Origin of the sequence: Pseudodesulfovibrio indicus, from assembly GCF_001563225.1 — a bacterium.
GTDB classification, from domain to species: Bacteria; Desulfobacterota; Desulfovibrionia; order Desulfovibrionales; family Desulfovibrionaceae; genus Pseudodesulfovibrio; species Pseudodesulfovibrio indicus.
This window is the reverse complement of the sequence record NZ_CP014206.1, coordinates 2,392,648-2,838,815: the sequence shown is the minus strand read 5'-3', so window position 1 is coordinate 2,838,815 and position 446,168 is coordinate 2,392,648. Positions and strand designations below refer to the sequence as shown.

The following is a 446,168-nucleotide window of genomic DNA, read 5'->3' as shown; positions in this document are numbered from 1 at the left end:
GACCGCCGCCCGGCTCAAGGAGCTGGCCGAGGGCAAGATCGAAGAGATTCGCGCCCAGGGACGGTTGCCCATCCTGGTGGGCGGCACCGGCCTGTACCTGCGTTCGCTCCTTTCCGGCATTGCGCCCATCCCCGAGATCCCGGAGGACGTCCGGCGGGGGTGCTGGCGCGCATCGAGGCCGAAGGGCCGCAGGTCCTGCACGCGGAGCTCGCGAAGACCGACCCGGAGTACGCGGCCAAGATCCATCCCAACGACACCCAGCGCAACGCCCGCGCCGCCGAGGTCTACCTGGCCACCGGCAGGAACATGACCTGGTGGCACGGCGAGAGCGAGCACGCCCCCGCGCCCTACGACGCCCTCAAGGTGGGCATGCGCATCAGTCTGAACGCCCTTGAGCCGCACCTGGCGCGCCGCATCGGGATCATGCTGGAGCGGGGGGCGCTGGACGAGGCCAGGGCCGCCTATGCGCGCTGCCCGGACCCGGACGCGCCCGGCTGGACCGGCATCGGCTGCGCAGAGCTGCTGGCCTTCCTGCGCGGCGAGACGACCCTGGAGGAGGCTCGCGAGCGGTGGGTGAAGAACACCAGGGCGTACGCCAAGCGGCAGATCACCTGGTTCAACAAGGAAGCGGACGTCCATTGGTTCGCGCCCGGCGAGAACCGCGAGGTGGCGGACCTGGTCGTGTCCTGGCTGGCGGACCGGGGCTGATCAGTTCCCGGCGATGACGCCCAGCTGGGCCGGAGTCAGGGCCCAGTTCAGGGTCCCGGCAGTCTGTCCGGGCTCAAGGCAAATCTGCATCAGCCCGCCGTTCTCGATGGCGATGTCCAGTACCTTTCCATGGGCCAGCATGGCCGAGGCCAGCGCGCCCAGTGAGGGCAGGTGGCCGGTGATCAGGATTGACTTCATATCGCTGTATTCATTGATAAAGTCGAGCGTTTCGGCGGTCGGCGTCATGGCCTTGACCGTGTCCGTGACCACGATCTCGTCCACCGGATAGCCGGTTTGGCGGGCCATGATCTCGGCGGTCTCGCGGGAGCGGTCTTTGGGGCTTGCCACCACCAGGTCGAAGCGCAGGCCGAGCCTGGCCGCCGCGCGGCCGGACTTCTCCACCTGCTCCCGGCCGACCGGGCTCAGGGGTTGTTGTTCGTTCAGCTCCTTGGACAGGCAGGCGCCGTGCTGCATGAGGTGGATAAGCATGTCTCGCTCCGTGGGTTGTTGGCCGATTCCCGAAAGGTAGCACCCGGCCCGCGCTCCGGCAAGCGGGTTGCAGAAATCCGGCAACCGCGATACACCCGGTGATGCCCCGGCCATCTCGGCCTGCGGCCGTTGAAACAGTTCAGGAAAACCAACACATGCCGTTTCGAATATTTATTCCCATCATATTGTCGTTCATGATTTTTCCCTTCCAGGCCCAGGCCTTCGAAGGGCTGGTGCAGACCACCGACGAGGGCGGTTCCATCGCCTGGGGCAACGGAGAGGTCTCCGTGGTCCGGTCGGTGGAGGGCGCGGCCGCGGACGAATCCGATCAGGCCCTGTCCCCCATGGCCGTGCGCAAGGCCGCGACCCAGGCGCGCAAGGAACTGCTGGACATGGTCCTGTCCGTGCGCATCGACGGCCACCAGACCGTGGGCGCGTTCCTGTCGGGCGACAGCGACCTGGCCGCCCAGGTGCGCGGGCTGATCCAAAACTCCCTGTTCCAGGGGCCCGGCCTCTACGAGGAACAGGGCAAGGTCCGCGTGTCCGAGCGGTTCCGAGGCCCCCTGGCCGAACTGGTCCTGCCCGTCACCATCCAGTTCCAGAGCGGCATCCCGCCCAAGCTCTCCACGGCCACCTCCCAGAACGTGGACATGCCCGGCAACGCGCCGGAGCAGGTGGGCGGCGGCAACCGGGGTTACACCGGCGTGGTGGTCGACGCCCGGGGGCTGAAGATCACCCCGGCCCTGGCCCCGATCATCTACGGCCAGGACGGGTACGGCGCGTACGGCACCTTCCAGGTCAGCCGGACCAATGCGGCGGAAAAGGGCGTGGCTGTCTACGCGGTCGACGACGACCCCAAGGTTCTGCAGGAGCGGGTCGGGTCCCGGCCCCTCTCCGTGCGCGCCCTGAGCGCCTACGGCTCGTGGCGGACCGACATGGTCATCTCCGCAGCGGACGCCCGGCTGGTGCGGGCCATCGTCAAGTCCGGCCCCATCGCGGACGGATGCAGGGTGGTCATTCTGGTGGACCGGCCCGAACAGCCCGAACAGCCCAAGGGAGAAGGGGATGCGTAAGACGATTTTTCTGATGGCGGCGACCCTGCTGCTGGGTGCGGCGACCGTGGCTCTTGCGGGCCAGGTGCAGGTCTTCGAGCCCATGGCCGAGGGCATGACCCAGCGCGGGCTGCGCGAAAAGGCCCAGGCTCAGGGGTACGGCCAGGCCGTGCTGGAAGAGGCCAAGGCCATGCTCCCGGGATCGCTCGGCGAATCGCGGGAAGCGTTGCTCAAGGCGTATTTCGTGGGCCACGCCAAGCCGTTCATCCAGGGCTACAAGGTCCTTTCCTCGCAGGATTTCGAGGACGGCCTGAGCCTGAGCCTGGACGTCCGGGTGGACCGCCGGACCCTGCGCGATTCCCTCAAGTCCATGGGGCTGATGGAGACCCTGGCCGCGCCGCTGTCCGCGTCCGTGGCCTGGCCGCAGGATCTGACCGAGGAGGAACAGCAGCAGGTGCGCGACCTGGTGGCCCTGACCAACATCGAGCCCGCCGAGGGCGCGTCGCCCGCCGTGGTCCTGGAGCGCGGCTCGGACAAGGGGACCTGGAAGTGCCGCCTGACCTGGGACGGCCAGGAGTGGATGGGCATCAACCAGGACATGGCCGAGGCGTGGTTCACGGTCTGGCCGAGATATTTCGACCGTCCGCGCGAGCGGGCCGCCGGGACCGGGGGCGAATCCCTGGCCGTGACCGGCTGGTTCTCGCCCGACGGCGTCCTGGAGTTCGATCGCGTGCTGCGCGGCTGGGATTCCGCCGTGCAGGACGTGGAGCTGGCCGAGATGGACATGCAGCCCACCGGCGCCGGGGCCACCTGGACGGTCACGGTGGTCAACCGCGACCGGCTGAACATGCTGCTCAACGCCTTCCTGCCCCAGCGCGGACTGAGCTTCCGGCTGGCCGGGCAGCACAAGGAATAACCCGCTTTCCAGACACCAAAAAAGCCCGGCTGCGATGCAACCGGGCTTTTTTTGTTCCGTCGGGAAGGGGGTCTAGCTTTCCTTCTTCTCGTCTTCCGAAGCGCTGGATTTGGGGGTCACGTCGATCTCATCAGGCTCGTTCGTGGCCTTCTTGAAATTGCTGATGGCCTTGCCGATGCCGCCGCCGATTTCGGGCAGCTTTTTCGCGCCGAAGATGACCAGAACGATCACCAGAATAATCAGAAGTTCCCAAACGCCGAGTCCGCCGATCATATATTGCCTCCAATTGAGTGAATGACTTCAGGATTATTTGACGTAAGTGGCTATACACCCACCGTCAGGCCCAGTCAAGAACGGGGCTTCATTTACCCGGATCGGCCCCGGCGGGCAAAGGTCGGTTTATCTTTACAATTGGTTGCGCGGGACTTACACATTGCCCATCGACAATCGGAATCCGGTCCTAGGCCGGTTTCGCGATTGCCAACGCATTGAACCTGAGACGAGAATGGGCAAGATCACCCGGCTGCCCGGCACGAATTGCCGGCACCACATGAACGGACGCTGTTTCTACGAGGAGTGGCTCAATCCCGGTTACACCCAGTCCTGGCGCTGCCAGGTCACGGCCCGCTGGGAAGCTTCCTTCGACGAATTTCTGAGCCGCGCGGAGTATTTCGGCGTGGCCGAGGACGCGGTCCCCGATCTCTGGGGGCGGCAGTTCCAGCGGCTGGCCCGCGACCGTTTCCATTGCGGGATGTACACCTACCGCCAGGGCGCGCCCTCACCGGGCTGCGCCCATCATCTCGATGGGGTCTGCGTCATGGGGCTGCCCCGGTGCGCCGGGCGCTGCCGCCACTTTGGACCGATCACCGACGACGAACAGAGCTAAGGAGCCAAAGCACATGCTGCTGTCATTTCCCTACATGCACCCCGAGCTGTGGTCCGGCGACGACCTTCCCGGACTGACCTTTTTCGACCCCGGCCTGGAAGACGAGCCCGCGGGCAATTCGTTCCGGCCCGAGGGGCTGCCGCTCGATCCCGCCACCGCGCGGGCGCTGATCAACGATTGCATCAGCTTCGGCGAACAGTTCAAGGACCCAGGCGAGATGGCCTATTTCGGCGCGGTCACCGCCGACGACTTCTACGAGGGGTCGTCCATGTCCATCCAGGCCCAGCTCTCCCGCCAGTTCGCCGACGGCCAGGGCGGTAAGGCCGAGCGCGAGGAGCGCGAGGCCCGTTCCAAGGCCCAGTTCGTGCTGCTCCTGGCCTGGTTCTTCGAGGAGCGCATCCTCGAACTGGCCGGGCTGGAGGAGGGCGTCCGAAACAGCTGGGACGCCATGGACGAGACCCTGGGCAAGGACGAAGAGGACAGCCTGGGCGAGCGCGAGACCGAGTTGGGCGAGACCTTCAGCCACACGGGCGGCGCGTCCGACGGCCAGGAGGTCCAGCTTCCCTGGCAGCGGGTCATCGAGGCGCTGCCCGCCTTCCTGCCGGAAGACGCGGAGCTGGTCTGCGCAGACCCCGAGATATTCGAGGCCTGGGAAGAGTACGGCATCGAGTTCAAGGAGGACGGGGAAGGGCGGCTGACCGCCACCGCGCCCGCCTGGAGATTCGGTTGCCGACGCAGGGAGCCGCAGTCCATGCCCGTGGCCCTCAAGTCGCTGACCGTCGAAATCCTCAAGTAATTCCGGAGTGTTTACATGGCGATTGCCAACCCGATGATGAATCCCCGCCTGCTGGAGGGCCTCAAGACCGTTGTCTTTGACAATGACGGGGTGCTGATTGATTCCTACGAGGCCAACATGCGCTATTACGGCACCATCCTGGAGCAGCTCGGGCTGCCCCCCATGGATGACGCCCAGCGGTATTTCGTCCATTCCCGAACCCACGACGAGGCCGTGCGCCACATCGTGCCGCCCGAGCTGCTGAAGCGGGCCTTCGAGATCGGCTCCGGCATCAGCCAGGCCGACTTGGCTCCGTGGTTCAAGCGCTCTGACGGCATCCGCGAATTTCTGGAGTGGCTGCGCGCGGCCGGGTTCAACCTGGCGGTGAACACCAGCCGGGGCTCGTCCATGCAGCTGGTCCTCAAGCTGACCGACCTGGAGGGGTTCTTCCACCCTGTGGTTACCTCCTGCGACGTGGCCGAGCCCAAGCCCCACCCGGAAGGGTTGTTCCGAATCATGCGCACCCACGGGGTGCGCCCGGACGAGGTGGCCTACATAGGCGACTCCATCGTGGACCAGAAAGCGGCCCAGGCTTCCGGGGTACGCTTCTGGGCGTATCGCGACATGGGGTTGCAGGCCGATGTGCACATCGACAGTTTCTGGTCCATCCGCGCGGCCATGCAGCGGTGCTACAAAGGGCTCGCATCCGCGTATTAAGACTTGATTCTTGCTATCCCGTGTGCGAAATTACCAACATTGAGATTACTGGCGAGCATTGACAGCTCAGCCGTTTTGGAGGCCTCATGGACCTGATCGTCCAAGCAATCGCGACAGTTCTCGACTACGTACTCACCGCCTATCTCTGGATCGTCATCATATCCGCTCTGTTGTCCTGGGTGAACCCGGACCCGTACAATCCCATTGTGCGCTTCCTGCGCGGCGTGACCGAACCTGTCTTTTACAAGGTCCGCAGCTGGATTCCCTTTGCCGTTGTCGGCGGTTTCGACCTTTCGCCCATTGTCGTCATCCTGGCCATCCAGGTGTGCAAGATCGTGGTCGTGGGCAACCTGTACCGGCTGGCCTTTTCCATCGGGTCCGGCATGACCATGTAGTCAACCTTCAGGAGGAGCGCGATGACGGTTTCCAAGATCGATTTGCTGAACAAGCAGTTTTCCAAGTCCGTGCTCGGCTATTCGCGAACCGAGGTGGACCAGTTCATGCTTGAACTGGCCGAAGTCCTCGGCGACGCAGCCGACGCACACAAGGAGATGCGCAAGAAGATCAAGAGGCTGGAAGCCGCGCTCAAGGAGTATCGTCAGCGCGACGAGACCCTGCGCGATACCCTGATGTCCACCCAGAAGATGGTGGACGACCTCAAGGTCGCGGCCTCCCGCGAGGCCCAGCTGATCCTGGACGAGGCCCGCGCCAAGGCGGACGACACGGTCCGCAAGGGGCACAACCGGCTGGCCCAGATCCACGAGGAGATCGAGTCGCTCAAGCGCAGCCGGACCCAGTTCGAAGTCCAGCTCAAGGGGATGCTCAACGCCCACCTGGAGATGCTGGAGCGGAGCGACCCGGAACGGGACAAGGTCGAGGAGATCGAGTCCAAGCTCAAGTACCTGAAGAAGGTCGAGTAGGACGGGGGAGCGTATTTCACGTCCAGTGTTCGCAAGCCGTGAGGAACCGGGGTGGGGCCTCGATGTATGGGCGCAGCCGGGCGCGAAGAAGAATGAGGTCGCGGGCGAATACCAGGGGTGCCTGAAGGTCCGCCTGAGGGCCCCGGCGGTGGACAACAAGGCCAACAAGGGCCTCATTGCCTACATCGCGACTTTGTTGGGATTGAAAAAAAGTCAGGTCGTCATCGCCTCCGGACACACCAACAGGAGGAAGCACCTGACCTTGAATACAGCGGGAGAGCCGGACTGGGGAAGTCTTCTTTCAGGCGTTTCACCGCGTTAACCTTGTAAAAAGGAGTTGCACATGGAAGCCAATGACCTTGAACTCATCGAGAAGTACGGGGCCGAAGACACGCAAATCAAGGCTCTGTGGGACCAACATATCACGTACGAAAAGATGCTGGATAAGCTCGAGTCCAAGTCCTATCTGTCGCCCACCGAGACGCAGGAAGTGAAGGAGCTCAAGAAGAAGAAGCTGGCAGGCAAGACCACGTTGCTGGGCCTGCTCGACAAGTACCGTCAGGAGGCTTAGCAAATGAAGTTGACCGGGGCCCAGATCCTGTTGAAGTGTCTGGAAATGGAAGGAGTTGATGTCATGTTCGGTTTCCCCGGGGGAGCCGTGATCGACATCTATGACGAGATACCCAAGTCGTCCGTGGAGCACATTCTGGTGCGTCACGAGCAGGGCGCAATTCACGCCGCAGACGGTTACGCCCGCGCCACCGGCCGGGTAGGGGTATGCCTAGTCACCTCCGGCCCCGGCGCCACCAATACCGTGACCGGAATCGCGACGGCCTATGCCGACTCCATTCCGGTGGTCATTTTCACCGGTCAGGTGCCCCGGGCCCTGATCGGCAATGACGCCTTCCAGGAAGTGGACATCGTCGGCATCACCCGGCCCTGCACCAAGCACAACTACCTGGTGCAGGACATCGCGGACCTGGCTTCGACCATCAAGCAGGCCTTCTACCTGGCCCGCACCGGCCGTCCCGGCCCGGTCCTGGTGGACCTGCCCAAGGACGTCCAGCAGCAGGTGGCCGAGTTCAAGTACCCGGAAGAAGTGTCCATGCGCAGCTACAAGCCGACCAGCAAGCCGCACATCGGCCAGGTCCGCAAGGTGGTCAAGCTGCTCAAGAAAGCCAAACGGCCGCTCATCTACAACGGCGGCGGCGTGATCACCTCCGGTTCCCACGAGGAGCTCACCTGGCTGGCGCAGAACCTGCGCATCCCGGTGACCTCCACCCTCATGGGGCTGGGCGCGTTCCCCGGCGACGACGAGCTGTTCCTGGGCATGCTCGGCATGCACGGCACCTATGCCGCCAACATGGCGGTGAACAACTGCGACCTGCTCCTGGCAGTGGGCGCGCGGTTCGACGACCGCGTCACCGGCAAGGTGGACACCTTCGCGCCCAACGCGACCATCGTGCACATCGACGTGGACCCGACCTCCATCCAGAAGAACGTCTCGGTGCACGTCCCGCTGGTGGCGGACTGCAAGCCCGCCCTGGCGGCGCTCAAGACCGAGACCGAGGGCACCCTGGCCGAGTTCGACTGGGCCAAGGACCACAAGGAGTGGGTGGACAAGGTCCAGGGCTGGGCCAAGGAGCATCCCCTGACCTACAGGGACGAATCCGAGTCCATCAAGCCGCAGTACGTGGTGGAGAAAATTTACGAGATCACCAAGGGCGACGCCATCATCGCCACCGAGGTGGGCCAGAACCAGATGTGGGCGGCCCAGTTCTACAAGTACACCCGGCCCAACACGCTGCTGACCTCCGGCGGCCTGGGCACCATGGGGTACGGCTTCCCGGCGGCCATGGGCGCCCAGCGCGCCTTCCCGGACAAGCTGGTCATCGACATCGCGGGCGACGGCTCCATCCAGATGTGCATCCAGGAGATGATGACCGTGGTCTGCAACAAGCTGCCGGTCAAGATCGTGATCCTGAACAACGGCTATCTCGGCATGGTCCGCCAGTGGCAGGAGCTGTTCTACGAGAAGAACTACTGCGCCACCTGCATGGACGCCCAGCCCGACTTCGTGAAGCTGGCCGAGGCCTACGGTGCCGCCGGTTTCCGGGTGACCGAGAAAAAAGACGTGGAAAAGACCCTGCGCGAGGCCTTCAAGGTGGACAAGCCGGTCATCGTGGACATCCGCGTGGAAAAGGAAGAAAACGTCTATCCCATGGTCCCGGCCGGAGCGTCGCTGACCGAGATGCTGTTGGTCTAGGAGGTCCATGATGAGCAAGCACACTCTTTCCGTGATGGTTGAAAACGAGCCGGGCGTCCTGTCCCGGGTGGCCGGGCTCTTTTCCGGCCGCGGCTTCAACATCTATTCGCTGAACGTGGCCCCGACCCTGGAGAAGGGCGTCTCCCTGATGACCATCGTGGCCGAGGGCGACGACGCCATCGTGGAGCAGATCGTCAAGCAGCTCCGCAAGTTGGTCCCGACCATCAAGGTCAAGGATCTCACCGAGCTGAAATCCGTCGAGCGCGAAATGGTCCTGCTCAAGGTCAACGCCGAGGATTCAAAGCGGGCCGAGATACTCCGCATTGTTGACATCTTCCGGTGCAAGGTTGTAGACGTCAGCGTCGATGAGTTGACCATCGAGGTCACCGGCGACCAGGGCAAGATCGGCGCACTCGTCAATCTGCTCACCCGTTTCGGCATCAAGGAGATCGCCCGCACCGGCAACGTCGCCATGCAGCGTTCCATGCAGATCGACCTATAATTTGCAATCACGCGAATCACCGGGCCGGGAGTTCGCTCCCTGCCCGGCGTTTTCGCATGTTCATATAATCCATGCGATTGCGGCCCATCAGGGCAAACAATATCGAGGAGATATTCCCATGAAAGTGTATTACGAGAATGATGCGGACCTGAGCCTTCTGAAAGACAAGACCGTGGCCATCGTGGGTTACGGCAGCCAGGGCCATGCCCACGCCCAGAATCTGCGTGATTCCGGCATCAACGTCATCGTGGCCCAGCGCCCCGGCGGCCCCAACTATGATCTGGCCAAGGAACACGGCTTCGAGCCCATGTCCGTGGCCGACGCCTCCAAGCAGGCCGACATGATCATGATCCTGCTGCCCGACCAGTACCAGGCAGAAGTTTTCAAGAACGAGATTCTCCCGTACCTGGAAGAGGGCAACATCATCGCCTTCGGTCACGGCTTCAACGTCCATTTCCAGCAGATCACCCCGCCCAAGGGCGTGGACTGCGTCATGATCGCCCCCAAGGGTCCCGGCCACCTGGTGCGCCGCACCTACACCGAGGGCGGAGCCGTTCCCTGCCTGGCCGCCGTGGCCGTCGACGCCTCGGGCAAGGCCATGGAGATCGCGCTCGCCTACGCCAAGGGCATCGGTGGAACCCGCTCCGGCGTCATCGAGACCACTTTCAAGGAAGAGACCGAGACCGACCTGTTCGGCGAGCAGGCCGTGCTCTGCGGCGGCCTGACCGCCCTGTGCAAGGCCGGCTTCGACACCCTGGTGGAGGCCGGTTACCAGCCCGAGGTCGCCTACTTCGAGTGCCTGCACGAGCTGAAGCTGATCATCGACCTCATGTACGAGGGCGGCATGGCCAAGATGCGCTACTCCATCTCCGACACCGCCGAGTACGGCGACTACGTCACCGGTCCCCGCATCATCACCGACGAGACCCGCGAGGAAATGCGCCGCGTGCTCAAGGATATCCAGACCGGCAAGTTCGCCCGCGACTTCATCCTGGACAACAAGGCCGGTCAGGTCGGCCTGAAGACCATGCGCCGCATCGGTGCCGAGTCCCAGATCGAGGAAGTCGGCGGCCGTCTGCGCGAGATGATGAGCTGGCTCAAGAAGTAGCTCCCGTCCGCGACGAAATGTTCAAGGCCGGCCCCTGATGGGGTCGGCCTTTTGTTTTGTCCATCACTCTGCAATCCAAGGAGATTTTTTTGGCCTTGGAAAGGGGGAAAATGGGCGGGGAAAAATTCCGCGATTTGTCACCCGATACCCCTTGACCGGACGATCAAGAGACTATAGACGACCCTCTCCAAAATCAACAATGAGGGTCTGCAATGACTTTGGATGTCCTGTTTCTCGGTATCGTTGTCTTCCTGGCGGAAATGCTGGTTCTGACCATCGGAACCATCCGTACCATGGTCACCGTGCTCGGCGAGTCCCGGGCGGCTTTTTACCTTGGTTGCCTGGAAATGTCCCTGTGGGTGTTCGGCACGTCCACGGTGCTCATGAAGGTCGGCGAGGAGCCCGCGCTCGGCGTGTTCTACGCCGTTGGCTTCGCTGCGGGCAACGTGGTCGGCATCCTGGCCGAGAAGAAGCTCGCCCTGGGCAACGTGGTGGTGCGCATCATCAGCGCGGGCAGGGGCGGCGACATCGCCGAGGCCGTGCGCCAGGCCGGGTTCATGCTGACCACCGTGGCGGGCGAGGGGTCCCAGGGGCCGGTCACGGTCCAGTTCGTGGTCTGCCGCCGCAAGGACATGAAGCAGCTGCTCGGCGTGGCCCGCGCGGTCGATCACGACCTGTTCTACACCTTTGAGACCGCGGGCGGTTGCAGCGAGGTGCCGAGCCCCTCTCCCAGCCGTGCGGGCAGGCTCCTCAAGCCCATCCGCCGACTGGTTCCGCAGTTCTAAATTTTTGTCAGGCCCGGTCCTGCCCGCTCATGTGGCGGTGCAGGGCCGCGCCGAGCGCACCCATATGGTCCGGGTTCTCCGGGACCAGAATCTCCTTCCCTATCTCCCCGCCGATGGCCTCCGCGAGCAGCTTGAGCACGCAGGGGTTGTTGGCCACGCCGCCGGTGAAGACCACCGGAAAGTTCAGCCCGACCCGCTTGAGCATGTTCACCGTGCGCTTGACGATGGCCTTGTGCAGCCCCAGGGCTATGGCCTCGGGCTTTTCGCCGCGCGCCATGAGCGAGGTCGCCTCGGTCTCGGCGAAGACCGTGCAGATGGAGCTGATCTCCGGCGGGTTTTGGCCCTTGAGGGCGTAGCGCCCGAACTCCTCCACCGGGATCTGGAAGACCCCGGCGGTGTACTCCAGGAATTTGCCCGTGCCGGCCGCGCAGCGGTCGTTCATTTCGAACTTCAGGACCCGGCCGCCCGTGAGGGACATGGCCTTGGTGTCCTGTCCGCCGATGTCCAGCACGGTGCGCGCCTCCGGGAAGATGTGCGCCGCGCCCAGGGCGTGGGCCTTGATCTCGGTGATGGCCGAGCATTCGCAGGTCAGGTCGAGGCGCTGGATGAGGTCGCGCCCGTAACCGGTCCCGACCAAGGAGGCCGGGCGCAACCCATCCAGCAGTCTCAAACATTGGGTGACGGGATCGAAGGTGGTCGGCGCCTTGCGGGTTTCGGCCACCTTGCCGTCTTCAAGGATCACCAGCTCGATGGAGCGGGACCCGATATCCAGTCCGGCGATCAACCGAGGGTCTCCACGAACGCTTCCACGCGCGTCTTGAGCTGGGCCACGTCCTCCATGGAATAGTCCGTCTCGATGGACAGCATGGGGATGCCCGCGTTCTGCAGCGCCTTGTCCACCTTCAGGGATTCGTGGGAATAGGGCTGGCAGAAGAGCAGGCTGTAGTGGATCACGCCGTCGGCCTTCAGCGACTTGGCCAGGGCGGTGACGTTCTCCAGCCGCTCGTTGTTGGGCGTGAAGCAGGCGCAGTCGATCTTCATGTAGCGGTCCGTGATGGCGTCGATCATGCCCTCCAGGGTGTTGGCGGATTCGTCCACCAGGTCGCGGGAGTTGCGGGTGCCGATGCAGGATTCCTCGCCCACGATGACCGCACCGGAACTCTCCACCACGAAGGGCAGCTTCCAGTTGGGCACGGCCATGGGACAGCCGGACAGGAGCAGGCGCGGGGTGTCCGCGGGGGCAACGCCCTTGCCCTGGCCGATCCGCTCCTGCAGCTCGTCGCAGAGTTCATTGATCTTGGCCGTGAAGCGGACGGGATCGTCGTAGAAGCTGATCTGGTTGATGAGCAGGGAATCGCGGCCGGAGATGGGGGCCGGGGAGGCGGCGCGCAGGGCGGTCAGCCGTTGCAGGGCCTTGCGCTTGGCGTTGGTAATGCGGATGCCCTCGGCGAGCTTTTCGGCGGTGATGGTCACGCCGGTCAGCTCCTCCAGGGCCTTGATATACCGGACCACCTCGGACCGCCACAGGGCGCGGGCCGATTCGGTCTTGGTCTGCGGGACCTCCATGACGTAGGTCGGGGCGATCTCGTTGAACGCCTCATAGGCCTTCTTCTTGCCGTCGCAGGTGGTCTCGCCCACGATCATGTCGGTGGACTCGATGTACGGACAGAGCTTGGCCATCTTGAAGCCGATGAACGACTTGATCAGGGCGCAGGTGTTGCGCGGCACCAGCTGTTCGGCCAGGTCGCTGCCCGCCTCGGCGCCCGCGCACAGCCCGACGTGGATGGCGTCGGCGGCCAGGGTGATCTCCTCGGGGACGAACACGCAGAAGGTGCCAACCACCTTGCGCCCGGCCTCCTTGGCTTCCTGAAGCTCCTTGATCCGCAGGCCGTGCACCTCACTCAAAACGAAGTCCAGGTACTCCATGCCCTTGAGCCTGTTGTCCTGGGACAGGTAGATGTCCCCGTAAAATTTGCCGAGCACTTCGAGCAGGCCGTCGTGCGCTTCCAGATCCAGGTTCAGTCGTTCCCACATTTCGTGGTGCGTGGTTTCGGACATTGCCGCCTTCCTCGGTTTAGGGAGTTGAGAGTTCACGGTGCCGCGATCGAGATAATCAATCGTAATACCGTAAGGATTTCTATAAGTAGACCGGCTAAATGGATATGAATTTCATCTTATCAATGGTTTGGCACTACTATCTTCACGCCCGAATGCGATTTTCCGATGATTTCAACAGATTGAATTAGAAGACAAAACTGTAACAACATACGCAGTCGTCGGTTTTAGGCCGGTCTTCGATGCTCGTATTATTTCAATGATTTTGGACTATTGAAGAGTGTTTGGTGTCAAACCTTGGCGTAGTCGTAATGTTGTTGTGCGGAGGAGGGGAGTCCAATAGAGCTTTTTTATGCTCTAAAAGACATAATAAGCCATAGGGGGAGCTTTCCGACACTCCCGGGCGGACGCGGATGCCGTTGGCGGAAGCGGGGAGCGGACTGCCGGATCATGCACCCGACGAGGTGAATCATGTTGAAAGATACGAACCGTGAAAGGGCGAGGAAGACCAAGGAAAATCCCACCATGCGGATGCACCTGTGGTTCGAGACGGAGGAGGGCGTGCTCTTCGGCCTCGGTCGTCTTCAAATGCTCAAGTCCGTGGAGGAGCACGGCTCTCTCAAGGGAGCCGCAGAAGCGCTGGGCATGTCCTATCGCGGTGCCTGGGGAAAGATCAAGGTCACCGAGGAACTGATCGGCCAAAAACTCATTGAGCGGGATTCCAACCGCAGGGCGGGATACCGCCTCACTCCCTTTGGGAAGGTCCTCGCGCGGAGCTATGATCAGTGGTACCGCGAAGTGGAGGCCTTTGCCCTGTCCAAGGGCAACGAATTCTTACCTTTCTATCTGAACTGTTACGAGTAGCCTGTTTCCGGCGTCTTTCAACGTGTTAAATATAACATATTGAATTAATTGAATTTAATGTTAGCATTGCGATGCTTGGACATGTCGTTCAGGCAAGCAACGGCCGGGAAGCATTGGCTTTTCCGGCACAGATCAAGGAGGCCACAGGTATGAAACTCGACCGCCGAAGCTTCATGAAGCTCGCAGGCTCCGGAGCGGCGTGTCTCACCCTCGGGCAGATCGGAGTCAGCTTGACCCCGGTCAAGGCCTATGCGGCGGAAATCAAGATTTCCGGCGCGAAAGAGGTGGTGACCGTCTGTCCGTTCTGCTCGGTGAGCTGCCACATCATCGGTTACGTCAAGGACGGCAAGCTCGTGAACACCGAGGGCGACCCGGACTACCCCATCAACGAAGGCTCGCTGTGCGCCAAGGGTGCGGCCATGTTCACCATGACCACCAGCCACCACCGGCTGCAAAAGCCCCTGTACCGCGCGCCCTACAGCGACAAGTGGGAAGAGAAGAGCTGGGACTGGATGTTCGACCGCATGGCGGCCCGCATCAAGGAAACCCGCGACAAGGACCTCATCCTCAAGAACGAGAAGGGCGACACCGTCAACCGTCTCGAATCCATGTTCCTGCTGGGCACCTCCCACGCGGGCAACGAAGAATGCGCCATCGCCCATCAGGCGATGCGCGGCCTGGGCGTCGTCCACATGGACCACCAGGCAAGGATCTGACACAGCGCGACTGTTGCGGCTCTGGGAGAGTCGTTCGGACGCGGTGCGATGACCAACCACTGGATCGACATCAAGAATGCCGATTCCATCCTCATAATGGGCAGCAATGCTGCCGAACATCATCCGATTTCCTTCAAGTGGGTATTGCAGGCCAAGGACAAGGGCGCCACCGTCATGCACGTGGATCCCAAGTTCTCCCGCACGTCGGCCCGGTCGGATTTCCATGTCCCCCTGCGGTCCGGTACGGACATCGCTTTCCTGGGCGGCATGATCAAGTACATTGTGGACAATGAGAAGTACTTCAAGGAGTACGTGGCCAACTACACCAACGCCGCGCTCATCGTGGGCAAGGACTACGGATTCAAGGACGGTATCTTCACCGGCTACGATCCCAAGACCCGCACCTACGACAAGTCCAAGTGGGGCTTCGAGATGGATGAGAACGGCGTGCCCAAGCGCGACGCCAGCCTGAAGAACCCCCGTTGCGTGTTCCAGCTCCTCAGGAAGCACTACTCCCGCTACGACCTGGATACGGTTTCGACCACCACCGGCGTGTCCAAGGAAAACCTGCTCAAGGTGTACGAGGCCTTCGCCGCCACCGGTCGTCCGGACAAGGCGGGCACGGTGATGTACGCTCTGGGCTGGACCCAGCACACCGTCGGCGTGCAGAACATCCGCTCCGCAGGCATCATCCAGCTGTTGCTCGGCAACATCGGCGTTGCGGGCGGCGGCATCAACGCCCTGCGCGGCGAGCCCAACGTCCAGGGTTCCACCGACCACACCCTGCTGTACCACATCATCCCGGGCTACATGGCCATGCCGCACAACGGCTGGCAGACCTACGACGATTACGTCAAGGGCAACACCCCGGTATCCAACGACCCGCAGTCCGCCAACTGGTGGCAGCACAAGCCCAAGTACTTCGCCAGCCTGCTCAAGGCCTGGTACGGCGAGCACGCCACCAAGGAAAACGGCTTCTGCTACGAACTGCTCCCGAAGATCGAGAAGGGCGAGGACTATTCCTACCTGTTCCTCTTCGACCGCATGTTCCAGGGCAAGATCCGGGGCGGCATCATCATCGGCCTGAACCCGATGAACTCGGTGCCCAACTCCAACAAGGTCCGCAAGGCCCTGGACAACCTGGATTGGCTGATCACCTCCGAACTGCACCATTCCGAGACCACGGACAACTGGCACCGCCCGGGCGTTGACCCCAAAAAGGTCAAGACCGAGGTGTTCCTGCTGCCGTCCGCCCACCGTCTGGAAAAGGACGGCTCGGTCACCAACTCCGGCCGCTGGCTGCTCTGGCACCATCAGGTCGTCAAGCCCGCCTTCGAGTCCAAGCCCTTCGGCGACATGTTTTGCGGAATCATGTCCCGCCTGAAGAAACTGTACGAGAAGGAGGGCGGCACGCTGCCCGAGGCCGTGACCTGGCTCGACTACCCCGAGACCTACGATCCCAAGGACCTGTGCGCCCGGATCAACGGCCGCTTCACCGTGGACACCAAGGTTGGCGACAAGCTGTACAAGAAGGGGCAGCAGGTCCCGTCGTTCACCGCCCTGAAGGATGACGGCTCCACCTCCAGCCTCAACTGGCTCTACGCGGGCAGCGTCACCGAGGAAGACGGCAACAAGGCGCTGCGCCGCAGCACCGACCAGACCGAAATGCAGGCCAACATCGGCCTGTTCCCGAACTGGGCCTGGTGCTGGCCGGTCAACCGCCGCATCCTCTACAACCGCGCCTCCGTGGACCTCAACGGCAAGCCGTACAACCCGGCCAAGGCCGTCATCGAGTGGAAGGACGGCAAGTGGGTGGGCGACGTGCCCGACGGCGGCTGGCCTCCCATGGCCACCGGCAAGGGCAAGTACCCGTTCATCATGTCCAAGTTCGGCTTCGGCCAGATATTCGGCCCCGGCCGAGCGGACGGGCCGTTCTCCGAGCACTACGAGCCGGTCGAGACCCCGGTGGATTCGAACAAGTTCTCCAAGCAGCTGAACAGCCCGGTGTACAAGTTCGTCTCCTCCGAAATGGACAAGCTGGCCAAGCCCGCGGACCCGAACTACCCGATCGTGCTGACCACCTACAGCCTGACGGAACACTGGTGCGGCGGCGGCGAGACCCGCAACATCCCGAACCTGCTCGAGGCCGAGCCTCAGCTGTATGTCGAGATGAGCCCGGAACTGGCCCAGGAGAAGGGCATCAACAATGGCGACGGCGTCATCGTCGAATCCATCCGCGGCAGGGTCGAGGCCATTGCCATGGTCACGATTCGCATGCGGCCGCTCAAGGTGCATGGACGCATCATTCACGAAATAGGCATGCCGTTCTGCTTCGGCTGGACGACGCCCGGCTCTGGTGACGCCACCAACAGGCTCACGCCTTCGGTCGGCGATCCGAACACCACCATTCCCGAGTTCAAGGCCTGCTGCGTGAACATTCGCAAGGCCGACAAGCTCACCGAGCTGGCAACCTAAGGAGGATGCGAGATGCCTAAGTCATTCTTGATAGACACTTCCCGCTGCACCGCGTGCCGCGGCTGTCAGATCGCCTGCAAGGAGTGGCATGAACTGCCCGCCAACCAGACGACCCAATACAAATGGGGCAGTCACCAGAATCCGCAGGATTTGAACCCCAACAACTACAAGCTCGTTCGCTTCAGCGAACACCTCGAAGACGGCGTGGTCCGCTGGAACTTCTTCCCGGACCAGTGCCGCCACTGCGACGTCCCTCCGTGCAAGGAGGTGGGCGACGTGTACCTCGAAGAGGCCATTGTCCAGGATGAGAAGACCGGCGCGGTCGTCTTCACCGACAAGACCGCGAAGTTCTCCGCCGAAGAAGCGGAACAGGTGCGCGACGCGTGCCCGTACAACATCCCCAGGCGCAACGAACAGTCCGGTTTGATGTCCAAGTGCACCATGTGCAACGAACGCATCCATGCCGGCATGCTGCCCGCCTGCGTCAAGGTGTGTCCCACCGGGACCATGAACTTCGGCGAACGCGAGGACATGCTCAAGCTCGCCGAGCAGCGTCTGGCCAAACTCAAGAAACAGTGGCCCAAAGCGATGCTGGCCGATCCCGAGGACGTCAACGTCATCTACCTGCTCACCGACGACCCCGCGAACTATCACGAGTTCGCGGTCGCCGAAGCCAAGATCGGCGGCCCCATGTCCAAGAAGCAGTTCCTCGCCACCCTGGCAAGACCCTTCAAGGCCATGAAGGCGTAACCTGATAATCCTCTCCGCAGGAGGCCGGAGCGTCCCAAACGACGCTCCGGCCCGATGCGGGGAACACGGAGTTTTCCATGAAATCGGTTTCCTGCCAGAATACTGTGCTTTCCACTCTAGAAACCATCAAGAATCGCGTTCCGGCCTATGCCGAGCTGGCCGAGAAGTTCGGCCCGCTCTTTGTCGAAAAGGGACGGCTCCGGGAAGAGATGGCCGCCAAGGGGGTGGTGACGCCAAAGATCGATGCGGCGCGGCTCAATGCGGGCGTGCCGATCCTGGTGGACGAGAATCTTTCCCTCCTTGCCGATCCCATGAAGGAGTCGGCCCGGGCGCTGTTGCCCCTGTTGTGCGAACTGCTGGGACTGTCCCAGGAGGTGCGGGAGAAACTCGGCGGATTCCTGGACGACTCCGGCAATATCGCGGGGCTTGCCCAGGCTCGGATCGAAGGCAATTGGAAACACTTTGAGAACACCTCCGTACAGCTCGGCATCGAACCGTTCACCACGTTGCTGTATATTTCAGAGACCGTTTTCTCGCCTGTCCTTTGTGCTATGGTCGACAACCTGGGCGAGCCCCTCTCCAAAATTTCCTGGAGCCGGGGATACTGTCCCGTGTGCGGGGCCACCCCCTCCATCTCCCATCTTTCCCCCAGGGAAGTGACCGACCTCGATCAGCTGGTCGGCGGCGGCGGGAAGAAATTCCTGCACTGCTCCCTGTGCGGTCACGACTGGCGGTTCATGCGCAACACCTGCCCGGCCTGCGGCAACGACGAGAACGAGTCGCGCGAGGTGTTCTACACGGACAACGCCAAGTTCGAGCGCATCGAGGCGTGCCACAAGTGCGGCAAGTACTGCCTGAACGTGGACATGCGCGAATGCGAGCCGCTGCCGGACCTGGACACCATCCAGATCGGGCTGATCCATCTCGACATCTTCGCCCGCGAGAACGGGTTGGAACCCATCTCGCCGACCCTCTGGAACACGCTGGACTAGGGGGACGGAATGGGGGCGACGCATCTGAGGGCCTTGGGCGGCCCGGACGGGCGGGGCAAGGGTGAGCGCCGGGCCGCGGCCAGCCCCATGCAGGTGGTCAGCCCGGTGACCATCCAGCGCTACTCGGACGGGAAATTGTCCTTCAAGGACGACCAGATAGCAGAGGAGGCGGACCTTAGGCTGAGCGTCAACGGCCAGCAGGAGGCCGTGCTGGCCAGGACCCCGGGCGACGACCTGAACCTGGTGGCGGGCTTCCTGTTCGCCGGGGCCAGGATCATGTGCCCGGAGGACATCCGGAGCATCGCCTTCTCCTATCAGGGCCAGGCGCGCGCGGACGTGGGCCTGGATATCCCCCGGGGGGTGCGGCGCATCTTTCCCTCGCCCAGACCCATCCACATAGCCCCGGAGCGGCTCTTCGAGTTCAAGGAGATATTCGAGCGCAGGCAGTCCCTGTTCAAGAACACCGGCTCCACCCACGCGGCGGCCCTGTTCTCGGACGCGGGCGAGCTGGTCTCCTACGGCGAGGACGTGGGGCGGCACAACGCCTTTGACAAGGCCGTGGGCCGGGCGCTGCTGGAGGGGACTCTCGATCGGGTGGCCATCGCCATGCTCTCGTCGCGGCTGGCTCTGGAGCTGGCCATGAAGGCGACCACGGCCAACATCCCCATTCTGTGCGGATTCTCGGCGGCCACCAGCTCGGCCATCACCTATGCCGAGCGCAACAACCTGAGCCTGGTGGGTCGCATCAGGGAAAAGACCTTCAACATCTACGCCAACGGCTGGCGCTTCAGGTAGGGGGGCGGCGGGCTACTTGTTGCCCAGGATCTGTTGTTTGAAGCCCTTGCCCGGTCCGGGCTTGGGGCCGATCCAGGTGGCCAGGATGGCGTCCGCGAAGTCCTTGCCGGGAATGCCTCCCCGGGGCTGGCCCGCGACCATGACGTCCGTTCCCGAGGCCGGGTCGTAGGTGAATCCCATGGCCTGGCCGTCCTTGACGTCCGTCATCATGGCGGCGAGCTGGCCGAACTTCTCCCTCAGCTCCGGGGTGACGTCCTTGACGTTGGCCTCAAGCCCCTCCATCCACGCCTCGTTGATCGCCTTGGCGTCCACGTCGCGGACAAAGTGCATGACCAGCATCCGGGGTGCGTCCTTTTTCAGGATAGCTTCTGGATCGTTGGATTTTTCCACCAGATACAGACCGGCCACATAGACGTCGAAGACGAACTTCTCGCGCAGGGCGATGCCGTTCAGGACCAGCCTGGCCCCTCCGACATCCACCGCGTCGGGCAGGGTCACGCCCGCCTTCTCGGCACCCATGGCCGGGGTCAGGCAGAGCAGGGTCAGGAGCAGGGCGGCGACTGCGGACTGAAATTTCATGGCATCCTCCTCAAGCGTCGAGCCGGTTCAGAAAACGGGTCACTGTCTCATTGAACACTTCGGGTTGTTCATAAAACGGCAAATGCCCGCTTTTGTCCAGGATGGCGAAGGAGGAATCGGGCAGGGTGGCGGCCACGTAGCGGCCGGTTGACGGGCCGAAGCACATGTGCCGGGACCGTCCGTAGACGGCCAGGGCCGGTACGGACACCGTGGGCAGCACCGGGGTGTAGTCGCGCCGGACGTAGTCTTCGTAGATGGCCGTTGCCGTGTCCGTGGGGGCCTTGAGCTGTTCGGCGGCCATCCAGCGCAGGGCGTGGTCCGGGGCCTCGCCGGACAGGAACATGGCGTCCACGAAGCGGCGGGCGAATCCCTTGCGGTCGCCGCGCATGGCCTCGAGATCCCGGTGCAGGGCCTCCTCGTCGCCGCCTCGGCATTTGTGGGTGTTCCAGGACGCGGAAGACATGGGGTACGGGCCGGTCTCCACCAGCCCGAGGGCCGCCAGCCGGTCCCCGCCGAACTGTTTCCAGTATTCCAGGACCACGGAGCCGCCCATGGACCAGCCGATCAGGGCCGCTTCACGCAGCCCCAGGCCGGTGATGACCTCGCGTACGTCCATGGCGTAGCGGGGCACGGTGTGGCCGCGCGGGGTGGACTGCGACCGGCCGTGGCCGCGCAGGTCCGGGGTGACGACCTGGAACCGGTCGGCCAGCTCGGCCTGCCGCCGCCAGAACAGCCCGCTCATGGTCCAGCCGTGGATCAGGATCACGGGGCGTCCCGTGCCCCGGACGTCGAGCCACAGCCGAACCCCGTCGGTGGTCTGGAGCCAGCCGCCCACCTGGTTTTCGCCGGTGGTCTCCACGGCCTCGAAGCGGTCCACGGACTACCTGCCCTTGGGCTTGGGCTTGATGTCGATGATCGGGGTGCCGTCAATGGCCTCCAGCGGTTCCACCACCAGGGTCAGCGGCTCCTCGATGGCCACCAGGGTCACGCGGTGCAGGCCGATGGGATTGGGCCGGGCCGGGGAGCGGGTGGCGAACACGCCGCGCAGGGGGCGCTCCTTGATGCCGCGGGGGTGGACCTTGAGCACCGAGCGGTCGGACTGGTGGAACCAGGTGAAGAGTTCAAGCCGGGCGCCGGGTTCAAGCCCGTCCAGCCCTTCGGCATAGGCGGGGTCCATCTCGATGCGGGCGCGCACCGCGCCGTCCTCGTCCTCCATCTTGGGGGCCGATTTCACTTCCTTGATGCTGGAGCGGACCGTGCCGATGACAACCAGTTCCTTGTCCATATCGCCTCCATTTAGGTGTCGAAGTGGTCGAATCCGGCAACCTTGAAGGGGCTGCCGTTCAGGGTGATGCCGGGTGTTTTGGTGACCGTGCCGAGCTGGATGTAGCCGGGCACGGACTGCGCCTTGCCCGCCTCGAAGGGCGAGACCGCGCCGAGCAGGGCGTAGTCCTCGCCGCCGGTCACGGCAAAGGCCGCAGGGTCTTCGCCTATGGACTCGGCATAGGAAATGACGTTGGCGTTGAGCTTGCCCGGGGCGAGGACCAGGTCGGCGCCCAGGTCCGGGCCGAGGAAGCGCGGCAGGTCGCGGGCCAGTCCGTCGGACACGTCCATCAACCCCTTGACCCCGGCGGCGTTGAGCAGGGTGCCGATCATCACCTTGGGCTTGGGCCGCAGGTGGGCCAGCACCGCCGCGGGCAGTGTCTCGCGCGCCGCCGGGCCGTCCTTTTCCAGGGCCATGAGCCCGGCCCGGGCCAGGCCGAGGTCGCCCACGGCGAACAGGATGTCGCCGAAGGCGCAGTTGCGGCGTCGCAGGAACCCGGTGGAGCCGGGCGCGCCGAAGACCGTGATGGACATGCCCAGCCGGTCAGAGCGGCTCAGGTCGCCGCCGGCCAGGACCATCTCGTTCTGCCGGGCGAGCATGGACATGGACTTGAAGAAGGCGTCCCAGAACTCGTCCGGCAGATCGGGCGGGGCCATCAGGTCCAGGGTGAAGGCCACGGGCTTGGCCCCCATGGCCGCGATGTCGCTTATGTTCACGGCCAGCGCCTTGTAGCCGATGTCGGCGGCGGAGAAGTATTCGCGCCGGAAGTGGACCCCTTCGAGGAACAGGTCCGAGGAGACGCAGTAGTCGGAGCCGCCACGGAGCACGGCGCAGTCGTCGCCCCTGCCCAGGGCGAGGAAGTCGTGCTCGCGCGGGAAGTGGGCGTCGATGAGTTCAAGGAATTGTTCTTCGCTCTTCATGTCTTGACCTTTAGCGTATCAGAGGAGTTCCAGGTAGTCCCCGATGATGACCTTGAGGCCGAATCCCGGGAAATTGACCCTGAATTTGTTCGATTCCAATTGGGCAATGATCTTGCCCCTGCCGAAAATCTTGTGTTTGCAGAAGCCGAGCTTGGACGGGTCGGCCTTGGGCGCGGCCGGTTCCGGCGACGGCCCCTCGTCCTCGTTGCGGGCGAGGACCGGTGCGGGCGGCTCGTACGCCCTGCGCCGCTGCTCCAGCCCGCCGCCGTAGGACTCGTTCAGGCGCTCGAAGACCGAGTCCGGCAGCTCCAGGACAAAGGGGCTGGGCAGGGTGGGGTCGGACATGCCGGACGCGCGGTTGTAGACCGAACCGGGAACGAACAGCTTCAGCTCGCGCTTGGCCCGGGTGCAGGCCACGTACATCAGGCGGCGCTCCTCCTCCAGGTCCTCGGCGCGCTGCATGGCCTTGCGCGAGGGGAAGCGGTCCTCCACCAGATCGATGATGATCACCGCCGACCACTCCAGCCCCTTGGCCGAATGGACGGTGGACAGGACCACGGCGTTCTCCTTGCGCTTCTCATCTTCGGGGTCGCCGTCCAGGGAGAGGTCGCCGATGAACTGCTCCATCTCGGTGTAGCCCACGGCGATCTGGCTGAGCTGTTCCAGCCCGGCCTGGCGCTTGGGATAATCGTCGGGATATTTCTCGATCAGGATGGGCTGATAGAAGGCGAGCACCGCCTCCAGCACGGCGGACGGCTTCTGCACCGTGCTGCGCAGCCGGTTCAGCTCGGCCAGCAGCTCCTGAAGCGGTTCATGCTTCTTGAGCATCTTGGCCATGTACTTCTTGTCGTTCTCCAGCCCGGAGTGCATGGCCCGGTATATCTTGGCCACGGTCTTGGGGCCGACCCCCTTGATGTGCTCCATGGCCCGCTGCCAGGCCAGCAGGTCGTGGGGGTTGAGCACCAGCCGGATGTAGGAGAGCACGTCCTTGACGTGGGCGGCCTCGTGAAAGCGGATGCCGCCGAACTTCTGGTAGTCGATGCCGATGCGCGTGAGGGCCACTTCCAGCGGGAAGGACTGGTAGCCCGCGCGGAAGAGCACGGCCACGTCGTGGAGCATGTACCGGCGGCCCAGCTCCAGTATCTGGTCCACCACCAGCCGCGCCTGGGTCTGGTCGCTCAGGGGATGGACCACCTGCGGCAGCGTGTCGCTCTTCAGGTCCGAGTAGAGGTGCTTGTCGAACTTGGTGGTCGCGCCCTTGAGAATCTCGTTGGTCAGATCCAGGATGGGCTGCACCGAGCGGTAGTTCTTCTCCAGCCGGACGATCTTGGTGCCCTCGAAAATCTTGGGGAACTCCAGGATGTTGGCCACGTTAGCCCCGCGAAAGGCGTAGATGGACTGGGCGTCGTCGCCCACGGCCATGACGTTGCCCCGCGTGCCCGCCAGGTGCTTGACGATGCGCGCCTGTACCAGGTTGGTGTCCTGGTACTCGTCCACCATGATGTATCGGTACCGGGCCTGGAGCTGGTTGCGCAGCGGTTCGTTGGTGGCAAGCAACTTGTCGAGCAGGAAGAGCAGGTCGTCGTAGTCCACCAGGGCGTGCTCGCGCTTGAACTGCGCGTAGCCGTCCGAAATCTTGAGCATGTCCTCCAGGTAGGGGGACAGGTGGTACGCCTCGCGCTCCATGATGGCGTCGATGGGCAGTTCCTTGTTGCGGGACTTGGTGATCATGTCCAGCAGGGTGGCCTTCTTGGGATAGGAGCGGTCGCCCTTGCCCAGCCCCATCTCGTCGCGCACGTCCTTGCAGATGTTCTCGCTGTCCGCGCGGTCCATGAGCGTGAATCCGTTGTCGAAGCCGATGTCGGCACTGTTCATGCGCAGGGTGGCGTAGGAGAACGAGTGGAAGGTGCCGCCCGAGGCCGTGTGCAGGGAGCGGCCCAGGATCGATTCGGCGCGGGCGAGCATCTCTTGGGACGCCTTGCGGGTAAAGGTCAGCAGCAGGATCTGGGCCGGGTCCACGCCCTGGTTCACCAGGTGGGCCAGCCGGTAGACGATGGTCCGGGTCTTGCCCGATCCCGCCCCGGCGATGACCAGCACAGGTCCTTCGGTGGTGGTCACGGCTTCCCGCTGGGCCTCGTTCAATTCGTTGTCGAAGTCGATCATTTATTCCGTGATGTCGAAATGTTGCAGTATGATGCGCCCCACGTCCCGCATGCGCTCCGGGCGCGCGCCGTGGCTGTCGGCGAAGATGGCTCCGTCCACCGTATGTGTCCCGGTGCGTCCATGCAAACCAAAAATTTCCGTGCGGTCGAATTTGGCCTTCAGGTCGAAGCCGGGGCGGGCTTCGCAGACCAGGTCCGGGCGCTGGGCCGACCGGGAGCCGGGGTACAGGGCATCCCCCCTGTGCACGGCCCTCAGCACCGGCTCTCCCTCGTATTCGAGGGCCATGAGGCCGTTCTCCAGGTGCGAGAGCAGCGCTTCCCGTTCCTGCGGCTCCACCCGTCCCCGGGCGAACCGTCCCTGTTCGTGCAGGTAGACGCGCCCCGGGTCCAGGGCGAATGCCTTGGAATCACGGGTGATCTTGGATACGTCCCATTCGTCGTCCGGCGGGCCGGACAGGGAGAGCAACCCCTGGCCCATGAGCCAGGTGTTCAGGCTGACCTCGGTCCGGATCTCCGTGAAGCCGTGGTCCGCCAGGACCAGCAGCCGCTTGGGGGCGGGCAGTGCGTCGAAGCGATCCAGGAACAGGCCGAGGGCGTGGTCCCAGTCCGCAAGGAAACGCATGCAGGCCAGGTGGTCCGGGTGGTCCCGATGGATCACCGCATCCATGAAGAAATGAAACAGCCGGTCGGTCTCGGTGAAAACGTGCACGAACAGGTCCCAGGACAGGTCGGGCCACAGGATGTCGAGCGCGTCCAGGCGCGATTCGAGGGTCGCGCGCAGCTCGTCCAGCAGGTAGCCGAGGTCGGCGCGCCCCCGGTTGGTGTCCGCTTCGAGCCTGTACCCCGTCTCGGCGAGCTTGGCCGCCAGGAAGGGCGGATGGGCCGCCCTGTGCAGATCATGGGCCACGAAGCCCGCCACGAGCATGCCTCGCAGGGGGCGGGCCGGGTAGGTGTTGGGCAGGTTCACCACCCTGGACACCAGCCCGCGCTCCCCCAGCCGGTCGAAGATCGTGGGGCAGGTTGCGTCCGTCCCCCGGGTCACGCGCAGAGCATAGGTCCGCGGGTCGAGGTGGGAGAAGCCGAACACCCCGTGGCGCTCAGGCCCTTCGCCCGTGTAGAACGAGGTCCAGTTGACCGGTGAGAGCTCGGGCAGCTCCGCCCTGACCGTGGCCGCGTCCCCGACGATGCGCCCCAGGTTGGGCAGGCTCGCCCCCAGGGTGCGGGCCAGGGTCAGGGGCAGGCCGTCCAGACCGAGGACGACCAGCCGCTTGCGGGGTGCGGAAGAGAGCAGCAGGGACATGACTTAGATCAGTTCGGCCTCGAATTTCTTCAGGAAGAAGCTTGGGTTGTAGGACATCTTGGCCTTGCGCAGGCCGGGGTCGCCCAGGTCCTGCTCTCGGTTCACGTTGGTGAACTCCGCCGCGTCGTGTTCCAGGAACATCTGGTTGATGGCCTGGTATACGCCCTTGTAGCGGATGTCGCCCTTCTCGAAGTGGATGACCAGGGAGTCTTCGCACAGCGGTTCGGCCACGGTGTAGGCGATGACCTTGCCCTCCACCCGGATGGTCGCGCCCATCAACCCCTTGATCTGGTCGATGTGCTGGAGCACGCGGGTGATGGCGTGGTTCTCGGCCTTGAGCGCCTCGGAGGGGTTGTTCTCCTCGTACCACTTGTACCATTCGTCCTGCATCTCCAGGACCTCCTCCACGCATTCCGGGGCCATGGATTCGTAGGTGTAGAGGTAGTTCTTCTTGAACTGGTTGAGCAGGTTCTTTTTCTTGTGGAACGTTTTGCCCGACAGGGAGATCAGCTCCTCCACGGAATAGACGTAATCCCAGTGGTCGCGGCTCTCCTCGATGAGGATCTTGTTGCCGAAGGCGATGGACCACAGCCGGGTCAGGGCCTCGGGCACGCGGACGAACTTCCTGCCCTCGGTCATGGCCGAGCAGTTGGCCCAGTCATATTGTTCCCAGGGGCCGACCGGTGCCCACAGGACCGTGTGAGGCCTGGTCTGCCGGATGAAGCAGAGCTCCTTGTGAAAGGCCCACTCCAGGCCGTAGTGGTCGGCCCAGCCGAAGACGTTGGCAAAGGAGAAATCGCTGGTCAGCAACTGAGGACATCCCGTCAGGGCCTTGTGATATTCGTCCTGACGTTCCAGTGAGATGGGTTCGAAATTGAGAGACATGGACTTCCTTATCCTTTTTGGCCGTTTCGGTTCTTGATCATGGCGAAACGCTGCCAGTTCTTGAAAACGTAGAAGTAGAGCAGGACCGAGGACTGCACCACCTGGGAGCAGAACATGGCGATCCAGATGCCTTCGGCCTCGTTCATGATGACGTGGCCGAGGGCGTAGGCCAGGGGGAGCCGGAGGCCCCAGGTGGCCGCGCCCATGATGAGCATGTTGTACAGGGTCGCGCCCGCGCCGTTGAACGCCCCGGCCAGGATCATGCTGGTCAGGGTGAACGGGATGGCCAGCATGTTCCACTTGAGGTAGCTCACGGCCTGTGCGGCCACGACCCCGTCGCGGGTCAGCAGGGCGACCCACGGATTGATGAACTGCCAGACCACCAGGGCGAAAAGGGAGATGGACACCAGCCCCAAGGTCAGGATGCGGAACCCGAACCGCTTGGCCTCTTCCGGCTGGCGCGCGCCCAGGTAATGGCCGATCAGGATGGAGGCGGTCATGTTGAAGGCCATGGCGGGCATGAACAGCAGGGACTCGATGCGCAGCCCGATGGACATGCCGGCCAAGGCGTTGACCGCGCTCAGGGGCAGGCTCGCGGTAATGGCGTAGAGCACCAGGTAGCCGGACTGCCAGACGATCTGCATCAGCCCGGAGGGCCAGGCCACCTTGGTCAGGTAGGGGATGGCCCGTTTCATCCAGCGCCAGGGCGCGAAGCAGGCGAGGCGGAGCTGGCCCTGGCGGTAGAGGACGGAGAGGTTGAACAGCGCACCGCAGGTCACCGAGCCGAAGGTCGCCCAGGCCAAGCCTTTGTAGCCGATCTCCGGCATGCCGAACCAGCCGAGGCCGAGCCCCAGGTCGAGGACCGTGTTCAGGGCGGTGACGATGATCATGGAGTAGAGCGGATACAGGACCTGCTTGCGCGCCCGGAAGATCGCGTTGGTGATCAACAGCATGTAGTAGGGCGGCAGCAGGAGCAGGAACACGGTCAGGAAATACTGGGTGATGTGCCGCATGGACTCCGGCACCTGCAGGGCGGTCAGGAGCAGGTTCTTGAGCGGCAGCCCCAGGACCAGGAAGACCGCGCCGAGCAGCGCCGCCAGGATCAGGCACAGCCCGATGTAGCGCATGGCCCGTTTTTCCAGCCCTGCGCCGATGGACTGGCTGATGGCCGCCACCGCGCCGTTGGCCACGGCCATGGCCACCACGAGCAGGAAGAACAGGGACTGGGTTATGATACCGAGGGAAGCCTGGACCTCCCGGTTGATATAGCCAGCCACCCACACATCGGTCATGCCGATGAGTACGTGGAACATGGTCATGATGAGCTGGGGCCAGGCCAGTTTCCAGATGGTCCTGGTCGGCGAGTGCGACATCTGCGCTGTGAGATCGTTGTTCGGCATGGTGTGGAGTTCGGGTTCGGTCGGGCCGGGTTCGGCGGGCCGTTGTCTCATAATAGGGTCTATTTCAGGAATGCCAAGGGGGTGAATCGTTTTTTTGCGGGTTTGCGGATTCTAATATGGTTGCACCCCGCAGGAGGCTGTTATAGCGTTTGACCATCTTAGGGGAGAAAAGGATCCGCGCCGTGGGCGCGGGCCAAACAATCGGGCGGAAAACATGAGTCTGGACCTGAACATGCGGATACTCGTGGTGGACGATTCCAACACCATGCAGAGAATCATAAAGACCGCGTTGCGCGACATCGGCCTCAGGGACGTTACCACGGCGGACGACGGCGACATCGCCTGGGACCTGCTGCGCCGGAGGTCCTTCGACCTCGTCCTCTCGGACCACAAGATGCCGAGGATGTGCGGAGAGGAGCTGCTGGCCAAGGTGCGCAACGATCCGGACCTGAAATGCGTTCCCTTCATCATGATCACGGCAGAGGCGTTCCGCGAGAACGTCCTGACTGCGGTCAAGCTCGGCGTGTCGAGTTACATCGTCAAGCCGTTCAGCGCCCAGCAGCTCAAGCAAAAGATCGAAAAGGTGTGCACGGCGGTCTGCTGACCGCGGCCCGCGTCAGTGCTGATGCGGCACGTCCCCTTCCTCGTGAACGTGAATGTGGGTATGCGGCTTCAGCTCGCCGGGGCGGATGCGGCCGTCGCGCATGGCGATGAGCCGGTCCGTGGTCGCGGCCAGGAATTCCGGGTCGTGTGAAACCACCAGCCGCGCCAGGTCCAATCCCTTCAGAATTTCCACCAGCCGTTCCTTGGCCTCGGGCGACAGCCCGGTGGTCGGCTCGTCCAGCACCAGCACTTCGGGCTTCATGGCCAGCACCGTGGCCAGGGCCACCAGCTTTTTCTCGCCGCCGGAGAGCCTGTGGGGAATGCGCTCCTCGAACCCGGCCAGCCCGACGGTCTCAAGGGCTTCCCTGGCGCGTTCGGCGGCCTGATCCCTGGTCAGCCCCTGGTTCAGGGGGCCGAAGGCCACGTCGTCGAGCACCGTGGGGCAGAACAGCTGGTCGTCCGAGTGCTGGAACAAGAAACCGATGCGCAGCCGGGCGGCCTCGAACGCCTTGTCGTCGCTCATGGGAACGCCGAACAGTTCCACCTCGCCCTGGTCCGGGGTCAAAAGCCCCATGAGGATGTGCAGCATGGTCGACTTGCCCGCGCCGTTTGGCCCGAACAGGCCGAGTTTCTCGCCGTGGTGGAGGTGGAAGGTCAGGCCGTTCAGGGTCGCGTCCCGGTCCGGGAAGGCGTAGGTGACGTCCCTCAGTTCGATGATCGCGTGGCTCAAGAAAGCCTCCCTTGGATGAAGCTCATGTACACGAGGGCCGCGCTCAGCGCCGAGCAGAGCGCCAGGAACAGGTAGTCCGATCCGTGCGCCTCAAAGGTCGCAAGGGTATAGAACCTGCCCCGGAATCCCCGGCAGCGCATGGCCGCCTGGACCCGCTCGGCGCGGTCCCAGCTCTTGACCAGGAGCATGCCCACCAGCCAGGCATAGGCCCGGTAGGTGTGGCTGTCGGTTCGCGGCTTGAACCCGCGCGCCCGCATGGCCTGGCGCATGGTCGTGTATTCCTCGTGGATGGTGAAGATGTAGCGGTAGGTGAAGAGCAGGATGTGGCACAGCTTGTCCGGCACGCCGAGCTTCTGCAAGGCCGGGCCGAGGTTCTGCACCGAGATGGTCCCGAGCAGGGCCATGAGCATGACCACCACCGCGTTGGACTTGACCGTGATCAGCAGCGCCCGGTCGATTCCCTGGGCCGTGGCGTGCAGCGGGCCGAGGTCCCAGACCGGCTCGCCCGGCACGGTGAACGGCAGGAAGAACCACAGGAACAGGATGAAGAAGTTGACCACCAGCAGCCGCTTCAGGACCAGCAGGGGATCGAGGCGGGCCGTCTTCATCAGCACCAGACCCCCGGCCAGGGCGAGCCAGGCCGGGCGGGATTCGGTCAGCAGGGCGGCCGGGATGGTGAGAATCAGTCCGCATGCCAGCCGGATGCGCGGGTCCATGCGGTGAATGAAGGAATCGCCCGTGGCGAACGGCTCGGTCAACGATCCCATCCCTGCTCCTTTTTCTCAGAATATCCGGCGGGTTCCGCCGAGGTCCAAGGCGTAATACAAATTTCCCGTGCGTGCAACCGGGCTACTCGGCGGCCAGCCCGACTTCCGGGGCGATGTTGGTCACCGAGTCGATGGCGATCTGCAGGAATTCGCCAAGCTCCAGGCCGATCTTGTCGCACTCGCGGATACAGTCGCGGTTGACCGAGGCCGCGAACGCCTTGTCCTTCATCTTCTTCTTGAGGCTTTTGGGGGTCATGCCGTCGATCTTCGTGGGCCGCACCAGCGCGCCCGCGTGGACCATGCCGGTGACGGTCTCGCCGCAGCGCAGGGCGTAGTCGAACTCGGTCTCCGGCCCTTCGGCGCCGTTCATCTCGAAGGCGTGGCGGCGGATGGCGGCCAGGGCCTCCTCGGGCAGTTTCCCTTCGAGCAGGGCCACGGTGTCCAGGCCGTGCCGGTCGTGGGCCTCCTTGGTCACGGTGTAGTCCAGGTCGTGCAGCAGCCCGGTGATGCCCCACAGCTCTTCGTCCCGGCCCAGTTTCGCGGCCAGGCCGCGCAGGACCGCCTCGGACTCCAGGGCGTGGTTGATGAGGTTGGCTTCGGTGTTGTGCTCCTTGAGCAGGGCAAAGGCTTGGTCGCGGCTTATCATGTTCGCTCCTCGCGGTTGGATGATGTTTTCCCGATGATGCCGGAACAGGCCGGGACGGTCCAGATACAGATGGGGTCCGCTGCGGTCGGCACAGTTATTCGCCGGAATAGAGCCAGCAGGCGGTCTTCATGCCGTCGGGCTGGGTCATCAGTTCCGGGCGGCCGTTCCTGCACTTGTCGAACGCCTCGGGGCAGCGCGGATGGAACGGGCAGCCCGTGGGCGGGTTCATGGGGCTGGGCAGGTCGCCGGTCAGGGGAATGCGTTCCGGCTGGTTCTCCGGGTCGGGCCGAAGCACCGCCGAGAGCAGCGCGCGGGTATACGGATGCTTGGGGTCCTCGAACAGGGTCTTGCTGTCGCCGATCTCCATGATCCGGCCCAGGTACATGACCGCCACGCGATCGGAGATGTGGCTGACCACGGACAAATCGTGGGAGATGAAGACGTAGGTCAGGTCCAGCCGCTCCTGGAGGGACTTGAGCAGGCCGAGGACCTGGGCCTGCACGGACACGTCCAGGGCGGACACCGGCTCGTCGCAGACCACCAGCTTGGGGTCAAGGGCCAGGCTGCGGGCCACGGCGATGCGCTGCCGCTGGCCGCCGGAAAATTCGTGGGGATAGCGGCTGCCGTGCTCGGGCCGCAAGCCGACCACCTGGAGCAGGTGGTTGACCTTCTCGCGCCGCTCGTCGCCGGTGCCGATGTTGTGGATGTCCAGCCCCTCGCGGATGATGGACGCGACCTTCTGGCGCGGGTTCAGGGAGGAATAGGGGTCCTGGAAGATCATCTGAATCTTGGAGCGCAGCTTTTTCTCGTCCCAGGCCGAGAGGGACCGGTTGCCGAACACGACCTCGCCGGAGGTCACGGGCTCCAGCCCCATGATGCACTTGGCCAGGGTGGACTTGCCGCACCCGGACTCGCCCACCAGCCCCAGGGTCTCGCCGCGCTCAACGGACAGGGTCACGCCGTCCACGGCGCGCACGGTCCCGGTCTGGAGGCCCAGCAGGCCGCCGGAGACCTTGAAATGCTTGGTCACGTTGATCAGTTCGAGCAGGGGGGCCATGGTCATTCCTCGTACAGCCAGCAGCGGACCTTGCGGCCCGGCTCCGGTTCGAAGAGCGGGGGCAGCAGGAGCGAGCACTTCTGGTACGCCTTGGGACAGCGCGGGTGGAACCGGCACCCCTCGGGCAGATCGAAGATGCCCGGGACGATGCCGGGGATGGGATTCAGTTCGCGATCATCGCCCAGGGTGGGCATGGAGGCGAGCAGGCCGCGCGTATAGGGATGCAAGGGGGTCTTGAACAGTTCGTTGACCCCGGCCAGCTCCACGATTTTGCCGGAGTACATGACCGCCACGCGCTGGGCCATGCGGGCCACCACGCCGAGGTCGTGGGTGATGAGCATGAGCGAGCCGTTCATGCGCGCCTTCAGATCGTTCATCAGGTCCAGGATCTGCGCCTGGATGGTCACGTCCAGGGCCGTGGTCGGCTCGTCCGCGATGAGGATGTCCGGGTTGCAGGCCAGCGCCATGGCGATCATGACCCGCTGGCGCATGCCGCCGGACAGCTCGTGGGGATAGGACCGGGCGATCTTGGCCGGATTGGGGATGCCCACCACGTTCAGGGCGTCCACGGCCTTTTCCAGGGCCTCCTTGCGCCCGAACCCCTGGTGCAGGCGCAGCGGTTCGGCGATCTGGTCGTCGATGCGGAAGACCGGGTTCAGGGCGGTCATCGGCTCCTGGAAGATCATGGAGATGGCGTTGCCCCGGATTTCCCGCAGCTCGCCCTCGGAAAGGTCCAGGAGGTCGCGGTCGCGGTACAGGATGGTCCCGTCCGTGACGCGGCCCGGCGGATCGGGTATGAGTCCGAGGATGGACAGCGCGAGCACGGTCTTGCCGCAGCCGGACTCGCCGACTATGGCCAGGGTTTCTCCTTGCATAAAGGAAAGGCTGACGTTATCCACCGCCTTGGCAATGCCCTGGGCCGAGGAAAAGCAGGTTGTCAGCCCGCGTATGTCCAACAAAGGTTTTGTCATAATGAATTCCACAGGTTCGCCGTCAAGCCCTCCTATACGGCATATTGCGGCGAACGTAAACGATACCGGGGTAATGAAATGGCGAACGTGGTGATCGTTGGCGGCGGCCTGGCCGGGTGTGACTGTGCCTGGCAACTGGCGCGCGCCGGGGTCGAAGTGACCCTGTACGAGATGAAGCCGGAGAAGCGCAGCGAGGCCCACACCGAGGACGGGCTGGCCGAGCTGGTCTGCTCCAATTCCTTCCGGGCCACCGGCCCGGCGGCGGCCATCGGGCTGCTCAAGGAGGAGATGGAGGCGCTGGGCAGCCTGATCATGGAGGCGGCCTTCGCCACCCGCGTTCCGGCGGGCGGCGCCCTGGCCGTGGACCGCGCCCTGTTCTCCGAATACATCACCGGGAAGATCGAAGATCACGACAAGATCACCGTCGTTCATGAGGAAATCACCTCGCTGGACGGCGAGGCGCTCAAGGGTTTCGACGCGGTGGTCATCGCCGCCGGTCCCCTGGCGAGCGCGGAACTGACCGAGAGCCTGATGGCAACGGTGGGCGATGCGCGGCTCTATTTCTACGACGCCATCGCGCCCATCGTCTCCCGCGACTCCATCGACTTCGACAAGGCGTTCTGGGGGTCGCGCTGGAAGCCGGAGGACGACGACTACCTCAACTGCCCCATGAGCGAGGAAGAGTACAAGGCGTTCGTGACCGCGCTTCTCGAGGGCGAGAAGGTCAAGCCGCGCGACTTCGAGAAGGAGGTTCACTTCGAGGCCTGCCTGCCCGTGGAGGCCATGGCCGAGCGCGGGGAGATGACTTTGGCCTTCGGCCCGCTCAAGCCCGTGGGGTTCGTCGATCCCCGGACCGGGGAGCGGCCCTTCGCCATCGTCCAGCTGCGCACCGAGAACGCGGACAAGACCGCCTTCAACCTGGTCGGTTTCCAGACCAAGCTCAAGTACCCGGAACAAAAGCGCATCTTCCGCATGATCCCGGGGCTGGAGAACGCCGAGTTCCTGCGCTTGGGGTCCATCCACCGCAACACCTACGTCAACGCCCCGGAAGTCCTGGACGACACCTTGCAGCTCAAGGCGCGGCCCGGGGTCTATTTGGCCGGCCAGATCACCGGGGTGGAGGGATACCTGGAATCCGCGGCCTGCGGGCTGTGGCTGGGGCTCTCCCTGGGGCGGAAGCTGACCGGCCTGGAGCGGCTGCCCGAGCCTCCGGTGGAGACCGCGCTCGGCGCGCTCATGGGCCATCTGCGGACCAAGCCGGACAAGCGGTTCCAGCCGTCTAACGTCAATTTCGGGCTGATGCCCGGGCTGGAAGGGCGGATCAAGAAGAAGTTCCGCAAGGAGATGTACGGGAAGCGGGCGCAGGAGGCGTTCGCGGCCTGGATCGAGGCAGCGTCCCTCCCCAAAGAGTGATCCCCGCCCCGAACCTGCTCTGAAATGTTCCGGGACGGGGACCTTTCGCTGACCCCTATGTTAGCGAAATATTGAACCGTCTGGTGCGGACCGCTCCGTCCGCGTCGGAAAATTGTTCTTGTTCCCGAATCTAGCAATAGCCGTTCCACCGGAGCGGCTTATGGTTCCGATAATGAATCGCAATGGGCGGCCCCCTTGCCAATCCGCGCCCGTTGTCGCATTTTAGGCGTGAAGAGGGCGATTTCCGCCCGTTCCAGTTCAAGGAGACAGACCATGGCAGACAAGCATTACGGTCCCCAAACCCTGGCCCTGCACGCGGGCCATACCCCCGATCCCACCGGCTCCCGGGCCGTTCCCATACACATGACCACGGCGTACCTGTTCAACGACACCGAGCACGCCGCGAACCTCTTCGCCCTCAAGGAGGCCGGGTACATCTACACCCGGCTGAACAACCCGACCACGGACGTGCTGGAAAAACGGCTGGCCGCCCTGCACGGCGCGGCGGGCGCCGTGGCCGTGGCCAGCGGCATGGCCGCCATCTTCTACGCGGTCACGACCATCACCTCGGCGGGCCAGAACATCGTCACCGGCTCCAACCTCTACGGCGGGACCCAGACCCTGTTCGAGCACACCCTGAAGCGGTTCGGCATCGAGGCCCGGTTCGTGGACTCCTCGGACCCGGCCAACTTCGAGGCGGCCATCGACGGGAACACCCGGCTGGTCTACAGCGAGGCCATCGGCAACCCGCGCTGCAACGTGGACGACCTGCTGGGCATCGCCAAGGTGGCCCACGACCACGGGCTGCCGTTCATCCTGGACGCCACCGTGGCCCCGCCGCCGGTGTTCAATCCCTTTGATTTCGGCTGCGACATCGCGGTCTATTCCCTGACCAAGCTCGTGGGCGGCCACGGCACGGCCATGGGCGGGGCCATCGTGGAGCAGGGCGGTTTCGACTGGGCGGCCGGGGGCAGGTGCCCGGAGTTGACCGCGCCGGACCCGACCTACAACGGCGTCAACCTCTGGGAGGCCCTGGGCGGGCCGTCCGGCGCAGCCTGCCCGGTGTTCACCACCAAAGTGCGTATCGGCATGCTGCGCGATACGGGCGCGGCCATCTCCCCACTGAACAGCTTCCAGATCATCCAGGGTATGGAAACCCTGCCCCTGCGCGCCCGCACGCACTGCGAAAACGCGCGCAAGGTGGCGGAATTCCTCGATACCCATTATGCGGTGGAGTGGGTCAACTACGCCGGGCTGCCGAGCCATCCGGATTTCGACCGGGCCAAGAACACCTTCCCGCTGGGCCCCGGCGCGGTCTTCGGCTTCGGGGTCAAGGGCGGCATGGAGGCGGGCCGGAAGTTCATCGAGAACGTGGAGCTCTGCTCCCACCTGGCCAACATCCTGGACGCCAAGACCCTGGTCATCCACCCGGCGTCCACCACCCACGGCCAGTCCACCCCCGAGGAGCAGCAGGCCGCAGGCGTCCCCGCCGACCTGATCCGCATCTCCGTGGGTCTTGAGGACGCGGACGACATCATCGAGGATCTGGACCGCGCCCTGGCCATTTCGCAGCGCTGATCCCCGCCACGATTTCCTCATCGAATGAGGCCCTGTCTTCTGACAGGGTCTTTTTTGTTGGAAAATTTTCTTTTTTGCAACAGGCATGTTGCTATTGATATTTGATTGTCGTATCCAGAAACCGGTCGCGCAGGGATGTGACCTACGAGTGATAGTTGCTCCGCGGTGATTCGAGGTTCAAGAGTGAGGTTTGCATGCGCCGTTGTACCGTTGTATCGGCCCTGTTGGTTTGTCTTTCCCTGATTTTGATATCCTGCAACGCGAAGATGGGGGGAACCGGGGGTTCCCGATCCGATTCGCCCGCCGCCAAAAGCGCGGCGCTTCTCGACCAGGGGAAGGTCGATGAAGCCGCCTCCGTGGTGGCGGAGAACGGCGCTTATTTCAGCGGGGTCATGGGCGACCCCGAGGTCGACGTGCTCTTGGACCGCCTGACCAGGGGGCTGCAATTCAAGTATTCGCCCCAGGTGGCCGAACTTTCGGCCAGGGCCGACTCCTTTGTCTGGCCCGTGGACCGCAGTCGGTGGGCCGAGGCCGGGGCCGCCCTGTCCGAAATGGAGACCCTGACCCGATCGTTGCGTGCTCCAGCCATCTTCGGCTATCCCCAGTTCCGTCCCGTCGGATACGACCAGGCCCTGAAGGGTGCGGCAGCCAAGGTGGAGGCGGTCCGTTCGGACGCGCCCGGCAATTTCGCCACCTATCCGCTGGACAACGGCCGGAATTTCTTTGCGGAATACCCGCTGAAGCTCGACGCGCGGGCGTTTCTGGCCGCCAACGAGCCGGTCTGGAGCAAGGCGCTGTCCGCCATGGACGGGGTTGGGAGCGAGAAGTTCCTGGCCGTTTACGGTCCGGACCTGCCGGAGTCGGCGCGCGGGCGGATGGCCGAGAACTATTTCCTCTCCCTGTGCCCTCATCCCGAAAAAGCGGACCTCAAGGATATCCTGTCCGCCTACGGCAAGTGCCGCGAAGCCGGGTTGGAGCTCAAGACGATACCCGGCATCAAAATCGGCTTTCTGCAGGTCACCAGCCCGGACATGATCAAGGACAAGGCCCTGGACTTCGGCCTGGACATCAGGCTGGACATGCCGTTTGAGGCGGCCAAGGCGTCCATGCGCACGGCCTTCGAGCACCAGGCGGTGAAGGACGCGGATATTCTCGTCCTGGTCAACATCGCGGTGGCCAAGGCGCGCCGGGTCGTGGCCAGGGAGGAGACCGTCCGGTCCACCTATGTGGCCTCCTTCGTCCGAGAGTCAAACCCGGAATACGAGATCGCCAAGGCGGAGATGGAGTCGGCCACCAAGGAGGCCCAGGAGGCCAAGAACAAGGAGACCACCCACTGGGCGTGGGACCCGATCATGCATTACCTGGAGGAGGGCGAGAAGGACGACCTCATCGCCGCGACCGACAAGCGCCTGGCCGAGGCCAGGGAGAAACTCCGCACCACCCCCAAGTTCATCGAGCAGCCCGAATACCAGCCGTACCCGGTGACCAAGGCGCACATGGACATCTACAAGTTCGCCACCGTGAACTACTACGTGGTGGACAAACGCCGGAAGCAGTTCTTCCGCGACACCTTCGACTTCAGCGAGAAGTCCTTCTTCACGGTCTGCTACGCCTTGCAGGACAGCGATCCCGAGCGGACCAAGTTTCTGCAGGAATCCGTGCTTGAGGAGGACGTGGTCCGCTACGAGCTGGAACCGGCCGGGGTCAACCTGTCCGACCTGCTCGGCCAGTATGCGTCCCGCCCAGCCGAGGCCAAGCGGTACGCGGACATGGGCGACGTGCACCGCGCCTTCACCGCCGACCGCAGCAAGGCCCAGCAGGCGCGCAGGGACGAAACCTACGGGTACGACAAGTACGCGGACAAGCGGTTCGACAGCGTGGTCGTGGTCCGCAACACCGGTACCGGCATCGGCGCCGGGTTCTACGTCACCGAGGACATGGTCATCACCAACTACCATGTGGTCGGCGAGTCCAGCTACGTACAGCTACGGACCTTCGATGAGCGCGAGGTCATGGGCCGGGTCATCGCCCGCGACGCGCGGCTCGACCTGGCGCTGATCCAGTCGGACCTCCGGGGCAAGCCGGTCTGCTTCTACAATAAGCGGGAGCTGCCGCTGGGCGAGTCCCTGGAGATGATCGGCCATCCCTACGGCTTGGAATTCTCGGTCACCAGGGGGTGATCAGCTCCATCCGCGAGGCTCCGCCCATCAACTACACCGAGTCGGCGAGCCGGGTTCTCTACATCCAGACGGACGCGGCCTCCAACGGCGGCAACTCCGGCGGTCCGGTGTTCTACGGCAACTACGTGGTGGGCGTGCATGACTGGGGAATCAAGAAGACCGGCGCGGACACCGCGGCGCAGGGGCTCAACTTCTCCATCCACTACTCGGAAGTGTTCAACTTCCTCGACAGCAATTCCGTCCGCATCTGCAAGGGGAGCTAGCCATGAATATACTGAAGAAAATCATATTGTTGATGTGCGTCGTGATGCTCCTGGCCTCCTGCGTGGAGCGGCAGCAGAACTCGCGCCGGCTGGTCAAGGACGAGGCCACGGGCTATTCCTACGGGGCCACCAAGAGCGGTGAGTTCGTGACCGACCCGGCCATGTTCCGCAACAGCAAGCTCAAGCTGCGCATCCGCAACACCACCGGCGACCCCGACCTGGACATCTACAACTTCCGTAACCAGCTGGAGGCGGCATACGGCGCCGTGGGGTACGAGATCACCCAGGGAGATGACTTCGGCATCCTGCTCGACGTCAACATCCGCTATTTCGGCCAGGCCACGGACATGCTTCCCGCCGAATACACCTTCCTTGGCGCGGCGGCGGGCGGCGTGGCGGGCTCCACGCCGGGCATCCAGGGCGGCCGCCCGGCGGACGCCATCACAGGGGCCGCCGCCGGAACCGTCATCGGCGCGGCCCTGTCCGAAATCCTGCGCAACTACGCCACCCAGGAGACGTTCATCATCATCTCCTCGGTGACCATGGGCACGGTCATGCCGGAGCACGTGGAGGACGAATCCACCATTTCTTTCGTCACCGGCAAGAAGGTTCGTGAGAAGAAGACCAACTTCAAGGGGTTCCGCTCCAGGGAGACCGTGGAACTGGCGGTTTACGCCGGAGGGTTCCGGGCGGACAAGTCGGACATCATCGACGAGGTCCGCTCCCGGCATCTGCGCATCCTCAAGGACATCATCTAGCGACCACGAAAAAAGGCCCCGCAAGTGCGGGGCCTTCATCTTGCGTCCTCGGGGCAGGCCTAGAAGAGGATCTTCTCGGGCGGCCTGCGCTCCGGGACCACCTGTTTCTCGATGGTCCCGTCGTTGTATTCCTTGCTGACGTACAGGGCGCAGAAGCACGCGCCGTACTCCTTCACGTCGTCCTCGCGGTAGGTGCAGGGACAGACGATGTCCTTGTCCGCCTCGAATTCGCCATTGGCCAGCCTGCAGGGGCAGGCCATGTAGCCGAGACGTTCCTTGTTGGTCAGCAGGCTCTCCAGCAGGGGCATGGTCATGTCCATGTCCTCGTTGAAATAGTACCCCTTGGGTTCCTGGACCTTCCTGAGCATTTCGTAGAGCTGTCTGGCGTCCAAGGCTAGTCCTCCTTGAGGGCTTCGTCGATCTGGTCCTTGTGAAAGCCGACCACGACCTTGTCGCGGATGACGATGGTCGGGAATGAGACCGCCGGATTGTGTTCCTTGACCTCCTGGACGATCTTCTTGCGCTCGTCGCCGGTCAGTTCGTCAACGTGGACGCATTCGTACTTCACGCCGCACTCGTCGAGATATTTCTTGGCATTCCTGCAGTGGATGCAGGTGGAAAGGGCATAGACCTTGATGTCGTTCATGTGAAACGCCTCCATGTCGAACGGTTTGGCGGGTGCTTCTGTCTCGGGCATTCCGTCAGATGTTTTGTTGAAAATTTTCTTCAGGGATTTGAGCATGCTGCATTACCTGTTCAGGGTCAATTCCAGTTTGCGGACAATCAGCGAGCAGAGGAACGTGAGAAGGAAATACATGACCAGGACCAGGGTCCATATCTCGAAGCTCCGGTACGTCGTGGTCATGAGCTGCTGCGCCTGGAAGGTCAACTCCTCGATGGAGATGACCGAAACGATGGCCGAGTCCTTGACGATGGATATAAACTGTCCTGCCAGGGCTGGCAACATCCGTTGCAGGGCCTGGGGCAGGATCACGTTTCGCAGGGTCTGGCCGCGCGTCATGCCCGTGCTCGCAGCGGCCTCCCACTGGCCTTCCTCCACGGACCGGATGCCCGCGCGCACGATCTCGGCGATGTAGGCCGCCTCGAAGAGCGCCAGGGTGATCAGCGCGGACAGGAATCGGGGGAACCGGTTCATGGGCCCGAAGAACCAGCCCAAGACGTGTCTGGCCCCCTCGGAGAGCCCGTAGACGGCCTCCTCCACGCCGAGCAGGGTCATGATCTGGTCGCCGATGAAGAAATAGAAGACGAAGATCAGGACCAGGGGCGGGGTGTTGCGGATGAGCCCCACGTAGACGCCGCCTATCTGGCGCTTGAACAGGATGGGGCTGACCCGGAAGAGGCCTATGAACACGCCGAGGATCATGGCCAGGAGGCCGGACCACAGGCTCAGGCGCACGGTGGTCAGCAACCCCAGGGTCAGCAGTCCCGGCTTCCACGACCCGGAGGTCTCGTCGTAGCGCATCAGGAACTGCGGGATGACCTCCCAGTTCCAGTGGTAGTTCAGGCCGGTGGCGGCCTTGAAGATGACGTAGGCGAAGCCCCCCGCCAGGGCCGCCAGGATGGCGGCGTCCAGCGGGGTGAAACGCCAACGTCTGCTGTTCGGATTTCGGGACAAGGAATCGGCCCGGCTACATGATCAGGCTTTCCCAATCGTTGGTATAGAACCAGTACTCGTAGCGGTTCTGCAGCCAACCCTTGCTCATGGTCACGCGGACCCAGTTGTTCAGCCAGTTCAGGAAGTCCGGATCGCCCTTGCGCACGGCGAAGGCGATGGGTTCCCTGGTGAAGTCGTCCTTCATGGGCAGGTAGAGCTGCTCCGCGTACTCCTTGGACAGGTTCATGGGCAGCGGGTTGGAGGCGACCACGGCGTGGACGCGCTGGTTGAGCAGTTCCTGGATGGTCTGGGATTCCTCGTCGAAGAAGAGGATTTTGGCCTTGGGCAGGAAGTTTTTGGCCGCTTCGGCGGCGGTGGTGCCCAGGCGCACGGCGATGGATGTGGCCGGGTTGTTGAAGTCGTTGATGGAGGACCGGCCGTCGGCGAGCTCGCGGCTGGCCACCAGGGACATACCGGAATACTCGTAGGGCAGGGAGAAGTTCACCTTGAGATTGCGCTGGGGGGTGATGGACATGCCGCCGATGATGATGTCGAACTTGCCGGTCAGGAGCGCCGGGATGATGCCCGACCATTTGGTGGGCACGAACTCGACCTTGACGCCCATGTCTTCGGCCAGCTTCCGGGCCACTTCGATCTCGAAGCCGACGTAGTCGCCTTTCTTGTCCTTCATGGCCCAGGGCTTGAAGGTGTCGAAGCCGACCTTGATGACGCCGCGCTGGAGGATGGTGTCGAGCTGGCTGACGGGGGCCGATGCGGCGCTCTTGGCGGCCGTCTGGCTCGCGGGTTGCTGGCTGCAGCCGAGTGCCGCTGCGGCCAGGAGGAAAAGTGTTGCGAGGACAAATGTGCGTAAGATGCTCATGGGGGGTCTCCTTGTTCCGGCGCGGAACGCCGGGTGAAAGGTTACTTGCAGGATTCCTGGGCAAAGGTGACGTGCGAGATGCCGAGGATGGCAATGACGACCACGCCGCCGATCTTGATGGCTCTCCAGATGGTCAAGGGATGCTCCTTTGGTTTGTCCAGACGCCGTTGAACCGTCGCTCCAGGAGCCGCACCACCCCGGACAGGGCCAGGGTGACGGCCAGGTAGATGGCCGCGACGGTGAACCACACTTCAAAGGTCAGAAAGGTTTCCGCGTCGATGATCCGTCCCTGCTGGGTCAGGTCGAGGATGGCGATGGTCGAGACCAGGGCCGAGTCCTTGACCAGGGACACCGCCTGGCTGGTCAGGGGCGGCAGCACCCGGCGCACGGCCTGGGGCAGGATGATGTGCCGGTACATGGCGTACGGCCCCATGCCGAGGCTTTTGGCCGCCTCGAACTGCCCCCGGTCGATGGAGGTGATGCCCGCCCGGAATATCTCCGAGGCGTAGGCCCCCTCGAACAGGGACAGGGAGATGACCGCCGACTGGAATCCGGTCAGCCCCAGGATCGGGGCGACCACGAAATAGATGAAGAAAATCTGGATCAGCAGGGGGGTGTTGCGGATCAGCTCCATGTATGCCCGCGCCGTTCCCCGCGCCGCCCACGACCCGGTCATGCGCAGCAGGGCGGTGGTCAGGCCGATGACCAGCATCAGCACCAGGCTGATGGCCGTGATCCTGAAGGTCACGCCCAGTCCCTGCATGAGCAGTCCCCAGGTGAAGATGCCGTCGTCGAACTTGAACAGGTATTGCGGGATGCGGTACCACTGCCAGTTGTACCCCAACCGTTGCGACCCCAGGACCAGCAGCCAGACCAGTCCGGACAGGAGCAGCAGGGACTTGGCCGTGTCCACCGCAGCGGACACGGACAGGAAGCCTGGTTTCTTGTGCGGGAGTTCTGCTGGCATGCGATCCTTGGTGCGTTGTTGTCGTGAGGTATGGCCGCAATATGGCTGCACCATAGCACAAAGCCCGAAAGAATCCAGGCGCGGTTGTGTGAAAAACGACCCGGCGGGGATCAGTCCGCGTCGCCCCCGAATGCCTGGATCACGGCCCGGACCTGCTCGAAGACCCCGTCCGGCGTGGAGGAGGCGTCGATGACCTTCATCCGCTCGCGGTTGAAGGCGGCCCAGGTGAGGTAGCCCTCCCTGATCTTGTTGTGGAAGGAGATGTGCTCGGCCTCGAACCGTCCTTCCTCCTTGGCCTTGCCGTCCTCGATGTTGCGCAGGGTGGCCCGTTTCAGGCCGATCTCCGGGTCGATGTCCAGAACGATGGTCAGGTCGGGCCACAGCCCGTCCACGGCCACCTCGTTCAGCTCGCGGAGCATGGCGGTGTCCAGTCCGCGGCCGTAGCCCTGGTAGACGATGGTCGAGTCCGCGAACCGGTCGCAGAGCACCACCTTGCCCGCCTCGAGCTCGGGCCGGATGACCTGGCCCACGTGCTGGGCGCGGTCGGCCAGGTAGAGAAACAGCTCGGTGATCGGGGTGATCTCCCGGTTGTCCACATGCAGGAGCATCTTGCGCAGCTCGCGCCCGATGCGGCTTCCGCCCGGCTCCAGGGTCAGGAAGACCTCGCGGCCCTGGGATTCGAAATAGTCGCGGACCCGGGCGATCTGGGTGGATTTGCCGGTGCCTTCTATGCCTTCAAAGGTAATAAACATTGGTTCTCCGGTTTTGCGGACTGCTTCCCGGCCTGGCCGGGGGTCGGTTCCGGCCTGAACACGTTGCGCTCCAGGAAGCGGAGGTAGGGCGACCAGGCGGCCCCGGTCTTGTCCATCTCGTCGTAGGCCTGGTCGATCATGTTCAGTTTGGCGTCCATGTTGTCCGCAAAGTGCAGGACGAACGCCTCCGGGGTCTTGGGCCGGACCGGGGAGCCGAACTCGTGTTCGCCGTGATGGCTGGTGATCAGATGCTTGAGATGGAGCTTGAGACCTTCCTCCAGCCGGTTGCTGCGGGCCAGGAACGGCTCCAGCTTCTCCACGCCGATCTGGATGTGGCCGAACAGGCGGCCCTCGTCGGTGTAGTCGTTGGCCAGGCCGCCGGACAGCTCCCACGCCTTGCCCAGGTCGTGGAAGATGGCCCCGGCCAGCAGGGTCTGGCGGTCCAGGTCCGGGTAGACGTCGCACAGGGCCATGCACGCCTTGGCCACGCCCAGGGTGTGCTCCAGCAGACCGCCCACGTAGGCGTGGTGCACGGTCTTGGCGCCCGGCGCGGTCAGCAGCTTCGCCCGGACCTCCTCGTTGCCCAGCACCTTGCGGCAGAAGGTCTTCCACGGCTTGTGCTTCATGTGTTCGGTGACCAGGTCCTCAAGCGCCTCCATGAGTTCGCGCGGCGGGATCTTGGACGCGGGCATGAAATCGGCCAGGTCCACGTCGGGGCCGGGCGTGGGCAGCAGCTCCATGTGGTCCACCTTGAGCTGGTTGCGCTCGCGGTAGCTCTCCACGAAGCCCCGGACGCGGGCCATCCAGCCCGGCTCGATGTTCGGGTATTCCAGGCTCTTGGGGCTCCATATCTTGCCGTCCACGGACCCCGTGGCGTCTTGAAAGGTGAGGTTCCAGTAGGGACCGTTCTTGGACTGCGCCTGATTGGCCCCGGCGATGAGAAACATGTCGTCAACCGGCTGGCCGGGAGACAGACTTTGTATATATTGCGACTTTTTACCCACTGAGCTTGCCATTGAATTGATGTTGAGATACCTGGCCCATGCGCGTATCGTTCGCGTACAGGCCGGAAACGGACTACGCAGAATGCGTACCGGCCGCTTCAGGTTATGAACCTGATTTCACTCGGATTGTCAAATCAAGCTTACGCACCCGGAGAAGCGATGAACATTCTGCTCGCCAATGACGACGGTATCCAGGCCATCGGCCTGCGCTCACTCTATTTTGCCCTCAAGGAAGCGGGGCACGAGGTCCATTGCGTGGCCCCGGTCACCGAGCAGTCTGCGGTGGGTCACGCCGTGACCCTGTCCATGCCCATCCGGGTCAAGCATTTCAAGGAGAACGGCTTCGTGGGGCAGGGCGTGTACGGCACGCCCGTGGACTGCGTGAAGCTCGGCCTCTCGACCCTGCTGGACAAGCGGCCGGACCTGGTCCTGTCCGGCATCAACGCGGGGGCCAACGTGGGCGTGGACATCCTCTATTCGGGAACGGTCTCCGCCGCCACCGAGGGCGCGCTCATGGAGATCCCGTCCATGGCCGTGTCCATGGACAACTTCAATCCCGAGGATCTGAGCGGCCAGGCGCGCTATTGCGCCGAGCTGCTGCCGCGCATCCCCTGGACCGAGCTGCCGCGCAAGTGCGTGCTCAACCTGAATTTCCCGGACCTGCCCATAGAGGATGCCAAAGAGCTGATTGTCTGCCCCCACACCCGCGCGTCCTACGACGACGTCTACGACACCCGGCAGGACCCGCGCGGCAGGCCGTACTACTGGCTGTCCGGGGCGATCCCGCCCGAACGGATCAGCGCGGACCGCGACAGGGCGCTGCTGACCAGGGGCCACGTCACCCTGACGCCGCTCCATTTCGACTTTACGGACCGCGAGGCCCTGGGACTGCTCAAGAGTACGTTTTAGCGAACCCCGTTGACGGAAAACCGTACACAAAGTATGGTTGTTGCCCGATTCAATCAGTACAATAGAATAAATCGATACCCACAGGAGGAATCCGCATGGCGACGAAAATAGGTTTGAACGGATTTGGACGCATCGGCCGTTACCTGGCCCGCCTGCTGGCCGAGGAAAAGGGCCTGGAACTGGTGGCCGTCAATGCGCGCGCCTCCAACGAGGACCTCGCCCACCTGTTGAAATACGACTCCGTGCACGGCCGTTTCCCGGACGTGCAGCCCTCCGAGGACGGCTTCGTCATGGCCGGGAAACCGGTCAAGGTGACCCGCAACGCGCCGGGGGAATGGACCTGGGGCGACCTGGGCTGCGACATCGTGATCGAGTCCACCGGCAAGTTCACCGACCGCGAGAGCTGCGAGAAGCATCTGGCCTGCGGGGCCAAGAAGGTGATCATCTCCGCGCCCGGCAAGAACGCCGACGCGACCATCGTGGTGGGCGTCAACGACGGCGACCTCAAGGCGGAGCACAAGATCATCTCCAACGCCTCCTGTACCACCAACTGCCTGGCTCCGGTGGCCAAGGTGATCAACGACACCTTCGGCATCAAGCACGGCATCATGACCACCGTGCACTCCTACACCATGAGCCAGCGCATCCTGGACGGGTCCCACAAGGACATGCGCCGCGCCCGGGCCTGCGCCGTGAACATGGTCCCGACGACCACCGGCGCGGCCAAGGCCGTGGGGCTGGTCATCCCTGAGCTGAACGGCATCCTGGACGGCATGGCCATCCGCGTGCCCACCCCGAACGTGTCCCTGGTGGACCTGGTTTGCGAGCTGAAGAAGGAGACCACCCCCGAGGAGGTCAACGCGGCCCTCAAGGCGGCGGCCAACGACTCCCTGGGCTACACCGACGAACCGCTGGTGTCCGTGGATTTCATGGGCTCCACCTTCGGCGGCGTGGTGGACAGCTCCCTGACCCGCGTCATGGGCGGCACCCAGCTCAAGGTCATCGTCTGGTACGACAACGAAGCCGGTTTCACGAACCAGCTGCTGCGGCTGACCAAAAAGGTGGCCGCACTGTAGGCGGCTCCCGATAGCGGCGCATCTGCACATTTTTTCCAGGGGGCTTTCGTCCTCACGTAGGCCCACTACGCTGCGGCGAAAGCCCCCAGGAAGAAAATGCACATCTGCACCACTCTCGACAAATCCGCAGGACAGCGGATTTGGACGTTGCGGTCTTTCCGCAACGCCCCGAAGGGGTGAGCCCCAGGACGGGGCGAATCAAAGCCTATTCATAGCGCGGGAGTGAGAGCCGCTGTCTGGTGGCTGCGCCACCCGAATCGCTCCAAACGGCAAAGAATAAACGCTGCCCTCGGCTTTGACGAGCCGGGGGCTTTTTTATTGCGCTAGAAACCCGCGAAGCGGCGATACAAAGCTTTGGAAAAGGAAGGGGATGGGGGTTCGGGGGAAGGGGAAGGAAAGAACCTTTCTCGAAAGGTTTTTCCTTCCCCTTCCCCCGACCGCCGGAGGCTTTTAAGCCTCGGCGGATTCGTCCTTGAAGAGCTTGTAGTTGATGGCGTCGACAACGGCCTGCCAGGAGGCCTCGATGATGTTGTGGGAGACGCCCATGGTGGTCCAGCGGTCGGTTTTGTCGCCGGTTTCGATGAGCACGCGGACAAAGGAGGCGGTGCCGCCGGTGTCGCGCACCGCGCCGGACAGGACGCGGACCTTGAAGTCGAGCAGCCGGATCTCGCCGAGCCGGGGGTAGAACCGTTCAAGGCCCTTGCGCAGGGCGCGGTCCAGGGCGTTGACCGGGCCCATGCCGGTGGCGGCGGTGTGTTCCTGCTGGCCCTTGACGTCCACGATGACCGTGGCCTCGGTGAACGGCTCGGCATCCTCCTCGCGCTTGGCGTCCACCACGAAGAAGTGGCGGAAGTGGAAGTAGTCGAGCGGCTTGCCCAGCGCCTCGCGGAGCACGAGCTCGAAGGAGGCGTCGGCCACGGAGTATTCGTAGCCCATGCTCTCCTTTTGCTTCAGCTCCTTGAGCAGCCGGTCCACGGTGGGGTCGTTCTTGTCCAGGTCGTAGCCCAGCTCGCGGGCCTTGAACAGGATGTTGGACTTGCCCGCCTGGTCCGAGAGCAGCACGCGCTGCACGTTGCCCACGGATTGGGGCGTGACGTGCTCGTAGGTGCGTGAGTCCTTGAGGATGGCGCTGACGTGGATGCCGCCCTTGTGGGCAAAGGCGGAGGAGCCCACGAAGGGCTGCCGCATGAACGGGCGCAGGTTGGCGATTTCGCTGACGAAGTTCGAGGTCAGCCGGAGTCGCTTGAGGTTCTCGGCCCCGATGACGCCGATGCCCAGCTTGAGTTCCAGGTTGGGGATCACGGAGCAGAGGTTGGCGTTGCCGCACCGTTCGCCATAGCCGTTGATGGTCCCCTGGACCTGGCTCGCGCCGAGGCGGACGGCCTCGATGGAGTTGGCCACGGCCAGCTCGGAGTCGTTGTGGGCGTGGATGCCGAAGCTCGCTCCGGGGAACCGGGCGGCCACGGCCTTGACGGCCTCGCCCACCTCGCCGGTGAGGGTGCCGCCGTTGGTGTCGCAGAGGATGATCCGGTCCGCGCCCGCTTCCAGGGCGGCGGCCAGGGCCTCAAGGGCGTATTCGCGGTTGTGCTTGAACCCGTCGAAGAAGTGCTCGGCGTCGAAGATGACCTCGTCCACCCGCGCCTTGAGGTAGGCCACGGAGTTGGCGATCAGTTCGAGGTTGCGCGGCAGCTCGATCCCAAGGGCGGTGGTGGCGTGGAGGTCCCAGGTCTTGCCGAAGATGGTCACGACCGGGGTCTCGGCCTCCAGCAGCCCGGCCAGGTTCGGGTCCTTGTCCGGCGTTGTCTTGGCCAGATGGGTGGACCCGAAGGCGGTCAGCTTGGCGTTTTCGAAGGTGTGGTGTTTTATCTCGTCGAAGAATTTCCCGTCCGTCGGGTTGGAGCCGGGCCAGCCGCCCTCGATGTAGTGAATGCCGAGTTCATCCAGCTTGTGCGCGATGCGCACCTTGTCCTGGGTGGTCAGATTCAGTTCTTCGGCTTGAGCCCCGTCTCGTAAAGTCGTGTCGTATATGGTGACGTTTGTCATCGGCTACTCGATGTGTTCGCCTTCCTCCAAGTTGAAGGCTTTATGGAGTGTGCGTACGGCCAGTTCGGTGTACTTGTCGTCGATCAGGCAGGTGATCTTGATCTCGGACGTGCTTATCATCAGGATGTTCACGTTCTCATCGGCAAGCGCCCGGAAGGCCTTGGAGGCCACGCCGGAATGGTTACGCATGCCGACGCCGATAATCGACACCTTGGCGACGTTCAGGTTGCTGGTCAGCTCCTCGTAGCCAATTTCATATTGTAGTTTTTCCAGGGTCTTGATGGTCTGCTTCACGTCGGCGCGGGGCACGGTGAAGGTCATGTCGGTCAGGCCGTCCTTGGACGGGTTCTGGACGATCATGTCCACGAGAATCTTCTGCTCGGCCAGGGGGGAGAAAATCTGGGCGGACACGCCGGGGGTGTCCTTGAGGTGAATCAGCGTGATGCGGGCTTGATCCTTGTCGTATGCGATGCCGGAAACAAGTACGGCTTCCATGGTCTCATCCTCCTGGGTGACTATAGTGCCCGGCTCGTCGGAAAAGGTGGAGCGGACGTGGACGGTTACATTGTATTTCTTGGCGAATTCGACGGACCGGATCTGGAGCACTTTGGCACCCATGCTGGCCATTTCGAGCATCTCGTCATAGGCGATGCGGTCCAGCTTGCGGGCGTCGGTGCACATGTTCGGGTCGGTGGTGAACACGCCCGGCACGTCGGTGTAGATTTCGCAGACGTCGGCCTTGATGGCGGCGGCCAGGGCCACTGCCGAGGTGTCGGACCCGCCCCGGCCCAGGGTGGTGATGCGGCCGTTCTCGTCGCATCCCTGGAATCCGGCCACCACGAGGATGTCGTACTCCTGGAGCATGCCCTTGAGCTTGGTCTCGTCGATGTCGGTGATGCGGGCCTTGCCGTATTCGCAGTCGGTGTGGACCGGGGCCTGGAAACCGAGCACCGAGCGGCATTTGACGCCCTGCTGCTTGAGCAGCATGGCGAACAGCGCGCAGGAGACCTGCTCGCCGGTGGAGACAAGGGCGTCGACCTCAGCGGGGTCCGGGTTCTCGGACCATTCGTTCGCCAGGCCCAATAGCCGGTTGGTCTCACCGGACATGGCGGACAGGACCACGATGACCTTGTTGCCTTCGCGGTAGGGGCGAAGGACCTTCTGCATGACCTGGCGTTGACATTCCAGGTTTCGGACCGACGTGCCTCCGAACTTTTGTACGACGATGTTCATTTTTCGCTACTGCTCTTCCTGATGCGGTTCTCTCCGAGTGCGCAGGGCGTCAAGGGCCTGCTGCGCCGTTCCTCCCATTGCATGCAACACGAGGCTTCGTCCAGTGTCCGAGGGTGTCCATTCCAGGAAAATGGCCTCATCGGGCCAATATTTCCGGGGCAGGTACTGTATCCACTCCACGACGGTGATCGTTGCCGGGTCCTCCAGGCAGTCGAACAGGGCGTCGTCCGGCTCCATCCCCTCCAGACGGTAGAGGTCGAAGTGAGCCACCCGCGGCTCCGTGGGATACAGGTTGCAGATGTTGAAGCTGGGGCTTGAGACCTCGGCCATGTCCGCGCCGGGCAGGGATTCCACGAAACCCCTGACCAACGTGGTTTTGCCCGATCCGAGTTCTCCTTGCAAGAGCAAAGCCGGGGGGCGTGCATTCCGGACAGGATCGAGGCCAGGGCGCGGCCCAGGGCCACGGTGGCCTCGCTGTCCGCAAGGTGCAGGGTGACGGCCATTCCGGACTGCCGCGCCTAGCCCTTGAGCAGGGTCTTGAGTACGTCTTCCTTGCCGACAACGCCCACCAGGGCGCCGTTGTCGATGACGGGCAGGGTGTAGAGTTTCTCGTTGGCCATCATGGTGGCGATGTCCTCGATGGAGGTCTCGGGGGTGATGAAGGTCGGGGTCGGGGTCATGGCCTCGGAGACCTTGGTGGCCGCGATCTTGGTCATCTCTCGCTCCAACTCGTCGTGGGAGGAGAGGGGGAAGACCCCGTCCAGCAGGGTGAAGAAGGAGGGCAGGGTGACCTTCTTCTGCTGGGCCACCAGGTCGGACTGGCAGAGCACGCCGACCACGGTGCCTTCGTCCACCACGGGCGCGCCGTTGATCTTCTTTTCCAGAAGGGTCTTGGCCGCTTCGGTGATGTCGGTGTCCGGGGTCAGGGTGATGCAGTCGGTGGACATGATGTCTTTGGCTTTCAGCATTAATCGAGCTCCTTGATGAAGGCTGCCGCGGCGTGGGGCAGCGTGTTGGCTATTTCGGACGCGAGATTGCCGCGTTCGGGAAATTCGTGATTCAGGTATTCTCCGGCCAACCCGTGCCAGAAGACTCCGGCGCAGGCGGCTTCCATGGGCGTGAGCCCGCGGGCCATGAGCGAGCCGATGACGCCGGACAGGACGTCGCCCGAGCCGCCCACGGCCAGGTTGGGCTCGGCAAAGGGGCTGACGCAGGTCAGGTCCGGGTCGGCCACCAGGGTGGCCGCGCCCTTGAGCACCAGGGTGGCGTCGCAGCGGGTGAGAAATCGGTTGACCGCGCCGATGCGGTCCGCCTGGATGGCCGGCGCGTCCGTGCCGAGCAGCCGGGCCATCTCGCCGGGGTGCGGGGTGAGCACGGTCCGTTCCGCCAATTGGGCCAGGCCGCCGGGGGCCGAGGCCAGGGCGAACAGGCCGTCCGCGTCCACGACCACGGGCAGGTCGCAACCGGCCAGGAAGGCGAGGACGAAGGCCGTTGCGGCGGGCGTGCGGCCCATGCCGGGCCCGAGGACCACGGCGTCGAACCGGGCAAGTTCGGGGGCCAGGGCCGTGGTCATGGCCGGGGTCCAGTCCTCGCCGTCGCCCAGGGGCAGGGTCATGATGTCCGGGGAGCCCGCCTTGACCGCGTCGGCCAGCCCGGCGGGGCAGGCCACGGTGGCCAGTCCGGCCCCGCTGCGCAGCGCGCCCAGCGCGGCCAGGTGCGGCGCGCCGGTCAGTCCCCGGCTGCCGCCCACGATCAGGACGTGCCCGCCCTTGCCCTTGTGCATGTCCGGGGCGGGCGCGGGGACGACGTCCATGATTTCGCCGGTGAGCAGGTGGTGGCGGACCGGGTTGTCCTCCTGGACCTTGAGCGGGATGCCGATGGGGCAGACGTGGAGGTCGCCCGCGTAGGGCGCGGCCTCGGGCATGAGCAGGCCGAGCTTGGGCGACTGGAAGGTGGCCGTGGCGTCGGCCAAGACCGCCTCGGGCAGCGGACGCCCGGTCAGGCCGCTTAAGCCCGACGGGATGTCCACGGCCAGCACGAAGGCGCGTTCGCCGAGCCGGTTCACGGTGCGGACCAGGGCCAGCACGTCGTCGCGCAGCTCGCCCTCGAATCCGGTGCCGAGCAGCCCGTCCACGATCACGTCGGGTTGGGGCAGGGCGGCGAGGTCCACGCCGGAAAGATGGAACAGGGGGACGCCGAGTTTCTGCGCCCAGAGCAGGTTGGTGCGGGTCTCGCCCCGGTAGCGCTTCTTGGGCTTGGTGTGGAAGACCGTGACTTCGGCCCCCAGGTCGGCGAGGTGCCGGGCCATGGCGAAGGCGTCGCCGCCGTTGTTGCCGGACCCGGCAAAGCAGTGGATCACCGCGCCGGTCACCGGGCCGAACTCCTCCAGGAGGACGTTGACCGCCTCGCGCGCGGCGCACTCCATGAGGGTCACGCCGGGGATGCCGACGGTCTCTATGGTTTCCCTGTCCCACAGGGCCATTTCGGCGGGAGTCGGGAGGGGCAGCAGCATGAATACTCCTGAATGTTGGGGGTTTCCGGGCTATCCTTCCAGTATCACGGTGGCGGCGGCGGTGTCACGGGAGTGGGTCAGGGAGACGTGCGCGCCCGTCACGCCCATGTCCTCGCATCGGGCCAGCCCCTCGCCGAGGAAGTAGATCTCCGGCTTGCCGTTGGGGTTGTGGATGATCTCCACGCACTTGAAGTGGATGCCCTGGGCAAAGCCCGTGCCGAGCGCCTTGACCGCAGCTTCTTTGGCCGCGAACAACGCCCCCAGCCGGGGGACCGGGTTCTTTTCCGGCAGCTGGGCCAGCTCGCGCTCGGTCAGCACCCTGGCCGCGAACTTGCGGCCGAAGCGGTTCCAGAGATCCCGGATGCGGTCCAGCTCGGTCAGGTCGATGCCCGTTCCCAGTATCATCCGCTAGTCCGCGAAGGTCCGGATGAGCCCGGCCATGTCCCTGACCGCGCGGTCCAACCCCACGTAGATGGCGCGGGCCATGATGGCGTGGCCGATGGAGTACTCGCTGATGCCGGGGACGTCCTTGAAGTTCAGGATGTTGCGGTAGTTCAGGCCGTGGCCGAGGTTGACCTTGAGGCCCACGTCCTTGGCCAGGGCCACGCCCTTGATGATCTTTTGCAGCTCCACCTGGCGCGCGCCGTATTCCTTGGCGTCGGCGTAGTGGCCGGTGTGGATTTCGATGAACTCCGCGCCCGTGGCCACGGCGGCCTCGATCTGCTTGGGGTCGGCGTCGATGAACAGGCTGGCGCGGATGCCCTTGTCGTGGATGGGGGCCAGGAACTTCTTGAGCTCCTTTTCGCGGCCGATGCAGTTCAGGCCGCCCTCGGTGGTCAGTTCCTGGCGCTTTTCCGGCACCAGGCAGACCATCTCCGGCATGACGGACAGGGCGATGGACTGCATCTCCTTGGTCGCGGCCATCTCCAGGTGCAGGCGGGTGTTGCAGGTCTTCCTGATCAGCTCCACATCGCGGTCCTGGATGTGGCGGCGGTCCTCGCGCAGGTGGACGATGATGCCCGTTGCCCCGGCCATCTCCGCCATGTAGGCGGCGGTTACGGGTTCGGGCTCGATGCCCATTCTGGCCTGGCGCAGGGTGGCCACATGATCGACGTTGACAACGAGTACCGGCATCTTATCATCCTCCGAGTGCCTGATTGCGTAGTATCCCCATTGATTAAGTCACCTGGGTCCGAATGGCAATAGTTGTACCAATCCGGCAACAATTCTCTCTCATATTGACGCGCTTGCCGGTACGGGGTATCGGCTTGGCCTGACAAGAATAGAAACCCTATCCGGAGCATTACCTATGAATGTATGCATTGTCGGCACCGGCTACGTGGGACTTGTTTCCGCGGCCTGCTTCGCCGAAATGGGAAACAATATCTTCTGCGTGGACGTCAACCCCAAGGTCGTGGAGACCCTGGAGAGCGGCAAGGTCCACATCTACGAGCCGGGCCTCGAAGACCTGGTCAAGCGCAACACCGAGCAGGGCCGCCTGCACTTTACCACCGACTTGGGCGAGGGCATGGCCGAGGCCGAGGTGGTCTTCATCACCGTGGGCACCCCCTGCGGCGAGGACGGCTCCTGCGACCTGAGCTACGTGGACGCCGTGGCCCGCGAGATCGGCCGGAAAATGACCTCGCCCAAGATCGTGGTGGACAAGTCCACCGTACCCGTGGGCACCGCCGACCGGGTGCGCGGGATCATCGCCGGGGAGCTTGCCGAGCGCGGCGAGGACATCGCCTTCGACGTGGTCTCCAATCCCGAGTTCCTCAAGGAGGGCGACGCGGTCAACGACTTCATGAAGCCCGACCGGGTCATCGTCGGCACCGGGGACGAGCATTCGGCCAAGACCATCCAGTCCCTGTACGCCCCGTTCGCCCGCAGCCGCGAGAAGCTTATCGTCATGGGCGTTCGCTCTGCCGAGATGACCAAGTACGCGGCCAACTGCATGCTGGCGACCAAGATTTCCTTCATCAACGAAGTGGCCAACATCTGCGAGCGGGTGGGGGCGGACGTGTCCGAGGTCCGCGCCGGCATCGGCTCCGATTCCCGTATCGGCTACTCCTTCATCTACCCCGGCGTGGGCTACGGCGGCTCCTGCTTTCCCAAGGACGTCAAGGCGCTCATCGGCACCGCCGCCGAGCACGGCTACGACGCCCGCCTGATCCGCTCCGTGGACGAGGTCAACAACGCCCAGAAGCACGTCCTGGCCGACAAGATCAAGGCGTACTTCGAGCCGCAGGGCGGGGTGAAGGGCCGCACCCTGGCCATCTGGGGCATCGCCTTCAAGGCCAACACCGACGACATCCGCGAGGCCTCGGCCATTGAGGTCATCAAGGACCTGACCGCGCTGGGCATGAAGGTCCGGGCCTTCGACCCGGTGGCCAACGCCCGCGCCCGCGGAGAGATCGGCCACCTGGAGAACCTGGAAATCGTGGACAGCCAGTACGCCGTGCTGGACGGGGCGGACGCCCTGGCCGTGATCACCGACTGGAACCAGTTCCGCAACCCGGATTTCGACCGCATCAAGGCGGCCATGACCGCGCCCCTGGTCTTCGACGGACGCAACCTGTACGTCCCCGAGCGCATGGGCAAGGCGGGCTTCGCCTACTTCTCCATCGGCCGCACGCCCGTCGAATAGGGCGGCTCGGCCGCAGCCGTAAAAAAACTCCCCGTCTCGGCAGAGGCGGGGAGTTTTGCGTTGGTTCGGGAAACGTCTAGGAACGGCCCTTGAAGCAGGTCCGGTATTGCAGTTCCTGGAGGATAACCCTCTCGTATTCCGGGTTGTATTCCAGGTCCGTCTGTTCCGCCTGATCCAGCATCCTTGCAAGCTGTTGGGTTTCCTCCCAGAAGTCGAGAAGTTCGTCGTCGGCCAGGGTTTTTACCTGAGCCTCAAGGGTGTCGTTGTCGCTGAAACTGGCGTATTGACCCATATATTGTAGCCTGCCCTCTTTTTCGAAAAGTGAAAAAAATCAGATAAATAGATGTGTAGTGCGACTTACGTTAGCCCTTTATCCCATAAGCGTCAACCACGCAGTACGGGCGCGATGGCAGAAAAGTCACAACAGAGTCGTTTCATTGGCGAAAAAAGCGGGGGAGGCGGGCCGGGCCGGGTCGGGCAGGGATGGAATGGCGACTCTTTCCAAGGATTCCGAACGGCTGGATATTCTCATTGACAAAAAAGGGCAGGGTTGCCAAATTCTGAAGCTGTCGGCGCGGTGCCAGTTCTACTTGTTTGACTCTCTCAAGACGGGGATGCCATGAACTTGGAAGCTGAAGATATTTTCGACGCCGAAGAAGTCGAAGTCGATCAGGAGTTGATCCAGCTGGTGACCTTCAGCATCGGCGACGAGGAGTTCGGGGTCAACATCCTCCAGGTCCAGGAGATCATCCGGACCATGGAGATCACCAACGTTCCGCGCGCACCGGAGTTCGTCGAAGGGGTCATCAACCTGCGCGGCAAGGTCATTCCCATCGTGGACATGCGCCGCCGGTTCGGCCTGCGCTCCAAGGAGCACGACAAATATACCCGGATCATCGTCATCGAGATCGACATGATCATCGTCGGGTTCGTGGTCGATGCGGTCTCCGAGGTCTTGCGCATTCCGGCCAACTCCGTGCAGCCCCCGCCGCCCGTGGTGGCCGGGATGGATTCCGACTACATCGACGGCGTGGGCAAGCTCGAGGACCGGCTCCTGATCCTGCTCGACATGGACTCCCTGCTCGACAACGAGGAGAAGGAGGCGCTGGGCGCCGTCTAGTCCGACCATTTTCTTGATGACAAGCCGTCCTGCTCCCGCTAGGGATGAGGCGGCTTTTCTGTTTTCCGAGAAAGAGACAGGCAAACCGCCGCGCGAAAACCCATGCCAGCACATTTCCCCAAAGACATATCGGACTTCATGAAGGGGACCGTCGATTCGGTCCGCGTCTTCAAAAGCGGCCCCGGCTCCCAGGCCCTGCTCGCGGTCTCCCTGCTGGCCGAGGGGCGGGACGTGGTCGTGGTCGTGCCCGGCGTGACCGAGTACCGGGAGATGCAGGCGCTGCTGACCCTGTTCTCCGTCGGCAAGCTCGGGGGGCTCGAGCAGCCCTCCTGGGAACGGGAGTGGATTTTCCTGCCGCCGTACCTTTCCAGGACCCCGGAACCGCAGGGATGGGGCGAGCGGTGGGCGGCCCTGTATGGCCTGGTCTACCGCGACGGCCCGCGCGGCGTGCTCATGACCGCCGACAACCTCCTGCCCCATTGGCCGGACGAGAACGTCCTGCGCGAGAACTGGGCCACCCTGACCAAGGGCGAGGAGATGTCCCCGGACATCCTGCTCGAACAGCTGGTCTCCTGGGGTTACGTCCGGCGCAAGCTGGTCACCGACTCCGGCGACATGGCCATGCGCGGCGACATCCTCGACATCCACGCGCCGGGTTACGAACTGCCCCTCCGGCTGGAGTTCTTCGGCGACGTGCTGGAGGAGATCCGGCTCTTCGACCCGGCCAGCCAGCGGTCCAAGGCGGACCTGCAGGAGGCCGTGCTCCTGCCCGTGGCCCCGTGCATCACCTCCGGGGACCGGGCCTTCCGGGCCAGGGACCAGTGGGACAAGCTGCGCCGCACCGGGGAGATCACCCCGGCCCAGGAGCAGGTCCTGTCCGAGCGGCTGGACAACAACGACGGCTTCATCTGGCCCGGCCTGTATTACGATTCTCCGGTGGGGCTGGAGAGCTTCCTGCCCCGCGATGCCTCGTTCCTGCTCTCTTCCGGCGGCGCGCTGCGGGCGCGGCTGGAGGACCGGGACCAGGCGTGGCGCGATTTTCTGAAGGAGGAGGAGCGGGACAAGGGCGTGACCCTGCCCAAGCGGTTCGTCATCCGCTCCCACGACGTGGCGCGCAAGGCGTGGCAGTCCGCGCGTCAGATGGTCTTCGAGGAGCTGACCATCGGCCGCGAAAAGAGCGGCCTGGACCTGCCCGAGACCCCGTACAGCGATTTCACCGACATCTTCTGGCAGCCGGAGGCGTCCCGACGCCCCTGGGCCGCGCTCATGGCGGGCATCAAGGAGTGGCAGAGCGGGGGCGAGACCACCATCCTGAGTTTCCGCACCCAGCGCTCGCGGACCAAGTTCCTGACCCTGACCGAGCAGGAGAACCTGCCCGTTACCCTGGAGTACGTGCCGGGCCGCCCCGGCCTCTACGCCCTGGTCTCCCCCCTGCGCAAGGGCATGGAGATCGGCTGGAACCGGACCCGCGTCCTGGGCGAGGAGGTCCTCCAGCCCCAAGCCGCCCGGGCGCGGACGAGCGGCGACAAGGCGTTCAAGGGACTGGACCGCTACGAGGACCTGTCTGAGGGCGACCTGCTGGTCCACCGCGACTACGGGCTGTCCCAGTTCGGCGGGCTGCACCATCTTTCCATAGGGGAGGGGGCCAACGACTACCTCCTGCTGTTCTTCTCCGGCGAGGACAAGCTCTACCTGCCCGTGGACCGGCTCAACCTCGTGCAGCGGTTCAAGGGCCCGGAGGGGGGCAGGACGCCCGCCCTGGACAAGCTCGGCGGGAGCCGCTGGGCCAACACCACGGCCAAGGTCCGCAAGGCCATCGAGAAGATCGCCCATGAGCTGGTGGAAATGTACGCCTTCCGCCGGGTGGCCAAGGGGTACGGCTACGGCCCGTTGGACGACATGTACGCCGAATTCGAGGCCACCTTCGGGTTCGAGGAGACCCCGGACCAGGAGAAGGCCGTCAACGACGTGTTCCGCGACATGGAGAAGCCCGAGCCCATGGACCGGCTGGTCTGCGGCGACGTGGGCTTCGGCAAGACCGAGGTCGCCCTGCGCGCCGCGTTCCGGGCCGCCCTGGAGGGCCGCCAGACCGCCTTGCTCTGCCCGACCACGGTCCTGGCCGAGCAGCACTACCAGACCTTCACCCGGCGCATGGAGGGTTTTCCGGTGCGCGTGGGCATGCTCAGCCGGTTCGTCTCGCCCAAGCACCAGAAGACCGTGCTGGAGGCGGCCGCGCGCGGCGAAATCGACATCCTCATCGGCACGCACCGCATCCTGTCCAAGGACGTGGAACTGCCCAACCTCGGGCTGCTCATCCTGGACGAGGAGCAGCGGTTCGGCGTCAAGCACAAGGAAAAGCTCAAACATTTCAGGCAGAATATCGACGTCCTGACCCTCACGGCCACGCCCATCCCCCGGACCCTGCAACTCTCCCTGTCCGGCATTCGCGGGCTGTCCGTCATCGAGACCCCGCCCGTGGACCGCAAGCCCGTGGAGACCGCCATCATGGAGCGCGAGGACCTGGAGCTGAAGGCGGTCCTGCGCCGCGAGCTGGACCGGGGCGGCCAGGTGTACTGGGTGTACAACCGGGTCAACGGGCTGGCCCGCGTGGCGGACTACGTCAAGGGGCTGGTCCCGGACGCCAAGGTGGGCATGGCCCACGGCCAGATGGGCGAGAAGGGGCTGGAAGAGGCCATGCGCGACTTCTGGCACGGCGAGCTGGACGTGCTCGTGTGCACCTCCATCGTGGAATCCGGCCTGGATTTTCCCAACGCCAACACGCTCATCGTGGACCAGGCCCAGCTCTTCGGCCTGGGACAGCTGTACCAGCTCCGGGGCCGGGTGGGGCGCAGCGAGCGCCAGGCCTATGCCTATTTCGTGGTCCCGTCCGTCAGGGATATTTCCGAAATCGTGCGCAAACGCTTGCGAATCATTCTGGACATGGATTATCTGGGGGCAGGTTTCAAGGTGGCCATGGAGGATCTGCGGCTGCGCGGCGCGGGCAACATCCTGGGCGAGGCCCAGTCTGGCCAGATCGCCAAGGTCGGCCTCGAACTCTTCCTGGAAATGCTGGAGGAGGAGGTCGCCCGGATTCGGGGCGAGGAGCACGCGAGGGTCTCGGACCCGGAATTGAATTTCGTGTTCGAGGCGCATATCCCCGGCGGCTACATCCCGGATTCGAGGGAGCGGCTGCGCTATTACCGGGCGCTGTCCTCGGCCTCCTCGGACATGGAGCTCAGGGAATACGAGGCCGAGATCCGCGACCGGTTCGGCCCGCTGCCGGACGAGCTGGACGCCTTCTTCGGCGTGCTCAAGCTCAAGCGGACCCTGTCCCGGCTCCAGGCCGCCAGGGCCGAGCTGTATCCCGGCAGGGCCGTGATCACCTGGAAGGAAAACGCCATCGCGGCCAGCCCGGAAAGGCTCATCGGCTGGGTCGGCGAACGGTCCGAGACGACCAGGCTCCTGCCTCCGGCCAAGCTGGAGATCCGCTACGGCGACGCGCCGTCCATGCGCGAGGCCCTGGAAACCACCGCGGCCGACCTGGAAGGGCTGCTCGACGGGGAAAAGCAACAAGGCAAGTAACGAATGATCAAGCTACGCAATATATCGGTCCTGCTCCTTCTGGCGTTCCTGCTGGGCGCGTGCTCCGGCGATTCCGACGACATGGGCATAGTGGCCCGCGTCAACGGCGAGCCCATCTACCTGACCCAGCTGGAGTTCCAGCACGATCAGTTCCAGGCGGACAGCGTCGGGACCTATGTCCCCAGCGTGGAGAAGCTGCGCAACGAGTACGGCGAGATCCTGGCGGACCTCATCGTCCAGGAGCTGGTGGTCCAGGAGCTGGGACGCCGCGACCTGGCCGTGACTGACGAGGAGCTGCGCGAGGCCGAAGAGACCGTGCGCAAGGACTACCCGGAGGGCGCCTTCGACCAGGTCCTGGTGGAGGAGTATATCGACCTCAAGGCGTGGCGCCGCCAACTGCGCTACTACCTGGCCCAGAAGAAGTTCTTTCACCAGGTTCTGCGGGCGCAGATCAAGATCGACTACAAAGAGGCCGAGAAATACTACCGCGACCATATTTCCGATTTCTACCTGCCCGAGAGCCTGCGCGTTCTCGTGGTGCGCGGCCCCAGCCGGGAGCTGGTGGTCAAGGCCGTGGAAAAATACCTCAAGGACCATGACCAGGTGAACCTGGCCACGGCCTTTGGCGAGGTCGAGACCCGCGAGGTGGTGGTCCGGGAAGGGCGGCTCTCCGCCCCCTGGCGCAACGCTTTGGGCGGGCTCAAGCCGGGTCAGGCCAGCGACGTGCTCACGGACCGCTTCGGGTTCGAGGCCCTGGTCCTGCTGGAGCGCAGCGAGGCCAAGGTCCTGCCCCCGGCCCAGGCCTACCCGCTGGTCGAGGAAGCGCTGTTGGAGAAGAAGCTTCAGCATGCCTTCGAGGAATGGCTTTCCGGTGCATTGGCCTCGGCGGACATCAAGGTCAGCGAACATCTGCTGAACGCCGCCGAAAACAGCGACGACGTGCCGCCCGTGGAGATGCTTCCCGACGGACGGGAGTCCGAACCCGAGGCGGTGGAGCCGGACGTGATGCCCGAGGAACCGGGCGTCGAGTCCGACGCCGAGCAGGGCGGCATGCACGACGGTCTGGGGGAGCCCGGCCAGGGCGACGAAACCATCCCCCTGGATCAGGTCGGCGAGGATACGGGCATCTGATCGGCCCGCTCGTTGCATACTCGGCGCAAACCGACTAGAATCCGACAACGATTCCGGCGAGAGGGGTTTCTCTCCCGCCATTTCAAGGAGTAGAATGCGTGGTTAAAGTACTTTCCTTGCTCATGGGAGCCATGCTCATGCTATGGCCTGCCGCATCGCAGGCGAACGATACGGTCATCAACCGCATCCTGGTAAAGATAAACGATTCCATCATCACCCAGTACGACCTGGATGAAGAGATGAAGCCGGTGCTCGACAAGATCGGCGACCGGCAGCTCTCGGCAAAGGAGCAGCAGCAGCTCGAGGGACTGCGCAAGCAGGCCCTGGAGAACCTGGTCAACGACATCCTCATCAAGCAGGAAGTGAACAGGTTCGGCATCGACGTGACCGACGAGGTCATGGACAAGGAGATCGAGCGGGTGCGCAAGGAGCGGGAGCTGACCCTCGAGGAGTTCGAGGAGGTGGTCAAGGAGGACGGGTTGACCATGGAGGAGTTCCGGACCCGCCTCAAGGGTATCCTGGAGAAGCAGGAACTCATCGGCCACATGGTCAACAGCAAGGTCCTGGTCACCGACACCGAGATCCAGGATGAATACGAGGCGCGCAAGGGCGACTACACCATGGACAAGATGGTCGAGCTGGCCATCATTCTCCTGCCGCCCGAAAAGTCCGCCGTCGAGGTCCGCGATGAAATCGAGTCCGGTGAGGTCACCTTTGCCGAGGCCGTGACCAAGTACAGCGTCGGTCCGGGCAAGGAGCAGGGCGGTTCCATCGGCGAACTCAGCTGGAACGACCTGGCCCAGGAATGGAAGGATTCCCTGCAGGGGGTCAAGCAGGGCGGCGTGGGCCAGCCCCTGACCATCCAGGGCAGGGAAGCGCTGCTTTCCCCGGTGAAGATAGACGAGGACAAGATGGTCCCCCTGGAGGAAGTCCGGGACGGCATCTATAATGACCTGATGCAGAAAAAGCGGGAGACCGTGTTCACCGAGTATTTCGAAAAGTTGAAGCGCAGCTCGGTCATCGTGTACATGGATGATTCACTCAAGCCCGACAACGGAGTAGCCCAATGAACTTTCAGGAACTCGGCGAAACCCTGCAACGCGAACGTGAGGCAAAGGGGCTGACCATCAAGACGGTCATGGAGGCCACCAAGATCAGCCGCGTCATCCTGCTCGCCCTGGAGAGCGGCGACCGCTCCAGCCTGCCGCATCCCGTCTACACCAAGGGATTCGTCAAGAGCTACGCGCGACTGCTCGGCCTTGACCCGGACGAACTTTCCATGGTCGTGGACCGCGAATTCCGTCTCACCGAGCCGGAATCCACGGACATCACCTACGACGTCTCCCCCAACGCGGAGAAGGCCTTTCAGGGCAACGAACCGGCCGCCGGGCGCAAGCGTTCCGTCTGGCCGTCCATCCTCATCGTCGTGGCCTTGTGCTGCGCCGTGATCATCCTGGTCCTGAACCTGAACCGGGCCAAGACCCCGGAGCCGGTGCAGCCCGCGCCCGCGGTCCGGACCGAGGAAGCGCCCGTTGCGCCCGAACCGCCGGCCGAGGTCGCGCCGGAAGGGCAGGAAGCCCAGCCCGCCGTGGAAGGCGAGCAACCCGCCGAGGACAAGGCCGCCGAAAGCCTGCCCGCTTCGGAACAGGCCGCACCCGAGGTCAAGCCCGAGGAAAAGTCTGCGGACAAACTCGCTGCCAAGGCGGAGACCAAGCCGGTTCCCGCCGCGCCCGCGCAGCCCGCCCCGGCCGCCGCCGAGGAGGGGGCCGACGAAGAGGCGGCCATCACCCAGGAGGGCGTACCCGCCGAGGCCAAGTACGCCCACGTGCTGATCATCCGCGCCACCACGGACAAGGGGTGCTGGATCGGCGTGTGGCGGGGCGAGGAGAACAAGCTGGCCCGCGATTTCGTGCTCCGCAAGGGCGAGCCGCTGCGGCTGATGTTCAACAGCCCGCGCCGCATCCGCATCGGCAACGTGGCGGGCGTGACCGTGACCTACAACGGCCAGCCGTATCCCCTGGACTCGAACAAGAGCAACATCCAGACCCTGACCTTCGGGATGTAGCCGCGCCGCGCGGATCGGAACAGGCATGAGCGCCACCGAAAAAGGTCTCGTACTCAAGGTCGGACGTTTTCGGGAGGCCGATCTCTGGGTCCGGATACTGACACCCTCGCGCGGGGTGTTCAACGGTTTCGCCTTCGGCGGCAGCCGTTCCCGCCGCCGGTTCGTGGGCTGCCTCGACCCCCTGAGCCACGTCCTGTTCACCATCGGGACCAACAAAACCGGCACCTACACCGTCCTCGAAGAGGGGACCCTGCTGCACAATTTTCCAGAACTGCGCCGGAACCCGTCCCAGACCGGGCTGGCCGTCAACTGCGTCAAGTTCGTCGAGGCCGTCGAGATCGACCCCTCGGACGCCAGGCCCGCCTACGAACTGCTCCTGGAGACCCTCCATTCCCTGGAGAAGGGGGGCGGTTGCAGCGATTTCACCCCCTGGCTCTTCCGGGCCAAGCTGGCCTTCGACATGGGCTATACGCCCGACTTCCTGTCCTGCGGCAACTGCGGGCGTCCGCTGACCGGAACGGACGGGCACCGGTTCAACGTGGAACGGGGCCAAGTGGTCTGCCGGACTTGTCTTTCGGACGGGAAACCGTTAGAGGGACTTGCTCGGCCGATTTCCGCCGGGGTGCTGCGCGCCCTGGACTGGATACAGCACAGCAGCCCGTCGGACTGGTGCGCCGTATCCATGGACGCCGAGGTTCGGCGTCAGGCCGGGCAGCTGATCGAACTCTTCGTCGCCTACCACCTGGGACTCTCCTGGGAGGGCGGCATGTATAAAAAGGTATGAGTTGGAGTACAGAATGAACTTTCAGGATGTCATACTGAAATTGCAGGCGTTCTGGGCGGATTACGGTTGCGCCGTGGTCCAGCCCATGGACATCGAATGCGGCGCGGGGACGTTCAACCCCTCCACCTTCTTCCGGGTCATCGGCCCGGAGCCGTGGAAGACCGCCTACGTGGAGCCTTCCCGCCGCCCGACCGATGGCCGGTACGGCGAGAATCCCAACCGGCTCCAGCACTACTACCAGTTCCAGGTCATCCTGAAACCGTCCCCGGACAACGTCCAGGAGCTGTATCTCGATTCCCTGCGCGCGATCGGCATCGACGCCGCGGCCCACGACATCCGGTTCGTGGAGGACGACTGGGAATCCCCGACGCTCGGCGCGTGGGGCCTGGGCTGGGAGGTCTGGCTCAACGGCATGGAAGTGACCCAGTTCACCTACTTCCAGCAGGTGGGCGGCATCGACCTCAAGCCGGTCAGCGTGGAGATCACCTACGGTCTGGAGCGCATTTCCATGTATCTCCAGGAGAAGGAATCCGTTTACGACCTCATGTGGAACGACACCATCACCTACGGGAACGTCTACCACCAGAACGAAGTCGAGATGTCCAAGTACAATTTCGAGCTGTCCAACGCGGACATGCTCTTCGACCTGTTCAACAAGTTCGAGGCCGAGTGCCTCAAGCTGTGCGAGGAGGGGCTGCCCTGGCCCGCCTACGACTACTGCCTGAAGTGCTCCCACTCCTTCAACCTGCTGGATGCGCGGGGCGCCATATCCATCACCGAGCGCGCCACCTACATCGGGCGCGTGCGCAACCTGGCCTCCAAGATCGCCAGGCTGTATGCGGACCAGCGGGAAGAGATGGGCTATCCCATGCTCAAGAAGTAACCGGCGGCAGCGTCGAACAATCGCCTACACAAGAGAAGTAAGATGGCCGAATTCATTCTGGAAATCGGAACCGAGGAAATGCCCGCCCGCTTCGTCCCCAAATTGGCGGCGGAGCTTGAGGAAGCCTTTGCCAAAGGGTTGGCCGAGTCCATGGTCGAGAACGGGGGCGTCAAGTGCTACGCCACCCCGCGCCGGATCACCGCGCACGTTCCCTCCCTGGCCCTGACCCAGCGCGCCGAGGAGGAGACCGTCACCGGCCCGCCGGTGCGCATCGCCTTTGACGACGCGGGCAACCTGACCAAGGCGGGGCAGGGGTTCGCCAAGACACAGGGCGTGGACGAGTCCGCGCTGTTCAAGATGGAGACCGGCAAGGGCGAGTACCTGGCCGCCAAGAAGACCGTGGGCGGCGGCAAGACCGTGGACATCCTGCCCTCGGTCTGCATCAAGTGCATCGAGTCCCTGTCCTTTCCCAAGAAGATGCATTGGGGCAACTACGATTTCGCCTTCGGCCGTCCCGTCCGTTGGCTCGTGGCCCTGCTGGACGACGAGGTGGTGGAATTCACCGTCGAGAACCTGACCTCGGGCCGCGAGACGCGCGGACACCGGGTCATGGGCCCCGGCCCCTTCTCCATCGGTTCGGTCAGCGACTATTTTTCCGTGGTCCGCGACCAGTGCAAGGTGGTCATCGACCCCGAGGAGCGCAAGAAGACCATCGTGGACGAGGGCAACCGGCTGGCCGGCGAGCTCGGCGGCGCGATCGTCTGGAACGAAGGACTGCTCGACGAGGTGGCCAACCTCGTGGAATACCCCAAGCCGCTCATCGGCGACATCGACCCCCGGTATCTGGAACTGCCGCGCGAGGTCCTGCTGACCTCCATGCAGTCCCACCAGAAGTCCTTCGGCGTGGAGGGGGCCGACGGCAACCTCATGCCGCACTTCCTGACCACCCTGAACCTGGAGCCCACCGCCGTGTCCCTGGTCAAGAAGGGGTGGGAGCGCGTGCTCAAGGCCCGGTTGGAAGACGCCCGCTTCTTCTGGGAGGCGGACTGCAAGGTGGAGTTCGAGACCTGGCTGGACAAGCTGGAGAACGTGGTCTTCCTCGGCCCGCTCGGTTCCGTGGGCGACAAGTCCCGGCGCATAGAGACCCTGTGCGCCAAGCTGGCCGAGACCCTGGGCGAGTCCAAGTCCATCCTGCCGGGCGAGATCGAGAAGTACGCCCTGGCCGGGCGTCTGGCCAAGGCGGACCTGGTGTCCGAGATGGTCATCGAGTTCGACTCGCTGCAGGGCAAGATGGGCGGTATCTACGCCGAACGCGCCGGGAAGGGCGAGATCGTGTCCAAGGGCATCTACGAGCAGTACCTGCCCGCCGGTCCCGACACCCCGGTGCCGTCCTCCCTGTCCGGCGCACTGGTCTCCATGGCCGACAAGGCGGACACCATGGCCGGCTGCTTCGGCCTGGGCAAGGTCCCCACCGGGGCCAACGACCCGTACGGACTGCGCCGCTGCGCCCTGGGCATCGCCCGGATCATCATGGAGCACGAGCTGGACGTGGACCTCGAGACCTTCCTTAGGTGGGCTCAGGAGGCTTACTCCGGCGTGAAATGGAAGGGAGACCAGGCCGAGTCCCTGGACAAGCTCATGGAGTTCTTCGCCCAGCGGCTGCGCGCCCTGTTCACCGGACAGGGCATAGACACCCGCGTGGTGGACGCCGCCATCGGCGCGGGATTCAGCGACATCCGCACCCTCAAGGCGCGGCTCGCGGCCCTGGCCGTGTTCAGCAAGCGCGACGACTTCGAGCAGAGCGTGCTGACCTTCAAGCGCGCGGCCAACATCATCCGCAAGCAGGGCGACGAGGCGGGCGAACCGCTGACCGGGGCCGTGGACCCGGAGCTGTTCGAGGACGAGCACGAGATCGCCTTCGGCACCAAGCTGGAGGAACTCGGCCCGCGCTTCGACGACCTTTGGGAGAACGGCGATTTTGACGGGCTGTTCGGCCTGCTCGGCGAGCTGCGTCCCGCCGTGGACGGGTTTTTCGACAACGTCATGGTCATGTGCGAGGCCGCCGACGTGCGGCTGAACCGTCTCAACCTGCTCAAGGCGCTGGTGGACCGGCTCGGACGGCTGGCCGACTTCAACGCCCTGCAGGTATAGTGTTGGGAAGCACTGAATAATTGCCCGCTGGCTTCGTTGCTGCGAAAAATTCTTCAGCACTTCCCGAAAGAGGAATCATTCAGTGTTTCCTCAGATCAGAAAAGGCTTGACATCGGGAGGAGAGTCCATATAAAAGGCTCTCCCTTCGGGAAGAATTACAAACAAACGTATTTTTACGATATCAAATCGATCAGGAGAAATTACCTTGGCTAATCACAAGTCCGCCATGAAGAGGCATCGTCAGAGCTTGAAGCGTCGCGCCCGCAACCGTGTTTCCAAGACCCGCATCAAGAACACCGTGAAGGCCGTTCGTCTTGCGATCGAGGAAAAGGATACCACCAAGGCGCAGGAGCTGCTCAAGGAAGCCAGCTCCGTGCTGGACAAGGCCGCGCGCAAGAATGTGATCCATTCCCGCCAGGCCCAGCGCCGCATCGCCCGCCTCCAGACCGCCGTCAACAAGATCGCGGAATAGCCGTAATTCGCCGCAATATTGCAGCCCGCCGCACAATCCGTGCGGCGGGCTTTTTGCGTTGGCCCGCGCCGTCTTTGTGCTGAATCATAGAAAAGATCAATATGTCTTGCCGTGCATAATGATAATCTGTAATCTGGGCGTCATTTAAACCAGTTACGGAGTTAGACTATGAAAAAACTGCTTTTGATCTCCCTGTTGTTTCTGCTCCTTCTCGGTTCGGCCCAGGCCGGCGAGGTCACCTGCACCGAGACCTACGGCGACACCGCCAAGGTCTACAAGCTGGCCACCGGTTCGCCCGGCGAGCTCGGCATGCTCAAGGTCCTGGCCGAGAACTTCAATGCCAAGCACGGCACGACCATGTGCTGGGTCAAGGCCGGGTCCGGCAAATCCCTGAGCCTGCTCCAGGCCCGCGACGTGGATCTGTGCATGGTCCACGCCCCGGCGGCGGAGAAGAAGGCCGTGGCCGACGGCTGGGCCGTGGGGCGCACCCTGATCGGCTCCAACGAATTCTACATCGTCGGTCCCAAGAACGACCCGGCGGGCATCGCCAAGGCCGCGGACGCGGCGGACGCCTATGCGCGCATCGCCAAGGCGGGCGCCCTGTTCCTGTCGCGCGGCGACAACTCCGGCACCCACAAGAAGGAGCTGGCCGTCTGGAAGAAGGCGGGCATCAAGCCCGAGGGCAAGTGGTACGTGGTCACCAAGGACTTCATGATGGCCACCCTGCTCCGCGCCAACGCCGAGGGCGGCTACTTCATGACCGACAGCTCCACCTGGGTTGCGGGCAAGAAGGACGTCCCCGACCTGACCATCCTCTTCCGGGGCGATCCCATGCTGATCAACACCTACCACGCCCTGGCCGTGCCCGAGGGCGCGCCCAACCACGACGTGGCCATGGCGTTCATCGAGTTTGTGGGCTCCGCCGAAGGGCAGAAGCTCATCGCCGACTACGGCAAGGATCTCTACGGGGAAGGGATGTACAACGACGCCGAATACGCCAAGCAGTACGACCACTAGGCGCATCCGGTAGGGAATGAAGAGCGAGGGGGCCGAAAGGCCCCCTTTTTGCGTCTACTTGCCGGACTCGGCGATGTCCCGCAGCCCGTCCCGGTCCAGCACGGTGATCTCGCGGCCGGACATGGCGATCAATCCGTCCTCGGAGAACCGCTTGAGGATGCGCGACAGGGTCTCCTGGATGGTGCCGAGGTAGAGGGCGATCTGCCCCTTGGGCAGGTCCAGGCGGAAGGTGTCGGAATCCGTGGACGAGCGCAGGAGCAGCAGGTGGGCGGCCACCCGCGCCGGGGTCTCCTTGAGGCTCAGGTCGTCGATCTTGTGGACCAGGGAGCGCATGCGCTGGGAGAGCATGGCCATCATCTTCATGGCCAGGTCCGGGTCCTCCTGGAGGATGCGGCGGAAGTCCCGCCTGGGGAAGAAGAGGGCGTCGCAGTCCTCGACGGCCTCGCACTGGGCCGGGAAGGTCCCGCCCTCGAAGACCGGTACCTCGCCCACGGCCTCGCCCGCGCCGAAGATGTGGAGAATCTGTTCCTTTCCGGCCGGGGAGGTGCGAAAGACCTTCACCCGTCCGCTGACCGGGGCGTAGAAGCCGTCCGCTTCGGCGTCGGCCAGGAACAGGGTCTCGCCCTTGGCGTACCGCTTCAGAACCGCTATCTCCGCGAGCCGTTCCAGGATGTCGTCGGGCAGTCCGTCAAAGAAGATCACGTCCCGAACCGCGTCCAGCTTTTTCATGTTTATCATTTTCTCCATAATTTAATGAGATACGCTCAATTTGACCTAAGTCATGGTTGGCGTCAAAAAAATTGTTCATGGTGGGGCCATGGAAAACGGAACCCTGAATTCATACCGCCTGATTCTGCCGTCGGCGGCCCTGTTGCTCCTCGGTGCGCACGCGTTGCGCCAGGGGGACTTCGGCCTGACCGCGTTCTTCGCGGCTCTGGTCGGGCTGTTGTTTACCCGCCAGGGGTGGGTGCGGCTGGTCGGTGGTGCGGCGTTGCTGTGGGGCGGCCTGGCCTGGGCGCAGATCACGGTCGATCTCGTCGCTTTCCGCCAGGCTTTCGGGCTTCCCTGGGGACGCCTCGCCCTGATCATGGGCATCGTCATCCTGCTGGACGGGTTGGCTATGGCGCTCCTGCTCGGCCCTCGCCTGGACCGCTTCTTTGACCGGGATCGGGAATGGGCCTGGCCCCGCGCGGCCATCTTCATCCTGACGGTCTTCACCCTGGCCCTGGTTCGAGCCAAGGCCCCGTTCCCGGTGCTCCTGGCCGACCGCTATCTGCCGGGCTGGGGGTGGCTGGAGATATTCCTGCTGGGGTTCTACGCGCAGTGGATAGGCTCGCTCATGGCCTCCCCCGCAGGCCACCGCAGGGTCCGGCCGCGCATCTGGGGGCTGTTTTCGGCGCTGTTCTTCCTGCAACTGGCCCTGGGATTGTCCGGCATGGACCGTATGCTCATGACCGGGACCCTGCATCTGCCGGTCCCGGCCCTGATCGTGGCCGGTCCCGTCTTCCGGGGTGCGGGCTTCTTCATGCTGATCCTGTTCGGCGTGACCCTGGCCCTGGTCGGCCCGGCCTGGTGCAGCCACCTGTGTTACATCGGGGCGTGGGACGACGCCATGAGCCGTCTCGGGCCCCGGCCCGCGCCTTCCGCGACGCTGCGCCGCCTGAGCGTGCTGGGGCGCGGCGCGAGCCTGGTCCTGGCCGTGGGCGTTGCCCTGGCCCTGCGCGCCTTCGGCGTCCCGGGCGCCACCGCCGTGCTCTTCGGGGCCGCGTTCGGCCTGGGCGGCGTGGCCATGATGGTCCTGGTCTCCCGGCGGCGGGGCATGATGGTTCACTGCACGACCTGGTGCCCCATGGGGCTGGTCGCCAATATTCTGGGCAGGCTGTCGCCCTGGCGCATCCGCATAGGCGCGGACTGCACCCGGTGCGGCGCGTGCCTCACCCGCTGCCGCTACAACGCCCTCGATGAAAGCGGGCTGGAGCGGGGCAGACCCGGCCTGTCCTGCACCCTGTGCGGGGATTGCGTCTCCGCCTGCGCGCATCGGCAGATCGGGTATGTGTTTCCGGGGCTTTCGAATCGAACCGCCAGGGCGTTGTTCATCGTCCTCGCGGTGACCCTCCACGCCGTCTTTCTCGGTGTGGCCAGGATATAAATCAATTCAATAAAACGAGAGGATAGAGAAATGATAAGCAAGCGCAAGATGATCACCATCACGGAGGAACTGTGCAACGGCTGCGGCCAGTGCGTGCCCGCCTGCGCCGAAGGCGCGCTGGCCATCGTGGACGGCAAGGCCAGGCTGGTCAAGGAAATCTACTGCGACGGCCTGGGCGCGTGTCTGGGCGATTGCCCAACGGGCGCGCTCAAGGTGGTGGTCCGCGAGGCCGCCGATTTCGACCCCGCCGCGGTGACCGAGCACCTCAAGGCCCAGGGCCGCGAGGTCCCGGACCACATGCCCGACCCGGAGAGCCTGCGCATGGGGTCCGGCGGCCCCAGGCCCGGCGGCTGCCCCGGCGCTGCCCTGCAATCCCTGACCCCCTGCGGCAAGGCCAACGTCCCCGCCGCCCAGCAGGGCTCGGCCCTGTCCCATTGGCCGGTGCAGCTGCGGCTGGTGCCGCCCACCGCGCCGTTTCTCAAGGGCGCGGACCTGCTCCTGACCGCGGATTGCGTGCCGGTGGCCATGCCGTCCTACCACGGCGAGTACGTGCCGGACCGGGTGGTCCTCATGGGCTGTCCCAAGTTTGACAACCAGATGGAATACGTAGAGAAGTTGGCGGACATCATCGCTGAAAACGAGCTCAAATCCATCACCGTCATGGAGATGGAAGTGCCTTGCTGCTCCAGCATGAGCGCCATCCTGAACGAAGCGGTTCGGCGGGCGGGCAAGTCCGTACCCACCGAGCGCGTCACCGTGGCCCGAAACGGAGCCGTCCTGTCGACGGTGCCCGTGGAATTCGGGCTGTAGGAGGAAGCATCATGAAGAAGATCGAACTGTTCGAAGTCCACGGTTTCAAGGACCTGACCTTTTCCAACTATCTGGCCCACGAGTCGGAGTTCATGAAGGTCATCAATTTCAACTTCAAGGCCGGGCAGAAGCTGCCCGTTCATTCCCACGATCTGGAAGGGGAGCTGACCCTGACCATTCTGGAAGGGGAGGGCGAGTTCCTGGGCGCGGACGGCGCGACCATGCCCGCCCGCCCCGGCGACGTCCTCGTCTCGCAGATCGCCGAGCAGCACGGCGTCCGGGCTATCACCGACATGCGCGTGCTGGTGCACATCGCGCCGCCGATCTAGGACGGGCAACACGCTATGAGCATTGAAGAATACATTGAGGGGCTGCCCAAGGGCGCGGTCCGCGCGCGCAAGGACGGCACCTACACTGTGGTTCCGCGCATGCGGCTGGGCCAGATGGACGCGGCGCTGCTCCACGCGGTGAGCCGCGCGGTGGAGAAATACGGGCTGCCCGGCGTACGGCTGGCCGCCAGCCAGCGGATGATGATCGACAACGTTCCCGAGGTGGCGCTCAGGGAGGTGGTCGAGGCCGTGGGGCTGGTGGGCGACTGCTTTGCCCACAAGGTCCAGCCCTGCCTGGGGTCGGCCGGGTGCAAGCTCGGCCAGCAGGACTCCATGGGCGCGGCGGACCGGTTGGAGCGGGTGCTGGCCGGGTTCACCCTGCCCGCCAAGCTCAAGACCGGCGTGTCCGGCTGCCCCATGTGCTGCGCCGAATCCATGGTCCGCGACGTCGGGCTGTTCGGCAGGAAGCACGGCTGGACGGTCTCTTTCGGCGGCAACGGCGGCAAGCGGGTGCGCAAGGCGGACATCCTGGCCGAGGACGTGACCGAGGGGGAGGCGTTCGAAATCATCTCCCGCGCCCTTGCGTTTTACGCGGAGCATGGCAAGGTGAAGGAGCGCACCGCACGGTTTGTGGAGCGCGTCGGCATAGAAGCCGTGAAGGACGCCGTTTTCGGCGGGGAACGTTAGAGCAAGGGAGGAGCCATGTCGGACGAGACGCCCAAGGGCGCGATACTGCAACGCGACAAGAAAACCTACGCCATCGTCCCCAGGACCCCGGTCGGGCTGGTCACGCCCGACGTGCTGGAGGCCCTGGCGCGGGTGGCGCGCAAGTTCGAGATTCCGATCATGAAGATCACCTCGGGCCAGCGCATCGCCCTGGTGGGGCTGGAAAAAGAGCAGGTGGACCAGGTCTGGGACGATCTCAAGATGGACATCGGTCCGGCCGTCGGTTTGTGCGTGCATTACGTGCAGGCCTGCCCCGGCACCGCCGTGTGCAAGCTCGGGGTGCGCGACTCCCTTGGCCTCGGCCTGGAGCTGGAGGAGATGTTCGTGGGTGCGGAACTGCCCGCCAAACTCAAGGTGGGCGTGTCCGGCTGCCCCATGTGCTGCGCCGAGAGCTACGTCCGGGACGTGGGCCTCATCGGCAAGCCCAAGGGGTGGACCTTGGTGGTGGGCGGCAACGCCTCGGGCCGCCCGCGCATCGCCGACGAGGTGGCCGACGGGTTGACCCGCGAGGAGGCCGTCGAACTGGTCCGCCGGTTCCTGGATTATTACCGGGAGAACGGCGGCACCCGCATGCGCTCCGCCCGGATGCTGCACAAGGTCGGCATCGAGGCGGTCAAGCAGGCGATTCTCTAGGAAAACCGGATTGCCAAGGCGGGCGGCACCGGGTTTTCCGGGCCGCTCGTCTTTTCTAATGGCCGGAAATCATTGGCCCGCAACGCTTGCCGTCCGGTTGCGTTGGGGCGAAAACATGCGTAGAAGAATGGGGATTTTCAAGGAACGGAGGAGTTCTCATTGCGGGTAATCATCATCGGGGCCGGCGAGGTCGGGTTTCATCTTGCGCAACGGTTGGCGGTGGAAAACAAGGAAGTCGTCATCATCGACAAGAACGATGATGCGCTCCGGAAGATCGCCGAACTGTCCGACGTCCAGACCATCCTGGGGTCCGGCTCAAGCCCGCGCGTCCTGGAGGAGGCGGGCATAGCCGACGCCGACATCCTGCTGGCCGTGACCGACTCCGACGAGATCAACCTGATCTGTTGCTACTACGCCAACCTGCTCTCCGAGGGGGTCACCAAGCTGGCCCGCGTGCGCAGCGAGATGTACACGGATTACAAGCACCTGCTCACCGAGCGGGGAGCGCACATCACCAAGATCATCAACCCCGACGAAGAGGTGGTGAACTCGGTGCTGCGGCTCATGAGCGTGCCCGGCGCGGTGGAGATCAACGAATTCGCGGGCGGCAAGATCCGGCTCATCGGCATCCACCTGCCGGACCACAGCCCGGTCATGGGCAGCCAGCTCATCCACCTGCGCGACAAGATCGGCGAAGACCTGAACCTGGTCATCGCGGCCATCGTCCGCGACGGCAAACTGATCATCCCGAGCGGCCTGGACGTGCTGAAAAAGGACGACCTGGTCTATTTCGTCTGCGACATCCGCGAGCAGGAGGATATCCTGACGCGACTCGGCATCGTGGACGACCCGGTGCGCAAGGTGCTCATCATCGGCGGGGGCAACATCGGCTTCCGGCTGGCCAAGGCGCTGGACAACAAATACTACCACACACGGCTGCTGGACAATCGGCAGAGCCGCTGCGAATACCTCTCCGAGCACCTGGACCGGCCCATCGTGCTCATGGGCGATTCCACCGACCAGGAGATCCTGCGCGAGGAAAACATCCAGGACATGGACATGGTCATCGCCGTGACCGGCGACGAGGAGACCAACATCCTGTCCTGTCTGCTCGCCAAGAGCCTGGGGGCCAAGCGGACGGTCACCCGCGTCAATAATTTCGGCTATATGCGGCTCATCGAGCCCATCGGAATCGACTACGTGGTCTGTCCGCGCCTGTCGGCCATCAACTCCCTGCTGCACTACATCCGGCGGGGCAAGATCATGTCCTCGGTGTCCATCAAGGGCGAGGAGGCCGAAGCCCTGGAGGCCGTGGCCCAGGGGGATTCCCCCATCGTGGGCAAGACGGTCAAGGACCTCGGGTTTCCGCGCGGCTGCCTGGTCCTCTGCTTCCAGCGCGGCGACGACGTGATCATCCCGCGCGGCGACACCGTGGTCGAGCCCAACGACCGGCTGATCATCATTTCCTCGCGCCAGAACATCCCCAAGGTCGAGAAGGTCCTGACCACCAAGGTGGAGTTCTTCTAGCATGCGCTGGCGGTACGTGCTGCACGTCATCGGGGCGCTCGTGGCCTGCGTGGGGCTGACCATGGTCCTGCCGTTGGCCTGGGGACTCTATTACGACGACGGAACCGCCACGCCGCTGGCGCTGTCCATGGCCATCACCGTGGCCGTGGGCGGATCCGCCTTCCTGCTTTTCCGCCACAAGTCGCACAAGGACTCCATCATGACCCACCGCGAGGGCATGTGCATCGTGGCACTGGGTTGGTTCGCGGCAGGGGCCTTCGGCGGGTTGCCGTTCCTGCTGGGCGGGACCTTCAATTCGGTGGTGGACTGCGTTTTCGAGTCCCTGTCCGGGTTTTCCACCACCGGCTCGTCCGTGCTGGCGGACATCGAGGCCGTTCCCAGGGGGCTGCTCTTCTGGCGCAGCCTGACCCACTGGCTCGGCGGCATGGGCATCATCGTGCTCTCCCTGGCCATCCTCCCGTTCCTGGGCGTGGGCGGCATGCAGCTCTACAAGGCCGAGGTTCCGGGTCCGTCTCCGGACAAGCTCAAGCCGCGCATCAAGGACACGGCCGTGACCCTGTGGAAGGTCTACGTCCTGTTCAGCGCGGTGGAAACCGTGCTGCTCATGTTCGGCGGCATGGACCTGTTCGACGCCCTGTGCCACACCTTCGGGACCATGGCCACGGGCGGATTCTCCACGAAGAACGCCTCGGTGGCCGGGTTTGATTCGGCCTATATCGATTACGTCATCACCGTGTTCATGCTCATCGCGGGCGTGAATTTCTCCCTGCACTACCTGCTGCTCAAGTGGCGGCCCTCCGTCATGTTCAAAGACCCGGAATTCCGTGTCTTTTCAATCATGGTATTGGTCTTTATCGCGGTCATCACCGTGGCCGTCTACGCGGCCGGGAACTACGACAACGCGGCGGACGCGGTGCGCTACACCTCGTTCCAGGTGGCCTCCATCCTGACCACCACCGGGTTCGCCACGGCGGACTACGAGCTGTGGCCGGGGCTGGCCCAGGCCATCCTCCTGTTCTGCATGTTCGTGGGCGGGTGCGCGGGATCAACGGGCGGCGGCATGAAGGTCATGCGCATCATGCTGCTCTTCAAGCAGTCCTACCAGGAGCTGTTCCGACTCATCCATCCGCGCTCCGTGAGTCACGTCAAGATGGGCCGCACCGTGGTCAAGGACGATGTCATCAGCGGCGTCTGGGGATTCGCCATTCTGTGGGTGGGGCTGCTGGTCCTGGCCGCCTTCATCGTGGCCGCCACGGGCGTGGACGCCGTGACCTCGTTTGCCGCTTCCCTGGCCTGCATCGGCAATATCGGCCCCGGCATCGGCGGGGTCGGCCCCACGGACAACTTCGCCTGGATGCCGGACACCGCCAAGTGGGTCCTGACCTTCTGCATGGTCCTGGGCCGTCTGGAAATCTACACCGTCATCATCCTGTTCGTGCCGGAATTCTGGCGCAGGTAGCGGGGCAGGGCGCTCAGAGGTCGCCCCGGACCGCGCAGCCCCGGTAGACCGTCCCGTCCACCTCGGCCTCGGCCGTCCAGCCGAACAGCTCGCCGGACATGGTGTCCCGGCACCATCCCCTGGTCACGGTCAGCGTCATCCCGTCCGCCCGGTACTCGGCGTTGTCGTCGTCCCCGGTCCGCTCCACATTGCGGAACAGAAACGGCTGGGCCAGGTCCATGGCGTTGAAGCTCATCCTGCCCGGCTCGGCCAGGACCATCCATCCCGGCTCGTTGCCCCGCGCCTTGAAGCTGAATGTGGAATACTGCTCGCGACACCCCAGGCTCTCCATGACGAAGGAGGCGTGGATCGCTTCGAAGACCACGGCGTCCGTCAGCTGCACCTCCGGCGGGACCGGAAATGCGCCCTGGGTCCGGTCGTGGGGCGGCCGCACCACACGGCGCCCGAGCAACTCGACGAAAAAGACGTCCCCTGGCGACGGGGCGAACTCGCGCACCACAGCCTCCAGCCCGCCTTCGGTCCTGTCCTGGACCTTCAGCTCGTTTCCGGACCCGCAAAGGGTCAGTACGCCGCCCCCCTTTCGGGCGGAAAAGAGTCCTCGAAAAGTCTTAAGATTATCTAGACTTTCTCCAGACTCCTTGTCCTGCAAGGGTTTGCGGACGGTTCCGTCCTCGGAACGCAGCGAAGAGCCCTGTGTCCCGCTTTGCGTGGAGCAGCCCGCCGCCAGGAGCAGGAAGAGGCAGGCGACCAGTGAGAAAAGGCGGAAAAGCGGGGTGTTGGAACGGGAAACAGGGGCGCGCATGAAGACCTCCGGCGGTTTCCGGGAGCCTACTACGGATGGGCGCGGCGCGCCAGGGTCACGAGTTGGGCGGGGCCGGCCATCGAGGGGGGCGAAAGGGAGGTTGATGAAAAATATTGTGTTGTCGGGCGCAGGAAAAGTTTCAGCCCCCGCGCACTGTTGGTGCACGAGGGCTGGAAGATTGGTGGCCGGGATGCGGGTTGTCGATCCGGTAAAGCCGTCTAGTCCACCCGAAAATGGCAGCCCTTGGTCTGGGTGTTGCGCAGGGCGGCCAGGGTGATGATGTAGGCTGTCTGAGAGCCGTGGAACAGGTCGATGATGGGTTTGGACAGCTCGGTTTCGCGGTAGAAGTCCTGGAGATTCTTGGTCAGCTTGCGCAGGTCGGCGAAGGCGCGGTTGAGGCGGTTGCCGGTGCGGGCCACGCCAACGTAATTCCACATGGTGTTGCGGATGTTGGCCCAGTCCTGGGCGATGAGCGCAGGGTCCTCGTCGCGGATGCCGTGGGGGACCCAGTCGGGGATGGAGTCGCACAGTTTGCGGCTGAGGGTTTGGGACGAGCGGCTGAGGCGGGCGGCCATATCGTGGCCCGCGGCATAGCCCCAGAGCATGCCTTCGAGCAGCGAGGTGGAGGCCAGCCGGTTGGCGCCGTGCACGCCGGTGCAGCTGCATTCCCCGGCCGCGTAAAGCTGGTCCAGGGTGGTGCGGGAGCGGGTGTCCACCAGGATGCCGCCGCAGAAATAGTGGGCCGCCGGGACCACGGGGACCGGGTCCGAGGCCATGTCGATGCCCATCTTGCGGCACCGCTCGTAGATGGTCGGGAACCGCTGGCTGACGTCCTTGTTGATGCCGGAGCAATCCAGGTACACGGAGTCGTCGTCCGTTTCGAGCATCTCGTCCATGATCGCCCGAGTGACGATGTCGCGGGGCGCGAGGTCGGCGCGCGGGTCGTGGCGGGGCATGAACCGTTCGCCCTTGGAGTTGACCAGCACCGCGCCCTCGCCGCGCACGGCCTCGGACACCAGGAACCTTCGTTCGCCGCGCTTGGTGCCGCCGTAGAGCGCCGTGGGATGGAACTGGACGTACTCGCAGTTCATCAGCCGCGCGCCCGCGCGATGGGCCATGGCCAGGCCGGAGCCGATGGAGCCCGAGGTGTTGGTGGTGTGCAGGTATATCTGCCCGATGCCGCCGGTGGCCAGCAGGGTGAACTTGGAGAGGATGGTCTCGACCTTGCCCACCTGGTCGTTGAAGACATAGGCCCCGACGCAGTGGTTGGAGAGATCGTACTTGAAATCCAAGTGCTTGGCGTGATGCTGCGTGGTCAAGAGGTCAATGGCCGTGCGCTGGGTCAGGACCCGGATGTTCGGGTGGGCCAGGACCGCCTCGGACAAAACCTCCATGATGTTCCGGCCGGTGTGGTCGTCGCAGTAGAGGATGCGCGCCAGGGAGTGGCCGCCCTCGCGGGTCAGGTACCAGTCGCCCGGGGTCCGCTGGTTGAACGGTATCTTGTACTTTTCGAGAAAGACTTCCTTCAGTACTTCCGGGCCCTTGCGGGCGATGAACCGGACCGCCCGGGCGTAGTTGTGCTTCCACCCGGCGGTCATGATGTCCTTTTCCAGAATCTTGGGATCGTCGTTCTCGTTCTGGAAGACGATGCCGCCCTGGGCCAGGGAGGTGTTGCCCGCCTTGAGATCGGTCGCGGCGGTGATGATGATGACGTCGCGGCCCTGGTCTGCCAGGGTCAGGGCGGCTACGGACCCGGCTATGCCGGAGCCGATGATAAGAGCATCGGATTGCAGGCGGAAATCGTTCATGACCATTGTCCTAGCACCAAGCCCGGCTAGGAGCAAACGGCGAGCATGCGTTCCAGGGCCAGCTTGGCCGGTTCACGGACCTCGTTGGCGACGGTCACCGGCTTGGCGCTGTCGAGGGTTTGCAGGGTGCGGGCGAGGTTGTCGAGGGTGGTCTTGCCCATGTCCTCGCACAGGGCGGTGAGCAGGGGCCTGATGGTCTTGCAGCCCGCATGCCTGGCCGCCAGCCTTTTCACGAGGTTCTCCTCGGTGCCGATGTACACGGTGGACCCGGCGGGCGCCTCGTCGGCGTATTTGATCAGAAAGGTGGTGGAACCGGCGCCGTCGGCGGCGCGGACGATGGCCGGGTCGCATTCGGGGTGGACCACGACCTTGGCTTCGGGCTCGTTCTCGCGGATGGCGCGCACGGCGTCCAGGGTGAATTCCACGTGGATGGGGCAGTAACCGGGCCAGAGGATAAGTTTCTTGCCCTCGGCGTCCTCCGGGTTCAGGGCCAGGGCCGGATCGCCGTGGATGACGTCGCGGGGCAGCAGGAGCCGCTGGTCAGCCGGGATGCCCAGCGCGTCGCCGGTGTTGTTGCCCAGGTGCTGGTCGGGTAGGAACAGGACCGCGTCGCCCTGGGAGAGCGCCCAGTCGAGCATGATCTTGGCGTTGGCCGAGGTGCAGACAGAGCCGCCGTGCTCGCCCACCACGCCCTTAACGGCGGCGGAGGAGTTCACGTAGGTCAGGGGAACGATCTTGCGCCCGCTCTCTTCGAGCATGGCCAGGGTCTTGCGCACGCGGCCCGCTTCGGCCATGTCGGCCATGGGACAGGTGGCGGTGGGGTCGGGAATGTGGATCTTCTGGCCGGGCCGGCTCAGGATGGCGGCGGACTCGGCCATGAAGAAGACGCCGCAGAAAACGATGTGCTCGGCCTTGAGCCCGTTGATCTTGCGGGCCAGCTCCAGGGAGTCGCCCCGGATGTCCGTGCAGTCGATGACCTCGTCGGACTGGTAGTGGTGGCCGAGAATGCACAGGGAATCGCCCATGGCGTCCCTGAATTCCGAAATGATTGCCTTGGCGTTTTCCACAATGTTCCTCTTTATCGTAACGGCACGAATTGCATGCTGAAATCGGAACTGGCCGCAGAGTGGGTCAGGCGCCCCACGGAGATGTAGTCCGGCCCGAGTTCGGCAATTTCACGGATGTTCTCCAGGGAGACGCCGCCGCTCAGTTCCGTCTCTATGGATTCTGGGATCAGGCCGAGCGCCTCGCGCGTGGTCTCGGCGTCCATGTTGTCGAGCATGATGCGGTCGACCCCGCACCCGGTCGCCTCGCGGACTTCGTCCAGGGTGCGGCACTCCACCTCGATGGGCGGGCAGGGGGAGTACGCCCTGCGCAGCTGGTTCACGGCCTCGACGATGGAGCCCGCGCGGTCGATGTGGTTGTCCTTGAGCATGAGCATCTCGGACAGGGTCAGGCGGTGGTTTTTGCCGCCGCCCGCCAGGACCGCGTACTTTTCGGGAAAGCGCAGGCCGGGCAGGGTCTTGCGAGTGTCGAGCAGGGTGGTCTTGGTGCCCTTGAGGGCTTCCACGTAGCGCGCGGTCAGGTCGGCGATGCCGGACAGGTGGCAGAGGAAGTTGAGGATCACGCGCTCGGCCTTGAGAATCTGCTGGGCGGGGCCTTGCAGGGCGGCCACCATGGTCCCCTCGGACACGCGGTCGCCGTCGTCCACGTTGAGATGCACCTGGCAGTCCTGGCCGCCGAATTCGAGGACCATGGGGATGATGGGCAGTCCCGCCACCACGGTGTCCTGTTTGGCCACGATCAGGGCCTGGGCCATGTCGGATTCGGTGAACAGCCCCTGGCTGGTCAGGTCCGTGCCGTCCTCGGCCAGGGCTATGCGTATGGTGGCCAGGAGAAACATTCTGGCCTCGGCCTGGAAGAAATCGTCGAAAATGGTGCTGGGCATGGTTTTCATCCATATATTTGCAAGGTGATGATGGCAAGTAAGGCACGCAGCCCCTTTCGTCAAGGGCCGGACCGGTTGATGAAATATTTCACAATAATATCATAAAGCCAAAGTCCGATTGCTTTGACCTGAGCCTGGATTTGGGCTAGGTCTTTTGCCCATGAGCGCCAAAGAGGAAATGACCTTCGACAGCGTCGATGAACAGGAAGCCCTGTCCGGAGTCGAGATCGAGTCGCAGCATCCCGCCGATGCCGCCGAGACCATCGAAGGACTGGACATTGCGGACCAGGTCAAGTTCATCAAGCAGCTGCCCATCAAGGACGCGGCCGATTCCATCGCCGAGATGGACGGTCACGACCAGAAGGCGCTCATCAGCAGCCTGAACAGGGGGCTGGCCGCCCGCATCGTCGAGGAGATGGCTCCGGACGACGCCACCGACCTCCTTGAGGGGCTGAACGAGGACCTGCAAAGGGCGCTCCTCAGCCGCGTGACCGCCGAGGATCGCGCGGAGCTCAAGACCCTCCTGACCTTCGACCCCGACACCGCGGGCGGCGTCATGAACACCGAGGTGGTCATCCTGGACCAGGACCTGACCGCCGACGAGGCCGTGGCCAAGATTCGCGAGGAGGTCGAGGACAAGGAGATTCCGTACTACGCCTACCTCGTGGACAAGAAGGACCGGCTGGTGGGCGTGCTCTCCCTGCGCGACCTGATGCTGGCCAAGCGGGGCAGCCTGCTCAAGGATCTGGTCAAGACCCAGAACCTGATCACCGTGGGCTACAACATCGACAAGGAAGAGGTCGCGCACCTCATCGCCCACTACAATTTTCTGGCCCTGCCCGTGGTGGATTTCGGCAACCGGCTGCTCGGCGTGGTCACCGTCGACGACGTCATCGACATCATCCACGAAGAGGCGTCCGAGGACATGCAGGCCATGGTCGGCGCGGGCGCGGACGAGACCTCGGATTCGCCGTGGCTCTATTCCGTGCGCATGCGGCTGCCCTGGCTCATCCTGAACGTGATCTTCTCGGCGGTCTCGGCCTGGGTGGTCCATCTTTTCGAAGGCAACATCACCCAGATGGCGGTGCTTGCCGTGCTCATGCCCGTGGTCGCCAACCAGGCGGGCAATACCGGCCAGCAGGCCCTGGCGGTCATGATCCGCCAGCTTGCCATGGAGCGTTTCGACCGCAAGCGCGCCTGGCTCGCCGTGGTCCGCGAGCTGCGCATCGGCCTGTTGAACGGGATGATCATCTCGACCCTGGTCTTCTGCGCGGTCCTGCTGGTCACGCACAAGCTGCTGCTGGCCACGGTCATGGGGGCGGCGCTCGGAGTGGACATGCTCCTCGGCGCATTCGCCGGGGCGTCCATCCCGCTGCTGCTCAAGGAGATGGGCCGCGACCCCGCCCAGGCGTCGAGCATCTTTCTGACGACCATCACCGACTCCATGGGCTTCCTGGTCCTGCTCGGACTGGCCGGGCTGGTCCTCCTCTCCTAGGACGCGGGACACAAGACGAAAAAAGGGTGCGCCGGATAACCGGCGCACCCTTTTTCGCTGTCTGAAAACGGAATCAGTCCAGGCCGAGGGAGGCGAGGAGATCGTCCACGTCGCCCTGGTTGGCCCCCTCGGACGGTCCCTGGAGCTTGGAGGTGGCCTGGGTCTTGGCCTCCTGGGACAGGGAGTCGATGTCCTTTTCCGGTTCCACCTCGCGCTGGCGGATCATCAGCCCGGTGGAGAGCATGACCTCGCGCACGATCTGTTCGATCTGGCGGATGGAATTGATAATACGTTTGATGCGCTGCCCGGTCAGGTCCTGGAAACTCAGGGAAATCATGATGTTGGACAGGTCCATGCCGAGGGTGTTGTTGATTTCCTTGAGCTTTTCGCGGTCTTCCCTGGTCACGCCGCCGGACTCGAAACCCTTGACGATGGTGGCCACGGAACCCTGGAGGTCCTGGAGCTTCTCGACGATGTCGATGATCTCCACGGCGGCCTTTTCCGTGGTGCGAAGCACGGCGTCCAGCTGGTCCGATGTCTCGGAGAACAGCTCCTCCGGGTCGATGTCGGCGGTGATGGATTTGATCTCGGTGCCGCCGCGCGCCGCCTTGACCTCCTGGTAGATCTGCTTCAGGCCGCTCTGGAGGTCGTCGTTCACCCTGCGGTAGAATTCGCCCTCCAGCAGCGCCTTGGACAGGTGCCGGGCGATCTCCTTTTCCACGGAGGCGGAGATGGACTCCTTGAGGCTGTCCACAAGCTGGTCGGCGACCTTGTCCATCAACTCCTTAACCAATTCGTCATTGCTGGTCATGCGTACTCCGGGAAAGGCTACATTTTGGAATTTCGAATCTGTTCGCGTTGTTCCTTGAAGACGAACTGGACGATGGCCTCCATGTCCGTCCCGCGCAGGTCCACGAACTCGAAGCGGTAGAGGCCGGTGTCCGGGTCCTGGTCCAGGATGCGTCCCTTGCTGCCCGCCAGGCGCAGGGGCGTCTGGCTGAGAAAGATGATCATTTCCAGGGGATCGCCGGGGTGAACTTGTGGGCCGAGCGGAACTTGACGCCTGCGGCCGAAATCTCGCGGACCTCGACAGGCAGGGAAAAGTCCGCGCGCACGGTGTCCTTGCCCATGGTGGTGATGATCTGGTCGAGCTTGCGGTCCATCTCGGCCAGGAAGGCCGTGACCTCGGGCGGCAGCTTGCTCTTCTTGATGAATTCCTCGCGGCCCGCCGCCTGGGACGTTGTATCCCCGGTGAAGAGTTGCGGCGAGTCCAGGGATTCCATGACCCTGACCTGCGCCTTCAACCTTACCTGTACTCGTGAGAACGACCGTTTTTCTTCACTCATGGGACTCTCGGATGGTTAGGGTCTCCCGTTTTCTTCCATGTCCAGCGTCATGCACTTTACCGGACAGACGCGGGTGCACATGCCGCAGGCGGAACACTTGTCCACGTCGAAGACGATGGTCCTGTCGTCCATGTTCAGGGTCAGGGCGTCCGTGGGGCACATGGCCGTGCACACGCCGCAGTGGATGCAGGACTCCTCGTTGCGGAATATCTTGTGCGCCACCGGGGTGATGCGGATGCCGTTCTCCTTGAGGTAGCCGATGCCCTTGCGGAAGTCGTCCTCGCGGCCGTACATCTCCAGGGTCATGGTTCCCTCGTGGCGCGGGCTGATGTCCGCCTTGAGGATGTTGAAGCTCAGGTCGAACTTGCGCAGCAGGTTGCAGACCACGGGCCGGCCGGAGACCTCCGGGGGGAAGGAGAGGTAGACTATTTTCCTGAAACCGTTATTGGTGACTTCTTTCATCGGGTTATCCTGAGTGGTTCATGGCACGGCGGCGCAATGACCGCAATTATTTCATCTTGTCCAGGGACCGCTTGGCCTGGGTGGCCTCCACGGATTGGGGGAATTTCTCGACCACTTCCTGGAACCGCATCTTGGCCAGCTCGGGCTTGCCCAGGTATTGCCAGGAGTAGCCCGCCTTGAGCAGGGCGGCCTTGAATTTGGAGCTCTTCTTGTACTTCTCTATGACGTCTTCGTACAGGATGACGGCGCGCGCGTAGTCCTTGAGCTGGTAGTAGCACTGGCCCTGCCAGAAGACCGCGCTCGGGATGTAGGCGTGGCCCTTGAAGGTGTCGGTGAACTCGGCCCAATAGGAGCGGGCGCGTTCGAACTGGCCTTCCTTGTACAGGGCATAGGCCTTGTCGTAGAGCGCCTTGGCCGGGTCGGTGTCCGCAGGCTGTTCGGCCGGTGCGGCGGGGGCTTGTGCGCCCGCCGGGGGCGTGGTCTCGAACGCCTTGGCCTCGGCGGCGTCCGCCGGGTCGTCGGAGGCGGTGGCCGCATCTGCGGCAGCGCCCGCGGCGGGGACGGCCATGGGAGCGGGGGCCTGCGCGGCCAGGGCGGCGTTGCGTTCCTCGCGGACCTTGGGCAGGTCCACGGAAAGCTGGTTCTCAAGGGCGAATTCAAGCTCGGCCACGCGATTGGCCAGGCTGTCCATGGTGGTGGGGGAATCGGTCGCGCCCACCTGGCGGTCCAGCCGGATGTTCACGGCGTCCATCTCGCCCCGCAGCCGGGCGAACTCGGCGCGCAGGGACTGGATCTCGGCCCACATGTCGGCGGATTTCGCGCGGATGGGGTCGTTGGATTTCTCGATCTCCGCCTTGAGCTGCTCCCGGGATTCGGTCAGCTCGGATTCCAGCTGGCGGATGCGGTTCAGGTCCTGCTGGCGCTCGGACTGCATGGCTTCGACGTCGGTCTTGCTGGCGCAGCCGGACAGGGCCGCCACGGCCAGGAATACGATAAGTACGGCGAATATCTTGTCTAATTTCATTTTCATTGGAGGCTCCCTCGTTTTCTGCCAAGGAAAAGATACGTCAGAGCGCCGAAAATGGGAATAAAAATGCAAATCTGCATCCACAGGCTTTTTTCCGTGGAGGACTCGTACTCACGCTTCCAGACGTCCAGGATGGCCCAGGCGCTGAAGGAGAAGCAGGCTCCGACAATGATCAGGATGACGGCCCATTGGGTCGGGGTCAGGGCGGAGAAGTCTGCGAACATGTATGGTCTCCTAGGAAAGACGGGGCGGCGTGGCCCCCTTGCGGTTGAGCAGGGTGGAAATGATGATGCAGCCCGCGCCCACGGTCAGGGCGCTGTCGGCCACGTTGAAGGCGGGCCAGTGGTAGCCGCCGTAATAGAAGTCCAGGAAGTCGATGACCGAGCCGAGCCAGATGCGGTCGATGGCGTTGCCCACGGCCCCGCCCCCGACCATGCCCAGCCCGGCGATCATCCAGTTGTCGCCCTCCCTGGAGAGCTTCAGCATGTAGGCGATGAACAGCACGGCGGCCAGGGAGATGGCGATGAACAGCGGCCGTTGCCAGTCGATGTTTTCGTCGTCCAGGAATCCCCAGGCCGCGCCCTTGTTCAGGACGTGGACCAGGTTGAAGAAGCCGGGAACGACCTCCTTCCCGGTCCACACCTCCATGGCGTTGTGGACCCACAGCTTGGTGATCTGGTCGATGACGAGGGTTCCCGTCCCCCAGATGGCTGCCAGCTTGTAGCGGTTCATCTGCGTCCTATCCCAGGGTCTTGAGTACCGCGGCGCAGCGCGGGCAGGTGTCGGGGGAGGCCGGGTCAGCGCCCAGCTTCTCGGTGATCCGCCAGCACCGTTCGCATTTTTCGCCCGGAGCCGGGGTCACGCCGATCTTGAGGTCCGCCAGGTCCTCGGCCTGGAAGGCGTCGTCGGGCGCGTTCTTCAGGTCGTCCAGGACGAGCTTGGAGATGATGAAGAACTCGCGCGGGTCGATGTCCTCGGTGGACACCAGCTCGCGGATGTCGTCCTCGGCGTAGAGGGTCACCTGGGCGTCCAGGGACTTGCCGATGACCCGATCCTTGCGCTTGGGCTCGATGGCCTTGTTCACCTCGGAGCGGACCAGGGCCAGCTTCTGCCAGCGGGCGCGCTCGTCGGCGGACAGTTCCGGCCGTTCGGGCTGGAAGCGCAGGGCGAACACGGTTTCGGTCTGGTCCAGGGCCGCCTTGATGGCGTCGGGCAGGGCCTGGAACCCTTCCTCGGCGGTGAAGGACAGCACCGGGGCCATGTCCTCCAGCAGCATCAGCAGGATCTGCCACAGCACGGTCTGGGCCGAGCGGCGCTTGAGGCCGTTCTGCTCCTCCACGTAGAGGCGGTCCTTGATGATGTCGAGGTAGAAGGCGGACAGGTCGACCACGCACAGGTTGTGCAGGGTGTGGTAGACCTTGTGGAATTCGAAATTGCGGTACGCCTTGCGGATGGCGTCGTGCTGGCGCACGACCATGTCCAGGGCGTAGCGGTCCAGCGGCAGCATGTCCGCCACGGCCACCTTGTTCGCCGGGTCGAAGTCGTTGAGGTTCGACAACAGGTAGCGGCAGGTGTTGCGGATGCGGCGGTAGGCGTCCACCAGACGGTTCAGGGTCTCGTCGGAGATGCGGATGTCCTCCTGGTAGTTGGAGGCGGCCACCCACATGCGCAGGATTTCCGCGCCGAACTTGTCGATGATCTCCTGGGGCGCAAGGACGTTGCCGATGGATTTCGACATCTTGCGGCCCTCGGCGTCGACCACGTAGCCGTGGGTCAGGACGGTCTTGTAGGGCGGCACTTCGCGAGTGCCCACCGAGGCGAGCAGGGAGGAGTGGAACCAGCCGCGATGCTGGTCGGACCCCTCAAGGTACAGGTCGGCCGGGAAGCGGGTCTCCTTGCGCAGCTCCACAACGGCGGCGTAGCTGGTGCCGGAGTCGAACCAGACGTCCAGGATGTCGGTCTCCCGCTTCCAGTGGTTGCCGCCGCATTTGGGGCAGGTCAGTCCCTCGGGGACGATCTCCTCCAGCGGGGCCTCGAACCAGTAGTCGCAGCCGGTTTCGTGCGCGGCGTACTTGTCGCAGATGTCGTAGACCCACTGGGCGTCGAACCAGGTCTCGTCGCAGTCTTCGCAGATCAGCGCGGAGATGGGCACGCCCCAGTTGCGCTGGCGCGAGATGCACCAGTCGGGCCGGTTTTCGATCATGCTGTAGATGCGTTCCTCGCCCCAGGCGGGAACCCAGTTCACGTCGTTGCGGATGGCGGACAGGGCGCGCTTGCGCAGGTCGTTCTCGTCCATGCCGATGAACCACTGGGTGGTGGCGCGGAAGATGACCGGCTCCTTGCAGCGCCAGCAGTGGGGGTAGGAGTGGCTGATCTTCTCGGAGGCGAGCAGATTGCCAAGCTCGGTCAGCTTCTCGATGACCTTGGGGTTGGCCTCCCAGACGTTGAGCCCTGCGAAGAACTCCACCTCGGGCAGGAACTGGCCCCGGTCGTTCATGGGCGAGTATATCTCCAGCCCATAGCGCAGGCCGGTCTCGAAGTCCTCGCGTCCGTGGCCGGGCGCGGTGTGCACGCAGCCGGTGCCGGTGTCGAACGTCACGTAGTCGGCCAGAACCACCGGGGACTCGCGGTCGTATATCGGGTGCTTGGCCTTGATGCCCTCGATCTCCGCGCCCTTGAAGGTGGCCAGGATTTCAGGGGAGTCCCAGCCGAACTTTCCGGCGCAGGATTCGAGCAGCGCCTCGGCCATGACGTAGTAGGAGCCGCCCGCCTGCACCAGGACGTAGTCGAAGTCCGGATGCACGGCCACGGCCATATTGTCCGGGATGGTCCAGGGGGTGGTGGTCCAGATGACGATGAACAGCTTGGAAACGTCGATGTCCGCGATCTTCTTGAAATTCTCATCGGCCATGGGGAAGCGGACGTAGATGGACGGCGAGGAGTGGTCCTCGTACTCCACTTCGGCCTCGGCCAGGGCGGTGCGGCAGTCGCAGCACCAGTAGATGGGCTTCTTGCCGCGCACAACGCCTTCGCGCTCCATGAACCGGCCCAGTTCGCGGGCGGTGGCCGCCTCGTACTCGGGCTTCATGGTCATGTACGGGTCGTCCCACACGCCGAACACGCCGAGACGCTTGAACTCGCCGCGCTGGGTGTCCAGCCACTTGGCCGCATAGGAACGGCAGATCTTGCGGATGGTCAGTGTGTCGAGTTCCTTGTTCTTTTTCTTCAGCTCCTGCTCGACCTTGTGCTCGATGGGCAGCCCGTGGCAGTCCCAGCCCGGTACGTACTCGGCCCGCTGGCCCTGGATGTTCCGGGACTTGACGATGATGTCCTTGAGGACCTTGTTCAGGGCGGTTCCCATGTGGATGTGGCCGTTGGCGTAGGGCGGGCCGTCGTGCAGCACATAGGTGTCGTCGGGGTCGCCAGCCGCGACCATCGCGTCATAGGCCTTGGTCTCCTCCCAGAACTTGAGCATCTCCGGCTCCCGTTGCTTGAGGTTGGCCTTCATGGGGAACGAAGTCTGGGGCAGGAGCAGCGTCTTCTTGTAATCGCTCATGGGTTTTCAAGTCCTCCGGAACCGTATATTTCTTTAGATGAAAGTGTAAGTTCAAATGAGACCGCGTAGATTGGTATAACACGGCGTCGAAGTCAAGCATTGCACGGCCTCCGCAGCCCGTTGCACAATGTTTACACAGGGCCGGAAACGTGCTTTTGTCCCCCTCGGACCGCCGGGTCCGACCGATGGAAACCACCTTTGAGGAGAACGTATGGGAGTGCACAAGAAAGAGCGCGAACAGGCGGAACTGCAAGATAATTACATGAAAAAGAATTCGGCGTACCTGCTGATGGTCATCGGCCTGCTGGCCGGGGTCTTCATCGGCAATGCCGTGACCATGCTCTACGTGGGGCAGCGGGACCAGCGCTCCAACCTCTCCAGCCAGGTCGAGCCCACCCAGTCGCCCGTGCCGCACACCGCGGACCCGGCGGCCCTGGCCGACATGGAGAACGCGGCGGCCGCCGACCCGACCGACGCGGAGAAATGGATTCAGCTGGGCAACTTCTGTTTCGACCACGACCTGCCCGCGCGGGCGGTCAACGCCTACGAGCGCGCCCTGGAGCTGAAGCCCATGGACATCAACGTCTGGTCCGACCTGGGCGTCATGTACCGTCGCACCAAGCAGTTTGACAAGGCCGTGGATGCCTTCGGCCACGCCGCGTCCCTGGACCCGAACCACATTACCTCGCGCTTCAACATGGGCATCGTCTACCTTCACGACCTGAACGACAAGCCGGCGGCCCTCAAGGTCTGGAAGGAGGTCCTGGCAATGGACCCCAATGCCAAGACGCCGTCCGGCCAGTCCCTGGCCGCCCTGGTCGCGGAGCTGGAAAAATAGTTTAAGCTCAACTTTAAGAAAAAGGAGACATGGGTAACCATGTCTCCTTTTTTATTGGTTATTTATTTGAAGCGGTCAGATGCCTTCGCCGTGTTCAAAGGACTGCTGCATGGCCCTGGACTGGACGATCTGCGCTCCTGCGGGAACGTCTCGGGTGATCCACACGTTGCCGCCCACGACCGCTTCCCTGCCGATGGTTATGCGCCCAAGGATGGTCGCCCCGGCGTAGATGATCACGTCGTCCTCCACGATGGGATGGCGGGGCAGCCCCTTGATGAGCATCTCGTCCTCGCCCTTGGGGAAGGACTTGGCGCCCAGGGTCACGCCCTGGTACACGCGCACGTTGTCGCCGATGATGCAGGTCTCGCCGATGACCGTGCCGGTGCCGTGGTCGATGAAGAAGGAGCGTCCGATGGTCGCGCCGGGATGGATGTCGATGCCGGTGTCCGAGTGGGCCATCTCCCCGATGATCCGGGGGATGATGTCCACGCCGAGCTTGTACAGCTCGTGGGCGATGCGGTGGTTGGTCAGGGCCCGGATGGACGGGTAGCAGAAGATGGTCTCCCCGTGGGTCTTGGCCGCCGGGTCGCCGATGTACGCGGCCTCCACGTCGGACAGCAGGTACTCCCTGATCTCGGGCAGCTTGGTGATGAATTTCTTGGCGATGCGCCTGGCCCGCTTGTCGCAGTCGTTGCACCGGTCAGTGGTGGTGGCCTCGCAGACGAAGCAGTAGCCCCGGTTGATCTGGTCGGCCAGCTTGCGTTCCAGCTGGTCCAGGGTGGACCCGATGTAATAGGGCATGGTGTCCGGGGTGATGTCGGACGGCCCGAAATAGCCGGGGAACAGGACGCAGCGCAGGTCCTCGACGATATCCCGCAGGATATCCACCGAGGGCATGGGCGCTTCGTCCGAGAAGCGGTGCGAGGCCGGGCCTTTGTCCCCGGACTCCACGAGGAGCGCGACCACGTCCGCCAACGTGTAATCTTCACTGGTCATGGAATGGTTCCTTATTCGAAAAGCGGGGTGGACAGGTAGCGTTCGCCGGTGTCGCAGACGATGAAGACGATCATCTTGCCCGCGTTTTCCTCGCGCCGGGCGAGTTCGATGGCCGCCGCCGCATTGGCGCCGGAGGAGATGCCGCACAGGATGCCCTCGCGCTTGAGCAGCTCCTTGGCGGTCTCCACGGCCGTGTCGTTGGCGATCTTGATCACTTCGTCGATGATCTCCGGGTTCAGGGCGTCGGGAACGAATCCCGCGCCGATGCCCTGGATCATGTGCGGGCCGGGCTGTCCGCCGGACAGGACCGGGGACGCCTCTGGCTCCACGGCCACGGCCTTGACGCCGGGCTTCTTCGCCTTGAGGACCTCGGCCACGCCGGTCAGGGTGCCGCCGGTGCCCACGCCCGCCACGAACACGTCCACCTGGCCGTCGGTGTCGTCCCAGATCTCCAGGGCCGTTGTCTTGCGGTGCGCCTCCGGGTTGGCCGGATTTTCGAACTGCATGGGCATGTAGGCGTCGTCCATCTCGGCCACGATGGCCTGGGCGCGGGCGATGGCCCCTTTCATGCCCTCGGCGGCCGGGGTCAGGATCAGCTCCGCGCCCAGCCCCTTGAGCAGCTTGCGGCGCTCGATGGACATGGACTCGGGCATGGTCAGGACCAGCCGCATGCCCTTGACCGCGCAGACAAAGGCCAGGCCGATGCCGGTGTTGCCGCTGGTCGGCTCCACCAGGACCGTATCCTTGGTGATGGTCCCGTCGGCCAGGCCCGTTTCGATCATGCTTTTGGCGATGCGGTCCTTGACCGAAGCGCAGGGGTTGTTGAATTCGAGCTTGGCCACCAGGGTGGCGTTCAGTCCTTCGGACAGCCGGTTCAACCGGACCATGGGGGTCCGCCCGACCAGCTCCGTCATGTCGTTGGCTATCTTCATGGTGCTACTCCGTGAAACTCTTGGTGCAGGCCGGGGCCTGCTTTTCCGCCGAGAAGGGGGAGAGCTTGCGCAGGTTCTCGATGATCGGCGGCAGGCTTTCCAGCACGAAATCGATCTCTTCCTCGGTGTTGAACCGGCTCAGGGAGAAGCGGATGGAGCCGTGGGCGAAGGTGAACGGAACGCCCATTGAGAGCAGCACGTGGGACGGCTCCAGGGAGCCGGATGTGCAGGCCGAGCCGGAGCTGGCCGCGATGCCGAGCTGGTCCATCATCAGCAGGATGGCCTCGCCCTCCACATAGCCGAAGGAGATGTTGGAGGTGTTGGGCAGCCGGTGTTCCGGGTCGCCGTTGAGCTTGGCGTCGGGCACCGCCTTGAGCAGGCCGGTCTCCAACTTGTCGCGCAGTCGGCGGACCTCGGTGTTTTCCTCGTCCATATGTCGAAGCGCCAGCTCGCACGCCTTGCCCAGGGCGATGATGCCCGTGGTGTTCTCGGTACCCGCGCGGCGGCTGCGCTCCTGGTGCCCGCCGATGAGGAACGGGCGGAAGGGGAGCTTCTTGCGCACGAACAGCGCGCCCACGCCCTTGGGGGCGTGCAGCTTGTGGCCGGACAGGGAGAGCATGTCCACCGGGACGGTCTTCAGGTCGATGGGCACCTTGCCCACGGCCTGGACCGCGTCCGTGTGGAAGAACACGTCGTGTTCCTTGGCGATCCGCGCCATCTCCTCGATGGGATAAATGTTGCCGGTCTCGTTGTTGGCCCACATGACCGAAACGATGGCCGTATCGGGCCGGATGGCGGCCTTGTACTCCTCAAGGTCCAGCCGTCCCTTGTCGTCGGTCCCGAGGTAGGTGACCTCGTAGCCGTCGCGCTTTTCGAGATATTTGCACAGGCTCAGAATGGCCGGGTGCTCCACGGCGGTGGTCACGATGTGCCTGCGGTCGGGCCGGGCTTTCAGGGCGGAGCGGATGGCCGTGTTGTCGGACTCCGAACCGCAGGAGGTGAAGATGATCTCCTCGGGTTCGCAGCCGAGCAGGGCGGCCACGTTGGCGCGCGCCTCCTTGATCTTGACTCCCACCTGCCCGCCGAAGCGGTGCATGGAGGAGGGATTGCCGTAGAGGTCCACGAAGTAGGGCTTCATAGCCTCGAACACGGCCGGGTCCACCTGGGTGGTGGCGTTGTTGTCGAGATAGATGGTCTTCATGGCTTATCCCTCCCGTACCTGGATGTCGGGATCGACCTTTTCCTTGAGGGTTCCCTCCACCAGGCTCTTCAGCGTGGCCTGGCTGGACGGGCAGCCGGAGCACATGCCCATGAACTGCACCACCACGGTCTCGCGGTCGATGTCCACGAGCTGGATGTTGCCGCCGTCGGCCTGGAGCTTGGGCCGGATGTCCTCGTCGATGACCCGCTCGATGAGGTGCATGCGCTGGATGTTGGTCATGCCCTGGGCCGGGAAGGACGGGGCTTCGGACGGGGTTTCGCAGACGCCTTCGCCGTGGGCCTGGGCCAGCAGCCGTTCGAGGTCCGGGATGCACTTTCCGCAGCCGCCTCCGGCCTTGGTGAAGTTGGTCACGTCCTCCACGGTCTTGAGGTCGTTCTCCTTGATGGCGCGCAGGATTTCCTCGTCGAACACGCCGAAGCATTCGCAGATCAGCTCGCCTTCATGGGAATGCTCGGCCTTGGACGGGGCCTCGCCGCGCATGTTCTTGATGGCCTGCTCCAGGGCTTCCTGGCCCATGACGGAGCAGTGCATCTTCTCGCGGGGCAGTCCGCCCAGGTATTCGGCGATGTCCTTGTTGGTGAGTTTCTCCGCCTCCTCCACGGTCTTGCCGATGAGCAGCTCGGTCAGGGCGGAGCTGGAGGCGATGGCGCTTGCGCAGCCGAAGGTCTGGAACTTGGCGTCGGTGATCCGGCCGTCGTCGTCGACCTTGATGTACAGGGTCAGGGCGTCGCCGCAGGCGAGAGAGCCGACCTCTCCGACGCCGTCCGCATCCTCAATGGTGCCGACGTTGCGCGGATTCAGGAAGTGGTCCTTAACTTTATCGGTGTATTCCCACATGGTTACTCCGGTAGGCTTTGGGGATATCTGAATACTTATGACAAATGTGATTCAATCGCATTCGTTTAGGATAAGTACGGGCCGAACGGGTGTAAAGGCTTGGAGCCCGATTTATAGCGACATGACGCCGGGGACCTGGGCGGCCTTCTCGTACACTCCCATGACCTCCTCTGCGGAGCACATGGTGGAAGTGATTGTCACACTTGTATATTTCCCCGTCCGGGAGGGCCTTGTCTCCAGGGCTTCCGAGGCGAACAGCTCGCGGAATTGGTCCATCTTTTCCGAGGGTACGATGAACTTGTAGACGTAGGGGCAGGGCCATTGATGATGGTCATTGAGAACCTGCTTGAATTGTTCCGTTTTATCGGTCATATGTTTCTCCTGTCCGGCTGGTGTTATGCAGGTCTATAGGGAGAATGCCCTTCCTGTGTCAAACTGCCGGACAGCATAGCCTATTGGACGCACGATTCCAAACGGATGCAGATTGGGCCGGGTTATTTATAACATCATTCCCGAACGCCGCGGGATATGATACCTATTCCGGGCGTATTTGAAACGGCCCGGGGGGCCGCACCACAGGCAAGAGGAACACGATGAACGGCACTGTCGATGTCCTGGTCGTTGACGACGAACGCATCAACCTGAAGCTGGTTGAAGGCATCCTGCGCGGACGGGATCTGAACCTGGTGACCGCCGGCTCCGGAGCCGAAGCCCTTGAACTGCTTCCGGATCACGATTTCGCCATGGCTCTCCTTGATGTCATGATGCCCGGCATGGACGGTTTCGAGCTGGCAGAACGGCTGCGCAGTCACGAGTCCACCCGCAACACGCCGATCATCTTCATCACCGCCATCAGCAAGGAGCAGCGTCACGTTTTCCACGGCTACGAGCTGGGCGCGGTGGATTACCTGTTCAAACCCGTGGAGCCGGAGATCCTGCGCGGCAAGGTGAACATCTTCGCCGAGCTGCACCGCCACAAACGATCCCTGATGGAGACCACCCGGCGGCTGGAGGCCACGGTGGAGGAATTGCAGGCGTCCAAGGCGGCCCTGGCCGAGTCCGAACAGCGCTACCGCATGGTCGCGGACTACAACTACGACTGGGAGAGCTGGATCGGCCCGGACGGCAGCCTGATCTACATTTCTCCTTCCTGCGAGCGGATCAGCGGCTATCCGCCACAGCGGTTTCTCGACGAGCCGGACCTGCTGCAACGCATCATCCACAGCGACGACCTGCCCAAGTGGCAGCGTTTCATGGAGGATGAGACCGTCGGGGACGACGAGAGCCTGGATTTCCGCATCAGCGACATGAACGCCCGGGTGCGCTGGCTGAGCATGGTCAAGCACTCCATCCACTCCGATACGGGCCGCCCACTGGGCATTCGCTCGAGCATGCGCGACATCACCAACCGCAAGCGCATCGAGGGCCAGTTGCATTACAGCGCCCACCACGACACTCTGACAGGGCTGCCCAACCGGGTGCTCTTCCTGGACCGGCTGGGCAGGGCGGCGGAGCGGGCCTCCCGCAGCAACGAGTATTTCGCGGTCCTGTTCATCAATCTCGACCGGTTCCAGGCCGTCAACGACCACTACGGGCACACCGTTGGCGACAAGCTGATGATCCGCATCGGGATCAGGCTCCAGCAGGCGGTCCGGGCCCTGGATACCGTGGCCCGCTTCGGCGGGGACGAGTTCGGCGTGCTGATAGAGGAAATCTCCAGGAAATCCGACCTGCGCCAAGTGGTCAACAAGGTGCATGCTTCCTTCAAGGAGCCGTTGGTGGTGGACGACATTTCCTTCACCATCTCTCCCAGCATCGGCTACGATGTCGGGTCGGGAACCGCGGTGGAACCCGAGGAACTCGTGCACAACGCCCAGGTGGCCATGAACGCGGCCAAGGAGGGCGGCAAGAACCGGGCCGTCGCCTACAACAAGGGAATGCGCGAGGGCGTGGTCAACGTCCTGGCCGTGGAATCCGACCTGAAACGCGCTCTGGCCGCCAGGGAGTTCGAGGCCTATTACCAGCCCATCGTCAACCTGGCAGACGGTTCTCTCTACGGGTTCGAGACCCTGGCCCGCTGGATGCATCCCGAGCGGGGACTGGTCAACCCCGGCGAGTTCATACCCGTGGCAGAGGAAACCGGGCTGATCGTCGAATTGGGCGCGCAGATCCTGGAAAAGGCGTGTGCGACCATGAACCGGTGGCGGGAGAAGTACCCCTTGGCCCGCGCCCTGACCGTGGCTGTGAACATCTCCGCCCGGCAGTTCGCCGAATCCTCACTGGCCGCCACCGTGGAGTCCATTTTGGAGCGGTCCGGCCTGCCGCCCGAGCACCTCAAGCTGGAGATCACCGAAACCGTGGTCATGTTGGATGCCATGAAGTCCGTGAACCAGCTCAAGGCCCTCAAGAATCTGGGCATCCTGCTGTCCATCGACGATTTCGGCACCGGGTACTCGTCCATGAGTTATCTTCAGAAATTTCCCACGGATCAGCTCAAGATCGACCTGAGCTTCGTCCAGCGCATGGAGACCACCACGGAATCCATCGAAATCATCCGCGCCATTGTGAACATGGCCCATTCCCTGCGACTGCGCGTCGTGGCCGAGGGCATCGAGACCGAGCGGCAAAGGGACTTGCTTTATTCCCTGCAATGCGATTACGGTCAGGGCTATCTGTACTCCCGACCTCTTCCGGAGGATGAGGCCGAAGAATTCGTCAAGGAATCCGAATAGTCGCAATCCAGCACGTCCCAACAACCGGAGCCGCCTCCCATGAATCTCAGCGCCCCTCAACTGCTCACCTGGATCATCGCCGTCATCATCGGTCTTCTCGGCATTCTCATTCAACTCGACGTCATGTCGGTCCCGGCCCTTGAAGACCTGGTCCGCCCGTTCTGGCTGGTCTCCACCGGCTTCGTCATCCTGGCGGTATCGAACATTTTTCGCCGTCTTTAAGGGTGCTCTCCATGAGTCTGTGAAACGGGGTTTGGCGAAAAATCGTCAAACCCTTGTTTTTTTCCTATCGATTGTCCTAGGATAGAACCGTCCATGTAAGCAGACAATGACGTTCATCGACAGATTGCCACAGGAGGAAACGAGCCAATGGCTGATTTGAAACGCTGGAGCCGCAACGAGATTTCGCGCATGCGTAATGATGTGGACCGGCTCTTTGACGATTTGTGCGCGGATTTCGACCTGCCGGTCATGTTCTGCCGCATAGCGGGTGATCTCGATCTTTCGGAAGAGGGAGAGACCCTCGTGGTCCGGCTGGAGCTGGGCAACATGAACCCCGACGACGTCCATGTGACGGTAGAGGAGAGGCTGCTGACCATTGTCGCCGAGTCCTCCGAATCGGGCCCCGGACACGTGAGCAGCCGGTCCTTCCGCAAGGAACTGCGGCTGCCCTGCGCCATCGAGGTGGACGACGCCCATGCGGAGTTCCAGGACGGCGTGCTCCTTGTCAAGCTCCCCAAGTGCGCCCCCAGGCCCGGCCAGAAGATCGCAATCACCCGGAAATAACCTACGGAGACATATACATGGCCAAGAAAACCACTACGTTCGAAGTCCCGGTAGAAAAGCTCAAGTGGTCTCCGGACCCCAAGCTGCTTTCCCTCAAGACCACCGACGATCTTGATCCGCAAAAGGACATCATCGGCCAGAAGCGGGGTGTCGAGGCGTTCCGTTTCGGCATGGGAATGCTCCGCAAGGGCTACAACATCTTCGTGACCGGCCAGCCCGGAACGGGCCGCCTGTCCACGGTGCGCAAGCTCCTGGGTGAGATGAACAACGGCCGGGCCACGCCGTGCGACATCTGCTACGTCAACAACTTCAAACACCCCGAAGCGCCCATCCTGCTCCGCTTCGAACCGGGGCAGGGCGACCGCTTCAAGAAGGACATGCAGAAGTTCCTGGACGATCTGAAGCGCGAGGCCCCGCAGCTCTTCGAGAGCGAGGAATACATCGCCCGCAAGAACCAGATCGCCGAGGCCCACGAAAAGAAGGTCTTGAGCTTCTACAAGGCCATCGAGGACCAGGTGAAGGACACCGGCCTGGTGGTGGTCCGCATGCAGATGGGGCCGATCCAGCGCCCGGACGTGGTCCCGCTGGTGGACGGCGAGCCCAAGCGGATGATCGAGCTTGAGGAACTGGTGGACAAGGGCCGCTTCCCCCGCGAGGAGTACGAGCAGCTGCGCGACAAGCGCCTCGAACTCAAGGAGGAGATCGACCACATCGTCCAGGAGCTCAAGAACATCCAGAAGGAAGTGGGCGAAAAGCACCGCGAGGTGGACCGGCTCATGTTCCTGGCCCTGGCTCAGGACATCATGAAGCCGCTGCGTGAAACCTATGCCGATGAAAAGGTCTTGAAATACCTGGATTCCGTGCTGGAAAACATGGTCGAGGACCTGGACGCGGTCAAGGCGCTGGGCGGGACCATGCAGCAGGGGCCGCTGCCCGGCATGATGATGCCCGGCCCGTCCCCGGAAATGATCCTCCAGCCGTACCAGGTCAACCTGTTGGTGGACAACGCCGAGACCCAGGGGCCGCCGGTCATCGTGGAGTCCTATCCCACGTACCGCAACCTGTTCGGCTCCATCGAACGGGTCATGGACCGCATGGGCGGCTGGCATACCGATTACACCAAGATCAAGGCCGGCTCCTTCGTCAAGGCCAACGGCGGCTATCTGGTGATCAACCTGATGGACGCGATCATGGAGCCGGGCGTGTGGCAGACCCTGAAGCGGGCGCTCAAGACCGAGAAGATCGAGATCGAGACCTTTGATCCGTATTACTTCATCAGCGCCACGGGCCTCAAGCCCGAGCCCATCGACATGGAGGTCAAGGTGGTCGTCCTCGGCAGCCCGTACCTCTACGCCATGCTGCGCAACTACGACGAGGACGCGGCAAAGATATTCAAGGTCCGCGCCGACTACGAGTCGAGCATGGACAACACCGACGACTCGGTCATGGAAGTGGCCCGGTTCGTCCGGGGCGAGGTCGACCGCAACGAGCTCAAGCCCTTTGACGCCAGCGGCGTGGCCGCGGTGCTGGAGGAATCCGTGCGCTGGGCGGGCAGGCAGGAGAAGCTCTCCACCTCGTTCCCGGCCCTGGGCGACCTGCTGGGCGAGGCGGACTACTTCGCCGGGCAGGCCGGGGCAAAGACCGTTACCGGCGACCACGTTCGGGAGGCCATTGAGGCCAAGGTCTACCGCTCGAATCAGGTGGAGGAACGCCTCCAGGAGATGATCGACCGGGGCAGCCTGTTCGTGGACACGGACGGCGAGGTCGCGGGACAGGTCAACGGCCTGGCCGTGTATTCCCTGGGTGACTATATGTTCGGCAAACCCTCCCGGATCACGGCGGTGACCTCCCTGGGCAAGGAGGGCATCATCAACATCGAGCGCGAGGCGGACATGTCCGGCCCCACGCACAACAAGGGCATGCTCATCCTGTCCGGCTTCCTGCGCAGCCGGTTCGCCCAGGACAAGCCGCTCTCCCTGGCCGCGTCCATCGCCTTCGAGCAGTCCTACGGCGGCATCGACGGCGATTCGGCCTCGTCCACGGAGCTGTACGCCCTGATGTCCAGCCTGTCCGGCGTGCCCATCCGCCAGTACATCGCCGTGACCGGTTCCGTGAATCAGTACGGCGAGGTGCAGCCCATCGGCGGCGTGAACCAGAAGATCGAGGGATTCTACCTCTGCTGCAAGCACGCCGGGCTGACCGGCAAGCAGGGCGTCATGATCCCGCATCCCAACGTCAAGGACCTGATGCTCCGCGACGAGGTCATCGAGGCGGTCAGGGACGGCAAGTTCCACATCTGGGCCGTGAAGACCATCGACGAGGGCATCGAGATCTTGACCGGCGTCAAGGCGGGCGTGCGCGGCAAGAACGGCGCGTACCCGGCCAATTCCGTCAACCGGCTGGTGGACGACAAGCTCAAGGAGCTGGTGGACAAGCTGGCCGCTTTCGGCAAGGACGACAAGGACAAGAAGAAGCCCGCCAAGAAAACGGCCGGGAAGCCCGCAAAGAAATAGGGCGTCTTTGCCCGCTCAACGAATGGAAAGGGTTGCGGTCCGCCGCAACCCTTTTTCGGAGTACTGAATGAATCTGCTGCGTCTGAATATCTGGCGGAAGTGCATCCTGGTCGGCTTCGTGGCCGCCGTGGTGCTCATGTTCACCATCGATTGGGGTTACCACTTCCACGTCGGCCACGTGGTCCGGCTGTTTGTCGGAGCCGCCGCCTTCTGGCTCGCCGTGGACCGGTTGTAGCCCGCGCGATCAGGCGTGATCGCAGGCCCTGCAAAGCTTTCCGGCCGGATGATCAGGGCTCGGCGGGGAAGGTTTCGGACACGATCCGGGCCGTCTCATCGAGCCACGCCTTGCGCTCCTCCGGGGTGGAGGTGCAGATGATCCGGAACATGCGTCGGGTCACGTCCGGCACCCCGCACAAACCGAAAACGCAATCCTTCCAGATCCGTTCCAGCGGGTCGCCGAAGACGGTCTCCTCGCGGTTCGCCTCGGTGTTCGAGGTGTTGAACACGATGGCCTTTTGCGCCTTGAGCAACCCCTGCGGGACGCCTTCGCCGTCGTCGCCTTCCACGAACTCGTAGGCCGTGCCGGGGCGCATGATCCGGTCCACCCAGCCCGTCAGCACGGCGGGGGGCATGCCCCACCAGTTGGGGTGGACGATGATCAGGCCGTCGGCCCCGGCGGTCTCGGCGCAATGTCGCTCGATATCGGCGGGAAGCGTTGCCCCGCGCGGAATTTCCCCGGCGGGCAGCAGGGGGTCGAACCCCTCGGCGCAGAGATCGCGGAGGATCGCCCGGTGGCCGTTTGTTGCCAGGGTCTCCATGGCCCTGGCCGCGATGGCGTGGTTGAAGCTCTTGGGGTCGGGGTGGGCGAGAATCACGAGTATGTGCATGGGAACCTCCGTGGTGTCGTGCCAACCCAATATCCGGCCATGGAGCGATTGACAAGCAAAGTACGGGAAAGTGCTTGACCTTTCCAAAGGCCGGGGGTAGGCAAAATTCAAGGACAAAAGGAAAATTCCATGTTGCGCGTCGAAAACACCACCATCTTCACCCCCGCCAGCCTAACCGTGGCCGGCGTACTCGTCGTAGTGGACGTAGTAGTAGGTTGTGTTCATAGGGACGCGCCATAGCGGGACTGTTGCAATTGAATTTCAAAACCCCCGTCGGTGCGAACCGGCGGGGGTTTTTCTTTAGGATTCCCGCCGGACACGGGGCAAACAGGAGGCTCTCATGAAAATGTCAGGTGCGGAAATCATCATCAAATTGCTGGAACGGCAGGGTGTGCGGACCATCGCCGGTATTCCGGGCGGCGCGAACCTGCCGCTCTACGACGCCCTCGGCCAACACGGCGGCATCAAACACATCCTGACCCGCCACGAGCAGGGCGCGGGGTTCATCGCCCAGGGCATGGCCCGGGTCAGCGGCCAGCCCGCCGTGTTCTTCGCCACCTCAGGGCCGGGCGCGACCAATACCCTCACGGCCATCGCCGACGCCAAGCTCGATTCCATCCCCATCATCTGCATCACCGGCCAGGTGCCGCTGTCCATGATCGGCACCGACGCCTTTCAGGAAGTGGACACCTACGGCCTGTCCGTGCCCATCACCAAGCACAATTTTCTGGTCCGGTCCGCCGAGGACCTTTTGCGGGTCATCCCGGACGCCTTCCGCATCGCCTCCAGCGGTCGCCCCGGTCCGGTGGTCATCGACGTGCCCAAGGACGTCCAGATGGCCGAGGTCGAGTTCGACGCCTGGCCCGAGCCCGGCCGCCCGGACCCCACGCCCGAACTGTTCCCCGGCGAGATCGAGCACGCCGCGACCATGATCAACCGCGCGGAAAAGCCGATCCTGTACCTCGGCGGCGGCGTGATCCAGTCCGATTCCGCGCCTCAGGCCCTGGCCATGGCCGAGAAGGGGGGTATCCCGTCCGCCATGACCCTCATGGGGCTGGGAGCCATCCCCGTCGGCCATCCCCTGAACCTGGGCATGCTCGGCATGCACGCGGCCCGCTACACCAACCTGGCCCTTGAGGAATGCGACCTGCTCATCGCCATCGGCGTGCGCTTCGACGACCGCGCCACGGGCAAGGTCCCGGAATTCTGTCCCAAGGCCAAGGTCATTCACATGGACATCGACCCCAGCGAGCTGGACAAAATCAAGACCGCCCACGCCTCGGTCCGGGGCGATGTGGCCGACGTCCTGGCGGCGCTGCTGCCGCTCATCGAGCAGCAGGACAGGGCGGAATGGAACGGTGAGGTGGCGGCCCTCAAAGCGGCGCACCCCATGCTCGTCCCCGGCGCGGACGACCCCGCCTCACCCTACGGCGTCATTCTCAAGGCCGCCGAGCTGGCGGGCGACCGGGCCATCGTCTGCACCGACGTGGGCCAGCACCAGATGCGTACCGCCCAGGTCTACCCGTTCCGCCATCCGCGCCACTGGCTGACCTCCGGCGGCCTGGGGACCATGGGCTTCGGCATGCCCGCCGCCCTGGGCGCGGCCCTGGCCGCTCCGGACCAGCCGGTCATCTGCTTCAGCGGCGACGGGTCCATCATGATGAACATCCAGGACCTGGCCACGGCCATGGAGTACGACATCCCGGTCAAGATCATCCTGACCAACAACAACGCGCTGGGCCTCGTGCGCCAGCAGCAGGACCTCTTCTACGGCAAGCGGTACACGGCCTCCGATTATGCCAAGCAGGTGGATTTCATCAAGATCGCCGAAGGGTTCGGCATTCGCACCCATGACCTCGGCTGCTGCGACGATCCCGCCGCCACCCTGGCCCTGGCCCTGGCCGAGCCCGGCCCGGCGCTGATCCACGTCCCCATCAGCCCGGACGAGCCCGTCTATCCGATGGTGCCCCCCGGAGCCGCCAATTCCCATATGATCGGAGGTGAGAACCATGTGTAAACAGACCGTCATCGAATTGTCCGTGAACAACCATCCCGGCGTCATGTCCCATATCTGCGGCCTGTTCGCCCGCCGCGCCTACAACGTCGAAGGCATTGCCTGCATGCCCGTCAACGGCGGCGGAACCAGCAAGATATGGCTCCTGGTGGATGCCGATCAGCGGCTGGACCAGATGATCAAGCAGGTGGACAAACTCGAAGACGTGCTCTGCGTGGAACGCCACGATCACGGACACCCCGTCTTCGCCAAAATGGCCGAATTCGTTCAGTAAGCCCGGCAACGGGCACCCTTCCTCCTCAAGGCCGGCGCAAGCCGGCCTTTTGTTTTTTGATGCCTCCGGCGGCCGGGGGAAGGGGGAGAGGAACCTTTTGAGAAAGGTTCCTCTCCCCCTTCCCCCGGACCCCCATCCCCCTCTCTTCCAAAACTTTTGGGGCTGACATAGATAACTATGTCGCGTTATGCCTCTTTATCCATTCCTTCAGGGTAGATAACTGCTCTTTTGGAGAGCCGTAATTGAACCTGAATTCGCACTCTTTCAAATACAGCCAAAAATGCTTTCGAGGAATGCCATTGTATTTCCTCAAATGGCGCTTGGCTTGGTTCCAAAAATTCTCAATCCCGTTGATGTGGTTGTGGCCATCGACATACTTCTTAAGGTGATTGATTCGATAGTGTTTAAATTCAGACACATCGAGGACATTGTAGGACGACAACCCATCCGTGTACACAACACTATCGGGATGTACCTGGGAGTCGATGATCTCCTTTAAGGTCTTCGATTTAGTGTCGGGTAGAATCTGCGCATAAACCCTTCCGTTACGTTTAAGAATGCCAAATACTGCGGTAATCCCCCGAAAACTAGTTGTTCTGGAAAGTAGAATTTTCCATTAACCAGATCGAAGGAGATTCTACATGAAGAAATCACGTTACAGCGACGCGCAGATTTTAAACATTTTGAAGCAGGCCGAGAGTGGCATTCCCGTGGCTCAGCTTTGCCGCGAGCACGGCATGAGCAGCGCCACGTTTTACAAATGGCGCTCCAAGTACGGCGGCATGGACGCCTCGCTCATGGCTCGCATGAAGGAGCTGGAGAAAGAGAATCAACTTCTCAAGCGCATGTATGCCGAGGAAAAGATGAAGGCCGAAGTCGTTGCCGAGGCGCTAGCAAAAAACTGGTAAGGCCGTCTCGCCGCCGCGAGATGGCCAAGAAAGCCGTGCAGCACAGCGCTCTGAACATCCGTCAGGCGTGTGAGGCGTTCAGCATCAGTCAGACGTGCTATCGCTACGAGCCGAAGCTTTCGGCTGAGAATGAACGTGTTGCCGATTGGCTACTGCGTTTGACGCATAATCAGCGTAACTGGGGTTTCGGGCTGTGCTTTTTATACCTACGCAATGTCAAAGGCTTTGGCTGGAATCATAAACGCGTTTACCGGATTTATTGCGAGCTGGAGCTTAACATGCGGATCAAGCCCAAGCGACGTATCGTGCGCGAAAAGCCGGAGCCGCTTGCGCAACCGGAAGCTATCAACCAGGTCTGGTCCATGGATTTCATGCACCACCAGTTACGAAATGGCCGCAATTATCGCCTGTTCAACGTGATTGACGATTTCAACCGTGAAGGGCTGACCATTGAGGCCGATTTTTCGTTGCCCTCGGAGCGGGTTATCCGCTCGTTGGAGCAGATAATGGAGTGGCGTGGTACCCCGGAAGTGATTCGTTGCGACAACGGCCCTGAATACGTCAGCCACCGACTCCAGGGCTGGGCCAAGCGAAAGGGAATCCGGCTTGAGTACATCCAGCCCGGGAAGCCGCAGCAGAATGCGTACGTTGAACGGTACAACCGAACCGTGAGATATGACTGGCTCAGCCAGTACCTGTTTGAAACCATAGATGAGGTCCAGGAATTTGCCACAAGGTGGCTTTGGACCTACAACAACGAACGGCCGCACTCTGCCCTTGGGGGGTACCCCCAAGGGCAAGGCTGGGCGAGGCAGCATAGGCTCTACTTTTCAGGCCCCCTAGAAATGGGGGGATTACCCTGCCACTTTACCCGCAGCACCCCGTCCGCGAATACCACGTCTATAGCCTCCAAAATAGCTCTCATCTACTTCAACCTCACCGGAAAACATATCCATTGAGGGCATTTGCTCTGCTATAATATTCCGTAATCTATGATAAAAACTGATAGCAGTGTTGCGGTTTACCCCGACCAATTCACAGGCTGTCCGAGCTGGTGTGCCAGCAACAAAATGCTCAATGAGGCGGCCTGAAATACGCCCAGACAAACGTGATCTCTTTATCCTCATGGTTTCCCCTAATACGGAGAGAGATCTATGTCAGCCCCAAACTTTTTGTGTCGCTGCGCGAGGTTTGGGGGGTGTAGAAGGATGTGTAGCTTTACGATTCGTTTCAAGATCACTAATGCACGGTCACTTTAATCAGCACGGACCCGAGCGAAGCGAGCGATAAAAAGCTTTGAAGGGGAGGCCGGAGGCATTCATTCCCCCTAAAGATTCAGGAGCGGCTGCCGATAACGCATGTGGCAAACTCCGTTTGAACGGGAGAGGTCATGGCGCTTACGGACATAGAGAAGAGTTTCATCTACGATTACTCGATGCAGCTGTTGCAGCAGGACATGCTGACCAACCGGCTGTTCGCGTCTTCTTCCGTGGGCACGGACCTGCGCAGCCTGGTCCTGGGCGGCCCGGTGCGCGCGGCCACCTTCACCAATCCCTTTGAGGAGGCCATCAGCGGCACCCTGCGAGGCGACGCCGCCGCCGTGCGCCAGGCCGCGAAAAACGTGGGCGAGGCCGCCTCCATGATGGGCGTGGCGAGGACCGAGATGGCCACCATCGTCGATGCGCTGAACGACATGGAGAACATGATCGACCAGATCAATTCCGGCGAGCTGGACGGCACGAGCTCCGTGGTCCAGGCCGACTACGACGCGCTGCGGGACAAGATCACCGGGGCCATATCCGGCGCGGATTTCAACGGCATCGCGGTGCTCGATTCCGGCCAGTGGGGCACGGACCAGATCGACGCCAACGGCAACGTCTTCATCCAGTCGAGCAAGGACGGCGGGTTCAACATCACCTTCCATTCGGTGGACACCCCGTCCAGCGGCGTGAACTGGACCGATCTCGACGGCACCGCGCTGGGCGCGGACGCCACCCGGGCCACGCAGCTCGGCTATGTGCAGAGCCTGCAGAGCGAGATGTCCTCCATCATGAACGTCTACGAGGGCAAGGAAGACTCGCTTCAGTCGCAGCAGCTCAATCTGGAGAGCCAGTCGCAACTCCTGGATCAGGCCGCCCAGATCCGCAAGCCGTCGGACCCCGACTATTCCCTTGAGCAGCTCCTGGCCGACCTGATCGCCCGCCAGACCGGCACCATCTACGACGGCACCGGTTAGTGCCGTCGAATGCGCGAATGCCCTAACGGGACATCAGCGCGAACACCCCCCAGCCCATGTATTCACGCGTGTACGCGGCGTAGCGCTCGGGTTCCGTGTCCAGCTTGGCCCGGACTTCCGCCGCGAACTCGTCGTCGGGATTGGCCTCAAGCCATCGGCGCATGGTGAGCCATTTGGCGGCTTCGTATCTGTCCCAGCCATCCTGGTCGGCCAGGACCATCTCCACGACGTCGTAGCCGAGGCTGCCGAAGGACGCGAGGAAATCGGGCAGCATGAGATAGTCGGAGACACCGTTGGCAAGGCATCCCCTGGCCACCTTGTCCGAAGGCGGAAGCTGTCGCCAATAGGGCTCTCCGACGAGGATAATCCCTCCCGGGCGCAGGCTTTGCGCCAGCAGTTCGATGGTGCCGGGGACGCCCCCGCCGATCCAGGTGGCGCCCACACAGGCTGCAACGTCGACCTTTTCGTCGGAGACGAATCCGGCGGCATCGCCGTGGATGAATCCGACCTGATCGGCCACGCCGAGTTCCTTGGCGCGCTGTTCGGCCTGCCTGGTGAACAGCGGGCTCATGTCGACGCCGGTGCCGATCACGCCGTGGTCGCGGGCCCAGGTGCACAGCATTTCTCCCGAACCGCTGCCCAGATCGAGTATCCGGGTACCCGGCTTCAGACGCAACGCTGCGCGCGAGAGTGGCGAATTTGTCTTCGGTGAAAGGGTTGTGAATGCGGTGGGCGCTTTCTGATATGGTGAATATCCGCGGAATGTCCATTGTGCTAATCCCCTTGTGAACTCTGCCTGGTCAAAGCTGACCGGGCATTTGACGGCATCGCCTCCGCTTCGGGATGTCGATCGGGAGCGGCTGGGATGTCGGGGCCATACCCCCTTGCGTGGCATGGAATCTTCTGAGTTCCGTTGAAAGTTCGATGGTGCTTTTGGAATAGGGCGAAGCGGGCGGAAAGGCAACTCCATACCATGCCTTCCGAGGCATTGTCGGACAGTCGGCGGGAGCCTCGGCGTCATGAGCCCGAAAAACCGCCTGGGTATCTCTTCGTCCGATCGGGATGCGAAAAGGTGCAGCCAAGAGCAACGCCCACAATAATCGGGGCGAGTCGCAGCGTTACGGCATGAATGCGAGAAGTCCGCATTGTGTAGCCGAACCATATTATAACGGTCTTCAGTATGTTGCTCGGCTATGCTTATATAATGAACTTTCCACGTGGAGGGGAGCATGAAAATCAGAGCCAAGTTCATTCTTTCAATTATTCTTCCAGTCGTGATTTCGGTGACGGTCATTTCCGGTATGGTTTCGATGCAAATACGTGGAACCGTTTTGGAATCATTCGAGGCATCCGCTCAGGGACAGCTCCTGATGGTTGACGGTTTCGTGGGCCAACTGCTCAAGAGTCCCGCAGACATAACGAGATATGTGGCTTCGATGCCGGCGGTCAGAAACGGACTGGGCGACTGGACGCGCTTTTTCACGTTGCCGGAGGGCAAGTATTTTGCCCTGCGGGACAACATGGGAGCGTTGGAGAGACAGGCTTTCGAGGCGTTCGACAAGCTCATGCGCAGTCACTCCGAATTCGCGTACGTGTATGCCGGGTTGAAGGATGGCGGGTACACTGCCGCGCCCAATGAGGAGGTCAGCAATTCGTACGATCCGAGGAAGCGGCCATGGTACGAGCAGGGAGCTGCTTCGAAAACGGATACGACGTTGCTGAAGGCGTACATCACGACGCAGGGGGTTCCCAACATCGGGATGGTGACCAAGATCAAGGACGATCAGGGGCAACTGATCGGTGTCGCCGCAGTGGACATATCCCTCGGAAAACTGAGTGAGATTGCGTCCAGCATCCAGATCGGGAAAACGGGATACATCATGATTGTCCAGGACGACGGAAGAATCCTGGCCGACCCGCGAGATAAGGAGCGGGTGTTCAAGAAGATGGGGGAGCTTTCCGAGGCCTACGCCAAGTTGAATTCAACAACGGACAAATTGGTGGAAGGGCTTGTTGTGGACGGCATGGACATGCTCGGCAGCGTCTATGTGTCCCAGGAGACCGGCTGGAAGTACATAGCCCTTATCCAACGTGACGAAATCGTTGCCTCTTCGACCGCAGCCATACGGAATACGGTCATCATTGGCGTTGTGATAGCCGTCCTTTTCGGGCTGGTTGGTTGGAAGCTCGCCAATTCCATGGCAACACCTATCGTTCGAAGCGGCGAAATTACCCGCATGGTGGCTCAGGGCGACCTGACGAGTTCCATTGAGGTCAAGGGCAAGGACGAAGTGGCACAGTTGGGGCATGATCTGCAGGACATGGGTTCCAAACTTCGGGGAATTGTCGGCGAAGTGCGCCAAGCCGTGGACAGCGTGGCCACGGGAGCCTCGGAGTTGTCCTCCACGGCCGAGAGTCTCGCCCAGGGCGCCACGGAGCAGGCGGCCAATGTCGAGGAAGTCGCTTCCTCCATGGAGGAGATGCTGTCCAATATCAGTCACAACGCAGAAAATACGAAAGAGACTGAACAGATAGCTCTTCGCTCCGCCGAGGACGCCACGAGCGGCGGAAAGTCGGTGGCCCAGACCGTAGCGGCGATGAAAGTAATTGCGGATAAAATCTCTGTAGTGGAGGAAATAGCCCGTCAGACGAATTTGCTGGCATTGAATGCGGCCATTGAAGCCGCGCGTGCGGGTGAACACGGGAAGGGGTTCGCGGTCGTGGCGGCAGAGGTGCGAAAGCTGGCCGAACGGTCGGGAATGGCAGCCGCCGAGATCAGCGAATTGTCCATTTCGAGCGTGAAGGTGGCCGAAGAGGCCGGTTCGATGCTGGAGAAGATGGTTCCGGACATCAAGCATACGGCCGAGCTGATTCACAATATCACGGTCGCCAACAACGAGCAGCAGGCCGGGGCCGAGGGAATCAACAGCGCGATCCACCAATTGGACCAGGTCACTCAGCAGATCGCCGCAGCCTCGGAGGAGATGTCCTCCACGGCATCGGAACTTTCCGGCCAGGCCAATCTTCTGAAGAGCACGGTGGCGTTCTTCAAGCTTGGCGGAGAGGGGCGGGCCGATCCTGTCCGGACCGCCTTGCCCGCATCCGACTCCGAGCCTGAGGACGATATGTTCGACAGGTATTAGAAAGACGGGTTCCAAAGAGGCCGGAATGAGGCCAGTATCGGCAAAAAGAAAATCGCCTCTCGTGAGAGAGGCGATTTTCTTTGATATGTGGAGCTGCTGGACGGGATTGAACCGTCTACCTCGTCCTTACCAAGGACGCGCTCTACCTATTGAGCTACAGCAGCGTTCCGGCTGTTTTCGATGAAATGGCGGGTCGACTCTTGGTCGGCCCGCCGGGGTACTTCATCGTTTGGTCGGGATGAGAGGATTTGAACCTCCGACCCCTTGAACCCCATTCAAGTGCGCTCCCAGACTGCGCTACATCCCGACGCGAAGTGAGTAACTATCCGCGCACCGGTTCGTTGTCAACGCTTTTTTCAGAAAAAATGTCAACTTGGTGTTTTTTTTGACGATTAGAGCAGGGTGGCCGGCTGTTTCCAGTTTCTTCACCACTGGGCCGATTTATAATGGCATAATTTCGGTTCTGTGGTTAATAAGTTAATCAGATTGTTGGACAACCCTTGGGACGGACCTTCGTTGGCGAGTTGATATTGTCCGTCCAAGATGTGGAAAATATTAACAATACACAACCAGGGGGTTGGTATGGTTGATGAAGCGCTGAAAGATATCAATCAATTTTTGACCTTCACGCTGGGCAAGGAAATCTTCGCCCTGGACATCGGGACGGTCCGCGAGGTGCTTGAACTGACCTCCATCACCAAGATCCCGAGGACGCCGAAATTCATGCGCGGAGTCATCAACCTGCGCGGCCATGCCGTGCCCGTGGTGGACATGCGCCTGAAGCTGGGCATGTCCCAGGGCGAGGACACGGTGGACACCTGCATCATCATCGTGGAAATCGAGTTCGAGGGCGAATTCACGGTCATGGGCGCCCTGGTGGATTCCGTGCGCGAGGTGTTCGAAATGACCCCGGACACCATCGAGCCCGCACCGAAGATGGGCGCGGCCATCAATGCCGAGTACATCAAGGGCATGGGCCGTCAGAACGAACAGTTCATCATCATCATCGACATCAACAAGATCTTCTCCGCCGAGGAGCTGGCCATGGCCAAGGATATGGCCGGGCTGGCCGGGGGGCCGGATCGCATCCCCGCCCCGGAAGAGGCTGCCCCCGCGCAGGCCTAGACGAGCCGAAACAAAACCCCCGTCCGAAAGGGCGGGGGTTTTTTCATGCTATTCGCGACCCGACAGGACGTCGGCCTTCACCTGGAGCGCTCCGAGGTGGAAGGCCGTGTGGGCCAATGCTCCCGCCGCGCCCCAGGCGCTCTCCGGGTCATTGGGCGCGTGCCGCTCGATGGCCTGTTTGAGGATTTCGGCCTGGGCGGCTATCCTCTCTAGCAGTTCGCGCCATTCCCCTTCGCTGACCGCGGATTTCTCCCAGCTGGCGTTCCAGTCGTATTCCTTGTCCCGGACGCCTTCTATCCAGTCGGTGAAGACGTCCAGGCTGAAGGACAGATGCAGGGCGTGGGTCGCCATGGAGGTTCCGGCCGCCGGGGTGGACGCCTGGCGGGCGGAGAAGGTTCCGAGCAGGTCGAGCAGCCCGCCTTCACCGGGGTTGAGGAACGCGCCCTTGTCCTGGGCGCCGTCAAAGCATTCGCCGACAACGCCGAGGAGGGCGTCGATCACCTGGTGTGGCGAAAGGGTGTCGTTCTTCATGGGCGTCTTACCTGTTGAGCGGTTTTCGGGTGAATCAGTCGTCCCAGTTCATCATCCTGTCCCACTGGACCTTGCCCTCGGTCTTCTTCTGGCGGCGCAGCAGGACGTAGAGCGCGCCCGCGCCGCCGTCCTTGGGTTGGGCCGTGCAGAACGCCAGGACCACGCGCCGGAGCGGCTCCTTGGTCAGCCAGGTCTCGGTCTCGGTGCGCAGGATGGGCTGGCCGCCCGGCGAGTTCTTGCCGCGTCCGGTGACCACCAGCACGCAGCGGTGTCCCTGGAGATAGCTTTCGCGGATGAAGAAGAGCAGCGAGTCGCGGGCCTGGTCCGAGGTCATGCCGTGCAGGTCCAGGTGTCCGGCCACGCTCAGCGAACCGTTCTTGAGCTGCTGGAAGGTCTTGATGTCCAGGCCGCGCACGTAGCCGTACATGTACTCCTCGGTGTATTCCAGCTCGAACTCGATGTCGCCGCGCATGAACCGTTCCAGGTCGTTGCGCGCCTGGTCCTCCTCGGAGAGCTGCTGCGCGGCGGCCGTCTGCACGGCAGGGGATACCTGGCGGCCGCTTTCGCCGTCCATGCGCTGCACGCCCTGCATGGCGGCCAGGAAGATTTCCTGCTCTTTGGTGTCGTCCTCGGGGTTGACTTTTTCCTTGGGAGGCTCATTTTTCTTGTACGGAAGGGAATAGACATCCTCTTTCTCCTTCCGGAATTTGAGCTGCTTGAGATCGCCAAGGTTGTTCATGCGTTTTTTCGCCATCGTGTATCCTTCCTTCGGTCGAACCGAGTACATTCCAAAATCCCCGTCCGGGGCGGTGTCTGGGGCTGTCCGGCGCATCAATCGCTGGACTTCCGGGACGTGCTTCAGTATTGACCCTGTTGCACATCATTCAAAGCGAGGAAACACATGCTGACCATTGAAGACTTGCATGTCAACATCGGCGATAAAGAGGTCCTCAAGGGGATCAATCTCCAGATAAACGACGGGGAGACCTTCATCCTGTTCGGACCCAACGGTTCGGGCAAGACGTCGCTGCTCATGTCCCTCATGGGCTTCTCCGGCTACGAAATCACCAAGGGCCGAATCCTGTTCAAGGGCGAGGACATCACCCACGCGCCCATGTACGAGCGCGCCCGCCTGGGTATGGGCATGTCCTTCCAGCGTCCGCCGACCATCCACGGGCTGCGCACCCGCCACCTGGTGAACATGTGTTCCCGCAAGGGCGTGGTGAACGTGGACCTGCTGGCCGAGACCGTGAACATGTCGGAATTTCTCGACCGCGACATCAACGCGGGCTTCTCCGGCGGCGAGATCAAGCGCTCGGAACTGTTGCAGCTCATGGCCCAGCAGCCCGACCTGGTGCTCTTCGACGAGCCCGAATCCGGCGTGGACATGGAGAACATGCAGCTGGTGGGCAAGGTCGCCCGCGACGTGCTGGACGGCAAGTTCAGCGTGGCCCCGGACCTGAGCCTCAAGGAGCGCAAGGAACGGGTCAAGACCGCCGGGCTGATCATCACCCACACCGGTTATATCCTCGACTATGTCAACGCCGACCGGGGCCAGGTCCTGTACAAGGGCCATCTGTGCTGCGAAGGCCGCCCCAGAGACATCCTCGACCACATCCGGGAGCACGGCTACCAGGAATGTGTCCGCTGCATGAACTAGCCGCTGTGCAGGGAGAATAGATATGAGCAAAGTCGATCTGAAGAATTTCAAGTTTGACGGCCTCCAACAGGAGGCCATCACCGATCTGAACGCCCTGTCCGAAGAGGACAAGGATCAGCTCCTCATGGCGGGCGTGGTCTCCGACCTGTCCACCCGCTCCGCGTCCTACCTCCAGATGGACCAGTCCGCGGTCCACTGCCAGTCCAAGGACGATGGCGTGGAGATCATGGACATCAAGGAGGCCCTTAAGAAGTACGACGGCCTCAAGGAGTATTACTGGACCCTGGTGGACAAGGACAAGGACGAGTTCACCCGTTCCGCCCACGACAACCTCCACGGCGGCTACTTCATCCGGGTCAAGGCCGGGGCCAAGATCAAGGACCCCATCCAGTCCTGTCTGATGCTCAAGTCCGAGAACGTGGGCCAGAACGTCCACAACCTCGTGATCATCGAGGAGGGGGCCGAGGCGCACATCATCACCGGCTGTTCCGTGGCCCACGGCACCAAGTCCGGCGCGCACCTGGGCATCTCCGAGTTTTTCGTCAAGAAGAACGCGTCCCTGACCTTCACCATGGTCCACAACTGGTCCGAATCCGTGGCCGTGCGGCCGCGTTCGGCGGGCGTGGTCGAGGAGGGCGGCAAGTTCCTGTCCAACTACGTGCTGCTCAAGCCGGTCAAGGACCTCCAGATGTACCCCTCCATCGAGCTGAACGGCCCGGATTCCGTGGCCCGCTTCAACTCCGTGGTGGTCGCCACCGAAGGGTCCCACCTGGACATGGGCAACCGCGTGATCATGAACGCCCCGGAGACCCGGTGTGAGATCATCGCCCGGACCATCGCCTCGGGCGGCACGATCATTAACCGGGGCCACATCGCCGCCCACCATACCCCCAGCAAGGGCCACCTGGAATGTCAGGGCCTCATCCTGGGCAGCGGACGCATCTGGGCCATCCCGGAGCTGGACGGCTCCCTGGAGGGCGTGGAGCTCTCCCACGAGGCGTCCGTGGGCAAGATCGCCCAGGACGAGATCGAGTATCTCATGGCGCGCGGCATGGACGAGGACGAAGCGACCTCGACCATCGTACGCGGCTTCCTGAACACCGACATCATGGGATTGCCCGAGCGGCTGCAAAAGGAGATCGACAAGCAGATCGACGAATTGCAGTCCTCCAACGCCATGTAGGCGGCGCAAAACGCCAGTCCAGGGGCGGCGGCTTCGGCCTCCGCCCCTTTTTTATTTGCTGCTCCCGTTCAATTTACCCCTTGAACAAACCGTGTTCACATACTAAGCAATGCCATTCATTGTCACATTTCGACTGCAAGGGAGCGCCCCATGACGAAGAAGGAAGGTATCCTGCTTGCGGCCCAGGAGCTGTTTGCGCGCTGCGGCTATGCGGGGACGACCATGAAGATGGTCGCCGAGCAGGCCGGGGTGGCCTCCGGCCTGGTCTTCCATTATTACGATTCCAAGGAAAACCTCTTCATGCAGGCCGGAGCCGAGCTGATCGACACCATGATCGGCGTCCTGCGCCAGGCCATCGAGGCCGCGGACAACGGCTGCGAAGCCATGGGCATCTTCGTCAAGGCGTATCTGGACTTCACCATCGACAACGTGAAGACCTTCCCGACCCTGATCCGGTGTTCGCCCTTCAGCGACGACAACCCGGACCTGGACCGCAAGAAGATCGCGGCCAAGTTCAGGCAGTTGATTGATCTCATAGAAGAAATTTTGCAGAAGGGCATTGAGGACGGGTCCATCCGCCCGCTGCCAGTGAACCAGGCGGCCTTCATGGTCTACGGCGTGATCGTGGGTGCGGTCCGTACCCGGTTCCTGACGCCCTACGACATCCCCGGCCTGTATTCCGAAGCCAGGGAGTTCATCATCCGTTCCGTCCGCGCCTAGCGGTCTTCCGGGTTTTTCGACAATGCCTGATTACAGGGGACATCTCGCGGGAGGACTGTTCTTCGGCGTCATGGGCGTCGTGGGTGCGGTTCTGCTCGGCTGGCTGGTCTTCGATCCGCTCCAGGCGGCTGGGCTGGTGGGGTTCTGCCTGCTCGGCGCGCTGTTCCCGGACGTGGACACCAACTCCAAGGGCCAGAACCTCTATTACGCGGTCTTCGCGGTCATGGACCTGGTGCTGATCATCCGGGGGCTGTACGTCTGGGCGGCCTGGTTCGGGCTCTTCTCCATGCTCCCGGCCGTGGGCACGCACCGGGGCTGGACGCACACCTGGTGGGCCATGTTCCTCATCCCGCTGCCCATCCTGGCGGTGCCGTTCTTCATGGGCGTGCCGGACCTGTTCCCGGGCTTCGTCCCGTTCTACACGGCCTTTGCCCTGGGCTACTTCTCCCACCTGATTCTGGATGGAAAATTCAAATGATTCCGGTGATCGGAACGTGATCACTCAAGACGTTCGAACCCCGTGAAAGGCTAGCGGCACAGCCCCCGGTACAGGGTCATGTACTTGCCGGCCATGACTTCGTCCGTGTAGCGGGCCATGGACCTTGTGCCGTTGGCCACCAGTTGGGCGGACAGCGCCTCGTCCTTGACCAGCCTGACGATGCAATCGGCCAGCTCCTTGGCGTCGCGGTTGCGGAAGACCAGGCCGTCCTCCTCGTGAGTGACCAGCTCCAGATTGGAGGGCAGGTCCGAGGTGATGACCGGGGTGCGGGTGGCCCATCCTTCCTTGATGACCGCGTTCGATCCCTCGCCGTCCACCGAGGGAACGGTCAGGATGTCGATCTCCGGCAGGACCTCGCGGCTGTCGCGGTAGCCCAGGAAGAGGATGGAGTCGGCCAGCTTGAGCTTTTCTGCCTGCTGCTTCAATTCGTAGCGCAGCGGGCCTTCGCCCGCGATCATGCACTGCCAATGCGGCATGTCCGTGGATTTGCGCAGGTGGGCCAGGGCGTCGATGAGGACCTCGAATCCCTTCTGGGTGCTGAGCGCGCCCACTGCGCCGATGGTCAGCATGGGGTGCTTGCGCGGTTCGGCCTCGTACATGGACGGGTCGATGCCGCTGTGGATGGTGGTGGTCTTCTCCTCGGGTACGCCGCAGGAGACGAGCACGTCTTGGATTTCGCGGCTTACGGCCACCAGCAGGTCGCCCTCCAGATACTTCTTGCGGCTCCAGCCCGGCTTGAGCCGGTAGGAGACCCGGCGGCTGTGCACCAGCTTGAACCGTCCCTTGCGGAATTTCTTGGCCATGGCGGCCAGGGACGCGCCCTTGGCATCGTTGGTGTGCACGATGTCCGGGTCGAACGACTTGATGACCGACAGCACCCGCAGGATGTTCAGGGGATTGTAGTCGCTGTGGGAGGGCAGGTCGGTGAAGGGGATGGCGTTCTCCACCAGCAGGGGCTTGAGCGGGGAGCCCGAAGGGATGGCCACAAGGGGCTCGAACCCGTCGGTGCGGGACAGGGCCCTGGCGAGGTAGAACACCTGGCGCTGGCCGCCGCGCATGATCTTGCCCAGGTCGAGTAACAGTACCTTCAACTTTGATTCCTTTTATTTCAGTGCCTTGGCCGTGATCTCCGCCACAGCCTTGAGGCTGGGGCAGACAGCGAAACCGGCCCGGCTCATGGCTTCGAGCTTGCCTTCGATGGTCCCGCCTTTCTCCAGGATCGCCCCGGCGTGACCCAATCGTTTGCCCGGAGGAGCGGTCTGCCCGGCGATGAAGGAGACCACGGGTTTGTCGAAACCCGTCCGGAGGACGTATTCAGCCAGATTCTCCTCGGCCTGTCCACCGATTTCACCAAGCACGACCACGGCCTTGGTTCCTTCGTGATTGCGAATCATTTCGAACATATCCACGAAGGAGACGCCGATGAAGGGATCGCCGCCTATGCCCACGCACAGGGATTGGCCGATGCCTGCGGCGGTCAGACGGTCCGCCACCTCGTAGGTCAGGGTGCCGCTGCGGGAGAGTACGGCCACCGGGCCGGGAGAGAACGGGGTGGGGGGCAGGATGCCGATCTTGGTCTGCCCGGGGACGATGATGCCGGGGGTGTTCGGGCCGACCACGCGGGTCGGAGAGCGGCGGATGCGCTCGAAGGTGGCCAGCATGTCGTGCTGGGTAATGCCTTCGGTGATGCACACGGCCCACGGGATCTCGTTGAACGCCGCCTCGGCCACCGCGTCGGCGGCCAGGCGGGGGGGCACGAAGATGATGGACGCCCCGATCCGATGGTCGCGCACGGCCTCGGCAATGGAATCGTAGACCGGCACGCCCAGGACCTCCTGGCCGCCCTTGAACGGGGTGACGCCCGCAACCACGTTGGCCCCGTATTCCAGCATGAGCCGGGTGTGGAGCTGGCCTTCGCGGCCGGTGATGCCCTGGACCAGGATCGGGGTGTCGCGGTCGATGCCGAACACGGCGTCGCTCCGGTAGCCCGAGGCGGCGGGGCGGTCGCCCAGGGGGCGGTCCATGGGGGTGGGGTATTCCACCGCCGGGTAGTCCGCCGGGCGGAGGGACCGCAGAATCTGCATGGCCTCGCGCATGTTGGAGACCATGTGCAGGTTGTCCACCTCAAGCGACTTGAGAATGCGCAGGCCGGACTCGGAGTCCTTGCCCGACATGCGGACCACGATGGGCTTCTCCGGGGACGTGCCGCCGAGCGCGCCCTGCATGGCCAGGGCGACCTTTTCGCAAGACAGGATGCCGCCGAAAAGATTGATGAAGATGGCCTTGGCCTTGGCGTCGCCGAAGAGCAGCGCCAGGGCGGTCTCCATGCGTTTCTGATCGGCCCCGCCGCCCAGGTCCAGGAAGTTGGAGGCGGGCAGGCCCGAGAAGTTGAGCAGGTCCATGGTGGCCATGGCCAGTCCTGCGCCGTTGACCATCAGGCCGACCCAGCCGGGCAGCTTGACGAAGGACAGTCCCGCGTCGCGGGCCGTGTTTTCCTCGTCGGTGGCGTGTTCGCGCTGGTAATACTCCTCGGTGGCCGGGTCCAGCTCCGCGAAGTTGTCGTCGATCTCCACCTTGCCGTCCAGGGCCAGGAACCGGTTGTTCTTGGTGGCGATGAGCGGGTTGATCTCGGCCATGAGCAAACCCCGGTCGAGCATGCCGTTGAACAGGGCCACGAGCAGGGTGGCGAACTCCTGGAACTGGGATTTCTCCAGGCCGAGATGGAAGAAGGCCGCCCTGATCTGGTTGGGCGCCGGGCCGTTCGGCAGGACGATCTCCTGCACCAGAAGGTTGTCCTTGCCCAGGTTCTCGATCTCCACGCCGCCCACGCGGCCCACGGTGAGCAGGATGCACTTGCGCTCGCGGGACACGGTCAGGGAGAGGTAGAATTCGCGCCCGATCTCGACGCCGGGTTCCACGCGGATGAAGGGCACGGCGTGCCCCTTGATGTTCAGGCCGAAGAGTTTGCGGGCGGTGGGGGCGAAGTCGTCCGCAGCATCGATGCGCAGGATGCCGCCCGCCTTGCCTCTGCCGCCGGTGAGCACCTGGGACTTGAGGAACCAGGGCAGTGGAAAGTCGGGGGAGAATCCCTCCTCGTCGCCGGGAAAGACGGCTGCGCCTTCCGGCACAGGGATTCCGATTCTTTCGAACAGGATCTTGCTCTTGTGCTCGTTCAGTAACATGTCGCTCTCTTGTGTTGGCTTTGGCTTGGACGCTGGCACCTTATTGGGTTTGAGCGCTTGAAGCAATGCAAATGTGTTGACCATGGAGAGATTTGAGAGGAAAATGGCCATTCCTGGTGAAATAAATGCATCAGGATGGAGGAAATGTGTCCGATATCAGTGATTTTGCCGACCAACTTCAACAGGATGTCGTCTCCGACATGGCCGAATCCTTTTTCGGCAACAGGAAGGAACTGGACAATGCGTTGGAGGCATACTCCGGCATGATCCGCGACTTCCTGCCCGTGGTCGAGCAGCTGTACCGCGCCGAGGCCACCCTGCGGCTCCTGCTGCTCGACGAGGCGGCGGCGGACGAATGTTTCCGGAGGCTGGGCATCGATCCCGCCTCCATGCCCCAGGCCGAGGGCGCGGGCATCCTCCCCCGCGAATCCCTGCCGTTCGCCCTGACCGGCAAGCGGCGCTTCACGGCCTGCGTTCTCGACGCCTACGAGCAGCTGCGCAAGGCGGCCCAGGACTATCTCCACGGGCAGTACTACGACGACCCCGTCCAGAAGGGACGCAAGCGGCTGACCATGCACTACCGGCGGCTGGAAGAGGTGGCGGCCTACATCAATGAAAAGATCAGGAAGGCCAACGAGGAGTCGTCCGTGACCTCGGTGCTGCGCGAGGTGAAACGGCTGAACCCGGTCCAGATGGAGCGGGAGCAGATCATGGGCGACATCTATCTCAAGGAAGGGTGCGGGCTGGACAACGACATGTGCTTCGTGCCCATCGACTTCAAGGGGTACCAGTTCCCGGAGGTGGCGGACCTGCCGCCCCTGAAGGACGTCCGCGAACCCCTGGAAAACTTCTGCGCCGAGCTGTACGCCCGGCGCAGGGAAGAGGCCCGTCAGGCCATGAAGGAGCTTGCGGGCGGATAGCCCGCCCGGTTACGACTGCTCGTTGATCCGCTCGATGATCTTGGCCAGGGTCTCGGGCGCGTCCGGTTCGGCCACCTGGCAGGTGCCCACGGCCTTGTGGCCGCCGCCGCCCAGGGAGAGCATCAGCGCGCCCACGTCCACCTTGCTCGTGCGGTTGAGGATGGAGTGGCCCACGGTGAAGACCACGTTCTGCTTCTTGAATCCCCAGATGACCCGGATCGAGATGTTGCACTCGCTGAACAGGGTGTAGATCATGAACCGGTTGCCGCAGTGGATGGGGTCCTGGTCCCTCAGGTCCAGGACGACCGCGTCGCCGTGCACCTCGGCGTTGTCCTTGAGCATCTTGATGAAGTCGTCCTGGTCCGCGAAATACTTTTCGATGCGTTCGCGCACGTCCGGGATGGCGATGATCTCTTCGGCGGATTTGGAGCGGCAGTATTCGATCATGTCGAGCATCAGCTGGTAGTTGCTGATGCGGAAGTCGCGGTAGCGGCCCAGGCCGGTGCGCGGGTCCATGATGAAGCCGAGCAGCACCCAGCCCGTGGGGTTGGTGATCTCCTCGGCGGTCAGGTTGGCCGAATCCACCTTGTCTACGGCCTCGATGAAGGCGGAGTAGGAGGCCGGAAACTTCTTGGCCCCGTAATACTCGTAGATCACCCTCGCGCAGCTGGGCAGCGGCTTGCTTTCGCCCTCGAACCGGATGTCGCCCAGTCGGTCCTGCTCGCTGGTGTGGTGATCGAACCACAGCCCGCACCCCTCGACGTACGGCACGTTGGCCAGGATGTCGTTGGCGGAGACTTCGACGCGGCCGTCCTGCAGGTCCTTGGGATGGGCGAACAGATAATCGTCGATCAGATTGAGCTGTTTGAGCAGGGTGGCGCAGGCCAGGCCGTCGAAGTCGGAACGGGTAACGAGTCTCATGCGGTTTTCTCCATCCATGTCGGTCGGTTGCTGTGTTTACTGTGGTTCGGCTCAGTCAGGCATAGTATTATGCGGTCGGGGTGTTTTTGTCAAAACGGAGTTGCTCCGCCATCCACCTTTTTCAGCTTCATGGCGCGCAGGGAGCGCAGTTTCTCGCCCGACGCGGCTCCCTGGTTCCTGTCCTTCGGGGCGAGACGCACGGCCAGGATGACGGCCAGGTCGCGCTCGGCCCGGTCGGCGAAGTCTTCGCCGTGGTCGGCGCGGACCAGCCGGAACAGCGGTTCAAGGGTCCGGGAGAGGTGCAGGTCCATGAGCAGGTCCACCCTGGTGGAAGGGCGCAGGGCCGGGTAGCTGGCCGCGGTCATGTGCCAGCGGGCCGCCTTCATGCCCGCTACCTTGTGTCCGTTGGACAGCCGCAGGCGCAGGGCGAGGGTCTCGGCCAGGGCGACCCCGGCCAGGTCGTGCCCGTGATGCCGGGGGAGCTTGTCGTGCGGGGTCAGGGTCTTGCCCAGGTCGTGGCACAGTCCCATCCAGGCGGCCATGGGATCACCCGCCAGCCGGTCCATGACCGTGCAGGTGTGCTCGAAGATGTCGCTGTCGTGATAGGCGGGCGGCCCGGCCGGAATATTCCTGGCCATCTTGAGTTCCGAGAACCAGGGGTCAAGGCAGTCCGCCTCGGCCAGGAGCCGGAGGAAATTGCCGGGCTTTGCGCCTTCCAGGGAGCGCTGCAGCTCCTGGCCCACCCGGTCGGCGGCAATGGTCTTGAGCAGCCCCTGGGCCGAAGCGTCGCGCATGGCGTAGATCAGTTCGCCGTGCGGGGTGAAGTCCGAAAAACGGGTCCAGAACCGGGCGGCCCGGAACACGCGCAGGGGGTCGTCGGAAAGGGAGTGGGACGAGGCGGGGCGGAGGATGCGTTTTCTCAGGTCTTCCAGCCCCTGCGGGTGGCAGATCAATTCGCCGTCCTCGCCGAGCAATTGCGCGTTGACAGTCAGGTCCCTGGCTTTTACTTCTTCTTCAAGGGAACCCGCGCGGGGAAAGGAGAATTCGACGCCGTCGACCAGGAAGACCGGGAAGGCCCGGCCCACCTCCTGGGCCTGGGGAAAGGTCTTCACAAATTCCTCGCGGGTCGCTCCGGTGACCAGATAGTCCCGGTCGTGCAGGGGCTTGCCGAGCAAGAGATCGCGGACTGCGCCGCCAGCCAGGTACAGCTTCATTGCCTACTTCTAGCACAAGGTAAACCATGATTCCAACAGGAATTTATCTCATGGAGGCCGACCCTGAGCGATTGTCGGCCCTGCACCCGTCCTGGGATAAGGACATGCGCGCCCTCGGCCCGTGGGAACCGGCAGGACCGGACGCGCCGGACAACTGGCTGCGGGCGCGGCGGGAGACTTCGGCCACCGTGGTCCTGGCCGAGTCCTGCGCCAGCTCCATGGAGTTGGCCCGACGCTTGGTGGAGGAAGGAGTCCTGGGACCGTGGGGCGCGGTCGTCTGCGCCCGCCAGACCGAGGGCAGGGGACAGCTCCGGCGGCCGTGGCAGTCCCTGCCCGGCAACGTCCACGCCTCCATAGTGCTCCCGCCGACACCGTCCGATGGCGCGTGGGCCGGGGCCATGCGCGACCTGCTCCCCCTGGTGGCCGGACACGTCGTTTCCGAGGTCCTGACCGGACTGGGAGGGGAGTTCCGCGTCAAGTGGCCGAACGATATACTTCAGAACAACCGCAAGGTTGGGGGCATATTGATCGAAGAGCGAAACGGCGTGTCCATCGTCGGCGCAGGGCTTAATCTTGCGGACTGTCCGTCTGATTTGCAGATGCGCGAAGATCATTCAGTTCCGGCGGGAAAAACCCGCCTTCCATACTTTTCCGGCGGCCCCGGCACCCTTGTTGAGACGCTTGTAAGCCGTGGGAAAAGCGTGTATGTAGTCATGCTCGACGAGATTCCACCCACTCGATTCATCACAATGTTCGAGAGCAAGCTCGCCTGGTTCGGACGAACTATCTTGGTCAGGGAAGGGGACGACACCTCTTATGAGGCCGCCTTGGCGGGCCTCTCCTTGGATGGTGGACTCGTTTTGCTGCGTGGGGGTGAAAGATCGGTGCTGCATTCCGGCTCGATTTTTCCTCTCTAGGCCCCGAACGTGGCTGGAGGGGCCGTGAGGGTTTTTGTTATTTTCCGTCCAGGAGACCAGTGAGATTCATGAAGCCGAAGTCCTTTGAACAGGTACTCGAAGAGGTCAAGGGGAAGCGGATTCTCGTCGCCAACCGGGGTATTCCGGCGCGCCGCATCTGCCGTTCCATCACCGAAATGTTCAACGCCAAGGCGATCATGACCGCCACCGACGTTGATAAAACCTCTCCGGCAACCTCTGGTGCCAACGAGCTGCTCATGCTCGGTTCCGACCCCCGCGCCTATCTCGACATGGACAGGATCATCCGCGAGGCCAAGGCGAACGACATCGTCGCCATCCACCCCGGCTGGGGATTCTGTTCCGAAGACGACGCCTTCCCGGCGAAATGCGCAAAGGAAGGCATCATCTTCATCGGGCCCGAACAGGAGCCCATGCGCATCCTCGGCAACAAGGTGGCCGTGCGCAAACTGGCCATCGAGCAGGGCGTCCCCGTGGTGCCCGGCTCCGAAGGGGCCGTCTCCATCCCGGAGGCGCGAGCCATCGCCAAGGAGATCGGCTTCCCGGTCATGCTCAAGGCCGAGGGCGGCGGCGGCGGACGCGGCATCTACGAGGTCTATCAGGACGAGGACCTGGAAAACGCCTTTTCCAAGGCTTCGGCCCTGGCCCAGGCGTCCTTCGGCAACCCCCGCCTGTACGTCGAAAAGCTGCTGACCTCGGTGCGTCACATCGAAATCCAGGTCATCGCCGACCAGTACGGCAACGTCTTCTGCCTGGACGAGCGCGACTGTTCGGTCCAGCGCAACCACCAGAAGCTGGTGGAGATCACTCCCTCGCCGTGGCCCAAGTACACGCCTGAACTGCGCGCGCAGCTCAAGGAATATTCCCGCCGCCTGGTGTCCGCCGTGGGCTATTACTCCCTGGCCACCGTGGAGTTCCTGGTGGACGCCGAAGGCGTCCCGTATCTCATCGAGGTCAACACCCGGCTTCAGGTGGAGCACGGCATCACCGAATGCCGCTACGGCATCGACCTGGTGGAGGAGCAGATCGCCATCGCCTTCGGCGCCCAGCTCCGCCTCAACGACGAGAACACCAAACCGTTCCAGTGGGCCATGCAGTGCCGCATCAACTGCGAGGACCCGCAGAAGAATTTCGAACCCAACTCCGGGCGCATCACCCGCTACGTCTCGCCCGGCGGCCAGGGCATCCGCATCGACTCCTGCGTGGGCGACGGATACCGCTTCCCGTCCAACTACGACTCGGCGGCCGCGCTGCTCATTGCCTACGGCAACTCCTGGAACAAGGTCGTTGCCCTGATGAACCGCTCCCTGCGCGAGTACATGGTCGGCGGGCTGAAGACGACCATTCCGTTCCACCGCAAGATCGTGAGCCATCCCCGGTTCATCGAGGCTGAGTACGACACCAATTTCGTGCGCCAGAGCTACGCGGAGCTCATGGACTACTCCGACCGCGAGCCGGATTCCCTGCGCCTGACCCGGCTGGTGGCCGAGATCTCCGCGCTGGGCCACAACAAGTATGTCCAGCTCGGCGACTACCGCAGCCGCGACGACAAGCGGGTGGGGCGCTTCTCCCTGGCCGAGCCGCCCGAGGTGTCCACGTGGTTCGAGCCGCGCTTCTCGCGCAAAATGGACCGCGAGGCCATCCTCGACACCCTGCGCACGGACCGTGAGGCCGGCATCATCCACATGACCGACACCACGACCCGCGACATCACCCAGTCCAACAGCGGCAACCGCTTCCGGCTGGCCGAAGACCGCATCATCGGTCCCTCGCTGGACAAGTGCGGCTTCTTCTCCCTGGAGAACGGCGGCGGGGCGCATTTTCACGTGGCCATGCTGGCCAACATGACCTACCCGTTCTCCGAGGCTGCGGAGTGGAACAAATTCGCTCCCAACAGCCTCAAGCAGATCCTCATCCGGTCCACCAACGTCCTGGGCTACAAACCGCAGCCCAAGAACGTCATGCGGCTCACCGGCGAGATGATCAACGAGCACTACGAAGTCATCCGCTGTTTCGATTTCCTCAACCATGTCGATAACATGCGTCCTTTCGCCGAAGTGGCCATGAATTCCAAGCGGAACATCTTCGAACCCGCCATCTCCCTGTCCTGGGCCAAGGGGTTCGACGTGGACCGCTACCTGACCGTGACCGACGAGATCGTGACCATGTGCGCCGAGGCGGGCGGGGTCAGCAAGAAGAAGGCCGAGCAGATGATCATCCTCGGCCTCAAGGATATGGCCGGCGTCTGCCCGCCCAGGTTCATGCGCGAGCTGATCGGGGCCATCACCAAGAAATATCCCGAACTGGTCATCCACTCCCACCGGCACTACACCGACGGGCTGTTCGTACCGACCATGGGCGCGGCCGCCGAGGCCGGCGCGCACATCGTGGACGTGGCCATCGGAGCGAGCGTGCGCTGGTACGGCCAGGGCGAGGTCCTGTCCACCGCCGCGTACATCGAGGATGAGATCGGCCTGAAGACCCATCTGGATAAGGACATGATCCGGGCCACCAACTTCCAGCTCAAGCAGATCATGCCCTACTACGACCGGTACACCGCGCCGTACTTCCAGGGCATCGACCACGACGTGGTCCGCCACGGCATGCCCGGCGGGGCGACGTCCTCCTCGCAGGAGGGCGCGCTCAAGCAGGGGTACATCAAGCTGCTGCCCTACATGCTCAAGTTCCTGGAAGGGACCCGCAAGATCGTCCGCTATCACGACGTCACTCCCGGCTCGCAGATCACCTGGAACACCGCGTTCCTGGCGGTCACCGGCGCGTACAAGCGGGGCGGCGAGCGCGAAGTGCGCCGGTTGCTGAACATCCTCGACGTCGTCACCCTGTGCAACGAGTCCGACCTGACCAGCCTGGAACGCGATGCGCGCCTGGATCTCTACCGGGATTCCAACGACGCCTTCCGCAACCTGCTGCTCGGCAAGTTCGGCAAACTGCCCCTGGGCTTCCCGGCGGACTGGGTCTACACCTCGGCCTTCGGCTCCGGCTGGGAGACCGCCATCAAGGAGCGCACCGAGGCCTCCCCGCTGACCACCCTCAAGGATGTGGACCTGCAGGCGGAGAAGAAGGCGTTGCAGTCCCGGCTGCACAGGCAGCCCACGGAAGAGGAGTTCATCATGTACCTCAACCACCCGGGCGACGCCATCACGACTATCGACTTCTGCGAGAAGTTCGGCAATATCAACAACCTGCCTGTCGACGTCTGGTTCGAGGGGTTGGAGAAGGGCGAGATTCTGGAGTTCCAGGGCAACTGCAAGAAGCCTCACCTCATGCGTATTCTCGACATCTCCGAGCCCGACGAGAACGGCATGGCCGTTGTCCGCTATGTGCTCGATTCCGAGATCATGAGCCACCAGGTCAAGGTGGCCGAGCCGGAAGTGGGCGGCAAGGACGCCACCGAGTTGGCCGACCCGTCCAACCCGTTCCACGTCGGTTCGCCGAGCAACGGCGACCTGTGGGTTACCCACGTCCGCCCCGGCGACCGCGTCAAGGCTGGCGAGGAGCTGTTCAACATCTCCATCATGAAGCAGGAGAAGTCGGTACTGGCCCCGGTGGCGGGCATGGTCCGCAGGGTCATCAAGTCCGCCAACTACACCGAGGACAAGAAGATGATCCCGGTGGTGGAAGGGGAGCTGCTGGTGGAACTCGGCCCCGAGGCCGGGACCTGCCCCACCTGCAAGGTGGACGTTCCGGTTGAGGATTGCAACTTCTGCCCCAATTGCGGTCAGAAACTGTAAAAAAATCATCATCGGCCAAGAAATTGGTCTGGTGACCCCTGATCTCCCCCCAGTGGGGGAGGGGTAATGTGACAAGCAAGCCGACGCACAGCAACTGTGCGTCGGCTTTTGCTTTTTTTATTTTTCAGCTTCTGTTGAATTCATAATTGTGACGATTTCAGGATGGATTTATTGGTATTAAAGGCATAATGGTCGGACCAATTGTTTCGTTGACTAAGGGGTCCGGAAGCTTGTAAGCGGTATCTCGAAGCCCAGGTTTTGATTGGTATTCCACTTGCTATTCACACCAGCGGTAACCGCTGTCCGGGAACGCGTTTGGTTGAAGAGACGCCCCGGAAATACACGGACTTTCCAGGAGGAAACAATGGCCAAAGCCAAGAATGACGCAGCGGAAAAGGCACCGGCAGCCAAAGTAAAGAAGCCCGATGCCAAGGTCGAGTCGCTAAAGCAGAAGTTGGTGCTGACCGGCGCCGAGATCAAGAAAATCGGCGAGGACGCCGAGCTGCTTGTGGGCGGCAAGAACTACAACACGGCCATCATCAGCCAGGTCCCCGGCATCCGCGCCCCCGAATTCAGGGCCATTTCCTCCCACGCCTTCCACACCATCCTGGACGACACCAAGGTCAACGCGGCCGTGGTCCGGGCCACCGTGGACAAGGAGTACAACAAGATCGACTGGAACTCCGACGCGGTCAACGAGGACTCCGAGTACCTCCAGCACTTCGTCCGCGAGGTCGGCAAGAAGATCCGCGAGCAGTCCCAGAAACAGTCCGGCACCCCGATCCGGCTGCGCACCTTCATCAACAACGTTGTCGAAGGGTTTGCCACCTCCCCGGAGGGCATCGACCAGCTGCGCATGCGTTCCGTGCTGGTGCAGTCCGCCATCCTGTCAGTCGAAGTGCCCGAGGAGATCGCCAAGGAAGTCAAGGGCGCGTACACCTCCATCTGCAAGGAAGCGGGGCTGGACGACGTTCCGGTGGCCGTGCGTTCCTCCGCAGCGGGCGAGGACAGCCGCAAGAAGGCCTTCGCCGGTCTCCAGGATACCTACCTTAATATAGTGGGTGCCGACGAGTGCCTCCAGGCCTACCACTGGGATTGCGCCTCGGCCTACAACCTGCGTTCCATGACCTACCGCCGCGAGGCGATCCTCGACGCCATCACCAAGGCTGAGGAGACCGGTGACGATTCCATCGCCGAGACCGCCAAGAAGGAGTGGGCCATCGAGCACACCTCCCTGTCCGTGTGCATCATGCGGATGATCAACCCGGTCATCTCCGGCACCGCGTTCAGCGCGGACACCGCAACCGGCTGCCGCGGCACCGACCGCAACGACCTGGTCTCCATCGACGCCAGCTACGGCCTCGGCGAGGCGGTCGTGGGCGGCATGGTCACCCCCGACAAATTCTACGTCTTCCAGCGCGAGGGCGGCCGCGAGGTCGTCATCCGCTACATGGGATGCAAGGAAAAAAAGATCGTCTACAAGGAAGACGGCAGCGGCACCCACGTGGTCAAGGTCGCCGACAACGAAGTCTTCCGCTGGGCCCTGTCCATCGCCCAGGCCGAGACCGTGGCCCAGGGCGTGCGCAACATCTCCCGCGCCTACGGCGGCATGATCATGGACACCGAGTTCTGCATCGACAAGACCGACCGGCTGTGGTTCGTCCAGGCCCGCCCGGAGACCCGCTGGAACGAGGACTTCGAACAGCATCCGCACACCATCTTCATGCGCCGCCTGGAAGTGGACAAGAAGGCCATCGACTCCGCCGAGATCATCCTGGAAGGCAACGGCGCATCCCGCGGCGCGGGACAGGGTACGGTCAAGTACCTGCGTTCCGCCCTGGAGCTGAACAAGATCAACAAGGGCGACATCCTGGCCGCCGAGCGCACCGACCCGGACATGGTTCCCGGCATGCGCATCGCCTCCGCCATCCTGGCCGACGTGGGCGGCGACACCAGCCACGCGGCGATCACCTCCCGCGAGCTGGGCATTCCGGCCATCATCGGCATCCAGCGGCTGGAGGCCCTGCGGTCCATGGACGGCCAGCAGGTCACCGTCGACGGCTCCCGCGGCAAGGTCTACCGGGGCGAACTGCCCCTGGTCGAGGTCGGCGGCGAGATCGACGTGGCCGGGCTGCCCGCCACCAATACCAAGGTCGGCCTGATCCTGGCCGACGTGGGCCAGGCCCTGTTCCTGTCCCGCCTGCGCAACGTGCCCGACTTCGAGGTCGGCCTGCTGCGCGCCGAATTCATGCTCGGCAACATCGGCGTCCATCCCATGGCCCTCGAGGCCTACGACAAGGATGTTCTGAATGACCTCGTTGACGAAAAACTCAACGAAATGGATCACATGCTGACCAAGGTCATGAAGGAGCAGCTCGACTCCGGCCTGATCACCATGCCCCTGAAGCTGCGCGAGTACGTGGGCCTGATCACCGGCCTGACCCGCGAGATGGAAGCCCTGGCCGAGCAGGAGGGGGCGAGAAGCTCCGACCAGGTCCTGGCCATGCACCGCAAGCTGCGCGAGATGGACCACAAGCTCGACGAACACATCTCCTACGCCACCGAGCGTCTGGACGTCCTCAAGACCTCCATCGATCCCGAGGCCCACGTGGCCGTGGTGCTCGGCTTCCATGACATGCTTGAGGCGGTTCCGGCCCCGCGCACCGAGGCGTGGAAGATCCGCCAGGCCCATGACAGGATCGTGTCCGAGTATGTGAGCCGCTTGAAGGACGATCCCGAATTCACCGCCTACATCGACAGGATCACCCGCCTGCGCGAGGAAGTGGCCCACAAGATGGGGCTCAAGTCCGAGATGGATGAAGTGGCGACCCTGCCGGAGCGCATCCGCAGGCTGCTCGAATCCCGCGGCTACACCACCGGCAAGGAGAACTACATCCAGACCCTGTCCCAGGGACTGGCCCTCTTCGCCATGGCCTTCTACGGCAGCAACATCGTCTACCGGACCACGGACTTCAAGTCCAACGAGTACCGGAACCTGCTCGGCGGCCTGCTCTTCGAGGCCCACGAGGACAACCCGATGATCGGCTACCGCGGCGTGTCCCGCAACATTCACGACTGGGAGCTGGAGGCCTTCAAGCTGGCGCGCGGCATCTACGGCGGCACCAACCTGTCCATCATGTTCCCGTTCGTGCGCACCCTTGAGGAAGCCCGCTCCATGAAGCGCTACCTCAAGCAGGTCCACAACCTGGAGTCCGGCAAGGACGGCCTCAAGGTCATCCTCATGGCCGAGATTCCGTCCAACGCCGTGCTGTGCAAGGAATTCCTCAAGGAAGTGGACGGCTTCTCCATCGGTTCCAACGACATGACCCAGATGGTGCTGGCCACCGACCGCGACAACGCCAGCCTGCAACACATCTACGACGAAGAGGACCCGGCGGTTGTCTGGGCCATCCTGTCCGCCATCTTCGCTGGCCAGAAGGCCGGCAAGAAGGTCGGTTTCTGCGGCCAGGGCGTATCCAATTCCGTCATCCTGCGCGGCCTGGTGACCATCGCGGGCATCGTCTCCGCCTCGGTCGTGCCGGACACCTACCACCAGACCAAGTTCGACATCGCCGCCATCGAGAACGAGGGCATCAAGACCCGCGACCTCGGTGCCTGGCTCAAGAAGCAGCACATGGTCAAGCTCCAGGCGCTGCTGGAGGAGAACAGCTACGGTCACATCCTCAAGAAGTACAAGTCCCCCGAGGACTTCATGGAATGGTACGAGGGCGAGCTGGACCGCTTCAGCGAGCAGCTGCGCGACAACATGGAGACCCCCAAGGAAGAGTTCTACCGCCAGGAGATGGAGCAGTTCCGCGCCACCTTCCACAAGCCGGTGATCTACGCCAGCTGGGATTGGCACCACACCGTGGAGGACGCCATGCGCCACGCGGGCTTCAACACCTTCGACGAGCAGGAGGCCGCCCTGGCCGTCCAGCGCAAGAAGGCCTGGTAGGGCGCTGCCCGACGAAAAGACAAAAGGCCCCGGTCCATGGACCGGGGCCTTTTTGCGTGCCGTGGAATCGTCGCTAGGCGATCTTGTCCGTGATGGAGCCGAGGCCGGTGTCGAAGACCGCCTGGTGGACGGTCTGCTGCACGTCGTAATCCGTGCCGGTGGATGAGAAATCCGTGCCCGCGCCGAAGAAGTCTTCCGTGCGCGAGGCCACTTCCGCACCCGCAACGGCCATTTCCCGTTGGTCCGCGGCATGGCCGTTCTCGCCGGACCCGATGACGTCGCTGGCGTCCTTTATGGAATCCGGGGCCGAGAACAGGCTGTCCATGGACATGGTCTGGACGGTGTCTGTGGAAATGGAAATGTCGGGCATAAGCGGCCTCCTTTCGTCGGGCAGTGGACATTTTTACTATGCCCAAAGGGGTGCCGCTTGGCAAGCCCGGTAGAAACGCGAGCAAACGCCAAAGACGCTCCCTGGCCATTGGCCGGGGCGCGATCGTTGGCGAATCGCGAAAACGGCCTACAGCACTTCGTCCAGGAACCCCTGTCCGAGATTCTTGAGGGACTTGGTCAACTTGATCAAGTCGTCCTCGGGAATCTTGCGGATGGTCTTGCCGTTGGAGTCGATGACCTCCACCTGGATGGTGTCGTTGTTTTCCAGGACGTTGAACTTCAGCTTCACGTCGTTGGAATCGAGGGCCTGTTCCGCCTCGGCTATGATGGTTTCCAGTTCTTCCCTGGTCGGGCCGATCTCGTTGCCCTTGACGTCCTTCCGGGCCATGAGCGAGTCATCGCGTCCGGGGTCGTCATGGGCAGGCGGTCTTTGCACTGCCTTAGCCTGGGCGGCGCTCTCCGAGTGCAGCCCTTGCTTCACGTCAATATTCATTTCGGGGATATTCATGGTCTCCCTCCCTGGTGTTGCACGAATCATCCCAAGCCAATTTGCCTCTTGGGTATACTATCGGCAGATCCTGCATTATCTTTAGGGCCGGGAAAAATCTTGGATCAGATATTCTCTTTACCATTATAAAGATGATAAATATTGACGCTATGTCGATAATTAAATAATAATTTCAGAGTTCCGGCCATGCGCTTTCTACCTTTGGGAGAGGGCGCAGGGCGTGTTGATACCGCAATGGACACTCTCTCCCACAGGAACCTGTCGAGGGGTTAATGCCTTTTTTCCTCAAACATTATTTTGATCCCGATTGGGACCCGGCCAAGTTGAGACCCCGGGAACAGGCTGACGGCAGCGTGAATCATCACGAGCGGCATTTTGTCGCGAACGTGACCGCAGGAACCCTGATCGCGGAATGGATTCCCCTGGAAGAAGCGGGGGAGGGTGTTGACGAGCGGTTCGTCTCCGAAGACAAATCCTTTCCCGCAGGCAAGGGCACCGGCATCAAGCGCGACCAGCCCGACAAGCTCTTTGCGGCCGTGGACGGCTATGCCTGCTACAAGGAAGGGCGCATCCTGGTCAGGAACCCGCTGACAGTACACGGCGACATCGATTACCGTACCGGAAACGTGGATTTTATCGGCAACATCGTGGTCGAAGGGTCCATCAGGGGCAGTTTCTCCATCGAGGGCGGCGACATCAAGGTCGTCGGCCAGGTGGAGGGAGCGCGCATCAGGGCCCGGGACAGTCTGGACTGCCGGGGCGGGGTCAAGGGCGGAAAGCAGGCTGTGCTGGAGTCCGGCAAGGACATGAAGCTCGCCTTCTGCGAATACGCCACGCTGCTGTCCAAGGGCGACATCCTGGTCAAAGGGGCGCTGATGCACAGCAACGCCTATGCGGGGCGCCGCCTGGCCGTGGGCAGCCGGCTTACGGGCGGACATTTCTGCGCCTACAACTACATATATGTGGGCGAGCAGCTGGGCGGGGGCATGGACACGGACACCATGCTCATTTTGGGGTACAAACCCTCGCTTTTATATGCCGACAAGCAGTATAACGAGCGCATAAAGCGACTTCACGAGGATATAGCCTCCTATGAAAAGGCCCTGAACAAGGGGGAAGAGTTCCGAACGGAGTATCAGCCCCGCCTCGAATCGGCACGCAGCGAGTTGAAGCTGCTCAAGGACATGAAGGTCAAGCTCTGGGACGGCATCTACGCCACCGAGCGGCTCAATGAGTGCAAGGTGATGGTGCCGGGCCTGGTCAAGCCCGGGGTCGAGGTTTGCATCGGCTCGGCCTACCTGCGGGTCAACGACTTTTTGGAAGACGTATATTTCTACTATGACAACGGCGAAGTGAAAATCGGTGCCTCAACCGGGAAAAGCAAGAAATAACATATGGATATTGCAACTCTTATAGGATTGGCGGGTGCCTTTGGCCTGGTGCTGACCACCATTTTCATGGGCGGCAACGCCGCAGGGTTCATCGACATCCCCTCCGTGGTCGTGGTCATCGGCGGCACCTTTGCGGTGACCTTCGTCATGTTCCCCATGGGGGTGGTCATCAATGCCTTCAAGGTCGGGATGAAGACCCTCATGTTCAAGTCCAACGACCCGCAGGACATCATTCGGCTCATCACCTCGCTTTCCGATACCGCTCGGAAAGAAAGCCTGATCGCGCTGGAAAAGGTCAACATCGACAATGCGTTCCTCAAGAAAGGGGTGATGCTGGTCGTGGACGGCTCCAGCGAAGGGCTGGTCCGTTCGGTCATGGAGATCGAGCTGGAATTCATGAAGCAGCGCCACCGCCAGGGCCAGGCCGTGTTCAAGGGCATGGGCACCATGGCCCCGGCCTTCGGCATGATCGGCACGCTCATCGGCCTGGTGAACATGCTCTCCAACCTTTCGGACCCGTCGTCCATCGGCCCGGCCATGGCCGTGGCCCTGCTGACCACCTTCTACGGCGCGATCATGGCCAACGTCGTCTTCCTCCCCATGGCCACCAAGCTGGAGGAGCGGTCGGGCGAGGACGTCCTGTTCATGCAGATCATGATCGAGGGCGTGTCTTCCCTGCAGAGGGGCGACCATCCCTCGGTGGTCAAGGAGAAGCTCCAGGCCTTCCTGTCTCCCGCCCTGCGGGAAACCGCCTAGGCACGTCAGGACGGAGGATTCATGGCCGGAAAAGCCGAAGAAGTCATACGCAGAAAACCGCCGGAGGACCCGCCGGGCGACGAGGGGCTGCCGCCGTGGATGGCCACCTTCGCCGACATGGTCACGCTGCTTCTGTGCTTTTTCGTGCTGCTCCTGTCCTTTGCCGAACAGAGCGAGGAGAAGTACCGTGACGCCCTGGGGTCGCTGAAGGGGGCCTTCGGCGTGAAGGAGACCAGGGCCGTGTCCGACGAGATGGCCCAATACAACACCAGCTCCAAGGCGACCAAGGAGATGGCGGCCAAGATTTCCCATGACGAGCGGCTGCTTCTGAGCGTGGTCATGCGCATCAAGTCGCTGCTTGAAAAGGTGGACACCAAGCTCATGGAAGGGGCGGGGGTGAGCGCCGACCGCGACGGGGTCGTGTTCAGCGCCAGTTCCGCGGCCCTGTTCAAGCCGGAGACCGCCGAGCTCAGGCCCGAGGCCTCGGAGATTCTCGATGCGGTCATCAAGGTTCTGAAGGACTACAAGCTGAACATCGTGGTCCGGGGGCATACCGACGACCGGCCCATCTCCACCAGCCGTTATCCCTCCAATTGGGAGTTGTCCGCCTCCCGCGCGGCGGTGGCCCTGGACTACATCATCAACAAGGGCAAGATCGAGATCAACCGGGCCAAGGCCGTGGGGTATGCGGACACCAGGCCTCTGGTGCCCAACGATACGGAAGAGGACCGGAGAAAGAACCAGCGGGTCGAGTTTTACCTGCACATGCCCCAGAGGGACGCCTGGTAACCGTTATGGCCGAACAGGAAGCGTTGGAACAGAAAGGTGGCGGGCCCAAGTCGGACCCGCCCAAGCCGGAGGAAGGCATTCCGCCGTGGATGGCGACGTTCGCCGACATGGTGACGCTGCTCCTGTGCTTTTTCGTCCTGCTCCTGTCCTTCACCAACCAGGACGTGACCAACTTCAAGATGCTCATGGGCTCCATCCAGGAGGCCCTCGGCGTCCAGTACGAAGACAGGGCTGCCCTGTCCACGCCCTATGCGGACACGAGCTTCAAGGAGCGCGAGAGCGTCCGCGAGAACCGCGAGATCGTCGAGCTGGGGGCGTTGCTCAAGAAGGCCATCCGGGCCAAGGACCTGACCAGCATGGCCCGCGTCAGCACGGACAAGTCCGGCGTCATGCTTCGGCTGAGCAGCCAGGCCATGTTCAAGAAGGGGTCGGTGGAACTCAGCGCCGAGGCCAGGAAGGGTTTGGACATGGTCATCGAAGCCATGGGCAAGACCGACTTCAACCTCATAATTCGCGGACATACCGACGGCGATAGGCCAGAATCCAATCTCTACGGCTCCAACTGGGATCTGTCCGCCGCCCGCGCCGCCCGCTGCCTTCGCTATATCCTCGACCATTCTGACATACCGGCCACGCGCATGAAGGCCGTTGGCTACGGCAGCGCCAAGCCCATCCTGCCCAGCACCTCCGAGGAAAACAGCAGCGCCAACCGCCGCGTCGAATTTTTCTACCTCCCGGCAGGCCGCTCCAAGTGGTAGCCCGGACGTGAATCAACACTGTCAAGGCCCCGCCCATTCGGCGGGGCCTTGTTGTTTGAAATCAGGGCGGGCGCCTTCTCACCGGATGCGATGGGAAGGAGTGATGCGGACAGTGTGTGTAATTGATTATAAAAGACTTGATCACCTCCGCGTCGCTTGATAGGTGATTATGAATTCCAAAAATTCAAACAGATAAGGTTGATAATGAAGAAAGCGCTGCTCTGTCTGACCCTGGTTGTCGTATTGGCGGGTTGCGGAACCCGGCAACACAACATGATCTTTGATAACGGCGGTACTTCGTTGCCCGCCTCGTCCAAATACTCGGTCGGTTCGGCTCGGAACGCTTCCGGTTTCGTTTTCTCGGATGACGATGAGGGGTTGGATATTGCGGAGAGCATGAAAACTGCCCTTGTCGATGAATTGAACCGGGAAGGGCTGTATCAGGAAGAGAATCCGGACTATTCCATCGACGTGACTGTCAAAAAGTATGAACCGGGCAACGCGTTCGGCCGGTGGCTGATGCCCGGAGCCGGCTCGACCGTTTTGGAGGTTTCAAGCCAGGTCCGTGCGTGCGAATCGCCTGTGGGGCACATTGAGACCAAGAATACGGTTGAGGCGGGCGGAGTCTATACCGTCGGCGCCTGGAAGGATATCTTCAAGGATGCCGCCGAGGAAATCGTCAAGGAATTGAAGGAGTCCATGGGACTGATCAAGGAATAGAAACCATGGGCACAAGCCGGCGACAGCCGAAAGGGATGCCTGTCGGGATCGGCGCGAAACAGTGGCTGGGAAGCTCTATGACGGTCGGTTAGCCTAAACAGGGGCAAGGAGAGCGGGACCGGAGAGTGCCACTTCCTTCCGACAGACTGTTTTCTCATTCACTGACAACAAAAAAAACCGCCCCATTGAGGGCGGTTTCTCTTTGTTGTTGGTGGAGGCGGGGAGAGTCGAACTCCCGTCCGAGAACGATCCGCGAAAGCGTCTACAGGTTTAGGTCCGGATTAAAGTTTCGCACGGCGGGTTGCTCCGGGCCGGACGGCCGCCGAACTAGTTCCTATTTGAGTTTCGCAACATAAGCTAGAAACGCACGTATGAAGCTAGCCCTATGATTTGACGATCCAGCCCGCTTATAAGGCGTCGGCGGGTGAATCGTGACAAGCTGTGTTGTCAGTTGCAACTCTGCAATTAAGCAGCCATTGCGTATTCGTAATTGTCGTTGGCAATTATCTTTGTGGTCGATTTTAACGAGGCCATCGACCAACCTCGACCTGCGGCTTCGGCTTCAACTATCCCCGTCGAAACCAGTGCGCCCCCATGTCAAAGAACCATTTGGACAAGACCTATATAAGTTCTCCCTGCGGTTTGGCAACCAAAACCGCCGAATTTCCCCAAATTGCCCAAAGTGCTGTGTCTGATCCAATAAAACAAATGTAATCAGATAGATGATAGAAGTCTAAAGAAAATCTAAATATTATCTAGACTAAAAAGCAGGCGGATTTGGCGGTGTGGCGGCGGGAAAATCGATCCTTTGGAACCTCAAAGGGTTGGAGAATCCGGCCGGGCCAAAGATCGTCTAGACTGCGGCGTGCGAAGGCGTGGAGGCCGGGTTGCCCCGGCAAACCGACGGTTGGGGATGCCGGGCAGGGTAGCGGACGGGGCGAAAGCCGGAGCATCGGGGCGTAAGATCGGATACGCCGGGGAGAATCGCGGAGGCGTGGACTCGGTTGTTCGCAGGGGGATGTGACGGGCGCGCGCCAGATCGGCCAATGGGTACGGGCGGTTTGGCGAACTGCTGGGTCCTCCCGGCAATCAGTCCAGGGTGCGGCGGTAGCGCTTCAGTCCTATGGCCACGATGATCAGCCAGAACAGGAGGATGGGCCAGACGTGGCCCATGGATTCCTGGATGCCGTTGCCCTTGAGCAGGATGCCCCGGATGAGGCGCAGGTAGTGGGTCAGGGGCAGGATGGAGCCGACCCACTGCGCCCATTGGGGCATGCCCCGGAACGGGAACATGAACCCGGACAGAAGCAGGGAGGGCATGAAGAAGAAAATGGACATCTGCACGGCCTGGAGCTGGTTGCGGACCGCCGTTGAGATGGTCACGCCCACGGACAGGTTCGCGCCGATGAACAGCAGGGAGAGGGCGAATACCAGGGGGACGCTGCCGTGCATGGGGACGCCGAAAAGCAGCCAGGCGGAGGAAATGATCAGCCCGATCTGGATGTAACCGACCAATATGTAGGGGATGATCTTGCCCAGCATCACTTCCAGCGGACGCACCGGGGTGGACAGCAGATGCTCCATGGTCCCGCGCTCTGACTCCCGGGTGATGGCCAGGGCGGTGATCATGACCAGGGTCATGGTCAGGATGACCCCCATCAGGCCGGGCACGATGTTGTACTGGGTCTGGGCTTCCGGGTTGTACTTGTTGTGGATTCGGATGGTTACGGGCATTTCCGACTGGTTCAGCCCGACGTTCGGGCCCTTGAGGTCCTTGGCCAGCGCCCGGCGTATCACCTCGGGGAAGGTCCCGGCGGCGTTGCCGGTGGCCATGGGGTCCGTGGCGTCGGCTTCGAGGAGCAGAACCGGGCGTTCGCCCCGGACCAGGTCCGTGCCGAATTCCTCCGGAATGGTCAGGATGAACTGCACGGCCCCTTTGCTGATCAGCCTGTCGGCCTCGGCTCTGGATTTGGGGTAGTCGGTGATGTCGAAGAAGGTGCTGGCCTGCATGGCGGCCACGATGGACCGTGAATAGGGCGAATTGTCGCCGCTCAGGACCGCCGTGGGCAGGTGGCGCGGGTCGGAGTTGATGGCGTAGCCGAAGAGGATGAGCTGGAGCAGGGGAATGCCGATGAGCATGGCGAAAGTCAGCCTGTCCCGCCGCATCTGGATGAATTCCTTGCCCACGATGGCCCCGAACCGCCTAAAGGAGAACAGGCTCATTTCAGTCCTCCCTTGCTCTGCTGCATGAGGTCGATGAAGACCTCTTCCAGGCTGGTCTCAATGGAATGCCAGACGTAGGGGGGCTTGTCGTAGGGCTTGAGGGCTGCATCGAGCGCTCCGGCGTCGCGGCCGCTGACGTGCAGGGTGTTGCCGAAGGCCACCACCTGATCCACGCCGGGCAGGGGCTTGAGCGCCTCGGCCAGGGCGTGCAGCCCGTCGCCGTCGCCTTTGATGCTCACGGCCCGGGTGGTCAGGGCGGCGTCTTCGATCATCTCCTCCACGGTCCCCTGGGCCAGGAGGTTGCCGTAGGCGATGTACGCCAGCCGGTGGCAGCGCTCGGCCTCGTCCATGTAGTGGGTGCTGATCAGCGCGGTGATGCCCTGGGCGGCCAGGGAATGGACCTGGTCCCAGAAGTCCCGCCGCGCGCCGGGGTCCACGCCCGCCGTGGGTTCGTCCAGGAGCAGGAGCTGGGGCGAGTGCAGGGTGGACACGCCCAGGGAAAGCCGCTGCTTCCAGCCGCCGGACAAGCTCCCGGCGAGCTGTTTTTCGAATGGGCCGAGCCCCATGCGCTCGATGCATTCGCGGGTCTTTTGGCGCGGATTGTCCAGGCCGAAGATGCGCGCGGTGAATTCGATGTTCTCATGCACGGTCAAGTCTTCGTAGAGACTGAATTTCTGGGTCATGTACCCGACGTGTGGCTTGATCTTCGCCGATTCGGTGATGACGTCGAAGCCGAGGCAGGTGCCGGACCCCGCATTGGGCTTGAGCAGCCCGCAGAGCATGCGGATGGAGGTGGTCTTGCCCGAGCCGTTGGGGCCGAGGAAGCCGTAGATCTCCCCGCGCCGGATCTGCATGTCCAGCCCGTCGACCACGGTCTTCGGGCCGAAGGACTTGGTCAGTCCCTTGACGTCGATGATGATGTCGGAAGCCATGCCGGACCGCGGTCGCTAGGGTTGCAGGTCGGGGACGGTCACGTCCACGGGCTGGCCGGGGTGAAGCCGGGCCGCCTCTTCAGGCGCGGGGTTGGCCTTGAGCATGAACACGAGCTTGGCCCGGCTCTGGCTGGAATAGATGACCGGCGGGGTGTATTCCGCCGAGGGGGAGACGTAGGAGATGACGGCCTCCACCGGCCCGGACCCGCCGTCGTAGGTGACGATCACGCGTTGGCCCGCCTGGAGCTTGCCCACCACGGTCTGCGGCACGTAGAAACGGACCTCCACGTTCTCCGGCGGCAGCAGGGAGACGACCGGCTGGCCCGCCGCAACCCATTCGCCCACGCGGAAGAGGGTGTCGAAGACAAAGGCGTCCGCCGGTGCCGAGCGTTCCTTCTGCGCATAGCTCCATTTGGCCTGGTCGAGTTGCGCCTGGGCCTGGCGGATTTCCGATTCCGCCACCAGGATGAGGTCGCTGCGCGCACCGAGCCGGGCCGTGCGCAGCTCGGATTCGATCTCGCTGACCAACTGGCGCTTCTGGTCGTAGTCGCTCTTGGCCCGATCCAGCTCCTCTTGGGAGATGGTCGCCTCGGCCACCAGCTTGACCCTGCGTTCGTATTCGATCTTGGCCAGGGCGACCGCGGCCTTGGCTTTTTGCAGCCGGGCTTGGATGGAAGCGATCTCCGACGGGCGCTGACCCTTTTCGAGGTTGGCCAGGTTGTCCTGGGCACGCTTCAGGCCGTGTTCGGCCTCCTCCACTGCGGCCTTTTCAAAGGCCCGGTCCAGGGAGAAGAGCAGGTCGCCCGATCGGACCTCCTGTCCGCGGATGACGTGCAAATTCTCCAGGGTCCCGCCGATGGCGGCGGAAACCTGGACGTATTCGCCTTCCACGTATCCCTGGAACACGTTGGCCGGTTCCTCGGAGCAGGCGGCGAGGAAGCAGAGGGCGATCAGGATGGGCAGAGCGCGGGTCTTGGAGAGCATAATCATCAACACCTCTGCATGGTTGTTATACGCCTTCCGTATAAAAAACAACAGACGGCGGACAAAGGTGCGGAAATGAGAGGGCAAAATGTCCGACCCGGTTGCCAAAAGGCGAAACCGGAGTATGATGGAGGCAAAATCATCAGCCAACTGGAGGGTTCATGAACAACAGACGCGTTTTCCTCAAATCGGCCCTGGCCATGGCGGCCGGGCTTTCCCTCGTCGGCGTGCGCAAGGCTTCCGCCGAGTCCGGCCCCTTTCCCTCGAACATCGTCTATACGGCGGATGACCAGGGACAGTGGAAGGGCAAGGCGCAGACGCACCTGCCCCAGGTCACGGTGGACGGCGGCAAGGTGACGCTGCAGACCAAGCATCCGCACAGCGAGAAACACTTCATCGTCCGTCATACCGTGGTCACCGCGGACGGCAAGGTGGTGGGCGCCACGGTCTTCGCCCCGGCCGACACCCCGGTCTCCACCTACGAGATCGCGGAAAAGGGCGAATACTACGCTACCAGCTTCTGCAACCTGCACGACCTGTGGGTCACGAAGTTCACCGTGTAACGATCCCGTAGGGGTCAGCACCCCTCGGAAACGGAAGAAGGCCCGTGCCAAAGGTACGGGCCTTTGTTTTGCCAGGGGGGAAAGGGGACCGCGTTTTGATTGCCGGGCATCAGGTCACCGTCCGTCGTGAACGGGCCTATTGCTTCATGGCACCATCCTCGACATCGCGGGCCATTTGCGGGTGCGAGGCCGTGGCCGGGCCGAATCCCTTTTCGACCATGCCGAGTTCCCGGATGATGCGGGACACGTTCTGCAATATCTGCCGGGTCTGGTCGCTGGAAAGAGGCTTGCCGACATCCTCGACGTTGTCCCGGATGCGGGCGGCTTCTTCAAGGAGCTTCCCGATGGCCCGGTCAAAGGCCTCCTGCGTGTTGAGCGTCTTGTTGACCAGGTCGTCGATGATCTGAATCGCCTGTTCGGCGCTGGGGTTTTCCATGGCGAAATTTGCCCTCCGATGCTGTCGTTTCAGGGGATAAAGCAAGTTTCGCGCCCTTATTTATTTATTTTTATTAATGTATTATGTTGATTTGTTCGCCGTTGGGTCTTCGGAAGACGCCTAGAACTGTCTAGGCCTATTTCGTCTTTCTCGATGGAAGGGAGAATCGATCGTTTGGTCTTAGTCGTGGACATTGGTCCCTCAGGTGCAGTGCGGGATGTGTGGACATATGTCATCGGGCGACTTGCTTGTCCCTGATCTATCTACTGGACGGGTGGGCGTACCCGGTTGTCCAACACAATAGGGTGGCGTCCGCTTATGTCTTCGGAAGACACATTGAACAGCCTGCCCATTTCATCTTCCCCGATGGCAGGGAGAATCGATCGTTTTTGTCTTTCTTGTCGGCGCAAAAAAGGCTCTGTGGCAATGAACACAGAGCCTGAGTCTCGAAGCACACCAATTCAGTTGATTATCAGAGAGTTAACCGTAGGGGCTCTGATTAGTCGGCTTCAAGGAGATGTTCTCGTCGCTCGCCTTGGCTCGTACTGCATCTTCTGTTCGTCCGAGCTTAAGCCCAATGACACGTGTAGGGGTGTTTCCTTTGGCTAATTTCCGGAGTTCCTTCACTTCACCATCATCCCAAGCCTTCCCATGGTTCTTTGGTTTTTTTGGCATCTAAACCTCCTTGGATGGTTATATGGCCAAATCAACAAAAGATCTTCATGGTTGATATAGAAGGGGTGAATATCAAGGTCAAGGGAAAGTCGTGCTCAGACCATTGCGACCTTGATCAAGTTGGTACGCAAACGAGATCGTACAGATGATGCTTCACCCGCAATACTTCGATTTCTTGAGATGCTCCAGATCAACCGGGAACTCTAGCTTGCTGGCGATATTCTCGGAGAGGGTCTTGGCTGCATGTCTTTCGGCGACGTATCCCCAGGCGGTTTCTGTCAGGAAAATGGTCCTTGCCGCTCCGGTAGCAAGTACGGAGAGAGTAGAGAACTAGAGGTGACAGAAAATCAGCATCAGATCAGTAGGGACGTCTGGTACACCAACTTAGCACAGTTCGAGGACCGTCCGAGATCCATAAAATGCAAAAGAAGGAAGTCCGCAAAACCTTTTGGTTTCACGGACTTCCAGTTTCATTCGTGGTAGCGAGGAGAGGACTTGAACCTCCGACTCTGCGGATATGAGCCGCATGCTCTGACCAACTGAGCTACCTCGCCACGTTTGTGCGCCGAAGCGGTCACAGTCTATAGACCGTCTTTTTCGGCTTGGCAAGTGGAAATTCCCGCTTGGGCCGATTTTTTGGAACATATTACAAAAACAGGAGAATCAGTACAGCAAGGCCGAGGCGGTATACGGCGAAGGGACGCAGGGTGAGGCGGCCAAGGAGGATGATGAACCCTTTGACCGCTATCCAGGCGGCGATGAAGGAGACCAGGAAGCCGAGCAGCAGGAAGAGCATGTCGCCGTGTTCGAACAGCTCGTAGTTCTTGAGGAAATCATAGCCTGTGGCGGCGAACATGATGGGCACGGCGGCGATGAAGGAGTACTCGGCGGCCACGGTGCGGCCCGCGCCCAGGAGCATGCCGCCCATGATGGTCGAGGCCGAGCGCGAGAATCCGGGCCACAGGGCCAGGCATTGGAACAGGCCGATGCCCAGCGCCAGTTTCGGGGTGATCTCGTCCAGGGATTCCATTTCGATGCGCTTGTTCATGCCCTCGACCACGAAGATGAGCACCGCGCCAACGGCCAGGGCCACGGCCACCGTGCCGGGCGAAAAGAGGTGCTCCTTGATGTAGCCGTGGGCCAGCAGGCCGACCACCGAGGCGGGCAGGGAGGTCAGGAAGAGCAGCCACAGCCCGTAGACGCCGGAAAATTTCCGTTCCGGGTCCGTGGCGAGCAGGCCGATGAACCGGTCCCAATAGAGGGCCACCACGGCCAGGATCGCCCCGAGCTGGATGACGATCTCGAAGGTTTCCGCCTTGGGGCCGGTGAAGTCGAGCAGGTAGCCGGTGATGATCAGATGGCCGGTGCTGGACACCGGCAGGAATTCGGTCAGACCTTCGACGATGCCGAGAATGATCGCTACATACCAGGGGGCCATGGAATCCTCAGTAATGCAATAGGGTTTCGGGACGCTGCCGCCCTAGGGTTTAGTCGAACCAACACTGTCTTGCAACCCCTTGGAAGCTGGTGTATTTCCCTCGTTGGAAGCAGGAATAACAGACAGGAGCAACCGATGACCACCATAATGCCTCAAAGCGAACTGGCGCGCAAAGCCATCGCCTGGATCTGCGAGATGCGGGAATGCAAGGAGCCCAAACCCCTTGCCGCGCTCATCGAAGAGGCGGGTGTGCGGTTCAACCTGGGGCCCAAGGATGCGGAATTCCTCATGCGTTTCTTTAAGGAAAACAAGGCATAGCATCGGGTCGTGAAGCTTCTCCAGCGCCAGATATTCCTTGAACTGCTCAAGCTGTTCGGGCTTACCGTCTCCTGCCTTCTCGGGCTGATCCTGGTGGGGCGGATGCTCCAGTTGCGCTCGCTGTTCCTCTCCCAGAACATCGGCATCCTCAACATCCTGCAACTGTTCTTTTTCCTCACGCCGTTCTTCCTGCTGCTCATCACCCCCATCGCGACCATGCTCAGCGTGTTCCTGACCTTCCTGCGCATGAGCACGGACAACGAGCTGGTGGCGCTCAAGGCCAGCGGGGTCAGCCTGTACCGCATGCTGCCCGCGCCGGCGCTCTTTTGCGCGCTCTGCACGCTGTTCGCCTTTTTCATATCGTTCTGGGGGCTTGCGTGGGGCATGGACATGTTCAAGACCAAGCTCTACTACTTTGCCAAGACCCACTCCAAGTTCGCGCTCCAGCCGGGCGTGTTCAACAAGGAGTTCCCGCACATCACCTTCTATGCCCACCAGGTGGACAACGAGAAGGGCCAGTTGAAGTTCGCCTTCGTGCGCGACGACTCCATCAAGAACACCTCGGTGGTCGTGGTGGCCCCGGAGGCGGAAATCGAGTCCACCCCGGAGCAGGCCCTGATCCACATCGTGTTCAAGAACGGGAAGATCTTCCGCGAGAGCGGGGACGAGTTGAACGTCCTCAAGTTCGGCCGCTATTCCATCAAGCTCGACCTGGGCAAGCTGCTGGTCGGCTTCAATTTTTCCGAGGAAAAGGCCAAGGACATGCCGTTTTTCCGGCTGAACGCCATCCGGGGGGACCACGACCTCATGCCGGGCCAGGACGACCGGTTCTACCGCAAGGTGGACACCGAGTTCTACAAGCGGCTGACCCTGCCGCTGGGCTGCTTCGTGCTCGGCATGTTCGCCATTCCCATCGCGTCCATCTTCCGGGGGCTCAGGCAGCAGTACGGCCTGCTCATGGCCATGGGCCTCTTCATGGTCTATTACACCATGTTCTCCATCGGCGTGAGCATGGGCGAATCCGGAACGATTCCGCCCCAATACGGCATGTGGGCACCGAACCTCCTGTTCGTGCTCGTGGCCTCGGTCGGCATGCGCTACGCCAACCTGGAGCGGACCCCCTCGGTGATCCACCGGCTCCGGCATCTGCGGCTCTCGCGCGGGAAGCGGGGTGAGGCATGAGGCTGATCGGCGTCCTCAGCCGGTACCTGATCCGGCAGAATCTCTATCTCATGGCCATCTGCCTGGCCGTGGGCACCTGCATCTACCTGCTGTCGGACATCTTCGACCGGCTGGACGATTTCATCCGGGCCGGGCTGGGCGCGGAGACCATCCTTTTCTATTTCATAGTCAAGATACCGCTCATCGTATCGCAGCTCATGCCTGCCGTCTTTCTCCTGGCCATGGTCATCCAGCTCGGGGTGCTGTCGCGCTCGCGGGAGATGCTCGCCCTGCGCGCCGGGGGCGTGTCCTTTGCCTGGTTCATCCGCTTTTTCGTGATCTATGCCTTGGTCTGGAGCGGGGGGCAGCTCGTCTTTTCCCAGTTCCTGGGCGTGTTCGGCGAATACGAGGCCAACCGCATCTGGAAGGAAGACGTCCGCAAGAAGCAGCTGGACGAACTGACCATCAAGGACCTTTGGTTCCGCGACGGGCCGTTCATCGTCATGGCCAAGGAGGCCCATCCGGGCAAGAGCCGGGCCAGCGACATCACGGTCTACGAGTTCACCACGGACAACCAGGAGCTGATCCGCATCCTGACCGCCAAGAAGGCGCTCATCGACGACCATGGCTGGGGACTGCTGGACGTGCACGAGCTGGACACCCGGACGTTCATAGCAGTGGACCGGCTCTCCCAGTTCCTGTCCGTGCGCCAGAACCTCAAGGCGTACGCCGCCGTGGAGTTGAAGGGCGACACGGCCCAGCTCCCGCTGTTCGAATTATCCAAGGCGATAAAGCGGTTGGAGGAGTCCGGGTCCAACGTGGAGATCCTGCGCACCGTGTGGCACGGCAAGTTTTCCTATGCCTGCTCCATGATGGTCATGGCCCTGCTGGCCCTGGCGCTGGTGACCTGGTCCGAGAACGTCTACGCCAACATCGGGCTGTCGCTGATCCTCATCTTCGTCCAATACGGGGTGCACGTGGTCGGGGCCACGGCCGGAGAGAAGGGCGTGCTGCCGCCCATCATCGCGGCCTGGCTGGGCAACGCGATCATGGGGGGGGCGGCGAGCCTCAGGCTGGCCTGGGTCTCCCTGCCGGGATTCCAGGCCACGGTCCTCGGTTGGGTGGAAGGGCTTATTCCCCGCCGGGCGTGATCACGCGCCGGCGGCTTCGGTGAACGCGGCCCAGAGCTTTTCCTCGCCCTTGCCGGTCTTGCTGGAGAAGGACAGGGGCAGGCGGTCCTGCTGGAGGATGTCCCGCCACTGGGTCTGGAGCTGCGCCAGCTCCCGCTGCTTGGGCTTGTCCGCCTTGGTCAGCACCGGGATGACCGGGATGCCGAGGCTTCGGACGTAGGAAGTCAGCTCCATGTCGATCTTCTGCGGGGGCAGGCGGGAATCGAGCAGCACGGCCACGGCCCTGAGGCGCGGGTTGTCCTTCATGTAGGCTTCGATCAGCTTGCCCCACTTGGCCCGCTCCTGCTTGGAGCACTTGGCGTAGCCGTAGCCCGGCAGGTCCACGAGGTAGTACCCGTCGGGGTCCACCCGGTAGTAGTTGAGGCTGCGCGTCTTGCCCGGCTTGGAGCTGATCTTGGCCAGCGCCTTGCGCCCGGCCAGCCGGTTGACCAGCGAAGACTTGCCCACGTTGGAGCGCCCGGCAAGGGCGATCTGGGGAGCGTCGATGTCTTCGAGCTGCTTGATTTCGTATATTGTTTTGACTAACTCAATGGTTCGGTTCATAAAGAGACACCGTTTAGGCAGTGGTTTTCAGGACGCCCCCAATGTTCTTTTTTTATGGTGGCGCGTCAAGACATAGCGGAAAATAGTCAGGGGGTAGGGCATGGCCAAATACCATATACTCATATTAAATGGTCCCAATCTCGGGCACATCGGCAAACGCCAGCCGGAGATCTATGGTTCGCAAACCATGGAGGATATGCCCGCGCTGCTGGAAACCCTCATGGGCGAAAAGGCCGCCGAGGTGACCCTGAGCCATTTTCAGTCCAACTCCGAGGGCGGACTCATCGACCGCCTGGAATGGGCGCGCGAGGAGGGCGTGGACGGCGTGGTCTTCAATGCGGGGGCCTACACCCACACCAGCCTGGCCCTGGCCGACTGCCTGGCCTGGATCGACATCCCCTGCGTGGAGGTGCATATCAGCAACATTTGGGCGCGCACCGACCAGCCCCTGCGCCAGAAATCCATTATGGGCGAGAGGTGCATCGGCGTGATTGCCGGTTTCGGAATTCTGAGTTATGCCCTCGGTGTCCAAGCGCTCGTGGAGCGGTTGCGGGGCTGAATAAGCCGATAAAAGACCCGGTAACAACCGGTAACATTTGGAGAAATATATGATATCGACCAAGGATTTCAGGACTGGCCTGAAAATCGAGATCGACGGCAAGCCGTTTGAAATCATCGAGTTTCAGCACTTCAAGCCGGGCAAGGGCGGCGCCATGGTGCGTACCAAGCTGCGCCAGATGATGACCGGCCAGGTGCTCGACAAGACCTTCCGCTCCGGCGAGAAGGTGGACAAACCCGACATGGCCGTTACCGAAATGCAGTACATTTTCCGTGAAGGCGACTTCTTCGTGTTCATGGACCTCGAGACCTACGAGCAGATGCACGTCCCCGGCGACAACGTCGGCGAGAAGGGCGGCTTCATCAAGGAAGGCGACACCGTCAAGGTCCTGCTCTACAACGGCGAGCTGATCGGCGTGGACCTGCCCGCAGGCGTTACCCTCAAGGTGGCCCAGACCGACCCCGGCATCCAGGGCGACCGCGTGAGCAACGCCACCAAGCCCGCCACCATGGAGACCGGGCTGAAGGTCAACGTTCCGCTGTTCATCAACGAAGGCGACACCATCAAGGTGGACACCCGGAGCGGAGAGTATCTTGGACGCGAATAAAGCGGACTTGCAACACCTTGTGTAAATTGCGTAAAAAGGTCGTGGGCAGGTTGCTGTCCAGGACCTTTTTTATTCTAAGAGAGGATTAATGGCGAGACGGCGGAACACCACGGTACAAACGGAGCGGAAAGGGCGCGGCAACGAGATCATCGGGCTGTTCCTTCTCTTTCTCTCCGCGTTCCTTTTCCTGAGCATCCTGTCCTTCGACCCGGGCGACCCCAGCTTCAACCAGGCGGTCACCTCGGGGCGCAAGGTACACAACGTCGTCGGGTACGCGGGGTCATACTGCGCCGGTTTCCTTGTGGAAATGTTCGGCGTTGGGGCGATATTCCTGCCCCTGTATTTCCTTTATCTGGGACTGTCCCGGTTCATTTCGAGGCTGAAGCTCTCCTTCACCCGCTGGCTCGGCGTCATCGGGTTGTTCGTGGCCTTCGAGGCCTGGGCCATGCACCCCTGGTTCTTCTCCGTGCCTGAGGATGCCTACGGCCTCATCGGCAGCGGCTTCTTCGGCCGGTCCGTGATCACCAAGTACACCCTGCCGTACCTCCGGCCCGTGGGCACCTTCCTGCTCTGGCTGTTCGTGACCATCGTCTCGGTCCAGGGCGTGCTCGGCTTCAGCTGGGCCTCTGTCTGGGTCGTGCTCGGCCAGTGGTGGGAGCGGTACCGGGAGGGCGCCATGGAGCGCAAGGAGGCGCGCGCACTGCGCCGCGAGGCCAAGGCGCGCGAAAAGGCAGAACGCGAGCCGGAAGAGGAAGAAACGCCCCTCCAGTTCGTGGACCTGGACGCGGGCGAAAAGGACCGCCCGGTGAAGGTTTCTCCGCCCCCGAAAAAGCCCAGACCCGCTGCGGCGAAATCCGTTCCGTCTCCGGTCAACGTTCCGGCCGGACCCGGCGGGCTGCCGAATACCGCGCTGCTGACCGCGCCCCCGCTGCAGTCCTCATCGCAGACCCCGGCGGTGCTCCAGCCCCTGGCCGACAAGCTCAAGGAATGTTTGAACGATTTCAACGTGCAGGGCGAAATCCAGCACGTTGTCCCCGGTCCCGTGGTGACCATGTTTGAGTTCAAGCCCGCGCCCGGCATCAAGGTCTCCAAGATCGAGAACCTGACCGACGACATAGCCCTGGCCCTGCGCGCCGAGTCCGTGCGCATCGAGGCCCCCATTCCGGGCAAGGACTCCGTGGGCATCGAGATACCGAACATTGAGCGGGAGATGGTTTATCTGCGCGAAGTGTTGGAATCCAAGGAATTCACCGGCTCCAAGTCGCCGCTCACCCTGGCCCTCGGCAAGGACATCCAGGGCGCGACCAAGGTCGCGGACCTGGCCCGTATGCCGCACCTGCTGGTGGCGGGCGCCACCGGCGCGGGCAAGTCCGTGGGCATCAACGGGTTCCTTTTGTCCCTGCTGTACAAGGCCGGGCCCGAGGACGTGAAGCTGCTCCTGGTGGACCCCAAGCGCATCGAGCTGGCTCCGTACGCGGACCTGCCGCACCTGGTCCATCCCGTGGTCACCGACATGAACATGGCCAAGAGCGCCCTGGAGTGGGCGGTCTTCGAAATGGACTGCCGGTACGAGAAAATGGCCCAGTTGGGCGTCCGCAACATCGAGGGATACAACAAGAAAGTCGAGGAGATGGGCGACAATGTGCCGGAGGAGTTCGAGCACATGAAGCACATGCCCTATCTGGTCATCATCATCGACGAGCTGGCCGACCTGATGATGACCGCGGCCAAGGAAGTGGAGCAGTGCATCGTGCGGCTGGCCCAGCTGGCGCGCGCCGCGGGCATCCACCTGGTCCTGGCCACCCAGCGGCCCAGCGTGGACGTGGTCACCGGCCTGATCAAGGCCAACTTCCCGACCCGCATCTCCTTTTTCGTGACCTCCAAGTTCGACTCCCGGACCATTCTCGACGCCGTGGGCGCGGAGCGGCTGCTCGGCAAGGGCGACATGCTTTTCAAGCCCAGCGGCGGCAAGCTCAAGCGGATGCACGGCGCGTACGTGGACGAGACGGAAATTGCGCATGTGGTCGATTTCTGGAAACAGTCCGTACCCCAGGAGTTCGAGCTGGACTTCAGCGACTGGAGTCCGAACACGGGCAACGGCGGGGGTTCCGGCGGGGTCAGCTCCACGGACGACCCGGTCTACGACGAGGCGGTACAGTTCGTGCTTGACCAGGGCAAGGCGTCCATCTCGCTGTTGCAGCGCAGGCTGCGCATCGGTTTCAACCGCGCGGCCCGATTCATCGAGCAGATGGAGGAGGACGGTATCCTCGGTCCCCAGGAGGGGAGCAAGCCGCGAAAGGTCATCAAGCCTGAATAATTGGAGATTATATGAACTCTAGAATATTTTGTGCCATTTTTGCGATCCTGTTCCTGCTCCTGTCCCCGGCCCTTTCCCCGGCTGCGGATGCGGTCAAAACCGAGGATTTGCCGGACCTGATTCAGAAGCGATACGAAGACCTTAAAACATTCCGGGCCGACTTCGAGCAGGACCTGACCAACGTGGCCAGCGGCCAGGTGGAGCACCGCAAGGGCAAGATCTGGTTCATGAACCCCTCCAAGGTGCGCTGGGAGACCTCCGCGCCCGAGGAGGAGCTGCTGGTGGTGGGTGAGGAATACGCCTGGGACTACATCCGCGACGAGGAACTGGCCATCAAGTACAGCGTGGCCACTCTTCTGGATTCCAAGACCATCCTCCGCTTTCTGTCCGGCCGGGCCAACATCAAGGAAGATTTCGTGGTCAAGACCGAGTGGGCGGGCGCGGACGAGGTCCGGGCCAGATGGGGCAAGGGCTACACCGTGCTCCAGCTGGTGCCCAAGGAGGCCGAGCCGGGCATGGTCCTGGCCTTCATCGGCGTGGAGCCGGACACCGGGTTGCTCCGGCAGGTTATGATCGTGGACTTCTACGGCAACGGCAACGAGGTTCGCCTGGCCAACGTGGAGACCGACGTGGAACTGGGTCCGGACATGTTCACCTTCACCCCGCCCGCAGGCACCCAGGTGGAGGACAACACCCAGGGGTTCTAGCCGCCCTGAAACGGCGCGGTCGGCTCGTCAGCCGAAAAAACAGGCCGCACGGTGCGTTTTCGATGCACCGTGCGGCCTGTTTTGTCTTCACCACCACTCCTTGGCGCGGCAAAGGGGAGAGACGATGTGCTGCCTGCTAGGCCAGTCCCACCGCCCGTTTCAGGTCCGCGAGTTCCCTGGCGGAGAGTTCGCGCCACTGGCCGCGCTTGAGGCTGCCGAGTTCCAGGGGACCCTGGCTGACGCGCTTCAGGCGCAGGATGGTCAGCCCCAGCTCCTCGCACATGCGGCGAATCTGGCGGTTAATCCCCTGGGTCAGTGTGATCTCCACCTGTTGGGTGCCGGCCACGGGACGCTTCACCAGCACCTTGGCCGGGGCGAGCTGCACGCCGTCCTTGAGCTTCATGCCCTTGCGCATGGCCGCTTCGGCGGCGGGCGGGACAATGCCGCGGACGGTCACGACGTAGACCTTGGGCAGGTGGTATTTGGGGTGGGTCAGCCGGTAGCAGAGGTCGCCGTCCGTGGTCAGCAGGAGCAGCCCCTCGGAGTAGAAGTCGAGGCGGCCCACCGGGAACGGGCGCTTGTCCACGATGTCGGCGGGCAGCAGGTCGAGCACGGTGGTGCGGCCCTGGGGGTCCTTTGCCGTGGTCACGGTCTCCACCGGCTTGTGGAGCATGAGGGTGATGTCAGCGGGAGCGGCCTTGGCGCCGACCCGCTTGCCGTCCACGGCGACCTCGTCGCGGTCCGGGTCCACCTGGACGCCGGGAGAATCGGCTTTTTGGCCGTTGACGGTCACTCGCCCGGCGAACACGAGTTCGTCGGCGCCGCGCCGGGACGCGACGCCGTTCTGGGCGATGAATTTATTCAGTCGGATGGTATCGGGGGTATTTTGGGGCATGCCCCGTCTTCTAAGCCCGAATGGTCTTGGTGGCAAGCTGGAAGCTGGTGACCACGTCGAGCATGTTGGTCACGTCGCCCACGCCGCGCTGGTCGTTCAGACCGAAGAATTCCAGACAGGTGCCGCAGACCAGCACGGAAACCCCGGCGTCCTCCAACTCCTTCAGCTTCTCCTGGCACCGGTTGCCGGACACGGCCAGCTTGACGCCGCCGTTGACCAGGATGATGCGCCACAGGTCGCTTCCCAGTTCCTTGAGGGTCAGGATGAAGTTGTACATCAGGTTGCCGCCCAGGGTGTCGTCGCCCGATCCCAATGTCTCGGCGGGGATAAAGACCAGGATTTTTTCGTTGGTCTCGGCGGTGATCTCGGCCTCGGATATGACCGCGCACTCGGCGCATTCGCCCTCGCGTGTGCCGGTGATCACGTGGTTGGCCCCGGACGGCTCGGCCTGCACGGCGTAGCCCTGCATGGTCAGGAAGCGGGACACGTTCTCTCTGGCCGCGTCGTTGTCCACGACGATGACCAGTCTGGACGGCGCATCCTTTTCGATGGCCTCCTTGGCGCGGAGGACGGGCTGGGGGCAGGGAAGTCCTTTGCAGTCGATGGAAATATCAGTCATATCTTCTCCTTGATGAAATACTCCAGCATGGATACCCGGTTTTGGTCAAATTGATAAGCCGTATTCCGGGGGTATGGTCCAAAGACAGTTTCGATGGTCCCGCCCCCTTGCCCTTCGCGCGGGGAGCCGGTAGACAGAGGTAAATCGGAATTCGAGCGAAACCATGAAGATACCCATCGATCCCGCGTCCTTCGCCCCTTTTATCTCCTGGCTGTTCCGCCTGTGGACCCGGTCCATACGGTTTGAGGTCGTGGGCGATCCCGGCAGCTTCATCGAGAGCAACAAACGGGGCGAGGCCGTGGTACTCGCCCTGTGGCACGGCGAAATCTTTCCCCTTACAGCCTATGGCCATACCCTCAGTTCCCATCTGGTGACCTTTGTCAGCCAGAGCAAGGACGGCGAGGTCATCGCCCGGGTGCTGGAGCGGCTTGGACACTCCACGGTACGCGGTTCGAGCACGCGCGGCGGGGTCAGGGCGCTGCTCCAGGCCAAGCGGGTCATGGAAAGGGAAAACCGCATGGCCGTGTTCACCATCGACGGTCCCAAGGGGCCGCGCCACAGGGCCAAGGACGGCGTCATCTTCCTGGCCCAGCGCGCCGGTGCCAAGATCATTCCCCTGCGGGCCTACCCCGAGCGAAAGAAGGTCTTCGACAAGTCCTGGGATCGCTTCGTCCTGCCCCTGCCGTTCACCCGCTGCCCGGTCTATCTTGGCGATCCCATGGAGGTGACGACCGAAAAACTGACCCCCGAAGTCATGGAACGCGAAAAGCGCCGCCTGGAAGAACGCATGCTTTCCCTCGGCCCGCAATAGGCGGGCGGAGAGCGCCTCCCCCTTCCCCCGGACCCCCATCTCCCTCTCCCTCCTGAATTTTTTGTGTCGCTTCGCGAGGGCGGACACAAGAAAGAGCCCCCGGTCCTGGTGGATCGGGGGCTTTGTCATTGTGTCGAAGACCAGGGGCGTCTAGTCGATTTTCATACGGGCGGTGCCTTCCTTGTAGAAGGGCAGGGCAACCTTTTTCGCCTCAAGCTCCACGCGGGCGGTCTTGATCAGGAAGGTTTCGTTGTCCGCGGCGTCCGCCTTGACGTAGGCCAGGGCGACGCAGTGGCCCAGGCTCGGGGCGAAGGAACCGGAGGTGACCACGCCCACCGGGGTGCCGTCGGGCAGGCAGACCTGGTCGTGATGGCGGGCGGTCCTGCGGCCCTCGATGGACAGGGGAATCAGGGATTCGTCCACCCGGCCCAGGCCGGACTTGCCGATGTATTCGGACTCCTTTTTCAGGAAGAAGCCCGCGCCTGCCTCAACCGGGGTGCGCTGCTCGTCCAGGTCCTGGCCGTAGAGCGGGTAGCCGATCTCCAAGCGCAGGGTGTCGCGCGCGCCCAGTCCAACCGGCTCCACGCGCTCGTCGGCGGCCAGCTTCTCCCACACCTCGACCACCTTGTCGGAGGGCAGGTACAGCTCGAAGCCCAGCTCGCCGGTGTACCCGGTGCGGCTGACGATCATCGGGATGCCGAGCGGGGAAGCCTGCTCGAAGTTGAAGTATTTGAGGTGATTCCAGCTTCCGCCAAGGACGTCGTTGAGCACGGCCAGGCTCTCGGGGCCCTGGACGTCGATCTTGCCGGTCTCGTCGCTGATGTCAGTGAAGGTCAAATTGTCGGGCAGGTTGGCCTTGATGTGGTTGAAGTCCTTTTCCCTGCACGCGCCGTTGACCACGAGCATGTATTCATCCTCGGCCAGGCAGTAGACGATCAGGTCGTCGTTGATGCCGCCGGACGCGTTGAGCAGGAACCCGTAGCGGCATTTGCCAGCGCCCAGGGTGTTCAGGTCGTGGCTGACGATCGTGTTCAGGGCGTCCTTGGCCCCCGTGCCGGAGAGCTTGAACTCACCCATGTGGCAGATATCGAAAATGCCCGCTTTTTCGCGGGTGTGCTTATGCTCGACGATGATGCCCTTGTACTGCACCGGCATGTCGAAACCGGCGAACGGGGCCATCTTGGCGCCGTTGGCCCTGTGCCATGCGGTGAGCGGGGTGGTTGCCAGGTTTTCCACTGTATACTCCTTGGGATGGATGTGATTATTGACCGGAACCGGACTGGCTCGAAATGCGGGATTTCCGTATGGCGCGGAACTCGTCGAGCAGCATGACCAGTTGCTGGTACAGTTTCTTGACTTCTCTGCCATAGGGCGACAGGTCCTTGTCCTCGTTGCGCACATAGGTGCGCAACAGGTAGGCGTCGGAGACCACGTCGTTGCCTATGATCAAAATTTTCACGACCAGTTTGTCGAAATAATTGACGATCTCGAACTTCAGATCATTGAGGATCTCGGCCGTCAGCTCCAGGCTGCGCTTGTAGGAGATGGTCTCTCCCTTGTACTTGCGCGAGCGCAGCTCCTCGAGGACCCGGATCTTGCGGGCCTGCTGTATCTGGCTGTACCGCGACCAGACCTCCTGGTGCAGGTCGTGGTACTCGTTGAACACGTCGTAGTGTTCCGGCGAGAGCAGGTAGGCGTCGAGCACGCGCACCAGCTGGGAGTAGTAGTCGTCGGAGTAGTCCACGATGCGGTGCATGTGCTTGGAGAGCCAGACGTACAGGACCTTGAGCCGGTGCTCGTGGGTCTCGGTGGACTCGATCAGCTCCTGGCGCTTGTAGTTCACCGGGATGCGGTACTCGCCGCGCACGATGTCGTTCAGGCGCAGGATCATGTTGCGCACGTTCTGGATGATGTTCAACCCCTCGATGATCCTGCCGGTGATCGGGTGGATGATCTCCTGCTTGAGCACGGACAGGGCGCGGTCCTCGCGCACGTTCCTGGCGTTGTAGTCGTGCTGCTGGTAGGTCACGCGCAGGATCACCACGCGCTTCTTGGGGTCTATGAAGAATCCCTGGTCCTTGAGGACTTCCACCAGTTCCTTCTGGTTCTCGTTGACCTGGGTCAGCGCGATCTTCTCCACCCGGGGATATTTCACCGACCGCCGCGGCGTGCCCTTGGGCGGCGGCATCAGGGTGGTGATGGTCCGGTCGCTCTGGCCGAGCACGCGGACGATGAACCGCTCGTGCTGGCGCAGCAGCCGGATGGCGAACATGGCCGAGGAAGTGCGCCGCTCCGAGACGATGGGGAATCCGTGCAGCTCCATCATGAACTGGTACACGAACAACCGGTTGCATTCGTAGAGCAGGTTGTTGCCCGGCTTGAACTTGCCGATCTTCAGCCCGAACTGCTTGAGTTCGCTGTCCAGGTTGGACGGCAGGGAGGCGTACATCCCTTGCAGCGTGAACTCGCCGGACGAGTCCTGGGCCAGGACGTGGGCGCGCTCCAGCTCCAGCAGGAAAGGCAGCATGCGGTCGTAGTTGCCCAGGGCGCAGATGTCCTTGGATTCGAATTTGCCCAGAAAGTCCTGGTGGTACCGCTTGGGCAGGCGGCTGAGAAAGGTGCGCAGGTTGGTGGACCGGACGTTCTCGGCTACCGAACAGGAGTCCTGGATCAGCATCTCCTCCCAATCCGAGGGGGAGTGCAGGGCGTCGAACTGGAAAATTTCCTGAAAGGAGTTCAGTTGGCGCTCGAAGGCGACCATGGAGAAACCGGGCAGGTTCTTGTGTTCGTAGAGATCGACCTCGAAGGAGGGCAGCAGCTCGCGGGCCTCCACCAGGGGGTAGTCCTGGACCTCGAAATAGGGACGCATCAGACAGTGCTTGATGTGCTCGTAATCGATGAATTCCTTGAGTGCCTCAAGGGTCTTGAGCCTGATGCGGGTCTTTCTCCCCTTTCTTTGGTAGCCAGGAGCCTGGCTGAATGCTTTTTTCCACATCGGCGGCGTTCCGGGTCGAATGAAGGAGGGCGGGTGGTCGTCCTCGCGTGATCATCTAATGAGACTATACACATATGGCCCGGAATTCAATGATAAGCGCGCCGAAATTCCCTTTCTCCGCACCGAGCGCCCAGTGGTTGATCACGGCGAGGAAAAGAGGGCCTTCGGGAATCAATGGGGCCGAATTATTGACTCTCTGGCCGCTGTTGGCTACTGTGTCCGGGCTTTTGGAGGACTTGACCACACCGCATCATCCGGGGGACTAGGGGAAACGTCATGAAGAAAAAGGACCAGTGTCCGCGATCCAAGATCAACGAGCAATATTGCACCTGCACCTACAACTGTGACAAGCACGGCATATGTTGCGAATGCCTGCATTATCACCGGCAGCGGGGAGAACTTCCCGCCTGCTACTTCACCAAGGAAGAGGAGAAGACCTACAACCGTACGGTTGAGTTCTTCATCCAGCGCCGGTCCTAACAGGCCGCGCATCCTGGATTATTTGCACAGGCAGGGCGGTCAAGGCCGCCCTTTTTCTTTGAGGAGTACCGGAAATGACGACCCGATTCGACGCAGCGGCTCTCATGGAGCCGCTCAAGGCCATCGTGGACAAGGCGGGCGACATCGTCCGCGAAGGCGCGGGCAGGACCCGGAAGATCATGCACAAGGGGCGCATCGATCTGGTGACCGAGACCGACATGGCCGTGGAGGCCATGCTCAAGGAGGAGCTCGCCGTCCTCCTGCCCGGTTCCGACTTCCTGGCCGAGGAAACGGCCAAGGAGACCCGGCCGGGCGAGTTGACCTGGATCATCGACCCGGTGGACGGGACCACGAATTTTGCCCACGGCCTGCCGTTCGTGGCCAATTCCATCGCCTTGTGGCATCGCGACAGGGTGGTCCTGGGTGTCGTCAACCTTCCGCTCCTGGGCGAAATGTTCACCGCCGTGGAGGGACAGGGGGCGTCCTGCAACGGCATTCCCGTGTCCGTGACCGATGAGGCGGACCTGGAAAAGACCCTGCTGGCCACGGGCTTTCCCTATGACATCGACGCGCACATAGACGACATTCTCAAGCATTTCAGGACGCTTCTGCCGCTGACCCAGGGCATACGGCGTCCGGGCGCGGCGGCCCTGGACCTGGCCTACGTGGCCTGCGGGCGGTTCGACGGGTTTTACGAGAGGGCCCTCAATCCTTGGGATACCGCCGCCGGGCTGCTGCTGGTGGCCGAGGCCGGGGGCCGGGTCAGCGAATACGACGCGACCGTCCCGTACGCCTTTGGTTCCGGGAGCATTCTGGCCACCAACGGCCGGATTCACGAGGAATTGAGCGGTCTGCTGCTGCGGGATTAGGCCGGGACCAGGAGCCCGGACTCCCAGAGGATCACCAGGTTGGGGGTGAGCAGCTCCCGGAATTCCTTGACCAGGCAGGTCAGCTCTTCCGGGGAGTAGTAGAACCCCTCGGAGACCGAGTCGCTGCCGGGAACGATGGGCAGGGTGTTCTTGGTCACCTCGAACAGGGCGACGTGCTCGAACCCGGTTTCCGGGCCGGCGGGCAGCTCTCGGACGAACTGGGGATGCTCTATTTCCAGGTTCAGCTCCTCCCGGAGCGCGCGCACGGCGGCGTCGAAGGTGGATTCCCCGGCCCTGGGGTGGGTGCGGGCCGAGATGTCCCACCGTCCCGGAAAGAACTGTTTGTTGGCGTTGCGCTTTTGCAGGTAGATTTTCCGTTCCGGGTTGAACACCAGGACCTGTACGGACCGGTGCAGGAGCAACTGCCGGTGCACCGTGCGCTTGGAGAGCACGGCCAGGGGGCGGTTGTTCTTATCGATCACTTCCACCAGGTGATCGGCCTCGGTATCGGCGGGGGTTTTGTGCGGGATCATCTCCACCTGCTCTTTTGCTTTGCTAATAAACTGTGTATACACCCAATGTTTCAACATATCCAGCCCAATAGGGCGGGGGAACAATGACGGATGCGGTGATCGACCTGGGCGTTTCCGACGTCGACGACCTCATTGAACTCGAAGGGCGTTGTTTCGAGTACCACTGGACGCGCGACCAGTTCCTGCTGGGGCTGGAGAGCGGCGCCTATCGGATCATCGGCGTCCGCAGAGGGGCCATCCTTGCGGGATACATGGCCTTTTCCATGATCGAAGACGAGATGGAGATCCTCAACCTGGCGGTGCACCCCGACCATCGGCGGCAGGGGCTGGGCGAAGCGCTTCTGGCGCGGAGCTTCGAAATCTGTGCGGCCGAAGGCGTCACCAAAAGTTTTCTGGATGTGAAGGTGTCCAACGATCCAGCCTTGGCTTTGTACCGCAAATTCGGGTACAAGAAGATCGGAGTGCGCAAAAAATACTATCCCGATACCCGGGAAGACGCGTTGTTGTTCCGCTACGACTTTTAACATAACTACGAGGTTTTTCAGATGTTGTGCATCGACGAGCTGCCTATTTCCGGCAAAAAGCTGCTGTTCCGGGTGGACTTCAACGTGCCCATAGAGGACGGGGTGATCACCGACGACCACCGCATCCGCGCAGCCCTGCCGTCCATCCGCTATGCACTGGACAACGGCGCGTCGGTCATCCTCTGCGCCCACCTGGGCAAGCCCAAGGGCAAGGTCGTCCCCGAGCTGTCTCTGGGGCCGGTGGCCAATCGCACCGGAGAGCTGCTTGGCCTGGGCGTGGCCCTGATTCCCGGGCGTATCGGCGACCAGGCGGTGAAGGCCTGCGCCGATCTCCAGCCCGGCCGGGTGATCATGCTCGACAATCTGCGCTTCAATCCCGAAGAGACCGGCAAGACCCCGGAAGAGCGGGGCAATTTCGGCAAGCTGCTGGCGTCCCTGGCCGACGTCTACGTGAATGACGCCTTTGGCGTGGCCCACCGCGAGAACGCTTCGGTGGTGGACGTGCCCAAACACGCCAAGGTGTGCTGCGCCGGGTTCCTGCTGCAGCGCGAATACGACTACCTCGGCGACGCCCTCAAGGCGCCCAAGCGGCCCTATGTCTGCGTTTCCGGCGGTGCCAAGGTGTCCACCAAGCTGGGCATCCTGAACAACCTGCTCGGCAAGGTGGACGACATCATCATCGGCGGGGCCATGGCCAATACCTTCCTCATGGCCCAGGGGTACAACATGGGCCAGTCCCTGGTGGAGCCGGACCTGGTGGACGCCGCGTCCGAGATCATGCGCAAGGCCGAGTCCATGGGCTCGGTCCTGCATCTGCCCGTGGACTTCCTCTACGCCAAGACCCCCAAGGCCAAACAGGTGGAAGGGGTGTGCACGGCCAAGACCGTGCCCACGGACGCCCTGGTCCTGGACATCGGGCCGGAGACCATCACCAATTTCGTGTCCGTCCTCAAGCTGGCCAAGACCGTGGTCTGGAACGGCCCCATGGGTCTCTTCGAGACAACGGCGTTTGCCAAGGGGTCCCTGGCGGTGTGCAAGGCCATAGCCGGTCTGGACGACTCTCTGACCATTGTTGGCGGCGGGGATACTGATGCTGTGGTCAATCTCCTCAACATGGCGGATAAATTCAGCTTTATTTCCACCGGCGGCGGTTCCTTCCTGGAATTTCTCGAAGGCAAGGAGCTGCCCGCGTTCACAGCTTTAAAGGAGTGCATGAAGTAATGAAGAAGCTCATGGCGGCCAATTGGAAGATGTACAAGACCTGGGCCGAGGCCGAATCGACCGCCAGGGAACTGGTCGGACTGGCCGCGGACAAGCTCCCGGCGGACAGGGAGGTCCTCGTCTTTCCCCCGTTCACCGCACTCAAGGCCGTGGGGGACGCCTTTGCCCCGGTTGACGGCTTCTCCGCCGGAGGGCAGGACTTCTATACGGAAGAAGAAGGCGCCTTCACCGGCGAGATATCCCCGAAGATGCTCGCCGACGCAGGGGCGTCCTATGGGCTGACAGGCCATTCCGAACGCCGCCACGTGCTCGGCGAGAGTGACGAGTTGGTGGGACGCAAGACCGCCTACGGCCTGGAAAAGGGCCTCAAGGTCATTCTCTGCGTGGGCGAGAAGATCGAGGAGCGCAAGGGCGGCAAGGTCGAGGAGGTCCTGGAGCGCCAGATCAGGGCCGGACTGCGCGACGTTCCCGTGGGCGTGGAGCCGGACCGGATCAGCGTGGCCTACGAGCCTGTCTGGGCCATCGGCACCGGCGAGGTGGCCGGTCCTGCGGAAATCCAGCAGGCTCACGGTTTCACCCGGAAAATTCTCGTTTCAATTTATGGAGAAAAAGCCAATGAAATGAGAATCTTATATGGCGGCAGCGTCAAACCGGGCAACTGCGCGGAAATTATTGCGCTTGACAATGTCGACGGAGTATTGGTAGGAGGCGCGAGCTTGCTGAGCGAAAGCTTTTCTCAGATCGTACTGGCCTGATATTGCAAGCGGAAAAAAGATTCTAAGAAAAGGGATTGATTGTGGAAACCTTAGTGATTGTCATTCATGTTTTGGCTTGCATCTTTTTGATCGGCGCAGTAATGCTGCAGTCCGGTCATGAGGGGATGGGAGTCATCTTCGGCGGCGGTAGCAGCACGATGTTCGGCTCCACCGGCGCGGGCGGTATCCTGGTCAAGGTAACCGCTGGACTCGCAACGGTTTTCCTGCTCACTTCCCTTGGATACAATATCCTGACCGGGAACAAGGTTACGGACCAGGAGTCGATTATGCTGCAGCAGGCGAACCCCGCCGCGCAGACCACGGCTCCCGCCGAACCGGCCAAGCCGGGTATCACCTTCAAGGATACCGGGGACGACGCCAAGAGCGAATAGCTCTGAGCATATTCGTGCCGAGGTGGTGGAATTGGTAGACACGCTGTCTTGAGGGGGCAGTGGAAGAAATTCCGTGGGGGTTCGAATCCCCCCCTCGGCACCACGAAATCAAAAGGGTTGCAGCTAACAGGCTGCAACCCTTCCTCTTTTTTGACGATCCGCAAATATCCATCCTGACGGTTCCAGACCTTATGATCCGATCCTGCGCATGTTTGACATGGCGCGAGGTTGCCCTGAAAGAGCGCTCTTTGTGCTCGTCGAAAGCGAAGGGGGTTGCAGCTAGTAGCTCACCCCCCCCCCCCTTTTTTTGGCCGGGAGAATCGGTTTAAACCTGAAGCAGTATGCCTCGGCACCAGTCTAGGAGCATTCCAAAGGTTTCGCGGTCCTCGTGAGTCTCGCGCCAGGCGGAAAAGTCCATGCCCGCGAGGAGGATATCGCGCCGGGGAGAGTCCAGGCGCGCGAGCAGCTCTTGTTTGCTTTCGCAATACCGGCCCGAGTCCAGGTATTCGCATACCAGCAGGAGGAAAAAGGCGTACTTGCAGGCTTCGTTGAGAATTCTCGGTCTGGCCTCGTCTCCGGCGTACAGGTAGCTGTGGGTCAGGGGGTGCAGCAGGGTGGCGGCGCTGATCTTGGCTCCGAGCCTGATGTCCTCGCGGCTGATGGGCGGCAGGAAATCGTCCAGCCGGTTGAAAAGGTCGGCCGTGTCCATGCGGAAGGAGAAGAGCTCGTGGGGAGGCCAGGCGGCGAACTCCTCAAGCCCGCACATGAAGCCGCACGCCTTGTCTCCTTCGGGCATGGCGCGGACTATGGCGCGGTAGGCGTCCAGATCGTCCAACGAGATCTCGTCCAGCAGGACCACCAGGTCGATGTCGCTGGCCTCGGTGGCTTCCCCCCGACGATAGCTGCCCTGCAATCCGAAATATTTCAAGCGGGTTCCAAAGGTTTCCCGCAAACTGACAAGGACGTCCGCAGTCCAGCTTTGCGCTTCGATCATGTCATCCTCCTTGGGGTTGCTTGGCATTCGGGATGTACCATCTGTTGCCTCCCGTCACCAGCAATATGCGCAATAAGCCCTTCGACGCCTCCGACGGGCGAAGTTCGGTGGTGATTCCTCTTTATTCCTGCTGGTTGGGCGTGTTGATCATCACGAAATCACGGACTGGCAACCCTTCTGAAGGGACGATTGATTGCCGCCGAGTGTGCCGGTCCGTATGCCGGTAGGACTGGAACGCTTCGTGCAAAATACAGGGGGTCCGCACAATGAATGGATTGTGTAACTTCTTTGTATACTTACTGAATTTGATTGATGTGAAGGGTTGCGGGAGCAAAGGGGCTGGAATTCAAGCCGGTTTTGAACCGTAGCAAGTTGCAAAAAGCAACAGCCTTGCGCATTGCAACACTTCATCCGCGAGTAGCACGTCGACGCCTGAACCTGTCAGGCGGGGAAGGAGCGAATCATGACTGCCATTACCGTGTTCAACGGCCTGTTCTGCGATGCCGGTCCTGTATTGAAACATATTCTGGATATTACAGGATTCCGGCTGGTTACCGACCAGGAGATCATAGCCGACGCGGCCAGTCTGTCGGGATTGGACGAAAAGTCCATGGCCCGGGCGGTTTTTTACGGCGCGGCAAAGGGCGATTCCGGCCTGGATCGGGAGCAGGTGATCGGCTGGTTGCGTTTTGCCATGGCCAGAAAGCTCTCCCAGGAGAAGAACGCCGTGTTTTCGGGGTTCATGGCCCTGCTGCCTCCCCCGGAGATAGACAATATCCTGCGGGTGTGCCTGATCAGCGGAATGAACGACCGGCTTTGGATTGCGGACCGCGACAAGGGGTATCCGGAGGAGGAGGCCAAGGAGATCATCCTGGCCGACGACATGGCCCGTTGTGAATGGGTTATGAGTGTTACGGAATGCAACGATCCGTGGTCTCCCGACCTCTATGACCTGGTCATCCCGGTGGGAGCGGTGGGCATCGAGCAGAGCGCGCGCATGGTTGTGGAGCAGTTGGCCGCCGGCGTGGTCCAGGATTCCGAGGCCACGGGTGTCCGTCTGGAGGATTTTCTGCGCAATTCAGAGGTCGAGGCGGCCCTGGCCGGGCTCGGCCACCACGTTTCCGTGTCCGGCACGGACGGTGCGCTGACCCTGACCTTCGAGAGCCACGAACGGACCCTGGCCACGGTCACCCGGAACGTGCTCGATTCCGTGTTGGAGATGGACGGAGTGGAGTCGGCCGAGATCGGCCTGGGCGCCAACTACTGCGCCTTCGACGTCCTGGGCCGTGAAGGCCAGCCGGTCCTGCCCCGAAAGAGCGGCCCGGAGAAGATCTTGTCCGCCCGGGACCACGCCCTGGCCGGGAGCGTCCGCGCCGCCCTGGCCGCCCAGGGCCACGACATCGAGGTCCATTGCAGGGGAGGGGCCGTGTCCCTTGCCGTGAACAGCCATCGGAAGATGCTGGAAAGCGTGTCCAGGTCGCTCGGCGAGTTCGTGTCCGCCTATCCCGGAGTGGAAGGCGTGGAATTCGGAGTGGGGCGGATGTACCACCGTCCCGACGGGTATGGGCGGGTGCGCCGCGAACGTGCCGCCGTACTGCTGGCCGCCGACGACCGGAAATTCGAGCCGACCCTGTCCAACCGGTTGCGCAACCGGGCGAACATCGGGGCCTATGCCGTGTCCGACGGCAAGTCGATGTTGAAGAAGGTCAAGGAAATCAAGCCGGATGTGATGGTTCTTGACGCCAAGCGCGTCAGGGACGCGGACCTGCTGCGGCGGGTGCGCAAGTCCCACCCGGAGACCGAGGTCCTGGTCATCTCCGGGGTCCGTTCGGAGATGGACCGCGATGCGTTCATGGATTCCGGGGCGTTCGCCTACCTGCCCAAGCCGGTCAACACCGCGGCGCTGCACCAGGCGATCCGCGCCGCCAGGGAGAAGAGCCGCTCCCGGATGTACGCCTAGACAATTTCCCGGCGCTGTCCATTGCCTGGAGTGAAAAGGGGTTTGGCCAGGCGGCCGGACCCCTTTTCCGTCTTCCGGGTCAGGACAGCGACATGTGGAGCAGGGGGAACGGCCTGCCCTGGCCGTCCACCGGGGAACGGCCGGTCACGGCGAATCCCATGCGTTCGTAGAATCCCAGGGCCTGCGGGTTCTGCTCGTTCACATCCACCCGGGTGACGGACTGGCGTTTCACGGCGTGTTCGCAAAGGGCGCGTCCCACGCCCATGTTCCGGCTCTCCGGGGCCACGAAGAGCATTTCCAACACGCCGTCGGCCACGCCGGAAAAGCCGAGGATCCTGCCGTCCCTGCGCACGCAGCGCAGCTCAACCGCGTCGAAATATTGGGTCAGGATCAGCGGACGCAGTTCGGCTATGTCCGATTCCGCAAGAAAATCGTGGGTCGCGCGCACCGACCGTTCCCATACTTCGATGAGCTCTTCGTAATCCGTTCTTTCCGCAGTTTCCGTTCGCATGGGGACCTCGCTTTCCATGACACGTTTGGGTCGCATACTCGCTTATCCATCCCGAAGCAATGGCCTGGCGGCCTTCCGCATGATCGGCTGAGGTATATATTGATTTATATCACAAGCGGTTGAATGTGATCGAAGCGTGATCACAGAAAATGCCGGAACAGGACAAGGGAGGCGACGCCCGCGACCAGGGCCACCGGCATCTGGCGGACCTTGACCGAGACGAAGAGGGTCACGGCCGAGGCCGCGATCTCGGCCGAGCCGGAGGCGAAGACGAGCGGAGCGAGGAGCGAGCAGAGGATGCTGCCGGGCAGCCTGGACAGGCAGGCTTCCACGCGGCGGTTGCCCTGGACCAGCCGCACCAGCCACGGACCGCTGATGCGGGTAAGGTAGGTGACGGCGGCCATGCCGAGGATGGCGATGAGGCTATCGGTCTGCATTGCCGCCTCGCAATCCGGTCAGGCTGCCGGCCAGCCCTCCGGCCACGATGTACCACTTGCCGGGAACGAAATGATTGACGATCAAGGCGGTTGCGGTGGCCACCAGCCAGGGGGGGATGTCGCCCTTGCCCCGCCACAGCCCGGCCAGCAGGGACAGGAACACGGCGGTAAAGGCGAAATCCAGTCCAAAGGCCTGGGGATCGGGAATGGCCGATCCCAGGAGCCGCCCGGTGATTGTGGCGCTCATCCAGGTGACCCAGAGGAGCAGCCCCGAGCCGAGCAGGAATCCCAGATCCGCCTTGCCCCGCTGTGCCGCCCCGTAGGTCATGGCCCAGCTTTCGTCCACCAGCAGGAAGAGCAGGGGCAGGGTGGCGCGCGGGGGGAGGCCCTGCATCCACGGGGTCAGGGACGCGCTCATGAGCACGTGGCGCAGGTTGACCACGCACACGGTCAAAATCAGCGCGGCAACGGGCAGGGGGTGGGTCCACATGTCCAGGGCCACGAACTGGGCGGAGCCGGCGAAGATCAGGCCGCTGGAAAGCACGGACTCCAGCATGGTCAGGCCCGCCTCACGGGTCAGCAGACCGTAGACCATGCCATAGGCAAAGACGCTGATCGCCACCGGCAGGGTGCGCCAGGCACCCATGCGGGCGGATTCGAGGGTCAACCGGGCCGGCATCTCTAGAAGGGATAGACCAGCGCGTCCTCCGCGCCGGCTTCGGGCTTGCCCATCTTGTTGTTGATGGCTTCGATGCGCGCCTGGGCAGCCTCTTTCTGCTCCTTGCGAGCGGCGTTGCGGACCACGGTGGTGAGCAGCCTCTTGGCGGTCTCGTACTTGCCCCGCTTTTCGTAGATCAGGGACGCGCGGTACATGGCGGTCAGCGCCCAGATGTTCTCACCGGGGTACTGCCAGGCCAATTTGAGGTAATAATCCAAGGCCTTGTCAGGATTGCGCATGGCCTGTTCGCCCTCGCCCAGCCAGAACAGGGTCTCGGCCTGGAGTGCGGTGGTCATGGTCGCGCGGGCGTCCCACATGGCCAGCAATTCCTTCTGCGCGGTCTCGTATTCGCGCCGCTGCTGGTAGAGCAGGGCCATACGCAGCCGGGTCATGACCGGGATCGGTTCGCCCGTGGCGGTCATCTTCTGATAGGTTTCCAGGGCGGTGGCCTGCCTGCCGGATTCCAGCTCCAGCCGGGTCTTGGCATCGAGCCAGGCCATTTGGAGGTTGGCGGGCAGGGCGGGTTCGTCGATGCGGTTCAGGTAGAACGCGCCGAGCTGGAGCCGCTTGGCCTTGACCGCGTCGTCCGCGAGGTAGAGCAGCCCGTTGATGCCGAACGAGGAGTCGTCGAACAGATAGGCGGCCCGCTTGGCCAGCGCCACGGACGGCTCCTTGGCGAAACGCTGCTGCCAGTAGGCCAGGAGCAACAGGCGGTCCAGGGGGTACTGGGCCGTGGAAAGGGTCTGCAACTGGTCGGCGGGGGCGGCTGTCCAGAAGGGGGCCTCGGTCTGGGGATGCGCTTCCTGCCCGCCTGCGCCGGAAAGGGCGGTCAGGATCGGGTAGAGCGCATAGGCCTGGGCCGGAGATTCGGGCAGAACTTTGTTCAAGTGCTCCTTGAAGGCGAGCACGCCGGCCAGTCTGAGACAGATGGGAAGGGTTGATTTGTTAATTGAATTCCAGGTGGTTGAAGCAGTCTCAAAGTCGCCGTTGGACAGGGAAAGCGCGAGCTTGAAATTGCGCAGCAGGGTCGAGGTCTGCTCGGAAATGAGCATGGAGCCGAGTTCGTTTTCGATGGCCTTGTCGGCGTCGGCCGGAGACATGGTCAGCAGGTTGTTGCGGAACTGGGTCCAGGCGGCGGAGTCGGGGTTGCCCAGGAACCATTCGGCCCGGGATTTGGAATAGGGGGCCAGCAGATTTCCCGCCCAGAAGGCGTTCGCCTTGAGATAGTTTCCTTCAAGGAATACATTCAGGTTTTCCGGCGGGTTGCCTGTTTGAAGGAAGGTCAGGATCGAGTTCCAGAAGGAAAGCAAGGCTTCCTGGGGCAGGTCGCTGACGAGGAGCGAAGCGTCTTCGAATTTTTCAAGGGAAATGGCGGCCATGGCCTGGGCGATGCGCTGGGTGTCTTCGGTACTGACCAGGGGAACGGCGGGAGACACCGCCTGGTTCGGCGTCTTGGCATCGTCGGCCGACTGACCGGGATTGATGTGGGAAGACACCTGGTTCCAGAACTCGTTATCCCAGACCTTGCGCCCCACGGACAAAACCAGGTCAAGGGCTTCCTTCTGGGAGTCCCTGGTAAGGGTGTGGTTGGCGTTGTACGACCAGTACATCTTGAGCCATACGTCGTGCCAGATGGTGTCCAGGGACGGTTCGGACCCGAAACGGCGCTTGATCTCGTCGTCGGTCATGAACTTGGAGGCCTGGGTGTACCAGAGCACGGCCTTGGTCAGGTCGCCGAGGCCGCGATAGGCCTGGCCTCCGAGCCACAGTCGCCGGGCTTCGAGTTCGCCGTCAAAAGCGGGCGTCATTTCAATGATTTCAAGTGCTTTATCGGGAGAGTTGAGGTTGAGATAGACCTGGGCGCGCTTGAGGATAGCCTCGGGGGCTTCGGCGGCGGATTCCCGGGCGTATTCCTTTTCCAGCCGGTCCCAGGCCTCGTAGTGCTCGAGCCATTGCTGAAAGGTCTGTTTATCCTGGGCCAGACCGGGAGCGGCCAGGGCCAGGATCAGGACAGCGGCCAAAACGGGATGGACGGCGTTGAATCTCATTGTACCTCGAACGGCGGCGAGCGCCTGTTGTCTGTTTGCGATGGAGCATCATTACCAGTCGCATTGAAAACTCTCAATGGGCAGCTTGCCAATTCTTCAACCGGATTCTCGGAACAGGCCAAGGGACACGGCAAAAGGAGGGCAGGCAAATTTCGTCGGTTCCGAAAGCCCCCATTTCACCCCCTCGAATTTAAAAGTTTACATAATTTACATTATGAGACAAGTGTATAAGGTGTTGAAGATGCGGGAGTAAGTCTGGTTGAACTTTTGCTATTCCGCCTTCAGCGGTCAGTGACCGACGGCTTACCCAAAGCGCCTGTCCCGTAAATCGATTCTCCGCCGTTTTCCGGCCTTTCCCGACTCAGTGCGCGTCCTCTTTGTAAAAATCCGCGACAAACAAATTGCAGGCGATATACGGACGGCTCACCGCAGTCTCCCCTGGTCGTTTCAGGGACGTGAAAACGGCTTTTGGCCGGATGAGGGATGAAGCGGACATGATGGAGTCCCGGACGAGCCTGTAGGGTCGCCCTTCCGGAACGGGATTGCGGCTCGACCGGGATGGTATTTCGGAAAGCCGGGCGGCGGGTACAAAAAAAGGCCCTGTTCGGGCCTTTCTTCGTTTGCTGTGGGTGGGAGCTAGCTTTCCTCTTTCTTGGGGATGCTGGCTCCTATCTGCTTCAGGTATTTGTCGCGGCATTCGTAGGAACAGAAGATGTGGACCTTCTCCCCTTCCCGGACACGGATGTCGCCGTCGTTCTTGACGTAGGTCCCGCAGACGGGGTCCTTGACCATTTCACCGGAGGCCACCTTCTGCTTGACGACCTTTTCCTGTTGCATGTCCTTCTTGCGCTTGTCGCCCATGAAGAGCTTGTAGACAAGGAACAATGCCGCTGCGATGACCACGAATTTGAGCATTGGGCGCCTCGCTGTGGGGTTTGGTTAGGAATCCTGCCAGATCTTCCGGCCTTCCATACGGTACTCGATGGCGGAAAGCGCCTGGTCGATGGTCGTGCCGTCGGGAAAGACGTAGTCGGGGGCGATTTCCTTGAGCGGAACGAGCACGAACGCCCTTTCCTTGGCGCGCGGATGCGGCAAGGTCAGGAAGCTCATGTCCATTTCCACGTCGCCCCAGGCGATGATGTCCATGTCCAGGGGCCTGGGGCCTCCGGGCACGGCCCTGGTGCGGCCCATCTTGGCCTCGATGGCCGTGCAGGTGGACAGGAAGCCCGGCGGCGACCATATCTCGGCGTCGATTTCGAGCTCCACCACCTGGTTGGTGAACCAGGGCTGGTCCTTGATCTCTCCCTGCGGCTCGGTCTCGTAGTATTCCGAGACCTTTTTCAGACGGATGTCGTCGCCGTAGTCTTCAAGCAGGACCAGGGCCTCATGGATGTTGTCTTCGGTGTCTCCCACGTTCGAGCCGAGGCTCACGTAGCAGATCACAGTTTCGAAATTCGGGATACGGCCTCCTCGAGCTTGTCGTTGTTTACGGTCAGGGAGATGCGGAAGTACCCTTCTCCGGGGGTGCCGAAGCCGTTGCCGGGGGTCAGGACCACGCCGGTCTGCTTCAGAACGTTGGTTACGAATTCCGAGGACTTGTACCCTTCCGGGGTGTTGCACCAGAGGTAGAAGGAGGCGTCGGGGATGCGGTGCTTGATGCCGATCTTGGTCAGGGCGGCGCTGACCACGTCCCTGCGCTCCTTGTAGATGGCGCGGAAGTTCTCGGCGAACGGCTCGCCGTCGCGCAGGGCGGCGATGCCCGCCTCCTGGACGGCCTGGAAGATGCCGGAGTCCACGTTTTCCTTGATCTTGCCCAGTCCCGCGATCAGGGACTGGTTGCCCACGGCCATGCCCACGCGCCAGCCGGTCATGTTGTAGGTCTTGGACAGGGAATGGAACTCGATGCAGACATCCTTGGCGCCCTCGCATTCGAAGATGGAGATGGGCTTGTTGTCCGGATCGTAGTAAATTTCGGTGTAGGCGGCGTCGGAGACGACGATCACGTCGAATTCCTTGGCCTTCTCGATGAGCTTCTCATAGAAGGGCTTGGTCGCCGTGGCCGCGGTCGGGTTGTTCGGGTAGCAGACGAAGATCATCTTGGCTTTGGCCCAGGTGTCGTTGCTGATGGCGTCCAGGTCGACCAGGAAGTCGTTCTCCTCGACCAGGGGCAGGTACTCAACCACACCGCCCGCGAACTGGGTGGCGATGCCGTAGACGGGATAGTTCGGAGTGGCCACCAGCACGGTGTCGCCGGGGTTGACGTAGGCCAGCGGGAAGTGGGCGATGCCCTCCTTGGAGCCGATCAGGCTGACCACCTCGGTCTTGGGGTCAAGGTCCACGTCGAAGCGCTGCTTGTACCAGTCCGCAACGGCCTGGCGGTAGGCCAGCATGCCGACGTAGTCGGGATATCGGTGGTTGGCGGCCTTCTTGGCGCTCGCGTACAGGGCTTCGATGATGAAGTCCGGGGTGGGCAGGTCCGGGTCGCCGATGCCGAGGCTGATGATGTCCATGCCCTTGGCGGCCACTTCGGCCTTGGCCTTGTCAATGGCGGCGAAAAGATACGGAGGCAGGGCCGAAAGACGGTCGGCCAGCTTGAATTCAGACATGTATTATCTCTCCTTGGAAACCGATATTGAAGCACTTTCATAATGGGGGCATGACCCTGTGTCAATGCGAACCATTGCGCTTTGACCCTCACCTTGATAGCAAGGATGCTGGCAGTTGTGCCTGTTGCGAGTTCAAGCGGCCATTACCCCTATCGGGCGGCTATCATCCAATACTTTTACGCTATCAAATCGTTCGGGCAGTGATCATGGCGCAAGGTGATAACAGCAAAAAATCCTCTGATTCCAGCCATCCCTGGGTGGACAGGTACCTTGAGCACCTGTTGATCGAGAAGGGATTGTCGGAAAACAGCCTGACCAGCTACGCCAACGACCTGACCTCCCTGCTCTCCTTCCTGGGGGAGAAGGACTTCGAGTTGAAGGACCTGTCCGACAAGACCCTCTTCCTGTACCTGACCCACCTGCGCGCCAGGGGGCTCAAGAGCCGGTCCCTGGCCCGCCACCTCTCCTCCCTGCGCGGGTTCTTCGCCTTCGCCATGGACGAGAAATGGTACAAGGAAGACCCCGGCCAGTTGCTGGAGAATCCCAAGCTCCCGCGCAAGCTGCCGGAATTCCTGACCCGCGAGGAAATAAGCCGGGTACTCGCCCTGCCCGACACGGCCACCCCGCTCGGCATGCGCGACAAGGTCATGCTGGAGCTGCTCTACGCCGCCGGGCTGCGGGTTTCGGAGCTGATCCAGATGAAGGTCCTGGACTACGACGGACAGGTGGGCATGCTCAAGGTCTTCGGCAAGGGTTCCAAGGACCGGCTGATCCCCATCCACTACCTGGCCCAGGATTGGCTGAACCGCTACCTGGAGTTCACCCGCCCCGGCTTCAAGCCGCGCGAGAACTTCATGTTCCTGAACCGTTCGGGCAAGGGGCTGACCCGCCAGGGGGTCTGGAAGCTGATCAAGAAATACGCCGAGGCGGCGGGCATACGGCGGTCCATCTCCCCGCACACCTTCCGCCACTCCTTCGCCACCCACCTGCTGGAGGGCGGCGCGGACCTGCGGACCGTGCAGATCCTGCTGGGGCACGCCGACATCAGCGCCACCGAGATCTATACCCACGTGGAGTCCAACCGGCTCAGGAACCTGCACCGCCAGTTCCATCCGCGATCAACCATGTGATCACTTTAATAGACTGAAATACAAAATGAAAAAGACCACGGAAAAGATAAATGCCAGGACTGTGATCACGGCCCACGCCAATGCGGACTTCGATGCCCTGGCGGCCATGGTGGCGGCCAGCAAGCTCTACCCGGAGGCGGTGCTCATCTTTCCGGGCAGCCAGGAGACCAACCTCCGCAATTTCTTCATCGAGAGCACGACCTATCTCTTCAATTTCAAGGCGTTCAAGGACATTGAGCCGGACTCCGTGGAGCTGCTCGTGGTCGTTGACACCCGCCAGAAATCGCGGATTCCCCATGTCCGGCCCGTGCTGGACAATCCGAACCTGCGCGTCCACCTCTACGACCACCACCCGGACAGCGACGAAGACCTGACCGCCGAGAAGGTCGTGGTCCGCACCTGGGGGTCCACCACCACCATCCTGGTCCACGAGATCATGGAGCGGGGACTTGCCCTGAACCAGGAGGAAGCCACCCTGCTCGGCATCGGCATCTACGAGGACACCGGCTCCTTCGGCTTCAACACCACCACCCCGGAGGATTTCACGGCCGCGGGCTTTCTCAAGTCCCAGGGCATGGACATCGAGGTCATCACCGACCTGCTCTCCCACGAACTGTCCGCCGAGCAGGTGACCTATCTGGGCGAACTGTTCAAGAACGCGAAAACATACGATATTCACGGCGTGGACGTGGTCATTACCGAGATGTCCACGGACAAGTTCGTGCCGGACTTCGCCCTGCTCATCCACAAATTCATGGACATGGAGAAGATCAAGGTGGTCTTCGCCCTGGGCCGCATGGCCGACCGCATCCACGTGGTCGCCCGGTCCAAGAACCCGGACGTCAACGTGGGCCGCATCTGCGCATCCATGGGCGGCGGCGGGCACGAGGCCGCGGCATCGGTCACCGTCAAGGACCGGACCCTGGCCGAGGTGCGCGACGACCTGTTCGCCCTCTTCTACTCCCAGATCAATCCGCAGATCGTGGTGGACAACCTCATGTCCCGCCCGCCCGTGGTCATCGAGGACGACAAGTGCATGTCCGACGCCGTGGAGCTGATGACCCGCTACGGACTGAAGGACGTCCCCGTGGTGGCAAAGGACGGCATGCGCTGCGTGGGCATCATCAGCCACGTCACGGCGGACAAGGCCATTTCCCATCACCTGGGCGACGTGCCGCTCAGCGAATACATGACCCGCAAGTTCGAGACCGTGGAAACCAAGACCGACCTCTATCGGGTCATGGAGATCGTCCTCTCCAACCGCCAGCGCATGCTCCCGGTGGAGGACAACGGCGAGTTGGTCGGGGTGATCACCCGGACCGACCTGGTGAACATGCTCATCGAGGAGCCGGCGCGCATTCCGGACTCCCTGATGCCGGACAGCCGCCGGGAACGGAACATCGCCTCCCAGGTGAAAAACCGGCTGCCCCAGCGGATGATCGACCTGCTCAAGGAGGCCGGCGAACTGGCCGACCAGTTGGGCTGCGAGGCCTACGCCGTGGGCGGGTTCGTGCGCGACATCCTGCTCGGCCGCCCGAACCTGGATCTGGACCTGGTGGTCGAGGGCGACGGCATCGATTTCGCCAAGAAATTCGCGTCCCGGGTCGGCGGCAGGGTCAAGGCGCATTCCAAGTTCAAGACCGCCGTGGTCATCCTGGACGACGACCAGCGCGTGGATGTGGCCACGGCCCGCCTGGAGTACTACGAGTACCCGGCCGCCCTGCCCACTGTTGAACTTTCCTCAATAAAAATGGACCTCTACCGCCGCGATTTCACGGTCAACGCCCTGGCCCTGCGCATCAATCCCGGCCGGTACGGCCAGTTGGTGGACTTCTTCGGGGCCGAGCGGGACATCCGCAACAAGACCATCCGCGTGCTCCATTCCCTGAGCTTCGTGGAGGACCCGACGCGCATCCTGCGGGCCATCCGTTTCGAGCGCCGCTTCGACTTCCAGATCGGGGGTCAGACCATGCGGTTGATCAAGAACGCCTTGAGTCTCAAGCTGTTCAGCAAGCTCTCCGGGACCAGGGTCATGCACGAGCTGCAACTGATCATGAACGAGGAAGACCCCCTCTCCTGCATGCTGCGAATGCAGGAACTCGGCATCATGGAGGCCATCCATCCGCTGCTCAAGCTGACCCAGGAGCGCATCCAGATCCTGACCGAGCTGGTCAAGGTCCACAACTGGTACAAGCTGCTCTACCTTGAGCCCAAGATAGTGCCCTGGAAGCTGTACATCCTGGGTATGACCGCGGGCGTCAAGCGGGACCAGACCACCCAGGTCACCAAGCGCCTTCACTTCACCCCCAAGGAGGAGCGGGAGTTCCTGCAACTGCGCGACATGATAGGTGAAGCGCTCATGAAGCTGATGGGCTGGAAGGAAGGCAAGTCCAAGCTCAGCCGGCTCTATTCCATCCTCCATCCCATCCCGGTGGAAGGCATCCTCTTTCTCATGGCGCGCAGCCGCAAGGAATACATCCGGCGCAACATCTCCCAATACCTGGCCCGGTTGCGCTCCATGGCGGTGGATGTGAACGGCAAGGATCTCATGGACATGGGCATCAAACCAGGTCCCGTTTTCGGCCAGATTTTGGACAAACTCATGGTCGCGAAGATCGACGGGCGCGTCGAGACCCGCGAGGACCAGTTGAAGCTGGCGAAAAGATTAAATAAGGAATTATCCGAGGACCCCGCCGATACAACGGAGGCATAACGGCTTTCCCCCTTGCCCTCGGAGTGCAAGCCGTGTAGAAAATCAGGATGTTGATTGGAGTGCGCCGCCCGCATTCGGGGGACGCGAAGTGGCCCTGCGGGCCGTAAACCGGAACGGAAGTCGAACAATGGATGTCTTGTGGGCGCCCTGGCGTCTTGATTACATACTTGGTCCCAAGCCGGAGGAATGCGTCTTCTGCATCCCGGAACACACGGACGAGGACGAGGAGCGGTGCGTTCTGGCCCGCGGCGAGCACTGCTTCGTGATCATGAACAAATTTCCCTACAACAACGGACATTTGATGGTCACGCCCTACAAGCACGTGAGCCATCTGACGGACCTCTCGCCGGAAGAGGCCAACGACTGCATGCAGTGGATCAGACGCTGCACCGAAATTTTGGAAAAGGCCTTTCATCCCCAAGGGATAAACATGGGCCTGAACCTTGGCGAAGCTGCGGGTGCGGGCATTGCCCAGCACATGCATTTCCAGATAGTCCCCCGCTGGAACGGGGACGCATCGTTCATGGCCGTCTTCGGTGAGACCACGGTCATCCCCGAACACCTGCATTCAACCTACAGCCGCCTCAAGCCGCTGTTTGATGAAATAACTGCTTAAGGAGAAGTATATGCGTTTTATCAAAGTCCTGTTTCTGTTGGCTCTTTTCGTCTTTGCCATCCTGTTCTTCAGTCAGAACAACGACGTCCTGCTACAGGAACTGACTCTGATCCTGAACATCCCCTACGTCGCCACCCTGCACTCCATCCCCCTGCCCTTCGGCGTGCTCATCCTGGCCGCCTTCATGGCCGGCTCCGTGATGACCCTGATCTACTTCGCGGTGGACAAGTTCCGTTCCTCCGCCAAGCTCAAGGAGTGCCGCACCCGCATGGCCAGCCTGGAGCAGGAACTGAACTCCCTGCGCAACATGCCCCTGAGCGAAGACCGTCCCTACTCCGAAGTGAAGGACGAGGATAACGCCTAGGTATCGCTATGGGCTGGAGTCTGTTCAACCGCAAGAAGACGCAGAGCTTCGACGATCGGGCCGCCCGCACGGCCTCGGGGGGCGAGTCTTTGCCCGTGCAGGACACCCGCGCGGCCATCGAGGAGCTCAGCAAGGTCGTTCAGAACGACCCCGAAGCGGTTGAAATCTACCTCGCGCTCGGCAGTCTCTACCGCTCCCAGGGAGAGATCGAGCGCGCCATCCAGATCAGAAACAGCCTCATCGTCAGGCCGGGCCTGGACCGCGAGTTCAAGGCCCGGGCCTGGTTCGAGCTGGGCCGCGATTTCCGCCGGGCAGGGTTCCTGGACCGCGCGGAAAAGGCGTTCCAGGAGGCCCGCTCCCTTGGCCAGGACCCGGTCTCCATCCATCGCGAAATGGCCCGGCTGACCGCCGAGCGCGGCGATTACGAAAAGGCCGCCGAATCCTACGGCCAGCTCGACCTGCCCCTGCCCCAGGCCCACTACCTGGTCCGGTTCGCCAAGGACCGTTTCGCCGAGGGCAACGTCTCCCAGGGCAACCGCTCCCTGCGCCACGCCATCCGGGCCTATCCCGGCGCCATCGAGGCGTGGCTGGAGCAGCTCACCCAGGCGTTCAAGGCGGGCAGCGCGGCCAAGGTTGCCGATATTCTGGGACAGGCCATGGCTCAGGTGGCTCCCGAACTGCGCTTCGTGCTGTTCGAGGGACTGCTGACCGCCCTGAACCAGGCGGCCAAGGCCAGGGAATCCTCCTTCGGGGAAGAGACCGAATGGTCCAAGTCGTGTTCGGAGGAGAAGCTGGTCAAGGCGCTCCTGCCGGTCATCGAGACCCAGGAGCCGGACGTCCTCCTGCTCTATTACGGCGGTCTGCTCCAGCTGCGCATCGACGACCTGGACAACGCCCGCTCGTGGTTCGAGAAGGCGCTGATGCTCAAGTCCGATTTCTGGCTGGCCCGGCTCGAGCTGTTCGAGCTTTCGCGCGCGGACCAGACCCTGACGCCCTTCTTCAAGGAACAGCTCTCCTTTTTCCTCGACCGGGCCAGGAACGTGCGCCGCTTCTTCTGCCGCAACTGCGGCCTGAAGCGGGATCAGATATTTTTCAACTGCCCGCGCTGCCGCAGTTGGCATTCCATCTCCTTCAGGACCGACATCACAGAATAATCCGATACCGTGGCACAGAAAAAACTGACCCCCATGCTTGAGCAGTACCTCCGTTTCAAGGAGGAGCACCCAGGCTGCCTGCTCTTTTTCCGCATGGGCGACTTCTACGAATTGTTCTTCGAGGACGCCGAGATCGTCTCGCGCGCGGTCCAAATCGCCCTGACCAGCCGCAATCCCAACGACGAGAACCCCATCCCCATGTGCGGCATGCCCCACCACTCGGTGGAGCCGTATCTGAGCCAGCTGCTCGACAAGGGGTACAGGATCGCCATCTGCGACCAGGTGGAGGACCCCAGGGAGGCCAAGGGACTGGTCAAGCGCGACGTGACCCGCGTGCTCACGCCCGGCACCGTGGTCGAGGACTCCAACCTGAAATCCAAGGCCAACAACTATTTGGGCGCGTTCTATTGGGACGCGGCCAAGGACGCGGGCGGCATCGCCTGGCTCGACTTCTCCACCGGCCAGTGGTCCGGCCTGCACAGCCGCCGCGAGCCCGAGCTGTGGCAGTGGATGGTCAAGATCAACCCGAGCGAATTGCTCCTGCCTCAGGGCGTGAAGGTCCCGTCCCAGTTTTCCGACCTCGCGGACCAGGTCACGCCCCTGGCCCCCGGCGCGTTCTTTGACCTGGCGCAGGGCCGAAACCGCATCCTTGAGGCCCAGCACGCAGTGGACCTCGAAAGCCTCGGCCTGGCAGGCAAGAACGAGCTGGTCCGGGCGTGCGGCGCGCTGCTCACCTACCTCGACCAGACCCAGAAGGGAGAGTTCGGCCACCTGGGCGAGTTCAAGCCTCTGAACCTGGGCAAACACCTCTTGCTGGACGAGGTCACGGAACGCAATCTCGAAATATTCCGCAGGCTTGACGGCAAGACGGGGTCCGGAACCCTGTGGCAGGTCATGGATCGCACCATGACTCCCATGGGCGGGCGGTTGCTGGAGGCCCGGCTGCGCCAACCGTGGAGACAGTCCACCCCCATCGAAAAGACCCTGGAGTGCGTCGCCTTCCTGCACGGGCGCGACCGGCTGCGCGCGGACATCCGCCACGGCCTGGACTCGGTCTACGACCTGGAGCGGCTCTCCACCCGCATCTTCCTCGGCCGAGCGAATCCCAAGGATTTCATTGCCCTGCGCCGCAGCCTGACCATGCTTCCCCTGCTCCGCGACCTGCTGCGCGAAGAGGAGCTGGACCAGGCCCCGGAGTTGAAGCGGATCTTCTCCAAATGGGACGCCATGGAGGACCTGCGCACGGTTCTGGACGACGCCCTGGTGGACTCCCCCCTCCGGTGATCACGGACGGCGGCCTGTTCCGCAAGGGATACGACCCGGTGCTCGACGATCTGATCGAGCTGAACGAGCACGGCGAGGACAAGCTTCGCGAACTGCACCAGGCTGAGGTCTCGCGCACGGCCATCCCCAAGCTCAAGCTCGGCTTCAACAAGGTCTTCGGCTATTATTTCGAGGTCTCCAAGGCGTACAAGGGCCAGGTCCCGGACCACTTCATCCGCCGCCAGACACTGGTCAACAGCGAGCGCTACATCACCCCGGAACTCAAGGAGATGGAGGACCGGATCATATCCGCGTCCGAAGAGCGCAAGAGTTTGGAATACCGTCTTTTCCAGGAGCTGCGCGAGCGACTGGCCCAGGCCCGCGCCCGGTTCCTGTTCATGGCCGACATGGTCGCCTCCCTGGATTACTGGCAGGGACTTGCCGAGGCCGCCCGGGTCAACGAATGGTGCCGCCCGGAGCTGCACGAGGGGTTGGAGATCGAGATCGAACAGGGACGCCACCCGGCGGTCGAGGCGGCCATGGGCGCGTCGAACTACATCCCCGGCGACCTCCGCATGGACGATGAGCGCCGCATCCTGCTCATCACCGGCCCGAACATGGCCGGTAAGTCCACGGTCCTGCGCCAGGTGGCCATCCTGACCATCATGGCCCAGATCGGCTCCTTCGTCCCGGCCAACAAGGCCCGCATCGGGCTGGCGGACCGCGTCTTTTCCCGCGTGGGGGCCTCGGACAACCTGGCCCAGGGCCATTCGACCTTCATGGTCGAGATGACCGAGACCGCGCGCATCCTGCGCCAGGCCACCCGCCGCAGCCTGGTCATCCTCGACGAGATCGGGCGCGGGACCAGCACCTACGACGGACTGTCGCTGGCCTGGGCCGTTGTCGAGGAGCTGGCCGCCCGCGCGGGCGGCTCGGTGCGCACCCTGTTCGCCACCCACTACCACGAGCTGACCGGCCTGGAGGGCAAGATTCCGGGGCTGCGCAACCTGAACATCGCGGTCAAGGAATGGAAGGGGGATATCGTGTTTTTACGGAGGCTTGTCCCCGGCCCCGCCGACCGCAGCTACGGCATCGAAGTGGCCAAGCTCGCGGGCGTGCCGCGCCCCGTGGTGGACCGCGCCAGGGAAATCCTTGCGAAGCTCGAAGAAAAATCGCAGGATACGCAGGCAAAGGGAGCCGTTGACCGGGCCTCGCAGACCCTGCTGCCCGGATTCGGCGCGCCGCCCATCAAGATCGACCGGGAGCTGTGCGAGCATCCGATCATCACCCAGCTCACGGAGCTGGACGTGGACGGAATGACGCCCATTCAGGCCCTGATGCTGCTCAACCAGTGGAAGGACATGATCAAGGAATAACCATGCGCAGACCCGTTGCTCTCTTTCTCCTGCTCGCCTTTGGTTTGGCCGTGTTCGCCGGGTGCGCCCTGGGCCGCAAGAAATGGCCTTCCGCCGTCTCCAGCGAAGACGCCTTCACCCTTTCCGTCACCCAGGCCACTCGCCAGGATGACTGCCTGGCCGTGCAGGTCATGGTCAAGGGCGCGGTGAACCGCTTGTGGCGCGCCAGCATCCTCTACGAGCCGGTCGGTTCCGCCGACGACCAGGGGTGCGAGGGTTGCCCGTTCGTGCCCCGCGCGGCAGAGCATTTCACCCGCGGCCAGGACGGTTTCAGGCTTGAGGGCAACTATCTCAACCTGGGCATGTGCGGCATGGAGCCGGGCGTGGAATACCGTTTCAGGGTCTCCGGCAAGAGCGAGCTGCCGTCCATGCCCCTCGAATACACCGATGTCTATGTGGCAGAGCCCTAGCCGGCGGCTTTTATATCGTAAAAGTATTGGATGATACTGTTTGATACAGCGTACTGATCCCCATATACCACTATCAGGAGATCGATCACACCATGCATCATTTTGAATACCGTGACGGCGTGCTTTTTGCCGAAGAGGTGAGCGTCACCGAATTGGCGGAACAGTACGGCACCCCGCTCTATCTCTATTCCGCAGCCACCTTCCGGAGGCATTTTCACGCCTTTGACTCCGCCTTCGACGAGCTGGATCACCTGACCTGCTTTTCGGTCAAGGCCAACTCCAACCTGTCCGTCCTCAAGCTCCTGGCCGCCGAGGGCGCGGGCATGGACATCGTGTCCGGCGGCGAACTCTACCGCGCGCTTCAGGCGGGCGTGGACCCGAGCCGCATCGTCTACTCCGGCGTGGGCAAGCGCGACTCGGAGATCCGCGAGGCCCTGGAGGCCCGCATCCTGATGTTCAACGTCGAGTCCCTGGCCGAGCTGGAACGCATCAACCAGGTGGCCGGCGAGATGGGTACCAAGGCACGGGTCAGCTTCCGCATCAATCCGGACGTGGACCCGCAGACCCATCCGTACATCTCCACCGGCATGCAGAAGAACAAGTTCGGCCTGGACATCGAATTGTCCATGAAGGCGTACAAGATGGCCGCCGAGATGGACAACATCGAGCCGGTGGGCATGGACTGCCACATCGGGTCCCAGCTGACCTCCATAGAGCCGTTCCTTGAGGCTTTGGACAAGTTGTTGAATTTTTACGAGAAGCTCAAGACATTCGGGATCGAGATCAAATTCCTCGACCTGGGCGGCGGCCTGGGCATCCCCTACAACGAGGAAGAGCCGCCCCACCCCACCGAGTTCGGCAAGGCGCTGAGCGAAAAGCTCAAGTCCCTGCCGTTGAAGGTCATCCTGGAACCCGGCCGGGTCATTGCGGGCAATTCGGGCGTATTGATCACCAAAGTGGTCTACACCAAGTCCAACCCTTCCAAGAACTTCCTCATAGTGGACGGGGCCATGAACGACCTGGTCCGGCCCAGCCTGTACGGCTCCTACCACCGCATCGAAGAGGTGGAGCCGCATTTCCGCGACCCCAAGGAATACGACGTGGTCGGTCCCATCTGCGAGTCCGGCGACTTCCTGGCCCGCGACCGCGAGCTGCCGGAGATCCACCAGGGCGAGCGGCTGGTCCTCTACTCCGCCGGAGCCTACGGCTTCACCATGTCCTCCAACTACAACTCCAGGCCGCGCGCCTGCGAACTGCTGGTGGACGGCGACAAGGTCATTGTCGCCAGGAAGCGCGAGACGTATGAGGATCTCATAGCGAACGAACTCTAACGGAAAGGGCCGGGGGTTCGCCTCCGGCCCTTTTTTTTCAGGTCCCTGCCATGGCGCGATTGAACACCTTTTTCCTGTCCCCGGACGAGTGGCCCGACGCTGTCGGCGACACGGTCGTTTTGAGCGGTCCCGAGGCGCGCCACATGGGGACGATCCTGCGCACCGGCCCGGACCGGACTGTCCGCCTGTTCGACGGCCAAGGGCGCGATGGCCTGTTCAAGGTCGTGGACGTGCGCAAGAACCGCGCCGAGCTCACGGCCGTGGAGCTGGCCGAATATCCCGCGCCCCAGGCCGGGATGACCCTGGCCATCGGCTGGGGCAAGTCCAAGCGCCGTGATTACCTCCTTGAAAAAGTCGTTGAACTCGGCGGGGATGGCGTGATCTTCTGGCAAGCGGCCCGCAGCCAGGGCAGCCTCCCGGACGATCCCAAGGAGACCTGGACCGAGAAGTACGTCCAGGCCGCCAAGCAGTGCGGGGCCGTGCACCTGCCCTTCCTGAAATCCGTGTCCGGCCCTGCCGCCCTGATCGAAAAAGCCGCGGGTTTCGACCGCTGTTACCTGGCCTGGGAGGCGGAGGAGGCGACCATGTCCCTCTCGCCCGCCATGCTTTCCAAAGGGCGCACTCTTGTAGTAATCGGACCCGAGGGCGGCTTTGACCCTGACGAGGCCCGCCGTTTTCTCGACGCCGGGTTCGCGCCGGTGACGCTGGGCAGTTCCATTCTCCGCTGGGAGACCGCCGCAGCCTACTGCCTGAGCCTCGCAATGTACGGAAAACAGGATCGCTGATGAAACTGGAAATTGAAGAAAGCCAACCGCTTGCCGACAGGATTCGTCCGACTTCCCTGGACGATTTCGTGGGCCAGAGCCACATTCGCAACCGGATCGAGGCCTTTGCCCAGTCCAAGCGCATGCCGAGCCTGCTCCTGTTCGGCCCTCCGGGCTGCGGCAAGTCCACCCTGGCCCTGCTCCTGGCCCAGCTGACGGGCAAGAAATTTCTGCGCGTGAGCGCGCCCGAAGCGGGGCTCACCGCCCTGCGCAAGATGCTGCCCGGACAGGAAATTCTCATTCTGGACGAGCTGCACCGCTTCTCCAAGGCACAGCAGGACTTCTTCCTGCCCATCCTGGAATCCGGCGAGATCACCCTGCTGGCCACCACCACCGAAAACCCCTCCTTCAGCGTCACCCGCCAACTTCTGTCCCGGCTGCATGTCCTGCGGCTGCGGCAGCTCAGCCGCGAAGAATTGATGGACGTGTCCCTGCGCGGGGCCAGGGAGCTGGACGTGGAACTGGAGGAGGACAGCCACAAGATGCTCGCGGCCATGGCCGGGGGCGATGCGCGCACCCTGCTGAATTTGCTGGAATACACCGCCCAGCTGCCCAAGGACAGGCGCTGCCCGGAGTGCCTGCGCGAGTCCCTGCCGGAGATCGTGGTTCGGGGCGACCGCGACGGCGATTCTCACTACGAGCTGGTTTCGGCCCTGATCAAGTCCATTCGGGGCTCGGACCCGGACGCGGCCCTCTATTACCTGGCCTGCCTGCTGGAGAGCGGCGAGGACCCGCGCTTCGTCACCCGGCGGCTGATCATCTCGGCCTCGGAGGACGTGGGACTGGGCGATCCCGACGCCCTGAGCCACGCCATGGCCTGCCACCAGGCCGTGGAGGCCATCGGCATGCCCGAGGGGTTCATCCCCATGGCCCAGACCGCCGTGTACCTGGCCCTGGCGCCCAAGAGCAACTCCACCTACGCGGCCTACCGCACGGCCCAGAAAGAGGTCCGCGAGAACGGCCCCAAGCCGGTTCCGCTCCACCTGCGCAACGCCACTTCCTCCCTGCAACGGGAATGGGGGTACGGACGGGGCTACCTCTATCCGCACAATTTCCCCAAGGGATGGGCGGATCAGGACTACCTGCCGAGCGAACTGACCGGCCGGAAATTCTACCACGCCAAGGATCAGGGCGAAGAGGCGAGACTCAACGCCTGGCTGCGCCAGTTCAAAAAGCAGCGATAAATTCATCAAGAAAAAAGCCTGGTTGGAAATCCAATCAGGCTTTTCTTCAAGTCCGGCTTGAGGTTTGTCAGGCCCGTTTCTTGTAGAGTTTCCGCCATTCGTCCAGGAAGAGGACCGCGGTGTCCAGGTCGGACAACCGGCCCTTCTGCTGGCGCACGGCCCAGACCAGATCCTCGAAGGAGACGTCCTCGGGCAGAGAGAGCCTGGCTGTCAGCTCGCGGATATCTCGCTCCAGTTCCGGCGGGAAATCCTCTCCAAAGACCGGTGAGGCGTCGCGCTGCCGGGGCCAGCCCGGAATGTGCTCGGCCGTGAACGCCAGCAATTCGTTCATGCGGCAGGCATAGGTGTGGTCCTTGAGAACCCGTGCCCTGGCCCGCTCGGCATACCTCTGGCGCTCTTCGGGCCGTGAGGAGAAATAGTCTATTTTTTCGAGCAGTTCGTCGATGGATGAGAAGCTCGCCAACTCGTCGTCCGCGAACAACTCGTCCATCAGGGTCCGCTTGTCCACCAGTTGGAACGCCCCGCAGGCGGCCAGCTCGAAGGTGCGCGGGTTGACGAAGTCGCCGAAGGTCACCAGCTCATCCGCCTGGATGCTCGAATGGAGGTTCAGGTTGATCCGGGTGGCGTTGAAGATTTTCACGCATTCATCGGGGGTTACGCGTGCGCCCTTGAGTTGGATCAGCGGTTCGAGAACGTGGTCGCCGTCCCACTCCGTGCCCCATATCTTGAAGTCCAGGCTGACCAGCTCGTGGAACGCCTTGCGCCGGTTGGGGTAGCCCGCGCCCATGAAGGAGACCTCGGCCCCGAACTTGCGCCGCTCCACCGGGGTCAGCTCCACCGGGCGGTGGAAGTCCGGCTGGGCGGCCATGGGCAGGTACAGGGCGTTGTTCTGGCCGATGGCGGCAAGATCTTCGAAAAATTGCCCTTTCTGGATGACGGCAAAAACGTCGTACAGGGGCGCGAAGGATTTCCAATAGGTGAAGAGGTCGTGGTCTTCCACAAACCACATGGCCGTGGCCACCCCGTCGCGGCGCAGCCGTTTCAGGGCCTGGTGATTGAGCGGGGCCTGGGCCATGGCCAGGACCAGGTCAGGCTCGAAGGTCTCGACCTTGGCCAGCACGGACTGGCTGACCACGTTCAGCATGGAATTCTGTAAATATTCCAGCCGGTCCGTAGTGACCTTGAGGTCGGTCAGCGCGGTGTAGGCCGGGTAGAAATCCGGGGCCTCGAAGGTCTCGACCAGATGGCCCTCGCCTTTCAGGGCCGAGGCCACGTAGCGGCCAATGGGCAGGGAACCGCCATAGAGCGGCAAGACAACGAGAATGCGCAATGTTTCCATCGGGTTATTCCTGCGCCCCAAAGGGCTTTTCTGCGGTCATCCAGTCCTTTTCCCGGTACAGGTGCCGGGCGAAATCCCCTTCCAGCCCGTCGAAGCGCGGCTCCTTGCCGCGCAGGTGGTGGGCCAGGAAGTTCCTGAGCGTCTCCCGGCGCGCACCGTCCGGGTCGGTCCCGGCAAAGGGAACGTAGGTCTGCCCCAGGGTATCGAAGGCGGGGCGCAATCCGAGCAAACCCGCCGGGGCGTGCTCCGGCTTGCTGGTGGCCAGGAACCGCTTGAAGCCGGGGTCACGGAACCCGGTCAGGCATTTGACGGATTCATGGCACGGCGCGGTCTCCAGGCACGGCAGGCAGTCGGCCACACCCTGGTATACCGTATGGCCCAGCCCGTAGGGGCCGGTCTCGAAGCACCAGGCGGAGGACAGGAAGCAGGCCGCCACGGGCGTTCCCAGGTGCGCGGCCAGGTGCATGGTCCCGGTGTCCGGGGTGAGCAGCAGGTCCAGGGAGCCGACCACGTCCGCAAGATCGCTCCAGCCGGTCTTTCCGGCCAGGTTCTCGGTCGCGGATTGCAGGGCCGGGGGCAGCGCCTTCAGGACCGCCTGCCCCGCCGCCTGTTCGGCCGTGCCGCCCAGGAGCACCACGCGCCGGGCCTTGCGGGAACCGGCCAGGACCGCCGCGAAGTCCGCCAGCAGGTCCGTGGGCAGGGAGCGCCGGGACTCGCGCCCGGCCAGGACCACGCCAATGCCGCCGCCCTTGGGTTGGGCCTCCGGGTTGACCAACGCCGGGTCGAGTCCGTCCGGGCAGTACCCGGCCCAGAAGTCCACCAGGTTCATGCCCAGCCGACGCATGGACGACCAGCGCATGGCCATGGCGGGCCACCGGCCCGTTATCTCCTGGCCGTCGCGCCAGCCGTATCCCTCCACCCGGTCCGGGTCGAACAGGGCCGCCAGCCGGAAATTCAGCGGGGAAAAATTGAGGTTGTACACGGTCTCGAAGTCCACGGCGGCCAGCTCGGCAAAGGCGCGCCGGTTGTCCGTGAGCATGCGCAACGCCGCCTGCGGGCCGTCGAGCCCCGTGCCGTGGGCCGTGACCGGGTGCAGGACCGCGTTTGGATAGACCAGCCGGGCCAGGTCCGCCAGGGAGCCGTCCAGGCAGAGGTGGACCACGCTCTCCGGGCGCGCCGCAAGGGTCGCCACGAGGCGCTTGGTCTGGATGAGATCGCCGAACCGGGCGAGCTGGATGACAAGATAATTCTTCATGTTAGTTCACGCGCGTCAAAACACTAGCGTAATTCCAATGATTCTTGCAAGAACCGGGCAATTTCCCATTTTACATGCGCCCTGGCATTGGTTATCAAGACCCATGCGATATTACCCCATCTTCGTGAACCTGGAAAACAAGGGCTGCCTGGTGGTCGGCGCGGGCGAGGTCGGCAAGCGCAAGATCCAGTCCCTGGCGGATTCCGGCGCCGGTCATGTGACCATCATCGACACCCGCGAACCCGACCCGGAAATGGCCCCGCTCCTGGCCCGGCCGGAAGTGGACTTCTACTGCCGCGAATTCGCGGACAGCGACCTGGACGGCAAATTCCTGGTCATCGCCTGCACCTCCTCCGAGGAGGTCAACTGGCGGATCAGCAACCTGTGCCGCGACCGGGGCATACTCTGCAACATCGTGGACCAGCCCGAGAAGTGCAGCTTCATCGTGCCCGCCACGGTCAAGCGCGGCGACCTGACGGTGGCCATCTCCACCGCCGGCCAGAGCCCGGCCATGGCCAAGCGAATCCGCAAGGAATTGCAGGAGAGCTTCGGCGACGAGTACGCCAGCCTGCTGTCCGTCATGGGCCGCATCCGGCCCCTGATGCTCGGCCTGGGCCTCACGACCGCGGACAACACCGCCGTGTTCCGCTCCCTGGTCGATTCCTCGCTGCTGGCGGCCATCAAGGGGCGCGACCTTGACGCGGTGACGGAAATACTTAAAGAATCATTGCCCGAACCGTTGCACGACAACATCCCGGAGTTGCTTGATGGGCTTGTTTGATACCCTTCACGTCCTGATCATCATTCTGTACGGCCTCGGCACCGTGCTCTTCCTGACCGGCGTGTCCGTGGACAACCCACGGCTCAAGCGCATGGCCATCTGGATGGCCGTGCTCGGCTTCGCCTTCAATACCCTTGATCTGGGCCTGACCCTGAACCACACGCCGGGGGCCCTGAGCGCGGGGAACATCTACTTCAACATCATCGGCTGGTCCGCCCTGGCCCTGTATTTCTTCCTCTGGTGGCGGCTCAAGCTTGAATACCTAGCCATCACCGCCCTGCCGTTCGCCCTGCTCCTCTTCATCGCCTCCCTGGCGCTCGGCGGCATCCGGGTCGTCTGGCCTCCGCACCTGACCGCGCTCTTCTTCGGCCTGCACATCGGCTCCCTGGTCCTGACCCTGGTGGCCCTGCTCATGGCGCTCGGCGCGGGCATCGCCTTTCTCTACTACAACCGCAAGCTCAAGACCAAGGCCGGGCTGGCGGCCATGGGCGGCCAGACCGTCCCCTCCCTGGACAAGTTCGACAGCGTGAACCGCTGGGCCGTGTTCCTCGGATTCCCCCTCTATACGCTGGGCCTCTTCTCCTCCTTTTCCTGGTACATTATCGCGCCCTTCAAGCCCTTTGCCTGGGACATCGTGAAGATCGGCTCCCTGGCCGTCTGGTTTCTCTTCGCCTTTCTTTTCCATCAGCGGGTGGTGCTCGGCTGGCGCGGTCGCAAACCCGCCATCCTGGCCATCTGGGTCTTTGCCGGCATGTGCGTCTCGCTGATCCACCACGCCATTACCTTCAGAGCCATGCCATGAACAAGCAAATAATCCTCATAGGCCTCAACCACCGCACCGCCGGGGTCGAGGTTCGCGAAAAATTCGCCCTGACCGACGTGGAGAACTTCGAGCAGGGCCTCATGGCCAACTGTCCCGTGCACGAGTGTATGGCGCTCTCCACCTGCAACCGGGTGGAGATCGTTGCCGTCGCGCGACAGGTGCCGACCATGGAGGCCATGGAGTCCATCCTCCGGTACTGGGCCGGGGCCTGCAACGGCCCTGCCGAGCTGCTGGTGGAGAACACCTACCAGTACTCCGACCTGGACGCCGTGAAGCACATCTTCACCGTGGCCGCCAGCCTGGACTCGATGGTCATGGGCGAGCCGCAGATCCTGGGCCAGCTCAAGGACGCCTACCGGACCGCCGTGGACAGGGGGACCGCCAAGACCATCGTCAACCGGCTGCTCCACAAGTCCTTTTCCGTGGCCAAGCGCATTCGCACCGAGACGGCCATCGCCTCCAGCGCGGTGTCCATAAGCTATGCGGCCGTGGAGCTGGCGCGCAAGATCTTCGGCGACCTGCGTCCCACCAAGGCGATGCTCGTGGGCGCGGGCGAGATGGCCGAGCTGGCCGCCATGCACTTGCTGCGCAACGGGGTACAGGACATCATCATCGCCAACCGCACCCTGTCCCGCGCCAAGGAGCTGGCCGACACCCTGGGCGGCGAGCCGATCCAGATCGAGGACATGCCGAGCCGTCTGCACGAGGTGGACATCGTCATCTCCTCCACCGGTTCCCCCGTGGCGGTGATCAAGGCGAAGGACGTCAAGGCCGTGCTCAAGAAACGCAAGAACAAGCCGATGTTCTTCATCGACATCGCGGTGCCGCGCGACATCGACCCGGACGTCAACACCCTGGACAACATCTATCTCTACGACATCGACGACCTCAAGGAAGTGGTGGACGAGAACATGGCCCAGCGCCAGGAGGAGGCCACCAAGGCCCGCGCCGTGGTGGACCTGGAGACGGCGACATTCGGCAACTGGCTGAACTCGCTGAATATCCAGCCGACCATTGTGGACCTGGTGGACAAGTCCGAGGATGTGGCCATGCGCGAGCTGAACAAGACGCTGAAGAAAATCGGCCCGGTGGACGAAGCGACCCGCTCCGCCCTGGAGAGGCTGGCCCTGTCCATCGCCCACAAGTCCCTGCACGAGCCCATCTGTTTTCTCAAGCGCCGGACTCAGGAGGAAGGGTCTGCGGAACGGTTCATCGACCTTGCCCGGCGCATGTTCAACCTGGACGACGAGACCGTCCCGGCCGACGCCCACTTCGACCGCAAGCAGGCCACCTGCTCCCCCGAAGACGTCGAACAGTTCATTGAAGTATCGAAAAAGGAACAATAATGCGTATCTATCTCATAGAAGACCTGGCCGACAACGACTACAAGACCGTCTGCAAAGCCTTTGACGACCTCGGGGTGCGCGGCTCCCTGGAAGGCATCTGGTACCTGCCCCTTCCCGAGGACCTGCTCCAACAGGAGCAGAAGGACCACCTGGCCGAGTGCGGTCCCTATTTCATGGCCCTGGAGGGCGTGGAATCCCCGGACCAGAACAGCTTCCGCATGGAGCTGCTGGTCCGCGCCCGAAACAGGATTCGCTGCTCCTGCGTCACCTACGCCACCCCGGAGCAGCGCAAGCACATGATCGAATACCTGGACCAGTTCATCGAGGAGCTGGAAATCTCGGTCTAGCATGAGCGTCCCCGAATTCCTCCCCCTGTCCCTTCAGGAGCTGTTGCCCAAGTGGGCGCACTTCTGCCTGTTCGTGGGCCGGTTCGTGGAGGAGGAACTGGGGGTGGACCTGGAGGGCAAACGGGTCCTGGTCGGCCTGTCCGGCGGCGTGGACTCCACCGCCCTGCTCCTTGTCCTGCACTATCTCTCCAAGCGCGCGGACTTTACCGTCGAGGCCGTCCACCTGGACCACCGGCTGCGGCCGGAATCCATTGATGACGCGGCCTTCTGCCGCGATCTGTGCGCCGCCCTGTCCATCCGGTGCGCGGTGGAGACCGCCGACGTGGCCGCTCTGGCCCGAGAGCGCAGCATCGGCCTGGAAGAAGCCGGGCGCGAGGCGCGCTATAAACTCTTCGCCTCCCTTCGCGAGTCCGGTCCCTTCGACTACGTGGCCGTGGGCCATCAGCTCGACGACCTGAGCGAGGACGTGCTCATGCGGCTCATCCGGGGCACCGGCTGGCCCGGCCTGTCCGGCATGCCCGGCTTCGATCCGGCGCGTGGACTGATCCGCCCCCTGCTGCTCCTGCCCAAATCCACCCTGGTCGCCTTCGTCACAAGGCTCGGCATCCTTTGGCGCGAGGACGCGACCAATGCGGACGACGCCATAACACGCAACCGGGTGCGCAATGAGATCCTGCCGCTGATCCGGCGCGAGAATCCCAATTTCTGGCAATCCGTGGCCCGTCTGTGGAAGATCGGCCGCATCGAGCAGGACTACTGGGACACCCTCACGGCCAACCCTTGTGAAATCCTGGATAACCAAACCCTCAAGGACGCCCACCAGGCCCTCAGGCTGCGGCTCTACAAGTCCTGCCTGGACGCGGTCGGCCCGGGCCAGGCCCTGGCCGAGACCCTGTTCAAGCTGGACGAGGCGTGGCTGGAACAAAAGGTCGGCGCGGTCTTTCAGTTCCCCGGGGAAAAAACGGCTACCATCACCGCATCCGGCGTGGTTTTCGGCTCCAGCCATTGACTTCCCGGCCAGCCCGGTATAAGAGCATGTGATCTTTTGCACAATGTCCCGAAATGACCAGTCGGCATTTCGCTTTCCATCATCAGGAGGATTTATGAACATTCTGATTTTCGGCCCCAACGGCTCCGGTAAAGGCACCCAGGGCGACATCGCCAAGGACAAGTACAAACTGGACCACATCGAGTCCGGCGCCATCTTCCGCAAGCACATCGGCGGCGGCACCGAGCTCGGCATGAAGGCCAAGGAGTACATCAACAAGGGCGAACTGGTTCCTGATGACATCACCATCCCCATGGTCCTGGACGTGCTGGCCTCCTCCAAGTCCGGCTGGCTGCTCGACGGTTTCCCCCGCTCCCTGGTTCAGGGCGAGAAGCTGTGGGAAGCCCTGCAGAAGGATGGCGTGAAGCTCGACTACGTCATCGAGATCAAGCTGCCCCGCGAAATCGCCAAGGCCCGCATCATGGGTCGCCGCCTGTGCGCCAACAACCCGAACCACCCCAACAACGTCGGTATCCCGGTCATCGCTCCCAAGGACGGCAAGTGCCGCGTCTGCGGCGGTGAGCTGACCGCCCGTCAGGACGACCAAGACGAGGGCGCCATCGACGTGCGCCACAACATCTACTACGATGAGGAAACCGGCACCATGGCCGCCTGCAACTTCTTCAAGGACCTCAAGGACGCCGACTTCAAGTACATCGAACTCGACGGCGAGAAGTCCATCAACGAGATCAAGGAATACCTGATCGCCCAGCTGGCCTAACTCCCTTCATTTTGGGATGCCCAAGCCCCTCCGGCCCTCCCGGAGGGGCTTTTTTGCGCCCTTTTCCCGGCCCCGCCGCCCTTGCTTCATCCCCCTCTCCGGGGTATTGCCGCTCAGAGGGTCGGGACAAGGCGCGGATTTGATCGCATGGAGCGAACATGGCGCAACATTTCAAGCGGTTTTCCGAAGGCAGGCTGGACGACGCGCGGATTCTCCGGACGCTGGGCATCGGGCAGGGCCTGACCGTTGTGGACGGCGGGTGCGGCAACGGCTACATGGCCATGCTTTTCCGGGACGCCGTGGGGACAGCGGGGACGGTCTACGCCGTGGACGTCAACGAGCAGTACATCGGCGAGCTGCGGGCCGAAAACCAGAGCGGCAACCTGATCCCCCTGGTGGCCGACATGGTCGAGGGCACCACGCTGCCGGACGGCTGCGCGGACGTGGTCTACATGTCCACCGTGCTGCATCTCTTCTCGCCGGAGCAGCTTGATCGCCTTGCCTCGGAAGTCCGTCGTCTGCTGGTTCCCGGCGGTCTGTTCGGAGTGGTGGAATTCGACAAGCGCGCCGATTGGTTCGGGCCGCCCATATCACACCGCCATACTCCCGAGGAACTCCGGGCCGCCCTGCCCTTCACTCCCGTCACCATGGCCTACGTGGCGGACTATTTCTATTTGCAGGTCTTCCGGGCCTGATATTCCGCAGCAATCGCACAAAAAAAAGGGGAGGACCGCATGGCCCTCCCCTTTGTCTTGGTGTCGATCGTCGTCGTTAGGCTTCGACCTGTTCCTTGGGTTCCGGTTCCGCGCTGGGGCCGAATCCGAGAAGGATCGGGCTGGCCACGAAGATGGAGGAATAGGTACCCACGGTGATGCCGATGAGCAGGGCCAGGGCGAAGTCGTGGATGACCGAGCCGCCCATGACGTACAGGCAGAGCACGACCAGGAGCGTGGTGCCGGAGGTCATGATGGTGCGCGACAGGGTCTGGTTGACGGACAGGTTGATGACCGCGCCGAAGGACTTCCGGTCCTTGTTGGCGAGGTTGTTCTCGCGGATGCGGTCGAAGACGATGATGGTATCGTTGAGCGAGTAGCCCACGATGGTCAGCAGCGCGGCGATGATGGTCAGGTCGAATTCCTTGCCCATGATCGAGAACAGGCCGACCGTGATCATCACGTCGTGTATCAGGGCCGCCACCGCGCCCAGGGCGTAGTTCAGCTTCAGATACCAGCACAGCCCCACGGTGATGGCCAGGGCGGCCAGGATGAGCCAGCCCATGTCCACGCCCAGGAGGCCGAGGCCGTAGACGCCGCCCGCCAGGGCCGCGGCCATGACCGCGGCGGCGGTCCAGCGCTGCTCGAACCGGCCGGAGATGTACACGGCGATGAGCAGCACGGCGTAGAACAGGGCCTCAAGGGCCTTGGCGCGCAGATCCGCGCCAACCTTGGGGCCGACCATTTCCAGTCGTTGGATATCGAACTTGGCGCCGTCCAGGTTGGCGGACAGGGAGCCGGTGACCTTGGCCCGGACCTCCTCGGAGGAGATTTCGGAGCTGGAGGTGCGGATCAGGTATTCGTGGTCGCCTTCAAGGCCCAGGGTCTGGACCACCAGGCCGGGAAGGTCGAGGTCTTTGACCGCGTCCTTGACCGCGTCCACGTTGGTGTCCTTGTCGATCTTCACCTGGACGATGATGCCGCCCGCGAAGTCGATGCCGTACTTGGGCCCGCCCTGGATGAGCAGGGAGCCCAGACCGGCGAGGATCACGATCGCCGAAAGGATGAAGGCGATCTTCCTGACGCCGACAAAGTCGATATGCGTATCGGGTTTGATTATTTGAAGTCCCATGATCTACCCCCTAGATGCTCAGCTTCGCGTTGTCCGCGCGTTTTTTGAGGTACAGGTCGAACAGGATGCGCGACACGAAGATGGCCGTGAACATGGAGGTGATGATGCCGAGCGTCAGGGTGACGGCAAAGCCCCGGATCGGGCCGGTTCCGAACTGGTAGAGGATGATCGCCGCGATGACCGTGGTCACGTTGGCGTCGAGGATGGTCAGGGTCGCCCTGCCGTAGCCCTCGGCCACGGCCTGGGTGGCGGAAAGCCCCCGCCGCAGCTCCTCTCGGATGCGTTCGTAGATGATGACGTTGGCGTCGACCGCCATACCGATGGTCAGGATGATGCCCGCTATGCCGGGCAGGGTCAGGGTCGCGCCGAACGCGGCCAGACCGCCCATGATGAGCATGATGTTCAGGCAGAGCACGATGTCGGCCACGATGCCGCCGAAACCGTAATAGATGACCATGAAGGCCAGAACCGCGGCCATGCCCACCACTGCGGACAGGATGCCGTTGTCGATGGACTCCTGCCCCAGGGACGGACCCACGGAACGCTGTTCCAGGATGGTCACGGGCGCGGGCAGGGAGCCGGCGCGCAGGACGACGGCCAGGTCGCGGGCTTCCTCGCGGGTGAAGTTGCCGGTGATGGAAGCGCTGCCGCCGGCGATGCGCTCACGGATGACCGGGGCGGAATAGACCTTGCCGTCCAGGACGATGGCCATGCGCTTGTTCACGTTCTCGGTGGTCAGGTCGGTGAAGACCTTCGCGCCGCGGGTGTTGAAGGTCAGCGAGACGTACGGGGTGTTCCACTGGTCCAGGCGCACCTGGGCGTCGGTCACGTATTCGCCGGTCAGCACGGCGTCCTTCTTGAGGACGATGGGAGACTCGGCGTAGTTGCCGTCCGCCTGGCGGTGCAGCAGCACGGAAAGCTCGCGGCCCGGGGCCATCACGCCTTCCACGGCCTTCTTCACGTCGGCGGTGTCGTCCACCATCTTGAATTCGAGATGGGCGGTCTGGCCGATGATCTTGATGGCGCGCTCGGGGTCCTGCAGACCGGGCAGCTGCACCTGGATGCGGTTGCCCTGCTGGCGGCGGATGTCCGGCTCGGCGACGCCGAACTGGTCGATTCTGTTGCGGATCGTCTTGATCGCCTGTTCCATGGTCAGCTTCTCGATCTCGCTGCGGTACTGCGGCGAGACGGACAAGACATAGCGCACCTTGTCTCCGTCAACGGGCGTCGATTCCTCGACGGTGAACGGAGTGTAATCCTTGATGACCTTTTCGAGGCCGTCCTTCTGCTCGGCCTTGAGCAGCGTGACCTCGATCTGGGTCTCGTTCAGGACGGTGGGACGCAGGATGAAGACTTCCTGCTCGCGGGCGGCGGACTTGAGGTCGTCGCCCAGCCGGGCCAGGGTGTTGTCCATGGCCGTCTTCATGTCCACGCCGAGGGTGAGATGGATGCCGCCCTTGAGGTCGAGGCCGAGGCTGATCCCTTTTCCCGGAAGGAAATCGCTCAGGGACGAGCCTTTTACGCCGGGCAGGGACGGCAGCATGAAGGCCAGCCCCGCAAGCACCACAGCGAGAGCGAGGATGGCTCTCAAACGCAAACTTTGCATGAATTCTCCCTATGATACGGAATAATTGCGCCCTACCTGCGGCTTCCGGCGACAAACGCAAGCGCGGACCGGGCCACTTCGTGGTCCGATCCGCACGGAAGTCTCAGGTACCGGTGCAAGAACCTACTTCTTCTTGTCAGCTGCGGGAGCGCCGCCGTCCTTGTCGGCAACGAAACCGCGCTTGATCACGACATTGACGCCCGTTGCGATCTCGATGGTGAGGTTGTCGCCGTCGATGTCAACGATGGTTCCGAGAATGCCGCCGTTGGTCCAGACCTTGTCGCCCTTCTTGAGGGCGTCGAGCATGGCCCGGTGGGCTTTTTGCTTCTTCTGCTGCGGACGGATGAGCAGGAAGTAGAAGATGGCGAACATCAGGACCAGCATGGGCAGCGGGCCGCCCAGGATGCCGCCGAGGCCGCCTGCGTCACCGCCGCCCGCAGGCGGGGCCATGGCGAAGGCTACGGAATCGAAGAACATGGGTTCCTCCAAAAGAGTTAGTGGTGTAACTTCCCCGCCGTTTAGCAAGGGACGTACAGGTTTCCGTACGGTCGATGCGAAAACGGACGAATTTTCACGAAGTTCTCGCTTAAAATCGCCTTGCTGTCCAGCTGCAATTCCTTGGCGTATTCGTTGACCAGCCCTTCGATGACCTTCAGGTCGTCGGAGTCCACGGGGTTGGTCGTCAGGCCGGGACCGAGCTGGTCTTCGGGGACGCCGCCGCGAACGTAGATCACGCCGCCGTGCATGCCCGTCCCGAGACTCCGTCCCGCAATGGGCGCATCAGGCTTATCAGAAAACATACCCAAGAGCAAAATAATTCCACCGGCCATATATTCGCCGAGGAAGTCTCCGGCCTTGCCGCCGACCACGATTTTCGGCTGGTGGTCGAGGTAAGCCTTCATGTGGATGCCGACGCGGTACCCCACGTCGCCCTTGATGAATATCTCGCCGCCGCGCATGGCGTAGCCGATGACGTCGCCCGCGATGCCGTCGATGACCACCCGGCCGTCGTCCATGGTGTTGCCCACGCCGTCCTGGGCATTGTTGTGGATGCGGACCTTGGGGCCGCGCATGAACGCGCCCAGGTCCTGGCCGGGGACGCCGTAGACGTCGAAGACCAGGTCCCCTTCCAGGGCCGTGGCCAGATAGCGCTGGCCGTTGCATTCCTTGATCACGAAGTCGGTCACGCCCTCGTTGACCAGGGCGCGGATCTCCTCGTTGAACTGCTTGTAGTAGGTGCGCCCCGCGGTCAGGGTCTTCTGCTTTCTCTTGGCTGCCATCTAATCCTCCAGGTCCACGATGACGGGTTCGCCCGCCTTGGGCATCCAGACGCGGTCCAGCTCGGGGCAGACGTCGCGCACGGCCGATTCCTCGCTCGACATGAAGACCATGTCGTCCTTCTCGGCCACCAGCAGCGGGCGCAGCTTGATGCGGTCGTTGAGGCCCATCAGCCGGTTGTTGTCCGCCACCAGGATGGCGAAGGGGCCGTTCAGCATGGCCGGGCCGTAGGTGGCGCGCAGCGTGGTGTACAGCTCCTTGTCCTCACCGTCCATGCGCTCGATCTCGTCCCAGAAAGGCGGGGCGAAGACCTTGGCCGCCAGCTCCCAGGTCAGGCCGTGCTTGCGGATCAGCATGTCCAGCTCGTAGGCCACGACCTCGGTGTCGGTCATCATGGTGCACAGGTAGTCGTGCTCGCACAGGTAGCGGCGGTTGATGCCGTAGGAGGATATCTCCCCGTTGTGCACGATGGACCAGTTCAGGATGGTGAACGGGTGCGCCCCGCCCCACCAGCCCGGGGTGTTGGTCGGGAACCGGTTGTGGCCGGTCCAGATGTAGGCCGCGTATTCCTCCAGGCGGAAGAAGTCGGCGATGTCCTCGGGAAAGCCCACGCCCTTGAAGGCGCCCATGTTCTTGCCCGAGGAGACCACGAAGGCCCCGGCCACATATGTGTTGATCTTCATGACCACGGCCACGATGTAGTCCTCTTCCGGCAGCTCGCGGAACTCGTTCTCCGGCTTTTCGGGCACGGTCACGAAGTAGCGGTTGAACTTCGGCGGATTGGGGATGGCCAGGGTCCTGCGCGTGGGGATCGGCTCGTAGAAGTGCAGGTCGAAGTACTTCTTGATCATCTCCTCGGAGCCCTTGATGGCCGCGTCGTCGTCGCACATCATGTGGAAGCAGTACTTGTCCGCGTGGTCCGGGTAGATGCCGTAGGCCGCGAAACCGCCGCCCAGGCCGTTGCCCCGGTCGTGCATGCAGGTCATGGCCTGGATGGGCATGTCGCCGGGAATCAGTCCACGCTTCTTGTGGATGACCCCGAAGATGCCGCAGCCGGAGATGTCCTTCTGGAAATCGTAATATCTGTCAGGTGCTTTCATTGCATAGTCCTCTAATCGGGCTCAACCACGCCGGGGTTCCAGGTTTCCTTGAAGAAATCGTCCGGCCACATGAGCACGTCGGGCCCGCCGACCAGGATCTGCTTCTTGGCCTCTTCCGGCACCGCCATCTGGAACTTGACGAAGGCGGTGTACATGCCCGCCATGTCGATGTCGCCCACCAGCACGTAGCCGACCAGGCGGTCGTTGTGGAAGACGAGCTTGCGGTAGCTTTTCTTCTTCTCGTCCAGGGAGGCGGCGATCTCGTAGGAATCGTCCCCTTCGGGCGGGTTCACGGTGCCCACGGAGATGGTCGGCAGCCCGTAGAAGGATATGGAGTTCATGGCCAGGGAGCCGGTGAACGGGATGGCTTCTCCGGCCATGTTCTTGCCCGCGCAGAACCCCTGGTTGTAGGCGTTGGTCCAGATGGGGATGACCCGGTCCTCGCCGAACAGCAGGTCCTTGGCCTGGGCCACGTCGCCCGCCGCGAACACGCCGTCCGCGTCGGCGCGCATGTGCTCGTCCACCTTGATGCCCCGGTCCACGGCGATCCCGGCCTCCTTGGCCAGGTTGTAGTTGGGGACCACGCCGATGGCGATGACCACCACGTCGCACTGCAGGAAGTCGCCGTCGGTCAGGTGCACGCCCTTGAGGTTGCCGTCGTGATCGCGCTGGATCTCCTTGGCGGACACGCCGCAGCGGACGTGGAGGCCCACTTCGGCCAGCCGGGCTCCGGCCAGGGAGGCGGCGTTCTCGTCAAAGGCCAGGCTCAGGATGCGCGGGGAAAGCTCCAGGATGGTCACGTCCACGCCGCGGTCGAACAGGGATTCGCCCGCCTTCAGGCCGATGAGGCCGCCGCCGATGACCACCGCCCGCTTTATTTCCTTGGCCTTGGAGATCAGGGTCTGGGCGTGCTCCAGGTTGGTGAAGTTGTAGACGTCCGCCCCGTCGGAGCCGGGAATGGGCGGGGTGAAGGGGTTGCCGCCGGTGGCGACGAGCAGGTTCTCGTAAGGCACGGTCTCGCCCTTGTCCGTGGCCACGGTCTTGGCCTTGGTGTCGATGGATTCGACGCGGGTGCCGAGCATCAGGGAGACGTTGCTCTTCTCGTAGAACTCCTGCGGGCGCAGGGCCAGACGGTCCGGGCCGATCTTGCCCGCCAGCAGGTAGGAGATGAGCGGGCGGCCGTATGCCGGAGCGTCTTCGGCCCCGATGACCAGGATTTCGTTCTCGGTATCGACCTTGCGGATGCCCTCGATGGCTCCGATGGAGGCGATGCCGTTGCCGATGATGACGTATTTCATGACCGCTCCCTATCGTTCCTCGAATTTCAGGGCCTGGTTGGGGCATGCGGCCACGCAGGCCGGGCCGCCCTCGCGTCCCTCGCACAGGTCGCACTTGACGATCTTGTTTTCGTTCGGATGCCGCTTTATGGCGCCGTAGGGGCAGGCCATCAGGCAGGACCAGCAGCCCACGCACTTTTCGCGGTCATAGACCGTGCGGCCCGTTTCCGGGTCCTTGTGCAACCCGCCGGAGATGCAGGCGGCCACGCAGGAGGGCTCGTCGCAGTGGCGGCAGGAGATGGCCACGCAGGTGTCGCCCTTCTCGAAGACCCGCTTGCACGCGGACAACCCGTCCTTGCCCTGCTCCTCGCGGAAGGCGATGATCACGTCCTTGGACTTGGAGTGGGCGGTGATGCAGGCCACTTCGCAGAGGTGGCAGCCGATGCAGTATTCTTTATCCGGATAGACTCTCTTCATGCGGTCCTCCGTTTAGCGCCCGGCATGCTTGATGCCGAGGATGTCGAGTTCGGTGTCCGAAAGGCCCACGCCGCGCAGCTTGTCGCGGTTGCCGCGCAGGGATTCGATGGAGTTCAGTCCCATGCCGCCCAGCATCTCCTCGATCTCGTGGCCCCAGGCGCGGATCAGGTTGGCCAGCTTCTTGGCCGCGATGTCCGGATTCTGGCGCTTGGAGAGCTTGGGATCGTTGGTGGCGATGCCCCACGGGCATTTGCCGGTGTAGCAGCGGCCGCAGATGGTGCAGCCCACGGCGATCAGGGTGGCGGTGCCGATGTAGACCGCGTCCGCGCCCAGCGCGATGGCCTTGATCACGTCGCCGGAGCAGCGGATGCCGCCCGCGGCCACCACCGAAACCTGGTTGCGGATGCCCTCGTCGCGCAGCCGCTGGTCCACCTGGGCCAGGGCCAGCTCGATGGGAATGCCCACGTTGTCGCGGATCATGGCCGGGGCCGCGCCCGTGCCGCCGCGCATGCCGTCCACGGTGATGATGTCCGCGCCCGCCCGGGCGATGCCCGAGGCGATGGCGGCCACGTTGTGCACGGCGGCGATCTTGACCGACACCGGGACCTTGTATTCCGAGGCCTCCTTCAGCGCGTAGATGAGCTGAAGCAGGTCCTCGATGGAGTAGATGTCGTGATGCGGGGCCGGGGAGATGGCGTCGGAGCCGATGGGAACCATGCGGGTCTCGGACACCTTGTCGTTGATCTTCTCGCCCGGGAGGTGGCCGCCGATGCCGGGCTTGGCACCCTGCCCCACCTTGATCTCGATGGCTGCGCCCGCGCGCAGATAGTCGCGGTGCACGCCGAACCGGCCGGACGCCACCTGCACGATGGTGTTCTCGCCGTATTTATATAAGGACTTGTGCAGGCCGCCCTCGCCGGTATTGTAGTAGGTCCCGGTTTCGGTTGCCGCGCGGGCCATGGCCCGGTGCAGGTTGAAGTTGATTGCGCCGAAGCTCATGGCCGCGAACATGATCGGAACGTCCAGCTCCAGCTGCGGGGTGAGCTTGGTCTTGAGCTTGACCTTGCCGGTCTTTTTGTCCGTGGTCAGCTCCGCCTTGCGCGGCTTCGCGCCCAGGAAGGTCTTGAGCTCCATGGGTTCGCGCAGGGGGTCGATGGACGGGTTGGTCACCTGGCTGGCGTCGAGCAGCATGCGGTCCCAATAGACCGGGATGTCCACCGGGGAGCCCATGCCCGCAAGGAGCACTCCGCCGGTATCCGCCTGCTTGTAGATGTTCTGCAGAAACACCGGGCGCCACAGGCTGTTCGTCCGGAAGTCCGAGGGCTTCTTGACGATGTTCAGGGCAGCTGTCGGGCACAGGGCTTCGCAGCGATGGCAGCCGATGCACTTGGTGTTGTCGTGCACGACCTTTTGCCGGGCTTCATCCCAATAGTGAGCCTCGTACGAACACTGGCGGACGCAGACCTTGCAGTTGATGCACAGTTCCGGGTCCCGCTCGATACAGAACTCATGGTAGTTCTTGTTGATGGGCTGAAAAAGCAAGACAGGTAACCTCTCTCGTTAGTTGCCAAAAAAGTCATCTTGCGGACAAGATGGTCGGAGCGCGTCTCCGAGCCTTTCACAATTCAGGCAATAATGCTGAAGAGCAAAGGGGAGTCACAAAAACACATGTCCGTATTACCTGTCAAGAAAAGTTTTAACCACCTGTATTTGCTTACTTTGTATATATTTGGAAAGCGTATCGACCAATACGCGGAGCATATCGATCTCCCCTCCCCGGCAACCCGCTTTTCCGGTATCGGATGGCGCTTGACTTCCAGTCGATATAAGGCTAGGTATTTGCGCATGAAATCCCACTCCAACCGCTTTGCCTTCTTTTTCTTTTTTAGCTTTCGCTTTTTTAGAAGCGCCTGCGGTCTCGGGGTGTGCGTGTAGCTGACTCAGTAGTTTCATCCACAACAAGGGCCGTAGGCGACAAGCTTACGGCCCTTTTTTCATGCGGTCGCAAGCGGACCCTCGGCCCCAAAACAAGGGGTATCACCATGATGCTGGGATTCGGGAGTATTGAAATCGCGCTGGCCTTCTGGCTGTCCGTGGGGGCGACGGTTCTGTGCGTGGTTTACGGAATTGTGAACTGGAACAACAAGGGTACCGACAAATCCGGGGGGATGCGTAGATGACCGGCAAAATCATCGGCGTCCTCATCTACCTGGGCGTCATCTTTTATCTCGGCTACAAGGCTTGGCTCAAGACCAAGGAATCCACCGACTACATGCTCGCCGGGCGGTCCATGAACCCGTTCGTGCTGGCCATGTCCTACGGCGCGACCTTTGTCTCCACCTCGGCCATCGTGGGCTTCGGCGGCGTCTCCGGCATGTTCGGCATGTCCCTGCTCTGGCTGACTTTCCTGACCATCTTCGTGGGCATCTTCGTGGCCATGGTCTTCTTCGGCAAGCGCACCCGGCGCATGGGGCTGGCCCTGGATTCCCACACCTTCCCCGAGTTCCTGGGCAGGAGGTACAAGTCCAAGTTCATTCAGCAGTTCAGCGGCGTGGTCATTTTCGTCTTCATCCCCGTCTATGCGGCGGCCGTGCTCATCGGCATCTGCCGCATGCTCGAAGTGGCCTTCCCGGCCATCAGCTACGGCGTGTGGCTTCTGGTGGTCACCGCCATCGTGGCCGTGTACGTGATCACCGGCGGGCTGAAGGCGGTCATGTACACCGACGCGTTCCAGGGGACCATCATGGCCGGCATGATGCTCATCCTCATCGTCACCACCTATTCGCTCCTGGGCGGCATCACCGAGGCGCACCAGGCCTTGACCGACATGGTCAACCTGGTCCCGGCGGGGCTGGTCAAGGGAGGCATGACCGGCTGGACCACGGGACCGAACTTCGAGTCCCCCATCGGACTGACGGTCTACACCACCATCATCTACGGCGTGGGCATCGGCGTCCTGGCCCAGCCGCAGCTGGCCATCCGGTTCATGACCGTGCCCTCCGACCGTGAGCTGAACCGCGCCGTGGCCATCGGCGGCGTGTTCATCCTGCTCATGACCGGCGTCGCCTTCGTCACCGGCGCCCTGTCCAACGTGGTCTTCTTCCAGAAGTTCGGCAAGATCGCCATCGTCATGGCCGAGAACAACTTCGACAAGATCATCCCGCTGTACATCGACAAGGTCATGCCCGGCTGGTTCTCCGGCCTGTTCCTGGTGGCCATGTTCGCGGCGGCCATGTCCACCATGAGCTCCCAGTACCACGTGGGCGGCACCTCGCTCTCCCGCGACTTCCTGGAGCAGTACGTCAATATCGGCAACAACGGCTCGTCCATGAAGCTGAACCGGCTCGGCGTGACCGTGGCCATCATCGCCACCCTGGTCTGGGCCTGGCTGCTGCCCAGCGGCGTCATCGCCCGCGCCACGGCCTTCTTCTTCGGCCTGTGCGCGGCCTCGTTCCTGCCCATCTACGTGCTCGGCCTGTACTGGAAGGGCATGACCAAGACCGGGGCCAAGGTGTCCATGGTCGGCGGGTTCTGCTTCTCCATGTTCTGGCTGCTCTTCGTGCACGTCAAGGAGGCCGGGTTCATCGGCCTGTGTCAGGCCATGTTCGGCAAGGCCACCCTGGTGGCGGACGCCGCGCCCGGCTCCTGGATGTGGCTCATGCAGTGGGTGGACCCCAACGTGGTCGCCCTGCCCGTCTCCATGGTCCTGGCCGTGGGCGTCAGCCTGGCCACCCGACGTATCGAGGAAAGGCACCTCCGGCTCTGCTGGGATGGACTCTGCTGATCCCGTCGGGCGAACCGATGAATCGAGGGTGCCGGAACAGCCGTTCCGGCACCCTTTTTTCCGCTTTATTGACACTTGCAATCAATGCGAACATAAACGACCATTCCCGCAAACAAGGATAGACCCACATGAACAAGATCGACGTGAACGTGAAGTTCCTGCACCCGGTATGGGAAGAGAACGAACTGGCCTACGCCACCGACCATTCGGCGGGGCTGGACCTCCGGGCGTGCCTGGACGTGGAGGAAATCGAGATCGGCCCCGGCCGGAAGGCCGCCATTCCGGCGGGCCTGGCCGTGGAATGCGTCCAGCCGGGCGTGGCCGGATTCGTCTTCTCCCGCAGCGGCCTGGGGACCAAGGAAGGGCTGACCGTGAGCCAGGGCGTGGGGGTCATCGACCCCGACTACCGGGGCGAGATCAAGGTCTCCCTGCTCAACACGTCCGGCGAGGTGCGACGAATCAGGCGCGGACAGCGCATCGCCCAGCTTGTGTTCATGCCCATCTTTCAGGCGACCATCACTCCGGTCGGGGAACTCGGCGAGACCGCGCGCGGCGCGGGCGGGTTCGGGTCCACCGGGAAACACTAGATACGAGACAAGACAATGAGCAATACATTTGAAGCGATCAAGGAGCGGGAGTCCAACCTCCTGTGCCACACCTACGGCCGGTATCCCCTGGCCGTGTCCCGGGCCAAGGGCAACAAGCTCTACGACCTGGACGGCAACGAGTACCTGGACTTCCTGGCGGGCATCGCCGTTTGTTCCCTCGGTCACAGCCGGGACGACCTGGCCGACGTCATGGCCGAGCAGGCGCGCAAGCTGGTCCACGTCTCCAACCTCTTCTATCAGGAACCGCAGCTCGACCTGGCCGAGAAGCTCCTGTCCACCTGTGCGGCGGGCAAGGTCTTCTTCTGCAACTCCGGGGCCGAGGCCAACGAGGGGGCCATCAAGCTGGCCCGCCGGTACATGCACCTGGTGCGGGGCGAGGAGCGGCACGAGATCATCACCCTGGAGAAGTCCTTCCACGGCCGGACCCTGTCCACGCTGACCGCCACCGGCCAGACCGGCCCCATCAAGGACGGCTTCAATCCCCTGCCCGAAGGGTTCGTGACCGTGCCCTTCGGCAACGTCAACGCCCTGCGCGGGGCCATCAACGCCCACACCGCCGCGATCATGATCGAGATGGTCCAGGGCGAGGGCGGCGTGCGTCCCCTGCCCACGGACTACGTCAACGACATCGTGGCGCTGTGCAAGGAAAACGACATCCTGCTCATCGTGGACGAGGTCCAGACCGGGCTGTGCCGCACCGGGCGCGTCTGGGCGCATCAGCACTACAACATCGTCCCGGACATCTTCACCTCGGCCAAGGCCTTGGCCAACGGGCTGCCCATGGGCGCGGTCCTGTGCTCGGACGAGACGGCCAAGGGATTCGCCCCCGGCTCCCACGCCACCACCTTCGGGGGCGGCGCGGTGGTCTCGGCGGTAGCCGCCAAGGTGCTCGACATCATGCTCGAGCAAAAGCTGGCCGACCGCGCCCTGGACCTGGGCGAGTTCGCGCGCCGGGCGGTCGTCGAGCTGATGGAGAAACACCCCGGCAGGATCGTGGGCTCACGCGGGCTGGGACTGCTCTTCGGCATCGAGCTGGCGGGCAACGGCCAGGATATCTGGAAGGGACTGCTGGCCCGCAAGGTGGTCTGCAACCTGACCCAGGGGACCATCCTGCGGCTGGTGCCGCCCCTGACCATCGGCGAGGACGACATCACGGCCTTCATGGACGCCCTGGACGACGTCCTGGGATCGCTGGAGGGCTAGCCCGGCTTGACCGCCCGTCACCGAGCGGGTATCAACGGATAAGAGGTATCAAGTCATGGACGTCGTCGCTCCCGCAGGACCGGTGCTGGACTATCAGACCAGGCGCGAAGAGGAACTGGAAAGGGTTTCCCGGACCAGCCGCCCTCCCGAGCCCGACGACAAGCCCCCGGCGGAGGTCAAGGCGGATTCGGTCAAGCAGGCCGAAAAGACCACCCTCAACGACTTCCAGTACACGGGCAAAGGCTCGTTCATCGACAAGGTATTCTGACTTGGACTCTTGACGACGCAATGCAACAAGGCCGGGGCATGGTTCCCGGCCTTGTCTTGTTCAACCATTCTGAAGGAAACATCTATGTCCACCCTGTTGAAGATCGAATTCACCATCCCCGAGGACGCCGCCGATGCGGCGGGCGTCTTCATCGCCGCCAAGGTCCCCCACGGCTGGGAGGAAACCCCGGCCGGCGACAATCGGAAGATCACCCTGTACCTGGAGGACCATCCGCTCGCCATGGAGATGGTCAGTGAATTCGAGGCCCGTTTCCCCGAGGGCGGCGTGACCTGGTCCGAGCAGGAGTCCGAGGACTGGGCCGTGGCCTGGAAGGACTTCTTCAACCCGGTCAACTGCGGCGAGACCTTCCGCATCTATCCCCCGTGGCTGGAGGACGGCGAGGAGAACGGGACCACCCACATCGTCATCGAGCCGAAGATGGCCTTCGGCACCGGCCACCATCCCACCACTTCCCTCTGCCTGGCGACCATCGGCAGGCTTGCGGGGGCCGGAACCATCAGCGAGGGCCAGGAATTCCTCGACCTGGGCACCGGCTCCGGCATCCTCGGCATCGGGCTGTCCAAGCTCGGCCTGACCGGCCTGGGACTGGACATCGATCCGCAGGCCGTGGTTTGCGCGGCGGAGAACCTGGAGGCCAACGGGGTCGCGGATTCCATGACCCTGGCCGTGGGGTCCATCGACTGCGTGGAGCCGGGCCGCACCTTCGACCTGGTGGTGGCCAACATCCTGTCAGGGCCGCTCATCGAGATGGCGGGCGAGATCGTGGCCCGGGTCAAGCCCGGCGGCTCCCTGGTCCTGTCCGGCATCCTGGCCGACAAGCAGTCCGACGCCGTGGCCGAGGCCTACGGAAGGCGCGGCCTGGGCGAGCCCCAGCGGTTCGTCGAAGGCGAATGGATCTGCCTGGTCTGGGAACACCTGGAGAGCTAGCAGTTGTCCAGTCATTCCACGCTGATGGGCATGTACGACGCCATGCTCGCCAAGCTCGGCCCCAGCCGCTGGTGGCCGGGGGACACCCCGTTCGAAATCGCCATCGGGGCCATCCTGACCCAGAACACCAACTGGAAGAACGTGGAAAAGGCGCTGGACAACATCAAGGACGCGGGGTTGCTGGACGCCCGGGCCCTGCACGAACTCCCCCTTCCCCGGCTGGCCGAGCTGATCCGTCCGGCCGGGTATTACAACATCAAGGCCAAGCGGATTCACAACTTCCTGCAATTCCTCAAGGATGAAGCGGAGTTCGACCTGGAATCCCTGAAGGGCGGCGACCTGGCCGACCTGCGGCCGCGGGTGCTCTCCATCAACGGCGTCGGCCCGGAGACCGCGGACTGCATCCTGCTCTACGCCCTGGACTACCCGGTCTTCGTGGTGGACACCTACACCGCCCGGATACTGGGCCGCCACGGCCTCGCGTGGGAGGATATCGACTACCACGGGTTGCAATCCATTTTCATGGACGCCCTGCCGGATGATGTGGCACTGTTCAACGAATACCACGCCCTCCTGGTCCGCGTAGGGGGCAACTGGTGCCGCAAGAAAGAGGGTCTTTGCGCGGCCTGCCCACTTAAACCCTTTCTTTAACAATCAGACGACATGCCTAGAACCCTTCTGATCGCGTTGATATTTCTCCTGTTACCCTGCACCGTTATGGCGCAGGACAGGGATGAGATATTGAGCGAGACCCTGCAACGGGAGCATCAGAAGGCGGACGAGAACCAGCAGAAGGTCAAGCAGCTGAACGAGCAGGCCGGAGAGATTTCCACCCGGCTCTCGGACATCGAGCACGACGTCAAACTGCTGCGCAAGCAGATCAAGGATCAGGAAAAGGTCCTGCACGACATCCGCGAGAACGAGCGCCATACCCAGCAGGACCACTTCAAGCTGGAAGAGGAAAAGGAGCGCATCATCCTGGAGCTTTCGGGGCTGATGCAGACCCTTTGGCCGGTGCACATGCAGAACGTGCGCGCGCGGTTCCAGGGCGTCGAGGACTGGGCCATGTTCGACCGGCGGTTCAATTGGCTGGCCTCCATCTACGACGCCACCAGCCGCAAGCTGGACGAGGCCCGGCTGAACGCCGAGAAGATCGTGAAAAACCTGGAACACCAGCGCCGGCTGGCCGAAGAGGCCGAGAAGCAGCTGGCCCAGGTCAACGACAGCAAGGACCGGCTGCTGGACAACAAGTATGCCCTGCGCCGCAACCTGCGGAAGGTCGAGAAGCAGAAAAAGAACGCCGAGGCCGAGCTGACGGATATCCTGGCGACCATCGAGGACATCAAGTACCAACTCCAGTCGCAGAAGACCAAGCGGTTCTCGCTGTACAAGCGCACCCTGCCCTGGCCGGTCCAGGGCAAGCTCGTGGACGGGTTCAACCTCAAGGCGAACCCGCCCGCCCGAGGCTTGTCCCTGACCACTTCAGTGGGCAGCACGGTACAATCCGTGTTCTGGGGCAAGGTGGTGCACAACGATACGCTGCGCGGTTTCGGGCATGTGATAATCATCTACCACGGCTATAATTACTATAGTCTTTACGCTTACTTGTCAGAAACCTACGTGCGCAACGGCCAGGAAGTGGAAAAGAACGAACCGCTGGGCGTGGTGGGCTATTTCCCCAAGGTCGATGGCCCCGGCCTGTATTTTGAATTGCGTTTTCACCAAAAACCAATTAATCCAGAAACCTGGTTAACGGCCCAACGATGAATGCCGTTGACTTGAACCATTAGGACTCCGATATTAGGGAGGCACTCATGCGTGTCACGCTTTGGATAGTCACTTTTCTTCTCCTGTTTACCCTTACCGTCGCCCCCGGCCCTACCATAGCGGCCAACGGCGATCAGTTCGAAGCCTTGAAAACCTTCTCGCAGGTGCTCGACCTGGTTGAAAGCAACTACGTCAAGCCCGTGACCAAGAAGGAGCTCATAGACAACTCCATCAAGGGCATGCTTGAGGAACTGGACCCCCACTCCACCTATCTCTCCCCTGAAGATTTCAAGGACATGCAGGTGGATACCGCCGGCAAGTTCAGCGGCATCGGCATCGAAATCAGCCAGGACCAGGGCCGCCTCGTGGTCGTGTCCCCCATCGAGGACACCCCCGCGTACAAGGCCGGGCTGCTGGCCGGTGACCTGATCCTCGAAATCGACGGCGAATCGACCCAGGACATGACCCTCATGGACGCGGTGAAGCGTATTCGCGGCGAAAAGGGCACCACGGTCAAGCTGCTCATCCTGCACAAGGATTCGAACAAGCCCGTGGAGATTCCCATTGTCCGGGGGACCATTCCCATCGTCAACGTCAAGACCCAGTCCCTGGAAGACGGCTATCTGTACCTGCGGCTGACCAAGTTCCAGGAGTCTTCCACCAAGAACCTGCGTGACGCCATCGCCGAATACCAGAAGGAACATACCCTCAAGGGCATCGTCTTCGATCTGCGCAACAACCCCGGCGGCCTGCTCGGCCAGGCGGTATCCGTTGCCGACACCTTCATCGAGGACGGCACCATCGTCTACATCCAGGGCAAGGACCCGGCCAACCGCAAGGACTTCTTCGCTTCCAAAAATTCCAATGAAGTCAAGGTGCCGCTGGTCACTCTGATCAATGCGGGCTCGGCATCGGCCTCCGAGATCGTGGCCGGCGCCCTGCAGGACCACAAGCGGTCCCTGCTGGTGGGCGAACGCTCCTTCGGCAAGGGATCGGTTCAGACCATCATCCCCATGTCCGACGGCTCCGGCATCAAGCTGACCACCGCCCTCTACTACACCCCCAGCGGACGCTCCATCCAGGCCAAGGGTATCGAGCCCGACCTGCGCATCCCGTTCGTGGCCCCCAACGAGGACCAGGAAGACATGCGCGACCGGTTCACCGTCCGCGAGAAGGACCTGTCCGGCCACCTGGAAAACGGACAGAAGTCCTCCAAGCAAAAGAAGGACGAGGACGCGGAAAAGGCCAAGGACATGCTGGCCCGCGACAACCAGTTGCGCATGGCCCTGGAACTGGTCAAGAGCCTGCCCAGGCTGAGGGAAATCCAGTAGGGAGCCCACCCTTCGCCCATGGAAGAACAGACCCCTGATCACAAACCGCAAGAACGGACCGGGTTCGAAGACCTTCTCAGGAAGGTCTATCGGCCCGGTCCTTTGATTTTCCTTTTTTCCGTAGCCTTCCTGGCCCTTGCGGGACTGGGCTACTCCCTCCTGACCGCCCCCACTCCACCGCCCGAAGTCATTGTGCCCGCGCCCGAACAGGAGCGGCAAAAGGCGGAACTGTCCGCGCCGGAGGCCAAGGTCTACGAGGAAGCCACCTCGGACATGGAGGACAAGGTCAAGCAGGCGGATCTGTCCATCATCGAGACCATGCACGACCTCGACCTCGAGATGCGCGACCTGGAGTTGGTGGACGTGGAAGTTCGCCGCCTCGACGAACGCGGCTACCACTACCAGGTGCTCCAGTTTCCCAAGGTGGGCGACCGGAACCATTTTCTCGTCACCCTGCGCAAGCGGCTCTACCAGCGGCTTCCCGAAGCCGAACTGCTCGACGACGGCGGCACCGAGGCCATGGTCCGGATCGACGGACTGCCGACCCACCGGCTGCTCCTGGAGTCCACGCCCGCCGTCATCGCCCGGCCCGAGGCCAAGGGACCGAAGATCGCCGTGGTCATCGACGACGTGGGCGAGAACGTCTCCATCCTCAAGGGGCTGGCCTCCATCGACCTGCCCCTGACCTTCGCGGTCTGGCCCAACGCCACCAACACCCGCACCTGCGTGGACCTGATCAATACCAGCCACCACGACCTGCTGGTCCACTTCCCTATGGAGCCGCGCGGTTACCCCAAGGTCAAGCCGGGCGACGACGCCCTGTTCGTGACCATGACCGCGGACCAGATCCGGCAGCGGATCGCCCAAAACCTGGCGCAGATACCGGAGGCCATCGGGGTCAACAACCACATGGGGTCCGCGTTCACGGCCGACGCGCCGGGTATGGACGTGGCCCTGACCGAATTCAAGCGCCACGGCCTGTTCTTCCTGGACAGCCTGACCTCGGGCCAGAGCGTGGGCCGGGCCAGCGCCGGGAAGGCGGGCATCCCCTTCTACGAGCGCGACACCTTCCTGGACAACGTCAAGGACGTGAACGCCATCGTGCTCCAGCTGCGCAAGACCGAGCGCGTGGCCCAGTCCAAGGGTTGGGCCATCGCCATCGGCCATCCCTACCCGGAAACCCTGGCCGCCTTGAAACAGTGGCGGAACACCCGCGACAAGACCATCCGGGTCGTCGCCCTCTCCTCGCTTTCGCCCGAATAGGCTTCGGCCCGTCGAAAATCCGGCCCCGTGTTCCGCGCCCCCGCACTCGGAGCGTCTTTCCTGCCGCCACCGCACATCCCTTGGACGACCCTTTCATCATGATGAAATTCTTCTTATATTTGATTATGTTGATATTGATATTTGAGATTGTCGCGGCTTTTTCTAAACTATTTCGTGCAAAAACGGGCGATAAAATCGCCTTCCCGTTGCCTTGGACGCACGACCCATGTAGATTGCGCATAAAGGGTTTCGTGAAAACGGTCGATAGGAAAGATCAGGTACGGCCCGTTTTTTGCTAACTGTTTTTAGACGTTCAATTTCCCGGCGCGAGCCGGAAAAACGGGCCGCGAAGACCGGCAAGAAAGAGGCTTTCTCCAGATGAGCAAAATCCTCGAACAAGATGAAGTTGATGCCCTGCTCCGGGGACTTTCCGGAGGGGATGTCGAGACCGAGACCGAGATACCGGAGGACGATACCGGCGTCGTCTCGTTTGACCTGGCCAATCAGGACAGGATCATTCGCGGACGCATGCCCGTCCTCGAGATCGTCAACGACCGTTTCGCCAGGCTGTGCACCAACGCGCTGGCCAACACCATGCGCAAGCGGGTGGACATCAACCCCATCTCCATCGACATGTCCAAGTTCGGCGACTTCATGCGCTCCCTGCCCGTGCCGACGTCCATCTCCATCTTCAAGATGGACCCCCTGCGCGGCAACGCCCTGCTGGTCGTGGACTCCCGCCTGGTCTTCGCCCTGGTCGAGAATTTCTTCGGCGGCGCCGGCAGCCAGCCCAAGGTCGAGGGGCGCGACTTCACGCCCATCGAGCAGGCCATCGTCGAGCGCGTGGTCAAGATCGCCCTGGCCAACATGGAGGAATCCTGGAAACCGGTGCACGAGGTCCACGTGGAGATGGTCCGCACCGAGGTGAACCCCCAGTTCGCGGCCATCGTGCCGCCCTCGGACGTGGTCATCGTGGTCACCTTCGAGGTAGAACTTGAGAACGCCATCGGCTCGCTCATCGTCTGCCTGCCTTACGCCACCATGGAGCCCATCCGCTCCAAGCTCCACGCCTCCTTCCAGTCCGAACGGCTGGAGGTCGACCACGTCTGGATCAACCGCTTCAAGGAACGGCTCATGGAGACCCCGGTGGAGATGGTCGTGCGCCTTGGCCGGACCGCCATTTCCGGCCGCCAGCTCCTGTACCTTCAGGAGGGCGACATCATCCTGCTGGACACCGACGAGGATGAGCTGCTCGAAGCCGAGATCGAAGGCGTGCGCAAGTTCAAGGGGCTCCCCGGCCGCGTCAAGGGCAACAAGTCCTTCAAGGTCGTCAAGGAAGAGGAAATCCGCTTCTAGCCCTTCCCCTTACCGATTTTACGGGGCCGCAAATGCGGCCCTTTTTTGTTGCCCAAAGGGGAAACACCTTGACGAAAAGGGCTGTGCGCGGTCACAGTTCTCCTTTCAAATGCATTGGAGGAGGTAGTTCCAAATGAAAAGAATATTTCTGTTTTTGACGGCGGCCCTGCTGGTCGCCTCCACCGCCTTCGCGGGCAAGACCTACGTCGTCTCCGTGACCCAGATCGTGGAGCACCCGGCCCTGGACGCCATGCGCAACGGCGTGGCCGACAGGCTCAAGGAAAAGGGCATTGATTTCACCTACAACGTGCACATCGCCCAGGGCAACATGGCCACCAACACCCAGATCGTGAGCCAGATCATGGGCGAGCAGCCCGACCTGGTCCTGGCCATCGCCACCCCCGGCGCGCAGGCCTGCGCCCAGAAGATCAAGGAGACCCCCATCGTCTTCACCGGCGTCACCGATCCGGTCTCCGCCGGGCTGGTCAAGGACATCCAGAACTCGGGCGGCACCAACATCACCGGCATGTCCGACTTCTCGCCCATGGACAAGCACGTGGCCCTGATCCGCGAGATCGTGCCAGCTGCCAAGACCATCGGCATCATCTACAACTCCGGCGAGCCCAACTCCGTGCCCAACCTGAAGGCCCTCAAGGATGAGGCCGCCAAGGTCGGCATGAGCGTCGAGGAAGCGACCATCGCCAACTCCAGCGGCGTGTATCAGGCGGCCAAGAGCCTGGTGGGCCGTTGCGACGTGGTTTACATCGGCACGGACAACACGGTCGTCTCGGCCATCGAGTCCGCCGTAAAGGTCTGCACCGACAACAAGCTCCCGCTCGTCGTGGGCGACGTGGACTCCGTGGCGCGGGGCGCCATCGCCGCCGTGGCCGTGGACTACTACAAGATGGGGTTGCAGACCGGCGACATGGTCGCCCGCATCCTGCAGGGGGCCAACCCCGGCTCCATGCCCGTCGAGTTCCTCAACGACCTCAACCTGCACGTGAACCTCAAGGCTGCCCAGGCCATGGGCGTGACCCTGCCGGAATCTCTGGTGGCCCGCGCGACCAAGGTCATCGAATAGTCGCGAAACGCATTTGCCAATCGTGACCAGAAACGATACAAGGCGCGTTGCCTACAACGCGCCTTTTTTCGTCGCGTCCGCCGGGACCGACGCAAAGCCCGGCGCCCGGTAAACCCTTAGGAACGGCACATGACTCTCTACGCATTCTTCGGAGCCCTGGAACAGGGATTCGCCTACGGCCTGATGGTCATCGGCGTGTACCTCACCTTCCGGGTGCTCGACTTTCCCGACCTGACCGTGGACGGCAGCCTGCCGCTCGGCGCTGCCGTGTCCGCCGTGGCCATCACCGCCGGATACTCCCCGCTGGTCGCGGTGTTCATGGCCTGCGGCGCGGGATTCGCGGCGGGCATGGTCACCGGCATCCTGAATACCAAATTCAAGATCCTTCACCTGCTGGCCTCCATCCTGACAATGATCGCGCTCTATTCCATCAACCTGCGCATCATGGGACGGCCCAACATGGCCCTGCTCGGCCAGGAGACCGTGGTGGACTGGTTTACCAGATTCTCCGGCCTGCTCCCGCAGCACGCCTCTCCCGTGCTCTTCGCCATCATCTGTTTCCTGGCCGTGGGCGTGCTCATCTGGTTCCTGCACACCGAGCTCGGCCTGGCCTTCCTGGCCACCGGCGACAACATGCAGATGATCACCAGCCAGGGCGTGAACACCGACAGCGTCATCATCTTCGGCGTGGGGCTGTCCAACGCGCTGGTGGCCACCTCCGGGGCGCTGGTGGCCCAGAACCAGGGCGCGGCGGACGTCAACATGGGCGTGGGCACCATCATCGCCGGGCTGGCCTCGGTGATCATCGGCGAGACCGTGTTCGGCGACAAGACCATAGGCCGCGCGCTCATCGCCGCCCTGCTCGGCTCCGTGCTCTACCGCATCGCCATCGCCCTGGCGCTCGGCCTCAAGCTCGGCTCCTTCGCCATCACCCCCAGCGACCTGAACCTGATCACCGCCATCCTGGTGGTCTTCGCCCTGGTCATGCCCAAGATGAAGCGCAAGTTTCTTGCCGGGAGGTCCAAATGATCTCCATCACCCAGGTCACCAAGGCGTTCAACAAGGGTGACGTCAACGAAGTGACCGCCCTGAGCAACGTGAATCTCGAAGTTCGCGACGGCGACTTCATCACCATCATCGGCTCCAACGGCGCGGGCAAGTCCACCTTCCTGAACGCCCTGGCCGGGTCCTTCCCGGTGGATGCGGGCCGCATCGTGCTGGACGACACGGACATCACCCGCTGGCCGGAACACAAGCGCGCGGCGCTCATCGGGCGCGTGTTCCAGGACCCGCTGCTCGGCACCTGCGCCGGAGCGACCATCGAGCAGAACCTGGCCATGGCCAACAAGCGCGGCCTCAGGCGCGGCCTGGGCTGGGGCGTCAAAAAGCGCGACCGCGAATTCTTCCGCGAAAAGCTGTCCATCCTGGGGCTGGGCCTCGAAGACCGGCTCAGGACCCACACGGGGCTCCTCTCCGGCGGCCAGCGCCAGGCACTGACCATGCTCATGGCCACGCTGGTCCGCCCCCGGCTGCTGCTCCTGGACGAGCACACCGCCGCCCTGGACCCCAAGACCGCGGGCATGGTCCTGGACCTGACCGAGGAGATCGTCAGCTCCCTGAACCTGACCACGCTGATGGTCACCCACAACATGAAGCAGGCCATCTCCATGGGTAACCGGCTGATCATGTTCCATCGCGGCGAGATCGTCCTGGATATCGAGGGCGAGGAAAAACAGAATCTCGAGGTCGAAGACCTGCTCCGCCGCTTCTCCAAGCTGCGCGGGGACGAAGGGGTCTCGGACCGAATGTTGTTGAGTTAGGCCCGGTGCGGGGCCTTTGGAACGCGAACTGGCAAATTCCTGCCAAGACGTATAAGAAAGACAAAAAAGACAAATGGAGGCTTTAATGGCTATCGAAAAGACCTTTTCCATCATCAAGCCGGACGCGGTCGAACGCGGTCTCATCGCCGAAATCCTGAAGATGATCACCGACTCCGGGCTGAAGATCAAGGGCATGAAGATGATCCACATGGACCGCGCCAAGGCCGAAGGGTTCTACGCGGTACACAAGGAACGCCCCTTCTTCGGCGAGCTGGTGGACTACATGATCTCCGGACCGGTGGTCGTCTCCTGCCTTGAGGGCGAAAACGCCATCGAGAACTACCGCAAGCTGATGGGCGCCACCAACCCGGCCAACGCCGAGGAGGGCACCATCCGCGCCGCGTACGGCATCGACATCCAGAACAACTCCTGCCACGGTTCCGACGGTCCCGACACCGCCAAGACCGAGGTGGCATACTTCTTCAACGACGACGAGCTGGTGGGATAATGACTAAGAAACTCGGGTTCATAGGCGTAGGCAATATGGGGTCGGCCATCGTCAAGGGGCTGGCCTCCGGCGAAGGCATCGAGCTGCACGGGACGGACTTCAACAAGGCCAACCTCGAACGGCTCCACAAGGAGCACGGACTGATCGTGCACGACAACGCCACCGACCTCGCCAAGGCGTGCGACTACATCGTCCTGGCGGTGAAGCCGCAGCACGCAGAACCCGTGGTCAAAGAGGTGGCCCCGCTCCTGGACAAGTCCAAGTGCCTGGTCACCATCTGCGCGGGCATTCCGCTGTCCACCTATGAGGAATGGACCGGGAACCGCTGCCCCGTCGTGCGCATCATGCCCAATACCCCGGCCCTGGTCGGGCTGGGCGTTTCGGCCATCTGCCTGGACAACGAAAACCTCACCGACGAGATGAAAGCGTTCGTCCCCGAGGTCTTCGCGGCCATCGGCCAGACCCATATCCTGCCCGAAAAGCTGTTCGACGCCTTCACCGGCGTGATCGGCTCCGGCCCGGCCTACGTCTTCTATTTCATGGAAGCGATGATCGAGTCCGGCGTGGCCCTGGGACTGACCCGGCCGCAGACCGTGGAGATGGTCAAGGGATTGTTCCTCGGCTCCGCCACCATGGCCGACCAGAGCGAACACTCGGTGACCGAACTGCGCGAAATGGTCACCTCCCCGGGCGGCACCACCATCCGGGCGCTCATGCACTTCGACCGTCAGGCCCTCAAGGGCGACATCATCGACGGCGTCTTCGAGTCCTACTACCGAAGCATCGAACTGGGCGAAAAGTAATGTAAAATCACGGGGGAAAGGGAGAGGGAAACCCTTTGAAAAGGGTTGTCCCTCTCCCCTTCCCCCGGACCCCCATCCCCTCTCCCTTCCCAAACTTTTTGTGTGCCTTCGGCAAAGGCGTGCGTCAGCGGACGCGCGTCTTTTCTTGCGTTCAAAAAAATGAGGAATGCGCCGTCAAGCAGCACACCCAATGAGCACCCTCGCCCTTCGCGAAGCGACCCAAAAAGTTTTGAAAAAGGGAGGGATGGGGGTTCGGGGGAAGGGAGGGGAAAAACTTTTACAAAAGTTTTTCCCCTCCCTTCCCCCGATTCGCCGTCAGGCGAACACCAAACGAACGATCCCCAGAACGGGAATGAGGACCCAGGCGGTCCAGGAGCCGGTCTTGCGGACCAGGGTGAAGAGCATCTTGACCTTGGGCTTGTCCCAGGGCGCGCCTTGGGGGTTGAGGATGGGCTTGTCCTTGGTTTCCCCGAAGTAGACGGTGGGCCCGCCCATTTTGCCTTGCAGGAGCCAGGCCGCCGCGCTCATGGGCCAGCCCGCGTTGGGGCTTTCCATCTTCACGGCGTCCTCGCGGTAGCGGCTGCGTGCGGTGGCCGCATCGAGGCCCATGCGCTTTCCGGCGAACAGCAGCAACCGGGCGGTGATCCGGGCCGGAATCCAGGCCAGGAGGTCGTCGGTCTTGGCCGCGCCGCGCCCCAGATCGCGGAACCGGTCCGTGCGGTAGCCCCACATGGAGTCCATGGTGGACACGGTCTTGTAGGCCCACATGCCGCCGGGGCCGAACAGGCAGAGATAGAACAGCGGGGCCGTGAATCCGTCGTTGAGGTTCTCGCTGACGGTCTCGGCCAGGGTCCGGCGCACTCCCCCCGCGTCCAGGGCTGAGGTGTCGCGGCTGACCAGCATGGCCAGGGCGGTGCGCGCGCCTTCGAGGTCCCCGGAATCGAGCAGCGAGGCCACGTTGCGGGCCTCGCGCATCAGGCAGCCGAGGGCGAGCCCCGCGTAGGCGAAATAGACGGCGAAGAGGAAGCCGACATGCTTGATGGAAGTCAGCAGCCCCACCGCCGCCCAGACGGCAGCGGGTAGGAGGATCACGGCGGTCCAGCCGGCGGAACGCAGGTCGAAGCCGGTCCGGCGGGCCGAGGATTCGTAGAGGTCGAGCAGCCTGCCGATGAACCGGACCGGGTGCGGCCACTGCTTGGGGTCGCCGATGAAGGAATCCATGAGGACGGCGAGGACAGGGACGAGGAAAATGGGGATGATTGATTCCATGGATGTGAAAAGGGCCGGGAAGATCGCATCTCCCCGGCCCGTATAGGCTAGTTTTCGAAGTAGGATCGCAGGAGCGCGCTGCGCACGGGATGGCGCAGCTTGCGCAGGGCCTTGGCCTCGATCTGGCGGATGCGCTCGCGGGTGACGTTGAAGAGCTTGCCCACTTCCTCGAGGGTGTGGTCGGACTTCTCGCCGATGCCGAACCGCTTGCGCAGGACCTGCTCCTCGCGCGGGGTCAGGTCGGACAGGACCGAGGCGATCTGCTCGCTGAGCTTGGTGGAGACCACTTCCTCGGCGGGCGCGGTGGCCTTCTTGTCCTCGATGAAATCGCCCAGGCTGGAATCTTCCTCGTCACCGATGGGGGTCTCAAGGGAAATGGGTTCCTTGGCGATCTTGAGGACCTTCTTGACCTTCTCCAGCGGGTAGTCCATGCGTTCGGCGATCTCTTCCGGAGACGGGTCGCGGCCCAGCTCCTGCACCAGGTAACGGGAGGTGCGGATGAGCTTGTTGATGGTCTCGATCATGTGCACCGGGATACGAATGGTCCGGGCCTGGTCCGCGATGGCGCGGGTGATGGCCTGGCGGATCCACCAGGTGGCGTAGGTCGAGAACTTGTAGCCGCGCTGGTATTCGAACTTGTCCACGGCCTTCATCAGGCCGATGTTGCCCTCCTGGATCAGGTCCAGGAACTGCAGACCGCGGTTGGTGTACTTCTTGGCGATGGAGACCACCAGGCGGAGGTTGGCGCGGATCAGCTCCTGCTTGGCCTGCATGGCGGTCTGGTTGCCGGACTTGATGCGCCACAGGACCTCTTCGAGGTCGTGCACGGAGTGGCAGCACTTGTCCTGAAGCCGGTTCATGATCTCCAGCTTGCCTGCCAGCATCTCCTTGAAGGAGAAGAACTCCTCCACGGTCATGCCGAGCTGGTCCGAGGCGGCCACGGGGTTGATCTCGCGGGCGTCCACCTGCTTGAAGAGTTCCTCGATCTCGGCCTTGGTCTTGCCCACGGACAGGACATAGGCGGACAGGTCGCGCTGGCAGTTGTGCATCTGGCGCACGTAGTCGTTGACCGTCTCGATGATCCGGTCGATGAGGGTCTTCTCCAGCTTGATGTCGCGCAGCCGGGTGACGATCTCTTCCTTGTAGCCGAGGATCTCCTGCTGCACGCCGTATACGCGCTTGTCCAGGCAGGCGCAGTAGTCGAGCTTGTCGTAGATTTTCTTTTTCTTGCCGTAGAGCTTCTTGATCTCGGCAAGCAGGAAGATGACCCGCTGGCGCTGGTTCATCTCGTCTTCGGAGGGATCGTCCTCCTCGATGGTCTTGACCACGTCCTTGAGCTTGATGACCCCGCTTTCGAGGTCCTCGCCCACGGAGATCAGCTCTTCGACGGCCACCGGCACTTCCACCAGGGAGTACAGGACGTCCATCTCGCCGTTTTCGATCTTCTTGGCGATGACCACCTCTCCCTCGCGGTCGAGCAGCGGAACGGCGCCCATCTCGCGCAGGTACATGCGCACCGGATCGGTGCTGCGCGAGGCGTATTCAGCGGAATCGTCCTCGTTGTCGTCGAACTCGAGATCCTTGTCGTCATCATCATCGGCCAGCTTTTTTTCGGAATCCTCCGAGTCCACCAGGGCGATGTCCATCTGGTCGAAGATGGCGTGTATTTCTTCCAACTGATCAGGGTTGTTGTAGTCGGAAGGCAGCGCCTTGCTCAACTCCTCATAGGTCAGGAATCCCTTTTTCTTACCCTCAGCGATAAGCGCTTTGATCTGTTGGATTTCCTTAATGTTGCTCATCATCCCTCCTGCGGAGATTTCTTCAAGGCCAAAAGCTGCATAGCCCGTTCGGTGTCGCCGTTCTGATAGGCCTGCCGTATGGCCTCATTGAGCTGGCGTTTGTCCAGTTTATCCTGTTCAAACGTAATTTTACTACAAATGTGATTCCACTCGTCCTGCAATTCCCGGCCGGAAAGACCGTTGTCGCGCAATTCTTCGCGGCACTGAAAGTAGAAGCCCTTTTCGTGTTCGTTCAGCAGGCTTGTTATCTGGCCGTGCTGCGTCGTTGCGAGCTTTTCCCACAGCGCCCTCGCCCAATCGGTGCGAAGAACCTGCCCGAGTCCCCTTCCGACCAGTTCCGGGCAGTAGTCCGGATACTGGATCGTAAAACGCAAAAAATACCTGTCGTCCGCGTAGTCCTTGCCGACGCCCATTGCCGGTTGCGGCTTCTGCTGCTGCGGCGCGCGTTGCGCCTGTCGCGGCTGATGCTGGGGATTGCGCGTGGGCGGTGTACCGCCTGCATCGCGCCTGAAATCAGCCTCCGACAATCCGAGCCCGCTCGCCAACCGGGGCAAATAGTACGCCCGCAGCGATCCGTCGGACAATTCCGACAAAAAACTCTTCGCCCAAGCCATGATATCCCTGGGGGCGTACTCCGCCCGCAGGGTATTCATGCAAAAAGTCAAACCGTCCGGGGCCTCCTTCATGCAGGCCTCGAATCCCTCCGCTCCCTTGGTCTGGAGCAGACTGTCCACGTCCTCGCCGTCCGGCATGAGGACGACCTTGCACGCCACGCCCTGCAACAGGATCATCCTGCTGGATTTCATGGCCGCCTTGCGTCCCGCCCCGTCGCCGTCGAAGACCAGGTCGACGCGCGAACAGAATCCGGCCAGCCGCTTTACCTGATCCGACGTCAGGGCCGTGCCCAGGACGCCGCAGGAGTCGGTGTAGCCGAACTGATGGAGCGATATGACATCCATGTATCCTTCGGTCAGAATGGCCCGCTTGGAGCGGGTCATGGTGGACCGGGCCAGGTTCAGCCCATACAAGTGGTCGCCCTTCTTGTATATCGGCGTATCCGAGCTGTTCAGATACTTTGGTTCTCCATCAGTAATTATTCTGCCGCCAAAAGCAATAACCCGGCCGGACAAATTTTGGATGGGAAAGATCAATCTTCCACGGAACCGGTCGTAAATATTGCCTTTTTCGTTTTTTGACAACAATCCCGCATCCACGCCGGATTCCGGGTCCCGGCCTCTGGTGCGAAGATAATTGTCCAGCCCGTGCCAGTCCTCCGGGCTGTAGCCCAGGCCGAACCTGGCGATCATCTCCGGGGTCATCCCCCGGTCGGCCAGGTATTTTCGGCAGTGGTCGCCGGAGGCCAGGGCCAGGTTCCGCTGGAACCACTGGTTGGCCTCGTCGTGCATGTCCATGAGCATCTGCTTGCGCGCCTTGCGCTCCGCCGCATGCGGATCATGGGGCACGTTGCCCAGCTCGATCCCGGCCTCGGCGGCCAGCTGCTCCAGAGACTCCCGGAAATCCACCCCGTTGATCCGGCCGTAGAAATCGATGACGTCGCCCGAAGCCTGGCAGCCGAAACAATAGAAGAAGCCCTCATCGTCGTTTACGGACATGGAGGGCTTGGTCTCCTGGTGGAACGGACAGGCCCCCATCCACCGGCCCGAGACCGGTTTCAGGTCGACATACCGGCGCACAATGTCCGAGATGTTGATACGGGCCTTGACGGCCTCGACATCACTTCTGTCCACCAAATGCCTCCGGACGAGCCGTTACTTGAGCGTCACTTCGGTCATGCCGTCCCCGCCCCGGTCTTCCGGAGCCAGGGCGAAACTCTCCACCGCGGGATAATGCTTCAAAAATTCATGCACCTCGCGCCTCAGCGCCCCGGTGCCGCGTCCGTGGACGATCTCAAGCCTGCCCGCGCCCTTGCGCAGGGCTGCGTCCATGGCCCGCTCCAGCTCGCTGATGGCCATGTCGGCCCGGTTGCCGCGCAGGTCCACCTCGACCACCAGGTCGGAAGGGGCCGGAGCCTTGGCGTTGGCGGGCTTGGCCGGACCGCTCCCGCCGCTTACCGCGGGGCCGAGATGGTCCGCCTTGACCCACATGGCCACGCCGCCGATGTCCACCTTGGCCTGCTTCTTTTTGTCGTTGATTTCCAGCACGGTACCCGACTTGTTCCAAGCCAGATACGACACTTTCATCCCCGGGACAATATCGGAGAACGAAAAAGCGGGTTCTTTTTCCCGCTCGGGCGCGATGTCCTCGATGCGCAGCCGCACCTCGTGGAGCTTCTTGCGAGCCTCCTTGCGGCCGATGCGCTCGCTCTTCCACTGCTTGACCACGTCCTGGGCCTTGGACTGGACGTCCTTGAGGAGCTTGACCCGCTCCTTCTCGAACTTCGCTTCGAGGTTGGCCCGCTTCTTTTCGATGCGCGCCCGTTCGTCCTCGATGGCGTCCAGCTCCTGTTCCTTCTTCACGGCCATGGCGTTGAGCCGGTCGAGCACAGTGGTGGTATCCGAGCCGTCCAGCAACAGATACTTTTCGGCGCGTTCCAAAATTTCGTTAGGCAGCCCGTGTTCTTTGGCCACGTCCAGGGCGATGGACGCGCCCACTTGGTCGTAGGCCAGTCGGAACAGCGGCTTCTTGGTATCCGGGTCGAAGAGAACGCTCGCCGCGCGCACGCCCCTGGTGGCCATGGCGTAAGCCTTCAGGGCCGGGAAATGGGTGGCCGTGAAGGCCGTGGCGCGCTTTTCCAGCAGGGAGTCGATGACCGCCTGGGCCAGGGCCGCGCCCTGGGTCGGGTCGGTGCCCGCGCCGAATTCGTCCAGAATGAACAGGGACCGGTCGTCCACCTGGTCCCAGACACGCCGCAGGTACTTGATCTGGGCGGTGAAGGTGGAGACGTTCTCCTCCAGGGACTGCTCGTCGCCCATGATGACGAAGATGTCGCTCCAGAACGGCAGGCGGCTGCCCTCGGCCGCCGGAACCGGCAGCCCGGAAAAGGCCATCAGCCCGATGAGGCCCACGGTCTTGAGGCAGACGGTCTTGCCGCCCGCGTTGCCGCCGCTGACGATCATGGCCCGCTGCCCTTCCTCCAGCTCGATGTTCAGGGGGTGGACCGACTCGTCGGTCAGGGCCAGCAGCGGATGACGGGACTTGAGGAGCCTGGGCGCGCCCTCTCCCGTGACCTCGATAGTCCGGCCGTTGTAGACGCCGGCCAGGCGGACCTTGGCCATGAGCACGTCCAGGGTGACCAGCCCCCGGTAGGCGTCGCTGACCTGCGGCTTCTCCTGGCGGATGAGGCCGGTCAGGTATTGCAGGACCTTGTATTCCTCGGCCCGCTCCTCGCGCTTGAGCTCCTGGAGGCGGTTGTTGGTCTCCACCAGGAAGATGGGCTCGAAATAGCAGGTCTCGCCGGTCTGGGAGTAGTCGTGGATGATGCCCTTGGTCTTGTTCTTGAAATTCGCCTTGATGGGCAGCACGTAGCGGTCGGACGAGATGGTCATGAACTCGTCCTGCATGGCCGCGCCCATGTTTTCCTGAATGATGAAGTCCTTGACCCGCTTGGTGCACCGCTGGTGGATGGCGCGGATCTCCTGGCGCACGTCCATCAGCGCCGGGGAGCTCTCGTCCCTGATCTGCCCTTCGGCGTCCAGGCAGCGCCCGATGCCGGACACGGTCTTCTGGGGCCAGTCGTAGGCGAACAGCTCGGACTTGAGCACTTCCCAACCCCGGTCCTCGAACCGGGACAGGGATTCGCGGGCCTCCATGGCCAGGTCCAGGATGATCTTCAGCGCGAAGAGCGCGTCCTGGTCGAGCACGGCCAGCTCGCTGGAGAGATGGGGAAAGATGCCGCCCAGGTCCGGGAAGGCGCGCATGCGGAACCCGGATTCGCCCACCCAGGAGGCCGCCTGGTCAAACAATTCGTTGGCCAGCAGGACCGCTTCCAGGGTGGAATGAGGGTGGATGCTCAGGCACTCGGAAGCGCCGGGTTCGGACGTGGCGAAACCGGACAACACCCCAAGAATCTTGGGGAATTCCAATACCTGAAAGGTTCTGGACTCCATTGACGAGCCGGGGTTGGAGATTAGGAGAGCTTGGACTTGACCAGGGCGCTGGCAATCTTGCCGTCAACCTGGCCCTTGTGTGCGCCGAGGACGGCCTGCATGACCTTGCCCATGTCCGCCATGGAGGAAGCTCCGAGGTCGGCAATGGCCTTGTCTATGGCGTCGGACAATTCCTCTTCGGACAGCTGCTTGGGGAGATAGACCTCAAGCTCGGCGAGCTCCTGGGCTTCGACCTGAGCCAGATCGTCCCTGCCCGCCTTGGAATACTGGTCAAAGGAATCCTTGCGCTGCTTGACCTGCTTGGCGATCAGGTCGAGCACCATCTCGTCGGGCAGCTCCTGGAGCTTTTCCTCGACCATACGGTTTTTAATGGCCGTCTTGAGATGTCTCAAGACGGCCACTTTTACCGTAGCTTTGGCCTTGTAGGCCTCGATGTAGTCACTGTCTATTTTTTTGGACAGGCTCATACTCTACATACCGCGCATTTTGCGCATTTTCTTGGCAAGCCGTTTCTTGGCGGCAGCTTTCTTCTTTTTCTTCTGCACGCTAGGCTTTTCGTAGTGCTGACGTTTCTTCAGCTCGGACAGGATTCCGGCCTTCTCTACCTGCTTCTTGAAGCGGCGCAGAGAAATGTCGAAATTGTCGTTGTCGTCAAAGTACACTCCGGGCAATGGAAATCACCTCCTCGGTGAACCGCCCGCTCTGATTTTTTATGCGGGCCAGCGAAATAAGAGCAACTACATATACGCTCTAAATCAAAAAATCAACCCCGAGGGCCGGGGAATTTTTCGTTGCCCCTGAGGGCAAAAAAAGGCCCATCCGGTCAGGACCGGACGGGCCTTTGCGCAATTACTGTCGTGAACTAGTGATCAGCCTTCTTCGCATCGCGCAGGGACTGCGCGATGGTGACGGCCAGGGCTATGCCGATAACTCCGAGGACGGCGTAGAGGACGCCGAAAAAGACGAAGTGGTCGGGCATCCACCAGGGAAGGTCCATGGGCAGCGGGCTGTGAACGGTTTCACCGTGAATCATTTCATTCTCTCCAAACTATTTAACGGCTTCCTTGAGGATCTTGCCGGGGCGGAATTTGACGACCTTGGTCTCGGGAATCTTCAGTTCGAGGCCGGTGCGGGGATTGCGACCCACGCGAGCCTTGCGGAGTTCCACGACGAAGGTACCGAAGCCGGTCAGAGTCAGCTTGCCCTCGGCAACGAGGGTGCTTTCGACGGTTTCGAGGAATGCATTCAGAGCGCGCTCGGCATTCGCTTTGGTCAGGTTTGCCTTTTCCGCGATTTTGACAACCAATTCAGCCTTTGTCATCAGTCCTTCCTCCTCAGTGAAATAATTACCAATTGGTATTAGTTAAAGTGCAGCCAGAGCACAAAATGCACTCGCACTTTGTATCCGTCACCAACTCACCTCTTCGCCTTTAATTGAAGTTTCGGTCTGTGTCTAGCCCGGCACAGGAAAAAAACGAAAAAAACTACGCCATATGGAGCTTCCCGGACATTTTCGGCTGTAACAATTCGGCCCTTTCAAATGACCTTGAAACGCCCTTTTGCGACAAATCAGTCAATAATTGTGAAAATTTGCACTAAATCCTCTCGGACAGCGAGAGGAATTGTTCGGGAGTCAGGTTTTCCGGGCGGATGGAGAGGGCTAGGCCCTGTTCCTGAAACCACGCTTCGACCTCGGGCGTCATCCGCTTCTTGAGGATGGTCGAAATTTGCTTGCGCCGCTGCTGAAAAAGGGTCTTGATCAGCCCGGCCAGCCGCTCGGGATCGGCCGGGCGCTCCCCTGCCGGGAGGGGATCGAAGGCGACCACGGCGGAATCGACCTTGGGCCGGGGGCGGAACACGGACGGAGGCACCTTGAACAGGTAGGCGGTCCGGCTGAAATTGCGGACCCAGGCGGTCAGTCCTCCGTAGGCCTTGTTGCCCGGCTCTGCGGTCAGCCTCAGCGCCACCTCGTGCTGGACCATGAACACGGCCCGCTCCAGGGTCACCACCTGGCTGACGATGTCCCATATGAGCTTGGAGCCGACGTTGTAGGGCAGATTGCCGATGATCTTGCAGGGGGTGTCGTTCAGGGATTCCCAGGGAAACTTCAGGGCGTCGGCGCGGACCACTTCAAGCGTGGGCCACCGCTCCTCCAGACGGGAGGCCAGGTCGTCGTCCATCTCGATGACCCGTAAACGGCGCAGCCCGGCCTCGGCCAGGTGCTCGGTGAGCGCGCCCTGGCCCGGCCCGATCTCTATTATGTAATCGTCACCGGAGGGACGGACGGCGTCCACGATCTTCCGGCAGATGTTCGGGTCGGTCAGAAAATTCTGGCCTAGGCTCTTCTTGGCCCGGTGCGGCTGGTTGCTGTGCTCCATGGTGCGTTCTCCGTGCTCTGGATAGCCGAACCCCAATTATCTGGCAACAGCATTGACACCCCATTCCGACAAAACGTATTCACTTCCGGTATTCACCCAACGAGGAGGACCTATGAACCTGCGACACTATGTGCGAGACATTCCCGACTACCCGAAGAAGGGCATCACCTTCTATGACATAACACCAATTCTGGGCAATCACGAGGCCTTCAACGCCGTCATCGACCAGCTCTACCAGAAGTACAAGGACTGCGGCGCGGACAAGATCGTGGCCGCCGACGCGCGCGGATTCATCTTCGGCGCCCCCCTGGCCCTGCGCATGGGCATCGGTTTCGTGCCCGTCCGCAAGCCCGGCAAACTCCCCTACAAGAACCGCTGCGTGACCTACGACCTGGAGTACGGCTCCGACACCCTGTGCATGCACGTGGACGCCGTCAACCCGGGCGACAAGATCCTGATGATCGACGACCTGCTGGCCACCGGCGGCACCGCCGAAGGCATGGTCAAGCTGATCCGCGAGGCGGGCGGCGAGATCGTGGGCGCGGGCTTCGTCATCCAGCTCTCCTTCCTGGACGGCGACGAGGTCATGCACGCAGCGGGAGTGACGCACGATTTTCTCATCGAAATCAAATAGAAGGACGGCGCAATGACCAAAATAGGCATCATCGGCGGCAGCGGGCTGGACGATCCGAACCTGCTGCACGACGCGCGCGACGTGGAGGTGACGACCGCCTACGGCTCCCCTTCCGCCCCGCTCAAGGCCGGGACCATCGAGGGCCGCGAGGTCGTGCTCCTGGCCCGCCACGGGCGCGAACACACCATCCCGCCCACCTACGTCAACTACCGGGCCAACATCCAGGCGCTGAAGGACGCGGGCTGCACCTGCATCCTGGCGACCACGGCCTGCGGCTCCCTGCGCGAGGAGATCGACCGGGGTCACCTGGTCATCCTGGACCAGTTCATCGACTTCACCCGGCGGCGCGACGTTTCCTTTCACGAGACGTTCGCCCCGCACGGCGCGGTCCACACCGGCATGGCCGAGCCCTTCGACGACGGGCTGCGCGACCTGCTCAACCGGGCGTGCGCCAAGCTCGGCCTGACCCACCACGAGCGCGGCACGGTCATCACCATCGAAGGCTCGCGCTTCTCCACCCGCGCGGAATCCAACATGTTCCGCATGTGGGGCGCGGACGTCATCAACATGAGCGTGGCCCCGGAGTGCATCCTGGCCAACGAGGCCGGGCTGCCTTACGCGGCCGTGGCCATGAGCACCGACTACGACTGCTGGAAGACCGACGAGGCCCCGGTGACCTGGGAGGAGATCCTGGAGGTGTTCAAGAGCAACGTCGAGAAGGTCACCTCCCTGCTCGTCGAGACCGTGAGGAACATCGACTAGATCATGACCCAGGAACGAGACAACAAACCCCGCCGCTGCGACCTGCTGGTCCGGGCGGACGCCATCGTGACCCAGGACGGCGAACGCCGGGTCCTGACCGACGCGGCCGTGGCCGTCACCGACGGGCTGGTGGCCGAGGTCGGGGACTACGCAAACCTTGCCGCAGCCTATGAACCGGAGCAAACCCTGGACCTGTCCGGCAAGATGCTCCTGCCGGGGCTGGTCAACGGACACACCCACCTGCCCATGACCCTGCAGCGGGGGCTGGCCGACGACCTGCCGCTCATGGAATGGCTCCAGAACCACATCTGGCCGGTGGAGGCCAAGCTCAACGAGACCCTGCTGGCGTCCGGCGCGAAGCTCGGCTGCGCGGAGCTCATCCGCACGGGCTGCACCACCTTCCTGAACGGCTATTTCCACGAACAAATCACCGGGCAGGCGGTCTCCGACTGCGGGTTGCGGGCCGTGCTGGGCGAGGGATTCTTCGCCTTCCCCTCCCCGTTCTTCGCCACGGCCGAAGACTGCTGGAACACCGTCCGCGCCCTGGACGAGCGATACCGGGACCACCCTCGCCTCCGCTCGGCGGTGACGCCCCACGCGGTCTACACCGTGGAGCCCGACCAACTGGCCGAGAGCTTCGAGCTGGCCGAGAGCCTGGACATCCCGTGGCAGACCCACCTGGCCGAGTCCCCCATGGAGACCGCCCTGTGCCTGGAAAAGCACGGCATGCGCCCGGTGGAGATCCTGCGCTCCCTGAACCTGCTCTCGCCGCGCACCACCCTGCACCACTGCGTGGACGTGACCGACGAGGAGATCGCCCTGCTCGCGGACAGGGGGGTCAACGTGGTCCACAACCCCGCCTCCAACCTGAAACTCTGTTCCGGCCTCTCGCCGGTCCAGAAGCTGCTGGACGCCGGGGTCAACGTGGGACTGGGGACCGACGGGGCGGCGAGCAACAACCAGCTGAACATGTTCCGGGACATGGGACTGGCGGCGCTCGTCGGCAAGGTGTCTCACGGCGACGCCTCGGCCGTCAGCGCCCAGACCGCCCTGGACATGGCCACCCGCAATTCGGCCCGCTGCCTCGGCTGGCCCGAACTGGGCCGCATCGAGGCGGGATGCCCTGCGGACATGTGCGCCCTGGACCTGGCCAGCGCGAACCTCATGCCCATGTTCAATCCCGTGTCCCACGCCGTGTACGCGGCCACCGGCCTGGAGGTCTGCATGACCATGACGGCGGGCGAGGTTCTCTATCTCTACGGGGATTTCAGGACCCTGGACATGACGACTTTGCGCGAGGAAGCCACCGAGTGCGCAAAGTGGGCTCGTTGCGCCGCCGGAAGAGGAAAAAACACCAAATAACTTGACAACACCCACCCTGGGTGCATATCGAAGTCTGCTCTTGCACCGATATGAAATTCAGTATGCCGCTGGCATTCCGTGAGCCGCATTATTTTTAGGAGGAAGGCACAACATGGCCAAGAAGAAAGGTATCGTTACCCTGGAAGGCGCCGTCAAGACCGATGCCGGTCTGAACTACAAGGGCGTCATCATGGAACCCGTCGTCGAGAAGTGTGAAGGTTGCGAGCGGATCGTCACTTTCGAAGAAGAGGGCTATTGCCCGACCTACGCCCAGCCCTCCCGCAAGTGGGCTTCCGGCGTCTGCAACTTCGCCACCCACGTCCGCGCCGAAGTGGACAAGACCGGCAAAGTCAAGGTCAACCCGCTCAAGGCTTCCAAGCGCGCCGCGCGCGGTCGCTAGACCATCGCAAGCGAACAAGGCGGGGCATTGTCCCCGCCTTTTTTTGTTTGTACCGTCTGGTTTTTGCGCTAGATTATCCCGAAAAACGCATTGGAGGCTCCCATGGACGCGCTCTTTTCCGAACTGGACCGCCAGACCGAGGCGGTCGTTGATCTGCAAACCAAGCTTACGGCCATCCCCGCCCTCGGCCCCCGCAACGGCGGCGAAGGGGAAAAGGCCAAGGCCGACTTCCTGCTCGCCCACCTGCGTTCCATGGGTATCGAGGACATCCGGGAATACAACGCCCCGGACCAGGACGTGCCGTGCGGCTACCGGCCCAACATCGTGGCCGTGATTCCCGGACGGAACACCGAAAGGACCCTCTGGGTCATCTCCCACATCGACGTGGTCCCTCCGGGCGACCTCTCCCTGTGGAACTCCGATCCCTACACCCTGGTGCGCGACGGCGACACCCTCATCGGGCGCGGCGTGGAGGACAACCAGCAGGGCATGGTCTCTTCGCTGATCACGGCCCAGGCCCTGCTCGACCTGAATATCACCCCGGAACTGAACTACGGCCTGATCCTGGTCTCCGACGAGGAGACCGGCTCCGGCTTCGGCCTGGACTACCTGGTCCGCGAGCACGAAGGCGTCTTCCGCAAGGACGACCTCTTCCTGGTGCCGGATTCCGGCGAGCCCAACTCCGAAATGGTCGAGGTGGCCGAGAAGTCCATGTTCTGGCTCAAGTGCACGGTCATCGGCAAGCAGTGCCACGCCTCCACCCCGGACCAGGGAAACAATACCCTGGTGCCCTGCGCGGAATTCATCCTGCGCGTCAAGGAGCTGGAAGCGCTCTACCCGGCCGAAGACCCGATCTACAATCCGCCCCGCTCGACCTTCCAGCCGACCATGAAGGAAGCCAACGTGGCCAACGTGAACACCATCCCCGGCCGGGACGTGTTCTACATCGATTCCCGCGTCATGCCGGAATACGACCTGACCGAAGTGCTGGACACCATCAAGGGGTTCGCGGACGAGATCGCGGCCAAGTACGGCGTGAAGATCGAGTGCGAGCCGGTCATGTGGGAACAGGCCGCCCCGGCCACCCCGGAAGACAGCGAGATCGCGGTGCGGACCATGGCTTCTGTGCGCAAGGTCTACAACAACAATCCCAAGGTCGTGGGCGTGGGCGGCGGCACCGTGGCCGCGTTCCTGCGGCGCGAGGGCTACCAGGCCGTGGTCTGGTCCACCCTGAACCACAACGCGCACCAGCCCAACGAGTGGGCCTCCATCAGGAACACCATCGGCGACGCCAAGGTCATCGCCGACATGCTGACCGCCAAGTAGCGGTCGTCACGCCATGCAGCGCAAAGCCCCGTTTCCGGACCGGTTCGACCTCGTTGTGGTCGGCGCGGGCCATGCCGGCTGTGAAGCCGCCATGGCCTCGGCCCGGCTGGGCCTCAGGACGCTGCTCCTAACCATCAACGTCGACCGCATCGGGCACCTCTCCTGCAACCCGGCCATCGGCGGCCTGGCCAAGGGCCACATGGTCAAGGAGATCGACGCCCTGGGCGGCATGATGGGCCTTTGGGCCGACGCCGCGGGCATCCAGTTCCGCATCCTGAACACCCGCAAGGGGCCCGCCGTGCGCTCCAGCCGGGCGCAGATTGACCGCGCCCGGTACATGCAGGCGGTCCAGGAATCCGTGTTCGGCCAGGAGAACCTGTGGGTCTTCCAGGACATGGGCGCGGCCGTGCTGACCGAAAACGGCGTGGTCTGCGGCGTGCGCACCGAGCTGGGCGATGTCTTCCCCACCAGGGCCGCCCTGCTGACCACCGGCACCTTCCTGCGCGGGCTGATGCACATCGGCCTGGACCACTTCAGCGGCGGGCGCATGGGCGATCCGGCCTCCAATTCGCTCTCCGACAACCTGCGCGAGCTGGGCTTCACCCTGGGCCGCCTCAAGACCGGAACCACCCCCCGACTGCTCAAGGATTCCATCAATTTCGAAGTGATGCAGGTACAGCCGGGCGACGACCCGCCGGTCCCGTTCAGCTTTCGCAACAAGACGGTCCCCCTGCCGCAGGTCCCCTGCTGGCTGACCTACACCAACGAGAAGGCCCACGAGGCCATCCGCTCAGGGTTCGACCGTTCGCCCATGTTCACCGGGATCATCGAAGGCACCGGGGCGCGCTACTGCCCGTCCATCGAGGACAAGGTGGCCCGGTTTCCGGAAAAGGACCGGCATCAGATTTTCGTCGAACCGGAAGGGCTGGACAGTCAGGAAATGTACCCCAGCGGCATCCCCACCAGCCTGCCCTTCGACGTCCAGAAGAAGATGGTCCGGGCCATCGAGGGGCTGGAGAACGCCCAGATCGTGCGCCCCGGCTATGCCATCGAGTATGACTACGTGCCGCCCACCCAGCTCAGGCCCACCCTGGAGACCAAGGCGGTCCCGGGCCTCTATTTCGCGGGCCAGATCAACGGCACTTCAGGGTACGAAGAGGCCGCCGCGCAGGGGCTGTGGGCCGCCCTGAACGCGGCCTGCAAGCTGCGCGGCGAGGAGCCGTTCCTGCCCTCCCGCGATCAGGCGTACATGGCCGTGCTGGTGGACGACCTGGTGACCAAGGGCACCGAGGAGCCGTACCGCATGTTCACCTCCCGGGCCGAGCATCGGCTGCTGCTGCGCGAGGGCAATGCGGACGAGCGGCTGACGCCCGTGGGCCGCAAACTCGGCCTGGTGGACGACGCCCACTGGACCCTCTTTTCCGCCAAGCGGGATAAACTTGAAGCGGTGCTTGAGGTTTTGCGCACGGTCCGCGTCAGGCCCGATGCCGCCACCCGCGAGACCCTGGAATCCATCGGCGCGTCGATCCCCGGCAAGGCCGTGGAGCTGGCCGCCCTGCTGCGTCAGCCACAGATGGAGATCGGCAGGCTGGCCGTATTCCGACCGGAGCTCGCGTCCATGGACGAGGACGTCCTGGCCGAGGCGGAGGTCCGCGTCCGCTACGAGGGGTACCTGGTCAAGCAGGAGGAGCTCGTGGCCAAGTTCAAGTCCCTGGAGGACAAGGTTCTGCCCGAGGACCTGGACTATGCCGAGGTTTCCGGCCTGACCCGCGAGGTGGTGGAAAAGCTCTCCAAGGTGCAGCCGCGCACCCTGGGCCAGGCCGGACGCATCTCCGGCGTGACCCCCGCGGCCCTCTCCTGTCTCGAAATCCATCTGAAAAAACTCGGCCTATCGTAACACTTGCCCGCCCTTCATTTGTTGACAGGCTGTTTCAGTCTGTCTAAATACATGATCAATGATGCATCGCGTGCGCACACGCGCACGACATTTCGCATACCCAAGTGAACCCCTTCTAAGGAGTCTGGTCTTGGACGAAGGATCCGACAGTCGATTTCGCTCTATTTTCAAAAAAATATTCGGCAACAACGACCATCAGATAGAGGAACACATCCTCGAGGCCAAGGCCGACGGCGAGCTGGAGAGCCACGAGGTCTCCATGCTGCTCAACGTCCTTGAGCTGGACCAGAAGCTCGTCGAAGAGATCATGGTCCCGCGCACGGACATGGTCTGCGCCGACGCCGCCAGCACGGTCAAGGACGTGGCCGAGCTCATCGTTCACCACGGCGCGCATTCGCGCATCCCCATCTACCAGGACACCAAGGACCACATCGTCGGCGTGGTCCACGCCAAGGACCTGCTGGAGCCCCTGCTCCAGTGCCAGGGCGAGACGTCGGTCATGGAGATCCTCCGCCCGGCCTTCTTCGTGCACGAGGAAAAGCCACTGGACGAAGTGCTGGCCTATTTCAAAAAGGAAAAGCTCCACATGGCCATCGTCCAGGACGAGTACGGCGGGACCTCGGGCATGGTCACCATGGAAGACGTGCTGGAGGAAATCGTCGGCGACATCTCCGACGAATACGACGAGCAGCGCCCGGAGGAGATCCGGGCCTATTCGGACGGCACCTTCATCGTCTCCGGGCGGGCCTCCCTGGAGGACGTCCGGCGGACCTTCGTTCTCGACCTGGAGAGCGACGAGGTGGACTCCATCGGCGGCTACCTGGGGGCCATGGCGGGCCGCATTCCCTCGCCTGGCGAATTCTACACCTTCTCCGGCTGGCGGTTCACCATCCTCGAGGCGGACGAACGCCAGATCTGGTCCATCAAGGTCGAACCCCTGGAGCATTCGTAGCCCGTGCTGAAGCTGGTCCTCCTCGCCACGGTCGGCGCCTGGATAGGGTTCTCCAACCCCCTGTTCCATTTCCCGCCGGCGGTCCTCGCCTTCCCGTTGGGATTGGCCTGGATCGGCCTGCGTGCCACCTCCGGACCCAAGGCGTTCCGCTTCGGCTGGCTCGCCGGGACCCTGGCGGCCACGGGCTGCTTCTACTGGATGGTCATTCCGGTCCAGATCTACGGCGGCCTGCCGTGGTTCGTGGCCCTGCCCTGCCCCGCGCTCCTGGCCGCGTTCATCGGCCTGTATTTCGGCCTCTTCTCCCTGTCCATGCACTTTGCGGGCAAGCGCATCGACGGTGTCCCGCTGTGCCTCCTGGCCGGGTTTTCCTGGACCGCCATGGAAATGCTCATGGGCACCGTCCTGTCCGGTTTCCCGTGGCTCAACCTGGCCTCGGCCTTCTCGGCCTGGCCCGCCTTCGTGCAGGGCGCGTCCGTGGTCGGAGCCTACGGCCTGTCGGGCGTGTTCGCCACCCTGGCCGTGGCCGTGCTCCTCTACTCCACCTACCGCTCCGCCCTGGCCCTGGCCGTGGGACTGGCCGCGCTCATCGCTGGGTTCGGCTTCTACCGTACCGCCACCTTCGACGTGGGCGACCAGGACTACATGGTGACCATCGTCCAGGGCAACGTGGACCAGGGACTGAAGTGGAACACCACGTACCAGGCCGACACGGTCAAGAAATACGCGCAGCTGAGCCTGGAGGCGGTCTCCAAGGAAAGCCCCACGCTGCTGGTCTGGCCCGAGACGGCCATGCCCTTCTATCTCCAGGAGGACACCGGCTACCGCAAGGCGCTGGAGCTGCTGGCCAACGACACCGGAACCGCGATCATCGCCGGGTCCCCGGCCTACAAGGTCGTGGACGCCAAGACCAGGAAATACGTCCTCTACAACCGCGCCTGGCTCATCGATTCCTCTGGCCACATGACCCAGTCCTACGACAAGGAGCACCTCGTCCCCTTCGGCGAGTACATGCCCCTGGAGAAATGGGTTCCCTTCAAGAAGCTGGTCCAGGCCGTGGGGAACTTCCGGCCGGGCGAGGACAACAGGCCGCTCAAGCTGAACGGCGTTGCGCTGGGCATGCTCATCTGCTATGAAGCCATCTTTCCGGAACTGGCCCAGCAACAGGTCGAGCGCGGGGCGAGCGTGCTGGTGAACATCAGCAACGACGCCTGGTTCGGCAACACCTCCGCCCCTGGCCAGCACCTCGACCTGGCCGTCATGCGGGCCGTGGAGCAGGGCCGCTGGCTGGTTCGCTCCACCAACACCGGCATCTCGGCCTTTGTGGACCCGCTGGGCAGGCTGGCCGGAGTCACCCGCCAGTTCGAGGCCGGAACCCTGAGCATGAAAATCGCTGCCATTCAGGCCAAGACCGTGTATCATGCGCTCCGTGACTGGCTGAACGTCTTTGTCTACGTCATGACCGCAGCCGCCTTCGGCTACCTGGCGTTCGCCTCCAGAAGAAAGAAAGGAACCGTTGAATAATGTTGGAATATCCTGAACTGAAAGCCGCCTCCGCCGATCTCATCGACCAATTCGAATCCCTTTGGGGGCGTCTTTGACCACGCGGAAACCAAATCCCGCCTCGAAGAAATAGAAAAGGACCTGTCCAAGCCCGGCGCCTGGGACAAGCCCGAAGCCCTCACCCCGCTGCTCAGGGAAAAGAGCCAGCTTTCCACCAAGCTCGAGATGTACGACAACCTGGCCGAGGCCAAGGATGACCTGGACGCCTGGCTCGAGCTGGCCCACGAGGACCCCGAAGAGGAGTCCCTGAGCGCGCTCAACGCCCAGGTGAAGCTGCTCCGCGAACGTCTGGCCGGGACCGAACTGGCCACCATGTTTGCCTTCGAGCACGACAAGGGCAACGCCATTCTTGAAATCCATCCCGGCGCGGGCGGCGTCGAGTCCCAGGACTGGGCCGAGATGCTCCTGCGCATGTACAACCGGTACGCCGAGCGCAAGGGGTTCAAGGTCACCCAGCTCGACTACCAGGCGGGCGAGGAAGCGGGACTCAAGTCCGTGACCCTCCAGATAGAGGGGCTGTTCGCCTACGGGCTGCTCAAGGGCGAAACCGGGGTGCACCGGCTCATCCGCATCTCCCCCTTCGACTCCTCGGGCCGTCGGCACACCTCCTTCGCCTCGGTGGACGTCTACCCCGACATGGACGACGACATCGAGATCGAGGTCAAGGAGGAGGACCTGCGCATCGACACCTTCCGCTCCAGCGGACCGGGCGGCCAGTCGGTCAACAAGACCAGCTCCGCCGTGCGCATCACCCACCTGCCCACGGGCATCGTGGCCCAGTGCCAGAACGAGAAATCCCAGCACCGCAACAAGGCCACGGCCCTGCGGCTGGTCAAGGCCCGGCTCTACGAGCAGGAACTGAAGAAGATCGAGGAGAGCCGCAGGCAGGACTACCAGGCCAAGGACGCCATCGCCTGGGGCAGCCAGATCAGGACCTACACCCTCCAGCCCTACCGGCTGGTCAAGGACCACCGCTCCAACAGCGAAACCGGCAATGTGGACGCCTTCCTCGACGGAGACCTGGACGAAATGATCCGAAACCATCTACTGTTCATCCATGCCCATGGAAAAAAAGATTAAATTCCCCGAAAACGAACTCGCCACGGAACTCCACGCGCTCCAGGAGGAGCTCGGGGACATATCCGGCACGGCCTGCGACGAAAGCCAGTCCGTCTGGATATTCCGCCTGCTCCAGGGCGTCTGCCCCGAGGATTGGGAAGCGATCGCCTCCCGGTACGACCTCAGGCAATGGCTCTCCCTGCCCATCAACGGGGATTCCTACCCGCACCTGAAGCGGTTCCAGGAGACCCTGGAGCACCTGGCCTACCAGACGGACCACGACCCGCTGACCGGGCTGGCCAACCGCCGCGCCTTCGACCGCATCCTGGACGTAGAAATCGAACGCTCCAAGCGCGCCCGCACCCCGCTCTCCCTGGCCATCTTCGACCTCGACAACTTCAAGCGGATCAACGACACCTACGGGCACACCAAGGGCGACGAGGTGCTGGCCACCTTCGCCGCGCACCTCAAGGCATCCACCAGGCGCTACGACCTGGCGGCGCGGTTCGGCGGCGAGGAGTTCGCCCTGATCATGGCGGGCTCCGGCCTGGTCAAGGCGCAGCGGCTCCTGAACAGGCTGCTGGACGAGTTCCGCAAGATCGAATTCGCCATCCCGGACGGCGGCGGAACCTTCCGCGTCACCTGCTCCGTGGGGTTGACCTGCTACAAGGGGACCGAGAACATCACCGACAAGGAGCTGATCGAACTGGCGGACGGCGCCCTCTACGAGGCCAAGGGTTCCGGCAAGGACCAGGTCAAGGTTTCCAGGCTCTCTTTCGCGGACAACGTTCCCAACGAAACCCTGGTCCACGCAAACGAAAAGCAATTCCTGTTCGGCGGAAAATAACGGAGACGGACCATGAACCACAACAATACTCTCAGTCTCGCCATAATGAGCGGCAAGGGCGGGGTCGGCAAGACCAACATCGTGCTCAACCTGGGTTACGCCATGCACGAGGCGTCCATGACCTCCATGCTCATGGACTGCGACCTCGGCCTGGCCAACCTCGACGTGTTGCTCGGCATCTCCCCCGACCGCAACCTGCACGACCTGTTGCAGACCGGCGTGGATGCCGAGGACGTGCTGGTCTCCATCGAGGACGGCTTCGACATGCTGCCCGCCACCAGCGGGGTGCCGGAGCTGGTCGAGATGGACGAGGACCTCCAGGACATCCTGTTCAAGAAGCTCATCTCCCTGGCGGGCGAATACGATTTCCTGATGCTCGACCTGGGTGCCGGCATCAGCCAGACGGTGCTCTCCCTGGCCGCCCTGACCCAGCTGCGCGTGGTGGTGGTCACCCCGGAGCCGACCTCCCTGACCGACAGCAGGGGGGGGGGGGGGGGGGGGGGGGCGGCCGACCTCCCTGACCGACAGCTACGCCATGATCAAAATCCTGGCGACCCAGCACGGCGTGAAGGATTTCCTGGTCCTGGTCAACCAGGCCACCAACGCGGCCGAGGCCAACCAGACCTTCGACAGGCTTAACGCCGCGTGCCGGAATTTCCTGAGTCTGGAGCTGCGCAACCTGGGATTCGTGCACCACGACCGGACCATCGTCGAAGCGGTCCGGCGCCAGACCCCGCTCATGAGATACGCCCCGAAAGCCAAGGCGGCCAAGGACATTACCAGCATCGCCAAGAAGCTCATCCGGTACCGGGAAGACAACCTGGAACGGATCGGCGGAAGGCCCATCCTGAAAGATTTTCCGTCCGAATGAAATTTATCAAATAGTTGTTGACGAAAAGAGTTATTTTTCGGCATAGTTAGTGAGAATTTCTGGATAGATTTCTTTTTTGTTACCTCACAGGACCAATAACGGAACCTGCGGGCAACGTATGTTTCAGGGGGAACATCATGAATAAGAGCGAGTTGATCAAGGCTCTGTCAGAACAGAAAAAAATGCACGTAGACGAGGCTACCAAGGTGGTTTCCGCCTTCGTGGACTCCATCAAGGAAGCACTCCTGGAAGGCGACCGCGTGGAGATTCGGGGTTTTGGCAGCTTCAAGATCAAGGACTACGAAGGGTACACCGGGCGCAATCCGAAGACCGGTACCGTGGTCCAGGTCAAGCCCAAGAAACTTCCCTTTTTCCGTCCCGGCAAAGAGCTGAAGGAATTCATCAACCAATAGGATGCGACGGCTCATATACTGCCTTTTGTTGGCGGTCTGTATCCCTGTGTGCGGCGTTGCCCACGCACAGGGCTCTGTTCTGACCATCCTTTATTCGGCGAATACGTTTGGCACGGTGAAGCCATGTCCCACCTGAGGCGGTCGCACCCTCGGTGGACTGGCCCGTCGGGCCACGTATTTTTTTGACGTTCATAAAACGGACTCTCCCAGGTTGCTTGTTTCCGGTGCCTATGAATTTCTGCGGCCGGGCGGCAACCCGGGGCTGGCCGAGACCATGGCGGCCATGAACAAGGCGTTCGGCTTCATGGGCTATGACGTGGGGCTGCTCTCCCCGGCCGAGGCCGAAGCCCTGCGAGCCGACTCCATCCCGGCCTGGCCCTGGCAGAAGACCGCCCGGGAAGAGCCCTACACGGTCATCCCCGTTGACGGCGGCCGCAAGGTCGGCTTCCTTCGCTTCCCTTCCCTTGGCCTCGACGAGGATCAACCCTCGGACGACCTCATCCGCAGGTTGTCGGCCAGGATTCAAAAGGAACGCGACGGGGTGGATCTGCTCATCGGACTGTGCGATTGGGGCTGGGTGGCGGAAAACGCCTACCTCCAGGCCCGCGCCGAATCGGTTCCAGACATCCTGCTCGGCAGCGGGTCCGGTGCAGGGGTCAACGGGCGCATCCTGGCCGACGGGCGTGCGCTGTGGGTCCGCCCCTACGACAAGGGGCGCTCCCTGGTCGAGGTGGCCGTCTACCAGTGGCCTCAACGAGAGAATTCATTTGCGTGGAAGGAAGTGACGAACTATAAGACTTCTTCCATAGGCATGAACGACACGATCAAGGACAACCCGGAAGTCGACGCCATGTTCGGGGATTGATCCCGACAGGGCCCTTCCGATGCATCCATACTTCAGGAGGAGATGACAATGGAATTAAGAGGAGCATTTACCGCTCTCTCGACGCCGTTCAGGGATGGCGAGGTGGACGAATCCACCTATCGCGATTTCATTGAATGGCAGATCGAGCAGGGAATCGACGGCCTGGTGCCCTGCGGCACCACCGGCGAAGCCGCGACCATGACCCACGCCGAGCAGGGAAAGGTCATCAAAATTTGCGTGGAGCAGGCCAAAGGCCGCGTTCCCGTCATCGCGGGCGCCGGCTCCAACTCCACCAAGGAGGCCATCGAGCTGACCAAACTGGCCAAGGAGGCCGGTGCGGACGCGGCCCTGCAGATCACCCCCTACTACAACAAGCCGACCCCCGGCGGCCTGGTGGCCCACTTCAAGGCCATCGCCGATGCGGCCTCCATGCCCATGGTCATCTACAACGTGCCCGGAAGGACCGGCCTGAACTGCCTGCCGTCCACCCTGAAGATGATCAAGGACGCGGTGCCCGAAGCCATCGCGGTCAAGGAAGCCACCGGCAACCTCTGCCAGTGCGCCGAGGTGGTCGAACAGTGCGGCCGTGATTTCCAGCTGCTCTCCGGCGACGATTTCACCGTCCTGCCCCTGCTCGCGGTGGGCGGCGTCGGCGTCATCTCCGTCATCTCCAACATCATGCCCAAGACCATGAGCGACATGTGCAAGGCCTTTTTCGACAAGGACCACGAGAAAGCCATCGAGCTGAGCCTCAAGATGGCCCCTGTCAACCGCGCCATGTTCATGGAGACCAACCCCATCCCGGTCAAGACCTCCCTGGCCATGATGGGTATTTTCAAGGACGCCCAGTTCCGTCTGCCCATCGTCCCCCTGCAGGACGAGAACAAACCCAAACTGGCAGCCGTGCTGAAAAACGCGGGTCTTTTGTAATGTTCATAGCCCCTGCCGTCGTGGCAGGGGCTTTTTCGTCATCTCCTGGAAGGGACGGTTTGTCGCCGTCCCTTCTTTTTTTAATAGGAAAGCGCCAGGGTGTCCGGCAGGACCGCAGCATTCACCCCGGCCCCTTCATCGGACAGGACGCCGGCCATCAGGTCGGCCTTGGTCATTCCGCCGACGTTCTTCATGCACATGGGGCAGGCCAGGACCACCCCGCCGTCCGCAATGAACGCCTTGACCAGGTCCTGGATGGACTGGCCCGAAGGATAAATCGGTGAGGGGATGTTGTCGTTAACCAGAAGCACCCCATAGACATTGAAGAACAACGTCGCCTTCACTCCCTTGTTCTTCATGATGTTGTGGGTGAACTTGATGGCCATTGCGGCCTTGTTCACGTCATCGGTGGTCACGCTGGTGAACACTCGCTTCGGCTCCCCGGCAAATGCGGTGGAGGCGAGCAGGCAGCACAGGATCAAAGCGACAAGGATTCTTTTCATGAAATTCACTCCGGGTATGCTGTTACGGGAACCGGCAGAGGCCGGATACAATTTTCACGTCATGACAATACACCACAAACCACCCCAGGCCGCAATATCCACGACTCCTTTGAAAGGAAGTCAGGGGTTGCCTGGGGCTGAACCGCGATTTATGTATTGAAATGGACCAATGGCCCCGCACGACAACCTTTGAACTCAATTCAGAGTGAGCATTGAAGGAACATGTGACTCGATTCGGAAGTAACTCGTTGGCTACTTTGGAATTGGCTCTCACCTGGAACGATGGAAACAGACGGTTCAAGGACCGCATAACGGCCCGCCGGGTCAACGCCTGGAGGGATATCTTTCCGTCCGGCCTCAAGGAAGGCCTCCAAGGAAAAACCGAGGGGGAATCCATCAGCCTGGATTTTGCCCCGGGAACGCTGGTCCCGGCGTACAACGACGGCCTGGTCAGGGAACTGGACACCCGCCGTTTCCGGTCCGTATCCGTCAACGGCAGACGCATCCTTCCGCACCCCGGCCGGTTCTATCCCCTGGGCCTGTTCTCCGGGCTGGCCGGCGTGTATCCAGGCACCATGACCCCGGCCCGCGTGCTGGCCGTGAACGGCGACGCCATGACCGTGGACCTGAACCACCCCCTCGCCCGCTTTCCGTTCTCCTTGGAGGCGGCCATCCAGTCGATTCAGGACAAGGTGTCCGACACCGGCGGCCTACTCTACCACTGGGGCGAGGAATTGTGCGACAACGGCCCGGGCATGCAGGCGCGTTCGCCAAACGGCCCGACCGAATTCATTACCCCGGGATTCCTGGACAGGGACGACGAGGATGACGGCCGTTTCTATGCCGCGCCGCGCTTCGTGGGCCATGTGGACGACACTGCCGGGGACAATCTCGCGGCCATGTACGGCCGGTTCCTCGAATCCGGGATGAAGGTTCTCGACCTGATGAGCAGCGTGCAGTCCCACCTGCCGAGCGGCCTTGAGCTCGACGTGACCGGCCTGGGCATGAATCGCGAGGAGATGGAGGCCAACACGGCCCTGGCGGAGATCGCGGTCCACGATCTGAACCTGGACCCGGCCATCCCCCTCTCCGGTCCCTTTGACGCGGTGGTCGTAAGCCTGTCCGTCGAATACCTGGCCGACCCCGTGGCCGTACTCAGGGAGGCCGCCCAACGCCTGGTGCCGGGCGGCGTGATCCTGATCGGCGTCTCCAATCGCTGGTTCCCCACCAAGACGACGCGCGGCTGGACCGAACTGCATGAGTTCGAACGCGTGGGATATCTGCTGCAACTGCTGGAAGAGGCGGGGTTCGGCGGTCCCATGGGCGCGGAAAGCGTGCGCAACGACTGGCGGCCCCAGGCCGACCGCCACTTCCTGGAGACCCGCGGCGTCAGCGACCCGGTCCACGTGGTCCACGCCTTCAGGCAATAGCCGTCGTTCCCCCCAAAAAAACAAAAGGCCCGCCAGCACAACGCTGGCGGGCCTGACTTTGCGCACTAATCAGTAAGCTTCAGCTTAGCCTTCGAAGGCCTTGATGAAGTTGGGGGCGACCTGCTTCTTGCGGCTCATGACGCCGTCCAGCCAGACGGGCTCGCCCTTGGTGGCGATGCCGAAGGCCTTCTCGACCACTGCCGGATCGTCGGAGGCGATGAGCATCTCGGAGCCTTCCTTCATGATGTCGGTCAGCAGCAGGAAGACGGAGTGGCGGCCATCGGCCTTGACCTTCTCGATCTCGGCCTGCAGGGCGGCCTTGTGGGCGTCCAGCATGGACAGGTCCACGACTTCCAGCTGGCCGATGCCGACCTTGTTGCCGGACATGTCGAAGTCCTTGTAGTCGCGGAAGACCAGGTCGCTGGCGGAAGCGCCGTCAACGGCGGACTTGACCTTGAACATCTCCATGCCCAGAGCCATGACATCGGCGACGCCGGCGATCTTGGCCAGGGCGGCGACGGCATCCTTATCGGCGTCGGTGCAGGTGACGGACTTGAACATGACGGTGTCGCTCAGGATGGCACAGAGCAGGATACCGGCGACGTTGGCCGGGATCTCGACGTTGTAGAAGTCGTACATGGACTTCAGGACGGTGCCGGTGCAGCCCACGGGCCAGACCCACATTTCCAGGGGACCGGGGGTGGTGACGTCGCCCAGCTTGTGGTGGTCGACGACGGCCACGAGCTCACCCTTGTCCAGGTTGTCGATGGTCTGGGAAATGTCGGTGTGGTCCACCAGGATGATCTTCTGATCGGTGGCGTCGGCGACGATCTCGGGAGCGGCAAAGCCGAACTTCTCGAGAACAAAGGCGGTCTCAGGAGCGATTTCGCCCTGGGTGACGGCCTTGGCGTCCATGCCACGCTTGGTGTACAGGTCGGCGGCAGCAATCGCGGAAGCGACAGTGTCGGTATCGGGGTTTTTGTGTCCAACAACCAAAATAGCCATATCAAGTCCTCCTAATTGAATTATCCATATAACAAGGGATACATCCGTTCAAAATAGAATGTGACGAATATCACAAACATCTTCGACTGCCAAGCTAAAAGCGCGGCCAAAGCAAGAAAAGCACAAAAATAAGAATGCCCGTTGCGAGAACGACATACGCCCGTTTCTGGCGCAGCGCCATGAGGCCGCCGAGGGACGCGGCGACCCACAAATGCGCCCAGGTCACTCCCAGATGGGAAAAAGCGGTGGGATACAGGTCGTAAAAGAGCTGAAAACACAGTTTGAGCGTGAAAACGGCAGCGAAAAACACGCCCCAGTTGATAAACAGGTTCCTGCCCATGGAGCGCAGGATGATGGTCCCAGGGGTGTGCATGGAGCGCGGATTGCGCGCCCAGTTGAGCATGGCGTTGTAACTGGCTTGTTCCCGATCGCGCAACCACCCTTCCAACCTGGCCCCGAGCCAGGCCAGCGGCATGCTGGCGAAGAGCACGGGCATGATCTTGGAGGGCTGGTCCAGGCCGAAATAGGTGGACAGAGTCAAGGCCGAGAAGGTCGCGGCTGTCAGGTGCGGGGGGATGTACGTCCCGGCCGGAATGAGGTCGAGCCAGAACAACTCGAAGAAAATGGCGATGTACAGGCTGGTGGTGTATTCTCCGGTGGCCGCGCCCCAGAAGAAGCCGACAACCAGGGGGCGCTCAAGCAGTCCGAGGCTTAAGGCCGTGCGGCACAGGGAGAAGAGGGCAAAAAAAAAGCGACCCCCGCAAACCAGGCCAGCGGATGCAACAGCAGCGCGGACATCAGAACCTCACCTGCACCGGGTCGTTGGGAACGCAGCGGAAGTCGAGCTCCACGCCCTTCCTGTTCAGGTGCCGCAGACAGCTCTCGTCCTCCACGGACAGGGCCACGCTGGGGGATATCTGCCGCTTGCCGGGGCTGTAGTGGACGTTTCCGATGTTCAGCACGTGGAAACCGAAGCCGGAATCAAAGGCGCGCCGGGCGTCGGCGCAGCTGGAAAAGAGAATGATCGCCTCGGGCTCGGCGGAATCGCCTGCGGAACCGGCCACCACGCCCTGGACCTCGTCCACGGAGACGAAGGTGCTGTCCACGGTCTGGGGGATGGCCAGGGACATGATCTCCTGCTGGAGAATGTCGTGAGCGAGGTCGTCGTTGGCGACGATGACGGACTTGGCTCCGGTGTAGGGCAGCCATGTTTCGATGATCTGGCCGTGAATCAGGCGGTTGTCTATGCGAACGAGAAACACGGCGGGCACCCTACTTTTTTGCTTTTCTGCGCAGCATCGCCCCTGCGACCTTGATGCCCTGCTGCCCTGCTTCCATGGCCTTCTCGGCCAGTGCGGGCAGCTTCATGGTGCGGGACTGGAGGGTGGCCACCAGCATGGGCAGGTTGACCCCGGTGATGACCTCCAGGTTCTCGGACTTCATCAATGACAGGGACATGGTGGTGGGCGAACCGCCGAAGAGATCGGTCAGAGCCACGACGCCGTTGCCCTTCTCCACGGACTGGATCGCCTTGCGCACGGCCTCCAGGGTCTCGTCCACGCCCTTGTTCACGTCCACGCCGATGGCGATGCAGTTTTCCTGCGCACCCATGACCATTTCCGCGGCCCTGAGCAGGGTCTCGCCGAGTGTGCCGTGGGTGACCAGGACTACGCCGATGGGAACGTTCTTCTTTTCAGTCTGTGCCGCCATGTCTAGCCGAGTTCCATGTGTCGATGTTCAATCGTTGCCGTATACCCTTTTTTCTTCAGGGATGCCAGCACTGACTCGGCCACGGAAACGGACCGGTGGCGTCCTCCGGTGCAGCCCAGTGCGAGGGTGATCCGGTACCGCCCTTCGTCCGCATAGAGCGGCAGGGTGTAGGTCAGAAAATCGAGCAGGTGCTGCATGAACCCCTCCCCCACCGGGTTGTCCAGGACGTAATCGGAGATCGCCTTGTCCAGGCCGGAAAGGGGCCGGAGGTTCTCGTCGAAATAGGGGTTGGGCAAAAAGCGGAGGTCGAAGACCAGGTCAGCCTCGGACGGCACGCCGTACTTGAAGCCGAAGGTGATGATATGAACGCGCATCCCCTTCCCCGCCTCCTCGATGGCCGACCACTTGGTCTGGATCACCCGGCGCAGGTCGTGGATGGAATAATGCGTGGTGTCGATGACCAGGGCCGCGGCCAAGCGGACCGGTTCGAGCAGCTCGCGCTCCATCTCGAGCGCCTGCTCCAGGCCGAGGTTGCGGCTCTCCAACGGGTGGGGCCGCCGCGTGGTGGCATAGCGCCGCACCAGCTCGCCCATCTTGGCCTCCAGGTAGACCACCTGGGGCAGGATGCCGAGATCGGCGAATCCCTGCAACGCCTCGTCCCAGCCGTTGACGAACTCGAACTGGCGCAGGTCCATGCCGAGCGCCAACCCGCGATACTTGGTGTCGAACTTGAGGATCAGGTCCGCCAGCTTGGGCGACATCTCGCAGGGCAGCCCGTCGATGCAGAAGAATCCCAGGTCCTCGAACACCCTGAGGGCGGTGGACTTCCCGGAACCGGAGAGCCCGGTGACGATGACGACGGGAAAGGGATTTGTCGGGGTCAAAACGGCCTGCCGGGTTTTAGACGTCCTTGAGGAGTGACCAGAGGCCGTCGAACCCGTCGGCCGCGAGAAACGCCTTGCGGAACTCCTCGTCCTTGAGCAGCCGGGAGATCTGGGCCAGCACGCGCAAGTGCATGCCCGCCACCTGTTCCGGGGCCAGGACCAGGAAGAAGATGCCGCACGGGCTGTGGTCCAGGGCTTCGAACTCGACTCCTTTTCGGCTTCGCCCGACCACGACCATGACCTTTTCCAGGTTCTCCAGCTTGCCGTGGGGGATGGCGATACCGTCGCCGATGCCGGTGGAGCCGAGGCGCTCGCGATCGAGAAGGACACGGACCGCTAGGTCCGTGTCCATCTCGGGATATATCTCGCCCAGGGGGGCGACCAGTTCATTGAGTACGTCCGACTTGGTCTCGGACTGCAGCTCGGGAAGGATCAGTTCCTTCGCCAGGTAATCACTGAGTTTCATGCTTAGTTTCCGGGGTCGATGAGGCCGTAATCGCCGTTCTTTCTCTTGTAGATAACGTTGACGCCTTCGGTTTCCGCGTTGCGGAAGACCAGGAACTCGTTCTCCAGGGCATCCAGCTGCATGGCGGCCTCGTCCACGGACATGGGCTTGGGCTCGTATGCGTCGGTGCCGACGATGGTCGGGGCCGCTCCGGCTCCGATCTCATCGAAGGAGATGTAGTTCATCTGCACCATCTTATTGGGACGCGCCTGTCTGGGGCGGTTCTTCATCTTCTCGCGCATCTTGCGAAGCTGGGCTTCCAGCTTGTCCAGGACCATGTCGATGGTGGAATACATATCCTCGGAGTCCTCGTAGGCCGAGATGTGAATGCGATCCGAGTTGAGGATCACGTCCGCCTTGTGGCGGAACTTCTCGACCAGCAGGTTCACCTGGAGATCTGCTTCCGCATCGGAAACGTACTTCGCAACCTTTTCAAAACGCTTTTCAGCGTAACCCTTGAGGTGATCGGACGGCTCAAAGTTCTTGAAAGTGAAGCTGATGTTCATACGCTGCCTCCTGGTTGTGTGTCCGGCAAGCAGACTAGAAATACTGCTTGCGCTTGGATGACGAAGCAATACCCATTGCCGAACGGTACTTGGCGACCGTGCGCCTGGCGATGTTCACGTCAAGTTTCTCCTTGAGGATCTCGCCGATCCGTTCATCGCTGAGCGGTTTCTTCGTGTCTTCATCCGCGATCATCTGCTTGATGAGCGCTTTCACGCTCTCCGAGCCCACCTGGGAACCGTCGTTCAGGTCCAGGGCGGAGTTGAAGAAAAACTTCAACTCGTAGATGCCGTGGGGGGTTGAAACGTACTTGTTGGTCGTGATCCGGCTCACGGTGGATTCGTGCATCTCGATGTCTTCCGCGACCTCCTTGAGGATCAAGGGTTTGAGCTTTGTCACGCCTTCCTCGAAGAACCCCCGTTGAAAGCCGACAATGGACTCGACTACTTTATACAGGGTTCGCTGCCGCTGGTACAGACTTTTCATCAACCATGCGGCGGAACGCATCTTTTCCTGGAAATATTCCTTCTCCTTGTCCGCCGCGCCCTTCATGGAATCCATGTAGAAGCTGTTCATCTGCAAACGGGGCAGCCCGTCCTCGTTGAGGATGATGACGAAGTCCTCGCCATACTTGTAGACGAAGACGTCGGGCGAGACGTAGTGCGGCTCGGTGCTGGAGAAGCTGGCGCCGGGCATGGGGTCGAGCGTCTGGATCGTGTCGAGGTAGTCCTTGAGCTCTTCCATGGTGATCTTGAACTTGCGGGCCAGCGGCTTGTAGCGGTTCTTCTCCAGGTCTTCCAGGTGGTCGCGCACCAGGGAGACCAGGGTCGGATCGTCGTAGCCCAGGACTTCCATCTGAACCAGCAGGCACTCCTGGGGGGAACGGGCGGCCACGCCCACGGGGTCCAGGCGCTGTATGCGCATCAGGACCGACTCCACCTCTTCGTCGGTGGCCTGAATCATGGAGGTCAGCTCCTCCATGGAGGCCTGGAGATAGCCGTTGGAATCGATGTTGCCGAGGATGACCTCGCCGATGGCCACTTCGTGCTCCGTGAAATCCGAAAGCCGCATCTGCCAGGTGACGTGGCCTTCCAGCGAAGGCTTGGAGGCAAGGCGCGCTTCGAACGACATCCCCTCCTCCGGAATCTCGGAGTCCCGGGACAGGGCCTGCTTGGAGGTCGAGGAAAATTCGCCGAGATAGTTTTCCCAATCGGCGGTGCGGACCAGCTCTTCCTCGGCCTGGGCCTCGGTCAGGACTTCCCGTGGGTCGGGCGTTTCCTGCGGTTCCACCTCGGGCTCGGTCTCATCCAGGAACGGATTTTCCAATAGTTCCTGCTGTACCGTTTCCAGCAGCTCCAGACGGGAGAGCTGCAGCAGCTTGATGGCCTGCTGCAACTGAGGCGTCATGACCAGTTGCTGTGTGAGCTTGAGCTGTTGCCGAAGTTCCAATCCCATGATTCCCTGCTCGCTTTACGGTTTCACAATATCGCTCGCCGGATATTTTTACTTTTTTCCCGGCTGCGGGAAGTTTTTTTCGGTTCAACTATGCCACATGCAAGAAAAGGACGCAACACAATTGTGTTAACGTCCTGTTTCCATTAATAATCCAGCGGATATACGCGAGTATGAAAAAAGTGTACCAACCTTTGGGAACCGTGTAAATCCGGAAAGCGCAAAAAATGCGCGGTTTCGCGGCTAGAGCCGGAAGTCTTCGCCCAGGTAAATCTGCCTGGCCCGGCTCGATTTGACGATTTCCTCCGGCGACCCTTCGAGGATGACCGTGCCCTCGTAGACGAGATAGGCGCGATCGCAGATATTCAACGTTTCACGAACGTTGTGGTCCGAAATCAGGATGCCGATGTCCATGGACTTGAGCACCGAGATAATCTCCTGGATGTCGATGACCGCGATGGGGTCGATGCCCGCGAACGGCTCGTCCAGGAGGATGAACTGCGGGTCGAGGATCAGGGCGCGGGCGATCTCGAGGCGCCGCCGCTCGCCGCCGGACAGGAACATGGCAGCCTGGTCCGCCAGCTTGGTGATGGTGAACATCTCCATCAATTCATCCGCCCTGGCCCGCTGTCGGCGCGAATTCATGGCCGTCTGCTCGAGGATGATCTCCAGGTTCTGACGCACGGTCAGCTTCTTGAAGATGGAACTCTCCTGGGGCAGGTAGCTGACGCCGAGCCTGGCCCGCTCGTGGAGCGGCCTGCCGGTCAGGACCTCGTCCCCCAGGACCACCTGGCCGGTGTTCGGGGCCACGATGCCCACCAACATGTAGAAGGTCGTGGTCTTGCCCGCGCCGTTGGGGCCGAGCAGCCCGACCACCTCGCGCTTGTTCAGCTCGATGTCGATGCCGTGCACGACCTCTTTCTGGCCGTACCGCTTGGACAGGTTCGTGGCTCGAAGACCGGTGGCCATCTACTGCACCTTCATGCTGCCGGGAGCAACGAAGATCGCCTTGACCCGCTGGTCGCCGCCGATGACCTCGGACCGGTTGTCCCGGACGTGGAAGTTGATCACTTCGCCGGTCAGGGAATTGGGGCCGTCCTGAAGCAGCGGGCTCTGCTCCATCTTGAGCAGCTGGGGGCCGACGAAGTAGGTCAGCTTGCCGCAGGACCCTTCGGTGGTCCCCTTCTTGGCCCGGACATTGCCCTCGGCCACGATGCGGTCCACGCTGTCGGCGGAAAACTTCTTTTTATCCTTGTCCGAGAGGTAGGCGGAGAGCTTGTCGGCCCACAGGGTCAGCTCGCCGTGCTCGGCCACCACGTTGCCCACGAAGGACACGACCTTGCCGGACTCGTCGTAGACCATGCGGTCGGAGGTGATCTTCACCGGAAGCCGGTTCGGGTCCGTGCCCGCCTGGACGGGCGCGGGCGGCGGCGTCGCGGCCACCTCGGCCTTGACCTCCCCTTCCCCGGACTCGACCGCGACAGGCGCGGGTTCGGGCTGGGGTTCGGGCTTTGCAGCGACAACGGCTTCGGCTGGCACGACCTTGAGGAACTTGGCGTTGGCGTAGCCCAGGGCCTTGGTCTCGTCGCGGTCCGCCTGGTCGAGCCGGAAAATGGCCACCCAGCCGTCCGTGGCGAAGTCCGTGCGCACCCGTTCGCCCTTGGTCAGGGTGAGGACGTGCTCGCCGGAGCGGTCCGGCTTGCTGCGCACGTTGAGGTTGACCGTGGCCTCGCGCACCTCGCCCCAGTCCTGGGCGACGGCGGAGACGGGGACCAGCAGCGCGGTCAGCGCCAGCACGAAAAACAGACAGCGAAACGTCTTCAGCAACGTCTTATTCCTTGTTTTCATTCAGAGGACTCCTCTCCAGCCCCTCCGGGGCCAGCAGCGCCTCGACGCCCCCGGCAGCCACCATCTGGCGGGCCACCAGGTCTATTTCCAGGGCCTTTGCCTGGATGGTCATGTCCGGGCGGCGCACGGTGATCCCGCCCTTGAGGTACACCTTACCTATCGCGCCCACATAATCAAGCTGCTGGGCATCCAGGGCGATGTCGCCGAACCGTCCGCTCACGCCGTCGTACAAGGTCAGGTTGTCGTTCTCCTGGTCCACCTCGCCCCGATCGGCGCGGACGTAAACCTCCTGGCGATCCTCGCCGAAAAAGGCGGTCAGCTGCGGATATTCCACCGCGATCAGCCCCAGCCCCTGGTTGTATTTGGCGGTCTTGGCCTGGAGCTTCCAGTCCATGCTCCCCTGCTTGCCCTGGACCAGCTCGATGTCCTCGGCGGACACGTCCGCGTCCTCGAACAACTGGCGGCGCGAGGCCGGGGTGGATTCAGCGGTGGTGTCGGGCTCCACGATGGGATCGGAGAAAAAGACCGCATTGATGCCCAGGCCGAGCAGCAGGCCGAAGGCAAAGATGAGGAACAGGGTCAGCGCGGGACGCCCTTTCATCTAGTCCACCCAGCGTTGCAGGGCCTGCTCCTTGAGACCTCGGGCCTCAAGGATGAACATGATGGCCTCGCGGACCGCGCCGTTCCCGCCTTTGCGGGTGGACACCCAGTCGGCGGCCTCGATGACCTCCGGCACGGCGTTGGGCACGCACAGGGCCAGACCGGCCCGCGCCATGGGGCCGAGGTCGATCCAGTCGTCGCCCATGTAGGCGGCCTCGGACGGGTCCACGCCCACCTTGGCGCAGATGTCCTCGAACAGCGGGACCTTCTTGTGCTTGCCGGAGTGATAATGCCGGATGCCCAGTTCGCGCACCCGGGCCTCCACCGGCTTCTGGTCCAGGCCGGTGATGACGCCGATCTCCAGTCCAACGGCCTGGGCCATCTTGATGCCCAGCCCGTCCTGGACGCTGAACCGCTTCATGGCGATGCCGTCGTCGCCGTAATACAAACCGCCGTCCGTGAGGACGCCGTCCACGTCGAGCACCAGCAGTTTGATGTTTTTCGCGAGCAGGGAGGCGTCAGCCACGGGCGACCTCCCACAGGGCCAGGAGCTTCCGGAGCAGGGATTCCACCTGGGCCAGAGGCAGCGAGTTGGGGCCGTCGCAGAGCGCCTTGTCCGGGTCCGGATGGACCTCCATGAACACGCCGTCCGCGCCGGCGGCCACGGCCGCGCAGGCGAGCACGGAGACGAACTCCCGCTGCCCGCCGGACGCGCCGCCCAGCCCTCCGGGCAACTGCACGGAGTGGGTGGCGTCCATGATCACCGGCACCCCGAAGGATTGCATTTGCGGGAAGGAGCGCATGTCCACCACCAGGTTATTGTACCCGTAGGTGGAGCCGCGTTCCGTGAGCCAGATGTGCTCGTTGCCCGCGGCGCGGAGCTTGCCGACCACGTTTTGCATGTCCCAGGGGGCCAGGAACTGGCCCTTCTTGACGTTGACGATACGCCCGGTCTCGGCCGCGGCCACCAGCAGGTCGGTCTGGCGGCAGAGGAAGGCCGGAATCTGGAGCACGTCCGCCACCTCGGCCACCGGGGCGGCCTGCTCGGGGTGGTGGATGTCCGTGACCACGGGCAGCCCGGTGGCCGCCTTGACCTCGGACAGGATCCTGAGGCCTTCTTCCATGCCCGGGCCCCGGAAACTGGTCACCGAGGTCCGGTTGGCCTTGTCGAAGGAGCTCTTGTAGACCAGCGGGATATTCAGCTTGGAGGCCAGTCCGGCCAGGGTGTCGGCGGTCTTGAGCGCTATCTCCCGGCTTTCAATGGCGCAGGGTCCGGCCAGAATGAACGGGCCGGACTTGCTGGCTGCGTAAAGGTCTGCCATCGGATTACTTCTTGCCCTTCTTGCCCTTTTCGTCCTTAGAGGCCTTGATGAACTCCCGGAACAGCGGGTGCGGGTTCATGGGGTTGGACTTGAATTCCGGGTGGAACTGGCAGCCCAGGAACCAGGGGTGGCCGGGCAGCTCGACGATCTCCACCAGGGACTCGTCCGGAGCGGTGCCGGACAGGACCATGCCGTTCTGCTCGAACTGCTCGATGTACTTGTTGTTGTACTCGAAGCGATGGCGGTGCCGCTCGTCGATGTTCGTGGTCTTGTAGGCGGCGAAGGCCTTGGTGTCCTTCTTGAGCTTGCAGGGATAGGAACCCAAGCGCATGGTGCCGCCCTTCTCGGATTCCTCGCAGCGGGTTTCGGTCTTCTTGGTGCGGAAATCGTACCACTCCTTCATCAGATAGATGATGTTGTGCGGGGTGGTCTTGTCGAATTCCTCGGAGTTGGCGCCCTCCAGGCCGATGACGTTGCGGGCGAACTCAATGCAGGCGCACTGCATGCCCAGGCAGATGCCGAAGAACGGAATGTTGTTCTCGCGGGCGTGCTTGATGGACAAAATCTTGCCTTCGATGCCTCGCGAGCCGAAGCCGCCGGGCACCAGGATGCCGTCCAGCCCCTTGAGCTTCTTGTCCACGTTGGCCGCCGTGACCTTCTCGGAGTTGACGTACTCCAGCTCCACCTTGACGTCGTTGGCCACGCCGCCGTGGATGAGCGCCTCGTGCAGGCTCTTGTACGCCTCGGTCAGGTCCACGTACTTGCCGACGATGCCGATCTTGACCGACCCCTCGGGGTTGTCCAGGCTGTGAACGAGGTTTTCCCAGGGGGCGAGTTCCGCGTTCTTGGCGGGCAGCTTCAGGAGAATGGCGATCTTCTGGTCCACGCCTTCGTTGTAGAATTCGAGCGGGACCTTGTAGATGGAGTCCACGTCCACGCCGGTGAACACGGCGTCCTGGTCAACGTCGCAGAACAGGGCGATCTTCTTCTTGAGGTCCTCGGGCAGGCGCACTTCGGACCGGGCGATGATGATGTCGGGCTGGATGCCCACGGAGCGCAGCTCCTTGACCGAATGCTGGGTGGGCTTGGTCTTCAGCTCTCCGGCGGCCTTGATGTACGGCACCAGGGTCAGGTGGATGAACAGGACGTTCTCCTTGCCCAGGTCGTTCTTGAGCTGGCGGATGGCCTCCAGGAACGGCTGGCCTTCGATGTCGCCAACGGTGCCGCCGATCTCGATCAGGGCCACGTCCTCGCCGTTGGGCAGGTTGATGACCGCCTCCTTGATGGCGTCGGTGATGTGCGGGATGACCTGCACGGTGCCGCCCAGGTAGTCGCCCCGCCGTTCCTTCTGGATGACGGAGTTGTAGATGGAGCCGGAGGTGTAGTTGTTCTGCTGGCTGAGCGCGGTGCCGAGGTAGCGCTCGTAATGACCGAGGTCCAGATCGGTTTCGGCGCCGTCATCGGTGACGTACACCTCTCCGTGCTGGAAGGGGTTCATCGTCCCCGGGTCGACGTTGATGTAGGGATCGAGTTTCTGGATGGTCGCCTTGAGGCCCCGGGCCTGAAGGAGAGCCCCGATGGATGCTGCGGCCAGTCCCTTGCCCAGAGAGGAAAGAACACCACCGGTAATAAATATGAACTTGGTTTTCATACGTCGAAAAGCCCCTTATTTAAGCTTGAATTAGAAGGATATATCATAACCCGCCTCGCTCGCGGGCCATGTTGACTGTCGTGCGTCGGACACGTATGTTCCGGTCCAGCACATTGCTGCTTTGCAAATTTTGCAGGGTACTGCGACAAAGTCAATACGAAGAGGAGATTTTCATGGCCCGCGTCAACGCCATCGTCATCACCGGATACGGCACCAACTGCGAGAAGGAATCCGCCTACGCCCTGCGGGAGTCTGGTGCGGATAACGCCGATATCGTTTACTTTTCCGATCTCGCTGCGGGCCACGTCCGCATGGACGACTACAACTACCTCCTCTGCCCCGGCGGATTTCTGGACGGCGACGACCTGGGCGCGGCCCAGGCGGCGGCCCTGCGCTGGCGGTGGTCCAACGACGCGGACGGAAAGCCCGTCCTCGACCAGCTGAAGGGATTTTTCGACAAGGGCGGCATCATCCTCGGCATCTGCAACGGGTTCCAGCTGCTCTGCAAGCTCGGCCTGCTCCCGGCCATCGGCGGCAAATACTTCGAACGCCAGGTTTCCCTGTCCTACAACGACTCCGGCCGGTTCGAGGACCGCTGGGTACGGCTCAAGGCAAACCCCGCCTCGCCCTGCGTGTTCACCAAGGGCATCGAATACCTCGACGTGCCCATCCGTCACGGCGAGGGCAAGATCATCCCCATGGACGACGCCACCTTCCAGGCGTTGCAGGACAACAACCTGATCGCGGTCCAGTACGTCCACCCGCAGACCCGCGAGGTGACCCAGGAGTACCCGTACAATCCCAACGGCTCCCCGCTGGGCATCGCCGGGCTGACCGACCCCACCGGGCGCATCCTGGGCCTCATGCCCCACCCCGAGGCCTACAACCACAAGACCAACCATCCGTCCTGGACCCGAGGCACCGACCCGGACATCCCGCTCGGCCTGACCATGCTCGAAGCCGGGGTACGCTATCTGAAGGAAAGGTAGGCCGCCCGTGGCCTGCCCCACCGCGCCCAAGCCGCCCGCCGGGACCACCTGGCGCGGTCTCATGGACGTGGCCTTCGGCGAGGCATGCCTGGCGGCCAAGGCGGGCGAGGCGCCCATCGGCGCGGCCCTGTTCGCCCCGGACGGCACGCTGATCGCCTCGGCCCACAACGGCCCCATCGGCCTGAACGACCCCACCGGCCACGCCGAGGTGCTCTGCCTGCGCAGGGCGGGAGCCGCCGTGGGCAACTACCGGCTCACCGGGACCATCATGGCCGTGACCCTGGAGCCGTGCCTGATGTGCACGGGCGCGCTGCTCCACGCCCGCGTGGCCGGAGTGGTCTTCGCGGCCAGGGACGAGCGGGCCGGAGCCCTGGTCTCGAACCTGGACGGCTGCGCCCTGCCCTTCGCCAACCACCGGCTGTGGACCGTGGAGGGCGTCATGGGCCAGGAATGTTCCGCCCTGCTGAAGCGTTTTTTCCTGGAGCGCAGAAAATAGCGGCCCGCCCTTTACAATCGGGATACGGGCCTTAACTTGCTCCCATCGAAACCCATTCAGATATTCAGGAGAAGCTCATGATAGTAGCATTACCCACCCGCCAAGGCGACATCGACGACCATTTCGGCCACTGCGACCATTACACCCTGATAACGGTCAACGAGGAAAACAAGATCGTCTTCAGCGAGCGCATGGAATCGCCCCAGGGTTGCGGCTGCAAATCCGACATCGCCCCGATCCTGGCCGAGCGCGGCGTCAAGGTCATGCTCGCGGGCAATATGGGCCAGGGCGCGCTGAACATTCTCAAGAAGGCGGGCATCGAGGTCATTCGCGGCTGCTCCGGCCCCATCGACGTGGTCATCAACAAGTGGCTCAAAGGCGAACTCAAGGACAACCAGATCACCTGCGACCACCACGACTGCGACCACCACGACGACGAGCCGGGCCACAGCCACCTCAAGCCGCTCTAGACCGCCGACCCCAACGAAACCGCAAAACGCCTTGTTGCCCACGCAGCAAGGCGTTTTCCCGTTTCCGCAACCAACCGCAACCGACCCCGCACGCCCCCCGCCCGCCCGAAGCCCGACCGTCCCGACCGCAACGGACCACAACCTCCGGCAAACCTCGGCCCCCTTGTCCAAGACATTCGACCGCTCCCTCTTTCCTCACCAATCACCCCACCCTCTCCTCTATCTTCTCCACAATCCGCTCCCGGCAATTCCCCCCTCCAACCGCCCGCAACCCCAAAAGTTGCTTGCCAGCCGCGCCGAGTCTGTTTATATACCCAATTCCACAACGGCGAGAGCCACCAGGAGAGGTAGCGAAGTCCGGCCGTAACGCGCTCGACTCGAAATCGAGTTACGGGTTAATAGCCCGTACGTGGGTTCGAATCCCACCCTCTCCGCCAGAAAATTGAAAGGGTTGCAGCAGCTGCTGCAACCCTTTTTTAAAGCTAGGATGAACGCGTTACTTAGTACGGCTGAACTCTTTGCCCAGCCTCGCACTTCTAGTGTGCCTAAGGCTAATCATCACAACATTTGCGGAAAATGAGCATTTTATAAACAGTGCTTTTAGGCGGCCCTGAGCCAAAGCACCCTTGAGCCTCACTTGTCGTGATATCTTCCATACAATAAAATTCCCACCCCCCATGAGTATGTGAGTTGATCAACTCGCCAAAGCTGGAGATAGCAGACTCGGCTTCACGTTCGTTTTTGATCTGCAGCGCCACCGGTCCAGGGACAGTTTTATACTGATATTGCACAAGCACCTACTCTGTTTAAGGGTAATCAATCCCGCCGTGCGGCGGACGGCACCTCAACAACCGTTTAAATCCGACCAACAAACCTTTGACCAATCCATATTTCTCAATTGCCAAAATCATAAACTCGGAACAAGTCGGTTCAAAGCGACACCGCGCGTGTAACGCGGTCTCGGTCTGCTGATAGCGTCTAATGCACAAAACAACCAATTTCTTCATATTTAACAACACATACCCCGATAGTTCCGACTCAGCAAGTGTTGCGATCGCAATATCTAGGACTTTTAGTATTATTTACGAATACAAACCATGAGTTTACGCATGCGGAAGAAAAACCCAGCCACCACCCTCAAAACCCTGTAACTCCAGAATTTTACAACGCACGAACCACCTTCCGACGTTGCTCCAACATCTTTTCCCCTCCCCCCCCGCACAAAGGGGTTGATCATCCGTCCCTCAGGTGCGAATCTGCCGCATGTCTGCATTTTCCATTGAGAACAAGGTCATCCTGATCACCGGGGCGGGGAACGGGATCGGGAAGGCTGTGGCCGAGGCCTTGCACGCGCGGGGCGGGCGGCTGGTATTGGTCGATCTGGAGTCGGCTGCGTGCGAGCGGCTGGCCGATTCGTTGGGCGGGGACGTGCTCTGCCTGGCGGCGGACGTGACCGACGCCGAGGTGATGGAGCGCGCGGTGCGCGAGGGTTTGGAGCGGTTCGGGCGGCTGGACATGGTCTTTGCCAATGCGGGGATCGTCAACGAGCCCGCCACCGTGGCCAACATGGGCCGGGCCGAGTTCGAGCGGGTCCTGGAGGTCAACCTGATGGGCGCGTACCGGACGGTCAAGCCGTGCCTGCCGCACATCCTGCAAAGCGGCGGGCATATCCTGCTCGCCTCGTCCATCTACGCCTTCATGAACGGGACCACCGCCGCGCCCTACGCCGTGTCCAAGGCCGGAATCGAGATGCTCGGCCGGTCCCTGCGCGGCGAGCTGGCCGGGTCCGGGGCCACGGCGGGCGTCCTGATCCCCGGCTGGGTGCAGACCCGGCTCGCTTCTCCGGCACTGGGCGGCAATCGCATCGCCACCCGCCTTCAGCGCCTCGCCTTTCCCGGCCCCCTCAAATACGCCATCACGCCCGAAACCGTGGCCGAGGCCGTGGTCAGGGGCGTCGAGCGCCGCGCGCCGCGCATCATCGTCCCCCGCCGCTGGGTGCCATTGTTCGTCCTGCGCGGCCTGGTGGCCATGATCCTGGACGCCGTCCTGGACCGCGAGAAGGGTCTCCACAAGCTGATCCGCAAGCTCTGATCCGGCGCGGAAAGCCAGGGCGTCCGGCGGCGGGCCGACCTAGTCCTTGAGCAGCCAGGCCAGCGCTTTGTCTTGGTCGGTAAAGAATTCGAAGAAAAATCCGCGATTGGCGGCGGGAGTTTTGTAGTCGGCGAAGAGGCGAACCTGTTCCGGGGCTATCAGGTGGGCGATCCTGTTTCCCTGGAAGATAAACCCCGAGCTTTCGATGTGCTTCGCCAACTGCACCGATTCGAAATAACTGAGCTCGATTCGGGCCTGTCGGCAATCGATCAGGATGCGCTTCAGACCAAGCTCCTCCGCCTTCTGCCGAAAGGAAATGCCGAACTCCAGCGCGTCGTCCTTCTTGGAGATGACGCCCTGAACCGTCACGCACAGGTGATCGCCCATATTATCTATGGAGTAGCTGACCGACATCGTTTTCCTTTACGATGGGGAAGTTTGTGCAAGGGAGGCTATTCCCCTGCCCCGGGCAGGTCAATAGGGGATTCGGCCCGTTTGCGGGCTTTGCTCCCGGTCGATGCCTGAAACGCGATGAACGCACCCGATCAAAAAAAAGAAGCCCCGAATCGCCGGATTCGGGGCTTTGTCGTTTCATGTTCCCGGCCGACACCGGGGACGGCGGGGGCTACCGCTTGTTCTTGCCCAGGTACTCGGTCAGGGCCTGGCAGAACTGGTCCACGCAGGAGGTGGACTTGGAGCCGCAGGTGATGCCGCTGAAGCGGTCGATGACGAAGTCCACGTTCATGCCCTCGATCATGGAGGCGATGGCCTTGAGATTGCCCTCGCAACCTCCGGCGAAGTGGACGTAGTCGATGGAGCCGTTGTCCACCACGAAATCGATTTCCTTGGTGCAGACGTTGGCTTCGGGAACGAAATGTTCGACCTTGTTGCGAAGGGAGTGGGTGCGGACCATGGGGGCCACTTGTAGATTTTCCATGTCTATACAATCCATTTTGATAAAAGATTCAGACCGGATATCCGGTCGAGATCAACGTTCGCCCTTCCTTGCGGCATGCCGACACACGGCGCAGGACATTGACGGCCCTCGACGGTCCAGCCGGACCGCCGGAGAGAGCTCGCGTCTTCCGTTCGGACAGAGACGATTCCTCAACGAACGTGCGAAAACGGGGGCGAACCGGTTCGTTTTCGCGGCAGAGAAGGAAGGATCGCAACCTCCCGAGGGGTACTCCGGGTTTGCCGTCGGACATCCGCAACACCTGTCCGCGCAACCAAACCCATTCGTTCCGGGGAGCCTGTCAGCCCCGCTTGTTCCATTTTTCCCATGCCGTGGTTCGATTGGAACGAGCGGATCACAAATCCCGAAAACCCTCTCTGCAAAACGGCGCAGACGGAATAACCAACCGCGCCGGGAGAGTTCAACTACAGAAACTCAAATGGCATGTCAAACGCCAATTGTGAAACGCGGCACATTTACTAACCGGCTGATCCGATTGATATCAACTGCCGGTGACATGAGACGCGAAACAACTGTTTGAGACCATTCCCTTTTCACTGGAATGATCGGGCAGCCGCACAAAGTGTTTCTTTGCATTCGAATTCGGATAGAGTATATTCTTTCCGGTGAAGATAGGCTGCCCGCTGCTCCACGGCCGGCCTCGACGCGCGCCCGCAGGCCCGTCCGGCCCGGAGAAGACATGGAAAACCTTGTGGCCGCGTCCGGCGGCGTCATTTGGCTGGCCCTTTCCCTGCTGTCTCTCGTCCTGTGTCTCTTCCTTGCCTTGGCACCGCTCTTCGTCTGGAAATGGACCAAGGCGACCAAGGAGGAGACCACCAGGCTCAACGACAACCTCATCGTGCTGGTGACCATGCTCAAACGGTGGGAGACGCGCTATCTGCTGGTGGACGGCGAGCAACCACCCAAGAGCGAAGGCGAGCGGCTGCACAGGTAGCCCTCGGCCCGCCGCCATTCCGTCCGCGCGCAGTCTGGGCCTTTTGCTCGAAACAACCCACGGAGGAATTCGAATGAAAAGAACCGCTCGTCTGTCGGCATTGGCCCTGCTCCTGCTGGCCGCTTCCATTGCCTGGGCCGGGGGCATGACCGCGCCCTCCCCCAACGGGATGACCATCCCCGAAGGCTTTGAGAACTGGCCGGTGATTTCCGTTTCGCATCGCGTGGACAATCACACCCTGAGAGTGATCCTGGGCAACGACATCGCCGTCGAGGCGGCGCGCGGCGGAAAGACCGACCCGTGGCCCGACGGAGCCGTGCTCGCCAAGGTCGTGTGGAAGGAAAGGCCCGAAGAGGCCTGGCCCGACGCCATCGTCCCGGACAAGCTGGTGCACGTCGAATTCATGCACAAGGACGCGGCGAAGTACGCCGGGAACGGAACCGGTTGGGGCTGGGCTCGGTGGCTTGGCCCGGAACTCAAGCCCTACGGCGCGGACGTTTCCGTGGAAAACGAATGCATAGACTGCCACGTCCCGGTAGAGGAGCGGGACTGGGTGTACACGATTCCGGCCCGGTTCCCCTAGGCCGGGACCCGAAACAACCGGAAACCCGGCTAAGGCACGGCGCGGAAGGTGCGCCTCGAACCGTAGTCCGTTTCATTCGGCGCGCTGCCCGCCCTATTCCGCGCCGGATCGATAGTGTATAGACGACGGCCGTCTCTTTCGGATAGGGTTTCCCAATCGACACACCACCCGGAAGGAGCCGTAACGAATGCAGTGGTTTGCGGAACAGAACGCCATATTCCAGGCCTTTCTGGCCACCCTCTTCACCTGGGGGGTGACCGCCATGGGCGCCGCCCTGGTGTTCCTGGCCAAGGATTTCTCCAAGAAAATGCTGGACGTCATGCTGGGGTTCGCCGGGGGCGTGATGATGGCCGCCAGCTACTGGTCCCTGCTCGCCCCGGCCATCGAGATGAGCGGCGACTTGGGCACATGGTCCTTTGTCCCCGCCGCAGTGGGGTTCGTGCTGGGCGCGGCCTTCCTGCGCCTGGTGGACGTCTTCCTGCCCCACCTGCACCTGAACGCGCCCATGTCAGAGGCCGAAGGCGTGAAGACCAGCTGGCAGCGCAGCACCCTGCTGGTCACCGCCATCACCCTGCACAACATCCCGGAGGGGCTGGCCGTGGGCGTCGCCTTCGGCGCGGTGGCCGCCGGGCTCGATTCCGCCAGCCTGGCCGGGGCCGTGTCCCTGGCCCTCGGCATCGGCATCCAGAACTTTCCCGAAGGCACGGCGGTCTCGGTTCCCCTGCGCCGCGAGGGCATGTCGCGCATGAAGGCGTTCCTCTACGGCCAGGCGTCCGGCATGGTCGAGCCCGTGGCCGCGGTGCTCGGCGCGGCGGCGGTGCTGTTCATGCGCCCCGTGCTGCCCTACGCCCTGGCCTTTGCCGCCGGAGCCATGATCTTCGTGGTCGTGGAAGAGGTCATCCCGGAGTCCCAGGCCTCGGGCAACGGCGACCTGGCGACCATGGGCGTGGTCTCCGGCTTCACCCTGATGATGGCCCTGGATGTGGCGCTCGGCTAGGATTCACGCCATAAAGCTCTTTACTCTCAGACTGTTGCATTCGACCATCCCAGCCCTCAAGTTTTTCGTTGAGTCCGGCCACTGCCGGGTGTAGCCTCAAGTCACCGAAGCGGGACACCACCCGCGGAGCCATCCGACAACCTGTCCGTGCGGACGGAGACGAAAGCCATCGGAGATTGATGCGATGCAAGGATATTTCATTACCTTTTTCACCCAGCAGAGCCGCGAGCACGAAGGCATGCCCATAGCCACATGGATCGTCGAGGCGGCCCGGGCGATCGGCGTGCGCGGCGCGACCCTGTTCTCGGGCCGGGAGGGATTCGGGCACGACGGCCGGTTCCATTCCGACAACTTCTTCGACCTCGACGACCCGCCCGTACAGGTGGCCCTGGCCCTGACCGGCGAGGAATGCGACGCGCTCCTGACCCGGTGCGCCGAGAGCAACCTCCGCGTGTTCTACACCAGGTCGGAGATCGAGTTCGGCTTCACCTCGGACGGCTAGCGCCTCCCTGCCGGGGGCGCGTCTTCTCTTTTCACTCACGCCAATAACGGACGCCGACCGGCGGCCGAAATAAGGATTTGTTCATGATCGGTCCTCTCGTCAACGGTGCCGCGCTGATCGCAGGCAGCGCGGCCGGGGCGCTTCTCGGCCCCAAACTGAGCTTGAACCTGCGGGTCAAGATGCCCATGGTCTTCGGTTGCGCCTCCATGGGGCTGGGCGTGGCCATGATCGTCAAGGTCAAATTCCTGGCCCCGGTGGTCCTGGCCCTGGTGGTCGGCTCGGTCCTGGGCGAACTCATCCAACTCGAATCCCTGATCCAGAAGGGCGCTGGCAAGACGCGCAAGGTCATCGACAAGATCGTCCGGCCCACCGGAGACCTGTCTCAGGAGGAATTCCTGGACAAGTTCGTGGCCCTGCTGGTCCTCTTCTGCCTGAGCGGCACCGGCATCTACGGCGCCATGAGCGAGGGCATGACCGGCGATCCCACCCTGCTCATCGTCAAGGCCATCCTCGATCTGTTCACGGCCCCCATCTTCGCCTCCACCATGGGGCTCTCGGTGGGCATCCTGGTCATCCCCCAGCTGACGGTCCAGGCCCTGCTCTATTACCTCTCGTCCCTGATCCTGCCCCTGACCACCCCTGACATGCTGGCCGACTTCTCGGCCTGCGGCGGGCTGATCATGCTGGCCACGGGATTCCGCATCTGCGGCATCAAGCAGTTCCCGGTTGCGGGCATGATCCCGGCCCTGCTGCTGGTCATGCCCCTGTCCGCCCTTTGGGTGCGACTCTTCTGATCACCACCCTTGCTTCGGCAGGGGGTTGCGATTTATCAGGAAGCCATGCAGTCCGCGTTCACCAGAAAAACCATCGACGCCATCCTGTCCATTCCCTGGGGCAAGGTCTCGACCTACGGCGACGTGGCCGCCATGGCGGGCAACCGCCGGGGCGCGCGTCAGGTGGCTCGGGTGCTGCATTCCTGCTCGCGCACCGAGGGATTGCCCTGGCACCGGGTCGTGAACCGCGAAGGGCGAATCTCCCTCGACCCCATGCAGGGCGGCGATCTCCAGAAGCGCCTCCTAATAGACGAAGGCGTGGAGTTCAACCGAAGCGGCCGCATCGACCTAGCCCTGTACGGCTGGTTCCGCGCACCGGCCATCCCCTAGCCCCAACGCATTCCAACGACCAGGACCTCCCCATGACCGATTCCCGCGTTGCCGGATTCCTTTTCGCCCTCATGGCCGTGACCATCTGGTCCGGCAACTTCATCATCGCCAGCGGATTCGTGGAGGACATCCCGCCCATCACCCTGGCCGCGCTGCGCTGGGTCACGGCCTCGCTGATCTTCGTCCCCTTCGCCTGGCGGGGCATGCAGCGGGACATGCAATCCCTCCTCGACAACCGGTGGGCCATAGCGGGCGCCGCCCTGACCGGCGTGACCCTGTTCAACACCCTGGTCTACGTCAGCGCCAGGACCACGGATACGGTGAACATGGCCCTGCTCGGGTCCACCACACCGGTCTTCGTGGTCATCCTGGCGCGCATCTTTCTGAAGGAACGGATATCCCCGGCCCGCGCCGCAGGACTGGCCATCGCCATCTGCGGCATGCTGACCATCGCCACGCGAGGGTCCCTGGACACCCTGCTCCATCTGACCTTCCGGGTGGGCGACGTCTGGATGCTCCTGGCCGGATTCCTGTGGGCCATCTACTCCATCCTGGTCAAACGCAAGCCGATCACCATCAGCCGGAACTCCTATCTCGGCGCGACCTTCCTGCTCGGCGCGATCCCGCTCATTCCCGCCGCCCTGATCGAGCAGCAGTTCCACGTTCCCTGGGCCGTGACGCCGGCCATTGTCGGGGCCGTGCTCTACGTCGGCATCGGCGCATCCCTGGCCGCCTTCTTTCTCTGGAATTCCGCAATCATGATCATCGGTCCGGGAACCGCCGCCCTGTTTCAGTATTTCATCCCCGTATTCAGCGGCATCGGGGCGTTCTTCCTGCTCGGAAAGCCCATCACCCTGGTGCACGGGGCCGGATTCGTGCTCATATTCGGCGGCGTGGCCCTGGCCACCCGTCCTCGTTGACCACAGTGGGGAAAGGGGTTGCCTTTTTCCCCGATTTCACAATAGATTGACGACCATGAAAAAGACACTTCCGCTCATCCTGTCCGTTGCCGCCCTGTTCGCGCTCATCGCCTGCTCCAGCAAGGTCCCTGACCTGGGCATGCAGCAGGGCCGTTTCGCCCTTTGTCAGGAAGGCGCGGACTGCGTCTCCTCCCAGGCCACGAACGAAAAACACCGCATCGAGCCGTTCCAGGCCCGTGGAGACGCCAACAAGGTCATGGTCGACCTGGGCAACGCCGTGGAGTCCATCTTCGGCGGCAAGGTGCTGGAGACCGAGGGCAACTACCTGCGGGCGGAGTTCAAGAGCTCCATTCTTCGCACCATGGACGATGCCGAGTTCTACTACGACGAGCAGGCCGGGGTGGTCGAAGTGCATGCCGTTTCCCGGGGCGAGACCCTGGACTTCAGCGACAACCGCGACCGCATGGAAGAGCTGCGGGTCATCTTCGCGGGCATGCAATAGACGACTTTTGCCGAGCGCAAAAAAAGACCGCCATGGGCGGTCTTTTTTTTGACTGTCGGGCCGGTTATTTGGAAATGGCCTCGTTGGGACAGGTCTCGATGGCCTCGTCCACGCAATCCTTGGTGGAATTGGGATCGATGACGGTTGCCTTTTCCCCGTCGTCGTCCATCTCGAAAACCTCAGGACAAATCTCGACGCAAGATTCACAACCGATGCATTCATCCTGATCGATAACAATGGGCATAATCAACCTCCTGCAATATTGGAATTAGTTAAAAATGGTTTCACTTTTGCCGTTATCTATACCCTGCGAGGCATTTTGGTGGCAACCGTTTTCACGCTATTTTTTGGCGGGACCGTCATTCCCGTTGGCAGCCCGAGGCAAATAGAGTACCCACCCGTCCATGCCTGAATCCATCGCCATCATCGCCATCGTCCTCGTCGCCGCCTTTGTCCAGGGACTGACCGGTTTCGGATTCGGCCTCATCGCGCTCCCGCTGCTGGGGTTCTTCCTGAACATCAAGACCAGCATCCCGCTGATGGTGCTGTTGGCCGTCATCATCAGCTTCTACCTCAGCATCAGGTTGCGCAATCACATTGATCTCAAATGCATTTTCACACTGCTGCTGGCCACCCTGCCCGGCATCCCGCTGGGCGTGTACGTGCTCAAGCAGGTCTCGCCCCAGACCCTGTCCATCGTGCTCGGCGTGATCATGATCGCCTTCACCAGTCATCAGCTGATCGTCCGGCCCAAGCCCCTGCACCTGGGCCGCGCGGTGACGGTTCTGGCCGGATTCGCCTGCGGCGTGCTCAGCGCGAGCATCGGGGCGGGCGGCCCGCCGGTGATCATCTACACGGCCATCCAGCCCTGGCCCAAGGACAAGGCCAAGGCCACCCTCGCCCTGTACTTCACCATTTCCGGGCTCATGGTCATCCTGTCCCACGCCCTGTCCGGGATGATCACCCGCGAGGTGCTCTCCCTGTACGCAATGTCCCTGCCCACCCTGATCCTGGGCATCTACCTCGGGACCCAGGCATACAAGCACATCTCTGACCACGGCTATCGCAGGCTCGCCTTCGTGCTGGTCTTCCTGCTCGGCTGCATGCTTCTCTACCGCAACATCTGACGACCGCAACGGCCCGGATTCAAGGCAGGCGGAGACCCGCATCGGCCCGTCCCGAAAAAGACGGTTCCGATGGCGGGTTTTTCTTTATGCTTTATCAATTATCTGCAATAAGAATGGGGAACTACTACAAGCACGGCCAGAAAACATGCTCAACTTACTGAAACGCCTTTTCAAGAAAGACCAGTTGATACTCCTGGCGGCGGGCACTTGCGTCACGCTCACCATGATCGCGTTCTTCCTGCACCAGCCGAAATTCCTGCATCTGCTCAATCTCAAGATATACGACCACTATTTGCGGCAGTACCACCAGCCCGCAGCCACCGATGTCCCGGTGATCATCGACCTGGACGAAAAGAGCCTGGCCGAGTTGGGACAGTGGCCCTGGCCGCGCTACAGAGTGGCCATGCTGCTCAAGTTCCTCACGGCCTACGGGGCCGTGGGCGTGGCCTCCGACATCATCTACGGCGAACCGGACCGGACCTCGCCCACGATCATGCAGCGCGACGTCAAGCGCGAGCTGGGCATCGACATGGGATTCCAGAACCTGCCCGAAGACCTGCTCGACTACGACAAGCTCCTGGCCTTCAATCTCAAGGACGGCCCGTTCATCCTGGGCTTCGACTTCATCCGCACACTGGACGAGCACAGCGGGTTGGCGTCCCGCGAAGACTGCTATGTCCGGCCCGCCAAGGTGGCCGTGCTGTCGCCTCCGGGCGCGCCGTCGCCCCAGGACGTGCTGCCCCAGGCCGAGGGCATGATCTGCCCCATCGCCCCCCTGGCCAAGGCCGCCCCGGAAAGCGGCTTCATCACCATCACCCCTGACCTGGACTCCGTGTACCGCAGGGTCCCCCTGCTCTACACCTGCAACGGCGAGATCTACGCCAGCCTTGCCCTGGCCACGCTCATGCAGGCCTCGGGCCAGAAAAGCATCATCCTCAAGATGTCCACCCTGGGGATCGAGTCCATCAAGTTCAACGGCATAGTCATCCCCACGGACGCCAGGGGCCAGATGCTGATCAACTACCGGGGCGGGTCCCGGACCTTCGAATACATTTCCGCCTCGGACGTTCTCAACCGCAAGCTCGAGCCCGGTCGGCTGGCGGGCAAGATCGCCTTCATCGGGACCTCTTCCTCGGGCCTCAAGGATATCCGCGCCACCCCACTGGACCCCGGTTTTCCCGGCGTGGAAGCCCACGCGACCATCGTCGACAATATCCTTTCCGAGCAGCTCCTGTCCGTCCCGGACTGGGCCCCAGGCATGGAGTTCCTGGGCATGCTCGCGGGCGGCCTGGTGACCACCTTCCTGCTCATGTGGGCCAGGGCGTCCTGGATCATCCTGCCCCTGATCGGCATGGGGTACGCCATGTGGTACGGCTCGGTCCTGCTCTACGAGGAGCAGCGCTACTTTCTCTCGCCCATGTACTCGTACATCACCCTGGCCCTGACCTTCACCACCCTGACCATCATCAAATTCTGGCGCGAGGAGGCGGCCAAGCGATTCATCCACGGTGCCTTTGCCCACTACCTCGCTCCGTCCGTCATCTCGCAGATCATGGACAACCCGGAAGCCCTCTCCCTGGAGGGCCAGGAGAAGGACATCACCATCCAGTTCTCGGACGTGCGCAGCTTCACCTCCCTGTCCGAAAAGCTCACGCCGACGCAGGTGACGAACCTGCTCCACGACTATCTGACTCCCATGACCCGGATCATCACCGAGCACGAGGGCACCCTGGACAAATTCATCGGCGACGCGGTCATGGCCTTCTGGAACGCCCCACTGGACATCGAGAACCACCAGGAAAAGGCGCTCCGCGCGGCCCTGGCGCAACAGGACAAGCTCATCGAACTCAACGAGGAGTTCCTGACCAAATACGGCTTCACCATCGCCGTCGGCATAGGCATCCACTCCGGTCCGGTGCGGGTGGGCAACATGGGGTCCGCCGACCTCTTCGACTACACGCTCATCGGCGACAACGTGAACCTCGCATCGAGACTGGAAGGGCTGACCAAGTACTACGGCCAGAAGCTGGTGGTCAGCCAGAACATCGTGGACGCCTGCGGAGACGGGTTCGTCTTCCGCATCCTCGACCGCGTGCGGGTCAAGGGCAAGGAGGAGCCGGTGACCATCTACACCGCCTACACCCCGGAGGAGGCCGAGGAGCGCAAGGAGGAGCTGACGACCTACAACCAGGCCCACGAGGCCTACGTCGCCCAGGATTTCGCCAAGGCGCTCGAACTCTTCGCAAAGGTCGCGGAACTGGGAAACGAACGGGTGCTCTGCGACATGTATATCGAACGGTGCGAGCACCTCATTGAGAACCCGCCCGACTGCCACTGGGACTGCGTGTTCACCCACAAGACCAAATAAAAAGAGCCGCCCGAAGGCGGCTCTTTTCATTCACTCGAAACCCGGTTTAGGGGTTGTTCATCATGGCCTCGATGAAGCTGTCGGGCCACAGCGCCGGTGAGGGATCGCCCTCCATGAGCCGTTCCTTGCCCTCGGCGTCCAGTTCGAAGCCGTTCTTGATGAAGCTGGTGTAGAAACCGGCCGCGTCGATCTCCCCGATGAGGATGCAACCGGCCAGGACGTTGTCCTTGAAGATCAGCTTGCGGTACACGGACCGATCGCGGTCCAGGTACACGGCGGTTTCGTAGGCTTCGTCGTCGGCCAGGTTGGTCTCGCCCACGGAGATGGTCGGCAGACCGTAGTAGGTGATGGAGTTCATGGACAACCCGCCGGTGTAGGGGGACTCGGCCCCGGCCATGTTCAGCCCGGCGTAGCGGCCCTGGGTGTAGGCGTTGGGCCAGATGGGACGGACGGTGTATTCGCCGGTCAGCAGGTCCTTGGCCTCGGCCACGTCGCCCGCGGCGAAGATATCCGCGTCGCTGGTGGCCATGTAGTCGTTCACGCGGATGCCCTGATTGGTGGTCAGCCCGGCCTGGGCGGCCAGCCCCATGTTCGGGCGCACGCCCGCGGCCACGATGACCACGTCCGCCTCGACCAGGCCCGCGTCGGTGTCCACGCCCTTGATGGTCCCGTCGTCGTAGCGCACGATCTGTTTGGTGCCGGTCCCCTGGAGGAAACGGATGCCGTTCTTCTCCAGATGATTGACGATCAGCTCACCGGCGGTCTCGTCGAAATAGGTGCGCATGATCCGGGAGCGGACAACGATGGTCACTTCCACGCCCTTCTCGGCAAATCCTTCGGCCGCCTTGAGGGCGATCAGGCCGGCGCCGATGACAACAACCTTCTTGACCTTGTCCACCAGTTCCTTGAGGGTCTCGGCATGGGCCACGGTGGTGAAGTTGTGGACGCCGGGGCCTTCGATGCCGGGCAGGCTTGGCCGGACCGGGGTGCCGCCCGTGGCCAGCAGCAGCTTGTCATATTTCACGGTGTCGCCGCAGTCGAGGGTCAGGACCTTGTTCCCGGTGTCCAGGGACAGGACGCGGGAACCGAGACGCATGACGACCCCGTTCTTTTCGTAGAATTCCTCGGGACGAAACGGCAAGGTCTCGAATTTGATCTTGTCCGAAAGATAGTAGGAGATGAGAGGACGCCCGTAGGTGGGCACGGCCTCGTCGCTGATGACCGTGATGGAACCGGACTTGTCGTGCTGGCGAATGCCTTCGATGGCTCCGATGGCGGAAACACCGTTTCCTACAATTACGTAATCCATTCAAATCTCCTCTTCATCGACATCGCAATACATTGACAATTATGAAAAACATTGCCGGATAAATGTTGCCGGACCGACTTTCTACACATTTTTTAGTCAAAAATCCACAGCAAATAATTAAAACGGCTGTTTCAAGTTAATTATATGATATTACAGGACAAACACCATTTTAAAAAATTTGCAAGATACCGGAAGAAACGCTATTTAGACCCCCGCTAAAACCACACCACCAAAAGAGAATATAACGTGAGCATCGACGGACACAAAGTACTGATCGCCAACCGGGGCGAAATCGCGGTCCGGATCATGGAGGCCTGCGCCGATCTCGGCCTGGACTTCGTGGCCTTGTACACCGCTGAGGACGCCGCTTCCGGTCACCTGGACGTCGCCCGCCGACTGGGCGGCGATAAATCCCTATACCGCATCCACAACTACCTCGACGCCGGGGACATCCTGTCCGTGGCCGACGAGTCCGGCGCCACCGCCATCCATCCCGGATACGGTTTCTTTTCCGAAAACTACCGGTTCGCCCGCCGCGTGACGCAGCGCGACCGTTCCATGAATTTCATCGGCCCCTCCTGGGAAGTGATCCGGGACCTGGGCGACAAGATCAACACCAAGCGGATCGCGCGCGCCCTGGGCGTACCCACGGTCCCCGGCTCCGACCGGGCCATCTATGACGAGTTGGAGGCCGAGGCCATTGCCGAGAGCCTCTTCGAATTCCAGGTCAAGATGGGCATCAAGAAGCCCGTGGTCCTGGTCAAGGCCTCGGCGGGCGGCGGCGGCATGGGCATCGACGAGTGCGAGGACATGGCCCGCTTCCGCCAGACCTACCGCCGCATCCGCAACTACAGCCTCCGGACCTTCAACGACGAGGGCGTGCTCATCGAGCAGCGCGTCTTCAACTTCAATCACCTGGAAGTGCAGATCGTGTCCGACCGGTCCGGGACCAACCCGGTCCACTTCGGCACCCGCAACTGTTCGGTGCAGTCCCCCGGCCTGCAAAAGCGCATCGAAGTGGCCCCCGGCTTCTGGCCCGAAGGGCTCTCCTACTCCTTTGACGCGGCCAAGGTCCTGGACGACATCACCGGCTATTCCCTGTCCATCGCCAAGGAGATCAAGTACGACAACGTCGGCACCTGGGAATGGATCGTGACCCCGAACGGCGAGCCGTTCCTGATGGAGGTCAACACCCGCATCCAGGTGGAGAACGGCGTTTCGGCCTGCATCGCCTCGGTCCGGGGCGACCGGGACGTGAACCTCATCCGCGAGCAGATCCGCATCGGGCTGGGCGAGCCGCTGGGCTACACCCAGGACGACGTCTCCTTCGACGGCGTGGGCATTGAATACCGGCTCATCGCCGAGGACACCACGAGCGGCTTCGCACCCTGGGTCGGTCGCATCGAGGAGCTGAAATGGACCGGACGCGACTGGGTCACCATGCACACCCACGTCCCGCTCGACCGCGCCTACCAGATTCCGACGGAGTACGACCCCAACCTGGCCCTGGCCATCATCTGGGGCAAGGACCTCGCAGAGGCCAAGCAACGGGGACTCGAATTCCTGAACGACCTCAAGCTCAACGGCGCGGACTCCGCGGGCCAACCCATGAAGTCGAACATCCCGTTCCTCATCGAGAAAACCGCAAACCTCCTCGAATTCTAAGCCTATGAATATAGAAAAAACACTGCAGGCGCTGCTCGGCCGGGTCAATTACGCCCGCGAGATCCTGGGCAACAAATCCCGTCCCGAACTGGACGCCTTTGCCAAGGAAATCGCCGAATTCCCGGAGAAGAACAGCGACCTGCCCGAAGACGCGGCCGTCCGCGCCGTGGAGTCCCTGGACAACCGGCTGACCACCATGGAAGCCGCCATCGACGCGCAGCTCACGGCCATGGACAAGGTCCGCATCGTGCGCCATCCGCAACGGGCGAGCCTCAAGGACATCCTGGAAAACGTCTACGACAACTATACCGAGATCGGCGGTCAGGACGAACACTCCATCGACCCCGGCATGCTCATCGCCCGCGCCTACATAACCCGCAGGCGCGGCAAGAAGATCATCAACCAGCCGGTCATGGTCGTGGGCCAGGAAAAGGGCCACGGCGAGGAGTTCCGCAACGGCGGCTCCATCAAGCCCTGGGGCAACTCCAAGGCGCTGAAATACATGAAGGTCGCCGCCCTTGAGCAGATCCCCATCCACGCCTATGTGAACACCCCCGGCTCCTACCCGGTGGAGGACTTCCCTGGCGCGGCCCAGCAGATCGCCGAGAACATCTACGAGATGGCCGGACTGGACGTGCCCATCGTGGCCATCTTCTCCGAGGGCGGTTCCGGCGGCGCCGAGGCCATCGGCATGGCCGACAAGCGGCTGATGCTCTCCCACGGTTACTATTCGGTCATCTCGCCCGAAGGCGCGGCGGCCATCGAGGGCCGCATCAAGAGCACCGAGCGCGCCCCGGTCGAGCTGATCGAGTCCTGCGCCCTGGCCCAGCGGATCACCGCCCAGGACAACCTGGCGGGCGGCTACATCGACGAGATCATCCAGGAGCCGCCGCTGGGCGCCCGCGCCGACCACTTCGACTTCTACAAGCGCGTCCGCGAGCAGGTCATCCGCGCCACCGACGAGGTGGCCCTGAGCGTGCGCGGCGTGCGCCTGTTCCGCGCCGTGGCCCTGCGCCATTTCAAGAAAAACACCGACGTCATCGTCCGCTGGTCCCTGAACGAAAAGGCCCGCGAGCGGCTTGTCGCCAAGCGGTTCCGCAAGTACCGCCGCATGGCCCAGGGGGCCTACCAGGACAACCGCTCCCTCATGGAGAAGCTGAGCGCCACCAGCTCGGGCATCGTCTCCAACACCGCGAGCATCGTCCAGTACGGGCTGATCAAGCCGTTCAAGCACCGCATCGGGCGGATCACCGAGGAATTCCTGGACGAAGTCCACGTGATCACCGCCAAGGTGGACGCCTTCTTCCGCTCCGCCCTGAAGAAGGTGGGCGTGACCTCCTTCCAGGACAAGCAGAAGGAGATGGAGCTGACCGGGCTCTCCAAATCCGAGCCCGAGGCCGTGCCGCTGACCAACGGAACCGGCTACGTCTCCCCCCAGGCCCGCGAAGACCGCGAGATCTCCTGCCCGCACTCAAAGAAGCGCGGCTGCCTGGATATCTGGGCGCGCGACCTGTTCACCGACTACGCGGGCGTCTGCCCCAACTGCGGCTACAACTTCCCCATGGAGTACCAGTGGTATCTCCACAATGTCTTCGACCAGGGGTCCATTCGCGAGTTCAACCGGGACATCGCCTCGGGCAACCCCACGAACTTCCCCAACTTCGAGGCGCGCGTAAACGCCGCCAAGGAAAAGACCGGGCTGCAGTCCAGCTGCCTGACCTTCAACGCCTCCCTTGAGGGGCTGCGGCTGACCTGCGCCACCCTGGTGGCCAACTTCCGCGGCGGCTCCGTGGGCGCCGCCGAGGGCGAAAAGTTCATCCGCGCCCTGGAGCTGGCCCAGACCAAGCACCAGCCGTTCCTGGCCTACATCCACGGCACGGCGGGCATCCGCATCCAGGAGGGAGTCAACGGCCTCATCCAGATGCCCCGCGTAACCATGGCCGTGCGCCGCTACATCGAGGAAGGCGGCCTGTACATCGTGCTCTACGACACCAACTCCTACGCCGGTCCCGTGGCCTCGTTCCTCGGCTGCTCCCCGTACCAGTTCGCGGTGCGCTCCTCCCGGATCGGTTTCGCCGGTCCCGGCGTCATCAAGGAGACCACCGGCCTGGAGATTCCGCCCAACTACCACAACTGCTACAAGGCCCTGTCCAGGGGCCACATCCAGGGCGTCTGGAGCCGCAAGGACATCCGCAAGAACCTGCACCAGGCGTTCCTGACCATCGGCGGCCGCAACCTCTACTACCGGTAGCCGCCATCCGTCCCGAATGACACAAGGGCAGCCCCGAAGGGCTGCCCTTTTTCGTGCTGAAACAAAAATTCAAGCCCGCCGTCACCCGACGGTAACAACCTATTCCTTCCAGCATGTATCAACAGCGGTGGTTCGTGTCGTTCGACACACGGAATGGCTTGCCTTCGTTGCCAATTTTCATCCTTTCAACCAACCAGGCGTTGCCAAAAGCCCGGATCGGACACAGCCCCGGGAGCAAGGACTGAAGATGCATATGGAACTACCGACGGAGCTTCTCTCCAAGTTCAGAAGAGGGTCCATCCTGACCCAGACCCTGATCTTGATCACCATCACCGACTACGCCAAACTTCGGGAGATGTACGGGCAGAGCTTCGTGGATTTGCTGGAAAAGGAACTGCGGGATTCCCTGGCCGCCACCGCCGCCGGGAACAGCTCCCGGAACACCGAGATTCTCCGGCTCGAGGCGGGCAAGGCAGCCCTCCTCGTGCCCCAGGACAACAACCCCGCCGACATAGCCTACGAATACAAGATCCAGGCCCAGAAAGACCTGGAGCCGACCATGCTCCGCCACACCGGGCTGGGCATCGAGCTGGGCATGGGGTTCGCCCCGGTCAGCTCCGGCCGGTCGGGCGAGGACTGGGGAACGGCGCTGGGCCGCGCCCTGCGTCTGGCCCGGCGCATGGAGAGCCGCCCCCTGGACATGAACGAGCTGTCCATCGCGGGCCGGTTCAACACCATTTTGGTCCAGGGCTGGGTCTCGGCCCACTACCAGCCCATCCTCGACTTCCGCACCGACACCATCCTCGGCTGGGAGGCCCTGGCGCGCGGGCCCGAGGGGTCCACCTTCCGCTCCCCGGTCATGCTCTTCCAGACCGCCGAAGAGCTGGGCAGGCTGTTCGCCCTGGAAAAGCTCTGCCGCGAAGCGGCCATCAGCAACGTGGGCGAACTCAAGGACGGCCAGAAACTGTTCCTGAACATCCATCCCAAAACCATGGCGGACCCGGACTTTTCCCCCGGCCAGACACTGGAGCTGATGGAAAAATACAACCTGACCCCGGACAACATCGTCTTCGAGATCACCGAGCAGCATTCCGTCCAGGACTTCGACCTCTTCTACCGCACCCTGGCCCACTACCGCAGCCAGGGATTCCAGATCGCCGTGGACGACGCGGGCGCGGGCTACGCGGGGCTGACCCTCATCGCCGAGCTCCAGCCCGACTACATCAAACTCGACAAATCGCTCATCGACGACATCCACAAGGACCCGGTCAAGCGCGCCCTGGTGGAGACCACGGCCACCTTCGCCGACAAGATCGGCTCGCGGATCATCGGCGAGGGCATCGAGAGCCGCGACCAGGCGGTCTGCCTCAAGGATATCGGCGTGCACTGCGGCCAGGGCTATTTCCTGGCCCACCCCTGCTGCCCCAAGCCGGACGTGAACGAGGAATGCCACCAGCTCAAGACCGTGGGCGACATCGCCAGCAACATCATCTGCTCGCCCCCGGTGGGCGACCTGGCCAAGGCCCCCCACGCCGTGGAAACGGACTGCCTGGTGTCCACGGCCCATGACTTTTTCCGCAAGACCGACACCTTCACCAACATCGTGGTGGTCAAGGATAACGTGCCCAAGGGGCTGGTCATGGAATACCACCTCAACCGCCAGCTTTCCTCGCAGTTCGGCATCGCCCTGTACCACAAGCGGTCCATCGACGCGGTCATGGACAAGAGCCCGCTCATCGTGGACATGGACATGCCCGTGGAGCAGGCCGCGCGCACGGCCATGAAACGGGAGCACATCAAGACCTACGACGACATCATCGTGACCAAGAAGGGACAGCTCTACGGGGTGGTCACGGTCCAGGACCTGCTCAACGTCCTGGCCAAGATCCAGGTGGAGATGGCCAAGGGAACCAACCCGCTCACCGGCCTGCCCGGCAACGTGGCCATCGAGCAGGAGGTGGAATCACGAATCAAGCAGAAACGATCCTTCAGCATCATCTACGGCGACCTGGACCACTTCAAGGTCTACAACGACACCTACGGGTTCAAGAACGGCGACCGGATCATCAAGCTGGCGGCGGACATCATGTCCTGGGCCACGCGCAAACACGCGCCCCAGGACGCCCGGTTGTGCCACATCGGCGGCGACGACTTCGTGCTCATCACCCCGCCCGACGCGGTACAGAGGCTGTGCAAGTCCATCACCCGCTGTTTCGGGCGGCTGGTCCGCAACTGCTACTGCCAGGAGGACCAGCAGCGCGGCTGGATCAAGGCCAAGGGGCGCGACGACAAGGAACGGGAATACCCGCTGGTGACTATCTCCCTCGGCGTCATCGAGATCGACGGCCCCTGCTCCCTGATGGAGATCGGCGAACGCGCCGCGCACATCAAGAAATACGCGAAGTCCATCCCCGGAAACTCCGTGGCCATCGACCGCCGCCCGGCCGTGGGCAAGGTCGATGCAGCCGTGTGCAAATGATATTTTCCTGAAGCCGGACTTGATGGCCGCTGCACGGCTATGGGGGGATCAGGCCTCCGGCGGCCAGGGCGCTGCCCTGGACCCGCTTAAGAACCTCTTGAAAGAGGTTCTTAAGAATCTCCAGAACTTTTTATAGCCGCTTCGCGGGGATTAAGGGCATGACTTCTTGCTTTTACGCCTAATCTCGCTTCAGTCGGAATTTCGCCCCCAAAAGATTTCTTTTGCCTCGCACTCCGCGAAGCGGCGCTAAAAAGTTTAGGAGGGATGAGGGGATGGGGGGCCGGGGGAAGGGGAGAAGGGAACCCTTCTCAAAGGGTTCCCTTCTCCCCTTCCCCCGGCCGCCGGAGGCATTCAAACAAAAGGGCCGGTACAACCGGCCCTTTTGTTTATCGTCTATCGGGTGAGTCTGCGGAACTTCAGCCGGTGCGGCTGGTCCGCGTCCGCGCCGAGGCGCTTCTTGCGGTCCGCGTCGTAGTCGGAGTAGTTGCCCTCGACCACGACCACCTGGGCGTCGTCCTCGAAGGCGATGATGTGGGTGGCGATGCGGTCCAGGAACCAGCGGTCGTGGCTGATGACCAGCACGCAGCCCGCGAAGTTCTCCAGCCCGTCCTCCAGGGCGCGCATGGTGTTCACGTCCAGGTCGTTGGTCGGTTCGTCGAGCAGCAGCACGTTGGCCCCGGACTTGAGCATCTGGGCCATGTGCACGCGGTTGCGCTCGCCGCCGGAGAGGACGTCCACCTTCTTCTGCTGGTCGGAACCGGCGAAGTTGAAGCGGGAGCAGTAGGCGCGGGCGTTGATCTCGCGGTCGCCCAGCTTGATGAACTCCGCACCGCCGCTGATGATCTCGTACACTGTCTTGCCCGGCACCAACGAGGCGCGGTTCTGGTCCGCGTAGGCCAGCTTGACCGTGGAGCCCAGGGTCAGGGTGCCGGAATCCGGCTGCTCGTCGCCCACGATCATCTTGCACAGGGTGGACTTGCCCGCGCCGTTGGGGCCGATGATGCCCACGATGGCGTTGGGGGGCAGGATGAAGTTGACGTTCTCCATGAGCAGCTTGTCGCCCATGGACTTGGTCACGTTCTCGGCCACCACCACCTGCTTGCCGAGGTGCGGTCCCGGCGGAATGTAGATCTGCAGATCGTCCGCCAGCCGCTCGGATTCGTGGGAGAGCATGGACTCGTAGGCGTTGATGCGCGCCTTGGACTTGGCCCGCCGTCCCTTGGGGGACATGCGAATCCACTCCAGCTCGCGCTCCAGGGTCTTCTGGCGGTCCTCCTCCTGCTTGCCCTCCTGGGCCAGCCGGTTCTGCTTCTGTTCCAGCCAGGAGGAATAGTTACCCTTCCAGGGGATGCCGCGGCCGCGGTCGAGCTCCAGAATCCAGCCCGCCACGTTGTCCAGGAAGTAGCGGTCGTGGGTCACGGCGATGACCGTGCCGGGGAAGGAGGACAGGAATTTCTCCAGCCAGCCCACGGAGTCCGCGTCCAGGTGGTTGGTGGGCTCGTCCAGGAGCAGGATATCCGGGGCCTGGAGCAGCAGACGGCACAGGGCCACGCGGCGACGCTCGCCGCCGGAGATGACCGACACCGGGGTGTCGGCCGGGGGCAGCGCAGGGAGTCCATGGCCATTTCGAGCTTGGAATCGATGTCCCAGGCGCCCTTGGCGTCCATGAGCTCCTGAACCTGGCCCTGGCGTTCGATCAGGGCGTCCATTTCGTCGGCTTCCATGGGCTCGGCGAACTTCTCGTTGATGGCGTTGTACTCGTGGACCACGGCCATGACGTCGGCCACGCCCTCCTCCACCACCTCGCGCACGGTGCGCGTCTCGTCCACCAGCGGCTCCTGCTCCAGGTAACCGACGGTGTACCCGTCCTTGACGTGAATCTCGCCATCGAACTGGGTGTCCACGCCAGCCAGAATCTTCAGCAGCGAGGACTTGCCCGAGCCGTTCAGGCCGAGCACGCCGATCTTCGCGCCGTAGAAGTAGGACAGGGATATGTTCTTGAGCACCTCCCTCTGTCCGTGACGCTTGGTCACCTTGTACATCGAGTAGATGATCTTTTCCGCTTCGTTGCTCATTGGAACCTCATTGAAAGTGTCGTTCGGAACAGCCGCACTAGGTATACGACTGCAACACCGCTTTCAAGTCGTTTTTATCGTACTTGTGTTCGGCGAGGCGCTCGCCGTGGCCGAAAACGGGCTTGTCCTCGCGGTAGATCACGCCGAGCGGGATGCGCTCGCCGAACTCCTCGCTCAGGGTCATGGCCGCGGTCCAGTCCGTGGGGTCGTGGTCCTCCAGGATGTAGGTCCGCTCCTTGTACCACGCGTAGGTGTTGACCTTGTTGAAGGACACGCAGGGCTGGAGGATGTCCACCAGGGAGAACCCCTTGTGGTTCACGGCCTCCTTGATGACCGAGACGAGATGGTCCTGCTCGCCGGAAAAGGCCCGGGCCACGAAGCTGGCGCGCATGGCCACCGCGGTGGCCACCGGGTTGAACCCGTCGGAACGGCTGCCTTCGGGCTGGGCCTTGGTCACGTGGCCGCGCGACGAGGTCGGGCTGGCCTGGCCCTTGGTCAAGCCGTAGATCTGGTTATCGTGGACCAGCAGGGTCAGGTCCATGTTCCGCCGCAGGGCGGCCAGGAAGTGGTTGCCGCCCTCGCCGTAGCTGCACCCGTCGCCGGATACGCAGAGCACGGGCATGTCGGGCAGGGCCATTTTCATCCCCTGCGCCACGGGCATGGACCGGCCGTGCAGCCCGTTGAACATGTTGCAGAGCATGTAGTGCGGCAGCTTGGCCGCCTGGCCGATGCCGGAGGACACCAGGATGTCGTGGGGCGCGAGGTCCATGTCCGCCAACGCCTGCTTGAGGCATTTGACGATGGAGAAGTTGCCGCAGCCGGGGCACCAGGACGTTTCGAATTCGCCGAATTGTTCTGTGGAAACCATATTTCTGCTCCCGATGCTAGAGGATTTCGGTCAGGCCCTTAAGGACGTATTCCCAGGTCATGGCGCGGCCGTCGAAGCGCAGGATGCGGTCCTGCGCGAAGAAGCCGGTCTCGCGCGCGACGAGCTGGGCGAACTGCGCGGTGGCGTTGCCTTCCACGGCGATCACCTTGCCCGCGCTCTCCAGGTAGTCCATGAACTGCTCCTCGCGCAGGGGGTAGACCTGCTTGAAGTGGAGCACGCCGAAGGTCTTCTTGGAGTCGATGCGCTCGCACGCCTCCAGGCACGCGCCCAGGGTGGACCCCCAGCTCATGAGGACCACGTCGGCCCCCTCCTCGCCGTAGTAGTCGGGACCGATGACCTCTTCGAACAGCCCGGTCTCCTTGCGCAGCCGCTTGGAGTTCTGGACCGTGCGGTTCTCGGCGTTCTCGGTGATCCGCGAGGATTCGTCGTGCTCGTGGGAGTCGGCCCGGACCAGGGCCTCGGAGTAGCCGGGGATGAGCCGGGGCGAGACGCCGTCGTCGGTCAGGGCGTACCGCTTGTACTCGTCCTCCTTCCATTCCAGGAGCGGGGCCGCGATCTCGGGCAGCCCGTCGAGGTCGAAAAGCTCCTCGTCACGGTAGGAATCGGCCAGGTACTGATCCGAGAGGACGAAGACCGGGGTCTGGTACGTCTCGGTCAGGTCGAAGGCGCGGTGGGTCAGATAGAAGCACTCCTCCGGGTCCGAGGGCGCGAACACCGCCCGGGGGAACTCGCCGTGACCGGCATAGACCACCAGGTTGAGGTCGGACTGCTCGGTGCGCGTGGCCATGCCCGTGGCCGGGCCGGGCCGCTGCACCACCACGCAGACCAGGGGCGTCTCGGACACCCCGGCCAGGCTGATGCCTTCCTCCATGAGCGCGAACCCGCCGCCGGAGGTGGTCACCAACGCCTTGGCTCCCGCATAGGACGCGCCAAGGGCCATGTTCACCGCCGCGATCTCGTCCTCCACCTGCTCGTATTGCAGGCCGAGGGGCGCGCCCTTGCCGATCAGGGAGAGGGCCACGGAGGTGGCGGGGGTCATGGGGTAGAAGGAGACGAAATTGCAGCCCGCAGCCAGTGCGCCCAGGGCGATGGCCTCGTTGCCGTTGACCATCATCCGTCCCTTGCCCGCCTTCGGGGTCCCGTCGAAACCGAACTCGTGGTCCTGTTCCGCCACCCAGTCGTAGGCCTTGCGCAGGACGTCGAGGTTGCCCTGAAGAATCTCGTCCCCCTTCTTGCCGAAGGTCTGGGTCAGGAGCTCCTCAAGGATGGAGATGTCCAACCGTATGGCCCCGGCGAGCACGCCAAGGACCACGATGTTGTAGAAAAGCGGTTTCGGGGCCAGCTCCTTGAAGGGGATGCGCAGCGCGTTGCGGTCCTTGGTGTCCAGGTCGTCCCCGGCCACCACCAGCGCGTTCTTCGCCAGCTCCTCCGAGTGCTTGTCCAGGGTCTCCTCATTGAGCGCGGCCAGGACGTCGATGGTCTCGGTCCCGCTAAGGAGCGGCTCGGTCCCCAGGCGGACGGCGAAGGTGTTGTGCCCGCCGCGCACCCTGGACATGTATTTTTGAGTCACGAGCAGATGATAGCCCGCCCGGACCACGGCCTTGGACAGCAGGCGGCCGATGGTGGCCAATCCCTGCCCGGCGGCTCCGCCGATGACGATGTTGAGGCTCTGTTTTGACATGCCTACCTCCGGTTGCGGTTGCGGAAAGGCCGGGAGAGTCTCCCCTCCCGGCCCGTGAATTCGTCCCTGTTACGCGTTGGTCGGAGGCGTGAACACCCGGGTGCCGAGATCGCGGTCCAGCATGAACAGGCCGCCGCCGTCGCCCACCAGTTTCAGTTTGCCCACGGCGTCGGCCACGGAGTCCTCTTCCTCGACCTGCTCGGAGATGAACCACTGCAGGAAGATGCCCACGGCGTGATTGCGCTCGTCCATGGCCAGGTCGGCGATGCGGTTGATGCGCGCGGTAACGCCCTTCTCGTGCTCCAGGGCCTCCTCGAAGGCCGCCAGCGGGGTCTTCCAGCTGTGCGCCGGGGCGTCGATGGTCCCGAGCTTGGCGTGGCCGCCCGCCTCGTTGATGTAGTTGAAGAAGCGCATGGCGTGGAACATCTCTTCCTGGTACTGGGCGTACATCCAGGCGGCGAACCCGGACAGCCCTTCACTGGCGAAGTGGGAGGACATGGAAAGGTAGATGTGCGCGGAGTAGATTTCCCAATTCATCTGCGCGTTGAGCGCATCTTCCAGTTTCTCGCTGAGCATGACTTACGTCTCCTTGACTTGGTAGTTCGTATGGGGCCGGACAACTGGGGCCCGTTGGTTTCACAATGGATAAGAATAAGCATCATTGCCGAAAAGGCCAGACTATAATCCACCATTTTTCCGGCTGTTTTGCAACCTTTGGGCAAAGGAAACCGCCGGGGCTCCGGCGAGAGGGAGGGATCAGCAGAGCCGGTTTTCGGCGAAGATGGCCCGCAGCCGGTGGGCCAGATGGGTGTTGCGGTTGCCGGCGGTGGCGTTGTTCAGGCCGATCTGGAAGGCGCGGTCCGAACCGATGAGCACGGCCAGCTCGCGGGCGCGGGTCAGGCCGGTGTACAGGAGGTTGCGCTGGAGCAGCATGTAGTGCTGGGTGACGATGGGCATGACCACCGCCGGATACTCGCTGCCCTGGGACTTGTGCACGCTGACCGCGTAGGCCAGCCCCAGTTCGTCCATGTCCGAGGTCTCGAAATGGACCTGGTTGCCGTCGAATTCGATGAGCAGCTCCTGGTCCTCGGGATCGACCTCCAGAATCCAGCCCAGGTCGCCGTTGAACACTTCCTTGTCGTAGTTGTTCTTCAGCTGGATGACCCGGTCCCCTTCGCGGAAGGTGGCGAACTTGCGCTTGATCTCGTGCTTGCCGGGCATGGGCGGGTTGAGCCGCGCCTGGAGCGCCGTGTTCAGGGCCTGGGTGCCGACGTCCCCCTTGTGCATGGGGGTCAGCACCTGGATGTCGCGCAGCGGGTCCAGCCCGTACCGCTCCGGAATGCGCTCGCAGACCGAGTCGAGGATCAGCCGCTGGACCTTGGCCGGGTCCTCCTGGGGAATCCAGAAGAAGTCGGCCTCCGGGGCCTGGCATGGATGTTGTCGGACCATCTGCCCCGCGTTGATCAAGTGGGCGTTGACCACGATGAAGCTCTCCTGGGCCTGCCGGAAGATGTGGGTCAGGACCGAGCACGGCACGCGCTTGGAATCGATGAGGTCGCCCAGGACGTTACCCGGGCCCACGCTCGGCAACTGGTTCACGTCGCCCACCAGGATCAGGCGGCAGGTGTGCGGCAGGGCGCGGAGGATGGACACGAAGAGCTGCGCGTCCACCATGGACGCCTCGTCCACCACCAGCACGTCCGCCTTGAGCTTCTGGTCCTCGCAGTAGTGGAACCCGCCCTCGGGCTGGAACTGGAGCAGCCGGTGTACGGTCTTGGCCGGGTGGCCGGTGGCCTCGGACATGCGCTTGGCCGCGCGGCCCGTGGGCGCGGCCAGCTTGATCTTGAGCCCCAGCTCCTTGAGCGTCAGCAGGATCGCCTTGGTGATGGTCGTCTTGCCGGTGCCGGGTCCGCCGGTGATGATGAAGACCTTGTTGGAGCACGCCTCGAAGACCGCCTCCCGCTGCTCGTCGGACAGGGCGAAGCCGAGCTTCTCCTCCACCTTGGGCAGGGTCTTGTCGATCTTCTTGCGCGACACCGGGGTCGGATGGCTGATGAGCTGGTAGAGGCGCTGGGTGGTCTCGTTTTCAAAGTGAAAGAAATACATCAGGTACACAGCCTCGGAGATGCCCTGCTCGGACAGGTCCTCGATGCGCACCCGCTTCTTGTCCTCCAGGGCGTAGAGGGCCAGCTCCAGCTTCTCGAAGTCCGTGGTGTCGAGCATCCGCGCCACTTCCTCCAGGAGCTTGGGCTTGGGCAGGAAGAGATGGCCGTTGCGTTCGCAGGAGGTCAGCATGGTGTAGGCGATGGCCGCCTCCAGCCGCTGGGAGCAGTCCGGGGCAAAACCGAGCTTCATGGCCATGTTGTCGGCGGTCTTGAAGCCAACGCCCCTGATCTCGTAGGCCAGGTCGTAGGGATTTTCGCGCAGCTTGCGTTCGGCCTGCGCGCCGTAGAGGTGGAATATCTTCCCGGCAAAGGTGGTCGGCACCTGATGGGTCTGGAGGAAGACCAGCAGGTTCTTGATCTCCCGCTGGCGGCCCCAGGACTCGATGATGTCCTTGAGCTTCTTTTTGGAGATGCCCTTGATCTTCAGGAGCCGCTCCGGGTCGTCGTCCAGGATGTCCAGAACCCCGATGCCGAACTCCTCCACGATCAGGGTGGCGGTCTTCTCCCCCACCCCCTTGATGGAGGACTGCAGGAACCGGATGACCCCGTTCTCCGTAGCGGGCCGGGACTCCTCAAAGGTCGAGACCTCGAACTGGCGGCCGAACTTGGGGTGGTTGATCCACCGGCCGCGCAGGTTCAGGCACGAGCCTCCGGCGAGCTCGCCGAGGGTCCCGGTGATGGTCACCTGGCCCGGCTCGTCCTTGGCCCGCACGCGGACGATGGCGTAGCCGTTCTCCTTGTTGTGGTAGATGACGCTGACGACTTCGGCGTCCGGCAGGAGCTGTTCTTCACCCATGGACGGTCCCGGTTAGACCTTCTGCCGGTAGACCAGCGACTGCTTGAGGGTCTCCTTGTCCATGAACTTGACCTCGGCCCCGATGGGGATGCCCTGGGCCAGCCGGGTCACGGCCACGTCCGGGTATTCGGACTCCACCAGGTTCTTGACGTAGGAGGCGGTGGCCTCGGCGTCCAGGGTCGCGCCCAGGGCCAGGATCAGCTCGGAGACCTCACCGCTGTCCAGCCTGCGCCGCAGCCGCTCGATCTCGAGCTGACCGGGATCGATGCCGTCCAGGGGCGAGAGCAGCCCGCCCAGGACCAGATACCGGCCGCGAAACACGCCCATCTCCTCCATGGCCAGGAGCGCGTCCCACTCCGGCACCAGGCAGAGCTGCCCGGCGTCGCGGGTCGAGTCGCCGCAGATGGCGCACGGGGAGGACTCGGCCAGGCAGGCGCAGTCGTCGCACAGGCAGAGCCGTTCGCGCAGCTCGATGATGGACTGCCCCACTCCGGCTGCGCGTTCGCGCGGCATCTTGAGCAGGGTCAGGGCGATGCGCAGGGCCGATTTGGGCCCGATGCCGGGCAGGCTGGAAAGTTGTTCGACCGCTTCCCTGAGCGGTCCGGGGAGATTCTGCAAATGAGCTCCTTACATGAACTCGGATGGTTCGGGAGGACGCAACCGCGCGGACACCCGTCCGGACCCGCACAATGCGCAGGGCCTCGTCGGGCACCGGCCCAGCCTGCGCCCTCCGCCAAGACGGCCCCTAGAACATGCCGGGGATGGAGAGGCCGCCGGTCACGCCCTTCATGGCGTCTTCCTGCATCTCCTTGGACTTCTTGATGGCCTCGTTGGCCGCGGTCATGACCAGGTCCTGGAGCATCTCCACGTCGCCGGACTCCATGACCGAAGGTTCGATGGTCACGGCCACGACCTCCTGTGCGCCGGTGACGCGGACGGTGACCATGCCGCCGCCGCTGGAAGCCTCGACTTCCTTGTTCTTCAGGGCGTCCTGGGCCTCGGTCATCTTGCGCTGCATGATCTGCGCCTGGCGCAGCATCTCGTTCATGCCTTTCATTATATTCTCCTGAACATTACTTTATTATTGTTTTCTGTGACTTACCGAAAGCATCTGGGCATTGAAGGCCTCCATGATCCTGATCACGCCCGGATGTCTCTCCGCCTCTTCCATCAGTTGCTTGTCCGTTTTGGGAACGGCAATATCGCCTGTTTCCACGCGAACCTCAACCGCTGGGCCGAAATATTCTTTTGTCAAGGAATCCAGTGCAGTAAGCGTGGATTTCTCCTTGAGCTGGTCGCACATCGTCCTGGTCTTGCAGGCAATGACCAGGTCGTCCTTGTCGCGCTTGCCCTCGGTCAGGTGGAGCAGGGACACCCTGACCCCGGCCTGGCCGTTGCGCTCCTCCACGAACTTCAGAAACCCCTCCCAGTTCCGGGGACCGGGACCGGGCATTGCCGCCCCGGCGGCTGCGGGGGAAGCCGCAGCCGCGCGCTCGGACAGCGGCGTTGCGTCGGACGGGCCGACCGGCTCGGGTTCCGGCTCGGGCCGGGACGGGACTTGCATTCCGCTCTGTGCCGAGACCGGCCTGGGCGGATTGCCTGAATTCTCCCGCTCGCCGTGGCGGGGCTGCTGGTTGCGGATGGGCGGCGCGCTCTGCTGCACCGGCTGGGGCGGCGCGAACTGGCGTCCGCCGGGGCCACCGCCCGGACCGCCCGGGCCGCCCGGCGCGGAACCGCCGGGACCCTGCATGCCGGGTCCGGACTGCCCTCCGCCGCCCATGGACGGTTTGGGCGCGGAACCGGTGGAGCGCGGCCCCATGGTCTCCAGGTTGATGAGGTCCGGCAGGCTGGTCAGGTTGAGCAGCAGCAGCTCCAGGGCCAGGGCCGGTTCCAGGCTGGTCATGACCTTGCGCTGGCCGTCCAGGGTCATCTGCCAGCAGGCGTGGATGTGGGCGGGCTCGAACTTCGAGGCCCAGTCCATCCACCCCCTGGCCTCCTCGCCGGACAGGCCGAGCAGGGGCAGCGCCTCCTCGCCCGCCTGGCGCAGCAGGAACATGTTGCGCCAGCAGTTGGTCAGCTCGCGCAGGAAGAATCCGAGGTCCAATCCTTGGTCCAGCACCTGCCGGAGCACCTGGCCCACGGCAACGAGGTTGCGCGAATGCATGGACTCCATGAGGCCGAAGAACACGTCCTGGCCCGCCAGGCCGAGGAAGCCGCGCACGTCGGCCTCCCTGAGCACGTCCTCGCCCATGGCCAGGGCCTGGCCGAGCAGGGACATGGAGTCGCGCACGGACCCTGCGCCGCGCTTGGCGATGATCTGGAGCGCGCCCGGCTCGTATTGCAGCCCTTCGAGATCCATGATCTTTTCGAGATGCGCCACCAGTTCGGCCTGGGGCAGCATCTTGAAGGTATAGTGCTGGCACCGGCTGATGATGGTGGCCGGAAACTTGTGGTGCTCGGTGGTGGCCATGATGAAGGTGGCGCGCGGCGGCGGCTCCTCCAGGGTCTTCAGGAGCGCGTTGAACGCCTCCTTGGTGAGCATGTGCGCCTCATCGATGATGAACACCTTGTAGCGGCCCTCCAGGGGAGCGTACCCGATGTCCTCCTTGAGGCGGCGGGCGTCGTCGATGCCGCGGTTGGACGCGCCGTCGATCTCGATGACGTCCACGGCCACGCCCGCGGTGATCTGCTTGCAGTGTGAGCACTGGTTGCACGGCTCGCCCGTGGGCGCGTTCACGCAGTTCAGCGCCTTGGCAAAGATGCGGGCGATGGTCGTCTTGCCCACGCCGCGCGTGCCGGAGAAAAGATATGCGGGCGCGATCTTGTCCTGGGCCGCGGCCCGGGAGAGGATCGATTTTACCGCCTGCTGCCCCGCCACCTCTTCAAAGGTCTGGGGACGATACTTGGCCGTGAGATTGGATGTGCTCATGAGTATGCCTGGAGCTTGCGGCGCGGAAAAGCATTTGCCTGAAAAACAAATCAAAATGGGGAAACCCGACATTCCGCGCCGGATTTCCCCTTGTGTACCAGATGATGGACCGGTTTTCTAGACTTTCTATTAAACCTGGTAGCGGTAGAGCCAGTGCTCGTAGTCCTGGTTTTCGCCCTTGACGATCTTGAAGAACTCGGTCTGGAGCAGCTTGGCCACCGGACCGGCCGCGCCGTTGCCGATCTGGCGGCGATCGATGGAGCTGATGGGAGTCAGCTCGGCGGCGGTGCCGGTGAAGAAGACCTCGTCGGCGGTGTAGAGCATGTCGCGGGTGATGGGCTCCTCGCGGACCTCGTATCCCAGGTCTCCGGCCAGGCTGATGATGGAGTCGCGGGTCAGGCCGCCCAGCACGCCGTCGGTGTGCGGGGTGTAGATGATGTCGTTGAGGACCATGAAGAGGTTCTCGCCGGACCCTTCGGACACGTGGCCGGTGGTGTCGAGCAGGATCGCCTCGTCGTAGCCGTCGGCCACGGCTTCGGTCTTGGCCAGCACGGAGTTGACGTAGTTGCCCGAGGCCTTGGCCTTGGTCATCATGACGTTGACGTGGTGGCGGTTGAAGGTGCTGACCTTGACCTTGATGCCCTTCTCCAGGGCCTCCTCGCCGAGGTACGCGCCCCAGGGCCAGGCCGCGATGATGGTCTCGATGGGGTTCTGTCCGGGATGGACGCCCATGGCGCCCTCGCCCACGAAGACCAGGGGCCGGACATAGGCACCGGCCAGCTTGTTGCGCTTCAGGGTCTCGACGGCGGCCTCGCACAGCTCGTCGGCGGTGTACGGCAGGACCAGGCCGAGGATCTTGGCGGAATTGACCAGGCGGACCATGTGCTCGTGCAGGCGGAAGACCTCGGACGAACCGTCGGCGCACTCGTAGGCGCGGATGCCCTCGAAAACGGCGGTGCCGTAATGCAGGGCGTGGGTCAGGACGTGGACGTTGGCCTCGTCCCAGGGAACCTGTTTGCCGTTGAACCAGATGGTTTCGGATTTCTGAACCATGAAGACTCTCCTTATGTCGTTCCGGCCTGGAGCCGGACACAGTTTCGATGGAAAAATGGACGCTAAAAAAAACTGACCGCGAGGTCAAGACGCAACCGCCAATCTCCTGGATGGACACCTTTGCCAGGCCCACAATATGCCCATTTTTCATTTTGACAGTGCCAGGCACGCAGAGTAAGAAAATTTCCTTGTACTAATACATATTGAGGAGTTTCCACCATGTCACAGTTTGCGAGAGTCGATCGACTGCCCCCGTACGTTTTCGCCCAGGTCAACGAACTCAAAATGAAGCTGCGTCATGCAGGCGCAGACATCATCGACCTGGGAATGGGCAACCCCGACGTGCCCACCCCGAAGTTCATTCTCGACAAGCTGGCAGAAGCGGCATACAAGCCCGGCAACTCCAAGTATTCGGCATCCAAGGGAATCAAAGGCCTGCGCAACGCCATCCGCGACTGGTACTACCGGCGCTACGACGTGTCGCTCGACCGCGACCAGGAGGTCTGCGTGACCATGGGCGCCAAGGAAGGGTTGGCCCACCTCGCCCTGGCCATGCTCTCCCCCGGCGACGTCGTGCTCGCCCCGGACCCGGCCTACCCCATTCATCCCTACGCCTCGATCATCGCGGGCGCGGACGTGCGCCGCGTGCCCATCGGCCCCGGCCAGGACTTCTTCGAAAACCTGGAGACCGCCATCCGGCACACCTGGCCCAAGCCCAAGCTGCTGATCATCAATTTCCCGCACAACCCGACCACCCAGGTGGTGGACCTCTCCTTCTTCCAGCGCATCGTGGACTTCGCCAAGGAGAACGGCCTCTACGTCATCCACGACCTGGCCTACGCGGACTTCGTGTTCGACGGCTACGAGGCACCGAGCTTCCTCCAGGCCGACGGGGCCAAGGAGGTGGGCGTCGAATTCTTCTCCATGACCAAGAGCTATTCCATGGCGGGCATGCGCGTGGGCTTCTGTGCGGGCAACCCGGACATGGTCCAGGCCCTGACCCGCATCAAGAGCTACCTGGACTACGGCATCTACCAGCCCATCCAGATCGCGGCGGCCTGCGCCCTGAACGGCGACCTGGACGCCTGCCCCAAATTCACCGTGGACGACATGGACTGCGCGGTGAAGGAGATCATGGCCGTGTACCAGGACCGCCGCGACGCGCTGTGCGAGGGACTCAACCGCATCGGCTGGGAGGTCACCCCTCCCAAGGCCACTATGTTCCTGTGGGCGCAGATTCCTGAAGAATTCCGGAACATGGGTTCCGTGGAGTTCTCCAAGATGCTCCTGCAGGAAGCCGAAGTTGCAGTCTCTCCCGGCCTCGGTTTCGGCCAGTACGGCGACGACCACGTCCGTTTCAGCTTCGTGGAAAACCGCCACCGCACGAACCAGGCCGTCCGTAACCTGCGGAAATTTTTCGCAAAGGGGTAAGCATGGATCGTATCAGACTCGGCCTGGCCGGTTTCGGCACCGTCGGCTCCGGCCTTGCCAAAATACTCGACATGAATGCGGGGCGCATCGAGAAGCGCCTCGGCAAAAAGATTGAAATAGAAAAGGTCCTGGTCCGCGACCTGAACAAGAAGCGGGCCTTCGATCCCGGCCCGGGCGTGGCGTTCACCGCCGATCCCGCGGACCTGATCAACGATCCGGATATCGACATCGTGGTCGAACTTATGGGCGGCCTGGACACGGCCAGGGACCTGATGCTCAAGGCGTTCGCCGCGGGCAAGCACGTGGTCACGGCCAACAAGCACCTGCTGGCCGAGCACGGCCTGGAGCTGTTCGACGCGGCCGCGAAGAGCGGCGTGGGGCTGATGTTCGAGGCCAGCTGCGCAGGCGGCATCCCCATCGTCCAGACCCTCAAGGAGAGCCTGGCGGGCGACGAGGTCGTCAAGATGCTCGGCATCATGAACGGCACGGCCAACTACATCCTGTCCGAGATGACCACCAAGGGCATGGACTTCGAGACCGCCCTGGCCGACGCCCAGGACCTGGGCTACGCCGAGGCCGACCCGACCTTCGACATCGAGGGGTTCGACACCGCCCACAAGCTGTGCGTACTCATCCGCATGGCCTACGGCGCGGACTATCCCCTGTCCGAGATTCCGGTCCAGGGCATCACCAGCGTGACGCCCATGGACATCGATTTCGCCCGCGAGTTCGGCTACCGCATCAAACTGCTGGCCCACGTCATGGACGTGAACGGCCGGCTGGAGGCGGGCGTGCACCCGGCCCTGGTCCCCTACACCTACCTGCTGGCCCGTGTGGGCGGCAACTACAACGCCGTGCGGTTGGAAGGCAACGCGGTGGGGCCGATCATGCTCCACGGCCAGGGCGCGGGCGACCTGCCCACGGGCAGCGCCGTGCTGGCGGACATCATGAACCTGGCCCGCAAGATGGGCCAGGAGTGCTCCCTGTTCGACAACACCGGGTTCAACAACGCGCCCATCAGGCGGGCGGACATCCTGCCCCCGGAGGAGTCGGAGTCCAAGTACTACTTCCGCTTCACCGTGGCCGACCGGACCGGCGTCATGGCCGCCATCACGCGCTCCATGGCCGACCACAACGTGTCCATCGCCCAGGCGGTGCAGAAGGGTGAAGGCGGGGCCGAAGGCATTCCGCTGGTGATCATCACCCACGAGACCTCGGCCAGGAACGCCGACGCGGTCCTCGCCGCCGTGGACGCCATGGACTTCACCGTAGAACCCTGCGTGCGCTTCAGAATCCTCTAGCCCGGACCGGACATGAAACTTCTCTACCTGATTGCGGACGGCATGGGCGACTGGCCCCTGGACGAACTCGGCGGCAAGACCACCATGGAGGCCGCCGTCACACCGAACATGGACGAGCTGGCCAGGACCGGCATGGTCGGCCTGGCGCAGACCGTGCCCGAGGGCATGGCCCCCGGCTCGGACGTGGCCAACATGGCCCTGCTCGGCTTCGACCCGGCCACCTACCACACCGGGCGCGGCCCCATCGAGGCCGCGGCCCAGGGGCTCGAACTCGGCCCGGACGACCTGGTCTGGCGGCTCAATCTGGTGACCGTCTCCAAGCTGACCATCGACGGGGTCATGCGCGACTACTCCTCCGGCCACATCGCCACCGAGGTCTCCCGGCCCATCGTGGAGCAGCTCCAGAAGAAGCTCGGCAACGAGACCTACGCCTTTTATCCCGGCATCCAGTACCGCCACCTGCTGGTCCAGAAGGACGGCGCGCAGACCGAGGACGCTGGCCTGTTCATCAATCCGCCCCACGACATCACGGACAAGTCCATCAAGCTCGACCTGCGCGCCTTTTCCCGCTCGCCGCAGCTCTGGGACCTGCTCTTCGAGGCGCGCGACCTTTTGGCCGACCGCTCCTTCAACGGCTCCAGGGCCAACTCCATCTGGCCGTGGGGCCAGGGCCGCCCGCTCAACCTGCCCGATTTCAAGGCGACCTTCGGCCTGGACGGCGCGGTCATCTCCGCCGTGGACCTGATCAAGGGGCTGGGCTTCGCCTCGAAGATGTCGGTCATCGACGTGCCCGGCGCCACCGGCCTGCTGGACACCAACTACGAGGGCAAGGTGGACGCGGCCCTGAAATTCCTGGAGGACCACGACTTCGTCTTCGTCCACCTGGAAGGCCCGGACGAGTGCGGCCACGGCGGCTCGGCCCGGGACAAGGTCGAGGCCATCAGCCGGTTCGACGCCCGCGTGGTCGGCCCCCTGCGCGAGGCGCTCAAGGACCGGGACGCGGCCTGGATCGTGACCTGCGACCACTTCACGCCCATCGCCGAAAAGACCCACACCACGGACCCGGTGCCGTTCATCCTGAACGGACCCGGCGCACAGGAGTCCGGCGTGGCCGAGTTCAGCGAAAAGAGCGCGGCATCCACCGGATTGAAGCTGGACAAGGGACACGAACTGCTCTCCTTCGCGCTCAAGACCTTCGGGATGGGTGCGTGATGGCGGACTTTCCGGAACACGACAGCTGGTACACGCACTACGTCTCCTACGGCGAGACGGACGCCATGGCCGTGGTCTACCACGCCGAATACCTGCACCTGTTCGAGCGCGCGCGGAGCAAGTTCATCCGCGACGCCGGGTTGAGCTACCGCGAGGCCGAGGAGCGCGGCATCATGCTGCCCGTGCGCGAGGCCTCCTGCCGCTACCGCACCCCCATCCGCTATGACGAGCGCATCCACGTCCGGGTGGGCATCTCCAAGTGGGGCCGCGCCTCGGTGGAATTCGTCTACGAGATCCGCAACGACGACAAATCGGTGCTCCACGCCACGGGCAAGACGTCCCACGCCTGCGTGAACCACGACGGCAAGCCCGTGGCCATCCCGGGCTGGCTCAAGGAGCTGTTCGTCTAAGACGCGACACCGGCCCGCCCAATCGTTTCAGAATTTTATTCAAACAACTGTTTACACACCCGGCCCCGGACGGGTAAAAACTCCCCATGCGAATCGACGTACACGCTCACGCCTTCAATCCCAAGATCGCCCGCAAGGCCGTTGACCAACTCGAAACCCACTACGGCATCCGCCCGGTGGGCAGCGGCGACGCGGACGACCTGCTCAGGCACCTGGACAAGGCCGGTCTGGACAAGGCCGTTGTCCTGACCGCCGCCACCACCCCTTCCCAGGTGGTCCCGGCCAACGATTGGGCCATCGAACTCAAGGGGCTCAGCCCGCGCTTCATCCCCTTCGGCACCCTGCACCCGGAATACGACCGCAACGCCGAGGAGCTGGAACGGCTGGCGGCCAACGGCATCCGGGGACTGAAGTTCCACCCGGACTTCCAGCGGTTCCGCATGGACGATCCCAAGTTCTACGATCTCATGTCCCTGGTGGACGAGCGGTTCATCTGCCTGTTCCACGTGGGCGACGACCTGCCGCCGGACGAGAACCCGTCCTGCCCCAGGAAGATGGCCGCCCTGCGCCGCGCCTTTCCGAAGCCGCCGATGATCGCGGCCCACTTCGGCGGGCTCAAGCAGTGGGAATACGCCATGGAGCACCTGGCCGGGCTGGACGTCTATGTGGACTGCTCCAGCGTCCTGGATTTCGTGGACGACGACCTGCTGCGCCGGTTGGTGGACGCCTTCACCCCTGACCGCATTCTGTTCGGCAGCGACTACCCCCTGTACGACGCCGAGGACGAGATCAGGCGCATAACCCAGCGCCTCGGCCTGAGCGATGCCCGCGTGGAAGCCTTTCTGAACCGCGCCGGCAAGCTTTTCAGCTGATTCATCCCCTTTTTACCGATTTGGAGTTGATATCCGGCCCGGAATAGGTCTACCCTACCTCCAATCATGCACAATTCCGGAGAGAATAGATGAAGAACCTGCTCAGACCGCTCCTCCTCACGGCCCTGACCCTCGCCCTGGCGGCCTGCATGTCCAGCTACAGGATCACCACCACGGACGGTCAGGTCTACATCGCGGACGAGACACCGGTCTACGACGTGGCCACGGACAGCTACGCCTTCACCGACCAGGACGGCCAGCAGGTGCGGCTGTCCAAGCAGCAGATCGAACTCATCAAGGAACAATAGACGCAAAAACCCCGGACAAACCGGGGTTTTTGCTTGGCGCGCCGTGCGCACGGGCTAGGTGAACAGGCACAGGTCGCACTGGCCCGCGTACTTGATGAATTCCTCGGCAGTCCAGACCTCCACGCCTTCGACGAAATCCTCCTGCTTGAGCTTCATCATCTCCATGGTCATGTGGCAGGCCACGAACTTGACCCCTTCCAGCTGAGCCATCTCGAACATCTCCGAGGCGTCCGGGATGTTGGCCTCGGCCATCCACTTCTTCATCATGTTGGTGGCCAGGTGCGGCATTCCCGGTATGGCTCCCATGGTCCCCTCGGGATAGAACTTCAGTTTGTCGATGCCGCCGGGACGGATCACGTCCATGCCCATGAAGGTGTAAAAGATGGTCGCATCGTTGCCGAGCCGCCTCGAGTTGAGCGCCATGACCAGCGCGGGCATGGCCCCGTCCAGTGTTCCGCGGGAGGTGATGAAGGCGTGCTTCTGCTTCATCCCGCCGCTCTTGCTTTGTTCGGACATGACATCCTCCATATTGTTAATGGCGTTAACCTTCCTTCCAAAAAAATCAGGCCAGCAGATCCTTGGCCGCCTTCATGTTCCTGGAGAGCAGGGACAGGGAATGGAGCAGCTCGGCCCGCTGTGCCCCGTTGAACTGCGAGAGCACCATCTTGTGGGCTTCATGGCGGAACCGGGAGATCATCCGGACCACGCGTCCCCCTTCAGGAGTCAGGGACAGGAGCTTGACCCGCGAGTCCGCCGGATCTGGCATACTGGTCAGGAGGTCCCGCTTCAACAGGGACGAGACGAGCTTGGTCACCCGGCTCTTGGCCACGTTAAGCCGGTAGGCCAGGGTCTTGGCCGTCAGGTAGCGCTCCCCTTCGAAAAGAAGGAGGCAACGGAGTTCGGCGTCCGGGAGGGCGAACCGCTCGCTCTGATCCTGCAATCGCTCCTGGAAACACTGGAAAACGGCTTCCATGAGCTGCTGAAACTCGGCCACGTCGCGTTCGGGAATGAAAGTGTCGGCATTTTTGTTCATGGTATTAACAATACTACCATCGGCAAATGAGTCAAGCCGACGACGCCTGATTCATGAAAAAAGCCCCTCCGCTGCAAGCGAAGGGGCTTTTCTGTCGGGTGCGGCCCGGCGCGCTAGCCGAGGTCGAGAACCGCGTTCTTGACCTGGCGCGCTCCGCTGCCCGCGTGGAGCTTGCGTTCGAGCGCGTTGAACAGCCGGGAGAAGCCGAAGGTCAGGGTCAGGTAGATGCAGGCCACGCCCACCAGGAACGGCACATAGGTATAATACTTCGCGCCGAGCACCTTGGCGGTGAACATGAGTTCGGCCACGCCGATGGTGGAGATGAGCGACGAATCCTTGAGCAGGACGATGAGCTCGTTGCCAAGCGGCGGAATCATCCGCTTCAGGGCCTGGGGCAGGATGACCCAGAACATGGCCTGGACGTGGGACAACCCGGTGCCGCGCGCGGCCTCCATCTGTCCCTTGTCGATGGACTGGATGCCCGCCCGGATGATCTCCGCGTTATAGGCCCCGCTGTTGATGCCCAGAGCAACGATACCGGTGATCAGCGGGTCCGGGGTGATGCCCTGTCCGGTGGCCAGCATGTAAAGCTGCGGAAAGCCGAGGTAGAAGAAGAATATCTGCAACAGCATGGGGGTGCCGCGAATGACCTGGATATAGGCATCGGCGGCCATGCGCACGACCGTCCGGCGGCTGATGCGACCGATACCGGCGAAGATGCCCAGGAACAGGCCAAGGGCCAAGGCCCCGAAGGTGACCTCAAGGGTGACCAGGGCCCCGTTCAGGAGCATGTCCTGGTGTTTGAAGATCAGGGAAAAATCCATTGCCGGCTCCTCGAATGGGCGGGGAGGTCGCCCTCCCCGCCCCATGGTTCAGAAACTACAGATTCCACTTCTTGACCAGGTCGGCGTAGGTGCCGTCCTGCTTCACTTCCTCCAGGGCCTTGTTCAGGGCGCCCAGCAGGTCTTCGTTGCCCTTGCGGGAGATCATGGCGAACTCCTCGTAGGACAGCGGCTCGCCCGCGCGCTTGAACATGCCGCGCTTGACGAACTCGTCGGCCACGGAGATGTCGGCGATGACCGCGTCGGCGGCCTTGTTGTTGAGCATCATGAAGGCGATGTTGTAGCTCTCGGGCTTGACCACTTCCGCGCCCTCGATCTTGTCGGCCTGCTGCTCGCCGGTGGTGCCCAGCTGAACGGCGATCTTCTTGCCCTTCAGGGCTTCGGCGGAGTCGATGGCGGACTCGGACTGGACCACGATCACCTGGCCGCTGACGAAGTACGGAGCGGAGAAGTCGACCTGCTCGGCGCGCTCGGCGGAAATGGAGAAGCCGGACATGCCCATGTCCACCTGGCCGCTCTGTACGGCGGTGACGATGGCCGCGAAGTCCATGGTCACCCACTGGATCTTCAGGTCGAGCTTGGCGGCGATGGCGTTCAGGAGATCGACGTCGAAACCGACGCGCTCGCCGTTGTCGCCGATGGACTCGAACGGCGGGTAGTCCGGGCTGTTGCCCACGGTGATCACACCGGCCTTCTTGACCTTTTCCAGGGTGGTTTCAGCATTGGCCACGGCGGACAGGCCCAGGACCAGGGTCAGGGCGAGCACGGCGACGATACGCAACTGGTTGAACTTCATATCTATCTCCTTGGATATTATGATTGTATGCCCCGGTCGGGATGACCGGAAAAATATGGGATCAATCGACAATGCCGGCCATAAGCGGGCCGATCTTGCGGGCGGTGTCCTTGTCCGATGTGGGAAGGACGCCGAGTATGCGCCCGCGATAAATGACCGCGATGCGGTCGGCCAATTGCAACGCCTCGTTGAGGTCGCCGGTGACGAGCAGGACCCCGGCCATGGAGCGGGTCTCCAGGAGCCGCTTCCAGACCTCCTCGGTGGCCGAGACGTCCAGTCCCTGGGTCGGCTGTTCCGCGACCATGAACTTGGGCTCGCGATACAGTTCGCGGGCCAGGACCGCCTTCTGGAGGTTGCCGCCGGAGAGCTGCCAGGCCAGGGCGTGAATGCGGCCCGGGCGGATGTCGAACTTCTCGATGAGCCGGACCGTATGCTTGGCGGCCTTCTTCTTGTCCAGCCACGGCCCCCGGGCGAACCCCTCGCGGGTGGTCAGCAGCAGGTTGTCCACCAGGTTCTGGTTGCGCAGGGTGGCCAGCCCGAGGCGATCCTCCGGGATGTAGCACATGGACCGGTTCCAGGTGGACTCGGCAAAAAACTTGCGCCACGGCTGGCCCATGATGAACACGGTGTCCAGCGGCGGCTTGGTCAGGCCGGTGACGGCCTCCACCAGCGCCTTCTGGCCGTTGCCCGCCACGCCCACCAGGGCCACGATCTCGCCCTTGCGCACCTCCAGGTCGACCTCGGTCAGCCCGAGCCCGGTGAGGTTCCTGATCTCCAGGACCTTGTCGCCGATCTCCACGGGCCGGCGGTCCACTTCGAGCAGCACTTCCTTGCCCACCATGCGCGAAGCCAGGTCCGCCTTGGACTCGATGGATTCGGTCTCCAGCTCGCCCTCGATGCGGCCGCGCCGCAGGATGGCCACGTCATCGGCCAGGGCGATGACCTCTTCCAGTTTGTGGGAGATGAAGATGATGGATTTGCCCTGCTCGGTCATGCGCCACAGGGCCTCGAAAAGATTGCGGGTCTCCTCAGGGGTGAGGACCGCCGTGGGTTCGTCGAAGATGAGGATGCGGCTCTCGCGGTACAGGAGCTTGAGGATCTCGACCAGTTGGCGCTCGCCCATGGACAGCTCGCTGATGCGCGCGCCGGGGTCGATGCCCAGCCCGTAACGCTCGGCCAGCCGCCCCACCCTGCTTTCCATCTCCTTGGGACTGACGAAGAAATGCCCCTCCTGGCCCAGCAGCACGTTCTCGGCCACGGTCATGGAGTCCACGAGCATGAAGTGCTGGTAGACCATGCCGATGCCCGCCTCGATGGCGTCCTTGGAGGAATTGAAACGGACCGGCTTGCCGTCGATCTCGATGTGTCCCTCGTCCGGCTTGTACCGGCCCGCGAGCATGGACATCATGGTCGATTTGCCCGCCCCGTTCTCGCCGAGCAACGCCTTGATGCGCCCGGGGTAGACGTCCAGGGTGATGGAGTCGTTGGCCAGAACCTTGCCGAACCGCTTGGTCAGGCCGCGCAGGGAGACCACCGGGACCGCGTCGTCGGGCAGGGGGCACCGTTTCACCGGGCGGACGAATTGCAGCTCGGTCATCCCCTACCCCTCCGGCTCGATGTTGGTGCCGAGCGCGGCCGGGGCGTCGATGCGGCGGCCCCGCCAGGCGGACAGGATCAGGACAAGGATGGTCAGCAGGTACGGCAGCATGAGCAGCAGCGAGGACGGCAAATGCGTACCCACGGCCTGGAGCCGGAGCTGGAAGGCCATGACCCCGCCGAACAGGTACGCGCCGACAACGGCCCGACCCGGACGCCAGAAGGCGAAGATGACCAGGGCCACGGCGATCCAGCCGCGCCCGCCGGACAGCCCGTTGGTCCACAGATGCGTGTAGGCCAGGGAGAGATACGCACCGCCCAGGCCGATGAGAAAGCCGCCCGCGATGACCGCGAAGTAGCGCAGCCGGATGGGCTTGAGGCCTGCGGCGGCTGCGGCGGCGGGCATTTCACCGGTGGCCGTGACGTGCAGGCCGAGGCTCGTGCGCCGGAAGAAGAACCAGAACAGGAACGGGATGATAAAGGACACGTAGACCAGCATGTCGTGCTTGAAGAAGATCTCGCCCAGGAACGGAATTCGGGAGAGCAGCGGAAAGTCGAAGGGATCGAAGCCGGGAGCGGCCAGCCCCACGTAGGGAACGCCCAGAAAATGGGTCAGGCCGCCGCCGAGGATGGTCAGGGCCAGGCCTGAGACCACCTGGTTGCCAAGGCAGGAGACGCAGACGAAGGCGTGGACCGAAGCCATGACCATGCCCGCGAAACCGCCCGCCAGGAAGCCGAGCCAGGGGGAGCCGGTGGAGTAGCTGACCCAGAAGGCGGCCAGGGCCGACACGGCCATCATGCCCTCCACGCCGAGGTTCAGTACCCCGCCCTTCTCGGTCATCATCTCGCCCAGCGTGGCGTAGAGGATGGGGGTGCCGGACTGCACCGTGGCCGCGAACAGCGGTATCAGAAATTCCCACATGCGCTTACTCCTGCTTCGTCCCGCGCCCGAGCTTGTAGGTCAGGAAGAACTGGCCCGCCAGCACGGTCAGCAGGATCATGCCTTCCATGATCACGCCGAAGGCCGCCGGGACCTGGAGCCTGATCTGGAGGCTCTCCACGCCCACGCGCAGGGCCGCCAGCAGGATGGACGCGAAGGCGATGTTCAGCGGCTCGAGCCGCGCCAGCCAGGCGACCACGATGGCGGTGTAGCCGTAGCCGACCATCAGGGAGGGCTGGAGGCGGTTCAGGACCGCCGAGGTCTCCACGCACCCGGCCCAGCCCGCGAACCCGCCGGACAGCCCCATGACGAAGAGCACGAGCATGCCGTAGCGGATCTTGGCGTACTTGGCCACGCGCGCGCCCTCGCCGCTGGCCTGGAGCTCGAAGCCCAGCCGGGTGAAGCGCATGAAGGCCCACAGGCCGACGCCCACCACCGCGCAGAAGACGATGCCCCAGTGAACGCGCCCCCCGGCGATGGCCGGAATGACGGCGTTGGCGGAGAATTCGGGGGTCATGGGGAACCCGAAGCTGGCCGGGTCCTTCCACACGCCGAAGACCAGGTAGTCCAGGAAGAGGATGGCGATGTAGTTGAGCATCAGGGTCGAGATGATCTCGTTGACCCTGAGCTTGAGCTTGAGCAGCGCCGGGATCATGGCCCAGATGCCGCCCAGGATGAAGGCCATGCCGAACATGAGCGGCATGAGCACGATCCGGGGCAGGTCAGGGAAGGAAAGGGCCATCCAGGTGGCCCCGATGGCGCCCAGCGCGAACTGCCCTTCCGCGCCGATGTTCCAGATCTGCATGCGGAAAGCCACGGCCACGCCCAGGGAGCAGAGGAACAGCGGAATGGACTTGAGCAGCACGTCGCCCAGTCCCCAGACGCTGCCGAAGCTGCCCTGCCAGAGCACGGCCAGCCCCTGCATGGGGTCCTTGCCCTGTCCCGCCAGGAGCAGCCCGCTCACCAAAAGGGAAAAGAGCAGGGCGCCCAGGAATACGACCAGGGCGCCCCACTTCCAGGGTTCATCTCTTTTTTTGATCTTCAGCACGCGGCCTCGTTATTTGGTGGTGCCGACCACGCCTTCGACGAACCAATCCATGCTCAGGAGCTGGCCGTCCTCGGCCTTGGTTCCTTCGGGGATGACGACCTCACCGGCCTGGTTCTTGACGGGACCGGCGAAGATGTTGTCGGTGCCGCCCTTGAGCTCGGCGCGCTTGGCCTCGACCATGCTCTTGACGTCATCGGGGACCATGGAGCCCATGGGCGCGATATCGACCACGCCGTCGGCCATGGACCACCACAGGGACTGGCCGCCCTGCCAGGTGCCGTCGCGGACTTCCTCGACGGTCTTGACGTACATCGGGCCCCAGTTCCAGATGGCCGCGGTCAGATGGGCCTTGGGAGCGAAGGAGGTCATGTCGGAGTTGTAGCCGATGGAGTAGGCGCCCGCTTCCTGGGCGGCCTCCTGCGGGGCCGGGGAATCCTGATGCTGGGCGATGACGTCGCAACCGGCGTCGAGCAGGGACTTGGCGGCGTCCTTTTCCAGGGCCGGGTCATACCAGGTCTTGGTCCAGACCACGCGCACCTCGACGTTGGGATTCACTTCGCGCGCGCCCAGGGTGAAGGCGTTGATGCCGCGAATGACTTCCGGGATCGGGAAGGCGGCCACGTAACCGAGCTTGTTGGACTTGGTCATGGAGCCGGCGATCAGGCCGGTCAGGTAGCGCGGCTGGTAGATGCGGGCGAAGTAGTTGCTGGCGTTGGGAGCGGTCTTGAAGCCGGAGCAATGCATGAACTTGGTGTCCGGGAATTCCTTGGCGACCTTGATGATCGGGTCCATGTAGCCGAAGCTGGTGGCGAAGATGACGTCATAGCCTTCGCGGGCCATGTTGCGGATCACGCGCTCGGAGTCGGCGCCTTCGGGAATGGACTCGGCGAAATAGGTGGTGGCCCAGGGCAGGGCGTCGACGGCCTGGCGGCCGAGGTCGTGGGCGTAGGAGTAACCGGCGTCACCCACGGGGGAAACATAGATGAATCCGGCCTTGATGAGCTTGGCCTCTTCCTGGGGGCGGCGGCCTCCTCGGTCTTGGCGGGCTCTTCGGCCTTCTTCTCCTGCGGAGCCTCACCGCAGGCGAAAAGGGACAGCGCCAGCATCATGCAGGCGGCAGGTATACCAAACAGTTTCAGCAATTTCATGATCAGGACCTCTCCGTTAGCGGTTAAATATCCGAAAGCCATATCCCAGCGACGATAATCGGGCAAGTCCCATTTTCGCTTCTGCTACAGCAACCGGTTGCAATTCAAGGCGAAAGATTTTACCCGCGCGGGTCATTCCTGGACCAGCGCAATGGGTTCGACAAACTGCGACGCGGCGTCCCAGGGGAAGAGAATCCAGGTGTCCTGGCTGACCTCGGTGATGTAGGTGTCCACCATGGGCCGACCCGCGGGCTTGGCGTAGACCGTGGCGAAATGGGCCTTGGGGACCATGTCGCGGGCGATCTTGGCGGTCTTGCCGGTGTCCACGAGGTCGTCGATGAGCAGCCAGCCCTCGCCGTCGCAGTCCACATCCTTGAGCACGTTCGCCTCGCCCTGGTCCTTCCAGTCGTAGGAGGAAAGGCAAATGGTGTCGATCAGATGGATGTCGAGTTCGCGGGCGATGATGGCCGCCGGGACGAGGCCGCCCCTGGTGATGGCCAGGATGCCCTTCCACGGGCCCTTCTCCACCAGACGCCAGGACAGCGCCCGGCAGTCGCGGTGCAACTGCTCCCAGGAAACCGGGAACATCTTCTGATATCTGCTCTTGTCAGCCATGAACAACGTCTCCTTGCCTTGATTTGCCGGGAAGACGGCTTCCTACCCGTCTCCGGCCAATTAATCAAGCGTACAGCCCCTGCCCTTGTAATCAAAAAGAAAGCCCAATGTCTTCCGCACCTTGTCCGAAAACAGCTTGGGGGACAGGACCTGGCCCGCCACCCTTTTGCTGATCTCAGCCAGGGTGGGATAGGGCTGAACCGCCGATGCCAGGGAAGTCATCCCCACCCGATTGGTCAGGGCCGTGGTCCATTGGGCGGCCAGCTCGCCCGCGTGCGGTCCCGCGATCTGCACGCCCAGCGGTTTCTCCCGCCGGTCCAGGATGAGCTTGATCTTGCCCGCTTCCGCGCCCTCGGCCCTGGCCCGGTCGTTGGACTCGAACGGCTCCTCGAAGACCGTGAACTCGGTCCCGGACGCCTCGGCCCGCTTCACGTTCATGCCCACGCTGGCCAGTTCCGGGTCCGTGTAGGTGCACCAGGGAAGCCAGGTGTAGTCGACCTTGCGCGGCAGCCGGAAGACCGCGTTGGAGATGACGATGCCGCCCTCGTAGCCTGCGGCGTGGGTGAACCGGTACTTGCCGGTCACGTCCCCGGCGGCGAAAATATGTTTTTGGGAGGTGCGCAGCCGAAGGTCCGTCCGCACGCCCCGCGCATCGTACTCCACCCCGCAGTTTTCGAGCTTCAGCCCGGCGGTCCGGGCCGTGCGTCCGGCGGCCACGAGCAGCTTCTCCGCCCGCACGGTGAACGGCTCGCCCTCGCGCACGCAGTCGATCTCCACCCCGCCGGGAACCTCGCGCACCGAAACCGGAGCCGCATCCGTCTCCACCCGCACCCCCTCAAGCTCCAGGGAGGCGCGGACCATGGCGGCCATATCCTCGTCCTCGGCGGGCAGCAGTTGGCGGTTGCGCTGGAGGATGGTCACCCCGCTGCCCAGCCGGGCAAAGGCCTGGGCCATCTCGCAACCGATGGGGCCGCCGCCGATCACGGCCAGGGAGGACGGCAGGTTGGGCAGAGAAAAGAGGTCCTCGTTGGTCAGGTACGCGACGTCCGCCAGCCCGTCTATGGGAGGCGCGGACGGGGCCGAGCCCGTGGCCAGGACCCAGAATTTCGCGGACACCCGGGTCCCGGAACAGTCCACCACGTGGTCGTCCTCGAAGGACGCCTCCCCGAACAGGACCTTGACTCCCAGGGAGCAGAACCGCTCCTCGGAGTCGTGCACCTGGATGGCCTCGACGACCTCGCGAATGCGCCTGTTGACCGCGCCCATGTCCACCGGGGGCAGCTCGACCTCCGGCAGGCCGAAACGGACCGCGTTGCGCATCTCGTGGCGCACCGAGGCCGTGCGGATCAGGGTCTTGCTCGGCACGCAGCCGGTGTGCAGGCAGTCGCCGCCGAGCCGGGGCGTGCGCTCGATGAGCACTGTCTTCGCCCCCAGCTGGGACGCGCCGGAGGCCACGGTCAGCCCCGCCGCCCCGCCGCCGATGATCCCGATGTCGTAATCGTACTCAGCCATTGCGCCTCCTTTGCCGGTACCAGCCGAGCGCCTTTCTGGCCGCCAGGGGAAACAGCCCCAGCAGGGTGAAGGCGGCGATCAGGCTCGGCGAGAGCAATCCCGACAGCGAGTCGAGCCGGCCCAGTTCCTTGCCCGCGTTGACGTAGACCACCGTGGCCGGGAACATGCCAAGCTGGGAAACCCAGGTGTAGGTGGACAGCCGCATGGGGGTCAGCCCGATAACGGTGTTGATGACGAAGAAGGGAAAGATCGGCACCAGCCGCAGGGTGAAGAGGTAGAACGCCCCCTCTTCCGCGATGCCCCGGTTGACCCGCGTCAGCCGGTCGCCGAACCTGCGCTGCACCCAGTCGCGCAGCAGATAGCGGGAGATGAGAAAGGCGAGCGCCGCGCCCAGGGTGCTGGCGAAGGAAACCACGACCACCCCGACCCACAGGCCGAAAAGCGCCCCGCCCGCCAGGGTGACCACCGTGGCCGCGGGCAGGGCCAGGGCCGTGACCGCCACGTAGAGCAGGAAATAGGAGCCGAGCACCAGAACGGGATGGCGATCGTACAGGGAAAGAAACCCGTCGCGCGACGCCTTGAGGTAGTCCAGGGAAAAGAACCGGCCCAGGTCGAACAGGAAATAGGCGGCCACGAAGCCCGCAATGAAGGCGACGACCAGGAGTTTCTTGATCGTCCCCCGGCTCATGCGCCCGCGCCGCGATCCGCCAGCATCTGCGCGCCGAAAAAGGCCGCGCCGAACAGACCGCTTTCCTCGTTGCAGTTGAGCTTCACCGGGACCGAATGCAGGAAATCCCCATAGACATGGGAATTGTGAAACTCATTCATGAATTCAGGCACTTCAACGAACATCCGATTCTTGGCCGCGATGCCTCCGGCGATGAAGAATCCGCCCGTGGACATGAGCCCGATGGCCCAGTTGCGGCAGGCGCGCGCGTAGAACCGGGCGTACCACCTGGTGGTCTCGCTTTCCGGGGTGATGCGGGCCGAAATCTCCTTGGGATCGAGGTCTTCGCCGGTCAGGAACTTGTGCACCAGCCGAAGGCCCAGGCCGGTGACCACGGAGTCGCCTTCGGGCCAGTTGCGGCCGCTCTCCATGCGGTTGAACTCGGCGTATTCCGCCTCGTCCCGACCGATGAACGGAAAAGCCATGTGCCCGCCCTCGGAGGGCAGCGCGGTCCAGGCGGCACCGGTCCAGAGCAGCGCGGAATAGCCCAGCCCGGTCCCGGCCCCGATGACGGCGATGGTCTCGCCCTCCACCGGTTCCCCGGCCTGGACCACAAGGGCGTCGTCCACGGCGGAGGTCCGGGTGGCGTAGGCCTGGGCGGAAAAATCGTTGATCAGCCGGACGGCCCCGGTGCCGAAGTCCACCTCGTTGAGGTCGATTCCCCACGGCGCGTTGGGCAGGTGCGGACAGGTCATGCCGCCGTACACGGCCCCTGCGGGCGCGAGCACCGCCGCGTCGAAACTGCCCGGCCGGGCCGGAAAGTCGCTGGCCCAGAGCTGCTCCAGCAGTTCCGGGAAGGTCTTGGCCCCGTGGGTCGGCAACCATATTGAATCGCCTATCTCAAGGCGTGCGCCGTCCGATTCGAACAATGCGAACCGGCTGTTGGTGCCGCCGATGTCGGCGGCCAGAATCTTCGCCATGTACCCGTCTCCTCCGTGGAGCGAATCCTAGCACAAACCGGCGAAAAAAAAAGGAGCCAAACGGCTCCTTTTTCTGCTGAATCGATCGGATCGGGATCAGGCGGCCTCGTGGGCCTTGGCCAACTCCTCGCCGCCGTCCATGTCGGCCAGCTCCACGGGCTGGTTCTTCTTCTGAATGTACTTGCGGGTGATTTTGCGCAGGGTTTCGGTCTTGCCCTCGCGCTCGGACGGGCTGAGGAAGGAGGCGAGCTTGCGCTCCAGCTTGTAGGAGTTCTGCTCCTTGCTGATGGCCACGATGCCCTCCAGGACGAGCTTCTGGTTGAGCAGCTCCTCCCTGGTGGAATAGTTGATGTTCTCGGCAATGGGCGAAAAGATCAGGTGGGACAGGATCAGCCCGTACAGGGTGGAGATGAAGGCCACCGGAATGTTCTTGAGGATGACCGCGGTGTCGTTGATGCCCATGAGCAGCCCGATGAGGCCGATGACCGATCCGGCCACGCCAAAGGCGGGCGCGGTGCGCGCCAGGGTCTGGAAGAACCGCTCGGACTGCTGGCGGCGCAGGTTGAAGAAGGCCATCTCCGCGTTCAGGCATTCGCGGATCTCCTCTTCCTTGTAGTTGTCCACCAGCAGGCACAGCCCGTTCTTCATGAACGAGGAGGTGGCCCTGTTGGCGTTGCGCTCCAGGGAGAGCAGCCCGTCCACCTTGGACTTCACCGACAGGTCAAGCAGGGTGTTGACGATCTCCTCTGCCGAGGTCCGGCCGTTGCCGTAGACGTTGCGGGCCACCTTGAAGGCGTTCTTGACGTGCTTCACCGGGTAGCTGATGAGCATGGCCGCGCACAGGCCGGAGATGACCACCAGGAAGGCGGCCAGGTTGAAATACGCTCCGGCTGCGCCGGTCAGCAGGAAGCTGCACGCGAATATGGCGAGGCTCGTCACCACGCCGATGAGATTTTTTCTGCCCATGGTTCCTCCGATCGATCAGCTGTTGTTGGAAATGACGATTTCGACCCGCCGGTTCAGGGCCTGGTTGGCCGCCGAGGTGTCGGGCAGCTCAGGCTGGTACGACCCGCGCCCGGTGATCACCAGCCGCTTGGGGTCCACGCCGAACCGGATGATGAGCTGCTCCGCCACGTTGGCCGCGCGCTCGGACGACAGGGAGAAGCTGCGCGCGCCGTCGGACTCGCTCTGGTCCGCGAACCCGATGACGTGTACCAGCCCGAAGCTCAGGCGGACCGTGTCGGCGATCTCGTCGAAATACTCGGCGCCCTCTTCCTTGAGCGTCCCGGACGCCGGGTCGAAGAAGAGTTCACCGCGCAGGGTCACCCGCACCCGGCCCGGGGCCTCGCGGATGACGGTGATGCCGTTGACCCGGGAGCGGTAGAGGACGTCCTTCTCCGGCACGGAGACCACATCCTGCGAACCGCCGGAGTCCGCCCTGCTGGCGATCTGGCCGATCAGCCCGATGAGCGGGTCGAGCGCGCTGGCGGCTTGGGCCTTTTCCGCACTCTGTTTGCTGAACAGGACCTTCACGTCCTGGCTGTTGCTGGCGTAGATGAACAGCACCACGAAGAGCACGAACATGACCATCATCAGGTCGGACCAGGGCACGGCCCAGTCGTTGGCTCCTCGGCCCGGTTCCGAACCGTCCATCTGGTGGAACGAGGTGAAGTCCCCGCTTAAGCTTTTTTTGGTTTCCTGCATGTATCAACTCCTGCGCTTGCGCGCGCGAGGACTGAAGCAATTATCCTGCCAGGATTATAATCGCTCGGAATAGTGCAAAAAGTTACGGGAAACATCGGCGCGTGAACGGGATAATGTAGAAAACGACAAAAAACCGTCGATCCCCGGACATTGACGACCGGGCGGGAATGGGGAACATTCCCGGCATGACAAATTCCGGCCCCTTCACCAACCGCTCCCCCATCGTCCTGGCCTCGGGCTCGCCCCGCCGCCGGGAACTGCTGGCCGACCTCGGCCTGGCCTTCGACGTCCACCCCAGCCCCCTGGACGAACCCGCCCCGGAATCGGGCGAATCCCCTGCGGACTATGTGCTGCGCATGGCGGAGATGAAGACCATGGACGTGGCCGGACGGTTCCGGGGGGCCACGGTCATCGGCGCGGACACCGCCGTGGTCCTGGGCAACCGGATCATGGGCAAGCCGGAGAGCCGGCTCGACGCCCTGGACATGCTCGCCGCCCTGTCCGGCCGGACGCACCAGGTGGTCACCGGGTTCTGCGTGGTCCTGCCCGACGGCGGGGCCGTGACCGGCGCGGTGTCCACGGACGTGGACATGCGCGTATCCACCGAGGCCGAGTTGATGGCCTACATCCGCACCGGCGAGCCCATGGACAAGGCCGGAGCCTACGCCATCCAAGGCGTGGGCACCTTCCTGGTCACCGGCATCCGGGGCTCCTACACCAACGTGGTCGGCCTGCCCGTGGCACGGATTCTGGAAGTCTTGCTCTCCCGGGGTATCATCGTTCCGAGACAGGGCTGATAAAATCGTCCACGCGGCATTTTCCTGGCAACCTCCCCACCGGGGAACGCCGGGAAAAGGCTTGCCGACTCCCCTTGGAGATTGCTCCGGCCGAGATTTCGACCGTACGGCACACACCCGCAAGCACAGGACCCAACGGAGGCTCCATGCATGAGAACCCTTTTCCCTCGCCTTACGAGGGGTACGAAATACGCGCCAACATCACCAACAAGAATATTACCGCAGGCCGCCACTCCTATTATTCCGGTTATTACCACCGGCAACACTTCGAGGAGAACGTCCGATATCTCCATCCGGAGCGGGATGACGTGGACAAACTCGTCATAGGCAACTTTTGTTCTATCGGCTCCGGCGCGACTTTCCTGATGGCGGGGAATCAAGGCCACCGACATGATTGGATCAGCACCTATCCCTTCCACTACTTTTCCGATTTCTCCCAGGCCGAAGACGGATTCGAACGCAAAGGCGACACCGTGATCGGAAACGACGTGTGGATAGGGACCGAGGCCATGATCATGCCGGGAATCAACGTCGGCGACGGCGCTGTTATCGCGGCCCGAGCAATGGTCACGAAGGATGTTCCCCCCTATGCGGTCGTGGGCGGCAATCCGGCCAAGACGATCCGCTATCGCTTTGCTCCCGAGGAAATCGAAATGCTTCTCGAACTGCAATGGTGGAATTGGCCCGACGACCTGATTCGAGAGAGGCTGGCGTATATTTGCGGCAGCGACGTTCGCCGCTTCTATGAGGAATGTGGCGGCTGTCCAGGCTGAATTGCCGAATAACGCACATTCCCCTGCCGATCACCAGCAAAGTGAGACAAGACACCGTGACGGCTTTCCGTTCCACAGGTTGCTCGGCGTGAAGGCGAATCCATCGAAGAGGACACCGTGCGGTTGTCCATCCCCTCAAAGAGCGCTTGAACGGGCATGCGGAGAGCGTCTCCACCCTCATCGACACCGGCCTGCGCCCTGTTCCCCGAGGCAACCTTCCGCATGCGGGGAAAAAGGTCGGCAATCTCCACGCCGTCATCTGGACGAAGGACTCCCCGGAAGTCCACCATATTCCAAAACAGCTAAAATTTTCATCGTCTTGTAAAGTAAAACTTCATTGACGACAAGCCGTTACCGCTTTAGCATTCTCATCATCGCTGGGGATTGACCCTGGTTTGCGGGCAAAAAATCAAATATCTTGAGATGTTGTCGTTCCAGAGCCCAACGAACAATCATATTTCTCGACTTATTCCCAGCGGGTTCCCCGCCACGAGAGAGGAATACCGATGCCCATAAACAAATACGGATCAACATCACGGCAGGGATGCCTGTGAAGGACCACAACAGCAATCTCCCCCTCTTTTCCATCCTGATGAGCACGTACCAGCGGGCGGACAGGCTCCCGTCGGCCATCCGCTCCATAGTGAAGCAGCAATACCCCCATTGGGAGTTGATTCTTGTCAACGACGGCGGCGAAGATATTTCGCGCATCACGACTTCTTTTTTCAATAGCCGCATAACACTTTTGAATTTCGAGGAGAACAAGGGGAAATCCGCTGCGGTCAATGCCGCATTCCGCCGTGCCCGAGGGGAGTTCATTGCCTATCTGGACGATGACGACGAATGGCTCCCCAACCATTTGCAGGTGCATTACGAGTACCATACAAATAATCCCGCAACCATGTTCAGCCATTCCGACGCGCACAGGGTCCTCTTTAAAAGGGGGCAAGAGAGGAACGAGGGGCTGGCCTCGCGTGATCTGGTTTATACCGGGCCGGTCGGTTTTCCGGACCTCATCAACTGCAACAGAATCACCTGGCTGTCCGTCGTGCACAGACGGGAATGCTACGCTGAGGTGGGCGGTTTGGACGAACGATTGCGGACGCTGGAGGATTTCGACCTATGGCGCAGGATGTCGATCCGATATGACCTTCACCACATCCCGGAACATACCGGCAACTACTTCGTCCACCGGCAACTCGAAGGCCAATTAACGGGATTGGTGCAGAAAGCCCCGCTCACCTTTCATGCCGCCAATGTTCTCATCCATCGCAAAGCCATTCCACCGGCACTCAAACGGAAGCATGGCCCGGAGCTCTCCGCCGCCAGAAAAAAGGCCTATGTCGAATTTTTGGTCGCCAGGGCGAAAGAATATCAAACCCGAGGCGACGAAAGGCGACGCAATTCCGCACTGGCGCTGGCGAAAAAGATGGAACCGAACCTCCATCACAGCCCTCCGACCGACGGAGGTTCATAAAGCAAGCCCTCAATAGAGACGACCGGTTATGAATGCCCATCTAGATCAGCGCAGCCCCCTTTCCCCCGATCACACTATTTTTTCAAGAATTCAGCAAGATAGGTGAACTCGCCCAGGTCGAGCGTCGCTTTCCTGACGAACCCGGCGGGCCGTGCAAGGCGGTCCGCGTCTTCCGGGCCGATGCGCTTGGCCAGGGACGGGCCGGGACCGCGATCCAGCTTCTTGAACTCGATGAGCGAGAATCTCCCGCCGGGCGCGAGCACCCGACCGATCTCGCCCAGGATCGCGGGCCAAGTCCGCTCCGGCAGGTCGTGCAGCACCGTGGCCATGAACGCCGAGGACACCGCCCCGTCGTCCAAGGGCAGGGGCGCGGTCAAATCCGCAACCATCGGGTTGATGTTGGGAAACCCCTGCTCCGCCGCGCTGACGGCCAGTGCTTCCACGCCCTCGCCCCAAAGGTCCAGGGCGTGGATGGTCGGGGTCCCGGACAGACGCCGGGCCAGGGCCAGGGTGTACATCCCGGCCCCGCAGCCGAGGTCGAGATACGCGGCCGCGCCGGGAACGATGATCGTTCCGAAGGCCAGATCCTGGTCGATGTGGGCGAGGCTGCTCTTTCCGGCGGCCACGGGTTTGTCTGCCATGTCTTCTCCCGGTTTCATCCGTGGTTTCATGCGAACCTACAAACGACAACCGTTCTCAAGACCGGAGTCAAAGCGGTATTTCGCTACGGATTGATTCTCTTGCCCAGGATGGACAGGCTGTATTCGTTGCCGTCCATTTCGGCAACGTCCGGCAACCTGCCCCACTCCTCGAACCCGAAAGAATGGAAGAGCCGCATGGAACCCTCGTTGTGGGAGAAGATGTAGCCCACGATGGTCTTGATATCCAGGGCGGGGGTCATGTCCAGGGCTTCCTTGAGCAGTTTGCGGCCCAGCCCCTGCCGCCTGAATTCCGGCGCGATGTAGATGCTGATCTCCGCAGTATGGTCATAGGCGGGCCGCCCGTAGAAGGACTCGAAGCTGACCCAGGCCGCGACCTCACCGTTGATGCGTTCCACCAGAATGGGCCGCTTGCCCGGCGTATGACGCCGGAACCACTCTTGTCTCGATTCAACGCTGACCTCTTCGGTGTCGGCGGTGGCGATACGGGTGGGCACGGTGGAGTTGTAGATGGCGACGATGCGCGGAAGGTCCTGTTCGGTGGCGGGCTGCATGGCGTACTCCTTTGGCTTGGCGGGCGGCGGACAACCGTCGCGACAGCCGTGGAAGATACCGGGACGCTCCGGTTCGCACAAGCGCAAAATCGCCCCTCCCGTGTTCCCGGCGATTGCTCGCCACAGCGAATACCGCCGCCCCGCTTGCTCTCGCGGAGGCGCTTTGCTAATAAGATGCCACCCATTCATTGGAACCACGGAGCATTGTGTTCATGCGCGGACTTCTCAAGCTGACCATCGGCTTTCTCCCCTGGATAGCCTTCGCCATTCTGGCAGGACCGTCCCTCCTCAGCCTCGAGATCGCCATGGGCGCTTGCCTGACACTGTCCCTGATCATCGGTTTCAAGCAGCTCAAAAAAGGGTTCATCCTCACCTGGGGCACGGTCATCTTCTTCGCCTTCGGACTGTTCATGGTCGTGGGTGAGAACAACATGTGGTTCGTGACCCACCTGTCCGTGCTCGTTCCAGCCACCCTGGCCGCCATCGCCTGGGTGTCGCTACTGGTGGGCAAACCGTTCGTCCTCCAATACGCCAAGGAGGACACCGACCCCGCGATCTGGGACAAACCGGGCTTCATCGCCGTCTGCCGCCACCTGACCATCGTCTGGGGATCGCTCTTCATCTTCTCCACCCTGGTGGCCCTGGCCAAGTACCTCCGTCTGGGCGGCCCCGGCTGGCTCTACACCGTCCTGTCCACAGGCCCGACCCTGTTCGGCGTGGCCTACACGGAATGGTACAAGAAGCGCAAACAGGCGGAAGGCAGAAAACTCGCCCTCCAGAACAGCTAACCCCGGATCGAACAGCACATGACCGGCACTACGCCCCTCGACAAGCTGGCCACCGCCCTGGCCACCCTCGGCCCCATCGGCCATTTCCCCAAAGCGCCCGGCACGTGGGGCTCCCTGGCCGCCGTGGTCGCGGCTCCCTGGCTCTTCCTGCCCCTGGCCCTGCCCGCGCGGCTCCTGGTCCTGGCCGCCGTCCTCATCGTCGGCACCTGGGCCTGCTCCCGCGCCGAAATCGTCCTCGGCCGCAAGGACCCCGGCTGCGTGATCATCGACGAACTCTTCGGCCAATGGCTCGCCCTGCTCTTCTTCGCGGCCATGCCCATCTGGTATCTCCTCGCGGGCTTCATCCTCTTCCGGCTCTTCGACATCCTCAAGCCCTGGCCCGTCAACTGGGCCGAAACCGCCTTTCCCGGCGGGCTCGGCGTCATGCTCGACGACGGCGTGGCCGGCCTCTACGCCCTGGCTTCCCTCCACCTCCTCGTCTATTTGGTCGGCTTGTTTTAGGGGCCTCCGGCGGCCAGGGGGGAAGGGGAAGAGGGGGACCTTTTGCAAAAGGTCCCCCTCTTCCCCTTCCCCCCTGGACCCCCCAACCCCATCTCCCCTCCAAAACTCTTTGTGTCGCTTCGCGAGGTTTGGGGGTTGAGGCAATATATGCTGATTAACAGCTATTCAAGACCAACCCCGCTCAACATTTCGCGCCCGCACGTACTTGCCCGAGGCACACAAAAAGCTTTGAAGGGGGAGTCCGGAGGGGGAAACTTTCTCGACAAATCCGCAGCACAGCGGATTTCGACCGCACCCTCTTTGGGGCGCGAGGGCCATGGACGGCCCGCATCAAAGTTTCCCCCTCTGGCCGCCGGAGGCATCAAAAAAAACGCCGCCCGGTGACGGGCGGCGTTTGTTTAATTGCTATGCTCTGGCGGCTTATTTGACGACGAATTCGTCGCGGCGGTTCTTGGCCCAGGCGGTCTCGTTGTGACCGGGGTCGACCGGGTATTCCTCGCCGAAGCTGACGATCTTCATGCGCTCGGGCTCCACGCCCAGGATGACCAGGTGTTCGTAAGCGGCGCGGGCGCGACGTTCGCCCAGGGCGAGGTTGTATTCCTCGGTGCCGCGCTCGTCGCAATGGCCTTCGATGACCACGCTGACGTCCTTGTACTTGCGCAGGATGTTGGCCTTGAGGGCCAGGGTGGACCGGGCTTCGTCGGACAGCTCGTAGGAGTTGAAGGCGAAATGAATGGTCACGCTGGTCAGCTCGGTAACGGCCTCGGACTTGGCGCGCGCCTCGGCCTCTGCGGCCAGGGTGGCCTCGTCAACCGCAGGCTCCTGCTGCTGGGGCGGGGTCCACTGGGTGTCGTCCTTGACCTCGACCTTGCTATCGGCGGGCTGGGTGGTTGTGGATTTCTTTGCACATCCGGCAAAGACCAAAAGGGACAAGGCCAAAAGGGCCACCATTCCGACATACCATTTGATTTTCATGCTCTCTCCTTGGTAAAGCCGTCGCCCGGCCACGAATTACAGACGCTAAAAGCCCTCGGTATCAGCATTCTATATGATGCACCTATTCCCAAGCAAAAATCAACCCCGGTTATATTACAATTTACCACTGCAAGGAAGTGTCCCATGCAGGGGCGAATGCGCCGCCCTTTCCGGTGGAGATCCTGCGCGGCTTGTCGCCGTGGCGGGTGGAAAGGTAGAGCTGGTATTCCCCGGTCCGGTTGGAGGCGAAGGCCACGAAATAGCCGTCCGGGCCGAAGGCGGGGTACTCGTCGTTGCCGGGGCCGAAGGTCAGCTGCTTCTCCCTGCCGCTTTCGAGGTCGTGCAGGAAGATGCGATGGCCGTCTCCGGTCTGGTGGGTGTAGGCGATGTACCGCCCGTCGGGGCTCAGGCAGGGATGGGTATTGTACTTGCCGGTGGTGGTCACGCGGCTGACCTGGCCGGACTTCATGTCGAGCAGGTAGATGTGCGGATTGCCCGCCCTGCCGGAGGTGAAGGCCATCTTGGAGCCGGTGCGGTCAAAGCTCGGCGAGACGTCGATGTACGGGCTGCCCGCGAGCCGCTTGCCGACCCTGTAAGATTTGCTCAGCTCGTAGATGTTGGTGGTCCCGTTGAGATTCAGGGAGGCGTACAGGGTGTCGCCGGGGCCGTAGACCGGGGAGATGACCGTGTCGCCCAACCCCTTGGCGATGCGCCGGATCTTCTGGGTCTTGCCGTCGTAGATGCACAGCTCGTGCTGATTCTTGCCGATGTGGGTGAAGGCGATCTGGCTGCCGTCGCCGGACCAGGCCGGGCCGAGGTTGAAGCCGCCCAGGTCGGAGATGCGTTTGAGCCCCCTGCCCTGCGGCAACACGGTGTAGATCTCCTTGACCTTGCCGTCCTGCCGGACAAAGGCGATGGGCGAATCGAAGAACCCCTTCTTGCCGGTCAGCGCCTCCAGGAACGCAGAGCAGAACCGGTCGGCCACCAGGGGCAGCTTGTCGGCCACGTCGCGGTAGGACTTGCCCACCACACGGCGGCCGCTGAAGGTCTCGAAGACCCGCGCCTCGATGTATTCCCCGTTCCAGCCGGTGGTCATGCACAGGTCCACGCGGGCGAGCTGGAACGGCTTGAAGTCGATGTCCGTGGCGTTGACGCCGGAGCTGGGATCACCGCCCAGCAGGGAGTTCACCGGCACGATGTTCAGGAAGGGGATGTAGCCCAGGTCGTTGGCCACCAGCTCCTCGAACGCCTTGGCGGCGGCTTCGGGAACGGGCGCGTTGTCCAGCCCGCGCGGGGGCAGCAGGACGATGTTGACCAGGCGCTGGCCCGGCCCGTGGATGTCCACGGTCAGCGGCCCCTGCGCACCGGCGGTGTTGTTCAGGGCAAACATCAGGACTATGACGGTGAAAAGAATGGATAGGCGTTTCATCTTCGCTACTCTGCGAGTTCCTGGCTGTTGAAATTGATGCGAATCACCCGGTCGCGGACCGTTCTCGGCTTTTCGACATACTCGGTTTCCTTGATGGCCCGAAGGGCGGAACTGTCGAATTCAGGATTGTTCGACGGTTGCAGCACCTTCGAGGACAGGATTTTGCCGTCTTCGTCCAACGTTATCTCGATGGTCGCCAAGAGGTTGGCCTCTCCGGCAAAGGCCGGGTAGCGCCAGTTCTTCTTGATGGCCGCGCCCACGATGAGGGCATAGACCTCGGACAGCCCCGATCCGGAGCCACCCACGGTACCGCCCTCCCGGCCGCCTTCCTGGCCGCCGGGCTGTCCGCCGTGGGCATAAACTTCGTCGCCCTCGCGCTTCTTGAGCGCGGCCAGTTCCGAGGCGAGCGCCTTCCGCTTGGCGGCGTCCTCGCGCTTGGCCTGGGCCTTGGCCGCGGCCATGCCCTCGGCCAGGAGCTGCTGGGCCGTCTTCTGCGGCTTGGGCTTCGGCTTGGGTTCGGGTTTCGGCTCCGGCTTGGGTTTTTCTTCCTTCTTGGTGACCACGGTCTTCTTCTCGACCTTCTTGGGGCTGATGTCCTTGACCTCGGGCTCGGGCTTGGCCTCCACCACCGGGGTCGGCTTGACCTCGGCAACGGGTTCGGGCCGGGCCGCGACCACCGGCACTTCGGCGGTTTCGGCGGGGGCTTCGGCCTTGGCCTGCACCTCCACGGGGGGGCCGGGAGGCGGCGGAGCCAGGGTAACCAGGTCCACGGTGTAGACGGGCCGATCCATGTCCACGCGCACGCCGGTGTAGTTCACGCCATAGAGCGCAAACGCCGCCAGCCCCGCATGAAAGAGGACCGAAATCAGAAAACCGTAGCTTTGCCGCATATCTACACAGTCTCTGGAAAATTACTTGGTTTTCTCTTGTCTGGGCTGCTCGGCCACGATGCCGAGCTTGTCGATGCCGGCGGCCTTGATTTCGCCCATGACGCGGACCACGGTGCCGTAGGCGACCTCCTTGTCCGCGCGCAGGAAGAGCTGCTTCTTCTGCCCGGCCACCAGCCGCTTGAGATGGTCCTCAAGCTCGTCCTCGCCCACCTGGTACTCGTCCAGGAACAGCGCGCCGTCCTTCTTCACCGTCAGGACCAGGTGCTCGGAGTCCTGCGGCAGGTTCTTGACCGTGCGCGTGGTCGGCAGGTCCACCTCCACCCCCTGGGTCATGAGCGGGGCCGTGACCATGAAGATGATCAGCAGCACCAGCATCACGTCCACGAAGGGCGTGACGTTGATCTCGTTCAGGAAGCCGCCGCCGGTCTTGATCGCCATGGTCGACCCCTAGTCCCGGCCGGGCTTGTCGGCCCAGGCGATCTCGCGCTCGGCGCGGTTCAGGAACGCCCCGGCGAAGTCCACCATGCCGGTCTCCACCTCGTTCAGCTTGCCCAGGAAATAGTTGTAGAAAATGGTCGCCGGGATGGCCACCAGCAGGCCGATGGCCGTGGCGATGAGCGCCTCGGAGATACCCGGCGCAACCGTGGCCAGGGCCGCGGACTGGGCCATGCCGATGGAGTGGAAGGAGTGCATGATGCCCCAGACCGTGCCGAACAGCCCGATGAACGGGGCCGCGTTGGCGCAGGTGGCCAAAAACGGCAGGTTGCGGGTCAGCGACCGCATCTCCTTGGAAATGCCCTGCTTGAGCACGCGCCGGAGGGTGTCCTTGACCAGCAGCCGCTTGCGCTCGCGGTTGACGTCCGCCTTCTCCAGCAGCCGAAATTCCTTGACCGCCAGGGACGAGACCCGGGCCAGGGGGGAGTCGTCCTTGTCGCCCAGCCCCTTGAGCCCCTTGGACAAATCGCCCGCCGCGATGAACGCCTCGTAGCCCTTCATGACCTTCTTGCGCGCCGCGCCGATGGTGAAGAATTTCATGAAGATGATGGTCCAGCTCCAGAGGGACATGCAGCCCAGGAAGAGCATCACCAGCTTCACGGCCAGGGTCGCCCCCGAAAGCAGGGTCAGGATGTCGTTGTCAGGCAGAAAATTCATGGCGGCACCTTTTTGCGTCTATGGGCCGCGCGCGGCCCGCTTCATGCGAAGAAAGCCGGGCGAACCAAGCCACGGCTTTCCTGTATCTTCATTGTACCTACGCGGTCATGGTCACGGTCTTGCGACGTTCCGGAAACATCATTTCATGCACCGCTGGACGATTTCCCACGCATTGGCCTCGGTCTGGCGGTATTCCTCCGGGGTCAGCCCCGCGCCCAGGGCGATGGTCCGGCGCAGGTCCTGGCCGACCAGGTCGCGCGGCGCGTGGGCATCGTTGTTGACCACCAGTTTGGCCCCGAACTTCCGGGCCATGGCCGCCACGTGGCCGTTGGTGTAGCTGTGGCCGCCACGGGTGGTGATCTCCAGGGCCACGCCCTTCTCCGCCGCCAGTTTGACCTCTTCCTCGGTGATCAGTCCGGGATGGGCCAGGATGTCCACCCCAGCCTCTATGGCCGCCAGGTTGGTGCCGGGGGCCACCGGCTCCACCGGGGTCTCGCCGTGCATGACCACCACCTGCGCCCCGCTCTTTCGGGCGGCAACGACCATCTCGCCGATCAGGGCGGGCGCGACGTGGGTCAGCTCCACCCCGGCCAGCACGTTGATGTCGTAGAAATGCCCGTGCTTCTTGACGAAGCGGAGCACGTTCTCCAGGGAGTGGTACATGGTGGCCTCGTCCGCATGGTCGGTCATGCAGATCGCCTTGTAGCCGATGACCTCGGCCCGGCGGACGAGTTCGGCGGGGATAAGCTCCCCGTCGCTGAAAACCGTGTGCGTGTGCAGATCGATCATGTGGACCCTACATCTTGTATTTGACGTCGTCTTCGGAGAGCCTGTCCAGCTCTTCCAGCCACTGGGACGAATCTTCCGTCTTGATGACCGCCTCCGGGTGCTCCGGGAACGGCCCGCCCGCCTCGTCCAGGACCGACTCGCCCGCCAGGATGGGGCATTCGGCCCGGACCGCCAGGGCGATGGCGTCCGAAGGGCGGCAGTCGATGCGCCGGGTCTCCTCGCCGGTGGACACCACCAGCTCGGCGAAGAAGGTCCCGTTCTCGATGTCGGTGATCTCCACGCGGGCGATGGTGCCGCCCAGCGCGGTGATGGAGTTGAGCAGCAGATCGTGGGTCATGGGCCGGGGAAAGGGAACCTTGTTGATGGCCATGGATATGGACATGGCCTCCACTGCCCCGATCCAGATGGGCAGGACCCGCGTCTCACCCTCGTCCTTGAGGACGATGATGGGCGACTTGCCCGCCTCGTCCAGCGCAAGCCCGAAAATCTCGACCTTTACCACGGCTGCCCCGCCCTCTCCCCTACCAGGGAGTGTTTCTTGGCTTCCACGATCTTCACCGGGACCATCATGCCCGTCAGTCCGGTCCGTTCCTCCATGACGACGTTGACGATCCGGCCCGCCGGGTCGCGCCCTTTCCAGGACACGGCCCCGTCCTCCTGCATCCGGCTCAAACCCTCGATGAACGCGTCGGTCCGGGCTCCAACCAGATTCTTTAGACATTTTCTAGTAATATTATTTTGCAGAGTCTGCAAGCGCAGCAGTCTTTCCGCCGCCTCTTCGGCCGGGACCTTGGGCTCCATGTTCACGGCGGCCACGCCCGGACGGTCGGAATACTTGAAGGAAAAGCTCGATTCGAAGCCCACCCGCTCGACCATCTCCAGGGTCTGAAGGAAGTCCTCATCGGTCTCGCCGGGGAAGCCCACGATCAGGTCCGTGGTCAGGCTGATGTCCGGCCTGGCCTCGCGCAGCCCGTCCACGATGGAGAGATAGCGGGCCATGTCGTACTTGCGGCGCATGGCCTTGAGCACGCGGTCCGACCCGGCCTGCATGGGCAGGTGCAGGGAGGGGCAGAGGTTCGGCAGCTCGCCGAAGGCCCGGATGACCTCCGGGGCGATGTCCTTGGGGTGCGAAGTGGTGAACCGCAACCGGTCCAGGCCGGGGATGGCGGCCACGGAATGCAGCAGCTGGGCGAAACTGACGCCCTTGCCGCCCTTGTCCAGGCCGAAGCTGTTGACGTTCTGGCCGAGCAGGGTGATCTCGCGCACCCCGTCTTCGGCCAGGGACCGGCATTCGGCCAGGATCGCCTCCGGGTCTCGGGACTTCTGGCGGCCGCGCGTGTAGGGCACGATGCAATAGGCGCAGAAGTTGTCGCACCCCTGCATGATGTTGACGAACGCCTGGCGCGTCTCGTCGGCCACCGGCACCGTCTCGGACGGCGGCTCGCGCTCCTCGTACAGGGTCACGAAGTCCAGCAGGGCCACGCGGTCGTCGAGGTTCTCGGCAATGCGCTCCAGGGCGTTGGGCGCGCCCGCGATGCCGTCCGAGCCGAAGACCAGGCGCACGAACGGAAACCGCTCGAAGAACCCCCTGCCTATCTGCTGGGCCACGCAGCCGCCCACGGCGGCGAACACGTTCTCGTCACGCTTGAGGTGCGCGGCCACACGCCCCAGCTCGCTGTAGACCTTCTGCTCCGGCTTGTCGCGCACGGAACAGGTATTGAGGATGTAGACCTGGGCCTCGTCCTCGCCGGCCTCCTCCCACCCCCTGCTCGTGAGGGCGCGGGCGAGCCACTGCGAATCGTGGACGTTCATCTGGCACCCGAAGGTGGTGATGTGGAATTTCATCTATTAGATACCCCGCCCCTCAACGGGGCCTTGGTGCTTGTTCCCGGACGGATTTTCCCGCCGTCTCAGGAAATAGGCACTGTCGGGCCGGGTGTCCAGGTTGTGCAGTCCGTTGCTCAATCCACCAGGGGGCCGAACACGGATTCGAACCGCTTGAAAAACTCCTCGACGGTGAAGGAATGCTCCTGGGTGCCCTTGCGCTCCACGGCATAGGTGGCGCAGGTGGCCCCCAACCGGCAGGACTCGACCACGGTGCGGCCCATGGCCAGTCCCTTGAGCAGGCCCGCGCGGAAGGCGTCTCCGGCCCCGGTGGGGTCGAGCACTTCCTTTGCCGGGACCACGCCGATGGTGGTGTCGCCGTCCTGGCAGCTGACCATGGAGCCCTTTTCGCCCAGCGTGGTGATCAGGTAGCCCACCTGATCGACGATGTCCTCCTTGGACAGGCCGGTGGACTTCATGACCATCTCCAGCTCGTAGTCGTTGACGATCAGGATCTCGGCGCCGTTGATGGCCGCCTTCAGATTGTCGCCGCCCAGGGCCGGAATCTGCTGGCCCGGATCGAAAATGTAAGGGATGCCGTTGTCCCGGTAGTATTTCGGGTGATCGACCATGTCGTTGATGTTGCCCGGCGCGATGAGGCCAATGGCTTCGGACGGGTCGATGCGGCTCATGTCGTACTGGCAGGGATACTTCATGGCCCCGGGATTGAACCCGTTGATCTGGTTGTCGGACATATCCGTGGTGATGTAGCACCCGGCGGTGAATTCCTGTTCGATGGTCCGGATGCCGTCCAGGGCGATGCCGTACTGCTGGAGCCGTTCGTCATAGGGGCCGAAGTCCCTGCCCACCTGGCTCAGGATGGTGGACTTTTCGCCGAGCAGGGACAGGTTGTAGGCGATGTTGCCCGCCGTGCCGCCGAAGCGCTCAACCAGCCCGTCCACCAGGAAGGAGACATTGAGAATATGTATCTTGTCCGGCAGGATGTGATTGGAAAACTTGTCGGGGAAGGTCATGATTCGGTCAAAGGCCAGGGAGCCGGAAATATAAATCTGCATGCTTTCTCCTTGCAGTGCGGTTTCGGACACCGGGAACCTACTTGCATGGTCCCGGACCTGTCAACGGCCAACCTCGCGGACCTATGCGCCGCCGGTTTCGTCCCTGATCCATTTCAGGAAATCGGGATTGCCGCCGGTCACGGGGAGGGCCACCACGCACGGGACCTCGTAGGAATGCACGGCCTTGACCGCGTCGGTCAGCTCCTCGACCAGTTCGGACCGGGTCTTGACGACGAGCACGGTTTCCTCCCCCCGCTCCACCTTGCCCCGCCACCAGTACAGGGAGCGCATGCCGGGCAGGATGTTGGCACAGGCGGCCAGCCGCCGCTCCACCAGGACCGCGCCGATGGCCTCGGCCTCTCCGGTGGACGCGCAGGTTATGTAGACGAACGATTCGGGCATGTCCCCTCCTCCGCTGTTCGGTTCGGGCAAGATGATACATGGTTCGCGGACGGACGCAAGTCGCCCGCCATTGACACTTGAGCCGCGGGATGGCAGATGCTACCACCGTCCGACACGGAGTACACATGAAAAAGAAAGAACGCGCAGCCGAGATCATGAACCGGCTCTCCAAACGGTATCCCGCCCCGGAACCGGCCCTGACCTGGTCCAATCCCTGGGAACTGCTGGTGGCCACGGCCCTTTCCGCCCAGTGCACGGACGAGCGGGTGAACTTGGTCACCCCGGTCTTCTTCGAGCGCTGGCCCGAAATCCGGGACGCCGCCGAGGCGGATGTGGCCGAGATCGAGGAGGTGGTCCGCTCCACCGGCTTCTTCCGCAACAAGGCCAAGAACATCAAGGCCGCCGCCACCCGGATCATGGGCGAATACGGCGGCGAGGTTCCCCGGACCATGGCCGAGCTGATCACGCTGGGCGGCGTGGCCCGGAAGACCGCGTCCATCGTCCTGGCCAACGCCTTCGGCGTGAACGAGGGCATTGCCGTGGACACCCACGTGAAGCGCCTCGCCTTCCGCATGGGGCTGACCGCGAACACCGACCCGCTGCGCATTGAAAAGGACCTCATGCCCTTGTTCCCGCAGGACAAATGGGGCGAAGTCAACCATTACCTTGTCTTCTTCGGACGCGAGGTCTGCCCGGCGCGCAAGCCCAAATGCGGCGAGTGCGAGCTGGCCGACATCTGTCCCAAAAAGGGAGTTCAATAATGTCCAAGCCCGGCGATTTCACCATTCACGCCACCGACAACCTGGCCCGCCGCGCCACCCTGACCACGGCCCACGGCGAGATCCAGACCCCCATTTTCATGCCCGTGGGCACCCAGGGCACGGTCAAGAGCCTGACCCCGCTGGACCTGGAGGAGATGGAGGCCCAGATCATCCTGGGCAACACCTACCATCTCTACCTGCGCCCCGGCGACGACCTGGTGGCCCGGCGCGGCGGCCTGCACAAGTTCGCCAACTGGAAACGGCCCATCCTCACGGACAGCGGCGGTTTCCAGGTCTTCAGCCTGGAGGGCATCCGCAAGCTCTCCGAGGAGGGCGTGGAGTTCCGCTCGTACATCGACGGGTCCAAGCATTTCTTCTCCCCGGAAAAGGCCATCGACATCCAGAAGAACCTCGGTTCGGACATCATGATGGTGCTCGACGAGTGCGTGGGCTACGGCAACGACCGGGCCTACACCGAGAAGTCCCTGGAGATGACCACCCGCTGGGCGCAGCGCTGCCGCGACCACTACCCCAAGGGGTCCGGCGACCAGCTCATGTTCGGCATCGTCCAGGGCGGATTCCACAAGGATCTGCGCGACCGCTCCCTTGAGCAGCTTCGGGAGATCGACTTCGAGGGGTTCGCCATCGGCGGATTGTCCGTGGGCGAGTCCACCGAGGAGATGTACGACATCCTGCACCACATCGCGCCCAAGCTGCCCTCGAACAAGCCGCGCTACCTGATGGGCGTGGGCACCCCGCTGGACATCCTGGAGGGCGTCTCCGCGGGCGTGGACATGTTCGACTGCGTGCTGCCCTCGCGCAACGCGCGCAACGGCACCCTGTTCACCTCGCTCGGCAAGGTGAACATCAAGCGCGCGGAATACGCCGAGGACGACTCGCCGCTCGATCCCAACTGCGGCTGCTACACCTGCCGCAACTTCACCAAGGCGTACCTGCGCCACCTGTACATGGCCAAGGAGCTGCTCTCCTACCGGCTGAACACCTACCACAACCTGTATTACTACCTGGACCTCATGAAGCAGGTCCGGCAGGCCATAGAGAACGGCACGTTCCGGGAATTGAAGGCGAAGGTGGAGGCGGCCTACGGCCCGAAATAAGGGCTAGGCCCCGCGCGGGTCGCACCCCCCGGAAGGGGCGGTGTCGTCGAGGCCGAGGAGCGCGGCCGGATACCGCTCCGCGCATTCGAGCAGGGTCAGGTTGTCCGGGCTCGCGGCCGTGGCCTCGCCCATGGAGCCGAGGAGCTTGTCCAGGAACCCGTACTTCTGGTCGAATTCCTCATAGACCCGCTTCTCCCCTTCCATGTTGACGACCTTGAGAACGTCCAGCACCCGCATCTCGTGCAGCTCGCGCGCGGGGGCGTATATCTCGCACCCCGGCACGTCGGCGAGCACGGTATAGCCCGCGCGCTGGAGCACCCCGAACAGGTCGGAGACCAGGGTCGCCGGAGCCATGATGGCGTCGGAAATCTCCTCCACCGACGGCAGCGGCCTGCCCTCGTGGAACCGCCGGGCCAGTACGATCATCATCAGCAGGGCGATCTTCTGCCGCTCATACGGCGTGGCCGTACCGAAATACCGCTGCTTCACGAAGGAATTGATGTTCTGCCAGGCGTAACTGACCTGGGCCCCGAGCAGAACAAGGACCCAGCTGATGTAGATCCAGATCAGGAGCAGCGGCAGCTGGGCGAAGCTGCCGTAAATGGCGTTGTACTTGGCCGCCCCGATCTGCCAGTTGATGTACAGCCACTGGGCCAGCTGCCACAGCACGCCGCCGACCACGCCGCCGATGAGCGCGGCGGCGATGTTCACCCGGGTGAACGGGATGAAGGCGTACATGAAGGTGAAGGCCATGGAGATGAGGACGTAGGGAGCGACCTTGAGAAAGGCGGACTCAAGAAAGCCGATGGCCTCGGTGCTGAGCAGATCGGAGACCATCTGCTGCTGTTGCAGGCTGACGTTGAAGCTGGAGGCGATGAAGAAGACCAACGGGCAGATCAGGATGACCGGGAAAAAGTCGGCGACCTTGCGCCAGGGCGACCTCCCCTTGGTCACGTTCCAGATGGTGTTGAACGCCTTCTCCGTGGTCCCCACCAGGGAGAATACTGTGAACAGCAGCGTGGCCACGCCCACCCAGCCCAGGGCCTGGACGTTGGTCCGGTCGATGTACTCGATGATCTTGTCCGCCACCTCGGCCCGGCCCGTGGTCAGCTTGAGGATCATGGTCCGGATGAAGTCCGTGTTCTGGAGGCCGAACCCCTTGGAGATGGAGAACGCCACGGCCAGGAACGGGACGATGGACAGGATGGTGGTGAATGTCAGGGCCGCCGCGCGGATGACCGTCTGGTCCTTCACGAAGCTGTACCCGACGAGATAGAGCAGCCGCCAGGCGCCGCGCCAGATACGGAGCGGAAACGGGGTCTCCGGGGTATTCCGGACCCATATGCCTTCCTTGAAGTGCCGCTTGACGCTCAATGCGGTCCGTTCCACGTTCGTCGGGGTCATGACTGCTCCACTCGGTTTCGCTGTTCGGATTCTCGCCCCCGGATCAAAAGAGATCCCTGAAGAAATCAAAGGACTTCTTGGGCAGGCTCAGGATGTTGAAGACCGTGTCGTTGACGATCTTGCCGGTGGGAACGTCCACCTTGGGGTCGGTCAGCTTGCCCGTGAGCCGCAAGGTCACGCTCGGCACCGCCACGAAGTCGTTGCGGATGGAGATGTCGATGGTGTCGTCGCCCAGGCTGAAACTGCCATGGCCCTGGGCCTTGAGCACCGGGGGCGCGTCCAGCTGCGCCGTGGTCAGGGTGAAGACGCCCTTGTCCACGTCCGCTTCCACGTTCGCGGTCTTGAATACCGTTCGCGGGCTGGGCTTGGCCACCTGCGTCTTGCCGATCATCGCGCCGCGCCCTTCGTCCACCGGTTTGGCCGGGGCGTCGTATCCCGTGAACTTGAACGATCCGTTGTTGATGCGCACCGTGACCTTGCCCGACAGGCTGTCCAGGGTCTCGTCGTCGGTGCCGCCCGTGCTGGTGAGGTCGGCCCGGAGGTCGGTCTCGCCCCGGACGTACTCCCGCTTGGCCAGGTCCGCCATGAGCGGCCCGGCCTGCATGTTGTCCACATCCAGGAAAAGATGCGTGTCCAACCGCTCCACGTAGGCCGTCCCCTTCCACGTGGCGTTCAGCGCCCCGCCGTAGAGAAGGCCGGTGACCTTGGAAACCTGGATCACGCCCTCGCTGGCGCGGATGGAACCCTCCAGGGACTCGGTCCTGATCTTGGCCAGGGTGAAATCACTGAAGAACGCCTTGCCGTTGAGCCTGAGGGCGCGCAGAAATTCCAAAGGCAGGTCCGCCGGCGGGGCCTCCGGGACCTTGCCCGCGCGAACGTCGCTCAGGCTGGGCGCGGGGGCCGGGGAGAGATACCGGTCGAGGTTGAAGCTTCCTGCGGCCAGGGAGAAGGCCAGCTGGGGGTCCGCCCATCCCGTGCCCATGACGTGGGCCTTGATCGTGGTGCCGTCCAGGTCGCCCTTGAGCTCGCTGAGGGTGAACCCGTCCTTGTCCGCCCGGAAATGCGTCTGCACCGAGGCCTTGCGCAAGGCGTCCGGGTCATTGGTGCGCAGGTTCTTGCCGGTCAGCAGGTAGATCATCCGCCTGGGGTCGGCCCCGGCCACGGCCAGGTCGCCCTCGGCGTAGGGAACCTTGGCGGCCCCGACGTACCGGGCATTGCCGGTGACCGGGGTCTCCAGAAGCTGGAAAGTACCGTCGGCCAGCTCGACGGACGTCTTGTCGGTATCGAACCCGACCTTGCCCGCGAACGTCATGCGCTTGGCGTCCTTGGGCAGCAGCGGCGAGGTCAGGTAGCCGCTCACGGCCATGTCCGAACCGGACGCGTACGCCTTGTCCAGCCCCAGAGTGAACGGGCCTTCGGCCGTCGCGTTCAGGGTCTCCAGCCTGCCCGGACCGCGAAGCTTCACGCCCGCGGACAGGATGCTGGTCCAGAATTCCGTGCTCTCCGGCCCTCTGGGTCGGAATTTCAGGTCCACGTCCGCCTTGGCGTAGGGCAGGACCACGGGTTCGCCCGAACCGCCCTTGATGGACGCTTTGCCCTCGCCCAGGGAGAGGGTGGCCGCTCCGCTGAGGTGCTTGAAGATGTATATGGACCGCCCTTCGGGCGGACAGGCCATCTTTGACAGGGCGAGCTCCAGGTGCAAGCGTCCGTGGCCGCCCGCCTGGAAGGTTTCCTGGCGCAGGAACTCGAACCCGCGCCGTTGGGACTCGGCGTCGATAACCGCGTTCAGGGCCAGGGTCGGCTCGCCCTTGGCGCCGGCCGAGCCGATGGCCACGCTCATCCGGCCGCCCAGGGAGGCCATGCCCTCGCGGATGGCCCCGGCGTCGAAATCGATACCCTTGTCCGTGGCAGCGACCTTGAGACGGATGTCGGAGATCAGGGTGTCGAGCACCTTGAAGCCATCGGCGCGGACGGTGCCGCTGCCCCGAAAGGCGCGGAAGAATTCCAGATTGTAATCATCCCAGATGAACGGGGTGCCGGTGCGGAACAGAGGCAGGTAGCGGTCGAGGTCGATGGTGTCGCCGCGCAGGGCGAAGTCGAACACCGGGGATTCGTATCCCTTGAAGCCCAGCTCGCCCCGGACGGTGATGTCGTCCAGGGTCACCACCAGATCCTTGAAGCGCACGCCCTCCTCGGTCACCCGGATGAAGGTGGCCAGGGCGCTGCTGTTCAGGCCGTCCACGTCCTTGACCGGCATGTCCGGCGCATAGCGGGCGATGAGGGTCCGGGGCGCGAAGGGATGGACGGTGACGTGTCCGCTGAGGTTCAGCCCCTCGTCCAGGTTGCCGCTGTCGATGTCGCCCTCGGCCAACAGCCCGAGGAAGCTCGCCTTGACGTCTTCCAGGGATATCCGGTTGTTCTCCCAGTCCACGTCCAGGTCCGCCAAAAACTCTCCCGGCTCCACCTTGTCCGGCAGGAAGTCGCCGTAGACATGGGCCTGCACCGAGGTGTTGCTGAGAATCGGCAGGGAGGCGCCTGCATCCAGCCGGACCATGCCCTTGAGCTCGATGTCCGCTTTGACTCCCTTGTCCTGCCAGGAAAAACTGCTGGTCGCGGAAAACGGCACGTCATCGCCCAGGCTGATAATCCCGGTGCGAATGTCGATGCCGGAAAGCCGGTATTCGTCCCCGTCCCGCTCGTCGCGGAAGAGCAGCTCCGCACCGGTTATCTCCACGCTGGCGATGGAAAAGGTCCAGTCATCGGTCACGGAGACATCCACACCGGGTTTCTCCTCGCCCTGAAGCAGGGTCTGCCAGTTGAACAGCCCTTCCCCGTTGCGGACGATGACGGCATCCAGGCCGTCCAGATCCAGAGAGTCTACCTCCACATGCCGGGAAAAGAGCGGGATGACCCTGACGCTGATGCTCAGGTCGTCGAAATGGGCCGCCGGACCGTCGCCGAAGCCGGGCGCCTCGCCGATGTCCAAGTCCTCGGCGACCAGGGCGAGTCTCGGCCAGATGTCGATATCCAGATCACCCTTGAGGGTCACGTCCCGGTTCAGGACGCCTTCGAGTTCGGCCACGAACCGGGCGCGAAACTCGCCGGTATCGATGTAGTAGGATGCCAGGAACAACCCGCCGGCCAGCAGCGCCACGACCACTGCCAGGACTTCGACCAGGAATCGGACAACCCACTTAATCACGATCGGTCTCCTGGCGGTCGCTCATGCGGAAGGCACTGGACCCGAACACCAGCCCGGTCTTGCGGGCGATGCGCTTGCATTTGACCTTGAAGGCGCAGAAAGCGCCCTCCCAGGCCCCGTCCAGAGCCTCGAAATTGCCCTGCCCCTTGCTCAGGATAACGTCGCTTGCGCGCATGCGGTCGAGAAATTCGGGGGTGCAGCGGGAGAGGACCGTGCCGGGGGTGTCCACCCCGCTCTCCACCACGCGGCACAGGGAAGTCATGCCCACGGCGCGGGCGTCGGCCATGGTCGCGTCGTTGAGCACCGGCCGGGAGCGGACCGCGTAGGTCACGTCGCACCCCATCCGCCGCAGCTCGCGCACCAGGAGCTTGTCCAGGACGATCTCGCCGGTATTGTCCCCCAGGATGAGCACCGACGCGCCGGGGACCACCCGCTCCCGAAAGGCGCGCATGACCTTCGGAGACAGGGACTCGGCCACTTCGGCCAGCTCCTTCTCCAGGTCGAAATCCAGGTCCACGCCCCGATCGATGTAGTTGCCGATGACCGCGAGCTCCAGGGCCAGGGCCAGGGGATCGCCGACTTCGCGCTCGGCCTCCACGCGGTCCTGCAATGCGGGCAGCAACCCCAGGACAAAGGCGTTGGCCTCCCGTTTGTCGTCTGCGTAAAGGTCGCGGATGCCGGTCTTCTGGCGGACCAGGTTGGCCAGCACGCTGGCCACGGCGGGCGGCGGCACGTCCATGTCGAGGGTGGGGAGCAGCGCCTCCCATTCGGCGACGATCTCCTGCTGAAGGCGCTCGTCGTCAGGGCAGGCGAGACGCGCCTCCTGCACCGCCATTCTCTTGAAACAGGGCATGCATTCCAACGCCGTATCCATATCGAAAGCCCGCTATCGGTGAGGGTTCTTTGCCGTTCATGGACGTAGGGCCGATCCATAACTCCATGACTTCATAGATAGATCGCACAACGGCCCACCGTTGGCAAGGCGGTCCTTGGATTTGTCGGGAGGGGGTTACAGGGCGTCGGGAAAACAATCGGCGGTCAGGCCAACCACGCAGATGCCCGTCTTGTCGGCAAAGGCGACGGCGGCCTCGCGGTCGAAAAACAGGCTCTTGCCCGCCTCAACGCCGATGCAGGTGGCCTTGCCCTCGGCCATGACCTTGAGGGTGTCCAGGCCGAAGCTGGGCAGATCGACCTCGCGCTGTTGGCCGGGCTTGAAGACCTTGACCACCACGCAGTCCTTGCCGCCGAACTCGAAGCCGCGGCGAAGGGCGGCGTCCGTACCCTCAAGGGCTTCCACGGCGGTGACGATGCCCTCGCGCACCACCACGCACTGCCCAACGTCCAACCGGCCGAGTTCCTTGGCCACGGTCCAGCCGAACTTGAGGTCGCGCCATTCGCGCTCGTCCGGGGAACGGCGGGTGAGAACGCCTTCCGGGGCGAGCAGATCGGGCTGGTATTCGTGGGCCTTGACCACGGTCATGCCCTCCTTCTCGAACTCGCTGGAGATGATCGAGAGGAGCGCGGAGTCGCCCCTGTCCTTGCGGCCCATGATGAGCTTGATGGCGCGCATGTCCAGGTGGCGGATGTCCATGACCTTGGGCTTCTCGATGGTCCCGGCCATGATGACCTTGTCCACCTTCTCGGACTTGAGGTAGTCGATGAGCTGGTTGAGCTTGCCGAGCTTGAGTTCCTTGAAGACGTCGGCGTACGGGACCACGTCCATGTTGGTGTGGCCGGTGAATCCGGCAACCACGAGCCGATGGCCCTGGGCCTTGACGCCCTGGGCCACCAGCACGGGAAATTGCTTTCCTCCGGCGATAAGACCGATGGTTGTCGGCGTATCGGACATGAACCCGTTCTAGGCGCCGTTGGCGCAGCGTTGCTTGTGGTCCGGGGTGACGCCGTTTCGGCTCTCGCGGATGAAGGACACCAGACGCTCAACCGGAGCGATGCCGGGCAGCTCCTCCTCCACCTGGGCCAGGCTCTGTTCCTTGGTCAGGCCGGAGCGGAAGATGATCTTGTACGCCTTTTTCAGCCCCTTGCAGGTATCGGCGTCGAAGCCGTTGCGCCGCAGTCCGATGAGGTTGGGGCCGAAGAGCATGCCGCGCACGCCGTGGGCCAGCATGAACGGAGGCACGTCGAGCTTGTAGCCGCTCGCGCCGCCCAGGAAGGAGTACTCGCCGATGTGGATGAACTGCTGCACGGCGGACAGACCGCTGATGGTCACGTTGCGGCCGACTACGACGTGTCCGGCCAGTTGCACGGCATTGGCCAGAATGACGTTGTTCCCGACATTGCAGTCGTGAGCGATGTGCGAATAGGCCATGAACATGCAGTTGGAGCCGATAACGGTCTCGCCTTCGCCCTGCACGGTGCCGCGATGGATGGTCACGCATTCGCGGATGATGTTGTTGTCGCCGATGCGGGTGAAGGTCTTCTCGCCCTTGAAGGCGCTGTGCTGCGGCTCGCCGCCGACCACCGCGTGCGGGTGGACGTGGTTGTTGCAGCCCATCTCGGTGTTGGCCTGGATCACGCAATGGGATTCGAGATAGGTGTTGTCGCCGATCTTTGTGTCGGCTCCGACAACGACGTACGGGCCGACCTTGACGCCCGCGCCCAGTTCCGCCGACGGATCAATGACGGCGGAAGGATGAATGAGACCGGACATTACATGTCCCCCTTATTGGCAATGGCGGCGGAGAACTCGCCCTGGCAGGCGACCTGCCCGTCCACGAGAGCCACGCCGCGCATCTTCCAGATGTTCATTTTCTGCTTCAGGAACTCCACGTTCAGGATGAGCTGGTCACCCGGAACAACGGGACGGCGGAACTTGACCTTGTCCAGGCCGGTGAACAGGAAAACCTTGTCGCCCAGCGGCTCGTCAAAGGAGCTCATGACAAAGACCGCGCCGGTCTGGGCCAGGGCCTCCAGCTGGAGGACGCCGGGCATGACGGGCAGTCCGGGGAAATGCCCCTGGAAGAACTCCTCGTTCATGGTCACGTTCTTCATGGCCTTGAGCCGGGCGCCCGGCTCGAACTCCAGCACGCGGTCCACCAGCAGGAAGGGATAGCGATGCGGGAGCATCTCCATGATTTGTCGTATATCGAGAGGGAACTGGTTACTCATCGCTCGCTCCGCCGGCCGCCAGCAATGCGGCCAATTCTTTTTCCAATTTCTTCACGCGCTTGAACAGCTCGGGCAGCTTGGGCGTGCAGACGCCCACGGCCCTGAAATAATCCTTGGCGTTGATGGCGGGGCTTCCGGCCATCCTGCTCCCCGGCTCCACGTCGCTGAGGATGCCGCTCTGGGCGGCCACCATGGCGCCGTCGCCGATTTTCACGTTGTCCGGCACGCCGGTCTGACCGGCCAGGACCACGCCGTTGCCGATCACAGTCGACCCGCCGATGCCGGTCTGGCCGATGATCAGGCAGTTCTCGCCGATGTCGACGTTGTGGCCGACCTGGACCAGGTTGTCGATCTTGGTGCCCCGGCGCACGCGGGTGACGTCCAGGGCCGCGCGGTCGATGGCCGTGTTGGAGCCCACCTCCACGTCGTCCTCGATGGACACGGTCCCGATCTGCGGGATCTTCATGTGGCCCAGCGGGGTCTGCGCATAGCCGTAGCCGTCGCCGCCGAGCACCGCTCCGGGCTGCAGGATCACTCGGTCGCCCACGGTCAGGCCACCCATGACCACGCAGTTGGGGTACAGGATGCATTTGGAACCGATGACGGTCTCCTCCCCCACGTAGACCCCGGCGAAGAGGACGGTCTCGGCCCCGATGACCGCCCCCGCGCCAACAAAGGCGAAGGGATGGACCGTGGCCGACGGGTCAACCTGCGCGTCGGGATGGATGAAGGCCAGCTCATGGATGCCCGTGAGGCACCCCTGGGGACGCGCAAAGACGTCCACCACGCGGGCCAGGTCCATGTACACGTTGGCGCTGACCAGCGCGCACGGGACCTTTTCGGCATAAGAGCCGGATGTGAGGACACATCCGGCTTTGGTGATTTCCAGCTGGGGCAGATATTTCGGGTTGACCAGGAAGGACAGATCGTCCGGTCCGGCCTTCTCCAGGGTGTTGACCCCGGAGATTTCCCTATCCGCGCCGGTGTATTCAAGCCCGAGCTTTTCGGCCAGGGCGGACAGCTTCATGCTCATTCAACTACTTTCCGGCTTTCTTCGCCTTGTTGAGTTCCTTGATCAGAACCTCGGTGATGTCCAGGCCGTCGGCGATGTAGGCCAGGCCGGGGGTCTGCTTGTCAAAGGCGATGGTGTAGCCGTTGGCGGAGCAGTAGTCCATGATGACCTTTTCCAGGGTCTTCAGCACGGGCTTGCCCAGCTCGTTCTGCTCGGCCTGGATGGCCTTCTGGTACGCGGAGAAATCCTCGTTCCAGTCACGGCCGCGGCGGCGCAGTTCAGTGACCTTGTCCTGCAGGGTCTTGCCGTCGAACGCCTTGCTGTCGATCTGCATCTTGAGCTTCTCGAGGTCTTCGCGCTCCTTCTTCAGCTGATCGCCGCGGGCGGTGAACTTGGCGTCGAGTTTTCCGCGAACTTCCTTGCCGTAATCCGAATCCTGCACGATCTGCTTGGTGTTGAAGACCGCGATCTTGGTTTCGGCAAAAGCCACGGCCTGGAACAGGAACACGAAACAAACGGCAAAAAGGCAGATTTTCTTCATTCTATGACTCCTTAACTCATTGAGAGCGATTTTGTTCTAGAAATACTGGCCCATGAGCAGCTCGATGGTGTGCTGCTTGGAACCGTCGATGTCGTCCAGGGCGTAGCCGTACACAAGGCCGACGGGACCCATGGGGGAATACCAGTTGATGCCGGCGCCGACAGACTTGTACAGGCCCAGGGACGGAGCGGCCTCGCCGCCGCGCTTGACCTTCTCGAAGTAGGTCTCCCCTTCCTTCCAGGAGTTACCGGCGTCAAAGAAGCCGAGGACGGTGATGCCCAGCTCCTTGCTGATGGGCCGCTTCAACTCGAGGTTCGTGTAGAACGCCTTGTCGCCGCCCACCGTGGCCGTCGAATTCGGGCCTTCGGTCGGCGATATGTAGTAGTTGTTGTAGCCGCGCACCGTATCGATGCCGCCCAACTCGAACCGCTGCGCCGTGGGGAGGTCGTCGCCGCCGAAGTTCTTGTGCAGGTAGCCCGCCCAGAACTTGGAATGGAAGACCACTTCCTCGAACACCGGGTGCCACCAGGAAAAGTCGCCCATGTACTTGACGAAGTTGTCGGTGCCGGCCAGGGGGCCGCCGCCGAAGACCAGGGTCAGCTTGGTGACGGTGCCGGTGGTGGTGTTGCGGAAGTCGTCCCGCGTGTCGCGGGTGGCCATGCCGGTCAGGGTCGAGGACAGGTGATAGCCCTCGTCGTCCATGATCTTCTGGGAGGCCTTGCTGGACACGTCGAAGATCTTGTAGGACTCCAGGCCGTAGTTCCACTTCAGCTTGGTGTATTCGCCCACGGGGTACGAGAAGTTCAAGTTACCGCCGATGGAATCGATGGAGTACTGGTTGTAGTCCGTGTCGCGCTTGAAGGCCTCGACGCCGAAACCGAGGTCGGTGTCGTTGATGTGCGGGTTCCGGAAGTACAGAATGTACTTATTGGTGGAGCCGCCGATCTGGCCGTTGAAGCCGGTCTCGTAACCGCGTCCGAACAGGTTCTTCTCGGAGATCTCGCCGCCGAAGAAGATGCTGTCATAGGTGGAGTAGCCGATACCGCCGCTGATCTTGCCGGTGGCCTTGTCCTTGACCTTGACCACCAGGTCCATCTCCTCGGGGTTGCCGGTGGGCACCGGGGCGATGTCGACCTTTTCAAAGTAGTCGAGGTTGGTCAGCCGCTGGTTGGACCGTTTCAGCTTGTCGCCGCTGAACTGGTCGCCGTCGCCCAGGCGCATCTCGCGCAGGATGACGTTGTCGCGGGTCACGGTGTTGCCTTCGACGAGCACCCGACGGATGTGCACCCGCTGATGCTTGGCGATGGTGTAGACGACGTCGACGATCTTGGTCTCGGGATTGTCTTCGAGCTGCACGCCCACGTCGGCGTAGGCATAGCCGTAATTATTGTAATAGGCCGTCAGGGCGGCCACGTCGCTCCGCAGGATCAGGCGGTCGAAGTACTCGTCCTCTTCCTTGAGCCGATCGATGTCGGTCACTTCCAGCAGCTTGGACGGATCCTCGATGAGGTCGCCCTTGAAGGAGGTCGTGCCCATCTTGTAGCGGTCGCCTTCGAACACCTTGTAGATGACGTCGATGCCGTCGTCCTTGATGTCCACCTCGGGCTGTCCGACCCGGGCGGTCAGGAATCCCTTGGACTGATAATAGGCCATGATGGCTGCGGCGTCGCGCTCCAGGAGCTCCTCCTTGAGCACGCCGGAATCGTTGATCCAGGAGAACATGCCGCGCTCCTTCAGGGCCAGGACGTCCTTGATGTCGTCCGGATCAACCTGCTTGGCGCCGTCGATGATGACGTGTTCGATGTACAGCTGCGGTCCTTCGTCGATGACGTAGGTCAACCGGGCTATGCCGGTGCCGGCGTCCTCGATCTCGTGGGTGACCTGGGCCTTGTAGTACCCTTCCTTGCGGTACATCTCGCGGATCACCCGGATGTCGTCGGACAGGACCTTGGGGTTGACGACGCTGCCCTTCTTGGTGGAGACGGCCTCGAGGATGTCCTCGGCGTCTATCTCGTGCGCTCCGCGCACGCCGAGCGCCTGGATCCGCGGCTTCTCCTTGACCACGAAGGTCACCTTCTTGCCGTCCTCGACGTCTTCCACTTTGACGGTGACGTCGTCGAAATATCCGAGATCATATACGTTTTTAAGGGCGGTATTGACGCTCTTGGCGGTCAGCATGTCGCCCTTCTGCAGGGTCATGCGCATCAGGACCACTTCCTTGTCCAGGACCTTGGTCCCATCCACGTCCACCTCGGCCACGATGTCGAGCCTGAGGAGGTCCATGCGCATGCGGTCGACCAGCGCGTCCACGGCCGGGAGCAGGTTGATCAGCCCGTCCTTGGAAACCGACATCTTCTTGCCGGGGTCGGTGGCGTAGGTGTCTATCAGCCGGGCGTCCAGGGTCAGGCTCTCGCCGATCTGGTTCAGGGTGCCGTACACGGCGAATTCGGCTCCGGCCAGGAGGCCCAGCTCGCGGGCCTTGGCGGGATCGAAACGATCATAGCCCTTCTCGTCCACCAGGCGCTTGACCTCGGCCGGATCCACGACCTTGAAGCCCGCTTCGCCCAGCCGGTCGGAAAGCAGTTCGGGAAGACTGTCCTTGAGGTAGCCCAGGTCGTTGCCGGCGTTGACCTCGAAGGGCAGCACCGCAACGGAAACGTTCTGGGTCAGGGTCTGTGCGGCGTGCGCCGCTCCCGCGGCCGACAGCACGACGAGAGCAACCACCCCAATCGCAATCCTGCGAACGAGATTACTGAGCATAGAGTTCTCCTGAACGCAATTCGAGGCGCCGATGCATCATTCCTGCGAGCTCCGGATTATGTGTAACGACCACAAAGGTCATACCCAATTCATTATTAAGAGTGGCTAACAGTCTGCCTATCATGGCACCGTTCTCTTCATCAAGGTTGCCGGTCGGCTCGTCCGCGAGCAGGACCTTGGGCCGCAGCAGGATGGCCCTGGCAATGGCCGCCCGCTGGCGTTCCCCGCCCGAAAGCGTGGTCACCTTGTGTTCGAGCCTGTGCGAAAGTCCAACCATGTCGAGCGCTTCCCTTGCAAGGCGCATCCCCTCGGAACGCCCCTTCCCGGCTATGAAGGCGGGCATCGCCACGTTCTCCAGCGTGGAGAACTCCGGCAACAGGTGGTGGAACTGGAAGACGAACCCGATTTCCCGGTTGCGCAATTCCGCCCTTGCCCTGTCTCCCAAGGTGCCGAGATCGACACCATTCAAAAATATCTTGCCGCTGGTCACGGTGTCCAGCGTACCCAACATGTGCAGCAGCGTGGTCTTCCCCGATCCCGACGCGCCCAGGATGGCCAGCGACTCGCCGCGGGGGATGTCCAGATCGACCCGACGGAGCACGCGGACCACTTCGGACGGTCCGTCGAACTCCTTGCCGACGTCAATCAGTCGGTATATCGCCTCATTACTCATAACGCAAGGCCTCCGACGGACTGAGGGCCGCGGCCCTGCGCGCGGGATAAATGGTCGCCACGAAACACAGGAGAAACGCGGCCGCACCGATGGCGAAAAGATCCACGGCCTCCAGCCGGACGGGCAGGTAGTCCACTGGGTAGACGTTGCTCGGCAGCTTGATGAACTGGTATTTCTTCAGCAGCAGGCTGACCGGAACGCCGATCAGGAAGCCGAACACGGTGCCGGCCAGGCCGATGAAGGTCCCCTGGAGCATGAAGATGTTCCGGATGCTCCCCTTGTCCGCACCGAGCGACATCAGCACCGCGATATCCTTGGTCTTCTGGATGACCAGCATGACCAGAGTGGTGACGATGCTGAAGGAGCCGACCAGGACGATCATGGCCAGGATGATGAACATGGCGGACTTTTCCAGCTCCAGGGCGGCGAACAGGTTGGCGTTCATCTCTTGCCAATTGCGGACGTAGACCGTGAAGGAGGAGATGGCGTCACGCAGGTCGCTGGAGATCTGCTTGACGTTGTAGACGTCGTTGACGCTGATCTCCAGTCCGGAAACCAGGTCGCCCTTGAAGCCGAGCAATTGGCGGGCCGCCGGGATGCTGACGTAGCCGAGCGACGAGTCGTATTCGAACATGCCGGTACGGAAGATGCCCGCCACCACGAAGCGGCGGACCTTGGGCGTGAACCCGGCAGCGCTGGACTGCCCGGACGGAGACAGGAGATTCACGAAGGACCCTTCGGTCAGCCCCAGCCGCTTGGCCAGCTCGGAACCGATGATGATCCCGGGAAAGTCGTCCGACGCCTTGAGCCGCTCGATGTCGCCGCTGACCATGTCCTTGGAAAGGGACAGGACCGAACCCGAGGTGTCGGGGTCGATGCCCCGCAGGACCACGCCCTTCACGCCCGTGCGGGTGGAAAGCATGACCTCGGAATAGACGAAGGGCGTCACACCTATGACGCCCGGAACCTTCATCGCTTCGTCGGCCAGCTCTTTGTAGTCGCTGATGCCGCCGCGCAACGACGTCACCAGGATATGGGCGTTGACGCCCAGGATCTTGTCGCGCAGGTCGGTGGAAAAACCGTTCATCACGCCGATGACCACAATCAGGGCGCCTACCCCGATGGCCACTCCGCAGATCGCGAAGAGCGATATGACGGAGATGAACGACTGCTTGCGCAGGGCAAACAGGTAGCGGGTGGCGATGAACGTCTCAAACCGCATACAACCTACCCGGCCTCCGGCCTGAGCAGCGGGAAGAGAATGACCTCGCGGATGGAGGCGGAGTCCGTGAGCAGCATGACCAGCCGGTCGATGCCGATGCCCTGTCCGGCTGCCGGGGGCATGCCGTATTCCAGTGCGCGGACGTAGTCCTCATCCATGAAGTGCGCCTCTTCGTCGCCGGCCTCCTTCTCCTGGACCTGAACCTCGAATCGGCCCCGCTGGTCCACGGGATCGTTCAGTTCGGAGAAGGCGTTGGCCATCTCGCGGCCGGTCATGAACAGCTCGAAGCGGTCGGTGATGTCGGGGTTGTCGTCGTTGCGACGGGACAGCGGAGAGATATCCGTGGGATAATGGTAGATGAAGTGAGGCTGGATCAGCTTGGGCTCGACCAGCAGGTCGAAGAGCTTGGCCTGCAGCTTGCCGAGCTTCTCGTCCTTGATGACCTTCTCGCCCTTCTCCCGAACCATGGCCGCACACTTGTCATAGTCCATGTAGACATCGGCGGAGACTCCGCCGATCTTCTCCAGGGACTCGTGGAAGGGCATGCGGGTCCAGGCGCCGACGGACAGGTCGATCATCTCGCCCTGGTACGGAACCACGGCGGAACCGGTGACCTTCTCGGCGATGCGCGAGACCATCTCCTCGGTGAGGTCCATGAGGTCCTCGAAGGTGGCGTAGGCCCAGTAGAACTCGAGCATGGTGAACTCGGGGTTGTGCCGGACGGAGATGCCCTCGTTGCGGAAGTTGCGGTTGATCTCGTAGACCTTCTCGAACCCGCCCACCAGGAGGCGCTTGAGATACAGCTCCGGCGCAATGCGCATGTAGAGCTTCATGTCCAGGGCGTTGTGGTGGGTCTCGAAGGGCTTGGCCGTGGCGCCGCCGGGGATGGCCTGCATCATCGGCGTCTCCACCTCCATGAACCCCTTCTCGTCGAGGATGTTCCGCAGCTCGCGGATGATCGCGGTGCGGGCCTCGAAGATCTCCTTGGTCCGGGGGTGACGATGAGGTCCACGTACCGCTGGCGGTAACGGGTCTCGACGTCCTTCAGCCCGTGGTACTTCTCGGGAAGCGGACGCATGGACTTGGTGACCAGCTGAAAATGTTTGGTCTTGAGGGTCAGCTCGCCGGTCTTGGTCCGGAACAGGGAACCGCTGACGCCGACGATGTCGCCGATGTCGGTCTTCTTGAAGAGCTGGTATTCTTCGGTGCCGAGCTCGTCGCGGGCGGCGTAAACCTGGATGGAGCCGCTGCGATCCTGGATATGGAAGAAGGTGACCTTGCCGAAGGAGCGGTAGGAGACCACGCGCCCGGCAATGGTCAATTCCAGGTCGATTTTTTCCAGGGCTTCGCCGTCGGTCCCGTCGTACTGGTCCCAGATGGTTTTGATTTCCGTATCCCGCCTAAAGGTGTTGGGGTACAGGTCGATTTCGTTGTCCAGGAGCAGGCACGCCTTTTCGACGCGTGTCTTGATGACGGAGTTGAGTTCGTCCTTGGCCTGGAGGGCCTCGAGCATGGGCATGAACCGGGCCGCATGCGGCGACTTGGTAGCAAGCTTGATTTTTTGCGTATTTTTAGTGTCTTGTCCCAATTTGTTTTTCCCTGTGCCTCTCTAAGTCTAGAAAAATGCGAGAGACGTTGATTCCGTAAGCCAAATAGCTCTTCCCGTCAAGAAAATGGACTCTTTAGCCCCCGGAGAAACCTTATTTGCTTTTTCATGACAAAGTCCACTTTTTTTGCTTGACCCCCCGAAACGATTTGTTTAAACACTCTCTCGCTTCGACGGAAAAATGTTCCCCAGTAGCTCAATCGGCAGAGCGGGTGACTGTTAATCACTAGGTTCGCGGTTCAAGTCCGTGCTGGGGAGCCAAAGAGAATCAAGCCCTTGCGAGAAATCGCAAGGGCTTTTTCGTTGTCCTGCGCCCCCTTCCCCGCCGTGTCATTTCCCTCGTTCCAAAAATTATAATCTTCCGAAATGCTCCGTTCGTGTTAACGTCTTCTTCTATACGTCAAACAGCCTGTTCGATATCGAACGGAAGCACCACTGTTCATCCGGGAGGTTTTGATGAGTCTTCGGCTAAAACTGTACTCCTCGATCGGATTGCTTTTGTGCATCGGCATGGCCATGTTCGTGGCCACGCTGGTGATCACCTCCGCGCAGGAGTTCGACGGATTGGTGATCAACCTTGCGGGCCGCCAGCGCATGCTCAGCCAGAAAGTGGCCAAGGAGGCGCTGCTCTTTCTTGACGGGGCCCAGGCCGGTCGGGACGTGGCCGCAGTGAAGGGGCAGGTCCAGTCCACCTCCAGGCTCTTCAAACAGACCCTAGACGCCCTGACCAACTCCGGTTCGGCCCCGGTCACCGCCGACCCGGACGGCCCCGCCAAGGAACTGCCCATGCCCTCGGACGCGGTCCGCGAGCAGTTGCTCAAGGTCGAGCAGCTGTGGGATGAATACACCGCCTCGGTGAACGCCATCCTCGAACGCCAGGAGCTGGAGCCCGACTTCAACAAGAAGAATCTGGCCGTGCTGGTCAACATGAACGAGGCCGTGACCATGATGCAGGAGGAATCCGAGGCGCGGGTCGACGGGCTGCTCATCTCCCAGCTCATCGGCATCGGCATCATGCTCCTGACCACGCTTATCAGCTTCCTGGCCATCCAGCGAAAGATCGTCATTCCCCTGTCCAATTTCAGCGAGGCCATGGACAGCATCTGCCAGGGCGACCTGACCCAGGTGTGCTTCAACGACCAGAACGACGAGATCGGCATCGTGGCCAGAACCCTGACCACCATGGAGGACAAGCTCAAGGATGTGGTCAGCCAGGCCAAGGCGTCCACCGAGAACATGGCCGAACGGAGCGAGGACATGAACGACATGGCCGCCACCCTGGCCGAGGGCGCCACCCGGCAGGCCGGATCGGTGAGCGACATCTCCGGGCTCATGGAATCCATGCGCACCAAGATCGCCGACACCGCCAGGAACTCCATGGAGACCCACCACCTGGCCATCAAGGCCGCCGAGGACGCCCGTCAGAGCGGGCATTCCGTGAGCACCGCCCTGGAGGCCATCACCACCATCGCGGGCAAGATCACGGTCATCGAGGAGATCGCCCGGCAGACCAACCTCCTGGCCCTGAACGCCGCCATCGAGGCCGCGCGGGCGGGCGAGCACGGCAAGGGATTCGCCGTGGTGGCGTCCGAGGTGCGCAAGCTGGCGGAACGAAGCGGCATGGCGGCCAAGGAGATCAGCGAGCTGTCCGCCAACACGCTCGACATCTCCAACAAGGCCGGGGAGCTGCTCCAGATGCTGGTCCCGGACATCGAGAAGACCGCGGGCATGATCGAGGAGATCAACGCGGCCAGCTCGGAACAGCACCGCGAAACCGAGATGGTCGGCACCGCCGTGCGCGACCTGGACCACGGCATCCAGCAAACGGCGAGCATGGCCCGCGAACTCTCCGGGACCATTGAACAGCTTTCGGAAGAGGCGGCCAGCCTCCGCCAGGAGCTTACCTTCTTCAATACCGGCGGCAGCGGTTCGGTCTGCAAACCGTCCACCAAGGTCATAAAGGCCGCGCCGCAACAGCTGCCCGAACCGGAACTACCGGTATCCGCAGCCCCGAAACCGGCCGCACCCAAACCACGCGCAGTTCCTTTGCCGCGCAACACGGAACCCGTGGACATCGACCTGAGCAAGTCCAAGCCGCTCATAGTCTGGAGCGACGCCATCGCCACGGGCATCAAGCTCATCGACGACCAGCACAAGGAGCTGATCAGGATCATCAATCTCCTGAACAGCGCCATGCAGCAAGGCAAGGGCAAAGGCGTGCTCGGCCCCATCCTGAGCGACCTCAGGAGCTACACCACCTTCCACTTCAACCAGGAAAAAGACCTGTTCGAACGGTACGGGTATCCGGAGATCGAGGAACACCTGGCCGTCCACGACGACCTCATGCGACAGGCATTCGACTTCATTGATAAATTCGAAACAGGCCAAACCGCAATGAGCCGCGACCTCTTCTACTTCCTCAAGGATTGGCTGGTGAACCACATCCAGGGAACGGACATGAAGTACGTGCCGTTCATGAAGGCGGCCCTGAACCAATAAACAGGCACCCATCCCCGGCCGCCCGGCCCGGCCCGCCTTCGGGAGGCTCGGGCCGGGCGGCCACTTTCCGAAACCTGTTTACTTTGTCCCTCCTGGCAACTATGAGTGCAATATCCATATGTTGCCAGGAGACAACCGACCGTGACCACCTTTTTCCTCATCGCCGGGCTGTTCGGAGGCCTGGGCCTTTTCCTTCTCGGCATGCGCCTGATGACCAAGGGGCTGCGCAACGCGGCGGGCAACGCCCTGCGCACCATCCTGGGCAAATGGACCCGGACCCCGCTCAGGGGATTGTTCTCGGGGTTCATGATCACCGCCCTGGTGCAGTCCTCCAGCGCCATCACCGTGGCCGTCATCGGCTTCGTCAACGCGGGGCTGATGACCCTGCCCCAGTCCGTGGGCGTCATCTTCGGCTCCAACATCGGGACCACGGTGACCAGCTGGATCGTGGCCGCCGTGGGCGTGAGCGTGAACGTCAAGGCCCTGGCCCTGCCCATGGTCGGGCTGGGCGCCATCCTCCGGCTGACCGGCGGCGAGACCCGGCGCAAGCACCTGGGCGACGCCCTGACCGGCTTCGGCATCTTCTTCCTGGGCATCGAGACGCTCCAGTCCACCTTCCAGGGATTGGACCGGGTCGTGGACCTGGCGGCCTACAACATCGGAGGCGTGCCGGGCGTGCTGCTGTTCGTGGCCGTGGGCGCGATCCTGACCCTGCTCATGCAGAGCTCCAGCGCGGCCATGGCCCTGGTCCTGACCGCCGCCATGTCCGGCATCGTCACCCTGGAGAGCGCGGCCGCCGCGACCATCGGGACCAACATCGGCACCACCTCCACGGCCCTGTTCTCGGTCATCGGGGCCACCTACAACGCCAAGAAGGTGGCCGCGGCGCACATCATCTTCAACCTCGGCACCGGGCTGGTCGCCCTGCTGACCATCCCCCTGCTGCTCAAGGGCGTGAACCTCCTCGCCTCCCTGAGCCCGGACTACGACACGGCCACCACCCTGGCCCTGTTCCACACCGTCTTCAACATCCTGGGCGTGCTCCTGTTCCTGCCCTTCACCCACCGGCTGACCGCCTTCCTCGACCGGCACATAGGACGCGAACTGGCCGAGATGGGCAAGCCCCGGTACCTGGACAACAACCTGCTGGCCACCCCGTCCCTGGCCATGGACGCGCTGTTCATGGAGCTGGGCAGGCTGGGCGAAATGGTCCGGGACACCTGCCGGAAGGCCCTGGCCTCCCGCTTCCGCCATCCGGATTTCCTCAAGGACAGGATGGCCATCGAAACCCTGGTCGCGGCCATCCGCGCCTATTGCGTCAAGCTCCAGCGATCCGACCTGGCCGATCCGGCGGCGGTCCAGATGCCAGCCGCCCTGCGCGTGGTCCAATACTACCGCAAAACCCTGAACATCATCGCCGAAGTCCATCAGCAGCACGCGGACACGGACCACAACCTGCCCGGCATGTCCGGGGAGTCCGCCCGGCAGTTCCGGCGCGACGTGCGCACCATCCTCGACGTGGCCCACACGCCCTGCGCCCCGGAGTTCCCCTCCTTGGGCAAGCTGATGCACGAACTTGACGATCAGTATCATGAGTTGAAAGATGCATTGCTCAAAGCGGGCGCCCAAGGTAGCCTGGAGCTGGACAGGATGGTATCCCAGCTCGAATACTACTCGCACGTCCGCCAGATGTGCGACCAGGCCGTCAAGGGAACCACCTACTGGGCGCGGCTGCGCGACATCGAACTGACTTGCGCCTCCGCCGACAAGGACAACGAATACGCCTGGAAACAGGAAGGATAACCCCCTATTTCACCGGGAGAAACGATCATGAAAGAGAAGAGGACCGCCCTCATCCTGATAGCCAGCGCCGTGGTGCTCGCCGCCGGTGCATTCCTGATGCTCAACCGAGGCGACGACCAGTCCCAGGAAGTCCGCTCCGAGATCACCCAGCCCGCCGAGGAGCCGGCCAAGGCCCCGGACTGGGTGGACAAGGGACAGGAAGCCAAGCCGGACTACGCCCCGGCAACGGCCCAGCCCGAGGACGTCACCCCGCCGCCCCCGCCGCCGGCCCCGGAGCAGGACACCGAGACCATCGAGATCACCGAGGACAGGATGGTCAGGTTCACCTTCGTGGAGTCCCTGTCCGACTTCCTGTTGCAGCGGTTCCAGCCGCGCGGGGCCAACGGCAAGCCCGATTCCCTGGCCTCGGCCGTGGCCCTGAACAAGTACTACGGCCGCGAGCTTGAGGGCTTTGCGGTGTCCGGCGACGACATCCGCGCATCCCGCAAGGCAATCTACGACTATGCCTTCACCCCGGGCATGCTCAAGACCCTGTACGAGCTGTACGCCCCGGCCTTCCTGGTTCACCTGGTGGACACCGCCGCCTCCACCGAGCGCGAATACGTGGTCGGCAACGAAAAGGAGCTGCGCACCCTGACCAACGAGGAGATCGCGGTCATGCTGCGCCTCAACGCACGGCGCATCGAGCGCACGGCGGACCTCTTCCGGGCCTTTGCCGACGACCCGTCGATCATCGAGGCGGCGGGAAAATACCGCCGCGCGGCCAAGGCCGTGGAGCGCGCCAACGGCCAGCTGCAGCAGGCCATTGCCGAGGAGAAGAACACCGCCGAGGCCAGCGACCGGCTCAAGCAGGCGATCCTGCTCCGCGAGCGGACCCGGGCCGAGATCGTCAGCCAGCTCCGCCAGGTCTGCCAGTCCTGCGGCGGGAGCGAGGTCTTCTACCTCTCCCAGTGGGCCTACCGGCGGGTGCTGGACCAGCCCGAGGAAAAGCTCAAGACCTTCGCCGCCGCGGCCGACATCCTCGACGACCTGGCCGTGCGTTTCCAGGAGAAGGCGGACGAACTGAAATAACTGCTCATATGTTGCATCGTCCTCCTTTTGTGCTTATCCTGCCTCTAGCAAGAAGAGAACACCACAAGGAGCGTCTATGTATTTCAAGCAGATAACTACACCCGGACTCGGTTGCTTCTCCTACGTCATCGGCTGCCCCGCCGCCGGCGAGATGGTCGTGGTTGATCCCAAGCGCGACGTGCAGGACTACCTGGACATCTCCCGCGACGAGGGCATGAAGATCGTCCACGTCATAGACACCCACGTCCACGCGGACCACGTGTCCGGGGCGCAGGAACTGAAATCCCAGACCGGTTGCGACATCATGGTCTACGAGACCTCGCCGGTGAGCTACGACTTCACCCCCCTCAAGGAGGGCCGGGTGCTGGAGGTGGGCAACGCCAAGCTGGAGGTCCTGCACACCCCCGGCCACACCCCGGACGCCCTGTCCCTGCTGGTCACCGACACCACGCGCGGGGATGAGCCGTGGATGCTCCTGACCGGCGACGTGCTGTTCGTGAACGACATCGGGCGGCCCGACCTGGTGGGCGGGGCCAAGCTCAACGAGCAGGTCCAGAACCTCTGGAACACCCTGTACGTCAAGTTCGCCAAGTTCCCCGACAGCCTTGAGGTCTTCCCGGCCCACGGCGCGGGCTCCCTGTGCGGGCGCGGCATGTCCTCCAAGCCCAGCTCCACCCTCGGGTTCGAGCGGCGGCACAACCCCATGCTCGGCTTCGACAGCTTCGAGAAGTTCCACCTGGCCATGAGCCAGAACTTCCCGGCCCGGCCCAAGTCCTTCACCCACATCATCGCCACCAACGCGGGCGGCGCGCCGCTCCTGGAGCGCTGCCCACTGGACCTGGCCATGAACCCGTTCCGGTTCGAGGAGAAGATGCAGGACGGCGCGGTGGTCATCGACGTGCGCGACGCGGCGGCCTTCGCGGGCTACCACATCCCCGGTTCCCTGAACATCGGCTTCGAGCCGAGCCTGGCCAACTGGGTGGGCATGACCGTGGAGCCGGACGCCGACATCCTGCTGGTGGTCGACTCCCGCGACGACTACGAGCGCATGCGCACCGAGCTGCACCGCATCGGCTACGACAACATTCATGGCTACCTGTCCGGCGGCATCCAGTCCTGGGTGTACAGCGGTCGCCCGGTGGATTCCCTGGCCATCGACTCGGCCCAGGCGTTGCAAAACGCCATGGACGAAGGCAAGGAGATCAGCCTGATCGACGTGCGCACCCCCGGCGAGTGGGAAGGGGGCAAGATCCCCGGCGCCAGGCACATCCCGCTCATCGACATCCTGGACGGCAAGTTCGACCTGGACGAGGACAAGAACCACCTGCTCTACTGCGCGGCGGGCTACCGGGCCAACATCGCGGCCTCCTACCTGCAGAAGCACGGTTACTGGAACGTCCGCAGCCTGGCGGGCGGCTACATCGCCTGGAGCCGCGCCGGTTTCAAGACCGTTTAACCGCACAATATCGGAAACAAAGGCCCCTCCCGGGGCCTTTTTCCTGCCCTCTTCCCGACGCCGGAGAACAATGCTGTGAATTACTTCACAAAACCGTTCACCGATTCCTGCGGGCGGAGAATTTCGGTGAATGGCGCTGAATGATCGGGGAACGGAGGGCAAAGGGCTTGACCCCGAAAGGATAAACGGTGAGAAAAATAGAGTACCGTCCGCTCCCGGCGGACGCCCCCCGCCGCACTCGGCATGGGGAAATCAGGACTTCGAGACCCGAGTAAAGGTCCATATCAGGTCCAAATAAAACAACGTGGAGAAGCACATGCCCAAGAAGACCATGAAAACAATGGACGGCAACACCGCCGCCGCTCACGTGGCCTATGCCATGAGCGAGACGGCCGCCATCTATCCCATCACTCCGTCCACCCCCATGGGCGAAATCGCCGACGAATGGGCGGCCCATGGACGCAAAAACATTTTCGGCCAGACGGTCCAGATCCGCCAGATGCAGTCCGAAGCGGGCGCGGCGGGCGCGGTACACGGCTCCCTGGCCGGGGGCGCGCTGACCACCACCTTCACCGCCTCCCAGGGCCTCCTGCTGATGATCCCGAACATGTACAAGATCTCCGGCGAGCTGCTCCCCGGCGTCTTCCATGTCTCGGCCCGGGCCATCGCCGCCCACGCCCTGTCCATCTTCGGCGACCACCAGGACGTCATGGCCTGCCGCCAGACCGGTTTCGCCATGCTCTTCTCCAATTCCGTCCAGGAGGTCATGGACCTCTCCCTGGTGGCCCACCTGGCCGCCGTGGAGTCCAGCGTCCCGTTCATCTCCATCTTCGACGGCTTCCGCACCTCCCACGAAATCCAAAAGATCGCGGTCATCGACTACGAGGACATGAAACCGCTGCTGAACATGGACAAGGTGGCCGAGTTCCGCAAGCGGGCCATGAACCCCGAGCACCCGAACATTCGCGGCACCGCCCAGAACCCGGACATCTATTTCCAGGGCCGCGAGGCGACCAACACCTATTATGAAGCCATCCCGGACATGGTCACCGAGGCCATGAAAAAGGTCGGCAAGATCACCGGCCGCCGCTACAAGCTCTTCGACTACGTGGGCCATCCCAAGGCCGACCGCGTGATCATCGCCATGGGCTCCGGCTGCGAGACCATCGAGGAGACCGTCAACTACCTGAACGCGAACGGCAAGAAGGTCGGCCTGATCAAGGTCCGCCTGTTCCGCCCGTTCTCGGTCAAGCACATGCTCTCCGTGATGCCCAAGACCGTGAAGAAGATCGCCGTGCTCGACCGCACCAAGGAGCCGGGCGCCCTGGGCGATCCCCTGTACATGGACGTCTGCGCCGCCTATGCGGGCAAGAAGGACGCCCCGGTCATCGTCGGCGGCCGCTACGGCCTGGGGTCCAAGGACTTCACCCCGGCCCAGGTCGAGTCGGTCTACAACTCCCTGTCCCGTCCGCGCCACGGCTTCACCGTGGGCATCACCGACGACGTGACCATGTCCTCCCTGTTCGACTGCGACTGCGTGGACACCACCCCCGAAGGCACGGTCCAGTGCAAGTTCTGGGGACTGGGCTCCGACGGCACCGTGGGCGCGAACAAGCAGGCCATCAAGATCATCGGCGACAACACCAACCTCTACGCCCAGGGCTACTTCGCCTACGATTCCAAGAAATCCGGCGGCATCACCATCTCCCACCTGCGCTTCGGCAAGAAACCGATCCAGTCCACCTACCTGGTCCAGAACGCGGACTACGTGGCCTGCCACAATCCGAGCTACGTGACCCAGTACGACGTGCTTGAAGGGATCAAGGACGGCGGCACCTTCGTGCTCAACTGTGCCTGGACCGCCGACGAGATGGACAAGCAGCTGCCCGCCGCCATGCGCCGGACCATCGCCCAGAAGAACCTCAAGTTCTACACCGTGGACGCGGTCAAGATCGCGGGCGAGGTCGGGCTCGGCGGACGCATCAACATGGTCATGCAGACCGCCTTCTTCAAGCTGGCCGACGTCATCCCGTTCAAGAAGGCCGTGGACCTGCTCAAGGACGGCATCAAGGCCGCCTACGGCAAAAAGGGCGACAAGATCGTCAACATGAACAACGCCGCCGTCGACAACGCCACCTCCGCCATCGTGGAAATCCCGGTGCCCGCGTCCTGGAAGACCCTCAAGGACGACAAGGTTCCGGCCCGCCGCGAGCCCGACTACGTCAAGAACGTCATGCGCCCGGTGCTGGCCCAAAAGGGCGACTCCCTGCCCGTCTCCGCCTTCTCCCACGACGGGACCATGCCGTCGGCCACCTCCAAGTTCGAGAAGCGCGGCGTGGCCATCCTGGTCCCCGAGTGGATCAAGGAAAACTGCATTCAGTGCAACCAGTGCTCCTTCGTCTGCCCGCACTCCGCCCTGCGCGCCGTGCTGGCCACCGACGAGGAGATGAAAAAGGCCCCGGCCACCTATGAGACCATCGACGCCGTGGGCAAGGACATCAAGGGAATGCACTTCCGGCTCCAGGTCAACTCCCTGGACTGCCTGGGCTGCGGCAACTGTGCCGACATCTGCCCGGCCAAGGAAAAGGCGCTGGTCATGAAGCCCATCGCCACCCAGACCCCGGTGCAGGTCCCCAACTTCGAGTTCTCCGACACCGTCACCTACAAGGACGCCTTCGGCCGCGACACGGTCAAGGGCTCCCAGTTCCGCAAGTCCCTCATGGAATTCTCCGGGGCCTGCGCGGGTTGCGGCGAGACTCCCTACGTCAAGGTCATCACCCAGCTCTTCGGTGAGCGCATGGTCATCGCCAACGCCACCGGCTGCTCCTCCATCTGGGGCGCATCCGCGCCCACCGCGCCCTACTGCGTGGACGGACAAGGCCACGGCCCGGCCTGGGGCAACTCCCTGTTCGAAGACGCCGCCGAGTTCGGCTACGGCATCGAGATGGCCACCGACCAGCGCCGGAACCACCTGGCCGAGCTCTGCAAGGAGGCCGCCAAGGCCGAGACCGGCGCGCTCAAGACCAAGCTCAACAAGTGGCCCAAGGTGATGCACGATCCCGAGGAGTCCAAGGCTGCGGGCGAAGCCCTGAAAAAGGCCCTGAAGGGCACGCGCAAGAAGGCGCTCAAGGAAATCCTGGACATGGCCGACCTGTTCACCAAGCAGTCCATCTGGATCTTCGGCGGCGACGGCTGGGCCTACGACATCGGCTACGGCGGCCTGGACCATGTCCTGGCTTCCGGCAAGGACGTCAACGTCCTGGTCCTGGACACCGAGGTGTATTCCAACACCGGCGGCCAGTCCTCCAAGGCCACTCCGCTCGGCTCCATCGCCAAGTTCGCGGCGGCCGGAAAGACCACCAACAAGAAGGACCTCGGCCGCATGGCCATGACCTACGGTTACGTCTACGTGGCCTCTGTGGCCATGGGCGCCAACAAGCAGCAGTTCCTCAAGGCGGTCAAGGAGGCCGAGGCCTACCCCGGCCCGTCCCTGATCATCGCCTACGCCCCGTGCATCAACCAGGGCATCAAGAAGGGCATGGGCAAGACCCAGATGGAACAGAAGCTGGCCGTGGACTCCGGCTACTGGCCGCTGTACCGCTACAACCCGCAGCTGGCCGAGAACGGTGAGAACCCGTTCCTCCTCGAATCCAAGGCCCCGGACGGCACCCTGCAGGAGTTCCTCTCCGGCGAGAACCGCTACGCCATGCTGGAACGGTTCTACCCCGAGTTCTCCAAGGACTACCGGGCCAAGATCGAGCAGGACTTCAACCGCCGCTACGAGACCCTCAAGCACATGGCCGACCCCGACTGCAAAAAGTAAGGTCGCCTGATTCAATCATTAAAAGGCCGGGACGGATGTCCCGGCCTTTTTTTGAAGATGCCTCTGGTCTCCCCCTCCAGAACCTTTTGTCGCTCGCTTGGCTCGGGTCCGTGCCGGGATGGAATGGCGAGGAAGGGAAATGGGAAGTTGACGTCGGTTGGGAATGGGTTGATCGTATGGGGGTCGCCCGTTGCTTGCGGGCGGGTTTGTTCACTTTAATCCGAATACGGGAGGAACACATGAGCTGTGTAGCCACCTTCAGCCTTTTTCCCCTGGAACGGCCCGACGACGGGTCGCTGGCCCCCTACGTGGCCCGGTCCCTGCGCATCGTCGAGGCGTCCGGCCTGGACCATCAACTCGGCCCCATGGGCACCGTGATCGAGGGCGAGATCGAAGAGGTTCTGGACGTCATCAGGCAATGCCACGACGCCATGCGAGCGGACTGCGACCGGGTCTACCTGACCCTGGCCGTTGATTCCCGCAGCGGCAAGGACGGTCGCATGTCCTCCAAGGTCAGGAGCGTCGAGGAGCGCCTCAAATGAGCGCACGCGAAACCCTTGCCGGAGCCGTATGGGAAGACATCCGGGCGGTGCGCGATAAAGCGCCGCTCGTGGTTAACATCACCAACTACGTGGTCACCAACAACACGGCCAACGCGCTCCTCGCCCTGGGCGCGTCCCCGGCCATGAGCCACGTGGTCGAAGACCTGCCCGGCCTGGTCCGGCTTTCCGGGGCGCTGGTGGTCAATCTCGGCACCCTGGCCCCGGACTACGTGGAGGGCATGCACGTCGCCATGGCCCTGGCCAATGAAATGGGCCTGCCCATCGTCCTGGACCCGGTGGCCGCCGGGGTCAACGAGCTGCGCACCGACCTGGCGCGCGAGTTCCTGGCCCAATACCGCCCCGCCATCCTCCGGGGCAACGCCTCCGAGATCATGGCCGTGGCGGGCGAGGACGGCCAGGCCAAGGGCGTGGACACCTCCATGGGCGTGGACGAGGCCGGGAACGCGGCCCGGATGCTGAGCGATACATACGGCTGCGCGGTGCTGGTCAGCGGCGAGACCGACCTGGTGGTCGGCGGGAGCCGTGAGGCCCGCCTGGCGGGCGGCTCCTCCATGATGCCCCGCGTCACCGGGCTGGGCTGCACTTGCACCGCCCTGGCCGGAGCCTTCGCCGCGGTGCGCAAGGACTTCTTCCAGGCCGCCGTCTCCACCGCCGCCGCCATGAACATCGCGGGCGAGATGGCCGCCGAGCGCTCGCCCGGCCCCGGCTCGCTCCAGATGCACCTGCTGGACGCGCTCTATCTCCTGGACGAGGCGACCGTCCTCGACCGGCTCAAGGTGGTGGAATGATGCAGCCCCAGGACCTGCTCGTCTATCTGGTCACCGACCGGGACCTCTGCCTGGGCCGCTCCCTCGAAGACGTGGTGGCCGAAGCCGCAGGCGGCGGCTGCACCATGGTCCAGCTGCGCGAGAAGCATGCGGACACCGGCGAATTCGTGGCCCTCGCCCGCCGTCTGCATACCGTGCTCAGGCCGCTGAACATCCCGCTGATCATCAACGACCGCGTGGACGTGGCCCTGGCCGCCGGGGTCGAGGGCGTGCACGTGGGCCAGTCCGACATGCCTCCCGCCGACGTCCGCCGCCTCATGGGGCCGGACGCCATCGTGGGGCTGTCCGTGGAAACCGAGGCGGAGCTTGATGCCGCCCAGTCCGAGCCCGTGGACTACCTGGGCATCGGCCCGGCCTTCCCCACGCAGACCAAGAAGGACGTCCACGGTTCCCCCTGGGGGGCCGAGGGGCTTGCCCGCGCCGTGCGTTACTCCGCCCTGCCCCTGGTGGCCATCGGGGGGGTCCAGCCGGACAACGTCCCGGAGGTCGCCCGCTCCGGCGTGGCGGGCGTCGCCGTGGTCTCGGCCATCTGCTCCGCGCCCTCTCCCAGAGAGGCCGCGCAGTCCCTGGTCCGGGCCATGCGCGAAAACGGACGCTGATCCCCTTCCCGACGCAACCCTGGCGGGGGCGGGCCTGATCAGGGCCGCCCCCGTTTTTTCGTTGATCGGGGCGCTGCCGCTTCTCCAGGGGCGTCCAGGACCGCGGCCCGTGCGAAGGGAGGAGTTCCCGTGACCGTCCCAGGAAGCAGGATAATAATCGCAAGCCCGGACCGGGCATGGGATAGAAATACAGGGGTCATGATGCCGGCGCGTTGCGGAGCGGATACTTCGCCCCCCGCCGGTTCACTTTCGAGGCAAGAACCTGTGCATTGAAGTTGTGCCGGGAACCATTACCATGTAGTTTGACTTTCGCCCTGTGCGCGCCGTCCGCGCCGTGGCATCGTCCGCAACCTGCAACCCGAAGAGGCCCCGATGACCCCGACCGCACGCACCAGCCGCCTCCCGGAAAAGAAAAACCCCGCCATTTCTGACGGGGTGTGTTTTTCGAGTGGTGGGTCACCAAGGAATCGAACCTTGAACCTCCGGATTAAGAGTCCGCTGCTCTGCCAATTGAGCTAGTGACCCACTCGGTCGCGCCTTTGTTCGTCACGACGGAGAGATAACTATAAGTCGGACCCGGAAAAGTCAACCACAAATTTTCACTTTTTTCACATAGGATCGAAATGTCCCTAACCAAGCCACTTTTCAGCCTGTTTCTCACCATCGCCCTGCTCCTCTCCGCATCGCCCGGCAAGGCCCAGATTCAGCCGTCTTCCCTGGCCATGACCACGGCCGTCCAGGCGTACTCGCTGGAACCGCGCACCTTCGGGGCGGATTTTCCCGGCGCGGTCATCCTGGCTTTGACCCTGAACATCGAAGAGGGCTGGTACGCCTACTCCAACATTCCCGGCGAAACGGGCAAGCCCACGCGGCTCACGGCCACGGCCGCAAACGGGACCACCCTCAAGGTGCTCTACCCCAAGGGCAAGGAAAAACCGGACACCTACGATCCCACGATTCTCGTGGCCGCCTACACGAACGGGACGACCCTCTTCGTGGTGGTCCCGGATACCGTACGCCCGGCTTTCCCGGTGGCCATGAAGCTGGACCTGCTCCTGTGCCACCCCACCAAATGCGTCCCGGCGCGGGTGGAGCTGACCTACGGCGAGGACGGGCTCGACCGCGCCACCCTGCCCCAGGCGCCGTCCCAGCCGTGGTGGGCGGAGTTCCGCCAGATGGCCCAGAACACGGAGACCATCCAGACCCTGGCCGCCGACGCCGCCGACGAGGCGGAGCGGGCCATCGTGGACTGGCGGTTCGACCCGGTCTACTTCCAGCCCGGCCTGGAGGTCGGCGGGCTGCTCTCGGCCGTGCTCATGGGGCTGCTGGCCGGGCTGATCCTGAACATCATGCCATGCGTGCTGCCGGTGGTCAGCCTGAAGCTCACGGCCCTGCTCGGCACGGGCGCGAAGGGCGGCAGCGATCCGATCCGGGCGTTCCGCGAACACAACGTCTTCTTCGTGCTCGGCGTTCTGACCTTCTTCCTGATCCTGGCCGCGGTACTGGGCTGGACCGGTTCGGCCTGGGGCGCGCTGTTCCAGAACCGCTGGCTGGTCATGACCGTGGCCGGCGTCATGGGCGCATTGGCCCTCAGCCTGTTCGGCCTGTTCCACCTGCCGGTCATCGACCTCAAGTTCGGTGCCGGACACGCGAATCCCCGCAAGCAGGCGTTCTTCACCGGCATGCTGACCACCCTGCTGGCCACCCCTTGCAGCGGCCCGTTCCTGGGCGGCGTGCTCGGCTGGTCGCTCATCCAGGGACCGCTGGTCATCACCACGGTCTTCATCTCCATCGGTCTCGGCATGTCCGCGCCCTACCTGCTGCTCATCGCCAACCCCGGCCTGTCCCGCTTCCTGCCCCGGTCCGGGCCGTGGATCGAATACGTGGAGAAGGGCATCGCCTTCTTCCTGCTCGCCACCGCCTTCTACCTCGTAGGCATCGCCCTGGGCGGCCAGAGCGCACGCCTTCTCGCGCCACTGTGGGTCATCCTGTTCGGCGGCTGGCTTTGGGTCAGGACGCGGACCGCAAAGCAGACCACGCAGCTCATCCTGCGCACGACCATACTTGTCCTCCTGGCCATGTCCGTGTACTGGACCACTCCGGCCCCGGTGGAATCGGACCCTTGGGAACCGTTTGATCCGGTGGCCCTCAACGCGGAGCTGGGCAAAGGCAATTTCCTGGTGGAGTTCACCGCCGACTGGTGTCCCACCTGCAAGGTGCTGGAGGCCACGGTCATGACCCGGGACAACGTGACCGCCTGGAAGGAGCGCTACGGCATCCGCTTCGTCAAGGTGGACATGACCGAACGCGACCCCGAAGCCGAGGCGTTCCTTGCGGCGCTGGGCAGCCGCAGCCTGCCCACTGCGGCGGTCTTCCGGGCCGACAACCGCAATGCTCCGGTAGTCATTCGCGACCTGTACACGGCCGACCAGCTCGAACGGCTGCTCGGCTCGCTCTAACCATACGAAAACAAACAAGGAGAATGACCGTGCTCAACTTCCAATATTATATGCCAACCCGGATCATCTTCGGCCCCGGCACCCTGGACCAACTCGGCGACACCCCGTACCTGCCCCGGGGCGGAAAGGCCATGATCGTCATCGGCGAGTCCGGGGTCATGGTCCGCCAGGGCTACCTCTCCCGCGTCCAGTCCCTGCTCTCCAAGCAGGACGTCCAGACCATCGTCTTCGACAAGATCAAGCCCAACCCGGAATCCGACGCCGTGGACGAGGCGGCGGCCATCTGCCGGGACAAGGGCGTGGACTTCGTGGTCGGCCTGGGCGGCGGGTCCACCATCGACTCGGCCAAGGCCATCGCCACCATGGCCGCGAACAAAGGCAAATACTGGGACTACATGCAGTCCGGTTCCGGCGGCGGCCAGGAGCCCGAAAACGACGCCCTGCCCATCGTGGCCATCCCGACCACGGCCGGCACCGGCACCGAGGCCGACCCCTGGACCGTGATCACCAAATCCGGCACCGATTCCTTCGAAAAGATCGGCTGGGGCAACGACGCCACCTTCCCGGCCCTGTCCATCGTGGACCCGGAGCTGATGCGCTCGGTGCCGCCCAAGCAGACCGCCTACACCGGCATGGACGCCTTCTTCCACGCCACCGAGGCGTACCTGGCCACCTGCCGCCAGCCCGCCAGCGACATGCTCGCCCTGGAGGCGGTCCATCTCATCGCCCACACCCTGCCCCAGGCAGTGGCCGAGGGCGACAACCTGGAGGCACGGACCATCATGGCCTGGGCGTGCACCGCCGCCGGGCTGTGCGAGTCCTATTCCTCGTGCATCTCGCAACATTCCATGGAGCACGCCCTGTCCGCCTTCCACCCGGACCTGCCCCACGGCGCGGGCCTGGTGCTGCTCTCCAAGGCGTACTTCGGCTTCCTGGCCGCCAACGGCGAGGAGCGCCTCGGCGACCTGGCCCTGGCCATGGGCGACACCCTGGAGGAGTCCCTGGACGAGGAAGTGAGCGGCGTGGCCTTCCTGGACGCCCTGGACAAGCTGATCACCGACATCGGACTGGCCGACGAGAAACTCTCGGACTACGGCGTGACCCGCGAGGAAATACCGATGCTGGCCGAAAACGCCCTGACCACCATGGGCGCGCTCTTCGACATCACCCCGGTGAGCATGTCCATGGAGGACGTCATCGCCATCTTCGAGGCGGCCTACGAATAGGCGGCCTGCGAATGGAAACCCGGCGCCAGCCAATGAAAAAGGCTCCCTTCAGGGAGCCTTTTTCTTGCATCAGTTCCGGGGCTGGCCCAGGAGCCATTCCTGGGCTTCCTTCTGGTTGAGGAAACTCTTGTAGCTGGCCGAACGGTTGACCAGGGCGGTCTCCACCAGGCGGCTCACGTCGAGGTTCTGGACGCAGGAGATTACCGCCAGCCGAAGACCGAGCCTGTTCCCGCCGATTTTCTCCATGTGGTCGGCAAAGGTGATGACATCAAGGGGAGTCAACCGAAGCTTGAAGGTCCGGTTATCCACCAGCACCTTGGACGCGCGGGTCTCCTGGGCCTTGGCCACGAGCGCCAGCCCCCAGCGTATGAACGACTCGGAATCCAAAACTTCGCCGTCGGTGATGCACAGCAGGTAGCCGTCCTTTACGGTGAATATCTGTGAATATGTCATCCTGTCGTATTCCTTATCAAAATCCTTTTAAATTGAGAGTGGATTACGACCGTATCCTGCCCTCGGCCCCATTACAACCTCGTTATAATCCTACTCCACGGGGATCATGTCGTACCGATCGCCGGAGATGCACCGGCACCCGTCGGCCGTGATCTCGAAGGTGTTCTCCACGCCGACCATGGCCACGCCCCGGATGGACTGCTTGGGCTCCAGGGCCAGGACCATGCCCTGCTGAAGCGGCAGGGAAAAGCCCTTGGCCACGGGCGGAAACTCGTCGATGGTCAGGCCGATGCCGTGGCCCACGAAGGGGACCTGGTTCTCGTCCAACCCCATGAACCCCTCGGCAAATCCGCGCCGCTCCGCCTGGTCCAGGCAGTACAGGTACAGCTCCTCCGGGGTCACGCCGGGTTTGGCCGCGGCGCACATCCAGTCCTGGAGCTCCATGCAGAAGTCGTGCGCCTTCCGGACCTCGTCCGGGATGGAGTCGACGCTGCCCGCAAAATAGGCCTGGGTCTTGTCCGTGTGGTAGCCCTCCAGCTGGAAGCCGATGTCGAGCATGAGCGGCTCGCCCGGTTCCCATATCTTGTTCGCGTTGCCCATCAGGGCCGAGGCCGGATGTTCGCCGCGCAACCCCAGGGGGCCGTTGAACCCGCTGGGATAATTCCCGGAGTCACCGGCTGACACATGGCCCAGGAACGCCTCCTCGCCGTGGGCCTGCATGCGTAGAATGCCCATGTGTCCCTCGGAGAAGAACGTCTCCCAGGCGAGGTGGGCGATCTCCCGCTCGGTCATGCCGGGGCGCATCTTTTTCGGCAGCAGGTCGTACAGGCAGAGGTGGTGCTTCGCGCCGCAGCGGCGCAGGATCTCCAACTCGTATTCGGACTTGACCATCTTGGCCAGGGCCACGGCGTGGTCGCCGGACACGATCTCGTAATTCTTGAGCTTGTTCGCCAGCATCAGCCCCAGCTGCCAGGTCAGGCCGGACATGACCGCGGCCAGGGTCCGGGTGAACGGACTGCCCGCGTCGGCGCACAACCCCGGCAGCTCCGAATACGACTTGTACGGCAGGACGGTGCAGCCGCCCGCTTCCAGCCTGGCCCGGTTGACGCCCTTGCGGATGAGCAGCACCGGCTCGCCCGTAAGCGGCAGCCAGAGCACCCCCTGGCCGTAGGTTCCTGTCAGGTAGTAGATATTCAGCCGGGAAAAGACGAGGAGACCTCCGGCGCCGGGGGCCACGTCGGCCAGATGGGTACGGACGGCGTCCTGCCGCCGGGCGAGTTCTGCTTCGGGAATGCGGGCGATGGCTTCGAACATGAAAACTCCTTCGGGGATATATCGACTAGGCAATCGGGAGGGTTTGCTGTACAAGAACCTTCTCCCTACAGCGAGGTATCGAACGATGTTGATCGACATGAAAGAGCTAGCCCCCCTGCTGCGCGAGGTCAAGACCATCGCCGTGGTCGGGGCTGTGGACAAGCCGGGACGACCCGTGGACATGGTGGGCCGCGCGCTCATCGACATGGGCTTCGAGGTCATCCCGGTCCACCCCAAGCGCAGCGACGTCTGGGGGCTGACCACCTACCCCACTCTGGCCGACATTCCCGTGCCGGTGGACCTGGTGGACATCTTCCGCGCGCCCCAGTTCTGCGCGGACCACGCCTACGAGGTCCTGGACATGAACCCGCTGCCCAGGGTCTTCTGGATGCAGTCCGGCATCACCAGCCCCGAAGCCAGGCAGATCCTCGCCAGAAGTCCCATAACCGTGGTCGAGGACCGCTGCACCAAGGTCGAATTCCAGGCCATGGGGATATCCCGATGATCGAAGCGTTCGAATGCCGCATGTGCGGCCACTGCTGCCAGGGCGAAGGCGGCATCGTCATGACCGGCAAGGACCGCCGGAGGCTGGCCGCCCACCTGTCCGTGACCGAAGAGGAGCTGATCTCCCGCTACTGCCATCAGCGCGGCGGCAAGCTGCACCTGAACGCGGGCGAGGACGACTACTGCGTCTTTTACCGCGAAGGCTGCTCCGTGCACCCGGGCAGGCCGGACATCTGCCGCGCCTGGCCGTACTTCCGGGGCAACCTGGTCGACGAGACCAGCTGGGAGATGATCCAGGAATACTGTCCCGGCGTGAACCCAGAGGCCGGACACGCCGAGTTCGTCCGCCAGGGACGCGAGTATTTGCACACCAACGACCTTTTGCGCTATGATCCCGACACTTCGCCCAACGCACTGATCTCTGAAGAATAAAGGACGCGCCCACCCATGAACCTCCAGGAATGCCTCAAGGAGCTTCAGCTCGCCCCCGGAGCGACCCTGGAGGAAGTGAAGACCGCCTTCCGCAAGCTGGCCTTCAAATACCACCCGGACCTCAATCCCGAGGCCGGCGCAGCCATCAGGTTCCGCACGGTCAACGAGGCCTACGTCACCGCCAAGAAGCTCTTCGAGACGGGCCAGGCCCAGCCGCGCAAGGAGGGGACGCCCAAGCCCGACCAAGGCCCCAGGGCCACGGCGGACCAGGGGGCCAAGGCGTACCGGAAGCAACAGCGCAAGGCCCCGCCTCGACCGGAACAGGAACGCTCGGCCCGGGCCAAGAACCAGAAATACTACTATCGCGAGGAAGAGGTCCTGCGGACCATCCTCAACGATCCCTTTGCCAAGAAGGTCTTCGAGGACATCTACTCCCAGATCCGCCAGCAGCAGCCCGGCTATACGGGGCCGCTCGAACTCAAGAAGCGCAGCCTTCAACTCCACTGGGGCGAGCGCACCCTGAACCTCGACTTCTCCAAGGGGATCAAGGGTTGGATCAAGGGACAGATGGATTTCGAGCAGACCGTCTACTACCCGGCCAGCCAGCTCATGCCGGGGCGCAAGGTGCGGATCAGCGTGGACCACCCGTTCGGCAAGGGACCGAAGACCATCGAGGTCACCCTGCCCCAGGACTTCGTGGTCGGCCGTCCCATCCGGCTCAAGGGACTGGGCCGCAAGCTCGGTCCGCTCAAGGGCGACCTGCTCCTGCGCATCCTCACCAGATAGGGTGCTCCGGCAACCCGCCGCCCGCGTTTGCCAATCCTGGCATACATTTTTGGCGGACAGAAAAAACCCTTGTTTTCCCCGGCTATTTTTACTAGTCGCTGTAGCATACCGACATTTAAGCGGAGGCTACGATGCTCGTCATCTTCGACTACAAGGCTGGGAACCAGACCAGCGTCCACAGGGCGCTCGAACACCTTGGCATCCCCAACGAAATTACCAATGATCCCGAAAAACTGAACGCGGCCGCAGGAATCATCTTTCCGGGCGTCGGCGCTGCGGGACAGGCCATGGAAGAACTGGAATCCGGCGGCCTGGACGAGGTCATCAAAGAGCTGATCGCGCGGAAGAAGCCGGTTCTCGGCATCTGCGTGGGTTGCCAGATTCTCCTGGACTATTCCGAGGAGAACGACACCAAGGCCCTGGAAGTGATCCCCGGCGAATGCCGTCTGTTCAACCCCTCCTGGGTGGACTACGAGGACATCCAGATCCGCGTCCCGCACATGGGCTGGAACCAGATCGAACTGATCAAGGAGTGCGAGCTCTTCGAAGGCATCGATCCGGACGCGGACTTCTACTTCGTCCACAGCTACTACCCCGCTCCCCAGGAGGAGTTCATCATCGGCACCACCCGGTACGGCATCGACTTCTGCTCGGTGCATGGCCGCAGGGGGTTGTGGGCCGTCCAGTTCCACCCGGAGAAGAGCGGCCGCCCCGGCCTGAAGATGCTCCGCAACTTCTACAACTACTGTTTGGAGGCCCAGGATGCTCAGTAAACGCGTCATTCCCTGCCTGGACGTGCGCAACGGTCGCCTGACCAAGGGCATCAAGTTCGAGGGCAACGTGGACATCGGCGATCCCGTCGAATCCGCCAGGAGATATTACGAGGAAGGCGCGGATGAGATCGTCTTCTACGACATCACCGCCTCCCACGAGGCGCGCGGCATCTTCCTCGACGTGGTCGAAAAGGTCGCCTCGCAGATTTTCATCCCGTTCTCCGTGGGCGGGGGCATCAACACCGTGGACGACATGCGCGACGTGCTCGTGGCGGGCGCGGAAAAGGTCTCGGTCAACTCCGGCGCGGTCAAGAACCCGGACATCATCAGCGAGGGCGCGGCCCGGTTCGGCTCCCAGTGCGTGGTGCTCGGCATGGACGTCAAGCGCGTCCCCGTAACCGAGGACATCCCATCGGGCTACGAGATCGTCATCCACGGCGGCCGCAAATACATGGGCATGGACGCCATCGAATGGGCCAAGACCGGCGAGGCGCTGGGCGCGGGCGAGATCTGCCTGAACTCCATCGACGCCGACGGCGTGAAGAACGGGTACGACCTGGAGCTCACCCGGCTGGTGGCCGAAGCCGTAACCATTCCGGTCATCGCCTCCGGCGGCGCGGGCAACCCCCAGCACATGGTCGAGGCCGTGACCGAGGGCAAGGCCACCGCCGCCCTCATCGCCTCCATCGTCCACTACGGCGAATACACCATCCCCGAAATCAAGAAATACATGTCCGAACACGGCGTCCAGACCCGCATGGTCTGGTAGCCGGTCTGCCGATAAACGGCCATCTGCGTCGTTGCTGCTAAAAATCCAGAGCCTCGGGTATGTCCAATACGCTTCGGCTCTGGATTTTTTTTGCGCCTAGCAGCTGACCATTTCTCGGCAGACCGGCACCACAGGAAGAAGCCCCGACGGAGTTCCGTCGGGGCTTTTTCATTATTTATCTCAATGGAGCGATTCGGGTTTCCCAAACACCCGGCAGCGACCATCTCAATATCTGGACGACTCGGTATTGGCTTTCGAGAGTGATGCAGCTGTGCATTTTTCTTTCAGGGGGCTTTCGCCGCAGCGTAGTAAACCTACGTGAGGACGAAAACCCCCTGGAAAAAAAGTGCAGATGCGCCGCTATCGTAAGCCGCGCCCTACTCGGCGCGGAACGTGCCGGACTTCCCGCCCGACTTGAAGACGAGCCGCGCGCCGTCGATGACGACGTCCTTCTGGACCGCCTTGCACATGTCGTAGATGGTGGCCGCCGCGATCTGGCAGCCCACCAGGGCCTCCATCTCCACGCCGGTCTTGTAGGTGGTCCGGACCTCGCACTCCAAATCAATGGCCGAGGCCTCGTCGAGCACGGTGAAACGGACGTCCACGTAGCTGATGGGCAGCGGGTGGCACATGGGGATGAGGTCGGCGGTCCGTTTGGCGGCCTGAATGCCCGCGATCTTGGCCGTGGTCAGCACGTCGCCCTTGGGCAGCGCGTCTTCCTTGAGCAGCCGCAGGGTCTCCGGCGCAAGCCGGACCGTGCACCGGACAATGGCCGTGCGCTGGCTGTCGTTCTTGGCGGAAACGTCCACCATTCGAGCATTGCCGTCATCATCCATATGCGAGAAGCCGTCTGCCATGCCCTATTCTCCCATCACTTTTTTCTTGGCCTTCTTGAAGAATCCCTTGGCCCGGTTGGAGAGCTTGCTCTTCTCGATCTCGGCGAACTCGCGGAGCAGCTCCTCCTGGCGGCTGTTCAGGTGGGTCGGGGTCTTGACCCGGACCTCCACCAGCAGGTCGCCGTTGTGAGCGGAGCCCAGGTGGGGCAGCCCCAGCCCGCGTAGCCGGAAGACCTCGCCGGACTGGGTGCCGGCCGGGATGTCCAGGTTCACGGGATCGTCCAGGGTCGGGACCTCCAGCCTATGGCCCAGGGAAGCCTCGATCATGGATATCTCGCGGGACAGGATCAGGTTCTGGCCCTGGCGCTCGAAGGTCTCGTCCGGGGTCACGCGGATGACCACGTAGAGGTCGCCCGGAGGCCCGCCGTTGAAGCCCGCCTCGCCCTCGCCGCGCAGCCGCAGCCGGGAGTTGTTGTCCACGCCCGCCGGGATGCGGACGTTGAGGTCCTTGTCCCTGATGACCGAGCCGCGCCCCATGCATTCGTCGCAGGGGTCGGTGATCATCTGGCCCGCGCCCCGGCACTGGGGACAGGTCACGGAAATGCGGAAAAAGCCCTGGGACTGCTGGACGGCCCCGCTGCCGCCGCACTGGGGGCAGATCTGGGGCGAGGACCCGGGGGCCGCACCGGACCCGCCGCAGGACTCGCAGGATTCCTCCACCGGGATCTTGATCCCGACTTCGGTGCCCTTGGCGGCCTCGCGGAAGGAAATCTCCAGGTTGTAGCGCAGGTCGGAACCGGCCCGGGGGCGATTGGCCCCGCGTCCGCCGGAGGCGAAGCCGAAGACCTCTCCGAAGATGTCGCTGAACGCCCCGAAGATGTCCTCGTTGCTGGAGAAGCCGTTAAACCCGTTGCCGTTCATGCCTTCATGGCCGAACCGGTCGTAGGTCCGCCGCTTCTCCTCGTTGCCGAGCACCTCGTAGGCCTCGGCGGCCTCCTTGAACTTGGCCTCGGCGTCTGGGTCGTCCTGATTGCGATCCGGATGGAACTTGAAGGCCAACTTGCGGTAGGCTGTCTTGATCTCGTCCTTGGAGGCCGTTCGCTCGACCTCGAGGATTTCGTAGTAATCGCGTTTGGACATAACCGGCTACTTAGGCATCCTCGTTGGTGGAATTCTCGATATCGAGGTCAATGGAGGTATCCGGGACGACCTTGCCCGCCGCGATCTCGCGCAGGGCGTTGACCACTTCCTTGTTCTTGGTGTCGATCAGCGGCTCGTACCCTTCGCGGTACTGCTTGACGCGCTTGATGCCCATCTGGGTGATCAGGAAGCGGTTGCTCACTTTCTCCAGACAATCTTCAACGGTGATCCGTGCCATGCTATTCTCCTTAAAAGAGGCGTCGTGTAGAGCGCCGTTATTCCTTGTTTGCCGAGCCTGCGGGAAACATGCCCTGCAGGTCCTTGAGCAGCCGGGCGGAGACGGGATAATACATGCCGTCGCCGTTCTTCATCCAGCACTGCCCCTGAGGAAGCTTCGGGTCCGCGTAGAAGGTCACTTCCTTGAGCGGCTTTCCGTCGCCGTCCAGCAGGCGGCAGTCCATGAGTTTCACAGCGGTGGCGGCCAGGTTGTTGAGCGGCAGCGCCTCGAACTGTAACTCTGTAAATCTCCAGAGCGCCATGTCAATGCCGGGGACGGCTTTTTCCCCGCCCACGACCTTCCAGCCCGGATTGTCGCGCTCGATCACATAACGGCGTCCGCCGTGTTCGATGACCAGAGCCGAAATCTGGCTGATGTCCAGGGTGAAGATGTTTCTCCCCTGGACGTCGAAGGCGCTCTTCACCAGCTGGCTGACGCTCTCCGCGTCGAGCAGGAACGGCACGGTCAGCCAGGTGGAACGTCCCAGGTAGTGCTTCACATCGCCTTCGATAGTGAAAAACTCCACCTGCCCGGGGTCATTGGCCCCCTTGGTCCAGACCTTTATGGTCAGGGCCGCCATGCCCCTTTCCGGAACCACCGGCTCAAGCACCAGCTTGCCAGCCCGGAGCAGAGCCAGGGTATGGATATAGAGCTTGATCTCCGAACTGGACGCGCTCTTGCCCTTGAGGTAGCCGGGCAGAGTGAAGACAAATCCCTGTCCCGTCTGCTCCACGAACCAGCTGGAGCCGAACGGCTGCGTCAACTGGACCCTATCCACCTTTTCCTCCTCGAAAGAAAAAACCCTGGTATCAAGGAAATAGGCGGAGGGATGCGCGAACCGGTCGAACACGCTGCCCTCGAACTCGAAGACCCGGTCCGGGCTCTCGGAGTTCCAGCCGTAGGTCCTGCCGGATTCCCCCTTGGCCAGCCGGACCGTCAGGGGCACCTCCTCATCCTTGAACTGGAGGATGATCGTCAGCCCCGGCTGATCCAGTCCGTACGCCTTCAGCCCGTCGCCCCCGGCCCCGTCAAAGGACAGGAGCGGGGTCGATTCGGCCAGGCCGGCCAGCAAATCCTTGACCTTCACCTTGACCGCACGGGCCGCGAGATTCCAGGAGGCCCCGGCCAACAGGATCTCCCATTGCCGCCCCCGGCGGACCAGGTTGTAGGACTCGTCCCCGCCCTGCACGTGGACGGACTTGACCTGGTCCAGGGAATGTGCAAGCCAACGGGACGCGGCTGCTTGCTCCATCAGCACGGTCCTGTACCAGTACGCGCCCCCGGCGGCGACGGCCAGGACGACGATGGCGGCGAAGAGCAGTATCCGTCTCAAGACAGGCATCCTCCGGGGGGGACCTGGTTTCGGTCGCGACAAAGCCCTTTCGGCTTATGCGCGAAAGCTTGTAAAGCTGCCCCATGAGGGCTTGCAAGTCAAGCAGGAATACACTATCTGCCTGACCGGCTCCGGCTTCAATACCAAAACAAACGGGAGAAAGACAGATGGCCTCATGGGGCAAACTCACCTTTGCGCAAAAAAAATGCGTCACCGCCACCGGCAAGCTCATGCAGCGGACCGGCATGGTCTCGGACGGCGCGCGCATCGGCATGGCCATCTCCGGCGGCGTGGACAGCTTCCTGATGCTCAAGGTCCTGACCATCCGCCAGGCGATCATGCCGTTCAAGGTCGAGCTCATGGCCCTGCACGTCAACCCCGGCTTCGACCCGGCCTCGCACCGCCCGCTGGTGGACTGGTGCGCCGGGCACGGCGTGTCCGCGCACATCGAGCTGACGGACTATGGCCCGCGCGCCCACACCGAGGAGAACCGCAAGAATTCCCCGTGCTTCTGGTGCGCCATGCAGCGCCGCAAGCGGCTCTTCGAGTTGTGCCGGGACTACAACCTGACCCACCTCGCCTTCGGCCACAACGCCGACGACAACGTGGTCACCTTCTTCATGAACGTGGTTCAGAACGGCCGCGCGGACGGCCTCTCGGCCAACGAGCCGTTCTTCGGCGGCAACCTCAACGTCATCCGCCCGACCATGCTCCTGGACAAGAAAACCGTCATCAAGGCGGCCCAGCAGTGGGAGCTGCCCGTATGGGAAAACGTCTGCCCCTCCAACGGGTTCACCAAGCGCGACGAAATTCACGAATGGCTGCGCTCCATGTGGCGCACGGACAAACGGATAAAAAACAACATCTTCAACGCCATAACCCGCCAACAAGTTGACTTGACAAGTAAAAAAGTCTAGACTAAAAGTACTCAAAGCTCATAAAAGGCTGCCAAAATAATTTGTAACATGCTGGAAAGGTAATGCTTTTCCGAAAATATCATATAGTTGTCTTTAAAGACAAACAAGGTTCTTGCAAAAAATTCCAGCTCCGGGGCTGGGTTATCGTATCCCTGTTGGTCATGACTGTAGCCATGGCGACAGGGAACGCCATTCTTTGGAACAAGTACGTCGAGCACTCCCGCCTGGAGCAGGGGCTGAACATCGCCGAGAAGACCGTTCAGGAGCAGAAAACCCAGCTCCTGTCCCTCTCCCAGAAGATCACCTCGCTGCAGAACAACCTGACCCGCATCAGGGACTTCGACTCCAAGCTCCGGGTCATGATCAACCTCGACCAGGACGGCAGCCAGGCCGCTGCCCCCAAGGGCGGTCCCGCCAACGAGAATTTCTCCAAGGGATACCTGCCCCTCTACCGCCAGGAGCTCCTGGCGCGCAAGATGCACGAATTCCTGCGCCAGCTGAACGTCGAGGCGCGGCTGGAGGAAGTCCGCCAGCAGGAGATCATGCACACCCTGCGCTCCAACAAGAACATCCTCGAAGCCACCCCGTCCATCTGGCCGACCTCCGGCTGGGTGACCTCCGGCTTCGCCTGGCGCACCTCGCCTTTCACCGGCAAGCGCGAGTTTCACAAGGGCATCGACATCTCCGCCCCCAGGGGCACCCCGATCTACGCCCCGGCGCGCGGCACCGTGACCTACTCCGGCCGCGACGGCTCCTACGGCCTGTCCATCCGGCTGAAGCACAACGCCAGCCTGTCCACCCGCTTCGCCCACCTACACCGCATCGCCATCCAGAACGGCCAGGTGGTCACCCGCGGCGAACTGATCGGCTACGTCGGCAACACCGGCCGCTCCACCGGCCCCCATCTCCACTACGAAGTGCGCCTCAACGGCGTTCCGGTGAATCCCAAACGGTACATCCTCAACTAGACCGGACGCGCGTTCGTGATTTCCTCAGGCCCTTTTGGAACCGGATTTTCCAAAAGGGCCTGTCTTTTGAGAAACACCCCTTCGAACCCGATGGTTCGGGTTTTGCAATGAGCAGGTAATGGAACTCTTCGGCTTCAATCCGGGCGATTTGCTCAGCTACTTCCTGACGCTGTTCCGCATCAGCATCGTGCTCTTCCTGCTGCCGTTCTTCGGGGGCCAGTCCATCCCCAATCCGGTCAAGGCGGCCCTGGTATTGGTCCTGTCCATGGCGGTCTGGCCGCAGCTTTCCTTCCCCGGCTCGATGATGCCCACGGGCTGGAACATCGTGATCATGTTCATCGGCGAGATGATCCTCGGAATGATCCTCGGCATGCTCGTCAATTTTCTGTTCGCCGCGGTCCAGCTGGGCGGCCAGATCATCGGTTTTCAGATGGGGTTCGCCATGGTCAACGTGGTCGATCCCATCACCGGGACATCCAATGCGGTCTCGGCCCACTTCCTGTACATGTGCACCATGCTGACCTTCCTGGTCCTCAACGGGCACCTGTACCTGATCAAGGCCATGGGCATGAGCTTTGAATACGTTCCGCCCGGCTCGCTGTTGATCAGCCCGGAAATCGCGACGAACATCTTCAGATTTTCCAACATCATGTTCACCCTGGCCATCAAGATCGCCGCGCCGGTTATGGCCGCGCTCTTCCTTGTTGACCTGGCCATTGCGCTGATCTCGAGGGCGGCCCCGCAGATGCACGTGCTCGTCCTCGGCTTCCCCATCAAGATCACCGTGGGCTTCTTCTTCCTGGGCTTCATCTTCAGCATCATGGCCCAGTACGTGGGCGACTTCCTGGGCGGGCTGGACGCCCTGTACCGCAACGTGATGTCCTTCGGCATGGCGCACACACCCTAGGCGGGGTTCCAGATGATCGGCCAGGAAGATCCGAGTAGGACAGAAAAAGCCACCTCGAAACAGCGCAAGAAACAGCGCGATCAAGGCAATGTCGCCAAGGGGCAGGAGATCACCAAGGTGATGGTCCTGCTGAGCGGCATCATCTTCATGCGGATCATGATCGGCTTCTATTACGATCAATTCACCGAGATCTACCGCTGGACCTTCCTCGAGGCCATCAACTTCAACGTGGACAAGCCCGTGGCCTACACCCTGTTCACCTGGGGCTTGACGAAGATCGCCATCCTGGTCCTGCCGTTCATGCTGGTCATCGCCTTTGTGGCCTACATTTCCCTGCGCATCCAGGTGGGCTCCCTGTGGACCACCAAGCCCATGAAACCCAAGTTCGGCAAGCTCCTGAACATCACGCGCGGCATCAAGAAACTCATGATCAGCCCTGAGGCGTTCATCAAGCTGGCCAAGTCGATGCTTCAGGCCTTCGCCGTGGGCATCGCGCCCTACATCGTTCTCAAGCAGGAGATGCCGAACCTCCTCCCCCTGTTCCACTCCAACGTCGAGGGGATCATCGCTTACATGCTCTCCATGGGCTACAAGATGGTCTGTTACGCCCTCGTCCCGATGCTCCTCATAGCCGTTGCCGACCTCGTGTACGAACGGTGGAACTACGAAGAGAAGCTCAAGATGACCAAGGACGAGATCAAGGACGAGCGGAAGCAGGCCGAGGGTGATCCCAAAGTCAAGCAACAGCAGCGGCGCAAGATGATGGAGATGATGGCCTCGCGCATGTTCCAGGACATCCCCAAGGCGGACGTGGTCATCACCAACCCGACCCACTACGCCGTCGCCCTCCAGTATGATCCGCTGAAGGCTCCCGCCCCTCTGGTCCTGGCCAAGGGAGTGAACCGCGTTGCCGAACGAATCAAAGAGGTTGCGAGGGAAAACGCCATCCCCATCGAAGAAAACAAACCCTTGGCACAGGCTTTGTATAAACAGGTGGAGATCGGGGAGACCATCCCGGAGGAACTGTTTCAGGCAGTGGCCGCGATTCTGGCGAAGCTGGAAAAATTCAAGCGGCGGCAGTAGGTTAGAAAGGCCAGACTGCACCTCCGGCAAACAACGTTCAAACGTCCGAGAGGTGTCAAAAACATGGCCAATCCCAGCGCCAAATCCGCCATTTCCAACATAGACTACGGAAAGTTCGCCAAGCAGGGCGACATCCTCCTCGCAGGCGGCGTGGTGGTCATCCTCTTCGTCATGCTCATTCCCCTGCCGACCCCGTTCATCGACTTCATGCTCTCGGTCTCCATCTCCCTGGGGCTGGTCATCCTGGTCACCTCCATGTTCATGATCTCTCCCTTGGAGTTCTCCATCTTTCCCTCCCTGCTGCTGGTCACCACCCTGCTCCGGCTGGCCCTGAACGTGGCCACCACCAGGGCAATCCTGCTGCACGGCGACGAGGGCACCTCGGCCGCGGGGTCGGTCATCCAGAGTTTCGGAGAGTTCGTTGTCGGCGGCAACTACGTCATCGGCATCGTCATCTTCATGATCCTGTTCATCCTGAACAAGACAGTCATCGTCACCGGTACCACGCGTATCGCCGAGGTCGCGGCCCGCTTCACCCTGGACGCCATGCCGGGCAAGCAGATGGCCATTGAGGCGGACCTCAACGCGGGACTCATCGACGAGGAAACGGCCACCAAGAAACGCGAGGACCTGCGCCGCGAAGCGGACTTCTACGGTGCCATGGACGGTGCGGGCAAGTTCGTTTCGGGAGACGTCAAGGCGGGCCTGATGATCACCGCCATCAACATCATCGGCGGGTTCCTCATCGGCGTGATCCAAAAGGACATGCAGTGGATGGACGCGGCCCAGACCTACACCCTGCTGACCATCGGTGACGGCCTGGTGGCCACCATCCCGTCCCTGATCATCTCCACCTCCGCAGGCATCATCGTTTCCCGCGCGGCCGCCGAGGCCAAGATGGGCGAGGAATTCATCGGCCAGCTCTCCTACCACCACAGGGCGCTGAAGCTCGTCTCCGGCATTCTGGTGATTTTCGGCGTCGTCCCCGGCATGCCGACCATTCCGTTCCTGACCCTGGCGGTCATCGTCTACACCGTCGCCCGCCTCTCGGCCAAGCAGCAGAAGAGCTTCGCCGTGGACGTGGAGGAGAAGGACCAGAAGCAGGCGTCCACCCTGGACACCCCGGAGGAGGTCCAGGCCCTGCTGCCCCTGGACCAGCTGGAGCTGGAGGTCGGCTACGGCCTGATCCCGCTGGTGGACGAGGAGCAGAGCGGCAATCTGCTCTCCCGCATCCGGTCCATCCGGCGCCAGTTCGCCCTGGACATGGGCGTGGTCGTGCCCTCCCTGCACCTGCGGGACAACCTTCAGCTCAAGCCGGGCGAATACCGCGTGCTCATCAAGGGCAACCCGGTGGCCAGCGCCGAGCTGCTCATCGACCACTACCTGGCCATGGACCCGGGCGACGCCAAGCACCGCATCGACGGCGTGGAAACCGTGGAGCCCGCCTTCAACCTTCCCGCCGTCTGGATTCCCGAGGCGCAGAAGGAGGAGGCCATGCTCTCCGGCTACACCGTGGTCGATCCGTCCACGGTCATCGCCACCCACCTCACCGAGGTCTTCCGCCGCAACCTGCACGAATTCCTCGGCCGCCAGGAGACCCAGGAGCTGCTCAACAACCTGTCCAAGCGCGCGCCCAAGGCCGTGGAGTCGCTGGTCCCCGGCGTGCTCAGCATCGGCGGCGTACAGAAGGTGCTCCAGGCTCTGGTCCAGGAAAACGTGTCCATCCGCGACCTGCTGACCATCGTCGAGACCCTGGCCGACTACGGCCCGGTCACCCAGGACCCCGGCCAGCTCACGGAATACGTCCGCGCCCGCATGGGCCGGACCATCGTCAAGTCCTACGTGGGCGACGACGGCACCCTGCCGATCATCACTCTGAGCCCGCAGGTGGACGAGATTCTGGCCTCGGCCATCCGCCCGGCGGAACAGGGCGGCTATCTGGCGCTGGAGCCGGGCGTGGCCCAACGGCTCATCCAGGCCATCAACCGCTCCACCGAAGACGCCATGGTGGCGGACGGCCAGCCCATCCTGCTGGTCATCCCCCAGATCAGGGCGCAGCTCGCACAACTGCTCAACCGCTTCATCCCGACCCTGCCGGTCATCTCGCAGGCCGAGATTCCGGCGGACGTCAAAATTCAGTCGGCCGCAACCGTTGAAATGTAGGATCAGATTATGAGAATGAAGACGTTCCGGGCCGCCACCTCCACGGCCGCCTTTGCCAAGGTCAAATCCGAACTCGGCGACGAGGCCGTGATCCTGTCCAACAAGACCGTCACCGAAAACGGGTGCAAGTGCTGCGAGATAGTGGCCGCCGTGGAAGGCGAGCCCGCCCGCCCGCGCCGCAACACCCGAGACGGCGTGATGGACGCCGCCCTCCAGGACTCGGTGGGCTGGCAGCGGGAATGGAGCCAGATCAAGGGCCAGATCATGGCCCTGATGAAGCCCCAGATGGACCCCTCCCGGCTCTCGCCCAAGCAGAAGATCGCCTTGGAATACCTGGAGCGCGAGGAAGTGGACGAGCGCGTCCTGACCCACATCTACTGCACCCTGCGCGAGACCCCGGACTGCGCGGTGATGACCGCCCTGGACCCACTGCTCAAGGCGACCCCGTTCAAGGTCGGCTCCTGGGCCAACAAGTTTCACGCCTTTGCCGGCCCCGGCGGCGCGGGCAAGACCTCCAGCCTCATCCGGCTGGCCCTGCGCATCAAGAAGGAGCGGCCGCGCACCCGGCTGTGCCTGGCCACGGCCGACGGCGGACGCGGCAAAGGCCGCCTGGTGCTCAAGCACTATGCCGAACTCGGCGGGCTGGCCTTCCGCGAGATCATCACCCGCGACGACTTCGCCCTGCTGCACCAGGAATCCAAGCAGTTCGACATGGTCCTCATCGACCTGCCCGGCCTGTCCGGAGCCACCAACCTGGAAGAGTGGTCCTGCCTGTACGGGCTGAACGAGTGCCGGGACCTGTCCGTGCACCTGGTCCTGAACCCCTATTACAGCCGGGGCCAGTTCGAACGGTTCGTGGACAAATACAAAAGTGAGCAACTAGCAAGCGTTATCTGGACGAAACTCGATGAAGCCTGTACATTCGGGGCAATATTGAACATGGCGTTCGCAAGCGGTCTGCCGGTATCCGCCCTTTCCTACGGGCCCGGCCTGAAAAACAGCATCCTGCCCGCGTCGGAAGAAATGGTCTGGCGGCTGCTGTTCATGCGCACCCTGCCCAACGGCGACATTCAACCTTAAGGAGAACGCATACGCCATGAGTTCGAAACTCCCCCTGGTCCTCTCCGTCACCTCCGGCAAGGGCGGCGTCGGCAAGACCAACATGTCGGTCAACCTGGCCTATTCCCTGAGCGCCGCGGGCAAGAACGTGGTCCTGCTCGACGCAGACCTCGGCCTGGCCAACGTGGACGTCATCCTCGGCCTGAACCCGCAATACAATCTCTTCCACCTGTTCCACGAGGACATGACCCTGGACAAGATCCTCTTCGACACCCCCTACGGGTTCAAGATCCTCCCGGCCTCCTCCGGGGTCAGCGACATGGTCAACCTGGACCGGGGCCAGAAGCTCGACCTGCTGGACGCCATGGATTCCCTCGAGGACAACGTGGACTACCTGATTGTGGACACGGGCGCGGGCATCAACGACAACGTGCTCTACTTCAACCTGGCCGTGCAGGAACGGCTGTTGGTGATCACCCCGGAGCCGACCTCCCTGACCGACGCCTACGCGCTGATCAAGGTGCTCAAGCTGCACCACGGCGTGGAGCGGTTCCGCGTGCTGGTGAACATGGTCAAGGACAACAAATCGGCCCGCGAAGTCTACCTCAAGCTGCTCAACGCCTGCGACCACTTCCTGGACGGTATCTCGCTCGACCTGGTCGGGTTCGTGCCCTACGACCAGAACGTCCGCAATTCGGTCATCGCCCAGACCCCGTTCTGTCACAAATTTCCCAAAACGCCGGCCAGTTCCGCTGTCCGGCAGGCGGCTCAGAAAATCAAGACCTGGCAGGTAACCCCCAACACCGATGGCAATATTAAATTCTTCTGGAAGAAACTCCTCTTCCGGGAACGATCCGTGGCTTGAGCTGGAGCAGGGCGTCAAGCATTGGGACGATTTTTCGCCGCGGGACCGGGAAAACATCGTTCGCTTCTACGCGCCCAAAATCCGGATTCTGGCCCTGCGGCTCAAAGCGAAGCTGCCCCAAAGCGTTGAGCTCAACGAGCTCATCAGCGCGGGCAGCCTCGGCCTTCTGGATGCCCTCGGCAAGTTCAACCCGGACCTGGGGATCAAGTTCGACACCTACTCGGAGAACCGCATCAAGGGGGCCATGCTTGACGAGTTGCGGCGCATGGACTGGTTCTCGCGGGGGCTGAGACAGAAGGTCAAGGTGCTGGAGGACTCCATGCGCCAGATCGAGCACGAGACGGGCTCTCCGGCCACCCCCGAGCAGCTCTGCGAGCGCACGGGCATGACGGACCGCGAGGTCCAGCAAGGGCTGGAGGCGCTCAACAACCAGGTCTGCCTGAGCCTCGACTCGTTCCAGGACAATCTCATCGGTCAGAAGAAGATGACCGACAACGAACCGTTCCAGTCCGCCGCCTTTCAGGAGATTGTTGACAAAGTAGCCAATCTCATTGAAGAATTGACGCCGAGAGAAAAATTGGTCATATCTCTGTATTATGGTGAGGAGTTGAACATGAAGGAGACCGCCGAGGTTATGGACATAACCGAGGGCCGAGTCTCACAACTGCACTCACAAGCCTTGAATAAATTGAGAAAAACGTTCAGAGCTCGTTACGAAAACGAGTAGTATCCACGGAAAGGAGACCTTCGATGGCTTATGACACCAACATGCGCGTCCTGGTTGTGGACGACTTCTCCACCATGCGTAAAATCATCAAGAACATCCTGCGCCAGCTGGGGTTCAACAATATCGTCGAGGCCGATGACGGTTCGACCGCGTGGGAAGTCCTCAACAAGGACAACATCGATTTCATCGTCTCTGACTGGAACATGCCCACCATGTCCGGCATCGAGCTGCTGCGCAAGGTGCGCGCCAGCGAGGAGTACGCGGACATCCCCTTCCTGATGGTCACCGCCGAGGCCCAGCAGGAAAACATCATCGAGGCTGTCCAGGCCAAGGTGTCCAACTACATCGTCAAGCCGTTCACCCCTGAAACACTGGGCCAGAAGATCGACAAAATCTTCGCTTAAGCGCCCACTAGGCGTATACCATGGTCTTGCTTGTCCCGGATGATTCCGAAGAGGTGACCGCCCCTGCCTCCGAGCAGCGGAAGGCTCAGTTGGACGACGCCGAGGCAAGCAGGGCCACGCAGAAGGTCGACCTCGATCTCGACGACGCCCCGTTCCTGGAGGACGAGGACGAAGAGGAAGAGATCGAGGAGGTCGAGGTCGAGACTTCCCTGCTCAAGGAGGAGCCCAGGGAATCCAAGCCGGGACTGGCCGCCCTCCTGCGCAACAAGGTCGTCCTCATCTCCCTGGGCGTCATTCTCATTCTCCTCGTCGTCATCGTCATCCTGCTCCTGCGCGAACCCGAAGCGCCCCCTGCGCCGCCTCCACCGCCCGTGGAAGAGACCGTGCCCGAGGAAGAGGCTCCGCCGGCAGTGGAGGAGACGCCGTCCATCGTCATCAAGCTCGATCCCTTCTTCATCGAGCAGCGCGACAGCGAAGGCGTCGTCCGCTTCCTGGAGGTCAGCATTCTCGTTTCCACCGAGGACGACGGGCTGGCCCGGCAGTTCAAGCAGGATGTCTACACCATCCGCAACGCCCTGTTCTATTATCTCAAGAATAAGGATTTGCAGTTTTTGACCGATAAGGAGAACAGCGACAAACTCAAGAAGGAGTTGTTGGCGATCATCAACCAGTACATGGGGTTTGGTCAGTTCGACACCCTGCTGTTCGAACAATATCTTGTGAGGTAAGCCATGAGCTCGACTCCGCTGGACCTTCCGGTCCTCATCTCCCAGCTGCCCTTCGTGCAGAAGATCGCCCATGCGGAAAAGGCCAAGCCCGAGGTGCACAAGCTGTTGTTCGGGCCGCTCATCCAGGAGCAGTTGCGCAGGCGCGAGGGCATGGTCCAGCAGGTCAACAAGAAGGAAGCCACCGCCCCCGTCGACCGGGACGGCCACAACAACGAACAACAGGAAGCTTCCTCGCAGCGCAGGGAAAAGGAACCCCAGGAAGAGGATTCCCCGGACACCGGGGCCTCCAGCGGCTCCCCCTGGTCCGGTAACATCGTCAACGTCAAGATTTAGCCCAAAGGGACGCCCCTATGTCCGACCTGCTCATCATCCTCTTCACCGTCAGCGAAGTCGTCCTGCTCGTTGTTGTCATCCTTTTCTTCCTCCGGCTGCGAAAGTCCGAGACCCTGCTCTCCGGCCTCCAGGCCAGCCAGCAGGAGTTCCTCAAGCGGCTGCAGTTCAATACCCAGCTGGAGAACGAACTGGTGGCCACCTTCGAGCAGCGCCAGCAGGAGCTGGTGGCCCTCAACAGCCAGCTGGAGCGCAAGGCCGCCGAGCTGCAACACCTGGTCAAGCTCGCCAACGAGTACTGCAAGTCGCCGCAATTCATGCGTGAAATCATCATCCAGGGATACCGCTCCGGCAAGTCGGCGGTACAGCTGGCCAAGTCCACCGGCCTGGGCCTGGACGAGGTCGAGCTGATCATCGATCAGGCCTGATCGGGGAGCCGCCATGCGCATCTCCGGTTCGGGCACGGGCAACGGCTCCTTCGGCAACGGGGGCAGCCGCTCCGATAACTTTCGCAGGAAGCACCGCGTCGGCCAGAAGGTCCGGGGGCTGCTGCTCAAGAATCTCCCCGACGCCATGGCCTGGGTGGACATCGACGGCGACCGCCTCCTGGCCCAGCTTGAAAGCGCCCACCCGGAAGGGTCGCGGCTCTTCTTTCTCGTCCAGAAACTGACCCCGCAGATCGTGCTCAAGGAGCTGCCCTGGACCGGAGGCGGAAAGGGTGACGGGCTCTCTCTCATGGGCGACTTCGACGCCGCGCGGACCCTGTTCGAGAACCGGTTCCGGCCCGCCCTGTCCGAGGCGGACCTGTCGGGCAAACCGCTCCCCCTGGCTCTCTTCCTCAAGCTGCTGGCCGGGTCCCACGCACTTCGCACCGCCTATCTGGACGCGGCGGCCTGCGCACGGACCATCGGCAAGACCCTGGACGGCGCGGGCAAGGGACGCCTTCTCTACCAACCGTGGCTCGCCCCGGACGGACGGCGCCAGGCCACGCTCATCCGAGGCGGCGGCGCGGCCGAAGGTCTGACCGAGACCCTGGTGGAGTACGACCACGCCCGCATGGGGCTGGTCCGGGTCCAGTTCCTGACCCGCAACAACGACCTGACCTGCAAGGTGCTGCTCCAGCATCCCGAACAATCCACCCCCCTGGCCCGCTACCTCGCCAGCCGCGCCCACGGCGGGCCCGTGGCCATCAATCATCTCGGCGTGGGGCGGCTCCCGCGCACCAGCCACGGCGGCATCGTGGCCGAGGCATTGTTCCAGAGCTAGGCGCTCTCAGCCTCCGCCCAACAAGATTTTGAGCGCGGCAACAACCAAACAGGAACCAGTCATTCATCTCCTGGAAAAAGAAAGTCGGACGTTGAAAGCCGCTTCGCGGCCCACGGCGCTCTCGCCTCCCTCTTCCGCGCCTGCGGTGCCTTTTCCATAGCTGCGCACCGTTCGGCTTCTGAAAAGGGAAATATGCCAAAAAAAAGCCCGCCGATTGGCGGGCTTTTTCAGTCCTCAGGGATGACCAACTAGGCCACGGCGCTGACCGGACGCAGCCGCTCGGTTCCGAGGGATTCCTCGACAACCGCGGACTCCCCGACCTTCTCTTCAAGATACAGGTCGCGGTTTTCGTCTAGGTGGCGCAGGAAGGCGTTGTTCAGGGCGTGACCGGAGGCGAAGACCTCGAAATGCCCCTGCAGGCGCGATCCGAAGATGGCCATGTCGCCGACAAAGTCCAGCATCTTGTGGCGCACGAACTCGTCCTGGAAGCGGAGGCCTTCGGCGTTCAGGATGTTGTACTCGTCCAGGACCACCGCATTGTCCAGGGACCCGCCAAGGGCCAGGCCGTTGGCATGCAGGTAATCGACTTCCTTGAGGAAACCGAACGTCCGCGCCTTGGCGAGATGCTGGGCGAAATTCTCGGGGGTGATCTCCAGGACCATCTGCTGGCGGCCGATGAGCGGATGCGCGAAATTGATGGTGTAGTCCAGGCGCAGCCCGTCGTAGGGGGTCGCCTTGATGTACTTGCCGTCCTGCTCGAATTCGACGGCCTTCTTGATGGCCAGGACCTTGCGGGACTTGTTCAGCTTGCGGATGCCCGCCTGCTTGAGCAGGTAGACGAAAGAGGCGGCGCTGCCGTCCATGATGGGCAGCTCCTTGCCGGAAACCTCGATGTGGATGTTGTCGATGCCCATGCCGTTTATGGCGGCGAGCAGATGTTCGACGGTGGCCAGGGTCTCGCGGCCGTCGCCCAGCACCGTGGCCAGGCTGGTCTCCACGACCAGGGACGGGGCGGGAGTCAGAAAAGTGGAACCTGAACCGTTGCGTAGGGAGAACAGGATCCCGGTGTCCTCGGCGGCCGGACGCAGGACCATGTCCACCTGCCTTCCGCTGTGGAGCCCGATTCCGGTGCAACGTACTGATCTATGTATAGTTGTCTGAGACATTATTCCTCCGGTTGATTAACCAGTCACAAAATAGCAAGAATAATGCCACAGGCAAGTAGACTTATATCTATGCGAAACCATTGATTAATCCGAACAAAACGCCATCCCGACCGTTGTTGTATTCCCGCAAATCTTTGTATTTTTACAACAACGAAACGGGGTGAGGTGTTGCATTTCTGAGATTATAATCTTTTCGTAGACACCACGCGGTCCAATCCCGCCAGGTCCTTGAGGACCGTAACTTCATCAAATATCGAATAATTATTGGTAATGATTCTCACGATTGCATCCCCTTGCCCGAAACCGATTTCCATGAGCAGCCGGCCGCCGTGTTTCAGCGAGGTGACGATTCCGGGGAGCATGGCCCGGACGTGATCCAGCCCGTCCTCGCCGCTGACCAGCGCGCCCGTCGGCTCGAAGGCCGTGACCTCGCGGCTTGCCTCCTCGAACTCCCTTTGCGTCACATAGGGCGGGTTGGAAACGATAAGGTCGAACTCTCCCTCAACCGTTTCTCTCGTGAAATCGAGCCGTTGGAAATCGATGCGGTCGGCCACGCCGTGGGCCTTGGCGTTTTCTTCGGCCACGGCCAGCGCCTCGGCGCTGATGTCCACGGCCACCCCGCTCGCCCCGGGGAAGAGCGTGGCGATGGTCACGGCCAGGATGCCGGACCCGGTACCCAGGTCCGCGAAGCGGAATTCGGCTCGCTTGTCGAAGGCCTTCTCGACCTCTTCCACGATGTGTTCGGTCTCGGGCCTGGGGATGAGCACTGCGGGGGTGACGAGGAAGTCCAACCCGTAGAACTCCCTGGTGCCGAGGATGTAGGCCACGGGTTCGCCCCCTTCCCGGCGGCGGATCAGCGCTTCGACCGAGGCCAGCTCGTGATCGGAAAGCGCCCTGTCGCGGTCAAGCGTCAGGGTCAGGCGCGGGCAGCCGAGGGCGTGGGCCAAGAGCAGTTCGGCGCTCAAACGAGGCGAGTCCACGCCGGAGAGGCGGGACTCGCTTTCTTGAATGACTTCCCTGATGGTGGGAGACACGGGGTATTCCGGCGAACCGTTAATCGCCCTGCCGCTTCAGCGCCTCGGCCTGGAAATGGCTGACCAGGGCGTCGGTGAGCTCCTGCAGCTCGCCCTCCATGATCTGGGGGAGCTTGTGCAGGGTCAGGTTGATGCGGTGGTCGGACACGCGGCCCTGGGGATAGTTGTAGGTGCGGATGCGCTCGGACCGGTCGCCGGAGCCGACCTGGCTGCGGCGGGCGGCCTCTTCCTCGGCCTTGGCCTTGTCCTGTTCGATCTGGAGCAGGCGGGAGCGCAGGACCTTGAGGGCCTTGGCCTTGTTCTTGTGCTGCGATTTCTCGTCCTGGCAGATGACGATCAGCCCGGAGGGAATATGGGTCACGCGGATGGCCGAGTCCGTGGTGTTGACCGACTGGCCGCCGGGACCGGAAGAGCGGAACACGTCCACGCGCAGGTCCTCGGGCCGGATGTCCACGTCCACCTCTTCGGCCTCGGGCATGATGGCCACGGTGATGGCCGAAGTGTGGATGCGGCCCTGGGATTCGGTGGCCGGGACGCGCTGCACCCGATGGGTGCCGGACTCGTATTTCAGCTTGCTGTAGACCTTGTCGCCCGCGATGGAGGCGATGACTTCCTTGTAGCCGCCGGAACCGGTGGGGTTGGAGCTCATCTCCTCGACCTTCCAGTGGTTGATTTCGGCGTAGCGGCAGTACATGCGGTAGACGTCCGCCGCGAACAGGGCGGCCTCGTCGCCGCCGGTGCCGGCCCGGATTTCGAGAATGATGTTCTTCTCGTCCATGGGGTCCTTGGGCAGCAGCAGGAGCTTGAGTTCTTCCTCCAGGGCGGGCAACTGCTCCTCGATCTCCTCGATCTCGGCCTTGGCCATCTCGCGGATGTCGGCGTCCGAATCGGCCATCATCTCGCGGTTGTCCTCAAGGTCCTTGGAGAGCTGCTTGTAGCGGCGGAAGACCTCGACGACGTCGCCGAGATCGGCGTGCGCCTTGGAGACCTTCTTGTACCGCTCCTGGTCGTTGAAAATGTCGGGCTCGGCCAGCTCCTGCTCCAGCTCGACGTATTTTTCCTCAATCTCTTCTAGCTTGCCAAACATTATCGGCACTCCTCGGCGTTAACCGCGCAGCGCAGGGCGGCGATGGCCACCTCAAGCTGGCTGTCGTCTGGTTCCTTGGTGGTCAGCATCTGCATCATCAGCCCGGGCCAGCACATCAGCTTGCACAACCCGTTCTTGCTGTACTTTCCGGCGAACTTGATCATCTCGTAGGCCACGCAGCTGACCGGAATCATGAGAAAGAGCTTCATGCCGACGATGTACAGGTGCTTGACGATGAAATTTTCGGGCGAATAGAAGGTCAGCAGCCAGGGGACCAGCACCGCGTACAGCATGATGGAGACCGCCAGCACGAATAGCAGGAAGGCGGTCCCGCAGCGCGGGTGGAGGCGGCTGAAGAACCGGCTGGAGGCCGGGGAAAGCTCCCTGCCCTCCTCCCAGGTCCAGATGACCTTGTGCTCGGCCCCGTGGTACTGGAAAACCCGGCGGATGTCCGGGATATAGGAAATGGCCAGGATGTAGCCGACGAAGACGATCATCTTGATCAGCCCGTCCCAGGCGTGGAAGCTCAAGGAGTCCACGTCGCCGCCCAGGCCGAGCATCTCCATGCCCACGGACAGGAAGTGCGGCAGGACAACGAACAGGCCGAGCGCGGCGCCCAGCGCCAGCACCATGGTCAGGACCAGGTGCCAGGTGGTCAGTTCGCCGCCCTCTTCGTCGGTGTCGTCGGCGGCCTGGACCGCGGAATAGTTCAGGGCCTTGATCCCGTTGACCATGGTTTCCATGAGCACCGGGAATCCGCGCAGGAAGGGTTTCTTGAGCAAGGGATGCTTGACCAATGTGAACCACGGGCGGACGTCGGTGACGATCTGTCCGTCCGCCTTGCGGATGGCGATGGCGAGATGGTCCTTGGCGCGCATCATGACGCCTTCGATCACAGCCTGCCCGCCCACGGCCTGGGGCGCAGCCAAGGTCAAGAGTCCTCGCAAATTCAAGCAGTTACCCTCCGGTGATGAAAACCCTGAATCGGTCGAATTGCTCATTTCACAACAAGTGAAATTAAGAACTCCCGAACCGATTGTAAAGTCCGCCGAATAAAACAATATGCCTCCGCAGGGCGTACGACCCGACGAAGGCATATGGTCTCGGCTTTCGCCGAAAAAAGCAGCTACTTGGACTTTGCAGCCAGGGTGCTCAGATCGCCGTACTTCTTGCGGAAACGGTCGATGCGGCCAGCGGTGTCAACGAAGCGCTGCTTGCCGGTGTAGAAGGGATGGCAGTTGGCGCAGATTTCCACTTCGAACTCCTCACCCTTGGTGGTCAGCAGCTCGGCCTCGTAACCGCAGTGGCAACGAACTTTGGCCTTGTAAGTCTTGGGATGAATATCGTTTTTCATGACTTTCTCCTGTCATTATTTTTGCGTGGAACTCGGTCTTATACGCACTGCCACACTGCTTGGCAAGGGAAATTTTAGGCTTTTTCCGGGCCGGCACAGGGATTCCCGCCGCCCGCCGAAAGCCGCTGTCGGGGCAGCAAAAAAGGCGGGGGCCGAAGCTCCCGCCTTTGACAGTCGAGTTCGGTCGAGAACTAGACGCAGCCGGTGGGCTTGGGCAGGCCGGCCATCTTACAGGCGCCCTTGCCGGGTCCGGACGGGAACAGTTCGTAGATCTGCTTCAGCTTGAAGCCGGTGACCTTGGAGAGGATGCGGACCATCGGGGCGATGCCGTTCTTCTTGTAGTAGTCCTGCAGGAAGTCGATGACCTTCTGGTGATCTTCGGAGATCTCCTTGATACCTTCGGATTCCTTGACGTACTCGACCCAAACCGGGGTCCAATCCTCAAATTTCTGCAGGAAGCCGTCTTCGTCAACTTCGAAAGAAGAGCCCTGGAATTCAACAACAGCCATTGTATCCTCCTAAGTGGATGTTTGTCTTGCTGTAGCCCCGAACCAAGCCCGGAGCGACCTTATCCGTATAAACAGCGATCCGCTGCTTAGATAGCAATAACAATGATCGGCTCAAAACCGTGGAGGGACATTACGTCCCCTGCAAAACCTTGTCAAGCACTAGACTCATTTCAAAACGAAAAAACACCGCCCGTAAATCCATCCTAACGAACTAGGATTCCATGAGTTCGTTCAAACTTTCACGAGCGTAGTCCAGGGCCGGGTCCATATCCAGGGCCGCCTGGAGGTAATCCATCGCGACCTCGTCGTTCCCCATGTTCTTGTGGCACAGGCCGAGATTGGCCAGGTCATGGGGCGAGCCGCTGTCGATGTTCAGGGACGCCTGGAAGTCCTCGGCGGCGGCCTCGAAATTCCCCTGCTTGAACCGGGAAACCCCGCGCAGGTTGAAGAATTCGCGGCATTCGTCGTCCAGGGCGACGGCCTCGCCGAGCAGCGTCTCGGCGTCCTCCCACTCCTCCATCTGGGTCAGGGCATAGGCCTGGTAGAACACGGCCAGGGCGCGCTCGGGGTCGGCGGGCTGGAGCGGCACGGATTCCTCGAACCGGTCGGCGGCGTACGGCAGGTCGCCCATGCGCAGGGCGAGCAGCCCCCGGAAGAACGGCAGGAAGTACGCGCCGGGATAGACATCCTCGATCACGTCCAGCCCCTCCAGGGCCTCGTCGAAGTCCGCGTCCTCGGCCAGGATGCGGCCCACGAACAACCCGATGGACCGGTTGGGCGTGCGCTCGCGGAAGTCGAAGCCGGGCACGAAGTTGTAGTTGGCGGTGACCATCAGGTCGGGGTGCCGGGTATCCACGGCGTACAGGGTATCGCCCTTCTCCGCCAGCCCTCCGGCCAGCCCCATGAGCTCGTTGTAGATGTCCGCGTCCTCCACCGAAGGCAGGGAGTCGAGGGCCACGGTCTCGCCCTCCTTGAGCCAGTCCAGTTGGGAGAGCTCGGTGAACTTGGGCAGGCCTGACGCCTCGTAGACCCGGCTGGTCTCGAAGTCTCCGGCCAGCTGCGCCACCTCGGTCACGGCCCGGATGGCCGCCTTGACCGGCGACGCCGCCGTGCCCGCGGTGAAGACGATCTCACTCAGGGCGGGGAAGGTCTTGCGGTCCCAGGCCACGGCCGCCACGGTGGGCACCGGATAGCCCAAAGAGAAGTCCTTGAGGATCAGGCTGACGCCGTTTTGCTCGAAACAGTCGAGCAGCCGCTTGAGGACCGGGTCGGTGCAGGTGGCCGGGTCGATGGTCGGGGTGGTCTGCCGGGTGCGGTCGATGACCGCGCAGACGTGCCGCTCCACCAATTCGCACGCACCCTGGGCAATGGACTCCTCGAAGGTGTTGCCCGCGGAAGAGCCGTTGAATTCGTTGAGCTTCTTGAACCAGTCAAGGGGCACGTACTCCCGCTCGCCGGTACACACGTTGAGCGCCGGGTGGAACCGCCAGCGGATCAGGTCCATGAGCCGGACCGCCTTGTCCGGATCGATGTCCTCGCTCACGGAACGGATCACCTGGCCGATGTCCATGACCTGTCCGGGCCATTTGGCCTGCGCCTCGGACCAAGTCAGCTCGGTGAAATTGTCCGGGTCGCCCCAGAAGCTGAAGTAGGAGAACCGCTCCACCAACTCCATGAGGGCGGACGCCTCGGCCTGCTCCGGGGACGCGCCCTTGCCCATCTGCTTGCGGGTGGGCATGATCTCGCGGGCCTCGGGGCCGCAGATGCTGACGAACACGGGGATGCCCAGCCTGCCGGTGTCCACGCGGTCGGTCTTGGCCAGCACGCCCGCGCACTTCTCGTCGAGGATCGCCTTGACCCGCTTCACGGTATCCACCGGGCTGCACGCCTTGTCCAGGTCGGTGGTGAAGGTCTTGAGACAGCTCTTGAGTTCCATCACGCGCCCTTCCTCTTCATGCGGAACAGGTTGATGACGTTCTCTTCGCCCGTCTCCTTGTCCTTGTAGTTGGCCACGGACTTCATCATGGCGTAGCTGTCGCCCGCCTTGTCGAAGAACTTCCGGCCCAGCCGCTTCTTGTCCATGGCCATGAGGATCTCGGCGGTCGGGGTCTGCGCCAAGTGGGCGTCCAGGAAGTCCACCAGCGGTTCGTACACGGCCTCCTCGTAGAGCACCTCGCAGCCGATGATGTAGTCGAAACGGCTGTCCAGGTTGTCCCTGGTGAAGTCGGCGCGGCGCACGGCCATCTTGCCGTCCAGCCCGTTCTTGAGGACGTTGATCCGGCTGAAGAGCAGCGCGTGGGGATCGACGTCGGTGACGGTCACATCCAGGCCGAGCCGGGCCATGACCATGCCGTTCACGGCGCAGCCCGCGCCCACTTCCAGGACGGAGCAGCCCGGGGTGAACGGGAAACGGGTCAGGGTGTAGCCGAGGATCAGGCAGGAGGGCCAGACCTTGGCCCACAGGGGCAGGGAGATCTTCTTGCCCGACCGGGTGCGGTCCACGAGCTTGTCCAGGTATTTCTGCATCTGCTTCACCTGGAGCACCTCCAGGGAATGCTCGCCGATGGTCACGGTCTCGAAACCGACCTCGCCGAACTCGCGCACGGCAATGTCGATGAGCGTACCCATAGGCTGATCCAGGTTGAATACGGTATCCGCCATTCTTCCCTCCGGAAACGGCAGGCCTCCCAGGGAGACCGCTTTTTATTGATCTATCGAGTTGATTTTTTCCAGGACCCACAGCCCGTCGGGCACGGAGTCGTCGCGGGCGAAGTCCCAGACGGTCCGCAGATTGTCGGGCCGCCCGCCATCGCCCACCCGGAGCTGCGCGTCATAGTAGACCGAAGCCACGGTCTGGCCGTTCTCCTGCTTCAGCTCCATGAGCCTGGCGGTGACCAGCATGACCTCTGCGCGCTCGCGGTGGCCCGCCACGGCCTCGGCGTAGACCTCGTCGGACATGAAATCGCGGATGTCCCGAAACTCCTCCTCGCCCACGGACTGCTGGTAACGCGAGAAAAAGAGCTTCGCGCCCTCCAGGAACTCCGTCTCGTCGAAGCCGTCCGCCCGCGCGGACGGGGGTCCGGTGGGGGTGGTGGGCTGCGGACGGTCGGCGGACCGGTCGGGATCGGCGGGCTGGGAGCTGAGCATGTCCCAGGTCCGGCGGGCCGCCTCGTGACGGTCCACGGGTTTCTGCGCCGGAGTGTCGGGAGGCGGCGCGTCGCCGCCGGTGCCGCGCAGGTCGCGGGGCTGGATGTCAGGCCGCTTGGGTCGGTCCTGCCGGTCGTTGCCGTGGCCCGACCTGCGCCGGTAGGCGCGGACCAGGAAATAGGCGACCACGCCCAGCAGCAGGATGTTGAGCACGCTGCCGGAGCGGCTCGGCGCCCCTTCCTGGGCCAGGGCCGGAGTGGCCGTGAGCAGAATCAGGGACGCGGACGCGAGGCAACGCGACACGCGCCCGGCAAGGCCGGTCGATCTGGTGATGACGTTGTGCATGGATGCTTCGTAAAACAAAGTCGCAAGACAGGCAATCAATCGATGAGCGCCAGATTGCGGAGAATGGCGTACAGGCTCTCCACCTCGATGGGCTTGGGCAGATAGGCGGCCGCGCCGCCCTTGTAGTACGCCCGGACCACGGTCTTGGGGTCGTTGAGCGCGGTGATCATGATCACCTTGGCCTCGTCCACGGCGGAAACGCCCGCCTCCTGCTCCATGGTGCGGATATCCTTGAGGGCCTGGTGGCCGTCCTTGTTGGGCATCATGATGTCCATGCAGACCAGGTCGTAGGGATCATTCTCCTCGATGGCCTTCCGGAAGGCGTCCACGCATTCCACGCCGTCCGACGCCGTGTCGCACCTGCCGAAATCGGACAGGAGCGCCGTCAGGAGCTTGCGGCTGGTGAACTCGTCTTCTACTATAAGGATACGCATCAACCCTCCAAATTTCGAATTACAACAAGCCGAGGATAAAAACAACGGCTTGCGGACCGACCCCGGTGAAATTATAAAGACCCGTTCAATTGCCGCGTCTTTTCCCTCGCAGGGCTTGCCCTCCGCGCCGATGGGAAGTAGGAACAGGCCCACGGCAACGCAGACGTCCCCGGAGGACCCAGACATGCTTTTTTCGGATATTCCCCAGCTCCTCGGCAGCTTTTTCGACTTCATGGACAGTCCCCAGTGGCGCGCCTGGCCGTTCAATTCCGGCTACGGCGAACACATCCTGCCCGCCGTGGCGCGGCTGCTGTTCGTCTCCCTGATCATCGGCGCCATCCTGCTCTTCCTGCGGCTGCTCTTCGGCCCCGGCGGCCCGCTCCGCGACAAGGAGCTGGAGGAGGAGGCCCGCATTCAGACCGAACGGGAACGGGCCGAAGTGGAGGAGCTTTTCGCCAAGGGCGAGATCTCCGAGCTGGAGTACAAGACCCGCATGAAGAGCCTCAAGGACTGACGATGCGCCTGCACGAACACCTGCGGCTGGTCCGCGAATTCGCCGAGGGCCACCTCCGGGACGACGAAGACCACGACTACCACATCCGGCTCAAGCTGGAGCACTCCATGCGGGTCCTGGACAACGGGGTGCATATCCTCCGCGAGGAAGGCATTACGGGCCGCACCGCCGACCTGGCGACCATGGCCGCACTGTACCACGACATCGGCCGATTCCCGCAGTTCGACCGCTGGGGGACCTACCGCGACGCCGACTCGGTGAATCACGGGCGGATGGGCGTGCTGACCCTGCGCCGCCTGGACCTGGGGGACGATTTCACCCCGCGCGAGCTGCGTCTGATCCGCGCCGCAGTGGGGCTGCACAACGCCAAGGAGGTCAACCCCGCCCTGCGGGACCCCCTGGCCACCTTGGTACAGGTCACCCGCGATGCGGACAAGGCGGACATCTTCCACGTCATCCTCGACCACCTGAGCCAGCCCCACAATCCCAACCGGGTGGTCATCCACAAGCTCAAGGAGGACCCGGCCAGGTTCACCCCCGCCGTGCTGGAAACCGTCAGCTCCGGGATGACCTGCGACTACGCGTCCCTGCGCTACGCCAACGACTTCGTCCTGCTCATCGTCGGCTGGGTCTTCTCCCTGTCCTACCGGGCCACGGAGCGGCTTCTGCTCTCGCGCGGGCTGGTGGACAAGGCGTTCGGCCTGCTGCCGGAAGACGCGGGCATAGACCGCTTGCGGACCAAGGTCATGGCCCACCTGCAACGGCCCTGAACACGCCCTCTTGCCATAAACTTTCTCTGGAAGTATAGTGATACCCTGGCGGAAAAGCAGGGGAACCACCATGCCGCAGAAACGGAACAGCAAGGCGTTCGGCCTCTACCAGTCCATCCTCATCCTGACGGACGTGGAGGTGCACGCCAAGCGGGACCTGGCGACCATCAAAACCTTCGGCCCCAAGGACGTGCGCATCTTCACCTCGGGCGCGGCCGCCGTGGACCACATCGCGGAGCACGGGGCGGATCTCATCTTCTGCGACTCCAGCCTGTCCGACATGACGGGCGTCAAGTTCACCCAGATCGTCAACCAGAACATGAGCGGCAGGCCCATGCCGATCATCATGGTCACCCTGGAGAACCGCAAGGACCACGTCCTGGACTCCATCGCGGCGGGCTGCATCGGCTACATCCTGCGCCCCTACTCCCTGGACACCTTCGAAAAATATTTGATCCTCGCCAACCAGTTGGACAGCTATCCGGAGATCGAGGAGATGGAGCTGCGGGAAGCCCAGGACATGGTCGCGCGCGGCGATTTCGACGACGCCATCGAAGCCTTCGAGGAGCTGATCTCCGAACAGGACGAGGCCCAGAAGTACTACGACATGGGCTGCCGCTACATGGCCGAGGGCAAGTACGGCAAGGCCATCGTCTCCTTCAAGAAGGCGGTCAAGATCAACGACCTGTTCGCCGAGGCGTACAAGGGGCTTGCCGAGGCATACAGGGAACGCGGCGACCTGGAATCCTTCAAGGAGTACATGAAAAGAGCCGCGGACGTGCACGCCCAGTTCGACCGTCTGGAGGAGACCCGTGCGCTGTTCATCGAGATCCTCAAGTTCGATGCGGACACCCCCAACCCCTTCAACTCCCTGGGGGTCAAGCTGCGCAAGCAGGGCGACTACCCCGGCGCGATCCACGCCTACGCCCAGGCCCTGGAGCTCACCCCGGAGGACGAGAACATCCACTTCAACATGGCCAAGGCGCTCTATTTCATGGGCAAGCTGGAACCGGCCTCGGCCAAGGTCGAGGCGGCCCTGCGGATGAACCCGGACTTTGCCGAGGCCCACAAGCTCTACCAGCGCATCCACGGCAAGCCCTGGGTCCCGACCAAGGGCGATGCGGCCAAACCCCGGGTCCTCCCGGAAGGCGCCAAGCGGTCCGCCAAGGACCTCGGCCCCTAGTGAGCGCGCACCCGTGAATCCCGAACTCCTGCTCCGCCTCGGCTCGTTCCTGGCCGTGCTCGTGGTCATGGGCGTGGCCGAGACCTTGCTGCCGCGCCGTCCCCTGTCTTCGGGCAAGGCGCGCCGCTGGTTCGCCAACCTGTCGGTCTCCTTCCTGTCCGCCGGGCTGGCCCGACTCGCCGCGCCCCTGGTCCCGGCGGCCCTGGCCGCCTACTGCGCGGCCAACCACATCGGCCTGCTGAACCTCGTCCCGACGCCGCCGGCCATCGCCTGGCTCGTCTCCCTGGCCGCCCTGGACCTGCTCATCTACGGGCAGCACGTGGCCTTTCACCACTACCGCCCCCTGTGGCGCGTGCACCGCATGCACCACGCGGACCTGGACATCGACGCCTCCACCGGGGTCCGCTTCCACCCCATCGAGATCGTCCTGTCCCTGTTCCTGAAGCTGGCCGCCGTGTTCCTCCTCGGCCCGCCCCCGGCGCGGTGATCCTGTTCGAGGTCCTGCTCAACGGCTGCGCCCTGTTCAACCACGCCAACCTGCGCCTGCCGCTCGATGCGGACCGCAAGCTCCGGCTGTTCCTGGTCACTCCGGACATGCACCGGGTCCACCACTCCACCGACATGCGCGAGGCCAACCGCAACTTCGGGTTCACGGTGCCCTTCTGGGACCGGCTCTTCGGGACCTACAAGGACCAGCCCGACCTGGGCCACGACCGCATGCGCATCGGCCTGAACATCTTCCGCGATCCGCAATACGGCGGGCTGCTCAACATGCTGACCATCCCATTCCGCTGATCCGCCTTTACATCCAGACGATAATGCTTATCATGTCCTGTGACGCATTCTAACCGACCACAGGAGATCACCATGCCCGATACACTCTATGACGTCGTCATCCTCGGCTCCGGCCCCGGCGGATTGCAGGCCGCCATTCACGCCTCGCGCAAAAAGGCCCGGACCCTGATGCTCGGGCGCATGGACAACTCCAGCCTGTACTGGGCCCATGTGGAGAACTACTGCTGCCAGATCAAGATCTCCGGCGAAGAGGTCCTCAAGACCGGTCGCAAGCAGGCCGAGAGCTTCGGCGCTGAATTCCGTGACGAGGACGTGCTGGCCATCGAGCCGGACGGACCGCTCTTCTCCCTGAAGCTCGAATCCGGCGACGAGATCAAGTCCAAGACCATTATCCTGGCCACCGGGTCCAGCCGCAACAAGCTCAACGTGCCCGGCGAAAAGGAACTGCTCGGCAAGGGCGTGAGCTACTGCGTGGATTGCGACGCGGGCTTCTACAAGGGCGAGGTCGTGGCCGTGGCAGGCTGCCGCAGCGCGGCGGCGGGCGGGGCCGTGGCCCTGACCAATTTCGCGAGCCAGGTGCACCTCTACTGCGGGGAGCTGGACGTCAACGAAAAGCTCCGCCAGCAGCTCGTCGAAACCGGCGTGGTCCTGCACGAAGGGGTGACCATCAAGGAGATCCAGGGGGAAAACGCGGTTCAGTCCGTGCTTCTGGACGACGGCTCGACTCAAGCCGTGAGCGGCGTGTTCATCGAGCTGGGCGCCAAGGGCGTGCTGGAGCTGACCGCCATGCTCGGCGTGCGTCTGGACGAGAACATGAAGTACATCGACGCCGACAAGAAGCAGCGCACCAACGTCCCCGGCGTCTACGCCGCGGGCGACATCTGCGGCCCGCCCCTCCAGATGGCCAAGGCCGTGGGCGAGGGCTGCGTGGCGGGCATCGAAGCCGCAGGCTACGCCAAGAAGCTCGAAACGGCTTAGATAAGAAGGACTATACCCTGGGGATGGAACAACAGACCTGGGCCTCGATGAAACCGGATATCCGCTCGCGGGCATCCGGTTCGTCGTTGTTGAACTTCAGCACCACGTACCGAACGCCCTCCTTCATGAAGGACTTGAGCACCCGGCACCCCACGGAATAACCGGTGGAGTTCATGTCGAAGGGATGGAAGGTCAACCGCACCTGCTTTCCCTGCTCCTCGGGAAACTCCTCCGGCCCCTGGTCCAGATAGCGGATGCGGGTGCAGCTGGCGGACATATCCTCGACCACGCCGCGCAGAGCCGTGTCGCCGTGGATCAGAAAGGCGGGAAAGGAGCAGGTACAGCGCGGTTCGCTGCGCTCCTCCGCGTCGAAGGAGGCGGACGGGGCGGCCAGTTCCAGGAGCCTGCCGTGGGAGTCGGCCAGGTTGAGCACGCGGGTGTTGAAGCCGAGCAGCCTGCCGTCTAGGGCGTAACGCACCAGGGCGAAGGTGTCGATCCGAAGCCGCTCCAGCACCGGGCGCGGCATGTCCGCGAAGACCAGCAGCCTGCCGTCGGGCTTCAGGTCCGCCACCAGGCCGAGAAAACGGTCGCCGAAGGTCGACACTTCGAGGATGATACGGTCTCCGACGTTGATGTCCATGCGCTCTCCCCCTTAAGGTCAAATAATCCATAGCGTTCCACACCGCAATTATATATATTCCCCGGATGCTCAAATCACTCGGAATTCTCGCCTGGGGAGGATGCCTGATGACGCTGGCCTTCCAGGGGGTGTCCTGGGCCGTCACCGGTTCCTGGCCGCCGATCACCCTGATGACCGCCCTGGGCAGGCTCTTCGGGCTGGATCTCCTCGATATCGGTTCCACCCTGCCCCTGGACCTGGCGGCCAAGGCCACCTATGTGCTGATGACCACGGAACTTTCCCTGTTCCTTTGGTGGACCGGCACGGCCCTGTTCTGCCTGATGTTCGCGTTCGCCCTGTTTGTCCGGAAATAAATTCGGAGCAAACCCGGCTTTGCCGGACGACCGCCAACGCGCGCTCATAGTTCAATAGGGTATGGACTTGCCGCCATATTTTCAGCTACAAGTTTGTATTACGCTCCAAATCAGAGGTCGGTACATTGCAGAAACGGTATCTCCCCATTGCCATCGTGACAGGAATCCTCTTTCTCGTCGCCTTGGGCGGCTATCTCGCCCCCGCCGGGTCCGGCGGGCCGCCCGTGCGCGTGCTCCTGGAAAACAAGGGCGGCAAGGTCATCCTGAACCATGCCGACCACATCAACGACATGGGCGGCCAATGCGCCGACTGTCACCACACTTCGGGCGACGACGCCAATCCGCCCGCCTGCACCGACTGCCACGCCGCGAAATTCGACGCGGCCTTCGCCGTCAACCACCAGACCGCGCTCCCCGAAACCCAATGCGGCTCCTGCCACCACGCCGGGGCGACCATCGACAACTTTTCCCACGACGACCACATGGGCGACCTGACCGGCGGGGACTGCCAGGCCTGCCACCACGACACCGACATCGAGGCCAAGCCGCAGGCCTGCTCCAACTGCCATATGGACGGCTCCAACTCCGTCCCCCGGCTGCGCGACGCGGCTCACGCCCGGTGCGCCGACTGCCACCAGGACTTCTACGACGACGGGCTGAAGGGATGCGCCAACTGCCACGTGCGCAACCCCGCCCCGGCCCGGGACGACGAATACCGGCCCTGCGGAGCCTGCCACACCGTGCCCACCGACCAGTTGGTGCCGCCCTCCATGGCCGCCTTCCACGGTCAGTGCCGGGGCTGCCACGAGAAAAACGGCTCCGGTCCGTTCGCCGACGACGCCTGCGACCAATGCCACATGCAATAAGGGACCGAATCAGATGACCACTTACAACTTCAGCCTGCAATCCGGGGAGACAGGCCCCCTGATGACGGGGTCCCGTCCCGAAGAGCTGCGCATCCCCCTGTCCGGCATGACCCCGATCCTGTCCGTGGGCGACCAGGTGCTGTCAGGGACCAAGGTGGCCGTGGCCAATTCACCGGACAAGGGCGACATGCACGCCCCCCTTGCCGGGACCATCCGCGCGGTGGAACCGTACACCATGATCATCGAGGCCGACGGCCGGGGCAATGCGGAACCGCAGACCCCGTGCGCCGAGAGCGGCGAGCCCCTGCGCCGCTGGCTCAAGGCCATGGGCGTGGACGTGACCGCGCTCTACCGGGCCGCCACCCTGATCGTCAACGGCGTGCCGCCCGAGCCGGGCATCACCGTGTTCGAACCGCTCCTGCGGGACTATCGCAAGACCCTGGAGCTGGGACTGGACACGGCCCAGAAGATCGTGGAGCCGACCAAAATGTTCCTGGTGGCGGCCAAGGGCAACCGGGCCAATGCCTTTGCCAACTGCACCGTGGTCCACGTGCCGCCCGTCTATCCCAACGGGCTGGACCCGCTGGTGATCAAGGCGGTGACCCGCGATGAGGTCCTGCCGGGCCTCAGACCGGACAACGCCACCATCCTGTCCGTCAAGGACCTCTATTTCATCGGCCGGGTCATGGAGACCGGGCGGCCCCTGACCGAAACGGTCATGACCATCGGCGGCCAGAACCACCTGGTCCGCATAGGGACGCCGGTCGGCTTCCTCGCCGCCGAGGCCGGGGCCACGGTCCAGCCGGGCGACCGCGTCATCCTGGGCGGCCCCCTGCGCGGCATGGCCGCCGTGAACCTTGAGCAGGGCGTGGACAAGGAGACCACCGGGCTGACCATCCTCCGCCCGGAGGCGAGCCTCCAGGCCACCGACAACTTCTGCCTGGGTTGCGGCCAGTGCGAGCGCCACTGTCCCGCCCGGATCATGCCCGGCATGATCAGCCGCTGCGCCGAATTCAAGCAGTTCACGCGCGCCGAGGCATACCACATCCATTCCTGCATCGAGTGCGGGCTGTGCGGCTACTGGTGCACCGCCGGGAGGCCCCTGCTGCACTACATCCGGCTGGCCAAGTACGAACTGGCCCTGCTCGCCGGGGCCAGGCCTCCGGCCGGGCCCGACGCGGAAGAACTCGAGGCGCAGACCGGAGGCCCGTCATGCTGAAGCCGCTCAATCCCATCCTGACCGTGGCCGTCCCGCCGCACGTCCATTGCGGCCGGTCCATCCAGAGGCACATGCTCGACAACCTCATCGCGCTCCTGCCCGCCGCGCTCATGGCCGTGGTGGTCTTCGGCGCTGGCGCGCTGCGGGTCATGGCCCTGTCCTGCGCCGTGGCCGTGAGCGCCGAATTCCTGCTCAACCGGATCATGAAGCGCGAGCAGTCCGTGGACGACCTGAGCGCGCTGCTCACCGGCCTGCTCTTCGCCTTTCTGCTGCCCGCCTCGGCCCCCTGGTGGCTGGTGGCCATCGGCGCGGCCGCGTCCATCGCGCTCGGCAAGATGATCTTCGGCGGCCTGGGCGGCAACCCGCTCTGCTCGCCCCTGGTGGGCTGGGCCCTGTGCCGCATCTCCTGGGCGTCCGACATGGACACCAACGCGACCATGCTCATGTCCCGGCTGCCCGCCCCCCTGCAACAACTCAAATACTTCGGCATGGACGCCGCGACCTCGGTCAGCCCCACGGACCTGCTCCTGGGCAACCAGCTGGGCGGCCTGGGCGAAGTCCAGGTGGCGGCGCTCCTGGTGGGCGGCGCATACCTGCTGCTCCGCCGCCGCATCTCCTGGGAAATCCCGGCCGGGTTCATCGCGGGCGTGCTGCTCACGGCCCTGATCTACCAACTCATGGACCCCACGGTCTACGCCTCGCCGCTGTTCCACCTTCTGGCGGGCGGCGCGGTCTTCGGGGCCTTCTTCCTGGCCACGGACCCGGCGTCCTCGCCCATCGGCCTCATCCCGTCGCTGCTCTTCGGGCTGATGGCCGGAGCCATGGTCATCGTCATCCGGGTGTACGGCATCTACCCGGACGGCGTGCCCTTCGCCATCCTCCTGGCCAACCTGTTCACCCCGCTGCTCGACCGCATCCGGCCCAAGCCCTTCGGCGGCCCCTATTCCTTCAGCGGAACGGAGGGCGCGTAAATGAAAGAAATGATCAAGATGGTCCTTGTCCTGTCGCTGATCTGCGGCCTGTCCGGGCTGACCCTGGCCACCGTGCGCCAGGCCACGTCCGCGCGGGTCGAGGAGCAGGTCCTGACCTATGTCCAGGGACCGGCCCTGCAACAGATCTTCTCCGACTACGACAACAACCCGGTCAAGGACCGCAAGACCTTCGACCTGCCCGACGGGCCGGTGACCGTGTTCCCGGTCATGAAGGGCGGCAAGCTGACCGGCGTGGCGCTGGAGACCTTCGGCAAGGGGTACGGCGGCCAGGTCGGCATCATGGTCGGCTTCAACACCGAAGGCACCAAGCTGGTCGGCATCGGCACCACCACCCTCAAGGAGACGCCCGGCCTGGGCATGCGGCTGGTGGAACCGGAGTACCGCGACCAGTTCCGGGGCCACGACACCAAATCCATCGCCCTGAAGAAGAACGGCGGCGACATCACCGCCATCTCCGGCGCGACCATCTCCTCCACGGGCAGCGTCGCCGCGGTCAACGAGGCGGTTCGGATTTTCAACCAGATCAAGGACAGGATCCGCTCCACGTGGGCGTCCTAGGGAAATCGTCATGAGCACATTGTGGAAGGAATTCTCGAAGGGTCTGTGGCACGACCTGCCGCCGTTCAAGCTGGTCCTCGGGCTTTGCCCGACCCTGGCCGTGACCAAGACCGCCTACAACGGCTTCGGCATGGGGTTGGCGGTCATCTTCGTCCTGGCTCTGTCCAACCTGCTGGTCTCGCTGCTGCGCAAGGTCATCCCGTCCAAGGTGCGCATCGCCTGCTTCATCGTGGTCGCCGCCTCGCTCGTGGTCTGCGTGGAGCTGCTCATGCAGGCCTACGCCTACCCGCTCTACCTCCAGCTCGGCATCTTCGTGCCGCTCATCGTGGTCAACTGCATCATCCTGGGCCGCGCCGAGGCGTTCGCCTCCAAGAACCCGATCCTGCTCTCCGTGGCGGACGGGCTGGGCATGGGCTTGGGCTTCACCATCTCGCTGACCTTCCTCGGCTCCCTGCGCGAGCTGTTCGGGTACGGCACCTGGTTCGGCATGCAGGTCATGGGCGACTGGTACAAACCGTTCGGCTTCATGGTCGAGGCCCCGGGCGCGTTCGTCTGCCTGGGCGTGCTCCTGGCGGGCATGAACGCCCTGACCAACTGGCAGCGCAAGACCAGGGGACTGGAGGCCATCGAAGGCCCGGTCCACGACTGCAAGACCTGCGGCATGTGCGCGCAGAAGCCGGGAATGTAGGGAGGCTCCATGGATTACTTCGTCCTCGTCATCGCCGCCATCTTCGTCAACAACATCGTGTTGGCGCAGTACCTGGGCAACTGCCCGTTCATCGGCACGTCCAAGAACTCGGGCGTGGCCATCGGCATGGGGCTGGCCGTGGTCTTCGTGGCCGCCATGGCCGCGGTCATCACCTGGTGCGTGCAGAAATTCCTGCTCTCGCCCAACGACCTCGGCTACCTCCAGACCATCGCCTTCATCCTGGTCATCGCCGCCCTGGTGCAGTTCGTGGAGATGTTCCTGAAAAAGGCGATTCCCCCGCTGTACAAGTCGCTGGGCATCTTCCTGCCGCTGATCACCACCAACTGCGCGGTGCTCGGCATCGCCATCATCTGCCAGCGCGAGGAATACGGGCTGCTTGAAACCCTGATATTTTCCCTGGCCTCGGGCGCGGGCTTCCTGCTCGCCCTGGTGCTCCTGGCGGGCATCCGCGAGCGCCTCGACCTGGCGCGGGTCCCCATGGCCATGAAGGGCACGCCGCTGGGCCTGATCATGGCCGGACTCATGTCCCTGGCCTTTTTCGCCTTCAAGGGCATGGCATCCTAGGAGTCTTTGGATATGATCACCGCTTCCGTACTCATCCTTCTCGGCATCGGGTTTACGTCCGCCGTCATCCTGGCCGTGGCCTCCAAGGTACTCTACGTCTATGAGGACCCGCGCATCGCCCAGGTGGAGAGCGTGCTGGCAGGAGCCAACTGCGGCGGCTGCGGCTTTCCCGGCTGCGCTGGCGCGGCCCAGGGCGTGGTGGACGGCAAGGCCGGGGCCACGGTCTGCGTCATCGGCGGCGACGCCGTGGCCGAGAAGGTGGCCGCCATCATGGGGCTGGAATTTTCGTCCATGGAGAAGCAGATAGCCTTTGTGGACTGCACCGGCGGCACCCGCGCCGAGGAAATCTACGAGTACTCAGGGGTCAGGGACTGCCGCGCCCAGCACATGCTCTACTCCGGCTCCAAGATGTGCCCCGAGGGATGTCTCGGCTTCGGCACCTGCGTCACCGCCTGCCAGTTCGGGGCCATCGAGATGGGACCCGACGGCTATCCCGTGGTGGACCCCAACCTGTGCACCGCCTGCGGCGGCTGCGAACAGGTCTGTCCGCGCGGCGTGATCACCATCTGGGGCATGTCCGCGCGCATCACGCACCTCAACCTGGAGACCGACTGCCTGGCCCCCTGCCGCCAGCGCTGCCCCGGCCAGATCAACATTCCCCGGTACATCGAGCAGGTCTCGCGCGGCGACTACGCCGGAGCGCTGGAGACCATCCGCGAACGCATTCCCATGCCGCTGTCCATCGGCCGCGTCTGCCCGCACCCGTGCGAGGGCGTGTGCCGCCGAGGCCACGTGGACGAGCCGGTGGGCATCAACATGATCAAGCGGTTCGCCGCGGACTGGGAGATGAACTCCGGGACCCGGCTGCCCATCCCATGCGCCCCGGACACCGGCCGCAAGGTGGCCGTGGTCGGCGGCGGTCCCGCCGGGCTTTCCGCCGCCTTCTTCCTGCGCCGGCTGGGCCACAGCCCGACCATCTTCGAATCCATGCCCAAGCTCGGCGGCCAGCTGCGCTACGGCATCCCCGAATACCGACTGCCCAAGAAGGTCCTCGACTGGGAGATCCAGGGCATCCTCGACCTCGGCATCGACGTGCGCTACGAGCAGTTCTTCGGCAAGGACTTCTCCCTCAACTCGCTGCACGAGGAAGGGTTCGAGGCCGTATTTCTCGGCATCGGCGCGTGGATGAACCTCAATCTGCGCATCGAGAACGAGGACGCCGAGGGCGTATCCACCGGCACCGAATTCCTGACCAAGGTCGGCCTGGGGATGGACCCCGGCGTGGGCCGCAAGGTCGTGGTCGTGGGCGGCGGCAACACCGCCATCGACGCGGCCCGGACCAGCCTCCGCCTCGGCGCGGACGTGACCCTCATGTACCGCCGGACCAAGGACGAGATGCCCGCCAACATCGAGGAGATCATCGGGGCCGAGGAGGAAGGGGTCAAATACCTGTTCCTGGCCGCGCCCACCCGGATCGTCAAGGACGAGGCCGGGCGCGTCACCCATATGGAATACATCAAGATGGAGCTGGGCGAACCGGACGACTCCGGCCGCCGCAGGCCGGTGCCCATACAGGGCTCCGAAACCCTGCTCGAAGTGGACACCGTGTTCACGGCCATCGGCCAGAAGCCGGAGCTGTCCTGCCTTTACGAGGACGGCGTCTGCCCGCTGGAGGAGACCCGCTGGCGCACCCTGGCGGCCGATCCCGACACCCTCCAGACCGCCCTGCCGCACGTCTTCACCGGCGGCGACATGCACACCGGCCCGGCCCTGGTCATCACCGCCCTGGGCGAGGGACGCAAGGCGGCCCGGTCCATCCACCAGTACCTGAACGGCGAAGGCCCGCACGTGGAGGACCGGACCCAGCGGGACCTGCTCCCCTACACCATGTTCACCAACGTGCCCGACGTCGGGTACCGCGAACGCTCCGTCATGCCCCACCTGGTGGACTGCGACGAGCGCTCCTGCACCTTTGACGAGATCGAGGGCGCGCTCAGCGAACAGCAGACCAAGCACGAGACCTGCCGCTGCCTGCGCTGCGGCCTGACCTGCTACAACCGGGACCTGGCGGACGGCCAGGAGTGCCTCGGCGGGGACTGCGTAAAAAACCAGTAAAAAAGAGTTGCAAAGCGAAAAGGTTGCGGATATCATTTTCTCCCTTGAGGCGATCCCCTCAAGGAAGACCAAAGTGGGCGATTAACTCAGCTGGTCAGAGTGCCATCTTCACACGGTGGAAGTCACAGGTTCAAATCCCGTATCGCCCACCACCGCATGACAGGGAATGTCAGGTTCTAACGGACCTGACATTCTTTTTTTTGCCTGTCCGCACCTGTTCCCCTCTCCCCGCGTTCCCGTTTTCTCCCCGTCCGCGCGACTGTTATAATCTCTCCGAGAATCGCATTCTGATATTTACAAGACGTTTTATCCGGGTATCCTGGCAAGAATCAGGAAATCTCTTGAAAACGGAGGGGTCATGTTTCGCAAGATTTTGCTTACGGCGGCAGCGGCAGCCCTCGCTGTAGCCCTGGTCGGAGTTGCCCTGGCCTACGAGGTGCCGGACAAGGTGAAACTGGAACGGCCGAAGAACAACCAAAAGCTGAATTCCTGGGTGACCGCCGTCGACTTCCCCCATGGCTTTCACGCCATCCGGGTTCCCTGCAACGGGTGCCACCACAAGGAAACGGACAAGACGCTGGGGAAGTTCGTGGGCTGTCGCCAATGCCACTCCAGCGACGACCCGGCCGACGCCAACGGCTTCTATCGGGCCTGGCATTCGGACGGCCCGCCCAGCTGTCTCGGCTGCCACACTAGGATGCGCACCGAAGGCGGCAAGAACCCGGTTGGCTGCACCACGGCCTGCCACAAGCCCAGCTAGCCGAAGGAGGAACCCATGCCTAACGGGAACAGATTCGACTCACTGAAGATGCTGGCGGGCGGGAAGCAGCCCAGCCGACGGGAATTCATGAAATTCTGCGGTCTCATGGCCACGTTCATCGGAATGGGCCCGGCCTTTGCGCCACAGATCGCCGAGGCCCTGACCACCAAGAAGCGGCCCTCGGTCATCTATCTGCACTGCGCCGAGTGCACCGGCTGTACCGAGGGGTTGCTCCGGGCCTACGAACCCTATTTCGACGAGATCATCATGAGCACCATCTCGCTCGACTACTGCGAGACGGTCATGGCCGCCGCCGGAGAAGCGGCCCACGGCGCGCTCGAAAAGGCCATGCGCAATCCCGAGGGATACGTCTGCGTCATCGAGGGCGGCATCCCCACCTACCACGGCGGTGAATACGGCAAGGTGGGCGGCGAGACCATGTTCCAGCTGTGCGCCCGCGTGGCCTCCAAGGCCGTGGCGACCATCGCCATGGGGTCGTGCGCCAGCTTCGGCGGCGTGCAGGCGGCCAAGCCCAACCTGTCCGGGGCCAAGGGAGTCAACGACGCCCTGGCCGCCGTCGGGGTGAATGCCATCAACATCGCGGGCTGCCCGCCCAACCCCATGAACTTCGTCGGCACCGTGGTCCACCTGCTGACCAAGGGCATGCCCAAGCTCGACAACTGGAACCGTCCCAAGCTGTTCTACGGCGACACCGTGCACTCCCATTGCCCGCGCCAGGAGCACTTCAACCGGGGCGAGTTCGCCATGAGCTTCGACAGCCCGGAGGCCAAGAAGGGTTGGTGCCTGTACCAGCTCGGCTGCAAGGGACCGTACACCTACAACAACTGTCCCACCGCCCTGTTCAACCAGGTCAACTGGCCCGTCCAGGCGGGCGCGCCGTGCATCGGATGCAGCGAACCCAACTTCTGGGACGACTACTCGCCGTTCTTCCATCCCATCGAAGACGGACCCAAAAGCTAACCCGCGCCATCTGGAAGGAGGTATTTCCGCATGAGCCAGACCACAGCCACCAACACCGGCAAGCGGTTGATAGTCGACCCGGTGACGCGAATAGAGGGACACCTCAAAATCGAGGTCGAACTGGAAAACGACAAGGTCAAGAACGCCTGGGTCAGCACCCAGCTCTTCCGGGGGTTGGAGCCGATCCTCAAGGGCAGGCCGCCCGAGGACGCCCCGCTCTTCACCCAACGCGCCTGCGGCGTGTGCACCAACACCCACGCCCTGACCAGCATCAGGGCCATCGAGGACGCCCTGGGACTCAAGGTCCCGCCCCTGGCGCAGCTCATCCGCCACCTGATCCTGTCGGCGCTCATCGTCCACGACCATCTCGTGCATTTCTATCACCTGCACGGGCTGGACTGGATCGACATGGCCGCCGCCACAACCGCCGACCCGATCAAGGCCGCCAAGCTCGTGGGCCAGACCAGCGCGCGCGGCGACGATCCGGCGGACCTGTTCATCGTCCAGAAGAAGCTCAAGGACTTCGTGGCCAGCGGACAGCTCGGCTGGTTGGAGAACGCCTATTTCCTGGGCGGGAACGAGGCCTACCGCATGACCCCGGAGGAAAACCTGATCATGGCGGCCCACTACCTGGAAGGGCTGCGCATCCAGCTTGAGCTGGGCCGGGCCATGGCCCTGTTCGCGGGCAAGAACCCCCATGCCCAGTCCATGGTCGTGGGCGGCGTGACCTGCTACCAGAGCCTCAAGCCGGAGATCATCGACCACTTCAGGGCCATCCAGGTCAAGACCAGGGAGTTCGTGGAGAACGCCATGATGCCGGACATCCGGCTCATGACCAAGCGATTCCCCGAAGCCCTGGCCTACGGCAAGACGTCCAACTTCTTCGACTTCGCCGACTTCCACGACCCGGTCAGCGGCAAGGACCCGTACTTCAGCTCCGGCGTGCTCTGGGGCAACGACCTGGGCAAGCACGACAAGCTCGACATGAACCTCATCGACGAGCACGTGGCCCGCAGCTGGTACAAGGGCGACCAGGTGCTCAAGCCGTACGACGGCGTGACCGAGCCGAACTACACCAGCTACGACGACAAGGAGAAGTACTCCTGGTCCAAGGCCCCGCGCTACAAGGGCGAACCCATGGAGACCGGCCCCCTGGCCCGGCGGGCCATCGCCTACGCGGCCAAGGAGAAGGAGACCAGGACCATTCTGGACGACTACTTCAAGGGTGCGGGAATGAAACCCGAACAGCTCTTCTCGACCATGGGTCGGACCATCTGCCGCGTGGTGGAGACCACCATGCTCATCCGGCGCATGGGCGGCTGGATCGACGACACTGAGAAGCGCATCGTCAAGGGCGACACGGACATCTACAAGCCCTGGAAGATGGTGGACGCGGGCAAGGGCGTGGGCACCTGCTGCGTCACGCGCGGCGGCCTGTCCCACTGGATCAGGATCAAGGGCGGAATGATCGAGAACTTCCAGTTGGTGGTACCCTCCACCTGGAACCTCGGCCCGCGCTGCGAGAAAGACAAGCTCAGCCCGGCCGAGCAGTCGCTCATCAACTGCCCCTGCCCGGACCCGGCCCGGCCCGTGGAGATATTGCGGACCATCCACTCCTTTGACCCGTGCATCGCCTGCTCGGTCCATCTGGTGGACAACCGCAGCGGGGGCATCCTGAAATTCAAGGTGCGCTAGCCCGCCGAACACGACGAGGCCCCGGAAGCGACAGCGCTTCCGGGGCCTTTATCGTCAAGGGGCCGTGGCCCAGGACATGGCCTCGTCGAGCCGCTCCGGCTCGTAGAGCCTGACCTCGCAATCCATGAGCAGCTCCCCGAGCTTCACGCCCCAGCGCGCCCAGTCCGGGCCGCCGACCACGGCGAGCTTCGAAAAGTCCTTGCGGTGGCGCAGGCCGAACTTGGCGTCCTGCCACAAGGCCTTCAGCTCCCATCCCTTGAAGTCCGCGTCCATGTAGAGCAGCGCCCTGGCCTTGCCGTTGCGCTCAATGACCGCTTCCAGGGCGGGAATCCAGATATCCTGGTAGTCGTCATCCGTGAGCTTGCCTGTGGCGTGCACGGCCAGCATGCCCGGGGTGGACTTTTCCATGACGGTGATCATGCGGTTCCTCCTTGTTCGAATCCGACGGGTCGAAACCACCCTACGCCCATTTTCACATGTTGCCCAGGGAGTCGGCGAACACGGTGCCTGCGACGGCCAGGTCGCCGCTGTCCGGAGCATGGTCCGATGCCGGGACAAAACCAGGGCCGGCGCCCAGCTGCCCGGACAAAAAAAAGCGGCCCCCGAAGGAGCCGCCGACAAGACGCAAAAAATCCACAGGATCAGCCGAAGATCACTCTGAAGGCGACCTTCTCGGTCATGCCTTCCAATCGCCCGATGAAGGTGTCCGCATCCTCGCCGTCCGCCTCGCGGATCAGGTCCCGTTTGTCGCTCAGGAACGAGGCCAGCAAGGCGGGGTCGGCCACGATGCCCCGCTCCAGGATCGCCCTTCCGCTCTCCACGGCCAGGGTGGCGAAGACCTTCACCGACAGCAGCGCGGGAGAGGAGTCGGCCCGAGTCGCCTCCTTGACGGCGATGCCGCTGCGAAAACTCTTGTAGAAATTGTCGCGTCCCATGACGATGCCCACCAGTCCCGGCATGGCGCTGCCCAGGGCCATGCGGTCCCCGTCCTTGATGTAGGTCGCGTCGATATCGTCCACCGGGCTGTTGTTCAGGAAAACCGTTCGCACCGTCTCGTCTATGTACCGGTCCTCGAAACCGACCGCCTCTCGCAGAAACATGCGTACGGACATGCCCGACACTCCCTCCAGAAAGAACCCTTTCTGGAGAAAATAATTCCAGCCGGAAACAGCTGTTTCAATCATCGTTATAAGCAGGGGACCGGTATTGCTCTGTTTTCCCATTATTCGCCTTCCGAATGCATTGTACGTTTATTGAACATTATGCCAGTGTGAACATAATATATTGTTTTTTTTGACATTTTATTTTCAGATGCGTTAAAACTTGTTAGTTCGTTAATCGACAATGCGTCAAGAGAAACGCTCAATTTCAAAAGCAGAGGGTAATCCAATGCCTCAAATTCTCAGAATCAACTGTCGCACCAAGGAATATTCCTTCGAAGATGCCGGTGAATACGCCAAGCTCGGCGGTCGCGCCCTTACCTCCCGCGTCATCAACAAGGAAGTTCCCGCCACCTGCCACCCGCTTTCCGCCGAGAACAAGCTGGTCATCGCCACCGGCCTGCTCGGCGGCTCCACCGCCGCCAACTCCGGCCGCGTGTCCGTGGGCACCAAGTCCCCGCTGACCGGCGGCATCAAAGAGTCCAACTCCGGCGGCCTGTTCGCCCACAAGATGCCCAAGATGGGCCTCAAGGCGATCATCCTGGAGGACAAGCCCGAGGAAGGCGCGCCTTTCTCCACCCTGTTCATCACCGACGGCAAGGTCGAATTTCGCGACGCCTCCGACATCGTGGGCCTGGACACCTATCCCGGCCACGAGAAGCTGCTGGCCCAGTACGGCGACAAGCTGTGCGCGGCCATGATCGGCCCCGCCGGCGAAACCGTGCGCAAGACCGCCACCATCCAGTTCACCGATCCGTACAAGCGCCCCGCCCGCTCCGCCGGTCGCGGCGGCACCGGCGCGGTCCTGGGTTCCAAGAAGATCAAGGCCATCGTCCTCGACCCCGAGGTCAATGAGAAGGTCGGCGCGGTCGATGCCGACGCCTTCAAGGAAGCCCGCACCACCTGGGTCTCCATCCTCAAGGGTCACCCGGTCACCGCCGAAGGGTTGCCCGGCTTCGGCACCTCCGTGCTGGTCAACGTGGTCAACGAGGCCGGCGCGCTGCCCACCAAGAACTTCCGCTACGGCCAGTGCGAGCACGCCGCCGACATCTCCGGCGAAAAGATCGCCGAGGTCATCACCGCCCGCGGCGGCAAGACCACCGAAGGCTGCCACACCGGCTGCATCATCCAGTGCTCCCAGCAGTACAACAACGCCAACGGCGACTACGTCACCTCCGGCTTCGAGTACGAGACCGTCTGGGCCTTCGGCGCCAATGCCCTGATCAAGGACATCGATGACATCGCCACCCTCGACCGCATCTGCGACGAGAAGGGCATGGACACCATCGAGATCGGCAACACCATCGCGGTGGCCATGGACGGCGGCATCATCCCCTGGGGTGACGGCAAGGCCGCCATCGAGCTGCTCAACAAGGTCGGCACCAGCGATCCGCTGGGCATGATCATCGGCAACGGCGTGGACTTCGCCGGCGGCGCGTTCGGCGTGGAACGGCTGCCCACCGTCAAGGGCCAGTCCATGCCCGCCTACGACCCGCGCGCGGTCAAGGGCGTCGGCGTGACCTACGCCACCACCGCCATGGGCGCGGACCACACCGCCGGTTACGGCGTCACCGCCAACATCCTGGGCGTGGGCGGCACCGTCGACGGCCACAAGAAGGAAGGCAACGTCGAGCTGTCCAAGAACCTGCAGGTCGCCACCGCCGCCATCGACTCCATGGGCTTCTGCCTGTTCGTCGCCTTCGCGGTCCTGGATTCCGAAAACGGCGTCCAGACCATGGCCGACCTGGTCCAGTCCTGGACCGGCAATTCCTTCTCCGTGGACGACCTGGTCGCCCTGGGCGCCGGCGCCATGAAGGACGAGCAGGAGTTCAACGAGCGCGCAGGCTTCTCCAAGGTGGACGACAAGCTGCCCCGCTTCTTCGAGACCGATCCCCTGCCGCCCCACAACGTGGTCTGGGATTACGACGAGAACGAGCTGCAGGGCGCCAAGGTCTAGCCCTCCGCAAATCGCAATGACGGGGGCCGGATTTCGATCCGGCCCCTTTTTTATGCGTTGACCGCACCAAGCCAAATGACTAGGTTCATTTCATGGGTATAGAAATCAAATGCTTTGCCACTCTGGCGAAATTCCTCCCGGAAAACGCGGCCGACTACCCCGTTGAACCGGGCGAGACCGTCGCCTCCCTGATCCGGAAGCTCGGCATCCCGGAGAAGGAGGTCACGCTCATGTTCGTCAACGCCCTGCGCTCCGCCCCGGACAGCGAAGTCAAGGACGGCGACAGGGTCGGCCTCTTTCCGCCCGTGGGCGGGGGCTAGCCGTCATGGGCGAACTCAAGGCGCGCATCCGCGAACTGGCCGAGGACCGGCCCCTGCCGTGGGGCGGGACCGGCCCCGTTCTCGACACCGGCCCAATCCACCTGCTCGCGCGGGAACACTCCCTGCCCGGCCATGCCGTGGAGTCCGCGGCCCTGAAGCTGGGTGTGGCCCCGGCACGCTACCTGCGCAACGGCCTGGCCCTCTCCCTCGCGGACCAGGCACGGCTGCTCGATGCCCGCGTGGCCCTGGTGGGGTTGGGCGGACTGGGCGGCGCCCTGTTCGAGCAATTCCTGCGCCTGGGCATAGGCTCCATCCGCGCGGCTGACGGCGACTCCTTCGAGGAGACGAACCTCAACCGCCAATCTCTGGCCACCATGGGGTCCGTGGGCCGGGACAAGACCCGCGCGGCCCGCATCCGGTGGGGAGAGATCAATCCCTCCGCCGAGTTCGAGGACGTTTCCGAATTTCTCTCTCCGGACAACCTGCCCGACTTCCTCGACGGCTGCGCAGTGGCGGTGGACGCCCTGGGCGGCCTGTCCATGCGCGGCCATCTTCAGCGGGCGGCGGCCGAGGCCTCCGTACCGTTGGTCACCGGCGCGCTGGCGGGCTGGACCGGCTACGTCGCCGTGGTCCTGCCCGGCCAGCCCGGCCCCGCTGACTTCATGGGCACGCAGGACGGCGCCGAGGAACAGCTCGGCTGTCCCGCGCCCGCCGTAAACTGCATCGCCTCCCTCATGGCCGCTCAGACAGCGGCCGTCCTGACCGGTTCCCCCTCCCTGGCGGGCAAGCTCCTCGTGGCCGACCTCAAGGCCATGAGTTTTGACACCGTCACGCTCTAGCGTGGTGTCAAAGTCGAACCCTTTATGTTTTAATTGACTTAATTCTCCAATCCCGCCTAATATGATTATCCAGTATTACTATTGAATTACGAAACCAGGGTTTCGCCCCGCGAACACGCAAGGAATTGACAATGACAGCTAAACCCGAAACCACGTTGCGTCTCCGCGTCTGGCTCGATCAGGAAGACCAGACCTACATCGGCATCGGCAGCACCCTGCTGCTCCAGCAGGTGGAGAAACTCGGCTCCCTGCGCAAGGCGGCCGAAGCACTGGGCATGTCCTACCGACGCGCCTGGGGCAAATTGAAGAACGCCGAGGAACGAATCGGCAAGCCCCTGGTGGAAAAGACCAAGGGCAAGGGACAGCGGTTCAACCTCTCGCCCTACGGCAAGGAAGTCATGGAGGAATTCCTTCAGTTCTACCTGGACGTGGAGGACTACGCCACCAAACGCGCCGGGGAACTGCTCGGCCTGGACGTCAGGAAAGCGGGGGAGTTCTACCGCGACGATACACAGTAGACATTCGGCATTACTGCGGATAGTTCATACAACCGTCCAGGGGAAGAGGAACCCCGGACACAACCGTTCATCCTTTTATGGAGGGAAAAAATGAAACGTATACTGCTCATCGCCCTTTCCGCGATTCTCGTCCTGTCCCTGGCAATTCCCGCCATGGCCTCCGAGACGCTGATGATGGCCACCACCACCAGCACCGCCAACACCGGCCTGCTGGACGAACTGATCGTTCCCAAATTTCTGAAAGACACCGGCATCGAAATCAAGTTCATCGCCGTAGGCACCGGCAAGGCCCTGGCCATGGCCGAGAACTGCGACGTGGACGTTGTCCTGGTCCACGCTCCCGCCTCTGAAAAGGCCTACGTGGACAAGGGCGTGCTCATCGACCGCAAAGAGCTGATGTACAACGACTTCGTCATCATCGGCCCGGCCGCCGACCCGGCGGGCGTCAAGGGCATGAACGTGGCCGAAGCGCTGAAGACCATCGGCCAGAAGCAGGCCGTCTTCGCCAGCCGCGGCGACAATTCCGGCACCCACAAGAAGGAGCTCTCCCTGTGGAAGGCCGCCGGCATGCCGGTTCCCGAGAAGGACGCCTGGTACATCCAGACCGGTCAGGGCATGCTCCCGACCATCAACATCGCCAACGAGAAGAACGGCTACACCATGACCGACCGCGGCACCTACATCAAGTACGCCGACACCAAGGGCGGCAACCCGCCGCTGGTGGTCCTGGTCGAGGGCGACAAGGTCCTCTTCAACCAGTACAGCGCCCTGGCCGTGAACCCCGAGAAGTGCAAGGACGCCAAGTACGAGCTGGCCACCAAGTTCATCAACTGGATGGCCTCCCCCGAAGTCCAGGCCGCCATCGGCGACTTCAAGCTCCTCGGCAAGCCGCTGTTCACCCCCAACGCGAAGTAATCAGCCAACTTTGACCATCTGGGGGAGGGAACCTGTTCCCTCCCCCTTTTGTACGAGACATTCATGGAATATCTGCTCCAAGGATTCCTTCAGGGCTTCGCCCTGCTCTTTTCCGGAAACCCGGAAACCTATTCCGCCATCTGGACCACCGTCTACGCCTCCACCCTTTCCATGGCGTGCAGCCTGATCATCGGCGTGCCGCTCGGCTTCCTGCTCGGCTACAACAAATTTCCCGGCAAGAAGGTCGTCCGCACCATCGTGGACACCCTGCTTTCCTTCCCCACCGTGGTCATCGGCCTGGTGGTCTACGCCTTCCTGACCCGGCACGGCCCGTTGGGCGGGACCGGGCTGCTGTTCACCATACCGGGCATGGCCATCGGCCAGACCCTGCTCGGCCTGCCGATCATCATCGCCATGACCGCCAATGCCGTGGAGGGTTTGGACTCCCGCCTGCCCATGACCCTGCTCACCCTGGGGGCCAACGCCACCCAGATGATGTGGGCCACGGTGCTGGAGGCCCGCTTCTCCATCATGCTCGCGGCCATGGCCGCCTACGGCCGCATCGTGTCCGAGGTCGGCATCTCCATGCTGGTCGGCGGCAACATCAAGTGGCATACCCGGACCATCACCACGGCCATCGCGCTCGAAACCGGCAAGGGCGAGTTCGCCCTGGGCATCGCTCTGGGCATGGTCCTGCTGACCGTGGCCCTGCTGGTGAACATCGGGGCCGCCGGTCTCAAAAGGAAGGCCGTGAAATGAGCACGCCCCTCATCGCCCTCGAGAACATCCGCCAGCGCTACTCGGACCGCACCGTGCTCGAAATCGACAACCTCGAATTCCAGTCCGGGGCCATCATCGGCCTGGCCGGTCCCAACGGCTCCGGCAAGTCCACCCTGCTCCGGCTGCTCGCCTTCCTGGAGTCTCCCGCGCACGGAACCGTCAAGTTTCTCGGCATTCCCACCCAGGCCCGGTCCGCCGTCAACCGACAGGTCACCCTGCTGGTCCAGGAGCCGTACCTGCTCAAGCGCACGGTCTACGCCAACGTGGCCTACGGATTGCGCATCCGGGGAAAAAACGACATCCCGGCCAAGGTCAACCGCGCCCTGGAGATCGTCGGCCTGGACCCCGCCGCCTTCGCCAAGCGGCAATGGTTCGAGCTGTCCGGCGGCGAAGTGCAACGCGTGGCCCTGGCCGCACGGCTGGCGCTGAAGCCCAAGCTCCTGCTCATGGACGAGCCCACGGCCAGCCTGGACTCAAAGAGCGCCGGGCTGATCCACGACGCCGCCCTGTCCGCCCGCGACGAGTACGGCGCGAGCCTGGTGGTGGCCAGCCACGACATGGCTTGGCTCGAAGCGGTTACCGACCACATCCACCACCTCGAAAACGGCCGCATAGTGCGGACCGCCTGACCCCGGAGGAACATATGAAGGCCATCTCCATCATCGGCCCCAAGAAATCCGGCAAGACCACCCTCGGCCTGGAACTGGCCCGCACCCTCAAGGCGCGGGGCCTAACCGTGTCCGCGGCCAAGTTCAGCCACCACGACCTCGATTGGACCGACACCGACACCACCGACTACGCCAAGGTCTGCGACACCGTGGCCGGGTTCGGCCCCAAGGAGGCATTCGTCCAATGGACGAAGAAGCGGTTCCTGCCCGACCTGCTCCCGCTGCTGACGGGCGACGTGCTCATCGTGGAGGGCGGCAAGGAGCTCGGGTTCCTGCCCCGCGTCCTCTGTCTGGGCGGCGACCAGTCCGACGGCATCGACTGGCTCCACCCGGAGCTGGCCGTGGCCACCTGGGGCGGAACCGTGGACGGCGTCCCGGCCTTCGACGACGTTGAGCAGCTGGCCGACACGGTGCTGGCGAAGGGATTCTTCCTGCCCGGCATGGACTGCGAGACCTGCGGCCGCCCGGACTGCCGGACCCTGGCCGCCGAGATCGTGGCCGGAAAGGTCACGCCCCGCGCCTGCCTGGCCATGCACAACTCCATCCAGGTGGACATCGACGGCGCGGTGGTGGGCATGAAGCCGTTCGTGGAGGACATCATCTCCGCCGCCATCCGCGAGATGATCCGCACCCTCAAGGGGTATTCGCCGGGCAAGGCGACCATCAAGCTGGACGTCTAGCCGTGCGCCTGGTCCTGTTCGAACCGGAGATCCCGCCCAACACCGGCAACATCGCCCGGCTGTGCGCCGCCACGCGCACCCCGCTGCACCTCATCGAGCCGCTGGGCTTCTCGGTGGACGACAAGCACCTCAAACGCGCCGGGCTGGACTACTGGCCGCACGTGGACGTCACCGTGCACCCGGATTTCGACCACTTCCTCGAAACCGTGCGCCCGCCCCGGCTGGTCATGGCCACCACCAAGGCCAAGACCGGACACCACCGGTTCGAATTCCGCCCGGACGACGCCATCGTCCTGGGCCCGGAGACGCGCGGCCTGCCCATGGAGCTGATGGAGGGCCACCCCATGGTCCGCATCCCCATCTGGGGCGAGGTGCGCAGCCTGAACCTGTCCACTGCGGCGGGCATCCTGCTCTTCGAGGGGCTGCGCCGGACAGGCCTCATCCCGGAAGATTAAGTTTCTTGAATTTTCTGTACTCCGCCGTTAGAATTCCCGGCATCAATCGAACACAACCCTATCAACGATACGTAGACACAAAACAATGAAAGTACTCGTCACCGGCGGCTGCGGCTTCATCGGCACCAATTTCGTCAGGCTCATGCTCAAGAGCCACCCTGACTGGTCCATCGTTAACCTGGACAAACTCACCTATGCGGGCAACCGGCTGAACCTCCTCGACCTCGAAGAGAACGAGCCGCGCTACCAGTTCGTCCACGGCGACATCTGCGACCGCGACCTGGTCATGGACCTGCTGGACGGCGGCAGGATCGACGCCGTGGTCAACTTTGCGGCGGAATCCCACGTGGACCGCTCCATCAACGACCCGTCCCCCTTCGTGGTCACCAACGTGAACGGCGCGCAGAACCTCATGGAATGCGCCCGGCAGCGGAAGATCGGTCGGTTCGTGCACGTCTCCACCGACGAGGTCTACGGCACCCTCGGCCCGTCCGGGAAGTTCACCGAGACCACGCCGCTGGCGCCCAACAGCCCCTACTCCGCCAGCAAGGCCGGGGCCGACCTCCTGGCGCGCGCCTATTTCGAGACCTACGGCTTCCCGGTGCTGGTCACCCGCTGCTCCAACAACTACGGCCCCTACCAGTTCCCGGAAAAGCTCATCCCGCTCATGTACCTCAACGCCAAGGCCGGAAAATCGTTGCCGGTCTACGGCGACGGGCTGAACGTCCGCGACTGGATATATGTGGACGACCACTGTCGGGGCGTGGAGCTGACCCTGACCAAGGGACGCGAGGGAAGCGTCTACAACTTCGGCGGCAACGCCGAGGAAACCAACATTTTCGTGGTCCGCACCCTGCTCTCCATCCTGGACAGGCCGGAATCCCTGATCACCTACGTCAAGGACAGGCCGGGCCACGACAAGCGGTACGCCATGGACTTCTCCCTGGCCCGGAAGGAACTCGGCTTCGCGCCGACCCTGAACTTCAGCGAAGGTCTGGCCCGCACCGTGGCCTGGTACGAGGCCAACGGAACCTGGCTCGAACAGGTGCAGAGCGGCGAATACCGCAATTTCATGGACACCTGGTACGAGGAGCGCTCCAAATGAGCCTCTCCGGTCAGCGCATCGCCGTGCTCGGCGGCAAAAACGGATTGCTCGGGCAGGCCCTGACCCGGGTGCTCGAACGGGCCGGAGCCACGCCGTTCCCCCTGTCCAGGGAGGACTGCGACATCCTCGACCCCATGTCCGTGGAGCAGTGGCTCGACCGCCACGACCCGGACACGCTGATCAACACGGCGGCCTACACCCAGGTGGACCTGGCCGAGGACGAGCCGGACAAGGCCTTCGCCCTCAACGCCACGGCCCCGCCCCTGCTGGCGACCATGGCGGCGCGCCGCTCCATCCCCTTTGTCCACTACAGCACCGACTTCGTGTTCAACGGCCAGAAAACGACCCCCTACAGCGAGTACGACGAGCCCAACGCCATGTCCGTGTACGGCGTCAGCAAGGCGGACGGCGAACGCGGCCTGCTCAAGCTGGGTTACGACAAGACGCTGATCATCCGCATCTCCTGGCTCTTCGGCCCGGATCGGACGAATTTCGTGAAGAAGATATTGGGACTGGCCGACGCGCACCCCACCCTGACCGTGGTCAACGACCAGATGGGGTCGCCCTCCTACACCCCGGACATCGCGGAAAACACCGTCCGCCTCCTGGAAAAGAAGGCCACCGGGATATACCACCTGGCCAACTCCGGGGAGACCTCCTGGCACGGGCTGGCCAACATGGCCGTGAACCTGTCGGGCAAAAACTGCTTCGTCAAGCCGGTGCCTTCCTCCGCCTACCCGACCAAGGCCGTGCGCCCGCCCTACTCCGTGCTGGACCTGTCCAAGTTCACGCGGACCACGGGCGTGACCCCGCGCCGCTGGGAAGATGCCCTCAAGCAGTACGTTCTGGAAGACCTGGGCCTGGGTTCCTGAACTAGAGCATCAGGTCGCGGACCCGCGCATTGGAGTCCGCCAGTCTCTCTGAAAGCAGGTTGATGAGGAACCGGTTGATGGCCGTGACCAACCTCGGGGCGCGCGCCTCTATGGCGTCGAGCTTCTCCAGGGTCATGCGGTAGACCACGCACTTCTCGGCAGCCCTGATGGTCGCGGACCTGGGCGCGAGGGTGTAGATGCCCATCTCGCCGAAGACCGCGCCGGGGCCGACCTTCTTGAGCCGCATCATCCTGCCGTCCTCCAGCTCGAGCTCCACGTCCAGCCTGCCGGACTCAACGAAGAACATGGAATCCGAACGGTCGCCCTGGCGGAAGACCGGTTCACCGGGCGCGACCACCTCGCGCCTGAGAACCTTCATCAGCGCCGGTATGTACTTCGGCTCCGGAAAGATCGGGGCCAGCAGGTCGGGCAGGGACTGGCGCTTCAGCGTCAGCATGCCCTCCTCCTCAAGCACCCTGTTTTCACACCACTCCAGGGCGTAATCGAGGTTGAAGAAGACCTTGAACAGCCCGTCCTCCTCGCCCACGTAGCCGATTTCCTGCAAGTGCTCCTCTAGCTCCAGCGGGGCGCTGGTGATGACCACGTCCAGGTCGTAGTCCTCGGCCAGCTTGCGCAGCTTGACGAAACCGATGGACGAGGCCGAGGCGAATCCGCTGGCCAGCCGGAAATCGAGAACGAGGTATTCCACGGACAGCCGGTTGGTGTCCTCCAGCCGCGCGCGGATGTCCTTGAGCAGCCGCTCCATGGAACCGAGAAAGACGAATCCCTGGATGCGCAGGATGTGGATGTGATCCCCGTACTCCTTGAGGGTCCGGCTCTGGGACGAGGCACGGTCCACGTTGCTGGTGTGATGCGAGCCGGACAGCACGTTGCGCACCGTCCCGGCGCGGCTGGCGCGGGCCACGGTGATCATCAGCGCCAGGACGACGCTGAACCCGAGCCCTTCGAGCAGCCCCAGGACGATGGTGGCCAGGAACGTCAGCCGGAGCATCCAGATCTCGGACCGGCTGGTGAAGCCCGACCGGGTGCGGAAGACCCAGTTGCGCAGCAGGTCCAGGCCCGCGTAGACGAGCAGCCCCTCGGGCACGAACCGGGGGATCATGGGCAGGAGGGCGTCGGCGTAGAACAATCCCGCGCCGCAGACGAGCCCGGCAACGATGCCGGACAACGGTCCCCTGCCGCCGGAGGCGTAATTGCCCGCGCTGCGCCCGTAGGACAGGGAAACGGGCATGCCGCCGCACAGGCCGACGACCATGTTGGTCAGCCCCAGGGCGGAATATTCACGGTTCAGGTCGGACTCGCGGCCGCGGACCAGTTCCAGCCGGGTGACGCGGTACATGACCGTGAACACCGCGAGCATGGCCAGACCGCCGATATACAGCCCGTTGGCCTTGATAACCGCCCACTGAATGTTGCTGAACAACAGCGGCGAGTTCAGGACCTCCACCAGGTGGACCATCAGTCGGCCGTCGGGGAAGGGAACGGGCGCGGCCAGGCTGCGGACCGCCTCGCCGGTCCCCCAGACGCCCGCACCGTTGCCCGCTCCGGCGGCGACCAGGATCATGACCAACAAGAAGAGCGAATTGCGGGTCCGCCACAAGGCCAGGAACAGGACCAGCCCGAAGATCACCGACGGCCCGATGACGTGCAGGGACCCGGCGGGCCGGAAATTGGTGAACAGGGACAGCCCCAGGGTGTAGACGTTGCTCCAGTCCAGCCGCAGGTCGCCCATCCAGTCGAAGGCCCCCAGCAGCACGAACACGCCCACGCCGCCGATGACCCCGCCGATGATCTGCAACGGGACGTAGCGCACATACTCGCCGAGACGGAACCGCCCCAGGACGAGCAGGATCAACCCGGTCAGGAAGGCCGAGGTCGCGATGCCCGCCAGGATGGTCGGCAGAATCAGCTCCACGGCGAAAGTCTCGCCCATGTACCTGTACATGCTGCCCATGAACAGGAAGAGCACGACGGTCAGGACCGTCTCCGGCCCGGCCAGGCCAAAGGGAATCCGCGACAGGAACGTATACAGGATGGACCCCACGATGACCCCGGACAACGCGGTGCCGAGTATGTAGGGCAGAAATTCGTGCATCCCGCCCTGGGACGAGGCCAGCAGGGACAGGGCGTAAATAAAGAACAGTGCCAGCAGGCCGGAAACCACGCCGCCGTAGAGATTGAACGTCAGGCCGCCGCGCAGGAGCCGCCAGCGGTCCGGATCGCGCTCTCCTTCGATGGACGTGTCGCCGTCGTCTTCCGGGACGAACTCCGCATCCCACACATGGGGCGCGTCCTGCTCGGCCAGGTCGCTGACGTCGATCTCGCTTTCGTCGATCTCGGGGATGGACTCCACGCTCTCAAGAGGTGCGCCGCAGCGGGAGCACTTCTCGCCGTGGCCGGGCTCCTGGACGTGGCCGCACGCCCCGCAGATGACGTCATCCGGGACCTCCAGGCCGACGCCCAGGTCGCCGGAATCCAGGTCGTAGGCCCCCAGCGGCACGCCGTCGCCCGCAGGCTCGACCTCCGGTTCCGCCATCATGGCGGGTTCTCCGGCCGGTTCTTCAACCGGTTCCGGGGGTGCATCGCCGCCTATGGATACGCCATGGCCGCAGCCCGGACATTTGGCCTTTTTGCCGACCAGGGAGTCCGGCACGGAGCGCTCGTAACCGCAGGAATCACACTTGAATATCGCCACGTAGTACCACCGGTTTCAAAGAGGTGCACGGGTTGGCCGAAAAACGACGGTCAGGCCGCCACATTCTCTCACGCTTTTAACTACATACGTCAACCCCGCCCACCGCGCAAGCCGGTCGGGACAAGATGGTCAATCCGAGTATTTTTCGCTTTTCCCATCAACTCCCTAAAGTTCTCGATCTATCAGTCGATACAAAGGGCACGAGTGAGGTGAGATGTGTACACGGATCGTACCGCCCCCCACCCGGAGAAACGCGCAATCCCACGGAAGGGCGACCATGCGTAAGCATACCGTATCAATCATCGTTTCCGACCTGGAGACCCACCCCGGCCTGCCGCGCCTGCTGCAGTCCGTGTCCAGGCAGTCCACCGGCCTCGACCGGGTGGAGATGATCATTGCGGGCAACGGCGGCCATCCCCCTTCCGACCCCGCCATCTGGCAGGCCATCACCGGCATCGACGCCATCCGCCTCCTGGTCCTGGACGGCTCGGCCACGGTCTCGCGGGCGCGCAACCTGGCCGCGGCCGAGGCCGAGGGCGACATGCTCGTCTTCCTGCGGCCCGACCACCGGCTGGACCCCAAGTACCTGACCACCGCCGACACGGTCTTCGAAGATCATCCCGACACGGACGTCATGTACGCGGACTACATCCGGCTGGCCCCGCGCGACAACCGGTCCGCCACTCCGGCCATGATCCAGCTGCCCGCCTTCCGCGAGGGGCTGCTCCAGGCCAGGGGATTCCTCGGCCCCGCCGCCATGATCCGGCGCGAACTCTTCCAGCGGACCGACGGTTTCCGCGACAACACCTTCTACCGCGACTGGGACCTCTGGGTACAGGCCGCCTACGCCGGGGGAATCTTCCACCACGTGGCCTACCCCCTCTCCTCCTGCGAGCACCACAAGGTCTCCTTCAAGGAACGGGCCGAGGACGGGCGGTGCAAGGCGATCATCGTCATCAACAACCAGGGATTCTTCCACGAGCATACCGTGCGCTGGGCGCTGTCCTACCTGCGCGGCGACGGCTGGGCCGAGGCCTACGGCTTCATGACCATCCCCGGCCCCATGGACGTCACCCGCATGCTCCACGACCACGCCATGCGCGTCATGGGCACCGACGCCCTGGCCGAGGAAGCCATCCGCCAATTCGACCGCGCCGTTCTCCACTCACGGCCCTGAGCGCCTCCGGCGGCCGGGGGAAGGGGAGGAAAAACCCTTTGTAAAGGGTTTTTCCTCCCCTTCCCCCGGACCCCCATCCCCTCCTTTTCCCAAACTTTTTTTCGTCGCTACGCGAAGGCCGAGGGCTAAAAAAAGGGGGCTGACATAGATAACTATGCCGCGTTATGCCTCTTTATCCATTCCTTCAGGGTAGATAACTGCTCTTTTGGAGAGCCGTAATTGAACCTGAATTCGCACTCTTTCAAATACAGCCAAAAATGCTTTCGAGGAATGCCATTGTATTTCCTCAAATGGCGCTTGGCTTGGTTCCAAAAATTCTCAATCCCGTTGATGAGGTTGTGGCCATCGACATACTTCTTAAGGTGATTGATTCGATAGTGTTTAAATTCAGACACATCGAGGACATTGTAGGACGACAACCCATCCGTGTACACAACACTATCGGGATGTACCTGGGAGTCGATGATCTCCTTTAAGGTCTTCGATTTAGTGTCGGGTAGAATCTGCGCGTAAACCCTTCCGTTACGTTTAAGAATGCCAAATACTGCCACTTTACCCGCAGCACCCCGTCCGCGAATACCACGTCTATAGCCTCCAAAATAGCTCTCATCTACTTCAACCTCACCGGAAAACATATCCATTGAGGGCATTTGCTCTGCTATAATATTCCGTAATCTATGATAAAAACTGATAGCAGTGTTGCGGTTTACCCCGACCAATTCACAGGCTGTCCGAGCTGGTGTGCCAGCAACAAAATGCTCAATGAGGCGGCCTGAAATACGCCCAGACAAACGTGATCTCTTTATCCTCATGGTTTCCCCTAATACGGAGAGAGATCTATGTCAGCCCCAAAAAAAGACGTACTGCTTCACGGCGCTATTCCAAGACCAATCCAGCACGAAAACCCGCGCCCGCACGGACTTGCCGAAGGCACACAAACAGTTTTGAAAGGGAGTCCAGAGGGAAAACTTTTCCAAAAGTTTTCCCTCTGGCCGCCGGAGGCATAACAAGAAAGGGGCCGCGCTTCAGCGCGGCCCCTTTTAATGACTATGACTCGACGACTACAGCTGGATGCCGGTGTCGATGAGGTCTTGCTTGAGGAGTTCCCGGATGCGTTTGGCGACCGGTCCGGGCTTGACGTTGTGGATGGGTTTGCCGTTGAAGCGGACCACGGGGATGGCGTCGCCGGTGGTTCCCACGATGATCACTTCACGCGCCAGGAGGATTTCCTCTTCGCTGATGCTGCGGAAGATGATTGGCATCTCATTCTTGACCAGGTCCACGGCCCGCAGGAGGGTGGTCCCGGCCAGGGCGTTGGTGAACTCCGGGATGACCAGGCGGCCCGCCTCGTCCACGATGCAGACGTTCTCGGTGGCGCCTTCGGCCAGGAACCCGTTGGCGTCGAAGCAGAACGGGAAGTCGTAGCCCTTTTCCTCGGCCTCGTGCTTCATGAGCACGTTGGGCAGGTAGTCGATGGACTTGATGGTCGCCAGGTACGACTGCTTGGCCGGGATGGAGGTCTTGAAGGCGGTGACGCCCTTTTCGTAGACCGACTCGGCCTTGGGGTGCAGGTCGTAGGAGACAACGTAGAGGCTGGCCTCCGGGCATTCGGACGGATAGATGCCGAACCCGCCGGGGCCGCGCCCGATGAGCACGCGGACCATGCCGTTCTCGCGGCCGCCCGCGCGGGCCACGTCGAGGATCAGCTCCCGGATCTCGTCCCAGGAACACGGCGGGGTCATGTAGATGGCCTCGCAGGACCGCTGCATGCGGGCCATGTGCGGTTCCAGCTGGTACAGTTTCCGGCCCACGAACTTCATGGTTTCGAAGATGCCGTCTCCCCGGTGGACCAGATGGTCGTCCCAGGGCATGACCATGAGCTGCGGGTCGGTGCAGATCATGCCCACGCGGTGCTCGTAAAAGGCCTGGATCTCGTGCGCGCCGGGCCGCTCGACGGCCAGCATCGCTTCGAGATACGTCTTGGAATCCGCTACCTTGGCCACGATGCTCTCCTTAGGGAACGCGAACCAGGTCGCGCTCGATGAGGACTTCGGCGATCTGGACGGTGTTCAGGGCGGCGCCCTTGCGGATGTTGTCGGAGACGATCCACATGTTGATGCCGTTGTCGATGGTCTCGTCCTCGCGGATGCGGCCCACGTAGGTGGCGTCCTCGCCCGCGGCGTTGATCGGCATGGGATAGGCGAGCTTCTCCGGGTAGTCCTCGATGATGATGCCGGGGGCCTTGGCCAGGAGCGAACGCACGTCGTCGGCGGAAAGCTTCTGCTCGGTCTCGATGTTCACGGACTCGGAGTGGCCGTAGAAGACCGGCACGCGCACGCAGGTGGCGGTGACCTTGATGGTCGGGTCGCCCATGATCTTGGTCGTCTCGTTGACCATCTTCATCTCTTCCTTGGTGTAGCCGTTGGGCTGGAAGACGTCGATGTGCGGCAGACAGTTGAAGGCGATCTGGTGGGCGTACACGTCGGCCACCACGGGCTGGCCGGACATGAGGCGGCGCACCTGGTTCTCCAGCTCCTCGATGGCCTTCTGTCCGGTGCCAGACACGGCCTGGTAAGTGGAGACGACCACGCGCTTGATTCTGGCCTCGTCGTGGATGGGCTTGAGCGCGACCATCATCTGGATGGTGGAGCAGTTGGGGTTGGCGATGATGCCCTTGTGCCAATCGAGGTCGTGGGGGTTCACTTCGGGGACCACCAGGGGGCACTCGTCATCCATGCGCCAGGCGGCGGAGTTGTCCACCACCACGCAGCCGGAGGCGGCGGCGATGGGAGCGAACTCCTTGCTGATGGCGCCGCCGGCGGAGAACAGGGCGATGTCCACGCCCTTGAAGGAATCCTTGGTCAGCTCACGGACGGTCAGCTCCTGCCCCTGGCAGGACACTTTCTTGCCCGCGCTGCGCGCCGAGGCCAGCGGGATGATCTCGCTGCAGGGGAAATTCCTCTGCTCCAGGACCTTCAGCATTTCCTGACCCACCGCGCCCGTTGCGCCGCACACGGCGACGACGAAATTCTTGCTCATATTCATACCCCCAAAATCTATATATTGAGATTCTTTCCGATTTCCAGAACAGCCTCGGCGCGGTTGAGCGTGTAGAGATGCACGCCCGGAGCGCCTCCGTCGATGAGCTGCTGCGCCTGTTTGGTCGCGTAGTCGATGCCGAGTGCGTACACGGCATCGTCACCGCCCTCCTCATACGCTTTTTCCAAAGCGCTCAGGAACTTGCCCGGGATGGCCGCGCCACACAGGCTCAGGGTGAACTTGGCGGACTTCAGGCTCATGATGGGCAGGATGCCGGGGATGACCGGCACGTCGGAGCCCATGGCCTTGAGCCGGTCCACATAGTCGAAATAGAGCCGGTTGTCGAAAAACAGCTGGGTCACGAGGAACTGCGCGCCCTTCTTCACCTTGAGAAGGACCATGTCCAGGTCGGACTTGATGGACGGAGACTCGCAATGGGGCTCGGGATAGGCCGCGCCGCCAACGCACATCTCGGGATATCTGGCGGTGATGTGCTCGATGACGTCCGAGGCGTGCTTGAACTCCTGGGCGTTGAAGTCGAAATCCGCCACGCCCCGGGGCGGATCGCCGCGCAGGGCCAGAACGTTCTGGATATCGGCGGCGCGCAGGGAGTCCAGGAAGGCGTCCAGCTTTTCGGCGGAAGCGCCGACGCTGGTCAGATGGGTGACGGGCTCTATGCCGTGGTCCCGTTTCATTCGGGTGGCGATCTCCAGGGTGTTGTCCTGGGTGCCGCCGCCCGCGCCATAGGTCACGGACGCGAACAGGGGATCAAGGACCTTGAGCTTGTCCACGACCGCGAAAAATGCGGGCCAGGCTTCTCTTTCCTTGGGCGGAAAGAACTCCAGGGAGAGGAACGGGGACTTCCTTTGGATCAAATCACAAACGCGCAAAGCTTACTCCTTCAACGATCGATGCTGGGTCGGCCCAAAGCGGGCAAGTGAAGTTACATACTCCTTCTTTGCTCAACCTTCAATGGGGAAATGGTCGCAAACAACGGCGGGACGCCATCGGGATCATGAATGCAGGGCTTCGACAATGGCGATGTCGGCGGGCAGGAAATCGAGGGAAACCGGGCCGTTTGGATCGACCCAGACCATGCTTTGCCCCTCTACCCCCTTCAATTCGCCGGAATAGCTGCGGATATGGAAGAAATGCAGGCGCACGACGAACTCGTCGTACTCGTGGACCAGATCGCGCCAGTACTCGAACGTAAGCGGGGTGACGTCCAGCTCCTCGCGGAACTCGCGAACCAGAGCCGCCTCACGGCTTTCGCCCGGCTCGATCTTGCCGCCCGGAAACTCCCACCAGCCCGCCATGCGCGCGCCTTCGGGACGCTGCACGGCCAGGTACTCGCCGCCGCGCCAGACGATGCCAGCGACCACCTCCAGGAGGGGCTTGGTCACAGGTCCTCCCGGCCGCCGGTGATGGTTTCCATCTGCTCTTCGAGCACGGCCATGCGCTCCATGAGCGAGTCGGCCCACTCCGAGGCCTCCTTGTAGGCCGCGTTCAACTTGAGGGCTTCCTCCGGCTTCTCGTAGGTGGCGGGATCGTTCATCTTCTCTTCCAGGGCGGCCTGCTCGTCCAGGACCTTTTCCAGGTCCGCCTCCAGCTTGTCGTACTTCTTCTTCAGCGGCTTGAGCTCGCGGTAGAGGCGATTGCGCTCCTCGGCCTGGCGGCGCTTCTCCTCCTTGGTCATCCTGCGCTTTTCGAGGCTTTCCTCGGGATCGCAGGCGGCCTGGTTGTTGCGGCACGCCTCCTCCTGCTTCTGGCGGGCGTGGAACTCCTCGAACCCGCCCACGTACTGGGTCAGCCCGTTCTCGTCCAGGGACCAGACCTCCTCGGCCACCTCGTTGAGCAGGTAGCGGTCGTGGGCCACGAAGAGCAACGTGCCTTCATAGTCCTGGAGGGCGCGGATCAGCCCTTCGCGGGTCTCGATGTCCAGGTGGTTGGTCGGTTCGTCGAGGATCAGCAGGTTGGCCCGGGCCAGGAAGAGCGTGGCCAGGAGCAGCCGCGACTTCTCGCCGCCGGACAGTCCCTTGACCTTGCGCTCGAAGAACGGCTCGCCCAGCAGGAACAGGCCGAGCACGCTCATGACCTGCTCCTCGGTCAGGCCGGGGCTGGACAGCCGCCGGATCTCGCCGATGACGGAGTTGTCCAGGTTCAGGATCTCGTGCTGGTGCTGGCTGAAATAGCCCATGTCGGTGCCGGGGCCGACCTTGACGTGGCCGCCGGACGGGGCCAGCGCGCCGGTGATCAGCTTGAGCAGCGTGGACTTGCCCGCGCCGTTGGGGGCGACCACGGCCACCTTCTTGCCCCGGAAGAGCTGGAAATTCAGGGCGGGCCAGACCGCTTCGCCACCCTGGTAGTGAAATTCGAGATCGACCACAGAGACCGCGACCTTGTCGCCCCGCTTGGGCTCGGGCAGCCGGAAGCTGAGGTTCCGGCCCCGATGGTGCGTGGCCTGGACCTCCTTGATCTGGCTCAGCTCCTGCTCCAGCTTCTCCACCCGCTTGAGCTTGGACTGGGCCTGGGCCGCCTTGCGCGCCTTGACGCGAAATTTGTTGATGTACTTGTACTCGTGGTCGATGCGCGCGGACAGCTTGTCCAGTTCCTTCTGCCGCTGCTCCCGGTTCTCGGCGTCCCATTCCAGGAATTCGTCGAAGGACCCCTTGCGCAGCACCGGCTTGGAGCCGCCCAGGAACAGAACGTGAGTGCCGACGCGATTCAGGAAGATGCGGTCGTGAACCACGAAGGCGAGCGCGCCCCGAAAGTTGAGCAGATAGTCCTCCAGCCACTCCACGGCCTCCAGGTCGAGGTGGTTGGTGGGCTCGTCGAGGAGCAGCACGTCCGCGCCCTGCAGGAGCACGCGGGCGAGCTTGGCCCGCTCGCGCCAGCCGCCGGACAGGTCGCCGATGCGCTTGAGCAGGGTCTCCTCGGCAAAGCCGAGTCCAGTCAGGATGGCCCGCGCCTTGTGGTCCGGGTTGTAGCCGTAGAGCCGCTCGAACTCGGCCTGGCGGTGGGACAGCTGTTCGATGCGCGCCATGTCCTCGTCGGCCACGGCCTTTTCCCACTGCCGCCAGAACTCGTTCCAGGACGGCAGCGCGGACAGGACCCAGGCCAGGAGCTGCTGCTCCAGGATTTCCCCGGTCATCTCCTGGGCCACGTACCCGACCTGCGCCCCCTTGGTCAGCGTGACCTGGCCGCCGTCGGGCTCGATCTCGCCGGCCAGGACCTTGAGCAGCGTGGACTTGCCGCAGCCGTTGGGACCGGTCAGGGCAAGGCGCATGCCCGGCGTGACCTCAAAGGCGACGTCGGCAAAGATGGGTTCCCCGCCGTAGGATTTCTCGAGACTTTGTACGGTGATTCTGGACATGAAAAATACTGGACCTTTTCGTTTGCGAATGGAGATATAATGGGTGGAGCCGATTGGCAACAGTTTTGACCGCGCGCCCGCAAACGGGTAGTCTCCCTTTCATGGGAACCTGGCACGTCTACCTGCTCCGCTGCGCCGACCGCAGCCTGTACTGCGGCATCACCAACGACCTGGAACGGAGGGTCGCGGCCCACAATGCGGGCAAGGGTTCCAAGTATACCCGCGCGCGGCTGCCCGTGACCCTGGCCGCCTCCACCGAGGTGGCGGACAAGAGCACGGCCCTGAAGCTGGAACTGGCGATCAAGAAGCTGCCGGCGGGCCGCAAGATGGAGCGTCTGGCCGAATTCTCCGCAACTCTTTGACGCAACAGGGAAAATCGGCTTGCAAGCCACCGGGGATCAACGTATTACGCGGGTTCGCGCGATGTTCCCGGAAACAGGAAGGCCACACTGCATGTTGGAAGTCAGTACCCTATATCTCCTCCTCGCCATGCTCGGATTCGTTCTGCTGGCCATCATCGTGGTCCATCACCACAACTGCTCCGACCAGATCCGGCACAAGCGCAACGAGGTGCGCAGCCTCGCCAACCGCCTCGCGGCCAAGAACGCGGTCTACGAGGAACAGGTCACAGAACTGAAGGCACAGCTCGAGAAGCTGGATGATGAAATAGACATCCTGGAACAGCGTCTGCAACCATGACTTCCATCAGCGTCATATTCGGCTTCGCCCTGGCCATCTTCTTCATCGTCTTCCGGATGATCTCCAAGCATCGGTACGAGACCCTGAACGCGCTGCAAAACGAGCAGCACGAGCTGACCTCCAAGCACGAATCCCTGGTCGCGCAGCGGCGCGAATTGCAGCGGGAGATTGCGGACAAGGAGACCCTCCTGGCCTCCCTGCGGTCCATGAACATCCCCCTGCCCGACATCTCCATACAGGACCTGGAGGCTGGTGACACGGACGAAAGCGCCAGTTACAGCCGCTACCTCCTGAACCAGAAGAAGATCACCCCGGACCAGAACCAGCGCGCCCTGCAAAAGATGGAAATCCTCAAGATGGACTACCTCGGCGTGTGCATGACCCTGGGGTTCATCGACCTGGAAACCAGCCAGCAGGCCCAGAGAGCGGCCAAGTCGAGTGCGACCAAGCCGCGGTAGGCGCAAAAAAAGGCCGCATCGCAAGCGACGCGGCCCTTGATCTCGTTTCTCCCGAAACTACATGTTGGCCAGCACGGCCTCGGCCATGGCCACGCAGCCCACGAGCTTGCACCCTTCCTGGCGGATGTCGCCGGTCCGGTAGCCCTGCTCCAGGGTCTTGACCACCGCGTTCTCGATGCAGTCCGCCTCCTCGCCCATGTCGAAGGCGTGGCGCAGCATCATGGACACGGACAGGATGGTGGCCAGCGGGTTGGCCAGGTCCTTGCCCGCGATGTCCGGGGCCGAGCCGTGGATCGGCTCGAACAGGCCGGGATTGCCCGCGCCCAGCGACGCGGACGGCAGCATGCCGATGGACCCGGTGATGGCCGCGGCCTCATCGGACAGGATGTCGCCGAACAGGTTGCCGGTCACCAGGACGTCGAACTGGGACGGGTCGCGCACCAGCTGCATGGCCGCGTTGTCCACGTACATGTGGGACAGCTCCACGTCCGGATAATTCTTGTGCTCGTCGATGACGATCTCGCGCCACACGCGGGATACGTCGAGGACGTTGGCCTTGTCCACGGAGCAGACGCGGCCCGAACGCTTCCGGGCGGCCTCGAAGGCCACCTTGGCGATGCGCCGGATCTCGTGCTCGTAGTAGGTCATGGTGTTGAAGCCGAACCGCTCGCCGTCCTTTTCGCCGTCAAAACGCGGCTCGCCGAAATAGATGCCGCCGGTCAGCTCGCGCACGACCATGACGTCCAGACCGCGGGCCACGATGTCCGGGCGCAGATAGCACGCTTCGGCCAACTCCTTGAAGAGCCGGGCCGGGCGCAGGTTGGCGAACAGCCCCAGCTCCTTGCGGATGCCGAGCAGCCCCTTTTCCGGGCGGATGGCCGGGTCGATGACGTCCCACTTGGGGCCGCCCACCGCTCCGAGCAGCACGGCGTCGGCGTCCTTGCACCTGGCCACGGTCTCGGCGGGCAGCGGCACGCCCTCGGCGTCGATGGCGCAGCCGCCGATGAGCGCCTCGGTGGTCTCGAAAGTACGGCCGTACTTCTCGCCCACCTTGTCCAGAACCCGCAGGGCCTGGGTCACAATCTCGGTCCCGATACCGTCACCGGGCAATACGCAAATCTTCATCGTTCTCTCCTGTTGTGTGGATGCCTCCGGCGGGCCTACCGGCGGTCGCCTTCGGCGGGACCAGAGAACCTTTTGATAAAGGTTCTCTGGACTCTCCAAAACTTCTTGTCGCGCCTTCGGCGAGTCCGTGCGGGCGCGGCATCAATGCCGTTTTCAAAAAATATTCGTTCTCGACCAAAGTATTGCCCGGCAGCCTGACCTCCCGCTCGACTCCTTCGCGAAGCGACCCAAAAAGTTTGGGAAAGGATGGGGATGGGAGTCCGGGGGAAGGGGAAGGGACAACCCTTTTCAAAGGGTTTCCCTTCCCCTTCCCCCGGCCGCCGGAGGCCTGCCTAGGCCAATTTCTTCTTGGCGTATTCGACGAGTCCGCCCGCGTTGAGGATTTCCTGCATGAACGGGGGGACCGGGGCGGCCTGGACGGTCGCGCCGGTGGTCAGGTTCCTGATGGTGCCGGTGGCGGTATCCACCTCGATCTGGTCGGTATCGCTGAACTTGTCGATGTCGTCGCCGATCTCCAGCAGCACCAGCCCCATGTTGAAGCCGTTGCGGTAGAAGATACGCGCGAAGCTGTGGGCCAGGACCACGGGGATGCCCGCGCCCAGGATGGAGATGGGCGCGTGCTCGCGGGAGGAGCCGCAGCCGAAGTTCACGCCGCCGACCATGACGTCGTTTTCCTTGACGCGCTTGACCCATCCGGCCTCCAGGCCTTCCATGCAGTTCTCGCCGAGCACCTTGGCGTCGGTGGTCACCAGGAAGCGGGCCGGGATGATGGCGTCGGTATCTATGTGGTCGCCCACCTTGTGGGCGGTTCCGGTCACTTTCATTGCTGCACCCTCCTAGAGCTTGGCCGGGTTGATGATCTCGCCTGCCACGGCGGAGGCGGCGGCAACGGCGGGGTTGGACAGGAAGACCTCGGATTCGAGCGAACCCATGCGGCCCTTGAAGTTCCGGTTGGTGGTGGCGATGGCGCGTTCGCCGCCCGCCAGGATGCCCATGTGGCCGCCCAGACAGGGGCCGCAGGTGGGCGGACCCACGATACAGCCTGCATCCATGAATATCTCCATGAGCCCTTCCCTCATGCACGCCTTCCAGATGGCCGGGGTGGCGGGCAGGATGATGCACCGGACCTTGGGATCGACCTTGCGGCCCTTGAGGATTTCGGCGGCCAGGCGCATGTCCTCGATGCGCCCGTTGGTGCAGGAGCCGATGACGGCCTGATGGATCTTCAGGCCGGCGGTCTCGTCCACGGGCTTGACGTTGTCGGGCAGGTGCGGGCAGGCCACCTGCGGGTCCATGTCGGTGACGTCGATGTCGAGCACCCGCTCGTACACGGCGTCCGCGTCGGCGGTCATGATCTCGCCGCCGGAGAACCCGGCGCTCTTGGCGTAGTCCAACGTCTTGGCGTCCACCGGGAACAGGCCGACCTTGCCGCCCGCCTCGATGGCCATGTTGGCGATGGTCATGCGCCCTTCCAGGGACATGTTGTCCACGGCGTCGCCGCCGTACTCCAGCGCCTTGTACAGCGCGCCGGACACGCCGAGGCGGCCGATCTGGTTGAGCACGAAGTCCTTGGCCCCGACGTATTTCTTCGGGGTGCCGGTCAGGTTCACGCGGATGGTCGGCGGGACCTTGAACCAGGTCTCGCCGAGCGCCATGGCCGCGCCGATGTCGGTGGAGCCCATGCCGGTGGCGAAGGCGCCCAGCCCGCCGTAGGTGCAGGTGTGGGAGTCCGCGCCGACCACGATGTCGCCGGGGCCGACGATGCCCTTCTCGGGCAACAGGGCATGCTCCACGCCGACCTCGCCGCACTCGTAGTAATGGGTCACGCCCATTTCCTCGGCAAAGTCGCGGACCACCTTGACCTGCTCGGCGGAATCGATGTCCTTGTTCGGGGTGAAGTGGTCGCAGACCAACGACACCTTGTCCTTGTCGAAGACCTTTTTGGCGCCCATGGCCTTGAAGGACTTGATGGCCAGGGGTGCGGTGATGTCGTTGGCGAGCACCATGTCCACGCGGCACTGGACGATCTGTCCGGCCCCGGAGACTTCCTGGTCCGTGTGTTTCTGCAGGATTTTTTCAGCTAAGGTCTGGCCCATCGGCTATTTCTCCTCTTTGGCTTTTTCCAAGCGGTTGAGCGCGTTGATCATGGCCAGGGCGCTCGCCTTGACCACGTCGCCGTCGTTGGCGCGCCCCACGGCCTTGACGCCGTCGTGCGCGATGCGCACGGCGACACCGGCCAGGGCGTCGGAACCTTCGGTCACGGCGTTGACCGAATAGAATTCGAGTTTCGGGGAGACGCCCACCAATGAGTAGATGGACTGGAACACGGCGTCAATGGAACCTTCGCCGAAATTGCTGGTACGGCGGGTTTCGGCGTCCCCTTCGGCGCCGAACTCCATGACCGTGGCCGCGTGCGGCGGGACGTCGCCCGTGCCGGAAAACACGGACATGTCGATCAGCCGGAAGCGGTCCTTGCGGCGGTACACGGACTCCAGGATGAGCGCTTCGACGTCCTCGTCAAAGACCTGCTCCTTCTTGTCGGCCAAGTCCTTGACGGCCTTGAAGAGCACCTTCACCTGGTCTTCGTCCAAGGAATAGCCCAGCTCCTCGGCCTTCTTGCGCACGGCGTGGGAGCCGGAGTGCTTGCCGATGACGATGTCGTTGGAGGTCCGCCCGATGGAGGCCGGGGTCATGATCTCGTAGGTCAACCGGTTCTTGAGCACGCCGTCCTGGTGCACGCCGGATTCGTGGGCAAAGGCGTTGGCCCCGACGATCGCCTTGTTGGGCGGGATGGGCATGCCGATGATCTGCGACAGGCGACGGCAGGACGGGAAGATCTGCTCGGTGTTGATGCCGGTCTCGACGTCGTACAGCTCCTTGCGGGTGTTCAGCGCCATGACCAAATCCTCCAGGGCCGCGTTGCCCGCGCGCTCGCCGATGCCGAGCACGGTGCACTCCACCTGTCGCGCACCCGCCCGGACGGCGGCCAGGGAGTTGGCCACGGCCGAGCCGAGGTCGTTGTGGCAGTGCACGGAGATGATCGCCTTGTCGATGTTGCGCACGTTGTCCTTGAGATACTTGATCAACTCGTAATACTCGAAGGGCTGGGTGTAGCCCACGGTATCCGGGATGTTGACCACGCAGGCCCCGGCGTCGATGGCGGTCTCGGCGACCTTGACCAGGAAATCCCAGTCCGAGCGGGAGGCGTCCTCGGCGGAGAACTCCACGTTGTCGGTGTACTGGCGGGCGTGGGAAACGGCCTTCTCGATCATCGCGATGACCTCGTCGGCGGTCTTGCCCAGCTTGTGCTTCATGTGGATTTCGCTGGTGGCGAGGAAGGTGTGGATGCGCGGGTGCCGGGCGTCCTTGATGGCCTCCCAGCAGCGGTCGATGTCGCCGACAACGGCGCGGCACAGCCCGGCGATCTGCGGTTTCTCCACTGCGGCGGCAATGGCCTGGACGGCCTCGAAATCGCCCTGGCTGGCGATGGGGAAGCCGGCCTCGATGATGTCCACGCCCAGGGTCTCCAGCTGACGGGCCATACGGATCTTCTCATCCAGGTTCATGGTCGCGCCGGGGGACTGTTCGCCGTCACGCAAGGTGGTATCGAATACGTACACTCTGTCCATGGTATCCTCCGATGGTTCACCCTCTGCGGGGTGTCTGTTCTAAATGTTTGCCAAAGGGTATGCAACCGCCAAACGCAAAACCCGCACGGGGAGCGTGGCGATCAGGGGTCAGTACGACGTACTAATATGGGATGGTGAGAGCTAGCCTAGCTCTTCCTTGGAGCTGTCCCGTAGTAGTCGCTTGTTGGTACGGGATAGTAGGAAAAGGGTGTAGAGAGGCCCGGACACGAGGTAGCCCAGGAAGAAAAGGAAGCCGAGCACCTTGGGGCGCGAGGCAATGAGCGAAAAGAGCAGGATCGCGGTCACCATCCAGCTGAAGGGATGGGCCTTGAACGCGCTGATTTCTTTGAAGGAGTAGAAGCGGACGGTGCTGACCATGAAGAAGGACAGCACGTAGACGAGGACCAACGTGCCCACGGAAACCACGGAGTGCATGTACTCCTGCGGCACGTACTCGGTGAAGAGCACCAGGGTCGCCAGGGTGCAGGCCGCCGCGGGAATGGGCAGCCCCACGAAATGCTTCTTGGAGGTGGTGGCGGCCTGAACGTTGAACCGGGCGAGCCGGAGCGCGCCGCAGGCCATGAACAGGAAGGCGGCCATCAGGCCGAGCCGACCGAAGTCGTTCAGGAGCCACAGGTAGGTCATCATGGCGGGAACCACGCCGAAGGCGACCAGGTCGGCCAGGGAGTCGAGCTGGACGCCGAATTCGCTCTGCGTGTTGGTGATGCGCGCCACCTTGCCGTCCAGTCCGTCGAACACGCAGCTCGCCAGGATGCACAGGGCGCAGGAGGCGTAATCCCCCTGGATGGCCCAGGTCAGTCCCAGAAAGCCGACAAACAAGCTGGCCGTGGTCAGCAGGTTCGGCAGAAGGTAGACACTTTTATGGCGCGGCATTTTTCCTTAACCATTTAAACCTATTAAAAACTATTTCCCGTATCAGGCGGTCCGTTTTTCCGCCAGGGAGGTCTCGCCCGCGACGACCTTCTGGCCGACGCTGACAAGTGGTACATAGCCATCCGGCATGTAAAGGTCAACTCTTGAACCGAACTTGATCAAACCAAACCGCTCGCCGCGCTTGAGTTTGTCGGCCGGTTCGGCCCAGCAGACGATGCGCCTGGCGATGAGCCCGGCGATCTGGACCATGGTGAACCGCTGGTTGCCCTTGCCGGTGACGACCACCACGTTGCGCTCGTTGTCCTTGCTCGCCTTGTCGAAGGAGGCGTTAAAGAACTTGCCGGGAATGTAGCGGATCAGCTCGACCTTGCCGCTGACCGGCATGCGGTTCACGTGGACGTTGAAGACGTTCATGAAGATGGCGATCACCTGGCGCATCTCGCCCGAGACCGGGTCCGGCTCGCGGGAGACCTTGATGACCTTGCCGTCCGCGGGGGAGCACACGGCATCGGCGTCCTCCGGGCCGACCCGCTCGGGGTCGCGGAAGAAATGGCCGATGAAGGCGGTTGCGGCCAGGCCGATGACGGCCACGGGCCAGCAGCCGATGATGGCGAAAATCAGCGTGGTGAACGCTGCGATGACGATATAGGGCAGCCCTTCGAGGGCGACGCCGACGGACGGTTTCTGCATGACGCGTCTGGCTCCTTTCCTGCAATTTTCCCGGTCTTTACCTGCGGCACCGGCAAACCGCAAGTTTGTTTTTTACAATATATCCGCCGCAAGGTATACCCCTCGCATGGATCCGGTCACGCACCTCTCCTCCGGCCTCATGGGCGGGCTGGCCGCGCGGAAGTGGTTCCCCGAAGCGCGTTATCTCCTGCCCTTCGCGGTCTTCGCCTCATGGATGCCGGACGCGGACATCTTTTTCGGCGGCTCCGACCCCGAGTTCGATCTCCTCTATCACCGGGGCGTCTCCACCTCGTTTTTCGGCGCGCTGGTCCTGGCCCTGGTCCTGGCCGGGATATACAAGCTCGTCTCGCGGCGCACGCCGTATCTCAAGAGCGCCGCCCTGTTCTACGTCCTGGCCCTGACCCACGTCTGGCTCGACCTGATCACGACCTACGGGACCCAGCTGCTGGCCCCCTTCTCCAACCACCGTTTCGCCCTGGACGGGGCGTTCATCATCGACCCGCTGTTCACCTTGACCGCCCTCGCCCTCATCGGCGCGGCCCTGATCGCGAAGCGGCGCAGGCACCTGATCGCCGTGATCGGCATGCTCTGGTATTTCGCCTACCCCCTGGCCAACATGGCGGGCGGGGCGCTGCTCCAGGAGCTGTACGCCGAGGAGCTGATCCGCAAGGGGGTGGCCCACGACAAGGTCCACGTCACCCCGGACGCCCTGTCGCCGCGCTACTGGAAGGTGGTGGTCACCGACGGGCCGGACTACCTGCTGGACACCATCGACCTGTTCGGCGACGACGGCCCGGCCGCCCCGCTGCGCGTCCGGCGCGCGGACAAGGCGTACCTGGACGAGCTGGGCCGGCAGGTCTCCATGTTCGCCACCTACGCCTGGTTCTCCAAGTGGCCCTATTACAGCGAAAGGACGGACGGCGACGGACGGACCCTGGTCTTCCACGACCTGCGCTTCACCTCCACCAACCCGGTGCTCGCGCGGTTCTACTCCGGCCACCCCCTGCCCTTCACCCTGACCGCGCGCCTCGACCCCGAGGGGCGGATCACGGCGTGGTCCTTCGAGGGCGGGGTGAGCTCGCGCGCCGATTCCGGCGGCCGCACCCAGTGACCTGGTTCCTGCTGTCCGTGGGGGCCGCCTTTTTCATGGCCTCCAACTCCGCGTTCATCAAACGGTTCTTCTCGGACCTCTCCGCCTGGGAGATGAGCCTCATCCCCTATTTCTACGGGCTGCCGTTCTTCCTCGCCGCCCTGCCGGTCATCGACATTCCGCCCATCGGACCGGGGTTCCTGCCGCACCTGGCCTGGGTCCTCCCGCTGCTCATGGTCGCCATCATACTCTATTACCGGGCCATCCGCCTGTCGCCCCTGTCGCTGACCCTGCCCTTCCTGAGCTTCACCCCGGTCTTCGTGCTGCTGACCGGCGGGCTCATCCTGGACGAGCACCTCTCCGCGCTCGGCGTGACGGGCATGCTCCTGGTGGTCGCGGGCGGCTACGTGCTCAATCTCGATTCGGCCAAATACGGCTTGCTCGGCCCCATAAGAGCCGTCTGGCACGAACCCGGCTCGGCCATCATGCTCGCGGTCGCCGTGCTGTTCGGGCTGACCTCGGTGGGCGGCAAGGTCATCATCCTCGAATCCTCGCCCCTGTTCGCGGCCCTGGTCATCTTTTCCCTGTACGGCCTTGTGCTGACCCTCATCCTGATCCTGACGGGCAAGGCATCCCTCAAGAATCTCACCCGCAGGCCGCTGCTCGGTCTCGTTGCCGGGCTGATCGTCTTTGCCGAGGCCGCCTGCCACAACCTTGCCATGAACCTGACGGCGGCGGCCTACATGATCACCATCAAGCGGACTGCAGGGTTGCTTTCCGTGCTGTACGGCTGGCTGCTCTTCAAGGAAACCGGCATCCGCTACCGGCTGCTCGGCACCGCCATCATGACCGCCGGAGCCGCCATCATCGCCCTGTGGGGCTGATGGAGCCGACTTCCCCGGCCCCCTCTTCCCTCCTGAACATTTTTGCCGCCGCTGCGCGGGGCGCGGACGCGGGATTAAGTGCTTCGATGCGGAGAAAAGTTAAATACAACCTATAAACAAAAAATAGCGGACCATGCTGACGCACGGCCCGCGAAGCGGCACCAAAAAGTTCTGGAGATTCTCAAGAACCTCTTTCAAGAGGTTCTTGAGCGGGTCCAGGGCAGCGCCCTGGCCGCCGGAGGCATCCCGGCTACGTCAGGTAGCGATAGAAATCCCCGCCGAGCCTGTGCATGGGCAGGACCTTGCCCTCCAGGATCAGCCCCTGGGGATGAACTGCTCGTCCAGGTATTCCGCCGGGGGCTGGAACCCGTTCTCGCGGGCCAGGATCACCGAGGCGCGGCTGGCCGCGCTGTGGGCGATCAACCCTTCCGGGAAAAAGATCGCCTGCTCCACGCTCTCCCCCACGGCCGAGAAAAACGCCCTGTATTTATGGAAGCAGTTGCCCGCGGTCAGGGACTGCTGCACCCCTGCAAGGACCTCGTTGGCCACGAAGCCGATCTCCCGGCCCCGCAGGAGGTTGAAGGCGTTCGCGCGGGACGGGTCCGCGAGCATGACGCTGCCCGCACCCAGGGCGTGGACCATATCGTGGGTCCGCTCCCCGGAGACCAGGTCGAACTGGTAGCCCAGGGTCTGGACGTCCGAAGAGCCGCAGCGGCGGGCCAGGATCTGGAGCGCCAGGAGCATGACGCCGGTTCCGGCTCCGATGTCCACGCCGATGAACGGCTGCCCGGCCAGGGGTGCGCTCTCGCGGCAGATGACCGAGCGCATGACGTGGGCCGCCCGGGGGGCGTCCGCCAGCACGCGCAGCACCGGGGACCACATGCGCAGCCGGTTCATGGTCTCGATGTCGTCATTCGGCTCGTTCATGGACTGGTGGCGCGAGAACCGCTCATACAGCTCGGCCAGCTCGCCGTAGGGCACGGAGTCGTTGTGTGCGCCGTCGAACACGTAGGCAAAAAAGTACTTCACCGCCACATTGAGCAACCGGGCGTCGCTGACCGGCTCGGCGGGATCGCAGAGCCGCTCCACGTCGGCGGCCAGGGAGTCGCGGGTATAGAAATCCGGGGCGATGGCCTGCGCCGGGGGATGGACCATGGCCGTGAAGTTGCGGGCCTGGATGGTCGCCGAGGCCAGGGGGGAACCGGTCAGCAGACTCGCTGCGCCGCGCCTCCCGGCGGATTCGTATGGAATGGTTATCTTGCTCATGGTGTCCTGGACGGGTTTCGCTTCGGGAAATTGTTGCCGTCCCGATCACCAGTGCAGGGACCATACCGGGCGCGCCGGATTGTCGCCAAAAAGTTTCACTTTTTTGGAAGTAAAATCATTACGGAAGGTTGGAGAAACACACCCGCAGAACTGGGGACAAAGAAAAAGCCGGTCCCGTGGGACCGGCCTTGTTCTCTTGGAGCGGGAAACGGGATTTGAACCCGCGACTTCAACCTTGGCAAGGTTGCACTCTACCACTGAGTTATTCCCGCCCGTATGCGGCGGTTGTGCCCTAAAAAAGCCGGTCTCGTCGAGACCGGCCATGTTCTCCTGGAGCGGGAAACGGGATTTGAACCCGCGACTTCAACCTTGGCAAGGTTGCACTCTACCACTGAGTTATTCCCGCCGAGTGGAGGCGACATCCGGATTTGAACCGGAGAATGGAGGTTTTGCAGACCTCTGCCTTACCACTTGGCTATGTCGCCATCGTTTTGGAGCGGGAAACGGGATTTGAACCCGCGACTTCAACCTTGGCAAGGTTGCACTCTACCACTGAGTTATTCCCGCCCTCAAAAGCGAACCACTGTTTACCCGCGACCCCTTTGGGTGTCAAGCGTATTTTAAATTTTTTTGAGAATCGGGAACACATGAACTCCCTGGAATTTTTGGCCTAATGGAAAGACTTTACTTTTAGACCCTTTTTGGTATACCAACGCGCTTTAATTCGTTAAAAAAGGGGTTACACCCGCGACTCCTCAACAGACTGCCCACTCCTAGAGGGGAGGTTCATAATGGAAGCGAATGATCTGAAGTACTTCAAGGAAACCCTTAACGGCATGCTCGACGACATCCTCAAGAAGAGCGAGGCTACCATTGAGGACATGACCGAGTCGGGCGAAGTCTACGCCGATCCCGCTGACCGGGCCACGGCCGAGAGCGACCGCGCGTTCACCCTGCGGCTGCGCGACCGCGAACGCAAGCTGATCAAGAAGATTCAGAAGGCCATCAACCGCATCGACGACGGCGAGTTCGGCCTCTGCCAGGAATGCGGCGACGACATCTCCATCCCGCGCCTCAAGGCCCGGCCCATGACCACGCTCTGCATCAACTGCAAGAGCAAACAGGAAGAAGACGAGGCCGTTCGCGGCGACTAGCCGCCGTCCTCTCTGCGCATACCGGCCATGGAAGCCAACTTTTTCCGCTTCCTCTGCGCCGGACTTGCGCCCGCTCTTACTGGCCGCCGGATCGACAAGGTATTCGGCCCGGCCCCCGGCGTATGGGTGCTCGACATCCAGAACCCGGGCCACCCCCTGCATCTGATATTCAGGCCCGCCCGACCGGCGGGCCATTTATTTCTGTCCAACACCAAGCCGGTCAACCCGCAGACCGCCCCGGCCATGGCCATGTGGTTCCGCAAGCGGCTGAGAAACCGCAAGATACTGGGCGCGGTGGCCGACTGGCCCTCCCTGCGCCTGGCCCTGCACCTCTCCCCGCGCACCGACCCGGACGGCAAGACTTTCCTGCTTTTCGACTGCCGCAGCGGGATGTCCCTTGAGGACGAATTGCCCGCCGGGTTCGGCGACGCGCCGGACTGGCCCGCCCTGGAGGACGTCCTGGGCGACCCGGACATCTGGCGCGAATACCCGCACATCTCCCCGCCCCTGCGCCAGGCCCTGGCCGCGCTGCCCGAGGACCAGGCCCACGCGCTGTATTTCAACGTGGCCACCGGTTCGTCCGAGACCTTCCACCTGGCCCGCCAGGGCGACGGATGGGCCGCGCCCCTGGCCTGGCCCGCGACCAGGGACGCCGAGACCTTCGAGTCCGCCCTGGAGGCGGCCACGGCCTACGGCGAACGCGACCTGTTCCCCATGCTGGAAATGGAGGAGGACAAGGGACAGACCCTCCAGCTCAAGCGGCTGCGCAAGAAGGTGAAGCGCAACCTGGCCCGGCTGGACGAGGAGGAGGGGCGGCTGAGCGCGCTGCTCGACGAACAGGTCCGGGCCGAGGCGTTGCAGGCCGAGCTGTACCGGTTCAAGGACGCCGAGGGGCTGGAGTCCGTGGACGTGGCCCACCCCGAGCACGGCCCCATGACCGTACCGCTGAATCCGCACCTCTCGCCCACCGAAAACATGGAGCGCTATTTCAAGCTGGCGTCCAAGGCGCAGCGCGGGTTCCCCCACGTGGCCCGCCGCCGCGCCGAGCTGCTCGAGCAGCTCGCCCGCATCGACGAAGGCAGCCTGACCCCGCAGCCCGCGCCCGGCAAGGCAGCCGACGGCTCCGAAGGCCCCGCCGCCCTGCCCAAGCGGTTCCGGGGGCTGGCCGTCAGCCTGTTCCGCACCACGGACGGGTTCACCGTCATCCGGGGCAAGAACAAGAAGGCCAACCACGACATCCTGAGCAAGGCCGCCTCGCCCTTCGACTACTGGTTCCACGTGGAGGACGGCCCCAGCTCCCACGTCATCCTCAAGCGCGACCACCCCGGCCAGGCGGTCCCGGAGCAGAGCCTGGTCCAGGCCGCCGTGCTCTGCGGACTGAAGAGCTACCGCAAGGACGACGGTAAGGCGGACGTCATGTACGCCCTGGTCAAGGACGTGCGCAAGGTCAAGGGATTCAACCTCGGCCAGGTGGCCGTGGACCGCAAGGAAGGCACCCTGCGCGTGGACCTGGACCCCGGCCTGGAGACCTCCCTGGCCCGCCCCGTCGATTTATAATCCTTGAAGACTGGACACCGTCCCCGAGGCGAGGCAAAGTCCGAGAATGGCGGCTCCCCCCTGCGCGGGAACCGCCGTATCGGCACGCCCGCCGCCCCTGAGCGGCAGCCGCGCAGGACACGATCAAGCGAGGCAGGCTAAGATGGAGACCGCACAATTCGAAAAATGGGACACCTACCTGGTCCACGAGCATGAGCTCATCGAACGCGCCATGGCCGTTCTGAAGCAGAACCTCGACGCCCTGGAACAGGGACGGCACGACCCGACGCAGCTGACCCGCGCACTGGATTTCCTGCTGGAGTTCGGGGACAAGGTCCACAACCGCAAGGAGGAGGACCATCTCTTCCCGCTGATGCACCAAAAGGGCATCCCGGTGGAGGGCGGCCCCCTGGGGGTCATGCTCCGCGAGCACGAGGCCGAGCGCGAGCTCCTGGCCCGGATGATGCTCGCCGTCCCCGGCCTCGACACCCTCTCTCCGGAGGAGAGGGACAACTTTTGCCGGGAGGGGATGGACTATCTGCGCATCCGGGCGGAACACATCTGGAAGGAGAACGACGTGCTCTACGCCATGGGCCGCCAGGTGCTCTCCCCGGACGAAGGGGCCGGACTGGTGGACGCCTTCAACGCCATTGACCTCGCCGCCTACGGGAACCGGGCCAAGGAAAATTTCCTGGCCATGATCGAGGAGATGGAGAGCGTCGGAAAGATGCGCACGCGGCTGGTGGAAAACCTCACCCCGGACCAGCTGCACGGCATCCTGGAGACCCTGCCCTTCGAGGTCACCTTCGTGGACGCCGAGGACACGGTCGCCTACTTCAACAAGCTGGACAAGCCCAAGATATTCGCCCGGACCCGGTCCGTGGTCGGGCGCAAGGTGCAGAAATGCCACCCGCAGAAGTCCGTGGACACGGTGGAGAAGATCGTCGAGGGGTTCAAGGCGGGGACCCACGACAAGGCGGAATTCTGGATCGATATGGGCGAAGAGACCATCCTCATTCGCTATTTTCCGGTCTACGGGGACGACGGGACCTACCTCGGCGTCTGCGAGGTGACCCAGGAGGTGGGCTGGATCAGGCGGCTCCAGGGCCAGAAACGGCTGCTCGACTGGTAAAAAAAGGGAGCGCGGCAAACCGCGCTCCCTTTTTTTCCGTCCCGGAAATCTCCCCTAGACCATCCGGTTGACCGACATCTTTTCGAGCATGTTCAGGGCCAGGCTCTTCTCCTCGTCCATGCGGTTGGCGACGCTCCGGCGCACCCGCGCGGTGGAGGCCCCGAACTGATCCTTGCGCGTCTCGTACACGCCCTTGATGAGCATGGCGTTGAAGTCTTCGTCGCGGCCGTGGCCCACGAACCGGTCGATGACCTTGTTGAAGATGTTGGCCGCGCCCGTGGGGCCGTGCTGGACCGAGGTGGACCAGAGGACCTCGCGAAGGACCGGCGGCGCGTTGTCGAAATCGAGCCCGGTACGGCGCAGGATCATCTCCCTGGCCGGATCGTAGGTGTTGGAAGCGATGAAGTCGTGCTGGGCCTTCTCGAACCCGACGGGGTCCTCGGCGGCGATGGCCTTCCACTCCACGGGCATGGCCCCGCCCTTCTCCCCGGTATCCGCCGGTCCCGCCGCGCGCAGCCGGTCCGCCCAATCCGGCCTGTGCCCGTCGAGATAGGACAGAAATTCGTCCATGGTCCCGGTCCTGGAGGCGATCTGGTATTTGCCGTAGGAGGTGCCGCCCACGCGGTCCCAGCCGATGGCCCCGACCCCGGCGTCTCCCGACTCGAACCGGGCGGACAGCTCGCCGGGAATGCGCCTTCCGTTGCCCGGCAGACCGGCCTGCCGCACCGGGGCGGCCCCGGCGGCGGGCGCGGACGGGGTGCGGACCGCCGCCTCCTCGCGCATGATCCGCGAGATCACGGACAGCGCCTCCATCATCATGTTGTCGTTGATCATGGACACGTCGAACGAGGACGCATTGTCCTCTCCGTGCCCACCCTGGTCGGCCTCGCCGAAAAGGTGCTGCGTCATGCGCATCTGGTTGTCGTAGGCCGCCTTGATGTGCGCCAGCCGTTTCTGCTCGGACACGGAGTCGCCGGTGGCGGGCCGCGCCGCCCGCATGAACTCGTATCCGCCGATCTTCCCAATGGACATGTTCCACTCCTGCCTTTGAACGTCAAAAAATTGGCCCGAAAGAGGGTCCCGACGGTGGAAAAGCAAGGGCTGTGCCGAACGGCGCAACCGATTGGAATGGTGTAAAAATCAGGAATCGAACAGATGGGCGAAGCGGACGTCGGCGCGCATGGTCTCGGCCAGCCGTCGGTGGCCCGAGGGGAAGGCGTAGCCGTCGAGGCGCGCCGGAGGCACGAACCCGCCCTCCACGGCCTCGTTGAAGACCGGGGGCGCGGGATCGCCGTCAAAGGCGCACAGGAAGCAGTGCATGGTCACCCGGTAGCGGGTATAGCTGTAGCGGACCACGGTGATCTTCTCCACCGGGCGCACGCGCAGCTCCACCTCTTCCATGTATTCGCGGGCCAGGGCCAGCTCCGGGGTCTCGCCCTGCTCGATGCACCCGCCCGGGAACTCCCACAGACCGGGCCAGACGTCGTCCGGCTTGCGCTTCTGGATGAGCACCCTGCCCTCGTGGAGCAGCACCCCGGTGGCCATGTCGATGCGGATGACCTCCTTGGGCGCGGGCAGCACGGGCCGCTCGGCCACGGTGCCCCGGGCCAGGGCCGCGCAATGGTCGCGCACGGGGCAGCCGGCGCAGTCCGGGTTCTTGCGGCAGACCAGCGCGCCCAGCTCCATGATTGCCTGGTTGAAGTCGCCGGGCCGGTCCTCGGGGATCAGTTCGCGGACGGCCTGCTCGATGACCGCGCGCCCCTCCCTGGAGCGCACCGGTGCGGCCACGTCCAGGAGCCGGGCGAAGACCCGCAGCACGTTGGCGTCCACGGCGGGCTCGGGCAATCCGAAGGCGATGGAGGCCACGGCCCCGGCGGTGTAGTCGCCCACGCCCGGCAGGGCGCGGATGTCCGCGTAGTCGGCGGGGAAATCGCCGCCGAACTCGTCCATGACCAGGGCGGCGGCGCGGTGCAGGTTGCGGGCGCGGGTGTAGTAGCCGAGCCCCTCCCAGAGGTTGAGCACGTCCTCCTCCCCGGCCTCTGCCAGGGAGCGGATGTCCGGGAAGCGGGCCATCCAGCGGTTGTGGTACTCCACCACCCGGTCGATCTGGGTCTGCTGGGCCATGATCTCGGAAACCCAGACGGCGTAGGGATCGGGGTCCCGCCGCCAGGGCAGGTCCCGTTTGCCCGCGTCGTACCAGGCGAGGAGTTGTGTGGTGAATCCGTTCCCGTCCATGCCGGGGTAGAGTTACCCTCCCTTGGCCTGGTTGGCAACCGCTTCGGCGGCCTTGGCCGCGGCCTCCTGATCGCCCAGGTAGTAATGGCGCACGGGGGTCAGGTCGTGGTTCAGCTCGTAGACCAGCGGCAGCCCGGTGGGGATGTTCAGGGTGGTGATCGCCTCGTCGGACATGGAATCCAGGTACTTGACCAGCCCGCGCAGGGAGTTGCCGTGGGCCACGATGAGCACCCGCCGCCCGGCCTGTACCTGGGGGGCGATGGTCTCGAACCAGTAGGGCATGGTCCGCTCGATGGTGGTCTTGAGGCTCTCGCAGCGCGGCAGCTCGTCCGGGGCGAGATCGGCGTAACGCCGGTCGCGGCCGGGAAACCGCTCGTCGCCTGGGTCCAGCCCGGGCGGCGGGGTGTCGAAGCTGCGCCGCCAGACAAAGACCTGGTCGTCGCCGTATTTCTTGGCGGTCTCGGCCTTGTTCAGCCCCTGAAGCGCGCCGTAGTGCCGCTCGTTCAGCCGCCAGGTGCGGTGCACGGGCAGCCACATAAGGTCCATCTCGTCCAGCACGCGCCACAGGGTGCGGACGGCCCGCTTGAGCACAGAGGTGTAGGCAACGTCAAAGGTCAGCCCCGCCTCCTTGAGGAGTTTGGCGCCGTCCAGGGCCTCTCGGACGCCCTGCTCGGTCAGGTCCACGTCGGTCCAGCCGGTGAACCGGTTCTCCAGGTTCCATTCACTCTGTCCGTGTCGGATCAGTACCAGCTTGTGCATGTTTCCTCCGCTTCGATTCCGGTTATCGAAACGGAGCATAACCCGGATGGGGGATTGTTGGGAAGGGTCGGATCAACGCCGCCGGGAAGCCTTGCGGATTTCATCGTCGATCTGCTCGAAAAGCTCGCGCTTGCGGCGGTCGAAGGACAGGGCGCTCTTGACCGAAGCCACGGCCAGACAGAGGATGCTCAGGATGATGACCAGCCCCTTGGATATCTCCCAGCGCTGATTGGCGTCCTTGATCATGTCCAGGATGTAGTTGCCCTGGATGTCCTTGGTGAAATAGATCAGCGCGGGCAGTCCCACCAGAAGCAGCCCCAGGCCGACCAGCTCCAGCCAGATGAAATTGCGGCCGAGCATGAGGGTGAACAGCGTGGAATCCCGGACGATCCGCAGGGTCACGAGGCGGCCCTGGAGGCTGTGGATGTGCTCCTCGATCTCGTCCACGAATTTCAGCGACTTGCGGAAGTTGTCCGCATCATTGAGGTGCTGGGTCCTGATCCAGTTGATCTTGTCCACGCAGAAGTTGAACTCCCGGTTGAACTCCAGGAGCAGCCGGGGAAACGGGAACCAGGCGGCCTCCCGCTGGATTTCGCGCAACCGGTCGGAAAGATATTCGATGTTGGCGTTGATGCGCTTGACCTCGCGCTTGACCTCGGCGCTGAGCGCGGTCTGGAACCGCTCCGTGCCCTTGAGCATCTGCTGGTAGGCCACGTAGTTGCTCGTCAGGCTCAAGTTCTTGAGCCGGTCCAGCTCTTCGTTGGCGGTCTCGAAATAGGGATGCCCCTCGTCGAACCGCTTGGCGATGTCCTCGGTCAGGGAGTTGACCTCCTCGCGGATATCCTCGGCGGTGGTCTCGGCCTGGTTCCATTTCTCCCACAGCGCGCCCATGAGCTGCACCCGGCCCCGCTCCAGTTCCGGGTCCAACAGGATGCGGTTGAAGATGTTCGGGTCGCGGGAGATGAGATCGAAGAGGATGTCCATGGCTTGGCCGGTGAAGCCCATCTTGACCATGCACACCGCCTGCCGGTAGACCGGCTGCACCCAGGTGGGCGCAACGGTGTTGACCCGCTTGTAGGTGTTCACGGCGTCCTTGAGGTTGCCCTCCACTTCCATGAGCCGCGCCTGGAGCATGGCCATGGTCGCCTGTTGCAGGGGGTGTAGCTCATGCGCTCCGCCTCCTGCCAATGGAACATGGCCTGGCTCAGGTCGCCCTGCTCCAGATACCAGTAACCCCACAGGGACTGCGGCTGGTAACTCCTGGGATATTTGGCCTGCGCCTCCTTGAGCAGCCGCTCGGCATCCTCCATCTGCCCTTGTTCCAGGGCTTCCAGTGCCTCCCAGATGTATTCGCCCTCCTGGGGGGCCAGTTGCTTGAAGCCATCGTCCCATTCCTTGTTCCGGCTGCGCCAGACCAGCTTCAGGGTCCGCAGCTGAACCGAAGCGTTGATCTCGAAGACCGCGCGGGCCGTGAGGCTCTTGGCGTCCTTGCGCTCCTCCATGACCCGCTGGATGTCGGCCCGGAAATTGCCTTCGCTGATTTCGGAATCAAGCCCCGCGAAGCCCGAGGCCAAATCGTCCAGGTTGGTCTTGGCCAGCAGATGCCAGATCTGGGGCTGGGGCGCGGACAGCCGCTTGGACGGGCATTGGGAGGGCGGATGGTTCTTCAGGCCGCAGTAGAAGCACTCGACGGCGCCTTCCGCTCCGGCCAGGGCGTTGGGCATGGGCACCTGAAGGGTGCCGTAGTCCATGCCCTCCTCGCCGTCGCGCAGGGCCAGGGTGCACCAGGAATCGAGGTTGATCTGACTGGTGCCGAAGCGGGCCTCGTTCATGCGGAACCAGGGGTTAAGCAGGAAGCCGTCCATGAACCGTACGTGCGGGAAATCCGGGGTCATCCGGTTCCAGTCCAGGCCGACCTTGCGGGGCAGGTCCGAGGAAAACGGCAGGTTGGCCTGGGGGGTGGCCACCATGACCACGGGCCAGTACTTCTTGTCCGCAGCCTCCTTGTTGCGCCGGATGAGGTTCATCATCTCGGTGCAGAAGGTCCACAGGAGCCGGAAATTGTCCAGGGGCAGGAGGATCGCCCCTTCCTTGATGTCGGAAATGTATTTCAGCCCGAGCCGCTGGAGCACCTCGATGATGTCCGCGGAAAAATCGCGCCAGCCGAGGATGCTCTCCTTGTCGGACATCTTTCCCAGCGGCTTGATGATGAAGTACCAGCGGCGGGTGGATTCATAGTCCAGTCCCTGGTCCGCCACCAGCCGCAGCCACTCCACGTTGGCCAGCCCCTCCATGGGCCCGGCGGATTCCGTGGTCAGGCCGTGGACGGTGTGGACCTCGTCCTTGAGCTTGGGGTGAACCACCACCTCGAAGGCGGTCGGAGAGGCAACCTTCTGCCGGTCCAGCTCCACGGAGAGCGACACCGAATGCGACAGGTCGTACCCCACCAGGAAGGTCAGGGGCACGATCTGACAGAACACGGGCATGGGGTTCACGCGGGCCCAGACCTGGAGCCGGGCGATGGCCCGGAAAACCTCGGTGGTGTTGCAGTACCAGAGTCCCTGATCCGTGTCCTTGGCCACGCACAGCGCGCCGTACTCCTGCAGGGTGTTGGTGACCGTGTTGTTCAGGTCGCCCCTCCAGGCCAGCCAGACGCCGAAACCGGAGGCCACCAGCCTGGACTGGCTGATTTCGGGGAGATTATCCAAGAGTTTGGCTAGGATCGGCACATGCTCACCTTACGCCCGGACAGCGTCTGATTGCAAATGGAAAACCATGCGGGCAAAACAACCGCCCGGCATGCGCTAAGACAACGTATTCAAGGGAATTTCTTTCCCGTCGCGGACCATGCAAAACAGGGTCCAAACGCGGTCTGCCTCTTCCTTTTTGTCTCTCTTTTCGCACCCTTGCATATATATCTCCACCTTGCGTCGCAGGGCGTCCAGGGCCGACTCGCGCTGCCCGTCGTCAAGTTTTCGGCTTTGCAGGATTTTTACCAAAGCCCGTATGCGGTGCAGGTCGGCGCAGGGAACGCACACGGACAACTGGTCCGCCCTGCCGCCGTGCTTGACCGTCAGCGGCTCCCGGACCAGCCCCACCGGGAAGTGAAGGCAGGCGCGCAGCCACATGTCGTAGTCCTCGCAGGACGGCATGGCCGTGTCGAAGGGTCCCATGACCTCCCAGGCGCGCCGGGTGAACATGGTGCACGACGGGCTGATCAGGCACATCTCCAGGGAGGCATCAAAGAACCAACCCTCGGGCCGGGCATACCGGGCGGGCTGGTTGACCCGCTTGCCGTTGCGGACCCAAATCTCTTCGGTCTGGGATATCTCGAATCCCTTGTCCGCCATGTAGCCGAGCTGGGCCTCCAGCTTGCGCTCCATCCATTCGTCGTCGGAATCGAGCAACGCCATGACGTCGCCCCGGCACCGGGCGATGCCCGCGTTGCGCGCCCCGGACACCCCCTGGTTCTCCTGGCGGAAGCTCGTGATGCGCGGATCGGTGTACCGGGCCAGGACCGCGTCCGTGCCGTCGGTGGAGCCGTCGTCGATGACGAGGCACTCCCAGTTGCCGTAGCTCTGGGCCAGGACCGAGTCCAGCGCGCGAGGCAGGAATTCCGCCCGGTTGAAAGTCGGCAATATGATGGATACAAGACTGTTTTTCATGTATATCCCCAGTAGCTTTAAATAATCTTGAATCCGGGCTGTTCAAAAATGGCGAGATGCGAGGCGCAAAAAAATTCAAGATTGAAAGGCAGTTCCTGTAGGCGAGAGTTTGAACTTTTTGCCGCATAACAACGTCATAAGATCTTGTACGGCTCGAAGACTCGCCTACAATTCACTTAACGAAGCAGATCGCCGTTTTTCAACAGTCCGGTAAAACCTTGCGTTCGGTGTCGCTACCTGTCATGTTGTGTACCCAACAGTCCACCCAGGCGCAATCAATGAAAATATTCCAAGTCATCAATGTCCGCTGGTTCAACGCGACGGCGTGGTACGCCATCACCTTGAGCAAGCTCCTGGCCGACGCGGGCCACGAGGTCCTGGTGCTGACCCAGGCCGGAACCCTGTCCGAGGCCGCCGCCGTACAGGCGGGGCTGCGGACCGTTTCCGTGGACCTGAACACCACCAACCCCGTGCGCTTCGCGGGCGCGGCCAAGCATATCATACAACTCCTGCGCACGCACCGCCCGGACATCGTCAACTGCCACCGGGGCGAAGGGTTCTTCCTCTGGGGGCTGCTCAAGCTGTTCGGCTTCCGCTACAAGCTGGTCCGCACCCGCGGCGACCAGCGCCCGCCCCGCTCCGACGCCCTGAACCGCTGGCTCCACGCGGGCGTGGCCGACGCCGTGGTGGTCACCAACCGGCGCATGGCCGATTATTTCCTGCACAAGATGCGCACCCCACCCAACGGGCTGTGGCTCATACACGGCGGCGTGGACACCGAGAGGTTCCGCTTCGACCAGACCGGGCGCGACCGGGTGCGCCGGGAGTTCGGCTTCGGTCCGGACGACCTGGTGGTCGGGTTGCTGGGCCGGTTCGACCGGGTCAAGGGCCACCAGGAGACCATTCGCGCCGTGGCCAAACTGCGCGCCGAAGGGATCGCCAACATCCGGCTCTTCCTGATCGGCTTCGACACGGCCATGACCAGCGACCAGATCAAGGCCCATATCGACGAGGCGGGAATTGCGGACATCACCCGCATCAGCGGCAAGCGCGACGACGTGGCCGCCTGCGTGTCCGCCCTGGACGTGGGCGTGGTCGCCTCCCTGTGGTCCGAGGCCATCGCCCGCTCCGCCCTGGAGATCATGGCCGCCGAGCGCCCCCTGGTCTCCACCGACGTGGGCGTCATGCCGGACCTCGCCTTTCCCGACCTGCTGGTCAAGCCGGGCGACGTGGACGGACTGGCGCGCGCCGTCACCCTGGCCGCCCGCCCGGACAAGCGCGAGGAGACCCTGGCCGCCCAGAAGCGGACCATGTCCCAGCTGACCCTCGACGAATTCCTCAAGCGGACCCTGAATCTCTACCAGAGCTTGCTCGACGGCGCCTAAGCCCGGTCAGCCCCCGAAGAGCTCCCTGGTCTTGGCGATCTTTTCGGCCACGGCCAGGACCGTCATGGCGTAGCTCTCGGAGTGGTTGTAGCGGTAGATGACCCTGAGCTTCTGCTCCCAGGTCAGCGAATCCTTCCAGCCGTGGCTGGCCACGTAGTTGGCCATGCTGTGCAGGGCGTCGCGGGTCTCGAACAGATCGATGCGCCCGTCGCCCGATCCGTCGCGGCCGTAGTGCCCGACGCTGGTGGGCATGAATTGGCATAGCCCGATGGCCCCGTAGACCGAACTGGGGATGGACAGCGGGTCCTGATTGTTGCCTCTGGCGTAGCGGATCAGCGCCTTCAGCTCCTCGTACGCCCAGTCCCCCTTCTCCTCGGTGCGACGGACCAGCCACGCCCTTGTCTCGGCCTTGATGTCGGTCCGCTCGATGCGGTCCTCGATGAGCGAGAAATCGCGGGCCAGGGCCATGGAGGCCAGGATGGTGAACGCGTTGTAGTCCCCTGTGGTCATGCCCAGCCGCGTCTCCAGGAGCATGAGGGCGGTGAGCACTTCCCCCGGCACCCCGTATTCCTCGTGGATGACGACGAAGTCCGCGCGGTGCTCGCGATAGAAGGCGTAGGCCCCGGCGATGAGCAGCGGATTGAGGTAGCGGTCCATGACCTCCGGCTCCGGCGGCGGGCCGGGCTCGCGCGTGGACAGGCGGGTGTTGAGCAGGACGTTCATCTTCCGGGCCATGATCTCCGGGGAGAACTCGAGGTCCGGGCTGGAAAAGAGGTAGGCGGTCTTGCGCCGATCGAAGCCGTCGGCGGCCAGCCGGTCCACCAGCGGGTCCCACAGAGAACCGGCGAACGCCGCCCCCGCCAAGGCCAGGACGAAAAGAAAAACGGCGGCCAACGCGGTTGCGATGGCCGCGCGTTTCGTGCGGTCGGTGTGTCGGGAATCAGATTCTGTCCATGGGGACAAAGCCCATTTCCTCCTCGAAATCCTCGTCCATCTGGTCCGAGAACTCCTTGAGATCATAATCCTTCCCACAGGCGGGACAACGGAGCGTCACCTCGCGGCATCCCCGGTAGGCGGTCAGGTCGAGCCCGCAGGAGGCGCACTCCATTCCCCTGGCCTCCCAGGTGCGTTTGCGGCCGAAGACCATGTTCTTACTTGATCTCTTTGAGACCGAGGTTCTTCTCGCCCATGGCCACGTACAGGGCGGACACGGCGGTGCCGTAGTCGGCCAAGGCCTGGGACAGCTGAGCCTCGGCAAAGGTCAACCGCTCCTGGGCGTTCAACACGTCGGTGTTGGTGCCCACCTGGGCCTGATAGCGGGCCACGGCCATGCGGTAGGCCTCTTCGGCCGCAACCACGGACTTCTGGGCCACGGAGATGCGGTCGGCGGCTTCCTGGATGTTCAGCAGGGAACGCTTGACCTCGAATCCGGCGTTGAGCCGGGTGTTCTCCAGTTCGGCTTCCATCTGCTTGACCACCTGGGCGAACTGCCTGGAGTTGTAGTAGTCGGAACCCCACTGGAAGATGTCCATGGATGCGCCGACGCCGGCAGTCCAGTATTCGCTGGCCCGTTCGGAGTAGGCCCCGCCGCCGTTCAGGCCGGGATCGTCACCGCGGTTGACGTAGTCCCAGGTGGCGTCCACCTGCGGATAGAAACTGCTCTCGGCCATGGTCACGTCCTTCTGGGCCATGTCCACGGACTTCTGGCCGATGAGCAGGTCGGGACGGTTGGCGTAGGCGCGGGTCAGGCAATCCCTGAGGGACAGATCGAAGGGAATATACTTCAGCTCGCCCACGTACTCGACTTCGGCCTCGATGGGAATGTTCAGCAGGGTGTTGAGCTGGGCCTCCTGGGTGGAGACGTTGTTGCGCGCCCGGAGCAGTTCCTGCTTGGCGGTGGCCAGGTCGACCTCGGCGTCCAGGACCTCGGCCTTGGGCCGCAGTCCCACGTCGTAGAAGGCGGTGGTCACCTTGAGCTGGGATTCCAGGCGGGCCACGGAATCCTCGGCGCTCTTGACGTCCATGCGGGCCTTGAGCAGCGACAGGAAGTTGGACTGCACGCTCTCGACCAGGGTCAGCTCGACGTTGGTCAGCTGGGCCTCGGTGGACTCCTTGTTCAGCTTGGACTTCTGCCAGCCGGCCAAAAGGTTGAAACCGGTGAACACGGGCTGGGTCAGGTTCAGGGAGCCGACCCAGTCGCTGTGCTCGTTGCTGGAGGTATACTTGCGGTCGTAGTAGGTGTACCCGTAGGTGCCTTTCAGGGCGGGTCCGAACTTTCCGAGGGCGGAATTCTCGCCGAACTGAGCGCCCTGCAGCTGGGCCCGGATGCCGGTCATGGACGGGTTGGCATTCAGGGCGCGGGTCACGCACCGCTCCAGGTCGAAGGGACCGGAGATGCCCCCGTCGTCGGCAACGGGCGCGGGCGCGGGCTGCGTCAGGATCGGCGCGGGCTGTTCCGCCTGCTGGTCCATCGCCGGAGCGGGCTGGGCGGTCTGCGCTCCATCCGGGCCTTGGGCCGGAGCGGCGTCCTGGGCAGAGGCAATCCCGGCACCGGCCAAAACGACCGTGAGAATCAGAGCCAAAAACAAATACCGTTTGCGGTGCATATAGTGGTTCCTGCTTGAAATTTGTGCGCTAAGTTGCATCATCAACAATCAACAATTTGACCTTCTACCAACTCTCTCTCGACCTCGCAAGCCCTAATGCGGTCACAGCCCCCGCAGCGCCGCGCAGTCCGACGGGTCTCCCTGGAGTTTCTCCAGGGTGTGCCTGAACGTGGGCAGAAGCGGTTCCAGGCACTCGGCCACGGCCTTGGGACTGCCGGGCATGTTGACGATCACCGCTCCGCCCAGGGTCCCGGCCACGGCCCGGGAAATGGCCCCGTGCGGGGTCTTGGACAGGCTGGCCGCGGTCATGGCCCGCTCGAATCCGGGCAGCCTCTTCTCGATCACGGCCAGGGTCGCCTCGGGAGTGATGTCCCTTGGGGCCACCCCGGTGCCGCCGGTGGTCAGGATGAGGTCGAACCCCTGGTTCAGGGCCAGATCCGTGAGCAGCCCCTTCAGCTCTCCGGTCTCGTCCGGTATGACATATCCCTGCTCGTAGCAGAGATCGAGCTTTCCGGCCACCATTTCGCCCACCAGGGGGCCGGATTCGTCCACCCGCTCTCCCCGCGATCCTTTGTCGCTCAAAGTGATCCAGGCCAGGGCGAAGCCGGTCCGCGAGACCTCGAAGGGTCCGCTCCCCGGCTCCATCCCTTCCGGGGCCTCCAGCAGGTACAGGGGCCGGGACGCATTGTCCGCGCCCTGGCCCAGCCAGGAGCAGGAACGGACCACGAATGTCCCGCCCGCTCCGTTCAGGCGGTCGCCCACGCGCAGCCGGGGCCGAAAGAGGTCCATGACCACCGTGCCCGGAATCGGGTTGTCCGTGGCCGAGCAGAGGTGGACCAGGCCGCCCCTGGGGACGGGGTCCTTGATCGTCAGGTTCAGAATGGTACAGGACATGGGTGCTCCGTTGGTTAGGCCAGCAGGACCGAGAGGATGCCCGCCACGAACACGCCGCCAAAGGTGCCGGGGCCGCCGATGGAGACCATGGGCGTCCCCACCCGGTTGCGGAAGCGCGGGGTGAGGAGCGGGACGATGTTGCCGCCGAGCACGGCCCCCATGGTTCCGGCCACGTAGGCGGCCACGGGGCGGTATTCGAGCGGAACGAAGAAATAGACGCACAGAAAGGTGATCAGCGCGGGCAGCACCAGGGGGATGCGCAGACCGGTGAACGGGTCGGGCCTGGACATGGCGTAGCAGCCCCCCGCCACCATGACCAGGACGAAGCCGATCCAGGGATACACCCCGTCGGCCTGGAAGATCATGTGCTGGCGGACGATGAAGGTCAGGCTCAGGAGCAGCGGCATGAGGAAGCCGCCGACATTGACGGCGAAGACCTGCTTCTTCAGCTCGCCCGCGCCGTCCTCCTGGATGCGCACCGGGCGACCGGCCTCGTCCATCCCGAAGCTCACGGACCGGGGTTTGGGCACGACCACCAGCCGCTCGCTGGTGTGAAACGGAATGTTGACCATCCGGCCCACCAGAATGGCGATGAACATGAGCACGCCCTGGGCCGGGGTCAGCCCCAGCTTGGAGAACGCCTCGGCCACCATGGACACCGGCAGGAAGATGAACAGGAAGAACAGCGCCACCAGAAAAAGGAGCGCGGGCAGGATGCCGCCGGAATATTGAAAATAGGGATACATCTGTCTCACTTTGGCCGCTTGCGCCGGGCCTGTTGTTTTTGCATTTATCCCGGCCCTATAGTATGGGGTGGCCTGTAATCGGGATGTATACTAACTCGAAATCGAAGTAAATCAAAGCTACCGAGGCGCATATGAAAGGCATAATCCTGGCCGGCGGGTCCGGCACCCGGCTCCACCCCCTGACCCGCGTGGTCAGCAAGCAACTCCTGCCGGTCTACGACAAACCGATGATCTACTACCCCCTGTCCACCCTCATGCTGGCTGGCATCCGGGACATCCTGATCATTTCCACGCCCCACGACCTGCCCAATTTCAAGAAGCTCCTTGGCGACGGCTCGCAGCTCGGCCTGAACCTGGCCTACCGCGAACAGCCCCGCCCCGAGGGCCTCGCCCAGGCGTTCATCATCGGCGAGGATTTCATCGGCGACGACAAGGTCTGCCTCGTCCTGGGCGACAACATCTACCACGGCCACGGGCTGGGCTCCCTGCTCAAGTCCGCGGGCTCCCTGGAAAAGGGCAGCATCGTCTTCGCCTACCTGGTCAAGGACCCGGAACGCTACGGCGTGGTGGAGTTCGACAAGAACTTCAAGGCGCTGTCCATCGAGGAGAAACCGGCCAAGCCCAAGTCCAAGTACGCGGTTACCGGACTGTATTTCTACGACAACGAGGTCATCTCCATGGCCAAGTCCCTGAAGCCCTCCCCGCGCGGGGAGTTGGAGATCACGGACATCAACAAGCTGTATCTCGAACGGGGCGAGCTGGAGGTCCAGACCCTGGGCCGGGGCTTCGCCTGGCTCGACATGGGCACCCACGAATCCCTGCACGGCGCGGCCAGCTTCGTGCGCGCGGTCCAGGCGCGGCAGGGATACGTCATTTCCAGCCCGGAGGAGATCGCCTACCGCATGGGCTACATCGACCGCGACAGCCTGGAAAGGCTGGCCACCGAAATGAGCAACAACGACTACGGCCGGTATCTCCTGGAAGTCTCCAAGGAAGAACAGGGCATGTACTAGGGAAAATAAAAGCCGCCGTCCCCGAAGGGCGGCGGCTTTTTCATCGGAATGAAAAACGCGGTCCCGAGGGCCGCGTTTTTTAATGCCTAGTGATGGTCCTCGTTCATGGCTTCACGCACACGGAGAATACCGATGGTGATGATCCATGCGAGATAGATGAAAATCAGGGATACGCCGACAAAGCCGGGACCCGAGCTGTGCGCCATTCCGGAAAGCAGTTCGCCAATCATGTTATTCCTCCTCGATCACCCTTTTGAAGCTTGAAAAGATGTACCTTATTGCCCCTGAAACCGGTCTTCTGTCAACCCCCATGCGCAATTAGACGCGCGAATCATGTCCCGTGATCCCGGTCCCTTGTCAGGCACCCCGGTTTCCCATAGTATTGTCCGCAAACGGAAGCTCAACCTATTTGCGACGGTGACACATGGGTATCCTGGACAAGCTCGGCAGTCTCTTTTCCCGCTCCCCGAAAAAACGCCCGGCAAAGAAACCGGCCCGTGCCGCCGTCGGCAAATGCCCCGACGGCGAGTTGTCCGTGGACATGCAATGCAAGCCCAAGGGGCGCAAGAAGGCGGGCCGGTTCACCTCCGCCCCGGTGGACGAATCCGCCCTGGGGTTCAGCATCTCCATCAAGACCGACGGCGCCAGCAAGCGCAACGCCATCCGCGTCCAGGTGGACAATCTCACGGTCTTCATTCCCCGCCTGAACAAGACCCTGGAGGCGGCGGACATCAGCGCCACCGGTCTCGGGTTCCGTTTCCTCAAGCCGCGCGTCAAGGGCGGGGCCAAGATTCAGATGGACATCCTCCTCGACGGCAACAGGGAAGTCGAAGGCGTGACCTGCAAGGTCATGCGCCACGAACAGGGCGTGGTGGGCTGTGCCTTCATCGACCTGGACCGCGCCCAGGAAGACGCCATCAGCCGCATCGTCCTGCTGGGGCAAAAGCAGCAGGCCGAACGCAAGACGGCCCGAAAGGACCAGGACTTCAAGCTGCCGGACTAGGCCCCGCGCAGTTCGCCGATGTAGGCTTCGAGGTCGTTGGGATCGCCGGGCTTGTGGTCCTCGGGGTAGAGCAGCGCGGTCATGAAGAACACGCTGCCGATGCGCAGGGCCGTGGACGCGCTCATGGAGAAACGCTCCATGCGCTGGGCGATCTCGTCGCCGAGCTCGCCCTCCACCCGCTCCACCAGCTCCCAGGAGTTCTCGGCCAGACCGGCGAGCAGCTTGGCCTTCTCCTCCAGCTTGGCCCGGAAGGCGTCCTGGCCCGAGGAGGCCAGCGCGGCCTCGCCCTCGGCCTCGATCCGCTTCACCTCGGCATTGACTTTTTCCAGATATTCGATGAGTTCCAGCACAGTTTGATCCGGCATGGCCTGCTCCGTTTTTTCGGCAAGCATAGCCGTCAACCGAGGTGAAAACAAGGGCGGAACCCATTTCGTCCCGGACGGCCCCGACGGTAAATCCGCTTTACATGGCGGCCGATAGATTTTACCTCATGAGGTCCGTGAACCGAACATCCACAGGAGACTCGAATTGAGCATACTCTCCGCCAGCCTCGGGCTGACACGTTATCGCATAATAGAGGAAGTGCCCCGCGACCTGCTCCAGCAGGTGCCGGAAAAGCTGAAGCAGTTCTGCATGGTGGACATCGACGGCACCGCCGACGAGCGGTCCTTCGGCTGGACCAACATGGACGACATGCTGGACATGAACTGGGCCGTGTCGCCCCCGGAGAAGGCCGACTACTTCGTCTTCTCCCTGCGGCTCGACACCCGGCGCATCGCCCCTTCGGTGCTCAAGAAGCACAACACCATCGCCTTGAACAAGGAGATGGAGTACAACAAGGAGCAGGGCAAGAACTTCATCTCCCGCGACCGCAAGCGCGAGATCAAGGAGCAGGTCACTCTCAAGCTCCGCGCCCGCTCCCTGCCCATCCCGGCGGTGTTCGACATCATCTGGAACCCGACCGCCAACCGGGTCACCCTGGCGACCACCAACGCCAAGGTCCGCGCCCTGTTCGAGGACTACTTCACCCTGACCTTCGACCTGCACCTCGAACCGCTGACCCCGTTCTTCATGGCCATGGACATCCTCGGCGAAGAGGCCGCGCCCAGGCTGGAAAACCTCGACCCGACCATCTTCGTCTAAGGAGCGCCCCATGGACCTGTCACTCGTAGAACGCGAAAACACCCTGCTGGGCCAGGATTTCCTGACCTGGCTCTGGTACAAGACCGACCAGGACACCGTCCTGTTCAAGCTTGAGGACAACCGGACCTTCACCCTGCAGATGGAGCAGAAGCTCTCGGTCCAGGGCGGCGAGGGGGAAACCAAGGCCACGGCCACGGTCTCCAGCCCCGCCGGAGAGATGTCCGAGGCCAAGACCGGGCTGTCCACCGGCAAGAAGGTCAGCAAGGCGCAGCTGCTCTTCGCCATGGACCAGGACAACTGGCTGGTCACGGTGAACGCCGCCGACTTCGGCCTGTCCGGGCTGAAAACCCCGAAAATCAATACCAAGGACGACGAGGGCGACGACCCGGACGCCAAATTCCTGGAGAAGATCTTCCTCGTAGAGCGCTGCCTGGAGATGTTCGACGTGGTCTATACCCAGTTCCTGAACCTGCGCATGAGCAAGGACTGGGCCGAGGAAGCGGCCAGGGTCAAGCTCTGGATCAACGGGTAGCGCCGTGGCCGCCCCCCTGCGCATAGCCTGCTTCGGCGACAGCCTGACCGAAGGGTACGGCCTCTCCCCGGACGAGGCGCTGCCCGCCGTGCTGGAGCGGCGGCTGCGCGACGAGGGGTTGGACGTGGTCTGCCTGAATCACGGCGTTTCCGGCGACACGGCCGGCGACGGGGTGCAGCGGCTCGGCTCGGTGCTGGCCGAGGAGCCGCAGGCCGTGGTCCTGGAGTTCGGGGCCAACGACTGCTTCCTGGACGAGCCGGTGGAGGTGGTGGAGGCGCACCTGCGCATCCTCATCGAGCGGTTCAAGACCGGGGACATCCCGGTCCTGCTGGTGGGGGTCAACGCGGGGATGAACCCGGACTCGGTCTACCGGGAACGGTTCGAAGCGATCTTCCCGACCCTGGCCAAGCGGTACGGCGTGCCCCTGTTCCCGGACATCCTCGCCCCCTACCAGGGCGATCCCTCCCTGACCCTCATGGACGGGCTGCATCCCAATGCGGCGGGCGTGGAGGCCATGGGCCGCGCCCTGCTGCCCCAGGTCCTGGACCTGGCCCGGATCGTCACTCCGTAGGCGGAGCCTCCTCCGCGAACAATCGCTTCCGAATCCGGTGGACGACCAGGGCCACCGCCACTCCCGCCGCGCCCAGCGCAACGGCGGCCTCCACCGAGGCGCGCCCGTGCAGCCCCGAGATCAGCAGATGTCCGCCCGAGGCGAGAAAGACCGTTTCCGGGAGCATGCACGCCCAGGAGAGCAGCGCGTACGGCAGGGAGCGGACCTCGGTGATGCCGAGCAGGTAGCTGGTCACGGGAAAGGGCAGCACCGGGATGACCCGGCTCAGGGAGATGAGGTGCAGGGGGTGGACGCGGCTCAGCCCGAGCATGCGGCGGTACACGGGATGGTCCGCGAACCGCGCCCGGAGGCGGT

Annotated in this window: 442 protein-coding genes, 12 tRNA genes, 1 other RNA gene and 11 pseudogenes (2 of these 466 only partly in view); 241 read left to right on the top strand and 225 right to left on the bottom strand. The window is 63.0% G+C overall.

Annotation, left to right across the window (positions count from 1 at the left end):
* Positions 1–708 (top strand): annotated as a pseudogene (gene miaA / locus AWY79_RS12880) (tRNA (adenosine(37)-N6)-dimethylallyltransferase MiaA) (it extends 221 nt beyond the left edge of the window).
* On the opposite strand, the gene AWY79_RS12875 reads toward miaA, so the two are convergent.
* Positions 709–1,197, bottom strand: coding sequence for a SixA phosphatase family protein (locus AWY79_RS12875; protein WP_066804630.1), 489 nt, complete (start codon positions 1,195–1,197; stop codon positions 709–711).
* A gap of 194 nt (positions 1,198–1,391) precedes the next feature.
* Between AWY79_RS12875 and AWY79_RS12870 the strand changes: the two genes are divergently transcribed.
* Both AWY79_RS12870 and AWY79_RS12865 read left to right on the top strand, forming a co-directional pair.
* A complete protein-coding gene (locus AWY79_RS12870) occupies positions 1,392–2,270 on the top strand; it encodes a hypothetical protein (RefSeq protein ID WP_233490921.1) in 879 nt (292 codons plus the stop codon).
* Positions 2,263–3,165, top strand: a complete 903-nt coding sequence (locus tag AWY79_RS12865; RefSeq protein ID WP_066804625.1) for a hypothetical protein — start codon at positions 2,263–2,265, stop codon at positions 3,163–3,165. The genes AWY79_RS12870 and AWY79_RS12865 overlap by 8 nt, the downstream gene beginning before the upstream one ends.
* Before the next feature lie 72 nt (positions 3,166–3,237).
* On the opposite strand, the gene tatA is transcribed toward AWY79_RS12865, so the two are convergent.
* Complete coding sequence (tatA, locus tag AWY79_RS12860) at positions 3,238–3,438, bottom strand: twin-arginine translocase TatA/TatE family subunit (protein WP_199533818.1); 201 nt, start codon at positions 3,436–3,438, stop codon at positions 3,238–3,240.
* 232 nt (positions 3,439–3,670) lie between these two features.
* On the opposite strand from tatA, the gene AWY79_RS12855 reads away from it, so the two are divergent.
* The 11 genes from AWY79_RS12855 to AWY79_RS12805 all read left to right on the top strand — a co-directional run bounded on the left by AWY79_RS12855 (position 3,671) and on the right by AWY79_RS12805 (position 11,124).
* Entirely contained in the window at positions 3,671–4,051 is a 381-nt protein-coding gene (locus tag AWY79_RS12855) for a hypothetical protein (RefSeq protein ID WP_066804623.1), read from the top strand.
* Between the two features lie 13 nt (positions 4,052–4,064).
* Positions 4,065–4,847 (top strand): hypothetical protein, encoded by a 783-nt coding sequence (locus tag AWY79_RS12850; RefSeq protein WP_066804619.1) that lies wholly within the window; start codon positions 4,065–4,067, stop codon positions 4,845–4,847.
* A 15-nt stretch (positions 4,848–4,862) separates the two neighbouring features.
* Positions 4,863–5,543 (top strand): HAD family hydrolase, encoded by a 681-nt coding sequence (locus AWY79_RS12845; RefSeq protein ID WP_066804616.1) that lies wholly within the window; start codon positions 4,863–4,865, stop codon positions 5,541–5,543.
* Between the two features lie 86 nt (positions 5,544–5,629).
* Positions 5,630–5,938, top strand: a complete 309-nt coding sequence (locus tag AWY79_RS12840) for a YggT family protein (protein WP_066804613.1) — start codon at positions 5,630–5,632, stop codon at positions 5,936–5,938.
* Positions 5,939–5,959: 21 nt separating this feature from the next.
* On the top strand, positions 5,960–6,463 hold the full coding sequence (locus tag AWY79_RS12835; RefSeq protein WP_066804610.1) for a DivIVA domain-containing protein: 504 nt from the start codon (positions 5,960–5,962) through the stop codon (positions 6,461–6,463).
* A gap of 25 nt (positions 6,464–6,488) precedes the next feature.
* A complete protein-coding gene (locus AWY79_RS12830; protein ID WP_078063771.1) occupies positions 6,489–6,785 on the top strand; it encodes a DUF167 domain-containing protein in 297 nt (98 codons plus the stop codon).
* Positions 6,786–6,806: 21 nt separating this feature from the next.
* Positions 6,807–7,034 (top strand): DUF465 domain-containing protein, encoded by a 228-nt coding sequence (locus AWY79_RS12825; RefSeq protein ID WP_066804596.1) that lies wholly within the window; start codon positions 6,807–6,809, stop codon positions 7,032–7,034.
* 3 nt (positions 7,035–7,037) lie between these two features.
* Entirely contained in the window at positions 7,038–8,729 is a 1,692-nt protein-coding gene (gene ilvB, locus AWY79_RS12820) for a biosynthetic-type acetolactate synthase large subunit (protein ID WP_066804593.1), read from the top strand.
* A gap of 10 nt (positions 8,730–8,739) precedes the next feature.
* On the top strand, positions 8,740–9,231 hold the full coding sequence (ilvN, locus tag AWY79_RS12815) for an acetolactate synthase small subunit (protein ID WP_066807222.1): 492 nt from the start codon (positions 8,740–8,742) through the stop codon (positions 9,229–9,231).
* A 118-nt stretch (positions 9,232–9,349) separates the two neighbouring features.
* Positions 9,350–10,339, top strand: coding sequence for a ketol-acid reductoisomerase (gene ilvC / locus AWY79_RS12810; RefSeq protein ID WP_066804590.1), 990 nt, complete (start codon positions 9,350–9,352; stop codon positions 10,337–10,339).
* 212 nt (positions 10,340–10,551) lie between these two features.
* On the top strand, positions 10,552–11,124 hold the full coding sequence (locus tag AWY79_RS12805) for a DUF2179 domain-containing protein (RefSeq protein WP_066804587.1): 573 nt from the start codon (positions 10,552–10,554) through the stop codon (positions 11,122–11,124).
* A 7-nt stretch (positions 11,125–11,131) separates the two neighbouring features.
* Here AWY79_RS12805 and AWY79_RS12800 read toward each other — a convergent pair whose 3' ends face one another.
* A complete protein-coding gene (locus AWY79_RS12800) occupies positions 11,132–11,908 on the bottom strand; it encodes an acyl-CoA dehydratase activase (RefSeq protein WP_066804584.1) in 777 nt (258 codons plus the stop codon).
* Positions 11,905–13,182 carry a double-cubane-cluster-containing anaerobic reductase gene (locus AWY79_RS12795; protein ID WP_066804581.1) on the bottom strand — a complete coding sequence of 426 codons (1,278 nt, stop codon included), beginning with the start codon at positions 13,180–13,182 and terminating at the stop codon, positions 11,905–11,907. Before AWY79_RS12795 ends, AWY79_RS12800 begins: the two co-directional genes overlap by 4 nt.
* A gap of 468 nt (positions 13,183–13,650) precedes the next feature.
* Between AWY79_RS12795 and AWY79_RS12790 the strand changes: the two genes are divergently transcribed.
* The 5 genes from AWY79_RS12790 (at position 13,651) to AWY79_RS12765 (ending at position 19,771) form a co-directional block, all read left to right on the top strand.
* The gene (locus AWY79_RS12790; RefSeq protein WP_066804578.1) at positions 13,651–14,043 is read left to right on the top strand and encodes a winged helix-turn-helix domain-containing protein; all 393 of its coding nucleotides are present in this window, start codon (positions 13,651–13,653) and stop codon (positions 14,041–14,043) included.
* Positions 14,044–14,192: 149 nt separating this feature from the next.
* Positions 14,193–17,234, top strand: a complete 3,042-nt coding sequence (gene fdnG / locus AWY79_RS12780) for a formate dehydrogenase-N subunit alpha (RefSeq protein ID WP_078063770.1) — start codon at positions 14,193–14,195, stop codon at positions 17,232–17,234.
* Between the two features lie 12 nt (positions 17,235–17,246).
* Complete coding sequence (locus tag AWY79_RS12775; protein WP_066804569.1) at positions 17,247–17,984, top strand: 4Fe-4S dicluster domain-containing protein; 738 nt, start codon at positions 17,247–17,249, stop codon at positions 17,982–17,984.
* A 77-nt stretch (positions 17,985–18,061) separates the two neighbouring features.
* On the top strand, positions 18,062–18,976 hold the full coding sequence (locus tag AWY79_RS12770; protein WP_066804566.1) for a formate dehydrogenase accessory protein FdhE: 915 nt from the start codon (positions 18,062–18,064) through the stop codon (positions 18,974–18,976).
* Positions 18,977–18,985: 9 nt separating this feature from the next.
* Positions 18,986–19,771 carry a formate dehydrogenase accessory sulfurtransferase FdhD gene (locus tag AWY79_RS12765; protein ID WP_066804564.1) on the top strand — a complete coding sequence of 262 codons (786 nt, stop codon included), beginning with the start codon at positions 18,986–18,988 and terminating at the stop codon, positions 19,769–19,771.
* A 12-nt stretch (positions 19,772–19,783) separates the two neighbouring features.
* Here AWY79_RS12765 and AWY79_RS12760 read toward each other — a convergent pair whose 3' ends face one another.
* From AWY79_RS12760 to AWY79_RS12725, 8 genes are read right to left on the bottom strand one after another with little or no spacing between them, the layout of a single operon-like run.
* Positions 19,784–20,350, bottom strand: a complete 567-nt coding sequence (locus tag AWY79_RS12760; RefSeq protein ID WP_066804562.1) for a chalcone isomerase family protein — start codon at positions 20,348–20,350, stop codon at positions 19,784–19,786.
* Positions 20,351–20,360: 10 nt separating this feature from the next.
* Entirely contained in the window at positions 20,361–21,227 is an 867-nt protein-coding gene (locus tag AWY79_RS12755; RefSeq protein ID WP_066804560.1) for an alpha/beta fold hydrolase, read from the bottom strand.
* Positions 21,228–21,230: 3 nt separating this feature from the next.
* Complete coding sequence (tsaA, locus tag AWY79_RS12750; protein WP_066804558.1) at positions 21,231–21,635, bottom strand: tRNA (N6-threonylcarbamoyladenosine(37)-N6)-methyltransferase TrmO; 405 nt, start codon at positions 21,633–21,635, stop codon at positions 21,231–21,233.
* A gap of 11 nt (positions 21,636–21,646) precedes the next feature.
* Positions 21,647–22,594: a thiamine-phosphate kinase gene (gene thiL / locus AWY79_RS12745; protein WP_066804556.1), complete on the bottom strand. Its 948-nt coding sequence runs from the start codon at positions 22,592–22,594 to the stop codon at positions 21,647–21,649.
* Between the two features lie 18 nt (positions 22,595–22,612).
* A complete protein-coding gene (locus AWY79_RS12740; protein ID WP_066804554.1) occupies positions 22,613–24,757 on the bottom strand; it encodes an ATP-dependent helicase in 2,145 nt (714 codons plus the stop codon).
* Positions 24,758–26,056, bottom strand: coding sequence for an alkaline phosphatase family protein (locus AWY79_RS12735; RefSeq protein ID WP_066804552.1), 1,299 nt, complete (start codon positions 26,054–26,056; stop codon positions 24,758–24,760).
* A gap of 3 nt (positions 26,057–26,059) precedes the next feature.
* Positions 26,060–26,941, bottom strand: coding sequence for a DUF2156 domain-containing protein (locus AWY79_RS12730; protein ID WP_066804546.1), 882 nt, complete (start codon positions 26,939–26,941; stop codon positions 26,060–26,062).
* Between the two features lie 8 nt (positions 26,942–26,949).
* Positions 26,950–28,341, bottom strand: a complete 1,392-nt coding sequence (locus AWY79_RS12725) for an MATE family efflux transporter (RefSeq protein ID WP_066807220.1) — start codon at positions 28,339–28,341, stop codon at positions 26,950–26,952.
* A 214-nt stretch (positions 28,342–28,555) separates the two neighbouring features.
* Here AWY79_RS12725 and AWY79_RS12720 point away from each other — a divergent pair, with 214 nt between their 5' ends.
* Positions 28,556–28,945 carry a response regulator gene (locus AWY79_RS12720; protein ID WP_066804544.1) on the top strand — a complete coding sequence of 130 codons (390 nt, stop codon included), beginning with the start codon at positions 28,556–28,558 and terminating at the stop codon, positions 28,943–28,945.
* Positions 28,946–28,957: 12 nt separating this feature from the next.
* Here AWY79_RS12720 and AWY79_RS12715 read toward each other — a convergent pair whose 3' ends face one another.
* The 5 genes from AWY79_RS12715 to AWY79_RS12695 form a co-directional block, all read right to left on the bottom strand.
* Positions 28,958–29,674 carry an energy-coupling factor ABC transporter ATP-binding protein gene (locus tag AWY79_RS12715; RefSeq protein ID WP_066804541.1) on the bottom strand — a complete coding sequence of 239 codons (717 nt, stop codon included), beginning with the start codon at positions 29,672–29,674 and terminating at the stop codon, positions 28,958–28,960.
* The gene (gene cbiQ / locus AWY79_RS12710) at positions 29,671–30,441 is read right to left on the bottom strand and encodes a cobalt ECF transporter T component CbiQ (protein ID WP_066804537.1); all 771 of its coding nucleotides are present in this window, start codon (positions 30,439–30,441) and stop codon (positions 29,671–29,673) included. The genes AWY79_RS12715 and cbiQ overlap by 4 nt, the downstream gene beginning before the upstream one ends.
* An 82-nt stretch (positions 30,442–30,523) precedes the next feature.
* A complete protein-coding gene (locus AWY79_RS12705) occupies positions 30,524–31,087 on the bottom strand; it encodes an HD domain-containing protein (protein WP_066804534.1) in 564 nt (187 codons plus the stop codon).
* 94 nt (positions 31,088–31,181) lie between these two features.
* On the bottom strand, positions 31,182–32,144 hold the full coding sequence (locus AWY79_RS12700; protein ID WP_066804531.1) for an ABC transporter ATP-binding protein: 963 nt from the start codon (positions 32,142–32,144) through the stop codon (positions 31,182–31,184).
* Positions 32,145–32,146: 2 nt separating this feature from the next.
* Positions 32,147–33,115 (bottom strand): ABC transporter ATP-binding protein, encoded by a 969-nt coding sequence (locus AWY79_RS12695; RefSeq protein ID WP_066804528.1) that lies wholly within the window; start codon positions 33,113–33,115, stop codon positions 32,147–32,149.
* On the opposite strand from AWY79_RS12695, the gene trmFO reads away from it, so the two are divergent.
* The 5 genes from trmFO (at position 33,014) to traT (ending at position 39,307) form a co-directional block, all read left to right on the top strand.
* The gene (gene trmFO, locus AWY79_RS12690; RefSeq protein WP_335343124.1) at positions 33,014–34,528 is read left to right on the top strand and encodes a methylenetetrahydrofolate--tRNA-(uracil(54)-C(5))-methyltransferase (FADH(2)-oxidizing) TrmFO; all 1,515 of its coding nucleotides are present in this window, start codon (positions 33,014–33,016) and stop codon (positions 34,526–34,528) included. The genes AWY79_RS12695 and trmFO overlap by 102 nt on opposite strands.
* A 273-nt stretch (positions 34,529–34,801) precedes the next feature.
* A complete protein-coding gene (locus AWY79_RS12685) occupies positions 34,802–36,106 on the top strand; it encodes an O-acetylhomoserine aminocarboxypropyltransferase/cysteine synthase family protein (RefSeq protein ID WP_066804522.1) in 1,305 nt (434 codons plus the stop codon).
* Positions 36,107–36,372: 266 nt separating this feature from the next.
* Positions 36,373–38,286, top strand: a complete 1,914-nt coding sequence (locus AWY79_RS12680; protein ID WP_066804514.1) for a S1C family serine protease — start codon at positions 36,373–36,375, stop codon at positions 38,284–38,286.
* Complete coding sequence (locus tag AWY79_RS12675) at positions 38,283–38,549, top strand: S1C family serine protease (RefSeq protein ID WP_066804511.1); 267 nt, start codon at positions 38,283–38,285, stop codon at positions 38,547–38,549. The genes AWY79_RS12680 and AWY79_RS12675 overlap by 4 nt, the downstream gene beginning before the upstream one ends.
* A gap of 2 nt (positions 38,550–38,551) precedes the next feature.
* A complete protein-coding gene (traT, locus tag AWY79_RS12670) occupies positions 38,552–39,307 on the top strand; it encodes a complement resistance protein TraT (protein ID WP_066804508.1) in 756 nt (251 codons plus the stop codon).
* 59 nt (positions 39,308–39,366) lie between these two features.
* Here the strand turns inward: traT and AWY79_RS12665 are convergent, their stop codons facing one another.
* The 7 genes from AWY79_RS12665 to AWY79_RS12635 form a co-directional block, all read right to left on the bottom strand.
* Complete coding sequence (locus tag AWY79_RS12665) at positions 39,367–39,699, bottom strand: ferredoxin-thioredoxin reductase catalytic domain-containing protein (RefSeq protein WP_099093210.1); 333 nt, start codon at positions 39,697–39,699, stop codon at positions 39,367–39,369.
* A 2-nt stretch (positions 39,700–39,701) separates the two neighbouring features.
* On the bottom strand, positions 39,702–40,004 hold the full coding sequence (locus AWY79_RS12660) for a glutaredoxin family protein (protein ID WP_418055029.1): 303 nt from the start codon (positions 40,002–40,004) through the stop codon (positions 39,702–39,704).
* 51 nt (positions 40,005–40,055) lie between these two features.
* Positions 40,056–40,943, bottom strand: a complete 888-nt coding sequence (locus tag AWY79_RS12655; protein ID WP_066804505.1) for an amino acid ABC transporter permease — start codon at positions 40,941–40,943, stop codon at positions 40,056–40,058.
* A gap of 13 nt (positions 40,944–40,956) precedes the next feature.
* Complete coding sequence (locus AWY79_RS12650; RefSeq protein ID WP_066804503.1) at positions 40,957–41,802, bottom strand: transporter substrate-binding domain-containing protein; 846 nt, start codon at positions 41,800–41,802, stop codon at positions 40,957–40,959.
* Between the two features lie 133 nt (positions 41,803–41,935).
* The gene (locus AWY79_RS12645) at positions 41,936–42,769 is read right to left on the bottom strand and encodes an amino acid ABC transporter permease (RefSeq protein ID WP_066804501.1); all 834 of its coding nucleotides are present in this window, start codon (positions 42,767–42,769) and stop codon (positions 41,936–41,938) included.
* 110 nt (positions 42,770–42,879) lie between these two features.
* Positions 42,880–43,521: a dTMP kinase gene (gene tmk / locus AWY79_RS12640; RefSeq protein ID WP_066804499.1), complete on the bottom strand. Its 642-nt coding sequence runs from the start codon at positions 43,519–43,521 to the stop codon at positions 42,880–42,882.
* The gene (locus tag AWY79_RS12635; RefSeq protein WP_066804497.1) at positions 43,497–44,537 is read right to left on the bottom strand and encodes a 3'-5' exoribonuclease YhaM family protein; all 1,041 of its coding nucleotides are present in this window, start codon (positions 44,535–44,537) and stop codon (positions 43,497–43,499) included. The genes tmk and AWY79_RS12635 overlap by 25 nt, the downstream gene beginning before the upstream one ends.
* A 147-nt stretch (positions 44,538–44,684) precedes the next feature.
* Between AWY79_RS12635 and surE the strand changes: the two genes are divergently transcribed.
* Complete coding sequence (surE, locus tag AWY79_RS12630; protein ID WP_066804494.1) at positions 44,685–45,434, top strand: 5'/3'-nucleotidase SurE; 750 nt, start codon at positions 44,685–44,687, stop codon at positions 45,432–45,434.
* A gap of 95 nt (positions 45,435–45,529) precedes the next feature.
* Positions 45,530–46,510, top strand: coding sequence for a type I glyceraldehyde-3-phosphate dehydrogenase (gene gap / locus AWY79_RS12625; RefSeq protein WP_066804491.1), 981 nt, complete (start codon positions 45,530–45,532; stop codon positions 46,508–46,510).
* A gap of 450 nt (positions 46,511–46,960) precedes the next feature.
* Here gap and cimA read toward each other — a convergent pair whose 3' ends face one another.
* The 7 genes from cimA to AWY79_RS12590 form a co-directional block, all read right to left on the bottom strand.
* Positions 46,961–48,553 carry a citramalate synthase gene (cimA, locus tag AWY79_RS12620; RefSeq protein ID WP_066804488.1) on the bottom strand — a complete coding sequence of 531 codons (1,593 nt, stop codon included), beginning with the start codon at positions 48,551–48,553 and terminating at the stop codon, positions 46,961–46,963.
* A 3-nt stretch (positions 48,554–48,556) separates the two neighbouring features.
* Positions 48,557–49,786, bottom strand: coding sequence for an aspartate kinase (locus AWY79_RS12615; RefSeq protein WP_066804485.1), 1,230 nt, complete (start codon positions 49,784–49,786; stop codon positions 48,557–48,559).
* 6 nt (positions 49,787–49,792) lie between these two features.
* A complete protein-coding gene (locus tag AWY79_RS12610; protein ID WP_335343123.1) occupies positions 49,793–50,140 on the bottom strand; it encodes a tRNA (adenosine(37)-N6)-threonylcarbamoyltransferase complex ATPase subunit type 1 TsaE in 348 nt (115 codons plus the stop codon).
* Positions 50,141–50,304: 164 nt separating this feature from the next.
* Complete coding sequence (locus AWY79_RS12605; protein WP_066804482.1) at positions 50,305–50,754, bottom strand: CBS domain-containing protein; 450 nt, start codon at positions 50,752–50,754, stop codon at positions 50,305–50,307.
* Positions 50,754–52,298, bottom strand: a complete 1,545-nt coding sequence (locus tag AWY79_RS12600; RefSeq protein WP_066804480.1) for an NAD(P)H-hydrate dehydratase — start codon at positions 52,296–52,298, stop codon at positions 50,754–50,756. The genes AWY79_RS12605 and AWY79_RS12600 overlap by 1 nt, the downstream gene beginning before the upstream one ends.
* Positions 52,299–52,328: 30 nt before the next feature.
* Positions 52,329–52,703 carry a holo-[acyl-carrier-protein] synthase gene (locus AWY79_RS12595; protein WP_066804477.1) on the bottom strand — a complete coding sequence of 125 codons (375 nt, stop codon included), beginning with the start codon at positions 52,701–52,703 and terminating at the stop codon, positions 52,329–52,331.
* A 3-nt stretch (positions 52,704–52,706) separates the two neighbouring features.
* Positions 52,707–53,432 carry a pyridoxine 5'-phosphate synthase gene (locus AWY79_RS12590; RefSeq protein WP_066804475.1) on the bottom strand — a complete coding sequence of 242 codons (726 nt, stop codon included), beginning with the start codon at positions 53,430–53,432 and terminating at the stop codon, positions 52,707–52,709.
* Between the two features lie 148 nt (positions 53,433–53,580).
* Between AWY79_RS12590 and AWY79_RS12585 the strand changes: the two genes are divergently transcribed.
* Positions 53,581–54,945, top strand: a complete 1,365-nt coding sequence (locus tag AWY79_RS12585; protein WP_257721340.1) for a UDP-glucose dehydrogenase family protein — start codon at positions 53,581–53,583, stop codon at positions 54,943–54,945.
* A gap of 76 nt (positions 54,946–55,021) precedes the next feature.
* Here the strand turns inward: AWY79_RS12585 and AWY79_RS12580 are convergent, their stop codons facing one another.
* The gene (locus AWY79_RS12580; protein WP_066804471.1) at positions 55,022–55,237 is read right to left on the bottom strand and encodes a hypothetical protein; all 216 of its coding nucleotides are present in this window, start codon (positions 55,235–55,237) and stop codon (positions 55,022–55,024) included.
* Between the two features lie 327 nt (positions 55,238–55,564).
* Here AWY79_RS12580 and AWY79_RS12570 point away from each other — a divergent pair, with 327 nt between their 5' ends.
* The 10 genes from AWY79_RS12570 to AWY79_RS12525 all read left to right on the top strand — a co-directional run bounded on the left by AWY79_RS12570 (position 55,565) and on the right by AWY79_RS12525 (position 68,150).
* Positions 55,565–56,065 (top strand): chemotaxis protein CheW, encoded by a 501-nt coding sequence (locus tag AWY79_RS12570; RefSeq protein ID WP_066804466.1) that lies wholly within the window; start codon positions 55,565–55,567, stop codon positions 56,063–56,065.
* A 138-nt stretch (positions 56,066–56,203) separates the two neighbouring features.
* Entirely contained in the window at positions 56,204–59,647 is a 3,444-nt protein-coding gene (gene mfd / locus AWY79_RS12565) for a transcription-repair coupling factor (protein ID WP_335343122.1), read from the top strand.
* Positions 59,648–59,650: 3 nt separating this feature from the next.
* Positions 59,651–60,778, top strand: a complete 1,128-nt coding sequence (locus tag AWY79_RS12560) for a peptidylprolyl isomerase (protein WP_066804459.1) — start codon at positions 59,651–59,653, stop codon at positions 60,776–60,778.
* 98 nt (positions 60,779–60,876) lie between these two features.
* Positions 60,877–61,848, top strand: a complete 972-nt coding sequence (locus AWY79_RS12555) for a SurA N-terminal domain-containing protein (RefSeq protein WP_066804456.1) — start codon at positions 60,877–60,879, stop codon at positions 61,846–61,848.
* Complete coding sequence (locus AWY79_RS12550; protein WP_066804453.1) at positions 61,845–62,843, top strand: helix-turn-helix domain-containing protein; 999 nt, start codon at positions 61,845–61,847, stop codon at positions 62,841–62,843. The genes AWY79_RS12555 and AWY79_RS12550 overlap by 4 nt, the downstream gene beginning before the upstream one ends.
* Positions 62,844–62,868: 25 nt before the next feature.
* On the top strand, positions 62,869–63,627 hold the full coding sequence (gene recO / locus AWY79_RS12545) for a DNA repair protein RecO (protein ID WP_066804450.1): 759 nt from the start codon (positions 62,869–62,871) through the stop codon (positions 63,625–63,627).
* Positions 63,628–63,640: 13 nt separating this feature from the next.
* A complete protein-coding gene (glyQ, locus tag AWY79_RS12540) occupies positions 63,641–64,510 on the top strand; it encodes a glycine--tRNA ligase subunit alpha (RefSeq protein ID WP_066804447.1) in 870 nt (289 codons plus the stop codon).
* Positions 64,511–64,552: 42 nt separating this feature from the next.
* Entirely contained in the window at positions 64,553–66,661 is a 2,109-nt protein-coding gene (gene glyS, locus AWY79_RS12535) for a glycine--tRNA ligase subunit beta (protein WP_066804444.1), read from the top strand.
* Between the two features lie 205 nt (positions 66,662–66,866).
* A complete protein-coding gene (rpsT, locus tag AWY79_RS12530) occupies positions 66,867–67,133 on the top strand; it encodes a 30S ribosomal protein S20 (RefSeq protein ID WP_066804441.1) in 267 nt (88 codons plus the stop codon).
* A gap of 168 nt (positions 67,134–67,301) precedes the next feature.
* A complete protein-coding gene (locus tag AWY79_RS12525) occupies positions 67,302–68,150 on the top strand; it encodes an ABC transporter substrate-binding protein (protein ID WP_066804438.1) in 849 nt (282 codons plus the stop codon).
* Positions 68,151–68,204: 54 nt separating this feature from the next.
* Here the strand turns inward: AWY79_RS12525 and AWY79_RS12520 are convergent, their stop codons facing one another.
* Positions 68,205–68,879, bottom strand: a complete 675-nt coding sequence (locus AWY79_RS12520) for a Crp/Fnr family transcriptional regulator (protein WP_066807214.1) — start codon at positions 68,877–68,879, stop codon at positions 68,205–68,207.
* An 88-nt stretch (positions 68,880–68,967) separates the two neighbouring features.
* Here AWY79_RS12520 and AWY79_RS12515 point away from each other — a divergent pair, with 88 nt between their 5' ends.
* From AWY79_RS12515 to AWY79_RS12485, 7 genes are all read left to right on the top strand, one after another.
* Positions 68,968–70,299, top strand: coding sequence for a 4Fe-4S binding protein (locus AWY79_RS12515; RefSeq protein WP_066804432.1), 1,332 nt, complete (start codon positions 68,968–68,970; stop codon positions 70,297–70,299).
* Positions 70,300–70,329: 30 nt separating this feature from the next.
* Entirely contained in the window at positions 70,330–71,109 is a 780-nt protein-coding gene (locus tag AWY79_RS12510) for an ATP-binding protein (protein ID WP_066804429.1), read from the top strand.
* 11 nt (positions 71,110–71,120) lie between these two features.
* Positions 71,121–71,438 carry a cupin domain-containing protein gene (locus AWY79_RS12505; RefSeq protein ID WP_066804426.1) on the top strand — a complete coding sequence of 106 codons (318 nt, stop codon included), beginning with the start codon at positions 71,121–71,123 and terminating at the stop codon, positions 71,436–71,438.
* Between the two features lie 15 nt (positions 71,439–71,453).
* Positions 71,454–72,125 carry a nitrite/sulfite reductase domain-containing protein gene (locus tag AWY79_RS12500; RefSeq protein WP_066804423.1) on the top strand — a complete coding sequence of 224 codons (672 nt, stop codon included), beginning with the start codon at positions 71,454–71,456 and terminating at the stop codon, positions 72,123–72,125.
* A gap of 15 nt (positions 72,126–72,140) precedes the next feature.
* The gene (locus AWY79_RS12495) at positions 72,141–72,797 is read left to right on the top strand and encodes a nitrite/sulfite reductase domain-containing protein (protein WP_066804420.1); all 657 of its coding nucleotides are present in this window, start codon (positions 72,141–72,143) and stop codon (positions 72,795–72,797) included.
* A 159-nt stretch (positions 72,798–72,956) separates the two neighbouring features.
* Positions 72,957–74,324 (top strand): Trk system potassium transporter TrkA, encoded by a 1,368-nt coding sequence (gene trkA, locus AWY79_RS12490; protein ID WP_066804417.1) that lies wholly within the window; start codon positions 72,957–72,959, stop codon positions 74,322–74,324.
* A 1-nt stretch (position 74,325) separates the two neighbouring features.
* Positions 74,326–75,783 (top strand): TrkH family potassium uptake protein, encoded by a 1,458-nt coding sequence (locus AWY79_RS12485; RefSeq protein WP_066804414.1) that lies wholly within the window; start codon positions 74,326–74,328, stop codon positions 75,781–75,783.
* A gap of 13 nt (positions 75,784–75,796) precedes the next feature.
* Here AWY79_RS12485 and AWY79_RS18835 read toward each other — a convergent pair whose 3' ends face one another.
* The 4 genes from AWY79_RS18835 to nadC all read right to left on the bottom strand — a co-directional run bounded on the left by AWY79_RS18835 (position 75,797) and on the right by nadC (position 80,341).
* Positions 75,797–76,585, bottom strand: a complete 789-nt coding sequence (locus AWY79_RS18835) for a COG3650 family protein (RefSeq protein WP_133987349.1) — start codon at positions 76,583–76,585, stop codon at positions 75,797–75,799.
* A gap of 218 nt (positions 76,586–76,803) precedes the next feature.
* Positions 76,804–78,393 carry an L-aspartate oxidase gene (gene nadB / locus AWY79_RS12475; protein ID WP_199533817.1) on the bottom strand — a complete coding sequence of 530 codons (1,590 nt, stop codon included), beginning with the start codon at positions 78,391–78,393 and terminating at the stop codon, positions 76,804–76,806.
* Between the two features lie 26 nt (positions 78,394–78,419).
* On the bottom strand, positions 78,420–79,460 hold the full coding sequence (nadA, locus tag AWY79_RS12470; protein ID WP_078063769.1) for a quinolinate synthase NadA: 1,041 nt from the start codon (positions 79,458–79,460) through the stop codon (positions 78,420–78,422).
* Positions 79,461–79,471: 11 nt separating this feature from the next.
* Positions 79,472–80,341 (bottom strand): carboxylating nicotinate-nucleotide diphosphorylase, encoded by an 870-nt coding sequence (gene nadC, locus AWY79_RS12465; RefSeq protein WP_099093209.1) that lies wholly within the window; start codon positions 80,339–80,341, stop codon positions 79,472–79,474.
* Between the two features lie 178 nt (positions 80,342–80,519).
* Here nadC and mgtE point away from each other — a divergent pair, with 178 nt between their 5' ends.
* Positions 80,520–81,836, top strand: coding sequence for a magnesium transporter (gene mgtE, locus AWY79_RS12460; RefSeq protein ID WP_418055045.1), 1,317 nt, complete (start codon positions 80,520–80,522; stop codon positions 81,834–81,836).
* A 73-nt stretch (positions 81,837–81,909) separates the two neighbouring features.
* On the opposite strand, the gene AWY79_RS12455 is transcribed toward mgtE, so the two are convergent.
* The 8 genes from AWY79_RS12455 to ileS are packed head-to-tail and all read right to left on the bottom strand — an operon-like array spanning position 81,910 to position 88,227.
* Positions 81,910–82,647: a protein phosphatase CheZ gene (locus AWY79_RS12455; protein ID WP_066804388.1), complete on the bottom strand. Its 738-nt coding sequence runs from the start codon at positions 82,645–82,647 to the stop codon at positions 81,910–81,912.
* A 17-nt stretch (positions 82,648–82,664) separates the two neighbouring features.
* Positions 82,665–82,850, bottom strand: a complete 186-nt coding sequence (locus AWY79_RS19400; protein WP_233490920.1) for a hypothetical protein — start codon at positions 82,848–82,850, stop codon at positions 82,665–82,667.
* Positions 82,847–83,182: a hypothetical protein gene (locus tag AWY79_RS19395; RefSeq protein WP_233490919.1), complete on the bottom strand. Its 336-nt coding sequence runs from the start codon at positions 83,180–83,182 to the stop codon at positions 82,847–82,849. The genes AWY79_RS19400 and AWY79_RS19395 overlap by 4 nt, the downstream gene beginning before the upstream one ends.
* Before the next feature lie 15 nt (positions 83,183–83,197).
* Positions 83,198–83,644, bottom strand: a complete 447-nt coding sequence (locus tag AWY79_RS12445; RefSeq protein WP_066804385.1) for an NIL domain-containing protein — start codon at positions 83,642–83,644, stop codon at positions 83,198–83,200.
* Positions 83,645–83,690: 46 nt separating this feature from the next.
* The gene (locus AWY79_RS12440; RefSeq protein ID WP_066804383.1) at positions 83,691–84,674 is read right to left on the bottom strand and encodes a tetratricopeptide repeat protein; all 984 of its coding nucleotides are present in this window, start codon (positions 84,672–84,674) and stop codon (positions 83,691–83,693) included.
* Complete coding sequence (locus tag AWY79_RS12435) at positions 84,671–84,895, bottom strand: PLD nuclease N-terminal domain-containing protein (protein WP_066804380.1); 225 nt, start codon at positions 84,893–84,895, stop codon at positions 84,671–84,673. Before AWY79_RS12435 ends, AWY79_RS12440 begins: the two co-directional genes overlap by 4 nt.
* A gap of 10 nt (positions 84,896–84,905) precedes the next feature.
* The gene (gene lspA / locus AWY79_RS12430; RefSeq protein WP_066804378.1) at positions 84,906–85,403 is read right to left on the bottom strand and encodes a signal peptidase II; all 498 of its coding nucleotides are present in this window, start codon (positions 85,401–85,403) and stop codon (positions 84,906–84,908) included.
* 7 nt (positions 85,404–85,410) lie between these two features.
* Positions 85,411–88,227, bottom strand: a complete 2,817-nt coding sequence (gene ileS, locus AWY79_RS12425) for an isoleucine--tRNA ligase (RefSeq protein WP_066804377.1) — start codon at positions 88,225–88,227, stop codon at positions 85,411–85,413.
* 211 nt (positions 88,228–88,438) lie between these two features.
* On the opposite strand from ileS, the gene AWY79_RS12420 reads away from it, so the two are divergent.
* A complete protein-coding gene (locus AWY79_RS12420) occupies positions 88,439–89,065 on the top strand; it encodes a tetratricopeptide repeat protein (protein WP_066804375.1) in 627 nt (208 codons plus the stop codon).
* Positions 89,066–89,140: 75 nt separating this feature from the next.
* On the opposite strand, the gene epsC is transcribed toward AWY79_RS12420, so the two are convergent.
* The 5 genes from epsC to AWY79_RS12395 form a co-directional block, all read right to left on the bottom strand.
* Entirely contained in the window at positions 89,141–90,061 is a 921-nt protein-coding gene (gene epsC / locus AWY79_RS12415) for a serine O-acetyltransferase EpsC (RefSeq protein WP_066804372.1), read from the bottom strand.
* A gap of 11 nt (positions 90,062–90,072) precedes the next feature.
* Complete coding sequence (gene cysK / locus AWY79_RS12410) at positions 90,073–90,993, bottom strand: cysteine synthase A (RefSeq protein WP_066804369.1); 921 nt, start codon at positions 90,991–90,993, stop codon at positions 90,073–90,075.
* 4 nt (positions 90,994–90,997) lie between these two features.
* Entirely contained in the window at positions 90,998–92,194 is a 1,197-nt protein-coding gene (gene nifS, locus AWY79_RS12405; protein ID WP_066804366.1) for a cysteine desulfurase NifS, read from the bottom strand.
* 3 nt (positions 92,195–92,197) lie between these two features.
* Positions 92,198–93,052, bottom strand: coding sequence for a Fe-S cluster assembly protein NifU (nifU, locus tag AWY79_RS12400; protein WP_066804363.1), 855 nt, complete (start codon positions 93,050–93,052; stop codon positions 92,198–92,200).
* A gap of 111 nt (positions 93,053–93,163) precedes the next feature.
* Complete coding sequence (locus tag AWY79_RS12395; protein WP_066804360.1) at positions 93,164–93,424, bottom strand: DUF493 family protein; 261 nt, start codon at positions 93,422–93,424, stop codon at positions 93,164–93,166.
* 221 nt (positions 93,425–93,645) lie between these two features.
* On the opposite strand from AWY79_RS12395, the gene AWY79_RS12390 reads away from it, so the two are divergent.
* The 5 genes from AWY79_RS12390 to AWY79_RS19150 all read left to right on the top strand — a co-directional run bounded on the left by AWY79_RS12390 (position 93,646) and on the right by AWY79_RS19150 (position 99,318).
* Positions 93,646–95,784: a putative bifunctional diguanylate cyclase/phosphodiesterase gene (locus tag AWY79_RS12390; protein ID WP_066804357.1), complete on the top strand. Its 2,139-nt coding sequence runs from the start codon at positions 93,646–93,648 to the stop codon at positions 95,782–95,784.
* A 39-nt stretch (positions 95,785–95,823) separates the two neighbouring features.
* Positions 95,824–96,006, top strand: coding sequence for a hypothetical protein (locus tag AWY79_RS12385; RefSeq protein ID WP_066804356.1), 183 nt, complete (start codon positions 95,824–95,826; stop codon positions 96,004–96,006).
* Positions 96,007–96,153: 147 nt separating this feature from the next.
* Positions 96,154–96,570, top strand: a complete 417-nt coding sequence (locus tag AWY79_RS12380) for an Hsp20/alpha crystallin family protein (protein WP_066804353.1) — start codon at positions 96,154–96,156, stop codon at positions 96,568–96,570.
* Between the two features lie 17 nt (positions 96,571–96,587).
* On the top strand, positions 96,588–99,083 hold the full coding sequence (locus AWY79_RS12375; protein ID WP_066804352.1) for a Lon protease family protein: 2,496 nt from the start codon (positions 96,588–96,590) through the stop codon (positions 99,081–99,083).
* A 67-nt stretch (positions 99,084–99,150) separates the two neighbouring features.
* Entirely contained in the window at positions 99,151–99,318 is a 168-nt protein-coding gene (locus tag AWY79_RS19150) for a hypothetical protein (RefSeq protein WP_166671397.1), read from the top strand.
* A 52-nt stretch (positions 99,319–99,370) separates the two neighbouring features.
* On the opposite strand, the gene AWY79_RS12370 is transcribed toward AWY79_RS19150, so the two are convergent.
* Positions 99,371–99,970, bottom strand: coding sequence for an NAD(P)H-dependent oxidoreductase (locus tag AWY79_RS12370; RefSeq protein WP_066804349.1), 600 nt, complete (start codon positions 99,968–99,970; stop codon positions 99,371–99,373).
* A 340-nt stretch (positions 99,971–100,310) separates the two neighbouring features.
* Between AWY79_RS12370 and ilvB (AWY79_RS12365) the strand changes: the two genes are divergently transcribed.
* Positions 100,311–101,987, top strand: a complete 1,677-nt coding sequence (gene ilvB / locus AWY79_RS12365; protein ID WP_066804346.1) for an acetolactate synthase large subunit — start codon at positions 100,311–100,313, stop codon at positions 101,985–101,987.
* A complete protein-coding gene (gene ilvN / locus AWY79_RS12360) occupies positions 101,980–102,258 on the top strand; it encodes an acetolactate synthase small subunit (RefSeq protein ID WP_066804344.1) in 279 nt (92 codons plus the stop codon). The genes ilvB (AWY79_RS12365) and ilvN (AWY79_RS12360) overlap by 8 nt, the downstream gene beginning before the upstream one ends.
* Positions 102,259–102,433: 175 nt before the next feature.
* On the opposite strand, the pseudogene AWY79_RS18390 reads toward ilvN (AWY79_RS12360), so the two are convergent.
* Positions 102,434–102,838: pseudogene (locus AWY79_RS18390) on the bottom strand (IS1595 family transposase); the annotation flags it as partial.
* Between the two features lie 61 nt (positions 102,839–102,899).
* Between AWY79_RS18390 and AWY79_RS12345 the strand changes: the two are divergent.
* Positions 102,900–103,954 (top strand): annotated as a pseudogene (locus tag AWY79_RS12345) (IS3 family transposase); the annotation flags it as partial.
* Positions 103,955–104,026: 72 nt separating this feature from the next.
* Here the strand turns inward: AWY79_RS12345 and AWY79_RS19390 are convergent.
* A pseudogene (locus AWY79_RS19390) lies at positions 104,027–104,287 on the bottom strand (IS1595 family transposase); the annotation flags it as partial.
* 269 nt (positions 104,288–104,556) lie between these two features.
* On the opposite strand from AWY79_RS19390, the gene AWY79_RS12340 reads away from it, so the two are divergent.
* A complete protein-coding gene (locus AWY79_RS12340; protein ID WP_066804332.1) occupies positions 104,557–105,402 on the top strand; it encodes a flagellin N-terminal helical domain-containing protein in 846 nt (281 codons plus the stop codon).
* A gap of 22 nt (positions 105,403–105,424) precedes the next feature.
* Here AWY79_RS12340 and AWY79_RS12335 read toward each other — a convergent pair.
* A pseudogene (locus tag AWY79_RS12335) lies at positions 105,425–106,172 on the bottom strand (SAM-dependent methyltransferase).
* Positions 106,173–106,631: 459 nt separating this feature from the next.
* Between AWY79_RS12335 and AWY79_RS19385 the strand changes: the two are divergent.
* Entirely contained in the window at positions 106,632–108,545 is a 1,914-nt protein-coding gene (locus tag AWY79_RS19385; protein ID WP_233490918.1) for a methyl-accepting chemotaxis protein, read from the top strand.
* A gap of 88 nt (positions 108,546–108,633) precedes the next feature.
* Here the strand turns inward: AWY79_RS19385 and AWY79_RS12325 are convergent.
* Positions 108,634–108,709: transfer RNA gene (locus tag AWY79_RS12325), tRNA-Thr, on the bottom strand.
* Between the two features lie 66 nt (positions 108,710–108,775).
* Positions 108,776–108,852, bottom strand: a tRNA-Pro gene (locus AWY79_RS12320).
* A 275-nt stretch (positions 108,853–109,127) separates the two neighbouring features.
* On the opposite strand from AWY79_RS12320, the gene AWY79_RS12315 reads away from it, so the two are divergent.
* The gene (locus AWY79_RS12315; RefSeq protein WP_066804328.1) at positions 109,128–109,670 is read left to right on the top strand and encodes a chemotaxis protein CheW; all 543 of its coding nucleotides are present in this window, start codon (positions 109,128–109,130) and stop codon (positions 109,668–109,670) included.
* 48 nt (positions 109,671–109,718) lie between these two features.
* Here the strand turns inward: AWY79_RS12315 and AWY79_RS12310 are convergent, their stop codons facing one another.
* Positions 109,719–110,201 carry a hypothetical protein gene (locus AWY79_RS12310; RefSeq protein WP_066804326.1) on the bottom strand — a complete coding sequence of 161 codons (483 nt, stop codon included), beginning with the start codon at positions 110,199–110,201 and terminating at the stop codon, positions 109,719–109,721.
* Between the two features lie 34 nt (positions 110,202–110,235).
* Positions 110,236–110,955 carry a Smr/MutS family protein gene (locus AWY79_RS12305; protein WP_066804324.1) on the bottom strand — a complete coding sequence of 240 codons (720 nt, stop codon included), beginning with the start codon at positions 110,953–110,955 and terminating at the stop codon, positions 110,236–110,238.
* Positions 110,956–111,102: 147 nt separating this feature from the next.
* On the opposite strand from AWY79_RS12305, the gene AWY79_RS12300 reads away from it, so the two are divergent.
* From AWY79_RS12300 to AWY79_RS12285, 4 genes are all read left to right on the top strand, one after another.
* Positions 111,103–111,861 (top strand): ABC transporter ATP-binding protein, encoded by a 759-nt coding sequence (locus AWY79_RS12300; protein WP_066804321.1) that lies wholly within the window; start codon positions 111,103–111,105, stop codon positions 111,859–111,861.
* A gap of 22 nt (positions 111,862–111,883) precedes the next feature.
* The gene (locus AWY79_RS12295; RefSeq protein ID WP_066804318.1) at positions 111,884–113,044 is read left to right on the top strand and encodes a SufB/SufD family protein; all 1,161 of its coding nucleotides are present in this window, start codon (positions 111,884–111,886) and stop codon (positions 113,042–113,044) included.
* A 150-nt stretch (positions 113,045–113,194) separates the two neighbouring features.
* Complete coding sequence (locus AWY79_RS12290) at positions 113,195–113,764, top strand: TetR/AcrR family transcriptional regulator (protein ID WP_066804315.1); 570 nt, start codon at positions 113,195–113,197, stop codon at positions 113,762–113,764.
* Between the two features lie 22 nt (positions 113,765–113,786).
* Positions 113,787–114,242 carry a metal-dependent hydrolase gene (locus AWY79_RS12285; RefSeq protein WP_078063768.1) on the top strand — a complete coding sequence of 152 codons (456 nt, stop codon included), beginning with the start codon at positions 113,787–113,789 and terminating at the stop codon, positions 114,240–114,242.
* Between the two features lie 50 nt (positions 114,243–114,292).
* Here the strand turns inward: AWY79_RS12285 and AWY79_RS12280 are convergent, their stop codons facing one another.
* Both AWY79_RS12280 and sucD read right to left on the bottom strand, forming a co-directional pair.
* Positions 114,293–115,354, bottom strand: coding sequence for a glycosyltransferase family 4 protein (locus AWY79_RS12280; protein ID WP_066804310.1), 1,062 nt, complete (start codon positions 115,352–115,354; stop codon positions 114,293–114,295).
* 12 nt (positions 115,355–115,366) lie between these two features.
* Positions 115,367–117,445, bottom strand: coding sequence for a succinate--CoA ligase subunit alpha (sucD, locus tag AWY79_RS12275; RefSeq protein WP_066804308.1), 2,079 nt, complete (start codon positions 117,443–117,445; stop codon positions 115,367–115,369).
* A 146-nt stretch (positions 117,446–117,591) separates the two neighbouring features.
* Here sucD and AWY79_RS12270 point away from each other — a divergent pair, with 146 nt between their 5' ends.
* Positions 117,592–118,365 carry a hypothetical protein gene (locus tag AWY79_RS12270; protein ID WP_133987293.1) on the top strand — a complete coding sequence of 258 codons (774 nt, stop codon included), beginning with the start codon at positions 117,592–117,594 and terminating at the stop codon, positions 118,363–118,365.
* A gap of 9 nt (positions 118,366–118,374) precedes the next feature.
* Here the strand turns inward: AWY79_RS12270 and AWY79_RS12265 are convergent, their stop codons facing one another.
* Together AWY79_RS12265 and AWY79_RS12260 are read right to left on the bottom strand one after the other, a co-directional pair.
* The gene (locus AWY79_RS12265) at positions 118,375–119,286 is read right to left on the bottom strand and encodes a DHH family phosphoesterase (protein ID WP_066804304.1); all 912 of its coding nucleotides are present in this window, start codon (positions 119,284–119,286) and stop codon (positions 118,375–118,377) included.
* Between the two features lie 89 nt (positions 119,287–119,375).
* Positions 119,376–120,500: a tRNA nucleotidyltransferase/poly(A) polymerase-related protein gene (locus tag AWY79_RS12260; protein ID WP_066804302.1), complete on the bottom strand. Its 1,125-nt coding sequence runs from the start codon at positions 120,498–120,500 to the stop codon at positions 119,376–119,378.
* Positions 120,501–120,550: 50 nt separating this feature from the next.
* Between AWY79_RS12260 and AWY79_RS12255 the strand changes: the two genes are divergently transcribed.
* From AWY79_RS12255 to AWY79_RS12245, 3 genes are all read left to right on the top strand, one after another.
* Positions 120,551–121,417 carry a biotin--[acetyl-CoA-carboxylase] ligase gene (locus AWY79_RS12255; protein WP_233490917.1) on the top strand — a complete coding sequence of 289 codons (867 nt, stop codon included), beginning with the start codon at positions 120,551–120,553 and terminating at the stop codon, positions 121,415–121,417.
* Positions 121,418–121,485: 68 nt separating this feature from the next.
* Positions 121,486–125,187 (top strand): pyruvate carboxylase, encoded by a 3,702-nt coding sequence (locus AWY79_RS12250; protein ID WP_066804297.1) that lies wholly within the window; start codon positions 121,486–121,488, stop codon positions 125,185–125,187.
* Between the two features lie 364 nt (positions 125,188–125,551).
* Positions 125,552–129,142, top strand: a complete 3,591-nt coding sequence (locus AWY79_RS12245) for a PEP/pyruvate-binding domain-containing protein (protein WP_066804294.1) — start codon at positions 125,552–125,554, stop codon at positions 129,140–129,142.
* Between the two features lie 73 nt (positions 129,143–129,215).
* Here AWY79_RS12245 and AWY79_RS12240 read toward each other — a convergent pair whose 3' ends face one another.
* Positions 129,216–129,512, bottom strand: a complete 297-nt coding sequence (locus AWY79_RS12240; protein WP_066804292.1) for a hypothetical protein — start codon at positions 129,510–129,512, stop codon at positions 129,216–129,218.
* 147 nt (positions 129,513–129,659) lie between these two features.
* The gene (locus AWY79_RS12235; protein WP_066804290.1) at positions 129,660–130,040 is read right to left on the bottom strand and encodes a flagellar protein FlaG; all 381 of its coding nucleotides are present in this window, start codon (positions 130,038–130,040) and stop codon (positions 129,660–129,662) included.
* 272 nt (positions 130,041–130,312) lie between these two features.
* Between AWY79_RS12235 and AWY79_RS12230 the strand changes: the two genes are divergently transcribed.
* The 5 genes from AWY79_RS12230 (at position 130,313) to AWY79_RS12210 (ending at position 134,454) form a co-directional block, all read left to right on the top strand.
* On the top strand, positions 130,313–131,431 hold the full coding sequence (locus tag AWY79_RS12230; protein ID WP_066804288.1) for a FapA family protein: 1,119 nt from the start codon (positions 130,313–130,315) through the stop codon (positions 131,429–131,431).
* 3 nt (positions 131,432–131,434) lie between these two features.
* Positions 131,435–132,187, top strand: a complete 753-nt coding sequence (locus AWY79_RS12225) for a motility protein A (protein ID WP_066804285.1) — start codon at positions 131,435–131,437, stop codon at positions 132,185–132,187.
* Between the two features lie 21 nt (positions 132,188–132,208).
* Positions 132,209–132,976, top strand: coding sequence for an OmpA/MotB family protein (locus AWY79_RS12220; protein ID WP_066804282.1), 768 nt, complete (start codon positions 132,209–132,211; stop codon positions 132,974–132,976).
* A 5-nt stretch (positions 132,977–132,981) separates the two neighbouring features.
* Positions 132,982–133,734, top strand: a complete 753-nt coding sequence (locus tag AWY79_RS12215; RefSeq protein WP_066804279.1) for a flagellar motor protein MotB — start codon at positions 132,982–132,984, stop codon at positions 133,732–133,734.
* A gap of 204 nt (positions 133,735–133,938) precedes the next feature.
* Positions 133,939–134,454, top strand: a complete 516-nt coding sequence (locus AWY79_RS12210) for a DUF4410 domain-containing protein (RefSeq protein ID WP_133987291.1) — start codon at positions 133,939–133,941, stop codon at positions 134,452–134,454.
* Positions 134,455–134,663: 209 nt separating this feature from the next.
* On the opposite strand, the gene ssrA is transcribed toward AWY79_RS12210, so the two are convergent.
* The 4 genes from ssrA to AWY79_RS12190 form a co-directional block, all read right to left on the bottom strand.
* Positions 134,664–135,048, bottom strand: a transfer-messenger RNA (tmRNA) gene (ssrA, locus tag AWY79_RS12205).
* A gap of 495 nt (positions 135,049–135,543) precedes the next feature.
* Entirely contained in the window at positions 135,544–136,677 is a 1,134-nt protein-coding gene (locus tag AWY79_RS12200) for an ABC transporter permease (RefSeq protein ID WP_066804273.1), read from the bottom strand.
* Positions 136,674–137,609 carry an ABC transporter ATP-binding protein gene (locus tag AWY79_RS12195; protein WP_066804270.1) on the bottom strand — a complete coding sequence of 312 codons (936 nt, stop codon included), beginning with the start codon at positions 137,607–137,609 and terminating at the stop codon, positions 136,674–136,676. The genes AWY79_RS12200 and AWY79_RS12195 overlap by 4 nt, the downstream gene beginning before the upstream one ends.
* Positions 137,610–137,624: 15 nt before the next feature.
* A complete protein-coding gene (locus AWY79_RS12190; RefSeq protein ID WP_233490916.1) occupies positions 137,625–138,599 on the bottom strand; it encodes an HlyD family secretion protein in 975 nt (324 codons plus the stop codon).
* Between the two features lie 155 nt (positions 138,600–138,754).
* Between AWY79_RS12190 and AWY79_RS12185 the strand changes: the two genes are divergently transcribed.
* On the top strand, positions 138,755–139,156 hold the full coding sequence (locus tag AWY79_RS12185; protein ID WP_066804265.1) for a desulfoferrodoxin family protein: 402 nt from the start codon (positions 138,755–138,757) through the stop codon (positions 139,154–139,156).
* Between the two features lie 136 nt (positions 139,157–139,292).
* Here the strand turns inward: AWY79_RS12185 and AWY79_RS12180 are convergent, their stop codons facing one another.
* The 3 genes from AWY79_RS12180 to AWY79_RS12170 form a co-directional block, all read right to left on the bottom strand.
* On the bottom strand, positions 139,293–139,592 hold the full coding sequence (locus AWY79_RS12180; protein WP_066804264.1) for a hypothetical protein: 300 nt from the start codon (positions 139,590–139,592) through the stop codon (positions 139,293–139,295).
* A gap of 1,152 nt (positions 139,593–140,744) precedes the next feature.
* Positions 140,745–140,821: transfer RNA gene (locus AWY79_RS12175), tRNA-Met, on the bottom strand.
* A 92-nt stretch (positions 140,822–140,913) separates the two neighbouring features.
* Entirely contained in the window at positions 140,914–141,705 is a 792-nt protein-coding gene (locus AWY79_RS12170; RefSeq protein WP_066804263.1) for an undecaprenyl-diphosphate phosphatase, read from the bottom strand.
* A gap of 135 nt (positions 141,706–141,840) precedes the next feature.
* On the opposite strand from AWY79_RS12170, the gene AWY79_RS12165 reads away from it, so the two are divergent.
* The 3 genes from AWY79_RS12165 to AWY79_RS12155 are packed head-to-tail and all read left to right on the top strand — an operon-like array spanning position 141,841 to position 144,335.
* Positions 141,841–142,023, top strand: a complete 183-nt coding sequence (locus AWY79_RS12165; protein ID WP_066804260.1) for a hypothetical protein — start codon at positions 141,841–141,843, stop codon at positions 142,021–142,023.
* A 9-nt stretch (positions 142,024–142,032) separates the two neighbouring features.
* On the top strand, positions 142,033–143,205 hold the full coding sequence (gene lptF / locus AWY79_RS12160) for an LPS export ABC transporter permease LptF (RefSeq protein WP_066804259.1): 1,173 nt from the start codon (positions 142,033–142,035) through the stop codon (positions 143,203–143,205).
* On the top strand, positions 143,202–144,335 hold the full coding sequence (locus tag AWY79_RS12155; protein ID WP_078063766.1) for an LptF/LptG family permease: 1,134 nt from the start codon (positions 143,202–143,204) through the stop codon (positions 144,333–144,335). Before lptF ends, AWY79_RS12155 begins: the two co-directional genes overlap by 4 nt.
* Here the strand turns inward: AWY79_RS12155 and yihA are convergent, their stop codons facing one another.
* Positions 144,336–144,917 carry a ribosome biogenesis GTP-binding protein YihA/YsxC gene (yihA, locus tag AWY79_RS12150; protein ID WP_066804257.1) on the bottom strand — a complete coding sequence of 194 codons (582 nt, stop codon included), beginning with the start codon at positions 144,915–144,917 and terminating at the stop codon, positions 144,336–144,338.
* A gap of 100 nt (positions 144,918–145,017) precedes the next feature.
* Here yihA and AWY79_RS12145 point away from each other — a divergent pair, with 100 nt between their 5' ends.
* From AWY79_RS12145 to lolA, 4 genes are all read left to right on the top strand, one after another.
* A complete protein-coding gene (locus AWY79_RS12145; RefSeq protein ID WP_066804255.1) occupies positions 145,018–145,476 on the top strand; it encodes a type II 3-dehydroquinate dehydratase in 459 nt (152 codons plus the stop codon).
* Between the two features lie 49 nt (positions 145,477–145,525).
* Positions 145,526–146,083: an elongation factor P gene (gene efp / locus AWY79_RS12140; RefSeq protein WP_066804252.1), complete on the top strand. Its 558-nt coding sequence runs from the start codon at positions 145,526–145,528 to the stop codon at positions 146,081–146,083.
* Between the two features lie 88 nt (positions 146,084–146,171).
* On the top strand, positions 146,172–148,400 hold the full coding sequence (locus AWY79_RS12135; protein WP_066804250.1) for a DNA translocase FtsK: 2,229 nt from the start codon (positions 146,172–146,174) through the stop codon (positions 148,398–148,400).
* Positions 148,401–148,411: 11 nt separating this feature from the next.
* Positions 148,412–149,107, top strand: coding sequence for an outer membrane lipoprotein periplasmic chaperone LolA (lolA, locus tag AWY79_RS12130; RefSeq protein WP_066804247.1), 696 nt, complete (start codon positions 148,412–148,414; stop codon positions 149,105–149,107).
* 136 nt (positions 149,108–149,243) lie between these two features.
* Here the strand turns inward: lolA and AWY79_RS12125 are convergent, their stop codons facing one another.
* Together AWY79_RS12125 and yedF are read right to left on the bottom strand one after the other, a co-directional pair.
* Entirely contained in the window at positions 149,244–150,002 is a 759-nt protein-coding gene (locus AWY79_RS12125) for a pseudouridine synthase (RefSeq protein ID WP_066804244.1), read from the bottom strand.
* A gap of 10 nt (positions 150,003–150,012) precedes the next feature.
* Complete coding sequence (yedF, locus tag AWY79_RS12120; RefSeq protein ID WP_066804241.1) at positions 150,013–150,621, bottom strand: sulfurtransferase-like selenium metabolism protein YedF; 609 nt, start codon at positions 150,619–150,621, stop codon at positions 150,013–150,015.
* A gap of 163 nt (positions 150,622–150,784) precedes the next feature.
* On the opposite strand from yedF, the gene AWY79_RS12115 reads away from it, so the two are divergent.
* The gene (locus AWY79_RS12115; protein WP_066804238.1) at positions 150,785–151,432 is read left to right on the top strand and encodes a lysophospholipid acyltransferase family protein; all 648 of its coding nucleotides are present in this window, start codon (positions 150,785–150,787) and stop codon (positions 151,430–151,432) included.
* Between the two features lie 150 nt (positions 151,433–151,582).
* On the opposite strand, the gene gcvT is transcribed toward AWY79_RS12115, so the two are convergent.
* Positions 151,583–152,668: a glycine cleavage system aminomethyltransferase GcvT gene (gene gcvT / locus AWY79_RS12110; protein WP_066804227.1), complete on the bottom strand. Its 1,086-nt coding sequence runs from the start codon at positions 152,666–152,668 to the stop codon at positions 151,583–151,585.
* Positions 152,669–152,693: 25 nt separating this feature from the next.
* Positions 152,694–154,427, bottom strand: a complete 1,734-nt coding sequence (locus tag AWY79_RS12105) for a hypothetical protein (RefSeq protein ID WP_066804224.1) — start codon at positions 154,425–154,427, stop codon at positions 152,694–152,696.
* Positions 154,428–154,703: 276 nt separating this feature from the next.
* On the opposite strand from AWY79_RS12105, the gene AWY79_RS12100 reads away from it, so the two are divergent.
* Positions 154,704–154,907 carry a DUF6485 family protein gene (locus AWY79_RS12100; RefSeq protein WP_066804221.1) on the top strand — a complete coding sequence of 68 codons (204 nt, stop codon included), beginning with the start codon at positions 154,704–154,706 and terminating at the stop codon, positions 154,905–154,907.
* 74 nt (positions 154,908–154,981) lie between these two features.
* The gene (locus tag AWY79_RS12095) at positions 154,982–155,776 is read left to right on the top strand and encodes an inositol monophosphatase family protein (protein ID WP_066804218.1); all 795 of its coding nucleotides are present in this window, start codon (positions 154,982–154,984) and stop codon (positions 155,774–155,776) included.
* Here AWY79_RS12095 and AWY79_RS12090 read toward each other — a convergent pair.
* Positions 155,773–156,309: an NUDIX hydrolase gene (locus tag AWY79_RS12090; RefSeq protein WP_066804215.1), complete on the bottom strand. Its 537-nt coding sequence runs from the start codon at positions 156,307–156,309 to the stop codon at positions 155,773–155,775. The genes AWY79_RS12095 and AWY79_RS12090 overlap by 4 nt on opposite strands.
* Positions 156,310–156,392: 83 nt before the next feature.
* On the opposite strand from AWY79_RS12090, the gene rimI reads away from it, so the two are divergent.
* The 5 genes from rimI (at position 156,393) to AWY79_RS12065 (ending at position 159,304) form a co-directional block, all read left to right on the top strand.
* Positions 156,393–156,833: a ribosomal protein S18-alanine N-acetyltransferase gene (rimI, locus tag AWY79_RS12085; RefSeq protein WP_066804212.1), complete on the top strand. Its 441-nt coding sequence runs from the start codon at positions 156,393–156,395 to the stop codon at positions 156,831–156,833.
* Between the two features lie 21 nt (positions 156,834–156,854).
* Positions 156,855–158,054, top strand: a complete 1,200-nt coding sequence (locus tag AWY79_RS12080; RefSeq protein WP_066804209.1) for a phosphoglycerate kinase — start codon at positions 156,855–156,857, stop codon at positions 158,052–158,054.
* Positions 158,054–158,809, top strand: a complete 756-nt coding sequence (gene tpiA, locus AWY79_RS12075) for a triose-phosphate isomerase (RefSeq protein ID WP_066804206.1) — start codon at positions 158,054–158,056, stop codon at positions 158,807–158,809. Before AWY79_RS12080 ends, tpiA begins: the two co-directional genes overlap by 1 nt.
* A 41-nt stretch (positions 158,810–158,850) precedes the next feature.
* Positions 158,851–159,201 carry a preprotein translocase subunit SecG gene (gene secG, locus AWY79_RS12070; protein WP_066804203.1) on the top strand — a complete coding sequence of 117 codons (351 nt, stop codon included), beginning with the start codon at positions 158,851–158,853 and terminating at the stop codon, positions 159,199–159,201.
* A 16-nt stretch (positions 159,202–159,217) separates the two neighbouring features.
* Positions 159,218–159,304: transfer RNA gene (locus tag AWY79_RS12065), tRNA-Leu, on the top strand.
* A 222-nt stretch (positions 159,305–159,526) separates the two neighbouring features.
* On the opposite strand, the gene AWY79_RS12060 is transcribed toward AWY79_RS12065, so the two are convergent.
* On the bottom strand, positions 159,527–160,195 hold the full coding sequence (locus tag AWY79_RS12060) for a nucleotidyltransferase domain-containing protein (RefSeq protein ID WP_066804200.1): 669 nt from the start codon (positions 160,193–160,195) through the stop codon (positions 159,527–159,529).
* Positions 160,196–160,658: 463 nt separating this feature from the next.
* On the opposite strand from AWY79_RS12060, the gene AWY79_RS12055 reads away from it, so the two are divergent.
* The gene (locus AWY79_RS12055) at positions 160,659–162,155 is read left to right on the top strand and encodes a response regulator (protein ID WP_066804197.1); all 1,497 of its coding nucleotides are present in this window, start codon (positions 160,659–160,661) and stop codon (positions 162,153–162,155) included.
* Positions 162,156–162,234: 79 nt separating this feature from the next.
* On the opposite strand, the gene AWY79_RS12050 is transcribed toward AWY79_RS12055, so the two are convergent.
* The 7 genes from AWY79_RS12050 to AWY79_RS12020 all read right to left on the bottom strand — a co-directional run bounded on the left by AWY79_RS12050 (position 162,235) and on the right by AWY79_RS12020 (position 168,475).
* A complete protein-coding gene (locus AWY79_RS12050) occupies positions 162,235–162,666 on the bottom strand; it encodes an acetyltransferase (RefSeq protein ID WP_066807208.1) in 432 nt (143 codons plus the stop codon).
* Positions 162,667–162,806: 140 nt separating this feature from the next.
* Positions 162,807–163,103, bottom strand: coding sequence for an AzlD family protein (locus tag AWY79_RS12045; protein ID WP_066804194.1), 297 nt, complete (start codon positions 163,101–163,103; stop codon positions 162,807–162,809).
* Entirely contained in the window at positions 163,090–163,770 is a 681-nt protein-coding gene (locus AWY79_RS12040; RefSeq protein WP_233490915.1) for an AzlC family ABC transporter permease, read from the bottom strand. Before AWY79_RS12040 ends, AWY79_RS12045 begins: the two co-directional genes overlap by 14 nt.
* A 14-nt stretch (positions 163,771–163,784) precedes the next feature.
* Positions 163,785–165,869 carry a tetratricopeptide repeat protein gene (locus AWY79_RS12035; RefSeq protein WP_066804188.1) on the bottom strand — a complete coding sequence of 695 codons (2,085 nt, stop codon included), beginning with the start codon at positions 165,867–165,869 and terminating at the stop codon, positions 163,785–163,787.
* A gap of 636 nt (positions 165,870–166,505) precedes the next feature.
* A complete protein-coding gene (locus AWY79_RS12030; protein ID WP_066804186.1) occupies positions 166,506–166,784 on the bottom strand; it encodes a transcriptional regulator in 279 nt (92 codons plus the stop codon).
* Positions 166,785–166,808: 24 nt separating this feature from the next.
* Positions 166,809–167,312 (bottom strand): 2-amino-4-hydroxy-6-hydroxymethyldihydropteridine diphosphokinase, encoded by a 504-nt coding sequence (folK, locus tag AWY79_RS12025; protein WP_078063765.1) that lies wholly within the window; start codon positions 167,310–167,312, stop codon positions 166,809–166,811.
* The gene (locus tag AWY79_RS12020; RefSeq protein WP_066804184.1) at positions 167,309–168,475 is read right to left on the bottom strand and encodes an LL-diaminopimelate aminotransferase; all 1,167 of its coding nucleotides are present in this window, start codon (positions 168,473–168,475) and stop codon (positions 167,309–167,311) included. Before AWY79_RS12020 ends, folK begins: the two co-directional genes overlap by 4 nt.
* A 206-nt stretch (positions 168,476–168,681) precedes the next feature.
* On the opposite strand from AWY79_RS12020, the gene xerD reads away from it, so the two are divergent.
* The 10 genes and pseudogenes from xerD (at position 168,682) to AWY79_RS11970 (ending at position 180,879) form a co-directional block, all read left to right on the top strand.
* Entirely contained in the window at positions 168,682–169,605 is a 924-nt protein-coding gene (gene xerD, locus AWY79_RS12015) for a site-specific tyrosine recombinase XerD (RefSeq protein ID WP_066804182.1), read from the top strand.
* A gap of 25 nt (positions 169,606–169,630) precedes the next feature.
* Entirely contained in the window at positions 169,631–172,318 is a 2,688-nt protein-coding gene (locus AWY79_RS12010; RefSeq protein ID WP_066804179.1) for a CBS domain-containing protein, read from the top strand.
* A 127-nt stretch (positions 172,319–172,445) separates the two neighbouring features.
* The gene (locus AWY79_RS12005; RefSeq protein ID WP_066804176.1) at positions 172,446–172,934 is read left to right on the top strand and encodes an HIT family protein; all 489 of its coding nucleotides are present in this window, start codon (positions 172,446–172,448) and stop codon (positions 172,932–172,934) included.
* A gap of 10 nt (positions 172,935–172,944) precedes the next feature.
* Positions 172,945–173,298 carry a LapA family protein gene (locus tag AWY79_RS12000; RefSeq protein ID WP_066804173.1) on the top strand — a complete coding sequence of 118 codons (354 nt, stop codon included), beginning with the start codon at positions 172,945–172,947 and terminating at the stop codon, positions 173,296–173,298.
* Positions 173,299–173,306: 8 nt separating this feature from the next.
* Positions 173,307–174,452 carry a tetratricopeptide repeat protein gene (locus tag AWY79_RS11995; protein WP_066804170.1) on the top strand — a complete coding sequence of 382 codons (1,146 nt, stop codon included), beginning with the start codon at positions 173,307–173,309 and terminating at the stop codon, positions 174,450–174,452.
* Between the two features lie 33 nt (positions 174,453–174,485).
* Positions 174,486–177,091: pseudogene (mutS, locus tag AWY79_RS11990) on the top strand (DNA mismatch repair protein MutS).
* Positions 177,092–177,093: 2 nt separating this feature from the next.
* Positions 177,094–177,540 carry a hypothetical protein gene (locus tag AWY79_RS11985; RefSeq protein WP_066804168.1) on the top strand — a complete coding sequence of 149 codons (447 nt, stop codon included), beginning with the start codon at positions 177,094–177,096 and terminating at the stop codon, positions 177,538–177,540.
* Between the two features lie 92 nt (positions 177,541–177,632).
* A complete protein-coding gene (gene lysA, locus AWY79_RS11980; protein ID WP_066804166.1) occupies positions 177,633–178,871 on the top strand; it encodes a diaminopimelate decarboxylase in 1,239 nt (412 codons plus the stop codon).
* Positions 178,872–178,921: 50 nt separating this feature from the next.
* The gene (locus tag AWY79_RS11975) at positions 178,922–179,656 is read left to right on the top strand and encodes an RsmE family RNA methyltransferase (RefSeq protein WP_066804163.1); all 735 of its coding nucleotides are present in this window, start codon (positions 178,922–178,924) and stop codon (positions 179,654–179,656) included.
* Complete coding sequence (locus tag AWY79_RS11970; protein ID WP_066804160.1) at positions 179,656–180,879, top strand: replication-associated recombination protein A; 1,224 nt, start codon at positions 179,656–179,658, stop codon at positions 180,877–180,879. The genes AWY79_RS11975 and AWY79_RS11970 overlap by 1 nt, the downstream gene beginning before the upstream one ends.
* 67 nt (positions 180,880–180,946) lie before the next feature.
* Here AWY79_RS11970 and AWY79_RS11965 read toward each other — a convergent pair whose 3' ends face one another.
* Together AWY79_RS11965 and AWY79_RS11960 are read right to left on the bottom strand one after the other, a co-directional pair.
* A complete protein-coding gene (locus AWY79_RS11965) occupies positions 180,947–182,218 on the bottom strand; it encodes a CgeB family protein (protein ID WP_066804157.1) in 1,272 nt (423 codons plus the stop codon).
* 4 nt (positions 182,219–182,222) lie between these two features.
* Positions 182,223–183,473: a glycosyltransferase family 9 protein gene (locus AWY79_RS11960; RefSeq protein WP_066804154.1), complete on the bottom strand. Its 1,251-nt coding sequence runs from the start codon at positions 183,471–183,473 to the stop codon at positions 182,223–182,225.
* 103 nt (positions 183,474–183,576) lie between these two features.
* Here AWY79_RS11960 and AWY79_RS11955 point away from each other — a divergent pair, with 103 nt between their 5' ends.
* From AWY79_RS11955 to AWY79_RS11925, 7 genes are all read left to right on the top strand, one after another.
* Positions 183,577–184,254: a precorrin-2 dehydrogenase/sirohydrochlorin ferrochelatase family protein gene (locus AWY79_RS11955; protein ID WP_066804152.1), complete on the top strand. Its 678-nt coding sequence runs from the start codon at positions 183,577–183,579 to the stop codon at positions 184,252–184,254.
* On the top strand, positions 184,241–185,056 hold the full coding sequence (ccsA, locus tag AWY79_RS11950; protein WP_066804149.1) for a cytochrome c biogenesis protein CcsA: 816 nt from the start codon (positions 184,241–184,243) through the stop codon (positions 185,054–185,056). The genes AWY79_RS11955 and ccsA overlap by 14 nt, the downstream gene beginning before the upstream one ends.
* Entirely contained in the window at positions 185,053–186,423 is a 1,371-nt protein-coding gene (hemA, locus tag AWY79_RS11945; RefSeq protein WP_066804147.1) for a glutamyl-tRNA reductase, read from the top strand. The genes ccsA and hemA overlap by 4 nt, the downstream gene beginning before the upstream one ends.
* On the top strand, positions 186,423–186,770 hold the full coding sequence (locus AWY79_RS11940) for a hypothetical protein (protein WP_066804144.1): 348 nt from the start codon (positions 186,423–186,425) through the stop codon (positions 186,768–186,770). Before hemA ends, AWY79_RS11940 begins: the two co-directional genes overlap by 1 nt.
* Before the next feature lies 1 nt (position 186,771).
* Positions 186,772–187,779: a tRNA lysidine(34) synthetase TilS gene (gene tilS / locus AWY79_RS11935; protein ID WP_066804141.1), complete on the top strand. Its 1,008-nt coding sequence runs from the start codon at positions 186,772–186,774 to the stop codon at positions 187,777–187,779.
* A 94-nt stretch (positions 187,780–187,873) separates the two neighbouring features.
* Positions 187,874–188,539 (top strand): adenylate kinase, encoded by a 666-nt coding sequence (locus AWY79_RS11930; RefSeq protein WP_066804138.1) that lies wholly within the window; start codon positions 187,874–187,876, stop codon positions 188,537–188,539.
* 158 nt (positions 188,540–188,697) lie between these two features.
* Positions 188,698–189,234 (top strand): class I SAM-dependent methyltransferase, encoded by a 537-nt coding sequence (locus tag AWY79_RS11925; RefSeq protein WP_066804135.1) that lies wholly within the window; start codon positions 188,698–188,700, stop codon positions 189,232–189,234.
* 76 nt (positions 189,235–189,310) lie between these two features.
* Here AWY79_RS11925 and secF read toward each other — a convergent pair whose 3' ends face one another.
* From secF to AWY79_RS11885, 8 genes are all read right to left on the bottom strand, one after another.
* Entirely contained in the window at positions 189,311–190,384 is a 1,074-nt protein-coding gene (secF, locus tag AWY79_RS11920; protein WP_066804131.1) for a protein translocase subunit SecF, read from the bottom strand.
* A 10-nt stretch (positions 190,385–190,394) separates the two neighbouring features.
* A complete protein-coding gene (gene secD / locus AWY79_RS11915; protein ID WP_066804128.1) occupies positions 190,395–191,990 on the bottom strand; it encodes a protein translocase subunit SecD in 1,596 nt (531 codons plus the stop codon).
* Between the two features lie 123 nt (positions 191,991–192,113).
* The gene (yajC, locus tag AWY79_RS11910; RefSeq protein ID WP_066804126.1) at positions 192,114–192,467 is read right to left on the bottom strand and encodes a preprotein translocase subunit YajC; all 354 of its coding nucleotides are present in this window, start codon (positions 192,465–192,467) and stop codon (positions 192,114–192,116) included.
* Between the two features lie 41 nt (positions 192,468–192,508).
* Positions 192,509–193,270 carry a GltB/FmdC/FwdC-like GXGXG domain-containing protein gene (locus AWY79_RS11905; RefSeq protein WP_066804124.1) on the bottom strand — a complete coding sequence of 254 codons (762 nt, stop codon included), beginning with the start codon at positions 193,268–193,270 and terminating at the stop codon, positions 192,509–192,511.
* Entirely contained in the window at positions 193,271–194,368 is a 1,098-nt protein-coding gene (locus AWY79_RS11900; protein WP_066804122.1) for a class II glutamine amidotransferase, read from the bottom strand.
* Between the two features lie 11 nt (positions 194,369–194,379).
* Positions 194,380–195,666 carry an NAD(P)/FAD-dependent oxidoreductase gene (locus AWY79_RS11895; protein ID WP_066804119.1) on the bottom strand — a complete coding sequence of 429 codons (1,287 nt, stop codon included), beginning with the start codon at positions 195,664–195,666 and terminating at the stop codon, positions 194,380–194,382.
* Positions 195,667–195,675: 9 nt separating this feature from the next.
* Positions 195,676–196,122 carry a 4Fe-4S dicluster domain-containing protein gene (locus tag AWY79_RS11890; protein WP_066804116.1) on the bottom strand — a complete coding sequence of 149 codons (447 nt, stop codon included), beginning with the start codon at positions 196,120–196,122 and terminating at the stop codon, positions 195,676–195,678.
* A 12-nt stretch (positions 196,123–196,134) separates the two neighbouring features.
* Positions 196,135–197,664 carry a glutamate synthase-related protein gene (locus AWY79_RS11885; protein ID WP_066804113.1) on the bottom strand — a complete coding sequence of 510 codons (1,530 nt, stop codon included), beginning with the start codon at positions 197,662–197,664 and terminating at the stop codon, positions 196,135–196,137.
* A 93-nt stretch (positions 197,665–197,757) separates the two neighbouring features.
* On the opposite strand from AWY79_RS11885, the gene AWY79_RS19035 reads away from it, so the two are divergent.
* The 17 genes from AWY79_RS19035 to proC all read left to right on the top strand — a co-directional run bounded on the left by AWY79_RS19035 (position 197,758) and on the right by proC (position 212,862).
* Positions 197,758–198,057, top strand: coding sequence for a hypothetical protein (locus tag AWY79_RS19035; protein WP_158509895.1), 300 nt, complete (start codon positions 197,758–197,760; stop codon positions 198,055–198,057).
* Between the two features lie 107 nt (positions 198,058–198,164).
* Entirely contained in the window at positions 198,165–198,302 is a 138-nt protein-coding gene (locus AWY79_RS19140; RefSeq protein ID WP_199533816.1) for a symporter small accessory protein, read from the top strand.
* Entirely contained in the window at positions 198,299–199,906 is a 1,608-nt protein-coding gene (locus AWY79_RS11880; RefSeq protein ID WP_066804110.1) for a sodium:solute symporter family protein, read from the top strand. The genes AWY79_RS19140 and AWY79_RS11880 overlap by 4 nt, the downstream gene beginning before the upstream one ends.
* Positions 199,907–200,034: 128 nt before the next feature.
* On the top strand, positions 200,035–200,493 hold the full coding sequence (dut, locus tag AWY79_RS11875) for a dUTP diphosphatase (protein WP_066804107.1): 459 nt from the start codon (positions 200,035–200,037) through the stop codon (positions 200,491–200,493).
* 15 nt (positions 200,494–200,508) lie between these two features.
* On the top strand, positions 200,509–201,717 hold the full coding sequence (locus tag AWY79_RS11870; protein ID WP_066804104.1) for an aspartate aminotransferase family protein: 1,209 nt from the start codon (positions 200,509–200,511) through the stop codon (positions 201,715–201,717).
* Between the two features lie 55 nt (positions 201,718–201,772).
* Entirely contained in the window at positions 201,773–201,985 is a 213-nt protein-coding gene (locus AWY79_RS11865) for a hypothetical protein (protein ID WP_066804100.1), read from the top strand.
* A gap of 84 nt (positions 201,986–202,069) precedes the next feature.
* The gene (locus AWY79_RS11860) at positions 202,070–202,933 is read left to right on the top strand and encodes a 50S ribosomal protein L11 methyltransferase (RefSeq protein WP_066804097.1); all 864 of its coding nucleotides are present in this window, start codon (positions 202,070–202,072) and stop codon (positions 202,931–202,933) included.
* A gap of 3 nt (positions 202,934–202,936) precedes the next feature.
* Positions 202,937–203,584 (top strand): endonuclease III domain-containing protein, encoded by a 648-nt coding sequence (locus tag AWY79_RS11855; protein WP_066804094.1) that lies wholly within the window; start codon positions 202,937–202,939, stop codon positions 203,582–203,584.
* A gap of 12 nt (positions 203,585–203,596) precedes the next feature.
* Positions 203,597–204,700: a murein hydrolase activator EnvC family protein gene (locus tag AWY79_RS11850; RefSeq protein ID WP_066804091.1), complete on the top strand. Its 1,104-nt coding sequence runs from the start codon at positions 203,597–203,599 to the stop codon at positions 204,698–204,700.
* A 47-nt stretch (positions 204,701–204,747) separates the two neighbouring features.
* A complete protein-coding gene (locus tag AWY79_RS11845) occupies positions 204,748–206,031 on the top strand; it encodes a S41 family peptidase (protein WP_066804082.1) in 1,284 nt (427 codons plus the stop codon).
* A gap of 102 nt (positions 206,032–206,133) precedes the next feature.
* Entirely contained in the window at positions 206,134–207,294 is a 1,161-nt protein-coding gene (locus AWY79_RS11840) for a divergent polysaccharide deacetylase family protein (RefSeq protein ID WP_233490914.1), read from the top strand.
* Between the two features lie 378 nt (positions 207,295–207,672).
* Complete coding sequence (gene fliM / locus AWY79_RS11830) at positions 207,673–208,650, top strand: flagellar motor switch protein FliM (protein ID WP_066804074.1); 978 nt, start codon at positions 207,673–207,675, stop codon at positions 208,648–208,650.
* 133 nt (positions 208,651–208,783) lie between these two features.
* The gene (locus AWY79_RS11825) at positions 208,784–209,731 is read left to right on the top strand and encodes an ABC transporter substrate-binding protein (protein ID WP_066804072.1); all 948 of its coding nucleotides are present in this window, start codon (positions 208,784–208,786) and stop codon (positions 209,729–209,731) included.
* 129 nt (positions 209,732–209,860) lie between these two features.
* Entirely contained in the window at positions 209,861–210,760 is a 900-nt protein-coding gene (locus tag AWY79_RS11820) for an ABC transporter permease (protein ID WP_066804069.1), read from the top strand.
* Entirely contained in the window at positions 210,757–211,551 is a 795-nt protein-coding gene (locus tag AWY79_RS11815) for an ABC transporter ATP-binding protein (protein WP_066804067.1), read from the top strand. Before AWY79_RS11820 ends, AWY79_RS11815 begins: the two co-directional genes overlap by 4 nt.
* 85 nt (positions 211,552–211,636) lie before the next feature.
* Positions 211,637–212,059, top strand: a complete 423-nt coding sequence (gene ndk, locus AWY79_RS11810; protein ID WP_066804063.1) for a nucleoside-diphosphate kinase — start codon at positions 211,637–211,639, stop codon at positions 212,057–212,059.
* The gene (proC, locus tag AWY79_RS11805; RefSeq protein ID WP_066804059.1) at positions 212,059–212,862 is read left to right on the top strand and encodes a pyrroline-5-carboxylate reductase; all 804 of its coding nucleotides are present in this window, start codon (positions 212,059–212,061) and stop codon (positions 212,860–212,862) included. The genes ndk and proC overlap by 1 nt, the downstream gene beginning before the upstream one ends.
* A gap of 315 nt (positions 212,863–213,177) precedes the next feature.
* On the opposite strand, the gene cbiB is transcribed toward proC, so the two are convergent.
* The 9 genes from cbiB to rsmA form a co-directional block, all read right to left on the bottom strand.
* The gene (gene cbiB / locus AWY79_RS11800; RefSeq protein WP_066804057.1) at positions 213,178–214,131 is read right to left on the bottom strand and encodes an adenosylcobinamide-phosphate synthase CbiB; all 954 of its coding nucleotides are present in this window, start codon (positions 214,129–214,131) and stop codon (positions 213,178–213,180) included.
* Between the two features lie 47 nt (positions 214,132–214,178).
* Positions 214,179–215,930, bottom strand: a complete 1,752-nt coding sequence (rpoD, locus tag AWY79_RS11795) for an RNA polymerase sigma factor RpoD (RefSeq protein WP_066804055.1) — start codon at positions 215,928–215,930, stop codon at positions 214,179–214,181.
* Complete coding sequence (gene dnaG, locus AWY79_RS11790; RefSeq protein WP_066807204.1) at positions 215,930–217,678, bottom strand: DNA primase; 1,749 nt, start codon at positions 217,676–217,678, stop codon at positions 215,930–215,932. Before dnaG ends, rpoD begins: the two co-directional genes overlap by 1 nt.
* 21 nt (positions 217,679–217,699) lie before the next feature.
* The gene (locus AWY79_RS11785; protein ID WP_066804053.1) at positions 217,700–219,997 is read right to left on the bottom strand and encodes an endonuclease MutS2; all 2,298 of its coding nucleotides are present in this window, start codon (positions 219,995–219,997) and stop codon (positions 217,700–217,702) included.
* Between the two features lie 20 nt (positions 219,998–220,017).
* Positions 220,018–220,464: a GatB/YqeY domain-containing protein gene (locus tag AWY79_RS11780; protein ID WP_066804049.1), complete on the bottom strand. Its 447-nt coding sequence runs from the start codon at positions 220,462–220,464 to the stop codon at positions 220,018–220,020.
* A gap of 3 nt (positions 220,465–220,467) precedes the next feature.
* Complete coding sequence (rpsU, locus tag AWY79_RS11775; RefSeq protein ID WP_066804046.1) at positions 220,468–220,668, bottom strand: 30S ribosomal protein S21; 201 nt, start codon at positions 220,666–220,668, stop codon at positions 220,468–220,470.
* Positions 220,669–220,859: 191 nt separating this feature from the next.
* Positions 220,860–221,030, bottom strand: a complete 171-nt coding sequence (locus AWY79_RS19135; protein WP_099093207.1) for a hypothetical protein — start codon at positions 221,028–221,030, stop codon at positions 220,860–220,862.
* 15 nt (positions 221,031–221,045) lie between these two features.
* Positions 221,046–221,318 carry an HU family DNA-binding protein gene (locus tag AWY79_RS11770; protein ID WP_066804043.1) on the bottom strand — a complete coding sequence of 91 codons (273 nt, stop codon included), beginning with the start codon at positions 221,316–221,318 and terminating at the stop codon, positions 221,046–221,048.
* A 274-nt stretch (positions 221,319–221,592) separates the two neighbouring features.
* Entirely contained in the window at positions 221,593–222,375 is a 783-nt protein-coding gene (rsmA, locus tag AWY79_RS11765; protein WP_066804040.1) for a 16S rRNA (adenine(1518)-N(6)/adenine(1519)-N(6))-dimethyltransferase RsmA, read from the bottom strand.
* A gap of 112 nt (positions 222,376–222,487) precedes the next feature.
* Here rsmA and AWY79_RS11760 point away from each other — a divergent pair, with 112 nt between their 5' ends.
* The 14 genes and pseudogenes from AWY79_RS11760 to dapA all read left to right on the top strand — a co-directional run bounded on the left by AWY79_RS11760 (position 222,488) and on the right by dapA (position 236,253).
* Complete coding sequence (locus AWY79_RS11760) at positions 222,488–223,009, top strand: adenine phosphoribosyltransferase (RefSeq protein WP_066804037.1); 522 nt, start codon at positions 222,488–222,490, stop codon at positions 223,007–223,009.
* 12 nt (positions 223,010–223,021) lie between these two features.
* Entirely contained in the window at positions 223,022–223,771 is a 750-nt protein-coding gene (gene mtnP / locus AWY79_RS11755; protein WP_066804034.1) for an S-methyl-5'-thioadenosine phosphorylase, read from the top strand.
* Between the two features lie 3 nt (positions 223,772–223,774).
* Complete coding sequence (locus AWY79_RS11750; RefSeq protein ID WP_066804031.1) at positions 223,775–225,133, top strand: amidohydrolase family protein; 1,359 nt, start codon at positions 223,775–223,777, stop codon at positions 225,131–225,133.
* 112 nt (positions 225,134–225,245) lie between these two features.
* Positions 225,246–225,533, top strand: coding sequence for a PxxKW family cysteine-rich protein (locus AWY79_RS11745; protein ID WP_066804028.1), 288 nt, complete (start codon positions 225,246–225,248; stop codon positions 225,531–225,533).
* A gap of 102 nt (positions 225,534–225,635) precedes the next feature.
* A complete protein-coding gene (locus tag AWY79_RS11740; RefSeq protein ID WP_066804025.1) occupies positions 225,636–226,859 on the top strand; it encodes a M20 family metallo-hydrolase in 1,224 nt (407 codons plus the stop codon).
* Positions 226,860–226,872: 13 nt separating this feature from the next.
* On the top strand, positions 226,873–228,756 hold the full coding sequence (gene mnmG, locus AWY79_RS11735; protein ID WP_066804022.1) for a tRNA uridine-5-carboxymethylaminomethyl(34) synthesis enzyme MnmG: 1,884 nt from the start codon (positions 226,873–226,875) through the stop codon (positions 228,754–228,756).
* Between the two features lie 130 nt (positions 228,757–228,886).
* On the top strand, positions 228,887–229,708 hold the full coding sequence (locus AWY79_RS11730; RefSeq protein WP_066804019.1) for a hemolysin family protein: 822 nt from the start codon (positions 228,887–228,889) through the stop codon (positions 229,706–229,708).
* A 3-nt stretch (positions 229,709–229,711) separates the two neighbouring features.
* Positions 229,712–231,229 carry an apolipoprotein N-acyltransferase gene (lnt, locus tag AWY79_RS11725; protein ID WP_066804011.1) on the top strand — a complete coding sequence of 506 codons (1,518 nt, stop codon included), beginning with the start codon at positions 229,712–229,714 and terminating at the stop codon, positions 231,227–231,229.
* A protein-coding gene (gene prfB, locus AWY79_RS11720; protein ID WP_099093206.1) for a peptide chain release factor 2 occupies positions 231,229–232,348 on the top strand; the annotation gives its coding sequence in 2 pieces (ribosomal slippage) (positions 231,229–231,303 and positions 231,305–232,348; 1,119 coding nt in all). The genes lnt and prfB overlap by 1 nt, the downstream gene beginning before the upstream one ends.
* Positions 232,332–233,174 (top strand): GGDEF domain-containing protein, encoded by an 843-nt coding sequence (locus AWY79_RS11715; RefSeq protein WP_233490913.1) that lies wholly within the window; start codon positions 232,332–232,334, stop codon positions 233,172–233,174. Before prfB ends, AWY79_RS11715 begins: the two co-directional genes overlap by 17 nt.
* Positions 233,175–233,186: 12 nt before the next feature.
* Positions 233,187–234,045: pseudogene (locus AWY79_RS11710) on the top strand (MinD/ParA family protein).
* A gap of 137 nt (positions 234,046–234,182) precedes the next feature.
* Positions 234,183–234,458, top strand: coding sequence for an HU family DNA-binding protein (locus AWY79_RS11705; RefSeq protein WP_066804002.1), 276 nt, complete (start codon positions 234,183–234,185; stop codon positions 234,456–234,458).
* Between the two features lies 1 nt (position 234,459).
* Positions 234,460–235,323 (top strand): UshA-like (seleno)protein family 2, encoded by an 864-nt coding sequence (locus tag AWY79_RS11700; RefSeq protein ID WP_420705225.1) that lies wholly within the window; start codon positions 234,460–234,462, stop codon positions 235,321–235,323.
* Between the two features lie 48 nt (positions 235,324–235,371).
* Positions 235,372–236,253: a 4-hydroxy-tetrahydrodipicolinate synthase gene (dapA, locus tag AWY79_RS11695; RefSeq protein ID WP_066803996.1), complete on the top strand. Its 882-nt coding sequence runs from the start codon at positions 235,372–235,374 to the stop codon at positions 236,251–236,253.
* An 80-nt stretch (positions 236,254–236,333) separates the two neighbouring features.
* Here the strand turns inward: dapA and AWY79_RS11690 are convergent, their stop codons facing one another.
* On the bottom strand, positions 236,334–236,756 hold the full coding sequence (locus AWY79_RS11690; protein WP_066803993.1) for a DsrE family protein: 423 nt from the start codon (positions 236,754–236,756) through the stop codon (positions 236,334–236,336).
* Between the two features lie 257 nt (positions 236,757–237,013).
* On the opposite strand from AWY79_RS11690, the gene AWY79_RS11685 reads away from it, so the two are divergent.
* Positions 237,014–238,186 carry a methyltransferase domain-containing protein gene (locus tag AWY79_RS11685; RefSeq protein WP_066803990.1) on the top strand — a complete coding sequence of 391 codons (1,173 nt, stop codon included), beginning with the start codon at positions 237,014–237,016 and terminating at the stop codon, positions 238,184–238,186.
* Positions 238,187–238,270: 84 nt separating this feature from the next.
* Here the strand turns inward: AWY79_RS11685 and AWY79_RS11680 are convergent, their stop codons facing one another.
* The 14 genes from AWY79_RS11680 to AWY79_RS11615 form a co-directional block, all read right to left on the bottom strand.
* Positions 238,271–239,191 carry a manganese-dependent inorganic pyrophosphatase gene (locus AWY79_RS11680; RefSeq protein WP_066803986.1) on the bottom strand — a complete coding sequence of 307 codons (921 nt, stop codon included), beginning with the start codon at positions 239,189–239,191 and terminating at the stop codon, positions 238,271–238,273.
* Between the two features lie 94 nt (positions 239,192–239,285).
* A complete protein-coding gene (locus AWY79_RS11675) occupies positions 239,286–239,960 on the bottom strand; it encodes a PTS sugar transporter subunit IIC (protein ID WP_066803984.1) in 675 nt (224 codons plus the stop codon).
* A 28-nt stretch (positions 239,961–239,988) separates the two neighbouring features.
* Positions 239,989–240,453, bottom strand: coding sequence for a PTS sugar transporter subunit IIB (locus AWY79_RS11670; RefSeq protein ID WP_066807202.1), 465 nt, complete (start codon positions 240,451–240,453; stop codon positions 239,989–239,991).
* Positions 240,454–240,463: 10 nt separating this feature from the next.
* Positions 240,464–240,901, bottom strand: a complete 438-nt coding sequence (locus AWY79_RS11665; RefSeq protein WP_066803981.1) for a PTS sugar transporter subunit IIA — start codon at positions 240,899–240,901, stop codon at positions 240,464–240,466.
* Between the two features lie 2 nt (positions 240,902–240,903).
* Positions 240,904–241,785 carry an RNase adapter RapZ gene (gene rapZ, locus AWY79_RS11660; RefSeq protein WP_066803978.1) on the bottom strand — a complete coding sequence of 294 codons (882 nt, stop codon included), beginning with the start codon at positions 241,783–241,785 and terminating at the stop codon, positions 240,904–240,906.
* Positions 241,786–241,801: 16 nt separating this feature from the next.
* Positions 241,802–242,251 carry a PTS sugar transporter subunit IIA gene (locus AWY79_RS11655; RefSeq protein WP_066803975.1) on the bottom strand — a complete coding sequence of 150 codons (450 nt, stop codon included), beginning with the start codon at positions 242,249–242,251 and terminating at the stop codon, positions 241,802–241,804.
* 2 nt (positions 242,252–242,253) lie between these two features.
* Positions 242,254–242,796, bottom strand: coding sequence for a ribosome hibernation-promoting factor, HPF/YfiA family (gene hpf, locus AWY79_RS11650; RefSeq protein ID WP_066803973.1), 543 nt, complete (start codon positions 242,794–242,796; stop codon positions 242,254–242,256).
* Between the two features lie 34 nt (positions 242,797–242,830).
* Positions 242,831–244,249, bottom strand: a complete 1,419-nt coding sequence (gene rpoN, locus AWY79_RS11645; protein ID WP_066803971.1) for an RNA polymerase factor sigma-54 — start codon at positions 244,247–244,249, stop codon at positions 242,831–242,833.
* A gap of 240 nt (positions 244,250–244,489) precedes the next feature.
* Positions 244,490–245,215 carry an LPS export ABC transporter ATP-binding protein gene (lptB, locus tag AWY79_RS11640; RefSeq protein ID WP_066803969.1) on the bottom strand — a complete coding sequence of 242 codons (726 nt, stop codon included), beginning with the start codon at positions 245,213–245,215 and terminating at the stop codon, positions 244,490–244,492.
* Positions 245,216–246,094 (bottom strand): LptA/OstA family protein, encoded by an 879-nt coding sequence (locus AWY79_RS11635; RefSeq protein ID WP_078063763.1) that lies wholly within the window; start codon positions 246,092–246,094, stop codon positions 245,216–245,218.
* Positions 246,078–246,695, bottom strand: a complete 618-nt coding sequence (lptC, locus tag AWY79_RS11630; protein WP_066803967.1) for an LPS export ABC transporter periplasmic protein LptC — start codon at positions 246,693–246,695, stop codon at positions 246,078–246,080. The genes AWY79_RS11635 and lptC overlap by 17 nt, the downstream gene beginning before the upstream one ends.
* Positions 246,696–247,220 (bottom strand): KdsC family phosphatase, encoded by a 525-nt coding sequence (locus tag AWY79_RS11625; protein WP_066803964.1) that lies wholly within the window; start codon positions 247,218–247,220, stop codon positions 246,696–246,698.
* Complete coding sequence (gene kdsA, locus AWY79_RS11620; RefSeq protein ID WP_066803961.1) at positions 247,213–248,016, bottom strand: 3-deoxy-8-phosphooctulonate synthase; 804 nt, start codon at positions 248,014–248,016, stop codon at positions 247,213–247,215. The genes AWY79_RS11625 and kdsA overlap by 8 nt, the downstream gene beginning before the upstream one ends.
* A gap of 4 nt (positions 248,017–248,020) precedes the next feature.
* Entirely contained in the window at positions 248,021–249,667 is a 1,647-nt protein-coding gene (locus AWY79_RS11615; protein WP_066803958.1) for a CTP synthase, read from the bottom strand.
* 173 nt (positions 249,668–249,840) lie between these two features.
* Here AWY79_RS11615 and AWY79_RS11610 point away from each other — a divergent pair, with 173 nt between their 5' ends.
* The 4 genes from AWY79_RS11610 (at position 249,841) to AWY79_RS11595 (ending at position 252,059) form a co-directional block, all read left to right on the top strand.
* Positions 249,841–250,656 (top strand): phosphoribosylformylglycinamidine synthase subunit PurQ, encoded by an 816-nt coding sequence (locus tag AWY79_RS11610; RefSeq protein WP_066803956.1) that lies wholly within the window; start codon positions 249,841–249,843, stop codon positions 250,654–250,656.
* A gap of 61 nt (positions 250,657–250,717) precedes the next feature.
* Positions 250,718–251,152 (top strand): nucleoside deaminase, encoded by a 435-nt coding sequence (locus AWY79_RS11605; RefSeq protein ID WP_066807198.1) that lies wholly within the window; start codon positions 250,718–250,720, stop codon positions 251,150–251,152.
* 77 nt (positions 251,153–251,229) lie between these two features.
* A complete protein-coding gene (locus AWY79_RS11600) occupies positions 251,230–251,622 on the top strand; it encodes a NifB/NifX family molybdenum-iron cluster-binding protein (protein WP_066803954.1) in 393 nt (130 codons plus the stop codon).
* A 341-nt stretch (positions 251,623–251,963) separates the two neighbouring features.
* A tRNA-Ser gene (locus AWY79_RS11595) sits at positions 251,964–252,059 on the top strand.
* 114 nt (positions 252,060–252,173) lie between these two features.
* Here the strand turns inward: AWY79_RS11595 and AWY79_RS19030 are convergent.
* Both AWY79_RS19030 and yidD read right to left on the bottom strand, forming a co-directional pair.
* A complete protein-coding gene (locus tag AWY79_RS19030) occupies positions 252,174–252,380 on the bottom strand; it encodes a hypothetical protein (protein WP_158509894.1) in 207 nt (68 codons plus the stop codon).
* Between the two features lie 48 nt (positions 252,381–252,428).
* Positions 252,429–252,629 (bottom strand): membrane protein insertion efficiency factor YidD, encoded by a 201-nt coding sequence (yidD, locus tag AWY79_RS18375; RefSeq protein WP_078063762.1) that lies wholly within the window; start codon positions 252,627–252,629, stop codon positions 252,429–252,431.
* A gap of 256 nt (positions 252,630–252,885) precedes the next feature.
* Here yidD and AWY79_RS11590 point away from each other — a divergent pair, with 256 nt between their 5' ends.
* Positions 252,886–253,713 carry an SDR family NAD(P)-dependent oxidoreductase gene (locus AWY79_RS11590; protein WP_066803953.1) on the top strand — a complete coding sequence of 276 codons (828 nt, stop codon included), beginning with the start codon at positions 252,886–252,888 and terminating at the stop codon, positions 253,711–253,713.
* Between the two features lie 39 nt (positions 253,714–253,752).
* On the opposite strand, the gene AWY79_RS11585 is transcribed toward AWY79_RS11590, so the two are convergent.
* Positions 253,753–254,100, bottom strand: coding sequence for a hypothetical protein (locus tag AWY79_RS11585; RefSeq protein WP_066803951.1), 348 nt, complete (start codon positions 254,098–254,100; stop codon positions 253,753–253,755).
* A gap of 238 nt (positions 254,101–254,338) precedes the next feature.
* Positions 254,339–254,650 (bottom strand): TIGR03905 family TSCPD domain-containing protein, encoded by a 312-nt coding sequence (locus AWY79_RS11580; protein ID WP_199533815.1) that lies wholly within the window; start codon positions 254,648–254,650, stop codon positions 254,339–254,341.
* 718 nt (positions 254,651–255,368) lie between these two features.
* On the opposite strand from AWY79_RS11580, the gene AWY79_RS11575 reads away from it, so the two are divergent.
* The 8 genes from AWY79_RS11575 to AWY79_RS11540 all read left to right on the top strand — a co-directional run bounded on the left by AWY79_RS11575 (position 255,369) and on the right by AWY79_RS11540 (position 260,290).
* Entirely contained in the window at positions 255,369–255,623 is a 255-nt protein-coding gene (locus AWY79_RS11575) for a hypothetical protein (protein WP_066803940.1), read from the top strand.
* Between the two features lie 73 nt (positions 255,624–255,696).
* Positions 255,697–256,206, top strand: a complete 510-nt coding sequence (locus AWY79_RS11570; protein ID WP_066803937.1) for a cytochrome P460 family protein — start codon at positions 255,697–255,699, stop codon at positions 256,204–256,206.
* A gap of 187 nt (positions 256,207–256,393) precedes the next feature.
* Positions 256,394–257,203 (top strand): ZIP family metal transporter, encoded by an 810-nt coding sequence (locus AWY79_RS11565; RefSeq protein WP_066803934.1) that lies wholly within the window; start codon positions 256,394–256,396, stop codon positions 257,201–257,203.
* Positions 257,204–257,387: 184 nt separating this feature from the next.
* Positions 257,388–257,705 carry a DUF190 domain-containing protein gene (locus tag AWY79_RS11560; protein ID WP_066803931.1) on the top strand — a complete coding sequence of 106 codons (318 nt, stop codon included), beginning with the start codon at positions 257,388–257,390 and terminating at the stop codon, positions 257,703–257,705.
* Positions 257,706–257,788: 83 nt separating this feature from the next.
* Positions 257,789–258,499, top strand: coding sequence for a DUF554 domain-containing protein (locus AWY79_RS11555; RefSeq protein ID WP_066803928.1), 711 nt, complete (start codon positions 257,789–257,791; stop codon positions 258,497–258,499).
* Positions 258,500–258,544: 45 nt separating this feature from the next.
* Positions 258,545–258,868, top strand: coding sequence for an MGMT family protein (locus tag AWY79_RS11550; protein WP_066803926.1), 324 nt, complete (start codon positions 258,545–258,547; stop codon positions 258,866–258,868).
* Positions 258,869–258,900: 32 nt separating this feature from the next.
* Positions 258,901–259,788 (top strand): DMT family transporter, encoded by an 888-nt coding sequence (locus tag AWY79_RS11545; protein ID WP_066803925.1) that lies wholly within the window; start codon positions 258,901–258,903, stop codon positions 259,786–259,788.
* Between the two features lie 55 nt (positions 259,789–259,843).
* Positions 259,844–260,290: a DUF1499 domain-containing protein gene (locus AWY79_RS11540; RefSeq protein WP_066803923.1), complete on the top strand. Its 447-nt coding sequence runs from the start codon at positions 259,844–259,846 to the stop codon at positions 260,288–260,290.
* 64 nt (positions 260,291–260,354) lie between these two features.
* On the opposite strand, the gene AWY79_RS11535 is transcribed toward AWY79_RS11540, so the two are convergent.
* A complete protein-coding gene (locus AWY79_RS11535) occupies positions 260,355–260,534 on the bottom strand; it encodes a ferredoxin (protein ID WP_066803920.1) in 180 nt (59 codons plus the stop codon).
* A 160-nt stretch (positions 260,535–260,694) separates the two neighbouring features.
* On the opposite strand from AWY79_RS11535, the gene AWY79_RS11530 reads away from it, so the two are divergent.
* Positions 260,695–261,417, top strand: coding sequence for a sulfite exporter TauE/SafE family protein (locus AWY79_RS11530; protein ID WP_066803918.1), 723 nt, complete (start codon positions 260,695–260,697; stop codon positions 261,415–261,417).
* Positions 261,418–261,562: 145 nt separating this feature from the next.
* On the top strand, positions 261,563–263,785 hold the full coding sequence (locus AWY79_RS11525; protein WP_066803916.1) for a CHASE2 domain-containing protein: 2,223 nt from the start codon (positions 261,563–261,565) through the stop codon (positions 263,783–263,785).
* 46 nt (positions 263,786–263,831) lie between these two features.
* Here AWY79_RS11525 and AWY79_RS11520 read toward each other — a convergent pair whose 3' ends face one another.
* A complete protein-coding gene (locus AWY79_RS11520) occupies positions 263,832–265,094 on the bottom strand; it encodes an NAD(P)/FAD-dependent oxidoreductase (RefSeq protein ID WP_066803914.1) in 1,263 nt (420 codons plus the stop codon).
* 246 nt (positions 265,095–265,340) lie between these two features.
* Between AWY79_RS11520 and AWY79_RS11515 the strand changes: the two genes are divergently transcribed.
* The 3 genes from AWY79_RS11515 to AWY79_RS11505 all read left to right on the top strand — a co-directional run bounded on the left by AWY79_RS11515 (position 265,341) and on the right by AWY79_RS11505 (position 271,489).
* Positions 265,341–266,759, top strand: a complete 1,419-nt coding sequence (locus tag AWY79_RS11515) for a biotin carboxylase N-terminal domain-containing protein (RefSeq protein WP_078063761.1) — start codon at positions 265,341–265,343, stop codon at positions 266,757–266,759.
* Between the two features lie 4 nt (positions 266,760–266,763).
* A complete protein-coding gene (locus AWY79_RS11510; RefSeq protein ID WP_066803902.1) occupies positions 266,764–269,010 on the top strand; it encodes a carboxyl transferase domain-containing protein in 2,247 nt (748 codons plus the stop codon).
* A 253-nt stretch (positions 269,011–269,263) separates the two neighbouring features.
* Complete coding sequence (locus AWY79_RS11505; RefSeq protein WP_233490912.1) at positions 269,264–271,489, top strand: GGDEF domain-containing protein; 2,226 nt, start codon at positions 269,264–269,266, stop codon at positions 271,487–271,489.
* 393 nt (positions 271,490–271,882) lie between these two features.
* Here AWY79_RS11505 and ettA read toward each other — a convergent pair.
* From ettA to AWY79_RS11460, 9 genes and pseudogenes are all read right to left on the bottom strand, one after another.
* Positions 271,883–273,564, bottom strand: a pseudogene (gene ettA, locus AWY79_RS11500) (energy-dependent translational throttle protein EttA).
* A 37-nt stretch (positions 273,565–273,601) separates the two neighbouring features.
* The gene (locus AWY79_RS11495; RefSeq protein WP_066803897.1) at positions 273,602–274,432 is read right to left on the bottom strand and encodes a 2-oxoacid:ferredoxin oxidoreductase subunit beta; all 831 of its coding nucleotides are present in this window, start codon (positions 274,430–274,432) and stop codon (positions 273,602–273,604) included.
* Positions 274,433–274,448: 16 nt separating this feature from the next.
* Entirely contained in the window at positions 274,449–276,134 is a 1,686-nt protein-coding gene (locus AWY79_RS11490; protein ID WP_066803894.1) for a 2-oxoacid:acceptor oxidoreductase subunit alpha, read from the bottom strand.
* Positions 276,135–276,203: 69 nt separating this feature from the next.
* Positions 276,204–276,710: a ferritin gene (locus AWY79_RS11485; RefSeq protein ID WP_066803891.1), complete on the bottom strand. Its 507-nt coding sequence runs from the start codon at positions 276,708–276,710 to the stop codon at positions 276,204–276,206.
* Between the two features lie 180 nt (positions 276,711–276,890).
* Positions 276,891–279,095 carry an SF1B family DNA helicase RecD2 gene (gene recD2, locus AWY79_RS11480; protein WP_066803888.1) on the bottom strand — a complete coding sequence of 735 codons (2,205 nt, stop codon included), beginning with the start codon at positions 279,093–279,095 and terminating at the stop codon, positions 276,891–276,893.
* 12 nt (positions 279,096–279,107) lie between these two features.
* Complete coding sequence (gene recR / locus AWY79_RS11475) at positions 279,108–279,713, bottom strand: recombination mediator RecR (RefSeq protein WP_066803884.1); 606 nt, start codon at positions 279,711–279,713, stop codon at positions 279,108–279,110.
* A 127-nt stretch (positions 279,714–279,840) separates the two neighbouring features.
* Positions 279,841–280,152, bottom strand: coding sequence for a YbaB/EbfC family nucleoid-associated protein (locus AWY79_RS11470; protein WP_066803881.1), 312 nt, complete (start codon positions 280,150–280,152; stop codon positions 279,841–279,843).
* Positions 280,153–280,176: 24 nt separating this feature from the next.
* A complete protein-coding gene (gene dnaX / locus AWY79_RS11465; protein WP_066803874.1) occupies positions 280,177–282,024 on the bottom strand; it encodes a DNA polymerase III subunit gamma/tau in 1,848 nt (615 codons plus the stop codon).
* A 129-nt stretch (positions 282,025–282,153) separates the two neighbouring features.
* Positions 282,154–283,077, bottom strand: coding sequence for a branched-chain amino acid transaminase (locus AWY79_RS11460; RefSeq protein ID WP_066803871.1), 924 nt, complete (start codon positions 283,075–283,077; stop codon positions 282,154–282,156).
* Positions 283,078–283,296: 219 nt separating this feature from the next.
* On the opposite strand from AWY79_RS11460, the gene AWY79_RS11455 reads away from it, so the two are divergent.
* From AWY79_RS11455 to AWY79_RS11430, 6 genes are all read left to right on the top strand, one after another.
* On the top strand, positions 283,297–284,508 hold the full coding sequence (locus AWY79_RS11455) for an aminotransferase class I/II-fold pyridoxal phosphate-dependent enzyme (RefSeq protein WP_066803868.1): 1,212 nt from the start codon (positions 283,297–283,299) through the stop codon (positions 284,506–284,508).
* Between the two features lie 2 nt (positions 284,509–284,510).
* Positions 284,511–285,809, top strand: a complete 1,299-nt coding sequence (locus AWY79_RS11450; protein WP_066803865.1) for a homoserine dehydrogenase — start codon at positions 284,511–284,513, stop codon at positions 285,807–285,809.
* Positions 285,810–285,821: 12 nt separating this feature from the next.
* Complete coding sequence (locus AWY79_RS11445; RefSeq protein ID WP_066803862.1) at positions 285,822–287,021, top strand: cofactor-independent phosphoglycerate mutase; 1,200 nt, start codon at positions 285,822–285,824, stop codon at positions 287,019–287,021.
* Complete coding sequence (locus AWY79_RS11440) at positions 287,021–287,431, top strand: acyl-CoA thioesterase (protein WP_066803859.1); 411 nt, start codon at positions 287,021–287,023, stop codon at positions 287,429–287,431. The genes AWY79_RS11445 and AWY79_RS11440 overlap by 1 nt, the downstream gene beginning before the upstream one ends.
* Before the next feature lie 86 nt (positions 287,432–287,517).
* Positions 287,518–288,303, top strand: a complete 786-nt coding sequence (locus tag AWY79_RS11435; RefSeq protein ID WP_066803856.1) for an amidohydrolase family protein — start codon at positions 287,518–287,520, stop codon at positions 288,301–288,303.
* Positions 288,304–288,392: 89 nt separating this feature from the next.
* Entirely contained in the window at positions 288,393–288,611 is a 219-nt protein-coding gene (locus AWY79_RS11430; protein WP_078063760.1) for a YgdI/YgdR family lipoprotein, read from the top strand.
* Positions 288,612–288,665: 54 nt separating this feature from the next.
* On the opposite strand, the gene AWY79_RS11425 is transcribed toward AWY79_RS11430, so the two are convergent.
* The 14 genes and pseudogenes from AWY79_RS11425 to AWY79_RS11360 form a co-directional block, all read right to left on the bottom strand.
* On the bottom strand, positions 288,666–289,127 hold the full coding sequence (locus AWY79_RS11425) for a DsrE/DsrF/DrsH-like family protein (RefSeq protein WP_066807190.1): 462 nt from the start codon (positions 289,125–289,127) through the stop codon (positions 288,666–288,668).
* Positions 289,128–289,173: 46 nt separating this feature from the next.
* Positions 289,174–289,644, bottom strand: coding sequence for a MarR family winged helix-turn-helix transcriptional regulator (locus tag AWY79_RS11420; protein ID WP_066803854.1), 471 nt, complete (start codon positions 289,642–289,644; stop codon positions 289,174–289,176).
* Positions 289,645–289,757: 113 nt separating this feature from the next.
* Entirely contained in the window at positions 289,758–290,468 is a 711-nt protein-coding gene (locus AWY79_RS11415) for an amino acid ABC transporter permease (RefSeq protein WP_066803851.1), read from the bottom strand.
* A 55-nt stretch (positions 290,469–290,523) separates the two neighbouring features.
* Positions 290,524–291,282 (bottom strand): basic amino acid ABC transporter substrate-binding protein, encoded by a 759-nt coding sequence (locus AWY79_RS11410; RefSeq protein ID WP_066803848.1) that lies wholly within the window; start codon positions 291,280–291,282, stop codon positions 290,524–290,526.
* A 61-nt stretch (positions 291,283–291,343) separates the two neighbouring features.
* Positions 291,344–292,879 (bottom strand): ABC transporter ATP-binding protein, encoded by a 1,536-nt coding sequence (locus tag AWY79_RS11405; RefSeq protein WP_066803845.1) that lies wholly within the window; start codon positions 292,877–292,879, stop codon positions 291,344–291,346.
* Positions 292,880–292,882: 3 nt separating this feature from the next.
* A complete protein-coding gene (locus AWY79_RS11400) occupies positions 292,883–293,800 on the bottom strand; it encodes an ABC transporter permease (protein WP_066803842.1) in 918 nt (305 codons plus the stop codon).
* Between the two features lie 4 nt (positions 293,801–293,804).
* Complete coding sequence (locus AWY79_RS11395) at positions 293,805–294,866, bottom strand: ABC transporter permease (protein WP_066803839.1); 1,062 nt, start codon at positions 294,864–294,866, stop codon at positions 293,805–293,807.
* Positions 294,867–294,875: 9 nt separating this feature from the next.
* Positions 294,876–296,017: pseudogene (locus AWY79_RS11390) on the bottom strand (BMP family ABC transporter substrate-binding protein).
* A gap of 129 nt (positions 296,018–296,146) precedes the next feature.
* A complete protein-coding gene (gene gpt / locus AWY79_RS11385; RefSeq protein ID WP_066803836.1) occupies positions 296,147–296,629 on the bottom strand; it encodes a xanthine phosphoribosyltransferase in 483 nt (160 codons plus the stop codon).
* A 60-nt stretch (positions 296,630–296,689) separates the two neighbouring features.
* Complete coding sequence (locus AWY79_RS11380) at positions 296,690–298,141, bottom strand: dihydrolipoyl dehydrogenase family protein (RefSeq protein ID WP_066803834.1); 1,452 nt, start codon at positions 298,139–298,141, stop codon at positions 296,690–296,692.
* The gene (locus tag AWY79_RS11375) at positions 298,134–298,829 is read right to left on the bottom strand and encodes a TVP38/TMEM64 family protein (RefSeq protein ID WP_066803832.1); all 696 of its coding nucleotides are present in this window, start codon (positions 298,827–298,829) and stop codon (positions 298,134–298,136) included. The genes AWY79_RS11380 and AWY79_RS11375 overlap by 8 nt, the downstream gene beginning before the upstream one ends.
* Positions 298,826–299,788 carry a glucokinase gene (locus AWY79_RS11370; protein ID WP_066803829.1) on the bottom strand — a complete coding sequence of 321 codons (963 nt, stop codon included), beginning with the start codon at positions 299,786–299,788 and terminating at the stop codon, positions 298,826–298,828. Before AWY79_RS11370 ends, AWY79_RS11375 begins: the two co-directional genes overlap by 4 nt.
* Positions 299,789–299,884: 96 nt before the next feature.
* Complete coding sequence (locus AWY79_RS11365) at positions 299,885–300,754, bottom strand: motility protein A (RefSeq protein WP_066803827.1); 870 nt, start codon at positions 300,752–300,754, stop codon at positions 299,885–299,887.
* A 15-nt stretch (positions 300,755–300,769) separates the two neighbouring features.
* Positions 300,770–301,492, bottom strand: coding sequence for an OmpA/MotB family protein (locus AWY79_RS11360; protein WP_066803825.1), 723 nt, complete (start codon positions 301,490–301,492; stop codon positions 300,770–300,772).
* 185 nt (positions 301,493–301,677) lie between these two features.
* Here AWY79_RS11360 and AWY79_RS11355 point away from each other — a divergent pair, with 185 nt between their 5' ends.
* The 3 genes from AWY79_RS11355 to AWY79_RS11345 all read left to right on the top strand — a co-directional run bounded on the left by AWY79_RS11355 (position 301,678) and on the right by AWY79_RS11345 (position 304,539).
* Positions 301,678–302,289, top strand: a complete 612-nt coding sequence (locus AWY79_RS11355; RefSeq protein WP_066807188.1) for a Maf family protein — start codon at positions 301,678–301,680, stop codon at positions 302,287–302,289.
* A 146-nt stretch (positions 302,290–302,435) separates the two neighbouring features.
* Positions 302,436–303,062, top strand: coding sequence for a CatB-related O-acetyltransferase (locus AWY79_RS11350; protein ID WP_066803822.1), 627 nt, complete (start codon positions 302,436–302,438; stop codon positions 303,060–303,062).
* A 544-nt stretch (positions 303,063–303,606) separates the two neighbouring features.
* Complete coding sequence (locus tag AWY79_RS11345; protein ID WP_066803819.1) at positions 303,607–304,539, top strand: glycosyltransferase family 2 protein; 933 nt, start codon at positions 303,607–303,609, stop codon at positions 304,537–304,539.
* A 74-nt stretch (positions 304,540–304,613) separates the two neighbouring features.
* Here AWY79_RS11345 and AWY79_RS11340 read toward each other — a convergent pair whose 3' ends face one another.
* Complete coding sequence (locus AWY79_RS11340) at positions 304,614–305,180, bottom strand: class I SAM-dependent methyltransferase (protein WP_158509893.1); 567 nt, start codon at positions 305,178–305,180, stop codon at positions 304,614–304,616.
* 83 nt (positions 305,181–305,263) lie between these two features.
* Entirely contained in the window at positions 305,264–305,752 is a 489-nt protein-coding gene (locus AWY79_RS11335) for a GNAT family N-acetyltransferase (protein ID WP_066803813.1), read from the bottom strand.
* Between the two features lie 212 nt (positions 305,753–305,964).
* Between AWY79_RS11335 and AWY79_RS11330 the strand changes: the two genes are divergently transcribed.
* Both AWY79_RS11330 and AWY79_RS11325 read left to right on the top strand, forming a co-directional pair.
* Complete coding sequence (locus tag AWY79_RS11330) at positions 305,965–306,540, top strand: DUF3159 domain-containing protein (RefSeq protein ID WP_133987281.1); 576 nt, start codon at positions 305,965–305,967, stop codon at positions 306,538–306,540.
* Between the two features lie 18 nt (positions 306,541–306,558).
* On the top strand, positions 306,559–307,041 hold the full coding sequence (locus AWY79_RS11325) for a phosphatidylglycerophosphatase A family protein (protein ID WP_066803808.1): 483 nt from the start codon (positions 306,559–306,561) through the stop codon (positions 307,039–307,041).
* A gap of 420 nt (positions 307,042–307,461) precedes the next feature.
* Here AWY79_RS11325 and pal read toward each other — a convergent pair whose 3' ends face one another.
* The 10 genes from pal to cutA all read right to left on the bottom strand — a co-directional run bounded on the left by pal (position 307,462) and on the right by cutA (position 315,578).
* Positions 307,462–308,016: a peptidoglycan-associated lipoprotein Pal gene (pal, locus tag AWY79_RS11320; RefSeq protein ID WP_066803805.1), complete on the bottom strand. Its 555-nt coding sequence runs from the start codon at positions 308,014–308,016 to the stop codon at positions 307,462–307,464.
* A 121-nt stretch (positions 308,017–308,137) separates the two neighbouring features.
* Complete coding sequence (locus AWY79_RS11315; protein WP_066803802.1) at positions 308,138–309,445, bottom strand: PD40 domain-containing protein; 1,308 nt, start codon at positions 309,443–309,445, stop codon at positions 308,138–308,140.
* A 5-nt stretch (positions 309,446–309,450) separates the two neighbouring features.
* Positions 309,451–310,335 carry a TonB family protein gene (locus AWY79_RS11310; protein WP_066803799.1) on the bottom strand — a complete coding sequence of 295 codons (885 nt, stop codon included), beginning with the start codon at positions 310,333–310,335 and terminating at the stop codon, positions 309,451–309,453.
* Positions 310,336–310,356: 21 nt separating this feature from the next.
* On the bottom strand, positions 310,357–310,773 hold the full coding sequence (gene tolR / locus AWY79_RS11305; RefSeq protein WP_066803796.1) for a protein TolR: 417 nt from the start codon (positions 310,771–310,773) through the stop codon (positions 310,357–310,359).
* A 9-nt stretch (positions 310,774–310,782) separates the two neighbouring features.
* Positions 310,783–311,487, bottom strand: a complete 705-nt coding sequence (locus AWY79_RS11300; RefSeq protein WP_066803793.1) for a MotA/TolQ/ExbB proton channel family protein — start codon at positions 311,485–311,487, stop codon at positions 310,783–310,785.
* A gap of 138 nt (positions 311,488–311,625) precedes the next feature.
* Positions 311,626–312,276 carry a histidinol phosphate phosphatase domain-containing protein gene (locus tag AWY79_RS11295; protein ID WP_066803791.1) on the bottom strand — a complete coding sequence of 217 codons (651 nt, stop codon included), beginning with the start codon at positions 312,274–312,276 and terminating at the stop codon, positions 311,626–311,628.
* A 7-nt stretch (positions 312,277–312,283) separates the two neighbouring features.
* Positions 312,284–312,778, bottom strand: a complete 495-nt coding sequence (locus AWY79_RS11290; RefSeq protein WP_066803789.1) for a bifunctional nuclease family protein — start codon at positions 312,776–312,778, stop codon at positions 312,284–312,286.
* Complete coding sequence (miaB, locus tag AWY79_RS11285) at positions 312,772–314,121, bottom strand: tRNA (N6-isopentenyl adenosine(37)-C2)-methylthiotransferase MiaB (RefSeq protein ID WP_066803786.1); 1,350 nt, start codon at positions 314,119–314,121, stop codon at positions 312,772–312,774. The genes AWY79_RS11290 and miaB overlap by 7 nt, the downstream gene beginning before the upstream one ends.
* Before the next feature lie 116 nt (positions 314,122–314,237).
* Positions 314,238–315,176, bottom strand: a complete 939-nt coding sequence (locus tag AWY79_RS11280) for a carbohydrate kinase family protein (protein ID WP_066803784.1) — start codon at positions 315,174–315,176, stop codon at positions 314,238–314,240.
* Between the two features lie 81 nt (positions 315,177–315,257).
* Complete coding sequence (cutA, locus tag AWY79_RS11275; protein WP_066803782.1) at positions 315,258–315,578, bottom strand: divalent-cation tolerance protein CutA; 321 nt, start codon at positions 315,576–315,578, stop codon at positions 315,258–315,260.
* A 125-nt stretch (positions 315,579–315,703) separates the two neighbouring features.
* Between cutA and nth the strand changes: the two genes are divergently transcribed.
* On the top strand, positions 315,704–316,339 hold the full coding sequence (gene nth, locus AWY79_RS11270; protein ID WP_066803780.1) for an endonuclease III: 636 nt from the start codon (positions 315,704–315,706) through the stop codon (positions 316,337–316,339).
* Positions 316,339–317,457, top strand: a complete 1,119-nt coding sequence (gene tgt, locus AWY79_RS11265) for a tRNA guanosine(34) transglycosylase Tgt (RefSeq protein ID WP_066803777.1) — start codon at positions 316,339–316,341, stop codon at positions 317,455–317,457. The genes nth and tgt overlap by 1 nt, the downstream gene beginning before the upstream one ends.
* A gap of 3 nt (positions 317,458–317,460) precedes the next feature.
* Here tgt and AWY79_RS11260 read toward each other — a convergent pair whose 3' ends face one another.
* From AWY79_RS11260 to lysS, 12 genes and pseudogenes are all read right to left on the bottom strand, one after another.
* Positions 317,461–318,861 (bottom strand): YhjD/YihY/BrkB family envelope integrity protein, encoded by a 1,401-nt coding sequence (locus tag AWY79_RS11260; protein WP_066803775.1) that lies wholly within the window; start codon positions 318,859–318,861, stop codon positions 317,461–317,463.
* Between the two features lie 43 nt (positions 318,862–318,904).
* Positions 318,905–322,063: an AsmA family protein gene (locus tag AWY79_RS11255; protein WP_066803772.1), complete on the bottom strand. Its 3,159-nt coding sequence runs from the start codon at positions 322,061–322,063 to the stop codon at positions 318,905–318,907.
* Positions 322,056–322,937, bottom strand: coding sequence for a damage-control phosphatase ARMT1 family protein (locus tag AWY79_RS11250; RefSeq protein ID WP_066803769.1), 882 nt, complete (start codon positions 322,935–322,937; stop codon positions 322,056–322,058). Before AWY79_RS11250 ends, AWY79_RS11255 begins: the two co-directional genes overlap by 8 nt.
* Positions 322,938–323,072: 135 nt before the next feature.
* Positions 323,073–323,912, bottom strand: a complete 840-nt coding sequence (locus tag AWY79_RS11245) for an LpxI family protein (protein ID WP_066803766.1) — start codon at positions 323,910–323,912, stop codon at positions 323,073–323,075.
* A gap of 9 nt (positions 323,913–323,921) precedes the next feature.
* Positions 323,922–324,731, bottom strand: coding sequence for an acyl-ACP--UDP-N-acetylglucosamine O-acyltransferase (lpxA, locus tag AWY79_RS11240; RefSeq protein ID WP_066803764.1), 810 nt, complete (start codon positions 324,729–324,731; stop codon positions 323,922–323,924).
* Positions 324,731–325,189 carry a 3-hydroxyacyl-ACP dehydratase FabZ gene (fabZ, locus tag AWY79_RS11235; RefSeq protein ID WP_066803762.1) on the bottom strand — a complete coding sequence of 153 codons (459 nt, stop codon included), beginning with the start codon at positions 325,187–325,189 and terminating at the stop codon, positions 324,731–324,733. Before fabZ ends, lpxA begins: the two co-directional genes overlap by 1 nt.
* Complete coding sequence (gene lpxD / locus AWY79_RS11230; RefSeq protein ID WP_066803759.1) at positions 325,182–326,222, bottom strand: UDP-3-O-(3-hydroxymyristoyl)glucosamine N-acyltransferase; 1,041 nt, start codon at positions 326,220–326,222, stop codon at positions 325,182–325,184. The genes fabZ and lpxD overlap by 8 nt, the downstream gene beginning before the upstream one ends.
* Positions 326,223–326,226: 4 nt before the next feature.
* Positions 326,227–326,742, bottom strand: coding sequence for an OmpH/Skp family outer membrane protein (locus tag AWY79_RS11225; protein WP_066803755.1), 516 nt, complete (start codon positions 326,740–326,742; stop codon positions 326,227–326,229).
* Positions 326,743–326,778: 36 nt separating this feature from the next.
* Complete coding sequence (gene bamA, locus AWY79_RS11220) at positions 326,779–329,502, bottom strand: outer membrane protein assembly factor BamA (RefSeq protein WP_066803753.1); 2,724 nt, start codon at positions 329,500–329,502, stop codon at positions 326,779–326,781.
* Positions 329,492–330,175 carry an ABC transporter ATP-binding protein gene (locus AWY79_RS11215; RefSeq protein WP_066803750.1) on the bottom strand — a complete coding sequence of 228 codons (684 nt, stop codon included), beginning with the start codon at positions 330,173–330,175 and terminating at the stop codon, positions 329,492–329,494. Before AWY79_RS11215 ends, bamA begins: the two co-directional genes overlap by 11 nt.
* Positions 330,168–331,397: a lipoprotein-releasing ABC transporter permease subunit gene (locus AWY79_RS11210; RefSeq protein ID WP_066803747.1), complete on the bottom strand. Its 1,230-nt coding sequence runs from the start codon at positions 331,395–331,397 to the stop codon at positions 330,168–330,170. Before AWY79_RS11210 ends, AWY79_RS11215 begins: the two co-directional genes overlap by 8 nt.
* Positions 331,398–331,402: 5 nt before the next feature.
* Positions 331,403–332,910: pseudogene (lysS, locus tag AWY79_RS11205) on the bottom strand (lysine--tRNA ligase).
* 278 nt (positions 332,911–333,188) lie between these two features.
* On the opposite strand from lysS, the gene AWY79_RS11200 reads away from it, so the two are divergent.
* From AWY79_RS11200 to thiE, 9 genes are all read left to right on the top strand, one after another.
* Positions 333,189–333,264: transfer RNA gene (locus tag AWY79_RS11200), tRNA-Asn, on the top strand.
* A 195-nt stretch (positions 333,265–333,459) separates the two neighbouring features.
* Positions 333,460–335,502 carry a bacteriohemerythrin gene (locus tag AWY79_RS11195; RefSeq protein ID WP_078063758.1) on the top strand — a complete coding sequence of 681 codons (2,043 nt, stop codon included), beginning with the start codon at positions 333,460–333,462 and terminating at the stop codon, positions 335,500–335,502.
* A gap of 141 nt (positions 335,503–335,643) precedes the next feature.
* On the top strand, positions 335,644–337,305 hold the full coding sequence (locus AWY79_RS11190; protein ID WP_233490910.1) for a Na/Pi cotransporter family protein: 1,662 nt from the start codon (positions 335,644–335,646) through the stop codon (positions 337,303–337,305).
* Positions 337,306–337,332: 27 nt separating this feature from the next.
* A complete protein-coding gene (locus tag AWY79_RS11185; RefSeq protein WP_066803743.1) occupies positions 337,333–338,376 on the top strand; it encodes a hypothetical protein in 1,044 nt (347 codons plus the stop codon).
* 76 nt (positions 338,377–338,452) lie between these two features.
* Positions 338,453–339,832: an MBL fold metallo-hydrolase gene (locus AWY79_RS11180; RefSeq protein WP_066803739.1), complete on the top strand. Its 1,380-nt coding sequence runs from the start codon at positions 338,453–338,455 to the stop codon at positions 339,830–339,832.
* A gap of 316 nt (positions 339,833–340,148) precedes the next feature.
* A complete protein-coding gene (gene nifJ, locus AWY79_RS11175; protein ID WP_066803736.1) occupies positions 340,149–343,655 on the top strand; it encodes a pyruvate:ferredoxin (flavodoxin) oxidoreductase in 3,507 nt (1,168 codons plus the stop codon).
* A gap of 239 nt (positions 343,656–343,894) precedes the next feature.
* The gene (locus AWY79_RS11170) at positions 343,895–344,197 is read left to right on the top strand and encodes an MTH1187 family thiamine-binding protein (RefSeq protein WP_066803733.1); all 303 of its coding nucleotides are present in this window, start codon (positions 343,895–343,897) and stop codon (positions 344,195–344,197) included.
* Positions 344,194–345,006, top strand: coding sequence for a hydroxyethylthiazole kinase (thiM, locus tag AWY79_RS11165; RefSeq protein ID WP_066803730.1), 813 nt, complete (start codon positions 344,194–344,196; stop codon positions 345,004–345,006). The genes AWY79_RS11170 and thiM overlap by 4 nt, the downstream gene beginning before the upstream one ends.
* Positions 345,006–345,644, top strand: a complete 639-nt coding sequence (gene thiE / locus AWY79_RS11160) for a thiamine phosphate synthase (protein WP_078063888.1) — start codon at positions 345,006–345,008, stop codon at positions 345,642–345,644. Before thiM ends, thiE begins: the two co-directional genes overlap by 1 nt.
* 449 nt (positions 345,645–346,093) lie before the next feature.
* On the opposite strand, the gene AWY79_RS11155 is transcribed toward thiE, so the two are convergent.
* Positions 346,094–346,169, bottom strand: a tRNA-Lys gene (locus AWY79_RS11155).
* 98 nt (positions 346,170–346,267) lie between these two features.
* Here AWY79_RS11155 and AWY79_RS11150 point away from each other — a divergent pair.
* Together AWY79_RS11150 and AWY79_RS11145 are read left to right on the top strand one after the other, a co-directional pair.
* Entirely contained in the window at positions 346,268–348,103 is a 1,836-nt protein-coding gene (locus AWY79_RS11150) for a protein-disulfide reductase DsbD family protein (protein WP_066803724.1), read from the top strand.
* 29 nt (positions 348,104–348,132) lie between these two features.
* Positions 348,133–349,329: an iron-containing alcohol dehydrogenase gene (locus tag AWY79_RS11145; protein WP_066807185.1), complete on the top strand. Its 1,197-nt coding sequence runs from the start codon at positions 348,133–348,135 to the stop codon at positions 349,327–349,329.
* 69 nt (positions 349,330–349,398) lie between these two features.
* Here AWY79_RS11145 and AWY79_RS11140 read toward each other — a convergent pair whose 3' ends face one another.
* Positions 349,399–349,782, bottom strand: a complete 384-nt coding sequence (locus AWY79_RS11140) for a hypothetical protein (RefSeq protein ID WP_066803721.1) — start codon at positions 349,780–349,782, stop codon at positions 349,399–349,401.
* Between the two features lie 90 nt (positions 349,783–349,872).
* Complete coding sequence (locus tag AWY79_RS11135; protein ID WP_066803719.1) at positions 349,873–351,096, bottom strand: M24 family metallopeptidase; 1,224 nt, start codon at positions 351,094–351,096, stop codon at positions 349,873–349,875.
* Positions 351,097–351,181: 85 nt separating this feature from the next.
* Between AWY79_RS11135 and AWY79_RS11130 the strand changes: the two genes are divergently transcribed.
* From AWY79_RS11130 to hisF, 5 genes are all read left to right on the top strand, one after another.
* Positions 351,182–351,601, top strand: coding sequence for a CoA-binding protein (locus AWY79_RS11130; RefSeq protein WP_066803716.1), 420 nt, complete (start codon positions 351,182–351,184; stop codon positions 351,599–351,601).
* A complete protein-coding gene (locus tag AWY79_RS11125; protein WP_066803712.1) occupies positions 351,598–352,032 on the top strand; it encodes a YkgJ family cysteine cluster protein in 435 nt (144 codons plus the stop codon). The genes AWY79_RS11130 and AWY79_RS11125 overlap by 4 nt, the downstream gene beginning before the upstream one ends.
* A gap of 15 nt (positions 352,033–352,047) precedes the next feature.
* Positions 352,048–352,818 carry a J domain-containing protein gene (locus AWY79_RS11120; RefSeq protein ID WP_066803709.1) on the top strand — a complete coding sequence of 257 codons (771 nt, stop codon included), beginning with the start codon at positions 352,048–352,050 and terminating at the stop codon, positions 352,816–352,818.
* Between the two features lie 131 nt (positions 352,819–352,949).
* Positions 352,950–353,591: an imidazole glycerol phosphate synthase subunit HisH gene (gene hisH / locus AWY79_RS11115; RefSeq protein WP_066803706.1), complete on the top strand. Its 642-nt coding sequence runs from the start codon at positions 352,950–352,952 to the stop codon at positions 353,589–353,591.
* Positions 353,581–354,360: an imidazole glycerol phosphate synthase subunit HisF gene (hisF, locus tag AWY79_RS11110; RefSeq protein WP_066803704.1), complete on the top strand. Its 780-nt coding sequence runs from the start codon at positions 353,581–353,583 to the stop codon at positions 354,358–354,360. Before hisH ends, hisF begins: the two co-directional genes overlap by 11 nt.
* A 377-nt stretch (positions 354,361–354,737) precedes the next feature.
* Here hisF and moaC read toward each other — a convergent pair whose 3' ends face one another.
* The 4 genes from moaC to AWY79_RS11090 are packed head-to-tail and all read right to left on the bottom strand — an operon-like array spanning position 354,738 to position 357,946.
* A complete protein-coding gene (moaC, locus tag AWY79_RS11105; RefSeq protein WP_066803702.1) occupies positions 354,738–355,217 on the bottom strand; it encodes a cyclic pyranopterin monophosphate synthase MoaC in 480 nt (159 codons plus the stop codon).
* 3 nt (positions 355,218–355,220) lie between these two features.
* Complete coding sequence (gene dnaJ / locus AWY79_RS11100) at positions 355,221–356,336, bottom strand: molecular chaperone DnaJ (RefSeq protein WP_066803700.1); 1,116 nt, start codon at positions 356,334–356,336, stop codon at positions 355,221–355,223.
* Positions 356,337–356,346: 10 nt separating this feature from the next.
* On the bottom strand, positions 356,347–356,574 hold the full coding sequence (gene rpoZ, locus AWY79_RS11095) for a DNA-directed RNA polymerase subunit omega (RefSeq protein WP_066803698.1): 228 nt from the start codon (positions 356,572–356,574) through the stop codon (positions 356,347–356,349).
* A gap of 37 nt (positions 356,575–356,611) precedes the next feature.
* On the bottom strand, positions 356,612–357,946 hold the full coding sequence (locus tag AWY79_RS11090) for a DUF4340 domain-containing protein (RefSeq protein ID WP_066803696.1): 1,335 nt from the start codon (positions 357,944–357,946) through the stop codon (positions 356,612–356,614).
* Between the two features lie 167 nt (positions 357,947–358,113).
* On the opposite strand from AWY79_RS11090, the gene AWY79_RS11085 reads away from it, so the two are divergent.
* The 13 genes from AWY79_RS11085 (at position 358,114) to AWY79_RS11025 (ending at position 369,363) form a co-directional block, all read left to right on the top strand.
* Positions 358,114–358,863: a tRNA lysidine(34) synthetase gene (locus AWY79_RS11085; RefSeq protein WP_066803694.1), complete on the top strand. Its 750-nt coding sequence runs from the start codon at positions 358,114–358,116 to the stop codon at positions 358,861–358,863.
* Between the two features lie 62 nt (positions 358,864–358,925).
* Positions 358,926–359,831: a M23 family metallopeptidase gene (locus tag AWY79_RS11080; RefSeq protein ID WP_066803692.1), complete on the top strand. Its 906-nt coding sequence runs from the start codon at positions 358,926–358,928 to the stop codon at positions 359,829–359,831.
* 118 nt (positions 359,832–359,949) lie between these two features.
* Positions 359,950–360,738 carry a flagellar biosynthetic protein FliR gene (gene fliR / locus AWY79_RS11075; RefSeq protein WP_066803690.1) on the top strand — a complete coding sequence of 263 codons (789 nt, stop codon included), beginning with the start codon at positions 359,950–359,952 and terminating at the stop codon, positions 360,736–360,738.
* A gap of 12 nt (positions 360,739–360,750) precedes the next feature.
* On the top strand, positions 360,751–361,821 hold the full coding sequence (gene flhB / locus AWY79_RS11070; protein ID WP_078063757.1) for a flagellar biosynthesis protein FlhB: 1,071 nt from the start codon (positions 360,751–360,753) through the stop codon (positions 361,819–361,821).
* 63 nt (positions 361,822–361,884) lie between these two features.
* Complete coding sequence (flhA, locus tag AWY79_RS11065) at positions 361,885–363,984, top strand: flagellar biosynthesis protein FlhA (RefSeq protein ID WP_066803688.1); 2,100 nt, start codon at positions 361,885–361,887, stop codon at positions 363,982–363,984.
* A 9-nt stretch (positions 363,985–363,993) separates the two neighbouring features.
* The gene (locus tag AWY79_RS11060) at positions 363,994–365,064 is read left to right on the top strand and encodes a flagellar biosynthesis protein FlhF (protein WP_066803685.1); all 1,071 of its coding nucleotides are present in this window, start codon (positions 363,994–363,996) and stop codon (positions 365,062–365,064) included.
* Between the two features lie 16 nt (positions 365,065–365,080).
* Positions 365,081–365,908, top strand: coding sequence for a MinD/ParA family protein (locus AWY79_RS11055; RefSeq protein WP_066803682.1), 828 nt, complete (start codon positions 365,081–365,083; stop codon positions 365,906–365,908).
* Positions 365,850–366,635, top strand: a complete 786-nt coding sequence (locus tag AWY79_RS11050; RefSeq protein ID WP_066803678.1) for a FliA/WhiG family RNA polymerase sigma factor — start codon at positions 365,850–365,852, stop codon at positions 366,633–366,635. The genes AWY79_RS11055 and AWY79_RS11050 overlap by 59 nt, the downstream gene beginning before the upstream one ends.
* A gap of 23 nt (positions 366,636–366,658) precedes the next feature.
* Positions 366,659–367,039 carry a chemotaxis response regulator CheY gene (locus tag AWY79_RS11045; protein WP_066803674.1) on the top strand — a complete coding sequence of 127 codons (381 nt, stop codon included), beginning with the start codon at positions 366,659–366,661 and terminating at the stop codon, positions 367,037–367,039.
* Positions 367,040–367,059: 20 nt separating this feature from the next.
* The gene (locus AWY79_RS11040; RefSeq protein WP_066803671.1) at positions 367,060–367,767 is read left to right on the top strand and encodes a flagellar basal body-associated FliL family protein; all 708 of its coding nucleotides are present in this window, start codon (positions 367,060–367,062) and stop codon (positions 367,765–367,767) included.
* A 3-nt stretch (positions 367,768–367,770) separates the two neighbouring features.
* Positions 367,771–368,100: a hypothetical protein gene (locus AWY79_RS11035; protein WP_066803668.1), complete on the top strand. Its 330-nt coding sequence runs from the start codon at positions 367,771–367,773 to the stop codon at positions 368,098–368,100.
* A 17-nt stretch (positions 368,101–368,117) separates the two neighbouring features.
* On the top strand, positions 368,118–368,525 hold the full coding sequence (locus AWY79_RS11030) for a hypothetical protein (protein ID WP_066803665.1): 408 nt from the start codon (positions 368,118–368,120) through the stop codon (positions 368,523–368,525).
* 13 nt (positions 368,526–368,538) lie between these two features.
* Positions 368,539–369,363: a hypothetical protein gene (locus AWY79_RS11025; RefSeq protein WP_066803662.1), complete on the top strand. Its 825-nt coding sequence runs from the start codon at positions 368,539–368,541 to the stop codon at positions 369,361–369,363.
* Positions 369,364–369,611: 248 nt separating this feature from the next.
* Here AWY79_RS11025 and lpxC read toward each other — a convergent pair whose 3' ends face one another.
* The 10 genes from lpxC to AWY79_RS10975 form a co-directional block, all read right to left on the bottom strand.
* Positions 369,612–370,529, bottom strand: coding sequence for a UDP-3-O-acyl-N-acetylglucosamine deacetylase (gene lpxC / locus AWY79_RS11020; protein ID WP_066803659.1), 918 nt, complete (start codon positions 370,527–370,529; stop codon positions 369,612–369,614).
* Positions 370,530–370,711: 182 nt separating this feature from the next.
* Positions 370,712–371,563, bottom strand: coding sequence for a peptide chain release factor N(5)-glutamine methyltransferase (prmC, locus tag AWY79_RS11015; protein ID WP_066803656.1), 852 nt, complete (start codon positions 371,561–371,563; stop codon positions 370,712–370,714).
* 19 nt (positions 371,564–371,582) lie between these two features.
* The gene (gene prfA, locus AWY79_RS11010; RefSeq protein WP_066803653.1) at positions 371,583–372,650 is read right to left on the bottom strand and encodes a peptide chain release factor 1; all 1,068 of its coding nucleotides are present in this window, start codon (positions 372,648–372,650) and stop codon (positions 371,583–371,585) included.
* Positions 372,650–373,579: a DUF1385 domain-containing protein gene (locus AWY79_RS11005; RefSeq protein WP_233490909.1), complete on the bottom strand. Its 930-nt coding sequence runs from the start codon at positions 373,577–373,579 to the stop codon at positions 372,650–372,652. Before AWY79_RS11005 ends, prfA begins: the two co-directional genes overlap by 1 nt.
* 197 nt (positions 373,580–373,776) lie before the next feature.
* Positions 373,777–374,004, bottom strand: a complete 228-nt coding sequence (rpmE, locus tag AWY79_RS11000) for a 50S ribosomal protein L31 (protein ID WP_014321316.1) — start codon at positions 374,002–374,004, stop codon at positions 373,777–373,779.
* Between the two features lie 191 nt (positions 374,005–374,195).
* Complete coding sequence (locus tag AWY79_RS10995; RefSeq protein ID WP_014321317.1) at positions 374,196–374,513, bottom strand: TusE/DsrC/DsvC family sulfur relay protein; 318 nt, start codon at positions 374,511–374,513, stop codon at positions 374,196–374,198.
* A gap of 211 nt (positions 374,514–374,724) precedes the next feature.
* Positions 374,725–376,452, bottom strand: coding sequence for a YcaO-like family protein (locus AWY79_RS10990; RefSeq protein ID WP_066803648.1), 1,728 nt, complete (start codon positions 376,450–376,452; stop codon positions 374,725–374,727).
* On the bottom strand, positions 376,449–377,174 hold the full coding sequence (locus AWY79_RS10985; protein WP_066803645.1) for a class I SAM-dependent methyltransferase: 726 nt from the start codon (positions 377,172–377,174) through the stop codon (positions 376,449–376,451). The genes AWY79_RS10990 and AWY79_RS10985 overlap by 4 nt, the downstream gene beginning before the upstream one ends.
* Positions 377,175–377,216: 42 nt before the next feature.
* Positions 377,217–378,005, bottom strand: coding sequence for a TIM44-like domain-containing protein (locus tag AWY79_RS10980; protein WP_066803642.1), 789 nt, complete (start codon positions 378,003–378,005; stop codon positions 377,217–377,219).
* Between the two features lie 35 nt (positions 378,006–378,040).
* Positions 378,041–378,439, bottom strand: a complete 399-nt coding sequence (locus tag AWY79_RS10975; protein WP_066803639.1) for a response regulator — start codon at positions 378,437–378,439, stop codon at positions 378,041–378,043.
* 184 nt (positions 378,440–378,623) lie between these two features.
* On the opposite strand from AWY79_RS10975, the gene AWY79_RS10970 reads away from it, so the two are divergent.
* The 6 genes from AWY79_RS10970 (at position 378,624) to AWY79_RS10950 (ending at position 382,679) form a co-directional block, all read left to right on the top strand.
* Entirely contained in the window at positions 378,624–378,953 is a 330-nt protein-coding gene (locus tag AWY79_RS10970) for an SHOCT domain-containing protein (RefSeq protein ID WP_066803636.1), read from the top strand.
* Between the two features lie 2 nt (positions 378,954–378,955).
* Entirely contained in the window at positions 378,956–379,723 is a 768-nt protein-coding gene (locus AWY79_RS10965; RefSeq protein ID WP_066803625.1) for an HD domain-containing protein, read from the top strand.
* Between the two features lie 70 nt (positions 379,724–379,793).
* Positions 379,794–380,906 (top strand): tetratricopeptide repeat protein, encoded by a 1,113-nt coding sequence (locus tag AWY79_RS10960; RefSeq protein ID WP_066803622.1) that lies wholly within the window; start codon positions 379,794–379,796, stop codon positions 380,904–380,906.
* Positions 380,907–380,919: 13 nt separating this feature from the next.
* Positions 380,920–381,393, top strand: coding sequence for a sterol desaturase family protein (locus AWY79_RS19380; protein WP_233490908.1), 474 nt, complete (start codon positions 380,920–380,922; stop codon positions 381,391–381,393).
* Positions 381,390–381,701: a sterol desaturase family protein gene (locus AWY79_RS19375; RefSeq protein WP_233490907.1), complete on the top strand. Its 312-nt coding sequence runs from the start codon at positions 381,390–381,392 to the stop codon at positions 381,699–381,701. The genes AWY79_RS19380 and AWY79_RS19375 overlap by 4 nt, the downstream gene beginning before the upstream one ends.
* 72 nt (positions 381,702–381,773) lie before the next feature.
* Positions 381,774–382,679: an NAD(P)/FAD-dependent oxidoreductase gene (locus tag AWY79_RS10950; RefSeq protein ID WP_066803619.1), complete on the top strand. Its 906-nt coding sequence runs from the start codon at positions 381,774–381,776 to the stop codon at positions 382,677–382,679.
* A 10-nt stretch (positions 382,680–382,689) separates the two neighbouring features.
* On the opposite strand, the gene AWY79_RS10945 is transcribed toward AWY79_RS10950, so the two are convergent.
* Positions 382,690–383,319 carry a PilZ domain-containing protein gene (locus AWY79_RS10945; protein ID WP_066803616.1) on the bottom strand — a complete coding sequence of 210 codons (630 nt, stop codon included), beginning with the start codon at positions 383,317–383,319 and terminating at the stop codon, positions 382,690–382,692.
* Positions 383,320–383,384: 65 nt separating this feature from the next.
* On the opposite strand from AWY79_RS10945, the gene AWY79_RS10940 reads away from it, so the two are divergent.
* The 12 genes from AWY79_RS10940 to AWY79_RS10885 all read left to right on the top strand — a co-directional run bounded on the left by AWY79_RS10940 (position 383,385) and on the right by AWY79_RS10885 (position 394,131).
* Positions 383,385–383,672, top strand: a complete 288-nt coding sequence (locus AWY79_RS10940) for a potassium:proton antiporter (protein WP_066803613.1) — start codon at positions 383,385–383,387, stop codon at positions 383,670–383,672.
* Between the two features lie 155 nt (positions 383,673–383,827).
* Positions 383,828–384,538 (top strand): cytochrome c3 family protein, encoded by a 711-nt coding sequence (locus AWY79_RS10935; protein WP_233490906.1) that lies wholly within the window; start codon positions 383,828–383,830, stop codon positions 384,536–384,538.
* Between the two features lie 13 nt (positions 384,539–384,551).
* Positions 384,552–385,757, top strand: coding sequence for an electron transporter RnfC (locus tag AWY79_RS10930; protein WP_066803609.1), 1,206 nt, complete (start codon positions 384,552–384,554; stop codon positions 385,755–385,757).
* Positions 385,751–386,728 carry an RnfABCDGE type electron transport complex subunit D gene (locus tag AWY79_RS10925; protein ID WP_066803607.1) on the top strand — a complete coding sequence of 326 codons (978 nt, stop codon included), beginning with the start codon at positions 385,751–385,753 and terminating at the stop codon, positions 386,726–386,728. The genes AWY79_RS10930 and AWY79_RS10925 overlap by 7 nt, the downstream gene beginning before the upstream one ends.
* The gene (gene rnfG, locus AWY79_RS10920) at positions 386,729–387,307 is read left to right on the top strand and encodes an RnfABCDGE type electron transport complex subunit G (protein ID WP_066803599.1); all 579 of its coding nucleotides are present in this window, start codon (positions 386,729–386,731) and stop codon (positions 387,305–387,307) included. It begins immediately after the preceding gene.
* Between the two features lie 10 nt (positions 387,308–387,317).
* Positions 387,318–387,995 (top strand): electron transport complex subunit RsxE, encoded by a 678-nt coding sequence (gene rsxE, locus AWY79_RS10915; protein WP_066803597.1) that lies wholly within the window; start codon positions 387,318–387,320, stop codon positions 387,993–387,995.
* Positions 387,996–388,004: 9 nt separating this feature from the next.
* Positions 388,005–388,580 carry an electron transport complex protein RnfA gene (locus AWY79_RS10910; protein ID WP_066803594.1) on the top strand — a complete coding sequence of 192 codons (576 nt, stop codon included), beginning with the start codon at positions 388,005–388,007 and terminating at the stop codon, positions 388,578–388,580.
* A gap of 12 nt (positions 388,581–388,592) precedes the next feature.
* Entirely contained in the window at positions 388,593–390,695 is a 2,103-nt protein-coding gene (locus AWY79_RS10905; RefSeq protein ID WP_066803591.1) for an FAD-dependent oxidoreductase, read from the top strand.
* A gap of 75 nt (positions 390,696–390,770) precedes the next feature.
* Positions 390,771–390,847: transfer RNA gene (locus AWY79_RS10900), tRNA-Val, on the top strand.
* Positions 390,848–391,053: 206 nt separating this feature from the next.
* Positions 391,054–391,455 (top strand): cytochrome c3 family protein, encoded by a 402-nt coding sequence (locus AWY79_RS10895; RefSeq protein WP_066803587.1) that lies wholly within the window; start codon positions 391,054–391,056, stop codon positions 391,453–391,455.
* Positions 391,456–391,470: 15 nt separating this feature from the next.
* A complete protein-coding gene (locus AWY79_RS10890; RefSeq protein ID WP_066803581.1) occupies positions 391,471–392,436 on the top strand; it encodes a hydrogenase small subunit in 966 nt (321 codons plus the stop codon).
* Between the two features lie 30 nt (positions 392,437–392,466).
* On the top strand, positions 392,467–394,131 hold the full coding sequence (locus AWY79_RS10885; RefSeq protein ID WP_066803578.1) for a nickel-dependent hydrogenase large subunit: 1,665 nt from the start codon (positions 392,467–392,469) through the stop codon (positions 394,129–394,131).
* 54 nt (positions 394,132–394,185) lie between these two features.
* Here the strand turns inward: AWY79_RS10885 and AWY79_RS10880 are convergent, their stop codons facing one another.
* A complete protein-coding gene (locus AWY79_RS10880) occupies positions 394,186–394,551 on the bottom strand; it encodes a SpoIIAA family protein (RefSeq protein ID WP_066803575.1) in 366 nt (121 codons plus the stop codon).
* Positions 394,552–394,772: 221 nt separating this feature from the next.
* The gene (locus AWY79_RS10875) at positions 394,773–395,243 is read right to left on the bottom strand and encodes a hypothetical protein (RefSeq protein ID WP_233490905.1); all 471 of its coding nucleotides are present in this window, start codon (positions 395,241–395,243) and stop codon (positions 394,773–394,775) included.
* A 277-nt stretch (positions 395,244–395,520) separates the two neighbouring features.
* Here AWY79_RS10875 and AWY79_RS10870 point away from each other — a divergent pair, with 277 nt between their 5' ends.
* The 11 genes from AWY79_RS10870 (at position 395,521) to rfbD (ending at position 404,400) form a co-directional block, all read left to right on the top strand.
* Complete coding sequence (locus AWY79_RS10870) at positions 395,521–397,248, top strand: aldehyde ferredoxin oxidoreductase family protein (protein ID WP_066803569.1); 1,728 nt, start codon at positions 395,521–395,523, stop codon at positions 397,246–397,248.
* 92 nt (positions 397,249–397,340) lie between these two features.
* Entirely contained in the window at positions 397,341–397,568 is a 228-nt protein-coding gene (locus AWY79_RS10865) for a MoaD/ThiS family protein (protein WP_066803566.1), read from the top strand.
* A gap of 5 nt (positions 397,569–397,573) precedes the next feature.
* Entirely contained in the window at positions 397,574–398,407 is an 834-nt protein-coding gene (locus AWY79_RS10860) for a HesA/MoeB/ThiF family protein (protein ID WP_066803563.1), read from the top strand.
* Positions 398,408–398,538: 131 nt separating this feature from the next.
* The gene (locus AWY79_RS10855) at positions 398,539–398,925 is read left to right on the top strand and encodes a winged helix-turn-helix domain-containing protein (RefSeq protein WP_066803560.1); all 387 of its coding nucleotides are present in this window, start codon (positions 398,539–398,541) and stop codon (positions 398,923–398,925) included.
* A gap of 90 nt (positions 398,926–399,015) precedes the next feature.
* A complete protein-coding gene (locus AWY79_RS10850) occupies positions 399,016–399,840 on the top strand; it encodes an ABC transporter substrate-binding protein (protein ID WP_066803557.1) in 825 nt (274 codons plus the stop codon).
* 63 nt (positions 399,841–399,903) lie between these two features.
* The gene (locus AWY79_RS10845) at positions 399,904–400,599 is read left to right on the top strand and encodes an ABC transporter permease (RefSeq protein ID WP_066803554.1); all 696 of its coding nucleotides are present in this window, start codon (positions 399,904–399,906) and stop codon (positions 400,597–400,599) included.
* A complete protein-coding gene (locus AWY79_RS10840) occupies positions 400,596–401,249 on the top strand; it encodes an energy-coupling factor ABC transporter ATP-binding protein (RefSeq protein ID WP_066803552.1) in 654 nt (217 codons plus the stop codon). Before AWY79_RS10845 ends, AWY79_RS10840 begins: the two co-directional genes overlap by 4 nt.
* Positions 401,250–401,263: 14 nt before the next feature.
* The gene (locus AWY79_RS10835) at positions 401,264–401,968 is read left to right on the top strand and encodes a molybdopterin-guanine dinucleotide biosynthesis protein MobB (protein ID WP_066803550.1); all 705 of its coding nucleotides are present in this window, start codon (positions 401,264–401,266) and stop codon (positions 401,966–401,968) included.
* Positions 401,969–401,970: 2 nt separating this feature from the next.
* Complete coding sequence (locus tag AWY79_RS10830; RefSeq protein ID WP_066803548.1) at positions 401,971–402,423, top strand: tRNA (cytidine(34)-2'-O)-methyltransferase; 453 nt, start codon at positions 401,971–401,973, stop codon at positions 402,421–402,423.
* Between the two features lie 85 nt (positions 402,424–402,508).
* A complete protein-coding gene (gene rfbB, locus AWY79_RS10825) occupies positions 402,509–403,528 on the top strand; it encodes a dTDP-glucose 4,6-dehydratase (protein WP_066803546.1) in 1,020 nt (339 codons plus the stop codon).
* Complete coding sequence (rfbD, locus tag AWY79_RS10820) at positions 403,525–404,400, top strand: dTDP-4-dehydrorhamnose reductase (protein WP_066803544.1); 876 nt, start codon at positions 403,525–403,527, stop codon at positions 404,398–404,400. Before rfbB ends, rfbD begins: the two co-directional genes overlap by 4 nt.
* A gap of 1 nt (position 404,401) precedes the next feature.
* Here rfbD and AWY79_RS10815 read toward each other — a convergent pair whose 3' ends face one another.
* The gene (locus tag AWY79_RS10815) at positions 404,402–407,116 is read right to left on the bottom strand and encodes a SulP family inorganic anion transporter (protein WP_066803535.1); all 2,715 of its coding nucleotides are present in this window, start codon (positions 407,114–407,116) and stop codon (positions 404,402–404,404) included.
* 277 nt (positions 407,117–407,393) lie between these two features.
* Here AWY79_RS10815 and AWY79_RS10810 point away from each other — a divergent pair, with 277 nt between their 5' ends.
* On the top strand, positions 407,394–408,293 hold the full coding sequence (locus AWY79_RS10810; RefSeq protein ID WP_066803533.1) for a glycosyltransferase family 2 protein: 900 nt from the start codon (positions 407,394–407,396) through the stop codon (positions 408,291–408,293).
* A gap of 152 nt (positions 408,294–408,445) precedes the next feature.
* Here AWY79_RS10810 and AWY79_RS10805 read toward each other — a convergent pair whose 3' ends face one another.
* The 7 genes and pseudogenes from AWY79_RS10805 to AWY79_RS19635 all read right to left on the bottom strand — a co-directional run.
* Entirely contained in the window at positions 408,446–409,105 is a 660-nt protein-coding gene (locus AWY79_RS10805) for an IS1595 family transposase (RefSeq protein WP_099093205.1), read from the bottom strand.
* A 249-nt stretch (positions 409,106–409,354) separates the two neighbouring features.
* The gene (locus AWY79_RS10800) at positions 409,355–410,296 is read right to left on the bottom strand and encodes an aminotransferase class IV (protein ID WP_066803531.1); all 942 of its coding nucleotides are present in this window, start codon (positions 410,294–410,296) and stop codon (positions 409,355–409,357) included.
* A 10-nt stretch (positions 410,297–410,306) separates the two neighbouring features.
* On the bottom strand, positions 410,307–411,332 hold the full coding sequence (locus tag AWY79_RS10795; RefSeq protein ID WP_066803528.1) for an aspartate-semialdehyde dehydrogenase: 1,026 nt from the start codon (positions 411,330–411,332) through the stop codon (positions 410,307–410,309).
* A gap of 17 nt (positions 411,333–411,349) precedes the next feature.
* Entirely contained in the window at positions 411,350–412,222 is an 873-nt protein-coding gene (locus tag AWY79_RS10790) for a methylenetetrahydrofolate reductase (RefSeq protein ID WP_066803525.1), read from the bottom strand.
* A gap of 123 nt (positions 412,223–412,345) precedes the next feature.
* Entirely contained in the window at positions 412,346–412,735 is a 390-nt protein-coding gene (locus AWY79_RS10785; protein ID WP_066803517.1) for a (deoxy)nucleoside triphosphate pyrophosphohydrolase, read from the bottom strand.
* Positions 412,732–414,012 carry an ABC-F family ATP-binding cassette domain-containing protein gene (locus tag AWY79_RS19640; protein ID WP_418055044.1) on the bottom strand — a complete coding sequence of 427 codons (1,281 nt, stop codon included), beginning with the start codon at positions 414,010–414,012 and terminating at the stop codon, positions 412,732–412,734. Before AWY79_RS19640 ends, AWY79_RS10785 begins: the two co-directional genes overlap by 4 nt.
* 150 nt (positions 414,013–414,162) lie before the next feature.
* Positions 414,163–414,705: pseudogene (locus AWY79_RS19635) on the bottom strand (ATP-binding cassette domain-containing protein); the annotation flags it as partial.
* A gap of 101 nt (positions 414,706–414,806) precedes the next feature.
* Between AWY79_RS19635 and AWY79_RS10775 the strand changes: the two are divergent.
* The 3 genes from AWY79_RS10775 to AWY79_RS10765 all read left to right on the top strand — a co-directional run bounded on the left by AWY79_RS10775 (position 414,807) and on the right by AWY79_RS10765 (position 415,862).
* Complete coding sequence (locus AWY79_RS10775; RefSeq protein WP_066803511.1) at positions 414,807–415,067, top strand: GIY-YIG nuclease family protein; 261 nt, start codon at positions 414,807–414,809, stop codon at positions 415,065–415,067.
* Positions 415,068–415,194: 127 nt separating this feature from the next.
* The gene (locus AWY79_RS10770; RefSeq protein ID WP_158509892.1) at positions 415,195–415,404 is read left to right on the top strand and encodes a hypothetical protein; all 210 of its coding nucleotides are present in this window, start codon (positions 415,195–415,197) and stop codon (positions 415,402–415,404) included.
* On the top strand, positions 415,401–415,862 hold the full coding sequence (locus AWY79_RS10765) for a hypothetical protein (RefSeq protein WP_066803505.1): 462 nt from the start codon (positions 415,401–415,403) through the stop codon (positions 415,860–415,862). Before AWY79_RS10770 ends, AWY79_RS10765 begins: the two co-directional genes overlap by 4 nt.
* A 57-nt stretch (positions 415,863–415,919) precedes the next feature.
* On the opposite strand, the gene leuB is transcribed toward AWY79_RS10765, so the two are convergent.
* From leuB to AWY79_RS10735, 6 genes are all read right to left on the bottom strand, one after another.
* Positions 415,920–416,987, bottom strand: a complete 1,068-nt coding sequence (gene leuB, locus AWY79_RS10760; protein WP_066803502.1) for a 3-isopropylmalate dehydrogenase — start codon at positions 416,985–416,987, stop codon at positions 415,920–415,922.
* A 332-nt stretch (positions 416,988–417,319) separates the two neighbouring features.
* Positions 417,320–417,811 carry a 3-isopropylmalate dehydratase small subunit gene (locus AWY79_RS10755; protein ID WP_066803499.1) on the bottom strand — a complete coding sequence of 164 codons (492 nt, stop codon included), beginning with the start codon at positions 417,809–417,811 and terminating at the stop codon, positions 417,320–417,322.
* Between the two features lie 12 nt (positions 417,812–417,823).
* Positions 417,824–419,083, bottom strand: coding sequence for a 3-isopropylmalate dehydratase large subunit (gene leuC, locus AWY79_RS10750; protein WP_066803496.1), 1,260 nt, complete (start codon positions 419,081–419,083; stop codon positions 417,824–417,826).
* Between the two features lie 3 nt (positions 419,084–419,086).
* On the bottom strand, positions 419,087–420,616 hold the full coding sequence (locus tag AWY79_RS10745; protein ID WP_066803493.1) for a 2-isopropylmalate synthase: 1,530 nt from the start codon (positions 420,614–420,616) through the stop codon (positions 419,087–419,089).
* Between the two features lie 141 nt (positions 420,617–420,757).
* Positions 420,758–421,510 (bottom strand): CDP-diacylglycerol--serine O-phosphatidyltransferase, encoded by a 753-nt coding sequence (gene pssA, locus AWY79_RS10740; RefSeq protein WP_066803490.1) that lies wholly within the window; start codon positions 421,508–421,510, stop codon positions 420,758–420,760.
* 42 nt (positions 421,511–421,552) lie between these two features.
* Positions 421,553–422,200 carry a phosphatidylserine decarboxylase family protein gene (locus tag AWY79_RS10735; RefSeq protein ID WP_066803488.1) on the bottom strand — a complete coding sequence of 216 codons (648 nt, stop codon included), beginning with the start codon at positions 422,198–422,200 and terminating at the stop codon, positions 421,553–421,555.
* Positions 422,201–422,306: 106 nt separating this feature from the next.
* Between AWY79_RS10735 and AWY79_RS10730 the strand changes: the two genes are divergently transcribed.
* Entirely contained in the window at positions 422,307–423,311 is a 1,005-nt protein-coding gene (locus AWY79_RS10730) for a metal-dependent hydrolase (RefSeq protein ID WP_066803487.1), read from the top strand.
* Positions 423,308–424,174: a DMT family transporter gene (locus AWY79_RS10725; protein ID WP_066803485.1), complete on the top strand. Its 867-nt coding sequence runs from the start codon at positions 423,308–423,310 to the stop codon at positions 424,172–424,174. Before AWY79_RS10730 ends, AWY79_RS10725 begins: the two co-directional genes overlap by 4 nt.
* A 315-nt stretch (positions 424,175–424,489) precedes the next feature.
* On the opposite strand, the gene AWY79_RS10720 is transcribed toward AWY79_RS10725, so the two are convergent.
* The 5 genes from AWY79_RS10720 to AWY79_RS10700 form a co-directional block, all read right to left on the bottom strand.
* Positions 424,490–425,440: a hypothetical protein gene (locus AWY79_RS10720; RefSeq protein ID WP_078063756.1), complete on the bottom strand. Its 951-nt coding sequence runs from the start codon at positions 425,438–425,440 to the stop codon at positions 424,490–424,492.
* A 197-nt stretch (positions 425,441–425,637) separates the two neighbouring features.
* Positions 425,638–425,712 (bottom strand) — tRNA-Gly (locus AWY79_RS10715).
* 59 nt (positions 425,713–425,771) lie between these two features.
* A tRNA-Gly gene (locus AWY79_RS10710) sits at positions 425,772–425,846 on the bottom strand.
* A gap of 4 nt (positions 425,847–425,850) precedes the next feature.
* A tRNA-Cys gene (locus AWY79_RS10705) sits at positions 425,851–425,925 on the bottom strand.
* Between the two features lie 7 nt (positions 425,926–425,932).
* Positions 425,933–426,007 (bottom strand) — tRNA-Gly (locus AWY79_RS10700).
* 224 nt (positions 426,008–426,231) lie between these two features.
* Here AWY79_RS10700 and dksA point away from each other — a divergent pair.
* The 3 genes from dksA (at position 426,232) to AWY79_RS10685 (ending at position 429,262) form a co-directional block, all read left to right on the top strand.
* Complete coding sequence (dksA, locus tag AWY79_RS10695; protein ID WP_066803482.1) at positions 426,232–426,594, top strand: RNA polymerase-binding protein DksA; 363 nt, start codon at positions 426,232–426,234, stop codon at positions 426,592–426,594.
* A 27-nt stretch (positions 426,595–426,621) separates the two neighbouring features.
* Positions 426,622–428,151: an NFACT RNA binding domain-containing protein gene (locus AWY79_RS19550; RefSeq protein WP_066803479.1), complete on the top strand. Its 1,530-nt coding sequence runs from the start codon at positions 426,622–426,624 to the stop codon at positions 428,149–428,151.
* A gap of 142 nt (positions 428,152–428,293) precedes the next feature.
* Positions 428,294–429,262, top strand: coding sequence for a PAS domain-containing protein (locus tag AWY79_RS10685; RefSeq protein WP_066803476.1), 969 nt, complete (start codon positions 428,294–428,296; stop codon positions 429,260–429,262).
* Positions 429,263–429,316: 54 nt separating this feature from the next.
* Here AWY79_RS10685 and AWY79_RS10680 read toward each other — a convergent pair whose 3' ends face one another.
* The 6 genes from AWY79_RS10680 to AWY79_RS10660 all read right to left on the bottom strand — a co-directional run bounded on the left by AWY79_RS10680 (position 429,317) and on the right by AWY79_RS10660 (position 435,921).
* Positions 429,317–430,294, bottom strand: coding sequence for a VgrG-related protein (locus AWY79_RS10680; protein ID WP_066803472.1), 978 nt, complete (start codon positions 430,292–430,294; stop codon positions 429,317–429,319).
* A gap of 108 nt (positions 430,295–430,402) precedes the next feature.
* Positions 430,403–431,497 (bottom strand): A/G-specific adenine glycosylase, encoded by a 1,095-nt coding sequence (gene mutY, locus AWY79_RS10675; protein ID WP_066803470.1) that lies wholly within the window; start codon positions 431,495–431,497, stop codon positions 430,403–430,405.
* Between the two features lie 12 nt (positions 431,498–431,509).
* Positions 431,510–432,256 carry a 2,3-diphosphoglycerate-dependent phosphoglycerate mutase gene (gene gpmA / locus AWY79_RS10670; RefSeq protein ID WP_066803467.1) on the bottom strand — a complete coding sequence of 249 codons (747 nt, stop codon included), beginning with the start codon at positions 432,254–432,256 and terminating at the stop codon, positions 431,510–431,512.
* A 72-nt stretch (positions 432,257–432,328) separates the two neighbouring features.
* Positions 432,329–433,396: a hypothetical protein gene (locus AWY79_RS19365; protein WP_233490904.1), complete on the bottom strand. Its 1,068-nt coding sequence runs from the start codon at positions 433,394–433,396 to the stop codon at positions 432,329–432,331.
* Positions 433,339–434,985 (bottom strand): tetratricopeptide repeat protein, encoded by a 1,647-nt coding sequence (locus tag AWY79_RS19360; protein WP_233490903.1) that lies wholly within the window; start codon positions 434,983–434,985, stop codon positions 433,339–433,341. The genes AWY79_RS19365 and AWY79_RS19360 overlap by 58 nt, the downstream gene beginning before the upstream one ends.
* A gap of 75 nt (positions 434,986–435,060) precedes the next feature.
* The gene (locus tag AWY79_RS10660) at positions 435,061–435,921 is read right to left on the bottom strand and encodes a glycosyltransferase family 2 protein (protein ID WP_066803465.1); all 861 of its coding nucleotides are present in this window, start codon (positions 435,919–435,921) and stop codon (positions 435,061–435,063) included.
* 278 nt (positions 435,922–436,199) lie between these two features.
* Between AWY79_RS10660 and AWY79_RS10655 the strand changes: the two genes are divergently transcribed.
* Positions 436,200–437,306: a glycosyltransferase family 4 protein gene (locus AWY79_RS10655; protein WP_066803462.1), complete on the top strand. Its 1,107-nt coding sequence runs from the start codon at positions 436,200–436,202 to the stop codon at positions 437,304–437,306.
* Positions 437,307–437,312: 6 nt separating this feature from the next.
* Here the strand turns inward: AWY79_RS10655 and AWY79_RS10650 are convergent, their stop codons facing one another.
* From AWY79_RS10650 to AWY79_RS10630, 5 genes are all read right to left on the bottom strand, one after another.
* Positions 437,313–438,200: a lytic murein transglycosylase gene (locus tag AWY79_RS10650; RefSeq protein WP_233490902.1), complete on the bottom strand. Its 888-nt coding sequence runs from the start codon at positions 438,198–438,200 to the stop codon at positions 437,313–437,315.
* 46 nt (positions 438,201–438,246) lie between these two features.
* Positions 438,247–438,453 (bottom strand): dual CXXC motif small (seleno)protein, encoded by a 207-nt coding sequence (locus AWY79_RS10645; protein WP_066803457.1) that lies wholly within the window; start codon positions 438,451–438,453, stop codon positions 438,247–438,249.
* A 4-nt stretch (positions 438,454–438,457) separates the two neighbouring features.
* Entirely contained in the window at positions 438,458–439,912 is a 1,455-nt protein-coding gene (locus AWY79_RS10640) for a TolC family protein (RefSeq protein ID WP_078063754.1), read from the bottom strand.
* A 102-nt stretch (positions 439,913–440,014) separates the two neighbouring features.
* Positions 440,015–440,806 (bottom strand): MogA/MoaB family molybdenum cofactor biosynthesis protein, encoded by a 792-nt coding sequence (locus tag AWY79_RS10635; RefSeq protein ID WP_066803447.1) that lies wholly within the window; start codon positions 440,804–440,806, stop codon positions 440,015–440,017.
* Positions 440,807–440,820: 14 nt separating this feature from the next.
* Complete coding sequence (locus AWY79_RS10630; RefSeq protein ID WP_066803444.1) at positions 440,821–441,552, bottom strand: DUF1614 domain-containing protein; 732 nt, start codon at positions 441,550–441,552, stop codon at positions 440,821–440,823.
* 131 nt (positions 441,553–441,683) lie between these two features.
* Here AWY79_RS10630 and rfbA point away from each other — a divergent pair, with 131 nt between their 5' ends.
* Positions 441,684–442,565 (top strand): glucose-1-phosphate thymidylyltransferase RfbA, encoded by an 882-nt coding sequence (gene rfbA / locus AWY79_RS10625; protein ID WP_066803441.1) that lies wholly within the window; start codon positions 441,684–441,686, stop codon positions 442,563–442,565.
* A gap of 86 nt (positions 442,566–442,651) precedes the next feature.
* Here the strand turns inward: rfbA and AWY79_RS19130 are convergent, their stop codons facing one another.
* Positions 442,652–442,795, bottom strand: a complete 144-nt coding sequence (locus AWY79_RS19130; protein ID WP_166671386.1) for a hypothetical protein — start codon at positions 442,793–442,795, stop codon at positions 442,652–442,654.
* A 194-nt stretch (positions 442,796–442,989) separates the two neighbouring features.
* On the opposite strand from AWY79_RS19130, the gene AWY79_RS10620 reads away from it, so the two are divergent.
* Entirely contained in the window at positions 442,990–443,568 is a 579-nt protein-coding gene (locus tag AWY79_RS10620) for a PilZ domain-containing protein (RefSeq protein ID WP_066803438.1), read from the top strand.
* Here the strand turns inward: AWY79_RS10620 and AWY79_RS10615 are convergent.
* Positions 443,565–443,933, bottom strand: a complete 369-nt coding sequence (locus tag AWY79_RS10615; RefSeq protein ID WP_066803435.1) for a hypothetical protein — start codon at positions 443,931–443,933, stop codon at positions 443,565–443,567. The two genes, AWY79_RS10620 and AWY79_RS10615, sit on opposite strands and share 4 nt — an antisense overlap.
* 163 nt (positions 443,934–444,096) lie before the next feature.
* Between AWY79_RS10615 and AWY79_RS10610 the strand changes: the two genes are divergently transcribed.
* From AWY79_RS10610 to AWY79_RS10600, 3 genes are read left to right on the top strand one after another with little or no spacing between them, the layout of a single operon-like run.
* Positions 444,097–444,711, top strand: coding sequence for a recombination-associated protein RdgC (locus AWY79_RS10610; protein ID WP_066803432.1), 615 nt, complete (start codon positions 444,097–444,099; stop codon positions 444,709–444,711).
* Positions 444,712–444,721: 10 nt separating this feature from the next.
* Positions 444,722–445,243: a hypothetical protein gene (locus AWY79_RS10605; protein ID WP_066803429.1), complete on the top strand. Its 522-nt coding sequence runs from the start codon at positions 444,722–444,724 to the stop codon at positions 445,241–445,243.
* 4 nt (positions 445,244–445,247) lie between these two features.
* Entirely contained in the window at positions 445,248–445,814 is a 567-nt protein-coding gene (locus AWY79_RS10600; protein WP_066803427.1) for an arylesterase, read from the top strand.
* Here AWY79_RS10600 and AWY79_RS10595 read toward each other — a convergent pair.
* On the bottom strand, positions 445,804–446,168 hold the 3' portion of the coding sequence (locus tag AWY79_RS10595; RefSeq protein ID WP_066803425.1) for a TVP38/TMEM64 family protein. It continues 337 nt past the right edge of the window; 365 of the gene's 702 nt are visible here — the last part of the coding sequence; the start codon falls outside the window, past its right edge; the stop codon is at positions 445,804–445,806. The genes AWY79_RS10600 and AWY79_RS10595 overlap by 11 nt on opposite strands.

Excerpts from the sequence above, each read along its gene's own strand:
- AWY79_RS12875 (WP_066804630.1), bottom strand. The coding sequence starts at position 1,197 with ATGCTTATCCACCTCATGCAGCACGGCGCCTGCCTGTCCAAGGAGCTG.
- AWY79_RS12870 (WP_233490921.1), top strand. The coding sequence starts at position 1,392 with ATGATTTTTCCCTTCCAGGCCCAGGCCTTCGAAGGGCTGGTGCAGACC.
- AWY79_RS12865 (WP_066804625.1), top strand. The coding sequence starts at position 2,263 with ATGCGTAAGACGATTTTTCTGATGGCGGCGACCCTGCTGCTGGGTGCG.
- tatA (WP_199533818.1), bottom strand. The coding sequence starts at position 3,438 with ATGATCGGCGGACTCGGCGTTTGGGAACTTCTGATTATTCTGGTGATC.
- AWY79_RS12855 (WP_066804623.1), top strand. The coding sequence starts at position 3,671 with ATGGGCAAGATCACCCGGCTGCCCGGCACGAATTGCCGGCACCACATG.
- AWY79_RS12850 (WP_066804619.1), top strand. The coding sequence starts at position 4,065 with ATGCTGCTGTCATTTCCCTACATGCACCCCGAGCTGTGGTCCGGCGAC.
- AWY79_RS12845 (WP_066804616.1), top strand. The coding sequence starts at position 4,863 with ATGGCGATTGCCAACCCGATGATGAATCCCCGCCTGCTGGAGGGCCTC.
- AWY79_RS12840 (WP_066804613.1), top strand. The coding sequence starts at position 5,630 with ATGGACCTGATCGTCCAAGCAATCGCGACAGTTCTCGACTACGTACTC.
- AWY79_RS12835 (WP_066804610.1), top strand. The coding sequence starts at position 5,960 with ATGACGGTTTCCAAGATCGATTTGCTGAACAAGCAGTTTTCCAAGTCC.
- AWY79_RS12825 (WP_066804596.1), top strand. The coding sequence starts at position 6,807 with ATGGAAGCCAATGACCTTGAACTCATCGAGAAGTACGGGGCCGAAGAC.
- ilvB (WP_066804593.1), top strand. The coding sequence starts at position 7,038 with ATGAAGTTGACCGGGGCCCAGATCCTGTTGAAGTGTCTGGAAATGGAA.
- ilvN (WP_066807222.1), top strand. The coding sequence starts at position 8,740 with ATGAGCAAGCACACTCTTTCCGTGATGGTTGAAAACGAGCCGGGCGTC.
- ilvC (WP_066804590.1), top strand. The coding sequence starts at position 9,350 with ATGAAAGTGTATTACGAGAATGATGCGGACCTGAGCCTTCTGAAAGAC.
- AWY79_RS12805 (WP_066804587.1), top strand. The coding sequence starts at position 10,552 with ATGACTTTGGATGTCCTGTTTCTCGGTATCGTTGTCTTCCTGGCGGAA.
- AWY79_RS12795 (WP_066804581.1), bottom strand. The coding sequence starts at position 13,182 with ATGTCCGAAACCACGCACCACGAAATGTGGGAACGACTGAACCTGGAT.
- AWY79_RS12790 (WP_066804578.1), top strand. The coding sequence starts at position 13,651 with ATGTTGAAAGATACGAACCGTGAAAGGGCGAGGAAGACCAAGGAAAAT.
- AWY79_RS12775 (WP_066804569.1), top strand. The coding sequence starts at position 17,247 with ATGCCTAAGTCATTCTTGATAGACACTTCCCGCTGCACCGCGTGCCGC.
- AWY79_RS12770 (WP_066804566.1), top strand. The coding sequence starts at position 18,062 with ATGAAATCGGTTTCCTGCCAGAATACTGTGCTTTCCACTCTAGAAACC.
- AWY79_RS12765 (WP_066804564.1), top strand. The coding sequence starts at position 18,986 with ATGGGGGCGACGCATCTGAGGGCCTTGGGCGGCCCGGACGGGCGGGGC.
- AWY79_RS12760 (WP_066804562.1), bottom strand. The coding sequence starts at position 20,350 with ATGAAATTTCAGTCCGCAGTCGCCGCCCTGCTCCTGACCCTGCTCTGC.
- tsaA (WP_066804558.1), bottom strand. The coding sequence starts at position 21,635 with ATGGACAAGGAACTGGTTGTCATCGGCACGGTCCGCTCCAGCATCAAG.
- thiL (WP_066804556.1), bottom strand. The coding sequence starts at position 22,594 with ATGAAGAGCGAAGAACAATTCCTTGAACTCATCGACGCCCACTTCCCG.
- AWY79_RS12740 (WP_066804554.1), bottom strand. The coding sequence starts at position 24,757 with ATGATCGACTTCGACAACGAATTGAACGAGGCCCAGCGGGAAGCCGTG.
- AWY79_RS12735 (WP_066804552.1), bottom strand. The coding sequence starts at position 26,056 with ATGTCCCTGCTGCTCTCTTCCGCACCCCGCAAGCGGCTGGTCGTCCTC.
- AWY79_RS12730 (WP_066804546.1), bottom strand. The coding sequence starts at position 26,941 with ATGTCTCTCAATTTCGAACCCATCTCACTGGAACGTCAGGACGAATAT.
- AWY79_RS12725 (WP_066807220.1), bottom strand. The coding sequence starts at position 28,341 with ATGCCGAACAACGATCTCACAGCGCAGATGTCGCACTCGCCGACCAGG.
- AWY79_RS12720 (WP_066804544.1), top strand. The coding sequence starts at position 28,556 with ATGAGTCTGGACCTGAACATGCGGATACTCGTGGTGGACGATTCCAAC.
- cbiQ (WP_066804537.1), bottom strand. The coding sequence starts at position 30,441 with ATGGGATCGTTGACCGAGCCGTTCGCCACGGGCGATTCCTTCATTCAC.
- AWY79_RS12705 (WP_066804534.1), bottom strand. The coding sequence starts at position 31,087 with ATGATAAGCCGCGACCAAGCCTTTGCCCTGCTCAAGGAGCACAACACC.
- AWY79_RS12700 (WP_066804531.1), bottom strand. The coding sequence starts at position 32,144 with ATGGCCCCCCTGCTCGAACTGATCAACGTGACCAAGCATTTCAAGGTC.
- AWY79_RS12695 (WP_066804528.1), bottom strand. The coding sequence starts at position 33,115 with ATGACAAAACCTTTGTTGGACATACGCGGGCTGACAACCTGCTTTTCC.
- AWY79_RS12685 (WP_066804522.1), top strand. The coding sequence starts at position 34,802 with ATGGCAGACAAGCATTACGGTCCCCAAACCCTGGCCCTGCACGCGGGC.
- AWY79_RS12680 (WP_066804514.1), top strand. The coding sequence starts at position 36,373 with ATGGGGGGAACCGGGGGTTCCCGATCCGATTCGCCCGCCGCCAAAAGC.
- traT (WP_066804508.1), top strand. The coding sequence starts at position 38,552 with ATGAATATACTGAAGAAAATCATATTGTTGATGTGCGTCGTGATGCTC.
- AWY79_RS12660 (WP_418055029.1), bottom strand. The coding sequence starts at position 40,004 with ATGCCCGAGACAGAAGCACCCGCCAAACCGTTCGACATGGAGGCGTTT.
- AWY79_RS12650 (WP_066804503.1), bottom strand. The coding sequence starts at position 41,802 with ATGAGCATCTTACGCACATTTGTCCTCGCAACACTTTTCCTCCTGGCC.
- AWY79_RS12645 (WP_066804501.1), bottom strand. The coding sequence starts at position 42,769 with ATGCCAGCAGAACTCCCGCACAAGAAACCAGGCTTCCTGTCCGTGTCC.
- tmk (WP_066804499.1), bottom strand. The coding sequence starts at position 43,521 with ATGTTTATTACCTTTGAAGGCATAGAAGGCACCGGCAAATCCACCCAG.
- AWY79_RS12635 (WP_066804497.1), bottom strand. The coding sequence starts at position 44,537 with ATGGCAAGCTCAGTGGGTAAAAAGTCGCAATATATACAAAGTCTGTCT.
- surE (WP_066804494.1), top strand. The coding sequence starts at position 44,685 with ATGAACATTCTGCTCGCCAATGACGACGGTATCCAGGCCATCGGCCTG.
- gap (WP_066804491.1), top strand. The coding sequence starts at position 45,530 with ATGGCGACGAAAATAGGTTTGAACGGATTTGGACGCATCGGCCGTTAC.
- cimA (WP_066804488.1), bottom strand. The coding sequence starts at position 48,553 with ATGACAAACGTCACCATATACGACACGACTTTACGAGACGGGGCTCAA.
- AWY79_RS12615 (WP_066804485.1), bottom strand. The coding sequence starts at position 49,786 with ATGAACATCGTCGTACAAAAGTTCGGAGGCACGTCGGTCCGAAACCTG.
- AWY79_RS12605 (WP_066804482.1), bottom strand. The coding sequence starts at position 50,754 with ATGCTGAAAGCCAAAGACATCATGTCCACCGACTGCATCACCCTGACC.
- AWY79_RS12600 (WP_066804480.1), bottom strand. The coding sequence starts at position 52,298 with ATGCTGCTGCCCCTCCCGACTCCCGCCGAAATGGCCCTGTGGGACAGG.
- AWY79_RS12595 (WP_066804477.1), bottom strand. The coding sequence starts at position 52,703 with ATGATACTGGGAACGGGCATCGACCTGACCGAGCTGGACCGCATCCGG.
- AWY79_RS12590 (WP_066804475.1), bottom strand. The coding sequence starts at position 53,432 with ATGCCGGTACTCGTTGTCAACGTCGATCATGTGGCCACCCTGCGCCAG.
- AWY79_RS12580 (WP_066804471.1), bottom strand. The coding sequence starts at position 55,237 with ATGGGTCAATACGCCAGTTTCAGCGACAACGACACCCTTGAGGCTCAG.
- AWY79_RS12570 (WP_066804466.1), top strand. The coding sequence starts at position 55,565 with ATGAACTTGGAAGCTGAAGATATTTTCGACGCCGAAGAAGTCGAAGTC.
- mfd (WP_335343122.1), top strand. The coding sequence starts at position 56,204 with ATGAAGGGGACCGTCGATTCGGTCCGCGTCTTCAAAAGCGGCCCCGGC.
- AWY79_RS12560 (WP_066804459.1), top strand. The coding sequence starts at position 59,651 with ATGATCAAGCTACGCAATATATCGGTCCTGCTCCTTCTGGCGTTCCTG.
- AWY79_RS12550 (WP_066804453.1), top strand. The coding sequence starts at position 61,845 with ATGAACTTTCAGGAACTCGGCGAAACCCTGCAACGCGAACGTGAGGCA.
- recO (WP_066804450.1), top strand. The coding sequence starts at position 62,869 with ATGAGCGCCACCGAAAAAGGTCTCGTACTCAAGGTCGGACGTTTTCGG.
- glyQ (WP_066804447.1), top strand. The coding sequence starts at position 63,641 with ATGAACTTTCAGGATGTCATACTGAAATTGCAGGCGTTCTGGGCGGAT.
- glyS (WP_066804444.1), top strand. The coding sequence starts at position 64,553 with ATGGCCGAATTCATTCTGGAAATCGGAACCGAGGAAATGCCCGCCCGC.
- AWY79_RS12525 (WP_066804438.1), top strand. The coding sequence starts at position 67,302 with ATGAAAAAACTGCTTTTGATCTCCCTGTTGTTTCTGCTCCTTCTCGGT.
- AWY79_RS12520 (WP_066807214.1), bottom strand. The coding sequence starts at position 68,879 with ATGAAAAAGCTGGACGCGGTTCGGGACGTGATCTTCTTTGACGGACTG.
- AWY79_RS12515 (WP_066804432.1), top strand. The coding sequence starts at position 68,968 with ATGGAAAACGGAACCCTGAATTCATACCGCCTGATTCTGCCGTCGGCG.
- AWY79_RS12510 (WP_066804429.1), top strand. The coding sequence starts at position 70,330 with ATGATAAGCAAGCGCAAGATGATCACCATCACGGAGGAACTGTGCAAC.
- AWY79_RS12505 (WP_066804426.1), top strand. The coding sequence starts at position 71,121 with ATGAAGAAGATCGAACTGTTCGAAGTCCACGGTTTCAAGGACCTGACC.
- AWY79_RS12500 (WP_066804423.1), top strand. The coding sequence starts at position 71,454 with ATGAGCATTGAAGAATACATTGAGGGGCTGCCCAAGGGCGCGGTCCGC.
- AWY79_RS12495 (WP_066804420.1), top strand. The coding sequence starts at position 72,141 with ATGTCGGACGAGACGCCCAAGGGCGCGATACTGCAACGCGACAAGAAA.
- AWY79_RS12485 (WP_066804414.1), top strand. The coding sequence starts at position 74,326 with ATGCGCTGGCGGTACGTGCTGCACGTCATCGGGGCGCTCGTGGCCTGC.
- AWY79_RS18835 (WP_133987349.1), bottom strand. The coding sequence starts at position 76,585 with ATGCGCGCCCCTGTTTCCCGTTCCAACACCCCGCTTTTCCGCCTTTTC.
- nadB (WP_199533817.1), bottom strand. The coding sequence starts at position 78,393 with ATGAACGATTTCCGCCTGCAATCCGATGCTCTTATCATCGGCTCCGGC.
- nadC (WP_099093209.1), bottom strand. The coding sequence starts at position 80,341 with ATGCCCAGCACCATTTTCGACGATTTCTTCCAGGCCGAGGCCAGAATG.
- mgtE (WP_418055045.1), top strand. The coding sequence starts at position 80,520 with ATGACCTTCGACAGCGTCGATGAACAGGAAGCCCTGTCCGGAGTCGAG.
- AWY79_RS12455 (WP_066804388.1), bottom strand. The coding sequence starts at position 82,647 with ATGACCAGCAATGACGAATTGGTTAAGGAGTTGATGGACAAGGTCGCC.
- AWY79_RS19400 (WP_233490920.1), bottom strand. The coding sequence starts at position 82,850 with ATGATCATCTTTCTCAGCCAGACGCCCCTGCGCCTGGCGGGCAGCAAG.
- AWY79_RS19395 (WP_233490919.1), bottom strand. The coding sequence starts at position 83,182 with ATGAGTGAAGAAAAACGGTCGTTCTCACGAGTACAGGTAAGGTTGAAG.
- AWY79_RS12445 (WP_066804385.1), bottom strand. The coding sequence starts at position 83,644 with ATGAAAGAAGTCACCAATAACGGTTTCAGGAAAATAGTCTACCTCTCC.
- AWY79_RS12440 (WP_066804383.1), bottom strand. The coding sequence starts at position 84,674 with ATGAAAATGAAATTAGACAAGATATTCGCCGTACTTATCGTATTCCTG.
- AWY79_RS12435 (WP_066804380.1), bottom strand. The coding sequence starts at position 84,895 with ATGTTCGCAGACTTCTCCGCCCTGACCCCGACCCAATGGGCCGTCATC.
- lspA (WP_066804378.1), bottom strand. The coding sequence starts at position 85,403 with ATGAACCGCTACAAGCTGGCAGCCATCTGGGGGACGGGAACCCTCGTC.
- ileS (WP_066804377.1), bottom strand. The coding sequence starts at position 88,227 with ATGAGCGATTACAAGAAGACGCTGCTCCTGCCCCAGACTTCGTTCCCC.
- AWY79_RS12420 (WP_066804375.1), top strand. The coding sequence starts at position 88,439 with ATGGGAGTGCACAAGAAAGAGCGCGAACAGGCGGAACTGCAAGATAAT.
- epsC (WP_066804372.1), bottom strand. The coding sequence starts at position 90,061 with ATGACCAGTGAAGATTACACGTTGGCGGACGTGGTCGCGCTCCTCGTG.
- cysK (WP_066804369.1), bottom strand. The coding sequence starts at position 90,993 with ATGAAGATAGCCAACGACATGACGGAGCTGGTCGGGCGGACCCCCATG.
- nifS (WP_066804366.1), bottom strand. The coding sequence starts at position 92,194 with ATGAAGACCATCTATCTCGACAACAACGCCACCACCCAGGTGGACCCG.
- nifU (WP_066804363.1), bottom strand. The coding sequence starts at position 93,052 with ATGTGGGAATACACCGATAAAGTTAAGGACCACTTCCTGAATCCGCGC.
- AWY79_RS12395 (WP_066804360.1), bottom strand. The coding sequence starts at position 93,424 with ATGACCGATAAAACGGAACAATTCAAGCAGGTTCTCAATGACCATCAT.
- AWY79_RS12390 (WP_066804357.1), top strand. The coding sequence starts at position 93,646 with ATGAACGGCACTGTCGATGTCCTGGTCGTTGACGACGAACGCATCAAC.
- AWY79_RS12385 (WP_066804356.1), top strand. The coding sequence starts at position 95,824 with ATGAATCTCAGCGCCCCTCAACTGCTCACCTGGATCATCGCCGTCATC.
- AWY79_RS12380 (WP_066804353.1), top strand. The coding sequence starts at position 96,154 with ATGGCTGATTTGAAACGCTGGAGCCGCAACGAGATTTCGCGCATGCGT.
- AWY79_RS12375 (WP_066804352.1), top strand. The coding sequence starts at position 96,588 with ATGGCCAAGAAAACCACTACGTTCGAAGTCCCGGTAGAAAAGCTCAAG.
- AWY79_RS19150 (WP_166671397.1), top strand. The coding sequence starts at position 99,151 with ATGAATCTGCTGCGTCTGAATATCTGGCGGAAGTGCATCCTGGTCGGC.
- AWY79_RS12370 (WP_066804349.1), bottom strand. The coding sequence starts at position 99,970 with ATGCACATACTCGTGATTCTCGCCCACCCCGACCCCAAGAGCTTCAAC.
- ilvB (WP_066804346.1), top strand. The coding sequence starts at position 100,311 with ATGAAAATGTCAGGTGCGGAAATCATCATCAAATTGCTGGAACGGCAG.
- ilvN (WP_066804344.1), top strand. The coding sequence starts at position 101,980 with ATGTGTAAACAGACCGTCATCGAATTGTCCGTGAACAACCATCCCGGC.
- AWY79_RS12340 (WP_066804332.1), top strand. The coding sequence starts at position 104,557 with ATGGCGCTTACGGACATAGAGAAGAGTTTCATCTACGATTACTCGATG.
- AWY79_RS19385 (WP_233490918.1), top strand. The coding sequence starts at position 106,632 with ATGAAAATCAGAGCCAAGTTCATTCTTTCAATTATTCTTCCAGTCGTG.
- AWY79_RS12315 (WP_066804328.1), top strand. The coding sequence starts at position 109,128 with ATGGTTGATGAAGCGCTGAAAGATATCAATCAATTTTTGACCTTCACG.
- AWY79_RS12310 (WP_066804326.1), bottom strand. The coding sequence starts at position 110,201 with ATGAAGAACGACACCCTTTCGCCACACCAGGTGATCGACGCCCTCCTC.
- AWY79_RS12305 (WP_066804324.1), bottom strand. The coding sequence starts at position 110,955 with ATGGCGAAAAAACGCATGAACAACCTTGGCGATCTCAAGCAGCTCAAA.
- AWY79_RS12300 (WP_066804321.1), top strand. The coding sequence starts at position 111,103 with ATGCTGACCATTGAAGACTTGCATGTCAACATCGGCGATAAAGAGGTC.
- AWY79_RS12295 (WP_066804318.1), top strand. The coding sequence starts at position 111,884 with ATGAGCAAAGTCGATCTGAAGAATTTCAAGTTTGACGGCCTCCAACAG.
- AWY79_RS12290 (WP_066804315.1), top strand. The coding sequence starts at position 113,195 with ATGACGAAGAAGGAAGGTATCCTGCTTGCGGCCCAGGAGCTGTTTGCG.
- AWY79_RS12285 (WP_078063768.1), top strand. The coding sequence starts at position 113,787 with ATGCCTGATTACAGGGGACATCTCGCGGGAGGACTGTTCTTCGGCGTC.
- sucD (WP_066804308.1), bottom strand. The coding sequence starts at position 117,445 with ATGTTACTGAACGAGCACAAGAGCAAGATCCTGTTCGAAAGAATCGGA.
- AWY79_RS12265 (WP_066804304.1), bottom strand. The coding sequence starts at position 119,286 with ATGAGACTCGTTACCCGTTCCGACTTCGACGGCCTGGCCTGCGCCACC.
- AWY79_RS12260 (WP_066804302.1), bottom strand. The coding sequence starts at position 120,500 with ATGAAGCTGTACCTGGCTGGCGGCGCAGTCCGCGATCTCTTGCTCGGC.
- AWY79_RS12255 (WP_233490917.1), top strand. The coding sequence starts at position 120,551 with ATGGAGGCCGACCCTGAGCGATTGTCGGCCCTGCACCCGTCCTGGGAT.
- AWY79_RS12250 (WP_066804297.1), top strand. The coding sequence starts at position 121,486 with ATGAAGCCGAAGTCCTTTGAACAGGTACTCGAAGAGGTCAAGGGGAAG.
- AWY79_RS12245 (WP_066804294.1), top strand. The coding sequence starts at position 125,552 with ATGGCCAAAGCCAAGAATGACGCAGCGGAAAAGGCACCGGCAGCCAAA.
- AWY79_RS12240 (WP_066804292.1), bottom strand. The coding sequence starts at position 129,512 with ATGCCCGACATTTCCATTTCCACAGACACCGTCCAGACCATGTCCATG.
- AWY79_RS12235 (WP_066804290.1), bottom strand. The coding sequence starts at position 130,040 with ATGAATATCCCCGAAATGAATATTGACGTGAAGCAAGGGCTGCACTCG.
- AWY79_RS12230 (WP_066804288.1), top strand. The coding sequence starts at position 130,313 with ATGCCTTTTTTCCTCAAACATTATTTTGATCCCGATTGGGACCCGGCC.
- AWY79_RS12225 (WP_066804285.1), top strand. The coding sequence starts at position 131,435 with ATGGATATTGCAACTCTTATAGGATTGGCGGGTGCCTTTGGCCTGGTG.
- AWY79_RS12220 (WP_066804282.1), top strand. The coding sequence starts at position 132,209 with ATGGCCGGAAAAGCCGAAGAAGTCATACGCAGAAAACCGCCGGAGGAC.
- AWY79_RS12215 (WP_066804279.1), top strand. The coding sequence starts at position 132,982 with ATGGCCGAACAGGAAGCGTTGGAACAGAAAGGTGGCGGGCCCAAGTCG.
- AWY79_RS12210 (WP_133987291.1), top strand. The coding sequence starts at position 133,939 with ATGAAGAAAGCGCTGCTCTGTCTGACCCTGGTTGTCGTATTGGCGGGT.
- AWY79_RS12200 (WP_066804273.1), bottom strand. The coding sequence starts at position 136,677 with ATGAGCCTGTTCTCCTTTAGGCGGTTCGGGGCCATCGTGGGCAAGGAA.
- AWY79_RS12195 (WP_066804270.1), bottom strand. The coding sequence starts at position 137,609 with ATGGCTTCCGACATCATCATCGACGTCAAGGGACTGACCAAGTCCTTC.
- AWY79_RS12190 (WP_233490916.1), bottom strand. The coding sequence starts at position 138,599 with ATGATTATGCTCTCCAAGACCCGCGCTCTGCCCATCCTGATCGCCCTC.
- AWY79_RS12185 (WP_066804265.1), top strand. The coding sequence starts at position 138,755 with ATGAACAACAGACGCGTTTTCCTCAAATCGGCCCTGGCCATGGCGGCC.
- AWY79_RS12180 (WP_066804264.1), bottom strand. The coding sequence starts at position 139,592 with ATGGAAAACCCCAGCGCCGAACAGGCGATTCAGATCATCGACGACCTG.
- AWY79_RS12170 (WP_066804263.1), bottom strand. The coding sequence starts at position 141,705 with ATGGCCCCCTGGTATGTAGCGATCATTCTCGGCATCGTCGAAGGTCTG.
- AWY79_RS12165 (WP_066804260.1), top strand. The coding sequence starts at position 141,841 with ATGACCACCATAATGCCTCAAAGCGAACTGGCGCGCAAAGCCATCGCC.
- AWY79_RS12155 (WP_078063766.1), top strand. The coding sequence starts at position 143,202 with ATGAGGCTGATCGGCGTCCTCAGCCGGTACCTGATCCGGCAGAATCTC.
- yihA (WP_066804257.1), bottom strand. The coding sequence starts at position 144,917 with ATGAACCGAACCATTGAGTTAGTCAAAACAATATACGAAATCAAGCAG.
- AWY79_RS12145 (WP_066804255.1), top strand. The coding sequence starts at position 145,018 with ATGGCCAAATACCATATACTCATATTAAATGGTCCCAATCTCGGGCAC.
- efp (WP_066804252.1), top strand. The coding sequence starts at position 145,526 with ATGATATCGACCAAGGATTTCAGGACTGGCCTGAAAATCGAGATCGAC.
- AWY79_RS12135 (WP_066804250.1), top strand. The coding sequence starts at position 146,172 with ATGGCGAGACGGCGGAACACCACGGTACAAACGGAGCGGAAAGGGCGC.
- lolA (WP_066804247.1), top strand. The coding sequence starts at position 148,412 with ATGAACTCTAGAATATTTTGTGCCATTTTTGCGATCCTGTTCCTGCTC.
- AWY79_RS12125 (WP_066804244.1), bottom strand. The coding sequence starts at position 150,002 with ATGCCCCAAAATACCCCCGATACCATCCGACTGAATAAATTCATCGCC.
- yedF (WP_066804241.1), bottom strand. The coding sequence starts at position 150,621 with ATGACTGATATTTCCATCGACTGCAAAGGACTTCCCTGCCCCCAGCCC.
- AWY79_RS12115 (WP_066804238.1), top strand. The coding sequence starts at position 150,785 with ATGAAGATACCCATCGATCCCGCGTCCTTCGCCCCTTTTATCTCCTGG.
- AWY79_RS12105 (WP_066804224.1), bottom strand. The coding sequence starts at position 154,427 with ATGTGGAAAAAAGCATTCAGCCAGGCTCCTGGCTACCAAAGAAAGGGG.
- AWY79_RS12100 (WP_066804221.1), top strand. The coding sequence starts at position 154,704 with ATGAAGAAAAAGGACCAGTGTCCGCGATCCAAGATCAACGAGCAATAT.
- AWY79_RS12095 (WP_066804218.1), top strand. The coding sequence starts at position 154,982 with ATGACGACCCGATTCGACGCAGCGGCTCTCATGGAGCCGCTCAAGGCC.
- AWY79_RS12090 (WP_066804215.1), bottom strand. The coding sequence starts at position 156,309 with ATGATCCCGCACAAAACCCCCGCCGATACCGAGGCCGATCACCTGGTG.
- rimI (WP_066804212.1), top strand. The coding sequence starts at position 156,393 with ATGACGGATGCGGTGATCGACCTGGGCGTTTCCGACGTCGACGACCTC.
- AWY79_RS12080 (WP_066804209.1), top strand. The coding sequence starts at position 156,855 with ATGTTGTGCATCGACGAGCTGCCTATTTCCGGCAAAAAGCTGCTGTTC.
- tpiA (WP_066804206.1), top strand. The coding sequence starts at position 158,054 with ATGAAGAAGCTCATGGCGGCCAATTGGAAGATGTACAAGACCTGGGCC.
- AWY79_RS12060 (WP_066804200.1), bottom strand. The coding sequence starts at position 160,195 with ATGATCGAAGCGCAAAGCTGGACTGCGGACGTCCTTGTCAGTTTGCGG.
- AWY79_RS12055 (WP_066804197.1), top strand. The coding sequence starts at position 160,659 with ATGACTGCCATTACCGTGTTCAACGGCCTGTTCTGCGATGCCGGTCCT.
- AWY79_RS12050 (WP_066807208.1), bottom strand. The coding sequence starts at position 162,666 with ATGCGAACGGAAACTGCGGAAAGAACGGATTACGAAGAGCTCATCGAA.
- AWY79_RS12045 (WP_066804194.1), bottom strand. The coding sequence starts at position 163,103 with ATGCAGACCGATAGCCTCATCGCCATCCTCGGCATGGCCGCCGTCACC.
- AWY79_RS12035 (WP_066804188.1), bottom strand. The coding sequence starts at position 165,869 with ATGAGATTCAACGCCGTCCATCCCGTTTTGGCCGCTGTCCTGATCCTG.
- AWY79_RS12030 (WP_066804186.1), bottom strand. The coding sequence starts at position 166,784 with ATGCTCAAATTCGTGGTCATCGCAGCGGCATTGTTCCTTGTCTACAAG.
- AWY79_RS12020 (WP_066804184.1), bottom strand. The coding sequence starts at position 168,475 with ATGTCTGAATTCAAGCTGGCCGACCGTCTTTCGGCCCTGCCTCCGTAT.
- xerD (WP_066804182.1), top strand. The coding sequence starts at position 168,682 with ATGGCGCAAGGTGATAACAGCAAAAAATCCTCTGATTCCAGCCATCCC.
- AWY79_RS12010 (WP_066804179.1), top strand. The coding sequence starts at position 169,631 with ATGAAAAAGACCACGGAAAAGATAAATGCCAGGACTGTGATCACGGCC.
- AWY79_RS12005 (WP_066804176.1), top strand. The coding sequence starts at position 172,446 with ATGGATGTCTTGTGGGCGCCCTGGCGTCTTGATTACATACTTGGTCCC.
- AWY79_RS12000 (WP_066804173.1), top strand. The coding sequence starts at position 172,945 with ATGCGTTTTATCAAAGTCCTGTTTCTGTTGGCTCTTTTCGTCTTTGCC.
- AWY79_RS11995 (WP_066804170.1), top strand. The coding sequence starts at position 173,307 with ATGGGCTGGAGTCTGTTCAACCGCAAGAAGACGCAGAGCTTCGACGAT.
- AWY79_RS11985 (WP_066804168.1), top strand. The coding sequence starts at position 177,094 with ATGCGCAGACCCGTTGCTCTCTTTCTCCTGCTCGCCTTTGGTTTGGCC.
- lysA (WP_066804166.1), top strand. The coding sequence starts at position 177,633 with ATGCATCATTTTGAATACCGTGACGGCGTGCTTTTTGCCGAAGAGGTG.
- AWY79_RS11975 (WP_066804163.1), top strand. The coding sequence starts at position 178,922 with ATGGCGCGATTGAACACCTTTTTCCTGTCCCCGGACGAGTGGCCCGAC.
- AWY79_RS11970 (WP_066804160.1), top strand. The coding sequence starts at position 179,656 with ATGAAACTGGAAATTGAAGAAAGCCAACCGCTTGCCGACAGGATTCGT.
- AWY79_RS11965 (WP_066804157.1), bottom strand. The coding sequence starts at position 182,218 with ATGGAAACATTGCGCATTCTCGTTGTCTTGCCGCTCTATGGCGGTTCC.
- AWY79_RS11960 (WP_066804154.1), bottom strand. The coding sequence starts at position 183,473 with ATGAAGAATTATCTTGTCATCCAGCTCGCCCGGTTCGGCGATCTCATC.
- AWY79_RS11955 (WP_066804152.1), top strand. The coding sequence starts at position 183,577 with ATGCGATATTACCCCATCTTCGTGAACCTGGAAAACAAGGGCTGCCTG.
- ccsA (WP_066804149.1), top strand. The coding sequence starts at position 184,241 with ATGGGCTTGTTTGATACCCTTCACGTCCTGATCATCATTCTGTACGGC.
- hemA (WP_066804147.1), top strand. The coding sequence starts at position 185,053 with ATGAACAAGCAAATAATCCTCATAGGCCTCAACCACCGCACCGCCGGG.
- AWY79_RS11940 (WP_066804144.1), top strand. The coding sequence starts at position 186,423 with ATGCGTATCTATCTCATAGAAGACCTGGCCGACAACGACTACAAGACC.
- tilS (WP_066804141.1), top strand. The coding sequence starts at position 186,772 with ATGAGCGTCCCCGAATTCCTCCCCCTGTCCCTTCAGGAGCTGTTGCCC.
- AWY79_RS11930 (WP_066804138.1), top strand. The coding sequence starts at position 187,874 with ATGAACATTCTGATTTTCGGCCCCAACGGCTCCGGTAAAGGCACCCAG.
- AWY79_RS11925 (WP_066804135.1), top strand. The coding sequence starts at position 188,698 with ATGGCGCAACATTTCAAGCGGTTTTCCGAAGGCAGGCTGGACGACGCG.
- secF (WP_066804131.1), bottom strand. The coding sequence starts at position 190,384 with ATGGGACTTCAAATAATCAAACCCGATACGCATATCGACTTTGTCGGC.
- secD (WP_066804128.1), bottom strand. The coding sequence starts at position 191,990 with ATGCAAAGTTTGCGTTTGAGAGCCATCCTCGCTCTCGCTGTGGTGCTT.
- yajC (WP_066804126.1), bottom strand. The coding sequence starts at position 192,467 with ATGTTCTTCGATTCCGTAGCCTTCGCCATGGCCCCGCCTGCGGGCGGC.
- AWY79_RS11905 (WP_066804124.1), bottom strand. The coding sequence starts at position 193,270 with ATGGCAGCCAAGAGAAAGCAGAAGACCCTGACCGCGGGGCGCACCTAC.
- AWY79_RS11900 (WP_066804122.1), bottom strand. The coding sequence starts at position 194,368 with ATGAAAGCACCTGACAGATATTACGATTTCCAGAAGGACATCTCCGGC.
- AWY79_RS11895 (WP_066804119.1), bottom strand. The coding sequence starts at position 195,666 with ATGAAATACGTCATCATCGGCAACGGCATCGCCTCCATCGGAGCCATC.
- AWY79_RS11890 (WP_066804116.1), bottom strand. The coding sequence starts at position 196,122 with ATGAAGAGAGTCTATCCGGATAAAGAATACTGCATCGGCTGCCACCTC.
- AWY79_RS19035 (WP_158509895.1), top strand. The coding sequence starts at position 197,758 with ATGCTGAAGAGCAAAGGGGAGTCACAAAAACACATGTCCGTATTACCT.
- AWY79_RS19140 (WP_199533816.1), top strand. The coding sequence starts at position 198,165 with ATGATGCTGGGATTCGGGAGTATTGAAATCGCGCTGGCCTTCTGGCTG.
- AWY79_RS11880 (WP_066804110.1), top strand. The coding sequence starts at position 198,299 with ATGACCGGCAAAATCATCGGCGTCCTCATCTACCTGGGCGTCATCTTT.
- dut (WP_066804107.1), top strand. The coding sequence starts at position 200,035 with ATGAACAAGATCGACGTGAACGTGAAGTTCCTGCACCCGGTATGGGAA.
- AWY79_RS11870 (WP_066804104.1), top strand. The coding sequence starts at position 200,509 with ATGAGCAATACATTTGAAGCGATCAAGGAGCGGGAGTCCAACCTCCTG.
- AWY79_RS11865 (WP_066804100.1), top strand. The coding sequence starts at position 201,773 with ATGGACGTCGTCGCTCCCGCAGGACCGGTGCTGGACTATCAGACCAGG.
- AWY79_RS11860 (WP_066804097.1), top strand. The coding sequence starts at position 202,070 with ATGTCCACCCTGTTGAAGATCGAATTCACCATCCCCGAGGACGCCGCC.
- AWY79_RS11850 (WP_066804091.1), top strand. The coding sequence starts at position 203,597 with ATGCCTAGAACCCTTCTGATCGCGTTGATATTTCTCCTGTTACCCTGC.
- AWY79_RS11845 (WP_066804082.1), top strand. The coding sequence starts at position 204,748 with ATGCGTGTCACGCTTTGGATAGTCACTTTTCTTCTCCTGTTTACCCTT.
- fliM (WP_066804074.1), top strand. The coding sequence starts at position 207,673 with ATGAGCAAAATCCTCGAACAAGATGAAGTTGATGCCCTGCTCCGGGGA.
- AWY79_RS11825 (WP_066804072.1), top strand. The coding sequence starts at position 208,784 with ATGAAAAGAATATTTCTGTTTTTGACGGCGGCCCTGCTGGTCGCCTCC.
- AWY79_RS11820 (WP_066804069.1), top strand. The coding sequence starts at position 209,861 with ATGACTCTCTACGCATTCTTCGGAGCCCTGGAACAGGGATTCGCCTAC.
- AWY79_RS11815 (WP_066804067.1), top strand. The coding sequence starts at position 210,757 with ATGATCTCCATCACCCAGGTCACCAAGGCGTTCAACAAGGGTGACGTC.
- ndk (WP_066804063.1), top strand. The coding sequence starts at position 211,637 with ATGGCTATCGAAAAGACCTTTTCCATCATCAAGCCGGACGCGGTCGAA.
- proC (WP_066804059.1), top strand. The coding sequence starts at position 212,059 with ATGACTAAGAAACTCGGGTTCATAGGCGTAGGCAATATGGGGTCGGCC.
- cbiB (WP_066804057.1), bottom strand. The coding sequence starts at position 214,131 with ATGGAATCAATCATCCCCATTTTCCTCGTCCCTGTCCTCGCCGTCCTC.
- rpoD (WP_066804055.1), bottom strand. The coding sequence starts at position 215,930 with ATGAGCAACATTAAGGAAATCCAACAGATCAAAGCGCTTATCGCTGAG.
- AWY79_RS11785 (WP_066804053.1), bottom strand. The coding sequence starts at position 219,997 with ATGGAGTCCAGAACCTTTCAGGTATTGGAATTCCCCAAGATTCTTGGG.
- AWY79_RS11780 (WP_066804049.1), bottom strand. The coding sequence starts at position 220,464 with ATGAGCCTGTCCAAAAAAATAGACAGTGACTACATCGAGGCCTACAAG.
- AWY79_RS19135 (WP_099093207.1), bottom strand. The coding sequence starts at position 221,030 with ATGATTCACGGTGAAACCGTTCACAGCCCGCTGCCCATGGACCTTCCC.
- AWY79_RS11770 (WP_066804043.1), bottom strand. The coding sequence starts at position 221,318 with ATGACAAAGGCTGAATTGGTTGTCAAAATCGCGGAAAAGGCAAACCTG.
- rsmA (WP_066804040.1), bottom strand. The coding sequence starts at position 222,375 with ATGGAGCACAGCAACCAGCCGCACCGGGCCAAGAAGAGCCTAGGCCAG.
- AWY79_RS11760 (WP_066804037.1), top strand. The coding sequence starts at position 222,488 with ATGAACCTGCGACACTATGTGCGAGACATTCCCGACTACCCGAAGAAG.
- mtnP (WP_066804034.1), top strand. The coding sequence starts at position 223,022 with ATGACCAAAATAGGCATCATCGGCGGCAGCGGGCTGGACGATCCGAAC.
- AWY79_RS11750 (WP_066804031.1), top strand. The coding sequence starts at position 223,775 with ATGACCCAGGAACGAGACAACAAACCCCGCCGCTGCGACCTGCTGGTC.
- AWY79_RS11745 (WP_066804028.1), top strand. The coding sequence starts at position 225,246 with ATGGCCAAGAAGAAAGGTATCGTTACCCTGGAAGGCGCCGTCAAGACC.
- AWY79_RS11740 (WP_066804025.1), top strand. The coding sequence starts at position 225,636 with ATGGACGCGCTCTTTTCCGAACTGGACCGCCAGACCGAGGCGGTCGTT.
- mnmG (WP_066804022.1), top strand. The coding sequence starts at position 226,873 with ATGCAGCGCAAAGCCCCGTTTCCGGACCGGTTCGACCTCGTTGTGGTC.
- AWY79_RS11715 (WP_233490913.1), top strand. The coding sequence starts at position 232,332 with ATGGAAAAAAAGATTAAATTCCCCGAAAACGAACTCGCCACGGAACTC.
- AWY79_RS11705 (WP_066804002.1), top strand. The coding sequence starts at position 234,183 with ATGAATAAGAGCGAGTTGATCAAGGCTCTGTCAGAACAGAAAAAAATG.
- dapA (WP_066803996.1), top strand. The coding sequence starts at position 235,372 with ATGGAATTAAGAGGAGCATTTACCGCTCTCTCGACGCCGTTCAGGGAT.
- AWY79_RS11690 (WP_066803993.1), bottom strand. The coding sequence starts at position 236,756 with ATGAAAAGAATCCTTGTCGCTTTGATCCTGTGCTGCCTGCTCGCCTCC.
- AWY79_RS11680 (WP_066803986.1), bottom strand. The coding sequence starts at position 239,191 with ATGGCTATTTTGGTTGTTGGACACAAAAACCCCGATACCGACACTGTC.
- AWY79_RS11665 (WP_066803981.1), bottom strand. The coding sequence starts at position 240,901 with ATGGCGGCACAGACTGAAAAGAAGAACGTTCCCATCGGCGTAGTCCTG.
- AWY79_RS11655 (WP_066803975.1), bottom strand. The coding sequence starts at position 242,251 with ATGAAACTCAGTGATTACCTGGCGAAGGAACTGATCCTTCCCGAGCTG.
- hpf (WP_066803973.1), bottom strand. The coding sequence starts at position 242,796 with ATGAACATCAGCTTCACTTTCAAGAACTTTGAGCCGTCCGATCACCTC.
- rpoN (WP_066803971.1), bottom strand. The coding sequence starts at position 244,249 with ATGGGATTGGAACTTCGGCAACAGCTCAAGCTCACACAGCAACTGGTC.
- lptB (WP_066803969.1), bottom strand. The coding sequence starts at position 245,215 with ATGGCCACCGGTCTTCGAGCCACGAACCTGTCCAAGCGGTACGGCCAG.
- AWY79_RS11635 (WP_078063763.1), bottom strand. The coding sequence starts at position 246,094 with ATGAAAACAAGGAATAAGACGTTGCTGAAGACGTTTCGCTGTCTGTTT.
- lptC (WP_066803967.1), bottom strand. The coding sequence starts at position 246,695 with ATGAAAGGGCGTCCCGCGCTGACCCTGTTCCTCATCTTTGCCTTCGGC.
- kdsA (WP_066803961.1), bottom strand. The coding sequence starts at position 248,016 with ATGGCAGACCTTTACGCAGCCAGCAAGTCCGGCCCGTTCATTCTGGCC.
- AWY79_RS11615 (WP_066803958.1), bottom strand. The coding sequence starts at position 249,667 with ATGAAAACCAAGTTCATATTTATTACCGGTGGTGTTCTTTCCTCTCTG.
- AWY79_RS11610 (WP_066803956.1), top strand. The coding sequence starts at position 249,841 with ATGGCCCGCGTCAACGCCATCGTCATCACCGGATACGGCACCAACTGC.
- AWY79_RS11605 (WP_066807198.1), top strand. The coding sequence starts at position 250,718 with ATGGACGTGGCCTTCGGCGAGGCATGCCTGGCGGCCAAGGCGGGCGAG.
- AWY79_RS11600 (WP_066803954.1), top strand. The coding sequence starts at position 251,230 with ATGATAGTAGCATTACCCACCCGCCAAGGCGACATCGACGACCATTTC.
- yidD (WP_078063762.1), bottom strand. The coding sequence starts at position 252,629 with ATGAAGAAATTGGTTGTTTTGTGCATTAGACGCTATCAGCAGACCGAG.
- AWY79_RS11590 (WP_066803953.1), top strand. The coding sequence starts at position 252,886 with ATGTCTGCATTTTCCATTGAGAACAAGGTCATCCTGATCACCGGGGCG.
- AWY79_RS11585 (WP_066803951.1), bottom strand. The coding sequence starts at position 254,100 with ATGGGCGATCACCTGTGCGTGACGGTTCAGGGCGTCATCTCCAAGAAG.
- AWY79_RS11580 (WP_199533815.1), bottom strand. The coding sequence starts at position 254,650 with ATGGAAAATCTACAAGTGGCCCCCATGGTCCGCACCCACTCCCTTCGC.
- AWY79_RS11575 (WP_066803940.1), top strand. The coding sequence starts at position 255,369 with ATGGAAAACCTTGTGGCCGCGTCCGGCGGCGTCATTTGGCTGGCCCTT.
- AWY79_RS11570 (WP_066803937.1), top strand. The coding sequence starts at position 255,697 with ATGAAAAGAACCGCTCGTCTGTCGGCATTGGCCCTGCTCCTGCTGGCC.
- AWY79_RS11565 (WP_066803934.1), top strand. The coding sequence starts at position 256,394 with ATGCAGTGGTTTGCGGAACAGAACGCCATATTCCAGGCCTTTCTGGCC.
- AWY79_RS11560 (WP_066803931.1), top strand. The coding sequence starts at position 257,388 with ATGCAAGGATATTTCATTACCTTTTTCACCCAGCAGAGCCGCGAGCAC.
- AWY79_RS11555 (WP_066803928.1), top strand. The coding sequence starts at position 257,789 with ATGATCGGTCCTCTCGTCAACGGTGCCGCGCTGATCGCAGGCAGCGCG.
- AWY79_RS11550 (WP_066803926.1), top strand. The coding sequence starts at position 258,545 with ATGCAGTCCGCGTTCACCAGAAAAACCATCGACGCCATCCTGTCCATT.
- AWY79_RS11545 (WP_066803925.1), top strand. The coding sequence starts at position 258,901 with ATGACCGATTCCCGCGTTGCCGGATTCCTTTTCGCCCTCATGGCCGTG.
- AWY79_RS11540 (WP_066803923.1), top strand. The coding sequence starts at position 259,844 with ATGAAAAAGACACTTCCGCTCATCCTGTCCGTTGCCGCCCTGTTCGCG.
- AWY79_RS11535 (WP_066803920.1), bottom strand. The coding sequence starts at position 260,534 with ATGCCCATTGTTATCGATCAGGATGAATGCATCGGTTGTGAATCTTGC.
- AWY79_RS11530 (WP_066803918.1), top strand. The coding sequence starts at position 260,695 with ATGCCTGAATCCATCGCCATCATCGCCATCGTCCTCGTCGCCGCCTTT.
- AWY79_RS11525 (WP_066803916.1), top strand. The coding sequence starts at position 261,563 with ATGCTCAACTTACTGAAACGCCTTTTCAAGAAAGACCAGTTGATACTC.
- AWY79_RS11520 (WP_066803914.1), bottom strand. The coding sequence starts at position 265,094 with ATGGATTACGTAATTGTAGGAAACGGTGTTTCCGCCATCGGAGCCATC.
- AWY79_RS11510 (WP_066803902.1), top strand. The coding sequence starts at position 266,764 with ATGAATATAGAAAAAACACTGCAGGCGCTGCTCGGCCGGGTCAATTAC.
- AWY79_RS11505 (WP_233490912.1), top strand. The coding sequence starts at position 269,264 with ATGGAACTACCGACGGAGCTTCTCTCCAAGTTCAGAAGAGGGTCCATC.
- AWY79_RS11495 (WP_066803897.1), bottom strand. The coding sequence starts at position 274,432 with ATGGTTTCCACAGAACAATTCGGCGAATTCGAAACGTCCTGGTGCCCC.
- AWY79_RS11490 (WP_066803894.1), bottom strand. The coding sequence starts at position 276,134 with ATGTCAAAACAGAGCCTCAACATCGTCATCGGCGGAGCCGCCGGGCAG.
- AWY79_RS11485 (WP_066803891.1), bottom strand. The coding sequence starts at position 276,710 with ATGCTCAGCGAGAAACTGGAAGATGCGCTCAACGCGCAGATGAATTGG.
- recD2 (WP_066803888.1), bottom strand. The coding sequence starts at position 279,095 with ATGGGTGAAGAACAGCTCCTGCCGGACGCCGAAGTCGTCAGCGTCATC.
- AWY79_RS11470 (WP_066803881.1), bottom strand. The coding sequence starts at position 280,152 with ATGAAAGGCATGAACGAGATGCTGCGCCAGGCGCAGATCATGCAGCGC.
- dnaX (WP_066803874.1), bottom strand. The coding sequence starts at position 282,024 with ATGAGCACATCCAATCTCACGGCCAAGTATCGTCCCCAGACCTTTGAA.
- AWY79_RS11460 (WP_066803871.1), bottom strand. The coding sequence starts at position 283,077 with ATGGTTCAGAAATCCGAAACCATCTGGTTCAACGGCAAACAGGTTCCC.
- AWY79_RS11455 (WP_066803868.1), top strand. The coding sequence starts at position 283,297 with ATGTCACAGTTTGCGAGAGTCGATCGACTGCCCCCGTACGTTTTCGCC.
- AWY79_RS11450 (WP_066803865.1), top strand. The coding sequence starts at position 284,511 with ATGGATCGTATCAGACTCGGCCTGGCCGGTTTCGGCACCGTCGGCTCC.
- AWY79_RS11445 (WP_066803862.1), top strand. The coding sequence starts at position 285,822 with ATGAAACTTCTCTACCTGATTGCGGACGGCATGGGCGACTGGCCCCTG.
- AWY79_RS11440 (WP_066803859.1), top strand. The coding sequence starts at position 287,021 with ATGGCGGACTTTCCGGAACACGACAGCTGGTACACGCACTACGTCTCC.
- AWY79_RS11435 (WP_066803856.1), top strand. The coding sequence starts at position 287,518 with ATGCGAATCGACGTACACGCTCACGCCTTCAATCCCAAGATCGCCCGC.
- AWY79_RS11430 (WP_078063760.1), top strand. The coding sequence starts at position 288,393 with ATGAAGAACCTGCTCAGACCGCTCCTCCTCACGGCCCTGACCCTCGCC.
- AWY79_RS11425 (WP_066807190.1), bottom strand. The coding sequence starts at position 289,127 with ATGTCCGAACAAAGCAAGAGCGGCGGGATGAAGCAGAAGCACGCCTTC.
- AWY79_RS11420 (WP_066803854.1), bottom strand. The coding sequence starts at position 289,644 with ATGAACAAAAATGCCGACACTTTCATTCCCGAACGCGACGTGGCCGAG.
- AWY79_RS11415 (WP_066803851.1), bottom strand. The coding sequence starts at position 290,468 with ATGGATTTTTCCCTGATCTTCAAACACCAGGACATGCTCCTGAACGGG.
- AWY79_RS11410 (WP_066803848.1), bottom strand. The coding sequence starts at position 291,282 with ATGAAGTTCAACCAGTTGCGTATCGTCGCCGTGCTCGCCCTGACCCTG.
- AWY79_RS11405 (WP_066803845.1), bottom strand. The coding sequence starts at position 292,879 with ATGACCGAGCTGCAATTCGTCCGCCCGGTGAAACGGTGCCCCCTGCCC.
- AWY79_RS11400 (WP_066803842.1), bottom strand. The coding sequence starts at position 293,800 with ATGTGGGAATTTCTGATACCGCTGTTCGCGGCCACGGTGCAGTCCGGC.
- gpt (WP_066803836.1), bottom strand. The coding sequence starts at position 296,629 with ATGGCTGACAAGAGCAGATATCAGAAGATGTTCCCGGTTTCCTGGGAG.
- AWY79_RS11380 (WP_066803834.1), bottom strand. The coding sequence starts at position 298,141 with ATGGCTGAGTACGATTACGACATCGGGATCATCGGCGGCGGGGCGGCG.
- AWY79_RS11375 (WP_066803832.1), bottom strand. The coding sequence starts at position 298,829 with ATGAGCCGGGGGACGATCAAGAAACTCCTGGTCGTCGCCTTCATTGCG.
- AWY79_RS11370 (WP_066803829.1), bottom strand. The coding sequence starts at position 299,788 with ATGGCGAAGATTCTGGCCGCCGACATCGGCGGCACCAACAGCCGGTTC.
- AWY79_RS11365 (WP_066803827.1), bottom strand. The coding sequence starts at position 300,754 with ATGGGCAGAAAAAATCTCATCGGCGTGGTGACGAGCCTCGCCATATTC.
- AWY79_RS11360 (WP_066803825.1), bottom strand. The coding sequence starts at position 301,492 with ATGCAGGAAACCAAAAAAAGCTTAAGCGGGGACTTCACCTCGTTCCAC.
- AWY79_RS11355 (WP_066807188.1), top strand. The coding sequence starts at position 301,678 with ATGACAAATTCCGGCCCCTTCACCAACCGCTCCCCCATCGTCCTGGCC.
- AWY79_RS11350 (WP_066803822.1), top strand. The coding sequence starts at position 302,436 with ATGCATGAGAACCCTTTTCCCTCGCCTTACGAGGGGTACGAAATACGC.
- AWY79_RS11345 (WP_066803819.1), top strand. The coding sequence starts at position 303,607 with ATGCCTGTGAAGGACCACAACAGCAATCTCCCCCTCTTTTCCATCCTG.
- AWY79_RS11340 (WP_158509893.1), bottom strand. The coding sequence starts at position 305,180 with ATGGCAGACAAACCCGTGGCCGCCGGAAAGAGCAGCCTCGCCCACATC.
- AWY79_RS11335 (WP_066803813.1), bottom strand. The coding sequence starts at position 305,752 with ATGCAGCCCGCCACCGAACAGGACCTTCCGCGCATCGTCGCCATCTAC.
- AWY79_RS11330 (WP_133987281.1), top strand. The coding sequence starts at position 305,965 with ATGCGCGGACTTCTCAAGCTGACCATCGGCTTTCTCCCCTGGATAGCC.
- AWY79_RS11325 (WP_066803808.1), top strand. The coding sequence starts at position 306,559 with ATGACCGGCACTACGCCCCTCGACAAGCTGGCCACCGCCCTGGCCACC.
- pal (WP_066803805.1), bottom strand. The coding sequence starts at position 308,016 with ATGAAAATCAAATGGTATGTCGGAATGGTGGCCCTTTTGGCCTTGTCC.
- AWY79_RS11315 (WP_066803802.1), bottom strand. The coding sequence starts at position 309,445 with ATGAAACGCCTATCCATTCTTTTCACCGTCATAGTCCTGATGTTTGCC.
- AWY79_RS11310 (WP_066803799.1), bottom strand. The coding sequence starts at position 310,335 with ATGCGGCAAAGCTACGGTTTTCTGATTTCGGTCCTCTTTCATGCGGGG.
- tolR (WP_066803796.1), bottom strand. The coding sequence starts at position 310,773 with ATGGCGATCAAGACCGGCGGCGGCTTCCTGAACGAGATCAACGTCACG.
- AWY79_RS11300 (WP_066803793.1), bottom strand. The coding sequence starts at position 311,487 with ATGAATTTTCTGCCTGACAACGACATCCTGACCCTGCTTTCGGGGGCG.
- AWY79_RS11295 (WP_066803791.1), bottom strand. The coding sequence starts at position 312,276 with ATGATCGATCTGCACACGCACACGGTTTTCAGCGACGGGGAGCTTATC.
- miaB (WP_066803786.1), bottom strand. The coding sequence starts at position 314,121 with ATGAAATTCCACATCACCACCTTCGGGTGCCAGATGAACGTCCACGAT.
- AWY79_RS11280 (WP_066803784.1), bottom strand. The coding sequence starts at position 315,176 with ATGCAGATTTATATTTCCGGCTCCCTGGCCTTTGACCGAATCATGACC.
- cutA (WP_066803782.1), bottom strand. The coding sequence starts at position 315,578 with ATGCCCGAATCGTTCGTCTACATAACCTGCGCGTCCACCGGAGAGGCC.
- nth (WP_066803780.1), top strand. The coding sequence starts at position 315,704 with ATGAAAAAGAAAGAACGCGCAGCCGAGATCATGAACCGGCTCTCCAAA.
- tgt (WP_066803777.1), top strand. The coding sequence starts at position 316,339 with ATGTCCAAGCCCGGCGATTTCACCATTCACGCCACCGACAACCTGGCC.
- AWY79_RS11260 (WP_066803775.1), bottom strand. The coding sequence starts at position 318,861 with ATGACCCCGACGAACGTGGAACGGACCGCATTGAGCGTCAAGCGGCAC.
- AWY79_RS11250 (WP_066803769.1), bottom strand. The coding sequence starts at position 322,937 with ATGGATACGGCGTTGGAATGCATGCCCTGTTTCAAGAGAATGGCGGTG.
- AWY79_RS11245 (WP_066803766.1), bottom strand. The coding sequence starts at position 323,912 with ATGTCCGATACGCCGACAACCATCGGTCTTATCGCCGGAGGAAAGCAA.
- lpxA (WP_066803764.1), bottom strand. The coding sequence starts at position 324,731 with ATGTCCGGTCTCATTCATCCTTCCGCCGTCATTGATCCGTCGGCGGAA.
- fabZ (WP_066803762.1), bottom strand. The coding sequence starts at position 325,189 with ATGAGTAACCAGTTCCCTCTCGATATACGACAAATCATGGAGATGCTC.
- lpxD (WP_066803759.1), bottom strand. The coding sequence starts at position 326,222 with ATGAGCATGAAGCTGTCCGCCCTGGCCGAAAAGCTCGGGCTTGAATAC.
- AWY79_RS11225 (WP_066803755.1), bottom strand. The coding sequence starts at position 326,742 with ATGAAGAAAATCTGCCTTTTTGCCGTTTGTTTCGTGTTCCTGTTCCAG.
- bamA (WP_066803753.1), bottom strand. The coding sequence starts at position 329,502 with ATGCTCAGTAATCTCGTTCGCAGGATTGCGATTGGGGTGGTTGCTCTC.
- AWY79_RS11215 (WP_066803750.1), bottom strand. The coding sequence starts at position 330,175 with ATGAGTAATGAGGCGATATACCGACTGATTGACGTCGGCAAGGAGTTC.
- AWY79_RS11210 (WP_066803747.1), bottom strand. The coding sequence starts at position 331,397 with ATGCGGTTTGAGACGTTCATCGCCACCCGCTACCTGTTTGCCCTGCGC.
- AWY79_RS11195 (WP_078063758.1), top strand. The coding sequence starts at position 333,460 with ATGAGTCTTCGGCTAAAACTGTACTCCTCGATCGGATTGCTTTTGTGC.
- AWY79_RS11185 (WP_066803743.1), top strand. The coding sequence starts at position 337,333 with ATGAAAGAGAAGAGGACCGCCCTCATCCTGATAGCCAGCGCCGTGGTG.
- AWY79_RS11180 (WP_066803739.1), top strand. The coding sequence starts at position 338,453 with ATGTATTTCAAGCAGATAACTACACCCGGACTCGGTTGCTTCTCCTAC.
- nifJ (WP_066803736.1), top strand. The coding sequence starts at position 340,149 with ATGCCCAAGAAGACCATGAAAACAATGGACGGCAACACCGCCGCCGCT.
- AWY79_RS11170 (WP_066803733.1), top strand. The coding sequence starts at position 343,895 with ATGAGCTGTGTAGCCACCTTCAGCCTTTTTCCCCTGGAACGGCCCGAC.
- thiM (WP_066803730.1), top strand. The coding sequence starts at position 344,194 with ATGAGCGCACGCGAAACCCTTGCCGGAGCCGTATGGGAAGACATCCGG.
- thiE (WP_078063888.1), top strand. The coding sequence starts at position 345,006 with ATGCAGCCCCAGGACCTGCTCGTCTATCTGGTCACCGACCGGGACCTC.
- AWY79_RS11150 (WP_066803724.1), top strand. The coding sequence starts at position 346,268 with ATGTCCCTAACCAAGCCACTTTTCAGCCTGTTTCTCACCATCGCCCTG.
- AWY79_RS11140 (WP_066803721.1), bottom strand. The coding sequence starts at position 349,782 with ATGACATATTCACAGATATTCACCGTAAAGGACGGCTACCTGCTGTGC.
- AWY79_RS11135 (WP_066803719.1), bottom strand. The coding sequence starts at position 351,096 with ATGTTCGAAGCCATCGCCCGCATTCCCGAAGCAGAACTCGCCCGGCGG.
- AWY79_RS11130 (WP_066803716.1), top strand. The coding sequence starts at position 351,182 with ATGTTGATCGACATGAAAGAGCTAGCCCCCCTGCTGCGCGAGGTCAAG.
- AWY79_RS11125 (WP_066803712.1), top strand. The coding sequence starts at position 351,598 with ATGATCGAAGCGTTCGAATGCCGCATGTGCGGCCACTGCTGCCAGGGC.
- AWY79_RS11120 (WP_066803709.1), top strand. The coding sequence starts at position 352,048 with ATGAACCTCCAGGAATGCCTCAAGGAGCTTCAGCTCGCCCCCGGAGCG.
- hisH (WP_066803706.1), top strand. The coding sequence starts at position 352,950 with ATGCTCGTCATCTTCGACTACAAGGCTGGGAACCAGACCAGCGTCCAC.
- hisF (WP_066803704.1), top strand. The coding sequence starts at position 353,581 with ATGCTCAGTAAACGCGTCATTCCCTGCCTGGACGTGCGCAACGGTCGC.
- moaC (WP_066803702.1), bottom strand. The coding sequence starts at position 355,217 with ATGGCAGACGGCTTCTCGCATATGGATGATGACGGCAATGCTCGAATG.
- dnaJ (WP_066803700.1), bottom strand. The coding sequence starts at position 356,336 with ATGTCCAAACGCGATTACTACGAAATCCTCGAGGTCGAGCGAACGGCC.
- rpoZ (WP_066803698.1), bottom strand. The coding sequence starts at position 356,574 with ATGGCACGGATCACCGTTGAAGATTGTCTGGAGAAAGTGAGCAACCGC.
- AWY79_RS11085 (WP_066803694.1), top strand. The coding sequence starts at position 358,114 with ATGGCCTCATGGGGCAAACTCACCTTTGCGCAAAAAAAATGCGTCACC.
- AWY79_RS11080 (WP_066803692.1), top strand. The coding sequence starts at position 358,926 with ATGCTTTTCCGAAAATATCATATAGTTGTCTTTAAAGACAAACAAGGT.
- fliR (WP_066803690.1), top strand. The coding sequence starts at position 359,950 with ATGGAACTCTTCGGCTTCAATCCGGGCGATTTGCTCAGCTACTTCCTG.
- flhB (WP_078063757.1), top strand. The coding sequence starts at position 360,751 with ATGATCGGCCAGGAAGATCCGAGTAGGACAGAAAAAGCCACCTCGAAA.
- flhA (WP_066803688.1), top strand. The coding sequence starts at position 361,885 with ATGGCCAATCCCAGCGCCAAATCCGCCATTTCCAACATAGACTACGGA.
- AWY79_RS11060 (WP_066803685.1), top strand. The coding sequence starts at position 363,994 with ATGAGAATGAAGACGTTCCGGGCCGCCACCTCCACGGCCGCCTTTGCC.
- AWY79_RS11055 (WP_066803682.1), top strand. The coding sequence starts at position 365,081 with ATGAGTTCGAAACTCCCCCTGGTCCTCTCCGTCACCTCCGGCAAGGGC.
- AWY79_RS11050 (WP_066803678.1), top strand. The coding sequence starts at position 365,850 with ATGGCAATATTAAATTCTTCTGGAAGAAACTCCTCTTCCGGGAACGAT.
- AWY79_RS11045 (WP_066803674.1), top strand. The coding sequence starts at position 366,659 with ATGGCTTATGACACCAACATGCGCGTCCTGGTTGTGGACGACTTCTCC.
- AWY79_RS11040 (WP_066803671.1), top strand. The coding sequence starts at position 367,060 with ATGGTCTTGCTTGTCCCGGATGATTCCGAAGAGGTGACCGCCCCTGCC.
- AWY79_RS11035 (WP_066803668.1), top strand. The coding sequence starts at position 367,771 with ATGAGCTCGACTCCGCTGGACCTTCCGGTCCTCATCTCCCAGCTGCCC.
- AWY79_RS11030 (WP_066803665.1), top strand. The coding sequence starts at position 368,118 with ATGTCCGACCTGCTCATCATCCTCTTCACCGTCAGCGAAGTCGTCCTG.
- AWY79_RS11025 (WP_066803662.1), top strand. The coding sequence starts at position 368,539 with ATGCGCATCTCCGGTTCGGGCACGGGCAACGGCTCCTTCGGCAACGGG.
- lpxC (WP_066803659.1), bottom strand. The coding sequence starts at position 370,529 with ATGTCTCAGACAACTATACATAGATCAGTACGTTGCACCGGAATCGGG.
- prfA (WP_066803653.1), bottom strand. The coding sequence starts at position 372,650 with ATGTTTGGCAAGCTAGAAGAGATTGAGGAAAAATACGTCGAGCTGGAG.
- rpmE (WP_014321316.1), bottom strand. The coding sequence starts at position 374,004 with ATGAAAAACGATATTCATCCCAAGACTTACAAGGCCAAAGTTCGTTGC.
- AWY79_RS10995 (WP_014321317.1), bottom strand. The coding sequence starts at position 374,513 with ATGGCTGTTGTTGAATTCCAGGGCTCTTCTTTCGAAGTTGACGAAGAC.
- AWY79_RS10985 (WP_066803645.1), bottom strand. The coding sequence starts at position 377,174 with ATGGCGGATACCGTATTCAACCTGGATCAGCCTATGGGTACGCTCATC.
- AWY79_RS10980 (WP_066803642.1), bottom strand. The coding sequence starts at position 378,005 with ATGCACAACGTCATCACCAGATCGACCGGCCTTGCCGGGCGCGTGTCG.
- AWY79_RS10975 (WP_066803639.1), bottom strand. The coding sequence starts at position 378,439 with ATGCGTATCCTTATAGTAGAAGACGAGTTCACCAGCCGCAAGCTCCTG.
- AWY79_RS10970 (WP_066803636.1), top strand. The coding sequence starts at position 378,624 with ATGCTTTTTTCGGATATTCCCCAGCTCCTCGGCAGCTTTTTCGACTTC.
- AWY79_RS10965 (WP_066803625.1), top strand. The coding sequence starts at position 378,956 with ATGCGCCTGCACGAACACCTGCGGCTGGTCCGCGAATTCGCCGAGGGC.
- AWY79_RS10960 (WP_066803622.1), top strand. The coding sequence starts at position 379,794 with ATGCCGCAGAAACGGAACAGCAAGGCGTTCGGCCTCTACCAGTCCATC.
- AWY79_RS10950 (WP_066803619.1), top strand. The coding sequence starts at position 381,774 with ATGCCCGATACACTCTATGACGTCGTCATCCTCGGCTCCGGCCCCGGC.
- AWY79_RS10945 (WP_066803616.1), bottom strand. The coding sequence starts at position 383,319 with ATGGACATCAACGTCGGAGACCGTATCATCCTCGAAGTGTCGACCTTC.
- AWY79_RS10940 (WP_066803613.1), top strand. The coding sequence starts at position 383,385 with ATGCTCAAATCACTCGGAATTCTCGCCTGGGGAGGATGCCTGATGACG.
- AWY79_RS10930 (WP_066803609.1), top strand. The coding sequence starts at position 384,552 with ATGACCACTTACAACTTCAGCCTGCAATCCGGGGAGACAGGCCCCCTG.
- AWY79_RS10925 (WP_066803607.1), top strand. The coding sequence starts at position 385,751 with ATGCTGAAGCCGCTCAATCCCATCCTGACCGTGGCCGTCCCGCCGCAC.
- rnfG (WP_066803599.1), top strand. The coding sequence starts at position 386,729 with ATGAAAGAAATGATCAAGATGGTCCTTGTCCTGTCGCTGATCTGCGGC.
- rsxE (WP_066803597.1), top strand. The coding sequence starts at position 387,318 with ATGAGCACATTGTGGAAGGAATTCTCGAAGGGTCTGTGGCACGACCTG.
- AWY79_RS10910 (WP_066803594.1), top strand. The coding sequence starts at position 388,005 with ATGGATTACTTCGTCCTCGTCATCGCCGCCATCTTCGTCAACAACATC.
- AWY79_RS10905 (WP_066803591.1), top strand. The coding sequence starts at position 388,593 with ATGATCACCGCTTCCGTACTCATCCTTCTCGGCATCGGGTTTACGTCC.
- AWY79_RS10895 (WP_066803587.1), top strand. The coding sequence starts at position 391,054 with ATGTTTCGCAAGATTTTGCTTACGGCGGCAGCGGCAGCCCTCGCTGTA.
- AWY79_RS10890 (WP_066803581.1), top strand. The coding sequence starts at position 391,471 with ATGCCTAACGGGAACAGATTCGACTCACTGAAGATGCTGGCGGGCGGG.
- AWY79_RS10885 (WP_066803578.1), top strand. The coding sequence starts at position 392,467 with ATGAGCCAGACCACAGCCACCAACACCGGCAAGCGGTTGATAGTCGAC.
- AWY79_RS10880 (WP_066803575.1), bottom strand. The coding sequence starts at position 394,551 with ATGATCACCGTCATGGAAAAGTCCACCCCGGGCATGCTGGCCGTGCAC.
- AWY79_RS10875 (WP_233490905.1), bottom strand. The coding sequence starts at position 395,243 with ATGTCCGTACGCATGTTTCTGCGAGAGGCGGTCGGTTTCGAGGACCGG.
- AWY79_RS10870 (WP_066803569.1), top strand. The coding sequence starts at position 395,521 with ATGCCTCAAATTCTCAGAATCAACTGTCGCACCAAGGAATATTCCTTC.
- AWY79_RS10865 (WP_066803566.1), top strand. The coding sequence starts at position 397,341 with ATGGGTATAGAAATCAAATGCTTTGCCACTCTGGCGAAATTCCTCCCG.
- AWY79_RS10860 (WP_066803563.1), top strand. The coding sequence starts at position 397,574 with ATGGGCGAACTCAAGGCGCGCATCCGCGAACTGGCCGAGGACCGGCCC.
- AWY79_RS10855 (WP_066803560.1), top strand. The coding sequence starts at position 398,539 with ATGACAGCTAAACCCGAAACCACGTTGCGTCTCCGCGTCTGGCTCGAT.
- AWY79_RS10850 (WP_066803557.1), top strand. The coding sequence starts at position 399,016 with ATGAAACGTATACTGCTCATCGCCCTTTCCGCGATTCTCGTCCTGTCC.
- AWY79_RS10845 (WP_066803554.1), top strand. The coding sequence starts at position 399,904 with ATGGAATATCTGCTCCAAGGATTCCTTCAGGGCTTCGCCCTGCTCTTT.
- AWY79_RS10840 (WP_066803552.1), top strand. The coding sequence starts at position 400,596 with ATGAGCACGCCCCTCATCGCCCTCGAGAACATCCGCCAGCGCTACTCG.
- AWY79_RS10835 (WP_066803550.1), top strand. The coding sequence starts at position 401,264 with ATGAAGGCCATCTCCATCATCGGCCCCAAGAAATCCGGCAAGACCACC.
- rfbB (WP_066803546.1), top strand. The coding sequence starts at position 402,509 with ATGAAAGTACTCGTCACCGGCGGCTGCGGCTTCATCGGCACCAATTTC.
- rfbD (WP_066803544.1), top strand. The coding sequence starts at position 403,525 with ATGAGCCTCTCCGGTCAGCGCATCGCCGTGCTCGGCGGCAAAAACGGA.
- AWY79_RS10810 (WP_066803533.1), top strand. The coding sequence starts at position 407,394 with ATGCGTAAGCATACCGTATCAATCATCGTTTCCGACCTGGAGACCCAC.
- AWY79_RS10805 (WP_099093205.1), bottom strand. The coding sequence starts at position 409,105 with ATGAGGATAAAGAGATCACGTTTGTCTGGGCGTATTTCAGGCCGCCTC.
- AWY79_RS10795 (WP_066803528.1), bottom strand. The coding sequence starts at position 411,332 with ATGAGCAAGAATTTCGTCGTCGCCGTGTGCGGCGCAACGGGCGCGGTG.
- AWY79_RS10775 (WP_066803511.1), top strand. The coding sequence starts at position 414,807 with ATGGGAACCTGGCACGTCTACCTGCTCCGCTGCGCCGACCGCAGCCTG.
- AWY79_RS10770 (WP_158509892.1), top strand. The coding sequence starts at position 415,195 with ATGCTCGGATTCGTTCTGCTGGCCATCATCGTGGTCCATCACCACAAC.
- AWY79_RS10765 (WP_066803505.1), top strand. The coding sequence starts at position 415,401 with ATGACTTCCATCAGCGTCATATTCGGCTTCGCCCTGGCCATCTTCTTC.
- leuB (WP_066803502.1), bottom strand. The coding sequence starts at position 416,987 with ATGAAGATTTGCGTATTGCCCGGTGACGGTATCGGGACCGAGATTGTG.
- AWY79_RS10755 (WP_066803499.1), bottom strand. The coding sequence starts at position 417,811 with ATGAAAGTGACCGGAACCGCCCACAAGGTGGGCGACCACATAGATACC.
- leuC (WP_066803496.1), bottom strand. The coding sequence starts at position 419,083 with ATGGGCCAGACCTTAGCTGAAAAAATCCTGCAGAAACACACGGACCAG.
- AWY79_RS10745 (WP_066803493.1), bottom strand. The coding sequence starts at position 420,616 with ATGGACAGAGTGTACGTATTCGATACCACCTTGCGTGACGGCGAACAG.
- pssA (WP_066803490.1), bottom strand. The coding sequence starts at position 421,510 with ATGCCGCGCCATAAAAGTGTCTACCTTCTGCCGAACCTGCTGACCACG.
- AWY79_RS10735 (WP_066803488.1), bottom strand. The coding sequence starts at position 422,200 with ATGCAGAAACCGTCCGTCGGCGTCGCCCTCGAAGGGCTGCCCTATATC.
- AWY79_RS10730 (WP_066803487.1), top strand. The coding sequence starts at position 422,307 with ATGGATCCGGTCACGCACCTCTCCTCCGGCCTCATGGGCGGGCTGGCC.
- AWY79_RS10720 (WP_078063756.1), bottom strand. The coding sequence starts at position 425,440 with ATGAGCAAGATAACCATTCCATACGAATCCGCCGGGAGGCGCGGCGCA.
- dksA (WP_066803482.1), top strand. The coding sequence starts at position 426,232 with ATGGAAGCGAATGATCTGAAGTACTTCAAGGAAACCCTTAACGGCATG.
- AWY79_RS19550 (WP_066803479.1), top strand. The coding sequence starts at position 426,622 with ATGGAAGCCAACTTTTTCCGCTTCCTCTGCGCCGGACTTGCGCCCGCT.
- AWY79_RS10685 (WP_066803476.1), top strand. The coding sequence starts at position 428,294 with ATGGAGACCGCACAATTCGAAAAATGGGACACCTACCTGGTCCACGAG.
- AWY79_RS10680 (WP_066803472.1), bottom strand. The coding sequence starts at position 430,294 with ATGTCCATTGGGAAGATCGGCGGATACGAGTTCATGCGGGCGGCGCGG.
- mutY (WP_066803470.1), bottom strand. The coding sequence starts at position 431,497 with ATGGACGGGAACGGATTCACCACACAACTCCTCGCCTGGTACGACGCG.
- gpmA (WP_066803467.1), bottom strand. The coding sequence starts at position 432,256 with ATGCACAAGCTGGTACTGATCCGACACGGACAGAGTGAATGGAACCTG.
- AWY79_RS19365 (WP_233490904.1), bottom strand. The coding sequence starts at position 433,396 with ATGGCCATGCTCCAGGCGCGGCTCATGGAAGTGGAGGGCAACCTCAAG.
- AWY79_RS10660 (WP_066803465.1), bottom strand. The coding sequence starts at position 435,921 with ATGAAAAACAGTCTTGTATCCATCATATTGCCGACTTTCAACCGGGCG.
- AWY79_RS10655 (WP_066803462.1), top strand. The coding sequence starts at position 436,200 with ATGAAAATATTCCAAGTCATCAATGTCCGCTGGTTCAACGCGACGGCG.
- AWY79_RS10645 (WP_066803457.1), bottom strand. The coding sequence starts at position 438,453 with ATGGTCTTCGGCCGCAAACGCACCTGGGAGGCCAGGGGAATGGAGTGC.
- AWY79_RS10640 (WP_078063754.1), bottom strand. The coding sequence starts at position 439,912 with ATGCACCGCAAACGGTATTTGTTTTTGGCTCTGATTCTCACGGTCGTT.
- AWY79_RS10635 (WP_066803447.1), bottom strand. The coding sequence starts at position 440,806 with ATGTCCTGTACCATTCTGAACCTGACGATCAAGGACCCCGTCCCCAGG.
- AWY79_RS10630 (WP_066803444.1), bottom strand. The coding sequence starts at position 441,552 with ATGTATCCCTATTTTCAATATTCCGGCGGCATCCTGCCCGCGCTCCTT.
- rfbA (WP_066803441.1), top strand. The coding sequence starts at position 441,684 with ATGAAAGGCATAATCCTGGCCGGCGGGTCCGGCACCCGGCTCCACCCC.
- AWY79_RS19130 (WP_166671386.1), bottom strand. The coding sequence starts at position 442,795 with ATGATTGGCGAACTGCTTTCCGGAATGGCGCACAGCTCGGGTCCCGGC.
- AWY79_RS10620 (WP_066803438.1), top strand. The coding sequence starts at position 442,990 with ATGGGTATCCTGGACAAGCTCGGCAGTCTCTTTTCCCGCTCCCCGAAA.
- AWY79_RS10615 (WP_066803435.1), bottom strand. The coding sequence starts at position 443,933 with ATGCCGGATCAAACTGTGCTGGAACTCATCGAATATCTGGAAAAAGTC.
- AWY79_RS10605 (WP_066803429.1), top strand. The coding sequence starts at position 444,722 with ATGGACCTGTCACTCGTAGAACGCGAAAACACCCTGCTGGGCCAGGAT.